Origin of the sequence: Klenkia brasiliensis, from assembly GCF_900100695.1 — a bacterium.
GTDB classification, from domain to species: Bacteria; Actinomycetota; Actinomycetes; order Mycobacteriales; family Geodermatophilaceae; genus Klenkia; species Klenkia brasiliensis.
The window spans coordinates 1-461,373 of the sequence record NZ_FNCF01000003.1 but is presented as its reverse complement, the minus strand read 5'-3'; the positions used below and the strand labels follow the sequence as shown (position 1 = coordinate 461,373).

Genomic DNA, 461,373 nt, shown 5'->3' with positions numbered 1-461,373 from the left:
CATCTGGGCCGCCCTCGGCGCCGCCGTCCTGGTGTTCGGGCTGCGGATGCTGCGCAAGGAGAGCGTGCAGCAGGCCATCAGCGGCCTGATCGGCGTCGCGATCGCCGTGGCCATCGCCCGGGCGTCGGGGGAGGCCCGGGACTTCTTCGTGGTGGGCCTCATCCGCAACGCCGGGCTCGGCGTCGTCCTGCTCGGCTCGGTGCTGGTGCGCTGGCCGCTGGTCGGGGTGGCCGCGGAGTTCCTCGCCCCCAGCCACCTGGGGTCGATGGCCGACCACAGCGTCGGGGGCAAGCTCGCCGGCCGGCTGCGGGCCCGCGGCGCGGCCGTGGTCGAGGCCGCCGAGGAGGCCGCCGAGGCCGACACCCAGGACGAGGCCCAGGACCGGTCGGACGACGAGCGGCAGCCCGACGCCGCGCCCGAGCGGCACTGGCGCGACGACCGGCGGATGCTGCGGGCCTACACCTGGCTGACCGTGCTGTGGGCCGGCACGTTCCTGGTCCGGTTCGCCGTGCAGGCGGTGCTGTACTGGCAGGACCAGGTCGCGCTGCTGGGCACCGCGTCGCTGGTGCTGGGGCTGCCGGTCACCGGCGCCGCGCTGGTGGTGACGCTGTGGGTGGTGGCCCGCCTGCACCGTCACCGCACCGCCGACAACTAGCCGACGGGTCGGCCCGAGAGCACCTCCTGCAGCTCCTCCTCGACGTCGCCGTGCATGACGAACAGCAGCTCGTCGCCGGCCTCCAGGGGCTCGTCGGGGGAGGGCGTGATGACCCGCTCGCCGCGCAGGATGGCGGTCAGCACCGTCTCGCGGGGCAGCGGCACCTCGCGCAGCGCCCGGCCCACCCAGGGGGTGTCCTCGGCCAGGGTGATCTCGGTGAGGTTGGCCGCGCCCTTGCGGAAGCTCATCAGCCGGACGACGTCGCCCACGGTCACCGCCTCCTCGACCAGCGCGGCCAGCACCCGCGGGGTGGAGACGGCGACGTCGACGCCCCAGGCCTCGGTGTAGAGCCACTCGTTGCGCGGGTCCTTGACCCGGGCGACGACGCGGTTGACCGCGAACTCGGTCTTGGCCAGCAGCGAGACCACCAGGTTGGCCTTGTCGTCGCCGGTGGCGGCGATGACCACGTCGCAGGTGGCCAGCTGGGCCTCCTCCAGCGCGGTCACCTCGCAGGCGTCGGCCTGCACCCACTCGGCCCCGGGCACGGCCTTGGCCCGCACCTTGGACCCGTTCTTCTCGATGAGCATGACCGCGTGGCCGTTGCCCAGCAGCTCCCCGGCGATCGACCGCCCGACGGCGCCGGCCCCCACGATGGCGACCCGCATCAGTGGTGCCCTCCCTCGGGTGCGTTCTCGACCACGTCGTGCACGGCGGTGGCGATCTCGTCGGTGGCGGCGACGACCAGGTGGTCGCCGGACTGCAGCACGGTGCTCGACGTCGGCAGCTGCGCCTCGCCGAAGCGGACCAGCCACGCCGCCCGGGCGCCGGAGGCGCGCTCGAGCTCCTTCAGCGGGCGGCCCACCCAGCCGTCGGTGACGGTGACCCGCATGAGCAGCACCGTGCCGGTGGGCTCGCGCCAGATCTCGGTGACCTTGACGCTGAGCAGCTCGCGCATCAGCCGGTTCACCGTCCAGGGCACGGTCGCCACGCTGGGGATGCCCATGCGCTCGTAGACCTCGGCCCGCTTGGAGTCGTAGATGCGCGCCACGACGTGCTCGACGCCGAAGGTCTCCCGGGCCACCCGGGCGCTGATGATGTTGGAGTTGTCGCCGCTGCTCACCGCGGCGAAGGCCCCGGCGGAGTCGATGCCGGCGTCCAGCAGGGTCTGCCGGTCGAAGCCCAGCCCGGTGACCTGCCGGCCGTTGAACTCCGGGCCCAGCCGGCGGAAGGCCTCGGCGTTCTGGTCGATGACCGCGACGCTGTGCCCGATCTTCTCCAGCTTCCGCGCGATCGCCGACCCGACCCGGCCGCAGCCCATCACGACCACGTGCACGTGCGCTCCTGCGGGGTTCCGCCGCCCGGCGCCGGCCGCCGTGGCGTACAGGGCGCGAAGCTACACGTGTGCCGGGCCCCACCGGCGCGGACGCGGTGCAGGCCTCCCTCGTCCGTACCATCGCCGCGTGCCTTCGCTGTCCGACCTCGGGCAACTCCCCAAGCGCCTCGTGCTCGGCCGCCCGGTCCGCAGCGACAAGGCGGGGGAGTCCCTGCTGCCCAAGCGGTTGGCGCTGCCGATCTTCGCCAGCGACCCGCTCTCCTCCGTGGCCTACGCCACCCAGGAGATCCTCATCGTGCTCACCCTGGCGGGGACGGCGTTCCTGTTCCTGGCGCCCTGGCTGGCGGTGGCCGTCGTCCTGCTGCTGGTCGTGGTCGTGCTGTCCTACCGGCAGGTCGTGCACGCCTACCCCTCGGGGGGTGGCGACTACGAGGTGGCCGCGAAGAACCACGGCCGGTTCGCCTCGCTGGTGGTGGCCAGCGCACTGCTCACCGACTACGTGATGACCGTCGCCGTCTCGGTCGCGTCGGGCACCGACAACATCATCTCGGCGTTCCCGCAGCTGGCCGAGCACCGGGTGCTCATCGCCGTCGGGCTGGTCGCCTTCCTCGCCGCGGCCAACCTGCGCGGGCTGCGGGAGTCGGGCAAGGGCTTCGCCGTCCCGACCTACCTGTTCGTCGCCGGCATCCTGGTCATGGTGGTCACCGGGTTCCTCCGGTACTTCGTCACCGACGCGTCGCTGGTCGCCGAGAGCGCCGGCTACACGATCACCCCCGAGCCGGGTTACGACCAGCTCGCCGGGGTGGCCCTGCTGTTCTTCGTGCTGCGGGCCTTCGCGTCGGGCTGCACCGCGCTGACCGGCGTCGAGGCGATCGCCAACGGGGTGCCGGCGTTCCGGCCGCCGAAGTCCAGGAACGCGGCCACCACGCTGGCCCTCATGGGCGGGATCGCGGCGGCCATGTTCGCCGGCGTCACCGCCCTGGCGCTGTTCGCCGGCGTGAAGTACGCGGAGTTCCCGTGCGACCTGGAGGGCTTCACGAACTGCGAGACCGAGCCGCAGCGGACGGTCATCGCGCAGGTGGCCAGCGCGGTGTTCGGCGGCAGCGACTCGATCGGCTTCTTCTACATCCAGGCCACCACCGCGCTGGTGCTCATCCTGGCGGCCAACACCGCGTTCAACGGCTTCCCGCTGCTGGGCTCGGTGCTCGCGCAGGACCGCTACATGCCCAAGCAGCTGCACACCCGCGGGGACAAGCTGGTCTACAGCAACGGCATCCTGCTGCTGGCCGGTTTCGCGGTGGTCATGCTGGTGGCCTTCGAGGCCGACTCCACCCGGCTGATCCAGCTCTACATCGTCGGGGTGTTCACCAGCTTCACCATCGGCCAGTGGGGCATGGTGCGGCACTGGAACCGGGAGATGAAGCTCGTCGAGGGTGCCGAGCGGGCCCGGATGCGCCGGTCGCAGGTCATCAACGCCCTCGGCGGCTCGATCACCACGATCGTGCTGGTGATCATCATCCTGACCAAGTTCACCCGCGGCGCGTGGATCGTGCTGGTCGCGATGCCGTTCATCTACCTGCTGATGCGGCAGATCAACCGGCACTACACCCACGTCGCCGACCAGCTGGTGCCCAGCGGGGACTCCCGCACCCTGCCCTCCAAGGTGCACGCGGTCGTGCTGGTCAACAAGGTGCACAAGCCGACGCTGCGGGCGCTGGCCTTCGCCCGGGCGACCCGGCCCGACCAGCTGACCGCGCTGAACGTCAACGTCGACGAGGCCGACACCCGCGCGCTGCAGGCCGACTGGGAGCGCTACGACATACCGGTGCCGCTCACCGTGCTGGAGTCGCCCTACCGCGAGATCACCCGGCCGGTGGTCGACTTCGTCAAGGACATCCGTCGGGACAGCCCGCGCGAGCTGGTGGTGGTGTTCGTGCCGCAGTACGTGGTGGGGCACTGGTGGGAGAACGTGCTGCACAACCAGAGCGCGCTGCGGCTGCGCACCCGGCTGCAGTTCCAGCCCGGCGTCATGATCACCACCGTGCCGTGGCAGCTGGAGGGCTCCCGCGACCGCGAGGAGGTGCTGCTGCGCCAGCCCGAGGGCCCCGCGCCGGGCGACCTGCGGCGCGGCTTCGCCCAGGACCCGGCCGACACGTGAGCACCGACCGGGACTCCTGGGTCGGGCAGCGCTTCGAGGTGACCGTCGGCCCGGTCGCGCACGGCGGGCACTGCGTGGCCCGGCACGAGGGCCGGGTGGTCTTCGTCCGGCACGCGCTGCCCGGCGAGCGGGTGGTGGTCGCCGTCACCGAGGACCGGCACCCCGGCTACTGCCGGGCCGACGCCGTGGAGGTGCTCGACGCCAGCCCCGACCGGGTCGAGCGGCCGTGCAAGGCGTCGGGGCCGGGCCGTTGCGGGGGTTGCGACTGGCAGCACGTCGACCCCGCCGCCCAGCGCCGGCTCAAGGCCGACGTGGTCACCGAGCAGTTCGGCCGGCTGGCGGGGATGGACGTCGCCCTCGACGTCGAGGAGCTGCCCGGCGGTCCGCTGCGCTGGCGCTCCCGGGCCCGGTTCGCCGTCGACCGCGCGGGCCGCCCGGGGCTGCGCCCGCACCGGTCGAGGGACGTCGTCGTCCTCGAGGACTGCCCGATCACCGTGGAGCCCGCGGTGGCCGCCGTGCTGGGCCGCCGGTGGGACGGCGCCGGGGCGGTCGACGTCGCGGTGGACTCCGTCGGCGGGGTGACCACCACCGTGCTGGACCGCCGCGGCCACGCCCGGTCGACCAAGGTCGCGCGGCCCACCGGCGCCGAGGTCACCGGGGCGCGCGCCGAGCGCCGCGCCTGGCACCGGGACTGGCAGGTCGAGGGCACCGGCTTCTGGCAGGTGCACCCGGCCGCGGCCGACGCGCTGGTCGGGGCGGTCGCCGGCTTCGTCGGCGTCCGGCCCGGCGAGCGGGTGCTGGACCTCTACGCCGGCGCCGGCCTGTTCGGCGGCTCGCTGGCCGCCGGGGTGGGCGCCGGGGGACAGGTGGTCTGCGTGGAGTCCGACGCCGGGGCCTGCGCCGCCGCCGCGGACAACCTGGCCGACCTGCCCCAGGCCGAGGTGTGGCAGGGCGACGTGGACGCCGAGGGCCTGGCCGGGCTGCTCGCCGAGCTGGACGGCCCGCCGGACGTCGTCGTCCTGGACCCGCCCCGGTCGGGTGCCGGCCGCGAGGTCAGCGAGGTGCTGGCCGGCTCGGGGGCGCGGGCGGTGGCCTACGTGGCCTGCGACCCGGCGTCCCTGGCCCGCGACGTCGCGGTCTTCGCCGGCGCCGGCTGGCGGCTGGCCGGGCTGCGCGCCTTCGACGCCTTCCCGATGACCGCGCACGTGGAGTGCGTCGCGCTGCTGCTGCCCGGCGCTCAGCCCGTGGCCAGCGCCGAGAGGTCGTAGAGCTTCGTCGTCCCGGCCGGGACCTGCCGGCCGTGCCCCTCCACCCAGGCCAGGATGCGCGCGGCGTCGGGCCCGCCGCCGGTGCCGCCGACGTAGTAGTGGATCTCGTGGGCGGCGACGTCGGCCTCGAACTGGTCCAGGGTCAGGTCGGGGTCCTGCCCGGAGAACCCGCCGATGTCCATCACCGGTGCGCCGACGGCCAGCTGGATGGACGCACCGTGGTGGCCGGTGGTGGCGGCCACCCAGGTCCAACCCGCGGCGCCGGTCTGCAGCAGCTGCAGCGCGCGGGGGTCGATGCCGGCCCCGTCGTGCGGCCCACCGCGCCAACCGGCCGCGGTCAGCGGGGGCGGGGTGGCGTAGACGTTGCTGCTCTGGTTCACCGCCGCGGCGGTGCTCACCGACCAGCCCAGCGGCGCGGACACCAGCGCCAGCACCGCAGCGGCGAGGAAGACCCGCGGGCGGCCGAGCAGCAGGGCGACGAGCCCGGCCAGCACGACGACGCCGACGACGCCGGCCAGCACGCCCGCCGCCTCCGGGTGGTGCCAGTGGTAGCCCGCGTCCAGCACGACCCAGCCGGCGCCGACGAACACCCCGACCGCCAGCACCGCCCGCCCGGCCCGGCCGGCGCGCCACAGCAGCGTGCCGCCGAGGGCGACCAGCGCGGCCACCGCGGGGGCCAGCTGCACGGCGTAGTAGCTGTGCTCGATGCCCTTCATGGTGCTCAGCACGCCGGCGGTGACCACCAGCCAGCCGCCCCAGAGCACCAGGGCGGCCCGGGCCCGGTCGGTGCGGGCCGCCCGGGCGGTGAGCACCAGGCCGGCCACGAGCGCGAGCACGGCCAGCGGCAGCAGCCAGCCGGCCTCGTCGCCGCCGGAGCCCAGCAGCCGCCAGACCGAGGAGGAGGTGCGGTGCAGGCCACCGCCGCCGGCCATCTCGTCGCCGTTGAGCCGCCCCAGCCCGTTGTAGCCGAACGCCAGGCTCAGCGGGTCGTCGTCCTTGGTGCCGCCGATCCACGGCCGGTCGGCGCGGGGCACCAGCCGCACGGCCAGCACCCACCAGCCCGAGGCCACCACCAGCGCCACGCCGGCGGCGAGCAGCTGGAGCAGCCGGCGCCCGAGCCGGGGCGGGCCGGCCACCAGGTAGGCCGCGGCCAGGCCGGGCAGCACCAGGAAGGCCTGCAGCGACTTGGTGAGGAACGCCGTGCCGACGAACGCCCCGGCCAGCAGCAACCATCGGGTGCGGCCGTCCTCGACCGCCCGGCCGACCGCCCAGGCGGCCAGCACGCACAGCAGGGTGAGCAGCGCGTCGGGGTTGTCGTAGCGGAACATCAGCGTGACCACCGGGGTGACCGCCAGCAGCAGGCCGGCCAGCACCCCTGCCCACGGGCCGAGCACCCGCCGCACGGTCGCGGCGAGGACGGCGACGGCGAGCACGCCCATGAGCGCCTGCGGCACCAGCAGCGACCAGCTGGACAACCCGAACAGCCGCACCGACAGGCCCATCACCCACAGCGCGGCCGGCGGCTTGTCCACCGTGATCGACCCCGGGGCGTCCGAGGCGCCGAAGAACCAGGCCGACCAGCTCTGCGACCCGGCCTGCGCGGCGCCGGCGTAGAAGGCGTTGCCCCAGCCCGAGCGGGACAGCCCGACGGTGTCGAGGGCCGCGGTGCCGGCGAGGAGCACGCCCAGCGCCACCCGGGAGGCCGGGGGCCGGCGGCGCCGCGGGCGCGCGGGGGCCGGACCGTCGGCGGGCGCGGGGGCGTCGAGCACGGTGGTCACGGCTGAGGACTGTGTGCCCGGTTGCTGACAGCTCCCTCCCGGCCGGCTGTGGACCAGCCGCAGATCCTCTGTCCGCCGGATGTGCAGCGGGCTCACAGCTCGGCGGTGGTGACCTCCCAGCCCACGCCACGACGGTGCTGGGTGTCGAACGAGGAGGACACCGTGCTCAGCCACCTGTGGCGTTGGTTCATCGGCCTGCACCTGGTCACCGGTCCGCTCTACCAGATCCTGGTGGGCGCGCTGTTCGTCGGCCTCGCCGTGCTCCTCGTGACGCACCGGCACCGCCGCTGGTTCACCCGCCGCGTCCCGGTCGCCCTCGTCGCGGCCGCCGTGCTGCTCGGCGTCGCGCAGCTCGTCCTGGCCATCACCAAGCCCTTCCCGGACGGCCTGCCCTGGCTGGTGCCGCTGTGGATCGGGTTGGGTCTGCTCGGCATCACCCTGGCGGTGGCCGGCTGGGCCGGGCAGCGGTGGTGGCGCCGGGCGGTCACGGTGCTGGCCCTGGCCGGCGTCCTGCTGGGTGCGGCCAACGCGGTCAACGCCGTCTACCAGCCCTTCCCGACCGTCGCCGCGGCCCTGCAGCTGCCGCCCTACGACCAGGCGGACGCGCAGGACGTGCTCACCACGGCCGCCGTCTCGCAGACCAGCCTGGCCGACTGGACCCCGCCGGCCGGGATGCCCTCCACCGGGGCGCTGGCGCAGGTCACCATCCCGGCGACCGCCTCGGGCTTCCCGGCCCGCCCGGCCTGGGTCTACCTGCCCCCCGCCTACCTGAGCTCGGACCGCCCCGACCTGCCGGTGTGGATCCTGCTGGGCGGTCAGCCGGGCAGCCCGCGTGACTGGATCGACGGCGGGCAGCTGGCGCAGCGGCTGGACGACTGGGCCGACGCCCACCACGGCCTCGCGCCGGTGGTCGTGATGCCCGACGACCTGGGCGGCGAGGGCAGCAACCCGCTGTGCATGGACTCCGCACTGGGCAAGGCCGACACCTACCTCTCGGTCGACGTCCCGGACTGGATCGGCAAGAACCTGCAGGTCGACACCGACCACAGCCACTGGGCGGTCGGCGGGTTCTCCTACGGCGGCACGTGCGCCCTGCAGCTGGCCACCAACCACCCCGACCTGTTCCCGACCTTCTTCGACGCCTCCGGCCAGCGGGCGCCCACCCTGGGCAGCGCGAGCAGCACGCTGGCGGCCACGTTCAACGGGCAGGAGGCCCCCTTCGACGCCGTCGACCCCCTGCACCTGCTCGCCGCGCACCGCTACCCGCAGCTGTCGGGCTACCTCGTGGTCGGCAAGGACGACGACCACTACCGCCCGCAGCAGGAGGAGGTGGTGGCGGCGCTGAAGGGGGCCGGGGTGTCGGTGACCTCGACCGAGCTGCCGGGCGCCCACTCCTGGGACGTGTGGGGCCCCGGCCTCGAGGGCGCGCTGCCCTGGCTGGCCCAGCACACCGGGCTGCCGGCATGAGCGCCGTCGACGTCGCGACCACCGCCCGCCGCGGACGGGACCTGCTGCGGCGCGTCCCGGTCACCGCCGGGCTGGTGGTGGCCCTCGTGGTGGGTGCGCCGCTGGGCACGGAGGCGGCCCTGGGCACCGGGCCCGGGCCGCTGGGCCAGGGGCGGTGGTGGACCCTGCTGACCGCCGGCCTCACCGTGGCCACCCCGGCCGGCACGGTCGTCACGCTGCTGCTGGTGGCCGGCCTGCTGGGCGTGGTCGAGCACCGGGTCGGCAGCCGCCGGACCCTGGCCGCCCTGGTCGGCGGGCAGGTCGCCGCCGGGCTGGTGGGCACCGCGGCGTCGGCGCTGCTGGCCGCCACCGGCGACCGCTGGGGCCAGCTGCTGGCCGGCGCGCTGGTCGTCGGCCCGCTGCCGGGCGTGCTGGCCGCGGTCGCCGCCGCCTCGGCGACCGCGACCCCGCTGGCCCGCCGCCGGGTGCGGGTGGTGCTGGGCACCGGGCTGGGGATGCTGGTGCTCTACGGCGGCACCGGCGGCGACGTGCACCGGCTGGCCGGCTGGCTGGTCGGCCTCGTCGCCGGCGAGGTGGCCCTGCGGCGGCGCGGCCGGCGCCGCGAGCACGCCCCGGTCAGCCGCCGGGAGTCCCGGGCGCTGGTCGCGCTGGTGGTCGCGGCCGCCGCGGTGGGCCCCCTCCTGGCCGCGCTGGCGCGCACCTCCGCCGGCCCGTGGTCGGTGCTGTCCCACCTGTTCGTCGCGGGCTCGCCCGACAGCGGGCTGGTCCGGCAGGTCTGCAGCACGACCGGCGAGGCCGCCGACTGCCGGGTGCTGACCGGCCGCGAGCACCTGGTCGGGCTGGGCCCCACCCTGCTGTCGGCGCTGCCGGTGCTGCTGCAGCTGGTGCTGGCCGAGGGCCTGCGCCGTGGCCGCCGGGCCGCCTGGGCCGGTGCGGTGCTGTTCACCGCGGCGCTGTCGGCGGTCGGCGGCGCCGTCGTCGTCGCCGTCCTGACCCGGCCCGCGGACGCGCTCACGGTGCTGGGCACGCCGCGCGCCGGGCTGCCGGTCGTCGCGGTGTGGGCACCGCTGGTGGCGCCGTTGGCCCTGCTGGTGCTGCTGCTGGTCACCCGTGGCCGCTTCGCCGTGCCGGCCGCCCCGGGCACCGCGCGCCGCTGGGCGGCCCTGGCCGGCGGCGGGCTCGCCGCGGTGGTCGTGGTCTACCTCGGGCTCGGCCTGCTGCTGCGCGGGGAGTGGGCCACCCCGGCCACGCTGACCCGGCTGCTGCTGGACCTGCCCGCCCGCATGCTGCCCCCGGGCTGGCTGGGCGAGGTGTTGCCGCAGCTGGCGCCGCTGCGCGGTGCGGCGCGGGTGCTGGCCAACTGGACCGGCGTCGCCTGCTGGGCGGTGCTCGTCGGCTCGGCCTGGGTGGTCGTGCGGCCGGCGGTGCCCAGCGGGGACGCCGCCCGGGCCCGCGCCCTGGTGGACCGGCACGGCGACACCGCGCTGTCGTTCATGACCACCTGGGTGGGCAACCGCTGGTGGTTCACCGCCGACGGCCGGGCCGTCGTCGCCTTCCGGGTCGTCGGCGGTGTCGCGCTGACCACCGGCGACCCGGTCGGCCCGCCCGGCGCGCGGGCGCGGGCGGTGCCGGAGTTCACCGCCTGGTGCCAGGCCCGCGGCTGGACGCCGTGCTGGTACTCCGTCACCGACGAGGTCGCCGAGGCGCTGCCGGGTGCGCGGCGGCTGCAGGTGGCCAGCGAGACGTGGTTGCCTCTGGGGTCGCTGGCCTACACCGGGAAGAAGTGGCAGGACGTCCGGACGGCGATCAACCGCGCCGCCCGGGACGGCGTGCAGGCGGTGTGGGTGACCTGGGCCGATGCGCCGCTGGCCCTGCGGGAGCAGGTCGTGCTGTCCTCGGAGGAGTGGCTGGCCGGCAAGGGCCTGCCGGAGATGGGCTTCACCCTGGGCGGGCTGGACGAGCTGGAGGACCCCGCCGTCCGGTGCCTGCTGTCGGTGGGCCCCGACGGCCACGTGCACGGCATCACCAGCTGGCTGCCGGCCACCCGGGACGGCGTCCGGGTGGGCTGGACGCTGGACCTCATGCGGCGCAGCCCCGGCTGCCCTCCGGGGACGATGGAGTTCCTGGTCGGCACCGCGGCGCTGGCCTTCCAGGAGGAGGGCGCGGAGTTCGTCAGCCTGTCCGGTGCCCCGCTGGCCTTCCCGGCCGACAGCGCCGACGACGCCCTGGCCCGGCTGCTCGAGGCCACCGGGCGGCTGATGGAGCCGGTGTACGGCTTCCGCTCGCTGCTGTCGTTCAAGGCCAAGTTCCAACCGCAGCACCGCCCGCTGTGGCTGGTGCACCTGGACAACGCCGACCTGCCCCGGATCGCCCGTGCGGTCTCGCAGGCCTACCTGCCGCACCTGTCCCCCCGGCAGGCGCTGCGGCTGGGCCGCGCGCTGCTGCACGGCCGACGACGCCGTCGTCCCGTCCCGCCGCCGCCGGCAGCCGAGCCGGCACGCGAGCTGGTCGGGTCGGGGCAGCGGTGATGCGGCGGGTGGTCGTGCTGGGGGTGGCGCTGGCGACGGTGGCGGGCTGCGCGGGCGAGGTGGCGCCGCCGACCGCGGCGCGGGTGTCCGACGCCGCCGCCGACCCGGCGGTGGCGGTGGTCGCGGTCGGGGACTCCATCACCGAGATGGACAGCCCGGACTTCGACGCCGGCCAGATCGGCCAGGGGTCCTGGGCGTGGTGGGCGATCGGGCACGGGGTGGGGGTGCTCGGCGGCTGGGCGCACGCCGGGGCCACCACCGACGACATGCTGGAGGGCGTGCAGAACGTGGGGACCGGCGCGGTCCGGCCCGACGTGCTGGTGCTGATGGGCGGCAACAACGACATCGACTGGGGCATCCCCACCGAGGACACCCTCGACGACCTGGTGCAGATCGCCGCCCTGGTGCACGCCCCCCGGGTGGTGCTGTCGGCGGTGGCGCCCGAGGACGGGCTGGGGGAGGAGACCCTGGCGCTGGACGCCCGGCTGGAGGCGCTGGCCCAGCAGCAGGGCTGGCAGTACGTCGACCCGATGACGCAGTGCCGGGACGACGACGGGGACTACCGGCCGGGCACCAGCCTCGACGGCGTGCACCCGACCGAGCAGGCGGCGGCGCACATCGGGGTGGCGCTGCACGAGGCCCTGCTGCACCCGGCCGGCGCCACCGCACCCGGCGCGGCCGCGGGGCAGACTGGGTGACGTGCCCGCCGTCGACCGCCCCCCGACCGGGCGGGACGGCACGGCACCTCCCGGCTGGCCCGAGGAGGTGCGCCCGCCGGGCGTCCCCGACTGGGAGCGCACCGCCGTCGCCTGGCTCTACGACCTGGTGCCCCCGGAGTACCGCAGCCACGAGGTGCTGCGCCGCTACCCGGTGCTGCTGGCCCGCTTCGCCGGCGACCACGTCACCGCGGGGCTGGAGGCCGCCCGCGCGGGCTGGCGCACCGTGCGGGTGGAGCTCGCGGGCGAGCTGCCGCCCGAGGCGATGGAGGCGGCGATGACCGCCTACGAGCGCGAGGGCACCCGGCTGGCGGCCGCGGCGAAGGGCGTCGCGCTGGTGGGCGCGGCGCTGCGCGGGGAGCGCTGGAACCCCAAGCTCTGACCCGGCCGGGCGGCCGCGACTACGCTCGGGTGGTGTCACTGCTCCGCGAACTGACCGGTCCGGCCGACCTGCGGGCACTCGCCCCCGACCGGCTCCCCGCCCTGGCCGCGGAGGTCCGTGACGCGCTGGTCACCAGCGTCGCCCGCACCGGCGGGCACCTGGGCCCCAACCTCGGCGCGGTCGAGCTGACCATCGCGATCCACCGGGTGTTCGACTCCCCGCACGAGCCGGTGGTGTTCGACACCGGTCACCAGTCCTACGTGCACAAGCTGCTCACCGGCCGGCTGGACGGGTTCACCGGCCTGCGCCAGCGCGGCGGGCTGTCCGGCTACCCGTCGCGGGCCGAGAGCGAGCACGACTGGGTGGAGAACAGCCACGCGTCGACCTCGCTGTCCTACGCCGACGGGCTGGCCAAGGCCTTCGCCGTCCGGGGCGACGTCCGGCCCGTGGTGGCCGTCATCGGCGACGGGGCGCTGACCGGTGGCATGGCCTGGGAGGCGCTGAACAACATCGCCGCCGCCCAGGACCGGCCGGTGGTGATCGTGGTCAACGACAACGGCCGCTCGTACTCGCCGACCATCGGCGGGGTCGCCGACGCGCTGGCCAGCCTGCGGCTGCGACCGGGCTACGAGCAGGCACTGGACGCCGTCCGCGCCTCGGTCACCCGCACCCCCGTGGTCGGCAGCGCCCTCTACGACGCGCTGCACGGCATCAAGAAGGGCCTCAAGGACGTGCTGGCCCCGCAGGGCATGTTCGAGGACCTCGGGATGAAGTACGTCGGCCCGGTCGACGGCCACGACATCGCCTCGCTGGAGTCCGCGCTGCGCCGGGCCCGGGCCTTCGGCGGGCCGGTCATCGTGCACGCCCTGACCGTGAAGGGCTTCGGCTACGCCCCGGCCGAGCGCGACGAGGTCGACGCCTGGCACGCCACCGGCGCCTTCGACCCCGACAGCGGGGTCAGCGCGGCCACCGCGGGCCGGGACTGGACGACGGCGTTCTCCGACGCGCTGGTCGAGGTCGGCGACGAGCGGCCCGACGTCGTGGCCATCACCGCCGCGATGCTGCACCCCACCGGCCTGGCCGCCTTCGCCGCCCGGTTCCCCGACCGGACCTTCGACGTCGGCATCGCCGAGCAGCACGCGCTGACCTCAGCCGCGGGCCTGGCGATGGCCGGCCTGCACCCGGTGGTCGCGGTGTACTCCACCTTCCTCAACCGGGCCTTCGACCAGCTGCTCTTGGACGTCGCGTTGCACCGCCAGCCGGTCACCGTCGTGCTGGACCGGGCCGGGGTGACCGGCACCGACGGCGCCTCGCACAACGGCATGTGGGACACCTCGATCTGCTCGGTGGTGCCCGGTCTGCGGATGGCGATGCCCCGCGACGAGGCCACCCTGGTCGAGGAGCTCGACGAGGCGCTGGCGGTCTCCGACGGCCCCACCGTGCTGCGCTTCCCCAAGGGCTCGGTGCTGCCCTCGCTGCCGGCGCTGGAGCGGGTCGGGCCCGTCGACGTGCTGCGCCGGGGTGCGGCGCCGGAGGTGCTGCTGGTGGCGTGCGGGTCCATGGTCCCGGCCGGGCTGGCCGCCGCCGAGCGGGCCGGCCAGCAGGGCATCGAGGTCACCGTCGTCGACCCGCGGTGGGTGCTCCCGGCGTCCCCCGAGCTGGTGGAGCTGTGCCGGGGGCACCGGCTGGTCGTCACGCTGGAGGACGGCGGCCGGTCGGGCGGGGTGGGGGAGACCCTGGCCGCCGCGCTGCGCGACGCCGAGGTCGACGTCCCGGTGCGCTGCATCGCGCTGCCCCAGGTGTTCCTGGACCACGGCAGCCGGGCCGAGGTGCTCGCCGAGCACGGCCTGACCGAGCAGGACGTCGCCCGCCGGGTGGTCGAGTGGGCCGCCCGGATCAGTGACCGCTCGTCGTCGGAGGAGAAGCATGCTGATCGCTGAGATCCAGGTCGCCCCGTCGCCGCCGGGCACGGCCGAGGAGCCGTACGCGCACGTCAAGGCCGCGATCGCGGTGATCCAGGCGTCCGGGTTGACCTACGAGGTGGGCGCGCTGGGCACCACGCTCGAGGGCGAGGCCGACCAGGTGTGGGCCACCCTGCGCGGGGTGCACGAGGCGATGCTGGCCGCCGGCGCGACCGCCGGGATCAGCCACATCAAGGTCGCCGAGGTGAACCGCACCATGGACTCCCTGACCGACGGCTTCCGGTAGGTCGTTCCCTGCGCTCCGCCGCCGTTGATCGTGCAGAACCACAACGGCTGCGCGCCGTTCCCCGGCGCGTCGGCGTTGCCGAACTGCAAGGTCAACCCGCGGCGGCGGGCCAGAGCACGATGCGCCCCGGTCGGGGGCGCACCGTGCTCTACAGGGCGCCGACGCGCTTCAGGTAGGGGCTGATGCCGCCCAGCCAGAACGGCCAGCCGGCGCCGAGCAGCATGGCCAGGTCGATGTCCTCGACGGCCTGCACCACGCCCTCGTCCAGCATCAGCGTGATCTCCTCCGCCAGCGCCCGCTCGGCGTCCGCCCGCAGCTCCTCCGCGGAGGGACCGGTGCCCGACGAGGTGAACACCTCGGCGAGCTCGGGGTCGACGACGCCGGGCTCGCTGAACACCGACGGCTTGCCCAGCTCGACCATCCGGCGCAGGCCGTCGCCGACGCCGAACCGGTCGGGGAAGGCCTCGTGCATCCGCTCGGCGACGTGCAGCGCGACCGGCGGGCCGACCAGCGACAGCAGCTCGAACGGCGTCATGGGCAGGCCCAGCGGGTCCAGCGCCCGCTCGGCGACCTCGACCGGCGTGCCGGCGTCGACCGCCGCGGTCACCTCGCCGAGGAAGCGGGTGAGCAGCCGGTTGACCACGAACGCCGGGGCGTCGGCGACCAGCACGCACGACTTCCCGAGCTGCTTGCCGACGGCGAAGGCGGTGGCCAGCGTGGCGTCGTCGGTCGCCCCGGCGCGCACGACCTCCAGCAGCGGCAGCACCGCGACGGGGTTGAAGAAGTGCATGCCGACGACCCGCTCGGGGTGGCGCAGCTCCGCCGCCATGTCGGTGATCGACAGGGCCGAGGTGTTGGTGGCCAGCACGCACGTGTCGGACACGACCGCCTCGACCTCGGCGAACACCTGCTGCTTGACCGACAGCTCCTCGAAGACGGCCTCGATCACCAGGTCGGCGTCGGCGAACGCGGACTTCTCCAGCGACCCGGTGACCAGGCCCTGGAGCCGGTTGAGCGCGTCGGGGGACAGCCTGCCCCGGCCGGCCAGCTTCTCCAGCTCGCCGTGCACCCAGCCCACGCCCTTGTCCACCCGCGCCTGGTCGACGTCGGTGAGCACCACCGGTACCTGCAGCTTGCGCAGGAACAGCAGCGCCAGCTGGGAGGCCATCAGACCGGCGCCCACCACGCCGACCTTGGTGACCTTCCGCGCCAGGGCCTTGTCGGGCGCACCCGCCGGCCGCTTGGCCCGCTTCTGGGTCAGGTCGAAGGCGTAGAGGGAGCTGCGCAGCTCCGGCGTCATGATCAGGTCGGCCAGCGCGTCGTCCTCGGCGGCGGTGCCGTCGGCGAACGTGGCGTCGCGGGCGAGCTCGAGCAGGTCGACGGCCCGGACGGCGGCCGGCGACGCGCCGCGGGTGCGCGCGGCCACGACCTGGCGGGCGCGCGCGATCGCGTCGTCCCAGGCGCTTGTGTCGACGTCGGCGCGGTCGACCGTGACCGCGCCGGTGAGCACGCCGGCGGCCCACTCCAGCGAGCGCTCCAGGAAGTCGGCGGGCTCGAGGAGGGCGTCGGCAATCCCGAGCTTCGCCGCCCGCGGGCCCGGCGTCATCCGGTTCTGGGCCAGGGCGTTCTCGACGATCACCGTCACGGCGGCGTCGATGCCGATCAGCCGGGGGAGCAGCTGGGTGCCGCCCCAGCCGGGCACCAGGCCGAGGAACACCTCGGGGAAGGCCACGAACGCACCGGCCGAGATGGTGCGGTGGTCGGCGTGCAGGGCGAGCTCCAGCCCACCGCCGAGCGCCGCACCGTTCACGAACGCGAACGTCGGCACCGGTGCGGCGCGGAGCTTGGCGAAGACCCGGTGGCCCTGTCGGGCGATCTCGAGCGCCTCGTCGCGGCTGCCGATGCGCGGGACGCCGGAGAGGTCCGCGCCGACGGCGAAGACGAAGGGCTTGCCGGTGACCGCGATGCCCGCGACGTCGGCGGCCAGCGCCTGGTCCAGTGCCGCGTCCAGCGAGGCCAACCCACCGGGGCCGAAGGTGGAGGGCCGGGTGTGGTCGTGCCCGTTGTCCAGGGTGATCAGCGCCAGCGGCTTGGCCACCCCGGGGAGCCGGACCTGCCGCAGCAGCGCCTGCGTGACGACCTCGTCGGGGAACTGCTCGCTCACTTCTCGCCCTCCCACGCCGGGTTCTCCCAGATGACCGATCCGCCCATGCCGATGCCGATGCACATCGCCGTCAGCCCGTAGCGGACGTCCGGTCGCTCGGCGAACTGCCGCGACAGCTGGGTCATCAGCCGGACGCCGGAGGAGGCGAGCGGGTGGCCCACCGCGATGGCCCCGCCCCATGGGTTGACCCGCGGGTCGTCGTCGGCGATGCCGAAGTGGTCCAGGAAGGCCAGCACCTGGACGGCGAAGGCCTCGTTGAGCTCGAACAGCCCGATGTCGTCGATGGTGAGGCCGGTGCGGGCCAGCGCCTTCTCGGTCGCGGGCACCGGGCCGATGCCCATCACCTCGGGCTCGACGCCGGTGAAGCCGAACCCGACCAGCCGCATGCCGATCGGCAGGCCGAGCTCGACGGCGACGTCCTCGGCGGCCAGCAGCGAGGCGGTGGCGCCGTCGTTCAGCCCGGCGGCGTTGCCGGCGGTGACGTGGCCGTGCGGCCGGAACGGGGTCTTGAGGTCGGCCAGACCCTCGACGGTGGTGCCCGGGCGGGGCGGCTCGTCGGCGGTGGCCAGGCCCCAGCCCTGCTCGGCCGAGCGGGTGGCGACCGGCACGAGCTCGGGGCCGATCTTGCCGGCGGCCAGCGCCGCGGCGTACTTGTCCTGGCTGCCGACGGCGAAGGCGTCGGCGCGCTCCTTGGTGAGGTGCGGGTAGCGGTCGTGCAGGTTCTCCGCCGTCGAGCCCATCACCAGGGCCGAGGAGTCGACGATCTTCTCGGACACGAAGCGCGGGTTGGGGTCGACGCCCTCGCCCATCGGGTGGTGGCCCATGTGCTCGACGCCGCCGGCGATCGCGACGTCGTAGGCGCCGAACGCGATGCCCGACGCCGTGGTGGTCACCGCGGTCATCGCGCCGGCGCACATCCGGTCGATCGCGAACCCGGGGACGCTCTTCGGCAGGCCGGCCAGCAGCGCGGCCGTGCGGCCGATGGTCAGGCCCTGGTCGCCGATCTGGGTCGTGGCGGCGATGGCCACCTCGTCGACCCGGTCGGCGGGCAGCTGCGGGTTGCGCCGCATCAGCTCGCGGATGCAGCGCACCACCAGGTCGTCGGCGCGGGTCTGCGCGTACATGCCCTTCGGGCCGGCCTTGCCGAACGGGGTGCGCACGCCGTCGACGAAGACGACCTCGCGCAGGGAGCGGGTCACGGGACCTCCGGTGGGAGCGGGCCGCGGCGGGGGACCGCGACGCCCCTCAAGTTACCCGCCGGTAACCATCCCGTGCCCACGACCCCGCTCCAGCCGCCGACGAGCCCGGTATCGGAAGCTCCACCTGGCCGATCCGGGCCGATGGCCGGGGTGGAGCTTCCGATACCCCGAACGGGAGGGCGGGCGCGGGAGGCGGGCGCGGCCGGGCGCGGGGGGCGGGTGTCAGGCGGGGGAGGCGGCGTCGGTCAGCAGGTCGCGGGTGAGGTCGACCTGCCACGCCCGGGCACCGCCGTCCCGCAGGAAGCCGGCGACCGACTCCGGGGTGACCTCCTCCGGCGGGGACCACATGAGCCGGCGCACCAGGTCGGGGGAAAGCACGTTCTCCACCGGCACCGACCACTGCTCGGCCAGCGCCGCGAGCCCGGCGCGGGCGGCCTTGAGGCGCTTGTCGGCGTCGGGGTCGCGGTCGGCCCAGCGGTTCACCGGCGGCGGGCCGTCGCCGGGCAGGCTGTGCGGGGGCAGCTGGTCCTCGGGGACGGCGCGGCCCTTCTGCAGCGCGCCGAACCAGGTGCTGGCGATCTTCCGGTTGGACCGGCCCCGGAACACCGGCAGGTCGGCCAGCGCCTCGACGGTGGCCGGGTCGGCGGCGACCGCGGCGACCATCGCGGAGTCCGGCAGCACCCGGCCGGGGGCGACGTCGCGGCGGCGGGCCAGCAGGTCGCGCGCCTCCCACAGCGACCGCAGCAGGGCCAGCTGGCGCCGGCTGCGCAGCGAGTGCATGCCCGACGTGCGCCGCCACGGGTCGACGCGGGGGGCGGGCGGCCCGGCGGCGATGATGGCGTCGAACTCCTGCCGCGCCCACTCGGTCTTGCCCTGCTCCTCGAGGATCGCGGCCAGTGCGTCGCGCAGCTCCACCAGCACCTCGACGTCCAGCGCGGCGTAGACCAGCCAGTCGGTGGGCAGCGGCCGGGTCGACCAGTCCGCCGCCGAGTGGCCCTTCTGCAGCGTGTAGCCCAGCAGCGACTCGACCACCGCGCCCAGCCCGACCCGCGGCAGCCCGGCCAGCCGGGCGGCGAGCTCGGTGTCGAACAGCTTGGCGGGCGCCAGGCCGATCTCGGCCAGGCACGGCAGGTCCTGGTTGGCCGCGTGCAGCACCCACTCGACGTCGCCGATGACCGCCTGCACGGGGGAGAGGTCCGGCAGCGGCACGGGGTCGACGAGCCCGGTGCCCGAACCGCCCCGGCGGAGCTGCACCAGGTAGGCCTTCTGGCCGTAGCGGTAGCCCGAGGCGCGCTCGGCGTCCACCGCGACCGGCCCGCTGCCGGCGGCCAGCGCCGCGGCGTAGTCGACCAGCGCGGTGGAGGTCTCGATGACCGGCGGCAGCCCGTCGCGGGGGGCCAGCAGGGGGACGGCGGTCGACTCCGGCTCGGCGGTGGGCTCGACCGGGGTGCTCTCCGGCGTGGTCACGAGATCACCCCGCTCCGGATGCCCAGGGCGACCATGTGGGCGCGGTCGCCGGTGCCGAGCTTGCGCGCGATGCGGGCCAGGTGGCTCTTCACCGTGAGGGCGGACAGGTCCACCAAGTCACCGATCTCCTTGTTCGTGTGCCCCTCGGCGACGAGCCGGAGGATGTCCACCTCGCGGGCCGAGAGGTGGCCGGCGCCGTCGTCGGCCGGGGTGCGGGTGAGCCCGACGGCCAGGCTGCTGGCGATGCCCGGGTCGGCCCAGACCTCCCCGGACAGCGCGGCCTGCAGGCCCTCGGTCAGCACGGCCAGCGGGGAGGTCTTGAGCAGGTAGCCCTGCACCCCGGCGAGGAAGGCGGCCCGGACGACGCCCGGGTCGGTCACCGCGGTGAGCGCGACGACCACCGGCCACCCGTCGGCGCGCAGCACCGGGAGCAGCTCGAGGCCCCGGCCGGCCGGGCCGGGCACCGGTCCGGTGCTGTCGGGCAGGTCGACGTCGAGCACGCACAGCGCGCGGGGGCCGGACACGTGGGCGCGCACGCGCGCCTCGTCCAGCCCGGCGGCCTCCTCGACGTCGCGGGCGCCCATCGCGCGCAGCCGCGCGGCCAGCGCCTCGCGGACCAGCGGTGCCGGGTCGACGACCAGGGCGGTGGCGTCCGGGGGCAGCAGCGCGCCGTCGGCACGCGTGTGTCCCAGGGTCACCGGTGGTCGCTCCAGCGTCACGGCCGTCCCGTGCGTCGCCGCAGCCGGCCCATCCGTCGTTGCTCCGGATGGAGCAACCAGCCCACTCTAGGAGGTCGCGCCGCCGGGTGCCCGCCCCTGCCCGAGCAGGTGCACCCCCGGAGGGGGGAGACCCGCGGCGTTGCCCAGCACCTCGAGCCAGGCGCCGAGGTGGCGGTCGAGGTCGGTGTCGGCCGCGGTCCAGGACGCGCGGATCTCGACGTCGACCGAGTGCTCGGGGCCGGCGATGTCGCCGAACCGGGTGGAGGCGGTGCGGGTGACCGTGCCGCCGAGGGAGTGGTGGTCGGCGTCGTGGTCGACGAGGGCCTCGACGAGCCAGCTCCAGGCCACCTCGGAGAACATCTGGTCGTCGACCATGGTCTCGTCGGTCACCGCGGAGACGTAGCCGACGCAGCGGGTGGTGCCGTCCCAGGCCTCGTGGCCGGCCGGGTCGTACAGGACGATGAACCGGCCGCTGGCGATCTCCAGGTCGTCCTCGCCGGAGCCGTCACCGGCGGGCTCGGCGACCCGGGCGCCGATGGCGTGCGACCAGGGGGCCAGCCGCTGCGGGGCCGGGATGTGCTCCAGCTCGATCTCGCGGCGGGCGCGCACGGTGGCCAGGGCGTCGAGGCCGGCCTGGAACTCGGCCGGGGGCGGGGGGCGCTCGGCGTCCCCTCCCGGCGCGCGCCCTGCCCTGCGCTGTGGATCCACGCCCGAAGGGTAGGTCGCTGTACCGATAATGCGCCCGCGCGACTCGCCAACCAGTCGTGCACGGAGAGTGAGGACACCCGGCGTGTCGCTCCCGGCGGGTCGTCCGCGAGCGCCGGTGGCTCCCGGCGGGCGTCCCGGCCGGGGTCTGGGAGGATGGCTGGTCGTGGGTACCCCAGCAGGGCCGGACACCGCCAGCACGCCGTCCCCGGCCGACTCCGACCTCGTCCGCGCCGCCCTCGGCCGCCCGGTCGACCGCACCCCGGTGTGGTTCATGCGCCAGGCCGGCCGGTCGCTGCCGGAGTACCGCGCGCTGCGGGCCGGCACCGCGATGCTGCAGGCCTGCCAGGACCCCGACCTGGTCACCGAGATCACCCTGCAGCCGGTCCGCCGGCACGGGGTGGACGCCGCGATCCTGTTCTCCGACATCGTGCTGCCGCTGGTGGTGGCGGGTGTGGACATCGAGATCAAGCCCGGTGTCGGGCCGGTCGTCGCGCAGCCGGTGCGCAGCGTGGCCGACGTCGACGCGCTGCCCGACCTCGAGCCCGACGCGCTGGGCTTCCTCACCACCGCGGTCGGCCGGCTGGTCGCCGAGCTCGGCGCCACCCCGCTGATCGGGTTCGCCGGTGCGCCCTTCACCCTCGCCACCTACCTCATCGAGGGCGGGCCCTCCAAGGAGCACGCCCGCACCAAGGCCTTCATGTACGCCGAGCCCGAGGCGTGGCAGCGGCTGCTGGCCAAGCTCGCGGTCTCCGCGTCGGTGTTCCTGCGCGCCCAGGTCGACGCCGGCGCCTCCGCGGTGCAGCTGTTCGACTCCTGGGCCGGGGTGCTGTCGGCCTCCGACTACGCCGCCCGCGTGCTGCCGCACTCCCGGGCGGCGTTCGACGGCCTGGGCGACCGGGCCGCCGGTGTGCGGGACGTGCCGCGGATCCACTTCGGCGTCGGCACCGGGGAGCTGCTCCCGCTGATCGGCGACGCCGGCGCCGACGTCGTCGGGGTCGACTGGCGCATCCCGCTGGACGAGGCCGCGCGCCGGGTGGGCCCGGGCTACTCGCTGCAGGGCAACCTCGACCCCGCCGTCCTGCTGGCCGACCGGGCCACCCTGGACGCCGAGGTCCGCCGCGTCGTCGAGCAGGGCCGCGCGGCGCGGGGGCACGTGTTCAACCTCGGCCACGGCGTGCTGCCCGACACCGACCCCGGCGCGATCACCCACGTGGTCGAGCTGGTCCACGAGCTCACGGCCCGCGCATGAGCCGGCTGGTCGTCGTCGGGGCCGGCATCACCGGTCTGACGGCGGCCTGGGCCTGGCACCGGGAGCGCCCGGACGACGAGGTCGTCGTGCTCGAGGCCGGTGACCGGGTCGGCGGCAAGCTGGGCCGGGTCCGGCTGGCCGGCACCTGGTACGACACCGGCGCCGAGGCCGTGCTGGCCCGGGTGCCCGACGCCGTCGCGCTGATGGCCGAGCTCGGGCTGCCGACCGTCGTCCCGGCGACCACCTCGGCGGCCGTCGAGCTGCCCACCGGCCGGCACCGGTTGCCGGCCGGCACCCTGCTGGGGGTGCCGACCTCGTCCGACGGGCTGGACGGCGTGCTGTCGCCCGACGGGGTGGCCCGGGTGCGCGCCGAGGCGTCGTTGCAGCCGCTGCAGTTCCCGGCCGACCCCGCCGAGGACCGCACCGTCGGCGGGCTGCTGCGCGAGCGGCTCGGCGACGAGGTGGTCGACCGGCTGGTCGAGCCGCTGCTCGGCGGGGTCTACGCCGGGCAGGCCGACCGGCTGTCGGTGCGCGCCACCATGCCGGCGCTGGCCGCGCAGCTGCCCCGGCACGGCACGGTCCTCGCCGCCGCGGCGGCGGCCCGCGACGCCGGTGCGCGCAGCCGGGAGGCCGCCGCCGGCACCCCCGACGGCCCGGTGTTCGTCACGCTGCCCGACGGCGTCGCCGGCCTGCCGCACGCACTGGCCGCCGCGCTGCCCGAGGGTGCGGTGCGGCTGCGCACGCCCGCCTCCTCGCTGCGCCGGGTGGCCGCCGGGTTCGAGCTCGAGGTGGGGGCCGGCCGCGAGGTGCTGACCGCCGACGCCGTCCTGGTCGCCGTCCCCGCCGGGAAGGCGGCCCGGTTGCTCGCCGGGGTCGCCCCGGGCGCGGTGGAGCCGCTGGAGGGCATCCCGTACGCCTCGATGGCCGTGGTCGCGATGGCGTTCCCCGGCCAGGAGCTGGCCGCCGGGTCGGGGCTGCTGGTGCCCCCGGTGACCGGCCGGCTGGTCAAGGGGGTCACGGTGTCCTCGCAGAAGTGGCCGCACCTGTCCGGCGACGGGCTGCTGCGGGTGCGCTCCTCGGTGGGCCGCTACCTGGAGGAGGAGCAGCTGCAGCGCACCGACGCCGACCTGACCGCCGCGGTGGTCGCCGAGGTCGCCGACCTGCTGGGGCTGTCCCGGCCCGAGCCGGTGGAGACCCACCTGGTGCGGTGGGGTGGCGGCCTGCCGCAGTACCTGGCCGGCCACCTCGGCCGGGTCGCCGCCGTCCGGGCCGCGGTGGCCGACGTCCCCGGGCTGGCCGTGGCCGGGGCCGCCTACGACGGCGTCGGGGTGCCCGCCTGCATCGGCAGCGCCCGCCGGGCGGCCGCCCGGCTCACAGCGACCCTCACCTGACCGGCCGGCGCGCGCGGGGGAGAATGGCGGGCATGACCGACCAGCCCGAGCAGAAGAGCATCGGCAAGCGGGCCAACGAGCTCAACGCCACCATCCGCTACACGATGTGGTCGGTGTTCCGGCTCGCCCGCCCGTTCGGCGACGACGACCGGCAGGGCGCGGCCGACGAGCTGCAGTCGCTGGTCGAGGAGCTCGCCGGCAAGGACGTCGTCGTCCGCGGGCTCTACGACGTCGCCGGCCTGCGGGCCGACGCCGACGTGATGGTGTGGTGGCACGCCGCCGACGCCGAGGCGCTGCAGGAGGCCTACACCCGGCTGCGCCGCTCGGCGCTGGGCCGGCGGCTGGACCCGGTGTGGTCGCAGATGGCGCTGCACCGGCCGGCGGAGTTCAACCGCTCGCACATCCCGGCGTTCCTGGCCGACGAGCAGCCGCGGCGCTTCGTCTGCGTCTACCCGTTCGTGCGGTCCTACGAGTGGTACCTGCTGCCCGACGAGGAGCGGCGGGACATGCTCAAGGAGCACGGCATGCAGGCCCGGCCCTACCCCGACGTGCGGGCCAACACGGTGGCCTCGTTCGGGCTCGGCGACTACGAGTGGATCCTGGCCTTCGAGGCCGACGAGCTGCACCGCATCGTGGACCTCATGCGCGACCTGCGGGCCAGCCGGGCCCGGCGGCACGTGCGCGAGGAGATCCCGTTCTACACCGGCACCCGCCGGTCGGCCGGCGAGCTGGTGGCCGGCCTGGCCTGACCACCGGGTGACCCGTCGCGGGGCTGGCTCCGGCCGACCCCGCGACGGGTCGCACCCGGGCGGGTCAGGCCTCGGCGGGCGCCAGGGTGATCGACACCGAGTTGATGCAGTAGCGGTCGCCGGTGGGGGTCTGGGGTGCGTCGTCGAAGACGTGCCCCAGGTGGCTGTGGCAGGTGCCGCACAGCACCTCGGTGCGCACCATGCCCAGCGACCGGTCGCTCTTGAGCACCACGTTGTCCCGGGACGACGGCTCGTAGAACGAGGGCCAGCCGCAGTGCGAGTCGAACTTGGTCTCCGAGCGGAACAGCTCGGCGCCGCAGGCCCGGCAGTGGTAGACGCCGACGGTCTTCGTGTCGGTGTACTCACCGACCCAGGGCCGCTCGGTGCCCGCCTGGCGGAGCACGGCGTACTCCTCGGGCGAGAGCTGCGCCCGCCACTCCTCGTCGGTCTTCACGACCGTGGGCTGCTTGTCCACGTGCTGGGTCATGCACCCCACGGTACGACCGGGGTGCCACCCCCGCCCCGGGTCGGGACGGGGGTGGCCGGTGCTCAGCCGAACAGGCCCCGCAGCCGGTCGACGAGCTCCTGCAGCAGGGTGCGCAGGGTGATCGACGTGCCGGCCGTCTCGCCGGAGGTCCCGGTCAGCACCACCGGCTGCTCGCCGGCCGCCAGCAGCACCGGCACCCGCGGGTGCAGCACCACGGTGCCCTGCGCGTCGGCGGTGCCCGACCCGCCCGAGCGGCCGCCGATCGTCACGGTGACCCGCTCGCCCGGGGCGAAGCCGGTGCCGGTGACCGTGACCCGGTCACCGCGGAAGGGCCGGTCCTGGTCCACCGCGGCCGTGGCCGGGGCGTCGAGGGTGAAGCCGATGACGGTCGGGTTGTGGTCGCTGGCCCGGTACGGGTCCGGCGCGTAGAGCGGGTCCACGCCGGAGTCGTACTGGTAGGCGTAGGACTCGACCGCGTTGGTCTCCCACACGGTCAGCCCGGTGGCCTGCGCCGCCAGCGACGGGGTGGCGAAGGCGTGGTCGAGCGAGCCCGAGCCGCCGTCGAAGACGTAGCTGTACTCGTCGGGGGCGAAGGTCTCGCCGAGCTCGGTGTAGCCGGCACCCCGGACGACGTCCAGCGGGTCCTCGTACCGGTAGGAGTTGAAGTCACCGGTGAGCAGGACGTCGGGGTCGCCGCTGGTCTCGGCGACCTGCTGGGCGAAGGCGACCAGCTCGGTGGCCTGCGCCGTCCGGTCGGCGTTGCAGTTGCCCGGGCCGCCGACGGAGGTGTCGTTGCCGGTGGCGCAGGCGCTGCCCTTGGACTTCAGGTGGTTGGCGACCACGCTGAACACCTCGCCGCCGTCGGTCGTCGCGAAGGTCTGCGCGATGGGGCTGCGGGCGTTGTCGAAGGCCGGGCTGGTGTAGGCCAGGGGCGCTCCGACGGGGGTGACGACGTCGGTGCGCCAGACGATCGCGTTGGTGATGACATCGCTGTCCTCGTGTGCCGGCGCGTAGGCCCAGGTGTGCCCGTCGGCCGCCGACAGGGCGGCCAGCAGGGTCTCCACCGCCCGGTACGGGGTGTCCGGCGTGGTGATCGCGGAGTTCTCGATCTCGTGCAGGGTGATCACGTCGGCGTCCAGTGCCTGCAGCCCGGCCACGATCTTGGCCTGCTGCTCGGCCAGCTCGGCCGCGTTCGCCGCCCCGCGGGAGGCCCCGCCGAAGGTGACGAAGTAGTTGAGCACGTTGTAGTCGGCGACCCGCAGGTCACCGCCGACCGGGGCCGGGGCCGCGGTGCGGGGGTTGGTCGGGGTGAAGGTGGTCCCGGACGTGTCCCCGCTGGCCGGCTGCAGCCGCCAGGTGCCGAAACCGGCCGAGAGCACGACCGGGCCCAGGTCGGCGGTGTCGCCGATGCGCACCGGGTCGCCGGGGGCGAGGTAGGGCGGGACCGAGCCGCCGGCCAGCCGGGTGGACCGGCCGTCGTCCAGGGTGATCGAGCGGAGCACGTTGTCCGCGGCGACCGCGGCGGCCGGGGCGCCGGGGTCGGCGGCCTGGGTCGGGGACAGCAGGCGGCCGCCCGAGGACAGCAGCACCTCGCCGAAGCTGGTGAGGTCGAACAGCTCGGAGACGGTCAGCTCGGTGCCGGGGGTGACGAGCATGCCCTCGAAGGCCTCACGGGTGGCGTCGTCGCTGGGGATCGGCAGGGTGGCCGGCTCCGGCAGCGGCGCGGTGCCGCAGTCGGTGTAGGTCGCCCGGGTCAGCTGGGTGACCGACAGCGGGTCGTCCGCGGGGAACTCCGCGGCGGTGCCGGTCACGGTGACGACGTCGCCGAGGTCCACCGGCGCACCGCCGGGGGCGTAGACGAAGACGGCGTCGGAGGTGGCCGGGTCGCCGTCGCCGGTGTCCTGCACGTGGAAGCCGTCGAAGCCGCCGGCCTGCAGGTCGGCGACGACGGTGCCGCGCACGGTGACCTGCTGGCCGGCGACCGGCGTCGATGCGCCGGACCCCTGCACGGTGCCGATCGGGACGGCGGTGGCGTCGCAGGCCGGGCCGGTGGGCTCGGGCTCGGGCTCCGGGTCGGGGTCCGGGGCGGTGCCGCCGGTCCCGGCCGGGGTGGGCGCGCCGACGGCGAAGTCGGCCGCGTTGACGTCGGTGTCCGGGCCCGCGGTGCGGGCCACCGAGGTCGAGTTGCTGGTGCCGGGCGCCGGTGCGCCCTCGCCGCCGGTGGCGGCGCCCCACCCGAGCAGGTCGCGCACGCCGGGGGCGCCGGCGCAGGCCGTGCCGCAGGTCAGCCGCGCGGTGCCGGTGGACAGGGCCACCTTGCCCGCGGTGCCGCTGATCGCCAGGGTCCCGGTGTCGTCGGGGGAGGGCAGCGCCGGGAGGGCGGTGTTGCCGCCCGCGGCCTGCTGCACCAGGTAGGTGCCGCCGGCGGGGATGGTGCCGGTGAGCGGGGTGGCGTTCCAGGACGTGCCCGTGGCGGAGGCGTACTGCACGCTCCAGCCGGACAGGTCGACGGCGGTCGGGCCGTCGTTGCGCAGCTCGATGAAGTCGTTGGCGTAGACGGCGCCGCTGTTGCCGCCACCGCCGTAGACCTCGTTGATGACCACGTCGGGGGAGGCTGCGGCGGCCGGGGCGGCGGTGGTGACCAGGCCGCCGGCGACCAGGGCGCCCACCGCGACGCCGAGGACGGCGGGGCGGGCAGTGCGGATGGGGGACACGGTTCTCCTCGCGGCCGCGCGGGGCGGCCGTTCGCCGGTCAGGGGGTCCTCCGATCCTGTCAGCGAGCTGTGCGGAGGTCCATGAACAACAGGTGACAACTTTCGCACCGCTCATGACCCCCGCTCATGATCACCGGGCGCGTAGCGTGGCCCGGTGCCCGAGCTGCTGCCCGACTCCTGGTTCACCCGTGACCTGCCCGTGCTGCGCGCCGTCGCCCGGCTCGTGGACAGCGCCGAGCACGGGGGAGCGCCCTACCTGGGCCAGGTCGTCCCGGCCAGCGGGCTGCCCCGGGCGCAGGTCGTCGCCGCCGTCCGCGGCCTGGTGGACACCGGGTACGTCGCGGCGCTGACCAACGTGGCCGGCGACGTCGTCCGGATCACCGGCATCTCCGGTGAGGCCCGCCGGCTGACCGGCCTGTGGCCCACCCCGCAGTCGGAGTGGGAGCGCCTGGGCGAGCAGCTCGAGGCCCGCGCGGCGAACGCGCCGACCGAGGTGGAGCGGGCCCGGTGGCGGGCGCTGGCCGACGCCGCCGCAGCCGTCGGCGAGCACGACGGCGCGCTGCTGATGAGCGCCCTCGTCGGTGGCTACGTGCCCCGGGCGCACTGACCCGGCCGGTGCCGGCGCCCGGGGCACGCCGGCTCAGCCGAGCACCCGGGCGTACACCTCGTCGATCTGCGCGGTGTCGGACTCCCGCAGGTTGAACATCGTGAAGTGGCCCCACACGGAGCCGATCTCCTCGTAGCGGGCCCCGGGGATCCGCTCGGCGTCGGCCCGGACGTCCTCCGGCGGGAAGAACAGGTCGCCGGTGAACGCGACGTCGGTGACCTCGGCGGTCACCCGGGCCAGCGCGGCGTCCAGGTCCCCGCCGGTCACCGCGGCGACGTCGGAGGCCTTCCACTTCGCGGCCTGGGTGAGCAGGTCGTTGGGGTCCATGGGCAGGAAGTAGGCCTGCAGGAAGCCCTGCACGAACCCGTCGCGGGAGGTGAAGCCGAGCTCCCGCCAGGCCTCCTCCCGGTACATGTGCGAGGTGGCGCCCATGAGGGCGAAGGCCTGGGCGTGCCGGCGCAGGCCGAGCGCCACGTCGGCGGAGCGGGCGTAGGACCCGCCGGCGAAGGCGGGGTCGCTGCGCAGTGCGTCCATGTGCAGGTCGCAGAACACCGAGCAGTGGTCGGGGTTGCGCAACGTGGCGGCGAACGGCACGGCCCTGGCGACGGCGTCGGGGAAGCGCACCGCCCACTCCAGCGTCTGCTGCCCGCCCATCGACCAGCCGCTGACCATGGCCAGCCGCTCGATGCCCAGGTGCTCGGTGACCAGCCGGTGCTGGGCCCGCACGTCGTCGGAGACGGCGACGGCCGGGAACGAGCCCCGGTCGTAGGGCGGGGGCTGGGTGCTGGCGGAGGAGGAGACGCCGTCGCCGAACTGGTCGGGCAGCACGAAGAAGTACCGGGTGGGGTCCAGCGGGCGGCCCTCGCCGATGAAGGCGGTCATGAACTCCGACGTCCCGCTGTACATGTGCGGCAGCAGGACGGCGTTGTCGCGGGCATCGTTCAGCTCGCCCACGGTGCGGTAGGCCAGCCGGGCACCGGGCAGCACGTGCCCGCCGGCCAGCTCGAAGGCGCCCAGGTCGAGGTGCTGGACGGGGGGAGGGGTGGGGTCGGACACCGGTGTCCTCTCGGTCGCGCCCGGGGCCCTGGGCCCGGGGTCGAACCCGAGCCTGGACCGGGCAGGACCGGACCGGAACACCGCGGGTGTCCCAGAATGCGACAGCGCCCCCCGACCCGGAGGTCGGGGGGCGCTGCCGGTGGATCAGGTGGCTGGGGTCAGCCGCCGCTCAGTGGTTCAGAGCGGGTTGACGTTCGCAGCCTGCGGGCCCTTCTGGCCCTGCTCGACGTCGAACGAGATGCGCTGGCCCTCGTCGAGCGAGCGGTACCCGCTGGTCTGGATCGCCGAGTAGTGGACGAAGACGTCCGGGCCGCCGCCGTCAGGGGTGGCGAAGCCGAACCCCTTCTCCGCGTTGAACCACTTCACAGTTCCTTCGGGCATTGCTCGCTCCTAGCTGAGGTCGTACGTCGGGGTCCTGCCACTTACAGAGCCTTCCCGACATCTGAACCCTAACCACACCTGTCCAGCCCCCCGTGCACGGGCACCCCCCACGAGGGTGTGTCGGGGGTCATCGGGTGATGCCGGTGTGCCCCAGGGAGTACCGGCCGGGCTGCGGCCAGACGCACAACCCGTGCGGTCCCTTCCCCACGGGGATGCGGGCGACCAGGTGCCCGTCGACGGTGGACATCACGTACACCTCGTCGTCGTAGCGTCCCGACAGCCACAGTTCGCTGCCGTCGGCGGTCACCCCGCCCATGTCGGGGCTGGAGGGCGCGGCGATCGGCCAGGTGGTGATCGGCGCCCCGGTGTCGGCGTCGAGCACGGAGACGCTGTTCCCGTGCCGGTTGGTCACGTACAGCTCCGTGGCGTCCCGGCTCAGGTACAGACCGTGCGCGCCCGGGCCCGTCGGGATCTGGCCGATGACCGTCGTCGCGGCGCCGTCGAGCACCCACAGCCCGCCCTGGTCGGAGTCCGCGACGTAGAAGCGGCTGCCGTCGGGTGCGAGCTTGACGTCCTGCGGCCCCATGCGGGTGTTGCGGGTGGGCATGTCGATCATCCGCAGCAGCGTGTGCGAGGGGACGTCGACGACCGCGACCCGGCCGGCGAACTCGCAGCTGAACACCGCTGTCCGGCCGTCGGGGGTGAAGTCGGCGTGGTCGATCCCGGCGCAGTCGGGGACCGACAGCGTGGTCTGCACCGCCCACGTGTGCGGGTCGTAGAAGACCAGCTCGCGGCGGGCCTCGGCCACCGAGATCGCCGAGCTGCCGTCCGGCGTCGAGTACATGTTGTAGGGGTCCACCACCGGGATGCGCGCCCCCGGGTCACCGGTCAGCGGGTCGATCGGGGTGATCGTGTTCCCGACGTCGTCGGTGGCGTACAGCGTGGTCATGTCCCACGAGGGGACGACGTGCTGCACCTCCTGGCCGGCGGGGAACCGTCGCACCACCTGGAAGGTGGTCGGGTCGATCTCCCACACCTCGCCGCTGTTGTGCGGCACGTAGACCATCGGGACGGCCGCGGCGGCCGCCGGGCTGAGCATGCCTGCGCCGGCCGACCCGTAGACGTCGCGCGCGTCGACCACCGGCGGCATGCCGGGCAGCTGGTCGGGCACGGTCGGCGTGGGTGACGTGCTCGGCGTGGTCGGCGGGGCGCTGGTCGTCGGCGGGGCGGTGCTGGTCGCCGGGGCGGCGCTGGTGGTCGCGCCGGACGAGCACCCCGCAAGCAGCAGCAGCGCAGCGCCCGCGGCGGTCAGCCCGGTCCGTCCGATCCGCATGGGTCCTCCGCTGCGTCGTCCCCGTGTGCCAGCGGCTGGTTCGTACCGGACGTACCTGGGAACCGGCTCACAGCCGGTGGTCCTACGGTGCCGCCCGTGGCCGCGGGCATGGACCGACGTCAGCTGCTGGGAGCAGGGGGCCTGCTGACCCTGGCCGGGGTGCTGGCGGCGTGCCGGCGCGCCGAGCCGGACCCCGCCGGCCCGGTCGCGACGAGCGACCCCGTCCCGGGCACGACCGCCCCGGCGACCACCGCACCGCCCGTGCCGCAGGCCGTCGACCTGCTCGACGGCAGCGGCACCTGCCAGCTGGTGCACGAGACGATCGCGGGGCCGACCTGGTTCGACGCGCACGCCGTGCGCAGCGACGTGCGGGAGGACCGCCCCGGCGTCCCGCTGGACCTGGCCCTGCGGGTGGTGCAGCTGCCCGCGTGCACGCCGGTGCCGCAGGCCGTCGTGGACCTGTGGCAGTGCGACGCGCTGGGCGTGTACTCCGGGTTCGCCGGGAGCGCGCCGGGGCAGGGCGGCTCGCCCGGCGGCCGCGACGAGTACGGCGACGCGCAGTCAGCGGCCACCGACGGTGCGACCTTCCTGCGCGGTACCCAGGTGACCGGTGCCGACGGCGTCGTCCGGTTCAGCACGGTGTACCCCGGCTGGTACCCGACCCGGACGCCGCACCTGCACCTGAAGGTGCACCTCGGGACGGCGACCGTGCTCACCACCCAGCTCTTCCTCGACGACACCGTCTCCGACCAGGTGTACGCGAACGACCCCTACCGGCAGCACGCCGGGCGGGACACCCGCAACGACCGCGACGCCTTCTACGACCCCAGCGGGCTGCTGCGCACCGCCCCGTCGCCCACCGGCTGGCTGGCCGCGACGACCCTGGGCATCCCCGCCGGGTGAGCGCGGTTCAGACCGGCTCGACCCGGTTGCCGTCGGCGTCCCAGTGCGCGGCCACCTTCTTGCTGGGCTGCACCCGCGGCGGCTCGCCGGGCATCTTGGGGTAGTCCGGCGGGAAGTTGAGCTCACCGCCGGGCAGGGTCTCCCACAGCTGCAGCAGCGGGGCCAGGTCGTGGGCGACGTCGTCCATCCCGGCCCACGGGTCGCCGTCGGCCAGCCGCTCGGGGACGGTGGCCAGGTTCAGCTCGGCCGGGTCGTCGAGCTCGGCCAGCTGCGCCCAGGTCAGCGGCGTGCTGACCGGGGCGCCGGGCCGCGCGCGGGGGCTCCAGGCGCCGGCGATGGTCCGGTCGCGGTTGTTCTGGTTGTAGTCCACGAACACCCGCTCGCCGCGCTCCTCCTTCCACCACGCGGTGGTCACCCCGCCGTCGCGGCGCTCCAGCTCCCGGCCGAAGCCGATCGCGGCGTGCCGCACGTCCTCGAAGGTGTGGCCGGTGGCGATCCGCACGTAGACGTGCACGCCCCGGTTGCCGCTGGTCTTGGCGTAGCCGGTCATCCCCAGCTCCTCGAGCAGCTCCCGCGCCACCCCGGCGACCCGGCGGGCGTCGGCGAACCCGGTGCCCGGCTGCGGGTCCAGGTCCAGCCGCAGCTCGTCGGGGGAGTCGACCTCGGGCACCCGCACCGGCCACGGGTGGAAGGTCAGCGTGCCCATCTGCGCGGCCCACACCAGGTCCGCGGGCTGGTGCGGGCAGAGCAGGTCGGCGGTGCGTCCGCTGGGGAAGGCCACCCGGGCGGTGCGCACGAAGTCGGGCGCGCCGCGGGGGAGCCGCTTCTGGTAGAAGCCGTCGGCGTCCTTGTCGCCCGGGCCGGTGGCCAGCCGCATGCCCTCGTGCCACCCGTCGGGCCAGCGCTCCATCGCCGTCGGCCGGCCCCCGATGCTGGCCAGCCACACCGCACCGACCTCCGCCACGTACCGGCAGACGTCGAGCTTGGTGAACGCCGGCGTGCGGTCGGTGGCGTCGTAGACGACGCGGTCCGGGCTGGAGACGCGGACCTCGTGGTCACCGACCTGCAGGACGGCGGGGGCGGTGCGGGCCATGCCGCGACCCTAGGGGCGGACGGGCGGGTGGGTACGAGCCGGTCAGGCGGGGCAGGTCAGGTCGGCGGTCGGCGCGGCCAGATCGACCAGGTAGGAGTTCACCGCGTCGGTCACGCACTGCGTCTTGGGGTAGGCGGTGTGCCCGCTGCCCTGCCAGGTCAGCAGCACGCCCGAGGCCAGGTCCTGCGCCATGTCGACGGCGCCGGGCAGCGGGGTGACCGGGTCGCCCTGCGTGCCGATCACCAGGATCGGCGCCGCACCCTCGGCGTCCCGGTCGGGCAGCGGCGTGCGCGGGGCGTCCCACGGCGTGCAGGTGTAGAGCGACAGCGCGGCGGCGGCGCCGAAGAGCGGGTAGCGGGTGCCCCAGTCGGCGACCAGCGTGCGCACGTCGGGTTGGGAGTAGCTCTCCTCGGTGTCCGCGCAGCTCACCGTGATGTTGGCGTCGATGGTGTTGCTGTAGGTGCCGTCCTCGGCCCGGCCGGTGAACGTGTCGGCGAGGGTCAGCACGCCCGCCGAGTCGCCCTGCTGGGCGGCGGCCAGCGACTGGGCCAGCTGCGGCCAGGCGGCCGGGTTGTACAGCGCGGACCGGACGGCGGCCAGCACCAGCCCGGGGGTGGCCTGCCGGGTCTCGCCCTCCCGGCTGCTGGGGATCGGCGTGGTCCCCGCCTGGGTGAGCAGGTCACCCACCGCGGTCCGCGGGTCGGCGCCGACCGGGCAGCCGCTGACCAGGGAGGTGCAGTTGGCCGCGAAGGCGTCGAACGCGGCCTCGAACCCCTGCGCCTGCGCCTCGGCGGCGTCCTGCCGGGTGGCGTCGGGGTCGACCGCGCCGTCGAGCACCAGCGCGCGGACCTCCTCGGGGAACAGCTCCGCGTAGGTCGAGCCCAGCGTGGTGCCGTAGCTGTAGCCGAGGTAGGTCAGCTGCTGGTCCCCGACCGCCTGCCGGACGACGTCGAGGTCGCGGGCGGAATCGACGGTGGAGAAGGCGCCCAGGCCCTCGCCGTACTGGTCGACGCAGCCGGCGGCGACGTCGTCGGCGAGGGAGAACGCGGCGTCCAGCTGGTCGGCCGTGCTCGGCCGCGGCTCGGCGGCGGTCAGCTGGTCCTTGGTGCTGTCGGAGATGCACTGCACGGGCTGCGAGAGGCCCACGCCGCGGGGGTCGACGCCGACGACGTCGAACCGGGCCAGCACGGTGTCGGGCAGGGTGAGCGCGCTCTGCACGGCGGCGTCGGTGGCCGACAGGCCCGGACCCCCGGGGTTGACCACCAGGGAGCCGATGCGGTCGGCCTGGGTGCCCGAGACGGCCCGCACGGCGAACAGCGACAGCGTCGGCCCGGTCGGGTCGTCGTAGGACAGCGGTACCTCGATCTGCCCGCAGCCGAAGGTCAGCGGCCGGTCGGCGCCGGGGCGCCCGGCGATGATCGGCGCGATGTCGGCGGTGCAGTCGGTCCACTCCACCGGCGCGACCGTCGGCTCGGCCGGCGTGGTGGGGGCGGCCGAGGAGCTGCTGGCGGCCTCGTCCCCGGTGTCGGAGGACGAGCAGGCCGACAGCACCACAAGGACGACGGACAGCAGCGCCACCAGGACGGCGGGGCGGCGGGACGGGGCACTCACGGGGGTCCACCCTAGGAGGACCGGGCCCGTCACGCCCGTCACCTCGGTCCCTCGTGCCCCATCTCTCAGCCCCCGAGGACCTCGGCGAGGTCGTAGCGGACCGGCACGTCGAGCTGGTCGTAGGTGCAGTCGGCGGGGTCCTTGTCCGGCCGCCACCGCTGGAACTGGCCGGTGTGCCGCAGCCGCTCGCCCTCCAGCTGGTCGTACCGGATCTCCACCACCAGCTCGGGCCGCAGCGGCACCCAGGACAGGTCCTTGCCGGCGTTCCAGCGGCTCTGCGCACCCGGCATCCGCTGCCCGGGGTGGCCCTCGGTCCACTCGGCCTGGGCGTTCGCCCAACCACCCCACGGGTGCGTGGACAGGTCGGTGACCCGGTAGGGCTCCAGCTCGGCGACCAGCTCGGCCCGCCGCTTCAGGGTGAAGGAGGCGGCGACCCCGATGTGCTGCAGCTCCCCGTCGCGGTGCAGGCCCAGCAGCAGCGACCCGACCAGCGGCTGCTCCGGCGTGGAGGTCTTGTGCCAGCGGAAGCCGGCGACCACCACGTCCGCCGTCCGCACGTGCTTGACCTTGGTCATCGTGCGCTGGTCGGGGGCGTAGGGGGAGTCGGCGGGCTTGGCGACCACGCCGTCCAGCCCGGCGCCCTCGAACTCCTGGAACCAGCGCCGGGCGACCTCGGCGTCGGTGGTGACGGTGGTGACGTGCACGGGGGCCTGCGCCCCGGCCAGCGCCTCGCGCAGCCGGGCCTGCCGCTCCCGGAAGGGGACCTCCAGCAGCGACTCGTCGCCCAGCGCCAGGACGTCGAAGGCCAGGAAGGACGCCGGGGTCTCCGCGGCCAGCTTGTCCACCCGCGACTTGGCCGGGTGGATGCGCTGCAGCAGCGACTCGAAGTGCAGCCGGTCGCCGCGGGGGACGACGATCTCGCCGTCGACGACGCACCGCTGCGGCAGCTGCGCCTTGACCGCCTCCACCACCTCGGGGAAGTAGCGGGTGAGCGGGCGCTCGTTGCGGCTGCCCAGCTCCACCTCGTCGCCGTCCCGGAAGACGATGCAGCGGAAGCCGTCCCACTTGGGCTCGTAGAAGAAGTCGCCCTCGGGGACGGTGGTGGCCGCCTTCGCGAGCATCGGCTTCACCGGGGGCATGACGGGCAGGTCCACCCGTGCAGTCAAGCAGCCCGCGACAGGGCGTAGCGGGCCAGCAGGACGCCGTCCTCCTCGAGCAGCTGCACCAGGCGGGCCCGCACCGGGCCGGGCAGCGCCTCCCCGCCCAGCACCCCGTGCGCACCGCCGGTCAGCAGCGGCGCGGTGGTCAGGCACAGCTCGTCGACCACCCCGGCCGCGACCGCGTCCCGGAACAGCGAGGGCCCGCCCTCGCAGAGCACGTGCTCGATCCCCTCGCCGGCCAGCGCGTCCAGCGCGGCGGGCAGGTCGACGTCCTCGTCGCCGGCCACCAGCACGCGCACCCCGGCCCCGGTCAGCGCGGTCCGCCGCTCGGCGTCGGAGGCGGCGCAGGTGACCAGCCAGGTGCCGGGCACCGCGAGCCGGTCGCCCGGGGACAGGGACGCCCGCCGGGACACCACCACGACCGGGGCGGTCGCCGGGCGGCCGAGCTCCGTGCGCAGCCGCCCGACGTCGGAGTCGGCCTCCAGCGGGCCGTAGTCCTCCGCGGCCGCCGTGCCGTGGCCGACCAGGACGGCGTCGCACCACGCGCGCAGCACGGTGAACACGCGCTGGTCGGCGTCCGACCCCAGGCCGGCCGACGCGCCGTCGACGCTGGTCGCGCCGTCCAGGGCGTGCACGAAGTTGGCCCGCACGAACCGGCCGGACGGCGGCCGGTAGGCCTCGGCCAGGGACGTGTCGTCGAGCCCACCCGGCGGGACCAGGGCCCTCACCGGGCGGCCAGCACGGCCGCCGAGTGCGGGGGCAGGGTGACCGCGGTGCCGTCGAGGGCGGGCAGCTCACCGGTGGCGAACAGCACCTCGGTGGGCGCGGCGTCCAGCTCGACCGTGCGCGGCTCGTCGGCCAGGTTGGCCACCACCCGCAGCGTGCCGCGGCGCACGACCAGCCAGCGCTCGGCCTCGTCGTGGTCCACCGCGACGCGGGTCAGGTCGGCGTCGACCAGCTCGGGCCGGGCCCGGCGCAGCGCCAGCAGGTCGGTGTGCACCCGCAGCAGCCCGGCGTGCGGGTCCCGGTCGAGCTCGGACCAGTCCAGCTTCGAGCGGGTGAAGGTCTCCGGGTCCTGCGGGTCGGGCACCTCGTCGGCGTCCCAGCCGTGCTCGGCGAACTCCCCGATCCGGCCCTCGGCGGTGGCCTTGCCCAGCTCCGGCTCGGGGTGGCTGGTGAAGAACTGCCACGGGGTCCCGGCGCCCCACTCCTCGCCCATGAAGAGCATCGGGGTGAACGGGCTGGTCAGCGTGATGGTGGCGCCGACGGCGAGCTGGGCGGGGGAGAGGGTGGCCGAGATGCGGTCGCCGGTGGCCCGGTTGCCGATCTGGTCGTGGTCCTGCAGGTAGGCCAGGAACTTCCAGCCGGGCAGCCGGGCGGTGTCCACCGGCCGGCCGTGGTGCCGCTTGCGGAAGGAGGACCACGCGCCGTCGTGCAGGAAGGCCCCGGTGAGCACCTTGGCCAGCCCGGCCAGGCCCGCGTCGGCGAAGTCCCGGTAGTAGCCCTGGCCCTCGCCGGTGAGCACGGCGTGCAGGCTGTGGTGGTAGTCGTCGCTCCACTGCGCGGTCATCCCCAGCCCGCCCGAGGCGCGCGGGGTGACCATCCGGGGGTCGTTGAGGTCGCTCTCGGCGATGAGGGTCAACGGCCGGCCCACGGCGACCGACAGCGCGTCGACCTCGGCGGCCAGCTCCTCCAGCACGTGGGTGGCCCGCTCGTCGACCAGCGCGTGCACGGCGTCGAGCCGCAGGCCGTCGACGTGCATGTCGCCCAGCCACATCAGGGCGTTGTCGATGATGTAGCGGCGCACCTCGTCGGAGTGCGGGCCGGAGAGGTTCACCGAGTCGCCCCAGGTGTTCGCCCCGCCCTCGCTGAAGACGGGGAAGAACTCGGGCAGGTAGTTCCCCGACGGGCCCAGGTGGTTGTAGACGACGTCCTGGATGACACCCAGCCCGCGCTGGTGGCAGGCGTCGACGAACCGCTGGTAGGCCGCCGGCCCGCCGTAGGTCTCCTGCACCGCGTACCAGGCGACGCCGTCGTAGCCCCAGTTGTGGGTGCCGTTGAACCCGTTCACCGGCAGCAGCTCGACGAAGCCGACGCCGAGGTCGACCAGGTGGTCGAGCTTGGCCGCCGCGGCGTCGAGGGTGCCCTCGGGGGTGAAGGTCCCCAGGTGCAGTTCGTAGACGCTGCTGCCGGCCAGCGGCCGCCCGGTCCAGGCCCGGTCGCCCCAGGTGTGCGCGGTGGGGTCGAACCGGCGGGAGAGCCCGTGCACGCCGTCGGGCTGGCGGCGGCCGCGCGGGTCGGGGCGGGCCGGGGTGGTGTCGTCGAGCAGGAAGCCGTAGTCGGCCTCCTCCGCGGCCTCGACCTCGGCGCGCCACCAGCCGTCGTCGTCCCGGGTCATCGGGTGGACCTCGCCGTCGACCTGCAGTCGGACCCGCTCGGGGAGCGGCGCCCAGACGGCGAACTCGGTGCTCATGGTCATGCCCTTCAGTCCTGGACGAGCAGTGCGACGGGGAGGTGCTGCAGGACCTCCGCCAGGGGGGCACCGGAGGCGTCGCTGACGGTGCGGGTGCCGGTGAGCAGGTCGCGCCAGCCGCCGGCGGGCAGCGCCAGCGCGGTGTCCCGCCAGCCGCCGTCGGCCTCGAGGCCGACCGGCAACCGGGTGGCGACGGCGACGACCCCGCCCCGGTCGAAGGCGACCACGTGGTCGGCGGCCGGGCCGGTGGCCTCGACCGCGCTGTAGCCGGCGAACGCCTCGGGGTGGTCCCGGCGGTGCCGCAGCACCCGGGAGACGACCAGCAGCTTCGCCGCGCCGGTGTCGTCGACGGCCGGCACCTCGCCGACGTCCAGGTCGGCCAGCAGCCGCCGGCGCTGCGCGTAGTCGACCGGACGGCGGTTGTCCGGGTCGACCAGCGACAGGTCCCACAGCTCGGTGCCCTGGTACACGTCGGGGACGCCGGCGATCGTCAACTGGAGCAGCTTCTGCGCCAGCGAGTTCGACCGGCCCGGCGCGGTGACCCGCTCGACGAACGCGTCGACCTCGGCCCGCGTGGTGGGGTCGTCGAACGCGGCGTCGACCAGTGCGTGCAGCGTGGCCTCGAACTCCTCGTCCACCGCGGTGTAGGTGGTCGAGGTCCCGGCCTCGCGGGCGGCCTTCTCGGCGTAGGCGTGCGCCCGCTCCCGGCTCAGCGGCCACGCGCCGACGAGGTTCTGCCACACCTGGTGGGCCAGCGGCCGGTCGGCCAGCGGGTGCCGCTGCAGCAAGCCGCGCACCAGCCCGGCCCACTCCTCGGGTAGCTCGGCCAGCACGGCCAGCCGTGCCCGCACGTCCTCGCTGCGCTTGGTGTCGTGGGTGGACAGCGTGGTCATGGAGACCGCGCGCTCGGCGGCCCGCTGCTGCTGCGCGGTGTGGAAGTCCGCGACCGGCAGCCCGAACCGGGTCGGGTCGCCGCCCACCTCGTTGAGCGCGACGAACCGCGACCACCGGTAGTAGGCGCTGTCCTCCACGCCCTTGGCCATCACCGGCCCCGACGTCTGCTCGAACCGGGTGGCCAGCTCGGTGCCCGGCGTGCCGAGCAGCGGGTGCAGGCCGTCCAGGGCGGCGGTGAGGTCCGGCCGGCGCTCCCGGACGGCGGTGACGGTCGCGTCCAGGTGCGACCGGCCGTCGGGCAGGTAGGTCCGGTACACGTCGAAGGAGGCCAGCAGCTCGGCCAGCGCCTCGGTCACCTGCTCGGCCGGCACCCCGGGGAGCTCGCCGACCAGGCGGGCCAGCCGGGCGACCTCCGAGCCCAGGATGCCGTCGGTGACCTCCCGCTTGCTGTCGTGCACCAGCTGCGCGTAGTCGACGGGGTGCCCGGCGACCTCGGTGTCCAGCGCGGTGAACGCGGCCTCGCCGGCCGGGTCGACCAGGACGCCGTCCACCTCGGCGAGCGCGTCGTACCCCGTCGTCCCGGCGGTGGCCCAGCTGTCGGGCAGGTCCTCGCCGGGCTCCAGGATCTTCTCCACGACCGTCCAGCGGTGCCCGGACAGCTCGGCGAGCCGGTCCAGGTAGCCGCGGGGGTCGGCGAGGCCGTCGGGGTGGTCGATCCGCAGGCCGTCGACCCAGCCGGCGGCCAGCAGCTCGCGGACCAGGGCGTGGGTGGCCTCGAAGACCCGCTCGTCCTCGACCCGCAGCCCGGCGAGGGTGTTGATGGCGAAGAACCGGCGGTAGTTCAGCTCGTGGTCCGCCCGGCGCCAGCCGACCAGCTCGTAGTGCTGGCGGGCGTGCACCTCCTGCGGGGTGCCCTCGCCGGTGCCGGGGGCGATCGGGAAGCGGTGGTCGTAGTACCGCAGCTCGCCGTCCTCGACCCGCAGCTCGGCCACGTCGTCGTCGGACCCCAGGACCGGCACCCGCACCTTGCCGCCGCCGGCCTCCCAGTCCACGTCGAAGGCGTGCGCGTGCGGGCTGTCGGGGCCGAGCTCCAGCAGCGACCACCACCAGCCCGAGGCGTGCGCGTCCTCGACGCCCATGTGGTTGGGCACCAGGTCCAGCACCAGGCCCAGCCCGTGCTCGTGCAGCGCCGAGACCAGCCGCTCCAGGCCCTCCCGACCGCCGCGCGCCTCGTCCACGTGGGCGTGGTCGGTGGTGTCGTAGCCGTGGTTGGAGCCCTCCGCCGACCGCAGCAGCGGGGAGGCGTAGGCGTGGCTGACGCCCAGGTCGGCCAGGTAGCCGGCGAGCTCGGCGCCCTGGCCGAGGGTGAAGTCGGCGTGGAACTGCAGCCGGTAGGTGCCCGAGGGCACCCCCCGGCGGGCGGCCTCGGTCACGAGATGCTGCGCAGGACGACCATGGCGCGGCCCTTGACCGTCAGGGTGTCGCCCGCGGCGCTCTCGTTCGGCTCCACGGGGCCGAACTCGGCGGTGTCCACGACGACGGTCCAGCTCTGCGCGTACTCCGACGTGGGCAGGGTGAACTCGATGTCCTCGTGCCAGGCGTTGAAGGCCAGGATGAAGCAGTCGTCGACGACGGCCTCGCCGCGCTCGTCGGTGGACCGGATGCCGTGGCCGTTGAGGTAGACGGCCACGGACTTCGCGAAGTGGGCGTCCCAGTCCTCCTCGCTCATCAGCTCACCGGCCGGCGTCAGCCACGCGATGTCGGGCACCGGGTCGCCCTCGACCCGCCGGACCGGCCGGCCGTTGAAGAACCGGCGACGGCGGAACGTCGGGTGGTCGTGGCGCAGGTGGGTGACGAGCTTGGTGAACTCGACCAGGCCCTCGTCGACGTCGGACCAGTCGATCCAGGTCAGCTCGGAGTCCTGGCAGTAGCCGTTGTTGTTGCCGCCCTGGCTGCGGCCGAGCTCGTCGCCGTGCAGCAGCATCGGCACGCCCTGGCTCAGCATCAGCGTGGCGATGAAGTTGCGCCGCTGCTGGGCGCGCAGCGCGAGCACCTCGGGGTCGTCGGTCGGGCCCTCGACGCCGCAGTTCCAGCTGCGGTTGTGGCTCTCGCCGTCGTTGTTGTCCTCGCCGTTGGCCTCGTTGTGCTTCTCGTTGTAGGAGACGAGGTCGTTGATGGTGAAGCCGTCGTGGGCGGTGACGAAGTTGATGCTGGCCACCGGACGCCGTCCGGAGTGCTGGTACAGGTCGGCCGACCCGGTGATCCGGCTGGCGAACTCACCGACCGTGGCGTCCTCGCCCCGCCAGAAGTCGCGCACCGTGTCGCGGTACTTGCCGTTCCACTCGGTCCACAGCGACGGGAAGTTGCCGACCTGGTAGCCGCCGTCGCCGACGTCCCAGGGCTCGGCGATGAGCTTGACCTGGCTGACCACCGGGTCCTGCTGCACCAGGTCGAAGAACGCCGACAGCTTGTCCACGTCGTGCAGCTCGCGGGCCAGCGTGGAGGCGAGGTCGAAGCGGAAGCCGTCGACGTGCATCTCGGTGACCCAGTAGCGCAGCGAGTCCATGATCAGCTGCAGCGAGTGCGGCTGCCGGACGTTGAGGGAGTTCCCGGTGCCGGTGTAGTCCATGTAGAACTGCGGGTCGTCGTCGACCAGCCGGTAGTAGGCCTGGTTGTCGATGCCCTTGAACGACAGCGTGGGGCCCAGGTGGTTGCCCTCGGCGGTGTGGTTGTAGACCACGTCGAGGATGACCTCGATGCCCGCGTCGTGGAGCGTGCGCACCATGCCCTTGAACTCCTGCACGGCCATGCCGGGGCTCTGGTTGCTGGCGTACTCGTGGTGCGGGGCGAAGAAGCCGATCGTGTTGTAGCCCCAGTAGTTGCGCAGGCCCTTCTGCTGCAGGGTGTCGTCCTGCACGAACTCGTGCACCGGCATGAGCTCGATCGCGGTGATGCCCAGCTCCTGCAGGTGCTCCACGATCGCCGGGTGCGCGATGCCGGCGTAGGTGCCGCGCAGCTCCTCGGGGACCCGCGGGTGGGTCATGGTCAGGCCCTTGACGTGGGCCTCGTAGATGACCGACTTGTGGTACGGGATCCGCGGGAGCCGGTCGCTGCCCCAGTCGAAGTAGGGGTTGATGACGACGGACTTCGGCATGTGCTCGGCCGAGTCCTCGTCGTTGCGCTCCTTGGTCTCGAAGTCGTACCCGAAGACCGAGGGGTGCCAGTCGATGCCGCCGTCGACGGCCTTGGCGTAGGGGTCCAGCAGCAGCTTGGTGGGGTTGCAGCGCTGACCCTGCTCCGGGTCGTAGGGGCCGTGCACGCGGTAGCCGTAGCGCTGGCCGGGCTGGACGCCGGGGACGAAGCCGTGCCAGACGAAGGCGTCCATCTCCGGGAGCTGGATGCGCTCCTCGTTGCCGTCCTCGTCGAACAGGCACAGCTCGACCTTCTCCGCCACCTCGCTGAAGAGCGCGAAGTTGGTGCCGGTGCCGTCGTAGGTGGCGCCGAGGGGGTAGGCCGTGCCGGGCCAGACCTGGGTGGTCATGAGGTCGTGGATCCTCCTGCGCTGGTCGGCCGCGGTCGATCCGGGCCGGGGGGCGGTGGTGCTCGGGCGTCGGTGCCCCGCGGTGCGGGGGCGCACACGTGCTGCTGCCGGCGGCCCCCCGCAGGAGTCTGCCGCCCACCGTCCGCGCCCGCCGGGTGGCCGAGGGTGCTGCTGCCCACGATCGACTGGAATTGTCGGTGGGCCGTCCTACATTCGGTGCGTGACGACCCAGACCGACCTCCGGCCGACCCGCGGCACCTTCCAGGTGATCAGTGAGTTCGAGCCCTCCGGCGACCAGCCGACGGCGATCCGGGAGCTGGCGGCCGCGGTCAACTCCGGGCAGAAGGACACGGTCCTGCTGGGTGCCACCGGTACCGGCAAGTCGGCGACCACGGCCTGGCTGATCGAGCAGGTGCAGCGGCCCACGCTGGTGATGGCGCCGAACAAGACGCTGGCCGCGCAGCTGGCGAACGAGTTCCGCGAGCTGCTGCCGAACAACGCCGTCGAGTACTTCGTCAGCTACTACGACTACTACCAGCCCGAGGCCTACGTCCCGCAGACCGACACCTACATCGAGAAGGACTCCTCGATCAACGAGGAGGTCGAGCGGCTGCGGCACTCGGCCACCCAGAGCCTGCTCACCCGCCGCGACGTCGTGGTGGTCTCCACCGTCTCCTGCATCTACGGCCTGGGCACCCCGCAGGAGTACGTCGACCGGGCGCTGAAGGTCTCGGTGGGGGAGGAGCGCGACCGCGACGAGCTGCTGCGCACCCTGGTCACCGAGCAGTACACCCGCAACGACCTCGCGTTCAGCCGCGGCACCTTCCGGGTGCGGGGCGACACCATCGAGGTGTTCCCGGTGTACGAGGAGCTCGCCGTCCGGATCGAGATGTTCGGCGACGAGGTCGAACGGCTGTACTACCTGCACCCGCTGACCGGCGAGGTCGTGCGCGAGGTCCAGGAGCTCTTCGTCTTCCCCGCCACCCACTACGTCGCCGGCCCCGAGCGCATGGAGCGGGCGATCCGCGGCATCGAGCTGGAGCTGGAGCAGCGGCTGGCCGAGCTCGACAAGCAGGGCAAGCTGCTGGAGTCCCAGCGGCTGCGCATGCGCACCACCTACGACATCGAGATGATGCGCCAGGTCGGGTTCTGCTCGGGCATCGAGAACTACTCGCGGCACATCGACGGCCGCGGCCCGGGCACCGCCGGTGCCTGCCTCATCGACTACTTCCCGAAGGACTTCCTGCTCGTCGTCGACGAGTCGCACGTGACGGTGCCGCAGATCGGCGGCATGTACGAGGGCGACATGAGCCGCAAGCGCACCCTGGTCGACCACGGCTTCCGGCTGCCCTCGGCGATGGACAACCGCCCGCTCAAGTGGGAAGAGTTCACCGACCGCATCGGCCAGGCGGTGTACCTGTCGGCCACCCCCGGCAACTACGAGCTGGGCCGCACCGGCGGTGAGTTCGTCGAGCAGGTCATCCGGCCCACCGGCCTGGTCGACCCCGAGATCGTGGTCAAGCCGACCAAGGGCCAGATCGACGACCTGGTGCACGAGATCCGCACCCGCACCGAGAAGGACGAGCGGATCCTGGTCACCACGCTCACCAAGAAGATGAGCGAGGACCTCACCGACTACCTGCTCGAGCTGGGCATCAAGGTGCGGTACCTGCACTCCGAGGTCGACACCCTGCGCCGCGTCGAGCTGCTGCGCGAGCTGCGGCAGGGCGAGTACGACGTGCTGGTCGGCATCAACCTGCTGCGCGAGGGCCTGGACCTGCCCGAGGTGTCGCTGGTGGCCATCCTCGACGCCGACAAGGAGGGCTTCCTCCGGTCGGGGACGTCGCTGATCCAGACCATCGGCCGCGCCGCCCGCAACGTGTCCGGTCAGGTGCACATGTACGCCGACAAGATCACCCCGTCGATGGCGCTGGCCATCGACGAGACCGCGCGGCGCCGCGAGAAGCAGATCGCCTACAACAAGGAGAAGGGTGTCGACCCGCAGCCGCTGCGGAAGAAGATCGTCGACATCCTGGACGGCATCTACCAGGCCAGCGAGGACGCCGAGAAGGCCACCGAGCAGTTCGGCGGGTCGGGTCGGCAGCAGTCCCGCGGCAAGGCGCCGGTGCCGGGCCTGTCGTCCAAGAGCAAGGGCAAGGCGAAGGCTGGGTCCATCGACGTCGAGGGCCTGCCCCGGGCCGCGCTGGCGGACATGATCCAGGAGATGAACGACCAGATGCTGGCTGCGGCGCGCGAGCTGCAGTTCGAGGTGGCCGCCCGCCTGCGCGACGAGCTCAACGAGCTCAAGCGCGAGCTGCGCCAGTTCGACCAGGCCCACGCCTGACCCGCTCCGCTTGCCCGTCGGACCGCACCTGGTCGCTGCCTGCGCCGCAGTGACCGGGTCCGGACCCCGGGCGGATCCACCGCGCTCCGCTGTGGGTCGCCGACGCCGGTGAGCCGGGGCGGCCACGTGGGCCGGGGGGCTGACCGCCTCGGCCGGGCGGGCTGGCCGCCTCGGCCGGGCACACCGTGCACCGGCCGCCCTGGCCTTCTGCCTCGGGTGGCCGGACATCCCTGACGGTCGCCGGCGGGTGCACCGTGCGACCACCGTGCACGATGTCCGGCCACCCCGGCCGTCGGGCCGGGTGGGAGGTGATCGCCGATGGTGGGAGGTGGTTGCCGAGGCCTCCCACCGCGGGGGAAGACCTCCCACCACCGTGAGCCCCGGGCATGCGCGGGTCCCGCCGGGCCCGAGGACGCCCACGGCCCGTTCCGGTGTCCAGAACGGGCCGTGGGCGTTCGAGCCGGGGTCAGCCGCCGGGGCCGCGCCCCGCTCCGCCGCCTCCGCCGGGACCGCCGCCGCCCGGGCCACCGCCGCCACCGGGACCGCCGTTCCCGCCACCGCCAGGACCGCCGCCGGGGCCGTCGCCCCCGCCGCCGTTCCCGCCGCCGTTGCCGCCCCCGCCGCCGGGGCCGGGTCGCTCCTCGGGCGTCGGCTCGCTCGTGGACGGGTCGGCCGGGCTCGTCGTCGCCGTGGTCTCGTCGTCGGCGCTTGACGGTGCCGCCGAGCTGGGAGCGGGCGCGGTCGTGCCGGCCGGGTCACCCGCGGAGGACCCGCCGCCGAGCACGACCCCGAGCACCACGCCCGCCACCAGCACGACGGCCAGCGCAGCGAGGCCCGCGACCAGCGCACCGGCCCGCCGGCGCGGACGCCGGCCCGGCGGCGGGGGCGCGGCCGGCTGCTCCGGGACGGTGGGGAAGGCGGCGGTCTCGTCGCGGGTGCCCAGTGCCCACGGCCCGACCACGTGGGTCGGCCGGCGACTGCCGGGCAGGTCCGACCCGACAGCCGGGAACTGCGACGTCTCCCCGTCCCGCGCGTTCACCCAGGTCCTCCCGTCGGCAGGTGCAGACCGGGAGTCTGCCCCGCGACCACCTGCAGCGCCCGGTCGGCGGCGTCCACCGCCCACCCGCCCAGCTGCGAGTCGCGCGCCACGGCCAGCCACGGACCGGGACCGGTGGGACCCCCGACCGGGGCGGCGCCCAGCAGCGCCAACCCCAGCCCGACCACCACGAGCGCCAGCAGCGCCCCACCGGCCGCACCGGCCAGCCGGTCCAGCACCCCCAGGTGCAGCCGCGCGACCAGCGTCGCCAGCACGCCACCGGCCGCGCGGCCCAGGCCGGAGCCCAGGGCCGCGACGACCAGCACGCCGAGCACGGTGGCGGCCACCCGCGTGCCGCCCTGCAGCGACCCGGTGAGCACCGGCACCAGCGCGGTGCCGATCGCGAGGCCGACGACGAGGCCGACCACCGAGCCGGCCAGCCGCAGCCCGCCGCGCCGCCAGCCCCCGACCGCGCCGAGCACCAGGAGCAGCACCAGGACCAGGTCGACCCAGCCGGTGCCCACCGTCGGGGTCACCGGTCCGCGTCGGCGACGACCGTCCGGCCGTCGTCGGTCACCGAGCCGTGCAGGTGCACCTCGTCGCCCACCGCGGGCACCTGCGACAGGGCCGCGGCGTCGACGTCCACCCGCAGCCCGGGCACGGTGACCACGGTCAGGTCGGTGCCGTCCACCGACACCACGGTGCCGTCGACGTGCGCGTCGACCTCGTGCACCTCCAACGCGGCGCCGTCGGACACCCGGACCTCGACCCGGTCGCCGACCGCGATGTCGGACGCCGAACCGGCCTCGGGTGCGTCACCGCTCGGCGGGGTCGGGGCCTCGCCGTCGCTGGGCGGCGCCGGGGCGTCCGAGGGGGCGCTGCCGTCCGAGGGCGCGGCGGGCGCGTCGGACGGGGTGCTGCCGTCGGAGGGAGCAGCGGACGGCGCGGACGGCGTGCTGCCGTCGGACGGCGGTGCGGGGGCGTCGGAGGGGGCGCTGCCGTCGGTCGGCGCGCCGGGTGCACCACCGCCGGGCCCACCCGGTCCCGGACGCCCCTCGCCCCGGCCGCCGTCCGGCCCGCGACCCCCGTCCGGGCCGCCCCCCGGCCCGCCGGGGCCGCCGTAGCGGGTCTCGTCGGACAGCGTCAGCTCGTGGGTGGCGCCCGTGTCGTCGGTGACGGTCAGGGACGAGTCCGACACCGCGGTGACGGTGCCGACGACGCGCTCACCACCGGGGCCGTGGTCACCGGGGGCCTGGTCGGTGGACGGCGCGTCGGTGGAGCCGGAGCCGGAGCCGTCGGCCAGCGCGATGCCGCCGCCGAGCAGCACGGCGCCGGTGGCGGCGCCGCCGACGACGGCCGCGGTCCAGCGGCGGGAGCGGGGGGTGCGGGCGGATCGGGACACGGGGTCCTCCTCGGTTCGGGTGCCGCCCCGGGCCGGGGCGGCGCTGTCCCCACCGTGTGCGGCCACCCTGAACCCACCCTGAAGCGCCCGCCGGCCGCCCCGTTCTTCAGCGCGGCTTCAGCCTGGGGGAGGCACCATCGCTGCCGTGCGCAGCGACGGAACGCCCCGGCCCCGGGTCCTGGTGGTCGAGGACGAGGCAGCCATCCGCGACGGCGTGGTGACCGCGCTCGCCGACGAGGGCTGCGCGGTCGAGGGCCGGCCCGACGGCAGCACGCTGGCCGCCGACCTCGCCGGGTTCCGCCCCGACCTCGTCGTCCTCGACGTGATGCTGCCCGGCCGCGACGGCCTGGCGCTCGCCGCCGACGTCCGCCGGGCCGGGGACGCCGGCGTCGTCGTCCTGACCGCCCGCGACGCCGTCCCCGACCGGTTGGCCGGGTTCGCCGCCGGTGCCGACGACTACCTGGTCAAGCCGTTCGCGATGGCGGAGCTGGTCGCCCGGGTGCGCGCGGTGCTCAACCGGCGCGGCCGCTGGCCCGGCGCCGTCGAGGTCGGCGACCTGGTCGTCGACGAGCCGGCCGGCACCGCCACCCGCGCCGGCGCGGACCTCGAGCTCACCGCCACCGAGCTGCGGTTGCTGGGCTACCTGGTCGGCAACCGCGGCCGCACCGTGTCCAAGACCCAGATCCTGACCCAGGTCTGGGGCTACGGGGACTACGACCCCAACCTGGTGGAGGTCCACGTCAGCGCGCTGCGCCGCAAGCTCGAGGCGCACGGCCCACGGCTGGTGCACACCGTCCGCGGGCTGGGCTACACGGTCCGGCCGTGACCGCCCCCGTCCTGCGCACCGCGTCCCTGCGCCGCCGGCTGAGCCTGTGGGTGCTGGGCCTGCTCGCCGTCCTGCTGGTCGTCCTCGGCGTCGTCGTCGACCTGGTGCTCGGTGCCAACCTGCGCAGCGACCTGCGCCAGCGGCTGGTCGACCGGGCCGAGATCGCCGCCGAGCTCGTCGCCCAGGGTCGCTCGGACGAGGAGGTGCTCGACGCCGTCACCGGTGACACCGTGCAGGCGCAGATCGAGACCGCGGACGGGCAGCAGGTCGGCGAGCTGGAGCCGCCCGGGCCGGGAACCGGTCCGCCGGGACGGCCCGGTCCGCCGCCGCGGCAGGACGCCGTGGTCGACACCGGTGACGCGTACGTCCTGCAGACCGACCTGGACGACGGTGCCCGGCTGACCCTGCTGGCCGACCAGGGCCCGATCACCGACGCGGTCACCCAGCTGCGGTGGGTGCTGGTGGTGGGCGCCGCGCTCACCCTCCTGCTGGCCGCCGTCCTGGTCAGCGCCACCGTCGGGCTGGGCCTGCGGCCACTGGGCCGGATGACCGCCCTGGCTCGCTCGATCACCTCCGGGGACCGCGGCCGCCGGCTGCGCCCAGACCGGCCGCACACCGAGCTGGGCAGCACCGCGGCCGCCTTCGACGACATGCTCGACGAGCTCGAGGGCGCCGAGCGCACGGCCCGCCGCGCCGAGGCCGGCATGCGCGACCTGCTCGGCGACGCCGCCCACGAGCTGCGCACCCCGCTGGCCGCCGTCCAGGCCTCGGTGGAGACCGTGCTGCGAACCGACCCCGACCGCGACCGCCGCGAGGAGCTGCTGGCCGGTGCTGTCCGGGAGCTGCAGCGTTCCGGCCGGCTGGTGGCCGACCTGCTCGACGTCACCCGGTTCGACAGCGGCGACCCGCCCGCCCTGCACCGCCGGCCCACCGACCTGCTGGAGCTGGCCCGGGGGAGCGCCCGCCGCGTGGGCGGTCCGGTCGAGGTCGCCGGCGCCCCGGTCACCGCCGAGGTCGACCCCGACCGGGTCGGCCAGGTGCTGGACAACCTGCTGCGCAACGCCGTCCGCGCCGCCGGGCCGGCCGGGCACGTGCGGGTCGCCGTCCGGTCGGAGGGCGAAGACGTGCGGCTCGACGTCGTCGACGACGGCCCCGGCGTCCCGGCCGACCAGCGCGAGCGGGTCTTCGACCGGCTGGTGCGGCTGGACGCCGCCCGCACCCGCGACGGCGGCGCCGGGCTCGGCCTGCCGATCGCCCGGGCGCTGGCCCGGGCACACGGCGGTGACGTGCTGTGCCTGCCCGCCGACCGGGGCGCCTGCTTCCGGGTCCAGCTGCCGGTGGCCGCCGTCACCGCCTGAGACGGGAACCCGGCCGGATCGGTGTTCGTTCACCCTGCGAGCCGGGTAGGCACTGGTTGGCGTTTGCACACGTCCAGCAGAGCGCACAACCCGGATCGCGTGGAGGGGAGTATCCCCCGCGGCAGCTGTCGTCAGCACGAGGTCGCCATCGACCTCCGGCACTGCCGGCCGGCCCCTCGGGGTCGGTGGGAGAGACCTCCGGCGTTCTGCAACAGACACCGGAGGCACACGTTGGACGTCCCTTTCTGGGTGTGGGCAGTCACGGTGGCCGCGATCGTCGGGATGATCGTCTTCGACTTCATCGGCCACGTGCGCACCCCGCACGCCCCCTCGCTCAAGGAGTCGGCCACCTGGTCGGCCATCTACGTCGGCATCGCGATCCTGTTCGGGATCGGCGTGTTCATCTTCGCCGGCGGGCAGTTCGGCGGTGAGTACTTCGCCGGCTACGTCACCGAGAAGGCGCTGTCGGTCGACAACCTCTTCGTCTTCGTGATCATCATGGCCAGCTTCGGCGTGCCGCGGGAGCTGCAGCAGAAGGTGCTGCTGTTCGGCATCGCGTTCGCCCTGGCGCTGCGCACCGTGTTCATCTTCGTGGGTGCCGCCGCCATCGAGAACTTCAGCTGGGTCTTCTACCTCTTCGGCGCGATCCTGATCTACACCGCCGTCATCCAGGCCCGCAGCGGTGGCCACGACGACGACGAGGAGTACAAGGAGAACGCCGTCCTCCGCTTCGTCAAGAAGGTCGTGCCGACCACGGAGGAGTACCACTCCGACAAGCTGACGACGAAGATCGACGGCAAGCGGTTCATCACCCCGCTGATGATCGCGCTGATCGCCATCGGCACCGCCGACATCATCTTCGCCGTCGACTCGATCCCGGCGATCTTCGGCCTGACCCAGGAGACCTTCCTGGTCTTCACCGCCAACGCCTTCTCGCTGCTGGGCCTGCGGCAGCTGTTCTTCCTCATCGACGGCCTGCTCGACCGCCTGGTCTACCTCTCCTACGGCCTGGCCGTGATCCTGGGCTTCATCGGGATCAAGCTGGTCATCCACGCGCTGCACACCAACGAGCTGCCCTTCATCAACGGCGGTGAGCACATCACGCTCATCCCGGAGATCCCGACCTGGCTCTCGTTGCTGGTGATCCTCGCGACCCTGGTGGTCACCACCGTGCTCAGCCTCCGCAAGAACAAGAAGGACGCCGAGCGCGGCATCACCAGCCCGACCGGGGCCGGGGACAAGGGCGCGGGCCGCGACGGGCTGCACGCCCAGGGCCCCGGCGACCGCGACGGCAGCCCGGCCGGCGCCCGGGCCGACGCCCCGCCGTCGGGCCGCACCGCCGCGGTGACCGACAGCAGCCGCGAGGGCTGATCCCGCTCCACCACCGAGGGGTCCACCGGACGACGTCGTCCGGTGGGCCCCTCGTCGTCGGTGGGTCCGACACCACTGCCGACCGCACAGCGCAGGCTCAGGCCCGCCCGTACTGTTCGGCGACGTGGAGCTCCCCGTCTGGTTCGAGATCGGCACCTTCGTGGGACTCACCGTCCTGCTGCTGGCCGACCTCGCCCTCGTCGCCCGCCGCCCGCACGAGCCGTCGGTGCGGGAGGCCAGCATCTGGGTGACGTTCTACGTCGCGCTGGCCCTGGTCTTCGGCCTGGTGCTGCTGCTGGTCACCAACGGCGACTTCGCCACGCAGTTCTACGCGGGCTGGCTCACCGAGTACTCGCTGTCGGTGGACAACCTCTTCGTCTTCGTGATCATCATGGCCCGCTTCCAGGTGCCCCGGAAGCTGCAGCAAGAGGTCCTGATGGTCGGGATCATCATCGCGCTGGTGCTGCGCGGGATCTTCATCCTGCTCGGCGCCGCGGTGATCGAGCGCTTCACCTGGGTCTTCTACATCTTCGGCGCGTTCCTGGTCTACACCGCGATCAACCTGGTCCGGAACCGCGGCGAGGACGAGGACTACGAGGAGAACGCCCTCATCCGGCGGCTGCGCAAGGTCCTGCCGCTCACCAAGGACTTCGAGGGCAACAAGATCCGCGTCCAGCGGGACGGCAAGAAGTACTGGACGCCGATGATCGTGGTCTTCCTCGCCCTGGGGACGACGGACCTGCTGTTCGCGCTGGACTCGATCCCGGCCATCTTCGGCCTCACCCGCGAGGCGTTCATCGTCTTCACGGCCAACGTCTTCGCCCTCATGGGGTTGCGGCAGTTGTACTTCCTGCTCGGCGGGCTGCTCAAGCGGCTGGTCTACCTGTCGCTGGGCCTGGCGGTCATCCTGGCCTTCATCGGCGTCAAGCTGGTGCTGGAGGCCATCCACGAGAACACGCTGCCGTTCATCAACGGCGGCGAGCCGGTCGAGGCGGTTCCCGAGATCCCGATCTGGCTGTCGCTGGCGGTCATCCTCGGCGTCCTGGTCATCGCGACCGTCGCCTCGCTGGTCAAGACCCGCGGCCAGCTGTCGCCGGCCGAGGGCACCGGCGTCGGCCCGGAGCAGCCCGCCGACCGCAGCGCCGAGTAGCGGCTCAGGCGGCCGGGTCGGCGACCCGGCCGCCGGCCGCCACCCGCTCGCCGTCCAGCCAGACCTCGCGGACCCGGCCGGCCAGCCCGGACAGGTCGGCGGCGTCGCCGTCCAGCACCACGACGTCGGCCCGCTTGCCCGGCTCCAGCGAGCCCAGCTCGTCCTCCACCCGGAGCAGCCGGGCCGCGGACAGCGTGGTGGCGTGCCAGACGTCGGCCACCGACATGCCGCGGTCGCGCATCAGCTGCAGCTCGCCCAGGTTCTCCCCGTGCGGTCCGACGCCCGAGTCGGTGCCCATCGCGATGCGCACCCCGGCCGCGTGCGCCCGGGACACCGACTCGTCGTGCTGGGCCTGCACCGCCACCGCCTTGTCCACCACGGCCTGCGGCAGCGCCGCGCCCGCGGCGACCGCGGCCAGCACCGCCCGCGGCGCGGACAGGGTCGGCACCAGCCAGGTGCCGTGCTCGACCATCAACTCGATCGCCTCGTCGTCGAGGAAGATGCCGTGCTCGATCGACCGGATCCCGGCCCGGACGGCGTTCTTGATCCCGTCGGCCCCCTGCGCGTGGGCCATCACGGCCAGCCCGGCGGCGGTGGCCTCCTCCACCAGCACCTCGAGCTCGGCGGGGCGGAAGTGGGCGTGCCGGGGGTCGTCGCGGGGGGACAGGACGCCGCCGCTGGTGGCCACCTTGAGCACGTCCGCACCGGCCCGGACCAGCGTGCGGACGGTGCGGCGGACCTCGTCGGGCCCGTCGCAGATGCCGCTGGGCCGGCCCGGGGTGGGCGGCAGCAGCGGGGTCTCCGCGCCGCACACGTGCCAGTCGTCGGCGTGGCCGCCGGTCTGGCTGATCATCGTCAGCGAGATCTGCATCCGCGGCCCGCGGACCAGCCCCGAGCGCACCGCCTCGGCCACGCCCAGGTCGGCCCCGGCCGCGTCCCGCACCGAGGTGATGCCCAGCGCGAGCGTGCGGCGCAGGTTGCGGGCGGCCTCGAAGTAGACCTGGCTGTAGGGGGTCTGCAGCTGGCGCAGGGTGTCCACCCCGCTCATCAGCACGTGCACGTGGCAGTCGAAGAGACCGGGCAGCACGGTGGCGCCGGTGCAGTCGACCACCTCGTCGCCGTCCAGGCCGGTGCCCACCGCCACGACCCGGCCGTCCTCGACGGCCACGTCGCCCGGCGCGGCGGGCGCCCCGGTGCCGTCGAGGACCGTCCCGCCGGTGAACACGCGCCGCGTCGTCATGGGCGCAGCCTAGGTACTGAGCCCGGCTCAGGGAATCACCGCGCGCTGTCGGCTGATCACGGGTGCTGCCGCTGGGCTAGCGTCTGCGCCATGCGGCCCGACGACCTCGCTTGCCTGCGCACACCCGGTGCGGCCACGGTGACCCCGGACGGGTCGACCGCGGTGGTCGCGGTGACCCGGCTGGACCTCGACGGCGACGAGTACCGCAGCCAGCTGTGGGCGGTGCCCACCGACGCCTCCGCCCCGGCCCGCCCGCTCACCCACGGCCACCGCGACTCCGCGCCGGTGTTCTCCCCGGACGGCCGCTGGCTGGCCTTCCTCGGCGCCGAGAGCGGCGGCAAGCCGCAGCTGCACCTGCTGCCCACCGGCGGCGGGGAGGCGCGCCGGCTCACCGACCACCCGCTGGGCGCCGGGGCGCCGGTCTGGGCGCCGGACTCCCGCCGGATCGCCTACACGGCGCGGGTGCCGGAGCAGGGCCGCTACGGCACCGAGGAGGGGGTCGACCCGGCCGCCGAGCCGCCGCGGCTGATCACCACGCTGAAGTACCGGTCCGACGGCGTCGGGTTCACCGTCGACCGGCGCCAGCACGTGTTCGTGCTCGACCTGCCCGACGACGAGGCCGACGACGAGGTGCCCGTCGCCGAGCCGGTGCAGGTGACCTCGGGCGACCACGACGACACCGACGTCGCCTGGCACCCGGCCGGCACCGAGCTGGTCTTCGTCTCCGCCCGCCACCCGCGGGCCGACCGCGACCTGGTCAGCGACGTGTGGGCCTGCCGGCCCGACGGCTCGCACCTGCGCCGGGTGACCGAGAGCCGGTCCTCCTGCTCGGCGCCCACCTACGACCCCGACGACCTCGAGGGCCGCACCGTCTACCTGGCGGCCCAGCCCGACCTGGGCCCCGACGGCCTGGACTTCGTCGGCCGGGGCACCGTCCCGTGCCGGGTGGACGCCGCCGGCGGTCACCCCCAGCCGCTGCTGGACCCGGCCAAGCACGACCTCGGCCACGACTTCGGCCGGGTCGTGGTGGCCGGCGGGGACCTCTTCGTCGCGGTGCAGAAGCAGGGCGCGGTGGAGCTGCTGCGGGTGCCGCTGGCCGGCGGGGAGCCGGAGGCGCTGGTCGACGGCCCGTACACCACCCGCGGCATCGGGGTCGGCGGCGGCGTCGTCGTCGCCACGGTCGCGCACGACCGGTCGGCGGGGGAGCTGCTGGCCATCACCCCCGGCCGCCGGCGGCTGCTCACCGGCTTCGGCGCCCTGCTGCAGGGCACCGGCCGGCTGCACGCCATGCGGGAGAAGACGGCCACCGCGCCCGACGGCTACCCGGTGCACGGCTGGGTCACGGTGCCCGACGGGCCCGGTCCGCACCCCGTGCTGCTCACCGTGCACGGGGGCCCGCACAGCCAGTACGGCTGGTCGCTGTTCGACGAGACGCAGGTGTACGTCTCGGCCGGCTACGCCGTGCTGCAGTGCAACCCTCGCGGGTCCTCCGGCTACGGCGAGGAGCACGGCCGCGCGGTCCGGGAGCGGTTCGGCGAGGTGGACGCCGACGACGTCCTCGCGTTCCTGGACGAGGCGCTGCAGGAGCCCGAGCTCGACGACACCCGGGTCGGCGTCATGGGCGGCTCGTACGGCGGCTACATGACCACCCTGCTCGTCGGGCGCACCCAGCGGTTCGCCGCCGCGATCAGCGAGCGGGCCTTCAACGACCCGGTCAGCTTCGTCGGCTCCTCCGACATCGGGTTCTTCTTCCCCGACCAGTACCTCGGCACCGACCCCGCGCGGGTCGCCGCGCAGTCGGCGATGGCCGGCGCGCACCGGATCACCACCCCGACCCTGGTGATCCACTCCGAGGAGGACTGGCGCTGCCCGCTGGAGCAGGGCACCCGGCTGTTCGTCGAGCTCAAGCGGCGCGGGGTGCCCTCGGAGCTGCTGCTGTTCCCCGGCGAGGGCCACGAGCTGTCCCGCAGCGGCCGCCCGCGGCACCGGCTGGCCCGGCTGGAGCACGTGCTGCGCTGGTGGGGCCGCTGGCTGCCCACCACGCAGAACAGCTCCGCGGCCGCGCTCCCGGCCGGGGCCTCGGCGGCGGGGGACGAGCCGGGCTGACCGGTGGGCGGCCGGGGCCCGGGTCCGCTAGCTTCCGGTCGTCCGACTGGGAGGTCGTCCGTGCTCGCTCGTGTCTCCGCGACGTTGGTCAGCTGCGCCAACCGCACCCCGCTGGCCGTCGCCACCTACCTCGCCGTGGTCCTCGCCGCCGCGACCGCGCTGTGGCGGCTGGAGGGCTGGGGCTTCGGGGACTCGGTGTGGTGGGCCTTCGTGACCACCACGACGACCGGCTACGGCGACCTCTACCCGGTGACCGTCGCCGGCCGGGTGGTCGGCGTCCTGACCATGTTCGCCGGGATCATCGGCATCGGCGTCATCGTCGGCCGGATCGCGGCGGTGGTGATCCGCACGCACGACGACTTCACGCACGAGGAGCAGGTCGACCTGTCCCAGGACTCCGACGAGCAGCTGCGGCTGCTGCGCGAGATCCAGGCCGAGCTGCGCACCCGCCGTCCCGACCACGCCGGCTGAGAGCCGGCTGCGGGTTCCCCGGGACGGCGGGCCGACGGGCGCCGGTGGTCGCATGATCGCCCCGTGACCGCGATCGAGGACCTGGCCGTGATCGGCGACCTGCAGACCGCCGCCCTGGTCGACGCCGAGGGGTCCCTGCGCTGGCTGTGCCTGCCCCGCTTCGACTCCCCGGCCTGCTTCGCGTCGCTGCTGGACTCCGACGCCGCCGGCCACTGGCGGATCGCCCCGGCCGGGGGCGGCCGGTGCACCCGGCGGCGCTACCGCGGCGACACCCTGGTGCTGGAGACCGAGTGGGAGACCGACGGCGGCACGGTGCGGGTCGTCGACCTCATGCCGCTGCGCGGGCGCTACCCCGACGTGGTGCGGGTCGTCGAGGGCGTCACCGGGGAGGTGGCGGTGCGGGGGGAGCTCGCCGTCCGGTTCGACTACGGCCGGGTGGTGCCCTGGGTGCGCCGGCGCGGCGACCGCTGGCAGGCCCTCGCCGGCCCCGACGCGCTGTGGCTGTCAACCCCCGCCCCGCTGGAGGGCCGCGACCGCACCACGGTCTCGGAGTTCACCGTGCGCGCGGGGGACCGGGTGCCCTTCGTGCTCACCTGGACGCCGGGCCATCACGACGCCCCGCCGGAGGTCGACCCGGAGCGGGCGCTGGGCGAGACGGTGGCCGGCTGGGAGCGCTGGGTCGCCGACGGGCAGCGGGCCGGCGGGCGCTGGGCCGACTCCGTGACCCGGTCGCTGATCACCCTGCGGGCGCTGACCCACGCGCCGACCGGCGGCATCGTCGCCGCCGTCACCACCTCCTTGCCCGAGCAGCCCGGCGGGCCGCGCAACTGGGACTACCGGTACAGCTGGCTGCGCGACTCGACCTACACCCTGCAGGCGCTGCTGGCCGCCGGGCACACCGACGAGGCGGGGGCCTGGCGCCGCTGGCTGCTGCGCGCGGTCGCGGGCGACCCCGCCGACCTGCAGATCATGTACGCCGTCGACGGCACCCGGCGTCTCCCCGAGGCCGAGCTGGACTGGCTGGCCGGGTGGGAGGGGTCCCGCCCGGTGCGCACCGGCAACGCCGCGGCCGCCCAGCTGCAGCTCGACGTGGTCGGGGAGGTCCTCGACGGCCTGCACCTGGCCCGCGCCGCCGGCCTCGGCGCCCCGGAGGAGGCCTGGGACCTGCAGTGCGCCCTGCTGGACCACCTCGAGGGCCAGTGGCGGCAGCCCGACTCGGGGCTGTGGGAGCAACGCGGCGAGCCCCGGCACTTCGTGCACTCCAAGGTGATGGCCTGGGTGGCGTTCGACCGGATGGTCCGCGGCGCCCGCGAGCACGACCTGCCGGGCCCGGTGGAGCACTGGGCGCAGGTGCGCGACGCCATCCGGGACGACGTGCTCGAGCACGGCGTGCACGACGGCCACCTGGTGCAGTCCTACGGCTCCACCGAGCTGGACGCCGCGCTGCTGCTGGTGCCCCGGGTCGGCTTCCTGCCTGCCGACGACCCGCGCGTGGTGGCCACCGTCGAGGCCGTGCAGCGCGAGCTCACCCGGGACGGCCTGGTGCTGCGCTACCGCCCCGACACCAGCGGCGACGGCCTGCCCGGCACCGAGGGGGTCTTCCTGGCCTGCTCGTTCTGGCTGGTCGACGCCCTGCACGGGATCGGCCGGCGGGACGAGGCCGAGGCGCTGTTCGAGCGGCTGCTGGGCTGCGCCTCCGACCTCGGGCTGCTCAGCGAGGAGTGGGACCCCGACGCCGGCCGGCAGCTGGGCAACACCCCGCAGGCGTTCAGCCACTTCGCGCTGGTGGTCAGCGCCGTCCAGCTCGAGGAGGGCCGGCACGCCCGCAGCGACCACCCCGTCGGCGCTGCCCGCGCGGGTGCCCCCCGGCTGCCCTAGCGTCGTCCGCGTCCCCGACCGACCCCAGGAGAGCTCCGTGGCCGCCCCTTCGCACGACCCCACCTCCACCGCCGCCTGGTCGGCCCTGCTGGCCCACCGCGACGCCACCACCCCCGACCTGCGCGGCTGGTTCGACGCCGACCCGGGCCGCGCCGAGCGCCTCACGATGGACGTCGCCGACCTGCACGTCGACCTGTCCAAGAACCTGGTCACCGACGAGACGCTGCAGCTGCTGCGCGACCTCGCCGAGCAGACCGGCGTCCTGGACCGGCTGCAGGCCATGTTCGCCGGCGAGCACATCAACGTCACCGAGGACCGCGCCGTGCTGCACACCGCGCTGCGCCGCCCGGCGGGCCTGGCCCCGCTCACGGTCGACGGGCAGGACGTCGACGCCGACGTGCAGGCCGAGCTGGCCAAGGTCTACGAGTTCGCCCGCGCGGTGCGGTCGGGGGAGTGGACCGGCGCCACCGGCCAGCGGATCACCACCGTGGTCAACATCGGCATCGGCGGGTCCGACCTCGGCCCGGTGATGGCCTACGAGGCGCTGCAGGCCTACCGGCAGGCCGGCCTGACCTGCCGCTTCGTCTCCAACATCGACCCCACCGACCTGGCCGAGACCACCGCCGACCTCGACCCGGCCACCACGCTGTTCATCGTGGCGTCCAAGACCTTCGGCACGCTGGAGACGCTGACCAACGCCCGGCTGGCCCGGCAGTGGCTGTGGGACGGCCTGGCCGGGGAGATCGACGACGACGACGCGTCCCGCCGCGACGCCGTCGCCCGGCACTTCGTGGCCGTCTCGACCGCGCTGGACAAGGTGGCCGACTTCGGCATCGACCCGGACAACGCCTTCGGGTTCTGGGACTGGGTCGGCGGCCGCTACTCGGTGGACTCCGCGATCGGCACCTCGCTGGCCGTCGCGATCGGCCCGGAGCGGTTCGCCGAGTTCCTCGCCGGCTTCCACGCCGTCGACGAGCACGTGCGCACCACCCCGCTGGAGCGCAACGTCCCGTTGCTCATGGGCCTGCTCAACGTCTGGTACGTCAACTTCCTCGGCGCGCACACCCACGCGGTGCTGCCCTACAGCCAGTACCTGCACCGGTTCCCGGCCTACCTGCAGCAGCTGACCATGGAGAGCAACGGCAAGTCCGTGCGCTGGGACGGCCAGCCGGTCACCTGCGACACCGGGGAGGTGTTCTGGGGCGAGCCGGGCACCAACGGACAGCACGCCTTCTACCAGCTCATCCACCAGGGCACCCGGCTCATCCCGGCCGACTTCCTCGCCTTCGCCACCCCGCAGCACGCGCTCACCGACGGCGACACCGACGTGCACGCGCTGTTCATGGCGAACTTCTTCGCCCAGACCAAGGCGCTGGCGTTCGGCAAGACCGCCGAGGAGGTCCGGGCCGAGGGGACGGCGGAGGACGTCGTCCCGGCGCGGGTGTTCCCGGGCAACCGGCCGACCACGTCGATCATCGCGGCGTCCCTCACGCCGTCGGTGCTCGGCCAGCTGATCGCGCTCTACGAGCACATCACCTTCGCCGAGGGCGCGGTCTGGGGCATCGACAGCTTCGACCAGTGGGGCGTGGAGCTGGGCAAGCAGCTGGCGCTGCAGATCGCCCCGGCCCTGACGGGGGACGACGACGCCCTGCAGTCCCAGGACCCCTCCACGAAGGGCCTCATCGGCTGGTACCTCGCCCACCGCGCCTGAGCGGACGCGCCCGCGGCGGGGTCACCAGCCGCGGGCGCGCCACTCCGCGAGGTGGGGGCGCTCGGCGCCGAGGGTGGTGTCCTTGCCGTGGCCCGGGTAGACCCACGTCCCGTCGGGCAGCGCGCCGAACAGCCGCTCCTCGACGTCGTCGAGCAGCTGGGTGAACCGCTCGGGGTCCTGCTGCGTGTTGCCGACCCCGCCGGGGAACAGGCTGTCGCCGGTGAACACGTGCGTGCCGGCGTCGCCGCCCCGCCAGACCAGCGCGATCGAGCCGGGCGTGTGGCCGCGCAGGTGCACCACCTCGAGCACCTGGTCGCCCACGGCCACGGTGTCGCCGTGCTCGACGGGGTGGGTCACCGGGACCGGCAGGTCGGCGGCGTCGGCGGGGTGGGCCACGGTGGCCGCGCCGCTGGAGGCGACCACCTCGGGCAGCGCGCGGTGGTGGTCCCAGTGCCCGTGCGTGGTGACGACGGTGGTCAGCCGGGTGTCGCCGACCAGGGCGCGCAGCGCCCCGGGCTCGGCCGCGGCGTCGACCAGGACGCCGTCGCCGGTGGCGGTGCAGGTGAGCAGGTAGGCGTTGTTGGCCATCTCGCTGACCGCGAGCTTGGTCACGGTCAGCGCGCCCAGGTCGCGGGTGTCCGCGGGGCCGCCGACCTCGACGTCGCCGGTGTACTCGCTCACCCTGCACGCTCCGATCTGAGGTTGTCGGTGGGTCCGTCTAGGTTCGACGGCGTGGACGCCAACCTAGCCACGGAGGGCGCCGGGGGCGCGCGGGAGACCACCCGGCGGCTGGTCGGCCTGCCCGCCGCCGAGCTCGCCGCACGCGTGCGCCGCGGCGACGTCACGGCCGTCGAGGTGGTGCGCGCCCACCTGGCGCACATCGCCGCCGTCGAACCCCGGGTGGGCGCCTACCGCGTGCTGCGGGCCGAGGCCGCGCTGGCCGAGGCGGCCGCGGTCGACGCCCGGCCCGACCGCGCCCGGCTGCCCCTGGCCGGGGTCCCGGTCGCGGTCAAGGACAACGTCGCCGTCGCCGGCGAGGTGGTCACCGACGGCACGGCCGCCGTCCCCGCCCCCGCGGAGGCCGACCACCCGGTGGTGGCCCGGCTGCGGGCCGCGGGCGCGGTGGTCGTCGGCATCACCCGGGTGCCGGAGCTGTGCGTGTTCGCCACCACGGACGGCCCCGGTGCGGTCAGCCGCAACCCCTGGGACACCGCGCTGTCCCCGGCGGGCTCGTCGGGCGGCAGCGCCGCCGCGGTCGCCTCGGGCGGTGTGCCGCTGGCGCAGGGCAACGACGGGCTGGGGTCGCTGCGGCTGCCCGCCGCCGCCTGCGGGCTGGTCACGCTCAAGCCCGGCCGCGGCACCGTGCCGTCGCTGCTGGGGGCCGACTCGTGGTCGGGCATGGCCGAGAACGGTGCGCTGGCCACCACGGTCGCCGACCTCGCCCTCGCGCACGCCGTGCTGGCCGACGGCGCGGTCGCCGAGCCGACCGACGACGACGACAGCGCGCTCACCGTCGCGCTGTCCACCGCCACCCCGGTGCCCGGGGCCCGGCTGGACGCCGAGGGCCGGGCGGCGCTGGAGGCCGTGGCCGCCCGGCTGACCGCGCTGGGCCACACCGTGGTGCGGCGCGACCCGCCGGTGCCGCTGTCGGCCGGGCTGGCCGTGGTCGCCCGGTGGTTCGCCGGTGCCGCCGACGACGCCGCGCACCTGGGCCTGGACCCCCGCGTCCTCCAGCCCCGCACCCGAACGCACGCCCGGCTCGGCCGCTGGGCCCGCCGGGCCGGGCTGGTCCGCCCCGCCGCCGCCGAGCGGTTCCGGGCGCAGGTCGCCGGCTGGTTCGCCGGGTCCGCCGCCACCGCCGACCCCGGGGTCGACGTCCTGCTCACCCCGGTCGTCACCGGCCCGCCGCTGGCCGCCCGGCCGTGGCACGAGCGCGGCTGGCTGGCCAACGTGACCGCCAACGCACGGTGGGCGCCGTGGGTCTCCGCGTGGAACCTGGCGGGACTCCCGGCGCTGGTGCTGCCCGCCGGTCTGCGCACCACGGGCACCCCGCTGGCGGTCCAGCTGGTCGGCCCCCCGGGTGCCGAGACGCGACTACTCTGGCTGGCTGCGGAGCTGGAACGCCACGGACCCTGGCGTCGGCACGCCCCCGTCTTCGACCCCGCCGCCGGCGGCTGAGCTCACCCCTGGGCAGAGCTCCGCCCCGCGGCACCCCGCACGCCTTCCCACGACCACCCTCGTGACCACACAGACAGGGACCCACATGGACCGGCTCGTCGTCCGCGGCGCCCGCGAGCACAACCTCAAGGACGTCCACCTCGACCTGCCCCGCGACGCGATGATCGTGTTCACCGGGCTCTCCGGGTCGGGCAAGTCCAGCCTCGCCTTCGACACGATCTTCGCCGAGGGCCAGCGCCGGTACGTCGAGTCGCTGTCGGCCTACGCCCGCCAGTTCCTGGGCCAGATGGACAAGCCTGACGTCGACTTCATCGAGGGCCTGTCCCCGGCGGTCTCCATCGACCAGAAGTCGACCAACCGCAACCCCCGCTCCACGGTCGGCACCATCACCGAGGTCTACGACTACCTCCGGCTGCTCTACGCCCGCGCCGGCCAGCCGCACTGCCCCAACTGCGGCAAGCCGATCTCCCGGCAGACCCCGCAGCAGATCGTGGACCAGGTCCTCGAGATGCCCGAGGGCACCCGGTTCCAGGTGCTCGCGCCGGTCGTGCGCGCGCGCAAGGGCGAGTACGTCGACCTGTTCTCCTCGCTGCAGACCCAGGGCTTCTCCCGCGTCCGGGTCGACGGCGTCGTGCACCCGCTGACCGAGCCGCCCAAGCTCAAGAAGCAGGAGAAGCACACCATCGAGGTCATCGTCGACCGGCTCACCGTCAAGGAGAGCGCCAAGCGGCGGCTCACCGACTCGGTCGAGACCGCGCTCGGCCTGGCCGGCGGCCTGGTGCTGCTGGACTTCGTCGACCGCGAGGAGGGCGACCCCGAGCGCGAGCGCACCTTCTCCGAGCACCTGGCCTGCATCGACGACGGCCTGAGCTTCGAGGCGCTGGAGCCCCGCTCGTTCTCCTTCAACTCCCCGTTCGGTGCCTGCCCCGAGTGCACCGGCATCGGCACCCGCAAGGAGGTCGACCCCGAGCTGGTCGTCCCCGACCCGGAGAAGAGCCTGGCCCAGGGCGCGATCGCCCCGTGGGCGGGGTCGATGAGCAACGAGTACTTCATCCGGCTGCTAGGCGGGCTCGCCGACCAGATGGGGTTCTCCATGAAGGACCCCTGGGAGCGGCTGCCCGCCAAGGTGCAGAAGGCGGTGCTGCACGGCTCGCCCGACCAGGTGCACGTGCGCTACAAGAACCGCTACGGCCGCGAGCGCAGCTACTACGCCGCCTTCGAGGGCGTGCTGCCGTTCCTGGAGCGCAGGCACGAGGACACCGACTCGGACTTCATGCGCGACAAGTACGAGGGCTACATGCGCGACGTGCCGTGCCCGGTCTGCCACGGCACCCGGCTCAAGCCCGAGATCCTCGCCGTCAAGCTCGACGGCCGGTCCATCGCCGAGGTCACCGGGCTCTCCATCGGCGACGCCTCCGCCTGGCTGGGTGCGCTGACGCTGGGCGAGCGGGAGCGGGCCATCGCCGACCGCGTGCTCAAGGAGATCCAGGCCCGGCTGTCCTTCCTGGTCGACGTCGGCCTGGACTACCTCTCCCTCGACCGGCCGGCCGCCACCCTGGCCGGCGGCGAGGCCCAGCGGATCCGGCTGGCCACCCAGATCGGGTCCGGCCTGGTCGGGGTGCTCTACGTGCTCGACGAGCCCTCCATCGGGCTGCACCAGCGCGACAACATCCGGCTGATCGAGACCCTCGTGCGGCTGCGCGACATGGGCAACACGCTCATCGTCGTCGAGCACGACGAGGACACCATCAAGCAGGCCGACTGGATCGTCGACATCGGCCCGGGGGCCGGCGAGCACGGGGGCGAGGTCGTGGTCAGCGGCACGCTGCCCGAGCTGCTGGCCAGCGAGCGCTCGCTCACCGGCGCCTACCTGTCCGGCCGGGCCGAGATCACCATCCCCGAGCAGCGCCGGGTGCCCACCCCGGGCCGCGAGCTGGTGGTCAAGGGCGCCCGCGAGCACAACCTGCGCGGCGTCGACGTGACCTTCCCGCTGGGCATGCTGGTCGCCGTCACCGGCGTCTCCGGCTCGGGCAAGTCCAGCCTGGTCAACGACATCCTCTACACGGTGCTGGCCAACCAGCTCAACCGTGCCCGGATGGTCCCCGGCCGGCACCGCACGGTCACTGGCCTGGAGCACCTGGACAAGGTGGTCGGGGTCGACCAGTCGCCGATCGGGCGCACCCCCCGGTCCAACCCGGCCACCTACACCGGGGTCTGGGACCACGTGCGCAAGCTCTTCGCCTCCACCGAGGAGGCCAAGATCCGGGGCTACCAGCCGGGCCGGTTCAGCTTCAACGTCAAGGGCGGCCGCTGCGAGGCGTGCTCCGGCGACGGCACGCTGAAGATCGAGATGAACTTCCTGCCCGACGTGTACGTGCCCTGCGAGGTCTGCAAGGGGGCCCGGTTCAACCGGGAGACCCTCGAGGTGCACTACAAGGGCAAGACGGTCGCCGAGGTCCTGGACATGCCGATCGAGGAGGCCGCCGACTTCTTCGCCGCCATCCCGGCCATCTCCCGGTACCTGCGCACGCTCACCGAGGTCGGGCTGGGCTACGTCCGGCTCGGCCAGCCGGCCACCACGCTGTCCGGCGGCGAGGCCCAGCGCGTCAAGCTGGCCAGCGAGCTGCAGAAGCGGTCCAACGGCCGCACCGTGTACGTCCTCGACGAGCCCACCACCGGGCTGCACTTCGAGGACATCCGCAAGCTGCTGCTGGTCATCCAGGGCCTGGTGGACAAGGGCAACTCGGTCATCGTCATCGAGCACAACCTCGACGTCATCAAGAGCGCCGACTGGTTGATCGACATGGGCCCCGAGGGCGGCTTCCGCGGCGGCATCGTCGTCGGCCAGGGGGCGCCCGAGGTCATCGCGGGCATCCCGGAGAGCCACACCGGCCGGTTCCTCGCCGACATCCTCGACCCGGAGCGCATCGCCGCGGCCGCCGCGCCCCAGAAGAGGGCGTCCCGGCGCAAGGCGGGCTGAGCCGTGCCCGACCCGTCCACCTACCGGCCGGCGGTCGGCAGCATCCCGGAGTCGCCGGGGGTCTACAAGTTCCGTGACCCCGGCGGCCGGGTGATCTACGTCGGCAAGGCCAAGAGCCTGCGCCAGCGGCTGAACAGCTACTTCGCCGACATCGCCGGGCTGCACCCCCGCACCCGGCAGATGGTCACCACGGCCGGGTCGGTGGAGTGGACCGTCGTCGGCACCGAGGTCGAGGCCCTCCAGCTCGAGTACAACTGGATCAAGGAGTTCGACCCGCGGTTCAACGTCCGCTACCGGGACGACAAGAGCTACCCGTCGCTGGCGGTCACCCTCAACGAGGAGTACCCCCGGCTGCAGGTCATGCGCGGTCCCAAGCGCAAGGGCGTGCGGTACTTCGGCCCCTACGCCCACGCCTGGGCGATCCGCGAGACGCTGGACACCCTGACCCGGGTGTTCCCGGCCCGCACCTGCTCCACCGGGGTCTTCAAGCGGCACGGGCAGATCGGCCGCCCGTGCCTGCTGGGCTACATCGGCAAGTGCTCGGCCCCCTGCGTCGGGAAGGTCTCCGCCGAGGAGCACCGCGACATCGTCGACGACTTCTGCGACTTCATGGGCGGCCGCACCGAGCAGATCATCCGCCGGCTGGAGCGCGAGATGGCCCGCGCCGCCGAGGACATGGAGTACGAGCGCGCCGCCCGGCTGCGCGACGACCTCGGCGCGCTGCGGCGGGCGCTGGAGAAGCAGGCCGTCGTGCTCGGCGACGGCACCGACGCCGACGTCGTCGCCTTCGCGCAGGACGAGCTGGAGGCCGCGGTCCAGGTCTTCCACGTCCGCGGCGGCCGGGTGCGCGGCCAGCGGGGCTGGATCATCGACAAGGTCGAGGAGGTCACCACCGGCCAGCTGGTGGAGCAGTTCCTGCTGCAGGTCTACGGCGGCGGCGACACCGGCGACGTCGCCGCCGACGCGGTGCCGCGCGAGGTGCTGGTGCCCGAGCTGCCCTCGGAGTCCGAGGTCTACGCCGAGCTGCTCTCGGAGCTGCGCGGGTCGCGGGTCTCGCTGCGGGTGCCGCAGCGCGGGGACAAGCGGTCGCTGATGGAGACCGTGGAGCGCAACGCCCAGGAGGCCTTCGCCCGGCACCGGGTGAAGCGCGCCGGTGACCTCACCGCCCGGTCGCTGGCGCTGTCGGAGCTGCAGGAGGCCCTCGACCTGCCCGACGCGCCGCTGCGCATCGAGTGCATGGACGTCAGCCACGTGCAGGGCACCAACGTGGTGGCCAGCATGGTCGTGTTCGAGGACGGGTTGGCCAAGAAGAGCGACTACCGCCGGTTCCAGGTCGCCCAGGGCACCGACGACACCGCCGCCATGGCCGAGGTCGTCCGCCGCCGCTTCGCCCGCCACCTCAAGGAGGAGGAGGACCGCAGGGACGAGCAGGGCGTCGCCGCCGAGGAGGGCCGGCCGCGCCGCTTCGCCTACCCGCCGAACCTGCTGGTGGTCGACGGCGGGCAGCCGCAGGTCGCCGCCGCGGCCCGGTCGCTGTCCGAGCTGGGCGTGCACGACGTGGCGGTGTGCGGGCTGGCCAAGCGGATGGAGGAGGTGTGGCTGCCTGACGACCCCGACCCGGTCATCCTGCCGCGCACCTCCGAGGCGCTGTACCTGCTGCAGCGGGTCCGCGACGAGGCGCACCGCTTCGCGATCACCTACCACCGGCAGAAGCGGTCGGCCGGGATGCTGGTGTCGCTGCTGGACGACGTCCCCGGGCTGGGCGACACCCGCCGCAAGGCGTTGATGAAGGAGTTCGGGTCGCTCAAGCGGCTGCGGGCGGCCACCGTCGACGAGCTCACCCGGGTGCCCGGCATCGGCCGGCGGACCGCGGAGGCGGTGCTCGCGGCGGTGGCCGAGCCGGCCACGGACCCGGTCGCCGACCCACCCGCGACCGGGGCCGACCCGGCGGCGGGCGATGATGGCAGCTCGACCCCGCTGACCACCGGAGCCGCCTCGTGACCGACCTGCCCGAGACCGCCCCGGAGGCCGACCCCGCCGAGCCGCCGGACGCCGGCCCGCTCGAGGTGGTCGTGGTGACCGGCTTGTCGGGCGCGGGCAAGAACAGCGCCGGCCGGGTGCTGGAGGACCTCGGCTTCTTCGTCGTGGACAACCTGCCCCCGGCCCTGCTGGCGCCGATGGTCGAGCTGGGGTCCCGCGGCGACGTCCGCCGGTTCGCCGCGGTGGTCGACGTGCGCAGCCGGGCCTTCTCCAGCGACCTGGCGGAGTCGATCCGCTCGCTCACCGACGCCGGGCACCGCCCGCGGGTGGTCTACGTGCACGCCCGCGACGAGGTGCTGGTGCGCCGGTACGAGTCCAACCGCCGTGAGCACCCGCTGCAGGGCTCCGGCCGGCTCTCCGACGGCATCGCGGCCGAGCGGGCGCTGCTGACCGGCATCGCCGGCGACGCGGACCTGTGGGTGGACACCTCCGACCTCAACGTGCACCAGCTGCGCGCGACGCTGGAGGCGGCGTTCCTGCGCGAGGGCGCGGTCCCCGAGCTGACCGCGACCGTGCTCAGCTTCGGCTTCAAGTACGGCCTCCCGCTGGACGCCGACCTCGTCGTCGACGCCCGCTTCCTGCCCAACCCGCACTGGGTGCCCGAGCTGCGCCCGCTGACCGGCAGGGACGCCCCGGTGCGCGACCACGTGCTGGGCGCCGCCGACGCCGCGGAGTTCCTGGACCGTTACCAGGACGTGCTCCGGCTGCTGGTCCCCGGCTACCGGCGCGAGGGCAAGAAGTACCTGACCCTGGCGGTGGGCTGCACCGGCGGCAAGCACCGGTCGGTGGCCATCGCCGAGGAGTTCGCCCGCCGGCTGTCCGCCGACGGCGTGACCGCCAACGCCCGCCACCGCGACCTGGGCCGGGAGTGAGCGGCCCCGGTCCCTCGGTCGTCGCGCTGGGGGGCGGGCACGGCCTGGCCGCCGCCCTGGACGCCTGGCAGCCGCTGGCCGGCGAGCTCACCGCGGTGGTGACGGTCGCCGACGACGGCGGCTCCTCCGGCCGGATCCGGCGCGAGATGCCGGTGCTCCCGCCCGGGGACCTGCGGATGGCGCTGGCCGCGCTGGCCGGCGACGGCGCGCGCACCCAGGAGATGGCCACGCTGCTGCAGCACCGGCTGGGCGGCACCGGGGTGCTGGCCGGCCACCCGGTGGGCAACCTGGTGCTCACCGGCCTGACCGAGGTGCACGGCGGGGACACCGTCCGCGCCCTGGACACCCTGTGCGAGCTGCTCGGCGCCCGGGGCCGGGTGCTGCCGATGGCCGACGTCCCGCTGGACCTGGTGGCGATCGTCGACACCGTCGACCCCGACGACCCGCAGCGCTCGCGGCACATCCGCGGCCAGGTGGCCATCGCCACCAGCCCCGACCGGGTCCGCTCCATCCGGGTCACCCCGGCCGACCCGCCGGTGCACCCCGACGTGCTGGCCGCCATCGCCCGGGCCGACGTGGTCTCCCTCGGCCCGGGGTCCTGGTACACCTCCGTGCTGCCGCACCTGCTGGTGCCGCGGCTGCGCGCCGCGCTGGCCGCCACCCCGGCGCACGTGGTGGTCGTGCTGAACCTGGAGCCGCAGGCCGGCGAGACCGACGGGTTCTCCCCGCAGGAGCACCTGCGGGTCCTGGTGGAGCATCTGCAGGGCGTGCCGTTGCACACCGTGGTCGCCGATGCGGGTGCGGTTGTTGACCGCCGTGGTCTGCTGTCAGCTGTGCGGGCGTGCGGGGCGGAACTGGTCCTTGCGCCGGTGGCTGCCCGCGACGGCGCGGCGCGGCACGAGCCGGAGCTGCTGCGGGCGGCGCTCGCGCAGGTCGCGGCCCGCGTGTCCGGGGCGGGGCGGCCGTGAGGTCGAGCTCGCCGCACGGTTCCGGCGTGCGGCAGTATCGGGGGACGACGGTCGCGGGAGCGGCTCCGGCGCGCCGGGGGCGCCCGGTCGCCGGGGGGCCGGCCGAGGGGGAGAGGGACAGCGCATGGCGATGACGGCGATGGTGAAGGACGAGCTCTCGAGGGTGGAGTGCACCCGGACCTCCGAGCGCAAGGCCGAGGTCACGGCGCTGCTGCGCTTCTCCGGCGGCCTGCACATCGTCGGCGGCCGGGTGGTCATCGAGGCCGAGCTGGACACCGGGTCGGTGGCCCGCCGGCTGCGCCGCGACATCAGCGAGGTCTACGGCTACACCAGCGGCGTCAGCGTGCTGGCCGGCGGCAACATCCGCCGCGGCGTGCGCTACCTGGTCCGCATCGCCAAGCACGGCGAGGGCCTGGCCCGCCAGACGGGCCTGGTCGACCAGCGCGGCCGCCCGGTGCGCGGCCTGCCGCCGGCCGTGGTGTCCGGCGGGCTCAACGACGCCGAGGCCGCCTGGCGCGGTGCGTTCCTGGCGCACGGCTCGCTGACCGAGCCCGGTCGGTCCTCCTCCCTGGAGGTCACCTGCCCCGGCCCGGAGGCCGCGATGGCCCTGGTCGGTGCCGCCCGCCGGCTGGGCATCGCGGCCAAGGCCCGCGAGGTGCGCGGCGCCGACCGCGTGGTCGTGCGGGACGGCGACGCGATCAGCGCGCTGCTGACCCGGATGGGCGCCCACGAGGCGGTGCTCACCTGGGAGGAGCGGCGGATGCGCCGCGAGGTCCGGGCCACCGCCAACCGGCTGGCCAACTTCGACGACGCCAACCTGCGCCGCTCGGCCCGCGCCGCGGTCGCCGCCAGCGCCCGGGTCGAGCGCGCGCTGGAGATCCTGGGCGAGGACGCCCCCGAGCACCTGCTCGTCGCCGGTCGGCTGCGGCTCGAGCACGGCCAGGCCTCCCTCGAGGAGCTCGGCCAGCGGGCCGACCCGCCGATGACCAAGGACGCCGTCGCCGGGCGCATCCGCCGGCTGCTGGCGATGGCCGACAAGCGGGCCAAGGACCTGGGCATCCCCGACACCGAGTCGGTCGTCACCGACGACATGATCGGCCCCTAGCGGCCTCCCGCACGCGGCGCCCACCTCACCCGGGCGGGTCGGACCCGACCCCCTCGGCTGGGGGTGGGTGCCGCGCGTGCCGAGGTGGAGGGGAGGACCGCGCCGGCAGCGGTCACGGACGCGGGGGAGGACACGGTGGGGATGCTCTGGGTGCTGGCCTTCGGGCTGGCGCCGCTGCTGACCGCCGGGGTCGGCGCGGCCGCCTGGCAGCACCGCCGCGACAACCCGGGCGCCCGCGCCCTGACGCTCACCCTCGCCGGCATCAGCGGCTGGTCGCTGGCCTGCGCCTGGCTGCTCGCCCCGCTGTCGGCCGGGCTCCGGTCGGTGGCCTACCCCGCCGTGTTCGTCTGCGTCGGCGCCACCGTCGTCGGCTTCTGGGCACTGAGCCGGCTGCTGGCCGACCCGCGGTGGCGGACCAGCCGCCGGACCGCCCTGCTGCTCACCGTCGAGCCCGTGGCGCTGGCCGTGCTGTCGGTGCTGCCGGCCACCGCCGACCTCGTCTTCGGCCGCACCGACCTGACCGCGCCCACGGGGACGGTCCACCTCGTCGGCGGCCCGCTCTTCCTCCTGCACAGCCTGTACAGCTACGCCTTCATCGGCGGGTCGCTGCTCCGGCTGCTCCGCGTCGCCCGGGGCGGTGCCCCGCTGGCCCGCCGCCAGGCCGTGGTGCTGCTGGTCTCCGCGGTGCCGCCGACGGTCGGCAACCTCACGATGACGCTGTCCATGCGGGGCGAGGGCGTCGTCGACCTGACCCCGCTGTTCTTCATCGTCACCGGGCTCATCGCCGGCTGGGCGGTGCTGCGGGCCGGCCTCCTGGAGGTCGTGCCGGTGGCCCGCGACCAGGTGGTGGAGACGATGACCGACGGCGTGCTGGTCAGCGACAGCGAGGGCCGGCTGGTCGACCTCAACCCGGCCGCCCGCAGGATCCTGCGCCGGGTGCGCCCGGACGCCCCGGCCGACCCCATCGGCGAGCGCTTCGCCGACCTGGTCGGCCCCGAGCTGCTCGCCGCGGTGCTGCCCGACGGCCCCGCCGTCGACGGCACCTGGGCGTCCGGCCACGCCGTCGTCCAGGTCACCGACGGGGTGTGGCTGGACGTGCAGACCGTCCCGGTCGGCGGTCGGGGGCGGGGCCGGCGCGGTGGCCGGCTGACCGTGGTCCGCGACGTGAGCGCCGAGCAGCGCCGCGAGGCCGACCTGCGCCGGCTCAACGCCGAGCTGGCCGAGCACGTGACGACCGTGGAACGGCTGCGGGCCGCGCTCGCCGAGGAGGCCGTCCGCGACCCGCTGACCGGGCTGCACAACCGCCGGCACCTGGACCGGGAGCTGGACCGCGCGGTGGCCGCCGCGGGCCCCGGCACGGGCGCGGTGGCCGTCGTCGCCGTGGACGTCGACCACTTCAAGTCGGTCAACGACCGCTGGGGCCACGCGGCCGGGGACGACGTGCTGCGGTCGGTCGCCGACGAGCTGCGCGCCTCGGCCCGCGCCGAGGACGTCGTCGCCCGGGTGGGCGGCGAGGAGTTCGTGCTGGTGCTGGCCGGCACCGACAGCCGCACCGCCGCCGGCCGGGCCGAGGAGCTGCGCGCCCGCTGCGCGGCCCGGGTGCACGCGGTGCCCACGGGCTCGCTCGGGCTCACGGTGAGCATCGGGGTGGCGGTGGCCGACGCTGCCGGCGACCGGGGCGGCACCGTGCTGGCCCGGGCCGACCGGGCGCTGTACGCGGCGAAGGCCGCCGGGCGCGACCGGGTCGTCGTGGCGGCACCCGGTGCCGGTGACGCCGACGGGCCGATGGGCCCCGTCGCAGACGTCAGGGACGTCTTCTCCGCGTCCTGACCTGCGAGGACGGGCCCGTACTGCAGGCCCCGGCCCGACGGCTAGGGTTCTCGGCGAGGCGGTGTCGCGCACCCCCGCGCGACCCCCCACGCCAGCAGCTCGGCACCCAGCAGAGCACCCACAAGGCACCCACGGAGGTCCCAGTGACGGTACGCGTCGGCATCAACGGCTTCGGCCGCATCGGCCGCAACTTCTACCGGGCGGTCGCCGCCAGCGGCCAGGACATCGAGATCGTCGCCGTCAACGACCTGACGAGCAACGACGTCCTCGCCCACCTGCTCAAGTACGACTCGGTCCTCGGCAAGTTCCCCGAGGAGGTCAGCTCCTCCGGCGACGGCATCACCGTCGGCGGGAAGACCATCACCGCCCTCGCCGAGCGCGACCCGGCGAACCTGCCCTGGGGCGACCTGGGCGTCGACGTGGTCATCGAGTCCACCGGCTTCTTCACCAAGGCCGCCGACGCCCGCAAGCACGTCGAGGCCGGCGCCAAGAAGGTCATCATCTCCGCGCCCGCCACCGACGACGACATCACCATCGTCATGGGCGCCAACCACGAGCTCTACGACGGCTCGCAGACCATCATCAGCAACGCCTCGTGCACCACGAACTGCCTGGCCCCGCTGGCCAAGGTGCTCAACGACTCGTTCGGCATCGAGCGCGGCCTGATGACCACGATCCACGCCTACACCGCCGACCAGAACCTGCAGGACGGCCCGCACAAGGACCTGCGCCGCGCCCGCGCCGCCGCGCTGAACATCGTCCCGACCTCCACCGGTGCGGCCAAGGCCATCGGCCTGGTCCTCCCGGAGCTGAAGGGCAAGCTCGACGGCTACGCCCTGCGCGTCCCGGTCCCGACCGGCTCGGCCACCGACCTGACCGTCACGCTGTCCCGCGAGGTCACCGTCGAGGAGGTCAACGCCGCGTACAAGGCCGCCGCCGAGGGCCCGCTGGCGCCCTACCTGGTCTACACCGACGCGCCGATCGTCTCCTCCGACATCGTCACCGACCCGGCCTCCTGCATCTACGACTCGGGTCTGACCAAGGTCTTCGGTGACCAGGTCAAGGTCGTGGGCTGGTACGACAACGAGTGGGGCTACTCCAACCGCCTCGTCGACCTGACCTCGCTCGTCGGTTCGAAGCTCTGAGCATGCGCACCGTCGACGAGCTGATCGCCGAGGGGGTGTCGGGCAGGCGCGTGCTGCTGCGCGCCGACCTGAACGTCCCCCTCGACGACTCCACCGGCGACCCGGTCATCACCGACGACGGCCGCATCCGGGCCAGCCTGCCCACGCTGCAGGCGCTGCGCGAGGCGGGCGCCCGCGTCGTCGTCGCGGCGCACCTGGGCCGGCCCAAGGGCGAGCCGGACCCCCGGTTCAGCCTGGCCCCGGTCGCCGCGCGGCTCTCCGAGCTGCTGGGTGCCCCGGTGCCGCTGGCCACCGACACGGCCGGGTCCGGTGCCCGGGCCGCCGTGGAGGCGCTGGGCGACCGCGACGTCTGCCTGCTGGAGAACGTCCGCTTCGAGGCGGCCGAGACCAGCAAGGACGACGACGCCCGCGGGGCCCTGGCCGACCGGTTCGCCGCCCTGGCCGACGTGTACGTCGACGACGCCTTCGGGGCCGTGCACCGCAAGCACGCCTCGGTCTACGACGTCGCGACCCGGCTGCCGCACGCGGCCGGCCGGCTGGTCGCCACCGAGCTCGACGTGCTGACCCGGCTGACGGAGGACCCGCAGCGGCCCTACGTCGTGGTGCTGGGCGGCTCGAAGGTCAGCGACAAGCTGGCCGTCATCGAGGCCATGCTGCCGAAGGTCGACAAGCTCCTGGTCGGCGGCGGGATGTGCTTCACCTTCCTGGCCGCGCAGGGCCACGGGGTGGGCGGCTCGCTGCTCGAGTCCGACCAGGTGGAGACCTGCCGGCGGCTGCTGGCCGAGGCCGGGGACAAGATCGTGCTGCCGGTCGACGTGGTCTGCGCCGAGGCGCTGGTCGCCGATGCCCAGGTCACGGTCACCCCGGTCGACGCCATCCCCGACGGCCTCAAGGGCCTCGACGTCGGCCCGCGCACCGTGGAGCTGTTCGGCGAGCACCTGGCCGACGCCCGCACGGTGTTCTGGAACGGGCCGATGGGCGTGTTCGAGCTGGCGCCGTTCACCGCCGGCACCCGGGGGGTGGCCACCGCGGTGGCCGCCGTCGACGGGCTGTCGGTGGTCGGCGGCGGCGACTCGGCCGCCGCGGTGCGCCAGCTGGGCCTGCCGGAGGACGGCTACGGCCACATCTCCACCGGGGGCGGTGCGTCCCTGGAGTTCCTCGAGGGCCGCGAGCTGCCCGGCCTGGCCGTGCTGTCGGGCGGGGCCGGCTGATGGCCCGCACGAAGTCCGGGAAGGTCTACGAGGGCCGGCGCCCGCTCATCGCGGGCAACTGGAAGATGAACCTGACCCACCTGGAGGCCATCGGCCTGGTCCAGAAGGTCGCGTTCGGCCTCAAGGAGCCCGAGCTGGAGGCGGCCGAGGTCGTCGTCGTCCCGCCGTTCACCGCGATCCGCAGCGTGCAGACGCTGGTGCAGGGCGACAAGATAGAGATCGGTTTCGGCGGCCAGGACCTGTCCACCGCCGACTCCGGGGCCTACACCGGCGAGGTCAGCGGCGCGCAGCTCAAGGCGCTGGCCTGCACCTACGTCGTCGTCGGGCACTCGGAGCGGCGGGCGATGCATGCCGAGACCGACGAGGTCGTGGCGGCCAAGGTCCGCAAGGCGCTCGAGCACGAGCTGGTGCCGATCCTGTGCGTGGGGGAGGGGCTCGAGGTCCGCAAGGCCGGCGAGCACGTCCCGTACACCACCGCGCAGGTCGACGCCGCGCTCGAGGGCCTCGACGCCGCGACCGTGGCCGGGGTCGTCATCGCCTACGAGCCGGTCTGGGCGATCGGCACCGGCGAGGTGGCCACCCCCGAGGACGCGCAGGAGGTGTGCGGTGCGATCCGGGCCCGGCTCGCCGAGCGTTTCGGCCCGGAGACCGCCGACGTCGTCCGTATCCTCTACGGCGGTTCGGTGAAGGCCGGCAACACCGCGGGCATCCTCGCCGGACCGGACGTGGACGGGGCACTGGTGGGCGGCGCGAGCCTGGACGCCGACGAGTTCGTCTCGATCTGCCGCACCGCAGCCGAGAGCCGCTGACCCGCAGGGGCGGCGGCCCACCACCCGGAGGACCGCCGCCCCCGTGAGGCCCCACCCGCGCCGAGCGCTCCCCGCCCTGCTCCTGCTGGTCGCCCTGCTGGCCGGCTGCACCGGGGGCGACCCCGGGGACCGCGCGGTGCCCACCGCCTCCGGTGCGCCCGACGCCGGCGTGGACGGCCTCCGGGCGCCGTCCGACGCGACCGGGGGCACCCTGCGGCTGGTCACCGCCCAGGTGGACAGCCTGGACCCGCAGCGGTCCTACCTGCCGGCGGTGTGGAACCTCATGCGGCTCTACGCCCGCACCCTGGTCACCTACTCCTCCGAGCCGGGGAGCACCGAGCAGCTGGTCCCCGACCTCGCCACCGACCTGGGGACGACGCCCGACGGCGGCCGCACCTGGACCTTCACGCTCCGGCCGGGCGCCACCTTCGAGACCGGCCGGCCGATCACCAGCCGGGACGTCAAGTACGGCATCGAGCGGTCCTTCGCCGTCGACGTGCTGACCGGCGGGCCCAAGCTCGCCCTCGACCTGCTCGACCCGGAGAGCCTGTACGCCGGGCCCTACCAGGACGAGTCGCCCGACCGGCTGGGGCTGGGCAGCATCGCCACCCCGGACGACGCGACGATCACCTTCACCCTGTCCCGGGCCGACCCCGACTTCCCGTTCCTGCTCGCCCTGCCGCTGGCCTCCCCGGTGCCGGCGGAGAACGACACGGCGGCGGCCTACCAGGACGACCCGGTGTCCTCCGGCCCGTACGCGATCACCTCGGTCGACCCGGTCGCCGGCATCGTGCTGGAGCGCAACCCGGCCTGGACCCAGGACAGCGACCCGGTGCGCACCGCCCTGCCCGACTCCGTCGTCGTCCGCACCGGGCTCACCGGGCTGGACCGCGACCAGGCGCTGCTGGCCGGCTCGGCCGACGCCGACCTGTCCGGCACCGGCGTGCAGGAGGCCACGACCGCCCGCACCGACGGCGCGCAGGGCCTGGCCGACCGGGTCGACGACGTCACCACCGGGTCGGTGCGGCTGCTGGCCCTGCCCACCACCGTCGAGCCGATGACGTCGCCGGACTGCCGGGCCGCCGTGGCCGCGGCGGTGGACCGCAGCGACGTGCAGGACGCCCTCGGCGGTGCCGGTGACGCCGTCCGCACCTCCGTGCTGTGGCCCCGCTCCCTGCCCGGCGGACCCGAGGACCCCGACCCGGCCGCCGACCTCGACGCCGCCCGGCAGGCCCTGACCGCCTGCGGCAGGCCCGACGGGTTCGCCACCACCATGGCGGTCCCCGACGTGCCGATGAGCCTGGACGTCGCCGACCGGCTGGTGGCCCAGTTCGCCCAGGTCGGCATCCAGGTCACCGTGGTGCCGCTGGACCCCACGACGTTCTACACCGCCGGCATCGGCTCGCCGCAGGCCATCACCGGCGGCCAGTACGGCATGGTGCTGGCCACCTGGACCGCGGACCTGCCCACCCCGGCGTCCTTCCTGGTCCCGCTGGTCGACAGCCGGTCGATCACCCAGCAGGCCGGCAACTCCAACTACGGCCTGCTCGCCGACCCCTCGGTCGACGCGCTGGTCGACACCGCGGTCGGCGCCGGCGACGTCGCGGCGTGGGCCGCGGTCGCCGACGCCGCACTGGCCACGCACGCGGTGGTGCCGCTGGCGGAGAACCGGGTGCAGCTGCTGGCCGGCCAGCGGCTGCGCAACGGCGTGGTGATGCTGCCCTGGACCGGCTACGACGTGGCCACCGCCGGTGTCGGCGGTGGCTGACCGCCGTCCCGTAGGCTGGACCGCTGGCTGCCCGCTCGAACTGGAGAACCCGTGATCGAGATCGTCCTGAACGTCCTGCTGGTGCTCACCAGCCTGCTGCTGATCGTGCTGATCCTGCTGCACCGCGGCAAGGGCGGCGGCCTGTCCTCGATGTTCGGCGGGGCCGCGTCGTCCTCGCTGTCCGGCTCGTCGGTGGTGGAGAAGAACCTCAACCGGATCACCGTCTTCACCGCGATCATCTGGTCGGTGTGCATCGTCGCGCTGGGCATCCTGCTCAAGGTCTGACCGACCACCACCGGGTCGTGCACACCCGGTCTGACCTGGGCGTTCGGACGCGCGGTCGACACCTGGACGGAACCTGGGTGTGCCTACACTCACCCCCGCGGGGGCGATGATCCACAGACCTGAGTGGGGGCACACGTGGCTGGTGGCAGCGCGATCCGGGGCAGCCGGGTCGGGGCAGGACCGATGGGCGAGTCCGAGCGCGGAGAGGCCGCACCGCGGGTGCGGGTGGGCTTCTGGTGCGCGAACGGGCACGACACCCGCATCGCCTTCGCGCACGACGTCGAGGTGCCCGAGACGTGGGACTGCCCGCGCTGCGGGCTCCCCGCCGGGCAGGACCAGGACAACCCGCCGCCGCCCCCGCGGATCGAGCCGTACAAGACGCACCTGGCCTACGTGCGTGAGCGGCGCAGCGACGAGGACGGCGCGGCCCTCCTCGAGGAGGCCCTGCAGCGGCTGCGTGCCCGCCGCGGCGCCTGAGGGGTGCGGGGGCCCGCCCGGGCGGGCCCCCGCCTCCTACAGCTGCGAGGCGGCGGCCTCGTCGAGCATCCAGCGGGTGGCCCGGCGACCCACCGCGCCGGCCGCGGGCAGCGACGCCGGGGTCTCCCGGCCCGACAGCCCCCGGGCGACGGCCTCGGCCTTGCCCTCGCCGGACACCAGCAGCCAGACCTCCTCGGCCGCGGTGATCACCGGGAAGCCCAGGCTGACCCGGGTGGGCGGCGGCTTGGGGCAGTCGCGCACCGCGACGACGGTGCGGTCGTCGGCCACGGCGGGGGAGTCGGGGAAGATGGACGCCACGTGGCCCTCCGGGCCCACCCCGAGCAGCAGGACGTCGATCCGCGCCACCGCGCCGTCGCCGGCCGCGGCCAGCTCCTGCGCGTAGGCCGCCGCGGCGTCCTCGGGCTCGGCGTACCCGGCGTCGGCCGCCGGGATGGCGTGCACCCGCTCCGCCGGCACCCCGACGACGTCCAGCAGCGCCTCGCGGGCGCCCTTCTCGTTGCGGTCGTCGTCGGTGGCGGGGACCCAGCGCTCGTCGCCCCACCAGATGTCCACCCGCGTCCAGTCCACCTCCCCGGGCGCCGCGGCGACCGCGCGCAGCACCGCGGTGCCGATGCCGCCGCCGGTGAGCACCACCGACGCCGTCCCGTGCTCGGCCTGCGCAGCCGACAGCCGGGCCACCAGGTCACCGGCGACCGTGGCGGCCAGCTCGTCGGCGCCGGGCCGGACGACGACCTCGGGAGCGCTCACTCCGCCGCCCCGGGCTCGTCGTCGCCGCCGTCGTCGTCCCCGGTGCCGGTCTGCGCGACCTCGTCGTCGTCGCGGGAGTCGGCGGGCACGGTCGGGGCCGGCGGCGCGGTCGGGCGCATGGGGTCGAACCAGTGGTGCTCGCGCACCGGGGACCGCTGCGCCAGGCCGGTCACGCCGGTGGCCGCCTCCAGCGCCTCGCGGTAGGGCTCGTCGCTGTCCAGCCGCTTCATCTCCTCGCCGATGAGCTCGCCGAGGGACCGCTTGGGCAGCGCGACGGTGGCGTCGGGCCGGTAGGGCTGGCTGATCACCGCGCCGCCCTTGCGGTCGTCGGTCAGCCGGACCTCCTCGTCCTGGTCCAGGGTGAGGACGACGGTCTCGATGCCCTTGGTCCCGGTGCTGCGCTGGCCGGGCTCCACGGTGATCGAGCAGCCGCAGCGGGCGCTGAGCCAGCCGGCCACCAGCTGGGCGGTCGGGTTCTCCGGGTCGCCGAGCAGCTGCCCGCCCAGCACCCGCACCGGCCCGCCGCGCCGGCCGACGACGGCGTCCAGGGTGGAGGCCAGCGCCGAGCGCCAGAACGTGCTGCGGGTCCAGGCCAGGTCGGTGTCACCGGGCGCGAAGTCCTCGGCCCGGCGGTGCAGTGCGGCGACGTGGTCGGGGGCCATCAGGCTGTCGGTGACCCGCCGGTTGGCGATGACGCCGAGCGCGTCGCGGTCCAGGTGGTCCGGCGGCGCGCCGTGGAACCAGGTGACCACCGGGGCGTCGGCGGCCAGCAGCGGCAGCACGACGGACTCGGCGTGCAGACCCAGCCGGCCGTACATGCGCATGACCACGGCCTCGCCAGGCCCCAGCCGGCCGCCTACCAGCACCTCGGCGTCCAGCCGCGGCGCGGGTGCCTCGACCTGGCGGCGCACGACGACCAGCAGGCGGCAGGGGTGCACCTCCGCGGCGGCCGCCGCGGCGGCCTCGGCCTCGGCGACCTGGTCCTCGTCGGCGACGACGACCAGGGTCAGCGCGACGCCGCTCATCACGGCCCCGCCGGTGCGGCGCTGGGCGGCGAGCTCCTTGACGATCGCCGACCCGTTGGCGTCCCAGAGGGTGCTCACTGCGGGTCCTCCCCGTGGCAGGTGGTGGTCACGGTCGGCGCCATGCCCGGCCCTCGGAGGCCAGCATCTCGTCGGCGGCGCGCGGGCCCCACTCGCCGGCGCGGTAGGGGTAGGGGGTGGTGGCGGCCCAGTACTCCTCGAGCGGGTCGATGACCGCCCAGGAGGCCTCGACCTCGGCGTTGCGGGGGAACAGCGTGGCGTCGCCCAGCAGCACGTCCAGCAGCAGGCGCTCGTAGGCCTCGGGGGAGGCCTCGGTGAACTGCTCGCCGTAGAGGAAGTCCATGGCGACGTCGCGGACCTCCATCACGCTGCCCGGCACCTTCGACCCGAACTTGAGGGTGACCCCCTCGTCGGGCTGCACCCGCACGACGAGCTGGTTGTGGCCCAGTTCCTCGGTGTCGGTGGGCGCGAAGGGCAGGTGCGGCGCGCGGCGGAAGGACAGCGCGATCTCGGTGACCCGGCGGGGCAGCCGCTTGCCGGTGCGCAGGTAGAACGGCACCCCGGCCCAGCGGCGGGTCTCCACGCCCAGCCGGACGGCGGCGTAGGTCTCCGTGCGGGAGTCCTCGGCGACGCCGTCCTCCTGCCGGTAGCCCTTCGCCCGCTGGCCGGCCAGCCAGCCCTGCTCGTACTGCCCGCGGACGGCGAAGCGCTCCATGTCGGTCGGCACCGACACCGCGCGCAGCACCTTGAGCTTCTCGGTGCGGATCTCCTCGGCGGAGAACTCGACCGGCTCCTCCATGGCGGTGAGCGCCAGCAGCTGCAGCAGGTGGTTCTGCAGCACGTCGCGGGCCGCGCCGGTGCGCTCGTAGAACTCCGCACGGCCGCCGATGCCGACGTCCTCGGCCATGGTGATCTGCACGGAGTCCACGTGCGCGCCGTTCCAGACCGGCTCGAACAGGGTGTTGGCGAACCGCAGCGCCAGCAGGTTCTGGACGGTCTCCTTGCCCAGGTAGTGGTCGATGCGGAAGACGTCGTCGGCGCTGAACACCGAGTCGACCAGGCCGTTGAGCTCCCGGCTGGAGGGCAGGTCCGAGCCGAAGGGCTTCTCCACGACCACCCGCCGCCACCGCTCGGCGGTGCTCTCGGCCATGCCGGTGCGCTGCATCTGCTTGAGCACGACCGGGAACATGCTCGGCGGGATGGACAGGTAGAACGCGGCGTTGCCGCCGATGCCGTGGCTGCCCTCGAGCTCGCCGAGGGTGCGGGCCAGCTCGTCGAAGGCCGCGTCGTCGTCGAAGGAGCCCTGGATGAAGCGGACCGAGCCGCTCAACCGCTCCCAGACCTCCTCCCGCCACGGGGTGCGGGCGTGCTGGCGGGCGGCCTCGCGGGACAGCTCGGCGAAGTCGACGTCGTCCCAGTCGCGGCGGGCGAAGCCCAGCAGCGCGAAGTTGGTCGGCAGCAGGCCGCGGTTGGCGAGGTCGTAGACGGCCGGGAGGAGCTTCTTGCGGGCCAGGTCGCCGGTGATGCCGAAGACGACGAGGGCGCAGGGTTCGGGGACCCGGGGCAACCGCCGGTCCCTCGGGTCGCGCAAGGGGTTGGTCATCGATCCCTCTGGTGGTGTGCGCTGGTGGTGTACGGGTGGCGGACACCAGCGGGGCCGGGTGCGGCGGTGCACCCGGCCCCGGTGGGTTACTTCTTGTCCTGCAGCTGCTCCTTCACCGAGCCGGACAGCTCGTCCCAGGCGTCGATGAACTTCTGCACGCCCTCGGTCTCCAGGACGGCGAACACGTCGTCGAGGTCGACCCCGGCGTCGCGCACCGACTGCAGCACCTGCTCGGCGTCGGCGTAGGTCTCCTGCACCGGGCGGCCGACCTGGCCGTGGTCGGCGAAGGCCTGCATGGTCTTCTCCGGCATGGTGTTCACCGTGTCGGGGGCAACCAGCTCGGACAGGTAGAGCACGTCGCTGTAGTCGGGGTTCTTGACCCCGGTCGAGGCCCACAGCGGCCGCTGCTTGCTCGCGCCGCGGGCCTCCAGTGCCGCCCAGCGGTCGGAGGAGAAGACCTCCTCGTAGGCCTGGTAGGCCAGCTGGGCGTTGGCCACGCCGGCCTTGCCCTTGAGCGCGGGGTCGGCGCCGGCGTCGTCGAGCCGCTTGTCGATCTCGGTGTCCACGCGGGACACGAAGAACGACGCGACGCTCTCGATGCCCTCGAAGCCGGCCTCGGGGTCCTCGGCGCGCTTCTCCAGGCCGGCCAGGTAGGCCTCCATGACGGCCTTGTACCGCTCGAGGCTGAAGATCAACGTGACGTTGACGCTGATGCCGTTGGCGATCGTCTCGGTGATCGCGGGCAGGCCCTCGACGGTGGCCGGGATCTTGATGAACAGGTTCGGCCGGTCGACCAGCCACCACAGGTGGGCGGCCTCCGCGGCGGTCGCGTCGGTCTCGTGGGCCAGCCCGGGGGCGACCTCGAGGGAGACGCGGCCGTCGCGGCCGGTGCGGGCCGCGACCGGGGCGAGCAGGTCGCAGGCGTCGCGGACGTCGGCGGCGGTGATGGTGCGCAGCGCCTCCTCCACCGAGACCCCGCGGACGGCCATGGCGTGCAGCTGGTCGTCGTAGGAGTCCGAGCCGCTGATCGCGGCGGCGAAGATGGAGGGGTTGGTGGTCACGCCGACGACGGAGTGCTCGTCGACGAGCTGCTGCAGGTTGCCGCTGCGGATGCGGTCGCGGGACAGGTCGTCCAGCCAGACCGCGACGCCTGCCTTCGACAGGGCGGCGAGGTTCTCGTTCTGGGTCATCTGGTGTGCCTCCGGGCTCAGTGGTCGGCCGTGTGGGCGTTCTCGTGGGTGGGGACGTCGGCGCCCGAGGCGGGGCCGGCGCCGTCGGCGGCGGCCTGGATGCTCTCGCGGGCGGCGGCCACGACGGCCTCGGCGGTGAGGCCGAACTCGTCGTACAGCTTCTGGAACGAGGCGCTGGCGCCGTAGTGGTCCAGGCCCACGATGCGCCCGGCGTCGCCGACGAACTCGCGCCAGCCCATGGCCACGGCGGCCTCGATGCTGACCCGGGCCTTGACGGTCGGGGGCAGCACCTCGTCGCGGTAGGCCGGGCCCTGCTCGGCGAACCACTCCTGGCAGGGGATCGACACGACCCGGGTGGGCGTGCCGGCCGCCTCGAGCTGCTCGCGGGCGGCGACGGCGATCTGCACCTCGGACCCGGTGCTCATCAGGATCACCTCGGGGGTGCCGCCGCTGGCCTCGGCCAGCACGTAGGCGCCCTTCGCGGTGCCCTCGGCCGAGCCGAACTCCGACCGGTCGAGCACGGGCAGGTTCTGCCGGGACAGGATGATGCCGGCCGGGCGGTCGTCGTGCTCCAGGATCGTCCGCCAGGCCACCGCGGTCTCGTTGGCGTCGGCGGGCCGGACGACGTCCAGGCCGATGATCGCCCGCAGCGCGGCCAGGTGCTCGATCGGCTGGTGCGTCGGGCCGTCCTCGCCCAGGCCGATGGAGTCGTGCGTCCACACGTAGGTGACCGGCAGCTGCATGAGCGCGGCGAGCCGGACGGCGGGGCGCATGTAGTCCGAGAAGGTCAGGAACGTGCCGCCGTAGACGCGGGTGCCGCCGTGCAGCGCGATGCCGTTCATGATCGAGCCCATGGCGTGCTCGCGGATGCCGAAGTGCAGCGTGCGGCCGTAGGGGCCACCGGTCCACGTCTTGGTCTGCCGGCTCGGCGGCAGGAACGAGGGCTCGCCCTCGACCGCGGTGTTGTTGGACTCCGCGAGGTCGGCCGAGCCGCCCCACAGCTCCGGCAGCGCCGGGTAGATCGCGGCGAGCACCGCACCGGAGGCCTTGCGGGTGGCCATGCCCTTGGGGTCGGCGTCGAAGGTCGGCAGCGCGTCGGCCCAGCCCTCGGGCAGGGTGCGGGTGCGCATCCGGTCGAACAGCGCGGCCTGGTCGGGGTTGGCCGCCTGCCACGCGTCGAAGCCGGGCTGCCACTCGGCACGGGCCGCCTGGCCGCGCTCGAGCACCTTGCGGGTGTGCGCGATGACCTCGTCGGCGACCTGGAAGGTCTGCTCCGGGTCGAAGCCCAGCACCTTCTTGGTCGCGGCGACCTCGTCCTCGCCCAGCGCCGAGCCGTGGATGCCGCCGGTGTTCTGCTTGCCCGGCGACGGCCAGCCGATGATCGAGCGGCTGACGACGAGCGAGGGCCGGGTGGTCTCGGCCTTGGCCGCGGCCAGGGCGGCGTCGAGGGAGGCGAGGTCCTCGCTGTCGGCCACGTGCTGCACGTGCCAGCCGTAGGCCTCGTACCGGGCGGCGACGTCCTCGGTGAAGGCGATCGTCGTGTCGTCCTCGATGGAGATCTTGTTGTCGTCGTAGACGACGACCAGGTTGCCCAGCTGCTGGGTGCCGGCCAGGGACGACGCCTCGCCGGAGATGCCCTCCTGCAGGTCGCCGTCGGAGGCGATCGCCCAGATGGTGTGGTCGAAGACGCTCTCGCCCGAGGGGTCGGACGTCGGGTCCCAGATGCCGCGCTCGCGGCGGGCGGCCATCGCCATGCCGACCGCGTTGCCCACGCCCTGGCCCAGCGGGCCGGTGGTGGTCTCGACGCCCTTGGTGTGGCCGACCTCGGGGTGGCCCGGGGTCTGCGAGCCCCAGGTGCGCAGCGCCTTGAGGTCGTCGAGCTCCAGGCCGTAGCCGGAGTAGTAGAGCTGGGTGTAGAGGGTCAGCGCGGTGTGGCCGGGGGACAGCACGAAGCGGTCGCGGGCGACCCAGTTCGGGTCGGACGGGTCGTGCTTGATCCACTTCTGGAAGAGCAGGTAGGCCAGCGGGGCCAGGCTCATCGCGGTGCCGGGGTGGCCGTTGCCGACCTTCTGCACGGCGTCCATGGCCAGCACGCGGGCGGTGTCGATGGCCTTGCGGTCCAGGTCACCGAAGCCCTCGGGCAGGGTCGGGTTCGGCTGCGCGGGCGAGCCGGTGGGGGAGTCGGAGGCGGCTTCCGCCGGGGCCTCGGACTCGGTGCTGATGTCTGCCATCGTGGCGGGTGCTCCCTTGAGGGTCGGGTCTGCGTCGGGGCGACGCCGGAGTGTCTGCCGGTCGTCGTCCTTGCCGACCTGGGCCCTACCCGCCGGGCGCGCACCATCAACGTGACCGAACCCTAGTGGTAGGCCGGTGTCCCGGCCCTGCGTCGGGGCTAGAGTGGGCCCGACCTCCGCCCGTCCCGGTTCGAATGGTGTGGATCGACTCGTGACCTCGATCGCCGAACGGCGTGCCGTCGTCCGGCGGACCCCTCCGCTGGCGCTCGTCGGGGCCTACGTCTCGCTGACCAAGCCCAAGCTCGTCGAGCTGCTGCTGGTCACCACGCTCCCGGCGATGATGCTGGCCGCCGGCGGCTGGCCGGGCACCGGGCTGGTCGTGGCCACCCTGGTCGGCGGGATGCTGGCCGCGGGCGCGGCCAACACGATCAACTGCTGGTACGACCGCGACATCGACCGGATCATGTCGCGCACCCGGGACCGGCCGACCGTCACCGGGGTCATCGCCCCGCGGGCCGCGCTGACCTTCGGCGTCATCCTGGCCTGGATCTCGCTGGTCGTCCTCGGCGTCTTCACCGCGCCGCTGGCCACCGCGCTCGCCGCCGGGGCGATGCTGGCCTACTCGGTCTTCTACACGATGGTGCTCAAGCGCCGCACCCACCACAACACCGTCTTCGGCGGCCTCCCCGGCGCGGCCCCGGTGCTCATCGGCTGGGCGGCGGTCACCGGTTCGCTGGCCTGGCCCGCCGTGGTCTTCTTCGGCATCGTCTTCTGCTGGCAGATGCCGCACTTCTGGGCGCTGGCCAGCCGGTACCGCTACGACTACTTCCGCGCGGGCGTCCCCATGCTCTCCGTCGTCGCCGGCCCGGTCACGGTGGCCAGGCAGTCCGCCGCGTGGGCCTGGGCCACCCTCGCGGTCTCCGTGCTCATGGTCCCGGTGACCCCGCAGCTGGGCTGGATCGCCGGCGGCCCGGTGCTGGCCCTGGGTGCCTGGTACGTCTACGAGTCCCACGCCTGGCTGGCCCGGATCAAGGCCGGCGTCCCCGACCGGCCCATGAGGCTGTTCTCGGTGTCGATCACCTACATGACCCTGCTGTCCATCGCCCTGGTCCTCGACGTCCTCCTCTGAGGCCCCCGATCCCTGACGCCGGGTTGCCGGGTTCTCGCCCTCCCGCGCGGCCCCGAGTGGGCGTGGACCCCGCACACCGCGTCGTCCCGCGATGGGCGACGTCGAGAACGGGCTTCCCGGGGTTGTGGCGAGCCCGATGACCCCGCGAACCCCGCACTCGGTGGTCCTCGATGTCCGATCGCCCGGTTCCTGCCCTCTCGCCAGGCCCGGAGGGGGCAGGAACCCCGCACGCCGCGTCGTCCCGGGTGTTCCGGCGGGTCAGGCCACGCCGAGAACGGGGTTGCCGGGGTCCTGGTGCGTCCGAGAGCCCCGCGACCCCGCGCTCGAGGGTCGCCGCGTGTGGCGGTGCTACCGGGTGGTGGCGAAGGCGTCGGCGGGGGGCTGGACCTCGGCCTCGGTGCGGGGGCCGCGGAGGGCCCAGCACAGCCGTGCCGTGTAGGCGGTGATCAGCACCGCGCCCAGCATGTGCAGCAGCACCAGCACGACCGGCAGGCCGGTGAAGTACTGCACGTAGCCGATGACGCCCTGGGCCAGCTCCACGACCAGCAGGTCACGGGCGGCCCGGCGGACGCGGCCGGGGGAGTCGGTGGCGTACAGGGCCACCAGCAGCGCCACGGTCAGCCCGATGAGCAGGAAGACGACGTCGGCGTGCAGCTGGCTGACCAGCTCGGGGTCGAAGCCCGTGCGCCCGGCACCCGGGTCGCCGCTGTGCGGGCCCGAGCCGGTGACGACGGTGCCGAACACCTGGACGGCGGCGACGGTGACCGCGATGCCGGTGACCAGCGCGGCGATCGGCCGGCGCACCAGCAGCCCGCCCACCCCGGGCTCCCGGGAGCGCAGCCACAGCGTGGTGGCGACGGCCACCAGGACCATCGAGACGAGGAAGTGCGCGGCGACCGTCCACGGGTTCAGCCCGGTCAGCACGGTGACGCCGCCCAGCAGCGCCTGCGCCGGGATGCCCAGGAAGCTGCCGACCGCCCACCTCCGCAGCTCCCGGCGGCTGGAGCGCCACACGACCACCACGGTGGCGATGGCGATCACCGCGAGCGCGAAGGTCAGCAGCCGGTTGCCGAACTCGATCAACCCGTGGCCGGCGAGCTCGGCGGTCGGGGTGATCGACCCGTCGGTGCACTCGGGCCAGGTGGGGCAGCCCAGCCCGCTGCCGGTCAGCCGGACCGCACCGCCGGTGACGACGATGAGGCCGTTGGCGACGGCGTTGGCGAGGGCGACGCGGCGGACGACGACGGGGGAGACCGGCACGCACCCAGGGTAGGTGGCTGCGTGTTCGCCCTGGGCGCACACGGGAAGGACAGGGACGGCGGGCGCGCTGCACACCACAGCGCAGGGCCCCGGACAGCGACGGCTGACGGCTCCCACCCCGCGGCGCACGACCCCGGTCGAGACCCGGCCCCCGGATCGGCGCAGGTACGCATCCCTGGAGCGCACTCCGTGACCTCTCCCTTCGACGACTTCTCCGCCGCCTTCTTCAGCAACCGCCGGGGCATGCAGCGGGTCGACCTGACCCAGCTGCTGTCCGAGCACGCCCGCGAGACCCTGGTCGCCGCCGCGCAGCAGGCCGCCGGGTGGGGCGGCCGCGACCTCGACGCGCCCCACCTGCTGTGGGCGCTGGCCGGCCAGGAGCCGACCCGCACCCTGCTGACCCGGGCCGGCGCCGACCCCGACCGGCTGCGCACCGGTCTCGAGGAGGCGCTGCGCGTCGGCGAGCCCTCCGACGGCCCGGTCACCCTCACCCCGGCCGCGAAGCGGGCCCTGCTGGACGCCCACCAGGTGTCCCGGGCCAGCGGCTCCACCTACATCGGCCCCGAGCACCTGCTGTTCGCCCTCGCGCTCAACGCCGACTCCGCCGCCGGCCGCCAGCTGTCCGGCGCGCGGGTGACCCCCGAGTCCCTGCAGCGCGCGGCCAGCGGTGCCCCGGCCGAGCAGCCGCCCTCGGACACCCCGACGCTGGACCAGTACGGCCGGGACCTGACCGCGCTGGCCCGCGACGGCAGGATCGACCCGGTCATCGGCCGGGCCGACGAGATCGAGCAGACCATCGAGGTGCTGTCCCGCCGCACCAAGAACAACCCGGTGCTCATCGGCGAGGCCGGCGTCGGCAAGACCGCCGTCGTGGAGGGCATCGCCGCCCAGATCGTGGCCGGCGACGTCCCCGACGTGCTCCGCGGCCGCCGGCTGGTCGAGCTCGACCTCACCGGCCTGGTCGCCGGCACCCGCTACCGCGGCGACTTCGAGGAGCGGCTCGGCAAGGTCATGGACGAGATCCGGGCGCACGCCGACTCGGTCCTGGTCTTCGTCGACGAGCTGCACACCGTGGTGAACGCGGGCGGCTCCGAGGGCTCGGCCGGTGCCGGCAACATCCTCAAGCCGGCGCTGGCCCGCGGCGAGCTGCACGTCATCGGCGCCACCACGCTGGACGAGTACCGCACCAGCATCGAGAAGGACCCAGCGCTGGAGCGCCGGTTCCAGCCGATCCTGGTCGGCGAGCCCAGCGTGGCCGACACCGTGGAGATCCTGCGCGGCCTGCGAGACCGGTACGAGGCCCACCACCAGGTGCGCTTCACCGACGAGGCGCTGGTCGCCGCCGCCGAGCTGTCCGACCGCTACGTCGCCGACCGGCACCTGCCCGACAAGGCCATCGACCTGGTCGACCAGGCCGGCGCGCGGGTGCGGCTGCGGGTCCGCCGCCCGACCACCGACCTGCGGTCGCTGGAGCAGGAGGTCGAGCGGCTGCAGCGGGAGAAGGACCAGGCCGTGGCCGCCGAGCAGTACGAGCGCGCCTCCGGCCTGCGCGACGAGCTGGCCGCGGCGCAGCAGCGGCTCGCCGGGGCCCGCTCGGGCGACGAGACCGGCGTCCCCGAGGTCGGCGTCGCCGAGATCGCCGAGGTGGTCTCCCGGGCCACCGGCATCCCGGTGGCGCAGCTGACCGAGGAGGAGCGCGACCGGTTGCTGCGGCTGGAGGACGTGCTGCACGCCCGCGTCGTCGGCCAGGACGAGGCGGTCGAGGTCGTGGCCGAGGCCGTCCGCCGGTCCCGCGCCGGCCTGGGCGACCCGGACCGGCCGATCGGCAGCTTCCTGTTCCTCGGCCCCACCGGCGTCGGCAAGACCGAGCTGGCCCGCGCGCTGGCCGAGGCCCTGTTCGGCGACCAGGACAAGATGGTGCGGCTCGACATGGGCGAGTTCCAGGAGCGGCACACCGTCAGCCGGCTGGTCGGCTCGCCCCCCGGGTACGTGGGCTACGAGGACGCCGGTCAGCTGACCGAGGCCGTGCGGCGCAACTCCTACTCGGTGGTGCTGCTCGACGAGGTCGAGAAGGCGCACCCGGACGTGTTCAACACGCTGCTGCAGCTGCTGGACGACGGCCGGCTCACCGACTCCCAGGGCCGCACGGTCTCCTTCGCCAACACCGTCGTGGTGATGACGTCGAACCTGGGCTCGGAGGCCATCGTCAACGCCGCGCACGGCCCGCTGGGCTTCACCTCGGGCGCCGACGACGGCGGCCGCGACGTCCGCGACGCCGTCCTGCGGCGGCTGCGGGAGGCCTTCCGGCCGGAGTTCCTCAACCGGATCGACGAGATCGTGGTCTTCCGGCAGCTGGAGGCGGCGCAGCTGGCCCGCATCACCGACCTGCTGCTGGAGGAGACCCGGCGTCGGCTGGCCGCGCAGGACATCGCGGTCGAGTTCGACGAGGAGGCGGTGGCCTGGCTCGCCGACCGGGGCCACGAGCCGGCCTACGGGGCACGTCCGCTGCGCCGGGCGATCCAGCGCGAGGTCGACAACCCGGTGTCCCGGATGGTGCTGGCCGGTGATCTGCAGCGCGGTCAGCGGCTGCGGGTCGGGGTGGTCGACGGCGGCCTGCACTTCGCCGTCGAGAGCCCGGTGGCGCTCTGACCTGGCACGCGGTGCCACGGGGGGTGCGGGCAGCTGCCCGCACCCCCCGTGGGCTGCACGTTCGGGTTAGGGCGACCTTGCTTGCGACGTCCGGGAAATAGCGCACACTCGTGTTGTGGAATCCAGCGCGGTGCCGTCCGCCCGGCCGTCGGTGAACCCCGACGACCGGCGCACGCGCGACCGCGTGACGGGCCTGCTGCTCGAGCACGGCGCGCAGACCGCCACCGAGCTCGCCGGCCGGCTGGGCGTCTCCCCGGCCGCCGTCCGCCGGCACCTGGACTCCCTCGTCGCCGAGGGCCGCGTCGCCGAGCGGGCGCTGCCCGGCTCGGTCCGCGGCCGGGGTCGCCCGGCCCGGCACTTCGTGCTCACCGACGCCGGGCGGTCGGGCTTCCCGCACGCCTACGACGACCTGGCGCTCACCGCGCTGCGGTTCGTCGCCGCGCACGGCGGGCCCGACGCCGTCCGGGACGTCGCCGAGCAGCAACTGGCCGGCCTGGAGGAGCGCTGCTCCACCGCCGTCGAGCGCGCCGCCACCACCTCCACCGCCCCCGTCGACCGGGCGCAGGTGCTCGCCGAGGCGCTGACCGCCGAGGGCTACGCTGCCTCGGCCTCGGCGATCTCCAGCGGTGGGCAGCTGTGCCAGCACCACTGCCCGGTGGCGCACGTCGCGGCGGAGTTCCCGCAGCTGTGCGAGGCCGAGACCGCGGTCATCGGGCGGCTGGTCGGCACGCACGTGCAGCGGCTGGCCACCATCGCCCACGGCGACGGGGTCTGCACCACCCACATCCCGGGTCGCGTCCCCGGGAACACCAGCCGGGCCCCGCGCCCTTCACCAGACGAGCAGGCGGCCACCGGCCGCCCTGCACCGAGCCACACCCGACGAAGCACCCGGGAGAGGACGCCCGCATGACCAGCACGCAGCAGCCCGCCAAGGCCCTGACCCAGGACGAGCAGATCGACCAGCTCGGCCGCTACCAGTACGGCTGGGCGGACGCCGACACCGCCGGCGCGTCGGCCAAGCGCGGCCTGAACGAGGACGTCGTCCGCGACATCTCGGCCCGCAAGAACGAGCCCGAGTGGATGCTCGAGCGCCGCCTGAAGGCCCTCAAGCTCTTCGACCGCAAGCCGATGCCCGACTGGGGCTCGGACCTGTCCGGGATCGACTTCCAGAACATCAAGTACTTCGTGCGCTCCACCGAGGCCCAGGCGGCCAGCTGGGACGAGCTGCCCGAGGACATCAAGAACACCTACGACAAGCTGGGCATCCCGGAGGCCGAGAAGCAGCGGCTGATCGCCGGTGTCGCGGCCCAGTACGAGTCCGAGGTCGTCTACCACAAGATCCGCGAGGACCTCGAGGAGCAGGGCGTCCTGTTCCTGGACACCGACACCGCGCTGCGCGAGCACGAGGACCTGTTCCGCGAGTACTTCGGCTCGGTGATCCCGTCCGGCGACAACAAGTTCGCCGCGCTGAACACCGCCGTGTGGTCGGGTGGCTCCTTCATCTACGTGCCGCCGGGCGTGCACGTGGAGATCCCGCTGCAGGCCTACTTCCGGATCAACACCGAGAACATGGGCCAGTTCGAGCGGACCCTGATGGTCATCGACGAGGGCGCCTACGTGCACTACGTCGAGGGCTGCACCGCCCCCATCTACAAGTCCGACTCCCTGCACTCCGCGGTCGTCGAGATCATCGTCAAGAAGAACGCGCGCTGCCGGTACACGACCATCCAGAACTGGTCGAACAACGTCTACAACCTGGTCACCAAGCGGGCCGTGGCCCACGAGGGCGCGACCATGGAGTGGGTCGACGGCAACATCGGCTCCAAGGTGACGATGAAGTACCCGGCCGTGTGGATGACCGGTGAGCACGCCAAGGGCGAGGTCATGAGCATCGCCTTCGCCGGCGAGGGCCAGCACCAGGACGCCGGCGCCAAGATGGTGCACGCCGCGCCGCACACCTCCTCGACCATCGTGAGCAAGTCCGTCGCCCGGGGCGGTGGCCGCACGTCCTACCGCGGCCTGGTCCAGGTCGACGAGGGCGCCCACGGCTCGGCCTCGACGGTGAAGTGCGACGCGCTGCTGGTCGACACCATCAGCCGCTCGGACACCTACCCCTACGTCGACGTCCGCGAGGACGACGTGTCCATGGGCCACGAGGCCACGGTCTCCCGGGTCAGCGAGGACCAGCTCTTCTACCTGATGAGCCGCGGTCTGTCCGAGGACGAGGCGATGGCGATGGTCGTGCGCGGCTTCGTCGAGCCGATCGCCCGGGAGCTGCCCATGGAGTACGCCCTCGAGCTGAACCGCCTGATCGAGCTGCAGATGGAAGGTGCCGTCGGCTGATGACCGACCCCACTGTGACGAACGAGAACACCCCCGCCACGATCGCCGGCCCCGCGGAGTCCGCCGCGCTGGCCAGCGAGCTGTTCGCCGACGGCGTCGGCGCGCAGGCCGGCCCGCCGACCACCCCCGCGGCGGGGACCGGCGGCCCGGCCGGGGCGCACAGCCACGGCGGTCCGGTGCCCACCGGCTCCCCGGCCGAGCGCTTCACCTCCTCCGACCCCGACGACTTCGCCGTCGTCACCGGCCGCGAGGAGGACTGGCGCTTCACCCCGATGAAGCGGGTCCGCCCGCTGCTGGAGGGGGCCGACTCCGGTCTGCGCCCCGACTGGGACGCCGACCTGCCCGAGGGCGTCGAGCTGACCACCGTCGGCGCCGACGACCCGCTGCTCAAGGGACTGCCCGAGCCGGTCGACCGGCTCGCCGCGCTCACCCGGGTGCGGGCCGGCGGCGCCACCGTCGTCCGCGTCCCGGCCGAGGCCCAGCTCGACACCCCGGTCACCCTGACCCTGCGCGGCCAGGGCGGCGAGGACGTCGTCTGGGGCCAGACCGTCGTCGAGGTCGGCCGGTTCGCCAAGGCCACGATCGTGCTGGACCACCAGGGCGAGGCCCGCTACTCCGGTGCGGTCGCCGTCGTCCTCGGGGACGGCGCACAGGTCGAGCTGGTCAGCGTCCAGGACTGGGCGCCCGGTGCCGCGTACGGCGGGCAGTACGACGCCGTCGTGGGCCGCGACGCCTCCTTCACCCAGGTCGTGGTGACCCTCGGCGGTGACCTGGTCCGGCTGGTCAGCAACGTGACCTACGTCGGCCCCGGCGGCTCGGTCGACCTGTTCGGCGTCTACTTCGCCGACGAGACCCAGCACCAGGAGCACCGTCTGTGGGTCGACCACTCGGTGCCCAACTGCCGCAGCAACGTCGTCTACAAGGGCGCGCTGCAGGGCGAGCAGGCGCACACCGTGTGGGTCGGCGACGTCCGGATCCGCCCGGCGGCCACCGGCACCGAGACCTACGAGCTCAACCGGAACCTGGTGCTCACCGACGGCGCCCGCGCCGACTCGGTGCCCAACCTGGAGATCGAGACGGGCGAGATCGTCGGCGCCGGCCACGCCAGCGCCACCGGCCGGTTCGACGACGAGCAGCTGTTCTACCTGTGCTCGCGCGGCATCGACGCCGAGACCGCCCGCCGCCTGGTGGTCCGCGGCTTCTTCGCCGACGTCGTCCAGCGGATCGGCGTGCCGGCCCTGCAGGACCGGCTGATGGGGGCGATCGAGCAGCGGCTCGGCGCCCTGCCGGGCCTGGAGGAGCAGGAGACCCCGGAGTCGGAGCTGCAGCCGGCATGAGCTTCCAGCGGGCCTGCGCGTTGAGCGAGATCGGCGAGGGCGAAGCCGTGCCCGTCGTCGTCGGGGACGTCGAGCTCGTGCTCGCCCGGCACGACGGCACGGTCTACGCCCTCACCGACCTGTGCTCGCACCAGGACTACCCGCTGAGCGACGGGGGCGAGGTCGAGATGGTCGACGGCGTCCCCACCATCGAGTGCACCTGGCACGGGTCGTGCTTCGACCTGCGCACCGGTGCGCCCACCAACCTGCCGGCGAACAAGCCGGTCACCACCCACCCGGTCCGCGTCGAGGGCGACGACGTCCTCGTCGACACCTCCGCGGCCGAGAACTGAGAGAGGCACCACCCAGATGACCGAGAGCACCGGCAGCGTGCTGGAGATCCGCGACCTGCACGTCAGCGTCGGCGAGGGCGACGAGGCCAAGCCGATCCTGCGCGGGGTCGACCTGACCATCCGCAGCGGCGAGACCCACGCGATCATGGGCCCCAACGGGTCGGGCAAGTCCACCCTGGCCTACTCGATCGCCGGCCACCCGAAGTACACGATCACCGGCGGCACGGTGACCCTGGACGGCGAGGACGTCCTGGCGATGAGCGTCGACGAGCGCGCCCGGGCCGGCCTGTTCCTGGCCATGCAGTACCCGGTCGAGGTGCCCGGCGTCTCGGTGTCGAACTTCCTGCGGACGGCGAAGACCGCCGTCTCCGGCGAGGCGCCGAAGCTGCGCAGCTGGGTCAAGGACGTGCGCACCGAGATGGAGGCGCTCGAGATGGACTCGGCCTTCGCCGAGCGCAACGTCAACGAGGGCTTCTCCGGCGGTGAGAAGAAGCGCCACGAGATCCTGCAGATGGGCCTGCTCAAGCCCAAGATGGCGATCCTCGACGAGACCGACTCGGGTCTGGACGTCGACGCCCTGCGCGTGGTGTCCGAGGGCGTGAACCGGGCCAAGGCGACCAGCTCGGTCGGCGTCCTGCTCATCACGCACTACACCCGGATCCTGCGCTACATCCAGCCCGACTTCGTGCACGTCTTCGTGGCCGGTCGGGTCGTCGAGGAGGGCGGCCCGGAGCTGGCCGAGAAGCTGGAGAACGAGGGCTACGCGGCCTACCTCAAGGCCGACGCGGACGCGGCGGCGGCGACGGCATGACCGCCACCGCCCCGCGCTCCACGACGGAGCGCGCACCGCTCCCGCTGGACGTGGCGGCGGTGCGCGCGGACTTCCCGATCCTGGGCCGGTCGGTCCGGGACGGGAAGCCGCTGGTCTACCTCGACTCCGGCGCCACCTCGCAGAAGCCCCGCCAGGTGCTCGACGCCGAGCGGTGGTTCTACGAGAACGTCAACGCCGCCCCGCACCGCGGTGCGCACGCCCTCGCCGAGGAGGCCACCGAGGCCTACGAGGCGGCCCGGGCGACCATCGCGTCCTTCATCGGCGGGCAGCCCGACGAGGTCGTGTTCACCCGCAACTCGACCGAGGCGATCAACCTGGTCGCCTACGCGATGAGCAACGCCGTCACCGCCAAGGAGCCCGAGTTCCGGCGGTACGCCGTCGGCCAGGGCGACGAGGTCGTGGTGACCGAGATGGAGCACCACGCCAACCTGGTGCCCTGGCAGCAGCTGTGCGAGCGCACCGGCGCCACCCTGCGCTGGCTGGGGCTGACCGACGACGGCCGGCTGGACCTCTCCGACCTGGACACCGTGGTCAACGAGCGGACCAAGCTGGTCACGGTCACCCAGCAGTCGAACATCCTGGGCACGATGCCCCCGCTGCAGCCGATCATCGAGCGGGCGCACGCGGTCGGTGCGCTGGTCATGGTCGACGGCGCGCAGTCGGTGCCCCACCAGCCGGTGGACGTGGCGGCGCTGGGCGCGGACTTCCTGGTGTTCTCCGGGCACAAGATGCTCGGGCCCACCGGCGTCGGCGTGCTGTGGGGCCGCGCCGAGGTGCTGGCCGCGCTGCCGCCGTTCCTCACCGGCGGCTCGATGATCGAGGTCGTGCGGATGGAGGGCAGCACCTTCGCCCCGCCGCCGCAGCGCTTCGAGGCCGGCGTCCCGATGACCGCGCAGGTGATCGGCCTGGCCGCGGCCTGCGACTACCTCACCGCGCTGGGCATGGAGAACGTGCTGGCCCACGAGGAGGCGCTGACCGAGTACGCGCTGGCCGAGCTGCAGGCGATCCCGGGCGTCACCGTGATCGGGCCGGTCGACACCGTGGCCCGGGGCGGGGCGATCAGCTTCACCGTCGAGGGCATCCACCCGCACGACGTCGGCCAGGTGCTCGACGACCAGGGCATCGCCGTCCGGGTCGGGCACCACTGCGCCTGGCCGGTGGTCCGCCGGTACGGCGTGCCGGCCACCACCCGGGCGACGTTCTACGTGCACACCGGGTACGACGACGTCGACGCGCTGGTCGAGGGCGTGCGGCATGCGCAGCGCTTCTTCGGCGTTGACACGCAGGTGGAGGAGGCCCGATGAAGCTGCAGGACATGTACCAGGAGATCATCCTGGACCACTACCGGAACCCGCACGGCCGCGGGCTGCGGGAGCCGTTCGACGCCGAGGTGCACCACGTCAACCCCACCTGCGGCGACGAGGTCACCCTGCGGGTGAAGGTGGACGGCGACACCCTCACCGACGTGTCCTACGAGGGCATGGGCTGCTCGATCAGCCAGGCGTCGGTGTCGGCGATGTACGACCTGGTGGTCGGCCGGAGCGTGCAGGACGCGCTGGCCACCGGTGACGACTTCATGAAGCTGATGCAGGCCAAGGGCGACCAGGCGGTCGCCGACGAGCTCGAGGACAGCCTGGAGGACGCCGTGGCGTTCGCCGGGGTGTCGAAGTACCCCGCGCGCATCAAGTGCGCGCTGATGAGCTGGATGGCCCTCAAGGACGCCAGCGCCCGAGCCTGGGGAGGACCCGCAGCATGACCGAGAGCACCGAGACCCCCGTGCAGACCCCCGTGCAGACCCCCGTGCAGACGACTGCCCCCGCCGCGCCGGTCATCAAGGCCGACATGGAGGAGCTCGAGGAGGCCATGCGCGACGTCGTCGACCCCGAGCTGGGCGTGAACGTCGTCGACCTCGGCCTGGTGTACGGCATGGAGGTCGACGACAACAACGTCGCCGTCATCGACATGACCCTGACCTCCGCGGCCTGCCCGCTGACCGACGTCATCGAGGACCAGGCCCGCCAGGCCCTCACCGGTGGCCCCGGTCCCGGTCTGGTCGACGACATCCGGATCAACTGGGTCTGGATGCCGCCGTGGGGCCCGGACAAGATCACCGACGACGGCCGGGAGCAGCTGCGCGCGCTCGGCTTCCGGGTCTGAACGAGCTCCTCGACCGGCTCGTGCGGGGCGACGACCCCGCCGCCGACGGCAGCGTCACCACGCGGCCCGCGCCCCCTGGGGCGCGGGCCGTCGTCGTGGGCGGCACCGCGTGGGCGTGGGTCGGTGCCGATGTCGACCCGGCTTGGGTGGACGCCTGGGTGGCCGCGTCGCCCGACCCGGTCGCCGCGCCGCTGTCCGCCCGGTTCCTCGCCGCGCTGGCCGACGAGACCGGCGTGGAGCCGGGCGTGGTGGACGCCGTCCTGCTCGCGCCGCCCGCCCCGGCCGCCCCGGCGCTGTCGTTGCAGCCACTGGAGGCAGCCGACCACCCGCGGGTGCAGCGGGCGCACCGTCACCGCACCGAGGTGCGCGTGCTGGGGACGGCGGACGCCGCTGCGCTGCTCACCCTCGGGCGTGGGCTGGCCGGCCGGTGGGAGGTCAGCATCGAGGTCGACCCCGCCGCCCGCGGCCGGGGGCTGGGCACCGCGCTGGCCGCGGCCGCCCCGGCGTTCGTCGACGGCCAGCTGTGGGCGCAGGTCGCCCCGGCCAACACCGCGTCGCTGCGCAGCTTCCTCGCCGCCGGCTACCGCGTGGTCTGCGCCGAGAGCCTGTTCGGCAGCTAGCGGAAGGTCCGCACCCGGGCGGGGACCGGGTCGCCGCGGCGGCGCTGGTGCTCGCGGACCGCACCGACCAGCAGCAGCACCGCGCCTACGCCGAACAGGGCGACCACCCACGGCGTGGGCGCGCCGTCGGCCAGCCACCCGACCGTCGTGCCGAGCACGCCGACCAGTCCCAGCACGAACGGCGCCCGGACCGCCCAGCCCAGCCCGCCGAGCACCAGCACCAGCGAGGCGACCAGCGTGGCCACCTGGCGCGCCGGGGTGGGGTCGAGCACGGCCAGCGCCACCGACGGCAGCAGGGCGACCGCCAGGCCCGGCCCCCACGACGCCCAGCTGCGCCCGTGCGGCAGCGCCCGCCACGACCCGGCCAGCAGCACCAGCCCGGCGACGACCGGCACGACCTGCGGCACGTCCCAGCCGGCGAGCGCGGCGGCGGTCCAGGCGGCCGCGACCAGGCAGACGCCACCGAGCACCCGGGTGGCCCGGCCGCGGGTGTCCTGCTCGTCGGCCGGGACGTCGGGCGGCTTCGTGCCGCGGGTGACGTCGCCGTGGCCCATCAGCGCGAGCCCGAGCACGGCCAGCAGGACGGCGGTCACCCCGGGCCGGCCCGCGGACAGCGCCAGGCCGACGCCGAGCAGGCCCACCACCGACCCGGTGACCGCCGCGGAGCCGGCCGCGCGGACGTCGGGGGAGTCCGGGTCGGGCTCGGCGACGCCGACGGGTGGGTCGGCGCGGCCGGTGTCGGCGGCGGCGAAGGCGTCCCGCACGTCGTCCACCGGGCCGGTGGCCGCCCGGGGGGCCCGCCGCACGCGCTGGCGCACCCACGTCCGCACCCGCTGGTCCGCCCACCAGGGCAGCACCACCGCCAGCACCACCGCCTCGGCCAGCGCGGCGACCGCGACCGCGACGAGCGCGGCCCCCACGGCGGCACCGGACACCTGGCCCTCGCTGGTCAGCAGCACCACCGCCAGCGCCACCGTGCCGACCGCGATCGGCACCGTCGAGGGCCGGGTGTCCCGGTTGCGCACCGACAGCAGCACCGCCGCGGCGGCCGTGGTCACCATCAGCAGGCCGAGGTCGGCCCACCGGCCGGCCCGCCCGGTGCCGACGGCCGACAGCAGCACGAGCACGGCCGCCGCGGCCAGCCCCGCGTCGCGGGGCACCCAGTCCGGCCCGCGCGAGGCGGCGACCGCCACCAGCGCGGCCAGCGCCAGCCCGAGGAACCCCGCGCCCAGCACCCACCGCGGCCCGGCCGACGTGGCCGCGCCGGCCACGGTCGAGCCGGCCACGACGCCGGCCAGCACCGGCACCAGCGGCCCGGCCACCGGCAGCCGCGGCACCCGGGGATGGGTGGTGACCAGCAACCCGACGGCGGCCGCGACGGCGAACCCGGCGGCCACGGCGGGCCGGTCGCCACCCCACGCCGCGCGCTCGGCCACCCACACCCCGGTCAGCCACCACGGCACCGACCCCAGCAGCCCGGCCAGCGCGACGACGCCCCGCCCGGCCCACGCGATGGCCAGCCCGGTCAGCGCGACGCCGAGCAGCACCCCGGTGAGCAGGTCGCTGCGCAGCTCGGTGGACCGGACCGCCACCAGCACGGCGGCCTGGCCGGCTGCCCACGCCGCGACCGGCCAGGTGCGCAGCTGCGGCGCGACCAGCCGCAGCGCACCGGTGCCCCCGGCCACCAGCAGGGCCAGGGTGCCCGCGGCCAGCTCCGGACGGGGCGCGGTCCGGGCGCCGACCACGACCAGCGCCGTCGCCGCGGCCACCGCCGCCACCGCCAGCGCCTCGCCCGACGTCGGGGTGCCGGCGTACCCGGCGAGGACGGCCAGCCCGGCCGCGACCACCAGCAGCACGCTGACCGCGACCACCCCGGCCGGCGTGCCGACGGTGAAGACCGAGAGCACCGCCCCCAGGACGGCGACCACCCCGGCGCCCAGCAGCAGCACCTGCGGGGTGACCCGGTCGGCCAGCGGGGCCGCGGGCACCGGCGGCGGGTAGACCGGCCGGGCGTCGTCGGGGTAGGGCAGGGGCGGCAGCGGGGGAGCGCCGGCTGCGCGGCTCCCGTCCACCGCCCCACCGTAGGGGCCTCACCGCAGATCGGACACCCAGGCGACGGCCTCCCGGGCCTGCTGCCGGCGCCGCTCGTAGGAGGCCCCGAGCACCAGCAGGAGCAGGCCCGCGGTCCCCAGCGGCACCCACGACTCCAGCCGGGCGACCCACGGGGCGGTCTCCACCGCGGCGACCAGCCCGGCGGACACCGCACCGACCACGAACGGTGCCTGCCGGTGGGTCAGCGTGCCTGCCACGACGGCGACCACCCCGGCCACGACCACCAGGCCGGTGCGCGCCGGGTCGCCGGTGCCCAGCGCGGCGACGACGGACGGGGCGAACCCGACGACCAGCGCCGGGCCCCAGCCCCGCCAGGACGGTTCCCGCCGCAGCTGGGGCCCGGCGGCCAGCAGCAGCGCGGCGGCCAGCGGCAGGCTGTACGCCTCGACGGTGACCACTGCGGCACCGGCCAGGGCGATCCACGTGGCCACGACCAGGTCGGCGAGCGCCACCCAGCCGGTGACGACCCGCCGTCCGGCGACCGCGTAGGCCAGGCCGGCCGCGCCGACCAGCGCCAGCTGCGCCCCGACCTGGCCCCACGCGCCGACCGACGCACCGGTCACCGCAGCGGCCGCAGCCAGCACCGGCGCGGTCAGCGCGGCCGCGCGCTCCTCGGGGCGGCCCAGCCGCACCGCGGCCAGGCCCAGCGCGGCCGCGCCCAGCAGGGCGAGCAGCAGGCCGGCCACGGGTGCGGCGAGCACTGCCCCCTCCCGGGCGGCCAGCACGGCACCACCGGGCAGCAGCAGTGCGGCGACGACGGCCGGGACCCGGGCCGGCTGCCGGACCAGCGCGGTGAGCGCCGCGGGCACCGTCGCCGCGAGCGCCACGAGGGCGAGGGCGGCGGGCCGGTCCGCGACGTCCAGCTGCACGGTGCCCACCACCACGAGGGCGGCCGCGGGCCCACCGGCGAGCTCCCGGGCCAGCGGCTCCGGCCAGACGAGCACGCAGACCGTCGCCAGGGCGAGCCCCACCAGTGCCAGCAGCGGCGCGGCGACCGCCCCGGCGGCCTGCGCCAGCCCGGCCAGCGCCAGCGCGGGAACGGCCGCCAGGCAGGCCACCGGGGCCGGCACGGGCACCGGACCGCCCCGGCGGGCGCGCCGGAGCACCAACAGGACGACGGCGGCCGCCGCGGCGGTCAGCACCGCGGTGGCCGCGGCCCCCTCCGCCAGCGGCGCCGACCAGGCCAGCCCGACGGCCAGCAACGACCCGCACCCGGCCGCGACGGCCGACAGCAGCCGGGCCACGTCGGCGGACCAGCGCGGCAACCGGCCGGCCACCGCCGCGTCCGCCGCGGCCAGGGCCAGCAGGGCGACGACGCCGGCGACGCCGTCCGCGTGCCCACCGAGCGCCAGCGGCAGCACCGGCTGCGCGGCGAGCAGGGCGACCGCCGGCCAGACCAGCGTGGACCGGGTGGCGGCGCGCAGCCCGGCGGCCAGCAGGGTGACCACGGCGAGGGCGCCGGCGGTGTAGGTGTGCAGCGGGACCTCGTCCAGCCCGGCGAGGCCCAGCGCCCTCGCGGCGGTGACGTCGACCAGCAGCAGGGCCGCGGCGGTGGCGGCCAGGCCCTCCTCGGTGGCCCGCAGGCCCCGCCGGGCGGCCCACGCCGAGGTGACCGCGGCGGTCGCGGTGGCGGTGGCCATGACGGTGGCCTGGAAGCCCAGACCCAGCCGGGTCCAGCCGACCGCCACGAGGGCCATGGCCGCGGCCACCACGAGCAGCGAGCCGAGACCGACGAGCACCTGCTGCGGGCTGACCCGCCGACGTGGCGCGGGGGCAGCGGGGGTGACCGTCGGGCCGGCGGGGGGCGCCCCACCGGGCCCGCCCGCCGGGGGCCGGGGCGGAGGCGGCCGGCGGACCGCGGGCCGCGGGGCGGGGGCCTGAGTCGGGACGGGGGCCGGAGACGGGGCGGGGGCGGCAGCCGGGCTGGTGGCGTGCGCCCGGAGGGTCGCCAGCAGGGCGTCGCGGTCGCGGTGCAGCTCGGCGAGGGTGGCGCCGATCCGGCCCACCACCACGCCGGCGTGCCCGGCGGCCGGCAGCCCGCAGCCGGCGCACGCCGTCCCGGGGTGGGCCCGGTCGGGGACCGGGGTGGAGCACACCGGGCAGCGCAGCAACCACGGGGCGTCGGTCGGAGCAGTCATGACCCCAGGTTCGGGGCGCGCGGGCCCACCGCCCTCCGCCGCACCACCTGACCTGGACCGGGTAGTGCTACCCAGGTCACCGGCCGGGCGCTCGGAACCGGGCCGTCCCGGCGGTACCCTGGGTCCGGTGATCACGACCACCGGGCTCGAGCTGCGCGCGGGTGCCCGCATCCTGATCAGCGAGGCCGACCTGCGCGTGCAGCCCGGTGACCGGATCGGCCTGGTCGGGCGCAACGGCGCCGGCAAGACCACCACGCTGACCACCCTCGCCGGCGAGCGCGTGCCGCACGCCGGCAAGGTCGAGCAGACCGGCGAGCTCGGCTACCTGCCCCAGGACCCCCGCAGCGGCGACCTGTCGATCACCGCCAGCGACCGGGTGCTGTCCGGCCGCGGGCTCGACGAGCTCAAGGCCAAGTTGACCAAGGCCCAGATCGCGATGGCCGAGCCCGCCGACGACGCCGAGCGCGACCGCGCCGTCCGCCGCTACGGCCGGCTCGAGGACCAGTTCGCCGCCATGGGCGGGTACGCCGCGGAGTCCGACGCCGCCCGCATCTGCACCAACCTCGGCCTGCCCGACCGGGTGCTGGCCCAGCCGCTGTCCACGCTGTCCGGCGGCCAGCGGCGCCGTGTCGAGCTGGCCCGGATCCTGTTCTCCGACGCCGACACCCTGCTGCTCGACGAGCCGACCAACCACCTCGACGCCGACTCCATCGCCTGGCTCAAGACGTTCCTGGCCAGCCACCGCAGCGGCCTGGTCGTGATCAGCCACGACGTCGAGCTGCTGGCCGCCGTCGTCAACAAGGTGTGGCACCTGGACGCCAACCGGGCCACCGTCGACGTCTACAACCTCGGCTGGAAGCGGTACCTCGAGGCCCGCGAGACCGACGAGCGCCGCCGCCGGTCCGAGCGCGCCAACGCGGAGAAGAAGATCGGCGCGCTGACCGCGCAGGCGGACAAGATGCGCGCCAAGGCCACCAAGGCCAAGGCCGCGCAGTCGATGGACAAGCGCGCCGCCCGGCTGGCCGCGGGCCTGGAGCAGGTGCGGGTGCAGGACCGGGTGGCCAAGCTGCGCTTCCCGACCCCGGCGCCGTGCGGGAAGACCCCGCTCACCGCCGAGCGGCTGTCCAAGAGCTACGGGTCGCTGGAGATCTTCACCGGCGTCGACCTCGCCGTCGACCGCGGCACCCGGGTCGTCGTCCTCGGCCTGAACGGCGCCGGCAAGACCACGCTGCTGCGGATGCTGGCCGGCACCGAGACCCCCGACACCGGCGAGGTCAAGGCCGGGCACGGGCTGCGGCTGGGCTACTACGCCCAGGAGCACGAGACGATCGACATGGACCGCTCGCTGCTGGAGGTCATGCGCTCGGCGGCCCCCGAGCAGACCGACACCGAGCTGCGGCGCATCCTCGGCGCGTTCCTGTTCTCCGGCGAGGCGGTCGACCAGCGGGCCGGCACGCTGTCCGGCGGTGAGAAGACGCGGCTGGCGATGGCCGCGCTGGTCTGCTCGGCGGCGAACGTCCTGCTGCTCGACGAGCCGACCAACAACCTCGACCCGGCCAGCCGCGAGCAGGTGCTCGAGGCGCTGCGCACCTACCAGGGCGCCATCGTGCTGGTCACGCACGACGAGGGCGCGGTCACCGCGCTCGACCCGGACAAGGTGATCCTGCTGCCCGACGGCACCGAGGACAGCTGGTCGCCCGACTTCGCGGAGCTCGTCGAGCTCGCCTGAGCCCGGCTCGCCGGTCACCGCGCGCGGTCCCGCCGCAGGGGTGATCATTCGAGCGGGACCGGCGTCACAGGGACGGCGGCCAGGCGACCAGTGGGGGACCCGGCACGACCGGGAGCGCTGGCGGGGAGGGAGTCATGGCCGACTCGAACGGAGCGGACACCTCGGGCACGGGGGAGGCCGCCGGGCTGACCAAGGGCAAGCGCATCACCGGCGACGACCGCAACACGCTGGCCGACGACCTGCGCAAGCGCTACGACAACGGCGAGAGCATCCGGGTGCTGGCCGCCGACACCGGCCGCTCCTACGGGTTCGTGCACCGGCTGCTCAGCGAGTCGGGGGCGACCCTGCGCAGCCGGGGCGGGGCCAACCGGCCGGCCGGCGACAAGAAGTGAGCGGTGACCCGGCGCGCGGCTGGGTCACCACCTCGCAGGACGGGCCGGTCCTGACCGTCCTCCTGGACCGGGCCGACCAGCTCAACGCCCAGGTCCCGGCCACCTGGACCACCCTGGCCGAGGTCGGGGCAGCGCTGCCCGCCGACGTCCGGGTCGTGGTCGTGCGCGGCGCCGGCCGGGCCTTCTCCGCCGGCCTGGACCGGTCGCTGTTCGCCGCCGACCCGGGCACCCCGGGCGGTCTCGGCGAGCTGGCCGGGCTCGGGCCCGAGGGCGCCCAGGAGCGGATCCGCGGCTACCAGGCCGGGTTCCGCTGGCTGCGGCAGCCGGGCATCGTGTCCGTCGCCGTCGTGCAGGGCCACGCCATCGGCGCCGGCGCGCAGCTCGCGCTGGCCTGCGACCTGCGGGTGTGCGCCGAGGAGGCCACGTTCGCGCTGCCCGAGGCCACGCTCGGCCTGGTCCCCGACCTGACCGGCACGTCGACGCTGGTGCAGGCGGTCGGCTACAGCCGCGCGCTGGAGATGTGCCTGACCGGACGGCGGGTGGGTGCCGCCGAGGCGTACGCCGCCGGGCTGGCGAACGTCGTCGTCCCCGCCGGTGAGCTGGACGCCGCGGTGGACCAGCTGGTCGCCGCCGTCCTCGGGCCGGACGTCGACGCCAGCCGCGAGACCGCCGCCCTGGTGCGCCGCGCCGCGGCCGCCGACGACGACGGCCAGGACGCCGCGGAGCGCGCCGCGCAGTACCGGCGGCTGCACGCCCTGGCCGGGCGTGCGGCGGAACAGGCGCCCGCGCCCCGGGGTTGACCGCGTCGTGGACGGACCGATGACCTCGATGGCCGCCATGCGGTCCTTCCGCCGCGAGGCGACCCCCGCGCGGGAGATCCCGAGGGGCACCGTCCGGCGCATCCTCGGCGTCGCCGGCCCCTACCGCCGCGACCTCACCTTCTTCCTCGCCCTGGTGGTCCTGTCGGCGGTGATCGGCGTCGCGACCCCGCTGCTGGCCGGTGACATCGTCAACCGGATCGCCGGGCTCACCGGCACCGCCGGCGACATCGTGCGGATCGCGCTGCTCATCGCCGGTCTCGCGCTCGTCGACGCCGGCAGCTCGCTGGCCCAGCGCTGGTACTCCGCCCGGATCGGCGAGGGCGTCATCTACGACCTGCGGGCCAGGGTGTTCGCGCACGTGCAGCGCATGCCGGTGGCCTTCTTCACCCGCACCCAGACCGGCGCGCTGGTCAGCCGGCTCAACAACGACGTCATCGGCGCGCAGCAGGCGTTCACCTCGACGCTGTCCGGGGTGGTCTCCAACGCCATCGGGCTGGTGCTCACCGGCGCGGTGATGCTCACGCTGTCCTGGCAGATCACCCTGTTGTCGGTGGTGCTGGTGCCGCTGTTCGTGCTGCCGGCCAAGCGGATCGGCAAGCGGCTGCAGGAGATCACCCGGGAGTCCTACGGGCTCAACGCCTCGATGAACGCCACGATGACCGAGCGGTTCAACGTGGCCGGCGCGCTGCTGGTCAAGCTGTTCGGCCGGCCCGAGGCCGAGGTGGAGTCCTTCCGCTCCCGCGCGGCACGGGTGCGCGACATCGGCGTGCTGTCCGCGATGTACGGCCGCACGTTCTTCACCGCGCTCACCCTGGTCGCCGCGCTCGCCACCGCGCTGGTCTACGGCCTGGGCGGCGCGCTGGCCTTCGACGGCTCGCTCACCCCCGGCGCGGTGGTGTCGCTGGCGCTGCTGCTCTCGCGGCTGTACGGCCCGCTGACCGCGCTGTCCAACGTCCGGGTCGACGTGATGAGCGCGATGGTCAGCTTCGACCGGGTCTTCGAGGTGCTCGACCTGCAGCCGATGATCGCCGACGCCCCCGACGCGCGTCCGGTGCCGGCGACCGACCGCTCGGTGGAGTTCGACCGGGTGACCTTCCGCTACCCGACCGCCGAGCAGGTGTCGCTGGCCTCGCTGGAGGACCTGTCGCTGCCCGAGCACGGCGAGCCCGCCACCGTGCTGCACGAGGTCAGCTTCCGCGCCGAGCCCGGCCAGCTGGTCGCGCTGGTCGGCCACTCCGGCGCGGGCAAGTCGACCATCGCCAACCTGGTGCCCCGGCTCTACGACGTCACCGGCGGCGCGGTGCGGGTCGGCGGGGTCGACGTCCGGCAGGCCACCGCGGACTCGCTGCGCGCCGCGATCGGCGTGGTCAGCCAGGACGCGCACCTGTTCCACGACACCATCCGCGCCAACCTGCGCTACGCCCGGCCCGAGGCCACCGACGACGACCTGTGGACGGCGATGACCGGAGCCCGCATCGCCGCGCTCGTCGCCTCGCTGCCCGACGGGCTCGACACCGTCGTCGGCGACCGCGGCTACCGGATGTCGGGCGGGGAGAAGCAGCGGCTGGCGATCGCCCGGGTGCTGCTCAAGGCGCCGGGCATCGTGATCCTCGACGAGGCCACCGCCCACCTGGACAGCGAGAGCGAGGTGGCCGTGCAGAAGGCGCTGGACACCGCGCTCACCGGCCGCACGTCGCTGGTCATCGCGCACCGGCTCTCCACGATCCGCAGCGCCGACCTGATCCTGGTGCTCGACGAGGGCCGGGTGGTCGAGCGGGGCACCCACGAGGAGCTGCTGGCGCGCGGGGGCCGGTACGCCGACCTGTACCGCACCCAGTTCGCCCAGCGGCCCGTGTCGTCGGCACCCGGGCAGGCCTGAGCACTAACGTCACAGGGGTCCCACCCGCACCACCCCGGGAGTCCCGTTGTCCGTCGCCCACCCCGAGGACGCGGAGATCCGCGCCGTCTACGCCGAGTACCTGGACGGCTGGAACGCGCACAGCGCCGCCCGCCAGGCGGCCACCCTCACCGACGACGCGGACGTGGTCGGCTTCGACGGCACCCAGCACCACGGCCGGCTGCAGTTCGCCGCCGACCTGCGCCGGATCTTCGCCGACCACGCCCCGCCGCCCTACGTCGCCGCCGTCCGGTCGGTGCGGGCGATGGGGGAGGACACCGCCGTGCTGGTGGCCACCGCCGGCATGCCGGGCTCGGACGGCGCGCTGCACCCCGACCTGCTGGCCGTGCACACGCTCGTGCTGGTCAAGGACGGCCGGCGCTGGAAGATCGCCGTCTTCGCGGCCACCCCGGCGTCCCGGACGACCACCCTCGACGTGGTCGAGTCCCTCGTCGCGCAGCTGCCGTGACCGGGGTGCTCGCCGGGCCGGACGACGTCCCGGGTGCGGTGCTGCTCGACGTCCGCTGGGCGCTGGGGCGCACCGACGGCCACGAGCGCTACCTCGCCGGCCACCTGCCCGGCGCGGTGTACGTCGACCTGGACACCGAGCTGGCGGCCCCGCCGTCCGCGGCCGGCCGGCACCCGCTGCCGGGCCTCGCCGACCTGCAGGCCGCCGCCCGCCGCTGGGGGATCTGGTCCGGGTCGCGGGTGGTCGTGTACGACGACGGACCCGGGACCGCGGCGGCCCGGGCCTGGTGGCTGCTGCGCTGGGGTCGACATGTCGACGTGTCGATCCTGGACGGCGGCCTGGCCGGCTGGGCCGGGCCGCTGGAGACCGGGGAGGTCGTCCCGCAGCACGGGGACGTCGTCCTGTCACCGGGTGGCATGCCGGTGCTGACCGCCGACCAGGCGGCCGCGCTGCCCGGGGACGGCGCGGTGCTGCTGGACGCCCGGGCGCCCGAGCGGTTCCGCGGCGAGGTGGAGCCGGTGGACCCGGTGGCCGGGCACGTGCCGGGCGCGGTCAACCTGCCCGCCACCGACCTGCTCGCCGACGGCCGGTTCCGCACCGACCTGGCCGACCACCTGGCCTCCCTCGGCATCGGGGGCTCGCCGGTGGGCGTCCACTGCGGGTCCGGCGTCACGGCGGCGCACGAGGTCGCCGCGCTGGCCTCCGTCGGGGTCGAGGCGGCGCTCTGGCCGGGGTCGTGGTCGGAGTGGGTCGCCGACCCGTCGCGCCCGGTGGCCACCGGCCCCTGACCCCGTTCGCGCGCCCCCCGGTCACCTGGAGGGGATCCGGTCACTGCATGCGCTGACCGGATGACGCCGGGGTGACCGGTTGCTGCTCGTGCCGGGGGCGCCCGGCGTGGCAGGGTCACCGCCATGACGTCCCCCGCGCGGTTCAAGGACATCTGCCTGGACGCCCGCGACCACCAGGCGCTGGCCGACTGGTGGTGCGCGGCGATGGGCTACGTGCGGCGCGACGTCGCGGACCCGCCGGAGGACGGCTGGGTGCGGCCCGAGGACTGGCCGGTGCCGATCGTCGACCCGGCCGGCCACGGTCCGCTCATCTGGGTGATCCGGGTCCCCGAGGAGAAGACGGCGAAGAACCGGATGCACCACGACGTCGTCGGCGACACCGCGGCGCTGCTCGCCCTGGGGGCGACGCTGGTCCGCGGCCGGGACGGCGACGGCACCGGCGAGCCGTCCGACTACACCTCCGGCGACATCGAGTGGGACGTGCTCGCCGACCCCGAGGGCAACGAGTTCTGCGTCTTCACCCCCGGCCGGCACGCCTTGCCCCAGCCCGGCTGACACCGCGGGACGTCGCACCCGGCGGGGTCGGGGCCCGTCGTCCCCGCCGGGTGTCGCATCGAGGTGGGTCAGCGGGGCAGGGCGGCGTCGTAGCGGTCGAGGAGGACCTGCGCGATGCGGTCGTCGGGCAGCAGGGGAGCGGTCACCAGGTCGGCGCCGGCGGCGTCCAGCTTGTCGCGGAAGTGCCCGGGCGCCAGCAGGTAGGCCGCCACCACCACCCGGTCGGCCCCGGCGGCGCGGGCCGCGGCGACCGCGTCGGGCACCGGCGGCTGCGCCGCGGAGCCGTAGCCGGTGGTCACCGGGCCGGTCCACGACGCCTGCAGCATGGCGGCGGTGGCCTCGACGTCGGCGGTGGCGCGGGGGTCGCTGGACCCCGCGGCCGCGACCACGACCGCGGTGCCGGGGTCGGCCGGGTCGGCGCCGGCCTGCACCAGCCGGGCGTGCAGCACCTCGGCCAGCCGGGGGTCCGGGCCCAGCGGGCGGGCCGCCACCGCGCCGGGGCGCTGGTCGACGGCACCGGCGATGTCGACGTGCACGTGGTAGCCGCCGGACAGGAGCACCGGCACCACCACGGCGGGCCGGTCCAGGCCGGCGACGACGTCGACCACCGTGGGCGGCTGCACGTCGACGAACGCCGCGGTCGTCATCAGCCCGGGGCGGAGCCGGCGGGCGGCGAGGGCCAGCTCGGCGACCAGGCGCCGTCCGGTGGGGTTGCGGGTGCCGTGCGCGCAGGCGACCAGTACCGGGGCGGGGGCGTTCACAGGCCGCGGGTGACGCCGCCGTCGACGGTGATCATCGTCCCGGTGACGTAGCTGGCCGCGGGGGAGAGGGCGAAGGCGGCGACGCGGCCGAACTCCTCGGGCCGGCCGACCCGGCGCAGCGGGATGCCGGACTCGGTGCGGGCCCGCATGGCCTGGGGGTCGCCGGAGGCGGCCTCGATGTCGGTGATCCGGTCGGTCGCGATGGTGCCCGGCAGCAGGCCGAACACCCGGACGCCGCGGGGACCCAGCTCGTCGGCCAGGGCCTTGGCGGTCATCGCCAGGCCCGGGCGCAGCCCGTTGGAGACCGCCAGGTGGCCGATCGGCTGGCGCACCGAGGTGGACAGCACCAGGCCGATCGCCGCGCCCTCGCCGAGCTCGGGGACCACGGCCTTCACCAGCCGGATGGTGCCCAGCAGCACCGAGTCGACCGCGTCCCGCCAGGCCGACTCGTCGGTGTCCAGCACGGTGCCCGGCGCGGGCCCGCCCACGGACACCAGGACGCCGTCCAGCCCGCCCAGGTCGGCGCGGCAGGCCGCGACCAGCCGCTCGGCCGCGCCGAGGTCGGCGAGGTCGGCGGCCAGGCCGTGCGCCGCCGGTGCCCCGCCGAGCGCGGCGACGGCGGCGTCCACGGACCCCGGGGAGCGAGAACTGATCAGCACCCGCGCCCCGTCGTCGACCAGCGCCCGGGCGGTCGCCGCCCCCAGTCCCCGGCTCGCGCCGGTGAGCAGGTAGCGACGGCCGCCCAGGCCCAGGTCCACGTCAGTGCTCCGGGATCAGCTGCTGCGCAGCGAGCGGAGCACGTACTGCATGATCCCGCCGTTGCGGTAGTAGTTCGCCTCGCCGGGGGTGTCGATCCGGACCCGGGCGTCGAACTCGACCTCGCCGGCCTTCACCTTCACCGTGCGCGGCGTGGAGCCGTCGTTCAGCGCGGTGATCCCGGTGATGGTGAACTCCTCGTCGCCGGTGAGGCCGAGCGACTCCCGGTTCTGGCCCTCGGGGTACTGCAGCGGCAGCACGCCCATGCCGATCAGGTTCGACCGGTGGATGCGCTCGTAGGACTCGGCGATGACCGCCTTGACCCCGAGCAGCGCCGTCCCCTTGGCCGCCCAGTCGCGGGAGGACCCCGAGCCGTACTCCTTGCCGGCCAGCACCACCAGCGGGATGCCCGCGTCGATGTAGGCGCGCGAGGCGTCGTAGATCGTCGTGGTCTCGCCGGTCAGGTGGTTCTTGGTGACGCCGCCCTCGGTGCCGGGCACCAGCTGGTTGCGCAGCCGGATGTTGGCGAAGGTGCCGCGGATCATGACCTCGTGGTTCCCGCGACGCGAGCCGTAGGAGTTGAAGTCGCGGCGCTCGATGCCGTGCTCGGACAGGTACTTCCCGGCGGGGGAGTCGGCCTTGATCGAACCGGCGGGGGAGATGTGGTCGGTGGTCACCGAGTCACCGAGCACCGCCAGGGTGCGGGCGCCGGTGATGTCCTCGACCGGCGCGGGCTCGTCGGCCATGCCCTCGAAGTACGGGGGCTTGCGGACGTAGGTGCTCTCGGCGTCCCAGTCGAAGGTGTTGCCCTCGGGGGTGGGCAGCGAGCGCCACTGCTCGTCACCGGCGAACACGTCGGCGTAGTCCTCGGTGAACATCTCCGAGGTGATCGACTCGTCGATGACCCGCTGCACCTCGTTCGGCGAGGGCCAGATGTCGTGCAGGAAGACGTCGTTGCCCTCGGTGTCCTGGCCCAGCGGCTCGGTGGCCAGGTCGACGTCCATGGAGCCGGCCAGGGCGTAGGCGATGACCAGCGGCGGGGACGCCAGGTAGTTCATCTTGATGTCGGGGTTGATCCGGCCCTCGAAGTTGCGGTTGCCCGAGAGCACCGACACGACGGCCAGGTCGGCCTCGTTGACCGCCTCGCTGATCGGGCCGGGGAGCGGGCCCGAGTTGCCGATGCAGGTCACGCAGCCGTAGCCGACCAGGTAGAAGCCGAGCTTCTCCAGGTACGGGGTGAGCTGGGCCTTCTCGTAGTAGTCCATGACGACCTTGGACCCCGGCGCCAGGGTGGTCTTCACCCACGGCTTGCTGGTCAGCCCGCGCTCGACCGCGTTCTTGGCCAGCAGCGCCGCGCCGATCATCACCGACGGGTTCGAGGTGTTGGTGCACGAGGTGATCGAGGCGATCGTGACGTGCCCGTGGTCGACGAAGGTCCGCGTGCCGTCCTCGAGCACGACCTCGGTCGGCTGGGAGGCCCGGCCGGGCACCTTCGAGGGGACGACGACGTGCGGCTCGGCACCGGCGTTGCCGTTGCTGGCCGACACCGGGTCCGACGCCGGGAAGGTCTCCTCGACGCCCTCGTCGGAGACCGACGCCGCGGTGGGGGCGTCGTCGGGGTCGCTGTCGCCGTCGGCGGCGTAGTCGGGCAGCGCGGCGCGGAAGGCGGCCTTGGCGTCGGTGAGCTGCACGCGGTCCTGCGGGCGCTTCGGGCCGGCGATCGAGGGCACGATCGAGGCCAGGTCCAGCTCCAGGTACTCGGAGAAGGCCGGCTCGCGCGAGGTGTCGTGCCAGAGACCCTGCTCCTTGGCGTAGGCCTCGACCAGGGCGACCTGCTCGGCCGAGCGGCCGGTCAGCTGCAGGTAGCGGATGGTCTCGCCGTCGATCGGGAAGATCGCGGCGGTGGAGCCGAACTCCGGGCTCATGTTGCCGATGGTGGCGCGGTTGGCCAGCGGCACCTCGGACACGCCGGCGCCGTAGAACTCGACGAACTTCCCGACGACGCCGTGCTTGCGCAGCATCTCGGTGATGGTGAGCACCAGGTCGGTGGCGGTGGCGCCGTCGGGCAGCTGCCCGGTGAGCTTGAAGCCGACCACGCGGGGGATGAGCATGGAGACCGGCTGGCCGAGCATGGCCGCCTCGGCCTCGATGCCGCCGACGCCCCAGCCCAGCACGCCCAGGCCGTTGACCATCGTGGTGTGCGAGTCGGTGCCGACGCAGGTGTCGGGGTAGGCCAGCACGCGGTCGCCCTCGGGGCGCGGGAAGACCACGCGGGCCAGGTGCTCGATGTTGACCTGGTGCACGATGCCGGTGCCCGGGGGGACGACCTTGAAGTCGTCGAACGCGCCCTGGCCCCAGCGCAGGAACTGGTAGCGCTCGCCGTTGCGCTGGTACTCGATCTCGACGTTGCGCTCGAAGGACTCCGGGGTGCCGAACACGTCGGAGATGACGGAGTGGTCGATGACCAGCTCGGCCGGGGCGAGCGGGTTGATCCGGGCGGGGTCGCCGCCGAGGTCGGCCATGGCCTCGCGCATCGTGGCCAGGTCGACGATGCACGGCACGCCGGTGAAGTCCTGCATGACCACGCGGGCCGGGGTGAACTGGATCTCCTGGTCGGGCTCGGCCGACGGGTCCCAGTTCGCGATCGCCCGGATGTGGTCGGCGGTGATGTCCGCGCCGTCCTCGGTGCGCAGCAGGTTCTCGAGGAGGACCTTCAGGCTGTAGGGGAGCTTCTCCGAGCCCTCCACCGCGTCGAGCCGGAAGATGTCGTACTCGGTGCCGTCGACGTCGAGCGTCGCCCGCGCCCCGAAGCTGTCCTTGCTGGCTGCCACTGTGCCCCACCCTCTTGGTCCGCTCTCGTTGCCACCGGCCATCATCCCAGCCCCCGCACCGACGTGCGGTGTGAGGCCACCCTTCCCTCAGTGCCGGGGGGTGTCGGTGCGGCGAACACCACACGGAGCGGTCCAGAACCCCTACGGTCTGCGCCGTGACGACGACGGCGGTGCCCCCCACGACGACCACGGCGCCGGCCGCGGTGCCGGTGGCGGCCGGGCCCGTCCGGGGGCGCCTGCTGCGCGCGGTCCTGTCCGCGCTGCACCTGGTGGCCTTCCTCGCCGTCTGCGTCGAGCAGGGGCTGCCGACCGACCGGCTCAGCCTGCTGCTGTGGGTGCTCTCGGGGCTGGCCTGCCGCTGCGTCGGCCACGGGTGGCGGCGGGCGGTGCGGCTGCTGGCCGACTGGGTGCCCCTGGGCGCGGTGCTGCTTCTCTACGACGCCAGCCGCGGCATCGCGAACACCCTCGGCGCCCCGGTGCACGTCGCCGAGCCGGCGGACGCCGACGCGGCCGTCTTCGGCGCGGTGCCGACCGTCTGGCTGCAGGCGCACCTGACCGCGTCGCCGTGGCTGCAGGTCGTGGTGACCCTCATCTACAGCTCGCACTTCCTGGTCACCCCGCTGGTGCTGGCGGTGCTGTGGGTGCGCGACCGCGCCCGGTGGGGCCGCTACGCCCGGCTGGTGGTCGCGCTGTCGCTGGCGGGGCTGGCCACCTACGTGCTCTACCCCGCAGCGCCCCCGTGGCTGGCCGCCCGGCACGACGTCATCGGGGAGGTGCACCGGACCAGCGGCGACGGCTGGGCGGTGCTCGGCCTGCCCCGGGCCCAGGCGCTGCTGCACGCCGGGCAGGGGCAGGTGAACCCGGTGGCGGCGGTGCCCTCCCTGCACACCGCCTTCGCGGTGCTGCTGTGCCTGTTCGCGCTGCGGCTGGTCCGGCGCCGCTGGCAGCGGGTGGTGCTCGTGGCCTACGCGGTGGCGATGCCGCTGGTGCTGGTCTGGTCGGGGGAGCACTACGTCGTGGACACCGTGCTCGGCGCGCTCTACGCGGCCGGGGTCTGCTGGGCGGTGCCGCGCCTGGAGCAGGGTGCGCGCCGGGTGCGACGGCGGGTGTCGGGGGTCGGCGCTAGCGTGACGCCGACCACTCTCCGCGGCTGACCCAGCGGTCGGCCCCGACCCCCCGGAGCCGGCATGCGCGTGCCCCTGACCACCCGCGACTTCATCGACCGCGCCGAGCTGGTCTACGGCGACCGCGTCGGGGTCGTCGACGAGCCGGACCAGCCGGCGCCGTCGCTCGGCGAGGTCACCTACCGGGAGCTGGCCCGCCGCGGCCGGGCGCTGGCCGCGGGCCTGGACGGCCTCGGGGTGGGCGAGGGCGAGCGGGTGGCCGTGGTCAGCCACAACTCCGCCCGGCTGCTGGAGATGCTGCTGTCGGTCCCCTCCTACGGGCGCATCTGCGTGCCGGTGAACTTCCGGCTGTCGGCGGAGGAGGTCCGCTACATCGTCGAGCACTCCGGCGCCTCGGTGCTGATGGTCGACCCCGAGGTCGACCAGGCGCTGTCCGGCGTCTCCGCGCCGCACCGGCTCGTGCTGGGCGAGGAGTACGAGCAACTGCTGGACTTCGGCACCGCCCCCCGGGAGTGGGCCGACCCCGACGAGGACGCCACCGCCACGATCAACTACACCTCGGGGACGACGGCGCGCCCCAAGGGCGTGCAGATCACCCACCGCAACATCTGGATCAACGCCGTCACCTTCGGCATGCACATGCAGCTGTCCGACCGCGACGCCTACCTGCACACGCTGCCGATGTTCCACTGCAACGGGTGGGGCCTGCTCTACGCCGCGGCCGGGCTGGGCGTGAAGCAGGTCGCGCTGCGCAAGGTCGACGGCCCGGAGATCCTGCGCCGGGTCGAGCAGCACGGGCTCACCTTCGCCGCCGGTGCGCCCGCGGTGTGGAACGCCGTCCTCGACGCCGCCGCCGACCTCGAGGGGCCCGTGCCCGGCCGGGACCGGATGCGCATCGTGGTGGCCGGTGCCCCGCCGCCCTCGCGCACCATCGCCCGGGTCGAGGCCGACCTGGGCTGGGAGTTCAACCAGATCTACGGCCTCACCGAGACCTCGCCGCTGCTGACGGTCAACCGGCCGCGGGCCGAGGACGACGGCCTGGACCCGCTCGACCGGGCGAAGAACCTGTCCCGGGCGGGCGTCCCGGCGCTGGGCACCCGGATCCGGGTCAGCGAGACCGGCGAGGTGCTGGCGCAGGGGAACACCGTGCTGGCCGGCTACTGGGACAACCCGGAGGCCAGCGCCGAGGCCCTCGACGGCGGCTGGTTCCACACCGGTGACGGCGGCTCGGTCGACGAGGGCGGCTACGTCACCATCTCCGACCGCAAGAAGGACGTGATCATCACCGGCGGCGAGAACGTGTCCTCGATCGAGGTCGAGGACGCCGTGTTCAGCCACCCCGCGGTCGCCGAGGTCGCCGTCATCGGCGTGCCCGACGAGAAGTGGGGCGAGATGGTCACCGCCCTGGTCGTGCTGGCCGAGGGCCAGACGGTCACCGAGGCCGAGCTCATCGCGCACTGCCGCACCAAGCTGGCCGGCTACAAGCTGCCCAAGCGGGTCGAGTTCCGCGAGGCGATCCCGCGCACCGCCACCGGCAAGATCCAGAAGTTCAAGCTGCGGCAGGACTTCTGGGGCAGCCAGGAGCGGCAGGTGAACTGACGCCCGGACCGGCGCCGCGCCGGGCCGGCGGCCCCCGGGCTGCCGGTCCGGCGCGGGAGGTCTAGCGTCGGCCCCACTCGGAGCCCGCGAGTCCCACGCCCGGCTCGCGCCGGGCCGGCCTCCGGGAGTCCCCGTGAGCCTGCTGACGCCGTCCTCGATCGTCGTCCGGCCGCCGCACGTCCCCGCCCCGCGGCGGGGCAACCGCTTCCTGGCGCTGCTGCGGACCACCGACCACAAGACGATCGGCCTGATGTACCTGGCCACCTCGCTGGGATTCTTCCTGGCGGCCGGTCTGATGGCCATGCTGATCCGCGGGGAGCTGGCCCGCCCGGGGCTGCAGTTCCTGTCCAACGAGCAGTACAACCAGCTGTTCACCATGCACGGCACGATCATGCTGCTGCTGTTCGCGACGCCCACGTTCGTCGGCTTCGCCAACCTGGTGATGCCGCTGCACATCGGCGCGCCGGACGTCGCGTTCCCGCGGCTGAACGCCTTCTCCTACTGGCTGTTCCTCTTCGGCGGGCTGACGGTGGTGGCCGGGTTCCTCACCCCCGGCGGGGCGGCCGACTTCGGCTGGACGGCCTACAGCCCGCTGTCGGACGTGACCAACTCCCCGGGCGCGGGCGCCGACCTGTGGATCGCCGGGCTGGCGGTGAGCGGCCTGGGCACCATCCTCGGGTCGGTCAACTTCGTGGCCACGATCGTCTGCCTGCGGGCCCCGGGGATGACCATGTTCCGGATGTCGATCTTCACCTGGTCGACGCTGGTCACCGGCATCCTGGTGCTGCTGGCGTTCCCGATCCTGACCGCGGCGCTGATGGCGTTGCTGGCCGACCGGCACCTCGGGGCGCTGGTGTTCTCGGCCGCGAACGGGGGGCCGATGCTGTGGCAGCACCTGTTCTGGTTCTTCGGGCACCCCGAGGTCTACATCGTGGCGCTGCCGTTCTTCAGCATCGTCAGCGAGGTCATCCCGGTCTTCGCCCGCAAGCCGCTGTTCGGCTACAAGGGCATGGTCTTCGCCCTCATCGCGATCACGGCCCTCTCGCTGACGGTCTGGGCGCACCACATGTTCGCCACCGGGGCCGTGCTGCTGCCCTTCTTCGCGTTCCTCACCTACCTGATCGCGGTGCCCACGGGGATCAAGTTCTTCAACTGGATCGGCACGATGTGGCGGGGCCAGCTGACGTTCGAGACGCCCATGCTGTTCGCGATCGGCTTCCTGGTCACCTTCCTGCTGGGTGGGCTGACCGGGGTGCTGCTGGCCTCCCCGCCGGTGGACTGGCACGTGCACGACAGCTACTTCGTGGTCGCGCACTTCCACTACGTGCTGTTCGGGACGATCGTGTTCGCGGCGTTCTCCGGGCTCTACTTCTGGTTCCCGAAGATGTGCGGCCGGATGCTGGACGAGCGGCTGGGCAAGGTGCACTTCTGGCTGACCTTCGTCGGCTTCCACACCACGTTCCTGGTCATGCACTGGCTCGGGGCCGAGGGCATGCCGCGCCGGTACGCCGACTACCTGCCCACCGACGGGTTCACCACGCTGCACACGATCAGCACCGTCGGGTCCTTCGTGCTGGGCGCCTCGATGATCCCGCTGCTCTACAACATCGCGGCCTCCTGGCGGCACGGGCAGCTGGCGCTCGCCGACGACCCGTGGGGCCACGGCAACTCCCTGGAGTGGGCCACCAGCTCACCCCCGCCGCGGCACAACTTCACCGAGCTGCCGCGCATCCGCTCGAACCGGCCGGCCTTCGACCTGCACTACCCGCACCTGCGGGAACGGCTGGACGCCGAGGCGCACGCCGGCCGCGGCAAGCCCTACGCCAGCGAGCTGATGGTGGGCACCGGCACCCGGCAGGGGAGCAGCGACCCCGACCCCACCTGACCTCCCCCCATCGGGTGGAACCGGTCAAGGACGGCTCCACCTGCGACGACGTCCTCTGCGGCGCCGCTCGACGGCGGCGTCCCGTGGTCGATGAGCGCCCGCGGACCCGCGGGACGTGCCGCGGGCCGCCGCGGGCGCAGGGGAGTTGTCAACCGGTGCGCAGCACGAACGCCAGCAGGGTCCGGAACCGGGTCGCCGTCCGCACGGGAGGGGTGCTGCTCGCCGCGGCCCTCGCCGTCGGGATCGCCCCCGGGGCCGCCCAGGCCGCCCCGCAGAACCCGACCGACAGCCAGCTGGCCGGTGCGGCCTCCGCCCGCGACCAGGCCGCCGCCGCCGTCGGCGCCATCTCCGCGCAGCTGGCCGCCGCCCAGGCCTCCGCCGACGCCGCCCACCAGCAGGCGCTCATCGCGCTGCAGGACTACGAGGAGAAGCAGGCCGCCGCCGCGCAGGCGCAGACCGACGCCGACGCCGCGACCGCCGCGGCCGACGCCGCCGACGTCGCCCGCGCGCAGGGCCAGGACGCCGTCGACGACTACGCCCGCACCAGCTACATGGGCGGCAGCACCAGCCCCGGCTTCGCCTCGCTGCTCACCTCGGGCAGCCCCAGCGAGTTCATCGAGCGCTCCGCGCTGCTGGAGGCCGCCGGAACCGGTCGCACGGACGTGCTGGCGCAGCTGACCACGCTGCAGCAGCAGGCCGACGCCGCCGAGACCCAGGCCGCCACCGCGCTCACCGCGGCTAACGACCTGCAGGCCCAGGCCGAGCAGCTGCTGACCACCGCGCAGGCGCAGGAGACCTCCGCCCGCGCGCAGGCCGACACCCTGGCCACCCAGAGCGCGGACCTGCAGGCCCAGTTGACCGCCGCGCAGCAGACCCTCTACGGGATGCAGGGCGCCCGCCAGGTCGCCGAGCAGCAGGCCGCCGCGGCCCGCGCCGCCACCGCGGCGGTCCCGGCCCGCAGCGGCAGCCAGTCCAGCTCGTCCAGCTCGTCCGGCGGCACGGCCACCGCGCCCCGCCCGTCGTCCTCCGGGGGCGGGTCCGCGTCCTCGGGCGGTGGGTCGTCGTCCTCGGGCGGTGGCTCGTCCTCGGGCGGTGGCTCCTCGGCCCCGGTCGGCGGTACCGCCGGCGCCCCGTCGGCCTCGGCCGCGCAGACCGCGATCTCGGCCGCCCGCTCGCAGATCGGCGTCCTGTACTCCTGGGGAGGCGGCAACGCCGGCGGCCCGACCTACGGCATCTCGCCCGACGAGTCGGTGTACGGCTTCGACTGCTCCGGGCTGATGGAGTACGCCTACGCCCAGGCCGGCATCCGGGTCGGCGGCACCAGCCGCGACCAGTGGTGGCTCAACCGCAACAAGCAGGTCGACGCCGACAGCCTGCAGCCCGGCGACATGCTCTTCTGGGGCTCGGGCAGCTCCTACACCTCGATCTACCACGTCGCGCTCTACATCGGCGGCGGGCAGATGATCGAGGCCCCCGACCGCGGCCTGCGCGTCAAGGTCAGCTCGGTCCGCTTCGGCAGCGACTACTACGGGGCGGTGCGCCCCAGCGCCTGAGCGGGCAGCACCCCCGCACGCACGAGGGCCGGTCACCTGTGGTGACCGGCCCTCGACGCGTGGGCGCCGGGCAGCCACGGGGGGAGCTGCCCGACGCGGTACGAACCGTACCGCACACCGGGGCCCGTGGGACAGGTGTGGCCCTCTGCTGTGGATGCCCGGGCGTGGCGACGGTGTAGGACACTGGGCCCCGGGGTCGCGCCGGCCCCGTGGACCAGACACCCCAGCCAGGGAGCCCCGTGACCAGCGCTGCCAGCCCGTCCGACCCGTCCGCCCAGCACACCCCGCCGGCCACCGACGCCGCCCTGCTGGAGCGGGTGCTGTTCGAGGTCAAGCGCGTCATCGTCGGCCAGGACCGGCTGGTCGAGCGGATGCTGGTCGGCCTGCTGGCCCGCGGGCACGTGCTGCTCGAGGGCGTGCCCGGCGTGGCCAAGACCCTCGCGGTCGAGACGCTGGCGACCGCGGTCGGCGGGTCCTTCGCCCGCCTGCAGTTCACCCCCGACCTGGTGCCCGCCGACATCATCGGCACCCGCATCTACAAGGCCGGCCAGGACGCCTTCGACGTCGAGCTCGGTCCGGTGTTCGCCAACTTCGTGCTCACCGACGAGGTCAACCGCGCCCCGGCCAAGGTGCAGTCGGCGCTGCTGGAGGTCATGGCCGAGCGGCAGGTCTCGATCGGCGGCGTCACCCACCCGCTGCCCGACCCGTTCCTGGTGCTCGCCACGCAGAACCCGATCGAGAGCGAGGGCGTCTACCAGCTCCCCGAGGCCCAGCGCGACCGGTTCCTGATGAAGGTGCTGGTCGACTACCCCAGCCCCGAGGAGGAGCGGGAGATCGTCTACCGGATGGGCGCCAACCCGCCGCAGGCCGAGACCGTGCTGGGCGTCGACGACCTGCGCCGGCTGCAGCGCACCGCGTCGGGTGTGTTCGTGCACCACGCGCTGGTCGACTACGTCGTCCGGCTGGTGGTGGCCACCCGCGCGCCGCGCGAGCACGGCATGGCCGACGTCGCGGGCTGGGTGACCTACGGCGCCAGCCCCCGCGCCACCCTCGGCCTGGTCTCGGCCAGCCGGGCGCTGGCCCTGGTCCGGGGCCGGGACTACGTGCTGCCCCAGGACGTCCTGGACATCACCGCCGACGTGCTGCGGCACCGCCTGGTGCTCTCCTACGACGCGCTGGCCGACGGCGTACCCGCCGACCACGTGGTGAAGCGGATCGTGCAGAGCGTGCCGCTGCCGCAGGTCAGCCCGCGCCAGCGGGCCGGCGGCTTCGGGCCGGCGTCGCCCGGCGGCCCGCAGGTGCCCCCGGGTCCGCAGCAGCCGGGCCCGTGGGGCGGGACGCAGTTCTCCGGCCCGCAGCAGCAGGGCCCGCAGCAGCAGGGTCCGCAGTCGGCGTGACGGCCCCCGACCCCGTCCGCTTCGGCGAGGGCGGTGACGCCGCCGTCCTGCTGCACCGGCTCGAGCTCACCGTCCGCCGCCGGCTGGACGGGCTGCTGCAGGGCGACCACCTCGGCCTGGTCCCCGGGTCGGGCACCGAGGCCGGGGACTCCCGGCCCTACTACCCGGGGGACGACGTCCGCCGGATGGACTGGTTCGCCACCGCCCGCACCCAGCTGCCCTACGTCCGCGAGACCATCGCCGACCGCGAGCTGGAGACCTGGGTCGTGCTGGACCTCTCGGCGTCGCTGGACTTCGGGACGGCGGACTGCGAGAAGCGTGACCTGGCCATCGCCGGGCTCGCCGCGGTCAGCCACCTCACCGTCCGCGACGGCAACCGGCTGGGCGCGGTGGTGACCACCGGCGAGCAGGTCGACCGCTACCCGGCGCTGCCCGGGCGGCTGGCCGCCGACCGCATGCTGCGCCAGGTCGTGCAGACCCCGCGCGCCTCGGGCGGGCGCCGCGGCGACCTGGCGCAGGCGCTGGAGTCGCTGCGCCGCCCGCCCCGGCGCCGGGGTCTGGTCTGCGTGGTCTCGGACTTCCTCGGCGACCCGGACTGGGAGCGCCCGCTGCGTGCCCTGGGGCAGCGGCACGAGCTGCTGGCGATCGAGGTGGTCGACCCCCGCGAGCTGGAGCTGGCCGACGTCGGGCTGCTGACCGTGGTCGACCCCGAGACGGGGCAGACCCTGGAGGTGCCCACCGGCAACGACGAGGTCCGCCGCCGGTTCGCCGAGGGCGCGGCCGCCCAGCGCGACCAGATCGCCCGGACGCTGCGCCGGGTGGGTGCGGGCCACCTGCGGCTGCGCACCGACCGCGACTGGGTGGCCGACGTCGTCCGGTTCGTCGCCGACCGCCGCCGCGCCGGCGCCGGAGGTGCCTCCCGATGACGTTCCAGGCCCCCTGGTGGCTGCTGGCCCTGCTCGCCGTCGTGGCGCTGGCCGCGTTCTACGTCGTGCTGCAGCGGCGGCGGCAGAAGTACGCCGCCCGGTTCACCAACGTCGCGCTGCTGGGGTCGCTGGTGCCCCGGCGGCCCGGCTGGCGGCGGCACCTGGCCTTCGCCCTGGTGGTGCTCGGGCTCGGTGCGTTCGTGCTGTCGCTGGCCCAGCCCTCGACCGAGGTGCGGGTGCCGCGGGAGCGGGCGACGGTGATGCTGGCGCTGGACGTGTCGCTGTCGATGCAGGCCACCGATGTCGAGCCCAGCCGGTTCCAGGCCATGCAGACCGCGGCCAAGGAGTTCGTCGACATCCTGCCGGCCCGGATCAACCTGGGCCTGGTGTCGTTCTCGGGGACGGCGACCACGCTGGTGCCGCCGACCACCGACCGCGAGCAGGTCAGCGTCGCCATCGACAACCTGCAGCTGAACGAGGCGACGGCCATCGGCGACGCGATCCTGACCTCGTTGACGGCGATCCAGAACTTCACCTCCACCCTGCAGGACGCCGGCGAGGCGGCCCCGCCGGCGCGGGTCGTGCTGCTGTCCGACGGGTTCTCCACGGTGGGCGCCGAGCCGGCGCAGGCCATCGAGTCGGCCAACGCCGCCGAGGTGCCGGTGTCCACCATCGCGTTCGGCACCGACTTCGGGACCGTCGAGATCGAGGGCCAGTCGCAGCCGGTGCCGGTCGACCGCGCCACCCTGGAGCAGATCGCCGACGAGACCGGCGGCAGCTACTCCGAGGCGGCCAGCGCGTCGGAGCTGGAGCAGGTCTACGCCGACCTGGGCAGCCAGATCGGCTACACCACCGAGCCCCAGGACATCAGCCCCTGGTTCGTGCGCGGTGGGGTGCTGTTCGCGTTCCTGGGCGTCGTGCTGTCCCTGCTCTGGACCAACCGCCTGCTCTGAGCCGCCGTGTTGTGCAACCGGTCACCCGGCGGAATGCTGCGGGTCCGACCGGGTTGACGCAGCGAGCACCGCCTGCCCCCCGACACCGTCCCGCCCTCCACGAACCGGAGCCCCCGTGCGTACCCGTCTGTCCCTGTCCCTGTCCGTCGCTGCTGCCCTGCTGCTGACCTCCTGCAGCGGGGGCTCCGGTGACTCCTCCGGCGGGGACGGCGACGTGCTGCGCGTCGCGACCGAGGGCACCTACGCGCCGTTCTCCTTCCACGACCCCGACACCGACGAGCTCACCGGCTACGACGTCGAGGTGGCCCGGGCGGTGGCCGAGGAGCTCGGCATGCAGGTGGAGTTCACCGAGACCACCTTCGACTCGATCTTCGCCGGCCTCGAGTCCGACCGGTACGACGTCATCGCCAACCAGGTGACGATCAACCCCGAGCGCGAGGAGGCCTACCTGTTCTCCACCCCGTACACGGTGTCCTCCGCCGTGATCATCACGCGGGCGGACGACGACAGCGTGACCTCGCTCGCCGACGTCGCGGGCCTGACCAGCGCCCAGTCGCTGACCAGCTCGTTCAACGACGTGGCCACCCAGGCCGGCGCCCAGGTCGAGGTCGTGGAGGGCTTCACCCAGGCCATCACCCTGCTCAAGCAGGACCGCGTGGACGTCACGATCAACGACAGCCTCGCCTTCCTGGAGTACCAGAAGACCACCGGCGACCAGGACGTGAAGATCGCCGCCGAGATCGACCAGCCCAGCGAGCAGGCGCTGGTGTTCCGGCAGGACAGCGCCGACCTGCAGGAGCGGGTCGACGGGGCGCTGGCGTCCCTGCGCGAGGACGGCACGCTGGCCGAGATCTCCGAGCGGTACTTCGGCGAGGACGTCAGCGGGCAGTGACCCGGCGGGCAGCGGCAGGGCAGGTGGGGACACCGTGAACGGCATCGACTGGGACCTGGTCCGGCGAAGCCTGCTGCCGCTGCTCGAAGGACTGGTGCGCGGGACCATCCCGCTCACCGTGATCACCTTCGTGCTCGGCCTGGCACTGGCGGTCCTGCTCGCGCTGATGCGGCTGTCGGGCAACCCGGTGGTGTCGGGCATCGCCCGTGCCTACGTGTCGATCATCCGCGGGACCCCGCTGCTGCTGCAGCTGTTCATCATCTTCTTCGCGCTGCCCTCCCTGGGGGTCACGCTCGACCCGTGGCCCAGCGCGATCATCGGGCTGAGCCTCAACGTCGGCGCCTACGCCTCCGAGGCCGTCCGGGGGGCCATCCTCGCCGTCCCGCGCGGCCAGTGGGAGGCGGCGATGACCGTCGGGATGGACCGGCGGACGACGCTGCGCCGCGTGGTGCTGCCCCAGGCCTCCCGCATCGCGGTGCCGCCGCTGAGCAACACGCTGATCTCGCTGGTCAAGGACACCTCGCTGGTCTCGGCGATCACGGTCACCGAGCTGCTGCGCACGGCCCAGCAGATCGCTGCGCCCACCTTCGACTTCTTCACGCTCTACGGCCTGGCGGCCGTCTACTACTGGGTGGTGTGCCTCGTGCTGTCCTTCGGCCAGACCCGCCTGGAGACCCGCCTGTCCCGGTACGTGGCGGCATGAGCGCGCCCCTGCTGGAGGCCCGCGGGCTGACCAAGTCCTTCGGCGCCGTCCCGGTGCTGCGGGGCGTGGACGTCGTCGTCCCCGCGGGCTCGGTCACCTGCCTGATCGGCCCGTCCGGCTCGGGCAAGACCACGGTGCTGCGCAGCCTGAACGGCCTGGAGACCCCGGAGGCCGGCACCGTCCGGATCGGGGACGTGGCCGTGGACTGGGCCACCCGCCCCGGCCGCCGGGCCGTGTCGGCGCTGCGCGACCAGAGCGGCATGGTCTTCCAGGCGCACAACCTGTTCCCGCACCTCACCGTGCTGGACAACGTGACGTCGGGCCCGGTGCTGGCCCAGCACCGCGACCGGGCCGAGGCACGCGCCGAGGCCCGGGACCTGCTGGAGCGGGTGGGCCTGGCCGACAAGGCCGACGCCTACCCGGTGCAGCTGTCCGGCGGCCAGCAGCAGCGCGTGGGCATCGCCCGGGCGCTGGCCACCCGCCCCCGGGTGGTGCTCTTCGACGAGCCCACCAGCGCGCTGGACCCCGAGCTGGTCGGTGAGGTGCTGCGGGTGATGCAGTCGCTGGCGGCCGAGGGCTGGACCATGGTCGTGGTCACCCACGAGATGCGCTTCGCCCGGCAGGTCGCCGACCAGGTGCTCTTCCTGGACGGCGGGGTCGTCGTCGAGCAGGGCCCGCCGTCGGAGGTGCTGGTCGAGCCGCGCGAGGCCCGCACCCGGCAGTTCCTGCAGCGGCTGCTCGACCCGCTCTAGCGGGCGGGGTCCAGGACCAGCTTGCCGGTGCTGCGCCGGGAGAGCAGGTCCTGGTGGGCCTCCCGGACGGCGGTCATCGGGTACCGCCCGCCGACGACGGGCCGCAGGTCGCCGGCCGCGGTGAGCGCGAGCAGGTCGGTCATGGCCTCGTCGAGCATCGCGGGCCGGGCGGTGCAGTGCGCCAGCCAGAACCCGACGACGGTGCGGCTGGTGCCCATCAGCGACGCCGGGGCGACCGCCGATGCCGCCTGCCGTGAGGCCATGCCGTAGGCGGCGATCCGCCCGAACGGGGCCAGCGCGGAGAACGCGCCGTCGAACACGGTGCCGCCGGTCATCTCCAGGACGACGTCCACCCGGGCGCCGCCGTTGGCCTCGCGCAGCGCCGCGGTGAACGCCTTCGGGTCGTCCTCGGCCAGCGCCGGGTCCACGGTGGCGTCGGCGCCCAGCTCCTCGGCCAGCGCCCGCTTCTCCGGCGAGGACGCGGTGGCGATGACCCGCCCGGCGCCCCACCGCTTGGCCAGCTGCACCGCGAGCGTGCCGACCCCGCCGGCCCCGGCCATCACCACGACGGACTCGCCGGCCGCCAGGTGCGTGGAGGTGCGCAGCAGGTGCCAGGCGGTGGTGCCCTGCAGCACCAGGGACAGCGCCTGCTCGTCGGTCACGCCGTCGGGCAGCGCCCACGTCGTCCGGGGGTCGGTGACGACGGTGTCGGCGTAGCCGCCGCCCCCGAGCAGCAGGCCCACCACCCGCTCGTCGGTGCCCTCCGCCGTCCCCACGAACTCCGCGCCCGGGATCAGCGGGAGCTGCTGCGGGGCGAGGTAGGAGTCCTCGGTCTGGTGCGTGTCGGCGTAGTTCACCCCCGCCGCGCGGACCCGGTACCGCCGCTGGCCGTCGGCCGGGACGGGGTCGGGGAGGTCGACGACGTCGAGGACCTCGGGGCCGCCGAAGCGGGTGATCTGCACGGCACGCATGTGCTGAGGCTAGGACCGGGCGTGGTCCAGGCGCCCGGGGGCGGGCCGTCGTGCCGAGCGCGGCGGCAGCAGCCGGGCGAGGACGGCGGTCCCCAGGCACACCGCCGCCCCCAGGGCGGCGATGGTGGTGTAGCCGCTGCTCCCGGGCTCCGCGGCGCCACCGGGCGTGGCCGCGGCGAGGACGGCGGCGGCCACCGCGCTCCCCAGGGCGAAGCCCACGTAGCGGAGCACCTGGTTCAGGCTCGTCGCGCTCCCGGTCTCCGCGGGCGGCACCGTCGAGATGACCAGCGCCGGGAAGGCGGCGAACGCGGCCCCGACCCCGAGCCCGGCCACGGCCATGACCACGAACACCTGCCACAGCTGCGCGTGCAGGAGGCCGAACAGGACGAACGCGGCCGCCTGGACCAGGGCCGCCACCGGCAGCACCGCGAGGCGCCCGGCGCGGTCGGCCAGCACCCGGGCGAGCCGCCCGCCCAGCACGCTGGCCGCGGAGAACGGCAGCAGGGCCAGCCCGGCCACCAGCACGGACTGCCCGAGACCCGGGCCGCCCACCGAGGGGGCCTGCACGAGCACGGGCACCGACACGAGCAGCAGGTAGTTCGTGAGCCCGACGAGCAGCGCCGCGGAGTGCGCCGTGACCGCGACGCGCCCGCGGGCGAGCCGCAGGTCGACCAGCGGCGCGGGCGCCCGGAGCTCCCACCGGGCCCAGCCCGCCAGCACCAGGACCGCCGCGGCGACCAGGCCCCAGGTCAACGGCGACGCCCAGCCCCACGTCCCGGCCTCGCCGAGGGCCAGGAGCACACCGGCCAGCCCCGCGCCGAGCAGCACGGCGCCGACGACGTCGAGGGGACGGGGCGTCCCCCGGCGCGCGGGCGGCAGCACCACGGCCGCGGCGACCAGGGCGGCGCAGCTGACGGCGGCGCCGGCCCAGAAGGCGGCGTGCACGCCGCCGAGCTCGGCGACCAGCCCGGCGAGCGGGTAGCCGAGCCCCAGCCCGGCCACCACGGTGATCGACAGGGCGGCCACCGTGCCCCGCGACCGCTCACCCTCCAGCGCCTCGCGGGCCGTGGCGATGGCCAGGGGGGTCAGGCCGAGCCCCACGCCCTGCAACCCGCGGCCGGCGACCACCCACCCCAGGCCCAGCGGGAGCGCGGCCAGCACGCCGCCGAGGGTGACCACGGCGAGCACGACGAGGACGACCTCGCGCCGTCGCGGGCCGTCCCCGAGCCGGCCGATCACCGGCGTGGCGACCGCGCCGACCAGCAGGGTGACCGTGAGCGCCCACTGGGCGTCGCCCAGGGAGGCACCCGTCGAGGCGGCGATCGACGGGATCAGCGGCGCCCCGAGGCTGCTGATGACGGCGACGACCGTGCCCACGAAGAGCAGCACCGGGACCAGGGCGCGGGAGGGGGGCGTGGTCGGCACGGGTCCAGGCTCCCAGGTCGTTGCCCCGGTCAAGCGGTCCGGCCCCGCACCCCGGAGCCGGTAACCTCGCGGCCCGTGCCCGCCCCCGCCGATCTGCTGCCCACCGCCACGCGCATCGCGGAGGCGCTGCTGGAGGTGCAGCAGCGGGTCAACGACCGGGTCGACGCCACCCACGCCGAGCTGCTGCCCGCCGTCCAGGCGGCTCTCGGCACCCGCCCGGCCGACGCCGTCGACCCCGGGGACCTGGTCGACCAGCGGATCACCGGTGCCAGCGCCGTCGTCACCCCGGCCGCGGTCGCCGCGCTGGTCCCGCTGACGGCCGCGTCGGCGGCCACCACCCGGGCCGGACGGCGGGCGGTCGGCGCGGTGGTGCGGGGGGACGACGACCGGCTCGCCGTCGTCGCGGGCCCGTGCTCCATCCACGACCCGGTGGCCGCGCTGGAGTACGCCGCGTTCCTGGCCCGGATGCGGGAGCGGCACGGCGCCGACCTCGAGATCGTGATGCGCACCTACACCGAGAAGCCGCGCACCGAGGTCGACTGGAAGGGCTTCGCCTACGACCCGTTCCTCGACGGGTCGAGCCGGATCAGCGTCGGGCTGGTCGCCACCCGGATGCTCATGGCCGGGATCACCGCGCTCGGCGTCCCGGTCGCCGCCGAGCCGCTGAACGCGCTGACCCCGCAGTACGTGGACGGCCTGGTCACCTACAACGGTGTCGGCGCGCGCAACGTCACCGACCAGACCGCCCGCGAGCGGGTGTCGGGCTTCTCCTCGGTGGTCGGGTTCAAGAACTCGCCCGAGGGCTCCGTGGACGTCGCGGTGTCCGCGGTCATCTCCGCGCGGTCCGGGCACGACTTCCTCGGCGTGGACCGGCACGGGGTGTCGGCCCAGCTGGGCACCACCGGCAACGACACCGGGCACGTGATCCTGCGTGGGGACGCCGACGGCCCCAACTACTCACCGGCGCACATCGCGGACACCAAGCGCCGGCTGGCCGCCCGCGGGCTGCCGGAGGTGGTCGTGGTGGACGCCTCGCACGGCAACAGCGGCAAGGACCACGTGCGCCAGGTGCAGGTCGTGCGCGACCTCGCCGGCCAGGTCGCCGGCGGGGAGCACGGCATCCGCGGCGTCATGGTGGAGAGCAACCTCGTCGCCGGGCGGCAGGACCTCGACCGCGCCGACCCGGGCTCGCTGACCTACGGCCAGAGCGTGACCGACTCCTGCGTCGACCTGGCCACCACCGAGGACCTGCTCGCCGAGCTGGCCGCCGCCGCCTGCGCCCGCCGCAGCGGCTGACCGGTTTGCCCCGGCGGGGGCGGTGGGCACCAGCCAGCGATGACACGGTGCCTGGTGACGGGGTCCTCGGGCTACATCGGCTCGCGGCTGGTCGTCGCGCTGCACCGTGCCGGGCACGACGTCGTCGCCACCGCCCGGGACGCCGGCAAGCTGGCCGGCTTCGACTGGTCCGACGAGGTCACCGAGCTGACGCTGGACGTCGCCGACCGCGACTCCTGCGCCGCGGCCTTCGCCGCGGCCGGTCCGGTGGACGTCGCCTACTTCCTGGTGCACTCCATCGGCGAGGGCGACTTCGCCGCGCAGGACCTGGACAGCGCCCGGCAGTTCGCCGCGGCGGCCGCCGACGCCGGGGTGGCCCGCATCGTCTACCTGGGCGGGTTCGTCCCCGACGAGCAGCTGTCCGAGCACCTGGAGAGCCGGGCCGACGTGGGTGACGCCCTGGGCGAGGCAGGTCCCGAGCTGGTGTGGCTGCGGGCGGCGGTGGTGCTCGGCGGCGGGTCGACGTCCTACGAGCTGGTGCGGCACGTCGCCGACCGGGTGCCGGTCATCCCGCTGCCCACCTGGATGCGGCACCCGGTCTCGCCGATCGCCGTCCGCGACGTCCTGCACTACCTGGTCGCCGCGGCCGACCGCGCGCTGCTGCCGGCCGGTGCCTACGAGGTGTCCAACGGCGAGCGACCCACCTACAGCGCGCTGCTGCGGGCCTACGCCGACGAGGCCGGGCTGCGCCGGGTGTGGCTGCCGTTCCCGGCCGTGCCGCCGCGGCTGGTGGCCACCGTCGCCTCGTGGCTGACGCCGCTGCCGCACGAGCTGGCCGCCGACCTCATCATGAGCCTGCCCAACAGCATGGGGTCACGCGACGACCGGATCCGCCGGCTGGTCCCCGACCCCGACGGCGGACTGCTCACCTCCCGCGAGGCGCTGCGCCGGGCCCGCGCCGGGAGCGGACGGGCGGGGGTGGGCAGCACCGAGGACCCCGCGCACCGGGTGCGCACCGACCCCGCCTGGTCCGCCTGAGCCGGACGGTCCAGGATCGGCGGGGTGGCCAACCCGTTCCAGGTGACGTTCGACGCCCACGACCCGCAGCGGCTGGGCCGGTTCTGGGCCGAGGTGCTCGGCTACGTCGACCAGCCGCCGCCGGACGGCCACGAGAGCTGGCCCGCCTACCTCGCGTCGGTCGGCGTGCCCGAGGACGAGTGGGACGACGCCTGGTCGGTGGTCGACCCGGACGGCGTCGGTGCCCGGCTGCTGCTGCAGCGGGTGCCCGAGGGCAAGACCGCCAAGAACCGGGTGCACCTGGACGTCACCGTGGGCGGGGGCCGCGGCGTGCCCCTGGAGGAGCGCCGCCGCCGGGTGGACGCCCGGGCCGCCGAGCTCGTGCAGCTCGGCGCGGAGCTGGTCGGGCCGGGGGAGGAGCCCGGCGGCTACTGGGTGGTGCTCCGCGACCCCGAGGGCAACGAGTTCTGCATCCAGTGACCCGGACGGGGACGCGCAGGACTGCTCAGGCGTGCGGCGCGGACCCCGCCACCGGGCGCGGTGTGCGCAGCACCGGCACCTCGCGCCCGCGCAGCTCACCGGCCCGCACGTGGTCGAGGACCAGGTCCAGCGCGGCGTCGGACAGCCGGGTCACCGAGCCGGTGTCCACCGCGTCCACCGGCACCGGCTCCCGGCCGTAGCGGGCGTGGAAGTCGGCCACCGCGGCCGGGTCGACGTCACCGGCCAGGCACAGCACGCCCCGACCCGACGTGTTCACCAACCGCACCAGCCCCCGGGTCGCCATCCCCCGAGTGTGCCCCAGCCGGCGCCGTCTCCCGGAACCACGCGACCGCGCGCGCCAACCCCTCGGCCAGCCCGACCTGCGGCTCCCACCCCAGCCGGGTGCGGATCGCGGTGATGTCGGGGCAGCGCACCGACGGGTCGTCCACCGGGCGGCCGACGAACTCCACGTCCGGCGGGACGCCGACGACCGCCGCCACCGCCCGGGCGATGTCCAGCACCGACCGCTCCTCGGGCAGCCCCACGTTGAACGGCCCCGGCAGGTCCGACCCCGCCACGGCCAGGATGCCGCGCACGGTGTCGTCGACGAAGCAGACCGAGCGGGTCTGGCTGCCGTCCCCGGCGACGGTCATCGGCTGCCCGGTCAGCGCCTGCGCGATGAAGGTGGGGATCGCCCGGCCGTCGTCCCGGCGCATCCGCGGCCCGTAGGTGTTGAAGATGCGCACGATGGCGGTGTCCACCCCGTACGCGCTGCGGTAGGCCGTGGTGAGCGCCTCGCCGAACCGCTTGGCCTCGTCGTAGACCCCGCGCGGCCCCACCGGGTTGACGTGGCCCCAGTAGCTCTCCGGCTGCGGGTGCACCTGCGGGTCGCCGTAGGTCTCCGACGTCGAGGCCAGCACCATCCGCGCCCCGGTCCGGCGGGCGGCCTCCAGCGCGTGCCCGGTGCCCGCGCTGCCCACCCGCAGCGTCTCCACCGGCAGCCGCAGGTAGTCCGCCGGCGAGGCCGGCGAGGCCAGGTGCAGCACCAGGTCGACGTCGTCGCTGGTGGTGAACGGGGTGCTCACGTCGTGCCGGACGAAGGCGAACGCGGGGTCGCCCCGCAGGTGGGCGATGTTGCTGCCGTCGCTGGTGGACAGGTCGTCCATGCAGGTCACCCGGGTGCCGGCGGCCAGCAGGCGCTCGCACAGGTGCGAGCCCAGGAACCCGGCGCCGCCGGTGACGACGGCGTGCCGGAAGGGGACGGCGGGCTGGGGGCTGGGCACGGCGGCTCCCGTCGAGAGGGCGGCCGCGTCTTCGAGCCGGGCCGACCGTAGCCCCCTCCGGGCGGCGACCGCGACCGGTCGACGTGCGGGACCCCCCGGGCCCGTGCTGTCATGACCCGGCCAGTCGAACCGCGCGCTGAGCAGACCCCCGGCCTCCCGGGTGAGCTGCGAGGTGACCCGTGCGCGTCCTCGGCATCAACGCCCTCCTCCACGACCCGGCCGCGGCGGTCGTCGTCGACGGCCGGGTGGTCGCCGCGGCCGAGGAGGAGCGGTTCAGCCGCCGCAAGCACGGCAAGCGGCCGGTCCCGTTCTCCGCCTGGGAGACCCCCGACCAGGCCGCCGCCTGGTGCCTGGCGCACGCCGGGGTGCGCCCCGAGGACCTCGACGCCGTCGCCTACTCCTACGACCCCGACCTGCACCTGGCGCCGGAGCGGGCCGGGGTGCACGACCCGTGGGACCACCTCCGGCTCACCTACGCCCGGCAGGCACCGTGGTTCCTCGCCGAGGGCATCCCGGGGCTGGACCCCGACCGGGTCCGCTTCGTCCCGCACCACGTCGCGCACGCCGCCTCGGCCGCGCTGGCCGCACCCTGGGGCGGCAGCTGCGCCGTCCTCGTGCTGGACGGCCGCGGGGAGCGGCACAGCTCGCTGGCCGGGGTCTACCGCGACGGCGTGCTGGAGGTGCTGGCGACCCAGCAGCTGCCGCACTCCCTCGGGCTGCTCTACGAGGACGTCACCGCGCACCTGGGCTTCCTGCGCAGCTCCGACGAGTTCAAGGTGATGGCGCTGGCCTCCTACGGCCGGCCCCGGCACGCCGAGGCGCTGCGCACCCTCGTGCGGGCCACCGGGGACGGCGGGTTCACCACCGCCGGTGTCGACCTCGCCGCGCTGGCCAAGGCGCGCCGGTCCGACGAGCCGTGGACCGACGAGCACGCCGACCTCGCCGCCAGCGTGCAGCTGGTGGTCGAGGAGGTGCTGCTCGACCTCGCGCGCTGGCTGCGCGACGCCACGGGGGAGACCCGGCTGGCCCTGGCCGGCGGCGTGGCGCTGAACTGCGTGGCCAACACCCGCCTCGCGGCGGAGTCCGGGTTCGCCGACCTGTGGGTGCAGCCCGCGGCCGGGGACGCCGGGACGGCGCTGGGCGGTGCGCTGGAGCTGTCCTGGCGGGGCGGTGAGCCCACCGCCCCGTTCCCCGGCGCCGACCTGGGCCGGGGCTGGACCGACGACGAGGTCGAGGCCGTGCTGCGCACCGCGCAGGTGGCCTACCGGCGCAGCGACGACGTCGCCGACGAGGTCGCCCGGGTGCTCGCCGCCGACGGCGTGGTCGCCTGGTTCCAGGGCCGTAGCGAGTTCGGGCCGCGGGCGCTGGGCCACCGCTCGCTGCTGGCGCACCCCGGCCGGGCGGCCAACCTGGAGCGGCTCAACGACGTCAAGGGCCGCGAGCAGTTCCGCCCGGTCGCGCCGATGGTCCGGCTGGACCGGGCCGAGGAGATCTTCTCCCGCGGTCCGGTGCCCAGCCCGCACATGCTCTTCGTGCACGACGTCGCCCCCGCCTGGCGGGACCGCATCCCCGCCGTGGTGCACGTCGACGGCACCGCGCGGATCCAGTCCGTCGACCCGGCGACCGAACCGCTGGTGGCCCGCATGCTCACCGGGTTCGAGGCCCGCACCGGCCTGCCGGTGGTGGTGAACACCAGCCTGAACACCGCCGGCCGGCCGATGGTCGACACCCCCCGGGACGCGCTGGAGTGCTTCGGCTCCGGCCCGGTCGACCTGCTGGCCATCGGGCCGTTCGTGGTGCACCGCTCGTGGGCGCACGACGGGCTGGCGGGCGAGGGGCCGGCCGCCGATGGGTGACCCGGACTACGCCGTCGTCGTCCCCACGCTGGGGCGGACCTCGCTGCGCGTCCTCCTCGACGCGCTCGCCGCGGCCGACGGCCCGCGGCCGACGTGGCTGGTCGTCGTGGACGACCGGCGGGAGCCGGGGGAGACCCCGGTGGTCGACGTCCGCGACCTGCCCCCGGACGTCGCCCGGCACGTCTTGGTGCTGCACGGCGGTGGGCGCGGACCGGCCGCCGCCCGCAACACCGGGTGGCGTGCCGTCCCGCCGGGCACGGCCTGGGTCGCCTTCCTCGACGACGACGTCGTGGTCGGGCCGCACTGGTGCGCCGACCTCGCCGCCGACCTCGCCGAGGCCGACCGGCACGGGCTCGCGGGCACCCAGGCGGAGATCGACGTCCCGCTGCCGGCCGGGCGCCGGCCGACCGACTGGGAGCGCGGCACCGCCGGGTTGGCGACGGCGTGGTGGATCACCGCCGACATGGCCTACCGCCGCGACGTCCTCGCCGCCGTCGACGGGTTCGACGAGCGCTTCCCCCGCGCCTTCCGGGAGGACGCCGACCTCGCGCTGCGGGTGCAGGCCACCGGCCGGCGGCTGGTCGTCGGCCGGCGCCGCACCACCCACCCGGTGCGCCCCACCGGCCGGTGGACCAGCCTGCGCCAGCAGCGCGGCAACGCCGACGACGTCCTCATGGCCCGGTTCCACGGCCGGCTCTGGGGCGACCGCGCGCACGCCCCGGCCGGGCGCCGTCCGCGCCACCTCGTCCTCACCGCCGCCGGGCTGGCCGCCCTGACCCTGCGCAGCCCGGCGGCGGCTGCCCTGTGGGCGGCGGGCACCGCCGAGTTCGCGTGGGCCCGCATCGGCCCCGGGCCGCGGGACCGCGCCGAGGTGACCACGATGCTGCTCACCAGCGCCGCGATCCCGCCGGCCGCGACCTGGTGGTGGCTGCGCGCGCTGACCCGGCCCACCCCGCCGCGCCCGGTGCACGAGGCCCCGCGCACGAGGGCCCTGCTGCTCGACCGGGACGGCACCCTGGTCGTCGACGTCCCCTACAACGGCGACCCGGCGCGGGTGCGGCCCGTCGACGGCGCGGTCGAGGCGGTCCGGGCCGCGCGCGCCGCCGGGCTGCCGGTCGGGGTGGTGACCAACCAGTCGGGCCTGGCCCGCGGCGCGTTCACCGCCCGCGACCTGGCCGCCGTGCACGACCGGGTCGAGGAGCTGCTCGGCCCCTTCGACGCCTGGGCGGTGTGCCTGCACGGGCCGGACGACGGCTGCGCCTGCCGCAAGCCCGCGCCCGGGTCGGTGCTCGCCGCGGCGGCGACCCTCGGCGTCGAGCCGGCCGACTGCGTGCTGGTCGGGGACATCGGGTCCGACGTCGCCGCCGCGCACGCCGCCGGCGCCCGCGCGGTCCTGGTGCCCACCGCGGGGACCCGCACCGCCGAGCTGGCCGCCGCCCCCGCCGTCGCGCGCGACCTGGGCACCGCCGTCGCGCTGGTGGTGGGGCAGCGGTGAGCCGGGCCCTGGTGGTGCGGCTGGACTCCCTCGGCGACGTCGTGGTGTGCGGCCCGGCGGTCCGGGCCGTGGCCGCCGGCTCGTCGTCGACGACGGTGCTGGCCGGGCCGCGCAGTGCTGAGGTGGCCCGGCTGCTGCCCGGGGTGGACGACGTCGAGGTCTTCGACGCGCCCTGGATCTCCGCCGGGGCCGGCCCGGTCGACCCCGCCGCGGTGGCCGGGCTGGTCGACCGGCTGCGCGGCCGGTTCGACACCGCGCTGGTGCTCACCTCCTTCCACCAGAGCGCGCTGCCCACCGCGCTGCTGCTCCGGCTGGCCGGGGTGCCGCGGGTGGCCGCGGTGAGCACCGACTTCCCCGGGTCGCTGCTGGACGTCCGGCTGTCCGAGCCCGCCGACGCGCCCGAGCCGGTGCGCATGCTGCAGGTCGCGGCCGGGGCCGGGTTCGCCCTCCCGCCCGGGGACGACGGCCGGCTCGCGCTGGTGGACGTGCTGCCGGCGGTGGCCGGCCTGCCCGACCGCTACGTGGTGGTGCACCCCGGGGCCGACGCCCCCGCCCGCAGCTACCCGCCCGACCGCTGGCGCGCGGTGGTGGCGGCGCTGACGCGCGCCGGGCACGCGGTGGTGGTCACCGGCGGACCGGACGAGCGGGCGCTCACCTCGGTCGTGGCCGCCGGGCACGGCCTGGACCTGGGCGCCCGGTTGACCGTCGCCGAGCTCGCCGCCGTGCTGCGGGGCGCCGACGCCGTCGCCGTCGGCAACACCGGCCCGGCGCACCTGGCCGCCGCCGTGGGCACCCCCGTGGTGAGCCTGTTCTCCCCGGTCGTGCCGGCCCTCCGGTGGGCCCCGCTCACCGACCGCCGGGTGGTCCTCGGCGACCAGCGCGCGGCGTGCGCGGGCAGCCGGGCCCGGGTGTGCCCGCTGCCCGGCCACCCCTGCCTGGCCGGGGTCGACCCGGCCGCCGTGGTCGAGGGCGTGCAGCGGCTGGTGGGGGTGCGGGCGTGAACGTCCTGGTCTGGCACGTGCACGGGTCCTGGCTGACCGCCGTCGTGCAGGGGGAGCACCGCTACCTGGTGCCGGTGGTCCCCGGCCGCACCGGCGACGGGCTGGGGCGGGCGCGCACGTGGGACTGGCCGGCCTCGGTGGTCGAGGTGACGCCCGAGCAGGTCCGCGACGCCGGGGTCGACGTCGTGGTGCTGCAGCGGCCGCGGGACCTGGAGCTGCTGCGGGCGTGGGCCGGCTGGGAGGCCGGCGTCGACGTCCCGGCGCTCTACGTCGAGCACGACACCCCGCCCACCCCCGCCGGCAGCCGGCACCTGCTCGCCGACCGCGCCGACGTCCCGCTGGTGCACGTCACGCACTTCAACCGCGTCGCCTGGGACAACGGGGTGGCCCCCACCCGGGTGCTCGAGCACGGCGTGGTCGACCCCGGCCCCCGCTGGACCGGCGAGCTGCCCCGGGTGTCGGTGGTCAGCAACGAGCCGCTGCGCCGCGGCCGCACCGTCGGCACCGACCTGCTGCCGCACTTCGCCCCCTTCGGCCTGGACCTGTTCGGCATGCAGGTCACCGGCGCGTCCGCCGCCCTGGGGACGACGGTCGGGGAGTTCGAGGACCTGCCGCAGCACGCCCTGCACGACGAGGTCGCCCGGCGCCGGGTCCACCTGCACCTCACGCGGTGGACCTCGCTGGGCCTGTCCCTGGTGGAGGCGATGACGATGGGCTGCCCGGTGGTGGTGCTCGCGACGACGGAGGCCCCGACCGCCGTCCCCGACGGGGCCGGGGTGGTCGCCGCGGACGTCGAGGCGCTGGTCGACGCCGTCCGGTGGTTCCTGGCCGACCCCGACTCCGCGCGCGCGGCCGGGCAGGTCGCCCGGGCGGCCGCGCTGGCGCGGTTCGGCCTCGACCGGTTCCTCGGCGACCTCGACGGCCTGCTCGCCGAGGTGGCCCGGTGAGGGTCGACCTGGTCAGCGAGCACGCCAGCCCGCTGGCCACCCTGGGCGGGGAGGACGCCGGCGGGCAGAACGTGCACGTGGCGATGCTGGCCCGCGCGCTGGCCGCCCGCGGCCACGCCGTCGTCGTGCACACCCGCCGGGACGACGTCGACCTCCCGCCGACCGTGGACTTCGCGCCCGGCGTGGTGGTGCGCCACCTGGACGCCGGCCCGCCCAAGGAGGTGCCCAAGGACCAGCTCTGGCCGCACGTCCCGGAGCTGGCCGCGGCGCTGCGCACCGAGCTGCGGGCCGACCCGCCCGACGTGGTGCACGCGCACTTCTGGATGAGCGGCCGGGCCGCCGTCGACGCCGCGCACGGCCTCGGGGTGCCGGTCGCGCAGACCTTCCACGCACTGGGCTCGGTCAAGCGCCGCTGGCAGGGCGCCGCCGACACCAGCCCGTCGGTGCGCATCCGGGTCGAGACCGCGGTCGCCCGCCGCGCGGCCGGGGTGGTCGCCACCTGCGCCGACGAGGTGGCCGAGCTCGTCGCCCTCGGCGTGGACCGGCGGAAGGTCACCGTCGTGCCCAGCGGGGTGGACACCACGGCCTTCACCCCCGACGGGCCGCGGGCGCCCCGCAGCGGGGCGCCGCGGCTGCTGGTGGTGGGCCGGCTGGTGGCGCGCAAGGGCCTGGGCGACGTGCTCACCGCGCTGGCCGACGTCCCGGGCGCCGAGCTGGTGGTGCTGGGCGGCCCGGCGGCCGAGGTGCTCGACGCCGACCCGGCCGCCGCCCAGGTGCACTCCGCCGCGGCCGCCCGCGGGGTCGCCGACCGGGTCCGGCTGGTCGGCCGCGGTGCCCGCGACGAGGTGGCGGCCTGGATCCGCTCCGCCGACGTCGTGGTGTGCGCGCCCTGGTACGAGCCGTTCGGCATCGTGCCGCTGGAGGCCATGGCCTGCGGCGTCCCGGTGGTCGGCACCGCCGTCGGCGGGCTCACCGACACCGTCGTGGACGGCGGCACCGGCCTGCTCGTCCCGCCCCGCGACCCGGCCGCGCTGGCCGCCGCGCTGCGCGCGCTGCTCGCCGACCCCGACCGCCGCCGGCGGCTGGGTGCGGCCGGCCGGGAGCGCGTCGTCACCACCTACGACTGGCAGGAGGTCGCCCGCATGACCGAGGACGCCTACCGACGGCTGCCCCGCCCGGCGGTGGCCCGGTGACCCGCCCGGCGACGCCGGTCGGGGCCGAGCACGTGCAGCACCTGACCGCGGCGCTGGACGCGTCCGCGGCCGCGGTGGCCACCGCGACCCGGTGGGGGCGGGAGCTGGCCGGGCTGCTGACCGGCGGCGCCCGACTGGTCGCGGCCGGCAACGGCGGCAGCGCCGCGCAGGCCGCGCACCTGACCGCCGAGCTGGTCGGCCGCTACCGCGACGACCGACGGCCGTTCTCCGCCGTGGCGCTGCACGCCGAGGTGTCCGCGCTGACCGCGATCACCAACGACTACGGCCACGAGGAGGGCTTCGCCCGGCAGCTGGAGGCGCACACCCGCCCCGGCGACGTCGCCGTCCTGCTCTCGACCTCGGGCGGCAGCCCGAACGTGGTGCAGGCCGCGCGCCGGGCCCGGGCCGGCGGGGTCACCTGCTGGGCGATGACCGGCCGCGGGCCGAACGCGCTCACCGAGGTGGCCGACGACGCCCTCGTCGTCGCCTCCCCGTTCACCGCCACCGTGCAGGAGGTGCACCTGGTGCTGCTGCACGTGCTGTGCGCGGGCCTGGACGCCGAGCTCGACGCCCGGCTGCTGGCGGGTGCGCCGTGAGGACGCTGGTCGTGGTCGGGGACACCCTGCTCGACGTCGACACCGACGGCCGGGCCGAGAAGCTCTCGCCCGACGGGCCGGTGCCGGTCGTGCGCGCCGCCGCCGAGCGGACCCGAGCCGGCGGCGCCGGGCTGGTCGCCGCGCTCGCCGCCGCCGACGGCGCCGGCCGGGTCGTGCTGGTCACCCCGCTGGCCGAGGACGCCGACGGCGCCACCCTGCGGTCGGTGCTGCCGGCCGGGGTGGAGCTCGTCGCGGTGCCCTGGGCCGGGAGCACCGCGGTCAAGCACCGGATCCGCGCCGGTGGGCAGACCGTGGCCCGGGTCGACCGGGGCGGCGACCCCGGCCCGGTCGGCCCGCTGCCCGACGCGGTGGCCACGGTGCTCGCCGGGGCCGACGCCGTGGTGGTGGCCGACTACGGCCTGGGCGCCACCGCCGACCCGGAGCTGCGCGGTCTGCTCACCGCCCTGGCCCGCCGCCGGCCGGTCGTGTGGGACCCGCACCCCCGCGGGGCCCCGCCGGTGCCCGGCTGCCGGCTGGTCACGCCCAACGCCGTCGAGGCGACCGGCGCCGACCCGGGCCCGCGGCCCGACGTCGGCGCGGTCGCCGACCGGGCGCTGGCGCTGCGCGCGCAGTGGGCCGCCGGCACGGTCGCGGTCACCCTCGGCGCGGCCGGCGCGCTGGCCACGGTGGGGGAGGACGGCGTGCTGGCCGTGCCCGCGCCCACCGTGGACGTCGGGGACACCTGCGGCGCCGGGGACGCGTTCGCCGCCGCGGCCGGGTGGGCGCTGGCCGGCGGTGCGCTGCCGCCGGAGGCGGTCGCCGCCGCGGTGCGCGCCGCGTCGGCGCACGTCGCCGCCCCGGCCCCGACCCCGACCGGGGCCGGGGTGCTGGTCGCCACCGGGGGCTGCTTCGACCTGCTGCACGCCGGCCACGTCGCCACCCTGGAGGCCGCCCGCGCCCTGGGCGACCGGCTGGTGGTGTGCGTGAACTCCGACGCCTCGGTCGCCCGGCTCAAGGGCCCGGGTCGGCCGCTGCAGCCCCAGGCCGACCGGGTGCGCATCCTGCGGGCGCTGGCCTGCGTCGACGACGTCGTCGTCTTCGACGAGGACACCCCGGAGCAGGTGCTGCGCGGCCTGCGCCCGCAGCTGTGGGTCAAGGGCGGCGACTACTCCGGGGTCGCGGTGCCGGAGGCCGCCGTCCTCGCCGGGTGGGGCGGGCGGGTGGTCACCGTGCCGTTCCTGGCCGGGCGGTCCACCACCGCGCTCGCCGAGCTGGCCCGGGCATGAGCACCTGCGTCGTGCTGCGCGCCATCGGCCTGGGCGACATGGTCACCGGCCTGCCGGCGCTCGCGCTGCTGCGCCGCCGGCTGCCCGGCTGGCGGGTGGTGCTGGGCGCGCCGGAACGGTTCGCCGAGGTGCTGTGCGGGTCCGGCCTGGTCGACGACGTCGTCCCCGTCGAGCACCTCGACCACGTGGCCGGCCTGCCCGCCCGACCCGACCTCGCGGTCGACCTGCACGGCAACGGCCCGGCGTCCAAGCACCCGTTGCTCGCCCTCGGGCCGGCCCGGACGATCGGCTTCGCCCGGCCCGGGGACGGCCCGGCCGCGGACCGGTCGGTGTGGGACGACGACGAGCACGAGGTCGACCGCTGGTGCCGGCTGGTCGCCGAGCAGCTGGGCGGCCCGGCCACCCCGCCGCCGCTGGAGGGCCTGCTGCCGGTGCCCCCGCCGGTGCGGCCCGGGTCGACGGTGGTGCACCCCGGGGCGGCGTCCCGGTCCCGCCGCTGGCCGGCCGAGCGGTGGTCCGCCGTGGCGGACGCGCTGCGGGGCGCCGGCCACCGCGTCGTGGTCACGGGGACGGCGGAGGAGCGCTCGCTGGTCGACACGGTCGCCGACGGCGCACCGGCGCTGGTCGACCTCTCCGTGCAGGAGCTGTGCGGGCTGGTCGCCGCCGCCCGGCTGGTGCTGTCCGGCGACACCGGCACCGCGCACGTGGCCGCGGTGTTCGGCACGCCCTCGGTGGTGCTCAGCGGCCCGGTGTCGCCGCGCCGCTGGGGCCCGCCGGTGCACCCGCGGCACCGGGTGCTGTGGCCGGCCGACGACCCCGGGTACCGCGGGGACCCGCACGGCACCGAGGTGGACCCGGTGCTGCTGCGCACCACCGTGCGGGACGTGCTCGCCGCGGCCGCGGAGGTCGCCGCGTGACCGGCCTGGCCGACCGGCTCACCGTGGTGCTGCTGACCCACGACTGCGCGGCCTGGCTGCCGCACACCCTCGACCGCCTCGCCGAGCTGGAGCTGCCGGTGGTCGCGGTGGACAACGCCTCCACCGACGGCACCCGTGCGCTGCTGGCGGCCCGGCCCCGGGTCCGGGTGCGCGCCCTGCCCACCAACACCGGCGCGGCCGGGCGCACCGAGGGCGTTCGGGCCGCCACCACGCCCTACGTCGTCTTCTGCGACGACGACGGCTGGTGGGAGCGGGCCGGGCTCGAACGGGCCGTCGCCCTGCTCGACGCCCACCCCCGGCTGGCCCTGGTCAACGCCCGCATCGTGGTCGGCGACGAGGAGGCCCCGGACCCGATCTCGGCCGAGATGGCCGCCAGCCCGCTGCCGGAGACCGAGGGCGTGCCCGGCACCGTGCTGCTCAGCTTCATGGGCGGCGCGTCGGTGGTCCGGGTGGCCGCCTACGAGCAGGTCGGCGGGTACGCGCCGGAGTTCCTCATCGGCGGCGAGGAGGAGACGCTGGCCCATCCGCTGCTGCGCGAGGGCTGGCTGATGCGCTACGTCGACGACGTGGTCATGCACCACCACCCGAGCCTGGCCAACCACACCCGGATCCGGCACTGGGGCCTGCGCAACACGCTGTGGAACGCCTGGCTGCACCGGCCGTGGCGCAGCGCGCTGCGCTGGACGGTGTTCGTGCTGCGCTCGGCCCCGCGCGACGCCGACCTGGTCCGCGGGGTGCTGCTGGCGCTGCGCGGGGTGCCGTGGGTGCTGGCCCGCCGCCGGCCCCTGCCCGACGACGTCGACGCCGGGCTGCGGGTGCTCGAGGAGCGCCGGTTCGCCGCCTGGGACGCCGCCCGGCTGGCCGGGCTCCCCGCCGGCTCGGCACCGAAGTACCCGGTGACCTGATGAGGGTGCTCGTGGTGGGCTGGTTCAGCTTCACCGAGGTCATCGCGACCGTCGGCGACGAGCGCGCCGCCGAGGTGGTCGGCGGCTGGCTGACCGGCGCGGGCATCCCGCACGACGTGGCCTGGGCCCGCTACCTCGACCGGGGGGTGGACCACGCCCGCGTCGACCCGGCCGGCTACACCCACCTGGTCTGGGTGTGCGGACCGCTGCTGGAGGACCCGCTGCTCACCGGCCTGCTCGACCGGTTCCCCCGCGCCCGCCGGCTGGCCGTCGGGGTGTCGGTGGTGGACCGCGCGGCGGCCGCCCGGTTCGACGCGGTCTGGCCGCGGGACGCCCCCGGGTCGCCGCCCCGGCCGGACCTGGCCATCGACCCGCCCCGCGACGGCCCGGCCGTCGTCGCCACCGTCTTCGCCCCGGTCCAGCCCGAGTACGGCGCGCGCGGCCGGCACGCCCACGTGCAGGACGTCGTCGAGCGGTGGGTCGCCGACCGCGGGCTGGGGTCCTTCGACGTCGCCACCGACCTGCTCACCCCCTCCGGCCAGCGGCAGCACGTGGCGCAGGTGCAGGCGGTGCTGGGCCGGGCCGACGTCGTGGTCAGCTCCCGGCTGCACGGGCTGGTCCTCGGCCTGGGCCGCGGTCGGCCGGTGATCGCCGTCGACCCGGTCGTGGGCGGGGCGAAGGTGAGCGCCCAGGCGGCGGCGCTGGGCTGGCCGGTGCTGCTGGGCGCCGACGAGGTGGACCCGACCGCGCTGGACGCCGCCCTGGACCGCTGTCTGCTGCCGGCCGAGCCCGTGCTGCCCGCCTGGGCGGACGTCGCCCGCGCCGCCGCCGACCAGCGGGCGCGCCTGGTGGCCGCGCTGGCCGGTTGACCCCCGCCGGGCCCGGGGTAGGGCGACGGGGCTCCAGCCAACGGGCACCCCTGACCGCGTGACCCCCGGAGGACCCCCGTGCCTGCTCTGACCGTGCTCACCGGCGCCGCCACCGCCGCCTACTCGGCCGCCCTCGTCGCCCGCCCCCAGCTGCTGCAGCGGCCCGCCGGGCTGGCCCGCAACCGCGACGCCCGCACCCTCACCCGGCTGGTCGGGGTGCGCGACACCGCCATCGGGCTGGCCATGGTGCTCGCCCCCGCCGGCCCGGCCCGCCGGGCCGCCGTCGGCGCCCGGGTGGCCAGCGACTGGGGCGACGCCGCCGTGCTCGGGGTGGCCCTGCGCGGCCGGGGCACCTGGGGCAAGACCGTCGGCTTCGCGGCGCTCTGGGGTGCGGTCTGCCTGGCCGCGCTGCGGTACGACGAGCGGTAGACCGCACCCGCCGATCCGCGCCAGGATGGCCGGGTGGACGTCGCGCCCGGCACCGACCTGCGCGGCCTGCGGCTGGTCGAGTGCGACCTGCGCGGTGCCCGGCTGGTCGGCTGCGAGGTCGACGACGTCCGCATCGACGCCTTCGCGGGCGACCTCGGCTCCCTCGTGGTGGAGGGCGTGGAGGTCTCGGGCTTCGTGCACGCCGAGCTCGACCGGCGCTTCCCCGAGCGGGTCGCGGTCCGCGAGGCCCGGACGGCGGCCGACCTGCGCGCGGCCTGGGACGTCGTGGACGGCCTCTGGCGGGGCACGGTGGCGCAGGCCCCGGCCGACCTCGTGGACCGGCGGGTGGACGGCGAGTGGTCGCTCGCGGAGACCCTGCGGCACCTGGTGTTCGCCGCCGACGTGTGGGCCGGCCGCGTGCTCGGCGCCGGCGACGAGCCGTTCTGCCCGCTCGGGCTGCCGACCACCGACACCGGCCCGGGCACCTACCGCGAGCTGGGCCTGGACACCGCGGCCCGGCCCGGCTGGGCCGAGGTCGTCGAGCTGTTCTCGACCAGCCTGGACCGGGTGGGCGCGGTCTTCGCGGCGGCGCGGGACGAGGAGCTCGACCGCCCGCGCGTGCTGGTGCCCTACGCCGAGCGCGGCGAGCTGCGGACCACCGTGCGCCGGGCGCACGAGGTGCTGCTGCGCGAGCACGTCGACCACCGCCGCTACGCCCTGCGCGACCCCGCCGTCGCTACTGATCGGTAGCCCGCCCGGCCCGGCGGGCCCCCCGCCGCCACCGATAGGTTGCTCCCGACGGACGCCGGGACGAGTGCGGGAGTGGCAGTGGGCAGATCGGTGCTGGTGACCGGGGGCAACCGGGGGATCGGGTTGGCCATCGCCCGCTCGTTCGCCGAGGCGGGCGACTCCGTGGCGGTCACCCACCGCGGCAGCGGTGCACCCGACGGCCTGTTCGGGGTGCGCTGCGACGTGACTTCCACCGAGGACGTCGACGCCGCCTTCACCGCCGTCGAGGAGCACCAGGGCCCGGTCGAGGTGCTGGTCAGCAACGCCGGCATCACCCGCGACGGCCTGCTCATGCGGATGGGCGAGGACGCCTTCACCGAGGTCGTCGACGCCAACCTCACCGCCGCCTACCGGGTGGCCAAGCGGGCCAGCGCGAAGATGGTGCGCGCCCGCAGCGGCCGGATGGTCTTCGTGTCCTCGGTCGTCGGGCTGCTCGGCTCGGCCGGGCAGGTCAACTACGCGGCGTCGAAGTCCGGGCTGGTCGGGCTGGCCCGCTCCATCGCTCGCGAGCTGGGCGGGCGCGGGATCACCGCCAACGTGGTGGCACCGGGTTTCGTGCGCACCGACATGACCGCGGAGCTGCCCGAGAAGCGGCAGCAGGAGATCCTCGGGCAGGTCCCGCTGGGTCGGCTCGCCGAGGCCGAGGAGGTCGCCGGCGTCGTCCGGTTCCTGGCCAGCGAGCACGCGGGGTACATCACCGGGGCGGTCGTCCCGGTCGACGGCGGACTGGGAATGGGGCACTGAGCATGGGCATCCTCGAGGGCAAGACGGTCCTGATCGCCGGCGTGCTGACCGAGGCGTCGATCGCCTTCTCGGCGGCGCGCATCGCGCAGGAGCAGGGCGCCACCGTCGTCCTGTCCAACTTCGGCCGGGCGTTCAGCCTGTGCCAGCGAATCGCCAAGCGGCTGCCGCAGGAGGCCGCCGTCGTCGAGCTCGACGTCACGAACACCGAGCACCTGGCCACGCTGGCCGACCGGCTGCGCGAGGTGCTGCCCGAGGGCGCCCAGCTCGACGGCGTCGTGCACTCCATCGGCTTCGCGCCGCAGGAGGCCATGGGCGAGGGCTTCCCGGAGGTGGCGTGGGAGCACGCCGCCACCGCCTTCCAGGTCTCCACCTGGTCGCTGGCCTCCCTCACCCAGGCCTGCCGGCCGCTGTTCGGCGAGCAGGCCTCGGTGGTCGGGCTGACCTTCGACGCGACCGTCGCCTGGCCGGTCTACGGCTGGATGGGCGCGGCCAAGGCGGCGCTGGAGTCGACGTCGCGGTATCTGGCCCGCGAGCTGGGCCCCGACGGCGTCCGGGTCAACCTGGTCGCCGCCGGCCCGCTGCGCACCATGGCCATGAAGTCGATCCCGGGCAGCAAGCAGTTCGAGGAGGCCTGGGAGACCAAGGCCCCGCTGGGCTGGTCGGTCACCGACACCGAGCCCTCGGGCAAGGCGATCGTGGCGCTGCTGAGCGACTGGTTCCCCGCGACGACGGGTGAGATCGTGCACGTGGACGGCGGGTTCCACGCCGTCGGGGTATGACTGGGCGGTGACCGAACAGCTCCTCCCTGCCCGGCCCGCCCACCCGCTCCCCGACGGGGTGTCCATCACCCCCGACGGGCAGCGGCCGGACGAGGAACCCTCGCTGGCCGCCCGCAACAACGGGGGCGTCGTCCCGGGGTCCGCGCCGGCCCCGGCGGGCCGGCGGGAGGCGCTGCTGGTGCTCGGCTTCGGCGGGCCCGAGGGCCACGACCAGGTGATGCCGTTCCTGGAGAACGTCACCCGCGGCCGCGGCATCCCGCGCGAGCGGCTGGAGAGCGTCGCCGAGCACTACCACCACTTCGACGGCGTCAGCCCGATCAACGACCAGAACAAGGCGCTGGTCGCCGCGCTGCGCGACGCCGGCGTCGACCTGCCGGTGTACTGGGGCAACCGCAACTGGGCGCCCTACGTCGAGGACGTGTGGCGCGCGATGGCCACCGACGGCATCGAGCACGCCTACGTGCTCGCCACGTCGGCCTACGCCTCGTTCTCCGGCTGCCGGCAGTACCACGAGGACGTCGCCCGGGCCCGGGTGGCGCTGGAGTCCGACCCGGCCGCGCCGGCGGGCCCGACGGCGGAGAAGCTGCCGCACTACTACGACGCCGACGGCTTCGTGCAGGCCAACGCCGACGCCCTGGCCGCCGCCCTGGCGCAGCTGCCCGAGGACCTGCGCGACGGCGCCCGGCTGGTCGCCACCGCGCACTCCATCCCCGACGCGATGGCCGCCGTCGCCGGCCCGGAGGGGCACACCTACGAGCGCGAGCTGGAGACCGCCGCGCGGCTGGTGGTCGACCGCGTCGCGCCGGGCCGGTCGTTCGACCTGGTCTGGCAGTCGCGGTCGGGCCCGCCGTCGGTGCCGTGGCTGGAGCCCGACGTCAACGACCACCTGCGGGCGATCGCCGACGCCGGTGCGCAGGCGGTCGTCGTCTTCCCGGTGGGCTTCATCTCCGACCACCTCGAGGTCATCTGGGACCTGGACAACGAGGCGGAGGAGACCGCGCAGGAACTCGGCCTGGCCTTCGCCCGCGCGGCGACGGCGGGCACGCACCCGGCGTTCGTCCGCTCGCTGGTCGACCTGCTGGCCGAGCGCCGTGCCGGTGGCGAACCGCGGCTGGGCACCAACTGCCCGGCGTCCTGCTGCTTCGTCCAGCGCCCCGCCGGCCGCCCGGGCGCCCGCCCGAGCTAGCGCGGGAGCCAGTTCCAGACGGCGGTGGTGGCCTCCCGGACGGCGTCGCCCAGCGGCCGGAGGGCCTGCTCCCGCGCGGCCATCTGGCCCGCGGTGACGGCGCCGCCGGGGGAGTCGGCCAGCGCGAGGTCCAGCACGGTGGCCAGCCGGCGCGCCCGGGTGAGCACCGAGACCGCGACCGGGTCGGTGTCCGGGGGCAGACCCGGGTCCTCGGCCCGCGCGGACAGCCCGGCCAGCAGGGCCGGCACCTCGGGGTGCCAGCGGGCCAGGTCCAGCCCGGCGAGGGTGCGGGCGGCGTCGCCGACGGCGAGGTCCAGCCGGCCCGACAGCGAGCGCAGCGTGCCCTCGACCGGCGGCGGGGCCAGGCAGCCGGCCGGCAGGTCGACCTGGGTCCACAGCACGGCCTCGCTGGTGGCCGAGGCCGGCAGCAGCACCAGGGTGTCGCCGACGACGGCCTGGCCGGCCTCCACCGCGGCGGCGGCCAGCGCGGGCACCGGCGGCAGGCCGTGCACGTCGCCGGGGACGGGGAGCACCAGCCGCAGCCGGCGCTCCCCGCGACCGCGCAGCGACGTCAGCACCTCACCCAGCGGCCGGGTGCCGTCGGCGTCGGAGACCACGTGGGCCCGGTCGCCGGTCACCGCCTCCAGGGCGTCGTCGTAGGGCACCCGGCCGGCCAGCCACGCGGTCGCCCAGGCGGCCAGCCGTCCAGCGGGGTCACCGGCGGCGCGGCGGGTCCTGAGGTCGGGCACCCGGTCGAGGGTAGGCGGCCCACGGGGACGGTGCGCTCTGCCAGACTCGGGCGATGGCCGCCTGGGTGCTCTGGTTGATCGCGGCGGGGCTGTTCACGGCCGGTGAGGTCGCCAGCCTCGACCTGGTGCTGCTCATGCTGGCCGGGGGTGCGCTGGGCGGGATGCTGGTCGCGCTGCTCGGCGGTGCCGTCGTCCTGCAGCTGGTCGCCTTCGTCGTCGTCTCCCTCGGCCTGCTGCTCGTCGTCCGGCCGGTGGCCAAGCGGCACCTGACCGAGCGCACCCCCGATCAGGTCGACGGCGTCGAGGTCTACGTCGGCCGCACCGCCGAGGTCAGCGAGCGGGTCACCGGCACCTCCGGGCAGGTGCGGATGGGCCACGACGAGTGGTCGGCCCGCACCCAGCTCGACGGCGAGGCCTACGACGTCGGCCAGGTCGTGCGGATCGTGCAGATCGAGGGCCCGATCGCCTACGTCTCCCGGGCCTGAACGCCCGGGTTTCGCATAGCGCCCGCCCGGAGGGCACCATCAGTGGTGATCACCCCACCGACGTCAGGAGCGCCCCGCCCGTGGAAGCCCTCATCGCACTCCTCGTGATCGCCGTCGTGGTGATCATCGTGCTCGCCAAGAGCGTCACGATCGTCCCGCAGGCGCAGGCCAAGGTCGTCGAGCGCTTCGGCCGGTACAGCCGGACGCTGAGCCCCGGCCTGGCGATCCTGGTGCCCTTCGCCGACCGCGTTCGGGCCACCATCGACCTGCGCGAGCAGGTCATCAGCTTCCCGCCGCAGCCGGTCATCACCGCCGACAACCTGCAGGTCGGCATCGACACCGTCGTCTACTTCCAGGTCACCGACCCGCGGCTGGCCGTCTACGGCATCGCCAACTACATCACCGGCATGGAGCAGCTGACCACCACGACGCTGCGCAACGTCGTCGGCGGGCTGAACCTCGAGGGCGCCCTCACCGGCCGCGACGGCATCAACTCCCAGCTGCGCGCCGTGCTCGACGGCACCACCGGGCCGTGGGGCCTGCGGGTCGCCCGGGTCGAGATCAAGGCCATCGACCCGCCGCTGTCCATCCAGGACTCGATGGAGAAGCAGATGCGCGCCGACCGCGACAAGCGGGCCACCATCCTCACCGCCGAGGGCCAGCGGCAGTCGGCGATCATGACCGCCGAGGGCCAGAAGGCCAGCCAGATCCTCGCCGCCGAGGGCCACAAGCAGGCCGCGATCCTGGAGGCCGAGGCCGAGCGGCAGTCCCGCATCCTGCGCGCCGAGGGTGAGCGCGCCGCGCTGTTCCTGCAGGCGCAGGGCCAGGCCAAGTCGATCGAGACCGTCTTCCAGGCCATCCACGACGGCAAGCCCGACCAGGGCCTGCTGGCCTACCAGTACCTGCAGACGCTGCCCAAGATCGCGCAGGGCGACGCCAACAAGATGTGGATCGTGCCCAGCGAGTTCTCCCAGGCCCTCGAGGGCCTGGCCAACCTCGGCGGCGCCGGCCGGGGCGGCTCGGGCGAGGGGGAGGGCAAGCGGTCCTGGCTGGACGTCGACGGCACCCGGGCCGAGCCCTCCGCGCCGGCCCAGAAGCTGGACACCTCGGACTGGTTCGAGTCCGCGCTGCCCAAGGCGGCCGACCAGCCCGAGGCCCGGATCGAGATGAGCTCGCTGGCCGACGTGGCCCCGGAGACGCCGCACCCGCAGATGCCCAGCACGCCGTCCCTGGCCGAGCTGACCGCCGACGTCCGGGAGTCCGGCGCCGCGGCCGACCCGCGCGACACCCGCGACGAGGACGACGACCGCCCCGCCCCGCCGCCGCCCTACGGCCAGCAGGGCCCGCAGCAGCAGGGCCCGCCGCCGCAGCAGTGGGGCCCGCCCCCCGGCTACCAGGGCCGCTGAGGGCCCACCCCGGATGCGTCGATCGACGCCCGCCGACCAGTCGTCGCGAGACGTGGTCGGTGGGCGTCGGTCGACGACCCGGTCGGTGGCGTGGGTGCCGGCCGGTCAGTCGTCCTTGAGCAGGCCCTCGCGCAGCTTGGCCAGCGTCTGGGCCAGCAGCCGCGACACGTGCATCTGGGAGATGCCGATGTCGGCGGCGATCTGCGACTGCGTCATGTTGCCGAAGAACCGCAGGATGAGGATGCGGCGCTCGCGGGCCGGGATGGTGGCCAGCAGCGGCTGCAGGGACTCGCGGTACTCCACCCCCTCGAGCGCGGCGTCCTCCTGGCCCAGGGTGGCGGCCAGGGTGGGGGAGTCCTCCTCGCCGGAGAGCCGCTCGTCCAGGGACGACGACCGGTAGGCGTTGGCGACCTGCAGACCCTCCAGCACCTCCGACCGCGGGATGCCCAGGTACTCGGCGAGCTCGGACGGGTTGGGAGCGCGGCCGTTCTTCTGCGCGAGCTCCCCGACCGCGGCGTTCAGCGACAGGTGCAGCTCCTGCAGCCGGCGCGGCACCCGCACCGACCAGCCCTGGTCGCGGAAGTGCCGCTTGATCTCACCGGTGATGGTGGGCACGGCGAAGGACAGGAACTCCACACCCCGGGTGGGGTCGAACCTGTCGATGGCCGCGATCAGGCCCAGGGTGCCGACCTGCAGCAGGTCGTCGAAGGGCTCGCCGCGGTTGCTGAACCGGCGCGCGAAGTGCCGGACCAGCGGCAGGTGCTCCTCGACCAGGATCTCCCGCAGCCGCTCCCGGCGCGGGTCGTCGGGGGCGAGGGCGGCCAGCTCCACGAACAGCGGCGCGGTGCGCTCGGCGCGCCGGCGGTTGTCCGACACCGGGGGCGCCGGCTCGGCGGGGGCAGCAGCGGGCGCCTCGGCGGCCTCGGAGGTGTCCGTGGCCTCGGTGGTGGCGCTGTCGGTGTCGTCGAGGGCGTCGGTCTCGACGGCCAGCTCGGGGGCGGGGGCCCCGGGCTCGGGCACCACGGCGTGGGGTCCGGTGTCGGGGGTCCGCTCGACCACCCGGGTCACCGGGCCACCGAGAGGTCGGCGTCGCTGTCGCCCGCGGCGGCCGTGGCGCGCAGCGGGGGTGGCAGCTCCTTGACCAGGGTGATGGTGGCCACCGGGCCCTCGCCGCCCTCGCCGCCGGGGACGTCGGCCCGGTCGGCCGGCCCGGCGTCGACCGAGTCGACCAGCGCGGCGATGACCGCCCAGCCGAACCCGTCGCGGGGGACGTCGGTGCCCGCGGTGGTGGACACCCAGGCGGTGATGGTCAGGCCCGTGGGGCCGGTCTCGAAGACCGCGACCAGCGGGGTGCCGGGCTGGGCGACCGAGGCGAGCGTGGCGCTGGCCTCGTCGACGGCCAGGCGGAGGTCCTCGACGGCGTCGAGGTCGAAGTCCATGCGCATGGCCAGGTCCCCGGTCATGGCCCGGACGGCGGGCAGCTGGGTGCGCGAGGTGGGCACCCGGAGCTCCAGGCGTTCGGTGCGGCGCCCTGCGGCGCCACCGGTCGTGTCGACCATCGGCTGGTTCGCTCCTCACGTGTGCACACCGTCCGGATGGACGGCGTGCCCATCCTCCCGCACGGGTGTTCGCACCGCGCGCCCGTCGCGGTTGCCGGAGCGGCGCAGGTGCGGTGGTATGGCCGTGATGAGCGCAGTTCCGGGGAACCCCCGTCCTCGCGCCGACCCCCTGGTCCTCGATCTCCCCGCCGAGGCGGCCTCCCTGGTCACCGTGCGGCGGTCGCTGGGCCGGTGGCTGTCGGCTGCCCAGGTGACCCCCGACGTCGTCGGGGCCCTGCAGGTCGCCGTCGGTGAGGCGTGCGCCAACGCGGTCGACCACGCCTACCCGCCGGGCGCCCGCGGCACGATGGAGGTGCGGGTCGAGGTGGACCCGGCCGGCCGGGTCACCGCCGTGGTGGCCGACCACGGCGGCTGGCGCACCCCGGACGCCGACCCCGGTGACCGCGGCCGCGGGTTGCTGATCATGCACCAGCTGCTCGAGGACGTGGAGATCTCCCGGCGCCCCGACGGCACCACCGTCACCCTCCGGGTGCCCGCCCGGGCGCTCCCCGAGCGGGCCACCGCGTCGGTCGACGAGCTGGCCGTGCTGCGCATCGACCGCTCGGCGGCGGTGCCGTGCGTGCGCGCGACCGGCCCGCTGGCCGACGACGCGGCCGCCGGGGTCCGGCTGCGGCTGCTGGAGGCCTCGCGGGGCGGGGTGGTGCGCGCCGAGCTCGACCTGGACGGCGTCGACCACCTGGGGCCGGCGGTGGTCGCCGCGGTGGCCGAGGTCGCGGCGATCGGCCGGGCCAACGGCTGGCCGCTGCGGGTGGTCTCGGCGGCCACCCAGCCGCGCGCCGCGCTGGCCCGGGCCGGGGTCCGGCTCGCCGACGACTGACCCCCGAACGGGCGATCCGGTTCCGCCTGCAGGTTTGCCGCCCGCGCCCGCTGCCCACCAGGACGGGGGTGAGGCTCCGGCGCAGTGACGTGCACGCCCCGGGCTGGACCCGCCGGGCGCGCGGTCGCGGCTGGGCGTTCCACGACCAGGACGGTGCCCTCATCCGGGACGGGCGGCGTGCCCGCCTCGAGGCCCTGGCCATCCCGCCCGCCTGGCGCGACGTGTGGATCTGCCCCTGGCCGCACGGCCACATCCAGGCCACCGGCACCGACGCCGCGGGTCGGCGGCAGTACCGCTACCACGACCAGTGGCGGGTGCAGCGCGACGCCGCCAAGCACGAGCGGGTGCTGGAGATCAGCCACACGCTGCCCGACGTCCGCGACGCGGTGGCCGCGGCGCTGCGCCGGCGGGGGATGCCGCGCGAACGCGCCCTGGCCCTCGCCGTCCGGCTGCTGGACCTCGGCGCCTTCCGGGTGGGCAGCGACCAGTACGCCGAGGACAACGGCACCTACGGCCTGGCGACGCTGCGCCGGGAGCACGTCGAGGTGCGCGGCCGCACGGTGGCCTTCTGCTACCTGGCCAAGGGCAGCAAGCAGCGCGAGGTCGAGATCACCGACCCCGCCACCGCCACCGCCGTCCGGCAGCTGCTCGAGCGCCCGGACGACGCGGGGGAGGAGCTGCTGGCTTGGCAGAACCCCGACGGCAGCTGGCGCGACGTGCACAGCGACGACGTCAACGCCTACCTGCGGGAGGTCTCGGGCGCCGAGGTCACCGCGAAGGACTTCCGCACCTGGACAGCGACCGTGCTCATGGCCGTGTTGTTGGCGGAGGACCCGCCGCCCACGTCCCGCACGGGCCGCACGAAGGCCGCGCGGGCGGCCTACCGCGCGGTGTCGGACCAGCTGGGCAACACGCCGGCGGTCTGCCGGGCCAGCTACGTCGACCCGCGGGTGGTCGACAGGTTCGAGCACGGCGAGACCATCGCCGACGCGCTCGCCGAGGCCGCGGGTGCCGCCGACGACCGCGAGCGCCAGCGGGTGCTGGAGGCCGGGGTGTGCCGGCTGCTGTCGGCCTGACCCCGGACGCACGAGGACCCCGTCACCGGGCGGTGACGGGGTCCTCGTGCGGAACGGGCCAGCTGGTCAGCTGTTGCCGTCGACGATGGTGAACAGGTCGATCAGACCGGTGACCTCCAGCGGCCGGGTGACCGCGCGGGTGGAGGCGACCAGGGTCAGGCCCACCTCGCGGGCCCGGGCCGACTTCTGGGTCTCGACGAGCACGGCGAGACCGGCGGAGCCCAGGAACTGGACCCCGCAGAGGTCGATGACCAGCTCCTCGGGCTGCTGCTCCAGCTGGGTGTCCAGCGAGGCGCGCAGCACGGGGGCGGTGAAGGTGTCCACCTCGCCGACGACCGTCACCGTGACCGCGCCGTCGGCGTCCGTGGACGTCGACAGGGTGATCACGTCGTCGAAGGGAGCATCGGCGGTGTCGGTGGGAGCCGACGCGTCGCGCTGACCCTCGGCGGGCAGGTCAGATGAGGTCACGGACTGGAGCTCCTCTCAGCGGTGGTGCCCGACGGGCACGCACTGGCGTGCACAACGTACCTGCCGCGGACGCGCGCCGTCGGGGTTCCCCGGTCGGAGCACCCCGGGGGAGGGACGGCACCCGGGTGACCCCGGTGCAGACGTCGCGGGCAGCTGATGGCTGAACTGCCCGTCCGGACCCTAGACACGGCGCAGGCCGCCCACAAGCCGAGTGGGCGGCCAGCGCCGGGGGCCGTGCCGCTCAGTCGCCGGTGGGGTGCACCGCCCGCTCCTCAGGCCCCTCGCCGCCCGCCGGCGCCTCGCCGGTCGCCAGCACGTCGTCGCCGACGGAGTCGGTGCCGGAGCTGTCGAGCGGGTCGGTGTCGACGTCCTGGTCGAGCTGGGTGACCGGGCCGTCGGGGTCCTCGGCGGGCCGGGTGCCGGGGTCGACGTCGACGTCGGGCTCCTCGCGGGCGAGCCTGCCGTCCAGCGGCTCGCCCTCGGCCTGCTCCTCGGCGGTGGTGCCGAAGTCGACGCTGGCGCCGGCGGTCTCGCGCCCCATGTCGGGGGCGAACTGCGGGTCCTCGGCCATGGCGGCCTCGGGGGTGTCGTCGGCGATCTCGGGGATCCCGGCGTCCTCGGGGAACTGGTCGCGGGCGGTCTGGCCCTCGGGCTGCGTCATGGTCGGCCCCTACCCCCGCGGGACCGTCGTCCACACGCGGTGTGAGCCCCCACCGGGCGGGTAGCCCGCCCTGCATGTCGGTCACCGAGAAGGTCGGGTCCTGGGCCCGCAGCCAGCAGGAGCAGTACGCGCACGGCGAGCAGCGGCCCCTGGGCGGGCTGCTGGGGGCGATGGGCGTCTACGGCGCGCTCACCGCGGCCGGCGCGGCGGCGCTGCGGGCGTCGGGCAGGCCGCTGCCCGACCGGATCCCGCTCGGCGACGCGCTGCTGCTGACCGTCGGCACCTTCCGGCTGGCCCGCACGGTGGCCAAGGACCCGGTCACCAGCCCGCTGCGGGCCCCGTTCACCCGCTACGAGGGCACCTCGGGCGAGGCGGAGGTCGCCGAGGAGATCCGCGAGCACGGCGGGTGGAAGCACGCGGTCGGGGAGCTGGTCACCTGCCCGTTCTGCCTGGCGCAGTGGATCGGCACCGGCTTCGTGCTGTCCTACGTGGCCGCCCCGCGGGCCACCCGGCTGGCCGGCCTGGTCATGACCATCGTCGCCGGCGCGGACGTCGGGCAGTTCGCCTACGACAAGCTGCAGTCGGACGCGACCGACTCGTAGGGGGGAGCGCGCGGGTGCGCTGCGGCCATCCGCGCCCCTAGGCTGATCTTGGGCATTCGTGTCCTGGGCATTCGTGGAGAGGGACGGGCATGCGGTCGATCTGGAAGGGCGCGGTCTCCTTCGGGCTGGTCTCGATCGCCGTGAAGCTGTACTCGGCCACCGAGGACCACGACGTCAAGTTCCACCAGGTGCACCGGACCGACGGCGGCCGGGTCAAGTACCGCCGGGTCTGCTCGGTCGACGGCGAGGAGATCGAGTACCGCGACATCGCCAAGGGCTTCGAGCTGCCCAACGGCGAGCTGGTGGTGCTCACCGACGCCGACATGGACGAGCTCCCGCTGGGCAGCACGCACGAGATCGAGGTGCTGCAGTTCGTCGAGCAGTCCGAGATCGACCCGATCCACTTCGAGAAGACCTACTACCTGGAGCCCGAGGGCACCGCGACGCGGCCCTACGTGCTGCTGCGCACCGCGCTGGAGAACGCCGGCCAGGTCGCGATCACCAAGATCGCCATCCGGCAGCGGGAGTCGCTGGCCGCGCTGCGCGTGCGCGACGGCGTCCTGGTGCTGCACACCATGCGCTGGCCCGACGAGATCCGGGCGCCGGAGTTCGGGTTCCTGGACGAGGACGTCGCCGCCAAGCCCGCCGAGCTGAAGATGGCCGAGTCCCTCATCGCCACGATGAGCGGCTCCTTCGACCCGTCGGCGTTCACCGACGACTACAAGGAGGCGATGGCGGCGCTGCTGGAGGCCAAGCAGGCCGGCGGCGACGTCGTGCGGCCCGAGGAGGCCGGGGACGACGAGGACGACGGCTCGGTGGTCGACCTGATGAGCGCGCTGCGCCGCAGCGTGGAGAAGGCCGGCGGGACGTCCTCGTCCTCGTCCTCGTCCGACGACGACGACGCGGGGGAGAAGGCGCCCGCGAAGAAGGCCGCCCCCGCGAAGAAGGCCGCGGCGAAGAAGGCGACGCCGGCGAAGAAGGCCCCGGCCAAGAAGGCCGCGAGCAAGTCCGCCTGAGGTGGTCGACGAGTCGACCCGGCCGATGCTCGCCGTCGCCGGGGAGCTGCCCCGCGACGAGGCCGGCTGGGCGTTCGAGTTCAAGTGGGACGGCGTCCGGGTGCTGGCCCACGTCCGCGACGGCGCGGTGCGGTTGCGCGCCCGCAGCGGTACCGACGTCACCGACCGCTACCCCGAGCTCGCCGCGCTGCCGCCGTCCCTGGCCGGTCGCGGGGCGGTGCTCGACGGCGAGGTCGTGGCCCTGGACGGCCGGGGCCGGCCGGACTTCGGCCTGCTCCAGCAGCGCATGCACCTGACCGGCCCCGAGGTGGCCCGCACCGCCCGGCGGGTCCCGGTGAGCTACTTCGTGTTCGACGTGCTCGAGCTCGACGGCCGGTCGTTGCTGGGGTGCGGCTACCGCGAGCGCCGCGAGCTGCTCGACGACCTGGCACCGGCCGCCCGCCGGTGGTCCACCACGCCGTGGTTCCCCGCCGGCGGTGCCGACGTGCAGGCAGCCAGCCGTGAGCACGGCCTGGAGGGCGTCGTCGCCAAGCGGCTGGCCTCGCCCTACCGGCCCGGCGGCCGGGGCTCGGAGTGGCTGAAGGTCAAGAACGTGCAGCACCAGACCGTCGTGGTCGGCGGGTGGCGACCGGGCAACGGGCGGCGCGCCGGCGGCATCGGGTCGCTGCTGGTCGGCGTGCAGGAGGACGGCGGGCTGCGGTACGCCGGCCGGGTGGGCACCGGGTTCACCGACCGCGCGCTGGCCGAGCTGGCCCGCGGGGTGACCGGCCGCACGACGTCGCCCTTCGCCGGCGAGGTGCCCGCCGACGTCGTCCGGGAGGCGCACTGGGTGGAGCCGGAGCTGGTCGGCGAGGTCGTGTTCGCCGGCTGGACCGGCGACGGCCACCTGCGCCACCCCGCCTGGCGCGGCCTGCGCGACGACGTCCCCGCCGCGGAGGTGGTGCCGGAGTGAGCCGGCAGCGGGTGGCGATCGGGGGGCGGCAGCTCGAGGTGTCGAACCTGGACAAGGTGCTCTTCCCCGAGGTGGGGTTCACCAAGGCCCAGGTGATCCAGTACTACGTGCACGTGGCGCCGGTGCTGCTGCCGCACCTGGCCGGCCGGCCGGTCACCTTCACCCGGTGGCCGCACGGGGTCGAGGGCGCGTCGTTCTTCGAGAAGAACAACGCCCGCCACGCCCCGTCCTGGGTGCAGCACGTGGTGGTGCCCGCACCGGGGTCCACCAAGGACCGCGAGACCCTGGACATGGTGCTGCTCACCGACGTCCCCGACCTGGCCTGGTCGGCCAACCTCGCGGCGCTGGAGCTGCACGTGCCGCAGTGGCGGGTCGACGCCGACGGGGTGCCCCAGCTGCCTGACCTGCTGGTCCTGGACCTGGACCCCGGCCCCGGTGCCGGCGTGGCCGAGTGCGCGGCGGTCGCCGTCCGGCTGCGGGAACGGCTGGTCGAGGACGGGCTGGACCCGGTGGTGAAGACCTCGGGCTCCAAGGGCCTGCAGGTCTACGCACCGATCCGCTGCGCCGACCCCGACCACCCCTCCCGGTACGCCAAGGCGCTGGCGCAGGCGCTGACCGAGGAGACCCCGGACGACGTGGTCTGGCGGATGGAGAAGGTGCTGCGGCCGGGCAAGGTGCTCATCGACTGGAGCCAGAACAACACGGCCAAGACCACGGTGTCGCCCTACTCGCTGCGGGCGCGGGCCGGGGCCACGGTGTCCACCCCGGTGACCTGGGAGGAGCTGGGCGGCCCGCTGGTCTTCGACACCGACGACGTGCTGGCCCGTGTCGCCGAGCACGGCGACCTGTTCGCCCTCGGGGAGCCCGCGGACCTGCCCTGACGCGTCTGGGATCATCCCCTCCCGTGTCCCAGAGCAACGCCGGCCGGCTGGTCGTCCGCTGTCCCGACCGCCCCGGCATCGTCGCCGTCCTCTCGCGGCTGATGGCCGACGCGGGTGCCAACATCACCGACTCGCAGCAGCACAGCTCCGACCCCTCGGGCGGCACGTTCACGCTGCGCCTGGAGTTCGTCCTCGACGGCCTGGCCGACCGCCGCGCCGCGCTGGAGGAGCAGCTCACCGCGCTGGCCGGTGAGTGGGGGATGACCTACCGGCTCGTGCTCGCCGACCACCGGCCCCGGCTGGCGGTGTTCGTGTCGCGGACCGACCACGTGCTGCAGGAGCTGCTCTACCGGGTCTCGGCCGGCGACCTGCGCGCCGAGATCGCCGTCGTGGTGTCCAACCACCCCGACCTGGAGCCGGTCGCGGCGGCGCACGGCATCCCGTTCCACCACGTGCCGGTCACCCCCGGCACGAAGGCCGAGGCCGAGGCGCGGGCGCTGGAGCTGGTCGGTGACTGCGACCTGGTCGTGCTGGCCCGGTACATGCAGATCGTCTCGCCGGAGTTCTGCGCGCGGTTCCCCGAGCGGCTGATCAACATCCACCACTCGTTCCTGCCGGCGTTCGTGGGCGCCAACCCCTACCAGGCCGCCGCCGACCGCGGCGTGAAGCTCATCGGGGCGACCGCGCACTACGTGACCGCCGAGCTGGACGCCGGCCCGATCATCGAGCAGGAGGTCGCCCGCATCGACCACCGCGCCACGGTCGAGGACATGCGCCGGGTCGGCCGCTACGTCGAGCGGCAGGTGCTGGCGCAGGCGGTGACCTGGCACGTCGAGGACCGGGTCATCGTCGACGGCGCCAAGACCATCGTCTTCGCCTGACCCCGGCGCCCGCGGACACCGCGGCAGCTGCGGATCCTGTATCCCGTGTGCCAGGATGACGCCGTGACCACCACGGACGACCCGGCCACCGACTGGTACGCCTGGCACGCCCCGTACGACGAGCTCGTCAGCCCGCTGTCCCGCCGGCTGGCCGTCGTGCAGGACGCGGTGCGCGGGGTGCTCGACGACGCCCGACCCGGCCCGCTGCGGGTCGTCAGCCTGGCCTCGGGCCAGGCCCGGGACCTGCTCCCGCTGCTGATCGAGCACCCGCGCGGCGTCGACGTGCAGGCACTGCTGGTGGAGCAGGACGCGCGCAACGCCGACTTCGCCGAGGGTGCCGTCCTGGGCGCCGCGCTGCACGGCGTCCGGGTCGTCGTGGGCGACGCCGGGGACGGGGACGTGCTCGCCGACGCGGTGCCGGCCGACCTCGTCCTGGCCTGCGGCCTGTTCGGTCTCCTGGACGACGACGAGGCCGAGGCGGTCGTGCGGGCGCTGCCGCACCTGCTGGCCGCCGGCGGGAGGGTCGTGTGGACCCGGAACCGGCGGCACGGGGACCCGACGCGGCGGCTGCGGGACGCCTTCGCGGCGGCCGGGATGTCCGAGGTGTCCTACACGGCGGGGGCGCCGGAGGAGGGCAGCTTCTCGGTGGGCGTCGCGCGCTGGGACGGGCCGGACGGCCGGCTGGCGGCCGGCACGAGGGTCTTCGGGCTCAGCTGAGCCGGTCGGCGTCCTGGTCGGCGTCCTGGTCGGCGTCCTGGTCGACGGCGCGGTCCTCGACCGGGGGCTGGTCCGCGCCCGCCGTCCTCGCCTCGTGGTGGCGCGCGTGCAGGTGGCGCCGCATCAGGATCGCGGCCAGTTCGCCGTCCCCGTCGAGGACCGCCTCGACGATCCGGGCGTGCTCGTCCCACGAGACGTCGGGCGTCGAGTGCCGGCCGCCGATGAGGTGGTGGACCTGGTTGCGCACCGACCGCAGGGTCTCCGACAGCACCCGGCTGCCCGCCCCGCGGGCGAGGACCTCGTGGAAGCCCTCGTTGAGCCGGGGCAGGGTCGAGCCGTCGTCGTCGCCCCCGGCGGCGCTCGCGCCCGCCCGCAGCGCGGCCCGGAGCTCCCCGAGCACCTCGGGGTCCTGGCGCTCGGTGGTCCGCCGCACCGCGATCAGCTCGAGGGCCACCCGCATCTCGTGCACGGTCTGCAGCTCCTCGGCGTCGGGCAGCACGACCCGCACACCGCGACGGGGGAGCGCCTCCAGCAGGCCCTCGGCCTCCAGCCGGCGGAAGGCCTCGCGCACCGGCAGGCGGGACACCGCCAGGCGCTCGGACGCCGACTGCTCGGTGAGGTGGGCACCCGGCTCGAGCGTGCCGTCGAGGATGAGCCGGCGCAGCTCGTCCAGGACCTCGTCCCGCAGCGGACGGTGCCGGTCGCCGATCGTCACGGGACCTGCCGGATACAAGCAACCACGCGGGCATGATCGCACGCCGGGCGCCCCGGACCCCTCCTGGTCGCTCGTCCGAGGGAGCCGCGCCGACGACGTCGCCCCCTGGGGTCGTCGGCCCCGTCCGAGGTGCGGTGCAACACGGATGTCATGCGCCGGACCCGTCCCGGCGACCTACTCGGGATACAACATCCACATGACATCCACGCAGAGCCACAGCCGGGTCGAGGCAACCGGTACGCCGGTCGTCCGCGTCGAGAAGCTGGACCACATCGTGCTGCGGGTCGCCGACCCCGAGGTCTCCGTCCGCTGGTACCAGGAGCACTTCGGGCTCCCGGTGCTGCGCCTGGAGGAGTACCGCCGCGGTGAGGTGCCCTTCCCGTCGGTGGAGATCTCGCCCGGGACCATCATCGACCTCGACGGCCGCCGCGAGGCCACCGGCACCAACCTGTCGCACTTCTGCCTGGTCGTCGAGGAGACCGACCTGCAGGCGCTGGTGACGTCGGGTGCCTTCGACGTCGTGGACGGTCCGTACCGGCGGTGGGGTGCGCTGGGCCCGGCCGACCTGGTGTACGTGGCCGACCCCGACGGCAACGGCATCGAGCTGCGGCACTACGGCCCGAGCCAGCTGGGCTGAGCGGCGTGGAGTCGACGCTGCTCGCCCGGCGGGCGGTGGCCAGCGGCACGCTGGGTGCGGTCGCGGCCGGGTCGCGCACCGCCGCGGCCATCGGGTCCGCGGCCCTGCTGGACGGCGGGTCGGCGGTGGACGCGGCGGTGGCGGCGGCCCTGGCGGAGACGGTGCTGCTGCCGCCCAAGTGCGGCCTCGGCGGCGACCTGGTCGCCCTGGTCCTCCCCGCGGGCGCCGCGGCCCCCGAGTCGCTGGTCGCCATCGGGCCCGCGGCCGCCGGGCTGGCCGGGCTCGCGGAGCGGCAGGGGTGGGAGGTGGCGCCGACGGGGGGTGCAGCCGTGGGTGTCCCCGGCGCCCCGGCCGGCTACGCCGCGCTGGCCGACCTGGGCAGGCTCGGTCGCGGCCGGCTCGCCGCCCCGGCGATCGCCCTGGCCGAGCGGGGCGTGCCCTGGTCGGCCGTCTGCGCCCGGCTGGCGGCCGAGGCCGACGACCTGCTGGTCCGGCACGCGCCCGGTGGATCGGTCTTCCGTCCTGCCGCGGCGCGCCTGCCCGTCGGCACCCGGGTCCGCCTGCCCGGCCTGGCCCGGCTGCTGCGCGGCTTCGTCGAGGAGGGCGCCGGCGTGTTCGCCGGCGAGCTCGGCGCCGAGGTGCTGGCCACCGTCGCCGAGCACGGAGGCGTGCTGACCGCCGCCGACCTCGCGTCGGCACGGGCCTCCTGGTCGCCCCCGACGTCGGCCCGCGTGGCCGGGCGCACGGTCTGGGCCACGCCCGACCCCACGCACGGGCCGGCCCTGCTCGGTGCCCTGGCCGCCGTCGCCGGGCCCCCGGGGCCCGCCGAGGTGCTCGCGGCCCTCGAGCGGATGAACGGCGGCCGGCGGCCGGCCCTCACCGGCGGCACCTCCGCGGTGGCCGCCGTCGACGCCGAGGGCGGCGCGGTCGTCGTCGTGCACTCGAACTCCTGGCCGCAGTTCGGCAGCGGTCTGGTGGTCCCCGGCCTGGACCTGGTCCTGGGCAACCGCGCCGGGCGGGGGTTCACCTTCGAGCCGGGCCACCCGAACGCGCCCGTGGCGGGGCGTCGGCCCCGGACCACCCTGCACGCCTGGGCGGCGGCCGACCGGTCCGGCCGGCCGGCGGTGCTGGGCGCCACCCCCGGCGGCGAGCAGCAGGTGCCCTGGAACGCCCAGCTGCTGGGCCGGCTGCTCGCCTCGGGGGCCCCGGACGGCGACCCCGTCGCCGCCGACCTGGCCGTGGGCGCCGCCCTGGCCGCGCCCCGCTGGGCGCTGGACGCCGACGGGCGGGTCACCGGTGAGACCGCCGGCGCGCCGCCCTGGTCGGCCCGCAGCTCGCACGTCGTCGTCCGGGTCGGCGGCGACGTCGTCTCGGCCGCCGCCGACCCGCGGCTCGACGGCGCCGCGGTGGCGGTGTGAGCGCCGCGCCGACCCCCCGGGGTGGGGGGCTCGTCGTGGGTCTGCTGGGCGCCGGGGTCATCGGCCGGGCCCTCGCGGCCCAGCTGGCGGCCGGTGCGGTCGCCGGGTGCACCGCCGGCCCGGTCGTCACCCGGTCGACGGGGGACCCGGCGGACCTGCTCGCCTGCGACGTCGTCGTCGAGTGCGCCGGCGTGGGGTCGGTGGGTGCCGTCCCCGCCCTCCTCGCCGCCGGGACGGACGTCGTCCTCTGCTCGTGCGCCGCGCTGGCCGACCACCGGGTCCGCGCGGCGCTGGACGCGGTCCCCGCCGGCGCGGCGCGCCTCGTCGTCCCCGCGGGGGCCGTCGGCGGGCTGGACCTCTTCCGCGCCGCGGTGCGCGGCAGCGACGACGCGGTCGTGGAGCTGCACACCACCAAGCGCGCGGCCGCGGTGGGCGGCGGGGGAGGCGGACCGGCGACGGTGTTCACCGGCTCCGCGCGCGAGGCGGCACTGGCCTTCCCCCGCACGGCCAACGTGGCCGTCGCCCTGGCGCTGGCCACCACCGGGCTGGAGGCCACCCGGGTGCGGGTGACCGGGGACCCCGCGGCGACCTCGACCCGCCACGTGCTGCGGTGCCGCAGCTCCCTCGGGGAGGCCGTGCTGGACGTGACCAACACCGTCGCCGAGGGGTCGGGCGGCCGCACCAGTGCGGTCACGGCGTGGTCGGTGGTGACCGTGCTGGAGGACCTGGCGTCCGGCCTGGCGTCCGGCATCCGGGTGCCGTGGGGGCGGGGCACCGCCGGTGCGGTCGGACCACCGGGTGCCGGACCGGGAGTCGTCACGAGGTCGTAACCGCGGACGCCCGGCACCGCAACATCCTCTGGATACAACATCCGTAGCAGGCCGCAGAGCCGGTCCGCACCGCACCAGGGTCGCCCCGCTGGGGACGACCACCGCCCAGCCCCTCGGGGCCGAACGGGAGGAGGGCCTCGTGCCCCGCACCCAGATCGCACCCGCAGCGCCACCCGGGGACGCCGCCACGGCCGACCTGGTCCGCCTGCGCGACGTGTGCATCGTCCACGGCCGCGGCGACCGCGCCACCGTGGCCGTGGAGGGGGTCGACCTGGCCATCGGCCGCCGCGAGTTCCTCTGCGTCATCGGCCCGTCGGGCTGCGGCAAGTCCACGATGCTCAAGGCCATCGCCGGTCTGCTGCCCGCGGGCACCGTGCAGGGCAGCATCACCATCGAGGGCCGCTCGCCCGAGGACGCCCGGCGGGCCAACTCCTTCGCCTACGTCTTCCAGGAGCCGGTCCTGGCCCCGTGGCGCACGGCGCTGGAGAACGTCCGGCTGCCCCTCGAGGTCGCCCGCGGACGCTCCCCCGAGCAGCGCCGCAGCCCCGAGGAGCTGCTGGAGCTGGTCGGGTTGGCCGGCGCCGCGGACAAGCTCCCCGGCCAGCTCAGCGGGGGCATGCGCCAGCGGGTGTCGATCGCCCGGGCGCTCACCCTGCACCCGTCGGTCCTGCTCATGGACGAGCCCTTCGGTGCCCTCGACGAGATCACCCGGGACCACATGCACACCGAGCTGCTCTCGATCTGGGCGGCGACCGACGCGTCGGTCGTCATGGTGACCCACTCCCTGACCGAGGCGGTCTTCATGGCCGACCGCGTGCTGGTCATGTCCCCCCGGCCCGGCCGGATCACCGCGGAGCTCGCGGTCGAGTTCGAACGGCCCCGGACCCACCAGCTCAAGAGCGACCTCGCCTTCCACCAGAAGGTCGACGAGCTGCGCGCCGCCCTGGAGGACGCGTGACCACCGTGCTGCCCCGCCGCTCGACGGTCCGGGCCGTCATCCCGCCCGACGTCCTCCCGCCCTGGCCGCTGCGCGCGCTGCGGGCCACCCGGGTCTGGTTGGTGCTGGTCGCCTCCGTCGGGGTGTGGGAGCTGGCTGTCGCGGTGCTCGACGTGCCGAACTACCTGGTCCCGGCGCCCAGCGCCGTCGTGCGCGAACTGTTGGTCAAACCCGAGCTCTACCTCGGTGCACTCGGGTCGACCGCCCTCGCGGCGGTGCTCGGCTTCGCCGCGGCCGTCGTCGTGGGCGTGGTCCTCGGTGTGCTGTTCGCGCGGTCGCCACTGGTGGAGGAGCTGGTCTACCCGTTCCTGAACATCGTCCGGGTGACCCCGACGGTGGCCATCGCGCCGCTGCTGACCATCTGGTTCGGACGAGGGCTGGTCCCGGTCGTGGTCGCCGCCTTCCTGATCGCGTTCTTCCCCGTCCTGGTGCAGGTCGTGCTGGGGGTCGCCTCCGCCGACCGCCAGCTCGTCGACGTCCTGCGGATCGCCAACGCCAGCGAGCTGTCCGTGCTGCGCAAGGTGCAGATCCCCAACGCCATGCCCTACCTGTTCTCCTCGTTCCGCGTCGCGGCGCCCGGGGCCGTGGTCGGGGCGCTGCTGGGGGAGTTCCTCGGCGCCTCCACCGGTCTCGGCTACCTGATCACGGTGGCCAGCGGCCAGCTGAACACCTCGGCGGTCTTCCTGCTCGCCGGCCTGTCCTGCGTGCTCGGCATCGCCCTGTTCCAGGTCTGCGTCCTGCTCGAGCGCCGGCTGGTCCGCTGGCACCCCTCGGTGCGTCTCTGACCGACCTGCACCGCACCCGGCCCCGTGGCCCGGTGGCGGTGCCCCCTGCCCCGGCGCCGTCGCCGGCCGTCCACCCGCCCCGTCGCGACGCCGTCGCCGACGCCCCGCCGACCTGTCGGCACCCCTGGAGGAACTGATGCAGCACACCACCGGCGCCGCCCGGTCCCGGACCGCGCGCGGGGCCTGGCTCGCCCCGACCGCGGTCGCCACCCTCGTGCTCGCCGGCTGCGGCGGCTCGGCCGACGCCACCGGCGCCGACGGCGCCACCGCGGTGTCGCTGTCCTTCGAGTGGACCTGCGAGGGCAACTGGGCCATCGCCTACCTCGGGCAGGACCAGGGGTACTTCGCCGACCAGGGGATCGACCTGTCCTTCGAGCGCGGTCAGGGCGGCAGCACCACCACCCCGCTGGTCGCCCAGGGCGAGTACGACCTCGCCGTCCTGTCGGCACCACCGGTCGTCCTGGGTGCCGGCCAGGGCCTGCCCATCACCGTCGTGGGCGTCGCCGCCAGCCAGAGCCCGGTGGCGATCCTGGCCGACGCCTCGATCACCGGGCCCGAGGACCTGGAGGGCCGCAGCGTGGCGGTGCAGACCGACCAGTTCGAGGGCGCGGTCTGGGAGGCGTTCGTGGCCGCGACCGGCATCGACGCCTCCGCCGTGGAGGTCGTGCCCTCCGACGACGCCGCCCAGGCGCAGTTCATCGCCGGCGACATCGACGCGATCGTGACCTTCTACCCGACCCCGTCGACCCTCGGGCTGCTCGAGGGCCGCGAGGGCGAGGAGACCGTGCTGCAGATGCAGGACTTCGTGCCCACCTACGGGCACACGATCGTGGCCAACGACGACTTCCTGGACGACCACGGCGACGCCGTCCGCGGGTTCACGACCGCCTGGGCCGAAGCCACGAAGTACGCCGAGGAGCACCCCGACGAGGCGTTGGCGGCCCTCACCGACAACTGCCAGGAGCTGGACGCCGACGCCGCCCAGTTCACCCTCGACGCCTACCTGGCGGCCTACTCCAGCAGCTACGCCGAGGAGAACGGCTACCTGTCCTTCGACCCGGCGGGGCTGGACGAGACCCAGTCCGTGCTCGTGGACGGCGGGCTGATGCAGGAGACCGACCTGTCCGGCTTCTCCAGCCAGGACTACCTGCCCGACCCGGCCGTCACCCCCTGACGCGGCGCGGCCGGCCGGACCCCCGGCCGGCCGCGACCGGCACCCCCGACGGACCCCCCTGGAGGACCTCGTGACCACCCCTGCCCCCGACGGCACCGGCCGCCTCGCCGTGCTGGCCGGGACCCTCGTCCCCGGTGACGGGCGGCCCCCGCTCACCGACGCGGTCCTGCTGGCCGCCGACGGCCGCATCACCTGGGTCGGCCGGCGAACCGGGGCGACCATCCCCGACGACGCCCTCGTGCTGGACGCCCGCGACGGCTGGGTCGTGCCCGGCCTGGTCGAGGGGCACGCGCACATCACCTCCTTCGCCGCGCCGGCCTACCACCCCGATGCGCCGCCGCCCTTCCACGACGCCCCGCTGCTGCTGGACGCCTTCGCCCGGTGGGGGATCACCACCATCCGCGACACCGGTGGCCCCGAGCTGCGGGCCCTGCGCACCCTGCAGACCCACACCGGCCCGTGGCCGCGGCTGTTCGGGTCCGGACCGAACCTCGACGGTCGTCCCGGGGGCCCCTGGAAGGGCATGTGGAAGACCGACGACCCCGCCGAGGCCGTCGAGTTCGTCGCCCGCGAGGCCGACGCCGGGGTCGACTTCATCAAGGTCTACGCCTGGATGACCGCCGACGTGCTCGCCGCCGTCACCGAGGCCAGCCACCGCCGCGGGCTCAAGGTCGCCGGGCACGTGGGCCACCTGGTCAGCGGTCTGGAGGCCGTCCGGCTCGGCGTGGACGCCCTGGAGCACGTCCGCATCGGCCGGGAGCTGCTCGACGACGCGGGGCGGGCCGCCGTGGCCGCCCTGCCCGTCCGTCCCCGCGACGCCATGGCCGACACCCGGGCATGGCGCTACCTGGACCCCGACGGCGACGCGGTCGGCGCGGCGATCGACGTCCTGCTGGAGCACGGCACCTGGCTGACGCCGACGCTGGCGGTGCACGAGGCGATCCTGGGCGGGACCGGGCACGACCACGACCACGGCCACGGCGCCCCCGACGGCGTCGCCGCGGCGATCGGGCTGCACCACGACGCGACCAGCGCCCGCGGCGAGGCGTCCGCGGAGGACCGCGAGCTGGGGCCGGTCGAGCTGGACCGGATCTGCCGGTTCGTGGCCCGGGCCCACGCGGCCGGCGTGCGGATCTGCGCCGGGTCGGACACGCCCAGCGGCTCGGTGCCCCCGGGCAGCGGGGTGCACCGCGAGCTCGAGCTGCTCGTGGCGGCCGGCATCAGCCCCGCCGAGGCCCTGCGCAGCGCCACCAGCCGGACGGCGGAGCTGCTGGGACGCACCGGCAGCTTCGGCTCCCTCGTCCCCGGCAGCGAGGCCGACCTGGTGGTGCTCGACCACGACCCCCTCGCCGACGTCTCGGCCACCCGCACGATCCGCACCGTCCTGCGGTCCGGCCGGCAGCTGCACACCGCCGTCCCGGCCGCCGCGTGACCCCCCACCCCTCCGGCTCGACAGGAGCACAGATGCCACCCACCCCGGCCCCCGGGCTGCTCGACCACGCCCGCGAGGTGCTCGCCGACGTCGAGCACTGCACCGACCCGGTCGCCACCGCGCGGCTGCTGCCCCTGGAGGTGTACACCAGCGAGCAGTTCTGGGAGTTCGAGAAGCAGGCCGTGTTCATGCGCGAGTGGCTGTGCATCGGCCACGTCCGCGAGGTCCCCGAGCCGGGTGACCAGCTGCCGCTGACCGTCCTCGGCGAGCCGGTCGTGCTGGTCCGCGACATGAGCGGGGAGGTCCGGGTCAACTCGGCCGTCTGCCAGCACCGGGGCCACCCGATCTACGGCGGCGTCGCCGCGGTGCAGGCCGACACCGGCTGCCTGGTCAAGGGCCACCGCATGGTGTGCCCGTACCACAACTGGCAGTTCGAGCTCGACGGCCGACTGGTGGCCGCCCCGTCGATGACCGAGACGGTGCCGGTCAAGCGGCTGCGGGAGACGATCCGGCTGGGGCAGGTCCGCACCGAGGTCTTCCACGGCCTGGTCTTCGTCAACTTCGACGACGACGCCGCGCCGCTGGCACCCACCCTGGCCAAGCTGGACGAGGAGCTGGCCACCTGGGGGATGGAGGAGCTGGTGCCCATGCCCTTCGACCTCCGCCGGGACCTGCCGTGGAACTGGAAGCTGCACCACGACAACGCCCTCGAGCCCTACCACACGGCCTACGTCCACCGAGGGGTCCACGAGGCGGCGCCCGCCAAGAACGCCCGCTTCGGGACGTTCGAGCCCGGTGACGGCCAGGTCATGCACCCGACGTACCTGACCAGCGAGGACGCCAGCCTGACCAGCGCGGACGGTGCCCGGGTCTCGATGATCATCCCCGGCCTGGGCGAGGAGCAGCGCAAGCGGGTGATGTTCGCGTCGGTGCCGCCGCTGCTGTTCGGGATCTGGCAGCCGACGATGGTCTCGTTGTCCATCCTGCTGCCGACCGGTGCCGGGACGATGGACCTGCGCCGGGTCAACCTCTACCCCAAGAACGCGGTCGAGAGCGCCGACTTCGAGCAGGTCTACGCGACCTACCAGGAACGCAAGAAGGTGGCCATCGACCAGGACGCCGCGACCACCACGGCGCTGCAGCAGGGGATGGGCTCGCGCTACGCCCCGCGCGGGCCGCTCTCCTGGATGGAGGGGAACATCCCGCACCTCAACGCGTGGCTGCTCGAGCGGTACCAGCGGGCCCTGGGCGGGACGGCATGAGCCTCGCCGTGCAGGACGTCGACCTCGCCGCCCTGCGGCGACGGGTGGACGAGCTGGAGAGCCGCGCGGCGGTGGAGCAGGTGATGGTCGCCTACATGGCCGCCGCCGACCGCCCGGCGGACAAGGGGGAGCACATCGCCGCCCTGTTCACCGAGGACGGCGCCTGGGAGAGCGTGGGCCCGCACGGCAACCCGGGCTGGCGGGCGGTGGGCCGCCCGGCCCTGGTCACCAAGTTCGACCGCAACGTGGACCGGATGCCCTTCGCCGCGCACTTCCTCACCAACGGGTCGGTGCAGCTGGACCCCGCCGACCCCGACCGGGCGACCGGGACCTGGATGTACTTCCAGGCGTGCACCTACCGGGGTGCGCAGGCCCTCTGGATCGCCGGGTCCTACGCCAACGACTTCCGCCGGGTCGAGGGCACCTGGCTGATCGCGCACCTGCGGGTGCACAACTTCTTCACCACCCCCTTCGACCGTGGCTGGGTCGAGGTCGAGCACATGGAGACCCCGTGACGACAGTCCCCGCACCGCACGCCTACCGGCACCAGGTGCTGCGCACCCTGGCCTTCGGCGCGTTGCCGCGCTTCACCGCCCTGCAGCGGGAGAAGAACACGCTGCTCAGCGCGGCGGGGCTGACCCCGTACGCGATCTGGGCGCCGGCCTTCGGGGGCCTGCACCACCTGGTGCTGGAGGCGTCCTTCCCGTCGATGGCCGCCTTCGAGGTCGAGCACGTGGCGAGCAAGGCCGTGGAGGGGCTGGCCGCGCTCAACGCCGCCCAGCTGGAGTGCGTGGTCCCCGGCACCGCGGAGGACCGGTTGCAGCGACTGGGCCTCCCGGCGTAGCGCAGCCGGCCTGCCCCGGGCAGGTTTCGCTGGGCGGAAGGACGACGTGGTGCGGCGCACAGCGGGTCCCTAGGTTCGACGGGTCACCGTCGACACCCTGGAGGGCCCGTGTCCAGCTCCACCCGCGACCAGCGACCGGTGGCGGCCCGCGCCGCGGGGTGGGTCGCCCCGCTGTGCTGGGCCGCCGTCGTCCTGGACGGCTTCGACCTGGTCGTCGTCGGCACCGTCGTCCCCACCCTGCTGACCCCGGCGGGGTTCGGGCTCTCGGGCAGCGGCGCCACCGCGGTGGTCACCGCCGGCCTGGTCGGCATGACGATCGGCGCGCTGTCGCTCGGCGCGCTGACCGACGTGCTGGGCCGCCGCCGGGTCCTGATCGGCGCGGTGACGGCGTTCTCCCTGCTCACGCTCGCCTGCGCCGCGGCCCCGAACGCCTGGGTGTTCGGCGGCCTGCGCTTCCTCGCCGGGGTCGGGCTGGGCGGGGCGCTGCCGACCGCGATCGCGCTGGTCAACGAGTTCAGCAACCGCGCCGGACGGGCCACGACCACGGTGATGACCGGCTACCACGTGGGCGCCGTGGCCACCGCCGCCCTGGCCATCGCGGTGGTCGAGCCCCTGGGGTGGCGCTGGATGTTCGTGATCGGCGCGCTCCCCGCCGTCGTCCTGGTGCCGCTGATGGTCCGGCACCTGCCGGAGTCGCCGGGGTACCTGGTGGCCCACGGACGCCGCGTCGAGGCCGAGCAGGTCGCCACCGCCCACGGGTTGCGCCTCGAGCCGGCCGGCGCCGCCCCCGAGCCCACCACGGCCGGGGCCACGCTGCGCACCCTGTTCTCGGCGCCGTACCTGCGCACCACGCTGGCCATCGCGGTCACCTCGTTCATGGGCCTGCTGCTGGTGTACGGCCTCAACAGCTGGCTGCCCACCATCATGCGGGAGGCCGGGTACGACCTGGGCGCGGCGCTGGCCTTCCTGCTCGTGCTGAACCTGGGCGCGATCGTCGGCCTGCTGGTCGCCGGGCAGGTGGCCGACCGGGTGGGTTCGCGCCGGGCCGGCACGGCCTGGTTCGCCGCCGGGGCGGTCCTCCTGGCCCTGCTGTCGATCCGGCTGCCGCTGGCCGGCATCTACGCGATGGTCTTCCTGACCGGCTGCTTCGTGTTCAGCGCGCAGGTGCTGGTCTACGCCTTCACCAGCGCGGTCCACCCGCCGCACGTGCGGGCGACCGCGCTGGGCTGGTCGGCCGGCGTGGGGCGGGTCGGCGCCATCAGCGGACCGCTGCTGACCGGCGGCCTGGTGAGCGCCGGGGTGGCCTTCCCCTGGGGCTTCTACCTGTTCGCCGCGGTGGGCGCGGTCGGGGCGCTGGCCTTCGCCCTCACCCGCGGCCGCGGCTAGTCCGCGCGGCGGTCCTGCTCGGCGAGGAAGGCCTCGATCTGGTCGGCCATCTCGTCCCCGGAGGGCAGCTGGCCGGAGTCGCCGAGCAGGCCGGTGCCCTCCCGGGCGGCGGCGAAGTCGTCGAACTGCCGCTCCAGCTGGGCGACCACCGCGGTGTTCTCCTCCGACCGGCCGATCTGCTCGTCGATGTCGGTCCGGTTGGCCCGGGCCGCCTCCTCGAGGGTCTCGGTCGGCAGGTGCAGCCCGGTGAGGCCGGACAGGTGCTCCAGCAGGGTCAGCGACGCCGCGGGGAAGGTGGCCGAGGCCAGGTAGTGCGGCACGTGCGCGGCCACGCCGAGCGCGTCGACGCCCGCCTCGCCCGCGCGCAGCTCGAGCAGCGCGCCCGCGCTGCCCGGGATGCGCATCTCGCCCCAGTAGACCGGGTAGCTGGCGATCAGCTCGCGGCGGGTGGCGTGCGCGGTGACCGTCACCGGCCGGGTGTGCGGCACCGGCATCGGGATGGCCTGCAGCATCACCACGCGGGTGACCCCGAGGGTCTCCACCAGCCCCAGGACGGCGGCGGTGAACCGCTCCCACGCGAAGTCGGGCTCGGCGCCGTGCAGCAGCAGGAACGGGGTTCCGCCGTCGTCGTCGACCGCGTAGAGGGTGATCTCGGGCGCGGCGAAGGACTCGTAGTGGTCGCCGGAGAAGGTGATCCGGGGCCGGTGGCCGCGGTAGTCGACCAGGGCGTCGGCGTCGAAGCGGGCGACCACCTCGTGCGGCAGGCTGGCCAGCAGGTGCGACCCGGCCAGCGCGCCGGCGTGCGCGGCGTCGAACTCGCCGGCCAGGTCGTGCACCAGCACGAGCTCGTCGGCGGCGGTGCGCTCGACGAGGCGTTCGTGGGCGGGCAGCAGCTCGACGAGGTCCTCGGGGCGGTGGGGCACGGTCGGGTCCTCCTGGTGGTCCATCGGTCGACGGGTGCAGCTCCGCCGGCCGGCCGGGCATTCCCATCGTCCCCCCGTGGCGGGGTCGGTGCGCGCGACGCACCCTGGGCGGGTGGGTACCCGGGAGGAGCTGGCCAGGCGCATCGAGGAGCTCCTGGACGCCCGCGCGCCGACGTCGTCGATCTGCCCCTCCGACGCCGCGCGCGCCGCCGACCCGGACGGCTGGCGGGACCTGATGGACGACGCCCGGGCCGCGGCCGGTCGGCTGGCCGCCGAGGGCCGGGTCGAGGTGACCCAGCGCGGGCAGGTGGTCGACGTGGCCACCGCCCGCGGCCCGGTCAGGATCCGGCGGCCCCGCTGACCTGACCGGCGCTGCGGGTCAGCCGGGCGCCGTCGTCGTCGCCGACGAGGACGGGCACCCTGCCCTGGTCGTCGGCCTCGGGACGGCGGCCGTCGAGCAGGTCGCGGGCGTAGCGGTAGAACACGGCCAGCAGCGCGGCCACCGGCACCGACAGGAAGGCGCCGATGATGCCGGCCAGGCTGGACCCGGCGGTGACGGCGAGGATCACCACGCCGGCGTGCAGCTTGAGGCCGCGGCCCTGCAGGATCGGCTGCAGCACGTTGCCCTCGACCTGCTGCACGACCACCACGACCGCCAGCACCCACAGGGCCGTGCCGAAGCCGTTGCTGACCAGCGCGATGAGCACGGCGAAGCCGCCGGCGACGAAGGCACCGATGATCGGCACGAACGCGGCGAAGAAGGTGATCACCGCCAGCGGCAGCACCAGCGGGACGCCGAGGACCAGCAGCCCCAGCCCGATGCCGACCGCGTCGATGAGGCCGACCAGGGCCTGCTGGCGGATGAACTCCGACAGCGTCCGCCAGCTGCGGTGCGACAGCTCGGCGACGTGCGGGGCGGCGCGGGGGCCGGTCTGCGCGGCCAGCCACGGCAGGAAGCGCGGGCCGTCCTTGAGGAAGAAGAAGGTCAGCACCAGGGCCAGGACCAGGTTCACGATGCCGGTCCCGATGGCCCCGGCGCCGGTGAGCGCGAGGCCGGCGATGTCCCCGGCGCTGGACTGCAGCTGGTTGATGGCCTGGTCGACGTAGGTGCCGATCTCCTCGCTGCCCAGGTTGAACGGCGGGCCCGACAGCCAGTCCTGCACGCTCTCCAGGCCGGAGCTGACGCCGGTGGACAGGTCGTCGACCTGCTGGACCACCGACGGCGCGATGGCGGCGAAGATGCCGACGACGGCGGCGAGGAACAGCACCACCGTGGTGATCGCGGCCAGCGCCGGCGGGAACCGGAACCGGCGCAGCAGCCGGGCCAGCGGCCACATGACCGTGGCGAACAGCAGGCCGAGCACCACCGGCAGCAGCACCGAGGACCACAGCAGGCCCAGCACGTAGCCGATGACCACGAGCGCGCCGGTGACCAGCAGCAGGCGCCAGGAGAAGGTGGCCAGCACCCGGGAGGCGGCGGCGAGCTTCGGGCCGCGGTCGGCCGAGGGCGCCGGCGCCGAGGTCACCGCGGCGGGCCGGCCGGAGTCGTCGTGGAAGTCCGCGGGCGGGTGCGGGTCGGGGGTGCGGTCGTCGTCCGCCCGCTCGGGGTCGGTCCGCTCGGCGGCGGGGCGGCCGGCGGCGTCCTCGGGGGTGTCGGCCATGCCGTGATCAGAGCACAGACCGGGTTCCGGCACCGGGCGGGACCACCCCGGCGGGGGAGCCGCGCCCGGGCGGCGGACGTCGGACCCCCGTCGTAGCGTCGCGCCATGCCGAAGACCGCCACCGCCGACCGGGTCGACCGCGACGGGCTGCTGGAGTTCCTGCGCCCGCGCCACAAGGCCCTGCTCATGACCCGCCGCAGCGACGGCGAGCCGCAGATCTCCCCGGTCAGCTGCGGCGTCGACGCCGAGGGCCGGGTGGTGATCAGCACCTACCCGCAGCGGGCCAAGACCAGGAACGCCCGCCGCGACGAGCGGGTCACCGTCGTGGTGCTCTCCGACGACTTCGACGGCCCCTGGGTCCAGGTCGACGGCACCGCCGAGGTGCTCGACCTGCCCGACTCCGTCGAGCCGCTGGTGGAGTACTTCCGGTCGATCAGCGGTGAGCACCCCGACTGGGAGGAGTACCGCGAGGCGATGCGCCGGCAGGGCAAGTCGCTGATCCGGGTCACCCCGCAGCGCTGGGGTCCCGTGGCGACCGGTGGCTTCCCGCCCGAGCTCTCCGACAAGGGCTGAGACTTGCGCATTCCATAGGCAAGGCTTCATGCTTGCGAGGTGCCGTTCGTGCTGACCGTCGACCAGCAGGGCAGCCGCCGCGGCCCCGACCGGGTCGCCGGCGCGCTGGACCTGCTGTCCGGCGTGCCCGTCGTGCTGCGCTTCGAGCGCACCGCCGGCGACGAGTTCCAGGGCGTGCTGGACCGGCCGGCGGCCGTGGTCGACGCGGTGGTCCGCCTGGTGCGGGCGGGGGGCTGGAGCGTGGGCATCGGGGCCGGCCCGGTGCAGCAGCCGCTGCCCGACTCCACCCGGGCCGCCGCCGGGCCCGCCTTCGTGGCCGCCCGCCGCGCCGTCGACGCCGCCAAGAACCGGCCGCTGCGGCTGGCGGTGCAGGGCGCCGACGACGAGGCCGCGGCCGACGCGCAGGCCACCGCGACCGTGCTGGCCCTGCTGCTGCAGCGGCGCAGTCCGCAGGCGTGGGAGGCCATCGACCTGGTCGCCGCGGGCGCCACGCAGGCCGAGGCCGCGGCGCGGCTGGGCATCAGCCGGCAGGCGGTGGGCCAACGGCTCACCGCCGCGGCGTGGGAGGCCGAGCAGGACCTGCACCCGGTGCTGGCCCGGCTGCTCGCCCGGGCCGAGGGCGGGCCGCGGCCGTGAGCGTCGCGACGCTCGTGCTGCTCGCGCTGGTCGCGGCCGGCGGTGCGCTCCTGGTGCGCGGCGCCGAGACGCGCCGGGTGCCCCGGGGACGGCAGCTGGTCGGCCCCGGGGCGGTGCCCCGCGGTCGCGGCCCGCTCGGGGCGGTGGTGCTGGTCGCGCTCGTGGCGGGCGCCGCGGCGACCGCGTGGGCGGGCGACCCGGCCACGCCGTGGCTGCGCTCGGCGGTGACCGTCGTCGCGGTCGCCGCGGCCGCGCTGGGCGGTGGTCCGGTGGTCACCGCCGTCCTCGCCGCCGCCGACCCCACCCGCGCGGTGTCCGCGCTCGGTGCGTCCACACCCGGCATCGCCGACCCCGACGTGCTGCGCGGGGGCGCCTGGATCGGGGTGCTCGAGCGGGTGGCGCTGGCCGCCACCCTGCTGGCCGGCTGGCCCGAGGGCGTGCCGGTGGTGCTGGCGGTGAAGGGACTGGGCCGGTTCCAGGCGCTCAAGGAGACCCCGGCGGCCGAGCGGTTCATCGTGGGCACCCTGGCCAGCGTGCTGTGGGCCGCCGCCTGTGCCGGCGCCGCCGTCCTGGTCCGGACCTGACCCCCGGGCCGGGTGCGGCCGGGGTCAGTCGGTGAAGACCTCGATGCGGGCACCCATCTCGACCAGCCGCTCGTAGAGCTGCTCGTAGCCCCGGGCGATGATGTCGACGTTGCGCAGCACCGAGGTGCCCTTGCAGGCCAGCATCGCCAGCAGGATGCAGACCGCGGGCCGCAGCGCCGGCGGGCAGACGATCTCGGCGGCCGACCAGTGCGTCGGCCCGCTGACCAGCACCCGGTGCGGGTCCAGCAGCCGGACGTCGGCCCCGAGCCGGGTCAGGTCGGACAGGTGGATGGCCCGGTTGTCGTACACCCAGTCGTGGATCAGCGTGCCGCCCGAGGCGCTGGCCGCGATGACCGCGAAGAACGGCAGGTTGTCGATGTTGAGCCCCGGGAAGGGCATCGGGTGCACCTTGTCGATCGGCGCCTTGAGCTCCGACGGGTGGATGGTGATGTCGACCAGCCGGGTGCGGCCGTTGTCGGCGGCGTACTCCGCGGACAGGTCGTAGCGCAACCCCATCTCGCCCAGGATCGCCAGCTCGATCTCCAGGAACTCGATCGGCGCCCGGCGCACGGTGAGCTCGGAGCCGGTGACGATGCCGGCGGTGAGCAGGCTCATCGCCTCCACCGGGTCCTCGCTGGGGGTGTAGTCGACGTTCGCGTCGAGCTCGGCGACGCCGTGCACCACCAGGGTCGTGGTGCCGAAGCCCTCGATCCGCACGCCGAGCAGCTCCAGGTACAGGCAGAGGTCCTGCACCATGTAGTTCGGGCTGGCGTTGCGGATGGTGGTGCGCCCGGGGTGCCGGGCGGCGGCCAGCAGCGCGTTCTCGGTGACGGTGTCCCCGCGCTCGGTCAGCACGATCGTGCGGTCGGCGGCGCCGGGCGCCTCGACGCGGGCGTGGTACTCCCCGGCGTGCGCCTCGATCTCCAGCCCGAAGGGCCGCAGCGCGATCATGTGCGGCTCGATCGTGCGGGTGCCCAGGTCGCACCCGCCGGCGTAGGGCAGCTCGAAGGTCTGCTCGCGGTGCAGCAGCGGGCCCAGGAACATGATGATGCTGCGGGTGCGCCGGGCGGCGTCGGCGTCGATGCCGGCCAGGTCGAGCGCCTCGGGGACGACGATGGTCAGGTCCTTGCCCGCGGTGTCCCAGGTGGCCTGCACGCCGATCGAGCGCAGCACGTCGAGGATGCGCTCGACCTCCACGATCCGGGCCACGTTGCGCAGCGTGGTGGTGCCCCGGTTCAGCAGCGAGGCGCACAGCAGGGCGACCGCGGCGTTCTTGCTGCTCTTCACCGTGACCGACCCCGACAGCGCGGTGCCGCCGGTCACCCGCAGGTGGGTGGGCCCGGAGCGGCCGACGGTGATCAGCTCGCTGTCCAGCGCCGCGGACAGCCGGCCCAGCAGCTCGAGGGTGAGGTTCTGCGCGCCCTGCTCGATGCGGGCGATCGCGCTCTGGCTGGTGCCCAGCCGCTCCGCGAGCTGCGTCTGCGTCAGCCCGTGGTGGCGGCGGGCGTCGCGGACCAGGGTGCCGATCTGGCGGAGGGACTGACCGGTGGCTTCTTCGGTGAGGGACATCGGCGGCAACGGTATCTCAGATGTGAGATGACTGCGGTCCGCAGCGGTGGGCCCCAGGATGGGCGCCGTGGACCCCGACCAGCTGCGCATCTACTGCAACGACCACCTCGCGGCGTCGGCCGGCGGCATCGGGCTGGTCCGCCGGATGCTGGCTCACCACCGCGACGACGAGTGGACCGCCCCCCTGCGCGGGCTGCACGCCGAGCTGCAGGAGGAGCGGGCCGCCCTGCGGACGACCATGGCCGCGCTCGGGCTGCCGGCCAGCCGGGTCAAGCAGCTGGTGGTCGCGGTGGCCGAGAAGGTGTCGCGGCTCAAGCCCGACGGGCGGCTGGGCCGGGGACCGCTGAGCACGGTGGTCGAGTTCGAGTTCCTCAGCGGTGCGGTGCTGCTCAAGCGGGCCGGCTTCGAGACCCTGCTGGGCCTGTCCGAGGTGGACCGGCGCATCGACGCCGGCGAGATGGAGCGGCTGGTCGACCAGGCCGACCGGCAGCACCGCTGGCTGGCCGACGCCCGCCGCGAGCACGCCGCGGCCACCTTCGGCGGCCGGCCGGAGCGGCAGGACGACGCCTCGGACACCTGACCCGAGCGGCGGCTGCGGCACGGGGGTAGGAACGGCGCATGTGCCACGACCACGACAGCCGCCCGCCCGCCGCCCCGCGTCCCGCCGGTGACGTCGCCGAGCGCGGCACGCTGACCGTCACCGGCGCCGACGGCACCGTCGTCGGCGCCGCCTACGCCGCCCCCGCCGGCCCGGCCCGCGCCGGCGTCGTCGTGCTGCCCGACGTGCGCGGGCTGCACCCCTACTACGTCGCCCTCGCCGAGCGGTTCGCCGAGGCCGGGGTGCCGGCGCTGGCCGTGGACTGGTTCGGCCGCACCGCGGGCGTGCCCGCCACCGGCACCCGCGAGGAGGACTTCGACTGGCAGGCCCACGTGCCGCAGCTGACCGAGCAGGGCGTGGACACCGACGTCCGGGCGGCCGTGGACTACCTGCGCGCGCGGACCTCCCCGGACCTGCCCGTGGTCACCGTCGGGTTCTGCCTGGGGGGCAGCCACTCCTGGCGGCTGGCCGGCGGCGACGTGGACCTGGCCGGCTGCGCCGGCTTCTACGGCCGGCCCGCGCTGGTCGGCGACGCGGCCGACCGCGCCTCCCGCCCGGTGACCATGCTGGTCGCCGGCGCCGACCGGGCCACCCCGGTCGCCGACCAGCAGGCGCTGGCCGACCGCATGCGCGCAGCCGGCGCCGACGTGGACCTCGCCGTCTACGACGGCGCCCCGCACTCCTTCTTCGACCGCGCGCACGACGAGTGGGAGCAGGCGTGCACCGACGCGTGGGAGCACGTGCTCGCGCTGCTGGACCGCGTCGCGCGGTGACCGCGGCCGACCCCCTGCAGGCCGACTGCGGCCGGTGCGCCGCGCTGTGCTGCGTGCTGCCCTCGTTCTCCCGCGGCGCGGACTTCGCGCTGGACAAGCCGGCCGGCACGGCGTGCCCGAACCTGCGGGAGGACGACCGGTGCGGCATCCACCCGGTGCTCCGCGAGCGGGGCTTCCCGGGCTGCACGGTCTACGACTGCTTCGGCGCCGGCCAGCAGGTCACCCAGCACGTCTGGCCGGGTCTGGACCGCGGCGACCGGGCGGTGCTGCACCAGGTGGGCACCGTCTTCCCGGTGGTGCGGGCCCTGCAGGAGCTGCGCTGGCTGGTCCGCGCGGCCCGCGCGCTGGACCTGCCCGCCGACCTGGCCGGGGAGCTCGCCGCTGCCGACGACGCGCTGGCCCGCCGGGTGGCCGCGGGGTTCGAGGAGCTGCGCGAGGTGCCGGTCGGCGCGGTGCGGGCGGAGGTCAACGCCCTGCTGACCGCGGCCGGTGAGCACGCCCGCCGCGGTGTCCGGCGGCCGCGGCTGCTGCGCGGCGCCGACCTGGCCGGCGCCGACCTGGCCGGGGCGGACCTGCGCGGCGCGGTGCTGCGGGGTGCCTCGCTGCTGGGCGCCGACCTGCGCGGCGCGGACCTCGGCCTGGCCGACCTGACCGGCGCGGACACCCGCGGGGCCCGGCTGCACGGGGCCGACCTGCGCGGCGCCCTGTTCCTGACCCCGGCGCAGCTGGTCGCCGCGGCCGGCGACGGGTCCACGCGGCTGGACGCGGACGTCGTCCGCCCGGCGCACTGGGCGGCGGCATGAGGCTGGAGTCCGCCGACGGCGCCCTGGTCGACCTGCGGGTGCTCCGCCGGCAGGTGCTCGAGGCACGGGCGGTGGAGCTGGACCGCCCCGACTGGTCGCAGACGCTGCTCGTGGTCCGCGGCGAGGTGCGCACCGCCGACGGGCGGCACTGGGTGTTCCGGGAGCCCTGCCTGAGCCCGTGGGACGGGATGCGGCTGGCCTCCTGGCTGCAGGCCGTCGCCGAGCGGCCGGGCGGGCTGCTGGGCGAGGGCCTGGTGTTCACCGAACCGGCCCTGTCCTGGGTGCTCGACGACGCCCGGGACGACCGCCGCCTGCTGCGGGTGCACCTGTCGGGCCCGGCGGCCTGGACGGACCCGGCGACGGGGGAGCCCCGCGGCGGCGGGGTGCCGCTGGACGTGGGCACCGCCGCCCTCACCGGCGCGGCCGGCGAGTGGGCCGCGGCGGTGGGGGACAGCGGGTAGGGCTCAGCGCCGACGGCGGCCGAGCACGACGGCGGCCAGCAGGGCCGCCAGACCCAGGCCCACGGCGCGGCGCCCGCCCGGCGAGGCGGTGACCCCCGCCGAGACGGTGGTGGCCACCGTGCGCGGGGACCCGGGCCGGACGGCGGCCGACCCGGTCAGCAGCCGGCCCAGCGGGGAGGCGACCCCTGCGCCGAGCTCGGCCACCCGCCCGCCGGGCCCGGTGACGTCGACGTGCAGCCCGCGGGCGGCCAGCGCGCTGCCGATCTCGCCGAGCACGGACGGGCCGCGCGAGACGGTGGGGCCGACCGGCCAGGGCAGCGCGGCCGCCGACCGCCAGAGGGCCCACGGATCCGACGCGTCCAGGGTGAGCCGGTCGCCGTCCCCGGTCAGCCGGGCGGTGACCCCGTCGGCCTGCAGGGTCAGGTCGGCCCGGACGGCGAACGGACCGGTGCTCACCCCTGCGAGACGCCCTCGGCGGTGGTGATGCGCAGCGTGCCGTTGAGCTTCCAGGTCGCGCGGGGGGCGTCGGCGCCGATCTCGCGCGGCACCTCGACGGTCATGTCGACGAACTCGTAGTTGATGGCGGCGCCCTTGCCGGTGAGGTAGGACCACATCTCCTTGCCCAGGTCGGCGAAGGTGCGGGTCTCGGTGGTTGCGGTGTCCGGGTTGGTCATGCACCCCACCTGTCCGCCCGGGCGGCGTGTGAAACGTCGTTTACGCGGTGGATCGGCGGGCCAGCAGCACCGCGTACTCGAACACCCGGCCCTCGCGCTCCACGGGCAGCACCAGCTGCTCGGCGTCGGCCACCCCCGGGAGGTCGGCCAACCGGGCCAGCAGGGTGGGCGAGGGGTCGGCCGACCAGATCGCCAGCACCCCGCCCGGGCGCAGCGCCCCCAGCGCCCGGGCCAGCCCGGGCGCGCCGTAGAGCCCGGCGTTGGACCCGTGCACCAGGAAGTCCGGGCCGTTGTCCACGTCGAGCAGCACCACGTCGTAGCGGCCGGGCAGGAACGCCGCGGCCACGTCGCCGGCCTGCAGGTCCAGCCGGGGGTCCGACGTGCTGGGCAGCCCCGGCAGCAGGCCCTCGGCCGCCCAGCCCAGCAGCGCGTCCTCCAGCTCGACGACGACCACCTCGGCCACGCCGGGGGAGCGCAGCACCGCCGCGGTGGTCCAGCCCAGACCCAGTCCGCCCACCAGCACCGACAGCTCCGCGCCCGCCACCCGGGCCAGCGCCTCGGTGGCCAGCGCCCGCTCGGTGGAGGTGTCCACGTCGTCCATCGCGAACACGCCGTCCACGACCAGCTCGGTGACCAGCGCGCCGTCGTCGGCCGTCCGCCGCCACAGCGCCACCTCGCCGTTCGGCCCGCTCACCCGGCCCAGCTCCGTGCGCATGCCCCGATCCTGCCCGCCGGGCGTGTGCAGCGGACCCCCCGGTCGGTCCCAGCCGGGTCACAGCGCCGCCGGGGAGGGTGCGGACGTGCGTGGGGAGGCCGTGAGCGGGACCGGCCCGCGGGACCTGCCGGCGCGGCTGGACCCGCGGGCCGGCCGCCCCCCTGCGCCGCGGGAGGTCCGGCGACGGGGTGCCCGGGGCGCCCGGGGTGGTGGCCCCCGGCGCGGCGCCCGACGGCGCCGGACCTCCCGCCTCCTGGTCGCCCTGCGCGCGGTGGCGGTGCTCTGCAGCGTCGCGGTGCTGGCCGGCAGCGGCTGGGGCTGGCACCTGCTCGGTGTCGCCGAGGCCAGCGTCCACCGCGGCGACGGCCTGCCCACCGACGGCAACACCGACGTCAACGGCGCCGCGCACGCCGGTCGGGCGATGAACCTGCTGCTGGTGGGGATGGACTCCCGTGCGGGCCTGAGCGACGCCCAGGAGGACGCCAACTCCACCGGCGGCTCGGACGGCGAGCTCAACACCGACACGATGATCCTGGTGCACGTCCCCGCCGACGGGTCGGGCGCCTCCTTCGTCTCGCTGCCCCGCGACACCTACGTGGGCATCCCCGGCTACGGCGAGGGCAAGCTCAACAGCGCCTACGCGCACGCCTACGACGCCGCCGACGGGGACGCGCAGGCCAAGGACGCCGCCGGGATGGGCCTGCTGGTGCAGACCGCCAGCCAGTTCACCGGCCTGCAGATCGACCACTACGCCGAGGTCGACCTGGCCGGGTTCCTGCAGCTGAGCAGCATCGTCGGCGGCGTCCAGGTCGACCTGTGCCAGGCGACCACCGACAGCTACTCCGGGGCCGCCTTCCCGGCCGGCGTGCAGACCATCGGGCCCGACCAGGCGCTGTCCTTCGTCCGGCAGCGCCACGGCCTGCCGCAGGGCGACATCGACCGCACCATCCGCCAGCAGGTCTACATCGCCGGCATGCTGCGCAACCTGCTCTCCGCCGACGTCCTCCTGGACCCCGCCCAGCAGCAGCGCATCGTCGCGCGGGTCGGCGACAGCGTGACCCTCGACCGCGGGCTGGACGTCGGCGACCTGGTCGGCCAGCTGCAGGGGGTCCGCCCCGCCGACCTGACGTTCCAGACGGTGCCCGGTCTGGTCAACGCCCGGGTGCACGGTGCCGACGTGCTGCAGCCCCCGGCCGCCGACGCGGTGCACGCCTTCTTCGCCGACCTCGGCGAGCCCGCGGCGCCGGCGGCGGCGCCGTCCGGGAGCGCGCCGCCGGCGGCCCCGTCGTCCGCCACGTCGTCCGCCACGTCGTCCGCCGCGCCGGCCACCTCGGCCGCCCCCGCTGCGACGTCCGGGGACTACGACACGCCGCAGCGCACCGCCGGCGACACCAGCTGCATCGACTGAGCCGGGAACAACCGCACCGACCGGGGTGTCATCGTGGGGCGTGAACTCCCGCCGTGCCTACGTCGTCTGGGTGGTCGGCCTGCTCGCCTACGGCGTGGCCGTCTTCCACCGCGGCTCGCTGGGTGTGGCCGCCACCGACGCCCAGGAGCGCTTCTCCGCCGGGGCCTCGGCCGTCAGCCTCTTCCTGGTGCTCCAGCTGGCCGTCTACGCGGGGATGCAGGTACCGGTGGGGGTCGCGCTCGACCGGTTCGGCTCGCGGGCGATGGTGGCCACCGGCGCGCTCACCATGGCCGCCGGGCAGCTGCTGCTCGCCGTGGCCACCGACGTGCCCACCGCCATCGTGGCCCGGGTGCTGGTCGGCGCCGGCGACGCGATGACGTTCATCAGCGTGCTGCGCGTGGTCACCCTGTGGTTCAGCGGGCCGACCGTGCCGGTCATCACCCAGCTCACCGGCATCCTCGGCCAGCTCGGCCAGATCGCGGCCGCCTACCCGCTGGTGCTCGCCCTGCACCACACCTCCTGGACGGCGACGTTCACCGGCGCGGCCGCCCTCGGCGTGCTGGTCGCCGTCCTGGTGGTCGTCGCGCTGCGGGACGCACCGCCGGGGACCCCGGTCGCACCGGTGGCCGGGTGGGCCGAGATCAAGCAGAACGTGGCCGGTGCCTGGCACGAGTCCGGCACCCGGATCGGGCTCTACACGCACCTGGTCACCCAGTTCTCCGGCACCGTGTTCGCGCTGCTCTGGGGCTACCCGTTCCTCGTGCTCGGCCAGGGGCTGTCCGCGGCGACCGCGGCCGGCCTGCTGACCCTGCTGGTGGTCGTCGGCATGGGGGTGGGACCGGTGCTGGGCAAGCTCTGCGGCCGGTGGCCGCTGCGCCGGTCGGTCCTGGTGTTCGGCATCGCCGGCGCCACCATCACCGCCTGGACGGCGGTGCTGCTGTGGCCGGGCCGGGCGCCCCTGTGGCTGCTGGTGGTCCTCGTGCTGGTGCTGGCCACCAACGGCCCGGGCTCGATGATCGGCTTCGACTACGCCCGGACCTGGAACCCGGTGCACCGGCTCGGCAGCGCCACCGGGGTGGTCAACATCGGCGGGTTCGTCGCCTCCCTGCTCACCGTGCTGGCCGTCGGCGCGGTGCTCGACGCGCTGACCCCGGGCACGTCCACCGCCTACGACCTCGGGGCGTTCAAGGCCGCGTTCGCCGTGCAGTACCTGTTCTGGGCGATCGGCCTGCTGGGGGTCTGGAAGCACCGGCAGCGGCTGCGCGACCGGCTGGCCGGCGACGGCGTGGTGCTGACCCCGCTATACACCGCGGTGGTCAGCCGGGTCCGGCGGAGCCGCGTCCGGTGACCGTCCCCGAGGGCTTCTTCGCCCGGCACACCCGGCTCGTGCGGCCCCCGCTGGTGCCCGAGGTCGCCCTGCACCTGGCCGACGACGTCACCGCGCTCTGGCTGGCCATGGAGTCCGACGGCGGGGGAGCGGGCGACGCCTCCCCGTTCTGGGCGGCCGCGTGGGTCGGCGGGCAGGGCCTGGCCCGCCACGTGCTCGACCACCCCGACCTGGTCGCCGGGCGCACCGTGCTGGACCTGGGCTGCGGCAGCGGCCTGGTCGGCATCGCCGCGGCGCTGGCCGGGGCCCGCCGGGTGCTGGCCAGCGACGTCGACCCCTACGCGCTGGCCGTCGTCCCGCTCAACGCCGCCGCGTCCGGCGCCAGCGGCGTCGAGCCCGTCGGCGACGTGCTGGACGCCGACCTGCCGGGGGTCGACGTGGTGCTCGCCGGTGACGTCTTCTACGACCTGCGGATGGCCGACCGGGTGCGGCCGTGGCTGTTCACCGCGTGGGTCCGCGGCGCGGTCGTGCTGGTCGGGGACCCGGGCCGCTCGCAGCTGCCGGAGGGTCTGCGCGAGGTGGCCGGCTACGACGTCCCCGACAGCGGGGTGGACGTCGCCCGGCGCACCACGGTGTGGCGACTGCCCTGAGGCGTACAACACCTGTGGAATTCGGGTGGGGCTGTTGTCATCTCGTGTGACCTGCTCGTAACGTGGCCGCGTCCGCTCGGCCGCAGCCCCCGCAACGGGGGACCGTCCGGACGCCGTCGAGTCACACAGTGAACCGGGGACCCACCGCACCACCGGGGTGAATCCCGTCGAGACCGCACCGCGCGGCGACGACGGGTAGGGCTCCTTCCCGCCCGAACCCGTCAGCTAACCCGGTAGACGGCTGCACCGACCACGCGCCCGCGTGCGGTGCACCCGGAAGACAGGACCCGCACGCCCGCATGACCGCTCGTCATTCCGCACGCCCCGGCGACGCCGGCACCCCCCAGCAGCCCGAGACCGCCGAGCAGGTCGTCGCCGCCGCCGCGCGCGGCCGCCACCGCGTCCCGGCCCGCCGACCGGCGGTCTACCTGGCCGCCGCGGCCGTGGGCGCCGTCCTGGTCAACGTGCTGCTGAGCACCGGCCCGGCCGCGCAGGCCGACCCCGTCCCCACGGCCGCCTCCGAGGCGGTCAGCGTCGCCGACCAGCTGGGCATCTCCGCCCCGGCCGCCGACGGCACCGAGGTCGCCACCGAGCTCTCCGGCCACCTGCAGCAGCTGGCCGCCAGCCGCGCCGAGCGCGAGGACTCCGAGGCCGCCGCCGCGCAGACCCAGGCCGCCGCCGACGACGCCGCCCGCCAGGCGCAGGAGGCCGCCGCCGCGCAGGCCGCCGCCGAGGCCGAGGCCGCCGCCCAGGCGCAGGCCGCCGCCGAGGCCGAGGCCGCCGCGGCCAACGCCACCACCCAGGACTTCCACGACTACGCCCTGGCCCAGCTCGGCGGCGACGAGAGCCAGTTCTCCTGCCTGGAGAACCTGTGGGGCCGGGAGTCCGGCTGGAACCCCGACGCGCAGAACCCGACCTCGACCGCCTACGGCATCCCGCAGTTCCTGAACTCCACGTGGGCGGGCACCGGGATCGCCAAGACCGACAACGGGTTCCGGCAGATCGACGCCGGCCTGATCTACCTGGACAGCCGCTACGGCTCCCCGTGCGGCGGCTGGGCGCACTCGCAGGCCACCGGCTGGTACTGAGCCCGGGGCCCCGGCGTTTCGGGCCACGGGGGATGAGGGAACCGCGCCCCCATGGCTGAACTGACCGGCAAGACCATCGCGATCCTCGCCGCCAAGGGCGTGGAGCAGATCGAGCTCGACGAGCCCCGCAAGGCCGTGGAGGCCGCGGGTGCCACGGTGCACCTGATCTCGGTGCCCGACGGCGTCGAGGACGGCACCGTGCAGGGCGTGAACGGCGACATCCACCCCGGCGACACCTACCCGGTCGACCACCTGGTCGCCGACGTGTCGGCCGCCGACTACGACGGGCTGCTGCTGCCCGGCGGGGCGGTCAACCCCGACACCCTGCGCCAGGACGGCGACGCACTGGCGTTCGTCACCGCGTTCTTCTCCGCCGACAAGCCGGTGGCCGCCATCTGCCACGCGCCCTGGACGCTGCTGGAGGCCGGGGTGCTCGAGGGCCGCACGGTGACCTCCTACCCGAGCATCCGCGGCGACCTGCGGCGGGGCGGCGCGACCGTCGTGGACGAGGAGGTCTGCCGCGACGGCAAGCTCATCACCAGCCGCAACCCCGACGACGTCCCGGCCTTCTCGAAGGCCGCCGTGGAGCTGTTCGCCGCCGGCTGAGCACGTCCCGGCCGGGGCCCCGCGGACGCGCAGCGGGGCCCCGGCTGTGCACGACCACGCCGGACACGTCAGAATCGAGCGGTTTGCACACCTCTGGGAGGACGGTCCACCGTGGCCAAGCACCGCGCCAGCCAGTCCGGCGAGACCGACTTCGACGACGCCACGACGGCGCTCGCCGACGTCACCGGCGACTACGTGGTCGACGCCGCGCACACCCGGATCGGCTTCCGGGCGCGGCACGCGATGGTCACCACCGTCCGCGGCACGTTCGGCGAGTTCGAGGGCACCGCGCACCTGGACGTCGCCGAGCCCGCCCGCAGCCGGGTGGAGCTGCGCATCGACGCCGGCAGCCTCGACACCGGCCAGCCCGACCGCGACGCGCACCTGCGCTCGGCCGACTTCCTCGACGTCGAGCAGTACCCCGAGATCACCTTCGTCTCCACCGGGGTCGAGCAGGTCGACGACGACGAGTACACCGTCACCGGCGACGTCACCATCAAGGGCCAGACGCAGCAGGTGTCGATCGACTTCACCCTCACCGGCAGCGCGCTGGACCCCTTCGGCAACACCCGGGTCGGCTTCGAGGGCGCGCTGGCGCTCAAGCGCAGCCAGTGGGGCCTGGTCTGGAACGCCGCGCTGGAGACCGGCGGCGTGCTGGTCAGCGACAAGGTGCAGCTGGAGTTCGACGTCTCGGTCATCAAGCAGGCCTGAGCGCGCCTCCTCCCCGACGAGGCAAGGGAGCCCCTGCCCCACCGATCCGTCGAGATCGTGGGGCAGGGGCTCCCTCGCCGCCGCGGGTGGGTCAGGCCGGGAGGGCCTCCACGTACGGGTGCGCGTCGACCGTCCGCGCCAGCCGGTCCGCCGCCCACGCGCCGTCGCCCAGCAGGTGGTCGATGGCGGTCAGCCGCGAGGTGTAGTGGCCGACGGAGTACTCGGCCGTGACGCCGATGCCGCCGTGCAGCTGGATGGCCTCCTTGCCGATGTGCCGGCCGGCCTTGGAGGTCTGCAGCCGCGCCCGGTCGGCGGCGGCCAGCACCTGCTCCGGGGTGGAGTCGGGGGCGTCGACGACCATCGTGGCCCACAGCGCGATGCTGCGGACCAGCTCCAGCGAGACGTACATGTCGGCCGCGCGGAAGGTCAGCGCCTGGAACCGCGAGAGCGGGACGCCGAACTGCTTGCGGGTCTTCAGGTACTCGCTGGTGGTGGTCAGCGCGGTCTCCATGGCGCCCACCGCCTCGTGCGCGTAGGCCACGGTCGCCCGGGCCAGCGCCAGCTCGACGGCCGCCGTCCGGTCGGTCGCGTCCTCGCCCAGCAGCTCGGCGGGCGTGCCGTCGAGGGTCACCCGGGCGGCCCGGGTGCCGTCGTGGCTGCGGTAGCCGTCGCGGGTCAGCCCGGCCGCGTCGCCGCGGACGACGAACAGGCCCGTCCCGCCGTCGACGGCGGCGCTGACGACCAGCACGTCGGCGCGGGCACCCGAGGGCACCGGCTCCTTGACCCCGGACAGCGTCCAGCCGTCGCCGGAACGGGTCGCGGTCACGCCCGTCGCGGTCGGGGTCCAGCGGTTGCCGGGCTCGGCGTGGGCGAACACCAGCAGCGAGCTGCCCTCGCTCAGCGGGCCCAGGAGCTCCGCGCGCTGCTCGGCGGTGCCGACGTCGGCGACCAGGCCGCCGGCGAGCACCACGGCCTCGACGAACGGCTCGGGCGCGAGCACCCGGCCGACCTCGGTGGCCACCAGGGCGACCTCGGCGTGGCCGGCGCCCATGCCGCCGTCCTCCTCGGCGAAGGGCAGGCCCAGCACGCCCATCTCGGCCAGCTGGGACCAGACCTTCTCGTCGAAGCCCGGGTCGTCCTTGGTCACGGCCCGGCGCTTCTCGGGGTCGTAGGCGCGCTGCAGCAGGCCGGCCACGGCTTCGCGGAGGGCGTGCTGCTCGGTGTCGAAGGTGAAGTCCATCAGGTCACAACCCCAGGATCGTTCCGGCGATGATGGTGCGCTGCACTTCGTTGGAGCCCCCGTAGATGGAGACCTTGCGGTAGTTCAGGTACTCGGGGGTCGTCGACCGCGCCCACTCGGGCACGTCGGTGGCGTCGTCGTCGGCGAAGGAGGCCAGCGACAGCGGCCCCGCGATGTCGACCAGGAGCTCGGTGGCGGCCTGCTGCAGCTCCGAGCCGCGCAGCTTGAGCACCGAGGACGCCGGGTTGGGCTTGCCGTCGCTGGAGTTGGACACCACCCGCAGGGCGGTGAGCTCCAGGGCCAGCAGCTCGTTCTCCAGCTCGGTGATGCGGGTGCGCATCGAGGGGTCCTCGATGAGCGGGCGGCCGCCGGAGCTGATCTGGGCGGCGTGCTCCTTGGCGTCGGCGATCATCCGCTTGGTGGCGCCCACCCGGGCGATGCCCACGCGCTCGTTGCCGAGCAGGAACTTGGCGTAGTCCCAGCCCCGGTTCTCCTCGCCGATCAGGTTCTCGGCGGGCACCCGGACGTCCTCGAAGAAGACCTCGTTGACCTCGAAGCCGCCGTCGAGCAGCTCGATGGGCCGCAGGGTGACCCCGGGGGTGTCCATCGGGAAGACCAGCAGGGAGATGCCGCGCTGCTTCTTCTCCGCGGTGGGGTCGGTGCGCACCAGGCAGAAGATCCAGTCGGCGTACTGGCCCAGCGTGGTCCAGGTCTTCTGGCCGTTGACCACCCAGTCCTCGCCGTCGCGGACCGCCGCGGTGCGCAGGCTGGCCAGGTCGGAGCCGGCGTCGGGCTCGGAGAAGCCCTGGCACCACCAGATGTCGAGGTTGGCCGTGGCCGGCAGGAACCGCTCCTTCTGCTCCTGGTTGCCGAACGCCGCGATGACCGGGCCGATCATCGAGGCGTTGAACGCCAGCGGCTCGGGGACGGCGGCCAGCTGCATCTCCTCGCGCCAGATGTGGCGCTGCAGCGGCGTCCAGTCCCGGCCGCCCCACTCGGCGGGCCAGTGCGGGACGGCGAGGCCGGCGGCGTTGAGGATCCGCTGGGCCTCGACGTAGGACTCCTTGGTGACCTCGCGGTGGGCGGCGACGTCGTCGCGGATCGACTGCGAGATCTGCGTGGTGAAGAACGTGCGCATCTCGTCCCGGAACGCCTGGTCCTCGGGCGACAGGTGCAACTGCATGGACGACCCTTCCTCCTCCGGTGGCGGCGGCGCGCACCGTGGCCCCGACGATCCCACACGTACCTACTCGTCGGTAACCGGTCCCCGTCCCACCCGTGCGGGGGAGGCGGGCGGTCCGCGGCTCCAGCCCCGGCGTGCACCTGCCGACCCTGCCAGCGTGCCCAGCCCGACGACGGACCAGAACCCGGCGGTCGCCCGCCGTCCCCGGGTGACCTCGCGGGAGGTGCTCGACGCCGCCCGCGTCTCGCGGGCCGTGCTGCACGCCGCCTCCGTCCGCGTCGACGCCGCGGTGCTCGTGGTGGTCGCCGAGGCCGGCGGCCCCCGGGTGCGCTGGGCGGGCGCCGGCGTCGAGCGGCTGCTCGGGCACGCCACCACCGACGTGCTGGGCATGGCGCTGGACCGGCTGCTGCCCGGGACCCCGCCCGGGGTGCTGCTGCGCCGCGAGCGGACGGTGACCACCGAGTTGCGCGGCCGGTCCCGCACCGGCGCGCTGCTGGACCTCGTCGTCACCACCACGCCGTCCTCGGACGCCGGGGTCTGGACGGTGACCGCGCAGCACGCGCGCACCGCCACCGAGCGGGCGCTGGCCGACTCCGCCGCCGCCCACGAGCGGCGCTTCACCACCCTCACCGAGCGCTCCCCGGTGCCGACCCTGCTCTCGGAGCAGGGGCTGCGGCTGGCGCACGTCAACGACGCCTTCTGCCGGCTGGTCGACCGCCAGGCCGAGCAGCTGCTGGGCACCGGCTGGCTGGCCGGCATCCACCCCGAGGACGTCGGGGACGTGGTGGACACCGCCGCGGCCGCGCTCACCGGGGAGGTCGGCGACGTCCGGGCGCGGCTGCTGCGCGCCGACGGCGAGGAGCGCACCACCGTGCTGCGCTTCGCCCACCTGCACACCCCGGGCCTGGGCAGCGGGTTCGTCGCCACCATCGAGGACGTCACCGAGCGGCTGGCGTTCCAGGACCAGCTGGAGCACCAGGCCACCCACGACCCGCTGACCGGGCTGCCCAACCGCACCCGGCTGGCCTCCTTCGTCGCCCAGCGGTTCCAGCCCGGCGCCCACGGCGGGCTGGCCTGCCTCTTCCTCGACGTCGACGACTTCAAGGTGGTCAACGACTCCCTCGGCCACGCCGCGGGCGACCAGCTGCTGGTGCAGGTGGCCCACCGGCTGCGCGCCGTCGTGCGCCCGTCGGACCTGGTCGTCCGCTTCGGCGGCGACGAGTTCGTGGTGGTCTGCGAGGACGTCGACGAGGACGCCGCGGTCGCCCTGGGTGGGCGCATCTCCGCCGAGCTGGCCCGGCCGGTGCAGCTGGGCGGGGTCGGCGTGGGGGTGCGGGTCAGCGTCGGGGTCACCGTGCAGACCGCCGAGCACGCCAGCGCCGACGAGCTCGTCCGCGACTGCGACATCGCCATGTACCAGGCCAAGGCCGGCGGCAAGGGCCGGGTCTCGGTGCTCGACCAGGGCGCCCGGTCCCAGGCGCGGGACAAGCTGCGGCTGGTGGCCGACCTGCGGGCGGCGATCGACGGCGGCGGCCTCACCGTGCACTACCAGCCCGTCGTGGAGACCGAGACCATGCGGCCGGTCGGCGTCGAGGCGCTCGCCCGCTGGCAGCACCCGCAGCGCGGCTGGATCGGCCCGGACGTCTTCGTGCCGCTGGCCGAGGAGACCGGGCTGGTGGGCGCCCTGGGCGCGGCGGTGCTCGAGCAGGCCTGCGCCCAGGTCGCGGCGTGGGACGCCGAGCTCGGCCTCGGCGCGCCGCGGGTCGTGCACGTCAACGTGTCCGCGCTGCAGCTGGACGAGCACCTGCCCGCCCTGCTCACCGACACGGTGACCAGGCTCGGCGTGGGCTACGAGCGGATCTGCGTGGAGCTGACCGAGTCCGCCCTGGTGCGGGACCCGGACCTGGCGCTGCTGGTGCTGCACCGGCTGCGCGACCTGGGCACGTCCGTGGCCGTCGACGACTTCGGCACCGGCTACTCGTCGCTGGCACACCTGCGCCGGCTGCCGGTGGACTGCCTCAAGATCGACCGGTCCTTCGTGGCCGAGCTCTCCGAGGGCCACCCCGAGATCACCGGCGCGGTCGTCGCGCTGGCGACCGGGCTGGGCCTGTCGACGGTGGCCGAAGGGGTGGAGACGGTGGAGCAGGTACGCGCACTGGCCGGGATGGGTGCCACGCACCTGCAGGGGTACGGGATCGCCCGGCCGATGGACGCCGCGGCCACGACCGCCTGGTTCGCGGAGCGGGCCCGGTGACCGGGCAGCCCTGGGACGTGCTGGAGCCCCTGCTGCCCGCCGACCCCGACGACGACCTCCCGGTCGAGGACGCCGAGCCCACCGAGGCCGAGCTCGCCGCGGCGCTGCTGCCGGGGGTGGCCTTCGACGTGCACGAGGTGCTCTCGCACATCGACGAGCTGGCCGCCCAGCGGCCCGTCGCCGCGCAGATCGTCGCGCTCAGCCACGCCGAGGACGCCGGCGCCCGCGAGCTGTCGCGCCTGCTGGCCGCCGACGCCGCGCTCACCGGCCGGGTGCTCAAGCTCGCCAACTCGGCGTTCTACGGCCTGTCCGGCCGGGTGTCCTCGCTGCAGTTCGCGGTCACCGTGGTCGGGTTCGCCACCGTGCGGTCGATGGCCAGCGTCGCCCTCACCGGCCCCGACGACGGCACGCTGCCGCCCGACCACTGGGTGACCACCACGCACCTGGCGCTGGCCTGCGAGGCCCTCGCGCCGCGGATGGGCATGCGCGCGCAGGACGCGATGTGCACCGGCCTGCTCGCGCAGCTCGGCGCGGCGCTGCTGACCCACCACGACCCGGCCGGGTACGCGGAGGTGGCCGCGCTGCCCGCGGCGGCCGCCCGGCGGGCGGCGGAGGTCGACCGCTACGGCGTGCACGCGGTGCAGCTGACCTCGGCGGCCATGCGGCACTGGGGCTTCCCGGCCGCGATGGTCGCGCCGGTGACCGAGCTGGACGACCTGGGCTCGGTCGCCGGGGGCGTGCTGCGCGCGGCGTTCGAGATCACCGACCGCGCCACGGTGCCCGGCTACGCGCCGCAGCCGATCGGTCGGCTGTCCTGCGACCGGCTGCGCGACGCCGACGTCCCGCCGGTGCTGCTCAAGGTGCGCACCGAGGCCGCCGAGCTGCGCCGGGCCCTGCTGGTCTAATAGACGGCCACCCCGCGGGTGCCGCCGCCGGCGGGGACCGCGTCGCCGGTGACGGCCACGCTGCGGGGGGAGCACAGGAACACCACCACGTCGGCCACCTCCTCGGCGGTGACCATCCGGCCGATCCGGTTGCCGGCCGGGGCGGCGGCGACGTCGGCCGGCGTGCGCTCCGTGACCGTGGCACCGGGGTGCACGCAGGTGACGTTGACCCCGTGCGGCCCGAGCTCCTCGGCCAGGTTGGCCGTCAGCGCGGCCACCGCGACGTTGCGCACCGTGCCGACCAGGTTGCCGGTCGCGCGGGCGTTGAGGCCGCTGACGTTGACGATGCGGCCCCACCCCTGCGCGGTCATGTGCGGGGCGGCGGCGCGGGCGCAGCGCAGGTAGCCCAGCACCTTCGTCTCGACCTCGACGCGCAGGGCGTCGTCCTCCAGGTCGGCCAGCGCGGGCACCGGGGCCGAGGACGCCGGCCGGGCCGCGGCGTTGACCAGCACGTCGACCCCGCCCCAGGCGTCCACCACGGCCGCGACGGCGGCGCGCACCGCGGCGTCGTCGGTGGTGTCGGCGGGGACGACGAGCGAGGGGCCGGCCAGCTGCGCCGCGGTCGCCTCCAGCTGCTCGCGGGAGCGGGCCAGCAGGGCCACCTGCGCACCCTCCTCCGCCAGCCGCAGCGCGACCGCCTTGCCGATGCCGCGCCCGGCGCCGGTGACCAGCGCCCGCTTCCCGGTCAGCTGCAGGTCCATCAGGCACCCACCGTCGCGAGGAAGCCCGGGGCGCGGCGGGCCTGCGCCTGGTCCTCGAAGTCGGCGGCGACGTCGAGCAGGTCGGCGTCGGACCACCCGGTGCCGATTAAGCTGACGCCCACCGGCAGTGCGCCGCGCGGCCCGGCGAACCCGGCCGGCACGCTCACCGCCGGGTAGCCGGCGACCGCCGCCGGGGTCGAGGAGCTGTACACGAACTCGTCGGCGACGCCGTCGACGCCGGCGTACCGGGTCACCCAGGCCGGGGTGCCGGTGAGCGCCACGATCGCGGTCAGGTCGTCGTCGTCGCCGGGGCCCTGGGCCAGGGTCTCGTCGACCGACCGCTGCGCCAGGTCGCGGATGCGGTCGCGGGTCTGCTCCGCGTCGGGCGCCGCGATGGCCTCGGTGAAGAGCTCCTGGCCGAAGTAGGCGAGCTCGACCGGGTCGTCGTCGTTCTCCGCGACGAGCCCGGCCAGGTCGTCGGGCACGTCGCCGTCGGTGGCCTCGAGGTAGGCGGTCAGGTCGCGGTCGAACTCGGCCAGCAGCGCCGGTGTCTCGCCCTCGCCGATCTCGTCCTGGTAGGGCAGCTCCACCGGCACCGTGGTCGCCCCCGCGGCCTCCAGCGCGGCCACCGCGGAGGTCAGGACGGCGAGGGTGCCGGCGTCGACCCCGGAGTCGGGGGCGGGGGACCAGACCCCGATCCGGGTGCCCTGCAGGGCGTCGAGGTCCAGGTCGGCGAAGCCGGTGTCCGTGCCGTCGGGCACCTGGGCGGTCGCCTCGTCGGCGTCGTCCGGGCCGGCGACGACGGCCAGCAGCAGGGCGGCGTCCACGGCGTGCCGGGCGATCGGGCCGGCGGTGTCCTGCTCGGCCGAGATGGGCACGACGCCGTCCCGCGAGACCTGCCCGAGGGTGGGCTTGACCCCGACGACGCCGTTCGCGCCGGACGGGCAGACGATCGAGCCGTCGGTCTCGGTGCCGATGGCGACCTGGGCGAAGGACGCCGCCACCCCGGCCGCGGAGCCCGAGGAGGAGCCGCACGGGTTGCGGTCGAGCACGTAGGGGTTGGCCGTCTGCCCGCCCGCGCCGGACCAGCCGCTGGTGGAGTCCGCGCCGCGGAAGTTGGCCCACTCGGACAGGTTCGCCTTGCCGATGACGACCGCCCCGGCGTCGAGCAGGCGGGCGGTGATGGTCGCGTCGTCGGGCTCGGAGTCCAGCAGCAGCCGGCTGCCGGCGGTGGTCGGCAGGTCGGCGGTGTCCACGTTGTCCTTGAGCAGCACCGGGATGCCCTCCAGCGGGCTGCGCGCCCCGCCGTCGGCCCGGGCGTCGTCGCTGGCCCGGGCGTCGGCCAGCGCGTCCGGGTTGAGCGTGAGGACGGCGCCCACCTCGTCGTCGTGCTCGGCGATCCGGTCCAGGTAGGCCTGGGTCAGCTGGACGGCGGTCAGGTCGCCGGCGTCCATCATCGACTGCAGGTCGGGGATGGTGAGCGCGTCCAGGTCGCGCACGTCCGCGCCGTTCCCCGTCGCGGCGCCCGAGGCGGCCGCGGGGTCGGGGTCGCTGCCCGAGCTGCAGCCGGCCAGCAGGAGGGCGGCGACGGCGAGCAGCACGGTCGGCCGGGGTGATCGCATGCCCCACGCTAGGAGCCGATCGCGGACCCGGCCAACCGGGCGGGCCACCGGGTGGACCATGGACGCCGTGTTCGAGATCGACGAGATGGCCCTGCTGACCCGGGAGGTGCTGCGCGAGCGCAGTGCCGCCCTGGTCGCCGAGACCTGCGCGTGGGCCGTGGGCACCGGCGACCGGCCGCACCACACCCGCCGCCGCGGCCGCCTGGTGGCCACCGGCACCACGGTCGGGGTGCGGGCGGAGAACGGCCAGCCGCTGGGCGACGAGGAGACCGGCCGGCTGGACCTCGGCGACGCCCGGCCGGGCAGCTTCCGCGACGTGCTCAACATGGTCGACGCCGAGGGCGGGCTGTGCGCCGACCGGTTCGACGTCGAGGTGCTCGAGCCGTTCGTGCTGGAGACGTGCGTGCTGGCCGGGCAGCGGCTGCGCGCGGCGCGGCCGCAGGCGTGGGCCGAGCTGGCCGACGACGTGGGGGAGGACCCGGGCGACGTCGCCGCGGTGGTGCGGGCCGGGGAGTGGGAGGCGCCGCTGCGGATCGTCGCCGAGCACCTGGTGCTGGCCGCGATCGGCGACACCCCCCTGGCCCTGGTCGAGGCCGAGGGAGTGCCGCTGTCGCTGGTGCGCGCCGCCGAGGGGATCACCCGGCAGGCCGCCCCGGCGCCGCCTGTTCCCCCCGCCGAGCTGTCGGGCGTGCTGTTCCTGGCCCGCGCCGCGGTGGTGGGGGAGGAGACGCCCATCCCGGCGTCGGCGGCCGACCGGGTGCTGGCCGCGCTGCTCGCGGAGGGCCTGGAGCGCGACGAGGTGCTCGCCGTGCTGGCCGACCTGCCGCTGGAGCCCGCGGCCGAGCGCGACCTGCGCCGGCTGGCCGAGCAGCTCCCGGACTAGGGCCGCACCAGCCCCCGCTGCACCGCGGCGACGAGCCGGCGGGGCACGAGGTGGCGGGCGCCGTCGACGACCACCGGCACCAGGTCGGGCGGGGTGGCCCTCCACCGCGCCCGGCGGTGCCGCGTCCGTGACCGGGAGGTCCTCCGCTTCGGGACGGCCATCAGCGACGCCGCCCGTACCGGGCGTGGAACTTCTCCACGCGGCCCGCGGTGTCCAGCACCCGCGCGCTGCCGGTCCAGAAGGGGTGCGACGCCGCGCTGGTGTCCACCGGGACCAGCGGCAGCACCTCGCCGTCCAGCTCCACGGTCTGGTCGGTCGCCACGGTCGAGCGGGTGCGGATGAGGGTGCCGGTGGCGGCGTCCCGGAAGACGACGGTGCGGTAGGTGGGGTGGATGCCGGGCTTCATCGGTTCTCCTCGCTGAGGTGGGTGGTGGGGTCCGCGGGGCTGGAGGCCTCGCAGGGGTCGGTGTGCGCCGCGCCGAACGGGTCCTCCAGCGCCGCCCAGCCGGCCGGGCCGAGGGCGAGCTCGGCGTCGGTGAGCAGGGCGGCGGCCAGCGCGGCGGTGATGGCCCCGGCGGGCTGGCGGTGGGTGAGCACGACGAGCTGGGTGTCGCGGTCGCCGTGCACCGGGTCCCAGCGCAGCGCCGCGGCCACCCGGCGCTCGTCGTCGACCTGGGCCCACAGCTGCGGGTCGTCGCCCAGGGTGGCCAGCCACTGCCCGGCGTCCCCGAGCTGCAGGCCGCCACCGGCGGACTCCAGCCAGACCGCGGACCCGTGCTGGGTGGCCAGCCACAGCCGGCCGCGGGTGCCCACGACCCCGTCGAGCAGGACGTCGAAGGCCTCGTGCAGCCGCCCGGGGTGGAACGGCCGGCGGGCGGAGAACCGCACCAGCTCCAGGCCCGCGTCGGCGTCCAGCGGGGGCTGCCCGGCCAGGAGCGCGTCGTGCGGGTGCCGCACCCGGCCCCGCCGGGCGGTGCGGGGGAGACCGGCCAGCACCCGGGCCGGGCGCCAGTGGTCGACGGCGCCGACCCGGGCGGTCGGCGCCCAGCGCTCCAGGGCCGCGTGCAGCCGGGCCGCCGGCCAGTCCTCGACCGGCGGGCCGGCCAGCAGCAGCACGTCCGCGAAGCCGGTCGCGCCCAGCAGCACCTGGGCGACGGTGCGCTCGTCGTCGGCGGTGGCGGCCAGGCCGCGCTCGGCCAGGGTGTCCTCGCCGGTCACGTCCGCCAGCCAGCTCGCGGCCTCCAGGACGGCGACCACGGCCTCCACCTGCACCGCCTCGCCGGCCGTGCCGCCGTCCGGCAGCTCGACGGCGTCCAGCGCGACGCACAGCTGCTCGGGCTCCAGTGCCGGGTCGAGCTGCAGCACGATGCGCGCGGTGCCCGGCCGGGCGGCCAGCTCGCGCAGCAGCGGCAGGACGTCGAGCCGCAGCGTGCACGACAGGCAGCCGTGGGCGAGCTCGAGCGCGGTCTGCTCGGTGCCCGTGTCGTCGCGGACCGACCGGACGACGACGCCCTCGGCCAGCCCGCGCACGTCGTGGTGCACGACGACGGTGCCGGGTGCGGCGAGCTGCAGGTCGGCGGCGGCGCGGGCGGTGTGCGCGGGGGAGAGGCCGGCCACCAGGACCAGCGGGGTTCGGCTCATGCCGGCAGACCCTACACGCGAATGAGAATCATTCTCAGTTAAGGTGCTCAGCCATGACCACCTTCTGCGAGGTGACCGGCCGGAAGCCGACCTTCGGCAAGGCCGTGAGCCACTCCCACCGGCGGACCAGTCGCCGCTTCGACCCCAACCTGCAGCGCAAGCGGTTCTGGCTGCCCAGCGAGGGCCGCTACGTGCGGCTGACCGTCTCCACCCGCGGCATCAAGACCATCGACGTGCAGGGCATCGAGGCGGTCTGGGCCCGCATCCAGCGGGACCGGGCGGTCCGCTGACATGGCCAAGGCCTCGAAGATCGCCAAGAACGAGCAGCGCAAGGTCGTGGTCGCCCGGTGGGCGGCCCGCCGGGCCGAGCTGAAGGAGCAGCTGCGCACCGGGGACGACGCCCAGCGGGCCGCCGCGGTCGCGGCCCTGCAGCGGATGCCGCGGGACGCCTCGGCCACCCGGGTGCGCAACCGCGACGTCGCCGACGGCCGGCCGCGGGGGTACCTGCGCACGTTCGGTCTCTCCCGGGTGCGCATGCGGGAGATGGCCCACCGGGGCGAGCTGCCCGGCATCACGAAGGCCAGCTGGTGAGGCCCGCGCCGCCGCCCCGGCGCAGGCGCCGCCTGGACGGGCCGGCGGTCGTTGACAGACCCGTCGTCGTGGTCCAATGTACCGATGCATTGGTTCAATGCATCGGAGGTCGTCATGGGCGGGCTGTTCTCCTCCGCGCCGGTCGCGCTGGTCCTGCTGGTCGGGCTCACCGTCGGCGCCGGGCTCGCCGCGACGGCCGTCCGCCGTCGGCAGCTCGACCCGGCCGTCGCCGACGCCCGGCGGCACGGCACCGGGGCCGGCGGACTCGCCGTGCTGGCCGGGCTGGCCGCGGCGGTCGCGGTCGGTCTCACCGACCCGGCCGCCCGGCTCGGCTCCGGGGTGTCGGCGGCCCTGACCCCGCTCGCGTTCGCCGCGGTGCACACCGGCGTGCTCTGGGTGGGGGAGTCGGCGTGGCCGCGCCCGCGCGGCGCGGTCCGCACCGCGTCGCTGCTGCCGCGCCGCTTCCCCGCCGAGGCCCGCCGGGTGCGCCGGCTCCTGGTGGGTGCCGCGGTCGGGCTCGTCGCGGTCGCCGCAGCCGGCTGGGCCACCAGCGCACCCGGCGGCCGTGCGGTGGCCGGACCGGTCACCGCGCTCCCCGACGGCCTCGGCGCGGTCGGGCCGTCGGTCGCCGGCCCCTACCCGGGCCCGGTGTTCGCCGTCCCGGCGCTGGCGGGGACAGCGGTCGTGCTGGTGCTCGTCGTGCTGGCGCTGCGCACCGCGCTCGCCCGCCCCGCGGTGCCCGGCCCGGCCGAGGCGGTGCTGCGGGCCGCCTCGGTGCACCGCGTGCTGCGCGGCGCCGCGGCGGGGCTGCTGGTCGAGCTCGGCGGGCTGCTCGTCGTCGGCTGCCTGGCGCTGCGCTCGATCGCGCGCGGTGCCGAGGTGGCGGTCGACACCCGGGTGCTCGACGTCGGCGGGGACCCCGTGCTCCAGGTGCTCGCCACGGCCGGCGCCGCCCTCGGCGGGTCGACGGTGCTGGCCGGGCTGGCGCTGCTCCTGCTGCCTGCACCCCGGCTGCGGCCGGCGCCGCCCACCCCGTCGGGTCCGCCGCCGTCCCCCGTGCCGGCGGTGCCCGCGTGACCGCCACCGACGCGCGCGGGCTGGTCCTGCGGGTCGACGTCACCTCCCCGGTGCCGGTCTACGAGCAGCTGCGGGAGCAGGTGACCGCGCTGGTGGCGGCCAAGCAGCTGGTCCGCGGTGACCGGCTGCCCGCGGCACGTGCCCTGGCCGCCGACCTCGGGCTGGCCGTCGGCACCGTGGCCCGGGCCTACAAGGAGCTGGAGGCCACCGGCGTGGTCGCCTCCCGCCGCCGGACCGGGACCGTGGTCGCCGGCCCGGTCGCGCCGTCCCCCGCCGCCGGCCTGGTCGCCGACGCCGCCGCCGACCTGGTCCGGGTCGGCCGCGCCGCCGGCTGGACCGACGAGCAGCTGGTCACCGCCCTCCGCGCCGCCCTGCTGCGCTAGCGGCGGTGGCGGACCAGGCGGGCGGAGTTGACCGCGACCGCCACCGAGCTGGCGTTGTGCAGCACCGCGGCCAGCACCGGCGACAGCGCGCCCCCGCCGGCCACCAGCAGCCCGACGCCGTTGACCGCGATCGACATGCCGTAGTTCTGCCGCACGATGTGCAGCGTCCGCCCGCCCAGGTCGCGCAGGTCCAGCAGGTGCCGCAGGTCGTCGCCGACCAGCGCCACGTCGGCGGTCTCCACCGCGACGTCGGTGCCCGACACCCCCATCGCGATCCCGATGTCCGCGGCGGCCAGGGCGGGGGCGTCGTTCGTGCCGTCCCCGATCACCGCCACGGTGCAGCCCTCCGCCTGCAGCGCCCGGACGACGTCCTGCTTGTCCTCGGGCAGCACCTCGGCCCGCCACTCCTCGATGCCCAGCTGCTCCGCGACCGCGGCCGCCGCGGTGGCGTGGTCGCCGGTGAGCATGACCACGCGGCGCACCCCGCCGGCCCGCAGCGCCGCCAGCACCTCGGGTGCCTCGGCCCGGACCTCGTCGCGCAGGCTGACCAGCCCCACGAGCGCGCCGTCCACGGCCAGCAGCAGCGGGGTCTCGGTCTGCGCACGCAGGTCGGCGAGCCAGCGCACCGCGTCGTCCGGCACCGGGACGCCCTCGGCGGCCATCAGCGCCTCGCTGCCCAGCAGCAGCACCCGGCCGTCGGCCTGCGTGCGCATGCCCAGACCCAGCAGCACCTCGCACTCCTCGTGCGGCGGGATGAACACGTGCCGCTCCTCGGTGGAGCGGATGACCGCCTGGGCCAGCGGGTGCCGGGAGTGGATCTCCGACGAGGCGGCGTAGCCCAGCACCTGCTCGGGCGTCCAGCCCGCGTCGAAGGAGACGACGTTGGTGACCACCGGCCGCCCGACGGTGAGCGTGCCGGTCTTGTCGAACACGACGGCGTCGACCCGCCCGGCGGCCTCCAGGTGGGCACCGCCCTTGATGAGCACGCCGCGGGAGGCGCCGTTGCCGATGGCCGCGCTGACCGCGGTCGGGGTCGAGAGCCCGACCGCGCAGGGGCAGGCGACCAGCAGCATCGTCATCGCCCGGCGCACGTCGCGGGTGACCAGCCAGGTCAGCGCGGCCAGCGCGAAGGAGGCGGGCACGAACCGGCGGGAGAACTCGTCGCCGACGGTCTGGATGGGTGCGCGGTCGTCCTGGGCCTGCTCGACGCGGGCGATGATCCGGCCGATCGCGGTGTCCGAGCCGGTGGCCGAGGCGCGCACCACGATGCGCCCCCTCAAGTTCACCGAGCCGGCGTGCACGGTGGCGCCGGCGGCGACGGTGACCGGCAACGGCTCGCCGGTGATGGCGGCCTGGTCGACCACGCCCTCGCCCTCGACGACCTCGCCGTCGACGGCGATGGTGGCCTGCTCGTGCACGACCACCAGGTCCCCGACCCGCAGCCGGGCCAGGTCGACCTGCTGCTCCACGCCGTCGGCGGCGACCACCCAGGCGGTGGACTCGGTGCCGGCCAGCAGCGCGGAGATGGCGTTGCGGGTGCGGCGCAGGGTGAGGTCCTGCAGCCACTCGCCGATGTTGAGCAGCCAGAGCACGGTCAGCGCGACGACGTTCTCGCGCAGCAGCAGGCTGGCCACGGTGGCGGCGGTGACCAGGGCGTCGGTGCCGGCGGTGCGCTGCCCGGTCAGCGCGCCGACCGCCCCCTTCATGAACGGGTAGCCGGTGAAGACCGTCACGGCGGTGGCGGCCAGCCGGCTCTGCCCCGACAGCACGGGCGGACGGCCGAGCACGTACCGGCGGACGCCGAGCAGCACCAGGGCCGCGCCGCCGACCGCGATCCGCAGCAGCTCGCCGTTGCCGACGTCGGCCGAGCGCGGCGCCCGGGCGACGGCCACGTCCGCGGGCCGCTGCCCCGCGGCGACGACCGCGGCGAGGACGGCGTCGCGGTCGGTGTCCGGGGCGGTCCAGACGACCACGTGCCCGGTGCCCGGGAAGGCCTGCACGGCCAGCACGCCGGGCACGTCGTCGAGCAGGTCCTCCACGACCACGGACCGCGACGGCGACCCGACCAGTGCGGGCACGTGCAGCCGCACCCGCCCCCCGGCGTCGGCGACGACGACGGGTGCCTCGGGGGCCATCAGTGGCTGTGGTCGTGCCCGGCGGAGCGGTCGGCCGGGGGCGGGGCCTGCTCGCCGAGGTCGGCGTAGGCCTGCGCCCGGACGTCGCCGGCGGCCAGCCGGCCGCGCTCGACGGCCCTCTCGGCCCGGCGGGCGCCGAGGATGCCGGCCTTGGTGGCGGCGACGGCGACCTTGCGGGGCAGGCTGCCGGGCTCACCGCGCTCGGCGGCGCGGACGACCACCACGCCGACCACCCCGGTGGCCACGGTGCCGATGGCCTTGCGGAGCAGGGACCCTGCGCCGGCGGTGCGGGACTTCTTCTGCTCTGCCACGGGAGCTCCTCGGTCTCGGGGGCGGCGTGCGACGCTGTGCGGCGACACGCTAACGGGAACCATGTTCAGGAGGGCGCGCGGGGTGCGCAGCGAGGTGCAGGTCACGCGGTCGCGGGTCCGCCCGACCGACGTGCTGGTGGTGCTGCTGCTGGCCGTGGTGGCCGCCCGGTTCCTGCTGCCCGGGGCCTTCGACGGCCCGGCGCTGCGGGCCTGGTCGACCGTGTTCGTCGCCGTCTGCCTGCAGGCGCTGCCCTTCCTGGTGCTGGGGGTCCTGCTGTCCGCGGCGATCGGCACGCTGGTGCCGCCGTCGTTCTTCGCCCGCGCGCTGCCCGGCCGTCCCGCGCTCGCGGTGCCGGTCGCCGGGGCTGCCGGCCTGGTGCTGCCCGGCTGCGAGTGCGCCTCGGTGCCGGTGGCCGGGAGCCTGGTCCGCCGCGGTGTCGCCCCGGCCGCCGCGCTGGCCTTCCTGCTGTCGGCCCCGGCGATCAACCCGGTGGTGCTGGTGGCCACCGCCGTCGCCTTCCCCGACGACCCGGAGATGGTGGCCGCCCGGTTCGTCGCGTCCCTGGCGGTCGCGGTGGTCATGGGCTGGCTGTGGACGGCGTTCGGCCGCGGCGAGTGGCTGCGCCCCCCGGTGCGGCACGAGCACGCCGCCGGCACCGGGCGCGCCGCGGCGTTCCTGGGCGCGGTGCAGCACGACCTGGTGCACGCCGGCGGCTTCCTCGTGGTCGGCGGGCTGACCGCGGCCACCCTGCAGGTGGTGGTGCCCCGGGCCTGGCTGGACGCCGTCGCCGACGAGCCGGTGCTCGCCCTGCTCGTGCTGGCGGCCCTGGCCGTCGTGCTGGCGATCTGCTCGGAGGCCGACGCGTTCGTGGCGGCCGGGCTGACCTCGTTCTCGCTCAGCGCCCGGCTGGCCTTCCTGGTCGTCGGCCCGGCGGTGGACGTCAAGCTCGTCGCGCTGCAGGCCGGCACCTTCGGGACCCGGTTCGCCGTCCGGTTCGCCCCCGCCACCTTCGTGGTCGCGGTGGCCGCGGCCGCGCTCGTGGGCTGGTGGCTGCTGTGAACCGGCTGACCCAGCACCTGCTCCTGGTGCTGCTGGGCGGGGTCGTGCTGCGGGTGTCGCTGGGCCAGGGGTACCTGGCGTACGTGCAGGCCGGGTTCCGGCCGCTGCTGGTCGCGGCGGGCGCCGTGGTGCTGGCCGTCGGCCTGGTCGGGGTGCTGCGGACCCGGCCCGGCGCGGACGACGCCCACCCCGGCCCGCGGGTGGCGTGGCTGCTGCTGGCCCCGGTCGCCGTCCTCCTGGTCGTGGCGCCCGGGCCGCTGGGTGCCTGGACCGCCGAGCGGCAGGCCGCCCCGGTGGCTGCTCCGCGGTCGGGCACCCCGCTGGGCATCGGCGCCGACGACCCCGGGGAGTCCCACCGCACGCTGACGCTGTCGGGCTACGCGGTCCGCACCCAGCAGAGCGACACCTCGCCGCTGGCGGGCCGGGACATCCGGCTGGTCGGCTTCCTCTCCCCGCGGGAGGGCGGTGGCTGGTACCTCACCCGGATCCGGATCGCCTGCTGCGCCGCCGACGCCTCGGCCGTCCGGGTGGTGCTCGACGGCGAGGTCGCCGGCCGCGCGGACCAGTGGGTCGAGGTCGTGGGCCGCTACGCCCCGTCCCTGCCGCACCCCACCGAGGGGTACCCGGAACCGGCGATCACCCCGGACGCCGTCCGCCCGGTGCCGGCCCCGGCCGACGGCTACGAGGACTGACCCCGGCGGGGCAGCAGCCAGGCGGCCGCGGCCGCCGGCAGGCCGAGCGCGGCCAGCAGCAGGAGCGTCGGGCGCGGCTGCCCGCCGGCCACCTCGACGGCGAGCACCAGCACCACGCCGCCCGCGTTGCCGGCCAGCAGCAGCAGGCTGGTGGCCCGGGCCGCCCGGTCGGCGCCGACGTGCAGCTCGGCCCACTCCAGGACCACCGGCAGGCCGGCCAGCAGCACGAACCCCACCAGGGGCAGCACCACCAGCAGCGCGGCGCCCGCGGGACCCGGGGGCAGCACGGCGGCCAGCGCGAACCCGCCCACCGTGACCGCGGCCGCGGCCAGCAGCACGGCCCGGCGGCGGTCGCGGGCCGCGGCCCAGGCCGGCAGCACCGCGGCGCCGGCGATGCCCGCCACGGTCATGCCCGCGATCAGCGGGCCGGCGGTGCCCGGCCGGCCGAGGGCGCCCAGCACCGGGTCCAGCCAGGTGGCCACGGCGTTGAACACCCCGACGCCGACGAAGAGCACCACGGCGAACAGCACCAGCAGGCGGTCCCGCCCCAGCCGGGCGGGCGCCGCCGCCGCGGCCGCGGGCACCGAGCGCGGGGGGACCCGGCGCAGCAGGACGACGGTGACCGCGGCGACCACCGCGACCGCGACCGCCTCCGCGCGCAGCAGGCCGCGCAGCCCGACCGCGTCCACCACCGGTGCGGCGACCAGCGCCGCGACCAGGATGCCGACGAACTGCGCCGCGCTGGCCGCGGCGATGGCCGCGGTGCGGCCCGCGGGGGCGGCGTAGCGCACGGCGACCACGGTGGTCGCCCCGAGCACCAGCGGCTGGCCGGCCGACAGCACCACCTGCCCGGCCAGCACGACCGGGTACGAGCCGGTGCCCAGCGCCCGGACGACGGCCCCGGCGGCGGTCAGCGCGGCGCCGGTGGCCAGGGCGGGCACGAGCGCCCGCTCCAGCCACCGGCCGGCCGCGGTCGCCAGCAGCACGAACAGCAGCGGGTTGACCGCGGCCAGGTTCGCGATGGCGCCGGTGCCCACCCCGAGGGCGCCGGCGGCCTGGTCGGTGACCGGGGAGAACGTCAGCCACAGCACCTGGGTGGCCGCGACCAGGACGCAGAAGGCGGCGAGCAGCGCGCGTGCCCCCGTGCTGGTCGCCGGCCCCGCCTGCTGCGTCACCGGCTCAGACCTCGACGACCTCGAAGGTCCGGGTGGGGGAGACGAACTCCTCCTGCGCGGCCACCGTCAGGATCTCCCGGCTGCCGGCCTCGGCGGTCATCCGCAGCAGCCCGAACACCGACGCCGCCGCGGCCCCCAGCGCGTCGGCCGCCGAGCCGGTGGACATCCAGTGCGCCAGGAACAGCGCCGCGATCGCGTCCCCCGCGCCGTTGACCGACAGGCCCAGCTCAGGGGTGCGCACCCGCCACGCCCGGCCGCCCGCGGCGGCGAGCAGGTCGACGGCGTCGTCGGGGGTGTCCTCGACGTCCAGGCTGGTCACCAGCACCACCTGCGGGCCGGTGGCCTGCAGGGCCGCGACCGCGTCGCGCACCTGCGGCAGCGTGGTCGTCGTCCCCCCGGTGAGCAGGTCCAGCTCGAAGTGGTTGGGGGTCACGACGTCGGCGGCGGGGACGGCGACGTCGCGCATGAACTCCGCGATGCCCGGCCGGACGAACACGCCGCGGCCGACGTCGCCGATGACCGGGTCGCAGCAGTACACGGCGGCCGGGTTGGCCTCCCGGACCCGGGCGACGGTGCCGACGACGGCGTGGCCGATGTCGGCCGAGCCCAGGTAGCCCGACAGCACCGCGTCGCAGCTGCCCAGCACGCCGCGCGCGGCGATGCCGTCGACGACCTCCTCCACGGCCTGGCCGTCGAAGACCCGCCCGGTCCAGGAGCCGTAGCCGGTGTGGTTGGAGAACTGCACCGTGTGCACCGGCCAGACCTCGTGGCCCAGCCGCTGCAGCGGGAAGACCGCGGAGGCGTTGCCGACGTGCCCGTAGGCCACGTGGGACTGGATGGAGAGCACGACCGCCACGGCGGGGGACCCTACTCAGCCGCTGCGGACCGCCGACACGACCAGGTTGTCGGTGTAGCTGCGCGCCCCGGCGTCGAAGGCCCCGGTGCAGGTGATCAGCCGCAGCACGTCCTCGGTGGTGGCGCCGAAGACCGCGGCGGTGGGGAAGGTGTCCTTGGCGACCTGCTCGGTGCCGGTGACCGTGTAGGTCGCGGTCGACCCGTCGGCGACGGTCAGCTGCACCGTGTCGCCGGGGGTCAGCTCGCGCAGGTCGTAGAACACCGCCGGCCCGGCCGTGGAATCGACGTGCCCCATGAGCACCGTCGGGCCGCGGGCGCCGGGCCGGCCGCCGGGGGTGAACCAGCCGACGTCGGCGAAGTCGGTGGGCACCTCGGCCGTGCCGTCCTCGGCGACGCCCAGCCCGATCAAGTCCTGCGCCACGCCGAGGGCCGGGATGGACACCGCGGTCGGCGCCGGGACGGCGGCCGGGTCCAGCGAGGACGGAGCGGGGGCCGCCGGCGCGGACGTCGGGGACGCGGCCGGTGCCGTGGACGACGGCGCCGCGGGAGGGGAGGCCGCGGGCCCCGCCGTCCCCGCGCAGCCCGTCAGCGCCAGCGCGGCGCCGGCGGCCAGCGCGAGACGACGGAGCCCGCGGGACCTCACTGCTGCGGCGCCCGGCGACGCAGCGCGACCGCGCCCGCCCCGGCCAGCAGCGCCGCGCCGCCGACCACGCCCAGGACGGTCCCCGTGGACCCGTCCTGGGCAGCCGACGCGCCACCCGCGCCGGTCTCCACGCCGCCGACCGGGATCTCCACCAGCTGACCGCGCACGGCCCCGGCCGCGTAGGCCGACGTGTGGGTGTCGGTGAAGAAGGCCGACGGGTCGGCCTCGATCTGGTCGAGGGTGAAGCCCTGCCCGGTGTCGGAGCCCTGCGGGGCGAGCCCGGTGGTGAAGGGGCCCTGCAGGCAGCCGGAGCTGACCAGGGCGCCGCTGCCGTCGTCCTCGGGGTTGGGGAAGGCGATGCGCGGCGGGCCGGCCTGGCCGGCGTCGCCCTGGTGGATGTGCGTCGCGGTCTTGGCCGGCGACTGGTATGGCGGGGTCACGCCGGTGAGGCGGATGTCGTAGCAGATCACCTCGGTGTCGGAGTTGATCCGGTAGGTGAAGGTGCCGCTGGTGCCGGGTTCGCCGGGGGTCGCCACCCCGTCGTTGTTGATCACCATGTCGGGCGTGGCCATCGCGGTGAAGGCGCTGGTGAAGGTGGCCGGCTCGGGCACCTCGGTCTCGGCGGCGGCCGGGCCGGCGGCGGTCAGCGCGAGCGCGCCGGCCGCGCCGGTGACGACGGCGGTGCGCAGGAGGGCGGTGCGGGTGCGGGACATCGTCGGGGCTCCAGTGCTCGGGGTCGCTGTCCCCGGGGTGTACGGCGCCCGACCCGTCCGCGTTCACCTCACAGCGAGGAGGTCAGCACCACCGCGCCGGAGCTGTCGAGCACCGCGAAGGACGCCGCGTCCTGCCGCAGCACCGAGCTGTTGAGGTTGCACACCATCTCGGTGTCGCCGGTGCCGAGGAACTCCCCGGCGGGTACCACGCGGCCGTCGTCCTCGGTGACCTGGGCCCGGTAGACCTCACCGGGGGTGAACCCGGCCCCGTGCAGCTGCACCTCCATGCCCCAGGTGTGCGGGACGACGTCGGCGGTGGCCTGCACCGCCGGGACGGCGACCTGCACGGCCACCGGCTCCAGCGGCGGCGGCTCGGGCACCGGGCGGACCAGCCAGCCGACCCCGAACGCGGCCGCGGCGATACCGGCGGCCGCGGCGGCCGGCACCCACCGGCGCCGCCGCAGGGGGACCGCGTCGGTCCGCGCGGCGGCCTGCTCCGCGGCGACCCCGGCCAGCACCCGGTCACCGAGCCCGGCCGGCGGTGCGGGCACGTCGTCGAGCCGGTCGGGGTCGACGAGGGCCAGCCGGTCGCGCAGCGGGGCGATGCCGGCGAGCTCGGCCCGGCACCCGGCGCACCCGTCCAGGTGGGCGCGGACCGCGGCGCGCTCGGCGGGCGTCCCGTGGCCCAGGGCGTAGCCGCCCAGCTGCTCGCGGAGCTCGCGGTGGGTGCTCACGGCTCGACCCCCATCTCGTCCAGTGCCAGGCGCAGCGCCTTGAGCCCGTAGAAGACCCGGCTGCGCAGTGTGCCCACCGGGATGCCCAGCTCGGCGGCCACCTCGCCGTACGGCCTGCCCCGCAGGTGGGTCGCGACGATCGCGGTGCGGTGGTCGGCACCGAGCCGGCCCAGCGCCTCCTCGACGACCCAGGCGTCGACCACCCGCTCGTCCAGGCCTGCGTCGACCGGCACGTCGGTGCCGGCGTCGTCGGTCAGCGCGCGCTGCCAGGGCCGCACGGCGAAGCGCCGGGCCTCGTCGACGACCACGTTGCGGGCGATCGAGAACAGCCAGGTGCGCAGGCCCGCCAGCTGGGGGTCGAAGGAGTCCGCGGCCCGCCAGGCCCGCAGGAAGACCTCCTGCACGACGTCCTGCGCCGCGCCGTCGTCGCCGAGCTGCCGCAGCGCGAACCGGTACAGCTCGGCGCCGTGGGCGGCGTAGGCGGCCCGGGCGTCGAAGGCCTCGGCGGGGTCGGTGGCGCGCCGCCCACGGGCGGCCAGCCGCCCGCGCCCTCCGGTCATCGCCGCCCCCCTCCGTCGCCGTGTCGGGGAGGGGTACGGCGCCCGCGCCGCGGACGTTCACCGCAGCGGGCAGGTCGCGCGCTGCCCGGTCGTGCACCGCTGTACCCGACCGCGGTCACGGCTGGGTCACGATCCGGACGTGCACTGCCGATACCCGGGGCATGAGCGCTCCAGCAGCCTCCGTCGGGCAGTCGGGCCGGTGCCCGCTGTGGTCCGACCCCGCGCACCAGGCCGCGATCACGGCGGCGTACGACTCCCTGTGCCAGGCCCTGACCGGGCCGATCGCCCCGCTCCGCCTCGTCGGCGGCCGCGGCTCGACGGCACCCCCGGCCCACCGCGTCCGCGAGCTCGGCCGCCTGGCCCGCGCCAGCCAGCAACCCGAGCGGGCCGCCGTGCTCCGCTGGGGCGCGCTGCCGGTCGCCGTCCGGCACGACCTGCTCGCCGGCTGGTTCGGCCGCGCCGCCTGAGGCAGGACCCCCTCGCCCCCCACGACGCGCTCGGCACGCCGTGGGCCCCGGCGAGGGGGCCCTCCCGGGACGTCGTCAGGCGTCGATGACCACCGGGATGATCATCGGGCTGCGCCGGCCGTTGCGGTGCGCCCACTGGGCCACCGCCCGGGTGATCAGCTGCTCGAGCTGCAGCGCCCCGCCGACGCCCTCCTCGGCGGCCTTGGCCAGCGCCTTCTCGATGAGCGGCACCACGCCGTCGAAGGTGCCCTCGTCGTGCACGAACCCGCGGGCCAGGAAGTCCGGCGGCTCGGCCAGCAGGCCGGTGTCGGCGTCGACGATGGCCACCACCGTGATGACGCCCTCCTCGGCGAGGTTGCGCCGGTCCTTCAGCGAGGCCTCGGTCGCCCCGCCCACGGTCGCGCCGTCGACGTAGACGTTGCCGGCGCTGACCTTGCCGGTGACCCGCACCTTGCCGCCGACCAGGTCGACGACCTGGCCGTCCTCGGCCAGCACCACCCCGCGCGGGTGCACGCCGGTCCGGATCGCCAGCTCGCCGTTGGCCTTGAGGTGGCGCCACTCGCCGTGCACCGGCATCACGTTGCGGGGCTTGACGACGTTGTAGCAGTACACGAGCTCGCCGGCGCTGGCGTGGCCGGACACGTGCACCTTGGCGTTGCCCTTGTGCACCACGTTCGCGCCCCACCGGGTGAGCTCGTTGATGATCCGGTAGATCGCGTTCTCGTTGCCGGGGATGAGCGAGCTGGCCATCAGCACGGTGTCGCCCTCGGAGATGCGGATGACGTGGTCGCGGTTGGCCATGCGGGACAGCGCCGCCATCGGCTCGCCCTGGGACCCGGTGCAGATGACGCAGACCTGGTCGGGGGGCAGCTTGTCCATCTGCTTGAGGTCGACGACCAGGCCCTGGGGCACGTCGAGGTAGCCCAGCTCCCGGGCGATGCCCATGTTGCGGACCATCGACCGGCCCACGAAGGCGACCTTGCGGCCGTGGGCGTGCGCGGCGTTGAGCACCTGCTGGATGCGGTGCACGTGGCTGGCGAAGCTGGACACGATGACCCGCTTCGGGGCGGTGCGGAACACCGTCTCGATGGCCGGCACCAGGTCGCCCTCGCTGAGGGTGAAGCCGGGCACCTCGGCGTTGGTGGAGTCGGTGAGGAAGAGGTCGACGCCCTCCTCGCCGAGCCGGGCGAAGCCGCGCAGGTCGGTGATCCGCCGGTCGAGGGGGAACTGGTCCATCTTGAAGTCGCCGGTGTGCAGCACCAGGCCGGCCTTCGTGCGGATGGCCACGGCCAGCGCGTCGGGGATGGAGTGGTTGACCGCGAGGAACTCGGTCTCGAAGGGGCCGAAGGGCACCGTCTCGCCCTCGGTGACCTCGCGGAGCACCGGCTTGATCCGGTGCTCCTCCAGCTTGGCCGAGATGAAGGCCAGGGTGAGCCTCGAGCCGACCAGCGGGATGTCGCGGCGCTCGCGCAGCAGGTAGGGCACCCCGCCGATGTGGTCCTCGTGGCCGTGGGTGAGCACGATGGCCACGACGTCGTCGAGGCGGTCCCGGATGGAGGTGAAGTCGGGGAGGATGACGTCGACGCCGGGCTGGTGCTCCTCGGGGAAGAGCACCCCGCAGTCGACCACCAGCAGCTTGCCCTCGTGCTCGAACACCGTCATGTTGCGGCCGATCTCGCCGAGCCCGCCGAGCGCCACGATCCGCAGGCCCCCCTCCGGGAGGGGCGGTGGGGTCTTCAGCTCGGGGTGCGTGCGGCTCATGGGTGCCACGCTACGGCCACCCACCGACAGGACCGGTCAGCGGCGGGTGGGCGGCACCGTGCGGCGCCGCCACTGCGCGCGGCCGGCGGCCACGGCCTCGTCCACGGCGCCGACCAGCGCGATCGCCACGTCGGGGTGCCGGCCGGCCACCGGGCCGAGCACGGTGGCCAGCACCGCCCACCGGACGTCGGCCCAGGGCACCCGCCGCGCCGGCGGGGGGACCGCGGGACGGGGCGGGACGGGGACGACCCGGGGCGGGGCGGGGGTCCCGACGGGTGCCAGCAGCACGGTCACGGGTGATCATCTGCCCACCGGGGTGTGCGGCAGGGCGGAGACGGGTGTGCGCAGGGTGAAGACCTGGGGTCGGACCGGTGCCGCCTCACCCGGACGGGGCACCCCGGGGGCCGCGGGTCGGTCGGCAGGGGGGCGCGGGTCGCTACCGTGCACGCGATGAGCAGCGGCCGGGACCCGGAGCACCCGGGCGGCCACGACACCGCGGACGCCCGCGGTCCGGTCGCGCGGTGGTGGCGTCCGGCCCTGGGCGGGGTCCTCGCGGTGGGCACCGCGGTGCTGCTGGCGGTGTTCTGGCAGTCCGTGGTGGGCTGGTTCCGCACCCTGTCGGGCACCGACGTGCGGTGGGCGGTGGCCGCGGTCGCCGTCCAGCTGCTGTCGATGCAGTGCCTGGTGTGGCAGCAGCAGATCCTGCTGCGGGCCGGCGGCGGCACGGCCCCGACCGGCAGCCTCACCGCGACCGTCTACGGCGGCAACGCCATCTCCGTGGGCCTGCCGCTGGCGGGGTCGGCGGCCAGCGTGGCCTACGCCTTCCGGCGCATGCGCGACCTGGGCAACAGCGCCGCGCTGGTCAGCTGGGTGCTGGCGGTGTCGGGGGTGTGCTCGACGGTGGCGCTGGCCGCGGTGGTCGCGGTGAGCGCGTCGGCCACCGGCAGCCCGTTCGGCGCGGCGGTGGCCTCGGTCGCGTCGGTGGCCGCCGTCGTCCCGGTGCTGACCCTGCTCGCGGTCACCCGCAGCCCCGAGGCCAAGGACCTCGTCGTCAAGCTGCTGGCCGCGGTCCTCGCACCCCTGTCCCGCTGGTTCACGGTGCTCCGGCCGGCCGTCGTCGGCCCGGCGGTCGACGACGCGCTGACCTCGCTGGGTGCCATCCGCCCCGGCGTCCGCAACGCGGCCCTGGCCGGTCTGCTGGCGGTGGCCAACTGGCTGCTGGACGCCCTGTGCCTGTGGTTCGCCGTGCACGCCGTCGGCGCCGACCTCTCGCTGCGCGGCACGGTGCTGGCCTTCGCCGCCGGCGCGCTGGTCTCCTCCACCCGGCTCACCCCCGGCGGGATCGGCGTCGTCGAGGCCGCGGTGGCCTCCGCGCTGGTCGCGGCCGGCCTGCCGGCCGCGCAGGCGGTGCCCGCGGTCGTGGTCTACCGGCTGGCCAGCCTCTACCTCCTCGCCGCCGTCGGGGCGCTGTGCCTGGTGCTCGCGCCCCGACCGGTGCACCCTCCGGAGGACTGAGCACGGCAAGTGGGACGCTGGACACGGCACACCGGTGCCACCGAGCAGCAGGAAGCAGGAGCAGGGCATGCCGCAGGGGTTCGTGAAGTGGTTCAACGCCGAGAAGGGGTTCGGGTTCATCGGGCCCGACGACGGCGGTGAGGACGTCTTCGTGCACTTCTCGGCCATCGAGGACCGCGGCGGGTTCCGCAGCCTCGACGAGGGCGCGCGGGTCGAGTACGAGGCCAGCCCCGGCCAGCGCGGTCTGCAGGCCGACCGGGTGACCCCGCTGGGCGGCCCGCCCGTGCAGGTCGACCGGTCCGCCTCCCGCGAGCCGCGCCGCGACGCGCCGCGGCGCGAGCCGGCCCGTGCCCCGCGCAGCTCCGGGGGCGGCGCCGAGGGCACCGTGCGCTTCTTCAACGCCGAGAAGGGCTTCGGGTTCATCTCGCCCGACGACGGCGGCGACGACGTGTTCGTGCACTTCTCCGCGATCGTCGACGACGGCGGCTACCGCTCCCTCGAGGAGGGCCAGCGCGTGCTGTTCGAGGCGGCCCGGGGCGACCGCGGGATGCAGGCCACCCACGTGCAGCCGCTCGGCTCCGCGGGCGGGGGGCACGGCGGGCACGGCGGCTACGACGACGGGGGCTGGTCCGACGCCGGGTCGGGGCTGCCGCAGGGCACCGTGCGCTTCTTCAACGGCGAGAAGGGCTTCGGGTTCATCTCGCCCGACGACGGCGGCGACGACGTGTTCGTGCACTTCTCCGCGATCGTCGACGACGGCGGCTACCGCTCCCTCGAGGAGGGCCAGCGGGTGGAGTTCGAGGCCGCCCAGGGCGACCGCGGCATGCAGGCCACCCACGTGCAGCCGCTGTCCGGCGGGGGCGGGTACGGCGGCGGGTACGGCGGCGGGCAGTCCGGGTCGGGCCTGCAGCAGGGGACCGTGCGGTTCTTCAACGCCGACAAGGGCTTCGGCTTCGTCGAGCCCGACGACGGCTCGCGCGACGTCTTCGTGCACTACTCGGTGATCGAGGACGACGGCGGCTACGGCGACCTCGCCGAGGGCCAGCGGGTGGAGTTCGCCGCCAGCCAGGGCGAGCGCGGGCCGCAGGCCGACGTCGTCCGGCCGCTGGGCCAGGCCGGCCCGCCGCCGCGGCGCGACCCCGCCCGCCGCGAGGCCCGGCGCGACCCCGCCCGCGGCTCCGACCGCGGTGCCGACCGGCCGCGCCGCCAGGCCGGCCCGCGCGACGTGCCGCCGCCGCTCCAGGGCGGCCAGGAGGGCACCGTCAAGTGGTTCAACGCGGGCAAGGGCTTCGGCTTCATCGCCCCCGACGACGGCAGCGCCGACGTCTTCGTGCACTTCTCGGCCATCCCCGACCGCGGCGGCTACCGGGAGCTCGACGAGGGACAGCGGGTGCAGTTCACCACCAGCCAGGGCGACCGCGGCCCGCAGGCCGACCAGGTCGAGCCGATCTGACCCCCCGGCCGGCCGGGGCCGGTCAGTAGCGCAGGGCGTCGTTCGTCGGGCCGGCCACCGGTGCGACGGCGCCGTCCGGCGTGGTCGCCGTGCGGAAGTCCTGGCTGCGGAGCTCGGCCGTCCAGCCGAAGCCGTCGACGAGCTCGGCGGTGACCGGCGGGTCGCCCGCCCCCGTGTCGAGGACGACGTCCTCGTCGCGCGGGGCGAAGACCACGGTGGTGCGCTCGGCGCCGGAGGCCAGGTCGCTGCGCACCGAGCAGGTCGCGGCGACGACGAGCTCCTCGAGGTCGGTCCCGGCCGGGTAGGCGCTGCCCCCGCACGAGCTCCAGGTCGTCGTCGTCCCGTCGGCCACGGTGACCGAGCGGTGCACCCCGGTGGCCGTCACGACGGCGCCGGAGGGCAGGACGGCGCCGACGGAGACCACCTCGTAGGTGGACCCGTCCGGGGCCGGGAGCAGACCGGACCCGAGGACCCGGACGTCGAGGTCGTCCTCGGCCCAGCCGGTCGCCGCGGTGATGACCGACAGCGTGGCCCCGGCCGCCCCGGCGGTCGCCACCGGCAGGCCCGACCGGCTGGGCAGGTCCGGTCCGGGGCCGACCGGGAAGAACAGGAGGCCCGGCGTGGCGGGCACGACGTCCCGGGTGGCCGCGCCGAGCGGGGTGACGACGACGCGCACCGCGTACCCGTCGGGCCGGTCCAGGGTGACGGCGGCGACGCCGTCGGGCGCCGGGACGTCGAGGACGGCGGGTCGCACCGCGCCGGTGGCCGGGTCGACCACGACCCCCGCGGAGATCGTCACCCCGGCCCCGGCCTCGGCGAGGACGACGACGCGGGCCGGCCGCGCGCCCTCGCCGGGGACCACCACGGCGACGGCCGGGGCGCTCGGCCGGTCCCCGTTGCCGACGACGTCGAGGTCGGCGGGGTCGGCCCCGGCCGGGCCGGTCAGCCAGGCGAGCAGGCCGCTGGGCGACGTGGGCGCCATGAGCGCGACGCGGACGCCCTCGACGTCGTCGACGAACAGCGGCAGGTAGTCCGCACCCGGGAGGTCGGCGGCCCCCAGACGCCGCTGCAGGCCCGCGACGAGCTCGGCGTCGGTGACCAGCGCACCGCGGGGTGCCACGGCGGCCACGCCGCCGGCCGGGGGAGCGGCGCGGGTCGGGGACGCCGTCGGCCCGGTGCCCCGGGGTGCGGGCCCGGGCGCCAGGACGGCCCCGGCGACGAGGGCCGCCGCCGCGGCGACCGCCAGCCCCGCCCGGCGGGTCCGGCGGCCGGCCACGGACCGCACCGCGTCGGCGACCTGGTCGTCGTCCCAGGAGCCGGCCCCGCAGAGACCCGCCAGCACGTCGAGCCGGCGGGGCAGGTCCCCGGGCAGCTGCGCGGCGAGCGCGTCCGGGTCGGTGCCGGGGAGCAGCTCGGCGACGCGGGCGGGAGAGCGGTCCTCGTACCAGCGCAGGACCACCGCGGCGCGGGCGTCGGGGTCCAGGGCGTCCAGCCGGTCGGCCAGGTCGGCGGCGTCGGCGAGGTCGGCGCCGGACGCCCACCAGGGCCCGGCCGTCTCGCCGCGCAGGCTCGCCCGCCCGGACCACCGGCGCCGCCGGTGGCGGAGCACCAGCAGGTCGACCAGGGCGTCGTGCTCGGCCCGCGCGCGCCGGTCGGCCAGGGTGCGGGTCGTCAGCTCCCGCGCCGAGGCCTGGTCACCGGCCAGCAGGAAGGCGGTCGGCAGCAGGTCCCGCCACCGCTGCCGTGCGACGTCCTCCCGGGTGCCCACGCCGCGCAGTCAACGGCACGGGCGGCCCGCCGTCGAGTGGCTCAGCCGCGGCTGCGGTGCAGCCGGACGTGCAGCTCCCGCACCCGGGCGGACAGCTCCTCGTCCGGGCCGTCGACCGGGATGCCCGGTGCCACCGTCCGCACCGGCAGGGTGGCCACCGGGCCCGGGGCGACGCCGAGCTCCTGGAGCCACTGCGCGAGCTGCGCGGAGGAGCTGGCGTAGACGATCCGGCCGAGGCCGACCCAGGCGTGCGCGGCCGAGCACATCGGGCAGTGCTCGCCGGAGGTGTAGACCGTGGCAGCGGGGCGCTGGTCGGCGGGCACGTGCTCGGCGGCCCACCGGGCCAGCTCGAACTCCGGGTGCCGGGTGGCGTCGCCGCCGGCGACCCGGTTGCGGTCCTCGGCGAGCACGGTGCCGTCGGCGGCCACCAGGACCGAGCCGAACGGCTCGTCCCCGGCGTCCAGTGCCTGCTCGGCCAGCTCGACGCAGCGGGCCAGGTGGGTGCGGTCGGTGCCGGAGAGGGTCACGGGGCCACCGTCCCGCCGCCGGTGGCGCTGCGCCGGGCGGCGTCGAGCACCCGGGCGGTCGCCACGGCGTCGCGCGGGTCGACCGGCACCGGGCCCCGGCCACGGACGGCGTCGGCGAAGGCCGGGTAGAAGGTGTTCCAGGCGCCCCGCTCGCTGGGCACCTCGACCGAGTCGGCCCCGGTGTGCAGCCGGCCCCAGGCCTCGCGCGGCTCGGTGCCCCAGTCGGCCGGTGCCACCCCGGCCAGGGACGCCGCCTCCTGGCCGTCCATGGCACCCAGCCCGCGGTCGTCGGTGCCGGTCCCGACCACGTAGCTCCCCGCCGAGCCGGTGACCCGCAGCCGCGGGCCGGGCGCCCCCTGCCGCCAGCTGCCCTGCAGCACCGACCGGGCGCCGCCGGCGTGGTCGAGCAGCACCAGGACGTCGTCGTCGAGCCCGGAGTCGCGCACCGACCAGCGGGCGGTCACCTGCGCCACGGGACCGAGCAGGACCAGCGCCTGGTCGACCAGGTGGCTGCCGAAGTCCAGCAGCGTGCCACCGCCCGCGGCGCCGGGACCGGGGCCCGGTGCCCACCGCTCGAACCGCGACTCCAGCGACCGCACCTCGCCCAGCGACCCGTCGGCGACCAGCCGCTGCACGGTGCGGAAGTCCGAGTCCCACCGCCGGTTCTGGTAGGGGGACAGCGCGAGACCGGCCGCGGCCGCCCGGTCGACCGACGCCTGGGCGGCGGCGGCGTCCAGCGCGAACGGCTTGTCGCAGACGACGGCCAGGCCGAGGTCCAGCGCCCGGTCGGTCAGCTCGCTGTGCGTGCCGGCCGGGGTCGAGATCGCCACCGCCTCCGCGCCCGCGTCCGCCAGCGCCTCCAGGGAGTCGAAGCAGGCGGTCCCGGGGTGGTCGGAGGCCACCAGGGCCCGCCGCTCCGCCGACGTCGTCACCACCCCGGTGAACTCGACGCCCTGCGCCGCGGCCAGCAGCGGGGCGTGGAAGAACCGCCCGCCGAAGCCGTAGCCGACCAACCCGAACCGCACCGCACCGGAGTCCACGGACGGGAGTCTGCCGGGCGAGGGCCCGGCAGGGTCTCAGCAGGGCAGGTCGTGGTCCAGCAGCCGGCCGTCCAGCTCGGTGACGAACTGGGCCAGGACGACGTCGCCGCCGGCCGTGAGCGACGCCGACGAGCACAGCTGGGCCGCCCCGACCGGGTCGGAGGCGCCGGCCAGCCAGCTGTCCAGCTCGTGCAGCGAGGACCCCGGCGGCACCCAGCCGACGATCTGCGCCCACTGCTGGCCGCTGGAGTACAGCCCGACCGGGGCGCCGGTGGCGGCCAGGTAGTCGGCCATGCCCTCCAGGGTGGCGCGGTTGGCCGCCTGCGCCGCGGCCGAGCCGGTCTGCCAGGTGTTCTCGGTCTCCACGTCCAGCCACCAGGTGAGCTCGGCGGGCACCAGCGGGACGCCGGCGCGGGCGGCCGCGGGCAGCAGGAAGGCGTGGATGTCGACCGCGGCGCGGGTGCGGCCGTAGACGTAGGAGCAGGCCGGGCCCGGGCCGCCGTCGCACACCCCGTAGGGGCTGTCGCCGCTGCTGGGCCAGGTGCTCACCGCGTCGCGCTGCTGGCCGGGGTTGGCGGTGTTGACGTAGACCTGCACCGGGCCTAGCGCCGCCGACCAGGCCAGCTGCTCCCCCAGGCACGGGTTGACCGTGGTGGCCAGGCCGCCGTTGACGCCCACGACGCCGAAGGACGCCACCGCCGGCAGCGGCTGGTCGCACTGCGGGTAGGACACGTCGTAGCCGATGCCGTCGTCCGCGGGGGCCGCGGCGGCGGTCCCGGGCGCGCCGAGCGCACCGACCACCAGCCCCGCCAGCACGGCGAGGGCACCCCGACGAGCCCCCATGCGGGCGACGGTACAACCTCAGGCGGGTCGGGCGTCGGCCTCCAGCACGTCGTGCGCGCTGACCACCACGAGCGGGTCGGGGGAGCCGACGAGGGCCTCGTCGCGGTCGGTGTAGGGCAGCACCGACAGCACGTGCCGCATGGCCTCCAGGCGGGCGCGCTTCTTGTCGTTGCTGCGCACCACCGTCCACGGCGCGTGGTCGGTGTCGGTGGCGGCGAACACCGCCTCCTTGGCCGCGGTGTAGTCGTCCCACCGGTCCAGCGAGGCGAGGTCGGTGGGGGAGAGCTTCCACTGCCGCACCGGGTCGATCTGGCGGACCACGAAGCGGGTCCGCTGCTCGCCGCGGGTCACCGAGAACCACAGCTTGACCAGCGTCGTGCCGCTGTCGACGAGCATCCGCTCGAACTCCGGGGCCTGCCGGCAGAACAGCCGGTACTCCTCGTCGGTGCAGTAGCCCATCACCCGCTCCACGCCGCCGCGGTTGTACCAGGACCGGTCGAACAGGGTGATCTCGCCGGCGGCGGGGAGGTGGGCGGTGTAGCGCTGGAAGTACCACTGGCCGCGCTCGCGCTCGGTGGGCTTGTCCAGCGCGACCACCCGGGCGCCGCGGGGGTTGAGGTGCTCGGTGAACCGCTCGATGGTGCCGCCCTTGCCGGCGGCGTCCCGGCCTTCGAAGACCACGACCAGCCGCTGGCCGGTGTCCTTGACCCAGCCCTGCATCTTCAGCAGCTCGATCTGCAGCCGGCGCTTCTCGATCTCGTACTCCCGGCGGTGCAGCCGGGAGTCGTAGGGGTAGTCCTCGCGCCAGGTCTCGACGAGGCGGCCCGCGGGGTCGAGCAGCTCGCGGTCGTCGTCCCAGTCCTCGTCGGAGTTCCCGTCCGGGAGCGGCGCCAGGCGCCAGCCGGCGAGGTCCTGCCACCTTCCCCGGAGCTCGGGGTCGGCGACGTAGTGCGGGGCTGCGGGGACGTCGAGGGGGGCCACCGGCGCAGGGTGCCCCGGCGGGGCGGCCACCGGGTTCCGCGGACGTGGACACCAGGTGAAGGTCGCCGCCGCGCCCCCGCCGCGCCCCCGCCGGCCACGCGCTGTTCGCCGACCCGCAAGCGCGCCCACGCCGGCCGTCGACCCGGGGCGTGCAGCGTCGGCCCCGTGGACAGCCCGCCGACCCGCCCCGGCCCCGTGGTGCTCGTCGTGTCGGCAGCCGTCGGGGCCGGGCACGACGCAGCCGCCGCCGAGCTCGCCGCCCGCCTGCGGTCCTCCGGTGCTGCGGTGCGGGTGCAGGACCTGCTGACCGCGCTGCCCGGGCCGGTGCGCCGGGTGGTCGGGGACGCCTACGGTCCCTGCGTCAACCGCGCCCCGGCGGCGTTCGAGCTGCTCGTGCGGGGGCTGGAGCGCGACGGCGTGCTGTGGCGGGCGGCCCGGCGGGCGGCCACCTCCGCAGCGCCGGCCGTGGACCGCTGGGTGCGCGAGTGCGCTCCCGACGTCGTCGTCTCCACCCACCCGCTGGCCTCCCAGACGCTCGGCGACCTGCGCGCCGCGGGCCGGCTGGGGGCACCGGTGCTCACGTACCTGACCGACCCGGCGGTGCACCGCACCTGGGTGCACCCCGCCGTGGACGCCCACCTGACCGTCACCGAGGCCACCGCCCGGCACGGCCGCTCGCGCTACGGCGTGCCGATGACGGCAGCCGGGCCGCTGGTGCCGGCCCGGTTCGCCGTGCCGGTGCCCTCCCGGTGCACCGCGCGGCTGCGCGCCGGGCTCGGCCTGGACGGCGCCCGGCCGGTGGCCCTCGTGGTGGCCGGTTCGCTGGGGCTCGGCGACGTCGGCACCACGGTCGCGGACCTGCTCGCCGTGGGGGCCGCGCCGGTGGTGCTGTGCGGGCGCAACGAGCGGCGCCGGGCGCGGCTGGCCGCGCTCCCCGGTGTGGTCGCGCTGGGCTGGCGGGACGACGTCCCCGAGCTGATGGCCGTCGCCGATGTGCTGGTGCACAACGCCGGCGGCATGGCCTGCACCGAGGCGCTGGTGGCCGGTCTGCCCCTGGTGACCCACCGGCCCATCCCCGGGCACGGTCGGGCGAACGCCGCCGTGCTGGCCGGGGCGGGTCTCGCGCCGTGGACCACGACGCGGGCGCAGCTGAGCGCCGCGGTGCTGGGGGCGGCGGGTCGTCCCCGCCGCCGGCCGGTGCACCCCGACCCGGCCGAGCTGGTGCTGGCGGGGCTGCGCGGGCGGGTGCCCGCGGCCGCGTGACCCCGAGGTGAACATCCGGGGACGCCTCCGTGCGGGCCGTACCCGGGGCAGCGGGAGCACGTTGGATCCGGGCATGACCGACCTCTCCCGCCGCCGCTTCCTGCAGGTCACCGCTGCCGGGGGCGCGGGCGTGCTGCTCTCGACCGCGGCCGGGGCCCGACCCGCCCGGGCGACCGGCACCGACCTGCGGGTCTACGTGCTGGTCACCGACGGCATGCGGCCCGACGAGGTGACGGCGCTGACCACCCCGACGCTGTGGTCGCTGCAGCAGGCGGGGACGACGTTCCCGAACGCGCGGTCGCTGCCGGTGATGGAGACCATCCCCAACCACGTGATGATGATGAGCGGGGTGCGCCCGGACCGGTCCGGCGTCCCGGCCAACGCGGTCTTCGACCGGGCCGAGGGCGCCGTCCGCACCCTGGACCGGCAAACCGACCTGAAGGCGCCGACCCTGCTGGAACGGCTCGCGGCGACCGGTCGCACGACCGGGTCGGTGCTGAGCAAGGAGTACCTGTACGGCATCTTCGGCACCCGCGCGACGCACCGCTGGGAGCCCTTCCCGCTCGTCCCGGTCACCGAGCACGCCCCGGACGCGGCCACCATGGACGCCGCGATCGCGATGGTCGACGAGTTCGACCCGCACCTGGTGTTCGTCAACCTGGGCGACGTCGACCGGGTGGGGCACTCCGACGTCACCGGCCCGCTGGGCCTGGCCGCGGCCCGGCGGGCCTCGCTGACCACCCAGGACCTGCAGGTCGCCCGGTTCACCACGCACCTGCAGACCACCGGCCGGTGGGCCTCGTCGGTGCTGGTGGTGCTGGCCGACCACTCGATGGACTTCTCGGTGCCGACGAACGTGATCTCGGTGGACCTGGTCCTGCAGGCCCGGCCGGACCTGCGCAGCCAGGTGCAGATCGGCCAGAACGGCGGCGCGGACCTCCTCTACTGGACCGGCGCGGCCCGCGACCGCAGCCGGGGGCTGCAGGAGGTCGCGTCGCTGGTGCGCGCCCACCCGGGGGTGCTGTCGGTGCAGCCGCCCGCCCAGCTGCGGCTGGGTCCGGAGGCCGGTGACCTCGTCGCCTACTGCCGCCCGGGGTGGCGGTTCAGCGACCCGACGGTGGTCAGCAACCCGATCCCCGGCAACCACGGCCACCCCGCCACCGAGCCCATCCCGTTCTTCGTGGCCGGCGGCCACCCGCGGGTGCGGCAGGGTGTGTCCACCGCGCAGGCCCGCACGGTCGACGTCGCCCCGACCGTCGGCTCGCTGTTCGGGCTGTCGGCCCCGCGCGGCGGCTACGACGGGACGGCGCGCCGGGAGGCCTTCCGCCGCTGAGGGGGTGGCGAAACGGTTGAACGTTTGACTATCATCGGGTCATGCACATCGGCATCGACAGCTTCGTCGCCGCAGTCACCGACCCGACCACCGGCGAGGCCGTCGGGCCTCAGCAGCGGATGGCCCACCTGCTCGAGGAGATCGCCCTGGCCGACCAGGTGGGGCTGTACTCCTTCGGCATCGGTGAGCACCACCGGCCCGAGTACTACGACTCCGCGCCGGCGATCATCCTGGCCGCCGCGGCCGCCCGCACCGAGCGGATCCGGCTGGGCAGCGCGGTCACCGTGCTGTCGGCGGCCGACCCGGTCCGGGTCTTCCAGCAGTTCGCCACCCTGGACCTGATCTCCGGCGGGCGCACCGACCTGGTCGTGGGCCGCGGCTCCTTCACCGAGGCCTTCCCGCTGTTCGGCCTGCCCCTGTCGGACTACGACTCGCTGTTCACCGAGAAGCTCGAGCTGCTGCTGCAGATCCGGGAGTCCGAGCGGGTCACCTGGTCCGGCCGGCACCGGCCCGCGCTGACCGGCCAGGGCGTCTACCCCCGCCCGGCGCAGGAGCGGCTGCCCATCTGGGTCGGCGTCGGCGGCAGCCCCGAGTCCTTCGCCCGCGCCGGCCTGCTCGGCCTGCCGCTGATGATCGCGATCATCGGCGGGGAGCCCCGCCAGTTCGCGCCGCTGGTCGACCTGTACCGGCGGGCCGGCGCCCAGGCCGGGCACGCCCCCGAGCAGCTCCAGGTGGGCCTGCACGTGTTCGGCTACGTCGGCGAGAGCACCGAGGCCGCCTCCGACACCATCTACCCCGGCTGGCACGAGATGTTCACCAAGATCAGCCGCGAGCGCGGGTTCCGCCAGCCCACCCGCGCCCAGTTCGACGCCACCTCCGGCCCCGACGGCGCGTTCTTCATGGGCTCGCCGCAGACGGTGGCCGAGAAGATCCGGCGCGTGTCCGACCAGCTCGGCGGGGTGGACCGCCTGTCGATCCAGATGACCAACCCGCGGCTGGCCCACGCCGACCTGCTGCGCGGGATCGAGCTGCTGGGCACCGAGGTCGCGCCGCTCGTCGCCGACGCCTGACCCCGGGGGGTGAGGCCGGGCGGGGCCGCTCAAGCGGTCCCGCCGGCCCGCCGACATCCGGGTCGTGTGGACTCGGAACCGACCGTCCGCCGGCGCCCGCCGGGGGACACCGCTGTGGGCGCTGCTGATGGTGCTCGTGCTGCTCCCGCTGAGCAGCCTGACCGCCTTCGCCGTGGTGCTCGCCGTCCGGGCCTCCGACGCCGCCGACGACTCCGCGGCCGCCGCCGAGCAGGTGCGCGCCTACGGCCAGCTGGCCCGGGCCTCGGCCGCGGTCGACCAGGAGCTGCTGGTCCTGGTGGTCGCCGCCGCGATGGACGACCCCGGCGCGCGCACCACGCTGGGGATCACCGCCCAGTTCGCCGACGCCGTGGCCGGCCAGCTCACGGCGGCGGTGGACCGCGTGCGGGCCGAGACGGACACCCAGCTCGCCCGGGCGGCCGCGTTCCCCGCCGCCGCCGGGGCCGCGCGCACCGCGCAGGACGACGTCACCGAGCTCCGCGCGGTCGTCGACGACGGGACCGCCGGTGACCTCACGGCGCTGCGGGCCAGCTGGACCGCGGTGTCGGACCAGCTGCACGAGCGGCAGAACGCCGTGGTCGTCTCCGCGGCCAGCGCCGCCACCAGCACCGCCACGGTGGCCGCCATCCGCGACGTCCGGCTGGTCGCCGAGCTGACCGCCGCCCTCAACCCCGACGTCGTGGACTACCTGGGCTGGCTGCTGCTGTCGGGCACCGACGAGGGCCCGGCCCGGCAGTGGGAGTGGCTGCAGTCGCACAGCGCCGTCGAGCTGGCCCGCACCGCGCTGACCACCACGACCGACCCCCGCCTGCGCGCCGAGGCCACGGCGCTGGCCACCACCCCGGACGCCGTCACCGTGGACACCGTGCTCTCCGCCGCCGTCCGCGGGGACGTCGCCGCGCCCGGGCTGCTGCAGCTGCAGGCCACGGTGCTGGCCGCGAACGCGCTCACCGAGCAGACCAACGACGTCCTGGCCGACGCGGTCGACGTGGCCGCCGATTCTGCCGCCGCCGACGGGGCGCGGGCCGGGGCCGAGCGCGACGGCACCGTGCTGGCCGCCGTCCTCGCCGTGCTGGGGACGGTGCTGATCCTCGCGCTGGTCGGCCGCCGCGTGACCCGGACCCTGCGCCGGCTCTCCGAGCAGGCCGACGAGGTCAGCCAGGGCCGCCTGGTGGACGTCGACGTGGCCGGCCCCCGCGAGGTCCGCTCGGTCGGCCGGGCCCTGGGTGCTGCGGTCGGGAGCCTGCGCCGGGTGCAGTCCCAGGCCCGCGCCGTCGCGCGCGGCGACCTCGCCGACCCGGTGCTCGACGAGCCGCTGCCCGGCCCGCTGGGCGAGGTGCTGCACGCCTCGGTGGAGCAGCTGGTCACCTCGCTGCGCCAGCGCGACCGGCTGCAGACCGCGCTGAGCCACCAGGCCGCGCACGACCCGCTCACCGACCTGCCCAACCGCGCGCGGGCGCTGGAGCTCACCACCGCCGCGCTGCACCGCGCCCGCCGGGCCGGCGCCGCCACCGGCCTGCTGTTCGTCGACCTCGACGGGTTCAAGGGCGTCAACGACCGGGCCGGCCACGCCGCCGGCGACGCCGTCCTGCAGGCGGTCGGCGCCCGGATGCGGGAGCAGGCCCGGGCCGGGGACACGGTGTGCCGGCTGGGTGGCGACGAGTTCGTCGTCCTGGTCGAGGCCGTCGCCGACGTCGCCGAGCTGGTCGCGCTGGGCGAGCGGCTCGTCGCCGCGGTCTCGCAGCCGCTGGTCGTGGCGACCGCGAGCGGACCCCGGCCGGTGGCCGTCGGTGCCAGCGTCGGCGTCGCGGTGGCGCAGGACGGCGAGGTCGACGGCGACGAGCTGCTGGCCCAGGCCGACGCGGCGGTGTACCGCGCCAAGCACACCGGCCGCGGCCGCGTGGAGGTCTTCGACGAGCGGCTGCGCGCGCACATCGACGAGCGCCGCGACGTCGAGGAGGCCCTGCGCCACGGCCTGGCCTCGGGCGAGGTGCACGTGCTCTACCAGCCGGTGCTCGACGTCGCCTCCGGCACCCTGGTCGGCTTCGAGGCACTGGCCCGCTGGGACCGGCCCGGCGCGGGCCTGCTCTCCCCGGATGCGTTCGTGCCGGTGGCCGAGCAGTCGGACCTGATCTGCGAGCTGGACCGCTGGGTGCTGCGCTCGGCGGTCGACCAGCTCGGTGCCTGGCGCATCGGTGCCGGGCAGGGTGCCGCGGACGGCGACGTCCGGGTCGCGGTGAACCTGTCGGCCCGCACCCTCAGCGACCCGCGGATCACCGACACCGTGGTGAGCACGCTGGCCTTCGCCGGCGTCCCGGCCCGCTGCCTGGTGCTCGAGGTGGCCGAGTCCGCCGTCGTGGAGTCCCCGGTGCTGCTGACCCAGCTCGCCGCCCTGCGCGCCGTGGGGGTGTCGGTGGCGCTGGACGACTTCGGCACCGGCACCACCTCGATCGGGGCGCTGCGGCACCTGCCGGTGGACACCCTCAAGGTCGACGGCAGCTTCCTGTCCGCCGACCCGGCCGACCAGCGGCTGGTCGCCCTCATGGTGGCCACCGCCCACGCCAGCGGGTTGACCGTGGTGGCCGAGGGCGTGGAGCGCGCCGACGTGCTGGACCGGCTGGCCGCCGACGCCTGCGACGCCGCGCAGGGGTTCCACCTCTCCGCGCCGCTGCCCCCGGTCGAGGCGGGCCGGGTGTTCGCCGCCGGCGTCCCGGTCGGCTGAGCCCGGCAGGGCCCGGTCCTCCGCGCGGAGGACCGGGCCCTGCTGCACCGCGCTAGGCGGCGGCCCTCTCCCCGGCGGCCGGGGCCGCCGTCGAGGTGCCGCCCATGGCCCGCTCGACGACGTCGCCGAGGATCTCCGAGAGGAAGGCCAGCAGCGCCCCACCCACCAGCGAGATCAGCGTGGGCAGGAACAGCCCGCCGGTGCCGAAGAAGCACGCCGCCCCGATGAAGGCCCCGGGGATGAACGCCAGCGGCTTCACCCCGGCCTGCACGCACATGGCGAACGCGCCGATCGCCACCATCAGCCCCAGCACCGCGGGCGAACCCGCCGCGCTGATCCCCAGGGTGGCCTTCAGGATCAGCCACCCCCACACCAGGCCGCTGAGCGTGGAGCCCAGCGTCGAGACCAGCCCGGCGGTCCGGCCGCCGGCGGCGTAGAACACCGCCCAGGCCGCGAACCCGACCCACACCACGAGGGGCGCGGTCAGCGACCCGATCGCGGTGATGGAGCCGGCTACCCAGGTGAACAGCCCGGCGAGCACCCCGATGGAGATGCCCAGGGCGACGAGACGCCTCATTGCGTCCCTCCCTTTCAGGGGATGAGGATGGCGCGGCCGCGGACGCGGCCGTTGTCCAGGTCCTCGACAGCGCTCTGGAAGTCGTCCAGGGCGTACTTCTGGGTGTGCAACGTGACCCGGCCCGCGGCGGCCAGCGCCATGAGCTCGACCAGGTCGTTGTAGGAGCCGACCAGGTTGCCGATCACGTTGACCTCGGTGGAGACCAGGTCGATGGTCGGGACGTCGACGTTCTCGCCGTAGCCGACCACCGAGTAGTCACCGGCCCGGCGGGTCATCGCCAGGCCCTCCTTGGTGGAGCCGTTCTCGCCGACGAAGTCCACGACGACCTCGGCGCCGTGGCCGCCGGTGAGCTCGAGGACCTGCTCGACGTGGCTGCCGTCGGCCAGCACGCCCCGGTCCGCGCCGATGGACTCGGCGAGCTTGAGGGCGTCGGGGTTGCGGTCGATGACGATGAGCTCGGCTGGGGTGAGGGCCTTGGCCACCTGGATGCCGATGTGCCCCAGCCCGCCGGAGCCGATCATCACCAGCCGGTCACCCGGGTGCAGGCGGCGGGCCGCCTTGGCCACCGCGTGGTAGGCGGTGAGGCCCGCGTCGGCCAGCGCCGCGACGTCCGCGGGCTCCAGCGCGTCGTCGATCTTCACGCAGCTGCGGGCCGAGGTCTTGAGGTACTCGGCGTAGCCCCCGTTGGTGTCGATGCCGGGGAAAGCCGAGTTCTCGCAGTGCACGTCGTCGCCGAAGCGGCAGGCGCGGCACAGCCCGCAGGTGATCAGCGGGTGCAGGATCACCTTGTCCCCGACCGCCACGTTGGTGACCGCGGAGCCGACCGCGTCCACCCAGCCGGCGTTCTCGTGGCCGATCGTGTACGGCAGCTGGACCTGGCTCTTCTCGGCCCACTGGCCCTCGAGGATGTGCAGGTCGGTCCGGCAGACCCCGGCGCCGCCGATCTTGACGACGACGTCGTGCGGGCCGGTCACCTCGGGCTTGTCCAGCTCGGTCAGCTCGAGCTTCTGGTGGTAGCCGGTCACGCGGACGGCCTTCATCGGAGGACCTCCAGGGGGAGTGCGGAGTCGATGGACAGGCGGAAGACCTGGTCGGCCTCCGAGCCGGGGTAGCGGGTGGTGAGCAGGCCGCGGCAGAAGTGCGCGTTGCCGTCGACGGAGACGCGCACCGACCGGGCCTTGCGGAAGGTCAGCGCGACCTGCTCGGGCGCCGGCGGGGTGCCGTCGGGGCCCAGCAGCACGGGTGACGCCGGGTCCGTGGGCAGCCCCAGCGCGGTGCGGCGGGACAGCAGGGAGTCGGTCTCCTTCCCGGCCGGCAGGTCACCCAGCCGGACGGCGGCGACGTCGTCCTCGGTCCGGCGCGGGTCGGCGCGCACCCAGGTGGTGAGCGCCCGCTCCATCGCCGCGGTGTGCGCCTTGCGGTGGAAGGTGGCCCGCAGCTCGTCGAGGGACTCCTCCGCCTCGTGGCCGAAGGTGCCGCGGTAGTCGGCGTCGGCGGCCAGGCCTGCGTTGATGAGGTCGGAGTCGTGGTGGTCGTCGAGCTCGATGACGACCCGGCCCGTGCCCGGGACGGCGCGGACGGCGTCCCGGGCGTCGCTGACCATGAGCCAGGCGAAGTTGGGCGCGCAGAACGAGGTGGGCAGCCGCAGGTGCACCTCCACGTCGGCACCGCGCACGGCCACCGAGCGGACGAAGCCGAGGTCGGTCACGGCTTCGTCCAGCTCGGGGTCGACCACGGTGCCCAGCGCGTCCCGGACCGCTGCCTCGGTGACCCCGCTGAGCACGGCGGTCATGCCATCGCCAGGTTCTTGTCGGCGGCCTCGGGGTCGCGCGGGCCGGTGGCGGTGGCGTCGGCCTCGGCGACCTGCAGCTCCGCCGGCACCGGGATGTCGTAGAGCTTGGCGGCGTTGAGGCCCAGGATCTTGCGCTTCTGGTCGGTGCTGACCGGCGCGTACTCGCTCATGTCCTCGGGGATCTGGAAGTCCACGAAGCGCTCGACGAGCCACTTCGGCGTCCAGATCGCGTAGTCGCTGGAGAACAGGATGCGGTCCTCGCCGATCCAGTACAGGAGCTCACCGAGGATCTGCGCGAAGTACCGCGGCCGGGTGTGGATGAACGGCATGGCCACGGCCAGGCCGCCGTAGACGTTGGGCTCCTGGGTGGCGATCCAGCAGAAGTCCTCCAGGCGCGGCAGGCCGACGTGCTCGACGATGAAGTTCAGGTCGGTGAAGTCGGTGGCCACGTGGTCCACGTCGGCGACGTCGAAGGCGTCGCGGTCCAGCGGGCGGATGGTGGGGCCCTTGTGGATGTGGATGTTCGTGATGCCGAGCTCGCGGCAGGCCTCGAAGTACTTGTAGGCCATCGGGTCGGTGAGCTTCCAGCCGCGGCTGTCGCCGTGCCAGTCGGCGGTGTAGAGCTTGACGCCCTTGAGGTCCATCCGCTCGGCGTCCTCGCGGAGCTTGTCCAGCCCGTTCTCGCCGTCGCGCGGGTCCCAGTAGTGGTTGTAGGTGAGCTTGTCCGGGTGGGCCTGCGCGAGGGCGAAGGCCTCCTCGGTCTGCCCGAAGCCGTTCTTGTAGAACTCGCCGAGCCGGGCCGGCTGGAAGACGGCGTGGTCGACGATGCCGTCGGCGAACACGTCGCGCATCAGCCGCTCGCCGCCCTGGTAGAGGTACTCGCCGTAGGACCAGACCTCGCTCTCGGGCGAGAGGTTGCGGTGGTAGTCGTAGAAGCAGTCGATGAACTGCTTGCCGTGGACGTTCAGCTGGTTCTCGGGGCGGGCGTCCCAGAGCGCGATGTGCGCGTCCACGACGAAGTAGTCGTTGCCGTCCTTGCTGTACACGGTTCCTCCTGCGGTGGGAGCTGCGGTGCGCCGTGGCCGACGTTAGGGCGGCGTGCAGGGGTGCTGATCCGTCGATGTGTCTCACTTTGAGACGCCGGTCACGGTCGGGTAGGTTGCCCACGACGCAACGGGGCGTCGAGGGGGTGGCCGTGGACGACGGTCTCGAGGTGGTGCGCCCGCGGGTGCGCGCCTCGTGGGTGCGCAGCGAGCGCTACGGCGTCTCGCCCGAGGAGGTCGAGCCGGTCTTCACCGGCGACGTCGACACCGGGTCGCTGTTCTACCGCTGCGGCGCCGAGGTGCTCGGCGCGCTGCACGACACCCTGGGCACCGAGCCGGTCGGGCTGATGATGACCGACCACGAGGGGCTGGTGCTGGCCCGCTGGTCGGTCGACGGCGACATGGTCCGGTCGCTGGACCGGGTGCACCTGGCGCCGGGCTTCTACTTCGGCGAGCGGACGGCGGGGACCAACGGGCTGGCCCTGGCGCTGGCCGACCGCACGCCGTCGCTGGTGCGCTCCGGCGAGCACTTCGTGGCCCCGCTGCGGCGCTACACCTGCGCGGCCGTGCCGGTGCTGGACCCGGGGTCGGGGAACCTGCTGGGCAGCATCAACATGACCACCTGGTCGACCGGGTCCTCGGACCTGCTGCTCGCGCTGGCCCAGTCCGCCGCGGGCAACACCGCGGCCCTCATGCAGTCCCGGGGCGGAGGCGCGATGACCCGCCCGCAGCCGCGGGGCGAGGTCTTCCACGTCGTCACCGATCGGCTGGCCGCCGGGGACGCGGCGTCCTCCCGGGCCTGGACGCAGGCGGTCGGCGCGGCGCGGGAGGCGGTGCGCGCGGGCCGGTTGCTGGCCGTGGTGGGGGAGCCCGGCACCGGCAAGACCGCGGTCGGCGCGCTGGCCCGCCAGGCGGTGGCCCGCCGGGAGCGGGTGCTGGTGGCCCGCCCGCCGGGGGCCGAGGACGTCGACGCGTGGCTGGCGCTGTGGGTGCCGGCACTGGCCGCACCGGACACCTGCGTCGTGGTGGCCGGGGCCGACACGCTGCCGGCGTGGGCGGCCGACCAGCTCGCCGCCGCCGTGACGCCGTCCGCCGTGCCGCCGCTGGTGCTGACCGCGGCAGCGTTCGACGCGCTGCCCGAGCGACTGGCCGCGCTCGTCGACGCGGTGGTGGAGGTGCCCCCGCTGCGGCACCGCCCGGAGGACATCGCGCCGCTGGCCCGGTCCTTCGCCCGCGAGCACCGGCACCGCGACGTGCAGTTCACCCCGCGGGCGGTGCGGGCGCTGGAGGGGCACCGCTGGCCGGAGAACGTGCGGGAGCTGCGGGCCGTCGTCCGGGAGGCGTCGGGGCGCACTGACGTGGTGGACCTGGCGCACCTGCCGCCGTCCGTGCTGACCTCGGGCGGGCGGGCGCTGAGCCGGCTGGAGCAGCTGGAGCGGGACGAGATCCTGCGCTGCCTGACCGCGCCGGGGGCGACCGCGGTGCACGCGGCCGAGGAGCTGGGCATCTCGCGGGCGACCCTCTACCGCAAGATCCGCCAGTACGACCTGCAGATCCCGGGCCGCTAACGCTTCGGGAGCAGCAGCGCCGCCACCAGACCGGCGGCGAGGACGGCGGCGGTGACGCCGAAGGCGAGCTGGTAGTCCACCGCGTCGGTGAGGGCCCCGGCGGCGAGCGGGCCGACGATGCCGCCGAGGTCCGACGCCATCTGGAAGACCGCGACCACCCGGCCGCCGCGGGCGGGGCTGACGTCGGCGACCAGTGCGGCGGGGGCGCTGGCCAGCAGGGAGGCGCCGAGGCCGAACACCGCCATGGAGACCAGGAAGACCGCGGTCGAGGGCGGGCCCGCCAGCAGCGCGACCGAGCCCGTGGCCAGCGCGGTGCCGAGGACGAGCGACGGGCGCCGTCCCCACCCGTCGACCAGGCGGCCCGAGCGCAGCAGGCCGACGGCCTGCGCGACCGAGCCCACCAGCAGGCCGGCGCCGGCCCAGGCGACGGTGCGGCCGAGGTCCTCGGTGACGTAGAGGGGGACCAGGGAGTTGCGGACGCCGGACAGCATCCAGCCCACGCCGAGGTTGACCACCAGCGCGGCGACGTAGGCCCGGTTGCGCAGCGCGGCGGCCAGCGGCAGCGGGGGAGCGGACTGCGGGGTGTCCGGGCTCGCGGTCTGCACGGCGGGGGCACGCAGGAGGACCAGGGCCACCGTGCCGGCGAGCAGCAGGAAGGCGGCGTAGAGCAGGAACGGCAGGCGGGGGGAGAGGGCCGCGAGGAGTCCGCCGGCGGCGGGGCCCGCGATGCCGCCGAGGATGAACCCGCCCTGGAACGTGGCCGCCGACCGGCCGCGGTGCTCGGGCGGCGCGACCCGCAGCAGGAGCGACAGCGCGGCGACGGTGAACATCGCGCTGCCGACGCCGCCGGCCGACCGCAGGGCGAGGAACGCGGGGAAGTGGTCGACCAGCCCGGCCGCGCCGGTGGTCAGCGCGACGACGACGAGGCCGGCGCTGAGCACCAGCCGCTCACCGAAGCGCTCGACCAGGGCACCGCCGCCGAAGGCGGAGACGAACCGGAAGAACGCGAACGAGCTGACCGCCAGGCCCACGGCCGTGCCGCCGACCCCGAAGGACCGCACGTAGATCGGGATGGCGGGCGCGACGATGCCGAAGCCGAGGGCGACGACGAAGGCGACGACGGCCAGGACCCGGACCTCGCGGGGCAACGGTCCACGTGCCCCGTCCCCCACCGCGGGATCGTCGCACGCGCTCAGGTGGCGCTCAGCGACCATCCCTCGGCGGCAGGTCCAGCACGACCGGCTCGCCGTCGCCGACACGGATGCGCAGGGCGCGGGCGGCCGCCGGTGGGGCAGGTCGCAGCTCGAGGACGTACCGCCAGGCGTCGTCCTCGTGACCGGCGACGCCCCTCACCCAGCCGTAGGTGGTCCCCACGTCGTCGGTGAGCTCGACGCCCAGGTCTGACAGGTCGTCGGCCGGACGGCGCGGCGGGGGCTCCATCGTGTCGCGCCGTCCGGCGTCCAGGGCCGCACGGACCCGGCGTGCCCAGGCGTCGTGCTCCTCAAGGGACCGCGCGCGGGCGTCGTCGGCCGCCGGGCCGGTGGCCGAGAGGGTGAGGACGACGTCGTCGGCCACCTCGACGGCCACCAGCACGACGAAGGCCCCGCCCGGCAGGCCCAGCACCGGGCGGGGTTCATCGACCAGGGTCGTGCGGCGCGGTTCCGGCACGGGCCGACCGTAGCGGTGTGCGGTGTCAGCGCCCGTCCCACGGGGGGAGGTCGAGGCTCACCTCGTCGCCGTCCCCGAAGCGGAGGCCGAGGCGCGTGGCGTCCGGTGGCGGGGTCGGCCGGAACCGGACGACGACGCGCCACGGGTCGTCCGGGTGCCCGGTCTCGGCACTCGTCGGGGCGTACCGCGTGCCGGCGTGGTCGCGCAGCTGGACCGCACCCACGCCCAGGGCCTCACCCGGGTGGAGCGGCGGGTCCTGCTCGGGGTGCCGACCCCACTGCTCGACGGCAGCGCGGTAGCTCGCCGCGGCGTCGTCCGCCGCCGGACCGGCCGCGGACAGGGTGACGGTGACGTGGTTGGCGAGCTCCACGGCGAGCAGCCGCACGGTGGTGCCGTCCGGGAGCTCCGCGACGGCGCGCGGTGCGTCCAGCAGCTGGAGGCGGCGGACCTGGTGGACGGTGACCAGGAAGACGTGGTCGGGGTCGCTGAAGTCGGCGTGCACGAGCCCGGGGCCGAGTCGTTCCCGGTACTGGTCGGCGTCCTGGTGGTGCTCCCCGTCGAAGCCGAACAGGTCCGTGGCGCGGTCCAGGTCCACCATGCGGCGCACCGTAGCCGCGTGGGGTCAGCCGCCGGCGGTCTCGGCGTGCGCCAGTGTGGTGAGCAGCCGCAGGTGGTGCTCCAGCAGGTCGGGTCGGTGGCCGTCCGGGCGCAGCGCGGCCAGCGCCGTGGGGGTCGCCCAGACCTCGTCGCCGTCGTCGGTGGCGAGCAGCACGGCCTGGGCCTCGGGGACGGCCAGCAGGGCGGCGAGGGACGGTTCGCCGGCGCCGGCCCAGCGCGCCGCCAGGGCTGGGGGGACCTCGACCGCGGGCATCCTGGCCCCGACGGCGAAGCGCGGCAGCCGCCGGGGGTGCAGCTGCCAGTCGGGTCCGGTCCCGGGCCGGCCGACGGCGGTGACGGCCCAGGCGGGGACGACCCCGTGGGCAGTCCGCGTCCGGACGTCGAAGGCGAGCGCGTCCCAGCCCCCCGCTCGCCCGGCATGGATGCCGGTGGGCACGTGCTCGCCGCCGAGGGGCACCGGGGCGCTGCCGAGGAGCTCGCCGATGACCGGGGGTGCGGTCACGGCGGCCGACCAACCGTGGCGAGCGCACCAGGCCCGGACGCCGGCCGAGTCGGTTCGTGAGGCGAACCCGTCGTCGACCACTCCGCGGCTGTGCCCGCGGCCGAGACCGAACCCCGAGCAGTCAGCGGCACCGGCCTGCCGGGCCCGCTCGCCGTGGAACGGGTCGTCGCTCGGCCGCTGCACTCAGCCAGGTTGGCACGCCGCGGCCCCGCCCGTTGGAGCCTCGGCCACGTGGTGCTCCGGTCCCCGGCCCTCTGCCCGGCTGGGGGTGCCCTGGTCGTGGACGGCGGAGGTCACTCCTTTCACCAGCTGTCCACCGGGCTCAGAACGGCGGTGGGTCGGCGACCGGGTCGTGCGGTGGTGGCGCGGGCGTGACGAGGTCGAGGACCTGGTCGACGGCGGGTGGCCGGGTGGTGAGTGCGGTGCCGCCGGGGGTGGTGACGTGCAGGGTGCCGTCGGGGTCGAGGTGGAACCGCCATCCGGGGGCGTGGGTCTTGAGCCGGTGGTGGTGTCGGCAGAGCAGGGCGAGGTTGCGGACGCAGGTCGGTCCGCCCGCATCTGGGTCACGGTGGTCGTAGGGGACGACGTGGTCGGCGTCGCAGGCACTGGCGGTGCGGCGGCAGCCGGGGAAGCGGCAATGCCGGTCGCGGGCCCGCAGGTAGCGGTACTGGGCCGCGGTCGGGGTGTAGCCGTCGGTCGGTGGCGGTGCGCCGAGGCCGGTGCCTGTCCGGGCGGATGCGACGAGGTCGGCAGGGCCGGCGACGGCGAGGAGCCGACCGCGATCGGTGACGGTGATGGCGAGGTCCCCGGCGGCCGGGTCGACGAGGCCGAGGGCGTCGGTGCTGCGCAGCAGCTGCCGCACCGCCGCCGGGGTGACCGGCTGGTCGGCGACGGATCCCACCCCGCCGGCGATGTCATCCCCTACAGCCGTGGAGCGAAGACGAGCAGCACCGTCCTGGGCAGACCGGTCCTGAGCAGATCGGTCCTGAGCAGATCGGTCCTGGGCAGACCGGTCCTGGGCAGACCTGTCCCGGGGCGGCTGGTCCTGGGGAGCTGGTTCCTGGGGACGCCGGGCTCGGGCGGCGTGCTCGGACGCCGTGGCCTCGGGGTGGGTGCCGTCGGCCGCGACGTCCACCTCGGTGGCCTGGTCGTCATGGGCGGCCGGGTCCACAGCGGACGTGTCGTCGGGGACCACGTGACCAGCGGCCGGTTCGACGCCCTCGGTGGTGAGGTCGCGCAGGGCGAGCAGTTGGTCGGGGTCGAAGAGGTCGCGCAGTTCGGCAGTGATGGTCACGTGCGCGACGGCCGGGTCGGGGTGCTCCCACGGCCGGGTGATCAGTGCCTGCAGGACCGCCACCCGGAGCGCCCCGATAGGGCGGGGGTCGCCGTCGGCCTTCAGCTTGCGGGCGTAGGCGTCGAGCTGGGCCCTGAGCAGTGACGCGTCGGCGGACTCGAGGCCGGTGGCCCGGAGCTCAGAGGTGCCGTCCCCAGTCGGGGAGGTGCGCACATCCCCGGCGCGCACCCGCTGCTCGCGCCGGCGGTCGGCGGCCTCGGGGTCCAGGGTCAGCAGACCGGCCTGCAGGCGTTGCCGCAGCGTGGTGGGCGGGCAGCCCCGCTCGGCCCAGCCGATGCCCCGCTCGGCCAGGGCGGTGATGTCGGCGTCGGGGAACGGGCCGCCGACCGCGGTGGCCTGCCAGCGCAGCACCTCGACCATGACCCTGGCGCGGGCCTCGTCGATGCGGCCATCGGCCAGGGCGTGCCACACCCCCGGCAGCTGCCGCACCAGCACCAGTGCGTGCTCCACCAGGTGCCGGGCGGAGGTGACGCTGCACCGCAGCAGCACCGCCAGCTCGTCGGGCAGGAAGTCATCGGCGGCCTGGACCGCCGCCGGGTCCTCGCCGCCGCCGACGTCGGTGCGGGCGCCGGGCAGCAGCGGCAGCGGGTGCGCAGCGCCCTGGGTGGCCTTGCGCTCGATCAGCCCGGCCTCGTAGGCGGCCAGCTCCGACCGCTTGGCCCGCACCGAGGCGATCTCGTCGTCCAGCGCAGCGCCGGTGACCCCGAAGGCCGCCGCGGTCTCGGTGAGCCGGGGGGTGGCCGGGATCGGTGGCAGGTCGGGTGCGACCCAGCCGGCAGGGGTGAACCGGGTGCTCACCTCGACCCGGAACCGCCCCTGGAGTGCCATACGTGCACTTCACCACAGGGGTACGACAGTTCCGGACCTCGTGGAGCGACCGCCCGGCCGGCGAGGCACCAGACGCAGATCGGGTCGGCGCCCCGGTTCGCCGAACCAACCGCCGACCCGGCGGAGTGGCGATCCGACAACGCCCCCGTGTACCGGACCTGGTCCAGCCGCCGGTTCGCGAGGGGTCGTCGGCAGCCCGACCCCGGCGGTCACCCGACCCGGGGGCGATCTGGCGTCCGCGGCGGCGCCGACGGTGCAGGATGCGGTACCGGACCGCATCGGAGGTGGGCTCGTGACCGAGCAGCTGCAGGGCCTACCCGGGCTCGCCCTGCTCTGCGCGCGGGCAGCCCTCGGGGGTCTGCTGTCCGGCGGGTTCGCGGCCTGGGCCTACTACGACGACCTCTTCCGGGAGCTGTCGCACACCTTCGGGCTGTGGATCCTGCTCGTCGTCCTGGTCTCCGCCCGCCGACCGTGGCGCCCGGCCGTGCTCGCGTCCACCACCGGGCTCGCCGTCGCCGTCGCCGCCTTCTACATCGGCAAGGACCTGATGTACGCCCTCGAGTACCCGGGCATGCCCTACGCGGTGAACCTGACGGTGCTCGCCCAGTGGCTGGTCCTGGCCGGCATCGCCGGCCCGCTGCTCGGGTGGGTGTTCTCGCACGTCGGACGCGTCGACCTGCCGGGCACCGGGGCGACCGCCGCTGCGGTCGGGTTGCTGGTGGCCGACGCCGCGCGGCGGACCACCACCCACTCGGCCGACCCGGCCGTCCTGCTGCTCGGTGCCGTGGCGGTCGCCGTCGTCCTGGTCCTCGGCATCCGGACCCGGACCCAGCTGCTGGCGGGGCTGGTCTGCGCCGTCCCCTGCGCCGGCGTCGGGACGGCGCTGGTGTCCGCGCCCGACCTCCTGGAGCAGCTGCTGCTGCAGCGGTCAGCGCCAGAACAGGTGGTGCACGGCGCGGCCGGTGGGGCTGGCGACCTCCTCGTGCCGGTACCGGTCCTCCAGCTCCGCCGGCGAGCTCCACAGCCGTGACCCGGCGCCGATGGTCACCGGCGCGACCGCGACGTGCAGCGTGTCGACCAGCCCGGCGTCCAGGAACGCCCGCACCGACGCAGCACCCCCGCCGAGTCGGACGTCGAGCCCGCCGGCCGCCTCCTCGGCCCAAGCCAGCACCTCGGCCGGCGACCCCGAGACGAAGTGGAACGTGGTCCCGCCGAGGGAGAACGAGGGCCGCAGGTGGTGGGTCCACACGAACACCGGTGTGCCGAACGGCGGCTCGTCGCCCCACCAGCCCTGCCAGGACGTGTCCGTCCAGGGCCCGCGGTGCGGGGAGAACTTGTTGGCCCCCATGATCTCGGCGCCGATCCCGTGGGACCAGTCGCGGGCGAGCACGTCGTCGATGCCCCGGGTGCCCCCGCCGTCGGTCCGGCCGGGGAAGGAGGCGGTCGGGAAGAACCACGCCATCAACGAGGCAGGGTCCGCCGTCCCGAACGGTCGCTCGAGCGACTGCCCCTCGCCGGACCCGAAGCCGTCGGCGGACACGGTGAAGTTCTGCACCCTGAGCACGGCGCCATCCAACCCGCGTCCTCAGGCGAGCGCGAGGGTCAGCTCCAGGACCGTGCGCGGGTCCTCGAGCCGGTCGCCGTACAGCTCGCGCAGCTGACCCATCCGGTAGCGGACGGTCTGCGGGTGCACGAACAGCTCGGCGGCCACCGCGTCGCGGCGGCCGTGGTGCAGCAGCCAGGCGCGCAGGGTCTCGGTGAGCTTCTCCCGGGCGCTCTCGGACAGGTCCTCCAGCGGGGCCAGCGCCGCCGCGCGCAGGTCGGCGAGGGCGTCCTCGTCGGCGTGCAGCACCAGCTCGCACAGCCGCTGCTGGGTGTCCACCGGCACCGCCCCGGGCGCGGTCGGGTCCAGCTCCAGCACCCGGGCAGCCCGCCGGTGCGAGGCCGCGGCGTCCCACCAGGGCCGCGGCGGTCCGACGACTGCCTCCCTGCCCTCCAGTGCGCGCAGCAGCGCACCGCGCGCCGGGCCCTCGGCGTCGGGCACCAGCAGCACCGACACGTCGTCGTCGCCCGGTTGCAGCGTGCGGGAGTCGAGCAGGGGGAGGGCACCGCGCACCCGGGCGGCCGGCAGCAGCACGGCGGTCAGCGTGCGGGGCGGGACCCAGTCGGCCCGCTCGGCGGCGGCCACCAGCTCGTCCTGCGGCGCGGCCGCGAGCAGCCGCAGGCCCAGCTTCTCCAGCAACCTGCTGCGCACCCGGCCGCTGGCCTGCCGCTCGTCGCTGTGGCCGGCGACGCTGGCCGCGGTGAGCGCGTCGATGTAGGCGAAGACCAGCTCGGCGAACCGGGCCAGCTGCGCAGCCGACAGCCCGGCCGCCACGGCACGGTCGGCCAGCCCCCGGAAGGCGACCCGCGCGCCCACCCGGAAGGCGGCCAGCAGCGCGTCCATCGAGCGGCCGCCCCGGGCCTCGCCCCGGCCCAGCCGGTAGGAGGCGTCCAGCGCCGGCTGGATGGGGGTGTCGGCGGCGGCCGCGCCGCGGGTGGTGGCCAGCTCCAGGAACCCGCCCAGCGCCAGCTGCACCGCGTTCTCGATGGTCGCGCTCATGCCGTCGGCGTAGGCGTCGGCGTACGCGGGCACCTCGGCGACGATGGTGGCGACCGTGGCCTCGGCGACCTGCGGCAGCTCGCGGCGGATCGCGCGGGCCACGGTGACCGACAGCGTGCGGGTCTCGGGCACCGGCACCTCCTCGCTGACCGGGGAGTTCCCGGAATCGTTGTTCGTCGGGGGTGAAAAGTACTCCGTGATTCACGTCGAGGGCACAGGTATTCACCCCCCACGACGGGACATCATCGATCCATGACGTCGACCGGACTCGGGCTGCGCGACCGCGTGACGCGCCTCGTGGAGGCCGCCACCACCCCGCTGCTGCCCCGCGACTACCTGGACCTGTTCGCGCCGCTGCGCAGCGGCGCCGACCTGCGCGGCAAGGTCGTGGCCAAGCGGCACGAGACCGCCGACGCCGTCACCGTCGTCATCAGGCCCGGCCGCGGGTGGCGCGAGCACGTGCCCGGCCAGTACATCCGCATCGGGGTCGACGTCGACGGCGTCCGGCAGTGGCGGGCCTACTCGGTCACCTCCGACCGGGCGGCCACCGACGGCACCATCAGCATCTGCGTCAAGGCCATCCCCGACGGCAAGGTCAGCAACCACGTCGTCCGCGAGCTCCGGCCGGGCACCGTCATCCAGCTCGACCAGGCCACCGGCGAGTTCACCCTCCCCGCGCAGCGGCCGGCCAAGGCGCTGTTCGTCACCGCCGGCTCCGGCATCACCCCGGTGATGGGCATGCTGCGCAACCACCTCGACGAGCTGCCCGACGCCGTCCTGGTGCACTCCGCGCCGACGGCGCAGGACGTCGTGTTCGGCGACGAGCTGCGCGCCCTGGCCGCCTCCGGCCGGCTGCGGCTGGTCGAGCGGCACACCGAGCGCGACGGCTTCCTCAAGCCCGCCGAGCTGGCCGAGCTCGTGCCCGACCTGCACGAGCGCACCACCTGGGCCTGCGGCCCGGCCGGGCTGCTGGAGTCGCTCGAGGAGCACTGGGCCGCCGAGGGCATCGCCGACCAGCTGCTCATCGAGCAGTTCCGCCCGCGGGTGCTCGTCACCGGCGAGGGCGGCGCGGTGACCTACAACAAGACCGGCACCACCGTGGAGTCCGACGGCGCGACGCCGATCCTGGACGCCGCCGAGGAGGCCGGGCTGATCATGCCCAGCGGCTGCCGGATGGGGATCTGCTACGGCTGCGTCCTGCCGCTGCGCGAGGGCGCCGTCCGCGACATCCGCAACGGCGAGCTGACCGTGGCCGCCCCCGGTGACGGCGTGCTCGTGCAGACCTGCATCAGCGCCGCCGCCGGCGCCTGCGACATCGACCACTGACCCCCGACGACGAGGAGAAGCACGTGACCGCCCTGCAGAAGAAGTCCGACAACCCCGTCGCCCACCTGTCGGCCGCCGACGTCGAGGAGATCGGCCGCCGGCTGGACGCCATCCGCCAGGAGGTCGTCGACAGCCGCGGCGCCGACGACGCCGCCTACATCCGCAAGGTCATCGACGTCCAGCGCAAGCTCGAGCTCGCCAGCCGCGCGGTGCTGCTGCTGTCGAAGTTCCCCCCGGCCTGGATCATCGGGACGGCGGGCCTGAGCGTGGCCAAGATCCTCGAGAACATGGAGATCGGCCACAACATCCTGCACGGCCAGTGGGACTGGATGCGCGACCCGAAGATCCACTCCACGACGTGGGAGTGGGACATGGCCAGCCCCGCCGAGCAGTGGAAGCACTCGCACAACGAGCTGCACCACACCTACACCAACGTGATCGGCAAGGACAACGACCTCGGCTACGGGATCATGCGGGTCGACGAGGACCAGAAGTGGATCCCGCTGTACCTGGCCCAGCCGCTGTGGAACTTCGTCAACGCCTGCTTCTTCGAGTACGGCATCGCCGCCTACGACCTGGAGCTGGGCAAGAACCTGGCCACCGAGGAGCGGCGCAACGACCCGAAGTTCAAGGCCGCCGCCAAGCAGGTGCTCAAGAAGATCCGCAAGCAGGCCACCAAGGACTACCTGGTGCACCCCGCGCTGTCCGGCCCCAGCTTCGTGCCCACCCTGGCCGCCAACTTCGTCGCCAACCTGGTGCGCAACCTGTGGTCGCACTCGGTGATCATGTGCGGGCACTTCCCCGAGGGCGTCGAGACCTACGAGAAGACCTCCATCGACGGCGAGACCCGCGGTGAGTGGTACCTGCGGCAGATGCTCGGCTCGGCCAACATCTCCGGCTCGAAGGCCATGCACGTGATGACCGGCAACCTGTCCCACCAGGTCGAGCACCACCTGTTCCCGGACCTGCCGAGCAACCGGTACGCCGAGATCGCGCCGAAGGTGAAGGCGATCTTCGACGAGTACGGCCTGCGCTACCACACCGCGTCGCTGCCCAAGCAGGTCGCGAGCGCCTGGCACAAGGTCTTCCGGCTGTCGCTGCCCAACGGCTGGATGGCCGCGACCACCCCGGCGAACGCCCCGAAGCAGGTGGCCCAGCTCTACAAGCTGACCACCGGCGGCCCCAAGGTCCGCCGCGCCTACGACCGCGCGCAGCGCGCCCAGGCCGAGCAGGCCCTCGCCGCCTGACCGACCCGGCACCGGAGCCCCCCACCCGTCCGCGGGTGGGGGGCTCCGTCGTGTCAGTACCCGGACGGCTTGGCCGGGGTGTCGATCCAGTCGGTGAAGAACTGGCCCAGGTCCTGACCGGTGACCTGCTCGGCCAGCGCCACGAAGTCGGCGGTCGAGACCGACCCGTCGGCGTTCTCCGTGGTCCAGCGGCGGAGCACCTGGAAGAAGGCGTCGTCGCCGACCCGGGTGCGCAGCGCCTGCAGGGCGGCGGCCCCGCGGTCGTAGGTGGCGGCGTCGAACAGGTCCGCCGCACCCGGGTCGCCCGGGGCCACCGACCAGAAGTCGTCGCCGGCGTCGATCCCGTAGACCGCGTCGTACTGCTCCTGCGGGGTCGGGCCGCCGCGCGAGGCCGACCACAGCCACTGCGCGTACGTCGCGAAGCCCTCGTTGAGCCAGATGTCGCGCCAGGTGTCGGGCGTGACGGAGTCGCCGACCCACTGGTGGGCCAGCTCGTGCGCGACGGTGTCCTCCGAGGCGTAGCCGGAGTAGACCGGCCGGGTCTGCGTCTCCAGGGCGTAGCCCACCGAGTCGTCGTCCACGATGGAGCCGGTCGAGGTGAACGGGTAGGGCCCGAAGACGCCCTCGAAGAACGCGACCATGTCCGGCTGCAGGGCCAGCGACGCCCGGGTCACCTCCAGCGCCCGCCCGGTGACGTCGGCGTCCACGAAGTCCAGGACCGGCAGCCCGCCCGGACCCGTCGACGTGGTCTGCACGAAGTCCCCGATGGACGCCGTCGACAGGTAGCTGGCCATCGGGTCCGACGCCCGCCACGTCCACGTCGTCCGGCCGTCCGCGGTGACCGGCAGTCCGACCGGCTCGCCGTTGGCGACGGCGGTCAGGCCCTCGGGCACGGTGATGGCGAAGGTGTAGGTCGCCTTGTCGGTGATGGCGTCGTTCACCGGGTACCAGGTCGAGGCCCCCTCGGGCTCGTTGGCCACCAGGGCGCCGTCGGCGGTCGACGTCCAGCCGTAGTTCGCGCCCTCGATGTCGAGGGGCTGACCGGGCACGCCGCCGTAGACCACGGTCACGGTGTGCTGGGTGCCGGCCCGCAGCTTCGGTGCGGCCTGCACCACGAGCTCGCCGCCGCGGCCGTCCTCGGGCGGCGGGGTCTGGGCGAACCGGGCCGGCTTCCCGTCCACCGACACCGCGGTGGCGGTGAGCCCGCGCAGGTCCAGGCTGAGGCTGCGGAGGTCCTGGGTCGCGGTGAGCGTCACGGTGGCGGTGCCGTCGAGCCGGCCGCTCGCCGGGTCGTAGGCCAGCTCCAGGTCGTAGTCGGCGACGTCGTAGCCGCCGTTGCCCGCGTTCGGGAAGTACAGGTCGGTGGAGGTGGTGGCGCCGTCGACCCAGCGCGGGCCGGGGCCGCCGGGGGCGGCGTGGGCGGCTCCGGCGCCGCCGAGGACGAGGGCGGCGGCGAGGACCACGGCGGGCGCCGCGGCGCGGGGTGCGTGCATCGGGAGGTCCCTCCTGGGGGTCGGCTGTGGGCCGGTCCTGAGGGACGCTAACCAAGAACGGGCCCGGGCGGCAGTCCCCGGACGCACGCGAGCCCCCCGCCCGGGACCGGGTGGGGGGCTCGCGCGGGACGGCTCAGAGGTGCAGCAGCGAGCCCTGCTCGTCGTGCGCGTGCGCGGTCGGGTCGTCCAGCCACACGCCGCCGTCGGCGAGGTAGCGGAAGCGGACGGGCTCGCCGGCGGGCAGCTTCACCACGACGCTGCGGGTGCCGTTGCTGCGCTTCTTCAGCGTGTGGGTGCCGGGCGTCCAGCCGTTGAAGTCACCGACGACGGAGACCGGGCCGGGCACGGCCTGCTCCTCGAGGGCGAAGGTGACGGCGACGTCGGAGGGGGACTTCTTGAGACGGATCACGGTGTTCTCCGGGGATGCGGTGGGCGCGGGGGGAAGGTCGGTCCGGGCTTCGGCGGCCGGTCCTGCGGCGGTGTCCACGAACCTAGGGACGGCGGGGGGACCGGTCCGCTCGCCACACCGGCGGCCACGCCGATTCGGGACCTGTGTGACGGGTGGGGAAGGCGGGCTACCGTCGCGCTCCGTGACCTTCGTCGTGGAGCCCGCCCAGGAGACCGACTTCCCGGCCATCGCCGACCTGACGGTCACGACCTACACGTCGCAGGGCTGGGCCGGCCCGGAGTACCAGGTGCAGCTCGCCGACGTCGCCGGCCGCGCGGCGAAGTCGCAGCTGCTGGTGGCCCGGTCCGACGGCGCCCTGGTGGGCAGCGTCGCGCTGGTGCTGGACGGCGAGTTCGGCGAGGTCACCGAGGGCCCGGACGAGGCCGCGTTCCGGATGCTGGTCGTCGACCCCGCCGCGCGCGGGCAGGGGATCGGCGAGGCGCTGGTCCGGGCCTGCCTGCAGCGGGCCGCCGCGGCGGGGAAGACCGCCGTGGTGCTGTCCACCGACCCGCGGATGCACGCCGCGCACCGGCTCTACGAGCGGCTGGGCTTCATCCGGCTGCCCGAGCGGGACTGGTCGCCGCTGCCGGGCATCGACCTGATGGTCTACCGGCTGCCGCTGCCTCAGAACGCGTAGCGCACCGTCAGCCAGGGCGCGTGCTGGTCGATCAGCGCGCGCAGCCGGGCCACCGCGGCCCGCTTCACGTCGACCCGGTACCGCACGTTGACCTGGCCGTTCTGGGAGACCTTGGGCTCCTGCAGGTCCGGCCGCCACAGCGCCGCCTCGGCCTGCGGGTGCCAGCCCAGGTTCACCTCGTGCAGGGCCTCGTTGTGGGTCAGCATGATGACCTCGGCGGCGGCCTGGTCGCGGGTGGCCGGGGCCAGCACGTCCGACAGCTGCTGCAGCAGCGCCGTCCAGTCGGCTTCCCACCCCTCGCGCAGGACGACGGGGGACAGGTTGAGGTGCACCTCGTAGCCGGCGGCGACGAAGTCGTCGGCCGCGGCGATGCGGTCGGCCACCCGGCTGGTCCGGATGTCCAGCAGCCGGGCGTCGGTGTCGGGCATGACCGAGAACCGGATGCGGGTGCGCCCGCGGGGGTCGAGCTCCAGCAGCTGCCGGTTGACCCACTTGGTCGCGAAGGAGGCCTTGGCCGTCGGCAGCTCGGCGAAGGTGGCGACCAGGTCGGCCACGTTGTCGCTGACCACGGCGTCCACCGAGCAGTCGCCGTTCTCGCCGATGTCGTAGACCCACGCGGCCGGGTCGCACTGGTCGGGCTCGGGCTTGGGGCCCAGCTTCGCGACGTGCCGGCGCAGGTGGGCGGTGATCTGGTCGATGTTCGTGAAGACGGTGATCGGGTTGGCGTAGCCCTTGCGACGCGGCACGTAGCAGTAGGCGCAGGCCATCGCGCAGCCGTTGGCCGTCGACGGCGCGATCCAGTTCGCCGACCGGCCGTTCTCCCGGGTGGCGATCGACTTCTTCACGCCCAGCACCAGGTTCTCGGTCTTCACCCGCACCCAGCGGTCGACGTTGCCGGCGTTGCCGTGCAGCTCGGGCACCGCCCAGTGGCTGGCCACCTCGACCACCTCGGCGGCGGGGAACCGGGCCAGCACCTGCCGGCCCCGCGGGGAGGCCGCCGCCGCCGGCTCGGCCCAGATCCGCCGGACGTCGAGCAGCGGGTGCTGCACCGGGGTCTCCGCGGCGGCCTCGAGGTCGTCGAACAGGCTGGGCTGGGTCACCGGACCCATCGTGCCCCGGATCAGGTCAGCACGTCGGCGACGAGCCAGGCGTTGAGCGCGGTGACCGCGACCGCCACGGCGACCGCGGCCGCCGTCGTCGTCCACCGGTTGACCCAGGCGCCCATCACCGAGCGGCGGGCGGTCAGCCACACCAGGGGCACCAGCGCGAACGGGATGCCGAAGCTGAGCACCACCTGGGACCAGACCAGCGCGGTGGTGGGGTCGGCGCCCCAGACCAGCAGCCCGACGGCCGGGGCGACGGTGATCGTGCGGCGCAGCAGCACCGGGATGCTGCGCTGCAGGAACCCGGCCATCACCACCTGCCCGGCGTGCGTGCCGACCGAGGACGCCGCGAACCCCGAGGCCAGCAGGGCCAGCGCGAAGGCGATGGACGCGCCCTGGCCCGACCGCTCCGCGAGCCCGGCGTGCACGCTCTCCAGGCTCTGCTCGCCCTGCCCGGCGAACAGACCTGCCGCGACCACCAGCAGGATGGCGTTGACCAGCCCGGCCAGCAGCATGGCCAGCAGCACGTCGGTCCGCTGCGCCCGCAGCAGCCGGCCGCGGCCGGACCGGGTGCGGGCGGCCTCGCGGACGTCGCCGTAGCGGCCCGGGGTCAGCGCGGAGTGCACGTAGACCACGTGCGGCATGACCGTGGCGCCCAGGATGCCGACGGCCAGGACGGCGGCGTCCCCGGTCAGCGGCGTGGGCGCGAGCCCGGCGACGACGCCCGCGGGGTCCACCCCGGCGTCGACCATCGTGTAGCCGAACCCGGCGGCGATGACCAGCAGGCAGCCGGTGACGGCCCGCTCGAAGGGCCGGTGCCCGAACCGCTGCAGGCCCAGCAGCGCGAACGCGACCACGGCGGTGATCACCCCGCCGACCGGCAGCGGGACGCCGAAGAGCAGGTTCAGCGCCACCGCGCCGCCGACGATCTCGGCCAGGTCGGTGGCGATGGCGACCACCTCGGCCTGCGCCCACAGCGCCCTGGTCACCGGGCGCGGCAGGGTGAGCCGGCACAGCGTGGCCAGGTCCCGGCCGGTGGCCAGGCCGAGCTTGGCGGTCAGCGTCTGCACCAGGACCGCGAGGACGTTCGCCGCGACCACCACCCACAGCAGCGTGTAGCCGAACGACGCCCCGGCGGTGGCGTTGGTGGCCACGTTGCCCGGGTCGACGTAGGCGATCGCGGCGACGAACGCCGGTCCGAGCATCGGCCAGAGCCGGCCGCGCCGCCGGGGCGGGGCGGGGGGCGGCAGGACGGCGGCCTCGGCGCGGCTCAGGAACACCGTCCTGCTCTGCCCGGGGCGGGGGCCCGCCGGGGCCGACCGTGGCCCCCGCGGGCCAAACCTCCGCCGCCGGGACTGGCCCCCACGGGCCAAGGTCGCGCGTCCGGTGGCGGGCCGGCCCGGCGTGCCCTGGACTCGGGGGCGACCAGGGAGGGTCCAGCCAGCGGCCGCCGCACCTCGCCGCCCCGGGAGCCCCGATGCCTGCAGCCCCGCCGTCAGCCGTCCGTCGTCAGGCCCACCCGCCCGGCCAGGGCCGCCGCCTCGGTGCGGCTGGACACCCGCAGCTGCCGCAGCAGCCCGGCCACCAGCCGCTTCGCCGTCCGTTCCGAGACGTGCAGGGAGACGGCGATGTCCATGGTCGACGTGCCGGCGGCGACCAGCCGCCACAGCCGCCGGTCGTCGGCGGACAACCGCCCCAGCACCCCGCGGTCCTCCCGGGGGGCGGCGTCGGCGAGCAGCCGGCGCAGCAGGGTCGACGGCATCACCGACCAGCCCTGCAGCAGGGCCAGCAGCGGGGGCACCAGGGTCTCGGGCTCGCCGGTCTTGGGCAGGAACGCCTCGGCCCCGGCGCGCAGCGACTCCAGCTGCTCCTCCTCGTCGGCCGTGCCCGACAGCGCCACCACCCGCACCCCGGGGGCCGCGCGGCGGATGGCCGCGATGGCGCGCAGCCCGCCGGGCGGGGGCATGGCGAGGTCCACCAGGGCCAGGTCGGCCTGCTCGCGGCGGACCAGCGCCGCGGCGGCGGAGGCGTCGTCGGTGCAGCCGACGACCCGCACCCGGCCCCGGCTCACCGGCGGCAGGAGGGCGGCCAGGCCGCGGCTGAACAAGGGGTGGTCGTCGACCAGGACGACGTCGACGGGTCGGTCGTGCGGGCCGGTGTGCTGCTCGGTCATGCCTCACCTGCAGGTACGGGCGGCCCCCGGCTGTGCTCGCCGGTGCCGCCGGGGGAGGTGTATCCGTGACCATCGGCCTCGACACACCAGCTCCCCGGTGGTTCCGGCGCCGCCGGCCCAGCGTCACCGACGAGCAGGCCGTGCTGCGCGCGCTGTGCCACGACCTGGGCACCCCGCTGGCCTCCCTGCAGGCGCTGCTGGGCCACCTCGACGTGGAGCGCGAGGACGCCGACGCCCTCGCCGGGCTGGCCCTCGAGCAGGCCGACAGCCTGGTCTCGATGCTGCGGACGGCGGTGGCCACCGGCGGGGCGCTCCCGTCGGGCGGGTGGCCGCGGCCGCTGGTGGACGTCGTCCGGGCCAGCCTGCAGGCCTCCGGGCTGCCGCCGCGGCAGGTCCGGCTGTCCGTGGCGCCCGCGGCGGGCGACGTCCGGGTGGGCGACGCCCGCGTGCAGCGGATCCTGACCAACCTGCTGGAGAACGCGCACCGGCACGGCGCCGGCCGGCCGGTCACCCTCGCCGTGGGCGCGCGGCCCCGGTGGGCGCGGCTGGTGGTCACCCAGGCCGGCGTCCCCGAGCGGGTGGTGGCCCACCTGCACGCCGACCAGCCCCCGGCGGACCTCACCGGGCTGGGCCTGTGGTCGGTGCAGCGGCAGGCCCACGAGCTGGGCGGACGGGTCACCTGCCACCGGGACGACGCCGGGCTCAGCGTGGTGGTCGACCTGCCCGACCGCTGAACCGGGCCCGCCGGGGCCACCGACCGGCCCCGGCGGGCCACCGGGGGTGGGGAGTGAGGGGTCGAGGCCGCGACGCGGTGCTCGTCACCCGAGCCCCACCCCAGCGCACCGAGGAGAGCCCGTGTTCACCCACACCCACGCCCTGCAGTTCGAGGCCAAGCCCGACGGTCCCGACCCGGACTTCGCCCGCAAGATGCAGGAGGTCCTGGGCGGTCAGTGGGGCGAGATGACCGTCGCCACCCAGTACCTGCTCCAGGGCTGGAACTGCCGGCTGCCCGGCAAGTACAAGGACATGCTCCTGGCGATCGGCACCGAGGAGCTCGCCCACGTCGAGATGATCGTGACGATGATCGACCGGCTGCTGGACCACGCGCCGCTCAAGCCCGACGCCGCCGACCGCACCAAGGAGGCGGCGGCCGGCTACGGCCAGCACAACCCGCAGCACCTGATCGCCAACGGCTCCGGCGCCTCCTACATGGACAGCATGGGCAACCCGTGGAGCGGGGCCTACGTCACCGCCAGCGGCAACCTGTTCGCCGACTTCTCCTACAACGCCACCGCCGAGATGCAGGGCCGGCTGCAGGTCGCCCGGCTGTGGAACATGACCGACGACCACGGCGTCAAGGACCTGCTCCGCTTCCTGCTCACCCGCGACCACATGCACCAGCAGCAGTGGCTGGCCGCGATGGAGGAGCTCAAGGCCGACGGCCTGGACGGCATCCCCGTCCCGGAGGCCTTCCCGCTGGAGGAGGAGCTCCCCGAGTTCGCCTACACCTTCATCGACGCCTCCGACGGCCCCGACGCCGCCAGCGGCCGCTGGGCGAACGGCCCCGCCCTGGACGGCACCGACAACCAGCTCACCGCCGCCCCGATCGCCGCGCACGCCGACGCGCCGATCCTGCCGCCGGGTGACCCGCGGCTGTTCGGCACCCCGCCGGTCCCGGGGGAGTCGCTGCTGCAGAAGGCCAAGGACGCGCTCAAGTAGCCACCCGCGCCGGGCCCCGCGGGGCCCGGCGCCCTCCCGAAGGAAGAGGTGCCCCCATGCCCGCTCCCCGGACCCTGCCCCTGGCGGTGACGTTGCTCTTGGCCGTGCTGGCCGCCGTCCTCGCGCCCGGGGTGGCCACCGTCGCCGCCGCCCTCGTGGCCGCCGGCGTGCTCTACCGGCTGGTCGCGATCCACCGCCTCCGCGCCGTCCACGAAGCCCCCGTGCCCGTCCCCGCCGTCACCGGCTGACCGAAGGAGATCCCGTGTCGCACTCCCTGGACCCCACGAACGGGTCCGACCCGTCCACCACCGACGTCGCCAAGGGCGAGGCGGCCGAGGTCGGCCACACCGCCGCCGGTGCCGCCCAGCAGGTCGCCGGCACCGCCGCCGACCAGGCGAAGGAGGTCGCCGGCGAGGCCCGGCGGCAGGCCACCGACCTGCTCCAGCAGGGCCGCGGCCAGGCCACCGAGCAGGCCCGCGCCGGCCAGCAGAAGGCCGCCGAGAGCCTGGGCGCGCTGGCCGACGAGCTGCGGTCGCTGACCAACGGCGAGGGCGGATCGGGCCCGGCCACCGACCTGCTGCGGCAGGCCACCGACCGGGTCGAGGGCTTCGCGGCGCACCTGCGCGACCGCGAGCCCGGTGACCTGCTGGAGGACGTCCGCGGCTTCGCCCGTCGCCGGCCGGGCGCCTTCCTGCTCGGCGCGGCCGTGGCCGGCGTGCTCGCCGGCCGGCTCACCACCGGCGTCGTCGCCGCGCACAAGGAGGGAACCGCCCCCGGTTCGACCTCCGGGGGGACCCCGCCGCACGACGTGCGCACCGGCACCGGGCCGCTGCCGGGTGCGGGCACCGCCGTGCCGGCCGTGGCGCCCGCCTACGAGCCGGTGGTGGAGCCCGCCGTGCCCCCGGCCACCGGACCCGGCTACGACCCGGTCACCGGCTACAGCCCGGTCCCGCCGTCGCCCTACGCGTCCGACCAGCCGCTGGGGGGTGGCCAGGCGTGAGCACCCCCTACCCGGGCGGCGCCCACGGTGCGGTCCCCGGCGGCGCCCCCGGCGTCAGCCCGACCGACGTCAGCGCGGCCGCCGCGCCGCACGGAGGGATGGGCCGGCAGACCGAGGACGGCCACCCCGACGTCGAGGGCGTCTCGGTCGGCGAGCTGATCGGCGAGGTCAGCCGCGACCTGTCCACCCTGATGCGCCAGGAGCTCGCGCTGGCCAAGGCCGAGCTGACCGTGGAGGCCAAGAAGGCCGGCGCCGGCGCCGGGATGCTCGGCGGCGCCGGCTACGCCGGTCACCTGACCGTGCTGTTCCTCAGCCTCGCGCTGTGGGCCGGGTTGGCCAGCGCGATGCCCGCGGGCTGGGCGGCGCTGATCGTCGCCGCGGTGTGGGCCGTCGTCGCCGCCGTCCTGTTCGTCGTCGGCCGCGGCCGGCTCAAGCAGGTCAACCCCAAGCCCGAGCGGACGGTGGAGACCCTGCAGCGGGTCCCCGACGCCGTCACCCCCCGTTCCTGACACCCGAGAGGACCCCACGATGACCAGCAGCAGCGAACCGGTGACCAGCAACGACCCCGACGTCATCCGGCAGCAGATCGAGGCCACCCGCGCCGACCTCGGCTACGACGTCGACGCGCTCAACGAGAAGGTCAACCCCGCCCGGGTGGTCGACCGCCGGGTCACCCGCACCAAGCAGGCCGTGGACGACCTGCGCGGCCGGGTGTTCGGCTCGGACTCCTCGTCGTCGGCCGGCGGGGTCACCGCCCGGGCGCACGACGCCGCCCAGGGCATCGCCCAGGCACCCGACGCCGCCGTGCAGGGCGCCCGCGGCAACCCGGTGGCAGCCGGGCTGATCGCCTTCGGCGTCGGCTGGCTGGTCTCCTCCCTGCTGCCCACCAGCCAGAAGGAGAAGGAGCTCGCCGCGCAGGCCGAGCAGGCCGCCCAGCCCCTGCTGGAGAACGCCAAGCAGGTCGCGCAGGACGCCGCCCAGCAGCTGCAGCCCGCTGCGCAGGACGCGCTGCAGTCGGTGCAGTCGACCGCGCAGGACGCGGTGCAGACCGTCAAGGAGGAGGGCCAGTCCGCCGCGGGCGACGTGCAGGGCCAGGCGCAGCAGGCCAAGGAGAACGTGCAGGACTCGCGGTGATGGACCGCCTCCTGCGGCAGGCGGCCGGGCTCGGGGGTGCCGCGCTGGGGAAGCTGCAGCACACCCGCATCCCCGGCGTCGGGCAGGCCTCGACCACCGAGCCGGCCGACGTGGCCGCCCGGCGCTGGCGGGCGGTCACCGTGTTCCGGGACGACCTGGCCGGCCCGTTCCCCGAGCTCGAGGCCCTCGGCCCCGACCTCGAGGTGCGGATGCAGCCGGCGGCCGGCGGCCGCGGCACCGAGCTGTACGGCCGGTTCCACGGCACGCCGGACGCCGACCGCATCGGCGAGCTGCGGGCGGCGCTCCGGCGCACCAAGCAGCTCGCCGAGGTGGGCGAGGTGCTGCGGGTCGACCCGGCGACGCACGGCACCCGCAGGCCGACGCCGCAGGGGGCCGCGCTGGAGGGCGCGGCCGCCCGCGCACCCCGGGAGGGAGTGCTGTGAAGGCCGCGATCTGGGCCGGGGTCGACGAGGTCACCGTGGAGGACGTGCCCGAGCCGCAGCTGCTCAACGACCACGACGTGCTGCTGCGCATCCACAAGACGGTCACCTGCGGCTCGGACCTGCACCTGATCGGCGGCTACATCCCGGCGATGCGGTCCGGCGACGTGCTGGGCCACGAGTTCCTCGGGACCGTCGTGGAGAAGGGCCGGGCGGTCCAGCGGGTGCAGGTCGGCGACCGGGTCGTCGTCCCGTCCTTCGTGGCCTGCGGGTCGTGCTGGTACTGCTCGCAGGAGCTGTACTCCCTGTGCGACAACGGCAACCCCGACCCGGGCATCACCGAGGGCCTGTGGGGCCAGAGCCCGGGCGGTTGCTTCGGCTACTCGCACGCCATGGGCGGCTACGCCGGCAGCCACGCCGAGTACATGCGGGTGCCCTACGCCGACGTCGGCTGCTTCGTCGTCCCCGACGGGGTCTCCGACACCCGGGCGCTGTTCGCCTCGGACTCGGTGACCACCGGCTGGACCGGCGCGCACCTGGGCGGCACCCAGCCCGGGGACGTCGTCGCGGTGTGGGGCGCCGGCGCGGTGGGCCAGATGGCCGCGCGGGCGGCGATGCTGCTGGGCGCCGAGCAGGTGGTGGTCATCGACCGGCTGCCCGAGCGGCTGGCGCAGGTGCGCACGCACATCGGCGCCGAGGCGGTCGACTTCTCCACCACCGACGTCGTCGCCGAGCTGCGGGAGCGGACCGGCGGCCGCGGGCCCGACGTGTGCATCGAGGCGGTCGGCATGGAGGCGCACAGCACCGGTGTGCAGGGCGCCTTCGACCAGGTCAAGCAGCAGCTGCGGCTGCAGACCGACCGGCCCTCGGCGGTGCGGGAGGCCATCCGGGCCTGCCGCAAGGGCGGCAGCGTGTTCGTGCTCGGCGTCTACGCGGGCATGGTCGACAAGTTCCCGCTGGGCGCCCTGATGAACAAGGGGTTGACCGTGCGCGGGGCGCAGCAGCACGGCCAGCGCTACGTCCCGGAGATCCTGGCCCACATGGAGAGCGGGGCGCTCACCACCGAGCACCTGGCCACCCACACCATGCCGCTGTCGCAGGCGGCGGAGGGCTACCGGATCTTCAAGGCCAAGGAGGACGGCTGCGTCCGGACCGTCTTCGAGCCGGGCTCGTGAGCGAGGACCCGCGGCGGGGGGAGCAGGGCCGGTTCTCCCGCCGCACCGGCCGCGCCTACGTGCTCGGGGTGGTGGTGCTGGCCGTCGTGGTCGTCCTCGGGGTGCTGCTGGGCGTCGGCCGCTGCGCGCCCGGCACCCCGGACGAGGACACCTCGAGCGCCGTCGTGGTGGAGCAGGTCCGACCCGGACCGGTGTGAGACCGCTAACATCCCGCCCCGGGTGCACCGTGCAACCAGTGGGGGTGGGATGGCGGCGCTCGTGGTCTGCGAGTCGCTGGTCCGCATCCACCGGTCCGGGTCGGTCGAGGTCCAGGCCCTGCAGGGCCTGGACCTGGTGGTCGACGACGGCGAGGTGCTCGCCGTCGTCGGCGCCTCCGGGTCGGGCAAGTCCACCCTGCTGGCGGTCCTCGCCGGGTCCGACGCCCCCACGGCCGGCCGGGTCACCGTCGGTGGGTGGGACCTGACCGCGCTGTCCCGCGCCGACCGGGTGGCCTACCGCCGCTCGGTGGTCGGTGTGGTCCGGCAGCAGACCGCGCAGAACCTGGTGCCGTGGCTGACCGCCGCGGAGAACGTGGCGCTCCCGCTGGCGCTGGCCGGTGCACCCCGCCGCGGCCGGGCCGCCCGGGTCGCCGAGCTGCTGGACCTCGTCGGCGTGCCGCACGTCGCCGACCGCCGCCCCGCCGCCTGCTCGGGCGGTGAGCAGCAGCGGGTGGCCATCGCCGTCGCGCTGGCCAACACCCCCGCCGTCCTGCTGGCCGACGAGCCCACCGGCGAGCTGGACACCACCAGCTCCCAGCAGGTCTACGAGGCCTTCCGGGCGGTCAACCGCGACCTGGGGACGACGGTCGTGGTGGTCACCCACGACGCCACCGTGTCCGACCAGGTCGAGCGCACGGTGGCCATCCGCGACGGCCGCACCGCCAGCGAGGTGCTGCGCCGGCCCACCGACGACGGCGCACCCGTCGTGGCCGAGGAGTTCGCGGTGCTCGACCGGGCCGGCCGGCTGCAGCTGCCCGCCGAGTACCGGACCGCGCTGGACCTCACCCGCCGGGTGCGGCTGACCCTCGAGGCCGACCACGTCGCCGTGCACCGGGACGCGGGCGCCCGGTGAGCCCCCTCGTCGAGGTGGCCGGCGTGCACCGCACGTTCGGCCGCGGGCCCGCCGCCGTGCACGCGCTGCGCGGGGTGTCCCTCACCGTGGCCCCCGGCGAGCTGGTCGCGCTGGTCGGGCGGTCCGGGTCGGGCAAGACCACCCTGCTCAACCTGGTCGGCGGCCTGGACCGGCCCGACACCGGCACCGTCCACGTGGCCGGCACCGACGTCGGCGCGCTGGACGACGACGGCCTGGTCGCGCTGCGCCGGGACGTCGTCTCCTCGGTCTTCCAGACGTTCGGGCTGGTGCCAGTGCTCACCGCGGCCGAGAACGTGGGCGTGCCCCTGCGGCTGCGCCGGGTGCCCGCGGCCGAGCGGGAGCAGCGCGTCGCCCGGCTGCTGGACCTGGTCGGGCTGACCCCGCACGCCACCCAGCGCCCCGACGAGCTCTCCGGCGGCCAGCAGCAGCGGGTCGCGCTGGCCCGGGCGCTGGCCGGCTCGCCCCGGCTGCTCGTCGCCGACGAGCCCACCGGTCAGCTGGACCGGGAGACCGGGCTGGCGGTCATGGCGCTGGTCCGCGGGGTGGTGGAGGCCGAGGGCGTCGCCGCTCTGGTGTCCACGCACGACCCGGTGATGGTCGCGCTGGCCGACCGGGTCGTCCACGTCGTCGACGGGCAGCTGGTCGAGGCGTGACGCTGCTCGCCCGGAGCCGGGCCCAGGCCGGGCTGCTCGGCGTCGTCCTCGTCGTGCTCGTCGCCGGGCTGACCGTGCTGGCCTCCTGCGCGCTGCTGCTCACCACCGGCGCCGACCGGGCGCGGCAGTCCGCGCTGGCGGCCACCCCGGCCGCGGACCTGCGGGTCGACGTCGAGCTCACCGACCTGCCGGCCGACCCGGCCGGCGAGGCCGCGGGGGCCGGTGCCGAGCTGACCGCGGCGCTGGCGCCGCTGGACCCCAGGCTCTCGACCTGGACCACCTCGACGCTGCGCGACCTGCCCGCCGGGCCGGACGGACGGCGGCTGGGCTGGCTGACCGGCGTCGACGACCTCACGGCCCGGGCCGACCTGGTCGCCGGCAGCTGGCCCGGTGCACCCGCCGGTGCGGCGTGGCCCGCGGCGCTGCCCGTCGCCGCGGCCGAGGCGCTGGGGCTGCAGGTGGGCGACGTGGTGGAGCTGGCCCCCGGCACCGGTCTGGAGGGCGCCGCCGAGACCGCCCCGGTCACCGTGCAGGTGGTCGGTCTCGTCCAGCCGCGCGCCGGTGCGTGGGACCGCGACCGGCTCGCGGGCGCCGGCGCGGTGCCCGACCTGGAGTTCGGCGTCTTCGGCTCGCTGCGGCTGCCGGCCGCCGGGCCCTTCCTGGTCGACCCGGCCACCCTGCTCGCCGCCGGGCCCGGGGTGGAGCGGGTCGCGCTGCGGGCCGCACCGGACGTCGTCGTCGTCCCGGCCGACCTCGCCGACCGGCTGGCCGGGCTGCCCGGCGCGGTGCGGGCGGCGACCGAGGGCACCAGCCGGGTGGTGGACCCGCTCGCCGGGACGCTGGCCGGGGTCGCCGCCCAGCAGGCGGGCACGCGGGGTGCGGTGCTCGCGGTCGCCGTGCTGGCCGGCGCGGTCACCCTGGTCGCGCTGGGCACCGCCGCGCGGGTGCTCGGGGACCGGCGGCGGGGGGAGACCGCGCTGCTGCGCACCCGCGGGGGCACCCGCCGCCAGCTCGCCGCCCGGGCACTGCCGGAGGCCACCGTCCTCGCCCTCGCCGCCGCCACGGTCGCGCTCCCGCTGGCCGCGCTCGCTGCGCGGGTCGTGCTGGCCGACCGGCTGCCCGGCTCGGTGCCCGGTGCGCTGCTGCCCGCGGCGGCGGTGCTGCCTGTGCTCGCCGCCGCGCTGGTGCTGGCCGTGGGCCTGGCGGTGCTCGCCACCCGGCAGCCCGCACCCGGCCGGGCCGCCCCGCGGGGCGCGCTGGCCCGCTCCGGCGCCGACCTGCTGCTGGCCGGCCTCGCCGCGCTCGCCGTGGCGAGCCTGACCGACCGGACGGGTGCCGACCCGGCGCTGGTGGGCGCGCCGGTGCTGGTGCTCGCCGCCGGCACCGCGCTGTCGCTCCGCCTGCCGCCGCTGCTGGCCCGGCTCGCCGACCGGCGGGCGGTCCGCGGCGACCGGCTGGTGCCTGTGCTGGTGGCCGGCGACCTGGCCCGGCGGCCGCTCGCGTCGGGCGCGGCTGCGCTGCTGGTGCTGGCCACCGCGGCGGTGGTGGCCGCGGCCGGGGTGCACGCCACCTGGGCGGTGTCCCGCACCGACCAGGCCGACCTGCGGGTGGGCACCGACCTCGCCGTCCCCGCCGACGGCCTCGACGGCGCCGCGGTGCGCGAGGGGACCGGCGGCACGGTCAGCCCGGTGCTGGAGCGGGCGGTGTCCTCGGGTTCCGTGCTGCGCACCGACGGTGCTGCGCCCCGGCTGGTCGCGGTGGACACCGCGGTCGCCGGCGAGGTGCTGCGCGGCCGGCTGCCCGCGGGCCAGGACTGGGGCAGCGCCACCGCCGGCCTGGTCCCCGGCCCGGCGCCGGCCGGGGTGCCCGGGCCCGGCGCCGTGACGGTCACCGGCAGCGCGGGCCGGCAGCCGGTGTCGGTCACGACGACCGTCCTGCTGGCCGGGGACCTGCCGGTCGTCGTCACCGGCGCGATCACCCCGCTGGACGGCGCGCCGCACGACGCCGGGGTGGCCGTGCCGGCCGGCGGCGCCGTCGTCGGGGTGGTCCTCGACGTCGCCGTGGACGAGGTGGTCGTCGACCCGGAGGCGACCGTGCCCGTCACCGTGGAGGTCGACCTCCCGGCCGCGGCGGCCGGCTGGTCCGTCGCGGTCCCCGGCACGGACGGCGGCGTCACCGACGCGCGCCTGGCCGAGGACCGGCTGCAGCTGACCGGTCGGCTCTTCCCGACCGGGCTGGCCGTCACCCCCGAGCGCGTCGTGCTCACCCCGCAGCCGGCGCCGTCCGCGCTCCCGGTCGTGCTGTCCGGCGGGCTGGCCGGCGACCTCGGGCTGGGCGACGGCGACACGGTCTCCCTGACCGTCGGCGACGCCGCGGTCCGCGCGCAGCTGGTCGGCACGGTGCCCGACGTGCCCTCGGTCCCCGGCGCACCCGGTGTGCTGGCCGACGCCGGCACGCTGACCCGCGTGCTGCTCGCCGCCGGGGAGCTGCCCGGTCCGCCGCAGGCCTGGTGGGTCGGCGGGCCGCGCCCCGGCGCCGCGCTGCCCGGCGCGGTGACCCGCACCGGGCTGGCCGACGAGCTGCGCACCGGCCCGCTGCAGGTCGGCCTGCCCACCGCGCTGGCCCTGGTCGCGGTCGGTGGCGCGCTGCTGGCCTCCACCGGCGCGGTGCTGCAGGCCGCGGCGGTGCGCAGCGGCGGGCGGGCCGAGGCGGCCCGGCTGCTCGGGCTCGGCGTGCCCCGCCGCACCGTGCGGGGTGTCGTGGTCGCCCGGCACGTCGCCGGCACGGTGGTCGCCGTGCTCCTCGGCGCCGTGGTCGGCGCGGTCGGGACCGTGCTGGTGGCGCCGGCGGCCAGCGGTGCGGCGGTGCCGGCCGCCACGGTGCAGACCCCGTGGGTGACCTGGGCCGTCGTGGCGGCCGGGCTGGCCCTGGTGGGGTCGGCCGTGGTGCTGCCGGTGGCGCGTGCGCTGGTGCGGGTCGACGTCCCCGCGGTGCTCCGGGAGGGCAGCTCGTGAGGTGGGGGGTGCCGCTGCGCGGCGGCCGCGCCCAGGTGCTCGCCGCCCCCGCCGCCTGGGTCGTGGCGCTGCTGGTGCTCGCGGTGGCCACCGCGCTGGCCGTGGTGGTGCCGGCGGCCGTCGCGGCCACCGCCGACGACGCCGTCCGGGCGGCGGTCGCCGACGCAGGCACCGGCGCGGACACGGTGGTCACCGCGCCCTTCCCCGAGGACCTCGGCGACACGGTCCGCCGGGAGGCCGGGGCCGCCACCGACACCCGGGCCCTTGCCGCCGCCGTGGCCGGCCGGCTGCCGGACCCGCTGGTCGGCGCGGTCGGCACCCCGGTGGCCCTGGCCACCACCCGGGACCTCGCGCTCACCCTGCCCCCGGCGGTCGCGGTGCAGCTGGGCCCGACCGGGGCACGGCTGACCTGGGTGGCCCGCGACGGCGGCGCCGCGGTCACCTGGACCGCCGGCGCCGCACCGGTCGCCGCCACCGCGGACGGCGAGGTGCAGGCCGGGATCGGCGCCCCGGCCGCCGCCGCGCTCGGCGTCGGCCCCGGCGACCGGCTGGCCGCCCGCACCCCCGACGGCCGGACGGTCGACGTGCTGGTCAGCGGGGTGTTCACCCCGGACGACCCCGCCGACCCGGCCTGGGGGCGCACGCCCCGGCTGCTGGAGCCCGCCACCCGCGGGGCCGGCGCGGCCCGGCGCACCGCGCTGTCCCTCCTGCTCGGCGACGCGTCCCTGCCCGACGCCGGGGTCGCGGCGGGCCCGCTGGTGCGCACGGTGACCTTCCCGGCCCGGCCGGCCGGGCTCACCGCGCCCGGCGCCGACGCCGTGGCCCGCGCGGTCACCGAGGTGCGCGCCGCGCCGGTCCTGCTGGGGGTGTCCCCGCTGCCGCGGGTGGACAGCAGGCTGGCCGACCTGCTCGACGACGCCACCGCCACCCTGGACGCCGCCCGCGCCCAGGCCGCCGTCCTCGTCGCCGCGGTCGGCCTGGCCACCGCGCTGGTGCTGCTGCTGGCCGCGGCGGCGCTCGTCGGCCGGCGCGACCGGGTGCTGGGTCTGTCCCGGGCCCGCGGCGGGTCGCTGCCCGGGCTGGGCACGGCGCTGCTGGCCGACGGCGCGGTGCTCACCGTCGTCGGGGTGGGCACCGGTCTCCTGGCCGGGATCCTGCTGGCCCCGGCAGCGGTGCCGTGGGCGGCCGCGCTGGCCGGGGTGGTGCCGGTGGCGGTGGCGGGGGCGGTCGCGTTGCCGGTGCTGGGCATGCGGGCGGCCGACGCCGCGACCGGAGGCCGGCCGGTGCCGCTGGACACCCGGGCACGGGCCCGGGCCCGCCGGGAGGCGCAGCTGCGACGCGGGGCGGTCGACCTGGCGCTGCTGCTGCTCGCGGTGGGCGCGGTGCTGGCGCTGCGGTCCCGCGGCGTGCCCGGCGGGACGCTGGCCGTGGCGGCACCCGCGCTCGCCGTCCTGGCCGGGGCCGTGCTGGTGGCCCGGGTGCAGCCGGCGGTGACCGCAGCCCTGCTGCGCCCGGCGCGGCGGGCCCGCGGGGCGGTGGCGCTGCTGGCCGCCGCCGGCGCCCGGTCGCCCGCGGTGCTGGCCCCGGTGGCGTTGACCGCCGTGGTCGCGCTCGCGGTGACCGTGGTGTGCCTGGGGACGACGACGCGGGCGGGGCAGGTGGAGGCCTCGTGGACCGCGGTCGGCGCCGACGCCACGGTCACCGCCGACCCGCTGCCCGACCTCGACCTGTCCTCGGCCCCCGGTGTCGACCTCGCCGTCCCCGCCCGGGTCGCCGAGGGCGTGCAGCTGTCCACCGCCGCCGGCGGCGCCCGCACCCGGGTCGTGGTGGTCGACCCCGACGCCTACGCGCAGCTGGTGGGCAGCACGCCGCTCCCCGACGTCGACGGCCTGGCCGGCCTCGGGGACCGCGCGCTGGTCACCCCCGACGTCGGCGGTGACGGGACGGTGCTGCTGGACGGGCAGGCCGTGCCGTTCACCGTCGCCGGCACCCTGCCGCCCGGGCCGACCACGGTGCTGCTGCCGCCCTCGGCGGTCCCGGCGGACCTGGCCGTGCCCGACGTGCTCTGGCTGACCGGCCCGGGTGCCGCGGCCGCCGCCTCCGCCGTCCCCGGGGGCGCCGTCGAGCTGCGTGCCGACCGGCTGGCCGCGGTGGCCGACGCGCCGCTGCCCCGCGGGCTCGCCGTCCTCGGGGTGGTGACCGCCGGCGTCCTGCTCGGGCTGGCGGTGCTGGCCGTCGTGCTCGGCGGGGTCGCCGGTGCCCGCCGGCGGCGGGGGACGTCCGGGGTGCTGCGGACGCTGGGGCTGGGGGAGCGGCAGGCCCGCGCGGTCACCCTGCTGGAGCTGCTGCCCGGGGTGCTGTCCACCGCCGTGCCCGGGGTGCTGCTCGGGGTGGCCGTCGCCGCGCTGGTGTCCGGGCCGCTGGGCCTGCGGCTGCTCACCGGTCAGGCGGTCGACCCGGCGCTCGTCGTCCCGGGGTGGCTGCCGGTCGTCGTGGTGCCGCCGCTGCTCGCGGTCGGCGTCACCGTGCTCGCCGAGGCCCGGGCCCGCCGGCGGGTGCCCTTGGGCACCGTGCTGCGCGAGCCCTGACCTGTCGCAGGCCCGGACCTACATCGCCCGCGCCGAGAGGCCGCCGTCCACCGGCAGGAGCACGCCGGTGACGTAGCGGGACTCGTCGGAGGCGAGGAACAGGGCGGCGTCGGCCACGTCCTGCGCGGTGCCCATCCGGCCGGTCGGGCTCAGCGCGTCCCGCTCGGCGCGCACCTGCTCGACCGAGGCGTCCCCGGCCAGCTGGGCGTAGACCAGCGGGGTGTCCACCAGCCCCACCAGCAGTGCGTTGACCCGGACGCCGCGGTCGGCGTACTGCAGCGCGAGGCTCCGGGTCAGCTGGTTCACCCCCGCCTTCGCGGCGGCGTAGCCGGGGTAGGGGTAGCCGGTCCAGCGGATCGAAGCCGTCGAGGACACGTTCACCATCGACCCGCCCCGCACCAGCAGGTGCGGCAGGGTCGCCTGCGCGGTGAGGAAGACGCTGTCCAGGTTGACCGCCAGCGCGCGGTGCCAGTCGGTCAGCGTCAGGTCCTCGACGGCACCGAGCACGGTCGCGCCGACGGTGTTCTGCACGACGTCCAGCCGGCCGGTGCGGTCCACGACGGCGGCGACGGCGGCCTGCACCTGCGCGGGGTCGGTGACGTCGGCGACCAGCGCCTCCGCGTCGCCGCCGTCGGCCCGCACCGCGGCGACGGTGCGGTCGGCGGCCGCGGCGTCCCGGTCGACGACGGCGACCCGTGCTCCCTGCCGGGCGAACGTGCGTGCCGAGGCGGCGCCGATGGAGCTGATCCCGTCGGGACCGCCGGTGGTCGTCCCGCCGCCGAACACGACGGCGGTGCGACCGGCCAGCCGGAGGTCAGGCACGGGGCCCCGGGGTGCCGTCGAGGAACTCCAGCAGCGCCGTCGCGAAGGTCTCCGGGCCCTCGAAGAACGGGAAGTGCGACCCGCCCTCGGACCGGGTGAACACCCGCAGCTGCGCGCCCGGGATGTGCTCGGCGGTCCAGCGCTGCGAGTCGGGGGAGACGTGGCTGACCTCACCGCCGACCACCAGCACCGGGACGTCGATGAGCGGCAGCACGTCGCGCCAGTCCTGCATGGCGTGGTCGAGCAGCAGCCGGGCGCCCCAGGGGCCGGGCATCCGCAGGTTCTCCTCGAACAGGTGCGCCAGGTCGTCGGCGGGGATGTCCGTGCTCAGCATCGAGGTGAGGAAGGCGTGCCGCGGCTCGTGGGCCTCCGGGCCCCCGACCGCGCCGACGAACCCCTCGGTGCTGGGGAAGTCCAGGATCGCGCCCGCCGCCGCCCCCTCCTCGGGGGTCATCCACGGCTGCACCACGCAGGCGCTGGGCTGGTCGAGCACGGTGAAGGAGTCCAGCGAGCCGGTGCCGAAGCTGTCGATCAGGCTCCAGCCGACCGATGCGCCCATCGAGTGCCCGACCAGGTCGTAGGAGCGCAGACCCAGGTGCGCGGTGACCTCGCGGAGGTCGGCGGCCAGCCGGGCCACCCGGGCGCCGTGGTCGGGCTTGCCCGACAGCCCGTGGCCGCGCTGGTCGTAGCTGACCACCCGGTGCCGTGCGGCCAGCAGCGGGAGGACCCGGTCCCACGTCGCGCGGGACTGGGACCAGCCGTGCACCAGCACCAGGGTGCGGCCGCTGTCGGTGGCGCCGGTGTCGCGGACGTCCAGGTCGACGCCGTCGGTCGTGGTGTACGTGGCCATGAGCTGATCATCGGTGGGCTGTGACCTGGAGCACCACCTCCCCGGCGAGCAGGGTCAGGGCCCCCCGTGCTCGCCAGGGAGGAACCATCCCAGGTACCGGGCCACCTGCAGGCCGAGGTGCAGGCGCAGCCGGGTGGCACCGTCGTCGAGGTCGGCGCCGGTGAGCTCGCGGACCCGGTCCAGCCGGTAGTGCAGCGTGGTGCGGTGCACGTGCACGGCATCCGCAGCGGCCGGGGCGTTGCCGCCGGCGTCCAACCAGGCGGCCAGGGTCGCGGTCAGCCGGCCCCGCGGGTCGGCGGCGCGCAGCGCGTGCAGCTCCGGGGGCAGCGCGGTCTCGTCCCAGGCCTCGGCGGGCACCCGCAGCAGCACCTCGTGCACCCCGAGGGCGGTGCCGTCCACGACCGGGCCGGGCTGCAGCCGCGGCACCGCCCGGGTGGCCAGCGCCGCGGTGCGGGCCGATGTCCACGCCCGGTCCAGGCCCTCGACGCCCGGGCCGGTGCCGGCGACCGCGCCGAACCTGCCCGCCGCGACGGCCCGGGCTTCCGCGACCATGCGCCGGGCGGCCTCCGCCGCGGCGACGCCGTCCAACGGGCCGGCGGTGACCAGCAGCGCGGTGCCGGCGTCGGGGCCGGCGGTGGCGAGCGTGCCCGGCCGCGCGGCCAGCGCCCGGCGGACGGCGGCGCGGGCCTGCTCGGCGTCCTCCGGGGCGACGTCGGTGAGCCGCAGCGCCACGGCCCGGATGTGCCGTCCGGCGGGCAGCGTGCCGGCCAGCTCGGCGAGGGCCCGCGCCCGGTCGGCGGGCAGCGGGGACAGCAGCGCGGCGACCGCGGCGTCCCGCTCGGCGGTGGCGGCGTCGGCGGCGTGCCGGTCGGCCACCAGGACGGCGGCCAGCTGCTCCCCGGCCGCGGCGATCAGCCCGGTCTCGGCGGCCGACAGCCCGGCGTGCGCGTCGATGACCATGAGCAGGCCGAGCAGCTCGCCCTGCCACCGAACCGGAAGGCACCACCGCGGGTGCATGCCGATGCCCGGCTCGGCGGGGATCCAGCCGGCCCGCTGCCAGCCGGCCACCCCGGCGCCGAGCACGTGGGCCACCGCGGCGCTGCCGGCGTCGCGCTGCAGCACCGCGCGGACCCGGACGTCGTCCTCGTCGCCGAAGTGCCGGCTGGTGGCGAGCAGCCGCACCTGCGGGTCGTCCACGACGACGGAGCGCTGCAGCTGCTCGGCGAGGGAGTCCACCAGCTGCTGGACCCGGTCGGAGGGCACCCGCGGATGGTAGGTGCGCTCAGGCGTCGGCCCAGGACGCGACCACCGCGACGTCCAGGGGGAAGTCGACGGGGAAGGTGCCGAACAGCAGCCGGCCGGCCTCGGCGGCCGCGGCCCGCACCGCCTCGGTGACCTCGCCGGCCAGCGCCTCGGGGGTGTGCACGACCACCTCGTCGTGCAGGAAGAACACCAGGTGCGGCCGGTCGGTCAGCCTGCCCCCGCCGAGGCGCCACAACCGGTTCCGGAGGTCGGCCAGCCAGCACGACGCCCACTCCGCGCCGGTGCCCTGCACGACGAAGTTGCGGGTGAACCGGCCCCACGAGCGGCGCCGCGCGTCGGCGGCCCGCCCGGCCACCGCATCGTGGCTGTCGTCGTCGTCCGCGCCGCCGAACGGACCCGGCCGCGGGGAGCCCCGGCCCAGCAGGGTGGTGACCACCTCGCCGCGCTCGCCGGCCCGGGCCGCCTGCTCCACCAGGCCCAGGGCGGCCGGGTAGCGGCGGGCCAGCCGGGGCAGCACCAGCCCGCTCTCGCCGCGGGTGCCGCCGTAGAGCGCGCCGATGAGCCCGACCTTGGCCTGCGCGCGGGTGGCGACCACGCCGGCGTCCACCACGCCCTGGTAGAGGTCGCGGGCCCGCGCGGCCTGCGCCATCGCGGCGTCGCGGCTCATGCCGGCCAGCACCCGGGGCTCGAGCTGGGCGACGTCGGCGACGACGAACCGCCAGCCCTCGTCGGCCACCGCGGCCCCGCGCAGCTGCACCGGGGCGCTGAGCGCACCGCCGCCCTGCGCGGCCCACCGGCCGGTGACCACGCCGCCGGGCAGCAGGACCGGGCGGAACCGGCCGTCGCGCACCCAGGTGTCCAGCCACGCCCAGCCGTTGGCCTGCACCAGCCGCAGCAGCTTCTTGTACCGCAGCAGCGGCTCGATGCCGGGGTGGTCGAGCTCGCGCAGCGTCCAGGAGCGGGTGTCGGCGACGTCCAGCCCGGCGGCCCGCAGCCCGGCCAGCAGCTCGACGGGGGAGTCGGGGTTGAGCGCCGGCTGGCCGAACGCGGCGCGGATGCCCGGCAGCATCGCCTCCAGCCCGGCCGGGCGCTGCCCGGCGGGCGGGCGCGGACCGACCAGCGCGGAGAGCAGCCGGTCGTGCACGTCGGCCCGCCACGGCATGCCGGCGTGCTGCATCTCGGCGGCCACCAGCGCGGCGGCGGACTCCGCGGCCAGCAGCAGCCCCAGCCGCCCGCGCTCGGTGGAGGCGGCCAGCGCCCGCTGCTGGCGGGCGTGCTCGGCGACCGGGTCCAGGGCGTCGGCGGGGTCGTCGAGGGCGAAGAGCGTGGCCTCCTCGGGCACCACCGGGGCCAGGGCGTCCCAGCCGTCGTCGGCCAGCAGCTGCTGGTCGACGTGGGGGGAGCGGCGCAGGACCGCGTGGGTCAGCCGCAGGTCGGTGCAGCGCTCCACCCGGACGCCGGCGGCCAGCAGCCGCGGGTACCACCGGGTGGTGTCGTCCCAGACCCAGCGGGGGCGGTCGGCCTCGCGGGAGGTCACCCACGCGGGCAGGTCGGCGCGGGCCAGGTCGTGCACGGCACCGTCGTCGGCGTGCGCGCGGACGCCGTCGCCCACCCGCCGCAGCACGACCGTCGACACCACGGGTGCAGTCTCCCGCGCCCCTCCGACACCCCGGCGCCCCGTCCGGGGCCGCAGCGGGTGCACACGGGGCGCACAGGTGTCGCTGACCGGGTGCTCGGGGACGGCCCGCACGGTGGGTGCATGACGACGAGCTACGAAGGCCGCCCGCTGCCCCGCCCCGACGAGGAGGTGGTCGACCAGGGGCTCCGGTTCGACCTGGACACCCTGCTCAGCCGCCGCCGCGTGCTGGGGTTCCTCGGCATCGGCGCCGCAGGCCTCGGGCTGGCCGCCTGCGGCGGCAGCAGCAGCACGACGACCAGCGCGGCGGCGGCGACCACCTCGACCACCTCGACCGGGGAGATCCCGGAGGAGACGGCCGGCCCCTACCCGGGCGACGGCTCCAACGGCCCGGACGTGCTGTCGCAGAGCGGGATCGTGCGCTCGGACATCACCACCAGCTTCGGCGAGTTCTCGGGCACCGCCGAGGGCGTGCCCATGACCTTGACCCTGACGGTGCAGGACCTGGCCGCCGGGGTGCCCTACGAGGGCGCCGCGGTCTACGTCTGGCACGCCACCCGGGAGGGCGGCTACTCGCTGTACTCCGACGGCGTCACCGACCAGAACTTCCTGCGCGGCGTGCAGGTCGCCGACGCCGACGGGGTCGTGACCTTCACCAGCACCTGGCCGGCCTGCTACGACGGCCGGTGGCCGCACATCCACGTCGAGGTCTACCCCGACGTCGACTCGATCACCGACTCGACCAGCGCCGTCGCCACCTCCCAGGTCGCGCTGCCGCAGGACGCCTGCGAGGCCGTGTACGCCACCGACGGGTACGAGGCGTCGGTGGCCAACCTGTCCCGCGTCAGCCTCGCCACCGACGGCGTCTTCTCCGACGGCTGGGAGCTGGAGACCCCGACCGTCACCGGGTCGGTCGACGCCGGCTACGCGGTCGCGATGGGTGTCGGCGTCGACACGACCACCCAGGCCGGTGGCGGCTCGGTGGGCGGGGGGACCGGCGGCGGCCCCGGCGGCGGTGGTCAGCCGCCGGGGCGCTGAGGCGTCAGGCCGGCTGCAGCACGAAGTCGTAGGTGGCCTCGAACCACGGCCCCTCGACCGGGGTGCCGTCGGGGAACGTCCCGCCCTCGTGCGGCTCGTAGTGCACGACCAGCTGCTCCTTGACGCCGAACACGACGTCGCTGTCCAGGTAGTCGGCGCCCTCCTGGAACAGGTGCGTGATCAGCGGCCGGTAGCCAGGCACGTTGAGCAGCACGTGGAAGTGGGCCGGGCGGTACTCGGAGATGTCGGTGCGGGAGATGAGCTCGCCGACCGGGCCGTCCATCGGGATGGTGTAGCCCAGCGGCGCCACCGTGCGGATGGCGAACGAGCCGTCCTCCCGGGCGGTGTACTTGGCGCGCAGCCGGGCCTCGTCGACCTCGGGGTGCTGGGTCTCGTACAGCCCGTCGTCGTCGGCCTGCCACACGTCGAGGACCGCGCCGCCGACCGGGTTGCCGTCGAGGTCCACGACCCGGCCGTGCAGGAACAGCGGGGTGCCCGACACGTCCTCGGACATGTCCTCGCCGTAGCCGAGCTCGGGGGACCCGTCGATGTGGAAGGGCCCGAGCACGGTGGCCGGGGTGGCGCGGGGGTCCAGCCGCTGGTTCATCTGCACGACCAGCATCGACAGGCCCAGCACGTCGGAGGTGAGGATGAACTCCTCGCGCTTCTCGTTGCTGATTTGCCCCGTGCGGTTGAGCCACTGGATGGCGGCCATCCACTCCGCCTCGGTCAGCTTCACCTCGCGGGCGAAGGCGTGCAGGTGCCGCACCAGCGCGCTCATCAGCTCCGCGGTGCGGGGGTCGTGCGCGGTGGCCCACCGGGCGGCCGCGAGGTCGGTGATGTTGTCCTCGGTGACGAGCTGCACTGCTGCCTCCATCGGTCGGTCAGGATCAGGGGTCAGCTCGGGTCGGGGGCGACCGAGCGGTTGTTCAGGTCCACGGACAGGAAGATGTCTCCTGCGACCGGGTGCCGCAGCTCCTCGGCCAGCTGACCGATCAGTCCGGCGGTGCGGGCCAGCAGGGCGAACCCGCGCAGCAGCGGCAGCGGCAGGCCGAGGTCGGCCAGCGCCGCCCCGCAGACCCCGGCACCGTTGAGCGGCAGGGTCTTGCCCAGCACCTGCGGGTGCACCCGGCCGATGGCGGCGAACAGCGCCAGGTGCGGGCCGGTCTGCTCCTCCTCGGCGGCGATCTGCATCAGCCGCGGGGTGCGGGGGTCGCCGTCCTTGTGCACGTGGTGGCCCAGGCCCGGCACGAACCGCCTGGCGTCCCGCTCGCGCCGCACGACGGACAGGGCCAGGGCGTCCCAGCCGGCGTCGTCGGTGGGCAGGGTGTCCTGGGCCTGCAGCACGTCGTCGAGGAACCGGCCGCAGTCCTCGGTGACGCCGAGGAAGCGGGAACCGCCGCCGAGCAGCCCGGCGGCCAGCGCCCCCTGCACGGAGTCCGGGGCGGACAGGTAGGTGAGCCGGGTGACGATCGCGGTGGGGGTGAACCCGTGGTCGGCCAGCGCGGCGAGCACGGCCTCGAACACCCGCACCTGCCCGGGGGTGGGCCGGCGCTGGGTGGCCAGCCAGAACGCCAGCTCGCCGAAGCCGACGGTGCCCATGACGTCGCGGGCCAGGTCGGTGCCCAGCAGCGTGATGGTCTCGCGGGACGACGCCCCGAGCGCGGTCTCGTAGGTGCGCGGTTCAGTCACCGGGGGCCTCCAGCCAGGCGCGGATCTCGGCGCCGTGCTCGTCCAGGGCCGGCGGGGGCAGCCGGTAGGACGGCGGCGTCGCCGAGAAGGTGATCGGGTTGCGGATCGAGGGGATGCCACCCGGGCGGACGACGGGGTCCAGGCCGACCTGCTCGGCGAAGGCGACACCGGCGTCGACGGTGTTGATCGGCCCGCACGGCACCCCGGCGGCGAAGATCGCCTCGAACCACTCCTGCTTGCCGCGGGTGCGCAGCCGCTCCACCAGCAGCGGGCGCAGCTCGTCGCGGTTGGCCGTGCGGTCCTCGTTGCGGGCGAAGCGGGGGTCGTCGGCCAGCTCGGGCACGCCGAGCACCTCGACCAGCTTGCGGAACTGGCCGTTGTTGCCGGCGGTGATGATCAGCTCGCCGTCGGCGCACTCCATCGGCTCGTAGGGGAACAGCGAGGGGTGGCTGTTGCCCATCCGGAACGGCACGACCTCCCCGGCGACGGCGGCGGAGCTCTGGTTGACCATGCCCGACAGCGCCGAGGCCATCAGGCTGACCTGCACGTGCTGGCCCTTGCCGGTCTCGTGGCGGGCGTTGAGCGCGGACAGCACGCCGATGGTGGCGTGCAGGCCGGCGACCACGTCGAACACCGAGATGCCGGCGCGGAAGGGCTCGCCGTCGGGGGAGCCGGTGAGGCTCATCAGCCCGGAGATGGCCTGCACGATGAGGTCGTAGCCGGGCAGGTGCGAGCCGCCCTCCTGGCTGCCGAACCCGCTGATGGAGGCGTAGACGACCGCAGGGTTGGTCGCGGACACCGTCGCGTAGTCCAGGCCGAAGCGCGCCAGGCCGCCGGGCTTGAAGTTCTCCACCAGCACGTCGGCGCGGCGGGCCAGCTCCTGCGCGGCGGCCCGGTCGCCGTCGTCCTTGAGGTCCAGCGCGACCGACCGCTTGTTGCGGTTGACGCCCAGGTAGTAGGTGCTGACCCCGTCGCGCACCGGCGGGGACCAGTGCCGGGTGTCGTCCCCGGCCGGGCCCTCGACCTTGACCACCTCGGCACCCAGGTCGGCGAGCAGCATCGTCGAGTACGGGCCGGCCAGCACGCGGGAGAAGTCCGCGACGAGCAGGCCGGCCAGCGGGCCGGTGGGGGAGGTCATCGGGACGGTGCGCTCCTCGGCTCTCGGACAGCTGTCCGGTGGGGTCGGTGCCGCAGTCTCACCACGGGTCGGCGGGGCTGTCAACCGTGGGCGCGGGCTGCTTGACACGGTGTCGTGCATCACGACAGGGTGAGCGCGACCGCTCAGCGGACAGGTGTCCGCCAGCCCCGCGAGGAGACGACGATGTCCAGCCCCGACACCCGCCCGCTGGTCCTGCGCGGGGGCACCGTGCTGACCATGGACGACGCGCACACCGTGCTGCCGGCCGGCGACGTCCTGGTCGTCGACGGCAAGGTCGCCGCCGTCGGCACCGGCCTGGACGTCCCCGAGGGCACCGAGGAGGTCGACGCCGCGGGCGGCGTCGTCATGCCCGGGATGATCGACACGCACCGGCACATGTGGCAGACCGCGATGCGCGGCTACGGCGCCGACTGGACGTTGACCCAGTACTTCGTCTGGTACTACCTCGAGCACGGGAAGACCTTCCGCCCCGAGGACGTGCACGCCGGCAACCTGCTGAGCGCGTGGGAGGGCCTCGAGGCCGGGGTCACCACCACCGTCGACTGGAGCCACGGGCTGCAGAGCGTCGACCACGCCGAGGCCGCCGCCGACGCGCTGCTCGCCGTCCCCGGCCGCTTCGTGCTCGCCTACGGCAACATCCAGGCGGGGCCCTGGGAGTGGACCGCCGACCCGGCCGTGCAGGCGTTCCTCAAGCGCCGCGCGGACGAGGGCAGGCTCGGGCTGCAGCTGGCCTTCGACGTCACCGGCGACCCGTCCTTCCCGGAGAAGGCGGCCTTCGAGGTGGCCCGCGAGCTCGGGCTGCCGGTCACCACGCACGCCGGTGTCTGGGGGGCGACGTCGGACGCCTCCATCCAGCTCATGCACGACGCGGGCTTCATGACCCCGAAGACCGTCTACGTGCACGCCGCGTCGCTGGACACCGACAGCTACCACCGCATCGCCGCGACCGGCGGGTCGGTCTCGGTCTCCACCGAGAGCGAGCAGAGCGCCGGGCAGGGCTACCCGCCCACCTGGCAGGTGCGCAAGCACGGCATCCCGGTCTCGCTGTCGATGGACACCAGCGTCTGGTGGTCGGCCGACCTGTTCTCGGCCATGCGCACCACGCTGGGCGCCGACCGCTCCCGCGAGCACCTCGAGGCCCACGTCGAGGGCAACACGGTCACCCAGGTGCACCTGCGGGCCGAGCACGTCGTCGACTGGGCCACCCGGGGCGGGGCCAAGGCGCTCGGCCGCGACGACCTGGGCTCGCTGGAGCCGGGCAAGACCGCCGACGTCGTGCTGATCAAGAACGATGCCTCGCCGGTGTCCTTCCCGCTGCTCAACCCCTACGGCCACGTCGCGTTCCAGGCCCAGCGCGGCGACGTGCACACCGTGCTGGTCGGCGGCCGGGTGGTGAAGCGCGACGGCAAGCTGGTGGGCTACGACGGCGGCGCCGTCCGGTCGGCGGTCGAGTCGACGGTGGAGCACCTGCGCGGGGCGATGGGGGAGGAGACCTGGCAGGCCGGCATGAACCCGGCCCTGCCCGAGGACGGCGACGTGCTCGACAACCCCTACACCTACACCGAGTACAAGAGCGACGAGACCCGCGAGGCCCGGGGCTCGCTGTTCGGGTCCTGATGGCCGGCCGCGGGCACGGCCCGGACTTCGTCGAGGCGCTGGCCCGGGGGCTCGACGTGCTGTCGTGCTTCTCGGACCGGCGCCCGGTGATGACGCTGTCGGAGGTGGCGGCCGCGGCGGACCTCGCCCGGCCGACCGCCCGCCGCCTGCTGCTCACCCTCGAGGAGCTGGGCTACGCCGCGGCGTGCGAGGGCGGGTACCGGCTGACCCCGAAGGTGCTGGGCCTGGGCATGGCCTACGTCGGGTCGCTGGGCCTGTGGGACATCGCCCGCCCGCACCTGGAGTCCCTCGTCGCCCGCACCGGGGAGTCCTCGTCGATGGCCCAGCTCGACGGCTCGGACATCGTCTACGTGGCCCGGGTCGCCGTCCCGAAGCTGATCACGCTGCGGGTGGAGATCGGCACCCGCTTCCCGGCCGTGCAGACCAGCCAGGGCAAGGTCCTGCTCGCCGCGCTCGGGCCCGACGAGCTGGCCGAGGCGCTGAGCCACGCATCCCGTTCCGGGCTGCCCCGCTACATCGGCCGGACGGCGGCCCAGCTGCACGAGGAGCTGGCCGAGGTCCGGGCGCGCGGGTGGGCGCTGGCCGACGAGGAGCTGGCGCCGGGCGTCCGCTCGGTCGCCGTCCCCGTGCGGGACGGCGCCGGGGTGGTGCAGGCGGCGGCCAACGTCACCGTGCACGCCGCGGAGACCACCCGGGAGACGCTGCTGGAGGACCACCTGCCGCTGCTGCTGCGCACCGCGGGCGAGATCAGCGGCGAGTGGGCGGCCTGGCAGCGCCGCCCGCACAGCACGGTTCAGCCCGGGACGTCGGTGGCCGCGGCGACCTGATCGAGGAAGCGGCGCACGGCCGCCGGGTCCTGGCCGCGCTCCCAGCCCAGCGTCGAGGGCCGCTGGGCCCGATCGTGCCAGAAGTGCGGCGACCGGGACGCCGGCCGGGTGGCCAGCAACCAGACCGTGGTGTCCGCGCCGTCCGCGGGCGTGCGCAGCAGCGGGGCCATCACCTTGCCGAACCCGGGGATGGACGCCGTCACGCCGTCGGTGGCCACCCAGCCCGGGTGCGTGGAGTAGACGTGCGTGCCGGGCAGCCGGTGCGCCCACTCCGCGGCCAGCACCACCTGCATCCTCTTGGTGCGGGCGTAGGCGCGCACCCCGCTGTACTCGCCGACGGTGAACTCGAGGTCGTCGTCGCGCAGCCCGGCGCCGTACATGCCGCCCGAGGACATCCACACCACCGCGGCGTCCGGGGCCAGGGTGTCGGCCAGCAGCGCGGTCATCAGGTGCGGCCCGAGCACGTGCACCGCCAGGGTCAGCTCGTGGCCCTGCGCGGTCTCCGACCGCTGCGCCGGCAGCGCGCCGGCGTTGTGCACCAGCCCGTGCAGCTCGTCCACCCGGCCGGTGAAGTCCTCGGCCCACGCCCGGACGACGTCCAGGTCGCCGACGTCGCACACCTCCGCCACCAGCCTCGCCCCCGGTCGCTCCCGCTCCAGGCGGGCGACCAGGTCCTCGGTCTTGGCCCGGTTGCGGCCCAGCACGTGCACCGTGGCGCCGAGGTCGAGCAGGCCCTCGGCGATCGCGGTCCCGATGCCCGAGGTGGCCCCGGTGACCAGCACCCGCTTGCCGATCAGCGCACCCGGCACCGGGCCCGACGGCCACCAGCGGCGCCGCAGCGCCGGGCCGAGCTTGCTGTAGCCGGGGACGACGGCGCGGTCGAGGAGGGCGTCGGCGAGACGGGTCAGCGCAGGCACCGGCACATCCTGGCTCAGCCCCGCAGGCCCCGCTCCTGGAGCGCCAGCCACTGCAGCAGCATGATCGTCTTGCCGTCGCGGATGCGGCCGTCGTCCACCATCCGCAGGGCGTCGGCCAGCGGCAGCTCGACGACCTCGATGTCCTCGCCCTCCTCGGCGACCCCGCCGCCGTCGTGCACCCGGTCGGCGGGGGCGTAGCGGCCGACGTAGCAGTGCAGCCGCTCGGTGACCGACCCCGGGCTCATGAACGCGTCGAAGGCCTGCACCAGGGGGCCGCGGATGGTGACCCCCAGCTCCTCCTCGGTCTCCCGGCGGGCCGCGGTCTCGGGGTCGTCGGCGTCCAGCAGGCCGGCGGCGGCCTCCAGCAGCAGGCCGTCGGGGTGGCCGTTGACGTAGGCCGGGAAGCGGAACTGGCGGGTGAGCAGCACGGTGCCGCGGTCGGGGTCGTGCAGCAGCACGGTGGCGCCGTTGCCCCGGTCGTAGGTCTCCCGCGACTCCGTCGTCCACGTGCCGTCGGAGCGGCGCCGGTCGTAGGTGGTGCGCCGCAGCACGTGCCAGCCGTCGCTGGTCACCTCCACGTCGCGGACCACGACGTCGGGGTTGCCGGTCAGGTCCCGGCCCACCCGGTCCAGACCGGTGCGGCCCCGGCCGTCGGGGGCGTCGACTCCTCTGCGCATGCGGCGGACCGTAGCCCTCAGGGCAGGGGGCGCAGGGTGCACAGCTGGGCGACCCGGCCGACCGGGCCCGCCTCGTCGTGCAGCACCGTCGCGGTCAGCCCGTGCCCGCCCGGGCCCCAGCTGACCGTGGTGTCCATGCCGACCCACGCGCCGGCCGGTGCCCGGGACAGGTGCGCGGTGAGCTCGACGTTCGGGTAGAACCAGCCCCGCCGCTCCGGGCCCTGCACCAGGCCGTTGGCGGTGTCGGCGAGCAGCAGGGACCGGGTCAGGTCGGCGACGTCCTCGCCGTCCAGCAGGTCCTGCCGCGCCCGCAGCCAGGCCTGCGCCCGGCCGGGGGCGACGTCGCGGTGCCGGACCTCCAGCGAGGCGATGTAGCCCCCGGGCCAGCCCGCGCTCATGTCCCACGCCGCCAGCTGCTCGCGCGGCGGCAGCGGGGGCTCGGCGGCGAGCGCGACCGCCGAGGTGTCCGACCCGGCCAGCCGCCAGGCCCGGGCCCGCACCACCGCGCGCCCGGCCCAGGTCACGGTGGCCTCGACCAGCTCGATGGTGCGGCCGGGCCGCACCGTCGCGACCGACACCTCGACCTCGTCGATGCCGATCACGCCGAGGATCTCCACCGCCAGCCGCTGCACCGGGCCGCCACCGGCCAGGCAGTGCGCCACCAGCCCGACGGTGGGGGCGATGTGCTGCTGCGCCGGGTCCCAGCCTCCGCCGGTGTGCTCGGTCGCCCGGAACCGGCCACCGCCGTCCGGGGTGCTGGAGAGCCGCTCGAAGTACGCCACGGCAGCCGATCCTGCCCGGCGCACACTGGACGGCGTGACCACCGTCCCCGCCCTGGGCATCGCCGAGGCCGCCGAGCGCACCGGCCTGACCGCGCACACGCTGCGCTACTACGAGCGCGACGGCCTGCTCCTCGACGGGGTCGACAGGGACGCCGGGGGCCGGCGCCGCTACACCGACCGCGACCTCGAGTGGATCGAGACGGTGACCCGGCTGCGGGCCACCGGGATGCCCATCCGCGACGTCAAGCGCTACGCCGCGCTGGTCCGGGCGGGCGCGGGCACGGAGACCGAGCGGCTGGCCCTGCTGCGGGCGCACCGGGCCCGGGTGCAGCGGGAGCTGGACGAGACCGCGGGGCACCTGGCCGCCATCGACCACAAGATCGGGTTCTACGAGCGCTCGGTTTGACTTCGAGCGCGCTCGAAGGAGTTCGCTGCTCGGCATGACAGCACCGCTGACCACCCGCACCCTCGGCTCCGGCGCCGCCGCCCTCACCGTCTCCACGATGGGGCTGGGCTGCATGGGCATGAGCGAGTTCTACGGCGCCCCCGACGAGCAGGCCGGCCTCGCCACGATCGCCCGCGCGCTCGACCTCGGCGTCACCTTCCTGGACACCGCCGACATGTACGGCCCCTTCACCAACGAGAAGCTGGTCGGCCGGGCGATCGCCGGCCGCCGCGACGAGGTGCAGCTGGCCACCAAGTTCGGGAACGTGCGCGGCGAGGGCGGCGAGCGGCTGGGCATCGACGGCTCGCCGGAGTACGTCCGGGCCGCCTGCGACGCCTCCCTGCAGCGCCTGGGCGTGGACACCATCGACCTCTACTACCAGCACCGCGTCGACCCGACCGTGCCCATCGAGGACACCGTCGGGGCGATGGCCGAGCTGGTCACCGCCGGCAAGGTCCGCTTCCTGGGCCTGTCCGAGGCCGGCCCGGAGACCATCCGCCGGGCCGCCGCCGTGCACCCGATCACCGCGGTGCAGACCGAGTACTCCCTGTTCACCCGTGACCTCGAGGACGCCGTCCTGCCCGTCCTGCGGGAGCTCGGCGCCGGCCTGGTGCCCTACTCGCCGCTGGGCCGCGGCCTGCTCACCGGCGCCGTGACGCAGACCCCACAGGACGGCGACAGCCGCGGCAGCGGGTACTTCCCGCGGTTCCAGGGCGAGGCCCTGGAGGCCAACCTCGTGCTGGTGCGCCGGGTCGAGGAGATCGCCGCCGAGCACGGCTGCACGCCCGGCCAGCTGGCCCTGGCGTGGGTGCTGGCACAGGGCGAGGACGTCGTCCCGATCCCGGGCACCAAGCGGGTGCGCTACCTCGAGGAGAACGTCGGCGCAGCGGGCGTGCAGCTGTCCGCCGAGGACGTCGCGCGGCTGTCGGCGGCCGTCCCGCGCGAGGCCGTGCAGGGCGACCGCTACGGCGACATGTCCTCCATCGACGACTGATCGCGCACGATCGACCTGCGTCGGGAGGTGTAGTCCTGACCCGCAGGGGTACCCGCCGTCACCCCCTCCTGCGGGAAACGGATTAAAATGACACAGGCCGCGCTCCGGCGCAGGTCGCAGACCCCCCGTCCCTCACCGTGGGCGGCCTGTGCCGCCCGTCCGTGGGCGGCCTCTCCGCCAGGACCTCAGCCGTCCTCGCGACGCCGCACGACACCCCCAGGAGAGGCTGGATGAGCACGACAGTCGCCGACAGCACCACGAAGACCCCGCGCAAGAAGGCCGCCGCCGGTGCCCGCAAGGCCCGCTCGGCCGACGCGGAGTCCGTGCAGATCGCGCCCGCGCCGGACGCCGACGCGGAGGAGGTCGAGCTCGAGGAGGAGGAGGCCGACCTCGCCGACGAGCCCGCCGTCCCGGCCGCCGCCTCCGGGTCCTTCGAGTGGGACGAGGAGGAGTCGCTCGCCCTGCAGAAGGCCCGCAAGGACGCCGAGCTGGCCACCTCGACCGACGCCGTCCGCGCCTACCTCAAGCTGATCGGCCGCGTCGCGCTGCTGACCGCCGAGCAGGAGGTCGACCTCGCCCGCCGCGTCGAGGCCGGTCTCTACGCCGCGCACAAGCTCGCCGACACCGACGCCAAGTTCACCCCGACCATGCGCCGCGACCTCAACTGGGTCGTCCGCGACGGGGAGCGCGCCAAGACCCACCTGCTGGAGGCCAACCTCCGCCTGGTCGTGTCGCTGGCCAAGCGCTACACCGGCCGCGGCATGGCGTTCCTGGACCTGATCCAGGAGGGCAACCTGGGCCTGATCCGCGCGGTGGAGAAGTTCGACTACACCAAGGGCTTCAAGTTCTCGACCTACGCCACGTGGTGGATCCGCCAGGCGATCACCCGGGCCATGGCCGACCAGGCCCGCACCATCCGCATCCCGGTGCACATGGTCGAGGTCATCAACAAGCTCGGTCGCATCCAGCGCGAGCTGCTCCAGGAGCTGGGCCGCGAGGCCACCCCGGAGGAGCTGGCCAAGGAGATGGACATCACCCCGGACAAGGTGCTGGAGATCCAGCAGTACGCCCGGGAGCCGATCTCGCTCGACCAGACCATCGGCGACGAGGGCGACAGCCAGCTCGGCGACTTCATCGAGGACTCCGAGGCGGTCGTGGCCGTCGAGGCCGTGTCCTACGGCTTCATGCAGGAGCAGCTGACCTCGGTGCTGCAGACGCTGTCCGAGCGCGAGGCCGGCGTCGTCCGGCTGCGGTTCGGCCTGTCCGACGGCACCCCGCGCACGCTGGACGAGATCGGCCAGGTCTACGGCGTGACCCGTGAGCGGATCCGCCAGATCGAGTCCAAGACGATGTCGAAGCTGCGCCACCCCTCGCGGTCGCAGGTGCTGCGCGACTACCTCGACTGATCGGTCGAACCCAGGAGGCCCGGAACCGGTTCGGTTCCGGGCCTCCTGCGTCCCGCGGTGACCAGCAGGACGACGGCGGCCACCGCCGCGGTGGCCGAGCAGACCGCCCACACGGTGAGGTACCCCGACAACGGCGCGGCGCCGGCGGTGGGGTCCTCGATGCCGCCGGTGGAGGCCAGCGCGACGGCGAACACCGCCGACGCGATCGCCCCGCCGACGGTCTTGGAGCAGTTGGTCATGCCCGCGGCGAACCCGGTCCGGGCCGGCGGCGCGGCGGCGACCGCGGCGGCGGGCAGCGCGGCCACCAGCAGGCCCGAGCCCACGCCCGCGACGGCCATGTTGGTCAGCGCCTGCCCGGCGGTGTCGTGGAAGGGCAGCCAGAGCGCGTACCCGACCGCGACCGCCGCACTGCCCGCGGCCATCGCGCGCCGGGTGCCCAGCCGGCGCGCCAGCGGGGTCAGCAGCAGGGCGCCGGTGAGCAGGGTGAGCACGTACAGCCCGATGAGCACCGACACGAACGACGCCTCCGCGCCCAAGCCGTAGCCGGTGACGGCGGGGTCGGCGCGGGCGTAGGTGGACAGCGGGATCTGCGCGCCCAGCACCGACATGCCCGACAGGAACGCGGTCACCTGCACCGGCCACTGCGCCCGGGCGGCGAGCACGCCGACGTCGACCAGCGGCTCGGCGGTGCGCCGCTCCACCCGGACCAGCTGCGCACCGGTGGCCAGCCCGGCGAGCACCAGCACCCACGGCAGGACCGCGCCGGGCCCGAGCAGCCGGACGGCGACCAGCCCGGCCATCACCAGCAGCAGCGCCGCGGTCAACAGCCCCAGGCCCGGCAGGTCCAGCCGACCGGGGGCGCGCGGCGGGTCGGGCTCCACGCCGACGGCGACGACGACCAGGCAGGCGGTGACCACCAGCGCCGGGATGGCCAGCAGCACCGGCACGGGCACGGAGTCCACCAGCGCACCGCTGGTCAACGCGCCCGCGAGCACACCGAGCTGCAGGAACGCCACCAGGACGCCGGCGGCCCGGCGGGTGCGGTGGTCGTCGGCGGCGGCGCGGCGGTGCACGATCGCCACCTCCAGCGGCAGCCAGACCACGTAGGCGCCCTGCAGCGCCGACCCGACGACGAAGACGCCGAACCCGGCCGCGCCGGTCGCCGGCGCCACGGCCATGACCCAGCTGCCCAGCGCGGTGACCGCGGTGGAGACCAGCAGCACCCGGCGGTGGCCGTGCAGGTCGGCCAGCCGCGCCAGCACCGGCACCAGCAGGGCGGACGCGACGAGCTGGGCGGCCTCGAACCAGTTCACGTCGCCGTCGGAGATGCCCAGCGCGCGGGCCACGTCGGTGAACACCGGGGTGTAGAAGCCCTGCAGCACGCCGCTGGCGACCTCGACCACCGACAGCGCGCCGACGACGGCGAACAGCGTCTGCGCCCTGCGGTTCACGCCGGCAGCTCCTGCAGCAGCCGGCGGTACCAGCGGACGCCGTCCAGCAGGTCCTGCACGCCGATCCGCTCGTCGGCGGCGTGGATGGCCGCGCGCTGCTCCTTGCTCATCCGGAACGGGGTGAAGCGGTACACCCGGTCGCTGATGGCGGTGAAGAACCGGGCGTCGGTGGCGGCCATCATCACGTAGGGCGTCGGGACCGCCTCGGGGAAGACCTCGCCGGTGACCCGTTCCAGCAGCCGGAACGCGTCGTCGTCCCAGGGGGAGACCGGGCTGGGCTCGTTGCGCTCGACCACCTCCACCCGGACTCCGTCGCCCACCGTCGCCCGCACGTGCTCCAGCACCCCGTCCACGGTGTCGCCGACCATCACCCGCAGGTTGACCCCGGCGCGGGCGGAGGAGGCGATGACGTTGAGCGCGGGCGAACCGGACAGCGTGGTGACGGCGGCCGTCGTCCGCACCATCGCCGCGGCCTCGGCGCCGGCGGCCCGCAGCACCCGGGTGAGCACCGGGGCCAGCCGGTCGGCCCGGGCGAGCACCGGCCGCAGCGGCGCGGGCAGCTGCGGGCCCAGCCGGCGCAGCAGCTCGAGGGTGGGCGCGGGCGCCCGGGCCGGCAGCGGGCTGCGCTCCAGCGCCGTGATCGCCCGGGCCAGCCGCGCGGTCGGGCCGTTCGCCGCGGGGGTGGAGGCGTGCCCGCCGGCGCCCTCGGCGACCAGCTCGACCGAGGTCACGCCCTTCTCGGTCACCCCGACGACCGCCAGGGGCGCGGTCACCATCGGGAAGGCGCCCGAGGCGACCGCGCCGCCCTCGTCGAGCACGAACCACGGCGCGACCCCGCGGGCCCGCAGCTGCGCCACCGCGTCGACCGCCGTCGTCCCCGAGACCTCCTCGGTGGCGCCGAAGGACAGCCACACGTCCCGGCTGGGCACGAAGCCCTCGGCCAGGAGCTCCTCGACGGCGGCGCAGATGCCGACGACGGAGCCCTTGTCGTCCAGCGTGCCGCGGCCCCACACCGCGCCGTCGTGGATCTCGGCGGCGAAGGGCGGGTGGGTCCAGCCGTCCTCGACCGGGACGACGTCCAGGTGCGCCATGAGCACGACCGGGTCGCCCGGTGTCCGGCCCGGCCAGCGGACCAGCAGCGCGTGCGGCTCGACCTCGAGGCGCTCCAGGCCGTGCAGCCGCGGGAAGTGCTCGGCCAGCGTGGCCCGCAGCGCGGTGAAGGGTGCGGGGTCGGTGCGGGCGGGGTCGCGGTCGGCCACCGTGGGGTGCCGGACGAGCGCCTGCAGGGCCAGCACCGCGGGGTGGTCCTCGGTCACCCGGCGGATGCTGTCACAGCGTGTGGGACACGCGACATCACGTGACGCAATGTCGCCGATTGCTTGGCGCGCGCTGTGCGGAGTGGCTACCGTGGCCGGGTCCGCCCATCCCGGGGGGACGCCGTCGAGTCGCCACTGGTCTGGAGAGGCACAGGGCGAGCCGGGGACCCAACCGCAGCACTGGGGTGCAGCCCCCGACCGGTCGCGCACGACCGCGAGGGGGTAGGGCGACTTCCCGTCCGAACCCGTCAGCTAACCCGGTAGGCGGCATCGGAAGACCTCTTGGAGTGCCGCCGCATGGCGACCCCCTCATCTCCCGCGCGCGCCCGTCACCGGCGCGTGCCCGGCGGCCGCCAGCGCGCGGCCGCCGCCCTCGGCGTCACCGCCGCCGGCGCCGTGCTGGCCCACGTGCTCGTCGGCTCCGGCCCCGTGGCCCCGGCCGCCACGGCCGAGCCGCTCAGCGTCGCCGCCGAGCTGGGCCTGAGCGCGCAGAGCGCCCCCGACCTCGGCGAGCTCGCCGACCTCGCGGCCAGCCGCAGCAGCCGCGAGGACCAGCAGGCCGCGGCCGCCGCGTCGCAGGCCGCCGCCGACCAGGCGGTGCTGGACCAGCAGGCCGCCGCGGCAGCCGCCGCGGAGGCGGCCGCCGCCGAGGCCGCCGCCGCCGAGGCCGCCGCCGCGGAGGCCGCTGCCGCCGCCGCCGCGTCGTCCTCCTCGTCGGCCGGGTCGGCCTCGACGTCCACCGCGGCCGTCGCCGGCACCGCGACGATCCGCAACAGCGCCGGCCCGGTGTCCTCGCGGGTGCAGGCCGCCGCGGACGCCGTGGTGAGCAACGTGCCCGGCGCGGACTCGATCACCCTCGGCGGCACCCGGCCCAGCGCGGCCGACCCCGACGGGCACCCCTCGGGCAACGCCCTGGACTACATGGTCCTGACCGACGAGGCCCTCGGCGACGCGATCGTGGCCTACCACCGGGCCCACTGGGACGAGCTCGGCGTGGAGTACCTCATCTGGAACCAGCGGATGCTGTCCTCGCCGGGCGGGTCGTGGGTGATGATGGAGGACCGCGGTGGCACGACCGCGAACCACTACGACCACGTGCACGTGAACTACCGCTGAGGTCTCACGTCCCGCAGTAGGTCACGTAGGCACCGGCCGGGCCGGGGGTGCGGTAGCGCTCCAGGCCCGGCCGGTCGTCGTAGGGCGCGCGCAGCACCTCGACCAGCTCGCGCACCGGCTCCAGGTCACCCGCGGTCGCCGCGGTGAGCGCGGCCTCCACGACGTGGTTACGCGGCACGAAGACCGGGTTGACCCGGTCCATCGCGTCGGCGTCCGGGCCGGCCGCCAGCCAGCGCGCAGCCCAGGCGTCGAACCCGGCCAGGTCGAGCACCAGCCGCCGGGCCGGCTCGGCGTCCCCGCGGGCGGCGTCCCCGAGCGCCCGGAAGAAGCCGGTGTGGTCGGGGTGGTTCGCGTCCAGCAGCGCCTGCAGGTCGGTGACCAGGGCCGTGACGAGGGCGTCGTCGGCGTCCTCGCCCAGGCCGAGCTTGGCCCGCATCCCGGCGGTCCAGGCCGCCTCGTACCGGGGCAGGAACGTCTCCAGGACGGCGACGGCCTGGGGGATGGCGGTGTCCACGTCGGGGTGCACCAGCGGCAGCAGCGCCTCGGCCAGGCGGGCCAGGTTCCACTGCGCGGCCAGCGGCTGGTTGCCGTAGCGGTAGCGGCCACCGGAGTCGATCGAGCTGAAGACGGTGTCGGCGTCGTGCGCGTCGAGGAAGGCGCACGGGCCGTAGTCGATCGTCTCGCCGGAGATGGTCATGTTGTCGGTGTTCATCACCCCGTGCACGAACCCGACGAGCATCCACTGCGCGACCAGCTGGGCCTGCGCGGCGACCACGTTCTCGTACAGCGCCAGCGCCGGGACCTCGGCGTCGGCGGCGGCGGGTGCGTGCCGGGCGATCGCGTGGTCGAGCAGCCGGCGCAGCAGGTCGGTGTCGTCGGTGGCGCGGACCAGCTGGAAGGACCCCACGCGCAGGTGGCTGGACGCCGTCCGGGCCAGGACGGCGCCGGGCTGGCCGGTCTCGCGCTGCACGGTGCGGCCGGTCCCGACGACGGCCAGCGAGCGGGTCGTCGGGATGCCCAGGGCGTGCATCGCGGTGCTGACCACGAACTCGCGCAGCATCGGGCCCACCACGGCCAGCCCGTCGCCGCCGCGGGACCACGGCGTGCGGCCGGACCCCTTCAGGTGCAGGTCGACGTCGCCGAGCTCGCCCAGCAGCAGGGCCCGGCCGTCGCCCAGGCGCGGCGAGTAGTTGCCGAACTGGTGGCCGGCGTACCCCTGCGCCACCGGTCGGGCGCCGTCCGGCACCTGGGTCCCGGTGAGGAACCCCAGGCCGGACGGCGTCCGCAGCCAGGCCGGGTCGAGCCCGAGGTCGGTGGCCAGGGCGTCGTCGAGGGCGAGCAGGCGCGGCGCGGGGGCCTCGTCGGCCTGCCACGGCACCGAGAGCTCGGGCAGGGCGTCGGCGAAGCGGTGCTCGAGCCGTACGGCGGTGGAGGTGCTCACCCCGGCGACGGTACGACGCTCAGACGCCGGCCGGCTTGAGCAGGACCTTCTGCCAGCCCTCCTCCTTGGCGCGGAAGTTCTTGTACGCCTCGGGGGCCTGGTCGATGGGCAGCCGGTGCGAGGCGAAGGTGTCCACGCCCAGCGGGTCGTCGTCGGTGAGCAGCGGCATGATCTCCGGCACCCACTTCTTCACGTTGCACTGGCCCATCGTCAGCTGGATCTGCTTGTCGAAGAGCGTGAGCATCGGGATGGGGTCGGCGGCGCCGCCGTAGACGCCCGACAGCGAGATGGTGCCGCCGCGGCGCACGATGTCGATCGCCGAGTACAGCGCGGCCAGCCGGTCGACCCCGGCGGTCTTCTGCAGCGGGGCGGCCAGCACGTCGGGGAGCAGGCCCGCGGCCTTCTGCACGAAGGTGGTGGCGGGGGAGCCGTGCGCCTCGAGGCCGACGGCGTCGACGACGGAGTCCGGGCCGCGGCCGTCGGTCAGGTCGCGGATCGCGTCGCCGAGGTCGTGCTCGTGCTCGCGCAGGTCGACCACCTCGACGCCGCGCGACCGGGCCCGCTCGAGCCGGTCGGGGACCAGGTCGACGCCGATCACGCGGTAGCCCTTGTGCAGGCCGATGCGGGCGGCGAAGTCGCCCACCGGACCCAGGCCCAGGACGACCAGGGTGCCGCCCTCGGGGACGTGCGCGTAGGCCACGGCCTGCCAGGCGGTGGGCAGGATGTCCGACAGGTAGGCGAACCGGTCGTCGGCCGGGCCCTCGGGCAGCTTCACGTGCGTGAACTGCGCCTGCGGCACCCGGAGGAACTCCGCCTGTCCGCCGGGCACCGAGCCGTACATCTTCGAGTAGCCGAACAGCGCCGCACCCGAGCCCTGGTCGCGCACCTGGGTGGTCTCGCACTGGGTGTAGAGGCCGCGGTCGCACATCCAGCAGTGCCCGCAGGAGATCTGGAACGGGATGGACACCCGGTCACCCACCCGCAGGTCACCGGTCTCGCCGCCGACCTCGACCACCTCGCCCATCGTCTCGTGGCCCAGCACGTCGCCCACGCTCATGAAGGGGGCGAGCGGCTCGACCAGGTGCAGGTCCGACCCGCAGATGTTGGTGGTGGTGACGCGGATGATCGCGTCGGTCGGCTGCTGGATGACGGGGTCGGGGACCTCGTCCACCCGGACGTCGCCCTTGCCGTGCCAGGTCACTGCCTTCATGGGGATCCCCCTCGGTCGCGCGGAACGGTCGCGCCCGTGGTCTCCAGGCCCGGTCGACCCTCCCCACGCCCGAGGGGGTCCGAAACCGGGCGTGCGGACAACTCCCAGGTCGCGCACAGCCCGCGCTGGGGTGGGGTCGTGACCATGGGAAGCAGGAACCACCCGAGGAGATGCCGTGATCGTGTTGCTGGCCACCGTGCTGCTGCTGTTCCAGCTGGTCCTGGTCGCCCGCGTGGTGGTCGACTGGGTCGGCGTGCTGTCCCCGGCCGGCGGCGCCCGCATCGGCGGGGTCCGCCGCGTCGTCCACGGCCTCACCGAACCGGTGATCGCCCCCGTGCGCCGGGTGCTGCCGCCGCTGCGGCTGGGCGGCCTGGGCATCGACCTGGCGTTCACGGTCGTCTTCCTGGCCGTCGTCGTCCTCCGGTCGGTGCTGCTGTCCTACTGATCGAACAGGACGACGTCGACGGGCTCGGCGGTGAAGGGGTTGGCCCACTCGGACGGCGCGCCGGTGATCGGGGCGGCGTCGGTGACGACCGTGCAGGGCCGGCCCGGGTAGACCGCCAGCACCCGGGTCGCCGACGTCAGCTCGACGGTGTGCTCCAGCAGCTCCCCGCGCCGCATCTGCCGGGTGGTCCGGGTGCCGCGCAGCTCCTCGCCGACCGCCGCGGTCCAGGTGGCGCCCTCGGCGTCGAAGGTGAGCGAGGCGATCCGCTCGCCGGGCGGGGCGGGCGCGCAGCCGGCGAACTCGGCCAGGGCCTCGTAGAGCCGCTCGGCCTGGTCGGGGTCCTCGGCGCGGGGCAGGAAGAAGGCGGGCACGGGCCGCAGTGTGCTGGTCCCCTCCGACAGCCCGGGTCTAGGTTCGGGTGCTGTGCACCGGCTGACCGTCGAGGAGGCCCGGCAGGTCGCCGTCCGGGCGCAGCTGCTGGACGCCGACCGCCCGGCCGACCTGCTGCACGTCGTCGAGCGGCTCGCCTTCCTGCAGCTGGACCCCACGGCCGCCGTCGCGCCCAGCGCCGACCTGGTCGCCTGGACCCGGCTCGGGTCCGGGTACCGGCCCGAGGAGCTGCGCCGGGCCCTCGACGTCGAGCGCACCCTGTTCGAGCTGCATGCCTGCGTGCGGCCGATGGCCGACCTGCGGCTGTTCCGGGCCCGCATGCAGCGCGCGCCCCTGTACCTGCGTCCCCGCGAGTGGCTGGCCGCCAACCAGGGCTTCGCCGCCGACGTGCTCGCCCGGCTGCGCGCCGACGGGCCGCTGCTGTCCAAGGACATCCCGGACACCGCGGCGGTGCCGTGGGCGTCGACCGGCTGGACCGGCAACCGGAACGTCACCCAGATGCTGGAGGTGCTGGCCGGGCGGGGCGAGGTCGCCATCAGCGGACGGCGGGGCAAGCAGCGGCTGTGGGACCTGGCCGAGCGGGTCTACCCGGCCGACGTCGAGGTGGTGCCCTTCGAGGACGCCGAGCGCGAGCGCGACCGGCGCCGGCTGCGGGCCCTGGGCATCGCCCGGGCCCGGACCGACCAGTCGTCGGTGGAGGCCAACGACGTGGGCGAGGCCGGGGAGCCCGCCGTGGTGGACGGCGTCCCGGGGGAGTGGCGGGTCGACCCCGACCAGCTGGGCCGCCCGTTCACCGGCCGGACGGCACTGCTGTCGCCCTTCGACCGGCTGGTGCACGACCGCCGCCGGGCCCTGGAGCTGTTCGGCTTCGACTACACGCTGGAGATGTACAAGCCCGCCGCCGCCCGCCGGTGGGGCTACTTCGCGCTGCCGGTGCTGCACGCCGACCGGCTGGTCGGCAAGGTCGACGCCGCGGCCGACCGGAAGGCCGGCACGTTCACCGTCGCCGCCGTCCACCAGGACGTGCCCTTCACCCCGGCCATGACCGAGGACGTCGACGTCGAGCTCGCCGCCCTCGCCGACTGGCTCGGCCTCACCCTCCGCCGCTGAGGACCCACGCGTCCCGCGCGCCCCGGAGAAGGTTGTGCACAACCGGAAAGGTCGCCTACGGTCCCGGGGCCGCGTCGGACATCGACGTACCCCGACCCGGAGGTCCTCCTGTGCGCGCCCGATCCCGTCTGCTCCTCGCCCTCGGCCCGGCGGCCCTCGCCGTCGCCGCCGGGACCGCGTCCCCGGCCCAGGCGGCCCCGTCGAGCGGGCCCGTCGGCTACGTCGTCGGCCACCACGCCGAAGCGCAGGTCCTGCTCGCGGATGGCCGCCAGGCCTCGGTCGTCGTCGACGAGTACGCGAGCGGCGGCCCGTCCGGTGGACGGTGGAGCGAGGTCGCGGTCGTCGTGGCGTGCGAGTCCTCCCGCGACTGCGCCACCGGCGGCGAGGCCTACCTCGACCTCGACGGTGACGTCCTCACCGTCACCCCGGGTCTTGGGCGCACGACGCTGCCGCCCGTGCAGATGACGCTGTCCGGGTGGACCGACCGCGGCGCGACGCAGGTGCAGACGACCGTCACGGTCAGCGCCGTGCTCACCGCCACCGGCCCGCTCGCGGCCACCACCACCCGCGGCTCCGACTGCGCGAGCCCGTCGTCCACCCCGTGCCGCTCGCTCACCGTGGTGACCAGTCGCCCGGTCTCCGCGGCGGTCACCCTCGGCGGCGCGACGTCGAACGGCACGGGCACCGTCTCGTCCACCCGCACGGTCAGCGTGGCGGCGCGCTGACCCCCGGGTTCCCCGACACCGGGGTCGCCCCGACTCAGCCCGCCAGGTCGGCCAGGAGGTCGAGCTGGGTCCGCCACACCGGGGACGACGGGTCGATGAGCACGAAGTGGTCGCCGTCGACCTCGGTCAGCGTGGCGTCGGCACCGGCCGCGGTGGCCGCCTGCACGTAGGTCTGCGACTGCGACAGCGGCACGTTGGTGTCGGCCCGGCCGTGCACGCACCGCACGGGGACGCTGAGGGGCACCTGCTGCAGCGGGTCGACCGCGGCGTCCACCGGGCCGCCGACGAAGGCCTGCACCGCACCGGCGCCCAGGTCCTCGGCCTCCGCGCCGCGCAGGTCCAGCACCCCGGCCTGCGACACCGCGCCGGTCAGCGGCACCCGCGCACCCGACCGCCCGGCTGCCCACACCGCCAGGTGCCCGCCCGCGGAGTGGCCGAGCGCCAGCACCGTGGAGAGGTCGAGGTCGGTGGTGGCCAGCGCGTCGATGCCGGCGGCGACGTCGTCCAGCGTGGCCGGCACCCCGCCGCCGTCGCCCACCCGCCGGTACTCCAGGTTCCAGGCCGCCCAGCCCTCGTCGGCCAGCGCCTGCGCCAGCGGCGCGCCCAGCGACGCGTCGTACTGCGCCCGCCAGAACCCGCCGTGGATGACCACCACGACCCCGCGGGGGGTGCCCTCGGGCCGGTAGAGCTCGGCCCACTGGCTGGGGTCGTCGCCGTAGGCGGTGCGGGAGCCAGGAGCGGGAGGACGCGAGCAGCCGGCGGTCACCGCGCCGAGTGTGCCCCAGGCGGTCAGCTGCAGCAGGGTTCGTCGGCGGAGGAGGGGCACACCGGGTGTTCGTGGTGGACCCGTCCGGCGGACGGCGGTGCCGATCCACGACGCCGTCGGTGCGGGTGGGTAGGCTGGGTGCCCTGCGGCCGGACCAGACCGGCGGCACCCGCTGCACCGGCGTCGACGCACCGCACGCCGCCGGGGCCCGCAGTGATCGGGCTCGCCCGACCGGATCGCCGGTCGCGCCGCTCCGCCCGCAGGGCGCGCCGCCGTGTGCGCGGCGGCGCAGCACGTCTCCAGGAGGTAGTGAGTGGCTCGAGCAGGCCAGCGTCGTGACGGCGCTCGCCGCACCGCCGGTCGGGGTGGCCACCGGCCGCGCAACGGTGACCTGGTCGCCGAGCTCGCCCGGGCCGTCCGCGACGTCGAGGCCGCGGCCAAGCGCAACCGGGTGACCCCCACGGTGCGGGCGACCTTCCAGGCCGTCGCGCTGCTGCTGCGCGAGGAGCGCGCGCGGGTGCGCACGGCGGCGGTCAGCGACAGCCACCGCACCGAGCAGCTCAAGCGGCTGGAGGGCCTGGCCACGATCATGGCCACCACCGCGGTCCGCGACGCCGGCCTGCTGGCCCTGCTCGCCGACGAGGCGGTGCCCTCCGAGGCCGCCCGCCGCATCGCCAAGGACATGAAACGCGACCTCGGCGTCGAGGTGGAGGAGGAGCCCGAGCCCGAGCCGGTCGCCGTCGCGCCCGTCGAGGCCCCCCGCCGCGTCGTCCCGCAGTCGGTCGCCGCCCGCCAGCTCGCCAACCCCTTCCTAGCCCCGGACTACGACGCCGGCGCGGCCCAGCGCGGTCCCCGGCCCGGCCGGCTGGCCGGCTGGGAGCTGATGGGCCCGCTGCTGGCCTCCTTCGAGCGGGCCGGCGGCGGGGCACCGGCCTGCATGTCGCTGCCGTTCCCGACCCAGCGGTTCACCCCGGCGGGCCTGGAGCTCATGCCGCACCAGGGCCAGCTGGTCGCCGCCGTCGCCGAGGGCCACCGCAGCTTCCTGCTCGCCGACGAGCCCGGCCTGGGCAAGACCGCGCAGGCGCTGCTGGCCGCCGAGGCCGCGATGGCCTACCCGCTGCTGGTCGTCGTCCCCAACGTCGTGAAGACGAACTGGGCGCGGGAGGCCGCGCTGTGGACCCCGCACCGGCCGGCCACCGTCGTGCAGGGCGACGGGGACAACGTCGACGGGTTCGCCGACATCGTCGTCGTCAACTACGAGGTGCTCGACCGGCACCGCGGGTGGCTGGAGGAGTTCGGCTTCCGCGGCATGGTCGTCGACGAGGCGCACTTCATCAAGAACGTCACCTCCCAGCGCTCCCAGCACGTGCTGGCGCTGTCGGCCGGCCTGCGGGTGCGCACCGCCAAGCCGCTGCTGATGGCGCTGACCGGTACCCCGCTGATCAACGACGTCGACGACTTCCGGGCCATCTGGCGCTTCCTGGGCTGGGTCGACGAGACCAAGCCGCTGGCCCAGCTCACCGAGTGCCTCGAGGCCACCGGCTACGTCCCGGCCGACCGGGAGTTCTACGAGGCCGCCCGCCGGTGCGTCGTCGACATGGGCATCGTGCGCCGCCGCAAGGTCGACGTCGCCGCCGACATCCCCGCCCGCCGGATCGCCGACCTGCCGGTCGAGCTGGACGGCGCCGTGGGCCGCTCCATCCGGGCCGCCGAGCGCGAGCTGGCGCAGCGGATGGTGGCGCAGTACCGGTCGGCGCTGTCCTACCGCGACGTCGTGGACGACGAGCTGGACATGGACCTGGTGCGCCGGGTGGCCAAGAGCGAGCTCAAGGACGCGATGACCCGCCAGACCGGCGAGAACGTGTTCTCGATGATGCGCCGGATCGGCCTGGCCAAGGCGGAGCTGGCCGCCGACTACGCCGCGCAGCTGGCCCGCAGCGCCGGCAAGGTCGTCTTCTTCGCCAAGCACATCGCGGTCATGGACGCCGCCGAGGCCTCCTTCGAGAAGGCCGGGGTGAGCTTCTCCTCCATCCGCGGCGACCAGACGCCCTCGGTCCGGCAGAAGGAGGTCGACGCCTTCGTCAACGACCCGTCGGTGCAGGTCGCCGTCTGCTCGCTGACCGCGGCCGGTGTCGGGCTGAACCTGCAGGTGGCCTCGAACGTCGTCCTCGCCGAGCTGTCCTGGACCGACGCCGAGCAGACCCAGGCCATCGACCGCAGCCACCGGATCGGGCAGACCGAGCCGGTCACCGCGTGGCGGATCATCGCCGCGCAGACCATCGACTCCCGGATCGCCGAGCTGATCGGCTCCAAGGCCGGGCTCGCCGCCCGCGCGCTGGACGGGTCGGACGAGGAGGTCGCGGCCACCGGCGACGTGCAGCTGGAGGCGCTGGTCGCGCTGCTGGTGGACGCGCTGCGGGCGCAGCCCGCCTGACCGGTCCCGGGGACGGCGGTCGCCGCCGTCCCCGGGTCGGGTGTCAGCCGCGGATCTTCGCGGTGATCTCCGCGAGCCGCTTGCCCTGGTAGCGGGCCGCGGTGAGCGCCTCGTCGCTGGCCGCGGCGGAGTTGCCGGCCGAGGGCACCGACGTGCCGTAGGGGTTGCCGCCGGCGGCGAACAGCAGCGGGTCGGTGTAGCCGGGCGGCACGATGACCGCGCCGAAGTGCGAGAACACGTTGAACAGCGTGAGGATCGTCGACTCGTTGCCGCCGTGGGTGTTCTGCGCGCTGGTGAAGGCGGTGGCGCCCTTGTTGGCCAGGGTGCCGTTGAACCACAGCCCGCCGAGGGTGTCGATGTAGGCCTTCAGCTGGGCGGACGGCGTCCCGAAGCGGGTCGGGGTGCCGAAGGCGTAGCCGTCGGCCCAGGCCAGGTCGTCGGGGGTGGCGATCTCGACGCCGGAGACGTCGTCGAGGTGGGCCCGCCACGCCGGGTTGCTGTCGATGGCGGCGTCGGGGGCGGTCTCGGGCACGCGGCGCAGCCGGACGTCGGCGCCGGCCTCCTGCGCGCCCTCGGCGACGGCCTGCGCGAGCTGGTGGGTGTTGCCGGTCGAGGAGTAGTAGACGACGACGATGTTGGTCACGGGGACCTCCCGGGTCGAGGAAGTGGTTGCACGTTCAACCCTCGGGGAGGTGTCGGACCCCCGCAACCCGGTCAGCCGACCGTGATGGTCATCCGCATCCCGCGGGCGGTGTGGTCACCGACCGGGCACAGCAGTTCGTAGTCGCCGGGCTGCAGGGTGACGGTCAGCTCGGCGCTGTCGCCGGGCCGGACGTCGTCGGAGGTCTCGTCCACGCCCGGCCCGGTGATGGTGAGGGCGTGCGGGGCCGACCCGTCGTCGGAGAGCACGAACGTGTACTCCCCGGGCGCGAACTCCTGCTGGGAGAGGGTGAAGGCGAACTCGGTGGCCGAGACGTCGACCTCGGTGGGCCCGGCGGCGTCGGCGGCGGAGGACCCGGTGGCACCGGACGGCGCGCTGCTCGACGACACGCTGCCCGCCGACGCGGACGACGGGTCGGCGGTCGCCGCGCCGTCCTGCGCCGAGCAGCCGGTCACGACCGGTGCGAGCAGTGCGGCAGCGAGCAGGACGACCCGGGGACGGGGTGCGGTCACGGGGACCTCCGGCGCCTGGGGGACGGACCCGACGCACCCGAAGTGCACTGCGGAACGGGCCGGGGGAACACCCCCCACAACCGGGGGCCGGTGCCCGGGACGGTGTCGACCGGGCTCAGCGGGCCCGGCGGGTGCGGAGGAACCCGGGGACGTCGACCTGCGGCACCGTGCCGGTGCGGGCGAACCCGGCCCACAGGGCACGCAGCTGCCTGCCGCGTGCCTCGACCTCGGCCCAGGGCACACCCGCCAGCAGCGGGGCACCGCGCCAGGCCTCCGGCGAACCGAACAGCAGCGGCAGGTCGGTGCAGTGCGCCGCCCGCAGCGGCGACCCGGGGGCACCCCAGTCCAGCCGGTAGGTGGCCGCCCGGCCGCCGGCCCGGGCGTGCCGCCGGGCCAATGACCGCACGGCCCGGCCGTAGACCACCCAGCTGGCCAGCGCGACCGCGGCCCGGGTGAGCAGCGGGACCCGCCGGACGACGGCGAACCGCTCGGGCAGGCCCGGCAGGAAGAGCGCCACCTCGCGGGCGGTGCTGCCGACGAGCAGGTCGACGTGCGGCGCGGCGGCCGACCAGGCGTCGCCGACGGCGTCCTCGGCCGGCAGCGGCGGGTGGCCGTAGCGGGTGCCGAACGGCATCGCCGCCACCAGGCCGAAGGGGGCGGCGGCGGCCTCGACGCGGGCCTCGGCGGCCAGCACCTCCTCGAGCGGCGTCCCGGCGTCCAGGTCCCCGGCGGCGGCGTCCATGGCCGCCGACATCCGGGCCCGGCCGCGGCTGATGCCCAGCGGTGCGCTCTGCACGACCGCCCGCCGGAAGAGACCGCGGGCGCCGTCGGCCGCCATCAGGTGGGCCACGGCGTCCCCGCCGGCGGAGTGCCCGAAGACGGTGACGGCGGCCGGGTCGCCGCCGAAGCCCTCGATCGCCCGCTGGACCCAGCGCAGCGCCGACAGCTGGTCGAGCAGGCCGAGGTTGGCCTGACGCGGGCCGCCACCGAGGTAGCCGAGCAGGCCGAGCCGGTAGGTGACCGCGACCAGCACCACGCCCTGCTCGCGGACCAGCGGGCGGGGGTCGAACACGGGGGAGTCCCCGGCGCCGGCGCGGTAGGACCCGCCGTGCAGGAACACCATCACCGGGGCGCCCTGCGCGCCGGCCGGGGCGGTGACCGACAGCCGCAGGCAGTCCTCGTCCACCACCAGGTCGCCCATCGGGTCCACGAGCAGGTCGTCCAGCAGCGGGGTCGGGTTCTGCGGGCAGGCGGGCGCGAGCCGGGTGGCGTCGACCGGGCCGTCGGCCACGGGCTCGTCCACCGGGGCGCGGAACCGCTCCGCGCGGGCGTACCGGATCCCGGTCGCCCGGACCAGGTCGCCCTCCCGACGGGCCCGGAACACCCCCGCCGGCGTCTGCACGGTCACCGGCGTCCCCACCCCCACGACGCTACGGCCCGGCCCGGTGCCCCCGCCGGGCTACCGTCCCCACCGTGGAGCTGGAGGACGACGGGACCCTTGCGGTGCGGGGTCCCGGTGGCGAACCCCTGGAACGGGTTGCCCAGCTGACCTGCCGAGAGGCCCGTCCGTGGGTCAGACGGTCGAGCACGCTCCTCGGGGTCCAGCTCTGCGGCTCGCCGGTCGACTGGGTCGTGGGCGATGGTCGTGCCGAGGTCGCCGAGCGGATCCGCCGCGCGGAGGGCACGGACTGCGACACTGCCGGGGACATCCGTCACCTGCGGTTGCCTGACGGACGCCGAGCCGTCGTCCTCGTCGTGGAGTAACAGGTGCTGGTCGACGAGGGGGCTGCCCGGACCCTTGGGTCGTGGCACGGCAGACGGCCCGGTTCGCCGATGTCAGCCACCGCCGCGTGCAAGGTGTGCTGATCAGGAAGGACCTCGCGGACGTCGTGCGGCGCATGCAGGCCGACCTCCGAACCAGGGTCACCCCGAGTGGGGGAAACGCGACCCCCGACCGGTTCCTCGACGCCCTGGCTGCCATCGCCGGAGACGGGCCGGACGACCGGACGCCCACATGGTCGGCTCTGCCGCGGGCTGCGCACCGACCGAAGGCGAGCCGAGGGGTCGACGCGCCCGCCTCCACCCGGAGCTCTCTTGGACACGGGGAACTCCACCCCACTGCCCGAGCGCGGTCGCTTGGGGGACCACTGAATACGAGCTGACCCATCCGCCGTCGGGTGGGAGGTCATCCTGGACGGTGGGAGGCGGTTGCAACCACCTCCCACCGTCGGCGAATGCCTCCCACCCGACGGGTGGCCCGACAGCCCCCACGGTCTGCGCACTCCGCTCTGCGCGCCCACCGTCAGGGATGTGCGGCCACCTGCTCAGGCGGCGGCGCCGGTACCCGGGCGGGCGGGGGTCAGGCGACCGGTTCGGGCTGGGGGAACAGCCGGCGGAGCACGTCGGCGAGGGTGACCACGCCGGCCACCCGGTCGCCGTCGGTGACCACGGCCAGGTGGTTGCGGGTCTCCCGCATCCGCTGCAGCGCGGTGGCCACCGGGGTGGTGGCCTCCAGCGCGAACACCGGTCGCCCGACCGGTGCGGCCGGGGCGTCGTCGGGCAGCACCAGGGTGTCCCGCACGTGGACGACGGTGCCCAGCCGGTCACCGTCGCCGAGCAGGATCCGCAGGTGCCCGCTGGCCCGGGTGGCGGCGCGGACGTCGCCCGCGGTGGCCGACGCCGGCACCGACGCCACCGGGCGGGAGTCGACCAGGTCGGCGACGGTGAGCTCCTGCAGCTGCAGGGCGCCGGCGATCTGGCTGGAGAAGCCCTGCTCCAGTGCGCCGACCTCCACCGAGTGCTCGACCAGCACCCGCAGGGTGTCCGGGCTGTGCCCGGCGGCGACCTCGTCGACCGGCTCAACACCGACCCGGCGCAGCATCCAGTTGGCGCTGCCGTTCATCGCCTTGAGCGCCGGCCGGAAGACCCACATGAACACCCGCATGGCCGGGGCCAGCAGCACCGAGGACCGCTCCGGGTGCGCGATTGCCCACGACTTCGGGGCCATCTCGCCCACCACCAGGTGGATGAAGGTGACCACGAACAGCGAGACCACGAAGCCGGTGACGTCCGCGGCCACCGCCGGCAGGCCCACCGACTCGAACGCCGGGGTCAGCCAGGCGTCGACGGCGGGCTTGCTCAGCGCGCCGAGCGCCAGCACGCAGGCGGTGATGCCCAGCTGCGCGCCGGCCAGCACCAGGGTCAGCTCGGCGGAGTTGCGCAGCGCGGCGCGGGCCGGGCGGCTGCTGACCGCCTGCTCCTCCAGGCGGTGCCGCTTGGCCGCCAGCGCGGCGAACTCCACGGCGACGAAGAACGCGCTCAGCGCGACGATCACGACGGTGGCCGGGACGACCACCCAGGGGTTGGCGCTCATCGGGTCTCCTCCACGGCAGCGGCGGCCGGCTCGGTCGCGGGCAGGTGGACGCGCACCCGCGAGGGCACGTGCCGTTCCACCTCCAGCACCTCGACCTCGGCGTGCCGGACCGCCGGCTCGTCCTCGTGCACCAGCTCGGCGGGGTCCGGGGGCAGCTCGACCCGCACCCGGTCGCCCTCGGCGGGCAGCCCGCCGCGGGCGGCGATGACCAGCCCGGCGACGGTCTCGTAGTCACCGCGCGGCAGGTCCACGCCGACCGCGCGCTCGACCTCGTCCACCGGGACGTCGCCGGCCATCTCCCAGCCCCCGCCGGCGTCGACGGGCTCGCCGACCAGTTCGGGGTCGTGCTCGTCGGTGATCTCCCCGACCAGCTCCTCGGCGAGGTCCTCGACGGTGATGACGCCGGCCAGGCCGCCGTACTCGTCGACGACGCAGGCCAGCTGGTTGCGGGTGGCCGCGAGCTCGGCGAGGACACCGGGCAGCGGCGTCAGGTGGGAGACCACCAGCGCCGGCCGGGCGATCGCGCGCACCGGGGCGTCGTCGTCCTCGGTGGTGGTGAGGAGGTCGGCCAGGTGCACCACGCCGGTGACGTCGCCGTCGGCGGCCGACAGCACCGGGTAGCGGGAGTGGCCGGTGGCCATCAGCTCGCGCAGCCGGCCCAGGGTGTCGGCCTCGGTCACGGTGTCCACCCGGTGGCGGGGGATCATCGCGTGCTCGGCGTCCTGCTCGGGGAAGTCGATGATCCGGTCCAGCAGCACCGACAGCTCCGGCGGCAGGTCACCGCTGGCCCGGGAGTCGGCCACGATGCTGTCCAGGTCGCGCGCGGTCGCGGAGTGCTCGACGTCGTGCACCGGCTCGATGCGCAGCGCGCGCAGCAGCAGGTTGGAGGACTGGTCGAAGAACCAGATCAGCCAGCCGAACACCTTGAGGTAGACCACCGTCGAGGTGGCCAGCCAGCGCGACACCGGCTCGGGCCGGGCGATGGCCAGGTTCTTGGGGAACAGCTCGCCCAGCAGCATCTGCACCAGGGTGGACAGCACCAGGGCACCGACCGCCCCGATGGCCACGCCCACCGCGGTCGGGACGCCGACCCCGCCGAGCAGGGTGCCCACGCTCTGGCCGATCAGCGGCTCGGCGGTGTAGCCGACCAGCAGCCCGGTGACGGTGATGCCCAGCTGGGCGCCCGAGAGCATGAAGGACGTGCGGCGGGTGACCTGCAGGGCGCGTTGGGCTGCGCCGTCGCCGGCCTGGGCCAGCGCGCCCAGCCGGGACCGGTCCACCGACATGTAGGCGAACTCCTGGGCCACGAAGTACGCCGTGGCCGCGGTGATGGCGATCACCACCAGCACGCCGAGGAGCAGGGTCAGGACGGCGGCGGTCACCGGGTCGTCCTGCGGTGGGGGTCGGCGGTCACGGGTCTGTGGCTGTCGGCCATGGCTCTTCCTGCTCGGGGACGGGACGACGGCGGACCCGGGCCCGCCGTCGCGCCGCCCAACGAACGGTGACGCGCAACCGTTCCTGGGTCCGCGCTGTGCGCCGGCGCACCCCGGACGGGTGAGGGGGACCGCGGCGGGGTGCACGGAGGAACTGCAGCGTCCGTTATTCGGGGCATGGCAGGACCGCGTCGCAGCCCCCGGCGCCCCGTCGCCGGTGGCCTGGCGCTGACGGCGGCGGCGGCCACGGTGCTGTACTGGACCCACCCGGCGCCGGCGTCGGCCGCCCCGTCCTGCCAGCAGGCGCACCTGCTGGTCAACACCGGGACCCTGTCCGGCGACGAGCGGCTGCTGCGGTACGACCCGACCGGCCGGCTGCGCGCCTCGGTCCAGGCCCAGCGCCCCTACGGCGACGTCGCCGTCCTGCCCGACGGCACCCTCTACGGCGTCGACCTCGACAACGGCTCGGACACCCTGTACCGGATCGACCTGGCCACCGGCGCCGAGACGGCCACGGTGCCCATCAGCGGTCCGCCCGGCCGCATGTACAACGCGCTGACCGCCGCCCCCGACGGCAGCCTGCTGCTGGGGGCCTACGCCGACGACGAGGTCCTGCGGCTGGACCCGGCCACCGGCGCGACGACCCCGGCGGCGACGCTCCCGGCCGGCTGGACGTCCGCCGGTGACTTCCTCACCCTCGCCGACGACCCCGACGACGACGTGCTGGCCGTGGTGGAGGGCAGCACCGGCGACGCGCTGGCCCGCATCCACCCCGACGGGACGACGACGGTGATCGGCACCGTGCCCGAGTCCTGGGGCGCGATGCAGTCCGGCGGGCAGGTCTACCTGGCCGGCAGCGACGGCACCGTCCGCCGGGTCGACGCCCTGCCGACGGCGGCGTCGACCGCCCCGCTGCCGACCACCGATGTGGTGGCGACCGGGACGACGCTCTACGGCGCCACGTCCGTCGGCGACGCCGGCCTCTGCGCCGACCTGGTCACCGACCTGTCGGTGTCCCCGGTCGACGGCGCGGTCGTCGACGCCGGCGGCACAGCGACCTACACGCTCACCCTGGACAACACCGACGGCGCGGCCGCCGCGCAGGTGGACACCGTGCTCGTGCTGGACGGCGTCCTCGACGACGCCGCCGTCGACGTGCCGGCCACCGCGTCCGCGGGCTCCGGGCTCCAGGTCTCCCCGCTCACCGGCGGGCGCATCGAGGTCGGCGGGCTGCTCCGGCCCGGCACCACCGCCACGGTCACCCTGCGGGTCCGGGTGACCCCGTCGGGGACCGGCGACCACCTGCTGCGTGCGCTGGCGGTGCCCTTCGGCACCCCGGTGCCGACCACCTGCGCGCCTAGCTCCCCGACGTGCACCGACAACCCGGTCGCCGACCTCGCCCTGACCCAGACCGGCACCCCCGTGGGCCGCGCCGGCGAGCAGGTGGCCTGGACCCACCAGGTCACCAACACCGGCCGCGCCGCGCTCACCGGGCTCGTCGTCACCCGGCCCGACGGCGGTGCGGTGAGCTGCCCGACCACCTCGCTGGCGCCCGGTGCCACCACCTCGTGCACCTCCACGAGCACCGCGGCGCAGGCCGACGTCGACGCCGGCACCCTGACCGGGGCGTCCGCGGCCCGTGCCACCCGCGGCGGCGCCACCCTGCAGGCCGTACCGGCGTCGGCGGCCGTGGCCGTGCCCGCGGCACCGGCGCTGACCCTGACCGCGACCGGCAGCCGGGTCGGTGACCGCGTGCGCTGGACCTACCTGGTCACCAACACCGGCACGGTCACCCTGCACGAGGTGGGCGTCACCGGGCCGGGGGCCACCGCGGCGAGCTGCCCGGTGACCGTGCTCGGGCCGGGTGCGGCCACCACCTGCACCCTCGACGTCGTCCTCACCGACGCCGACCGCGCGGCCGGTGCCGCCGCCGGCTCGGGCACCGCGTCGGGCCTGCCGCCGGGCGCCGCCGCACCGGTCCTCGCGACCGCGCAGGGCAGCGTGCCGCTGGTCGTGGCCCGCACCCCGCAGGTCGCGGACCTGCCGACCACCGGCGTCGACGGCACCCGCTGGACCGGGGCCGCGCTGGTGCTGCTCGGCGCGGGCACCGCCGCCCTCACCCTGGCCCGGCGCCGCCGGGCCTGACCCTGCTCAGCCGGCCAGCCAGCGGCGGGTCCAGCCCGCCTGGCCGCGGCGGTACTGCAGCCGGCGGCTGGCGGTGTCCGCCCCGCCGGCCCAGAACGTCAGCTCCACGGGGGCCACCCGGAACCCGACCCAGGACGGCGCCGGCGGCGACCCGCCGTCGGTGCGCACGTCGGCGGCCCAGCCCGCCACCCGGCCGGCGCGGTCGCGCGCGGCCAGGTCGTCGTCGTTGAGCCAGGCCAGCCGCCGCAGGTGGTCCGACCGGGCCGCCCACACCCGCGCCGCGGACGCCTCGGTGTCGGGGACGGCGTCGCCCCGCACGACCAGCTGGCGGGTGAACCCGGGCCAGGTGAGCACCAGCGCCGCCCGGGGGAGGACGGCGATCTCGGTGACCTTGCGGCTGGACCGGTGGGTGTGGAACGCGAACCCGGTGCGGTCGGCCGCGCTGACCAGCACGGTGCGCGCGTCGGGGTAGCCGTCGGTGCCCGCGGTGGCCAGCACCGCCTGGGGCCGCTCGGGGTCGTCGTCGGCGGGCAGCCAGTCGGCGACCAGCACCCACGGGTCGTCGCCGGGGTCGGCGTCGGCCTGCAGGTCGATCACCGCACGGCGCCCTTGGTGGGCCCGCCGTAGTCGGGGTTCAGCTTGCCCGGGTTGAGCAGGCCGCGGGGGTCGGTGCGCCGGGCGGTCTCGACCGTGCGGGCCAGCTGGAAGTCCACGTTCCACTGGTGCGGGTCGTGCACGCCCACGCCGAGGGCCTCCAGCGCGGCGATGCCCTCGCGCACCTGCTCCGGGCTGCGGTAGACCCCGGCCAGCATGCCGATCGGACCGGAGTGGCCGACCTCGTTGTGCAGCAGCGCGCCCTCGAACACCTGGTGCACCTCGTCGACCCGGTCGACCAGCGCCTGGCCGCCGACCTCGAGGTGGAAGTACACGCCCGGGGCGCTCTTCTGCAGCCACTCGATGGGGTGGTTGTAGCTGAGCACGCTCAGGCTCAGCGGCACCTGCGGGCCCTCGCGCACGTCCTCGACCCGCCCGCCCGCGGCCGCCACGACCGCGCGGGCGGCCTCGACGGTGGAGGCCTCCAGGATGCCGCGCACGCTGGCCCGCCCGGCCGGGAAGGCGGGGTCCTCGGGCAGCGCCGCGGTGATCTCGGGGGTGTCGGCGGAGACCAGCCGGGGCGTGGGCTCCAGCTCCCCCAGGGCGACCATCACGGCCTGCGCGGTGCGGAAGTCGTCGCAGCTGGCGTAGAAGCCCACCCACTCCTGCAGCGGCTCCAACCGCACGGTGGCGCGGGCGATGACCCCCGCCGTCCCGTAGTTGTGCACGTAGGCCTGCGCCTCCTCGCCCTCGACGTGCACCAGGTCGCCGGAGCCGTCGGCGTGCACGACGTCCAGCGCGGCGACGAAGCCGGCGTCGTTGGTGCCGTGCACGATGCTGCCGGTGCCACCCGACCCGCCGGCCAGGAACCCGCCGAGCGAGCTCTGCACGGTGGACGGGTACATCCACAGCTGCTGCCCGGTGGCCTGCGCGGCCCGCTCGCAGGTCACCATCGGCGTCCCCGCCTCGGCGGTGAGCAGGCCGTCGGTGACCTCCACGACCGCGCGGGCGCGGGAGAGGTCCAGCACCAGGCCGCCGGCCATCGGGATGCCCTGGCCGTAGTTGCCGGTGCCCTTGCCGCGCGGGGTGACCGGCACGCCCAGCCGGACGGCGGCGGCCACCGCCTGGGCGGCGAGCTCGGCGGTGGTGGGGAAGGCGACCAGGTCGGCGACCCCCAGGGGCAGCAGCTCGCTGATGATCGGGCTCATCCGCGCCCCGTCGACCGACACCCGCTCGCGCACCCGCAGCTCGCTGCTGACGTTGCGCTCGCCGAGCAGCGCGGCGAGCTCGGTCTCCAGCTGGGACAGGGCGGTGGGGGCGGCCGTCGTCGTCACGCCGTGGACGGAACCGCACCGCGGTTACATCCGTGTGACCCTTCTGCGTCATCTGCACCCGGCGGGCCCGACGTGTGCAGGATCGGCCGGTGAGCTTCTTCTCCGACGTCGAACGCGACCTGGTGGTGGCCGGTCGCACCCCGCTCGCCGACGGCGTGCTGGGCCTGGACCTGGTCTCCCACAACGGTCGCGACCTGCCCGCGTGGACGCCCGGCTCGCACCTGGACCTCCTCGTGCGCCCGGGTCTGGAGCGGCAGTACTCGCTGTGCGGGGACGTCGGCGACCGGGCCACCTGGCGGGTCGCGGTGCTGCGCGAGGCCGACGGCGGGGGAGGGTCGCGGGCGCTGCACGACGAGGTCGAGGTGGGCCAGCGGCTGCGGGTGCGCGGGCCGCGCAACCACTTCCCGTTCGAGGTCACCCCCGGCACCCGGTACGTCTTCGTGGCCGGTGGCATCGGCATCACCCCGCTGCGCGCGATGCTCGCCGCCGCCGACGCGGCCGGGGCGGAGTGGACCCTGGAGTACGCCGGCCGCTCGCGGGCGCGGATGGCCTTCGCCGCCGAGCTGGCCGCCGCCCACCCCGGCCGGGTGCGGCTGCACGTCGGCGACGAGGGCGACCGGCTCGACGTGGCGGCGCTGGACGTCGACGCGGCCACCGCCGTCTACGCCTGCGGGCCGGCGAAGCTGCTCGACGCGCTCGAGGCCGCCGCCGCGGGTTGGGCGGGCACCCTGCACGTGGAGCGGTTCGAGGCCAAGGAGTTCGGTGCCCCCGTGTGGCCGGACCCCTTCGAGGTGGAGCTGGCGCTCACCGGCACGACCGTCGTCGTCGAGCCCGGCACCTCGGTGCTCGACGCCCTGGCCGCCGAGGGGGTCGATGTGCTGTCCTCCTGCCGGGTGGGCACCTGCGGCACCTGCGAGACGCCGGTGCTGGAGGGCGAGGTCGAGCACCGCGACTCCGTGCTCAGCCCCGGCGAGCAGGCCGACGGCACCGCGATGATGGTCTGCGTGTCCCGCGCCGCCGGCCCCCGGCTGGTGCTCGACCTGTGACCGCGTCCCGGTGAGCGCCCCCGCCTGCCCGAAGGCGATGACCTACGGGCCGTGCGGCGGGGTGGCCGAGGACGGCAGCTGCGAGGTCGCCCCCGACCCGTGCGCCTTCCTGCCGCTGCCCACGGTGCGTTGGCCCCGTGAGCGGGAGAGCCGTCCCGGACCCGAGCCGCGCCTGCTCGCCCTCATGCGGCAGCGGCCCGTGGTGGTCGCCGACCTGCCCGCCGTCGCGCTGTCCCGCGGGTCGCTGGAGCGCTGCACCGACCTGGTCGCCGGCCGGGTGGACGCCGTCCTGCTGGGCGACCACGCGGCCGCCCGGGTGCAGTTCCCGCCGGCCTACCGGGCCGCGCTGGTGCAGTCCCGCGGCGTCCCCGTCTGGCAGGGGCTGAACTGCCGGGACCGCAACCGGGTCGCGCTGGAGGGCGAGCTGGCCGCGCTGGCCGACCTCGGCGTCGGCGCGGTGCACTGCGTGACCGGCGACCACACCGCCACCGGCGACCGGCCCGACGCCCAGCCGGTCTTCGACCTGGACTCCACGCAGCTGGCCGCCGCTTCCCGCGCCGCCGGCCTGCTGGTCTCGGTGGGGGAGACCCCGCACGGCCCGCCCGCCGACCGCCGCCCGCAACGGCTGGTGGAGAAGGTGCGGGCCGGCGCCGAGGTCTGCTTCGTCGACCACGCCGGCGGCCCGGCCGAGCTGGCCGACTTCGTCGCCGCGGCCACCGACGCGGGCGCCGACGTGCCCTTCGTCGCCTGCGTCGCGGTGGCCACCGATCCCGGCTCGGTCGCCGAGCTGCGCCGCTTCACCGGGCTGCGGCTGCCCGCCGGCTACCTGGCCGCCATCGAGTCCGCCCGCGACCCCCGCCGCGCCGGGGTCGCCGCGGCCGTCGAGCTGGCGGAGGCCTACCTCGCCGTCCCCGGGGTGCGCGGGGTCGACCTGTCCGGGGTCGCCGCACCCGGCACCGAACCCACCACCGCCGCGGCCCTCGCGGAGATCGGGAGAGCCCTCGGATGAGCCTGCTGCTGCGCTCGGTCACCACCGTCGACGGCGACGTCGTCGACGTCCGCTGCGCCGACGGCACCGTCGCCGACGTCGCCCCGGTGCTGGCCCCCGCGCCGGACGACGAGGTGCGCGAGCTCGCCGGGTTCCACCTGCTGCCCGCCCCGGCCGAGCCGCACGCCCACCTGGACAAGGCGCTCACCAGCCACCGGGCACCCAACCGCACCGGCGACCTGGCCGGCGCGATCGAGGCGATCCGGGCCATCTCGGCCGGTTTCACCCACGCCGACCTGGTCGACCGGGCCACCCGCGCCGCGCACGAGTACCTGGCCAACGGCACCACCGCGATCCGCACCCACGCCGACCTGGGCGCGCACACCGGCCTCCGGCACGTCCGCGCGCTGCTGGAGGTCCGCGACGCCCTCGCCGGCCTGGTCGACGTCCAGGTGGTGGCCCTGTGCAGCGCGCCGTGGACCCCGGAGGACGCCCGGGACAACGGCCGGCTGCTGGAGGAGGCGGTCGACCTGGGCGTCGACCTCGTGGGCGGCGCGCCGCACATGTGGCCCGACCGCACCGCCGGTCTGGACCTCTCCTTCGACGTCGCGCAGCGCCGCGGCCTGCCGCTGGACCTGCACACCGACGAGACGCTGGACCCGACCGCGCAGGGCCTGCTGCACCTGGCCCAGCGGGTGCGGGCCACCGGCTTCGGCCACGGCGCCACCGCCAGCCACTGCGTCTCCCTCGGCGTGCACCCGCTCGAGGTCGCCCGGGCCACCTCCGCCGAGGTGGCCGCCGCCGGCGTCGGCGTCGTCGCGCTGCCGCAGACCAACCTGTACCTGCAGGGCCGGGAGTCCACCGTGGCCACCCCGCGGGGGCTGACCGCCGTCCGGGCGCTGCTGGACGCCGGCGCCGTGCTCGGCGCCGGCGGGGACAACCTGCGCGACCCGTTCAACCCGATGGGCCGGGCCGACGCGTGCGAGGCGGCGTCGCTGCTGGTCACCTCCGGGCACCTGTCCACCCGGGAGGCCTGGGACGCCGTGAGCGCCGGTGCCCGCCGCTGCATGGGCCTGCCCGTGCCCACCGCCGTCCCCGGGTCGGTCGCGGAGTTCCTGGCTGTGCGCGCCGAGAGCCTGGACGCCGCGGTCGCCGGGGCCGGCACCGACCGCGTCGTGGTCTCCCGCGGACGGGTGGTCGCGAGCACGCAGGTGCAGCGGGTGTTCCCGGGGAGGGTCGTGGCCCAGTCGTGACCAAGCAGTCGGTCGCGTTCACCGACGGGAGACGCAGGCGAAACAGACCGCGCCCATCGTGACTGCGTCGCCCGGGAGAGCCACCGGGCGACGGGACCGGTCCCACCGCGCGGACCGGTGCCCCCGCAGAACGCACCGGAGGTGACCGTGAGCGCACCTGCGCCCGCCGCCCCGTCCACCGCGACGACGGCCCCCGCCACCCGGGTCCTGGAGTTCACGGACGTGGCCCGCCAGTTCCCCGACGGCACCGTCGCGCTCGAGGGCGTGCACCTGACCATCGACCGCGGTGAGTTCGTCACCGTCGTCGGCCCGTCCGGCTGCGGCAAGTCCACCCTGCTGCGGATCGCCTCGGGCCTGGACGCCGCCAGCGCCGGCACCGCCCGGGTCGACGCGCAGCGCATCGGCTACGTCTTCCAGGACGCCACCCTGCTGCCCTGGCGCAGCGTCAAGAAGAACGTCGAGCTGCTCGCCGAGCTGCACGGCATGAGCAAGACTGCCACCAACCAGGCCGCCCTGGACGCCATCGAGCTGGTCGGGCTGCGGGGCCACGAGAAGAAGCTGCCCCGGGCGCTGTCCGGCGGCATGAAGATGCGCGCCTCGCTGGCCCGCTCGCTCACCCTCGACCCGGACCTGTTCCTCTTCGACGAGCCCTTCGGCGCGCTGGACGAGATCACCCGCGAGCGCCTCAACGACGAGCTGATCCGGCTGTTCGTGACCAAGGGCTTCGGGGCGCTGTTCATCACGCACTCGGTGTCCGAGGCGGTCTACATGTCGACCCGCGTGCTGGTCATGAGCGGGCGGCCGGGGCACATCGTGGAGTCCTTCCAGGTGCCCTTCGGCCCGGACCGCACACCGGAGCTCCGGTTCACCCCCGAGTTCGCCAAGCTCGCCGGCGAGGTCTCCCACGCGCTGCGCGAGGGCCACTCGTGACCGCCACCCTGCCCGGTCAGACCACCCCCTCCGAGGAGACCGCCGTGACCTCCACCCTGGAGAGCCCGACCGCCGAGGCGGTCGCCACCGGCACGACCCCGGCGCCCGTCGTCCGGCGCCGCCGCGGCCGCAGGGCGATGAACCTGGCCCTGCCGGTCGTCGTGTTCGCCGCCCTCATCGGGGTCTGGTACGCCATCACCTACCTCGTGCTGGACCCGGGCCGGCGGTTCCTCATGCCGGCCCCGCACACGCTGATCACCGACGCGCTGCTGGACCCCACCATCACCGAGAAGGTGTGGCCGGCCCTGGGGCGCTCCATCGTGGTCACCTTCACCGGCCTGGCGATCGCGATCGTGATCGGCATGCTGTGGGCGATCGCGATGAGCCAGAGCAAGGCCGTCGAGAGCTCGCTGTACCCCTACGCCGTCGCGCTGCAGTGCATCCCGATCCTGGCCCTGGTGCCGCTGATCGGGTTCTGGTTCGGCTTCGGCTTCCCGTCGCGGGTCATCGTCTGCGTGATGATCGCGCTGTTCCCGATCGTGTCGAACACCCTGTTCGGCATCCAGTCGGTGGACCGCGGGCACCACGAGCTGTTCACCCTGCACAAGGCCAGCCGCCTCACCCGGCTGCTGAAGCTGCAGCTGCCCGCGGCCCTGCCGGCCATCTTCGCCGGGTTCCGCATCTCCGCCGGCCTCTCGGTGGTCGGTGCGATCGTCGGCGACCTGTTCTTCAAGCAGGGCGAGCCCGGCCTGGGCATCCTGCTGTCGAACTTCAGCTCCCGCCTGCAGGGCGCCCCGCTGTTCTTCACCATCGTGGTCACCGCCGCGCTGGGCTTCGCGGTGTTCTTCCTCTTCGGCTGGCTGTCCAAGCTCGTCGTCGGCAGCTGGTACGACCAGTCCCGCGACCGCTGAGCCCGTCCCTCAGCGCAGCCCCCTCTCCCAGACCGCACCACCCGGGGCGTCCGTCGCCGTCCGCCCCGGTCACCGTCACCCCGAACCCGAGGTGCCGGCCCGACCCATCCCCAGGAGCACGTGTGCGCATCACCCGTTCCACGACGGCCCTCGCGGCCACCGCCGTGCTGGCGCTGACGCTGTCCGCCTGCGGCAGCGACGACGGTGGCTCGGCCGCCGCCGGTCCCTCCGGCGAGGTCGGCAGCAACGACCTGGCCGCCGCCGGCTGCCCCAGCAACATCGTGGTGCAGACCGACTGGAACCCCGAGGCCGAGCACGGTGGCCTCTACGAGTCCCTGGGTGACGACTACGTGGTCGACGCCGGCAGCAAGTCGGTGAAGGGCACGCTCATCGACAGCAACGGCGACTCCACCGGCGTCACCCTGGAGATCCGTGCCGGCGGCCCGGCCATCGGCTTCCAGACGGTCACCTCGCAGATGTACGCCGACACCGACATCAACCTGGGCTACATCGCCACCGACGAGGCCATCCAGCTCTCGGACACCCAGCCCACCACCGCGGTGCTGGCCCCGCTGGAGAAGTCGCCCACCATGATCATGTGGGACCCCTCGACCTACCCCGACGTGGAGTCCATCGCCGACCTGGGCACCGAGGGCGTCACCGTGCGGTACTTCGAGGGCTCGGCCTACATGGCCTACCTGACCGGCGCGGGGATCCTCAACACCGACCAGATCGACGGGTCCTACGACGGCACCCCGTCGGGGTTCGTGGCCGCCGCCGGCGAGGTCGCCCAGCAGGGCTTCGCCTCCGCCGAGCCCTACATCTACAAGAACGAGGTCGAGGCCTGGGGCAAGGACGTGAAGTACCAGCTCGTCTACGACGCCGGCTTCCAGCCCTACCAGTCCTCGATCTCGGTGCGCTCCGGTGACCTGGAGTCGATGTCGGGCTGCCTCACCGCGCTCGTCCCGCTCATGCAGCAGGCCGACGTGGACTACCTCGCCGACCCCTCGCGGGTGAACGACATCATCCTGGACCTGGTGCAGCAGTACGACACCGGCTGGGTCTACTCCCAGGGCGTCGCCGACTACTCGGTCGAGACCCAGAAGGAGCTCGGCCTGGTGGGCAACGGCCCCGACGACACCCACGGCAACTTCGACACCGACCGGGTCGACACCCTGATCGAGCAGACCACGCCGATCTTCACCGAGCAGGGCACCCCGCCGAAGTCCGGCCTGACCGCCGACGACCTCGTCACCAACGAGTTCATCGACGACTCCATCGCGGTCCCGTCCAGCTGATCCACCGCACACCCGGCGCCCGTCACCCCACCCGGGGTGGCGGGCGCCGGTGCGTTGCGCGACCGGAACGTCGGGGAAACGTCCGGGTCCGAGGATCGGCGGCATGCGGATCGACACCAACCTGCTCGGCGCGGTCGAGATGCTCGACGCCGGGATCGACGGCCCGCCGGCGACGCAGCGGCGCTGTGGCCGGGCGGACGTCGCCGCGGCCTACGAGGACTTCGTCGCCCTCGCCGAGGCCGGGGACCGGCTCGGCTACGACACCATGTGGTGGACCGAGCACCACTTCCAGCACGAGGGCTACGAGGTCGTCGGCAACCAGATCCTGCTGGGCCTGTGGTGCGCGGCCCGCACCCAGCGGATGAACTACGGCCAGATGTTCAACATCGTCCCGCAGTGGAACCCGCTGCGGCTGGCCGAGGACTTCGCCACCGCCGACCTGCTCACCGGCGGCCGGATGCGCTTCGGCGTCGGCCGGGGCACCGTGCCGCGCGAGATGGAGACCCTCGGCGCCAGCATCGAGAGCAACGACAACGGCATGGACACCGGCGCCGAGCAGCGCAACCGCGAGGTCTTCGCCGAGGCCATGGAGGTCATCCGCACGGCCTGGGCCAACGACCGGTTCGCCTACTCCGGCAAGCACTTCACCCTGCCGCCGGCCGGCATCCCCGACCGCGGCGGCGTGGTCACCGACCTCACCCTCGTGCCGAACGTGCTGCGGCCGGTGGAGGTCTACCAGGCCTGCACCTCACCGGCGACGGTCCGGTACGTCGCCGAGCACGGCCACACCGGCGTCTACGCCTGGCAGTCGCCGGACACGATGGCCCGTCGCTGGGCCGAGCACGCAGCCCACGCCGAGGCCGCCGGGCGCACCCTGGCGCCGGGGGAGGAGCGGATGCTGGTGCTGCACGTGTGCATCGGCCGCACCCGCGAGGAGGCCATGGCCGCCGCCCGGCCCAACCACGAGGAGGTCGTCAAGCTGCTGGCGCCCTACGGCCGCTACAACAGCTACGACCTGCCCGAGGGCTGGACCTCCAAGCCGCACGACTTCGCGCCCACCCTGGAGGAGTCGGTGCGGCAGCGGATCTGGGCGGTGGGCACCGCCGACGACGTCGCCGAGGTCATCGACGAGTACCGCACCAAGCTCGGGATGACGACGATCTCGGTCGCCGTGGACGGCCCCGGCACCACCCGGGAGAGCATCGAGGAGCAGCTGACGTGGATGGCCGAGGACGTCGCCCCGCGTCTGGGCGTGACGATGACCGGCCCGTCGTGACCTCGACCGCGCTGGACACGATGGTCGACGGCACCACCATGCTGGCGGCCCTCGCCGCCGGCGACGTGTCGGCCGAGGAGCTCACCCGGGCCCACCTGGACCGGATCGCCGGCCCGGGCGCGGCGGTCAACGCGCTCGTCGCGGTCGACGCCGACGGCGCGCTGGCCACCGCCCGCGCCCTGGACGCCGACCGCGCGGCGGGCCGGCCGCTGGGCCCGCTGGCCGGTCTGCCGATCACGGTCAAGGACTCCGTCGACGCGCTCGGCCTGCCCAGCTCGCACGGCCGCCCGGACGACCGGCGGGTGGCCACCGCGGACGCGCCGGCCGTGCGCCGGCTGCGGGAGGCCGGCTGCGTGGTGCTGGGCAAGACCAACGTGCCGGTGTGGCTGGCCAGCATGCACAGCGAGAACGCGCTCTTCGGCGCGACGGTCAACCCGTGGGACCCGACCCGCTCCAGCGGCGGCTCCAGCGGCGGGTCCTCGGCCGCGGTCGCCGCCGGCCTTGGCGTCGCCGACCTGGGCAGCGACCTGGCCGGCTCGCTGCGCGTGCCGGCCGCCTGGTGCGGCCTGTTCGGCCACCGGCCCAGCAACGGTGCGGTGTCCAAGCTGGGCAACCTGCCGTGGCCGGACGGCGGCCTGCTGGAGCCGATGGTGAGCGCGATCGGCCCGTTCGCCCGCTCCGCCGCCGACGCCGCGGCCTTCAGCGAGGTGCTCCTCGGCGCGGAGGGGATCGAGGCCGTGGGCTGGCAGCTGCGGCTGCCCCCGCCCCGGGTCACCTCGCTGACCGGCCTGCGGGTCGGCGTGTGGCTCACCGACCCCGTCGCCCCGGTCGACCCCGAGGTGACGACGGCCATCCGCGGCTTCGCCGACGCCCTGGCCGGGGCCGGCGCCCACGTCGCCGAGCTGGCCGACCCGCCGGTGGGCGGGGCCGACGACCTGGCGCTGTACCTGCGGCTGCAGTCGGCGGAGATCGTGCACGGGTTCGACGCCGACGACCTTGCCGCCGCCGACGAGCGGTACCACCAGTCGGTGTGGGCGGCGCTGCGCGACCTGGAGGCCCAGCGCGCCGCCACCGCCCGGTGGGCGCGGACGTTCACCGGCGTGGACGTCGTGCTGTGCCCCGCGGTCTCCCGGGTGGCCACCAGCTACACCGCCGACATGACCGCGCCGGGGACGGTGCTGGTCGACGGGCGCGCGGTGCCCATCGACAGCGTCTGCGACTGGGCACGGCTGTCCAGCCTGGGCCGGCTGCCCGCCACCGTCGTCCCGCTGGGGCCGGGCGAGGTCAGCGGGCTGCCCGTCGGTGCGCAGCTGCTGGGGCCCTACCTGGAGGACCGCACTCCGCTGGCGGTCGCGTGCCTCGCCGAGCAGGCCGGGCTCGTCGCCTTCAGCCGCCCGCCCGGCTGGTGAAGTCGGCCTTGCGGATGGTGGCGTGCACGCCCTTGACCACGTCGACCACCTGGCTGATCCGGAAGTCGGTCGCCGCCGACAGGTAGGCGTAGGCCAGCGAGGCGTCCATGCCGAACCGGGCCTGCAGCAGGGCGACGGCGGCGCGCACGCAGTCGGCGACGGCCAGGTCGAGGTCCTCGTCCATCCCGGTGGGCACCAGGAACTCCGCCGTCTCCGCCAGCGGCCCGGCCAGCTCGCCGAACCGGGCCAGGGCGTCCTCCCGGGCCACCACGTCCAGCCGCACCGTGGCCCGCAGGCTCGCCTCCATCGCGGTCAGCGACACCTCGCCGTCCCCCTGCGCGAAGTGCGGGTCGCCGACGTAGGCCAGCCCACCGTCGGCCTGCACCGGCAGGTACAGCGTGGACCCCGCGGTCAGCAGTGCGATGTCGACGTTCCCGCCGTGCCGGCCCGGCGGCACGGAGTGCGGCCGCTGCGACCCGGCCACCGCCACGCCCATCACGCCGAGGAAGGGCCGCAGCGGGAAGGCCACGGTCGGCTGCGCACCCGGGGTCAGCGGGAGCAGGCCGTGCCCGCCGTCCTCGCTGACGGTGGCGAACGCGCTGAAGACCGGCGCCCCGCCCAGGGGGTGCTCGCCGACCAGCACCCCCTTGCCGTGGCGGTTGGAGATGACCCCGTAGGGCACCCGCGGGGTCGCGTCCAGCAGCGTCATCGCCAGCAGGTCCCCGACCTGGGCGCCGGCGACCGCGACCGGCCGGCTCACCACGTGCGGGCCGTCCACCCCGAACCGGTGCGGGTGCTCGCTGGCGGCCAGCGCTACGGCGTCGGCGAGCACCTCGGTCACCCCGTGCGCGCTGAAGAACGCCGCCGGGTCGCGGCCCTGGTCCTCCAGGATCCCCTCGTGGCTGATCGTGTCGAAGGTGACCGCGGTGCCCGGTTCCACCTCCAGCACCGGCTCGTCGGCCGCGCACGGCAGCCGGCCCCACAGCACGTGCTCGGGCGACGCGGGCAGGTGGACGTCGCCCACCACCGGGCCGGTGCCCGGCTGCAGGACCCTCACGCGGCGAGGTCGGCGGCGATCCGGGCCAGCCGCTCGTGCACCTGGGACTCCACCTCGCCGGCCTGCGGGTCGACCAGGTCGGCGCCGTGCGCCACGGCCTCGCCGCCGACCCACACCGAGCGCAGGTTGCGCAGCGAGCAGGCCAGCACGTAGGTGCCGACGGCGTCCCAGACCGGCCCGGTGTCGGGACGGCGGGGGTCCACCACGCAGAAGTCGGCGTACCGGCCGACCCGCAGCGAGCCGACGTCGCCGTCCACGCCCAGGGCCTCCGCGCCGCCGCGGGTGTGCATCATCAGCACGTCCCCGACGGGCGCGGCGGTGGGGTCCTTGTACTGCGCGCGCAGCAGCGCGATGCCCGTGCGCATGTTGTTCCACGGGTCGGCGACGTCGGTGCAGGACTGGTCGTCCAGGCCCATGCCGACCCGCATGCCGGCCGCCCGGATCTCCGGGATCGACGCCACCCCGCTGGCGAGGCGGCCGTTGCTCATCGGCTGCCAGCTCATCGCGCAGCCGGCCGCCGCCGCGGTCGCGATGATCTCCGGCGTCGTCTGGATGAAGTGGCCGAACACCAGCTGCGGCGACAACGCCCCGGACTCGGCGTACCAGGCGAACTTCGAGCGCTGCAGGTCCAGCATCTCGGCGGTCTCCAGGAAGTGCGCCTGGTTGACCAGCCCGTACCGGCGCATCACCTCGGTCTCCAGCGCGGCGGTGTCCGGGGTCGGCGCCCACTGCACCGCCCCGCTGACCGCCACGCCCAGCAGCAGCGAGGGGTCGGCGTCCGTGGCGGCCTTGACGGTGTCCTCGACGTGGGCCAGCGCCTCGGCCCGGGGCACGTGCCCCTGGGCCAGCATCACCGAGTGCAGGCTGCGCAGCCCGGCATCGGTCTTGGCCCGCAGCTGGGCGTGCTGGCGGTCCAGGGACGGGATGCGGTCGCCGAAGCTGGCGATCGCCGGGTCGAACTGCAGGCCGCCGTCGGTGAAGTCGTAGGCGGTGGTGATCCCGTTGCGCAGGAAGTCCTGGGCGCCGTGCCGGGTGCACCAGTACATGTCCTCCGGGCAGGCCGGCAGCACGTAGCGCAGCATCGCCTCGATCCAGCCGTACAGCGTGGAGTCCATGCCCAGGCCGCGGCTGCCCGAGGTGAACAGGTGGCTGTGCGCGGAGACGAAGCCGGGCCCGATGATCGTGCCGGTCGCGTCCAGGACCTCGGCCGCCTCCGCGACCTGCTCCGGCGTGGGGTCGCCGGGCTCGACGGCGGTGATCCGGCCGTCGTCCCCGACGGCGAACCAGCCCGTGAACGGGTCGGGCCGCTCCGGGTCGACGGTGAGCAGGGTGGCGCCGTGCACGAGCAGCTGGGTGGTCATCACGCTTCCACGGCGGTGGTCGGGTGCGGCGCCGGGATCCAGGCGCCGGTGACGAGCTCGGTGTACATCCGGCGCAGCAGCAGGCTGTTCTTGTCCGCCTTGGCGTGGGCGTTGAGGTGCTGGGCCAGCGGGAACTCGTCGGGCAGCCGGTCCAGCAGCGCCTTGTCCTCGAGCTCGACCTGGTGGTCGAAGGCCCGGATGTCGGCGGCCGGGCGGTCGGCCTCGGTGTCGGTGCGCAGCACGACCTGGTGGATGGTGCAGCGGCGGTCGTCGACCGGGGTGATGGCCTTGAGCATCACGTGGCCCAGGCCGTCGGGGTAGCGGATGAGCAGGTGCATGAAGAAGGGCAGGTGCACCTGGCTCCAGGTGTGCCGCACCGTCGCGCCGTCCTCGCCCGGGCGGCCCTCGACCGGGACGTCGGTCCAGGTGATGAGCCCGTAGGGGGTGCGCTGCACGTTCTGGTCGGTGAGCTCGGGGTTGTCGGGGTTGCCGAAGCTGTTCATGTGCACGAAGGCCACGTGGCCGGGGTCGATGTTGTTCTCGACCAGGTGCATCGCGGTGCAGTCGAAGTCCCACGAGCCCTCGGGCACCTGCCGCCAGGCGGGGTCGTCCCACTCCACGACCTCGGGGATGTCGGCGAGCGGACCGCCCTCGGCGTCGGTGGCCAGGCAGACCCAGACCAGGCCGTACCGCTCGGTGCTGCGGACCATCGTCAGGCCCGACTTGGTGGGGTGCGGGGAGTCCGGGAACTGCGGGATCCGCTGGGTCAGGCCGTCGCGGTCCCACTCCCAGCCGTGGTACGGGCAGACCAGGTGGCAGTCGGCGACCCAGCCCATCGACAGCGGGGCGTCGCGGTGGGCGCACCGGTCGTGGGCGACGCTGACCGGGCCGGTGGGGTCGGGGCGCCAGACGACGAGGTCGGTGCCGAGCACCGTGCGGTGCAGCGGGGCGGCGCCGCGCCGGCCGGGCTCGACGTCGGTGCGCACGTCGTCGACGGCGCACACGGCGTACCAGAAGCGGCGGAAGACGGGGTGCTCGGACAGCACGAGGTGCTCGGGTCCGGCATGGCGGGTGGTGCGGGGCTCCTGCAGGGCGGTCATGGTGGTTCCCGGTGGTGACGCGGGCCGCTCGCGCCGTTCGCGCGGCCCCGCGGTGCACGCTGCCGGGCGGTCGTTGCGGCCCGGTTTCAGCCCCGTTCCAGGTCGGCTCGGACGACGGCGGCGGCGTTGCGGCCCGCCGCGCCCCACACGCCGGCGCCGGGGAAGGTGCCCGCGCCGGTGAGGTACAGGCCGCGCACCGGGGTCGCGTAGCGGGTGAGCTCGCGGTCGCGGCCCACGAGCGCGGCCAGCGGTCCGCCGGAGAAGGACGGCGCCCACCCGCGGGGCATGCCGAGGTCGCGCTCGTAGTCCTCCGGGGTCACCACCCGCCACCGCCGCACCCCGGCGGCGAACCCGGCACCGACCTGCGCGGACAGCAGGTCCAGCCAGCGCCGCGGCTCGGCCGACGCCGCCCAGCCGCCGGGCAGGGCGTACGGCGTCCAGAGCACCTCCAGCGAGAGCACGTGGTCCGCACCCACCCGCATCGTGGGGTCCAGCGCCGAGGGCGTGTTGACCAGCGCCATCGGCCGGGCGGCGACCTCGCCGCGGCGCAGCGCGGCGTGCGCGCGCTCGATCGCCGCGGTGCCCGGGGCGATGGTCACCGTGGAGGCGTGCTGGTCGAACGGGCCGACCAGCTCCTGCAGCCGCTGCACCTGCGGGAACACCGGCAGGGCGCCCACCACGGCGTCCAGCTTGGACTCGTAGCCGTCGGGGGTGGTGCGCGCCCGCCACCGGGCCACCATCGACCCGGCGCCGGCCGGGGGGTGCGGGCCCAGCCAGTCCACGACCGTCGTCCGCGGGTCGACCGAGCTGACCACGACGTCGGCGCGGACCTCCTCGCCGGTGTCCAGCAGCACCCCCCTCGTCGCGGCACCCTCCGCCAGCACGCGGCTCACCCGGGCCCCGGTGCGGACCCGGCCGCCGGCTGACTCCAGCGCCGACCGCAGCGCCGTGGGCAGCGCGCCCGACCCGCCCACCGGCCGGCCGATGCCCACCAGGTGCCGCATCGCGATGCCGACCGCGCCGAGGCCGGTGCCGGGCGTGGACGGCGCGACGCCCCAGACGGCCGGGCCGGTGGTGAAGGCCCCGGCCACCAGGAAGGGGTCGGTCAGGTACCTGCCGAGGACGTCGCCGACGCTGCGGCGCGACCAGTCCAGCAGCCGGGGGAGGGCGGTCACCCGACGGTCGGCGAGCTTCCGGACCACCCGCCCCGGGGTCGGCGGGGTGGCGGTGAGCTCGGTGAGCAGCCGGGCGACGGGGGTGGCGTCGGCCAGGTAGCGGCGGTAGCCCTCGACCTGGGAGGGGTGGGTGCGGGCCAGCGCGTCGAGCGTGCGGTCGACATCCTTGAACTGCACGAACGCGGGGCCGGCGGCGTCGTCCCAACCCACGTGCAGGGCCTGCGGGTCGACGTCGAGGTAGCGCAGGCCGTGCGCGGCGAGGTCGAGCTCGTCGGCGATCGCGGTGGTGCGGACCATCGTGTGGTCGCAGTTGCAGATGTTCACCCGGGCGCCGAGCGCGTCGACCGTCGCGGCGCAGCCGCCGGTGTCCGGACCCGCCTCGAGCACCGTCACGTCGTGGCCGGCGCGGGCGAGGTAGGCCGCGCAGACCAGGCCGTTGTGCCCGCCCCCGACCACCGCGACCGTCGCCATGCGGGCACGGTGCCGGGGCGGCGTGACGTCTGGGTTACGTCTGCGTGCAGCTCTGGACGGCGGCCACCGGGTGCGGTGAGGATCGCCGCACTCCCCGATGCGGCCACCCTGTCGCCGGGTACGAGGAAGGCACGCCACCCGTGTCCAGCACCCCCAGCATCCCCGTCGTCGACGTGTCCCCGGCCTTCGGCGACGACCCCGCGGCCCTGGCCGCCTGCGTCGCGCAGCTGCGCCACGCCCTGACCGAGGTCGGTTTCCTGCAGGTGGTGGGCCACCGCGTCGACCCCGCGGTCGTCGACGCCGCCTACGCCGCGATGGACCGGATCGCCGAGATGCCCGAGGCGGAGCGGCGGGCCCTGGTCCGGCCGCGGGCCAGTTCGCGGGGGCTGTTCGAGGAGATCGACGAGCGCGGCCGCGTGCTGAACCGGGCCCTGCAGTTCATGAAGTACGACGACCTGGCCGCCGCCGAGGCCGACGACGCGGTGGGTGGGCACCCGGACTACTTCGTGCCCAACGTCTGGCCCGAGCAGCTGCCCGGCTTCCGCACCACCTGGAAGGCCTACGACGCCGCGACCCGGTCGCTCGCGAGCACGCTCATGGGGCTGTTCGCCCTGGCCATGGGCCTGCCGCGGCACTTCTTCGCCGAGCCGTTCAGCAAGGACGTCACGCTCTTCAGCGTCAACCTCTACCCGCCGCAGCCGGTGGACGACGACTACCACGAGGAGGTGATCCTGAACCCGCACGCGGACTCCGGCGGGTTGACCGTGCTGCACCAGCGCGGCAGCTACGAGGGCCTGCAGGTGCGCGACGCCGCGGCCGGGTGGGTCACCGTGCCCCTGCGGGAGGACGCCTTCGTGATCAACATCGGGCACCTGATGTCGCGGTGGACCAACGGACGCTTCCCGGCCACCGTGCACCGGGTGGTGGCCGGCCCGGACACGTCGGCGCAGCGGCAGTCGATCGCGATGTTCTTCCTGCCCAACATCGACCAGGTCGTCGCCCCCGTGGAGACGATGGTCGGCGCCGAGGGCGCCCGCTACCTGCCGATCACCGCCTACGACTGGCAGGAGCAGTTCATGAAGGAGTACGTGCTGGTCAACAGCTACGCCGAGCCGGTCGGCTGACCCCGGACACGCGGGAGGACCTGGCGGGCGCGGCCGCGCCGCGGCCGGGCCGCTGAGGGGTCTCCCGGCCGACGTCGTGGCCTGCCCCCGCTGCGTGGGCAGGTCACGACGCGCTGCCCACGTGGGGTGGGCAGGTGCCCCTTGCCCCCGTGGGGTGGGCAGGGCACGAGCTCGGGGGAGAAGGAGTGGCCGGGCCGTCAGCGCGCCGACCGGGAGGCGAGCAGGCGGCGCAGGTCGGTGGCGACGTCGGTCTCCTCGCGGGTGACCAGCCGGCCGTCCCGCACGACCACCCGACCGCCGACCACGACGTGCTTCGGGCGCCGGCCGGGGGAGCCCCACAGCAGCCCCGCCACCGGGTCGGCCACCCCGGCGTCGGCCACCCCGGTGACGTCCCAGCAGACCAGGTCGGCCCGGGCGCCCACCTCCAGCCGGCCCAGGTCCGGCCGGCCCAGCCCGTCGGCCGACCCGCGGGTGGCGAACCCGAGCACCTCCTCGGCGGGCACGACCCGCCCGACCAGCGGCGCCACCTGCATGGCCAGCCGGGCGTCGGCCAGCAGGTGGCCCGCGTCGTTGGACCCGCCGCCGCTGGTGCCCAGCCCCACCGGCACCCCGGCATCGGCCAGCGCGGCCACCGGTGCGATGCCCCACCCCATCGGCAGGTCGCACCCCGGCGCGTGCGTCGCGGTCACCCCTGCACCGGCCAGCCGCGCGATCTCCGCGTCCGTGACCCCGCACAGGTGGGCCAGCGTGACGTCGGGGGCCAGCCAGCCCCACTCCTCCAGCAGCTCCAGCGGACGGCGTCCGTACCGCTGCGCCGCGACGTCGACGTCCACCTGCTCGTTGGCCTGGGTCCGGCGGCGCAGACCGCGCGCGGCGGCCACCTCGGCCATGAGCCGGAAGGTGTCCGGGCCGTCGCTGTGCACCCCGGCCGGGCCGACGGCGACCTGCAGCACGCCGTCCTCGGTCACCCCACCAGGGGGCACCAGCGCCGCGGCGATCGCGTCCGCCGATGCGGCGGCGGTGGCCGCGTCGTCCCGGGCCGAACCGCGCACGAAGACCAGCCGCGCGCCCAGCTCGCGGGCCGCCGTGGCCGCGGCCGTGGCGATGCCCACCCCGTCGCCGGTCGACGCCGGCCAGGTCAGGTGGTGGTCGGCGACCGTGGTCACCCCGCACAGCAGCGCCTCGGCCAACCCGGCGGACGCCGCGGCGTGCGCCAGCTCGGGGTCGACGCCGACCGCCCCGTACGCCGCGGCCATGGTCGGCAGCCACTGCGCCATCGGGACGCCGCGGGTGCCGGGCAGCGTGCGGAACGCGGTCTGGAGCAGGTGGTGGTGGGCGTTGACCAGGCCCGGTGTCACCACGCAGCCGGTGGCGTCCAGCACCTCGCCCCCCGCGGCGGTGAACCCGCCGATCCGCCCGTCGTCCCCGCAGGCGACCACCCGGGCGGTCGATCCCAGCACGGCCACGGCCCCGGTCACGTCCAGCACGGGACCGACCCTGGCAGCTGTGTGTTCCGGGCAGGTGTCGGCTGGAACGCGACCGTCACCGCCCTGCAACGACCCGGTCCTAGCGTCCGCGGGCGTGACCGCCCGACTGCTCACCGAGCTCTCCGCCCCCGCCATCGCCGACGCGCTCGGCCCGGACTCGGTGCTGGTCCTGCCGACCGGCGCGATCGAGCAGCACGGCCCGCACCTGCCGGTCGCCACCGACCTGATCACCGCGCAGAGCATGGCCGAGCGGGCGGTCGCGGAGTTCGGCGAGGAGCTGGACCTCTGGCTGCTGCCGCCGCTGGCCTACACCAAGAGCAACGAGCACCACTGGAGCTGCGGCACCTTCTGGCTCTCGGCGCAGACGCTGATGAGCGTGCTGCACGACCTGGGGTCCTCGATCACCAAGACCCCGGCCCGACGGCTGGCCTTCCTCAACGGGCACGGCGGCAACTCCGCGCTGCTGCAGGTGGCCGCCCGCGACCTGCGGATCGCCTACGGCCTGCGCACCTTCACGATGCACCCCTCGCTGCCGGCCGACCACGGCGGGAAGAGCCCGGAGAGCGAGCTCGGCCTGGGCATCCACGGCGGGCACGAGGAGACCTCCCTGATGCTGCACCTGCGCCCCGAGCTGGTGGACATGGAGCAGGCGCAGCGCTGGGTGCCCGAGCAGCTGACCGAGTACCGGCACGTGCGCTTCGGCGGGTCGGTCAGCTTCGGCTGGACCTCGGACGACTTCGGCCCCGACGGCGTGATCGGCGACGCCAGCACCGCCACCGCCGAGCACGGCAAGGAGAAGGCCGAGGCGATGCTGACCTACCTGGGGGAGGCCTTCGCCGAGGTCGCCCGGTTCGACCCCGGGCCGCGCGCGTGAGGCTGGCCGGCAAGCGCGTCGTCGTCACCGGCGGCGCGCGCGGCATCGGCGCGGCGATGGTGCGCACCTTCGCCGCCGAGGGCGCCGCGGTCGCGGTGCTGGACGTGCTGGCCGAGGAGGCGGGCAAGCTCGCCGCCGAGGTGGGCGGGCACGCCGTGGAGGTCGACCTGGCCGACGTCGCCGCCACCCGCGCGGCCACCCAGACCGCCGTCGACGCGCTCGGCGGGGTCGACGTGCTGGTCAACAACGCCGGCATCCTGCGCTTCGCCCCGCTGCTGGACATCGAGCCCTTCGAGTGGGACGAGGTCTTCGCGGTCAACGTCCGCGCGATGCTGGTGACCACCCAGGTCGCGGTCACCGCGATGGTGGCGCAGCGGGCCCCGGCCTTCCCGGGCGACGTGGTGGGCAAGGTGGTCAACACCGCCTCGATGGGCGGCAAGGCCGGGGGCGCGGGCCAGGCGCACTACGCCGCGTCCAAGGCCGCGGTCATCGGGCTGACCCGGGCCGCCGCGGAGGAGCTGGGCCCGCTGGGCATCACGGCCACCTGCCTGTGCCCCGGGTACGTGCTGACCGAGATGGGCGCCGGCACCCGCACCGACGCCGACGTCGCCCGCTGGTCGGCGAGGTCGCCGCTGGGCCGGCTCGGCCAGCCCGAGGACGTCGCCCGCGCCGCGCTCTTCCTGGCCAGCGCGGACTCGGACTACCTGACCGGCGAGGCGATCAACGTGGCCGGCGGGATGGTCACGCATTGACCCGCAACACCGGGACCCGCAACACCTGGGCCCGCAACACCTGGACCCTCAGCGCTGACCACGTCGACCTGCGTCGCCCGGTCCGCAAGCCGCGGCCCGTGGAGATCGGCGCGCTGCCCCAGCGGCTGACCCTCGACCTGGCCCGCACCGCGCTGGTCGCCGTGGACCTGCAGAACGACTTCTGCCACCCCGACGGCTGGCTGGCCTCCATCGGCGTGGACGTCTCCGGCGCCGCGGCGCCGATCGCGGCCCTGGCGTCGGCGCTGCCGGGGCTGCGCGCCGCCGGCGTCCCCGTCGTCTGGCTCAACTGGGGCAACCGGCCCGACCGCGCCGACCTGCCGCCCGGCGTCCGGCACGTGTACGACCCCGACGGCGCCTCGACCGGCATCGGCGACCCGCTGCCCGGCGGTTCCCGGGTGCTCGAGCTGGGGTCGTGGTCGGCCGGCCTGGTCGACGAACTGGTGCCCGAGCCCGGTGACCTGCACGTCGCCAAGCACCGGATGAGCGGGTTCCCCGGCACCGTGCTGGACGCCGTGCTGCGCAACCTGCGGGTGGACACCCTGCTGTTCGCCGGGGTGAACACCGACCAGTGCGTCTACGCCACCCTCGTCGACGCGGCGAACCTGGGCTACGACGTCGTCCTGGTCGAGGACCTGTGCGGCACCACGTCCCCGGGCTTCTGCACCGACGCGACGCTCTACAACGTGCGCCAGTGCTTCGGCTTCACCACCACCTCGGCCGACCTGCGGGCCGGCCTCGACACCCAGGAGCCCTGATGGCCACCGCCCCCGTCGTCAAGTCGCTGTCCGACATCACCCCGCACTACATCGGTGACAACCGCACGGTGCGGCTGGCCGTGCTGTCCGGCCCGGCCGACGGGTCCTCCACGACGGTGGTGCTGGAGATCTGGGAGCCCGGCGGCTCGCAGCCGGACAACTCGCACGAGGCCTCCACCGAGACCTTCGTGGTGCTGCGCGGCACCGCCCGGGCGCACAGCGACGAGCACGTCACCGAGCTCGGCCCGGGCGACGTCATCGTGCTGCCGGCGACGTCGGTGCACCACATCGTCAACACCTCGGCGACCGAACGGCTGTACACGATCACCGTGATGGAGAACGACGGCGGCTTCGCCGACCTCATCCTCACCGGCCCGGAGGCCTTCCTGGACGACGCCGACGCCGCGGTGCTGGGCGCCGTCCTCACCGCCGCGTGACCGGCGCAGCCACCACCGCAGCCACCACCGCGTCGACCGTCGTCGAGGAGGTCCGGGCGGCCGTCGCCCGGTACGAGGCGGCGTTGGCCGCCGACGACCTGGCCGAGCTCGACGCGCTGTTCGCCCCGGGGGAGGACACCCTGCGGGCCGACGCCGCCGGCGTGCTGGTCTCGCACACCGCGATCAGCGACTACCGCCGCGGGCGCGGGGGCGCCCCGGCCCGCACCGTCGTCGCGCTGCACGTCGTGGCGCACACGGCCGACCTGGCGACCGCGGTCGCGGAGACCCGGCGCCCCGACGGCACCCGCGGCCTGCAGACCCAGGTCTGGGAGCGCGGGCCGGCCGGGTGGCAGGTCCGGGTCGCGCACGTCAGCTCGGGCCCGCAGCCGCTGGACCCGGTCGAGGACCCGACGACCTGGCGGGTGCTCGGGTCCCCGCTGGTGGCACCCACCGGCAGCGGGCCGCTCGACGGGGTGTCGGTCGCGGTCAAGGACCTGGTCGCCGTCGCCGGGCAGCGGGTGGGGGCGGGCAACCCGGCGAAGCTCGCGCTGGCCCGCACCGAACCCGCGCACGCGCCGGTGCTGGCCGCGCTGCTCGCGGCCGGCGCGCACGTGCGGGGCATCGCCACCACCGACGAGCTGGCCTACAGCATCTCCGGCACCAACGTGCACACCGGCAGCCCGGCCAACCCGTGGGGTGCCGGCCTGGCCGTCGGCGGCTCCACCAGCGGGCCGGCCAGCGCGGTCGCCCGCGGCCTGGCCGACCTGGGGCTGGGCACCGACACCGCCGGGTCGATCCGGGTGCCGGCGTCCTGGTGCGGGCTGCACGGCCTGCGGCCCACCCACGGCGCGCTGCCGCTGGACGGCGTCGCGCCGCTGGCCCCCGGCTTCGACGTCGTGGGCTGGCTGACCCGCGACGCCGGCCTGCTGCACCGGACGGCGCAGCTGCTGCTGCCGCCGTCCGCCCCGGTCACCGAGCTGGTGCTCGCCGAGGACCTGCTGGAGCTGGCGGCCCCGCCGGTGGCCGACCTGGTCCGGGCGGTGGCCGCGGCGTCCGGGTTGCCCGTGCGCAGCGAGCGGTTGATGGCGGGCGAGGAGCACGAGACGTGGTTCGCCGCGTTCCGCACCGCGCAGGGCGCGCAGGCGTGGGCCGCGCACGGGGAGTGGGTGACCGCCCACGGCGGCACCCTGGGCCCGGGCATCGCGCAGCGCTTCGCCGACGCCGCCACGGTCACCGCCGGGGAGGCCGCCCACGCCGCCGACGTGGTGGGGGAGGCCCGGACGGCGCTGCGGGAGCGGATCGGCGAGGGCGTCGCCGTCCTGGCCCCGGCCACCAGCACCACGGCGCCGCCGGTGGTCGCCCCGGCCGCGGAGAAGGCCGCGCTGCGCGGGGCAACCCTGCGGCTGACCTGCCTGGCCGGGCTCGGCGGGCTGCCCTCGGCGGTGGCCCCCGCCGGCCTGGTGGAGGGCCACCCGGTGGGCGTGGCGGTCATCGGCGCGCCCGGCGCCGACACCGCGCTGACCGGCCTGCTCGCCGGGTGGGACCGGTCGCTGTAGCTCAGACCTCGATCCGCGCGCCCATCACCACGGTGCGGTCCTTGGGCAGCTCGAAGGAGCGCGCCGCGTCGGTGGTCAGGTGCGAGGTCGCGGTGAAGACCGCCCGGCGCCAGCGCGGCAGCTCACCGGGCCGGTGGTGGCCGGGGGAGCGGCTGACGTCGATGGTGGACAGGAACCAGGACGCCTCGTCCAGGTCGACGTCGAGGTCGGCCGCGGCCAGCGCGCGGGCCAGGGCCGCCGGGACGTCGGTGCGCTGCCGGTAGCCGAAGTGCAGGGTCACCAGCACCACCGAGCCGTCGCTGCCCTCGGGGACGGTCACGGTGCCGATCTCCTCGTCGACCACCCACGGGCTCAGCGCGGTGGTCAGCGAGACCACCAGCACCCGCTCGTGCAGGGCGTGCAGGTGCTCGACCGTGGAGCGCAGCGCCAGCGGCGCGGTGGGCTCGCCCTTGGTGGCCCGGTTGAGGTAGACCGCCGTGCCCGGCACCCGGACCAGCGGCGAGCCGGGGTCGCAGGCGTCGTGCAGCACGTCGTCCAGCGGACCCTCCTGCTCGTGCCGGCGCTTGGTCACCAGCAGCCGGCCGCGGAACCAGGTCGTCATCACGGTGAACAGCAGCAGGCCGATGACCAGCGGCACCCACGCGCCGTGGGCGAGCTTGGTCAGGTTCGCGGCCAGGAAGCCGAGCATCACCAGCCCGACGAACCCGCCCCCGGCCAGCACCAGCGGCCGGGGCCGGCCCCAGCGGTGCACCGCGACGACGGAGGTCAGCACGATGGTCACCAGCACGGTGCAGGTCACCGCCATGCCGTAGGCGAACGCCAGCGCGGCCGAGCTGCGGAAGGACAGCACCAGCAGGACGACGGCGACCATCAGCCCGTAGTTGACGTAGGGCACGTAGACCTGGCCGATGGTGTGCGCGGAGGTGTGCACGATCCGCAGCCGCGGCAGGTAGCCCAGCTGCACGGCCTGCCGGACGACGGAGAACGCACCGGTGATGACCGCCTGGGAGGCGATGACCGTGGCGAGGGTGGCCAGCACGACCAGCGGCACCAGCGCCCAGCCCGGGACGACCCGGAAGAACGGTGCGGTGATGGGGCCGTCGGGGGACAGGTCGCCGATGACCAGCGCGCCCTGCCCGTAGTAGGACAGCATGCAGGCCGGGTAGACCAGGAACAGCCAGGCCCGGGTGATCGGGGCCCGGCCGAAGTGGCCGAGGTCGGCGTAGAGCGCCTCGGCGCCGGTGATGACCAGCACCACCGCGGCCAGGGCGAAGAAGGCGGTGCCGGGCTGCTCGACGAAGAAGCCGATCGCGTAGGTGGGCGACAACGCGCGCAGCACGCCGGGCTCGGCCACCACCCGGGACAGCCCGCCCAGGCCGATGACGAGGAACCACAGCACCATCACCGGCCCGAACGCCGCACCCACCTTGGCGGTGCCGAACCGCTGCACGACGAACAGCGCCACCACGATGACCAGCACGGCGGGGACGACGAAGTCCCCGAGGGCCGGGTCGACCACGGTGACGCCCTCGACCGCCGACAGCACCGAGATGGCCGGGGTGATCATGCTGTCGGCGAGGAAGAGCGCGGCCCCGGCGATGCCGGCCAGCGCGAGCCGGCGGACCACCGTCGGGGGCAGCCGGCGCCCGTCGCGGCCGCGGCGCCCGACCAGGGTGATCAGCGACATGATGCCGCCCTCGCCGTGGTTGTCCGCGTGCAGCACGACCCCGACGTAGAGCCCGGTGACCACGATCGTGGCCGACCAGAAGATCAACGAGAGCAGGCCGAGCAGGTTGGCCTCGGTCAGCGGGACCGGGTGCGGGTCGTCGGGGCTGAACAGCGTCTGCAGCGTGTAGATCGGGCTGGTGCCGATGTCGCCGAAGACGACGCCGAGCGCGCCGAGGGTGAGGGCTGCCCGGGTGGGGGAGGCACCCTCGGGGCGCACCCGGCCGCGGCCGGCGGGCCCGTCGTGCGCCGGTGCGGTGGCGATCTGCTCGGTCACGACCGGCAGTGAACCCCGTGGCCCTGTGCGGCACACCTCGACGCGCTCAGTTGGGGAACCGCCGGCGGCTGGGGGACGGCCGGCGGGGTTCGGGCTCCAACCGCCGCAGGTAGCCCGCCTGCACCCAGGTGTCGATCACCGCCGGGCCCAGCCCCTGGGGCACGGTGTAGGCCACCCGGCCCCACCAGCGGCCGTCGCCGTCGCGGCCCCAGCCGAGCAGGATGGCCGGCCAGGCGTCGTCGAGCTGGCCGGGCATGCCGGTCACCCAGCAGTGCTGCGCCGGCCGGACGGGCGTCGAGACGCCCTCCGGCGGCTCACCCGTCCGACCCGCCACCCGGACAGCATGCCACGGTGGTCGAACACGTGTTCGATCAGCGACGGACGTCCACCGGCACCCCGGCCTGGGCGACGGACAGCTCCCACACCCGGCGGGCGGCGTCGGTGTCGGTGAGGGTGCGGTAGAGCTCCTGCCGGGCGGGCGGACCGCCCACGTGCCCCGGCCCGGCGGGCCCGAAGAACGCGCCGCCGGCGTCGGGGGCGGTGGCCGCGAGCAGGGCCGGCTCGGCGGCGCTCTCGACCGTGCCCACCAGCAGGCCGCGGGCGGACAGGAACCGGATCACCCGGCGGCCGAGGGTGTCGGAGGCCCGGCCGACCTCGGGCCGGGCGGCGAGCAGGTTGGTCGGCGCCACCCCGGGGTGGGACAGCGCGCTGGTGATGCCCCAGCCGCCCGCGGTGCTGCGCCGCTGCAGCTCCAGGCCGAACAGGCCCAGCGCGATCTTCGACGACCGGTAGGCGCGCATGCCGTCGTAGGAGCGCCGGGAGTCCGGGTCGTCCTCCTGCACGGTGCCGCGGGCGGCGGCCACGCTGAGCTGGGACACGACCCGGGCGCGGCCGGCGAGCAGCAGCGGCAGGAGGTGGCCGACCAGGGCGACGTGGCCCAGGTGGTTGGTGCCCCACTGCAGCTCGTGGCCGTCGGCGGTGGTCTGCCGCTGCGGCGGGGTCATCACCCCGGCGTTGGCCACCAGCAGGTGCACCGGCCGGTCCTCCGACCGCAGGGCGTCGCCGAGGGCCGCGACCGAGGCCAGCGAGGACAGGTCCAGCTCCCGCAGGGACACGTCGGCCCCGGGGACGGCGGCGCGGACGGCGGCCAGGGCGGCCTCCCCCTTGGCGGGGTTGCGGACCGGCAACACCACCTCGGCGCCCGCGGCGGCCAGCCGGGTCGCGATGACCCGGCCCATGCCGTCGCTGGCGCCGGTGACGACGGCGCGGCGGCCGGTCAGGTCGGGGAGGGGCGCGGGGGTGGTGGTGCGGGCCATCGGGGTCTCCTCGGGTCGGTGTGGTCCCCACGCTGCGCCGCCCGCCCGCCGCGCACCACGACCCGCTCGTCCTGGGATCGCCAGGCCCAGGCTGGGCCCTGGATCGGCCCGGCGGCCCCGGGCAGGATCACGGCGTGGACATCGACCGGGCCGGCCTGGCCGACTTCCTGCGCCGCTGCCGGGAGTCCCTGCAGCCCGAGGACGTCGGCCTGCCCCGCGGGCAGCGGCGCCGCACCGCGGGCCTGCGCCGCGAGGAGGTCGCCGCGCTGGCGCACATGTCGCCGGACTACTACTCCCGGCTCGAGCGCGAGCGCGGGCCGCAGCCCTCGGAGTCGATGGTGGCCGCCATCGCGCAGGGGCTGCACCTGTCGCTGGACCAGCGCGACCACCTGTTCCGGCTGGCCGGGCACCGCCCCCCGCCCCGCGGCGCGGACGGCACGCACGTCGAGCCCGGCATGCTGCGCATCCTCGACCGGCTGCAGGACACCCCCGCCGAGGTGGTCACCGAGCTGGGGGAGACGCTGCGGCAGACCCCGATGGGCGTCGCGCTGCTGGGCGACGCGTCGCTGCGCACCGGGCCCGCGCGCAGCCTGGGGTACCGGTGGTTCACCGACCCCGAGGTGCGCCGCCGCTACCACCCCGACGACCACGAGCACATGGGCCGGGTGTGGGCCTCGGCGCTGCGGTCGGTGGTCGCCGTCCGGGGGCCGCGGTCCCGGGCGGCCGTGATGGCCGAGGACCTGCTGGGCCGCAGCGAGGAGTTCCGGCGGGTGTGGGAGCGGCACGAGGTCGGCCTGCGGCCGGCCGAGGGCAAGCGGCTGGTGCACCCCGAGGTCGGGCTGATGGAGCTGCAGTGCCAGACCCTGCAGGACCCGCTGCAGGGCCACACGCTGCTGGTCTACACCGCCGTCCCCGGCAGCGAGGCGCACGAGAAGCTGCAGCTGCTGTCGGTCGTGGCCGGGCGCGCTCTGTAGGGGCCCGGGTGGTTGGCCGGGGGGCGCAGCGGGCAGGGTGCGGGCGGTCCAGCCGGCGGCCGACGCGCCGTCCGAGGAGCCACCGTGACCCATCCGTCCACCATCGCCGACCGCCCCGCGACCGAGCTGGGCGGCCGCCGCAGCGTGCTGGTCCGGCAGATCGCCGACCACACCCGGCTGGACCAGCTGCTGCACGAGCTCGACGGCACGACCGGGGACGCGCAGCGCGCGGTGCTGCGGCGGGTCGACCGGCTGGTCTTCAGCCACGCCTTCGCCGAGGAGGTCGTGCTGTGGCCGGTGCTGCGCCGGGTGCTGCCCGACGGCGCGGAGCTGACCACCCAGGTGGAGCGCGAGCACCAGGAGGTCAACGACCTGATCGCCGAGCTCGAGCGCACCCCGGACGACGACCCCCGCCGGACGGCGCTGCTGGACCGGCTGGTGACGGTGCTGCGCGAGGACGTCCGCGACGAGGAGGACGAGCTCTTCCCCCGGTTGCGGGAGCGCCTGGACGACCGGGCGCTGCGCCGGCTGGGGTGGGCGTGGGCGGTCGTCGCCCGGGTGTCCCCGACCCGGCCGCACCCGACGGTGGCCCGCCGTCCCCCCGGCAACGCGCTGTCCGGGCTGCCGCTGTCGGTGCTGGATCGCGGGCGCGACCACCTCGACGCCCGTGCCGGCCTGCCCGGGGCGCGCGCCGCGTCGGCGCTGCTGGCCCGGCTCGCCGGGCTGGTCGAGCGCACGCCGGCCGCCCGGCACGGCGACACCCCGGCGACCCACCGGTGAGGTGGTTACGGTGGGGCCCTCATGCCCGAAGGTGACACGATCTACCGGCTCGCGCGCCGCATGCAGTCCCTCGTCGGCACCGAGGTCGAGAGCAGCGACTTCCGCGTGCCCCGCTTCGCCACCGCCGACCTGTCCGGGGCCCGGGTGCTGTCGCTGGTCCCGCGGGGCAAGCACATGCTCACCCGCTTCGACCACGCCGGGCGGGCGGTCACGCTGCACACCCACCTGGAGATGGACGGCGAGTGGAGCATCGTCGGGCACGGCAAGCTGCTGCCGCGCCGGATGATGGGCGACGCCCGGCTGGTGCTGGCCACCAGCGGGCCCACCGCGATCGGGCTGCGGCTGCCGGTGGTCGAGCTGCTGCCCACCGAGGCCGAGCACACCGTCGTCGGGCACCTGGGCCCGGACCTGCTCGACGACACCCGGCCGGCGCTGGAGGTCATCACCGAGGCGACCGCGAACCTGGAGGCCCAGCCCGACCGGCCGCTGGTGTCGGCGCTGCTGGACCAGCGGCTGGTGCTCGGGCTGGGCAACGTGTGGGTCAACGAGCTGGCGTTCCTGCGCGGCCACCTGCCCTTCACCCCGGTCGGCCGGGTCGAGGTCGAGCCGCTGGTCCGGCTGGCGGTGCGCGCGATGCGCTTCGCGGTGAAGCCCGGCGGGCCCGGGCGGGTCACCACCGGCAACACCCGGCCCGGCGAGCGGTACTACGTCTACGGCCGCACCGGCGAGCCGTGCCGTCGCTGCGGCACGAAGCTGCAGTTCAGCCCGGAGATCCCGAACGAGCCGGGGGTGCGGCACACCTGGTGGTGCCCGCGCTGCCAGACCTGAGCCGGCGCGCTCACTGCGCCGGGTGGGCCGGTGCGGGCACACCCGGCGGGACGACGCGGGGTCCGGCCTCGGCCGGGCGGGGCCGGTCCTGCCGGTGCAGGCGGACGGCGACCAGCGCGATGTCGTCCTCCGGCCGGCCGTCGACGAGCTCGCGCAGCAGGCCGTCGCACAGCCGCGACAGCGGGAGGTGCCCGAGCCGGGCGACGGCCGCGGTCAGCCGGACCGTCCCCTCGTCGAGGTCGGCGCCGCGCCGCTCGACGAGCCCGTCGGTGTGCAGCAGCACCGTCGACCCCCGCTCCAGCACCGCGACGTGCTCGGTGCGCCGCGCGGTGGGGTCCACCCCGAGCATGAGCTCCGGCCGGCGCTCGAGGAGCTCCACCCGGCCGTCGGGGTGCAGCACCAGCGGCGGCGGGTGGCCGGCGTTGGACCAGACCACCCGGGTCACCCCGAGCTCCACCTCGTCGGCGGTCTGCTCGAACCGGGCGACCGCCGCGGTGGCCAGCGCCCCGACCTGCAGCACCTCCACGGCGGCGTCCAGGCCGCGCAGCACCTCGGCCGGGCCGCCGTCGGAGTAGGTCGCGATCCCGCGCAGCAGTCCGCGCAGCTGCCCCATCGCCGCGGCCGCGGCGGTGTCGTGCCCGACGACGTCCCCGATCACCACCATCGTGGTGCCGTCGGGCTGCAGGAAGGCGTCGTACCAGTCACCGCCCACCCGGGCGGCCTCGGCGGCCGGCTGGTAGCGGACGACGACCTCGGCGTGGTCGGGCTCGGGCGGGGCGGTGAGCAGGCTGCGCTGCAGGTCCTCGGTCAGCTGCGCCCGCGCCCGGCGCAGCCGGTCGGCGTCGAGGGCCGTCGCGACGCGGTCGGCGATGTCCACCACCACCCGCTCGGTGTCGGGGTCGCGGGGGCGGTCGGCGGCGCTGAGCAGGGTGAGGGCCCCCAGCACGCGGCCGTGGGTGCGCAGCGGGACGATCGACGCCCGGACCGGGCCGAGGCTGTCCAGGAGCGCCCGGGCCGTCGGGTGCAGGGGGAGGGCGGCGATCTGCTCCGCGGTGACGTGCCGCAGCACCCCGGTGTGCACCACCTGCGCGAACGGGGTGGTGCCGGGCAGGTCGACCAGCCGGGTGGTGGCGTACCCGGCCAGGTCGGCGCGCTTGTCGGGGTCGGCGTGCCAGGAGCTCACGTCCCGCGCCCGGCCGTCGGGGCCCAGGACGGTGACGATGCAGGCGTCGGCGGTGAGGGGGACGAGCAGCCGGGGCAGGGCGTCGAGCACGTCGGCGACGTCAGGGGTGGTGACCAGCGCGTCGGCGACCTCGGCCAGCAGGGCGAGCCGCCCGGCGGTGGCCGCGGCTCGCCGGTCGGCGAGGGCGCGCTCGGTCGCGTCGGCGAAGAACAGGGTGAGCCCCTCGGGCGACGGCCAGCAGGAGACGTCGAACCAGATGTCCACCGGTGCCGGGTGGTGCGCGGTCAGGGTCTGCGCCTGCTGGGTCGAGACCGCGGTGCGGAACGCGGTCTCCAGCTCCCCGCCGAGCACGGCGGGGAACGCCTCCCAGACGGTCCGGCCCACCAGCTGGTCGGCCGGCTGCCGCAGCAGCGCCTCCGCGGCGGGGTTGACCACGGTGAACCGCCAGTCGTGGTCCAGCACGACGAAGCCCCACGGCATCGTGGCCAGCAGGCGGCCGGTGCGGACGTCGTCGGTGTGCACCTCGGTGGTGTCGTAGGCGGTGCCGACGAACCGGACGGGCGCGCCGGTGCCGTCGGCGAGCACCCGGCCGCGGCCCTGCACCCACCGGGTCCGCCCGTCGGGGAGCACGACCCGGTACTCGGCGACGAACCGTCCGCGCGCGCGGACGGCGGCGTCCACCGCCCGGGTCACCCGGTCGCGGTCCTCGGGGTGCAGCCGGCGGAAGAAGGACTCGGTGGTGGGCCGGAAGTCCGCCGCCGTGTACCCGAACATCTCCTGCAGGGCCGGGTTCCACGACATCGCGTCACTGGTGAGGTCCCAGTCGAAGACGCCCACGCCCCCGGCCGCCACGGCCAGGGCGAGCTCGGCGGCCGCCGTCGGCGGACGGCGGTCGTCGACGGGGTCGCGGACCCCGGGCTCGTCGGCGGGCACAGTGGTCTCCCTGGTCGGCCGGGTCCGTCGCTCGAGGGCTACGAGCTGCGCGCCCGCGCCGAGCGCGGTCGCCGATCCCGGGCGGGCGCCACCCTAACGGCACCCCCGGGGACAGCCGCCTCAGCTGTGCAGGGTGCGGCTGGGCGGTTGGCCGTAGACCTCCTGGTAGGCCCGGGCGAAGCGGCCGGCGTCGGTGAAGCCCCAGCGACCGGCGACCCGGGCGACGGTGTCGAGGGAGGGGTCGGCGGCGAGCAGGTCGCGGTGGGCCCGGCCGAGGCGGACCCGGCGCAGGTGCCCCAGCGGGGTGGTGCGCAGGTGCCTGCGGAAGGCCAACTGCAGCGCCCGGGCGCTGACCCCGGCCGCTGCGGCGATGTCGTCCAGGGTGGTCTCCAGGTCGGCGGAGGCGTCGATGTGGGCCACCGCGCGCTGCAGCGGCGTCGGCCAGGGACCCGCCCCGCCGGGTCCGGCGGCCGGGGCGCGACCGGGGGCGAGGAGCTCCAGCGCGGTCGCGGCGAGGAGCCGGCGGCAGGCGTCGAGCACCAGCGGCCCGGGGCCGCCGTCGCCGGTGGGGTCCAGCAGCGACCGGGCGTGCTCGACGGTCCGCACCCAGCGGTGGGCGCCGGGTGCCGGCAGCGCGGTGAGCCGCAGGTCCGCGGTGCCGGCCGGTGCGTCGAGCTGGTGCAGCACCGCCGGGTCGAGGGGGACGAGGGAGAGCGCGACGTCCCCGCTCAGCTCGGTGACCGCCCCGGCGTCCGGGTGGGCGAGCAGCCAGACGTCGCCGGCGGCGAGCCGGCGCGCTGCGCCCTGCGTCGTCGAGAGCACCTGCCCGGCCTCGACCCGGACCACCAGCAGGGACCCGGTCGGCGCAGCGGTCCACCGGGCCGGCGCCCCGAGGCGCAGCCGGTCGAGCCGGACCCCGCAGGCCTCGGTGCGTTCGTACGCGAAGCCCGCCGGCCCGCCGGCGCTGCCCGGGCGGAGCCGGTGGCCGGGGTGGGCCAGCGCCAGGTGCTCGGCGGCGCGCGCCGGGTCGTCGGTGGTCAGGCGGCTCCGGACGGGCTGGTGCACGTCAGTCCAGCAGGGTCGCAGCGGGTGAGCGGCCGTAGGCGGCCCGGTAGGCGGTGGCGAACCGGCCGGGGTCGCGGAAACCCCACCGCGCGGCGATGCCGGCGACGCCGTCCGGGCCGGCGGGGTCGGCCTGCTGCAGGTCGCGGTGGGCCCGTTCCAGGCGGACCCGGCGCAGGTACCCGAGCGGGGTGGTGCCGAGGTGGCGGCGGAACCCCTGCTGCAGGGCCCGTGCGCCGGTGCCGGCGGCCTCGGCGATCCCGGTCAGCGTCAGGGGCCGGTCGGCGTGGGCCTCGATGTGCGCCACCGCCCGGCGGACCGCGGCGGGGGCCACCTGGCCGGCGCCGGGCACGTGCTGGCGCGTCAGGGCGGTGTTCGGGAAGGTGTGCAGGGCGGCCACCGCAGCGGTGCGGGCCATCTCCTCGGCCAGCAGCGGTGAGGTGGGCGGGCCGTGCCGGTCGGCCAGCGCACCGCTGACCAGCTCGACCAGGGACCGCCACCGCCGCTTCGCCGCTGCGGACACCGGCACGACGTCGTGGAAGCGCAGCCCGCCGAGCGGGACGCCGGCCGCCTCCTCCGCGACCTGGTCCAGGCGGTGGGCGGGCAGCCGCAGGGTCGTCACGTCGTAGTGCTGCATGTCGAAGTCGACCGCGACGTGCAGGGGGTAGAAGGCGGTGTCGCCGCTGACGGCTGTGGTGACCGCGCCGGCGTTGCCCATCTGCACGCTGCCGGCGTGGACGACGAAGAAGACGTAGTCGGTGAACCCGGCCTCGCTGGTGCCGGTGTAGTCGATGCTGGTGCGCAGGCGGTCCGCGCCCACGGCCGGCGCGTCGTCCACCAGGGCGTCGTGCGTCAGCGCGGAGAACGTGGCCCCACGGGTCACGGGGGCGAAGCGGGAGCGGTGCTCGGCGTAGACCCGGCCGATGAAGCCGGTCACCTCGTCCTCGTCGCGCGAGACGAACGACGTCCGGTGCACGACCGCGCGCACGACCACCCCTCCTGCCGACGACGGCGCGGGAGTGGCTCACCCGAACTCGAGACTACGCCGCCCGGGCGGCGTGCCGGGAAGGTGCCGGGGAGATCGGGGGTCGAAGGTTTACGGCGTTACGTGGGTGGTCACATGGTGGCCCGCAACCAATGTCCGCCCCGAGAAGAGGAGCCATGGCCACCGCCGCCCGCACGCCCCGAACCACCCCCGCCGCTCCGGCGCCGGCACCGGCGCAGCCGCCGCTGCCCATCCGGGCGCTCGCGGAGTTCCTGGGCACCGCCCTGCTGGTGATCGGCGGTGTCGGCACCGCGGTCGCCGCTCCCGAGACCGGCACCGTCGGCATCGCCCTCGCCTTCGGCCTGAGCCTGCTGGTCCTGGCCTACACCATCGGTCCGGTCTCCGGCGCCCACGTCAACCCGGCCGTCACCCTCGGCGCACTGATCGCCAAGCGCATCGAGCCCGCCGCGGCCGGTGCCTACGTCGTCGCCCAGCTGCTGGGTGGCCTGGCCGGCGCCGGCGTGGTCTACGCCTTCCGCTCGGCGAACCCGACCTTCGACCTGGCCACCGATGGCCTCGGCGCCAACGGCTGGGGCGAGGCGTCCACCGGCGGCTACGGCATCGGCGCGGCGATCACCGTCGAGCTGGTCTTCACCGCCCTGCTGGTGATGGTCGTGCTGGCCGCCACCGCGCGCAGCTCCAACGCCGCCGTCGCCGGCATCCCGATCGGCCTGGTCCTGGTCGTGGCGCACCTGGTCGCCATCCCGGTCGACGGCACCTCCGTCAACCCGGCCCGCTCGCTGGGCCCGGCGCTGATCTCCAGCGGGACCGCGCTGTCGCAGGTCTGGCTGTTCATCGTCGTCCCGCTGGTCGGTGCGGTGATCGGTGCGCTGCTGCACCGGGTGCTGTGGAGTGCCGACGCCGGCCACTCCGTCACCGCAGCCGTCGCCACGCCCGACCCCACCACGAAGGCAGGTGCCCGCTGATGGCCGCCAAGAAGAACGCCCTCGCCGCCGTCGGCTGGGTCGTGGTCAAGGCCCTGTCCAAGGTCGGCGTCCCCTACGCCAAGCGCAGGGTGCGCGACCACGGGCACTGATCCGCGACCGCAGGACGAGGCGGGTCCGACCCCGGGTGGATGCCCGGGGCGGGCCCGCTCCGTCATGCTCGGGCCGTGATCACCAACTGGCTGCTCGACCACCCGTGGGCGACCACGGCCGGGCTGGTGACCCTGCTCGTCGCCGGCCCGCTCGTCGCGGCCGGGCTGGCCGGCCGGCCGCGCGCGGCCTGGTGGCTGGCGGCTCTCGCCCTGGTCCCCGTCGCCGTGCTCACCCTGTCGCCCGGGCCGGGCACGGTCGAGGACGTGCGCTGCACCGTGCAGTGGGCGCTGCCCACCCTCACCCGGGTGGAGCTGCTGGCCAACGTGCTGCTCTTCGTGCCGCCGACGCTGCTGGCCACCGTCGCGAGCCGCTGTCCGTGGCCGGTGCTGCTGGCCGGGTCCGGCCTGTCCGCGGCCGTCGAGGCACTGCAGGCGGTGGTCCCGGGCATCGGCCGCGCCTGCGACACCACCGACTGGTCGTCGAACACCCTCGGCGCCGCGGCCGGGGTGGGCCTCGCCGTCCTCGGCCTGACGCTGCGCCGGGCCGTCCGGGCTCCCTCGCGACACTGATCATGCAGGACGACAACGGAGACACGCCGCGTGCCGGCGTGTCCCCGTTGTCGTCCTGCATGATCGGTCCGGCTCAGGTGGTCAGCACCATCCGGAACCGGGCCTGGCCGTCCATCATCCGGCGGAACGCGGTGGCGGCCTCCTCCAGCGGGGCGGTCTCGACCATCGGCCGGACACCGAGCCGGGCGGCCACCCGCAGGGTGTCCTCGGAGTCCTTCGCGGTGCCCGACGCGTGCCCGGCGACCACCCGGCTGGCCGAGATGAGGTCGGGTGCGGGCAGCGACAGCGGCTCGCCGGGGGCGCCGAGCACGACGAGCCGGCCGCGGGGCGCCAGACCCGGGATGGTCGCGGCCATCGCGGCCGCGTCGGTGACCGTGGCCAGCACCGCGCTGGCCCCGCCGAGCTTGGTCAGCTCCTCGCCGACGTCGACGGCGGTGCTGTCGAGGTAGTGGTGCGCGCCGAGCTGGTGCGCGAACTCGCCCTTCTCGGCGCCGCGCGCGATGGCCACGGTCTCGAAGCCCAGCTTGGACGCGAACTGCACACCCAGGTGCCCCAGGCCGCCCAGGCCGAGGACGGCGACCAGGTCACCGATCCGGGCGCCGCTCTCGCGGAGGCCGTGGAAGGTGGTGACGCCGGCGCACATCAGCGGGGCGGCGTCGGTGTCGGACAGGCCCTGCGGGATCGCGGCCAGCGCGTCGGCGGGGGCGACCAGGTAGTCGGCGTACCCGCCGTCGGCGCTCAGGCCGGTGACGCCCATCCGCTGGCAGGAGATGAAGTCGCCGCGCCGGCACGGGTCGCAGACGTGGCAGGCGCCGCCGAACCAGCCGACGCCGACCCGGGTGCCCGGCTGCCACTGCTCCACGCCCTCGCCGACCGCCTCCACCACCCCGGCCGCCTCGTGGCCGGGCACCCGCGGGTACTCGCTGGCCATGCCGCCCTGGGCCCAGGCGTCGCTGTGGCACACGCCGTTGGCGGTCACCCGCACCAGCACCTGCCCGCGCCCGGGCTCCGGCCGGTCCCGCTCCACGACCTCGAAGTCGGCCTCGGCCGCCGGCACCTGCACTGCTCGCATCGCACGCTCCTCGTGGGTGGGGCACCGCATGCACCCCGTTGCACACGACCTACCCGGCCGCACCCACCGCATGCCCGGACCGGCGGGTCCGGTGCCGGGTCAGCCGCGCAGCAGGTCGACCAGGTGCCGCCGCGCCGCGGCGCCCTCCGGGATCGGCAGCAGCGGCCAGACGTGCACCATCCCTGGGCCGTCCTGGTCGTCGACGTCCACGCCGGCGGCCCGCGCCCGCTCGACCAGCAGCCGGACGTCGGGGTGGGTGATGTCCAGCGAGCCGCCGAACACCGTCAGCGGGCCCAGGCCCGCCAGGTCCCCGGCCAGCGGGCTGACCAGCGGGTCGTCCAGGGCCAGGCCGTCCCGCCAGAGGTCGATGGCCACCCGGGTGCCGGGGCGCGCCAGCCAGGGGTCGGTGGGCTCGACCCGGTCGATCTCGGGGTTGGCCAGGGACAGGTCGAGCGCGGGGGAGATGAGCACGGTGCGGCGCAGCGGCGGCGTGCCCCGGTCGCGCAGCAGCAGGGCCGCCGACAGTGCGATCTGCCCACCCGCCGAGTCGCCCATCGCGGTCACCCGCTCCGCGCCGTGCTGCTCCACCAGCCCGGCGAGCAGGTCGGCCACGGCGGGGACGACGACGCCCGCGGTGCCGACCGGGGTCAGCGGGTAGATCGGCACGGTCACCGTCACCCCGCTGTGGCGGACCAGGTGGGCGACCAGCCGCCAGTGGAACGGGCTGATCTCGAACGCCCAGGCGCCGCCGTGCGCGTACAGGGCGTGCTGGCCGGACGCCGGGCCCTCGGGTGCGACCACGTACACCGGCCACCCCGAGGCGTGGTCGACGGTGACCCGCACCCCGCGCAGCCGGGCGGGCGGCCCGTAGGCCTCGGGCCGCAGCGCGACCTCGGCCAGCCGCTCCCGCATGCCCTCGGGGGTGGCGAAGGTGCGCTTGAAGCGCAGCAGGCGGAGCAGCGGGGGCAGGACTCGGCTCACGGCACTGGGCACCGGGCGAGTGTGCCCCGTGCTCCACCCGGGGGCGGACCCAGGATCGGTCCCCGGGCCGATGTGCTCGGGCCGGCCGGCACCCACCATCGACGCCGTGACCGCCTCCGTGCTGCCCCGTCCCCGCCCCGTGACCGTGCCGGCCCGTCTGCTGCTGGCCGCCGTCGCGGCCGGCCTGGCCGTCGGCGCCCTGACCTCGCCGGGGCAGACGCTGCTCGGCGGCACCGCGCTGGGCGGGTTGGTGAACGCGGTCGGGCCGTGGCTGCTGGCGCCCTTCGTCCTCGGCGCCCGCGCCCGGTCACCGCAGGTCGCCGTCCTGGCCGGTGTCCTGGCCTGCACGGCGCAGGTACCCGGCTACTACCTGGTCTCCGCGGCACGCGGGTTCGCCGCGAGCACGCCGTGGGTCCTCTCGTGGACGGTCGCGGGGCTGGTCGGCGGCGCTGTGCTCGGGCTGGCAGGGTGGGCGTGGTGGTCGGGGGCGGGGTGGTCGGGGGCGGGGCGGTGGCGCGGGGCCGGTGCGGCGCTGCTGGTCGCCGTCTGGCTGACCGAGGCGCTGGTCCTGCTCGGCGCGGTGCTGCGGCACTGGGACTCGGCCGCGGTGTCCGGTGCGGTCGGGCTGGCGCTGCTGGCCGGGCTGGGCGCGCACGACCGGCAGTGGGGTGCGGTGCTGCGCTGGCTGGCGCCCGCGCTGGTGCTCGGGATCGGTGGCTTCCTGGCGCTCGTGGCGGTGCTGTGAGGGCGCTGCGGTGAGGGCGGCACCGCTGGTCTGCGCGGTGGTCCTCGCGCTGGCCGGGTGCGGCGCACCGGCGGCGACGTCGCCGGGCCCGCCGTCGTCCGGACGCTCGTCGTCGACCCCCTCGTCGTCGTCCGCGGCGCCGGCGGCCGCGGAGCTGGCCGGGGTGGACGCGCTGGAGGCGGCCTACGCAGCCCGGGTGGGGGTGTGGGCGCTGGACACCGGCACCGGGCAGGTCCTGGAGCACCGGGCCGACGAGCGGTTCGCGCACGCCTCGACGCTGAAGCTCCTGCTGGTCGGGCTGCTGCTGGACCGGGTGCCCGACGCCGAGCTGGACGCCGTCGTGCCGATCGGGGCGGACGACGTGCTCGAGTACGCGCCGGTCACCTCGCAGCACGTCGGCACGGGCCTGCCGCTGCGCGAGCTGATGGCCGCGGCCATCACGGTCAGCGACAACACCGCGGCCAACCTGCTCGTGGCACGGCTGGGCGGCCCCGCGCAGGTGCAGGCGGCGCTGCGGGAGCTGGGCAACCCGACCACCCGCGTCGACCGGGTCGAGCCGGACCTCAACGAGGCCCTCCCCGGCGACCCCCGCGACACCAGCACCCCGGCCGACCTCGGCGCGACGGTGCAGCAGCTGGTCCTCGGCGACGTCCTCGCCCCCGACCGGCGGGCGCTGCTGCAGCAGTGGCTGCGCGAGAACACCACGGGGGACGCCGCGATCCGGGCCGGCGTGCCCGAGGGCTGGGAGGTGGGGGACAAGACCGGCAGCGGCGGCTACGGCACCCGCAACGACGTCGCCGTGGTGCAGCCCGACGACGGCGGCGCACCGCTGGTCGTCGTCCTGCTCACCGACCGCGGGGTGCCCGACGCCGATGCCGACGACGGCCTGCTGGCCGACGCCACCCGCCTCGTGGTGGACCAGCTCGCCCGCTGAGGCGGCGGGCGTAGCTTGCGGCCATGACTCCGGAACTGCAGCGTCTGCTGGACACCGTCCCCGCCGCCGACGTCGAGACCGGCACCGTCCGGCTGACCTCGGGCGGCACCGACCTCGAGGGCTACCTGGCCGCGCCCGCCGGGGCGGAGGGACGGCGGCCGGGCGTGCTGGTGCTGCACGACTGGGCCGGGATGACCGACCACGTGCGGGTGCGCGCCCAGATGCTGGCCCGGCTGGGCCACGTCGCGCTGGCCGGCGACGTGTTCGGCCGGGACCACCAGCCGGCCGACCAGGGCGAGTCGCAGCAGCTCGCCGGCCGCTTCTACGGCGACGTGCCGCTGTTCCGCGAGCGGGTGCTGGCCAACCTGGAGGCGCTCAGGGCCGACCCGCGGGTGGACCCGTCGCGGGTGGTCGTCATGGGCTACTGCTTCGGCGGCAGCGGTGCGCTGGAGGCCGCGCGGGCCGGCGCCGACGTCGCCGGGGTCGTGTCCTTCCACGGTGGCCTGGGCACCGGGGCGCCCGCCGAGCCGGGCAGCATCACCGGGTCGGTGCTGGTGCTCACCGGCGCCGACGACCCGATGGTCCCGATCTCGGCCGTGCAGGAGTTCGAGGACGAGCTGCGGGCGGCGGGTGCTCCCGACTGGCAGGTGGTCACCTACAGCGGCGCGCTGCACGCCTTCGCCGTCCCCGGGGTGGATGCCCCCGAGCACGGTGCGGCCTACCAGGAGACCGCCGACCGGCGGTCCTGGCGGGCCCTGCAGGACTTCCTGGGCGAGGTCGTCGGCTAGCCGCCCAGCCGGGCGACCCAGTCGGCCGGGACCCGGCCGGCCGGTCCGGGGACCGGCTGGTCGGCCGGGTGGCTGCCGGGCGCGGCGAGCTCGGGGCCGTCGAAGCCGTCCTGAGAGCGGTAGTCGTAGAACCAGTCCTCGCCGGGCTCGAAGCTCTGGATGACCGGGTGACCGGACTCCTCGGCGTGCGCGGTGGCGTGCTTGCCCAGCGAGTCGTCGCAGCAGCCGACGTGGCCGCACTGCGCGCAGCGGCGCAGGTGGAACCACCACGAGGAGCTGGCCTCGCACTCGACGCAGCCGGGGCCGCTGGGCGGGACGGAGGGGTCGATGCCGGTGTCGGTCACCGGGCCAGCCTGCCGCGCTCAGGCGGGCTCGGGAACCCCACCGGGGTCGCCGCCCGGGTCCTCGGGGGTGGGCTCCACCGGCGCCGGGGGCAGGGTGTCCGGCGTGTCGGGCAGCAGCTCGCCCGGGTCGTCGGGGATCGGCTGGCTGGGGTCCAGGGGACCGGGCATCGGGGCGACCATGCCGGGAGTGAACCAGCCCGTCGGCTCCTGCGCCGGGCTGCGCGCGCACGGTCCCCGCCGCAGGGTGGGGGCATGAGCTCCTCTCCCGTCGTCGTGGTCACCGGTGCGAACGGTCTGGTCGGTGCCGCGGTCTGCCGCGCGCTCGCCGACCGGGGTGCGCAGGTGCGCGCCGTCGTCCGCCGGGCGGGCACCGCCCCGTCGCCCGCGGGCGTCACCGAGCACGTCGGGGACGTCGCGGACGTGCTGTCCGGTGCCGACGCCCTGGTCACCACCGTGCACCCGATGGGTTCCTCGCGGGAGGTGCAGCACGAGGTGGGCGTCGAGGGCACCGCACGGCAGGCCCGGGCGGCCCGGGACGCCGGGGTGCCGCGGCTGGTGCACGTCTCGACCGCCGGGGTCCACGACCGCTCCGCCGGGCTGGGCGACCTCGCCGAGGACGCGGCCCTGCTGCCGGAGGGGAGCGGTGACTACCCGGACACCAAGAACGCCGCCGACGCGGCGCTCGCGCAGGTCGAGGGGCTGACGACGGTGCTGGTGCGCCCGCCGGCGATCGCCGGGGCCGGCTCGACCTCGGTGTGGAACACGCTGCGGCCGCAGGCCTTCGTCGACGGCGACCGCAGCGTCAACCCGGCGAAGAGCTGGCCCTGGGTGCACGTGTCGGACCTGGCCGCGCTCATCGCCGACGTCGCGGTGGGCGCCGTCCCCACGTCCGAGGACCCCGAGCAGGGCCCGGTCGCCGGCGGGACGACGCCGGTGCTGGTGGCGGGGGAGCCGGCGACGTGGGGCGACTACCTCGGCGCCGTCGGCGAGGCCGTGGGCGCCGAGCCGGAGTGGACCGACGAGCCGGCGTGGACCGGGCAGCTGCGCACCGACCGCGCCCGCCGCTGGGGCTGGCACCCGCAGGTGGGCCTCGACCAGGCGCTGACCGAGCTGCGGGAGGGCCTCGCCGACCGGTCCTAGCCGAACCGGTCGACCAGCCCGACGAGGGTGGGCAGGCCCCGGGAGGACGCCGGGGCCCCGGTGAGCCGCTCGACCACGGGCGTGGCGTGGGACTCCCGGTCGCGCTCGTTCACCGTGACCGCCCACCCGTGCCCGGTCTGGAGGATGCGGCAGCGGCGACGGGCCGCCTGCTGGCGGGTGCGCTCGTCGAGGTCGATCGTCACCGGCGCGTGCAGGGTGAACTCGCGCCGGGCGGCGTCCGGGGCGTCGCCGTGCTCGGCCACGACGGCGGCGACCTGGTCCAGCGGCAGCACGAAGACCTCGCGCGCCACGCCCGTGCGCGCGGCGAGGAGGTCCATCGCGTCGAGGGCCGACCGGGGGTCGCCCTCGAGCACCACGGTGCCGTTGCTGCGGAAGGCGTGCGGGTGCCGGCAGCCGGCGTCGGCGAAGGCGGCGAGCAGGTCGGCCGTGGTCGCGTGCCCGCGCTGCCCCTGGTTGAGGTTGCGGACGAAGGCCACGTGGCGCACGCCCCCATCCTGGCCCGGGTCGCGCGGACGACGAAGCCCCGCGCTCCTGACCAGCAGGAACACGGGGCTTCGAGAGTGTCCGAGGGGGGACTTGAACTCAGCAGGTCCGATAGGCATCTGGAGGCTCTACGTGGCGTTGAGCTGCACGTTCGGCATCGTGGTACAGGGTGACTCCGACATTCTGGTACGTTCAGGTGCACCGAGATTCCCGGCCTGCAGTATCAAGATCAGTATCACGAACGGCGGCCGTTAGGGGCCGGGGTCCAGTCCTGGGCTGCTCTGTTCGTTGTCCTTCATGGCGTGAATCTGTACCGCTCGGCAGGTCCCATCTGCCACGCTGCTCAAGTGATGTGGTCGGACGACGGCGTGACAGAGTTCGCGGGTTGCTGGCGGCGCTGAGATGGCTGTTCCCTACCCGCCCGATGGTCCTCATGCCTACAGCCAGGACAAGGAACACCGCGTGTCGGTGGCAACCAAGGTCATCGAGGCCTCCATCGACGAGCTCCCGAGCTGGGACACCATCTCTCAGCGGCTAGCGGACCATTTGGGGCTCAGCCTGGTGCTCGACCGCGAGCGCGCGGCAGTCCAGGACGCGTTCCTTACCGCTGAGCTCGATCTTGAGTGGACTGGTGTAGTCGTCTATGAAGGGGATCACTTCCGTCGCGCAGGCCAGCCGAGCGACCCGATTCCGGTTCCGCCGGACGCCCTTCGCCGAGTGGCAGAGGCGGTGTGGTCCTTGGGCTGGCCAAGTCCCGGGCACAAACCCAGCCGCTCGATCCATGAGTGCTTCCTGGCGCTCAACGGCCAGTACCGCCACTGCGACGTCTACTGGGCAATGCACAAGTACCTCAAGGGCAACCGGCTACGCGTGGTCCGCCGCAACTGGATGTTGCTCAAAAATGTTGAAGCCGTGCTCGCCGACCCAACTCTCACCATCGAGGAGCGTGCAGAGCTCGAGCGCGAGCTGGAACACGACCTGGTCAATGACTACGTCGCCTGGCTAGACCGCCGAGACGTTCGCAAGCATTTGTTCACGAACGGGCGTGAGGCGGACCTGTACGACCGCGAGCGGCAAGTCATCATCGAGGCCAAGGCGAACCACCGCGACGACGTCATGGTGGCGCATGGCATGGGCCAGGCCATGTACTACCGCTCGCTCGATCAGCTTGGCCCAGACGACCGCATCGCCGTCCTGCTTCCCGGCAGACCTGGTGATGAGGTCGTGCGGCTTCTTTGGGTGTACGACGTCGGCCTCATCTATCGCGACGACGAGGCGTTCAAAGAGGAGTGGCCCTAGCGCGTGGCGTCCCAGTGGACGCGGGCAACGGGAACCCTCGACGGGATTGATGGAGGTCAGGTAGGGGCGTCCTGCGTCGACCGTCCTGTATGCCCCGTCCGGTGGTGCTGCCTACGGAGGCGCCAACCGGAACGCCTCCGGGTACGCCATACGGTCTGGTCGTGCTCCATCTGCTCGTTGATACCTCCACCTGGCTGGACCTGTGCAAGCGCCGCGACGGGCAGCGCTGGATCGTCGCGCTCCGGGTACTCGCTAACCAGGGGCAGGTCGAGGTACTCGTTCCTCGACTCGTCATCGACGAGTTCGAGCGGAACCGAGATCGGGTTGAGACGTCGATGACGGCGAGCATCGCCCAGCGGTTCAAGCTCATCAAGCAAGATCTCGATGACTATGGCGGCTCGAACCAAGAAGAGGCCCTCAAGGTCATCACGGACCTTGCGCGTCATGTCCCGCTCATTGGAGCGATGACGACCCGCAACTTCGACGAGGTGCTGGACCAGCTCCGAGCCGGCCATGCCCTGGAGCCAGGGGACGAAGAGAAGCGCGGGGTGGTCGAGCGCGGGCTTTCGAAGCAGGCGCCGTTCCACCGCTCTCGCAACAGTGTCGCCGACGCCTTGCTCATCGAGCTCTACAAGACGACTGTCCGCGGGGTCGACCTGCACCAGGAGCCGCACGCGTTCATCACGAGCAACAGCGACGACTTCTCCCTGCCCGTTGGAGACGCGCGGCGGCCGCATCCCGACCTCGCCAGTTTGTTCGCGGCGGAGGGGTCGACCTACGGGCTGGGAGTCGATGGCCTCAATCAGGTCCTCCTGGATTATTTCGGCGACGAGATCGAGGAGCTGTTCGCGGAGACCTACTTCGAGGAGGAGCCCCGACGGCTGGACGAGATCGTGGAGGCCGAAGGGGAGTTGTTCAACCGCATCTGGTACCACCGCTCCCTCCAGCACGAGTACCGGCTTGAGGACGCTGGGGACGACGCCGAACTAGAGCGCCTAATCACGATCGCAGGGCCAGGGCGCCGACGTGTTGAGGGTCTCTACAAAGAGCCTGGTCAGCTCGGCCCGTACACGGATTTCGAGCTCGGGATGCTCAACGGCAAGCTTTCGGCCCTGCGCTGGGTCCTCGGGAGCGAGTGGGACTTCCTCGACACATGACCGCGTTCCCCGGAGCCCTGGCGCCAAGCCGACGGCGTTGCGTACCGCGCCGCCCAGCAGACCAGCCGCACGCCCCGCGCAGTCAGACCTCGGGTAGCGGAGAGTTGTGGATCAATCCGCGCCGACTCGATGGCTGGTCGCCTCGGGCTGCTGGCGGAGCACTGCCTGTAGCCAGTGGTAGTCAGGGTTGCGCGCCACGCCGGCTAGTCGCTGCTCGCAGCCTGCCCGCACGCGCTCGGTGATGACGGAGAGCTCGGCGGGTGTGAGCGGTCCGGTGGTTGTCAACGGCTCGGGCGTCTCGTGAGGTGACGTCGCGCCCCCAGTCGATGCCGGCCACGATGGTCAGTCCTCGACGCGATCGCTCGATCCGCAGCACGCGCTGGCCGCAGCACTGCCACGCCCGGGTGCCCGCTGGTGGGCCGGGTCGAGGTTCTCCTGCGTGCCAGCCGAGCGCATGAGGTCCTCGACCCAACCGGTGCGGTCGGCGAGGTGCAGGGCGGGGTCCTCAACGCTGGTGACGAACGGCAGCCTGGCCTCCCGGGTGGGGCGGGTGTGCGGCGTCGTCGTGCCATTGGCGTGCGTCCAGACCTCCGGCGGCAAGTCGTCTCGCAACCACGGCCACCGGCGCAGCGTGGGTTCATGCCAGCCGTGGGGGAGGACCAGTCGGAGCCCGCGATCCCCTTTCTCCTGAGGCCCACCGCCAGGGCGGTATCGCCGTCGTCACCCTCCTGGTCTTAAACGACCAGCGTGAGGAGGTCGGGTTAGCTGGATAAGACGTAGCGCGGGCTGCGGCCCTGTCCCGAGGGCAGCCGCGTCCTGGTTGCGGCTCCCACCTGCTTCGCCAATGCGTCGGGTGCTGAGCGAACTTCTTGCGCCGATGTGCTGCGCTCGTTGGAGCCGACCTGCCGCCGTCCGGGATTCTGAGCGTTACCGGAATCTAGGTGCAAGGTGCTGGCGGACCCAGAAGGCGAGAAGGATCGGGGCTCAACCCAATCCCATGCTGTGAGGCCGCCCGCTCATCCTTGCTCCCTGCGCGGGACACCTCATCGATCATTGATCAGCGAAAGACGGACGGGACTGTGGTGCTCGTGTCAGATGAGAAACCTGCGCCCCCGTGGTCGGTCCGGTGGAGGCGCCAAGCTTCGGGGCGCACCTACCGTGGTGGTCAGGGCAACGGGTTTGCGGTTGCCGGTGCAGACGGCGAGCCTGGATTCCTGAAGATCCTGAATCGACAGAATGATCGAAAAGCCCGCGCTCGGTTCCATCGCGAGGTTTCTAGCTATGAGACTCTCAACGACCCTCGTCTTCCGAAGATTCTTGACCACAACTCCAAGGCGTGGCAGGTCAAGAGGACTGAGCTGTTCCTGGTGCTAGAACTCATCCAGGGTTCCACTCTCCGTGATCGCGTCTCAGAGCTCGGCACGTTGGCTCTCGACGAAGCACTCTCCTTCGCGATCGAGTTGGGATGGGCTCTCCATCACTGTCACTCGAACGGCATCGTCCATCGAGATCTAAAACCGAGCAACGTGCTTCTTCGGAATGATGACGTGGGTACCCCCGTAATTGTGGACTTCGGGCTGGCGTTCAATAGCGAGCGAACCGATGATGACGACTTGACGAGGGTGGGCGAGGAGGTCGGGAACCGATTTCTTAGACTCCCCGAGCACGCGACAGGCGGGCGCAGTCCAGTCAGTGATCTCACGCAAGTGGCGGGGCTGATGTTGTATTCCATGACCGGAATAGAACCGCGCACCCTGATAGACGAACGCGGCCTGCGTCCGCATGAACGGCACCAGACTCGCCAGATTCTTAACCAGAAGGCTGCTGGTGCGCGATGGCGACAGCTGTCCATGCTGTTTCACCGCTTGTTTGTATTGCCGATCGAAAATAGGCCGCAGACCGCGTCCGAGATGATTGGCCTGATGAAGGAAGTGCAGATGTCCACTGGGGACGAGGAGGCGGACGACGCGCTTCTGGCTGCTTTTGACGCTGCTCTCAGCCGCGACAACAGTGAACTCAGAAATCGTCGTGTCCGGGGTCTTGATGCGATGTTTCATCAGACCATTCAGGCGGCGCGGGTTTTCTCGAAGAGTCGCGATCTTGACGTTTCACAGGGTGGTGGGCCCGACAGGCTAATGGAAGACCCGCCCGTCAAGGTCCTCCGGCTTGCATTGTGCCCTGTTGGTGTGATCCCGAGCAATTTCGTTGAGTTCAATCTCCTCGGCTTTGATGCGGACGATGTCGAAGTTCAAGTTGGTGAGGAGGTTCTGTGGCGCGGATCCCCTGGACCTAATTCAATCTTCTTCCCGTCGGTGCGGGATCGTTTAATCGCGTTGTACCTGGCCGATTACCTTCCGCATTAGCCCGGAGCGGTTCTCACGCCGATTCGTCGCCGACGTCAAGCGGGCGCAGAAGGCGATGGGGGAGGACAGCCCGCCGACCATCCGACTGCACGACCTACGGCACACCCACGCGACTCTGCTCTTGGCCGCCGGCGAGCCGGTCAAGGTCGTGTCGGAGCGTCTCGGCCAACACAACCCGACGATCACTTTGACGGTCTACCAACACGTGCATCCCGGCATGGGCAAGGAGGCCGCCGACCGGTTCGCGGCGTTGATCGCCGCTTGCCGACGGGCTGGAGCTGACGACAATTGGGATCACGGAGCACCGGCAGCTTGATCAGTAAAGCGCCCCGGGCTCCTGACCTGCAGGAACGCCGGGCCGATGTGGTGTCCGAGGGGGGACTTGAGCTCGCGATGCTGCAAGGGCATCTGTGGGCCTACCTGGGCTTTGAACTGCACGTTCGGCGTGCTGGGGGTTGTCGGGTCAGCATCTACATGCGCTGAACGGCACCCACATACCTTGCTTGCAGTATCAAGATCAGTATCACGAGCCCTCCCCTTGGTGCCTCGGCATGGGGTAGCTGATGCTGGCCTTCTGGGCAGGGGACGGCATCATCGACGAACTGTTGCCTACTCCAGCGGCAGTCCCATCCTCGTCAGCCGAGCCGTCCGCTCCGCTGTCGACTGCCTCTACTGCGCCATGCGTGCATTCACGAGGTCCAGGTCTTCACTTCGAAGCGTGGGCGTACATGCTTTCGATCCACCCTTCGGCGATCTGCTTCAGCAACCCGCGCGCCACCAGCTGGTCCTCGTCACCGAAGTGCAGGGGAGTAGTGGTCCCTAGTGGAGACGGGTGCGCGGCGCGCTTGCTGCGCAGCGCTGCCACCGAGGAGAACCATGGGAACAGCTGGGTGCGCTGCTGCTGGGTCACGAGCACGCCGGCGTCTGGACGAGGCTTGTTATTGACCCGGATGCCTTCGACCTGGTCCGGCCGCAGTGCGACGTTCTGCCCTGCATCGGAGGCTGCGACGACTGCCAGGTCGGCCATCTGGTCGGCGATGTTGATTGTCGCATCGATGAAGGCGCTCGGGTCGCCCGTGTTGCTGGACCTCGCGCGGGCTCGGTCCACCCATAGGGTGAATCGCTCTCGGTGCGCTTGATTGGGGATAAGTACGTCGACGTTCAGGCCCCGTGTCGGAAGCCCAAGCAGATCCATGAGGTTTCGCAGGGCCTCCCCGGCATCGCCGGAGACCAGTCGGTGCAGCGCTGTCTGAAGCAGATGGGCCACCTCGGCGTCGTCCTCGTTTGCGATCAGGATGTTGAGGGTGGCGTGCTCCTCGGGTGAGCCGGGTGTCTCTGCCAGCACGTGCGCTGCCGCGCGCCGGATGGCCGTCGTCCGGGACTCCACCAAGACCACAGCAGCGTCGCGGGCTTCATTATCGGCCAGGGTCGCGGCAGTCTCGAGGTGCGCGACGCGCTGGCCGGCTTCGAGGGTGAGGTCTTGCGCGAGCTCAGCATGCCGGTGGGCCAAGTCTGCGCGCAGCTGGCTGATGTCTGCATTGCGGCCGTTCCGGCGCGTGTCCGCGGCGAGCACCAGCTGCGCACGGCCGATGTCTGCGCCATCGGCGTCGATGTCCAGCCGACGCACCCAATCGCATGCCGCGCGTAGCACTTCGGGGTTGCGCTGTTCGAGCAGCCGCCGGATGTGGTCGGTCGTGGCCTCACCCAGGTGGTCGGCCAGGCCACGGGACTCACCATGGGAGAGCGCCCTGAGGAGCACCTCGGTGGATGGCTGACGGGCCTCGGGCTCGTCGAGGGCGCGAAGCGCCTGCCCCAGCACGCCGAACGTAGCTTCATCCCAGGTATCGGCTGCGTCCAGGAGCCGCAGGTAGATGCTGGGATTGGTCGTAGTCCAGTTGACGCCGGGCGCCGTGTTAGGGGAGTTCCCCGGCCGATCCAGGGCGGGGGCGACCCCCAGCAGAGTGCACGCCTGCGCGGCATTGAGGTGTGCGGATGCCGAGAGGAGAACGGCTGCGGCCTGATCCGGGGTGCGGGCCGCGTGGAGGGTCAAAACATCCGACCCACCTTCGGCGGCGAAGGCGGCGATGGCATCCGGGTGCCCGATGACGGCGTCCACAAGCGGCCCGCTCAGGCGGCCCTCGGCGGGCGTGCCGGTGGCGGTGCGTACGAGACCTGCGGCGAAATCCTTTAGGAGGTCGACTGTCATCGCTCGCAGCGACCGGGCGGCAGCCTCGATGAGCTGGCGGCCACCTGGGGTGTCGTTAGGGTGCTGGGCTGCGAGCAGCTTTGCAGCTGCGGCACCCAGCTGGCTGGCAGCCCGGCTGGTGGTGACGTCGGCTGCCCGGGTGGCTAGGTCATCAGGATCGGTCACAGCGATGAGCTCGTCAGCGATGGCGTCAGCTTCGGTGCCAGCCAGCCCGCTGGCCCAAAGCCCCTCCACCGCCTGCGCCCTGCGTTCTTCTCCTCGGGTGAAGTAATGGGAGTCCGACAGGTCACCGATCAGCCGTTGCCGGAGCGCAAAGCACAAGGACGCCGGGTAACGGTGGTGCGCCCACACCGAGAAGTCGACCAGCTGATCCTGTGGCAGGTCGCGGGCGGCGCGTTCGACGAGCTCAGTGACGACCTCCACCGAGGTCAGCTGTTCGAGCACCTCTTGCAGTCGGGCTGCTCCGAGCGTGCCGATGAGGCCGGCCTCGAGCAATGGCGCCCTCCCACGTCCCTGGGTGAACGGACTATCGATGAAGGCGGCTAATACATCCAATGGAAGCCGCCGAAGCAGCAGGGTCACCGGCTTCCAGTGCTCGGGCTCGGCCCCACTCGACCGCGTTTCAGCCAGGACATCCACGATCTTGCGCGCTTCATCTGCGCCAATGTCACCGCTCAGCCGAACCAGGTAGTGACCCCGCATATGTGGCTGTCGTGTTCTGGCGAAGTCGAGGACGGTGGTGCGGTCCGCGGGGTCGACAGCAGCACCGAGGATGGTGAGTGCGGCGTCGAGGACCTCAGCGGAACGCACGGCGGGGTCAGCCATGACGTGGTGGGCCAGCTGCACCACCCAGGGCGCCGTGCTGTCCAGGCGGGCGAGGATGGGCCCGCGGCTCGTCCCGGGTGCGGTGGGGTACTGGCGCTCTCGCGGGTCTCTCCCCACAAGTACGTGCTCAGCGACTGCCTCTCTGAGCTCGACCGGCACGTCCACCCTGGGCGGCAGTTGCGCCGCAGTGCTGAAGCGCTCAGGGCTCTGGCTGACCAGTGCCCACCACCAAGTGAAGGCGTTCGCGTCCCCGCATGAGCCCGCTAGCGCCCGAAGTGGAGCATCGCCGACCCGGAGCACGAGGGCAGCGAGAGCGGTGAAGTCGCCAGCTTCAAGCAACCCTTGGTCGGAGAGCCGGTCGACCTCACCTGGCGCGATGGGCGAGCTCATCTGGTGTGAATCTCCCTTGGTCATCAGTCGCGCGGCCGGTGGCCCCCGCTCACGACTGGGACGGTACCCAGGCGGACGGGCTGGTCTCGCTGTTCGAAAGCGGCCGATCAAGGTGACGCAGAGGTGACGCACCGGTGTGATCGATAAGCCGCCGGCGTCTTGTTTCCCTTGACCCTGATGCTCGTTGTCACGCATGGCATCGGACTCGCAAGACATCGCCCAGCTGAACGACCGCGCACGCAAGGTGGGGCAGCAGATTGGCTGGAACCTCGCCTTCGTCGTGGCACCGAACCCGGAATTCGTGGGCGTCACCGCCGGCCCGAACCACATCTTCGTGATGGGGCCGAGCCGACTGTCCGACATGGCCGCCTAAGACATCGAGCTCGAGTTGGATGCACTGGAGCGGGGTGACCGGGTCATCCACACCGACGAGGACGGTGACCCCCGCCTGTTCTGATGTGCGTTCAACCTCGCCATGTCTTCGCTAACCCAAGCGCGCCGGCGGCTTGTTGACACCGGTGCGCCTCTGCTCCCACATCCTCTGGTCGCGGAGACCGTGGTATTCGAGCCATCTCGCAGCGTCGTTAGGACCCATCGCCCGCTCGTTGGTCGTGCCTCGCGTCGCCAGGATTGTTCCGGCGGCTTCCGCTGGTCTCCGCACCCGCTTCACCGGTCACGGCGGCCAGCGTTGGGTAATCAGCTCGTCGATCGAGCAGGTGCATGGTCATGTCTCCGACGGTGAGCCGTTCGGTCCAGTAGGTGCCGCTCATCTGTTGGGGCTGACGGCCCGTGATAACGAGCTCGGTGGCGCCTGCGTGGGGCTGACTGCGTGGCCGGTGTCGTTGTTCTGGTTCGTTCGCGTATGTGTAGGCGAGCACTGCTTGCTGAGCGGAGCGGTTGTAGATCGATGCCGAGGTGCTGATGGATCGGCTTTCGGCGGTGAGCAGGCGGACGGTCACTGACCAGTAGGTCTGCTCGATGATGACCGCCGTGTCGATCGGTCCCCGGTTACCGCCCTCGGGGATGTGGCTGTCGGGGTGCGGCGTGAGGGTGGTGAGCCAGGTGCCGTCGATCCGTGGTCGTCCCACGAGGCGGTGGACGCCGGGCCACTTCCAGGTCCAGCGGTCGAAGGCGACCACTGCGATGGCTGCGGCAGCAGGGAGGTAGGCGAGGATCTGCCTGATGCCGTCGTCGAACCGAAAGCCGGCGACGTAGAGCGCGACGGCGTATGCGGCGCCGACTGCTGTAGCCGCGTACCGAACTGGCCGACCAGGTGTACTCATTCAGTAGTCCAACAAGTCCCAGGTCTTGAGCACGATCTCCTGGGCATCCTTTCGGGTCCACTTCTGCTCGTGGCAGAACAGGTACTTGAGGCCGTTGGGCTCGTCCCACTCTTCGTACTTGTACTGGTCGTTGAGGTGCTCCCACAGCCAGACGAGGGTTGACCGGAACCCTCCGTCGAGGTCGCCGGTGCTTAGTGTGGAGTTGGGGACATTCCAGGCGAGGCATTCCATGAGGTAGGAGGGCTTGGCGTCCATCGCTCCGGCCTTGACGAGGTAGTTCTCGGCGTTCTTGAGCGCCCGCGCGTAATTCTTGTAGCGGCGACTGGTGGCGGTATTTTTGGCGCGGCCGTTGTTCAGTTGCTGTTGGGGCCAGTTGTCGATGTACCGGCTGCTTGAGCCCTTCTTGAACACCCTGGTGCCTTCGTGGCAGACGCTCCGGTCGGTCGTGTCGTACCGATGGAATTGAAAACTGGGCACCACGTCGGCGCTGGGGCGGCTGCCGGGCCTCTCGGACACTGCGAGAGCGACCGAGCCAGACGTGTCGACGTCGTTGCGGCCGAAGTAGTTGACGATCGCGGCGGTGACTTCCCGGCGCCACAGGTCGGGCGTCCACTGGCCGCTGTAGCCAGGGATCGTCCCGGCGGGCGGTGCATCGCACCCAAAGAACTCGTAGTAAAAGCAATCCCGGTTCTCTACCACGATGTCGACGTCGCTGTCGCGCCGGACGTTGGTGTTGTTGGCGTAGGAGCCCTTGGCGAAGACTCGGATGTCGATGTCAGAGAACGCGGGGTGCGCCTTGATGGCATCGGCGATCATCCGTTCTGCGCAATCTTGCTGGGTCTTCTCGTTGTCGCTGGACGGCTTGATCCAGGACGACAACAAGGTTGCTCGGTCGGCTGCGGACAGCGAGCTCATCGTTCTCCTCTGGTGTCAGGTCAACCGACGGTATGGGAGAGCACCGACAATCTCGGGTCGGGGGCGGCGGACCTGCCCGGGGGGCGTCGCGCAGCCGGTCAGGGGGCGGGCTTAGGCCGAGAGCCACGACACAATGCAAGGGTCACCAGCTTTCCGCTCGCAGCAACTCGGCCGCTAGCCCGGCGATCACCACGACGGCAGTGCAGCAACGAATAGTCCGATCGCTAGCCCCGGGGCCAAAGCGATCTCGGTCTTCAGCGACCCGCCACGAGCCACCGCGCGGATCGACTGCAGGAGGGTGACGACGGCCCAGGCAAGGAGACCAGCGATGAGGCCTACCGCGCTCGCGAACCCCAGCCCGAGGCCCCCCAGTGCCGCCAGGCGGACATCGCCGCGGCCGGCCCCGGCATAGCGCCAGGCGGCCATGAGGGCCCCTGCCATGAGCAGGGCTCCGCCGAGCCCCGCACCCCAGGTTCCCCATGAGTTGGCGACGACGGCGCCCGCCGTCAGCAAGACGAAAACAGCCACCGTGGCGTGGCGCACCAGCGGGGTGGGGATGCGGCGCGCGATCGAGTCGCACCAGGCAATCGCGGTGAGGGCCAGGGACCACACGATCAGCGCCGGGAGAAGCGCGAGGTTCTCCCGGGAGGCCGTGAGACCGACCGCGGCGGAACCCAAGCCGAAGCCAGTGGCAGCGCAGAGCAATGAGTGCCACCGCGGAAGGGGCCGGCTCCAGGTCAGCTGACCGAGGCCTCGGCGAACAAGGAAGGGCGTGACCAGCGCGCCGAGCAGTCCGCTGATCAGAACAGCCGTCATGGGGGCGTCTGTCACCTACATGTCCTGTCGGAAGCGATGAGTGCGCTGGTCACGCCGTCGTCACGCGAGTTGTACAGCGGAATCACCGTTCGTGACCTAGAGGTGCTTGAAACCACCCCTGGATGTCACTGGACCGGGTGACGTGGCACCTGAACCCATTGCTCCGCGCAACACGCGGCGCATGCTCCCGAGCCAATGGGGATTGGAGGAAGGTGCCGCAGCATGACGCCTTCGCACGTCGTGGCTGCCCGCTGCGCGCTGATGACCTTGCCTCTTGTCCTCGTTGGGTGTTCCGGGAACGCAGACTCCGCCCGACCGACCGCGTCGTCGACTCCGGTGTCGTCAGCCTCGACGTCCTCCGCCGCTCCCGAGCAGCAAGCGGCCGCCGAGGCGGTCGCGCTCGTCCAGGTCTACTGGCAGACGGTCGACCAGCTCTACACCGACCCGAGCCTGTCCATCGACGGCTTGTACGACGTCGCGGTGGATCCGGAGGCGACGTCCGAGGCAGCAACCCTCCAGGCCTTCCGCACGAGCGGCTACACCCAGACAGGGCAGTCGCGCGTCGTCAGCACGACGACCGGTGCCGTCGATCTCGACAGCACAGGTGAGGCCGGCGACCTCCCGACCGTCCGGGTCACCGCATGCATAGACGTCACGCAGGTCGGGGCGACCGACACGAACGGTGCGTCGGTCGTTGCGCCGGACCAGGCGCCCTACCTCGTCGCCGACATGACGATCGTCAACATCGCCTACCCCGACCCTGCGGCGTGGAGGGTCAGCTCAGCCCCGAACACCCAGGCGCAAGCATGTCCTGGCTGAGGGCTGCCCTCGTCGGCCTGCTGCTCCTCGCCGCCGTCATGCCGGCTTCAGCAGCTTGGGCTGCTCCTGCCGAGTGCCAGCAGTACACGTCCCACGGGTTCTGCGTTGTCACGGCCGGCACCGACGGGCAAAGCGGACAGCCCTCGAGCCCACCACCCGCGGACGGCACCGGCACGACGGCAGCCGTGGCCTGCACGGACACCAGCCTGGGCGTGACCGTCGACTGCTCGTCCGCGGCTGGCTGGTGGTCGCAGGCCAAGCAGTGCTACGTCAGCTCCCTGCAGGACCCTCCGGACTTCAGCTCCCCGATGTGGGGCGGGCACACCGACGGGGCTCTCTACTACTGCACCCCGTTCACCAACGGGGTCTCCTTCCCCGGCACCAACGGGTACACCTTCTGGTCGGCGGCGCCTCCCGCAGGCCCCGCTGCTGTCGACCCGGCAGTCCTGGCCCAAGATGCGCTGCGTTCCGTCGTCCTCCCGTCGCCGACGGCTGGGCGCTACCCAGCCGGGACGCTGGCCGACGGGCGCCCGTACACCGTCGTGAACGCCCACACTTGGTACTGGACGAACCCGGGGGGGTACCGAGCGACGTCCGCCCGGGCTGATGCCGGGGGTGTCTGGGCCGAGGTCACCGCGACCCCGACCGCGCTCACCTTCAGCCCGGGAGACGGCGCCGCAGCAGTGTCGTGCGCCGGCCCGGGAACGCCATGGCAGCCAAGCGCCGGGGTCTGGAGCCCCTCTCCGACCGGCTGCGACTACCGCTATCCCGGCTCGTCGCTGGGCGAGCCCGACGGGAAGGTCACCGCCGTGTACGGCATCCAGTGGTCGATCACCTGGACCTCCTCGACAGGAGCCACCGGCACCCTCCCGCAGATCACGACGTCGTCGACTGCGGAGTTCGCCGTCGTCGAGGCGCAGACGGTGGTGACCCGGTGACCGCTCAGATGGACGCACGACCGGCCACCGGGCCGACCACCAAGGATGACGAGTTCCCGTCCATCGCTCCGGTCCAGCTGACCGCAGCCGCCAGGCGACGGGTCAGCCGCAAGACGTTGTCGCTCGCCGTCCTCGTCGTCCTGCTCGGCGGTGTCCTGGCCTACTCGGCCGCGCAGATGCTCACCACCCGCACCGATGTCCTCGCGGTAGCCCGCGACGTCCCGGTGGGTGCCACCCTCACGGCGGCGGACCTGGTCGTCGCCAGCATCCCGGCCGATCCTGCACTCACCCCCGTGCCGGCAACCGACCTGTCCGACGTGGTCGGCATGGTCGCAGAGGTCCCGCTCACCCAGGGCACCCTGCTCACGACCGGACAGATCGGCACCGGCAGCGACCTGACGGCCGGCCAAGTACTTGTCGCCTTGCCGCTCCAAGAGGGCCAGTTCCCTGCCCGCGGGCTCAGCCCGGGCCAGCAGGTCCTAGTGGTCCCCACCCCGGGGACCAACGGGGTCACGGCCGGTGCCACCACCGACCAGCTCCCGGCCCCCATTGAGGCAACGGTGGCTGAGGTCGGTCCGGCCAACGCCACCACGCAGGTGACCGTCGTCGACGTCCGCGTTACCCAGGACGACGGTGTCGCCGTCGCCGAGCTCGCCTCGACGGGCAACCTGGCGATCGTCGTGCTCCCGGACGGCGCCTGATGCTGATCGCGGTGACGTCCGGCAAGGCATCGCCGGGGGTGACGACGTCGGTCTGCGCCCTCGCGGCTCACTGGCCGCGCGCGCTCCTGCTCGCCGACTGCGATGTCGCCGGGGGCGACATCGCCCCTGGCCTCATGGCCGGGCGGGTGGGCGCGGACACCGGTCTGCTGTCGTGGTCGACCGTCGTGCGGAACGGAGTCGGAGCCTCGATGGCCGCCTCTGCTCTGTTGAGCCACGCGGTGCAGGTTCCCGAGCACCCGATGCTCGGTCTTCTCCCGGGCTTCGGGACGGCGGCGCAGGGAGGGTCCTTCACCGCCGATACCTGGGAGCGCCTGGCCGCTGCCCTGGGAGCCGCGGAGGCATCGCTCGGTCGAGATGTCCTGGTCGACTCTGGCCGCCTCGTCAGTGACCGGGGGTGCTGGCCGGTCTTCCGGCAAGCGAACCATGTGCTGCTCGCCGCCCGCCCGAGCGTGAGGTCGGTCCATGCGGCCCAGGACGCGGTGCGCCGCATCCGGGCCGAGCTGGGCGACCTCGCGACCGTCTCGGTGCTCGTCATCGGTTCCGGGCCCTATTCCTCGGCCGAAGTGGCCGGCGCACTCGACCTGCCCCTCGGTGGAGAACTGCCCAATGACCCGGGCACAGCGGCGACGCTGAGCGATGGGTTGATCGGGTCGCGGCGTGCCCTTCGGCGTTCTCCCCTCATGCGGGCTGCGTCGGGCCTGGCCCAGCAGTTGGCCGCGCGCCACCGAGCGTCGGTCCCCGCATGACTGCACAGATCGACGTCCCAGCGCCTGACCTCACCGAGGGCGACTACCGGGTGGTCACCGAACTCCGCCAGCGGGTGTCCACCCGGCTGAGTGCGGAAGACCGCAACTACGCGCCGGGCCCCCGCCGCGAGCTCACCCGGAAGCTGATCGGCGACGAGTACGCGCAGTGGCTTCTGCACGAGGCGACCAACGGGCGTCCGGCGCCGGCCGTGCAGCTCGAGGACAAGATCGTGGCCGCCGTCCTCGCCGAACTCGACGGACTCGGGCGGTTGGCCCCGTTGCTCTCCCGACCCGATGTTGAGGACATCCACTTCGAGGGCTCCGAGCCGACCATGCTGCGGACCGTCGACGGCTCCCTGGTGTCGGGCCCAGCGATTGCGTCGTCCGACGAGGAACTCGAGCAACTGCTGCGGGCCATCGGCTCGCGGTCGGACGGGGGACAGACCAGCCGCGAGTTCTCCTCCGCCAGCCCGATCCTGAACGTGCGTCTACAAGGCGTCACCCAGCTCGGCGCGCGGTTGCAGGCCGCCATGGACGTGCTGCCTCGGCCGGCCGGCGTCATCCGGATCCACCGGTTCGCTGACCCGAGCCTTGCTGACCTGCACCGGATGGGGATGCTGGACGGTCCTGTCCGTGCCTTCCTCGCGGCGGCGATCCAGGCCGGGGTGTCCCCACTCGTGTCGGGAGCGCCCGGGGTCGGCAAGACGACCCTGATGCGAGCCCTCGGCAACGCCATTCCCTGGAACAACGTCGTCGTCACGGTCGAGGACGAGCGCGAGCTCGGACTGCACCTGCCGCGTTGGGACGACGCCCAGCACCAGTACGTCTCCCGGCACGCCGTCTGCCGACCCTTCGAGTCGCGACTGGCCAACGCCGAGGGCCGGGGTGCCTTCGACATGGGCGACGCGCTGCACCTGGCGCTGCGCGCTTCGCCCACCTGGGTCCTGGTGGGGGAGGTCCGCGGCGCCTACGTGACCTCACTGCTGGAGGCGGCCACCAGCGGCATCGCGTCGGTCATGTGCACCATCCACTCACCGTCCGCCGACGGGATCTTCGACAAGGTGCTCATCAACGCGCTCAAGGCGCACCCGGCACCGTCCACCGAGTTGGTCCTGCGCTCGTTGGCCGCGCTTGGACTGGTCGTCCACGTCGAACGCGACCGCTCGTACAACAGGTTCGTGTCGGGCATCTACGAGCTCGGCGCAATCGGGGACTCCGGAAGGCCGGACCTGAACCCGGTCTTCGCTCCCCGCGCCGGGGATCGACGTGCCGAGGGCACCGGGGCGGGCATGCTCAGCGAAGCGCTCCGCGAACGGCTCGGCTCGGTCGGCTTCGACCTCGGCTGGCTCCACCCGGCTGCCTCCGACTGGCGCACGTCCGAGCGCGTCGAGGTGGTCCGATGAGCGGCGGGACCTGGCTAATGGTCGTCGCGGGGCTCCTCGTCACGGGCGGCGTCGTGCTGACCATCGCGGCCGTCCGCGGTGTGACGCTGGGGCCCTCCAGAACCAGACGCAGGAGCGAAGCACCACTCAGGTTCAAGCGGTTGCACGGCGCAGCTGTGGTAGCCGGGGTGCTGGTGCTGGCGATCACCGGCTGGCCGGTCGCCGCACTCGCGACCGCAGCCGCGGTGGTGTTCGTCCCCTCGGTCATCGGTGGGGGCAAGGAGTCCCGGCAGTTGATCGCCGTGTCCGATGCCCTGGCGGACTGGACCCGGCGGCTCGCAGACCTGATCAGCTCGGGTGCAGCCGGCTCCACGCGGGAGGCGCTACGCCGATCCCTCGACTCGGCGCCGCTCGCCGTCCGCCCCGCCGTCGCCGACCTGGTCAGCCGCATGGGTCCGCAGGGGGTCGAACCGGCGCTGAGGAGGTTCGCCGACGACGTCGGGGACCCGGCCGCGGACAAGATCGCGATGGTGCTCATCCTCCGCGAGCGCAACGGCGGGCCCGGGTTGGCGGAGGTACTCACCGCACTGGCAGCAGACCTCGACGAACGGTCTCGAATGGTCCGGGAGGTCGAGGCCGAGCGGGCTAAACCGCGGTCCAACATGCGCACGATCGTCATCACCACCGGGCTCGTCGTCGTCGGCATGCTGCTGTTCGCGCGGACCTTCCTGTCCGGCTACTCAAGCCCGGGCGGTCAGCTCGCGCTCCTGGTGGTCGCCGCTCTGTTCGGCGCAGCCTTGCGCTGGATGCGGTCACTGTCCGCGCCTCCGACCTGGCCACGGGTGCTGGCCGACCGATCCGCGGGGACGACCCCGTGAGCGCCCTCCAGCTGGCGACGCTGGCCGGGATGCTGCTGGCCGGGGGCGTCGTGCTCGTGGTCCGTGCCCTCCGCCCGGCACCGCCGGCTCTCAGTGCGGCGCTGGAGCAGCTCGCAGTGCGACCGGGCAGCCGTGTTCCTGCCGTTGATGATGCCCCCTCCCGGGCGGGCCTGATGCCAGGCCGATGGATCCGCGCTGTGGAGGAGCGGCTGGGTGTCAGCGACGCCGATCTCGCCATCCTGGGGAGCAGCCGGACCGAGCTCGCTGTCCGCAAGCTCAGCCTGGCCCTGGTCGGGCTGCTGGCTCCCGCTGCCCTCGGCGTGCTCATCGCTCTCGTCGGTGGGCCAGCGGGGGCGGTCATCCCCGTCGCCGCAGGTCTCGGGCTGGCATCGGTCGGCTGGTTCCTGCCCACCGCCGAGGTGCGCGAGAGAGCTCAGCTCGCTCGTGCCGAGTTCCGAACCAACCTCGAGTGCTACCTGACGCTCGTCGCGGGTGAACGGCGTGCGCGCGGTTCGGTAGAGCAGGCGCTGGAGGAGGCCGCCCGGGTGTCGGGCAGCGAGCCGTTCCGGCGCATGCATCAGGCCGTCCGACGCGCCGCCCTCGCCGGCCGCAAGCCATGGACCGACCTACGCGATCTCGGAGATGAGCTAGGGGTGGAGGAGCTCCGCAGCCTGGCGGACATCGCCGCCGTCGCCTCGGACGGTGCCTCGGTCTACAACACCCTGCTCGCGACGGCTCGGACGCTGCGGCACGCCGAGCTGTCCGACGCGCGAACCCGCGCCAACGAAATCAGCGAGCGGATGGCACGTCCGCTGGCACTCCTGGTGACCGGCCTGACCCTCTTCGTCCTCGTCCCTTTCCTCATCCGCATGTTCACCACCGCGACCTGAGCACCGACGCCACCCAGGAGAGATCGATGTCCCGCACCAGCACCCTCGTCGACCGGGCGACCCACGCCGTCCACGTCGGCATCTTCGCCGTCGTCGCCTGGCTGCGTGCCGACGACGTCACCGACGACCGCGGCTCCGACTCGTCGGAGAAGGCGTTCATGGTGATCCTCGCGATCGCCCTCGGTGGCGCGGTGACCGCCGGGGCCGTCGCCTTCGTCACCGGCAAGATCGCGCTCTTCCAGTAAATGCACGGCATGACGACGAACGGGTCGAGGGCAGGGACGGGCACCCTTGACGGGCGTGACCGCGGCTCGTCGAGCGTCGAGTTCGCCCTGCTCTTCCCCGTCCTCGTCATGGTGCTGCTCGCAGGCCCCCAGCTCGGGCTCTGGTACTTCGCCCACGACGCGGCCGAGGCCGCCGCGGCTGCTGGCGCACGTGCCGGCAGCCTGGACAACGCACCGGGCGGGGCCGGCCAAAGCGCAGCCGAGGAGTACCTGGCGAGCCTCGGCACCGGCACGATCACGAGCTACCAGATCGACGAGGTGCGCACTGCGACGTCGGTGACCGTCCACGTGGTGGCCGAGGTCCCGAACGTGATCCCGTTGCCCGGCTTCGTCCCCGTCGTCGACGTGTCGGTCGCCCGAGGGCTCGAGCGATTCACGACATCGGAGACTCCGTGACGGGGCTTCGGGACGGTGAACGCGGATCGGAGTCGGTCGAGCTCGCGATTCTCCTTCCCGTCGCGATCCTCGTGCTCGCCCTGGTCGTGGTGGGAGGCCGCGTCGCCCTGGCAGGGAACCGCGTCTCCGGGGTCGCCGGCATCGCTGCCCGGGAAGCCTCTCTTGCTCGATCTCCCGCTGCTGCCCAGTCGGCGGCGACGGCGGCGGCCACCCAGGCTCTGGACGACCGCGACCTGCACTGCACATCCATCGCGGTCGACGTCGACACCTCCAGATTCTCGGCCGCACCGGGCGCAGGTGCTGCGGTGTCGGTGCAGGTCGCCTGCACCGTCGACCTCTCCGACATCGGCTTCGCCGGCCTCCCCGGCTCACGGACCCTCGACGACGCGGCGACCAGCCCGGTGGACCCGACGCGGAGCACCTCGTGACCCGGCCGAGCAGGGAGCAGGGGTCGGTGTCGGTGCTGTTCTGCTCCGTGGTCCTCGTCGCCGGCATCGTGGTGACCGCACTCGTTGATGCCGGCGCCAACATCCAGGCGGCCAACAGGGCCGACAACGCCTCCGCAGAGGCGGCCAGAGCAGCCGCCATCGCGGTAGGACCCGTACCGACCGGCGGCAGCCGCGACGTCCAGCTCGCTGTGGCAGCGGCCGACGCTTACCTCAGGCAGGCGGGGGCCAGCGGGTCTGTCGACGTCCAGGGACCGGGCCTGGTCCAGGTGACCGTCACCGTCACGGACTCGACGCCGTTGCTCGGGCTCCCGGTCCGCCAGACCCGCACGCACAGCGCCCAGCTGAAAGTCGGGCTCGTCGACGGCGAGCCAGTGCGATGACCGCCGTCATCCGACTCATCCGTGGTCTCGGCGCCCTCGCGGTGCTCATCGGGGTGGTCGTCGGCGTCCCCGCCCTGCTGGTGGCTCTCCACCTCGTGCCGAGCACGGTTCCGTCAATCCACGAGATCGGCGCAGTGCTCAGCGCGCGGGACGACGGCCAGTTGCTGCGGGTGGTCCTCGCGGCGGGCGTGTGGGTCTGCTGGCTGATCTTCACCCTCGCGACGGGTGCGGAGGTCTGGGCACTGATCCGCTCCCGCCCGGCCCCCCGGGTGCCTGGACTGGGCGGCGTGCAGGGCCCCGTTGCTGCTCTGCTCGCGATGGTCGTCGTCGGGCTCAGCCTGTCCAGCGTGGCGGCCCCCCTCGCCGCCAGCGGATCGGCGGCCCGACCGCCGTTGCCTGTCGCAGCGATGAGCGTCGCGCTCGCTGATCTAGGTCACCGGCAGGCCGCTCCCGTGGTCGCCAGCGCAGAACCGAGTGCTGGACCGGAGTACGTGGTCCAACGCCGCGACACGCTGTGGGCGCTCGCCGAGCGGCACCTGGGTGACCCGCTCCGGTACACGGAGATCGTTGCGCTGAACCAGGGGCGCATCGGACCGGACAACCAGATCGCGTCGGGCACTGCGCTGACCCTCCCGGCCGACGCGGCAGGTCTGACGGCGTCGCCGTCGGTGCAGCGGCCCGGGGAGGGTTCCTCCGCTGTCGACGTCGTCGTCGAACCCGGCGACACCCTGTGGTCCATCGCCGAGGACGCGCACGGGGACGGCGAGACCTGGCCGAGCGTCTGGGCCGCCAACGCCGGGCGCACCGAGGCCGGGGGAGAGGTCTTCGACGACCCCGACCTGATTCGTCCTGGCTGGACGCTCACCGTCCCCGCCATCGCGGGCGTTGGCCCAGCTGGGCCCGGCGGGACCGGGAGTACGCCGACGCCAGCTCCTCCGCCGGCGAGCCCCACCGCGACGCCGACGGCCAGCCCGACCACACCCCCTAGCGCGACCCCGTCGCCGACGTTCAGCCCGTCCGTGACCCCCACCGCGGCCCCGACGACGACTTCGACGATCGGAGCCCAGCCGACCGCATCGGCCGGCCCGGATGCCCATGCGACTGCGCCTCGGCCCGACGACGGGACAGAGACCCCGTCGGAGGGCAGCGTGGCGCTTGCTGCGGCGGCTGCGGCTTCGTCCGTGCTCGGAGCGGTATCCCTCCTGGCCTTCCGCCGTTACAGGCGCCGGCAGTTCCGGCATCGCCAGCCAGGGCGCGCCGTACCCATACCGCCCCCGGAACTCGCGTCCGCGGAACGCATGCTCGTGGGCGCCGAGGGGGTCGACGTCGCGTTCCTCGACAGAGCCCTGCGGAGTCTGGCCCGACCCGGATCCACGCCGGCAGCGACACCCGACGTCCTCGCCGTCTGCATGTCGGCAGACACCGTGAGGGTGCGCCTTGCGCACCCCGCCCATGACGCACCGGCACCGTGGGCAGTGGACGCGGAGGGTGTGCGGTGGTCCCTCGGCCGGGACACCGCAGTCGTTGGGTCGCACGGCCCCGCCCCGTTCCCGGGTCTCGTGTCCATCGGCCGCTCACGCCTCGGCGAGCACTGGCTTCTCGATCTTGAGCGGGTGGGCGTTCTCCGCGTCGCGGGGCATCCTGGCCGCGCTGCCGATCTGCTTCGGTACATCGCAGCCGAGCTCGCCCACAACAGCTGGTCGGAGATGCTCGAAGCCGACGCCGTGGACCTCGGCGCCGAGCTGGCCACCCTCAACCCGGACCGCCTTCGCATGCACGGCACAAGCAGGGACGCGATCGACCGCTTCGAGAGGAGCGCGCAGGAGCGCTCGGCGGCCATCGCCGCGGGGTCGGCCGGCGCGCTCCAGGCCCGCGTCGACGACCTCCTACCCGACGCCTGGGCGCCCCGGGTCCTGCTGCTCGGTCACGGGTCAGACGCGACAGGCCACCTGGAAGAGGCCCTGCTCGGGGTCGGGCAGCGGATGGGCTTGGCGGTCGTGATGGCGACGGACGCGGATGGCCCGGGCATGCAGATGACGATCGACCGCGACGGCGTGATCTCGGTGCCCGAGCTCGACCTGCAGCTAGAGGCACACCAGCTCCCCGTTGGGGAGGCGGCCGCGCTGGCTCAGCTGCTGGCGCATGCAGCCGCTCTGCCGGGCGACGTCGGGACTCCCTCAGCGTCGACGCAGGATGCCTCCGGTGGAGGTCACTTGCAGGCGCACGAGGAGGCCGAGGCGACGGGGAACGACCGACCCCAGGTCGTCGACGGCCTCGTCGAATCAGTACTGCCACTGCCCGACGACACCTACTCGGTTGCGGCCGCGACGACCGCGCGGGACGTGCTGGTGCTCGCCCCGGCCACGACCCCAGCTCGGCGGGAGGACGCTGCTGCGGCGGACCCTCACCTCGATGAGGACCTTGCCGATTGGGACGACCCGGACTGCCGCCGGCCAAAGCTGACCCTCCTCGGCCCGGTCCGGGTCGACGCGCAGGGGAAGCTGCCGGAGCGCAATCCGCGGCGGCAGTTCTACACCGAGGTGGTCGCCTACCTCGCCACCCGGCCGGACGGCGCCACCAGCGAGCAGTACGCCACGGCACTCTGGCCAGACGAGCCCGACGTCATCGGCAAGACGAAGGTGCGCCAGTCCATCTCCGTCGTCCGCAGCTGGCTCGGGGCGGGCGAGAACGGCGAGGACTACCTGCCCTCCGGACTGACCACGGCCGCCGGCGGCCGCTACCGCATCACAGGTGCGCTCGTGGACTCCGACCTCTTCAGGCGCTTGCGGACCCGAGCACTGGCACGCGGGGCGGACGGAATTGCCGACTTGCACGCGGCGCTGGGCTTGGTGCGAGGTCGGCCGCTTGAGCTGCCGGACCTGCGCGTACGCGGCGTCGGCGGATACGGCTGGCTCCTCGACGACGGCGGGGACCGGATGGACCTCGAGTTCGCCGCGATGGTCGTGGACGTCGCCCACCTCGTCGCCACCTACCACCTCGGGAACGGCGAACCCGACAGGGCCGTGAGCGCAGCGAAGGTCGCCCTGCAGTCAGAGACCTTCGAGGATGTGCCGCTGCTTGACCTGGTCGCGGCCTGCGACGCCCTCGGCAACCGCGCCGAAGCGGACGCCTACGTCCAGCGAATCCTCGCCAACCACGACGCCGAGGTGGAGGAGGACCTGCCCCCGCGGACTGCCGCGATCCTGCATCGGCGGGCCAGAGCGTGACCGCTGATTGATTGATGCTGTTCGTCGGGCCGGTGGTGGCGTCGGCGTACCACAGACCCCGGTATTCGGTCCTGCAAAGGCCGGCCCACAACCTGGTCCGAAACCGGTCGCCCGTTACAGGTGCACCCCGGTGAGCACGAGAGCCCGGTCGTAGGGCAAGTCCTCCATCGCGAATCGGACCCCTTCACGTCCGATGCCTGACCCCCTGGTACCGCCGTAGGGCATCTGATCGGCCCGGTAGCTGGGGACGTCACCCACGATGACGCCACCGACCTCGAGGTCACTGTGGGCGCGAAACGCGGCGGCGATGTCGTGGGTGAAGACGCCGACTTGGAGTCCGAAGTCAGAGTCGTTAACCGCGGCCAAGGCCTCATCGAGTCCGTCGACGGCGCGCAGGGACAGCACCGGGGCGAACACCTCCTCACGGTCGACGCGGGCGCCGGGGGGCACGTCGACCAGCACGGTGGGTTCGAGGCGGGCCTGGGTGCGCCCGCCGCCGGTGAGTGCGCGGGCCCAGCCGTCTAGGTGTACCCAGCCATCACGTTGGTGCCAGCCGGCTGATCGGGGCTTGCCGCCGAGTGCTGAGTGGCGGCGTTGAGTGTTGTAGTGCTCGAGCCAGCCGGCAAGGGTGGCGGTGCGGGCGTCGTTGCTGGTGAAGGGCTGTCGGTAGGCCCACTCGGTGGCCAGGGTGCGGTTGAGGCGTTCGACCTTGCCGTTCTGCCAGGGGCAGTGCGGGCGGATGAACTTCTGCCGGATGCCCAGCTGAGCGCACGCGCCCTTGAGTGAGCGCCGGTAGGCCCAGGCGTTGTCGGTGATCAGGCGTTCGATGCGGGGGATGCCGTGGTCGGCGAAGTAGCCGGCCGCGCGGAGCAGGAATGCTGCGCAGGTGGCGCCGCGTTCGTCGGCGGGGCTTCGGAGTAGGCCAGCCGGGAGTACTCATCGACCAGGGAGTGCACGTAGTCGAAGCCCACCTTCGTTGCTCGGTCGCGGCTGGTGGAGCCTGCGGCGCGGCCGTGCAGGCGCCAGCCGCCACCGTCGGGGATGCGCCCGAGCTTCTTGACGTCCATGTGCACCAGCTCGCCGGGCCGGTCACGTTCGTAACGGACCGCGGTCTGCTTGGAAGAGCGGATCAGTTCCCCGCTGATCCGGTCCAGCTGGGCCAACCGGGGGCATGCCCTCCCGCGCCAGCACCCGCGACACCGTGCGGGCGGGCACCCCGGTGGCCTCAGCGATCCCATCGGGCCGGCAGCGCAGGTCCCGGCGGGCGGCGAGCACCGCAGCGACCGCCTCAGCCGGCGTGGCCGTGGGGTGGGTGTGCGGGCGGGAGGACCGGTCGATCAGGCCAGTCGCGCCCTCCTCGGTGAAGCGGGTCACCCAGGTGCGCACGCACTTGCGCGAGATGCCCTTTGCCGCCGCGATGTGCGCCAACGGCCATCCCGCCGCAGCGCGCTCGACGATCAGCAACCGGCCCATCGGGGTGGTGCGGGCATTAGCGTGCGACACGAGGACCTCCGGGCGGATGTGGGCCTTAGACAAGCCACACCCCACCCGGAGGTCCTCCCACGATCAAGCGGCCCGGCCGTTACCAACGTCCTGGCCGGGTACATCTAGGGCCTCGGTGATCCAGGCGTGGGCACGCTGGGCGGCCCGTTCGTCGATCATCGGGCCCAGGGTGGTGTCTTCGGCCTCGGGGTCACCGAGCACCTGGGCTTGGACTTCGGTGACGACGAAGTCGCGCAGCTGGTCGAAGACGCTGCGGTCAGCGATCGCCCGTTGCACGGAGATGCAGGATTGGCCGGCTTGGCCGACGCCGAACGTCGCGATGCGTGCCGCGGCGTGCTGCAGGTCGGCGGGGGTGTTCCAGTCGGCAGCGACGACGACCGCGGCGTTGCCGCCAAGCTCAAGGGTGACGTGCTTGCGGGGCACACGGTCGCGGATGCCCCAGCCGACGGGACCGGACCCGGTGAAGGACACGACCGGCAGCCGCGGGTCGGCGACGAGGGGGTCCATGCGGTTGTTGGGCACGGTGAGGATCGACCAGGAGCCGGCCGGCAGGTCGGTCTCGGCGAGCAGGTCACCGAGGAACAGCGCTGACAGCGGGGTGGCCGGGGCGGGCTTGAGCACGATGGGTGCGCCCACGGCTAGAGCTGGGGCGACCTTGTGGGCAACCAGGTTGAGCGGGAAGTTGAACGGGGTGATGCCCAGGACCGGTCCTCGGCTGACCCGCCGGTTGAGGGCGATGCGGCCTTCCCCGGAGGGATCGGTGTCCAGGCGCTGCAGGTCACCGACCCAGCGGCGCGCCTCCTCGCTGGCCAGGCGGAACGTTGCGGCGGCGCGGTCAACTTCGACTCGGGCCCAGCGGATGGGTTTGCCGCCTGCGGCGACGATGACCGCGGAGATCTCCTCGCGGGACTCGGTGAGCCGGCGGGAGACGTGGGCGAGGGCGTCGGCGCGGCGGTGTGCGGGCAGGCCGGCGAACTCAGCGGAGACGTGGTGTGCGGCGGCGATGGCGGTTTCGACGTGCTCGGGGTCGGCGACAGTCACGTGCCCAGCGGGGTCACCGCCGTCTGGGCGGTTGACCGGTTGGGTCTGCGATCCCCAGGCCTGGGCGCCGGCGACGCGGATGGGGGTCGTGGTGGGCTGCACTGGGGTCCCTTCGGTCAACTGCCGGGCATGACGACACCGCAGGTGGCCGACCCTCGGCGGGTCGGCCACCGGCGGTGGTAGGTCAGGCCGAGACGGCCTTCTTCTCGCGCTTGTCCTGCAGCAGCTGCAGTGCCTGGATGAGGTAGGTGCGGAACACCTCGTGGTTCTCACTCATCGGGAAGTGCCCGATCGCGGGCATGTAGATGAAGGACCCGTTGGTGATGGCGTTGGCGGTGCGCTCGCTGTCCTCGGGGGTGGTGAGGTAGTCGTACTCGCCGGTCATCATCACCACCGGGCACTGCTCGCCGTCGATGTCCCCGAGCTTGCCGCGCAGGTCGTGATCGACGGAGTAGAAGTGCAGGTCGCCCTTGAACGCCTCCGAGCCCTGGGTGTAGTAGAACCAGGTCTTCCACCGGTCGGCCTCGGGGGACTGGGGGGCCATCAGGTCCCAGGTGCCGCTGGCGCAGACCTGGGCGGCGTTGGCGTGCGGGTGCTGCCACCAGTCCAGGTAGAAGCCGGGGGAGTAGTCGGCGCCCTCGACGCTCAGGACGCCGGCGAACCGGTCGGGCCGGCGCAACGCCAGCTGCAGGGCCACGTTCCCGCCGAAGGAGGAGCCCATGAAGATGGGGTTCTCCAGCTCGAGGGCGTCGGCCAGGGCGACGATGAAGTTGGAGTAGTGGTCAGCGGAGAGCTGGTACTCCTCCTTCCACCACTCGGTGTTCTCCGGCGGGTCGGACTTGCCGTGGCGGGGCAGGTCATAGGCGATCACGCGGTAGTTGGCGGTGATCTCCTCGTCCTCCAGCAGGCCGCGCCACTGGTGGTTGTGGCAGCCGGCGGTGTGCTGGCACAGGATCGGCTGGCCGGTCCCGTTCTCCAGTTAGAAGACCTTGTACTCCAGGCCGTTGACGTCCACGGTCATGTAATGGCCGGTGACCGGCGGGATCTTGCTGTTGCTCATGGTGGTTGTTCCTTCCTCAGACCGGGGAGCCGACGGCGCGCAGGAGCTCGACCTCGTGGCCACCGCGCTCGGCGCCTATCTAGGCGACTAGCTATTCAACTAGATCAACTACGGCACCCGACCGTGGCGGCCGGAGACTGCACATCGGAGGGCCAGCGCTCCGCGTAGACCGACCAACGAAAGGCAGGGTGGGCCAGAGGCCCACCCTGCCTTTCTCCCCGTAGTGGAGGCGAGAGCCAACTCGCCGCCGTACTACAGCCCAGCGGCTGCCCCGGTGGTGGCAGCCGCGCAGCCCATTCCTCGACCCAGGTCTGACTCAGCGACCAGAGATCTTGTCGGCGATGCGCGCGATCGGGGACGTTCCGGGAGTGCCGCCGAACTCCTGACGATCGGCCGCCCGGTAGGCCACATAGAGGCTGCGAACGCCGATCCACCGTGCCGGCTCAGGCTCCCAGCCTCGCACCCGACGATCCACCCACGGCAAGTGCGCCAGGTCGGTGTCATGGCGCAGAACGAGGTCCCGCAACGTGCGGCCGGCAAGGTTCGTGCCCGTGACTCCATGACCGACATAACCGCCGGCCCAACCAAGACCGGTCGTGTGATCGACCGACACACTTGCGCACCAATCGCGCGGGACGCCCAGGACGCCAGACCACGCATGGTCAAGAGCAGCGTCGGCGGCGGCTGGGAAGTACTGCTGCAAGACAGCGCGCAGCTGCTCCTGGGTAACACGATGGGTGTTGCCCCCATCATCGGTACGAGAGCCGAAACGGTAGGGGATTCCGCGGCCGCCCAGGACAATCCGACCGTCCGCCGTGCGCTGCATGTAGCAGAACGAGTGCGCCCCATCCCCGACGAGCTCGGCTGAGTCCCAGCCAATCTGCCCCCAGACGTCAGCTGGGAGGGGCTCAGTGACGACCATGCTGCTGTTCATCGGCAACCAGACGCGCTTGGCGCCCTTGAGCTGGGCGGTGAACCCTTCAGTGGCGCGGATGACGTAGTCAGCCGTGACCGTCCCCTGCGCGGTGACCGCTTCCCGTGGACGGATTTCCGTCACCCGGGTCTGCTCGAAGATGTCCACGCCGAGCCTCTCCACGACGTCGGCCAATCCGCTAGCCAGCTTGGCCGGCTGAATGCGCGCGCAGTGCGGGCTGAAGTGCGATGACAGACCGCCACCCAAACGGATCCGCTGAGCTGTCTCGGCCGCCGTCAGCTCGATGAGGTCATCGGGCCCCCAGCCGGCCTTGCGCAGCGCCGGCAGGTGCTCGCGCAGGCGCTTCTCCTGAGCTCGATTTGTAGCGACGTGCAGCAGTCCGTCCTTCTGGATGTCTGCGTCGATACCCTCGGCTGCACAGACGTCGATCACCTCGTCGACGGCAGTGAACATCCGCTGCTGGAAGTCGATCGCGGCGGCCCAGCCATGCTGCGCGGCATACCGACGCAGCTGTCCCGGCGGCTCAGCGCTCAGCCACCCGCCGTTACGCCCCGACGCGCCGAAGCCTGCGAACTCGCTCTCGAGGATGACAACCCGCAGGTCCGGTTGAGCCTTCTTCAGGTAGTAGGCCGTCCACAAGCCGGTGTAGCCAGCCCCCACGATGACTACGTCGTACCGGCGGTCTCCCGGCAGGGAGGGCCGCGGCGTGGGCATCCCGATCTGTCGGTGCCAGAAAGAGACGTTCCCGTTGACGAAGTCGGGAGTGCGGGGCGCGGTTGTCATAGCTTCCTACTCAGTTCGGAGGGACGTCGCTGGTTCTGCTCGGCAGTCATCAGGCGTCGAGGGGGTTGCGCCGCGGGCCGGGGCGACTGCAAGCACGGCAGACCGGCGGCCAAGTCCGTCGGCCAAGGTGAGGCCCGTGCCCTACTGGAGCGGACTGGACCCAAGGGTTGGGAGGATGGAGGTCTGGTCCGCCGACCCGAGCCACACGGTCGTCGAGTTCGGGGCTCGAACCCCTTGCTACAGCGCCCAAGGTAGGCCGCAGAGCCTGGGAGCCCTATGAGCCTCCACCACGAATAGTCGCTACTTGTTGTCCACCAGTACGAGCAACGGACGACCATCACCGTACGAGCCAGCGCTCGTTCTGCGGCTTACCCGTGGGCTGGGATCACGGGTAGATCGCCGGCCAGCTCGCAGCCCACGAGCACGGGTCAGACGAGAATCCGACTCCGCCGTGCATGTCCGGGCCAGGAGCTGGCCTTCGGGACACCGCTTAGGAGCCGCCCGTGAGACGCCATGCTTGAAACGCAACCCAAGCTGCGGACAAGTCAGAGGAACGGCGCAGATCCAAACCGGTCAGCTCCTGTACGCGCTTGAGGCGATACGAGAGCGTCTGCCGATGAATCTGCAGTTCATCAGCCGTGTCTTGCCATCTTCTATCGTTGCGCAGGTAAGCGAACAGGGTGGCCCGCAACGAGCTGGACCGCTCATCATCACCGGCCAACGGTCCAAGCACTCTGCTGACGATGTCATCAGCCTCCTTTTTCGACCGCGTCAACACCGATACCGAGGATCCTTCGTAGGCCGCCCAGCCCTTGGCCTCTTCTGTGGAGGTCAGCACCTTGCCTGCTTCGACCGCCGCGGCTCGTGCGTCCGCGATATCGGTGAAGACCGAGCTGATCCCAGCGGTCGTCACCAGGTCGTCCATAGCCCCTCGAAACGAACCCAGCTCATCCGCTGGCACTAGAGCTAGGTCATGAACCCTCCCGGGTCCGACCAGTACCGATAGCTGCAGGCAGGCGCTAGCCCTAGCCATGTGCGGCCCGACAGCCTTGCTGACGGCAACGAGATGAAACCCCTCAGAGAGCTCGTGGGGCGACAAGAAGGTTCGTAGAGCGCGCGCATCTGCAGTCCCGTTGAGGACTGCGTGCATGAGACGGGCCATCACCTCAGATCGCCTGTCCGCAGCGTCGAGGAGTCGGTCCACCGCACTGCGCAAGACCTGGAGCAAGTGGACCAGCAGGAAGCTGTCGAGAGGCTCCCCAGGGAACTCGCTCAGAACTACCTGCGCGCGGTGACGACCCTCCAAGGGGTAGGAACGGACCACGTCACGGATGCCATCCAGTGACCCCTCCGGCTTGGCCGATGAAAGCAAGGACAGTCCGGTGATCTGGTCAAGGACGTCAATCCCGATGTTGAGCTGAGCCGCCAGGTCAGCCACAAGCGAGGTGGCATTGCCGTCCGCGGAGGCGGCCAGGTGGTACAGCTTGCTGAGCGCGAGGACCTGAAGGGTCTGATCGGTGGTATTGGCTGCTGCCACGTGCCGCGCGACCACCGCATACGACGTTCGTCGGCCCGCCAGGAGGATCGGGAATTGCCTGCGGTCGGCCTCTGCCAACATCCGGCCAGTCAGTTTGGGCGCGACGTCATGATCGCCGATGACCATCCCGGCTAGCCCGGCCTCATCTAGTCGCGCCACAAATTCGACTTGTTCACCGGCCAGCTTGGGGACGCACAACCCGACGGTCATCAGCAGCTCGTGCGGACCAAGCCACTCCACCGGATCGGCCATCTCGCAGCTGTGGGCCCACAAGATCTCACGCATCTGCCCAAGCCCACCAGCGAGGACACTGATGTCGAGGCTGTGCGCCCCCACGATGTCGGCCACTGTCAGGACACGTCCGCGCATGCGACAAAGTTAGCCTCACGTATAGCTCGACGGTCAGATTCATAGCGTCTGCTAGTTCCTCGGGTTCACTCCGCCCCCTAGCGTCTGGCCCGGCGAACCGCCGAGCCCCAGGGTCGCCGCGGACTGCCGCTCAGTGAGGCGATGCCCGACCCTGGCTGATGCGCCAGCCACCCATGTCTGACCACGACAACGAGGTGCACAGATGACGCATTCAGCCCAAGGCTCCGTGATCGGATCCCGGAGGACCCACTCCGCATGCCAGGCGCGACGAGCATGACCAGCTTCGACGACGGCGACCTCGCATGGCCCCCGGCTCAGCCGGTCCCCGCAGAGCGGGTGCTGTCGGGAAACCCCCACACGAGCACGGTCCGCCATCACCAAACCGAACACGCCGAGTTCGGGCGATGGACGGTGACCCCCGGGTCGTTCACCACGGTGAGGGACGGCCAGGACGAGTACATCTACGTCATCGACGGAGACGGCGACCTGGTCTCCGCCGACGGTGTCGTAACTCGTCTTGGGCCTGGGGTGTCAGCAGTGCTGGCTGATGGTTGGGCTGGCCGATGGGACATTCGCACCCCGCTCACCAAGGTCTACACCCTGATCAACACTGGCAAACGCTGAAGGCAGCGCCACGCTGGCTCAACCGGGCCGACGTAATGCCCAGCCAGTGCACCCTCATCCTCAGCCCCGCGGCCGATGGCGAGCGGCCCTTCGGCTATCGGGTACCGAGCGGTCAGCACGAGGCCTCAGGCGAGCTGCGCCGACTGGATCGGTGGGCCGGCCTCGCCATGTCGCCCCGCCCACCATCGCACTCGAGAACCAGCCAGCAGCGCCTCATCTTCAATACCAGGAGGACACGTGATGGCTACGCCGTACTGGATCGCTGGCGAAGCAAAACTAGGTGATGACCCCCTAGAGGTCTTCTCCCCATATGACGGCCGGGCCGTCGGTCGCACCACGCTGGCGGTGCCGCAGGATGTCGAGGCAGCCATCGCCACCGCTCATCAAGCCCAGGCCGCTTGCGCCTCTGCTCCAGCGCACGTTCGTGCCGCTGCTTTGGACCACGTGTCGCGGGAGCTGTCGACGCGCGTCGAGGAGATCGCCGCAGTCCTGACCGCCGAATCAGGCAAACCGCTGAAGTGGGCCCGCATCGAGGTCGCCCGGGCATCCTCAACCTTCCGCTGGGGAGCCGAGGAAGCTCGCCGGTGGTCAGGCAGCGTCCAACGACTGGACACCGACCCGTCGGCAACCGGTCGCATGGCCCTCGTTCGCCGTGCGCCTCGCGGCCCTGTGCTGGGCATCGCACCATTCAACTTCCCGCTGAACCTAGTCGCCCACAAGGTCGCGCCAGCAATCGCTGTGGGCACCCCGATCGTGCTCAAGCCCGCCCCGGCAACCCCACTTACGGCACTGCTGCTCGGCGAGATCCTGGCCGAGACCGACCTTCCGAAGGGGGCGTGGTCAATTCTTCCCGTCACCAATGACGTGGCCAGCGTGATGGTGACCGATCCGCGACTACCCGTCGTGTCCTTCACCGGGTCGGTCCCCGTGGGCTGGGCGATACGCGACGCCGTTCCCCGCAAGCACGTCACCCTGGAGTTGGGGGGAAACGCTGCCGTCGTCGTAGCCCCCGACCAGGATGAGGACGACCTCGCCCATGCAGCGGCGCGTATTGCAACCTTCGCCATGTACCAAGCCGGCCAATCCTGCATCTCGGTGCAGCGCGTATTCGCCCACCGCGAGATCGCGGAGCAGCTCACCACCAAGCTCGTCGAGGCGGTGCAGCAGCTAGGTACCGGCGACCCCGCAGATGACACCACCGACGTAGGGCCCCTGATCGACGAGGTGGCCGCACGCCGAGTCGAGGTATGGGTTGAGGAGGCAGTTGCAGCTGGCGCCACCCTCCTCACCGGTGGGACCAGGTCCGGTGCCGCCTACACCCCGACCGTGCTTACCGATGTGCCCCGGGACGCCAAGGTGTCCCGAGAGGAGGTCTTCGGTCCTGTCGTCGTCGTGGAGGCAGTCGACTCCATCGACGAGGCTTTCGACCGAGTCAACGACAGCCGCTTTGGACTGCAGGCCGGCGTTTTCACCCACAACCTCCAGTTGGCGTTCCGCGCCGCTCACGAGCTCGAGGTCGGAGGCGTGGTCATCGGTGACGTACCGAGTTTTCGGGCCGACCAGATGCCGTACGGCGGTCTCAAGGACTCCGGTTCGGGCCGAGAAGGTGTACGTGCAGCCATGGAGGACCTCACCGAGGAACGGGTGCTCGTCCTAACCGGGGTCGCTATCTGAATTGTTGCTGCCTCCGCGGACCTGTGGGCGGCCCGCTGTCAGCTCCTCATCCGTCGCGGCATTGGAACGAACACCCACTGTCGTCATTCCTCCTCTGGCACGTGCATGCAAGTCGGTAACGGGGTGTGATGCCCGGACAGCGTCAGACAGATCGCTGCAGGAACCGTAGGGTTGAGGGCTCAGCGACGAGACGGAGAGGGTCGACCATGAGCCTGGGTCCAGAGTGGCACCGAGTCACCGGTACGTCTGTCACCCAGCTCAGGGAACCAGCCGCCTACTCACAGGCTGCGGTCGATCTAATGCAGTGGACCCTGGGCCAGATCGAACAAGCGCACCACGCCTCAGATGCCGGTGCTGCCGAGCTCCGCCGAGTTCTTGCTGAAGCGAGGTCGTCCCGGGGTGGTGGCGAACCGTTCAGTTCCTAGATTGGCCGGCAACACGCCTGCGCTGCCGAGAATCCCGGACGAACTGGTCCATCCACCGATCCAACCGAGGCTGATCACGGCCGATGAGTTCGGATGAGCAAGATCCAGTAGCGCGGGGAACCTAGGACCTGAGCTCATTGAAGCCGGATCCGCGGCCCCCGTGACCGCGGATCCGGCTCGTAGAGAGGTTCAGTCAGCGAGCACCCAGAACTCGCGGAACCGGGTGTGGAACGTCCACGTCGACATGTGCCCCTTGGGCAAGAAGGCGGCGTCGCCGGCCTTCACCTCGATGGCACTGCCGTCCTCGAGCTCAATCCGTGCCTCGCCTTCAAGGACGTAGATCATCTCGTTCGCGGTCAGCTCATAAGTCGTCTTCGCCGGGTCGCACTCGAAGAATCCGCATCCTCGCGAGCCGTTGGTGTAGTCCTCGTGCAGGGTGAAGCCGCGCCCGGCGGGCTCTCCGCTGTGCACGATTACCCCCTCAGGTTGCCAGGTCTCGAACAAGGCTGAACCTGCGCTCGCCGACTTCAACTCGGCCATGTGGATCCTCCAGTGCATCGGGCGGAAGCCTCAATCCTGACCAACTCTGGACGTGCTGAGATTGCGAAATCCAGCAACCTTGAGCGCGCATTTGCACCCTCGGTGCATGGTCCGGACTGTCGGGCGGCAGATGTAAGCCCGTCACCCCATCGCTAGGCGCATGGTCTGAGGCCGGCACCGGACCTCAACCTAGGGCGGGGGAGAGGGCTGGCGGTCGGGCCCCATCGCGCGATGACCGAGCTCGCCCCCCATCGCTTGCGCGTGCCACCCCACGTGACTCAGCTGCGTCCCACGACGCTTGACCACGTGAGTGGGTGCCTTACGTGCGGCAACGTGAGCTGCGACTACACCGAGCCAGCTACACCGAGCCGGGCCACGGGGTGCGATCAGCTCACCGCCGGCGATTGCTGAGATGAGCAATCAAGAGCGCACATTTTGCAGGGAAGAGGACATGTAGGGACATGTGATCACTCTCATACTTCCCGCGCTGGCCACCGCTAACGAGGAGAAGAAATGACGTCAGACGTCACCGATGGTGCACGGGACGGCCACGAAGAAACCGGTCATGGGGAGCTGAGCGGCCTGCAGCAGGGCACGCTGAGTCTGCCCAAGGCCCTGGGTCTTGCGGTCGTCACCTTCAGTCCCGTACTCATGGCCGCCACCGCACCAGCTCTGGCTGGTCCGGTAGCGGGTTCCAGCGCCTGGTTGTCAGTCCTTGCCGGAACAGTTCTCGTCGCGTTCATCGGCCTGGCGATCGTGCCCTTCGCCCGGCGCTACGTGGTGTCTGGCGCGCTGTACTCCTACATCGACAACGTGCTCGGGGTAAAGGCCAGCACCCTGGCGGGGGCTTCGCTGGCCGTCGGTTACGCAGTCGGGGTGATTGTTTGCCTCCAGGTGTTCGGGGTGTACACCGGAAGCTTCATCGCCACCGTCTTCGACCTGCCCGCGGCCAACGGCCTGGGCGGTCAGACAGTCATCTACATCCTCACCATGCTCAGCATCACCTGGTTCGCCATCCGTGGGCTGGATACCTCCACCCGACTGAGCATTGGCCTCCTGTTCGTCTCCGCGCCCATTGTGGCCTTGGTCCTCATCGCGAACGTCTTCACCGACGGGTTCACCTTCGCTGACCAGTTCACGTTCACCGACTTCACGTGGGGTGGGTTCTTCGCCGGCATCGTCCTGTCGGCCACCTTCTTCGTCGGCTTCGAATCCAGCGCAGCGACCGCTCTGGAGACCAAGAACCCGATGCGCACCATCCCCCGACTCATGACCTTGGTGCCGGTGATCGTCGGTGGCGTCGGGCTAGTCGCCACGCTCCTGACCGTGCCGGTCCTGCCGGCCATCGCCGACGCCACTGCGGCTGGTGAATCGCCCCTGTCGGCGATGGCAGACAACGCAGGGCTCGGCGTCCTGGCGCCGGTAGCTGACCTGTTCTTGGCCATCACCTGCTACGCCGTCGTCCTCGGGTTCATGAACTACGCGCCCCGTGTGTGGGCCACGATGGCCGTCGACGGACTTCTCCCGACCGCCCTAGGACACGTCGATGAGAAGCGTCGGACCCCGGTCCGCGCGATCGTTCTCGTGTCCGTGATCTCCACGATCGTCCCGATCGTCCTGGCAGCAGTCAGCGGCGGCACTCCACTCGACGTCTACGCCCACGTTGCCACGCTGTACCCGTACTACTGGGTCATCCCGTACATGCTGATCTGCGTCGGGGCGATCGTCATGCTCGGCCGCCGGCACGAGCTCAAGGCCGGAACGGCGATCGTCGCCGTCATCGGCGGAGCTGGCTTCGGCTACGTGTGGCTCAGTGCGGTTCTCAACCCCACCGGGACGTCGTTCGACGCCATGACATGGGCGGCTCCGATCACCATCGCCCTCGCATTGCTCATCGTCGTGCCCATGCGCATGAAGGCACATCGCGACACCAGCCGCACCCCCAAGAAGTACGCCGGACTCCACCAGGACGACTGAACACGACCGCACCCAGAACGCGCCAGGCCGGGAGACCCTCGGGAGCGCCCCAGCTCATCGGCTGGCAAGCGGCAACTGCACGAACTTGCTGACGACAGCAAGTCTGGGGCCCTACCAGTAGCCACCTTCCTCAATCGGAGGTGCAGTGGAAGGGTTGACCGTCACTGACCTCGGCTCGGCCACCACCTTGTGGTGGCCGAGCCGAGGTCCGTTCAGCCTGGTGCCCCAGCAGAACATCCGTTGCCTCGGCCACCCCGATTGATTACGCGCCGCAGCAGCCCGGCGCCACCGACATGCCTGCGCGAGCCCGAGCGATGCAAAGACCCCCGGCGCAGGTGGTGTAAATGGGGCATCCCGGTCGACTGCCGCTGCCATTGTGGCTCTCTACATATGGGGCAGCGGCCCATCGTTGCGCCGACCACCTATCGGCGGCGCCCGAAGCGTCGAGCCGGTCAGCCTCCTCGGAATCCGCAACCAAGACGACGTCTTTGTCTGCCCAGGGCAAGCCTGCAGAGCAGGTGGTCAATCAATACTTACGTCCACACGCCTCGGATTCGGTGACGCCACGCCACCAGGCAGCGTCGCCGGGACAGTGCAGCGTGCCACGACCAGCGGTGAATTGTTCTGGAGAGGGCCTTGTGACGAACAACAGCGGTAGTGCGGTGCTGCAGCCGGAGCAGGAGATGCTCAATTGGGGGCGTCTCATCCTGGATGGAGTCCCCTACGCCGACCTGGTGAGCGCCCGGGATCGTGACCCGTCCGTGACGTGGTTCGAGCACTGGATGCAGACGGCTGCCAACTACGAGCGACTCGGCGAGACAGCCGAGTCCCGTGGGCACACCATCAGCGCCGGCGAGTACTTCGTCCTGGGCTCGCTCGCTGCGCAGTACGCCCAGTTCCTGTGGTTCGACGACCGACGTCGAGCCGGCCAGGAGCGCAAGGTAGAGCTCTACCGCCGCGCAGCCCCGCTGCTGAACCCGCCGGCGGATCGGTTCGAGGTCACCGTGGACGGTGCCACCGTCCCTGGCTACGTCCGAACCCCCACGACGGGCGAGGGCCCGTTCCCCACCGCAGTGCTGCTGGGCGGTCTCGAGTCCACGAAGGAGGAGAGCTACCAGTTTGAGCAGCAGCTCCTGGCCCGCGGCATTGCCACGGTCACCTTCGACGGCCCCGGACAGGGCGAGATGTTCCCGGAGGTCCCGCTGCGCGGTGACTACGAGCGTTACACCTCCGCAGTGGTCGACTACGCAGAGAAGCTCCCAGAGGTCGATTCCTCGCGCATCGGCGTGGTCGGTCGCAGCCTCGGCGGGCACTACGCCCTGCGCAGCGCCGCCCTGGATGACAGGTTCATCGCCTGCATCTCCTGGGGCGGGTTCGCCGACATGGATTCATACGACGACGAGACCCCGATGACGAAGGAGAGCTGGAAGTACGTCACCGCGTCATCAACCGATGAGGAGTCTCGCGAGCGGGTCATGACCCTCATGGACGTCCGCTCCGAGCTGCACAAGCTACGCGTCCCGACCTACATCCAGCACGGTATGCACGACGAGGTTCCGGTGAGCGAGGTCGAGGTGGTCAAGCAGCTGGCGGTCGACGCCCCCCTGACCATCGTGATCGAGCCGGACGGGGACCACTGCTGCCACAACCTTGGGCCGCGTCCGCGCATCGAGATGGTCGACTGGCTCGAAGAGCAGCTCAAGCCGCGGTCCTGAAGGACTGCTGAAGACCGCGCTGCCCTCCACCGCCGCCCGGTGGAGGGCAGCGCCCTTTTCATGTACGCCCCCCTTGGCCAGCCCATCGCTTCATGCCGCACGCTCTGTCCTGCCGCTAGGCGGTCAGCGGCCGCGCGGATCGCTATGAACGGCTGCAGAGCATTTCCTGTGGTCGGCGACCCCTGGGGGCTCGTGTGTCCGAGCCCCCTGATGGTCCGGCCTCACCTGGTCAGCTCTCCCGTGCGGCAAGGTGGCACCCCGCGATTGCCACGGACTGGGTGCTCAGTCGGCCACAGCAGCCCGCGGTGATGGTTCAGACGACGCCGTGACCAGGGGGTACCGCCTCACCGGCCGGGGCCGGCCCAGGGGCAGTGCCATCTCCGAACGGTCGTCCTCCAAGGGCTTCCCGACCGTGCGGAGTGAGCCAGTTGCTCAGATCGGGCCCGTTGGGCACGACCCCCGACGGGTTGATATGAGCATGCACGAGGTAGAAGTGCTGCTTCGCTTCGAGGAAGTCCACCGTGTCACCGAACCCCGGAGTCTGGAAGAGGTCGCGGCAGTACGCCCATAGGACCGGCAGCTCGGTCAGCTTGTGACGGTTGCACTTGAAGTGACCGTGGTAGACAGCGTCGAAGCGGACCAACGTGACAAATAGCCGAACATCACTTTCCGTGATGGATCCGCCCATGAGGTAACGATTGGTGGCCAAGCGTTCGGACAACCAATCCAAAGCGCCGAAAAGACGCGCATAGGCGCGTTCGTAGGCCTGCTGCGATTGCGCAAAACCGCATCGGTAGACGCCGTTGTTCACATCGTTGAATATGCGCTGCATGACAGCATCCATCTCGTCCCGAAGCGGCTCGGGATAGAGGTCGGGAGCCCCAGCGCGGTGCAGCCCGGTCCACTGTGTAGAGAAATCCAACGTCAGCTGCGCGAAGTCGTTTGTCACCACGGCAGCAGACGGGACATCGACCAGCGCCGGCACAGTGATGCCCTGATCGTAGTCGGGAAACCTAGCCAAATAGGCCTGCTGCAGTCGCTCATAGCCCAGCACAGGATCCACATCCCCGGCGTGCGAACCGAACGTCCAGCTGCGTGAATCATGGGTGGGCGCGCATGCCGCCAGGGAAATAGCACTCTCCAGGCCAAGCAGTCGACGGACAATGATCGCCCGGTTCGCCCACGGGCATGCTCGGGCGACGACCAGCCGGTATCGGCCCGCCTCTACCGGCCAGTCCCCAAAACCATCTGCAGTGATCCGGTCGGTGATGTAGGTGGACTTACGGCGGAACTCGAGCTCGTCGCGAACGGGTTCGCCCTGCGGTTTAGTGGTCATGTATCCCTACCTCAATCCGCTCATTTGATCATCGTCGAACAGCACCTGCAGCAGGGGGGGTGCGTAGCCGGCCACAGCGGCGCCGATGCGGTGTGAATACAGCCGCCGGCTAGCTCGCAATCGCGCGAAACCGCCGCGCGCACGGTCGAGTCGCCCAGCTGCGCGCAGCAAGCAGCGGCACGGTGCCAGGCAAGCTCAACGACACACGAGCAAGCACAAGGTTGGCCTACAACCGCTGTGCAACCCCGCGGACCGCGGACCGCGGACCGCGGCCCCTCAGCGATCAGCCGTCAGTTGCGGAAGTCCCCAGGTGGATCTGCAACGCGGGCGTATCCGATTCCGCGACGTCGTCCACGGTGGTCCCGTCCTGACCCGCCACGGCCTGGCGAGCCATCGTGAACAGAGCCTGCGGATGGACAGGGACACGATGAACGCGGAACTCACCGCCCAGAGCGTCATCGATAGCCCCAGCGACCGCCGCGCCCACCGCGATCAGCCCCACTTCCCCCAAGCCCTTGGCGCCGAACGGGTTGTTCGGCGTGGGGGCGTCCTCGGTGATGAAGTAGTCCACACGTGGGATGACCTCAGCGGTAGGAATCAGGTAGTCCATGAACGAGGTCGACAGTGGCTGCCCGGCCTCGTCGTACAAGAACTCCTCGAACAGCGCCCCGCCGATGCCCTGGGCCGCGGCCCCGATGATCTGCCCCTCGGTGGTGAGGTGGTTGATGACCTTCCCGGCTTCGGTGCTGACGAAGAAGCGGCGGATGGTGTGGCCCCCCGTAGTGGGGTCGACCTCGATCTGAACCAGGGTGATGCCGTAGGGGTAGTTCATGTGGTCATCGAGATAGACGGCGTCGGCCCCCAGCCCGGGCTCTTTGCCAGCCAGCCGGGCAGTGAAGTTGTCAAAACGCCGCGCAATCTCCCCCAGGCTCAACGATGTGCCCGGTGACCCCACCACCTGAACTCGACCCTCGGTGAGCTCCAGATCAGCGACGTCAGCCTCGAGCATCTCACTGGCCAACTCCAGCGCCTTCTCGCGAGTCTTGATCGCCGCGATGCGTGCTGCACCGCCGGCGAGCACCGTGGACCTACTCGACCACGAACCAACCCCATCGGGGACCAGGTCAGTGTCTCCGTGCAACACATCGATCACATCGGGACTGATGCTGAGTTGGTCGGCAACAATCTGAGCCAACACCGTCTCGATGCCCTGACCCACCGAAGATGCGCCGGTCAGGACCCGGATACGACCGGCCTCATCGACTTCGACGGACCCGGTCTCGTAGAGACCCAGGCCGGCCTTGTCCATCAGCAGACCGACACCGTTGCCCACCAGACGCCCCTCAGCACGCGCTGCTGCGGCCTCTGCCCGCCACGCGTCGTAGTCCGCGGCTACCAAAGCTTTCTGCACGTGGTCCAGTACGTCACCGGAGTTGAAAGAATACGGCTCGAACGCAATCTCCAGTCCTGGCTCCCAGGGCAAGTCAGCAGCAGTCAGAAGGTTACGGAGCCTGATGGTGACCGGGTCGATCCCCATTTCCTTCGCTGCGAGGTCGAACAGCCTCTCCCGAGCGAACGTCCCCTCAAAGCGACCCGGTCCCCGGTAAGCCGCCAACGGAGTCTTGTTCGTCAGAACCGCGTGCAATTCCGCGGACAACGCAGGAATTCGGTACGGGCCCACGATCATGCCTGCGGTGATGTCGCTGACCAGCGGCTCAGCTTGCCGCATGAAGGCACCGTGGTTGTGCCAGATCTCATCGCGGAGCGCGAGGATCCTGCCCTCAGCGTCAAAGGCACCCGAGATGCGATGGACCTGCTCGCGGGCATGGGAGATGCCCACCATGTGCTCGACTCGGTCCTCGATCCATTTCACGGGCTCGCCAAGAATCCGCGCGGCGTGAGCCACCAGGATGTACTCAGGAAATGCGCCGCCACGGACGCCGAAGTTGCCGCCAACGTCGGTGTGACGCATCCGCATGCTGCTTTGCGGCATACCCAGCACCTTGGCCATCACACGACGGGAGTCGTGCACATGGACCGGACCCCACATCCACAGCTCATCACGAGCTGGGTTCGGCTCTACGACACAACCCCGCGTCTCCATCGGGATCCCCGTATGACGGCCGATCTCAAACTCCCCCGAGACCACGTGCGCAGCCGCGGCGAAAGCTGCCTCGACATCGCCGTACTCCTTGACGAACCGTGCCGGCTCGTTGCCGCCCGCATGCAGTGGGGTGCTAAAGCCGGCGGCCTCAACGGGGTTCAACAGCACAGGAAGGTCGTCGTAGTCGACGCTCACGAGCTCAGCAGCGTCCTCAGCCAGGTACGGATCCTCGGCGACCACCACGGCGACTGGCTGGCCCACGTAGAGAACCTTGTCCACGGCGAGCACGGGGTGACCAAAAGTGTCCAACTCGGGGAAGCCTTCGTGGTACCCGATCTCCTCGATGGGGATCACCCCCAGGTGCCGGGTGTCCTCGCCGGTCAGCACCAGCCGAACGCCAGGCAGCGAGCGGGCCGCCTCCGTATCGATGGCAGAGATGGTCGCGTGAGCGCTGGTCGCCCGGACGACCCGCATCGCCAGCGCACCAGCCAGGTGCACGTCATCGACGTAGTAGCCCTTGCCCCGCAGGAGTCGACGGTCCTCGATCCGTGGCGTCCGGCCTCCGACGTGCGGGACCTGCGGGGCAGAGCTGGAGCTGGTGGCAGTCATGCAGGCGCCGACCTTCCGCTAAGTGGGCTGAGCCTCAATATTGACTGTCGAGAAGGTTCAGCTGCTTGCTGCAAACCGAAAGCCCATGCCCAGGATTGCCCGGCCTCGACAACCGTGTTCTCTAGCAAGACAGCCGACCACGCGAGCCGGGGCCGCCGGCGGCACTGACACCGCTGATCCGGGGGCGGCGCTCACGGTGCGGCTCCGCGGCTCCGAAGGAGGACGGTCCACGGGGCCGGTGACAGCTCACCGTGCCGTGCGGGAAGACACAAGCGAGACCGCTGCATTTGCCGGAACGCGAACAGTCGTCTCACCGCGCCTGTCCGGATACTCCACCCATCCCAAGCCCCGGAGCCGGGGAGTGGACCCCGTCCACCTCAGCTGCAGCCGTTCGAAGGAGAACCCAGTGGCATACGACGTAATCGTTGTCGGCGGAGGATTCGCCGGACTACGCGCCGCCCGGGATCTTGCAGCTGCGGGCTCCTCGGTGGTCCTCTTCGAGGGCGGGCACCGCTTGGGTGGTCGGGCCTACACCAGGGCGTCCGAACTGTTTCCTGAGGTCCAGGTCGAGATCGGTGGCACCTACCTGGAACGGCACCACCACCCGCGGTTGGCCGGGGAACTGGACCGCTACAGCGTTCCCACAGCACCCGCCCCCGAGGCCACCCACTTCCGCAACCGCCTGGGGCCCGGTGACTACGACCGGGCCTTCCCGGTCCCGGGTGAGGAAGCGACGTCGGTCGAGACCGGCTCCTACCGGATGCTTCGCGATGCACATCGCATCGACATCACGGCTGGCCTGGAGAACCAGAACCTCGAGGATCTAGACATCCCGCTGACCGACTACATCGAGACGCTCGGTCTGGGCCCGGTCGCCAAGCAGCTGGTGCTCTCGTGGAGTTGGAACATGCTGGGGCAGCACCCCTCCAAGTCCTCCGCACTGTGGGCCCTGCAGCAGGTGGCCGCTCACGGGTACAGCGTGCTCGGTGTCGTCTTGTCCCTCGACGAAATAGTCCCCGCCGGCATGAACGAACTGGTTGCGGCCATGGCCGCTGATGTGCCTCAGATCGTTCAAGGGGCACTGGTCACGGCGGTCACCCGGCAAGAGGACGGCACCTACGACGTGCTTGTTCAGCGCGCGGGGGAGGAGGAGCGCCACCGCGCTACCCACGTGGTGATCGCGACCCCGTTCAACACTTGGCGCAACATCACGATGGAGCCCCCGCTGCCATCCAAGAGGGCAGACGCTGTGGTCCGAGGCCATGCCTGCCGCGGACTCAAGCTCATCATCCACGTCACGGGTGTGCCAGCGGGGTTGTCGTGCACCGGTGATGGCGTCTTCCCCACCGTCTACGACTACATGGAAACCCCAGACGGCGGACGGTTTCTTGTCGCGTTCACCGACTCAGACTCCTTCGACCCCACCGACGAGGCCGCCGTGGCCGCCGCAGTCCACCACTACGTTCCCGAGGCTGTGGTGCACGGCGTGGAGTACCACGACTGGGCGGCTGACCCGCTCTTCGGTGGCCCCTGGGTGTCGCCCTACATCGGGCAGTTCAGTGAGATCCACAAGGGCCTGGGGGAGCCGCACGGCAGGATCTACTTCATCGGTTCCGACGTGTCGCTGCAGTTCCCCGGTTACATCGAAGGGGCCCTGGAGACAGCGGACAAGGCGGTGACCAGCATCCTGGGCGTCACCCCTGAGCGGCCCAGTCCGGCCCACCACGTATGACTGGCCGAAGTGGCCGCGAAGACCGCTGCAAGCCAGGTACAGCGCAGCGCGTCGCACCCACTCAAGTTCACCGTGCCGCCGGCCCCCGGTGCTCGGCGCTGCCGGCAGGAGGGCAGCGCTCGGGTCGACCCGAGCACCGGGTGATCGACCTGGTTGCTCGTACGCTCGGCGAGTGACACTCGAAGACGACCTGCAGGCCGTGGCCGACGGGGTACGGGAACGGTTGCCAGAACTCACCACGAGAATCGCACGTCGCCTACGCGATGAGATCCCAGAGTTCTACCTGCGTGACAACCCAGCGCTGAGGGCCGGGGAGACCGAATCCATCAGTAGCTCAATCCGAGACATCCTCGATGGAGTAACTGAGGAACGGCCCCCGCCCGAGCGTGCCTCGGATGCGCGCCTGCGCGAGGCGCGGCTAGCGGCCCAAGCTGACGTCGACCTGCACGCACTCCTGCGCACTTCGCGAGTAGGCCAGGCCCTGACGTGGGACTGCATCCTGGAGGTGGCAGATGAGCTGATGCCCCAATCGTCGCAGCGCCTGCCGGTACTGCGTCACATCAGCCAGTACCAGTTCATCTGGAACGACCGGGTCAATGCCTCGATCATCGAGGCATACCAGCAGGAGTACCGCGCCTTCTACCTGCAGGGACGAGACCGCAAACGGCGGGCGCTGGTCCGCGATCTGCTCGCCGGCATCCCCGTGGATGAGTCCGCACTTGGATACTCGTTGCGCGGACGGCACCTCTGCGTCATCGCGTGGGGCGCTGCGCCCGAGGCTGCCATCAAGAAGGCGGCAGCATCCTTGGGTTGGCAATCACTTACTGTCTCCGGTGCGGCCGGCACCGTCGTGGGATGGCTCGGCAGGCCGAACACCAAGATCGCCTCCGATGACGACCTGTCCGCCCTGGACGCAGCTCCCGAGACGTTCCTGGCTGTCGGTCAGTACGGCGACAACCTGGACGGGATGCAACGCTCCTACCGGCAAGCGTGGCAGGCATACCGGGTCGCCCAAATCCACCCGCAGCCTATGACCCGGTACACCTCGGTGGCGCTGGAGGCATTGGTGCTGCGAGACCTCCCGGCTGTTCGCGACTTCATCGTGGAGCAACTGGGGCCCCTCTACCGCTCCGACGAGCGAGCCAAAGTCCTACGAGAGACGCTCAGTGCCTACTTCGCCAGTGGGCAGAACGCCGCATCCACGGCATCGGTCATCGGCGTGCACGAACGAACGGTGGCCTACCGACTCAGGTCCGCCGAGAAGATCCTGGACAGGTCGATCGCCACCTCGCGAGACGAGCTGTCCATCGCCTTGCGCATGTACGCACTGTTGCAAGAGCAGGAGCGCGCAGATCTCGTCGCGTTGCAAGACCAGGTGGTCGGGCCCGCTCCATTGTGAGCTCCCTGCGGAATCCTGGTGACGGTGCGTGCTGCTTGTCCGAGAGGGGAGACATCACACCGGAGCCTGCCAGGGAAGGTAGGACCTGCCCCACACATGACGCCCGCTCGTTGCGTCTGCTGCGGGCCAGTGAGAAGGAGCTACCACGTGCAGGACACGGTGCATGACGTAGAAGATCCAGAGAGGCGGTCATGAAGCCTCCAGCGTTCGAGTACGAGGCACCCTCCACGGTGGAGGACGCCGCCCGGTTGCTCGCCGACGGTGGCGACGACGCAAAGCTGCTCGCAGGCGGGCAGAGCCTCATCCCCTTGCTCAACCTTCGGTTCGCAGCGCCGTCATTGCTCATCGACCTCAACGGCGTCTTGGAGCTGGCCCACATCAACGAGGCCGCGGGGGAGCTGCGAATCGGAGCCCTTGTCCGGCACAGCGCCGTCGCCGGCCATGCCCTGGTCGCCGAGCGCCACCCATTGCTGGCCGAGGCTTTGGGATACGTCGCGCATCCACAAATTCGCAACCGAGGGACCATCGGCGGTACCACGGCTCACTCCGACCCTGCCGCCGAAGTGCCCGTCGTGCTGCTCATGAGCGACGCCCGAGTCATCGCCCACTCGACCCGCGGACAACGCGAGATCGCGGTGGACGACCTGTTCGTATCGATCTTCACGACCAGCCTCGAGCCGGACGAGATCATCACCGAAGTGATCATCCCGGACCGTCACGTCGAACCAGGAACGATCACCGGGTCCTCCTTCCAGGAGTTCGCCCGCCGGCACGGTGACTACGCCATCGGTGGCGGTGCAGCCATCGTCGAGCTGGACGCCGAAGGTATCTGCCGGAACGCCCGGGTCGGGCTGCTGGGAGCGGGAATGCGCCCCGAGGAGTCCAAGGCCGCGGCCGCTGTGCTCGAGAACAGCACCCTGGCCGAGGACACAGTTCGCGAAGCCGCCCGGGTTGCGACAGCCGAGATCAATCCTTTGGGAAATGTGCACGGCGACGTGCAGTACCGACGTGAGGTCATCCGCGAGATGACCTTCCGTGCGGTGATGACAGCAGCGAACAAGGCAAAGGCGGGTACGGCGTGAAGCGCGACATCGAAGTCGAGGTCAACGGCAATCGATACCGGCGGACGGTCGAACCGCGGATGCTCCTGACGGATTTCATCCGCCATGAACTGCGGCTGACCGGAACCCATGTCGGCTGCGAACACGGCGTCTGTGGCGCCTGCACCATCCACTTCGACGGCGAGCCGGTGCGTGCCTGCGTCATGCTCGCCGTTCAGGCTGATGGACACAGCTTGCGAACTGTCGAGAGTCTCGCGGAGGAAGGCCAGCTCAACCGACTGCAGCGTGCCTTCAACGAATGCCACGGACTGCAATGCGGGTTCTGCACCCCTGGCTTCCTGATGACCTTGCAGCCGGTCGTCGACGCCGGTGAGCAGCTCAGCGACGACGAGATCAGAGATGCGATCTCCGGAAATCTTTGCCGCTGCACCGGCTACCAACAGATCGTGGACGCCGTCAACTCGGCACTCGCCCCTTCGCAGCCCGACGGCCACGCCAGCACCAGCTGACCTCAGGGCTGCAGGACCCATCGGCGGGGTCGGACTCTGATTACCCGGAGCCCGGCCCCGCCGGTTTGCTGCCAGGCGACAGCTGGGTTGCGCGATTGCGACAAGCCCGAGCGCAGTTGTGCGAAGGATGCAATAGGACGTAGCAACAGCTCCTCGCAGACTTCATCTTGCCGCCAGCAACTGGCGGAGTCGCGAACCTCGAGGAGTGCAGCATGATCCGGCACGTTTTCATGTGGCAGGTCGCCGAAGGCAACGACCCCGATGAGGTCATCAGCCTGCTCAACACGCTGAAGGGCATGTCCAGCATCCGCAGCTGGGAGCTGGGCAAGCACACCGGCGACCCGGGCGAGAACGGCACGCCCTGGGACGGCGTACTGATCAACGACTTCGACGATTGGGCCGGTCTCGAGGAGTACTCGGTCGACCCCTTCCACGCCGAGGTCGTCGGGAAGCTTCTGCCCAAGCTCGCCTCCCGGGCGGTCGTCGACTTCGAGCGAGAGACCCGATGACTGACGCGCCAGCTCGCGCGAACATCAAGGTCACGACAAGCCCGTGGGGACCGGAAGACCAGCTCGGTGCCCTGAACTACCTGGACCCCGTCCGCGCCGCCCACGTGCTCGCCCGAGCAGATGGTCGACGCGTCTATGACCTCAGCATCGACTACTTCGTCGGCATGCCCAGCTTTCAGGCTGCCGGCGACCCGGCCTACCAGCTGTTCATGAGCCACACCCCGCAGGGAACGGTCGTGGACAACCTCAACGGTGTGGGATCTGAGGTGAACCGGCACGTCTGCTACTCGGGGGATGTCGTGTTCATGTACACCCACACCGGGACTCACATCGACGCGCTCAACCATTTCGGCGTCGACGGCGAGATCTACAACAACTTCAAGGTCGACGAGCACCTGGGCAGCCGAAACTGGACCCGCGGTGGCGCCGAGCAGATCCCCCCGATCGTTACCCGCGGGGTGCTGTTCGACGTGGCTGGGCTCAAGGGCGTGGAATGCCTCGACCCGTCCTATGCAATCTCCATCGAGGACTTGCAGGGATGTCTTGAGCGAATCGGAACCGAGCTGCAAGCCGGCGATGTGGCCTTGATCCGCACCGGACGCATGGCCTTCTGGCCTGACGGCAGCAAGGTGCTGGGCAACCCCCCTGGGGTGGGGCTGGCAGCGGCCAGGTGGTTGACCGAGCAGAAGATCGCCGCCGTCGCCGCCGACCAGGAGTGCGTCGAGGTCGGACCTTCGGAGCAGGAAGACAACTGGCTGCCCGGGCACTGCCACTTCCTCGCCGAAGCAGGCGTCCCGATGATCGAACTGATCGATCTGGAGGAGCTTGCCCGCGACGGCGTCACTGAGTGTGCCTTCATCGCCGCCCCCATCCGACTCCGCGGGGCTAGCGGTGCCCCCCTGCGGCCGCTGGCGATCCCCTTCCACCCGACGACATGACCACCCCCAGCGGACGCGCCACCAGCACCCGGGTCGCCGTCGTCGGAGGGTCGATCGGAGGAATGACAGCCGCAGGGCTGCTCCGGGACGCCGGCTACCAGGTCGACGTCTATGAGCGTTCCCCCGGTCCTCTGTCGGGTCTAGGCACGGGCATCGTCGTACAGCCAGAGCTCGTTCGATTCCTCCTGGAGAGGACCACGACAACTCTGGAGGACATCAGCGTTCCTTCGTCGTCCATGAAGTATGTCGATGCCTCTAGTGGTGCGCTGATCGGTGCGACCGATGACAGCTGGCGATTCACCTCCTACAACGCCCTCTACCACCGGCTGCTGGAGAACTTCGGCCTGGAGCGCTACCACTTCTCCTGCAACCTGGAGCAAGTGGTCGACCACGGGGACCAGGTCGACCTCACCTTCAGCAGCGGAGAAACAGCCCAGGCAGATCTCGTTGTGCTTGCCGACGGCGGTGCGTCTGCCGGCCGTCGTCAACTGCTGGGTGTCACGCCCGAGTACGCGGGCTACGTGACCTGGCGTGGTCTAGCAGAGCTGGACGCGCTGTCGGCTTCCACCCGTGACTACTTCGACGACACGTTCACCTACGGCCTCCTCGACGACGGGCACCTCATCGCCTACCCCATCCCGGTGGTCGATGCAGAGGGGCAGACGAGGAGGGCGCTGAACTACCAGTGGTACTGGAACGTCCCCGCTGGGCCCGCGCTCGATGAGCTGATGACCGACCGCAATGGGGTGCGCCGACCAACTTCGGTCCACCATCACGACCTGCGCCCAGAACTGCTCGCCGAGTTCCACTCACGAGCAAGCGAGCGGCTGACTGACACCTTCGTGGAGCTGCTGCACGCCGCCAGAGAACCCTTCGTCACGGTCATCGCCGATGCCGACGTGCCACAGATGCGCGTAGGCCGGTGCGTGCTGATCGGCGACGCGGCTGTCACCCCGCGGCCACACGCAGCAGCTGGAGGTGCCAAGGCCGCCGCCGACGCCTGGGCCCTGGTTGCTGCGCTAACTGATGGCGGGGACGACCTTGATGGGGCACTCACCAAGTGGGAAGCCCAGCAGCTACCCGTTGGACGCGCCTACCTGCAGAAGGTCCGGCGCATGGCCGACGTCCTGCAGCACGGAGGCAGATTCACACCTGGTGACCCAGCCAACCGATTCGGCCTACCCACCGTCGTCGCGGGCTGAGCCTGCTCTGTCCCGACCCAGACCAGAGATGAGCGTTGACAATGCAGTTGACCAATGAGTTCGACGTGTCCGTGCCGATAGATGAGGCCTGGCGGCTGCTCTCAGACCTCGAGAAGGTCGGACCCTGCCTGCCCGGTGCCTCCATCACCGGACGCGATGGCGAGGACTACCTCGGCCAGGCCAAGATCAAGGTCGGTCCGATCACCGCCAACTACAAGGGCACGGCCCGGTTCCTTGAGCTGGACGAGGGCGAGTACCGCGCGGTGCTGAGCGCGAAGGGCCGTGAAGCCCGCGGAGGTGGTGACGCGCAGGCCCTGGTCACTGCGACCCTGCTGGACAAGGGGGACGTCACTCACGTCACGGTGATCACCGACCTCAACCTGTCGGGCAAGATCGCGCAGTTCGGACGTGGCGTCATCACCGACGTCAGCGCCGCTCTGCTCAAGACGTTCGCGACCCGCCTGGAAGCAATGGTGCAGCAGGACCAGACCGGCGATCAGGACGCGACGGCGACCACGCCGCCAGTGACCGCGACCGGCGGGCAGCCCTCGGGCGAGAGTGAGCCGCAACTGGGGACGTCGACTGTGCCCACGGAGGTGCCCCGTTCAGCACCTGTGAACGACGAGGACGATGCACTGGCCATCCTCCCGCTTGCGCGCAGCATCGCGGTGGGCAAGCTGCAGCAGCCGGTCCCGCTGTTCGCTGTCCTGCTCGGCGCGGCGATCGGATTCTTTTTGGGGAGGCGAAGGGCTTGAGTAGCCCGCCGCCGGCCTCGACCGATATTCGATTGCTGCAGGTCGCCTATGGCGATGAGGAACCTCTGGCTCGACGTGTTGAGCGGGTGGCGGATCTGGTTCGGCAGCAGCAAGGCGCCGACCTAGTGGTGTTGCCCGAGCTGTGGGCCCACGGCGGGTTCTCTTACCAGTCATGGCGGGAGGAGGCTGAGCTGCTGACGGGGCCGACAATCTCCGCGCTGCGCGAGGCTGCCCGTGACGCACACGTGGTTCTTCACGGCGGATCCGTGATCGAACGCTCAGCTGACTCCAGTGCCCTCTACAACACTGCTGCTGTGATCGACCGTCACGGCGAGATCGCAGCGACATACCGCAAGATGCACCGTTTCGGCTTCAGCGAAGGGGAACCTCAGCTGCTCACCGCCGGGGATCAGGTGGCCACCGTGGAGCTTGACCTGGCGGGCCGATCGGTGCCGGCCGGCTTGGCGACCTGCTATGACCTCCGGTTCCCCGAGCTGTTTCGCATGCTGACCTTCAACGGAATGCAGGTGTTGTTTCTCGTTGCAGCGTGGCCCAAGGCGCGCGTCGACCACTGGCGGGTGCTCGCGCAGGCACGGGCAGTGGAGAACCAAGTGGTCGTCCTGGCGTGCAACACCGCCGGCACGCACGCCGGGGTCACGATGGGCGGGCACAGCATGATCGTCGATGCCCAGGGTCGTGTACTGGCCGAAGCCGGCGACGCCGAGGAGGTCCTCAGCATGACCGTGGACCTCGGTGGAGTCGACACGGCACGGGCAAGCTTCCCGGTGCTGCTCGACCGCCGGTTTTGACCACGGCAGTTACGCGCCCCGGCGCCGGCGGTGCACGGACGACCTCGGCGCCGGGTATCCCCATCACCCACTGACACCGCAGAAGTCGAGCGCCGCCAGCAAGCACGCCTGCAGCTCCGGGCAGGTGGGGGGCCACTGCAGGCCGACGGCTACCGCAACCCTCAGCCGTTTACGGATTCCGGGTGATGGGGGTCACCAACGTCTGTCATCTGAACGTTGATACGAGTGTTGCGGGATTTACTGTCGGATTTCCGGGCCCGACGGACACGCGTTGCCGCCCACTGGAGGTGTAAGAGTGAAGTCCCCCGTATTCGCCTATGCCGCGCCGAACACCGTGGCTGAGGCATGCAGCCTGCTCGCCAATGACGAGGACGCGAAGCTGCTCGCAGGTGGGCAGAGCCTCGTACCCCTGCTCGCATTACGTCTTGCTGCACCGACCACCCTGGTCGACCTGCGGCTAGTGCCCGCCCTGACAGGTATCACCTACGACCAGGGTGTTCTCCGGCTCGGGGCCATGACAACCCACAGAGCCATCGAGCGCTCCCCGCTGGTTCAAGACGTAGCTCCCGCGATCGCCGAAGCGGCCGCGTTGATCGCCCATCCCCAGGTCCGCACCCGCGGCACGATCGGCGGCGCAGTGGCCCATGCCGACGCAGCGGCCGAGTGGCCCGCAGTGCTGCTCGCCTTGGGCGGCCATGTTGAGGTCACCGGCACAACAGGTAGCCGGTCCATCTCCGCCAGCGACCTCTTCATGGGCCCGTTCATGACCTCACTGGAACCGGACGAGGTCATCACATCGGTGTCACTCCCCATCGACGGGCGCGAGATCTGGGTGGATGAGCACCAGCGCCGCCACGGTGACTACGGGCTGTCCATCCTGGCGATGACCTACCAGCTGTCAGATGGATTCCTTACCGACGTCCGACTCGCCGTCGCAGGAGCTACCGGCAGCGTCACCCGTGCCCCGGAAGCCGAGGCGGCATTGGAAGGACGTGCCCCCGCCGACAGCAGCGACGCCATCACCGCTCTGGCAGCGGAGCTGTCCTACACCTCGGACATCCACGGATCAGCCGACTACCGGCGAGACATCACCACCACACTGTTCCAGCGCGCCCTGCGGGCCGCGGGGGAGAGGTCCGGTCAGGCATGACGCAACCTTCCGAACACGTCTCAGTCCAGGTCGAGGTCAACGGGCGTCGGTATCAGCGCAGCGTCATGGCACGCCTGACGCTGTCGGACTTCCTGCGTGACGAGCTCGGGCTCACCGGCACCAAGGTCGGGTGCGAGCACGGCGTGTGCGGAGCCTGCACGGTGCTCATCGACAACGAACCGGCTCGCTCCTGCCTCATGCTCACCGTCCAGGCCAACGGTAAGCAGATCCGCACGGTGGAAAGCCTAGCGAGCGGGCGGGAAATGAGTCCCCTGCAAGCGTGCTTCCAGAAGCACCATGCCTTGCAGTGCGGTTTCTGCACGGCGGGCTTCCTGATGAGCGCGACCGCGCTGCTGGAGGAAGGCCAGCCGACGAGGGAGGACATCGTCGAGACGCTGTCCGGTCACTACTGCCGGTGCACCGGCTACTCCCCGATCATCGATGCGGTCGAAGAGGCCGCGGCCAAGGAGTCGTCATGAGCTTCCCGCACTCCCAGTCGCCTTCTATCGCCGCCCGGAGCATCGGCGCCCGCGTCCCTCGAGGGGACGATCCTCGACTGCTGACTGGTCGCGGGCAGTACTTGGCCGACATCGTTCTGCCCGGTGAACTGCACGCCTGCTTCGTTCGTAGCTCTGCGGCTCATGCCCGCATCACGCGGGTCTCCATCGACGAGGCCCGGGCGCTGGACGGGGTCGTCGCGGTATGGACCGGAGAAGACGCCGCGAAGTTCTGCGAAGGCATCGTCGGGGAGCTGGAAGTCGAAGGATGCTTCGCCACCACGATGCCGTTGCTCGCTCGCGACATCGTCCGCTACGTGGGGGAACCCGTCGCCGTGGTCGTTGCGGAAAGCAGGTACGTGGCCGAGGACGGGTGCGACCTCGTCGATGTGGACTACGAGCCGCTTGAGCCGGTTCTGCACCCGCGCTCGGCATTGGAAGGCGGCCCGTCCGCCAACGAGGAGCTGCCCGACAACGTCGCCCTCCGGGGAGGCAAGGTCCTTGGTGATGTCGAAGGCGCATTCAACAACGCCGCACGCGTCATCGAAGCGACCTTCCACAGCGGTCGCCTGTCCGCTGGACCCATGGAAACCCGTGGGGTTATCGCCAGCTACGACTGGACCAGTCGCCGGCTGCGCCTGTGGACCGGCTCGCAGATGCCCCACTACATCAAGTACTGCCTCACCGCGTACCTCGGTTTCCCGGAGAACGAGTGCGAGGTGCTGACACCTGACACCGGCGGCGGGTTCGGACAGAAGGCCCACATCTTCCCGGAGGAGATGCTGCTGCCGCTGCTGGCCCGTGAGCTCGACCGGCCTGTGAAGTGGGTCGAGGACCGTCGCGAAAACCTGATGACTGCCACCCACGCCCACGAGCAGTTCATCGACATCGCGTACGCCTTCGACTCCGACGCACGGGCCACAGGTGTCCGAATTCGCGCAACCGGCGACGGGGGGGCCTACCACCAGCCACCGTGGTCGATGGGCGTGGAGCCATGGTGCACGGCGATGGTCACCCCCACAGGGGTGTACGACATCCCCGCAGCCGATCTCATCTACGAGGCAGCCGCCACGAACAAGACCCCGATTGGGGCCTACCGCGGTGTGGGATACATGGCCGGCACTCTCGTCCGTGAGTGCCTCATGGACGACGCGGCCAGGGCGTTCGAGCTTTCCCCCTTCGACATCCGCCGGCGCAGTGTGGTGCGTGAGTTCCCGTGGACGAACCCACAGGGAATCGTGTACGACGAAGGCAGCTGGCTGCAGACCATCGACGAACTCGAGCGCATGGTCGACTACACAGCCTTCCGCGAGCGTCAGGCTGCGCTCCGCGCCGAGGGCCGCTTCATCGGGCTCGGATTGAGCGTCTTCGTCGAAAGCAGCGGCGAGAGCACGGCGATGGGCAAGGCCCACGATCTTGGCGGCATCTACCACGACACGGCCACAGTGAAGATGGAGCCCAACGGCAGCGTAACCGTCACCATCGGGCTCACCACCCAAGGTCAGGGTCACCGCACGACGATGGCCCAGGTCGTTGCCGACTCGCTGGGGGTGCCACTGGAAGCCATCACCGTTCGAGCCGCTGAATCCACTACCTATGGCTGGGGGAGCGGCACGGTAGGAAGTCGCGGTGCGGTCATCGCCGGTGGAGCAGTCCTACGAGCATCCAATGTCATCCGCACCAAGCTCGTTGCGCTAGCGGCGAGCATGCTCGAGGCGGACCCCGCCGACATCGACTTGGTCGACGGTGCGGCCGTGGTGCTGGGCGTGCCCGGGTCCTCGGTGTCCATCATCGACCTGGCCACCGCGGTCTACTTCGACCAAAGCGCCTGGCCCGCGGACTTCGACCCCACCCTGGAAGCCACCCTCGCCTACGACCCTGCGCGGCCGATCTTCTCCAACGGCGGCCACGCCATGATCGTCGAGGTGGCGCCAGACACCGGTTTCGTGACCGTGGAGAAGGTCTTCTCGGTCGAGGACTGCGGCACGGTCATCAACCCGGACATCGTCGAGGGCCAGATTCGCGGCGGCGTCGTCCAGGGCATCGGGGCGGCTTTGCTCGAGCGCCTTGTCTACGACGATTCCGGTCAGCTGGTCACCACCACCCTGCTGGACTACCACATGCCGAGCATGGATTTCTCGCCCCCCTTCGAGATCCACCACCTGGAGACGCCCTCCTCCCACACGCCTGGCGGTATCAAGGGCATGGGGGAGTCCGGCCTGATCGCGGCACCCGCTGCCGTACTCAACGCCGTCAATGACGCCCTGTCCCACACCGGCACCGTGCTGCACAACATCCCCATCACCCCAGAGCAGGTGCTTCGCGCCTTGCGCGGATGACCGTCGACCCGCGCAGGGGAGCCCACCCACCGGTGGTCGCACGAGCAGCTCACAGCCCTGCACGCCGTGCGCACCTGATGATCGGTGAAGGCGGCCGCCGATGACATCGCACACCGCGGTGCTCGGCTCGGTCGCCCGGCTGGACATCGCCACAACCAAAGGGTTCGCGCTCACTCAGGTACCTGCAGTCCACGTGGCATCCACCGGCATCGTTGGCAACCGGGAGTTCTTCCTCGTCGACATCGACGAGCGGCTCTACTCGGTCCCCAAAGATCCTGTCTTTCTTGGCTACTGGACTTCCTATGACCACCCCAGTGGCGTCTTCTCACTGGGCAGCGGTGAGACAACGGAGTGCTCGGCCACGGTCCACCACGTGGGGGACGTCCGACCGTTCGAGTTCGACGAACGCATGGTCGAGGGCCGGTGGGCGCCGGGACCGTGGGATGAGGTGCTCTCAGACGTAGCCGGACGACATGTGCGCCTGGTGCACTGCGCCGTTGCAGGTGGTGGACATGACGTCCACCCGGTGACGCTGCAGTCCACAGCTTCCCTGGCTGCACTTGGCACCGAACTGAATGGACATCCACTGGACCTTCGCCGGTTCCGGCTCAACCTCACTCTCGACCTGGGCTCTGTCCCATTCATCGAGGACACCTGGTCGGACGGCATCTTGGCTGTGGGGTCCTGTCGGCTTCGACTGCGTGGCGGGGTGCCCCGCTGCATAGCTGTGGAACATCGGCCAGAGGACGGTCATCGCGGCCTGCTCGTGCAGCAACGCATCAGCAGACTGCGCGGGCCGATGATCAGCGACTGGGGCCCGGGGGTGCTATACGGGACCTACGCCGATGTCCTGGATCCCGGCCCCATAGCCGTCGGCGACCCGGTCGCCGTGCAGACCTAGGAGCAGGCGGCGCCGCCAGCATCATCACCTAGGCGGGAACGGTAGTCAGCGGCCACGCTCGCCATTCGCCACCGCACGTAGCCCACCGCACCGCATCACCAAGACCCACAACAGGTAACGGTGCCACCAAGGGGGACACGCATGACCTTCGTCATCACCCAGGCTTGCTGTGACGACGCCTCCTGTGTCCCGGTGTGCCCCGTGCAATGCATCCACCCACGCCCGGGGGACCCAGAATTCACCACCACCGAGCAGCTCTACATCGACCCGAGCACATGTATCGACTGCGGGAATTGCGCCTTTGCCTGCCCCGTGGAGGCCATCGTCCACGAAGCTGACCTTTCACCGTCGGAGGCGGAGTTCCGGGCCATCAACGCCGACTACTTCACCGCCCACCCGCTCAAGGACGTGCAACCGCTTCCGATTGAGCGGCGCCGGCTGCCGCAGCCACACCAGAACATCAAAGTTGCGATCGTGGGAGCGGGACCATCAGCGCTCTACGCCGCAGGCCAGCTCAGTGAGATCCCCGGCGTCTCCGTCACCATTGTTGAAAAGACACCCATGGCGCACGGGCTGGTTCGCACAGGCGTCGCGCCCGACCACGACCAGACCAAGCTCATCGGCGACACCTTCGATCGAGTCCTCCGCCGGCCGAATGTCACCAGCTTTCTCAACGTTGAAGTCGGTCGAGACATCTCCCTCGAAGAACTGCAGCAACACCACCACGCCGTCATCTGGGCCGCAGGAGCATCAGAGGATCGCCGACTTGGCATACCGGGAGAGGGTCTTGCTGGGTCGGTGACCGCACGGGAATTCACCTCCTGGTACAACGGCCACCCCGACTACGCCGAACACGAGTTCAACCTGTCGGGGCCCACAGCCGTGGTCATCGGAAACGGCAACGTCGCGCTCGACGCAGCACGCCTTCTCACCCAGCCGACCTCTCTGTTGTCAAAAACATCAATATCGGACCGGGCGCTCGCGTCGATGCGGACCAGTGGCATCGAAGAAGTCATAGTCATCGGACGAAGAGGGCCCGCCGACGCTGCCTACAGCACCGCAGAGCTGCTCGCCTTGTCCCATCTGCCTCAGGTCGATCTAGTCACCAACCCTGCAGATTTTCTTGACCCAGAACACAAGCCCACCACGTCGCGAATCGTGCAGGCGGCCGACTTCGCGCGCCGGCGCGCGATCCTGCTGCAGGCAGCTCAGCGCACCGGCGCCGCCCCCCGGCGGATCGTGATGCGGTACCGGCTCACCCCCGCCCGGCTGATCGGCGAGCGGGCAGTCTCAGAGATCGTGCTGTCCCACCCCGACGGCACCTCAGAGTCCATCAAGACGTCCCTTGTCATCAGCGCCATAGGTTTCCGCGGGCGAGCAGTGACCGGCATGCCCTTCGACCACGCCGCCAGTATCATCCCCAACGACCGTGGACGAGTCGTCGATGCCAAAACGGGTCTCCCCTTGCCGGGGCTCTATTGCACAGGCTGGATCAAACGAGGCCCAACCGGTGTCATCGGCACCAACCGCTCCGACGCTGCCGAGACCATCGCCTCCCTGCTCAGCGATATCGACGGGCCCGGCCTTCCGACCCCTGTCCAAGACCCAGCACAACTGGCGCAGCTGCTCGAGCAACGTCAGCCCGACCGGGTCACCGCCGAAGGATGGTGGCGCATCAATGAGGCAGAACGAAGTGCTGGGCGAGCTGCCGGGCGCCCCCGGGTAAAGCTGCTCACCACAGCTGACCTCCTTCGGGTAGCAGCCCAGAACAACGAGACCTCAGCTGCTGTGCTCCCCGATGAGCGACGGTGACGGGGCACCTGCCCCAAGCCGCACCTAGGCATCCCCCCGAGAAGGCAACTGTGACCTGGTGCCGGCCATGGTCGGGTTGCCCAAGCGCTGCTGGTCCCCGCCGTTCCCGATAGCGGACCCGCCGTCGTGGCCAACGAGGTCAAGGAACTGGCCCAGGAGACCGCCCGCGCCACCGAGGACATCGCCCGCCGGGTGGAGACGATCCAGGCCGACACCGGTGGTGCAGTGGCCGCGATCGGGCGCATCAGCGAGGTGATCGGTCAGATCAATGACTACCAGCTCACGATCGCCTCGGCGGTGGAGGAGCAGACCGCCACCACCAACGAGATGTCGCGCAGCGTCGCCGAGGCCGCGGGCGGCACGACGGAGATCGCCGCCAACATCACCGGGGTTTCCACTGCTGCCGGCACCACCACGCAGACCCTCAGTCAAAGCCGAGTCGCCGTCGATGAACTTGCCCGCATGGCCGCCGACCTGCGCACAACTGTCAGCACCTTCACCTACTGACCAGGCAGGAGGCCAAGATGCGTCCTGCCTGGTCAGCTGGACGGCTTGACGACCCGAGGCCTTTGATCAAGCCGCCGACGATCTGCCAGTCCACCACTACACACCGCGCCTCGGTGTGCGCAGCTGAGCAATCGGTGCAGACGGGGGTCCTGCGGCGCTGGTAACTGGCTGTCGGGAAGATGCGGCGGTGTCCCCAGCGGCGTGAGGAGCACGATGCGCACGTCACCGGCGGCCGATGCACCTGGTGTCGAGCCGGAAAACCTGCCCGTCAGCTCGAGCTGTCAGGACGGTCACGGGGCGAGTCGTCCTCGCCGGCCTCGCCGGCCTCGCCGGCACCATCGCTCAGGACCTCCGCGGTATTCGCCCCATCATCAGCGGGTCCGCCGCTGCCATGAGAGCGACCATCATCGGCGTCGTCGATCGGAACCAGGCTGTGCGTCATGTCGTTCATCTCCGTGTCTGCTGTCGTGCGCGTCCCGAGCGCTGATTCGCGCCCCGGTTACTGCTATCTCAGTTCGGCGCTCCTAGCACTCCATGCCGACCTGTCCGGGTAACCGTCACTGATTCTGTCCGAGGGAGGCGAGCGACGGCCGATCGCTCCGGCGAGGGGCCAGCAACGCAGCTAGCGTCGCAGAATTGCTGCCCTGCTTGAATCAATGCGGGCTCACGTCAAGCCCCCTGCAGGAGAAGACCGGATTTCCTCGGTAGCCCGCGCAATGGTGTGGCGCAGCTCGAGGCGCCGCTCAGCGGCCCGGTTTCCACGCACCTCCTCCGCCGTCCCCCGCCATGGACGTCGCCGGCGGAATTCGACATGTGCGGGGTCATGAGAATGGTCATGGACAGTTGATGACGGTCGTCGTCCATCGCACGCTCCTCGCGTCCACCCGGCGGGTTCGGGAACCGACAGCCTGCGTCGGCTGCGGAGCTGGTGACGGTGTGCCGCGCAGGGCCGCCTACCTGGCTCGTTAGGCCCTGCGTGGGCAGCGCAACCACAGTAAGGACGAGGCGGTCGGTGGCCTCTGCAGTGGAACGCTAGCGACAGAACGCCGGCCAGGCCTATGCCACATCCGACCAAATCAGGCATGCATTGCCCGGAATCGGGCACGCCGTCGTGCACGGGGGGGCAGACAGGCGGGGTGCGGAGCAGTGCATCGACGGCAGGACCAACACCTGGGCTGATCGTGACGCCTGAGCTTGCGCCGATGAGACAATCCGTTGCCGTTTTAGGCGGACAACGTCAAAGTCTGGCTTTGCATCACGTCCTACGTTCGACCTGGCCAAAGTGTTGGCTGTGAGGCAACGGAGAGGGACTGAGGGCGTTGATGGTGACCTACGGTCTTCTCGCGCTGGCCATCACGGTCGAGATCGTGGCCACCTTGTTCCTAAGAGTCACCGAGGGCTTCACGCGCCTGCTGCCCAGCCTATTGGTGATCGTGGGCTATGCGTTGTCCTTCTTTCTACTGTCTCACGTGCTGAAACGGGGGCTGAATGTTGCCGTCGTCTACGCCCTGTGGTCGGCAGTGGCGATTGTTGTCATCTCCGTCATCGGAGCCGTCTTCCTGAACGAACGCCTGACGGCCATCCAGATTCTGGGTATGGCGCTCATCGTCATCGGAGTGCTCGCGCTGGAGATGGGCGCCAGTACCGAGACCTGACCCGACCCAGCCGGTTTGTTGGCCCACCGGCAGGCTGTCTCCTGCGCCGGGTGAGGGCAGTTGCGGGGTCCGCTTCCTGCTGGTGAGGCCCATCGCAGAGTTCGCCCCAATGAGGCAGTCAGCGGGAGCCCGTGTCGACGGTGCACTGCACACTGCTACCAAACAGCGGCTACAGGGCTCGGGTGGACCACCCCGCCATGCGACGGCTGCTGAGGATCTTGACGGGCGCACCTGCGTAGACGAGGGGTCGAAGGCGGACACATTGAACCCGGTGACCAGGTGACGGGTCTGCTGCACCGACTGAACCCCGGGCATGGTTGACCTGGGCGGTCTGGTCGAGGCGGGCAGGTAGAGCCGGCCGGGCGCTCGTCGCCGCTGACGTCGGGTCAGGACCGATCAGCGACGATGCTGTCCCGGGTGTCCCGGGCGCTTTCTGGGCGGTCGCGTTGCTGCAGCCATGAACCCGTGCCCAAGAACCGCCTGCTCCCGGGTGGGCAGGAAGGCCTCGTTCTCCACGCCCAGTCGGTTCAGTTCATCAGCCAGGTCCCTGGCCTGATCGGGGAACGTCCCGGTGTTGCCGTCGGCGATGAAGGTCGGCGGGAAGTCAGCGGTGACGTGGTCGAGGATGTTCGCTTCCTCTCGGAACGGTCTGCGGTGCCGGCATGGTGTTCGTGGGCACCTTCCACGGAAGCCAGGAAGCCGTAGAGAACGGAACGGCAATCCTCCACATCCTGGGCGCTGTCGCCGCAATCTTCGCTGGCAACGGCCTGTCCACCGTTGTCGCGAGGCGCGCCTCAGCGCTGGGCCTGCCACGGCTGTTCACCGTCATCAGCGCGGGCCTCGGCATCGCCGGTCTGCTCTCGACCGCTCTACTGGCAGCCAACATCGCCACCGGCACCGCGGTCATCTTCGATGACGGCGTGTGGGAACGCGGCGCCGTCTACGCGCTGGTCGCATGGCAGCTGTTCGCCGCGACTGCGGTCATCATCGCTGCTAAACGAGGCGCACTTGCCGTCGATCGCAACCGGCCCGCCTGACTGACCGCACCCCCTGCTGGCCACCCATCTGGTAGATGGGCACGTCGTCGTACGAGCGGTTCACAAACCCCCGTTTGTGAGCCTTCGTCCGAACGTTCGACCGGTTCGAGGAATGCGCAGGTTGTGATGGACGTCTGCGGACCAAAACCCGTGCCGAAATCAACGGCCCAGAAACCACCCGTCGTCAGCTTGTGAACCTACGACTTGCCCTGCCACGCCGGCATGCCCGTGCACTTCTTGGGCCGCAGATTCGAACGTATGTGCGACAGTTGAGCGATGGGGACCAACCGTCGCTACCCCGACGCCGGTGCTCGGCGCGGGCAGGAGCGTCAGCTGCTGGAGGCACGTAGCCGGGGTCCGCTGCACAGCTTGACTGACGAGCAGCTGGAGCTGGGGTCTCGGGCCGTCTCGATCGCACCGGAGCGGGGATCGATGTGGGGCCTGGCGTGGCTGCGGTTCGGTGACGCCGACATCAGGTGCCGGGTCCGCGTCAGGCGGTGGACCGAGGACGCCGTCGGGGTGGAGGTCGAGGTCGGCGGCGACACGCTGCGCTGCTGGGTGTGGCAGGGCGCAGTGCAACGGACCGGCGATCGCGCTTCCGGCGGCTGATCCTCCAAGTCGGAGACATCACCGGTGCACGTCACCCCCGGGCGGAGCATGTGTCACCCCTGGACCGCCCGGGGGTGACGGCGGCCGGACGCTGACGTCGGCGCCTTCGGGGTGACGTTTGCTCGAACGTCTCCCCGGAGCGTCCTCGGCATCCCACTGATGCCGGAGGCACCTGCATGTTCCACGACCCCACGATCGTCGGCAGTTGGCCGGCGCTCGTCGTCCGCATTGACGACAGCCGCACCCTCGTGCGCTGGGCGGAGTCCGAGCCCGCGCTGCTGGGCACCCCCACCGTGGCCGACGTCGTCCAGGCCTGTGCGGTCACCAGCGACCACGAGCGGGGCGACGCGGTCCTCGCGGCGCTGGTGAGGCTGGCCGCGGCGGACAACGGCGCCGACGACGACGCGCTCGCCTTGTTGCTCCACCTGCTGAGCGGTTTGGTCTGGGTCACGGTCCGCCAGCTGCGGGACCTGAGCCCGGACATCCTCGCCGTCGTCACGGGAGAGCTGGCCTGCCAGATCCGGCGGTACCCGTGGCAGCGCCGGCCCCGGTCGATCGCCGCGAACCTGCGGCACGACACCAGGCACGCCGTCCTTGCCGAGCTGCGCCCGAGGAACCGCCGTCACCCAGAGCGCGCGGAGGTGCTCACCGTGGACGGGGACATCACCAGGCTGCAGCCTGCGGTGCCGGAGCCTGAGTCGGACGACGTCGACGTCGTCGAGCTGCTGCAGTGCGCGGTGCGGTCCGGCATCGACCCCCGTGAGCTCGAGCTGCTGATCGCGACCGAGCGTGCCCGGCACCTGCACCCGTCCGGTGGCGACGCCATCGTGGCGGCGCAGCACGGCATCTCCACCCGAACGCTATACCGGCGTCGGCGCCGCACGTTGGAGACCCTGCGGCTCGTCGCCCGTGACTACCTGGCATCGGTCGCGTGAACGCGGGTGCAGCAGCCGGGGGACCGGTGACGGTCGGTCGCGTCCTCGGTGTCGAGGAGCAGCCTGTCGGGCCACTGTCGGTGGCCGACGTGCAGCACGTCATGCGCCACCTGCTTGGGCGGCAGGCGCGCACCGCCGGGGGTGACACGGGCGAGGCACAGCCCGGTGAGGACGTCACCCCGGCGCCGGACAGGTCCGATGCGGCTCGTCAGGTGTCGGTCATCGCCGGTCACCCCGGTGCCGGCTCGTCGACGGTTGCTCTCGCACTGGCCGATGCGGCGGCGGCGTCCGGCCAGTCCGTCCATCTCCTTGATCCGGCTTCTCCTGGCCGGTCCGGTCTGGTCGCGGCTGCAGCTGTCGAGCTCGGTACGGACCCGACCGGTACCTGGCGCAGGGGACGACGCACGTCGATCGTCATCGAGCGCCGCGCGTTCTTCCACGGGGAGTCGACCGTCGTGCCGAGCGGGGTCGTCGACGACGAGCTGACGGTGCTGGACCTCGGCTGTACGGAGAGGACCACCGCGAGGGCGATCCCGACCATCGTCGTGTGCCGGGCCAATGTGCCCGGCGTCCGGTTGGTCGAGCAACGGCTCGAGGAGCTCGCCGGCCGCCCCCTGCTGGTCGCCGCTGTCGGACCGCACGGGTGGGCACGCGAGGTGCGGGCCTCGGTCGGACCGCGACTCACCGCTCTCCAGGACACTGCGCTCGTCGTGAACGTGCCGTGGGATTCACGGCTCGACGTCATCGGGCTGACGGACCGACCACTACCGCGTCCGGTCGTCGCAGCCGGAGCCCAGCTCCTGTCGTCGATCGACACCGCCCGACGCCTTCTCGCCGTGGACGGCCGCGCCGCGGGGCGGGGTGACCGGTGAGGCCCCGACTCGCCGACCTTGTGCTGGAGGCGGCCGTCTGCCCGGCGGCTCCTCCCGGCGTCCAGGTCTACGCCGACCAGATCACGAGCTGGGTCAAGTGGGCAGTCCTGGCGGTGCTGGCCATCTGCTTCTTCGCCAGCGTCGGCATGCTCATCTGGGGCCGGGCCACCCACCATCCGCGCGGGGCGCGCCTCGGCATGGACGGGATCCTCATCTGCGTCGTCGGCGCGATCCTCTACGTCGTCGGCTACGTCATCGTGCAGTCGATCGTCGGGACGGGCTGCTGATGGCCCGCCAAGCGGCTCGTTCGACCCGCACCGGCTGGAGTCGCCGACGATTGCTGGCGCTCCTCGCTGCCGCCGGCGTGTCAATCGTCCTCGTCGCAGGGATCGCTGCCGTGGGCCTGTTCCGAGCCGTCGTCACTGACTCCTCGTCGCCGACCGGGACCAGCACCGAGGTGCGGGCCACCCCCGAGCCAGCAACCGCTCTGGACCCGGAGACCGCCCGGGACGAGCTGAGCAATCGGCCGATGCTTTCGGTGGATGCCTCGGCGGCTCGTCCGGGCCCGGTGTCCACACTCGACCCCGGACCGGCCATCGTGCTGCCCGCCCCGACCACCTTGGGCCCGGCAAGCGTGCCGAGCGGGTTCCCCGCCACCCCTGAAGGAGCCCTGGCACAGCTCGCCGCGATCAACCAGGTCGCGTTCGAGTCCGGTTCGCTGAGCGGGGCCAGGGAGGTCATCCGGGCCTGGGCCCTACCGGGCGGGCCGTCGACGACGAGCTGGTCGGTGGTCCACGCCATGGCCACCCTGTTCGACAGCGCCGGGGTGTCCGGCGGCGGGTCCGCCCGTCTCGCGATCGTCCTGACCCCGCTGATGGGATTGATCAAGGGGACGGTCGGCACCGACTTCGTCGTCCCGTGCGTCGACTTCGAGCTCGACGTCACCCTTGACCAGACCGCTCGGGGAGCCGTTGCGGACTGCCAGCGGATGGTCTGGTCCACCGACCGGTGGCTCATCGGGCCCGGCGCGGAACCCGCGCAACCACCGTCCGTCTGGCCGGACACCGATCTCGCCATCTCCGTCGGCTACCGGGACCTCGACCGTGGGTGAGGACGTCGTCGCGATCGACCTCAACCCCATGACGTGGCTGGGAGACCTGGCGGCAGAGGCCATCGCCGACGTCTGGACGGCGGCCATGGTCAGCATCTGGTCGGCAGGTCTCTGGCTCCTGGGACTCGCCTTCCGGGTCATCGACGCACTGACGACGCCGGACGTCTCGGAGACCGGCCCGATGGGTGCTGTGCTGCCGACGACGCTGTGGCTGGGCGCGAGCGTCGCCGTCGTCATGATGTTCGTCCAGCTGACCCTGGCCCTTGTCCGACGGGACGGTCGCTCGCTGGGCCGGATCGTCCTCGGCGTCCTGCAGTTCGGCCTCGTCTGGGTCGGCTACCTGGGCGCAGCTGGCGGATTCATCCTCGCCGCAGCAGAGCTGGCCCGCGGCATCCTCACCGCGATGCTCGACGTCGACAGCCTCGCCGCTGTCGACCCCGCCAACTCCTGGCCGCGCGACGTCGTCGACGCGACTGCGGCCACGGTCCTGGGGCTGTCGTCATTGCTGCTCGTCATCCCGGCGGCGTTCTTCTACGTGATCATCGCCCTCGTCCGGGAGGCGGCGCTGATCATCCTGATCGCGACCGCGCCCATCTCGGCGGGTGGGCTGCTCAGCGACAGCACCCGGGCATGGTTCTGGAAGAGCCTGCGATGGTTCTTCGCGAGCCTGCTCATCACTCCGACGGCGGCGCTGATGCTGGGCATAGGTGTCCAGCTGTCGGCCGGCGTGGTGGCCGGCAGCGGGGACGACACCGCCCAGGCCGCGGGCACCGCCGTCGTCGGCGCGGTCATGGTGGCCATCGGTGCCGTCTGCCCTCTGGTGCTCTTCAGGCTGTTGGCCTTCGTCGACCCCGGGACGGCGTCGGGATCGGCACTTCGCCAATCCTGGAGCGACGCCGGCGGGCTTCCCGGACTTGCTCGCGGCGGCGGCCAGAGCAGCGGTAGCGGTGCCGCGGCAGCCACGTCCGGCGATGGTCGGTCCCACGGTGAGGCCGCGGCCGAGGCGCAGTCGGTCGGACGGCTGGGGGCCGCAGCCACCGCCGTCGGTGGTGCCGCCGCCGCTGGCGTCGGGGTCGCTGCCGCGGTGGCGCACCGGACGGTCGACCTGGCCGCCGACGTGCTGAGTGCGAGCGGGGTCGGCCATCCGAGTTACCCGGCGGGTTCCGGTCAGCGGCGTTCTCAGCGCTCCTCCGCGGCGTCCGGCGCGGGGGGCGGCCAAGCACCCGGAACCTCGCTGGATCGAGGCCAGGTGCGGTCGACCTCCACCCAGGGGCCCGACGTGTGGTCGGCGACCGCCCCGGCCTCGCCGGGACAGCCAGCAGCAAGTTCCGCAGACGAGGCAGGGGAGAAGCCATGAGCACTCCGGTCCGCTACGGCTCCTGGTCGGTCGACCGGGGAGCAACGTTCGGTGGCCTGGGCGTGGGCACCTGGGTGGGCGCTGCCGCGAGCGGCATTCCCGTCTTCGCGGCGCTGGGTGCGCAGCGCTGGGCTCTTGCCGCAGCCTGGACGCCGCTGTGGGCGGCCGCCGTCGTCCTCCTCGCAGTCCCCGTACGCGGTCGAACCCCGCTCCGCTGGACCTGGGACGCCGGCCACCGTCTCATCGGCTCCGTTCTCGGATGGACCTCCTGGCAGGCGCGAGCCGCGACCGGGAGCGTCGAGGACCTCGAGGAGGCGGACCTGCCTGGCGTGCTGTCGGGCATCCGCACGCACGACGGACCACCGTTCGGTCCGCTCCTCGCTCGGCCGGTGGTGGTGTCCGACGACCGCGAGCGAACCTGGGCCGTGGTGGCCCGCATCGCGCACCCGGGCATCGGCCTGTCCGAGGCAGGCACCCGTGCCCGGCTCGGACACGGTTTGGCCGAACTGCTGGAGAGCGCGGCCACCGGCGAACTCGTCTCGTCGGTCGTCCTACAGGTCCGCACCGTGCCCGACGACGGCGCAGAGCGGACGGCGTGGCAGGTGGCGAACCGTCGCCCGGATGCGCCGGCCCTGGCGCAGGCGGTCACCGACGAGCTCGCGGAGATCATGACCGCGGCCGGGGTGCGTCACGAAGCCTTCGTGACGGTGGTCGTCCCGGAACGTCGCGTCGCCCGGCTCGCCAAGGAAGCGGGCGGCGGGACGGACGGGCGGGCGCGCGTCCTGTACGGCGTCATGTCCGAGTTCGAGGCCCGGCTGCTCGGCGGTGTCGGCTGCACAGCGGTCACCTGGCTGGACTCACCCGGCCTGGCCGCAGCCGTGCGCACGGGCTTCGCGCCCGGCGACCGTGCCCGGCTGACCACTGAGGAGCCCGGACTGCCGATGGCCGTCGCCGGGCCGTCATCTGCGCCGCCCCCCGAACGACGGCACTACGAGCACGACGCCTGGCAGTCCGTCACCTGCACCGTCCTGCTCCCGGACAAGGGCGCGGTGATGGGGGCTCTCGCCCCCGTCCTGGTGCCGACGACGGCCGGTGAACGTCGCTCCGTCTCAGTCTCCTTCGAGCCGATCAGCCACACCCGGGCGGATCGGATGATCGGTGGGGAGTCGATGAACTCCGAGTTGACCAACGAGATCCGCCGCCGTGGGGGTTTCCGGGTGCGCGCCGTCCACCGGCAGGAAGCTGCCCGGGTCGAGGGCCGGGATGTCCGCTTCGCCGAGGGCAACGCCCTGGTGCGGGTCGGGGTCGCAGCCGCGGTCACCGTCCCCGGGACCTGGTCGATCAGCGACTACGGCCGGCGCCTGGAATCCAGCATCACCAGCAGCGGGTTCAAGCCGCTCCGGCTCGACCTGGCGCAGGACACAGGGTTCGCAGCCGCGTGCGTCCCTCTCGGTGTCGGGCTGCCTCGTCGCCGGGGCGTCCGGTGAGGCAGTCCAGGGGAACGGCAGCCGGCCGCGGACTGGCCCACCTCATGGCCGACTTCGACCACCGCCTCCCACCCACCCCTCGACCGCCGGCTCGACGGGCGGACCGAGACCCGTTCGGCTCGACCGTCGGCCGGCATGGCCGGGCGGGGACAGCCGCGGGCTGGGCAGCTGTTCCAGCTCCGCTCGCGGTCTACCGCATGACGACGGAGCAGGTCGGCGGCGTCTGGCCGTTCATCGCCGGGAACGGCCTCTCGTCCTCCGGGGCTCTGCTGGGCATCGACTACCTGTCCGGCGGAGCGTTCGCGGCCGACCCCATCGGCTGGACCCTCGACGGGGTCGCGGGCGTGACGAACCCGAACATGATTTTCTTCGGAGCACCGGGTCGCGGGAAATCCGGAACGGTCAAGATGTTCGCCCTCCGCCAGATGGCCTACGGCTACCGGACCCTGGTCCTCGGTGACGTGAAGGACGAGTACGCGCCCCTGTGCGGCGCCCTCGGGGTCGAGCCGCACGCGGTGGGTCACGGTCTGCCGGCGCGGATCAACCCGCTGGACTTCGGTCCGCTGGGCAATGACTGGACCTCGCTGTCGCGGGCAGAGGCCCAGCGACGGGCCGCAATGGTGTTCGCCCGTTGGCTGCTGCTGGTGAAGGGACTCGTCGGGTCGCAGAGCGTCTCGTTCGGGCCAACCGCGGAGACCGCCGTCGGCCAGGTCCTGCGCGACGTCACCGGCTACAGCGACGGTGCCGACCGCCTGCGCGAGGTCACCATCCCGCAGTTGTGGCATGCCTTGCGCGAGCCGGGGGACATGCTGGTGGACGCGTGCCGCTACGCCGACCGGCAGCACTTCCTCGACGACACCCGTGCAGTGCGCGACGCACTGGGGGCCCTGGTCACCGGGCACCTCGCCGGCCTCTTCGACGCACCGACGACGGTGCAGGTCGACTGGCGTGCGCCCATCCAGTCGCTGTCGCTGTCCCGTCTCGAACCACTGGGGGACCAGGCCGTCGGCGTCGCCCTCACCTGCCTGAACTCCTGGGGCCGGGCGATGACCCAGCTCGCCGAGCCGGGCGATCTCCGCATCGTCATCAGGGACGAGTGCTGGAAGCAGATGCGGTTGGGCACCGACGCGGTGAAGTCACTCGACGCCGACCTACGCCTGTCCCGCAACGACGGCTGCATCCAGGTCGTGGTCGCCCACAAACCCTCGGACATGCTCACCGTGGGGGACGCCGACAGCCAGGCGGTCGCCATCGCCCGGGACCTCTTGCACCTCTGCGCGACGAAGGTCCTCCTCGGCCAGGACGAGCAGATCGGGGACGAGCTCTCCGGACTGCTCGGGCTGAGCCCCATGGCCGAGCGCATCGTCACCGACTGGGCAGCGGCAGGTCGCGGTCGGGCACTCTGGATGGTCGGCAGCCACGTCGCGAAGGTCCAGACCGTCCGGACATCGGTGGACCTGGCGCTCACCGACACCAACGACGCTATCACCCACCAGGCGGACCGACCGTGACCAGCGGGCAGGGCATGGCCAAGGGTGCGGCAGCCGCCGCAGTCCCGGTGATCACCGTCGTGACGGCGATGCTGCTGGTCCTGACCGGTGGTGGGGCGACGCCTGCGGGAGCCTCGACCGGACTGTGCGCGGGCGCTGGATCGGGGCAGACCGTCGGCGGGGTCGACCTCGACGCAGACCAGATGGGCCACGCCTGGACCATCGTGTCGACGGTGGCCGGACGGCAGCTGCCCGTCCGTGCGGCGGTCATCGCCGTGGCCACCGCCTACACGGAGTCCAGGCTCGTCAACTCCGCCGTCCAGACCGACCACGACTCCGAAGGTCTGTTCCAGCAGCGGGTGTCGATCTACACCGAAGCCGTCGCCATCGACCCCGTGCGGTCCACCAACGCGTTCCTCGACCGGATGGTCGGCGTCCCCGGTTGGGAGACCAGACCGATAGGGGACGTCGCGCAGGCGGTCCAGATCTCGGCCTACCCGGATCGGTACGCCCTCCACATCGGGCTGGCCGAGGGCGTCGTGGGGCAGATCTGGCCGACAGCGAGCAGCGGGGTCGGCGCCGGGGACGGCACCGGCACCTCGACCGCCGCGATCTGCCCAGGTGCCGGCGGCGCCCAGCCGGTGGGGGAGTTCGTCGGCCCGATGGGCGGCAACACCACCGGGACGCCGACGGTGCCGGCCGGTCTGGTGATCAACGGTTCACCGCAGGGGGTCGCGGCCGTGCAGTACGCGTTGGCCCAACTCGGGAAGCCCTACATCTGGGCTGCCGCCGGACCCAACGCCTTCGACTGCTCAGGTCTGACCATGGCGGCCTGGGCGGCCGCAGGTGTGGCGCTCCCGCACAACGCAGCCGCGCAAACAGGCCACGGCACGCCCGGCGCCATCAACCTCACCGACGCCGTCGCCGGTGACCTCGTCATGATCCCGGGCTCCGGAGGGACCGCCCTGCGGCCCGGTCACGTCGGGATGGTTGCCGGCTACGTCGACGCGGCGGACGGCAGGCACCTGTACCTCGTGCACGCCCCGATGAGCGGGGTGCCGGTCATCGTGACGGAGGCCAGTCGGTGGGCCGGTCAGGTCGTGGCCGTCCGGCACATCGGATGAGCGCGCCGCTGCGACGGGTGCGCGACCCCCAACCGGTCGGCCGCGGCTGGGAGATCGCCCTCATCGCCATCACGGTCGTCCTCAGCGTCGTGGCCGGCGGCGCGCTCGTGGGTGTCGGGTTGGCTGCCGCGATCTGGGGCGATGGCTGGGTCTGGCCAGCCACCGCTGGCGACATCCCCCCTGCTGTCGCCGGCCTGGTGGAAGGGCATCCCGGTGCGGCCTACCCAGAGACCCAGGTAGCGCGGATGGCAGGTCCGACGCCGACCTACGTCGTGGTCATCACCTGCGAGGCGGTGCTCATCGTTGCGGGCGCCCTGCTGGTCAGTGCAGTGGTCGGGCGATCCAGGGCGGCCAGGAACGGCATGGCCACCCGGCGGCAGGCCGAGCAGGCCCTCGGTGTGTCGGGCCTCCGCGCAGCACGGCAGGTCATCCGGCCCGACCTGCACCACCGCTGATCGACCAGGGCTCCATCCACAGGGAGACCCGGACCTGTCAGCTGTCCACAGGTTCGGTGACCTGCACCCCATGACGGCGCCCGAGCCCCCACGGTCGTGCTCCGTCACCGATCGAGGAGAACCATGCAGACCACCCATCGCCCGACCGCCCCGCTGGACCAGGTGAGGCTCGCCGCAGCGCTGTTCGCCACCGCGGGCAGGCATCGGCTCACCGGTCGTTCGGCAGCCCTGCACAGCCTCGCCGCCTGCGCTGCCTTGGGTATCGACACCGGGCCGGTCCCTCCGGTACCCGATCATCCGGGCCCGGATGTCCTCATCACCCGCGCTCTCCGCGCATTGGGTGAACTGGACGCGGCAGACTTCGACCAGCCGTCGGTGGTCCAGGCCGCGCGGCACGGCCGCCGAGCCCTGATCGCGGTGCGCTGATGGCGACCTCGCTCGGCCAGCTCCTCGACGAGCTCGCCGACACCGCCGAGCGGGTGGAGCGGTCGGCGGCGGACCAGGCCGACGCCGCGACCGCGTTGGGGCATCTCGGCCGTGCGCTGGCCCACCTCCGCGACGACGGCCTGTCGACCGAGAGCCGGCGGGGTCTGGAGCGCGACGTGGCGGGTCTCGCCACGGCCTGCTCCGAGCTGGGGCGCCACGCCCCCGTCGCGGAGGGTCGGATGGCCCTGCTGGCCGGTGCGGCCGCCGACAGCATGGCTGTGCTGCACAGTCACAGCACCGTTTCCTCACGCTGGGCTGTGGCCACCCTGATGGCCGACACGGTCACCCCGCTGGCGGCCATCCTGCAGCCGGCCCCCGAACCCGCGGCGCAGCGGGTGGAGCAGGTCCGGCGCTGGGCGGTGCGCGTGCAGCAGACCGCAGCGCTCCACCCGCCGTCCCGGAGCGATGCCTCTCTTCTCGATCGTCCGCTTGCAGGCTTCGAGCGCATCACCAGCCGGGACCCGGTTCGCGTCGTCCCGGACGCCGTCGCTGCGCTACTCCGGGCCACGGGCGCAACAGCCCACCTGCCGACCGTCGCGCAGGTCCTGACCTACACCTCGGCCGCCGAGACGATCACGGCCCTGGCGCAGCGACTCGGCAGCACTGCACCCATGGGCTCCGGGCACCTGGCCTCGCCGGCCTGGCGCGCGGTCCGGGAGGCACTACGGCCCTACGACGACGGCAGCAGGCGTCCGCACCCCCAGGCCCCACCGGCGGTCGCCGCAGCCATCCGTCTCAACGACAGCCTGACCAGCGCCCCGGCACAGACCATGCTCGGCGACCCTGCCGTGCGGGGCGCAGTGGCCGCAGCGGCGCAGCACATGCCCACCCTGGCTGTCCAGCTGCTCTACCGAACCGTCCGGTCATGGGCGGACGACGGCAGCCTCGTCGCCTTCGCGAGGGACCTGCCGCCGCGCGAGGAGCGGATGGCGCCGTACCTCCGCGGCTACCAGCCCGGAGGACTGGTGCGGGCGAACGCGGCCGACCTCCAACCGGTGGTCGGCGCGCTGCACAACGCCAGGCTGTTGTCGCTTGCGGTGGCGGTCCGCATCGACGAGGCGCACCCCCCGGGCTTCCCCCATCGCGTCCAGGCGGCCAACCAGGAAATGCTCCGCCGTCCCGAGGCAGCCGGTGCACTCGAGGCCGCCAGCCGCGAGGCCGCGCGACAGGTCCTGCTCGGGCGGCAGCGTCATCACGGCCAGACGAGGCCGCGTTGATCGGACTGCGGACGTTCGACCCGCACGACGTGGGCTGGCGGCTCGGTCAGTCAGTGGTGCCAGCGGGCGTCGACCTGTGGTGCCGCTACGACCGCACCACCGGGGTGTTCGGAGAACAGGGCTCCGGCAAGACGCTCGACCTGCTCGCGCCAGCGTTGCTCGCACACCGTGGGGGTGCGCTGGCGACGCTGACGAAGGTCGACGACCTCCTGCTGACGATGGGTCGCCGCCAACGGCCGGCCATCCCTGGCGGCCGTGCGCGGCCAGTCGCCGTCCTCGACCCCTTCGCCGCGGCGCCGGGCACGCCGGAGCTGGTCTGGGACCCCGTCGCCGGGTGCGTGGACCCGCGGACCGCCGAACGCCGGGCCAAGGCGTTCTCGGCCGGCACAGTGAGCGGGGCCGTCTCTGGCGGCCGCCAGGACGGTGCCGCCCGCTTCTACGCGGCCGAGACCGCCAAGGTGCTGCAGGGGTTCCTGCACGCGGCTGCGCTCACCGGTCGCACCATCGACCACGTCCTGGAGTGGGTGGCCAACCCCGTGGCCGCCGAGCAGCCTGCGGAGATTCTGCAGCAGCACCCGCACGCCGCCCGCTTCTGGGACGGTCTGCTGCTCGGGGCACTGCGGGGCAGCCCCGACACCGTCGGAAACACCATCACCACGGTGCAGCAGGCGATGGCCCTGTTCTTCCAGCCGGACGTGCGCCGGCGATGCGTGCCCGGCCCCGGCCGCCCGGCGACCGACCTCCCCGACCTGATCCGGAGCAACGGAACGGTCTACCTGCTGGGCCGGGAAGACCCTTATGCCTCGGCCGCGCCGCTGATGACGGCCGTCGCCGAGCACGTCCTGGACACCGCTCTCCACTTAGCGACGACCTCCCCGCACGGGCGCATGACGCCATCCTTCCTGGCGTGCCTGGACGAGCTGCCGTCCACCGCGCCCCTGCCGACGCTGCGGGTGCGGATGGCCAACGAGCGCGCGCTCGGCTTGTCTTTCATCTACGCCACGCAGACGTGGAAGCAGATGGTCGTGGCTTACGGGGAGGACGAGGCCCGTTCGCTGTTCGGGCTCACCAACAACCTGGTGGTCTTCGGGGGTGGGAAGGACGTCCAGTTCTACCGAGAGCTCTCCGAGCTGCTCGACGACGTCCGGATCAGCCGGAGCACCATCACGGACGGCCCGGGTGGTGCTGGATCGTCGCGATCGGGGGAGGACGTCCGCGTCCTGCGGCCGGGCGACTTCCGCACGGTCGCCGAGCGACACGCCGTCGTCATCGCCGGCACTGCGCCGCCGATCATCGCTCGGTTGCACCGCTGCCTGGACGGTAGGGACGGGCGGCGTCTGGCAGCGGAGCTGGCCGCAGCTCGCGAGGCCGTTGATCGAGCCCGTGGACAGGATGACGACGTCGCCGTGCGGACCGCAGCGGCAATCGGATACGCGCAGGCGAACTGGATGGTCCCGGCGGACCCGGTTGGCCCATCGCGGTGATGGTGCTCCCGTTCCCGGCCCCACCAATCTCGGTGCTCGCCGCGCTTGATCTGCTGCACGGGGTGCACGGTCGAGAAGGGGGACAGGCGTTCCCGCCCTCGTCAGTCGCTGAGCTCGAGCGGCCGTGGGAGCCGGCGTCCTGCACCGCCGACCTGGCAGAGGCGATCTGGTCATGGTGCGACGACGTCGTGCTTTGGCTCAACCACGAATACGTCTGGCGACCTGCTCAGCTCATCCCAGCGTGCTGGCGGGAGCACCCGCACATCGCACGCGAGCTCCCGGTGCTGGCCGTCCTCCGGTGGGAAGCGGAGGCGTCAGCCGCGCCGGAACAGGCCGAGGAGTGGAATCGGTACGCGTTCCCCGCGTTCAGCGATCGGATGACCGATCGGCTCGGCGAGAGCACGTGCCGAACGGGGAGGCATCAGGACTGGCCCGCCCGCGCCCGATACTCCAGCTCTTATGCCACCTAGTGAGAGTGACGCGGCGCGGAAGCGGCCTGTTTCGTGTGCGCTAAGCGGGCGGATCGCGGAACGGTCAGGCTAACTTCAGTACCCCAAAGCGACCGCGCTGGTCGGGGATTCATGAAGATCGACCTGGGGCTCGCCTCGGGTATTCTCGAGGACAAATTGCAGCGCAACTGACCTTGGGTGGCTTTGATTGAATCTCGAATGGCTCTCGTCGGCAGCTCCAGGTCTTGTTGTCGCTTTCGCGGCTGGATTATTCCAGTACGCCCGGGTCCCCACACTGAATAGGCGGATTGAGCGGCATGTGAAGCTGCGAACAGACCTGCCGGATAGCCACCGCAAGCCTCTGGACGACCTGCTCGCGGACGAAGTCGCTGCACTCGTGAGACGAGACAGGGCATGGCTGTCACCGAGAAACGTGGCGGCCGCGATGATCAGACGCATCTCGACGGTCCTCGCCATCGTCATCGCATCACTGGGTACGGCGCATGCCCTCCTCATACAATCGCGTGAAGATCGCTTAGCCAGTGGGAACTATGGTGAATTGGCCTCCGCGGGCGCGCTCGGCGTTCTGTTCATCGGATATGTGATCGCCTCCGCTCTCGATGGGATCAGCCCCAAAGACGCCATGTTCGGCCCAGCGGGGGGAGGCATTCATCGAAGCCCTGACGGGATGCAGGGCGAGGACTCGTCGAGAAAACCGGGTGAACGGGAGCCCTAGGTTCACAGGCGCGACCTGTGGTTCGCGAACACACCATTTTGTCTACATCTACCGACTTCGATGCCGGGCAGGCTCAAGCAAGCCCGGTCCGCAAGTCCTTGACCACCGCTTCTGTGCTTGTGCCTGTGCGATCTCGTACCGGTCCTCGCTCACATTGACGGCCAAGTCGGAACGACTGACTGCATGGGTTCGGCGGTCGGCGGCCGCGAGGGTCTCCGCAAGTGCGATGTCTGGGGCGATACCGGTTCGCGCGACAACGTGGGTCAGCAGGGCGGGCCACTGAGGAACCGGAACCGAGGCAATCACTTCGGCGGACCGACGGGTTGCTGCTACCTGTCCTTCGACGGTGTCGAGGCGGTCGGCCACCTCGTTGATACGGGCATCGACGACGACATCGGCGAGACCGACGTGCGACTCGAGCGCGCTAGCCAGTGCGGCAGTACCGCGGTCCCGGATGGTGTCCGCGGGATCGCTTCCTTCGGTCAGCGCCAGCGACCGGACCTCGGCCCGGTCGATCAGTTTCCAGAAGATGCCTTCCGACGATCGTCGCCCAGCGGGGTCGGAGTCCATGCCCACGATGACGCTTGGCGCGCCGTCTTGGACCGACACCATCAGCCGGTCTGCTTGCTCGTCGGTGAAGGCCGTGCCGAGCGGGGCAATCCCGATGAAGTTGCCCGCGCCGGCGATGGTCACGGCCAGCGCGTCGACCGGACCTTCGACCAGGACGGGCGTGGCCCCGTGTCGCACGGTGGGACGGTTCTCTGCCAGTCCGAACAGGTGCCGGCCCTTGACGAAGGCGAGGGTTTCAGCGGTGTTGAGGTACTTCGGCGAGCCCGGGTGTGGGGCCATGTCTGCGTCCGGGTGCCTCCGTCCGATCCAGCCGACGATGCCGACGTCGTCGCGGATGGCGAACACAACACGGTCGCGGAAGCGGTCGATCAGTCGCCCGTTCGATGTGCGGCTTGCCAGCCCCGAGGCGAGCAGGTCGTCCTCGCTGACCCCTGCGCCGCGTAGGTGGTCGACCAGCTGCGTCCATCCCCCTGGTGCGTACCCCACCGTGTAGTTGGTGGACTCCCTGGGGTCGGTCCCCAATCGGTCGACGAGGTAGGTCTGCGCCCACGAGCCCCCGTACGCGTCGTCGAAGAACGCTGCCGCGAGTTCGTTCAGTTCGAGCGCTCTTCTGCGGGCAGCTTCATCGGCATCGTGGAGCGAGCCGCCCGGGGCTGGCGCCGGCGGTGGCGTCAGATTGACTCGTGCCCCCATCCCCGTGTCTTGGCCATCGTGCGCGGGGAGGTGCTCCAGCAGACGCCACCACAGAGCAGCAGCGGGAAGCTCATCAGGCAGGGGGGTCGTGGTGGCTGCCTCCAGCAGCCCGGTGCCGTCTGGGTCGGCGAGCCGGCTGCTGACCAGTCGGTCGAGGAGTACTGGCCAATAGGGATCGGTGTCGATGCCCGGGGCAGCGTCGCGCAGTTGCGCCGCCCACTGGACGGCCTCGGTCGTCGTCGCGCTGAGGATCTGGCGGACGCGGGTGTCGAGGCGCCGTTGATGAGCTAAGTCCGCTGCAGTAAAGCTCGGGGCGCCGGTGGGCCGTGGGTCCGAAGGCTCCGTGCCGCCGGCCGCCCGCCAGACTGCTAGCTCGCGTATCAGCTCCGGAGCGCCGATCAGGGGCTGTGACCAGGCCGGTGCCGAGTCGGGCGTCCAGTCGGCTGCGGCGTCCGAGATGGTCGTCGTGCGCTCCCGGATGCAGTCTGCGCGTCGGGCCAGGTAGCTGCCCCACACCGGGTGGTCGGCCAGGGCCTGTGGGGTCGCGTGGAGCCAGGGGAGAGGGGGCGGAGGACCATCGGGCTCCGGCGCCTTGATGCGCCAGTCGAGGACGGCTGCGACGTCCCGTGCGTTGTGCAGGCCGCGCGGGTCGTTCACCGCACTCCGTAGGACTTCGATCGCGTCGTAGCCAGCAGCTGCCTGGAGGGCGAGGTCGGCGCGGAGCGCTGGGTAGGCCGGCTCATCCGGCAGGCCGGAGAACGCGGCCTCCGCGGCCTCGTCGATGGTGGCCATGACGTCGGCCCCGACCAGATCTTCGGCTGCAGTGGCGAGGGAGTGGACGTACCGGTCGACCTCAGCGGCCAGCAGCTGGGCCGGGTTGTTTGCCTGGGCCAAGGCGCTGTTGGCCGACTGCGGGGCAGAGTCGCGGGCCAGGATCCGCTGCAGGATCTCCACCGCAGTGGGAGGAAGGACTCCGTCCCGAGTGATGGCGCTGTGGGTGTCCCCGTCCCCGGCGACGGTGATGAAGGCATGGTTGGCGTGCCGGCCGCGGGTGAGGGCGACGTAGAGCTGCTGACGCGATTCAGTACCGGTGACGACGGTGTGGCTGGCATCGGCGGTGACGCCCTGGGCGCCGTGGACAGTGCTGGCGTAGCCGAGGGTGACGTCGGCGCGGACGTAGTCCGGGGGGAGCGTGACCAAAGCGGCGGTCTGGTTGTGGACGACGTCGATGGCGCCGGAGAGTCGGACGGCTGCGATCGTCCACCGATCGCCGTTGGTGACCCATCCCGCGCGGCCGCTGGCCAGGGTGCGGTCGTTGCGCCGCGTGATGACGACGTCCCCTACCGAGCCTGCAGTCCCGTCGGCGAACGCGACCTCGGGGCCGCCGCGTCCTTCCCGGTCGAGGCGTTCGGCTCGAGCGCGGTCATTGAGCTCGCGGACGACGTCGCGGGTGGGGGCGAGCATGAGCGCGTCCAACCCAGCGGCCCGGTCGGCTTGCCAGGCGCCGAATGCTTGATCAAGGCAGGTGGCCAGGTCTCCGACGTGGAATCGGCCGCGGTCGGCATAGTAGGCCAGCGCGGCGGGGTCGCCGTCGCGCAGTGCCAGGGAGACAGCGCCCTCGACGGCGTTGGGTGCGCCGGTGTCGCGGTGGGTGAAACGGACGACCTCGGTGAGGTGGACGGCGCCGTAGGTGAGGGCCAGGTCGGTGAGAAGCCCGCCGGCGCCGATAGCGCCCAGCTGCTGGTCGTCCCCGACGAGTCGAACGGATCCGCCGGCGGTGACGACGGCGTCGACGACGGCGGCGAGATCGCCCGTGGCGGCGGCCCCTGCTTCGTCGACGATGACGAGCGAACCCGGACCCAGGGAGGCCATCCAGTCGGGGGTGTCGGCGCCGGTGCGCATGGAGTGCACGAACTTCGCGACGGTGTCGGTGGTGTCGGCGAGCTTGTGGCGCAGGACTGCACTGGCAGCTGCGGAGGGGGCGAGCCCGATGACGGTGCCGCCGCCGGCTCGCCAGGCTTCGGCCAGGACGCCGAGGGCGGTCGTCTTGCCGGTGCCCGCGGGGGCCAGGGCTGCCTGTACCCGGGAGCCGGAGGTCGCTAGTTGCCGGACGAAGTCCGTCTGGCCAGGGTTCAGCGGCGGGCCGATGGCCGAGGCCTTCTCAAGTGCTTCGTGTACGGAGTGGGTGGGGGTGACATGTCCGTCGAACCGTCCGGCGGCGTCGATGATCAGGCGTTCGGCATCCAGCACCTGGTCGGAGGTGTGCACGGTGGCGCCGTCGACGTCGAACACCGAGGTGCCGTCGAGCCGGCGTAGCGGGTCTGGTTCGCCGTCGTCACGGTCGGGGGTGATGCGCAGGGAGAATGGGGGTGACAGGGCGCGGGTGACAACCCGGTCGACGGCGGTGTCGAGCTCGACGTAGGGGACGCCGGCGTGGCGGGCGCGTCGTTCGGCTTCGGCGCGCAGGTGCGGCTCCTCCCAGGTGGCCCTCGCGAGAGCCACGCGGTCGACCGTGGCACGTGCGACGTCGTGCAGCCACTGGTCGGTGATGGCTGGTGGTGCTGGCCGGTGTACGGGGTTCAGGGCGCCGTCCACGTACCGGGTGAGCCCGTCGGCGTCGCCGAGGACGGTCAGGGCTTCGGCGCGCCAGGTCGCGCGCTGCTCGGCGTGGGAGCGGGGTTCGTGCTTGACGTCCCGGGTCTCCAGGTTGGCCTGCTGGGCCAGCTGAATGGCCTCACGAACGGTCGGCGGCCGGCCGTGGTCGAACTGGAACGTGGCGGTGAGGACGGCGCGGCGGGTGTCGATCGCGGCTCGGCGGGAGGACCACATGCGGGGGAGGGAACCGTCGATCCCGACGATCTCGCGGATGGGGCGCTTGTTCGTGTTGCCGTCGCGGCGTTCGGCGAAGCGCACCCCGAGCCGTTCGGTGAGCAGGGCCTCGATGCGGGTGTTGTAGCGCTCGGAGGCCGCGACGGTGTTCTTGTAGATCGGCCGTCCATCCAGGGCCAGCCAGCGTCCGGTCAGGGTCTGGACCTTGTTGCTGATTGCGACGTGGGTGTGCAGGTCGGGGTCCCCGGCGCGGGAGTCGCGATGGGTGAATGCGGCCCCGAGCAGTCCGTGGACGTCGACCTGGGCGACGCCGTGGCGACCGGTGCGGGTGTAGGTGGCGTGGTCTTCCAGCCAGTTGATGACGTCGAGGACAGCGTCGTCGTGGGCCTGCTCGATGGCCGCGGCGATCTCGGGCGGGGCGATGGCCCACAACGTCGAGACGCTCTTGACCGGGCTGAAGGTCAGGTCGTAGCCGGCAACGGCGGTGGTCGCCTGGCGGGAGATGCGCGCCATGTGCCCCGACAGCTCCCGGACATCCAGTGGCGCGCGGCCGAAGGCTTCGCTGAACATCTGCACGGTGATCGCCGTCCGGATACGTGCCCGGTCCTCCTGCGGAACCGGCGTGCCGCGGGCCTCCTCGTGGGCGGCGTTGTGCTCGCGGTAGGCGACCGCGCACCGCTGGCGGAACTCCCCGGCCGCGGCGAACACCCGGTACGGAGCGCCGAGCCGGGTTGCCCGCCCGACCTCTGCCGCAGTGGCCCCGGCGGAGGTCAGTTCGGTCGCGATGCGGTCTCGGTCGGGGTGACATCCCTCCCCGAACAACGCCCGCATCTGGGCCTCGGTCACCCGCGGCCCGAGCCCCTCGCCGGTGAGGGCCTCGAGGCCGCGGCCCAGCCAGCGGCCCGGGCTCTCGCCCTTGGCCGTGTAGTACGCCGACAGACCGCCGACGCCTGGGCCGTCGGCATCCTGCGCTGCCACCTGCCGGCTCAGGTAGGTGTACCCGTCGCCGGCGGTCAGCTTGTGCACCGTCATCACGAACACCGCAGGGAACGTCGAGGGCTCCCGGCTGTCACCCGGCGTGCAGGAGGTGTGTCGGCCTGCATCTTGGTCCTTCCGAGGTGCTGCTCCAGGCGATGTGGCCGACGGCGTGGCTGGGTCTGCCGGTCTGGGACGGAAGCCGGGCCGGCTCCGGTGCCGCTGGGTCGATCTGTGGTCGCCACGTCGACCCCGCAACGCCTGAGGTCGAGCACCTAGCCGTCCGTCGCTGTCCACAAGGGCGCCATTGTCGCTTACCAATCCACAGATGAATTCGTGAGCGCTCAGCCGCTTCTGCCGGCGCGAAGAATGGTCAGCACAGGGCGCGGACGCGTTCTGAGACCAAATTCCCGCCGATGGTGCGGGTACCGGAAGGAATGGCGCCATGACACTTCTCGCCCCCGCTGTGAGCGACCTGCTGCACGTCGACCCGGCGCTGCTGCTGGTGGACCTGAACGTCCGCCACGACGCCCGCCTCGACGCGGACTTCAAGGCCTCTGTCGCCGAGCACGGCGTCCTGGTGCCTGTGGTGGTCGTGCGCACCCACGAGGACCGGCTGCGGGTCCGTTTCGGTCACCGCCGCACCCTGGCCGCCGTCGAGGTGGGCCGCCCGACCGTGCCCGTGGTCGTCGTCGCTGACGAGACCACCGATGACGCCGCGACGGTGGAGCGGCTGGTCACCCAGTGGGCCGAGAACGAGCACCGCACCGGCTTGACCACCGCCGAGCGCGCCGACGTCATCGGCCAGTTGTCCGCGTTCGGCGTCAGCCCCACCCAGATCGCCCGCCGCACCCGCGCCACCAAGACCGAGGTCACGGCCGCCCTGGCCGTGCACCGCTCTGAGCTGGCCCGCGCCGCCACCGCCCGCTATAAGTTCCTGGACCTGACCCAGGCCGCCGTGGTCGCTGAGTTCGACGCCGACACCGAGGCCGTCAAGGCCCTGGTTCTCGCAGCGCGCGAGGGCCGGTTCGACCACGTTGCCCAGCGGCTGCGCGATGACCGCCGCGAGGCCGCCGCCCGCTCCGGCCTCGCCGACCAACTCCGCGAGCAGGGCGTGCGAGTCATCGACCGGCCCGCCTCTGGCGACACCGCCGCAGAGCTGCACCGCCTGGCCGACGACGAGGGCACCCGGCTCACCGCCGCCACCCACGAGTGCTGCCCCGGGCACGCCGCCTACATCGGGCAGGAGCACGGCTGGGTGATCGTCGACGCCGATGGCCAGCCCCTGGGCGAGGCCAGCGACGGCGACGGGGAAGACGAGGTCGACCTCGACGACGAGGACGACCCCGAGGACGGGGGAGAGGCCCCGCGCCGGGAGTGGAGCAGCTGGGCCGCCCCGCGCTGGGTGTGCACCGACCCCGCCGCCCACGGCCACACCGACACCTGGGCCGCCACCAGCAGCGGCAACAGCGGCCGGGTCCCCGCCGACCAGCTCACCGACGATGAGCGCGAAGCCGCCCGGGTCGCCCGCCGCGACGTGATCGAGTCCAACAAGGCGTGGGGGAGCGCGCAGACGGTCCGGCGGGAGTGGCTGCGGGACCTGGCCTGCCGCAAGACGGCCCCCAAGGGCACCGCCGGCTTCCTTGCCGCCTCGCTGGCCGTGGATGCGGACTTGCTGGCCGACGTCGGCGGAAACCACCTGGCCGCGGACCTGCTCGGCATCGAGACCGGCAGCTACGGCCGATCGGCCGAGCTGGCCCGGCTCGTCGCCGCCGCCGTTGATGCCCGCGCGCTCCTGCTGGCGCTGGTGCAGGTGTTGGCCGCCTACGAGGCCCGCGCCGACCGCAACGACTGGAGGCACCTGCGCCCGGCCACCGGCCGCTACCTGACCCACCTGCAGGCCCTGGGCTACACCCTGGCCGACGTCGAGCACCGCGCCTGCGGCCACGACCCCGCACCCACCACCGACAGCGACCAGGACGACTGACCGGGCCACCCCCGGTTGGCCACGGCAACGCCGCCGTGGCCACCCGCACCCACCTGGCAAGCCATCTCGGCCGTCGGTCCGTGCGCACCCGGCGCTGACGCGCCGGCCCGTCCGCTGCCGCGTCCGGCGGAACTGACGTCCCGACGCACTCAAGCAACCTACCCCCCCGGAACACCCACACCGCCGGATGCGCTGCGCGCACCGAGAGCTGACCCAGACGGGTCAACCAGCCCTCACGCCCGTACCGGCGGCGGGCACACTCGACCACCCATTGACGTAACCAGCGGAAAGGACCGGTGAGCCCTCGTGCTGTTCCCGCCCCGCGCAGCTGACCTGGACCCGCTGGACCTGCAGACCGCGCTACTGCGCGCCGCTGTCGGTGACTACGCCGCCGAGGCCGCCGTCCTCCTGCTGGTCAACGCCGGCCATTGGCTGCCCGAGCTCGCCGCCGCCGACCTCATCACCGTCGACTACGACGACGACCCGCACGGACCCCCGACCGGACGGGCCGCCGGCATCGGCTGGGCGCAGGTCACCTGGACCGAGCTGGACCGCGCCATCGCCGAGGGCCGCATCGTCGGATCCGCCGGGCAGCTGCGGCTGCTGCGCGCCGCCGCCTCCCTCGCCGACGGGCGCCCCGTCGCCCTGGGCGACCTGGCCGCCGGCCTGGACCGGGACAACCTGCGGCTGCTGCTCGCAGCGGTCGCCCACGCCGGCGGCAGCCACGAACACCGCGCCACCACCCCGGACGGCTCACCGGGCGACCCCCTGGCCCCGTTGGCGCCCTGGCCAGTCCGCGACTGATACGTCCCATGCCCTACCCGCCGCGGCCGCAGCTGCAGCCCCTGCCGGAGTTCGCCGGCACTGCTCAGGCTGGCCGGTTCCTGAACCGCGAGCTCCGGGAGCGGCTGGAGACCTACGTGGTCACCGCCTATACGGAGGGCCGGTCGCTGCGGGAGATCGCCGAGCTCGTCGACCGCACCTCAACCGCCGTCCGGCGGGTCCTCGACGCCCACCGGGTGCCCCGTCGTGCCGTCGGCGCTGCCCGCACCGGCGCCCGGCGCCGCCCTGAACGCCGCTGACCGGAAAGGTCTGAGCGCAGCTCAGAGGGTGGGGACGTCGCTGGGGGAGAGGTCCGGGCGCAGCCGCACGAACCGCAGCGGGTGCCGGAACACCCCCGCCGTTAACGCGGCATCGGCGGACACCTCGGCCACCGCGGTCGGGGCCACACGCACCATCGGCACCGACAGCCGGCCGCCGCCGAACGCGCCGGACCCGATCCGCTCCGGCCACGGGTGCTCCTCGCCCGCTGGCACCAGCACGGCGGCCAGCTCGGCCGCCTGAGCCCGGTTCAGCGGTGTCGAGCGCCCCACCACCCGCAGCTCCCCGTCGCGGTAGCGGCCGGCCACCAGCTGACTGGGCCGGGCCAGTGACCCGATGACGCCGCCGACGACGACCTCGGTGGTCTCCCGCGACTTGACTTTCAGCCAGTCCCGTCGACCCGGCAGGTAGGCACCGCCGGCGGCCTTGACCACCAGCCCTTCCACCCCGGCCGGGCGGAAGTCGGCCATCCAGGACACCGCCTCGTCCCGGTCGGTGGTCTGCGGGCACAGCTGCATCGGCGGCGACCACCCCGCTGCCAGTCCCTCGAGCCGGCGTCGGCGCTGGGTCAGCGGCAGCCGCCGAACATTGCGGTGTGCGTCGACCAGGACGTCGAAGGCCACGAAGGACGCCGGGTTGGCCCGCACCAGCGCTGGCAGGCCGCGCAGGCCGGTGAGCAGGCGGCGCTGCAGCAGCCCGAAGTCCAACCGGTCACCGGCCCAGATCACGACCTCGCCGTCCACGACCGCCCCGACCGGCAGTTGGCCGGTGGCGGCGCGGGCGATGTCAGGGAAGCGGGCGGTGAGATCCTTGCCCTGCCGGGACCACAGGGCCGTACCGGAGGCCTCGCGCACGATGACCATGCGGAAGCCATCCCACTTCGGCTCGTACACACACCCACCCGGCAAGGCATCGGCCGCAGGCACTTCGGCCACGGCCTTGGACAGGGCCACCGGCACAGCTCCGGCCAGGCCGGAAGGCACGCCGGGGTGCGCTCGCGGGAATCCGGCCGGCCTCGTCACCGGCACAGCCTCGAGCCGGGTCGGGCAACCCGCCGAGCTGAATGCCGGTCCGTACACCCCAGCGGGTGACCGGCATGCGTGTCGATCACCCCATGCGGCCAGCCGGCTGCTCTGCTGCGCTCCGTCTCGCACAGCGATGCACCCGGCGACCGGCTCGGGCATTCATCGGTGCGTTTCGGCGTGCACAACCGGCCCAGGAGCAGGCGCGGCCCCCGGGGCGCGGCACTGGCCCCGCTCCGCCAGCGCCGGTAGCGCTTCACGTGGTCACCAGCGCAGCGCAGGCCGAGTACGGCCGGCGCTGCGCAGGGAGGATTGACTGCGACGGGGGGCTGTGGGTCAGCGACCTCGGATGGGAGCTCCTGACGGGCCTGGTCACCGGATGGTCAGGCACTTGTTCGTGCCTTGCTCCGACGTGCCGAGAACTGACCCCACCCGCGCGGAACGGGCGGGGTCGACCGAGCCCGGCGTCGGTCAATTCTCCTGGCTCGTCAGCAGGCCGCGCAGGAGGGCCACCTGTCGCTCCCACCTCGACACGACGCTCACGGGATCGTGCAGGCGATAGGTGACGCCGCTGGTGATCTCCGCGTAGGGAACCTTGTGCTCGCGAGCGACGCGCAGGTGCCCGGTGAAGGCCGCCAGCGGCAGGTCGGTCTCCACGGGCTGCTCGGCCACCTGGAACCTCATCTCGTGGTTGGCGCCCCCGGCCGCCAGGACGAGGGTGATGCGCCCGTCGCGGCGGAGGTTCCCGGTCGTTGCCGATCCGTCGTGTAGCAGCAGCGCGACGGCGCCGTCGTGGGCCAGCAGGACTTCGCCTGCGCTGAGCTGGGCGTGGTGCGGCCAGCTGTCCTCGTCCGCGGTGAGCACGCCGACGGCGGTGCCCACCTTGTTCTCCAGGTCGGCGCCGTCGAGGAAGGCGACCACCGCCGGCGGTGGTGTGGTGCTGGTGGGAGGTACCTGGTGAAGGGTCTCGGTGCTCACTGTGAACTCCTGGTGGGGTGTGGTCGGGTCAGGCGGTGTGATTGGGGTGGAGCGCTCCGCCGAGCCCCATGTCGGGGGCCCAGGGGCGGGGGTCGACGTCGCGGAAGTGGGCGCGTTCGAAGACGTCCTGCAGGTGGAAGGGCTTGGTGGCGTCGAAGATGGTCTTCGCGGTGGTGCCCTTGGCCGGTAGTGCCGGGTTGTAGTCCGGGGTCTGCGAGAGGTCCAGGACGTGCCCGGCGATGCCCGGGACAGTGATGATGTCGACGTCGCCCTGCATGCGTGTGGTCATCGCCCACAGCACGTCGTCGGTGTCGTGGATGGCGACGTCGTCGTCGATGAGGATGACGTTCTTCAGTTCGCTGTAGACCCCGAGGGCGAGGATCGCGGCCTGGCGGGCGCGGCCATCGTCGAAGGCGGTGGTCTTGTGGCACTGGATGACGGCCAGGAACTTCCCGCCGCCGGCCGGGTGGGCGTACACGGCTGTGCAGAAGCCGGGCATGGCGTCCTCGAGCGCCCGATAAATGCTGCCCTCGGTCGGCAGGCCGGCGAGGCTCACGTGTTCCTCACCCGGCCCCACCAACGTCTGCAGGATGGGGTTGCGCCGGGTGGTGACGGCCGTGACCTCGATGACCGGCAGCTGGGGGTTGGCCGGGCCGTCGTACCCGGGGAACTCTGGCATCGCGTGCCCGGTCCCAGTGTTCTGGTCCTCGGCCTCCAGCCGTCCGGGGACGATGCGTCCCTCGATGACCACTTCTGCTCGGGGGATCGCGTTCTCCTGGACCGTGACGCCGCGGACGAGCTCCACGGGTGTGCCGCGCAGGCCGCCGGCGACCTGGAGTTCGTCGTACCCGAGGGGCGTCGTCGGGGCCTCCCACTCGGCGCCGATGTGGATCGCCGGGTCCAGGCCCATGTTGATGGTGATCTCCAGGGCTTCCCCCTTGGCCTCGGCGCGCTTGCGGAACTCGTCGATGTGGCGCCCGGGGGCGAAGAAGATCGTCATGGTGGTGGCGCTCTGCACGCACAGCCGGTGGATCGTGACGTCGGTGCCCAGGTCGGGGTCGCTGGCCAGCGCCAGGCCCATGCAGAAGTAGGGGCCAGCGTCCTGGTCGGTGTTGGTGGGGGCCGGCACGAGCGCGCGCAGGTCGAAGCCGTCCTCGTCTGCTCGGTGGACGACCTCCTGGCACGGGGCGTTGCTGCCTTCGGGCAGCACCACCGGCTCGATGCCGTTCTCCCGGGCCTGCCAGAACCGTTGAGTCAGCTGGTCCGGCGGGGTCTCAAGCAGCAGGCCGACGCGCTCACGGCTGGCCGTCAGACCAACGAGCACATCCCATCCGGGGTAGCCGGTGACATCGTGGAAGAGCATGGCGGGCCCGATCTGGGTCGGCCGCTCCACGGTGCCGCCTGCGCCGACGCGCCGGTACACCCCGGCCAGCTCGCCGATGGGGTCCACCGGGTGGTCGGTCTCCAGGAGCTGCCCCGGGTGGGCGCGCAACCGGTCGAGTGCGGAGCGTAGGTCGGTGATGGGGGTGGTATCGGACGGGGTGCTCATGGCTGCATCTCCAGGTGGGCGAGCGGGTTGATGTCGAGGTCACGCTCGCGGGCATCGGTGAGGCCAGTCCAGCGTGGCGAGGTGGTGGGGGCGCTGATGTCGAACTGGTCGAGCACACGCATAGCGATGTGGTCGACGACGTCGGCGATGCTGGCCGGACGGTTGTAGAAGGCCGGCATGGGCGGGACCATCACCGCGCCCATCCGGGTCAGGGCCAGCATGTTGTCCAGGTGAATCTCCGACAACGGGGTCTCCCGCGGGACCAGGACGAGGCGGCGGCGTTCCTACAGCACGACGTCGGCGGCGCGGGCAAGCAGGTTGTCGGCGTAACCGGTGCGGATGCCCGCCAGGGTCTTCATGCTGCAAGGCGCGATGATCATCCCGGCGGTCTTGAACGACCCTGACGAGATGGCTGCTGCCTGGTCACCGGTGCCGTGGCAGATGTCTGCCAGGTCAGCGACCTGCCGTGCGGTGTAAGGCGTCTCGAGCTCAATGGTGGTGCGCGCCCAGCGGGACATGACCAGATGGGTCTCGACGTCCGGGACGTCCTGCAGCAGTTCGAGCAGCCGCACACCCAGTGGGGCTCCGGTCGCCCCGGTAATGCCAACGATCAATCTCACGACGCCTCCTAGTTCGTATACGAACAATGTGGCATGGCGGTGTTCTCGCGTCCACCCGGATCCCGGGATCATCGTCGTGAGCTGAGTCGCACGACCATCAGGCCAAGCGAGCGAGGAGGCCGCGCAGCTGGTCGCGCTGGGCCGGCTCGAGGGCCTGCAGGGCGGAATCGTCGACCTCGCGGACGAGAGGAGTCGCGTGCTGCTCGGTGCTGCGCCCCTCGTTGGTGGCCACAAGCAGGCGACGGCGCCTGTCATCGGGATCTGCCAGGTAGAGAAGCCATCCGCGGTCCACCATCCGGGCAACCAAGGGTGTGAGCGTGGCCTTGTCGATGGCCACCCGGGCGCCCACCGTGCCGAGATCCTGTCCGGGGTGGGCGACCACCTCTCGCAGGACGGTCCATTGCGTCTTGGTCAGCCCTGGAAGCTGGGCGGACCACAGGGCAGTATGACCCTGAAGCACGCGGCGCATGAGATGGAAGATCGCCCCGTCGTCGCCGTGGACATGTGCTGCTGCTGTCACGGGACCATCATAGTTTGTGCACGTAAATACGACCGCGGACGACCGTTGCAGAGGCATTCAGTGATAAACCGGGCCGCTGCGGCGAAGCTGCTGGACCAGCTGAGCCCGGTTGTCGGAACCGGCCTGGATCATTGCTCGGTTGACGTTCGCTCTGGACCGGGTAACGCGGGCCAGCCGGCGTCACCCCGTCGTAGAGTCGGGTCTGCCCAGCGATCCCGGGTGATGATCACGACCGCGATGCCGACCAGCACTCCCGCGACCGTCTCCAGCCCTCGGTCCAGCAGCAGCTGACTGATCGGAACCGGGTGGGCCAGCTGCCCCAGCAGCAACGCCAGCGGGGTGACGGTCAACATCGCCGCCCCGTAGTTGCGCGTCACCACCAGCTCGGTCACCACCTGCAGGCACACCACTGCGACGACTACGCCGACGATGTTCAGTGGAAGCGTCAAAGCCAGGGCCGCAACACCCAGACCGGCCAGCGTGCCCAGTCCTCGATGAGCGCCCCGAACCAGCTGAGCGTGCAGGCTGACCACCCCCATCGGTGCCACCGCAGCCACCATCGCCCAATACGGGTGGTCACCGATGAGCTTCCCCACCGCCCCGGCCACGATCACCGCGGCAGCGCACCGGAGGGCCTGAACACGCCGGCGGTGTCGTACCCGCTCCGCAGAGGCCTGGGCTGCCGCGGTCTGGCCCGTGGCGGTGGCCGGACCGGCCGGTGCCGCTGCAGGGGTCCTGCCGTACGGAAGCAGGTGGCCGACCCCGCTCAGCGCCAGCGCCACGACCGCGGTCACCGCGGCCACCAGGACAGCAGTGGCCCACCCGGCCAGTGACGTGAGCGCAACTGAGGAGCACGCGCCGACCGCGAAGACGCAGAACAGCGGCCCCGGCGGCCGCCAGCTCTGCCGGTCTGACGCCCACGCGGCGAACGCCGCCCACAATCCAGTGACCGGTACCGCCCACCAGACCCGATCCGGGCTCAGGGCCACCAGCGCGCCGCAAGCGACCGCAGCGACCAGGTAGCCGGCATGGCGGGCCTGCACTGCGACATCGGCTGGGCCGTGTGGGCGCCGACCGTAGATGGCGGTGAAGGCGCCGAAGGTCGCATAGATGGCCAGATCGGTGCGCCCCACGGCGGCCAGCACGGCCACGGGGATGCCGACGGACAGTCCCGCGCGGACCGCAGTGGGCGCGAGCCCGGACTGCGGAGTGACCACTAGGAGGTCCCCCAGGGCGCTACGGGCGGAGGATGGCCGCTGCATCCGACCAGCAGATCATGCGAACGGTGGCCTCAACAGCGCCGTGGGGAACTCAGGCGTAGCCGTCGACTAGGGAACCCTTGTTCTGGCTGGTGGACAGCTGAGCGGCGATCTGGGGGTTGGCGTCGAGGAGGTCCTGGATGCCGGTGCCGTCGGTGAGGCGGGCAAGCAGGTCCTCGGTGGTGATGCCGAAGGCGTCGGAGAGGGCCTGGATGCCGCTCTGGGCATCCACCGGCGGCTTGGGCGGGGGGCCGCCGGCGTGCCCACCGCGCCCGATCGTTCCGGAGGCGATGTCGGTGGCCATGCCACTGGGGGCGTCGGTGGGCAGGGTGGCCTGGATGGTGGCCAGCAGGTCGTCGTTGCTGATGCCGGCTGCTTCGGCCAGTTCGGTCATGGTCTTGCCGCTGTCGAGCTGGGACGTGAGGGTGTCTGCGTCGATGCCGAGCAGGTCGGCGACAGCGGCGTTGGTCTTCTCCGGCCCGCCGTCGGGCGGGGGACCTGCGGGGCGCTGGGTCTGCGAGGTAGCCCACGCGGCCGAGGTGGAGGACAGGGCACTGATGCTGCTCATGGGGTTCTCCCGGGGGTCAGGGGTGGGGCGGACTCCGAGGCTCATCGGTCGGCCGCACCGCTTCCACGACCCAGATCGACGTGCTCACAGCGTGCTGACAGCGACGCACAGCTCCGGCGCATCTTGCGTACTGCGATCGCAGTACGCGGCTCGGTGAAGCCTGCGTGCGGATGACGCCGGCCCGGGCGCGGGACTCACATGCTGGGTGGCGTGAACAACCGTCTCCCCACCACCGCCATCGCCGCCAGCGCGGCCGTGCTGATGTCGCTGGGCCTGGTCGGCTGCAGCTCCGACACCACCAGCGACTCCACCTCCACGTCCACGTCGTCGGCGGCGACGTCCGCCTCGAGCGGTTCGACTGCTGCCTCCGGTGACGTCGTCGCCCTGGCCGAGGCGTTCGCGGCCACCCTGGACGATGACCAGCGCGAGGCGCTGAACCAGGACTACACCTTCGACAACGCCACCAACTGGTCCAACTTCCCCAACGCGCTGCTGGCCGGTACCGGTGGGTTCCCCGGCGGGGGCCGCCCCGGCGGCGGTGCCCTGCCCAGCGGTCAGATGCCCAGCGGCGGCCCCGGCGGGGCCCCGGGTGGTGGGTCCGGCGGCGGGTCCGGTGCCGGCGGCATCGGCAGCGGCGGACGCGTGGGCCTGCAGACCGACAGCCTCAGCGACGAGCAGTGGACGGCGCTGGAGAACCTGCTGCGCGCGGTCACCGGCAGCTCGGCCAACGAGGGCTTCGACGAGATCATGCAGCACCTGGCGGCCGACGACTACCTCGCCGACAACGGTGGCGGGGACGACTACGGCCGCGGCAATTACTTCATCGCCTTCCTCGGCGAGCCCACCGACTCCGGTACCTGGGAGCTGCAGTTCGGCGGTCACCACCTCGCGGTGGCAAACACCTACGTCAACGGCGCTCTGGGCGGCGCCACCCCGTCCTTCCGCGGAATCGAGCCGCTGACCACGGTGGAGGAAGACGGTGTCACCGTCCAGCCCGAGCAGCAGGAGCAGGCCGCGTTCGCCGCACTGCTGGGCTCGCTGGATGACACCCAGCTGGCCTCGGCCCAGCTGTCGGAAAGCTTCAACGACATCCTGCTGGGCCCGGGCAACGACTGGGCGTTCCCCACGACCTCCGAGGGCGTGAAGGGCTCGGACCTGACCGCTGACCAGAAGGCGCTCGTGCTGGCAGCGATCAACACCTACGTCGACGACATCGACGACGCCGACGCCGCCACGATCCTGGCCAAGTACGAGGGCGAGCTGGACGACACCTACGTCTCCTTCTCCGGGAACAGCACCGTCAGCGAGGTCGGGGACTACGTCCGCATCGACGGCCCCTCGGTGTGGATCGAGTTCTCCCTGCAGAACGGCATCGTCCTGGACGGCCCGCACCCGCACGCCGTGTGGCGTGACAAGCAGTCCGACTACGCCGGTCTGACCTCCTGAGATGGCCAGCACCCCGGTCCGGACCCCGCGCCGGCCCCGCCGCGGGGCCCGGACCGGGATGCGCGGGCGGCTCGCCGCCCTCACCGTCTTGCTCTCCTCCCTCCTGCTGTTCCTGTCCACCGGCCCGGCCTCGGCGCACGTGGTCCCCTCCACCGTCGTGCAGCTAGATCTGCACGGGAATCAGATCGACGGGGAGGTGCTGCTGCCCGCCGGCGATCTGGCCACCGCCAGCGGCCTGACCCTGACCGGCGCCGACGGCGCGGGGGTCACGCTGGACACCGTCACAGCCGAGGCCGTCGCGGCCTACCTCACCCAGCACGTCCAAGTCAGCTCCGACGCCGGCGCGTGGGCCGTCGCGTTCACCGACGTCGCCGCCACGAACACCGAGCAGTACGGCACCGGCACCTTCGCAGCCATCACTGCCGACCTGGTCCTCACCCCGCCGGCCGGCACCGACGTGCACCGCTTCGATCTGGCGTGGGACGCGATCGTGCACCAGGTGGTCACCGCCGACATCTACGTGCTGTTGCGCAGCGACGGCACCGGCGCCACCGCAGGGACCACGCTGCCCACCTCCCTAGGCGTGGTGACCACCGACACCATCACCGGCACCGTCCCCGCCTTGCACGTGGACCTCACCAGCGACGCCGGCGCTGCGGCCACCGCTACTGGCTTCGGGGGCATGCTCACCCTCGGCATCTCCCACATCGCCGAGGGCACCGACCACCAGCTGTTCTTGCTGACCCTGCTGCTCCCCGCGCCGCTGCTGGCCGCAGCCGGCCGCTGGCCTGGCACGGTCACCACCGGCAAGGCGGTCCGCAGGATCACCGCCACCACCCTGGCTTTTACCATTGGGCACTCGGTCACCCTCGCCGCTGGCGCACTGGGCCTGCCGGTCCCTGGTCAGGCCGTGGAGGCCGCCATCGCACTGAGCATCCTGGTCGCCGCCGCGCACGCTGTCCGCCCGCTGTTCCCCGGCCGCGAACCGCTGGTGGCCGGGGCCTTCGGGTTGGTGCACGGGCTGGCCTTCGCCGGCACGCTCACCGAGTTGAACCTGTCGGGTTGGGAGCTGGTGCGTTCCCTGCTCGGATTTAACCTCGGCATCGAACTCATGCAGCTGGCCGTGGTCGTCCTGGTCTTGCCCCCGCTGGTGATCCTGGCCCGGACCTCGCTCTACCCGCGGCTGCGGATCACCGCTGCGGTACTGACCGGCATCGCGGCCACCGGTTGGCTGCTCGACCGGGTCGGGGTGCCCACCCCGCTAGCCGCTGGAGCCGATGCCCTGGGCCCGGCCTCACCATTGCTGGCGGCCGCACTGTGGCTGCTGGCCGCCGCGACGTTCCTGCGCCGCCGCCCCGTCAGGTCAGCCGCGCAGGCGGAGTCACAGGCAAACCTGATCGGCGCGACGCGGTGATCAATTCAGCCGGCTCTACGACGGCCGTACCGTGCTACAGGTGGCCTCGGCACCGGACACCATCCCCGGCCGTAGGCGGGACCTGCGGTACGGGTTGATCGTGACTGCCCTGACCGCCCTGGCCCTCGCAGCCCCGGACGGCGGGCCGGCAGGTCCAGGCCGCGACGGGTCCCTGCTGCTGTGGGCAGGGGCTGCCATCGGATTGGTCGCCCTGCTGACGCTCCGCCGGCACCCGGACTGGGCCCTCGCTGTGTGCCTGGCGGTCGCCCTGGTCGCGCACCTGATCACCGGCGCCCCGACCGGGTTGATCCTGCTTGTCCTCACCGCCCAGTTCATCGCAGCCGTCCGCCTACCCCTGCGCGCCGCACTCGTCCTGCTGGCGGTGTCGGTGGCGGCCTACCTGGCTGTCGATGCGGCCACCGGCGGGTGGGACAGCCGAGTGCTGGCCCCCGTGGCGTTGATGGCTGCGCTCACCGGCGCCGGCGCGGTGGTGTCCACCCAGCGGGCGTTGCTGCGCGCGGCAACCGAACGCGCCGCCGCGGCCGAGCAGACCAAACGCGACGAGGCGGCACTGCAAGTCGCCGACGAGCGCCTTCGCATCGCCCGCGAGCTCCACGACGTCGTCGCCCACCATGTCGCCGTCATGGGCATCCAGGCCGGAGCAGCCGAACAGCTCCTGGACTCCGACCGTGACCAGGTCCGAGCCGCCCTCGCCCAGGTCCGTGCCTCCGGGCGCACCGCCCTGACCGAACTCGGCGCGGTCGTCGGGCTGCTGCGCTCCACGACCGCCGATGTCGATGCAGAGGAGGGCGGTGAGCTTCAGCCAGTTGCCGGGCTGGCCCGGCTGCCTGAGCTAATGAACACGGTGCGAGCGGCCGGCCTGGAGCTCACCGTCACCGGGAAGCCCGACGGCCTCGCGGAGCTCGGGCTACCCGAGATGTCGAATGCCGCCGCGTACCGGATCGTGCAGGAGGCCTTTACCAACGCCATCAAGTACGGAACCGGTACCGCTGCGCTCCTCATCGACGCCAGACCGGGCGCGGTGACCATCGCCATCACCAACCCCGTCGCCCCCAGCGACCGGACCGCGGCCAGGGAAGGCGCAGGACATGGCCTGGTGGGTATGCGGGAACGGGCTGCCCTGGTCGGCGCGGAGCTTAGCGCAGGACCCGACGAGGGCGGTCTGTTCACGGTGCAGGTGCGCCTGCCCACCCACCGGGAAGTCCGGTCGTGACCACCCCTATCCGCGTCCTGCTCGTCGACGATCAATCGCTCATCCGCTCCGGTGTCGCGGCGATGCTGTCCAGCGCTCCGGATATCGCCGTCGTTGCCCAAGCGGACGATGGTGAGGACGCCATCCGGCTGGCCGCGCTGCACCGGCCCGACATCGTCTTGATGGACCTGCGTATGCCTGTGCTCGACGGCATCGCCGCCACCCGGGCCATCACCGCGACCCCCGACCTCGCCGGGGTCCGGGTTGTCGTGCTGACCACGTTCGAGGACGACCGCAACGTGCTGCTCGCGCTGCGGGCGGGGGCCAGCGGCTTCGTCGGGAAAGGCGCCGAGCCCGTCGAGCTGCTCGAAGCCGTGCGCGTCGTGGCCGCCGGGGAGGCGCTGTTGTCCCCGCGTGCCACCCGGGCACTGGTGGAGGGCTACGTCCTCGGTGCCGGTCAGGCCGGCGAAGCCCCCGATGAGGACCACCGCGCCGCCGCGGCGGCGTTCAGCCAGCTCACCCAACGCGAACTCGAGTTAGCCACCTGGGTGGCTCTGGGCGCTAGCAACGACGAGATCGCCGCTGAGCTCGTCTTGTCCCCACTGACGGTCAAGACCCACGTCAACCGCGCGATGGCGAAGGTCGGCGCCCGTGACCGTGCGCAATTGGTCGTCTTGGCCTACCGCAGTGGGCTGGTCCATCCCCGGATGCGTCGACCGAGCACACCCAATTGATTGAGTGGGCGGAATGCAGATCGGCGGTCTCGTCAGCTCGGAAGGTCACCGGCGCGGACGAGACTGCTCTGCCAGGCCAGCACCACCAGCTGGGCGCGATCGCGAACACCGAGCTTGGCCATGGCGCGGTTCAGATGGGTCTTGACGATGAGTGGGGACAGGAACAGTCGATCGGCGATGTCCTCGTTGGCCAGGCCGCGGGCGGCGAAGACGACCATCTCGCGTTCGCGTTCGATCAGGGTGGCCCATTCCGCAGGGCGACGGCGCCCTCGAGGCTCTGCACACCTCTGACCACGAGCTTGCCGGGCCACTGGTCGCGCAGCCAGGTGAGGTCCTCGGCGGTGGCGAGGGGTCGAACATCGCGGCGATGAGCTGTTCGACGGTGCCGGAGAAGCGCCGCAGGGAGGCGAAATCAAGCGGTTGGGTGCGGAGCACGTCGAACCACCAGGCGGAGTGGGTGGCCATGTCGGCCAGGGTGCGTGGGGTCGCGTCCAGGGTCACCTGCTGCCACGGGCCAGCTGGGGTTCCTCCGGAGGGCGCTGCGCTGGCCCTCGGTCCCGGATAACCAAGCCGGTGGCCGGGTCCGCAGCGTGGGCTGACGGTCAGCAGCGAGGTCATCTCCACGCACCCGTGTAGCGCAATGGGACAGAGCGCATGTGTCCTGCGTCTCTACGGTGCTCGTGCTGAGACCGCGCGCACCCCGGAGGACACCCATGACGTACCCCACTGTCGAGTTCGGGGCGTTCCTCGCCCCGTGGCACCGCGTGGACACAGATGCTCACTACGCCATCGAGCAGGACCTCGAGCTGTGCGTCGCGATGGACAAGCTCGGCTTCTCCGAGTTCTGGATGGGCGAGCACCACTCCGGCGGTGTCGAGATTGTCTCGGACCCGCTGATGTTCCTCGCCGCCGCAGCACAGCGGACCACGCGCATCAAGCTGGGGCTCGGTGTCGTGTCCCTGCCCTACCACAACCCGTTCATCCTGGCGGACCGGCTGGTGCTGCTCGACCACCTGACGAAGGGGCGCATGGTCTTCGGCGCGGGCCCCGGCCAGCTGGTCGACGACTCGCGATCGATCGGCATCGACCCGATCGACAACCGGCGCAAGATGGAGCAGGCCTTCGACGTCATCACCCGCCTGCTCGCCGGGGAGACGGTGACGGAGAAGACCGACTGGTACGACCTCGACCGCGCCTACATCCAGATCGCCCCCTACTCCGACATCCAGACTGCCGTGACGGCGACGGTCTCCCCGACCGGGCCGAAGCTGGCCGGCAAGTACGGCGCCGGGATCCTCTCCCTGGCCGCGACCGACCCGGCCGGGGCCGAGAAGCTGCAGGAGCACTGGGGCATCGCCGAGCAGATCGCGGCGGAGAACGGCCAGACGGTGGACCGTCGCAACTGGCGGTTGACGTGCCCGATGCACATCGCCGAGACCGAGGAGAAGGCCCGGGAGAACGCCCGGCACGGCCTGCTGTACCTGATGAACTACCTCTCCCACGTCAGCCCGGGTATGCAGGAGGTCGACGACGTCGACCTGCTGATCGACGGCATCAACTCCACCGGGTTCGGCGTCATCGGCACGCCCGAGATGGCCGTCGCCCAGGTCAAGCGGATGCAGGAGAAGTCCGGCGGGTTCGGGAAGCTGCTGGTCCTGCACGGTGAGTGGGCGAACGTGCCCAACAGCCTGCGCAGCATGGAACTGATCGCCGAGCAGGTCATGCCCGAGTTCAACGGCTCCAAGGCCCGCCGGCAGCGCGGCTTCGACGAGACCGTGAACAGCGACGGTGCAGGGGCCAAGGCGACCTCGGCCGGGCAGGCCGAGGCGCAGGCGCGGTTCGAGGCCGAGCGGGCAGCGCGCGCCAGCGCCTGACGAACCCCAGCGCGATGAGGGTGGACCGGCTGCGGCCGGTCCACCCTCATCGGGTTCAGGCCAGGCCGCGCCAGACGGTGACGATGTCGGCCACGCAGGCCGGTCGGTCCCCACCCTCGATCTCCGCCGTGAGCCGGGCCGTGATGCGGCAGCCGTCGTCAACGGGGACGACGGCCGCCAGCTCGGCGATCACCCGGATCCTTGAGTCGACAGGGACCGGGGACAGGAAGCGGATCTTGTCCGATCCGTAGTTCACCGCCATCGATGCCCCGTCGACGCGGTACACCTCGGCGGCCAATCCGGAGAGCAGCGACGCGGTCAGCCAGCCGTGGGCGATGGTCCTGCCGAACGGGCCCGCGGCGGCACGCTCGGGATCGACGTGGATCCATTGGTCGTCCCCGGTCGCGGCGGCGAAGGCGTTGATGCGCGCCTGGTCGATCTGCAGCCACGAGCTGTGGCCCAAGGGCGAGCCGACCGCGTCCCTCAGGCCGGCGACGGTGGTGAAGGATCTGGGAGCGGCTGGGACGTTCATGTCCCGCACGCTAGGGACGGCTGCTGCCACCCGGATGTCGCGCTACGGGACAGGGAACCTGCTCATGCTCGCCACAGGTGAGGCCCGGGACGGGTGAGGACGAGCTGCGGGACGACGGTCCTGCTCGTGATCGTGGTCAGCGCCATGAGCGCTGTCGCGACGTCGGCGACCGGCAGCATCGTGTCCAGCGGGACGGTCTCGGCCAGGCCTTGGGTCATCGCCGTGGCCACGTAGCCGGGGCACACGGCCGTCGCGGTGACCCCCTCCAGGGCGTGCTCGGTGTTCAGGGTCTCGCACAGGCTGATCAAGGCGGCCTTGGTCGCCCCGTAGGCGGAGTTGAGAGGTTCACCTGCGATCCCGGTCATCGAGGCCACCGCGAGCACCTTCCCGCCGAGCGGGCTCGACGCCCCGGAAGCCGTCAGGAGCGGCAGCAGCTCCTGGATGAGGACGAAGGCCGAGCGGACGTTGATGTCGAACATCTTGTCCAGCCGTCGCACGGGGTAGTCGGCCACCGGCCCGATCGCACCCATCCCGGCGTTGAGGACCAGGACGTCGAGGCTGCCATGTGCATCCCGGTGGGCTGCGGCGATGGACCGGACGTCGTCCTCCACCGCCATGTCGGCGGACACGGTGCCGACCCGCACCTGGTGGCTGTCGGTCAGCTCCTCCGAAAGTGCCGCGAGGGCGTCTGTGCTCCGCGCGGTGATGGTCAGGTCGTAGCCGGCCGAGGCCAGGCGCCGCGCGACCTCCTCGCCGATCCCTCGCGAGGCCCCGGTGACCACTGCGGACCGACGGTGGAGCTGCGGCGTGCTCACTGCGGGGCCATCCGGATGGCCCCGTCGAGACGGATGACCTCACCGTTGAGCATGGGGTTCTCCACGATCGATGTGACGAGGTGGGCGTACTCCTCCGGCAGGCCCAACCGTGCCGGGTGCGGGACCTGCGCGGCCAGCGAAGCCCGGACCTCGTCCGTGAGTCCGCGCAGGATCGGCGTCTCGAACATCCCCGGCGCGATCGTCATCACCCGGATCTGGTGGCGCGCCAGGTCACGAGCCAGCGGGAGGGTCAGTCCGACGATGCCTCCCTTGGAGGCGGAGTAGGAGGTCTGCCCGATCTGACCGTCGAATGCGGCCACGGACGCCGTGTTGACGATGACCCCGCGCTCGTCGCCGAGCAGCGGAGCCTCGACCATGGCCGCTGCGGCCAGCCGGGCGACGTTGAAGGTGCCGATGAGGTTGATCTCCACCACCCGCCGGAAACGGGCGAGGTCGACCGGGCCGGACCGTGTCACGGTCCTGGCGGGGTCCCCGACCCCCGCGCAGTTGACGACCACTCTGAGGTCGCCCAGCTCGCGCGAGGCCTCGACCGCTGCAGCGACCTGGTCCTCATCGCGGACGTCCGCAGCGACGAAGGTGGCGCGGTTGCCGAGAGAGGCTGCGGCCTGCCCCCCGGCCGACGACGGGAGGTCCAGCAGCACGACAGCTGCTCCGTGCTCGTGCAGGCGTTGCGCCGTGGCTAGTCCCAGACCCGACGCTGCCCCGGTCACCAGTGCGACGCCACCAGCTACCTGCACCCTGTACCCCTCCCACCGGTCGTGCGGACTGCCCGCGCGGACCTCGTGAGTGTCTCGGCGCTGTCGGAAAGGCACTGTCGCGTTACGCGACAGTGCCCGGGCGGCCAGCGGTGGTCGGCTGTGCACAGCCGGGCGCGACCGACTGGCGTGCCACCCCACGGCGTAGACGACGAGGAAGAGGTCATCATGGCTGGACGTGTCGAGGGCAAGGTCGCCTTCATCACCGGAGCAGCGCGGGGGCAGGGCCGCAGCCACGCCATCCGGCTCGCACAGGAGGGTGCCGACATCATCGCGGTCGACCTCAACGAGGCGATCCCCGGGACCGGCACCCCCGGAGCCAGCGACGCCGACCTCGCCGAGACGGTGGCTGCTGTCGAGGCCCTGGATCGCCGAATCGTGGCGACGAAGGCCGACGTCCGTGATTACGCCGGCATCAAGGCAGCCGTGGACGCCGGCGTCGCGGAGCTCGGCCGCCTCGACATCGTCAGCGCCAACGCGGGGATCGCCTCATTGCCGCACCTCACCCACGAACTGGACGAGGAGGTGTGGCAGACGATGATCGACATCAACCTCACCGGGGTGTGGCACACCGCCAAGGCGACGATCCCGCACCTCATCGAGGGCGGACGCGGGGGTGCACTGGTGCTCACGTCGTCGGCGGCCGGTCTCAAGGCCTACGCCAACATCGCGCACTACGTCTCCGCCAAGCACGGCGTCGTGGGCCTGATGAAGACCCTTGCCGTCGAACTGGCCCCCCACCGGATCCGGGTCAACAGCCTGCACCCGACCCAAGTCGACACCCCCATGATCCAGAACCAGGCGACGTACGAGCTGTTCACGGGAAACGCCGAGGCCACCAAGGAGGACTTCGAGCCGATCTCGCAGTCCCTGAACGCGCTGCCCATCCCGTGGGTGGACCCGGTCGACGTCAGCAACGCGCTGCTGTGGCTGGCCTCCGACGAGGCCCGCTACGTCACCGGTGTGCCGCTGCCCATCGACGCCGGGACCGTCCTGAAGTAGTGCTCCGGGCCGGCGCCCCGGTCGTCGCGAAGTGCGACACCGGGGGCCGGCCGCGGCTGCCCACCATGAGCGTCACCGCAGTCCACCACCGCTGGGAGCACCTGTGAACTCCGCTGTCGTCGTCGATGCCGTCCGCACCCCCTCCGGCAGGGGCAAGCCTGGGGGAGCGTTGTCCGAGGTCCACCCGGCCGACCTGCTCGCGCAGACACTGCAGGCCCTCCTGAAGCGGACTGGTATCGACCCGGCCACCGTCGACGACGTGATCGCCGGCTGTGTGTCGCAGGTCGGGGACCAGACCCTGAACATCGCCCGGACGGCGCTGCTCGCGGCCGGCATGCCGGAGTCCGTACCCGGCACGACCGTGGACAGGCAGTGCGGGTCCAGCCAGCAGGCCGCCCACTTCGCGGCCCAGGGCGTGATGGCCGGTGCCTACGACGTCGTGGTCGCCTGCGGGGTCGAGTCGATGAGTCGGGTGCCGATGGGTGCCAGCTCCCACGGCGGGCATCCCACCACCCCCCTGGAGCACAGGTGGCCCGAGGGTCTGGTCAACCAGGGGGTGTCGGCCGAGCTCATCGCCGACAAGTGGGGCCTCTCCCGTGAGGTCTTGGACGAGTACTCGGCGCGGTCGCACCGGCTCGCCGCCGAGGCTGCGGCGTCGGGGGCGTTGACCGACCAGATCGTCCCGGTGACCCTGTCCGACGGTTCGGTGCACTCAACCGACCAGACCGTCCGGCCCACGACGACCACCGAGACGCTCGGTGCTCTGCGCCCCTCCTTCAACACCGAGGAGATGGCCCGTCGGTTCCCGCAGATCGAATGGCGGATCACCCCGGGCAACTCCTCGCCCCTCACCGACGGCGCGTCCGCCGTCCTCATCATGAGCGAGGAACGGGCGTCGGCACTGGGTCTGCGTCCCCGGGCGCGCTTCACGAACTTCGCCGTTGCCGGAAGCGACCCGCTCTTCATGTTGACCGGGGTCATCCCGGCGACCCACAAGTTGCTCGAGCGGTCGGGGCTGTCCATCGATGACATCGACGCCTATGAGGTCAACGAAGCCTTCGCCCCCGTGCCGCTCGCCTGGGCAGCTGAGTTCGGCGCCGACCCCGATCGGCTCAACCCCGCCGGGGGTGCGATTGCCCTCGGGCACGCTCTGGGTGCCTCGGGTACCCGGTTGCTGACGAGCCTGGTCAACCACCTCGAGGCCACCGGCGGGCGGTACGGGCTGCAGACGATGTGCGAAGGCGGCGGCATGGCCAACGCGACCCTCATCGAGCGGCTGTGAGCGGCCAGCAGGCGGGGAACGTCCGCTTCGACTTCACCGGGCAGACGGTCCTGGTCACCGGTGGGGCTCAGGGCATCGGGCGGGGGATCGCTGCCCTGTTCCACGAGGCAGGCGCGCACGTCGCGGTGCTGGACCGGGACGCCGCCCAGTTGGCCTCGTCCTGGTCCGATGCCGGGGACCGAGTGTCGACCCACGCCGTCGACGTCTCGGACGCCGAGGCTGTCGCCGCTGTCGTCGACGAGGTCGTGCGCTGGTCGGGGTCGGTGGACGTCGCGGTGAACAACGCCGGGATCACCCGAGACACGGTCGTATGGAAGATGACGCCGGCCGACTGGCAGGCGGTGCTGGACGTGCACCTGGGTGGGACGTTCGCCGTCACCAGAGCCGTCGTCCCCCACATGCGGGGGGCGGGTCGTGGGCGGGTCGTGAACGTGACCAGCTACACGGGGATGCACGGCAACGTGGGGCAGGCCAACTACGCCGCAGCCAAGGGCGGGATCATCGCCTTCACGAAGACCGTGGCCAAGGAGGTTGCGCGTTTCGGCATCACGGTCAACGCCATCTCGCCCAACGCCGCGACCGCCATGGTCGCTGCGGTGCCTGCTGACAAGCTCGCGGCCATGACGGCGTCGGTCCCGTTGGGCCGGTTCGCCGAGCCCGAGGAGATGGCGGCTGCCGTCGCGTTCCTGGCCAGTGCGGAGGCCGGCTACATCACCGGTGTGGTGCTGCCCGTCGACGGTGGGATCGCGATGTGAGGCGTGCGGCCGGTCCGGCCGCGCGGGCAACGACCGGGCCGACGTCGAGCGGGCCTGGCTACCGTGCGGGCGTGAGCACACCGGAGGTCTCCCTACCGCGTCGCGAACGACTGGAGCACGACGACCGGCGCGACCGCATCATCGCCGCTGCTCAGCAGGCCTTCGCCCGCAGTCCTTACGAGTCGGTGTCCATCCGGGAACTTGCCGAGGCCGCCGGCACCACACGCACCAACCTGCACTACTACTTCCGCACCAAGCGCGATCTGTACGTCGAGGTGGTGACCCGGTTCGCCCACCTCCCGCTCCGGCTGGGACCGGTCGAGAACGGGAGCACGGGCGTCGCGGAGGTCCTGAGCCGGTGGCTCGACCTGGTGGAGGAGAACGCAGAGACCTTCCGGGCGCTCCTGGCGAGTCAGTTGCACCCGGGTGACCCGGAGGTCGGTGGCGTCCTGACCGACAGCCTGGTCGCGTGGGAGGACCGGCTGCTCGGGCTGGTCGAGCTCGATCCCGACGATCCTTCGGCCCGAGCCGCCATCCGCTCCTACCAGGCCATGGTGTCGGGGTCGTGCGACCAGTGGCTGAACCGGCGCGCGCTCACCAAGCCGCAGGTCCACGCGCTTCTGTGCAGCTGTCTGCTCGCGGTCGGCTCGGCCGTGCGGGCAACATCGCCCTGACCGGCTGCGGGCGTGGGCACCAAGGTGCCCACGCCCGCAGGCTCACGCCGGCGTCGGGGCGGGGTTGAAGGTGCTGAGCACGAGATGCCCGGCATCGACCGGCAGAGCCACACCCGTGACCCGTGAGGCGTCGTCGGAGGCCAACCACACCACCGCGCCGCTGATCTCCCCGGGCTGGATGAGCCCTCCGATGGCGTGCCAGTGCCGGGCGTTCTGTTCGTGCTCGGCCCGGGTCGACCCGGGCTTCCCGCCGGTCATGTCGTAGCAGCCCTGCCAGTTGGTCATGCCGGTGTCGACGAAGCCCGGGCAGATGGCGTTGACCCGAATGCCAAACGGAGCGAACTCCAGGGCCGCCGAGCGCATCAGCCCGAGAACTCCGTGCTTGGCTGCGGTGTAGTGCGCCGAGCCTGCCTGCCCTTCGATGCCGTTGACCGAGGACGTCAGCACGATCGAGCCGCGCTTGCGGTCCACCATGTGGGGACCCACGGCCTTGAGTGCCTGCCACACCGCCGTGAGGTTCGTGTCGATGGTGTCCTGCCACTCGTCCTCGGTCAGGTCCCACAACGCACCACGGGTCCAGATGCCATGGTTGACCACCAGGACATCGATCGACCCCAGCTCCGCGATGACCGTCTGGACGGCGGCCCGTACGGCGGTCCCGTCGCGCATGTCCACCTGGTGGGCCGACACCCGGCGGTCCAATGCCTCGACGTCGCGGACGGTGGCTGCGAGGTCGTCCGGCCTCGACATGTCGTAGGGAACGGTGCCGATCTGCTCGCAGATGTCCAGGATCGCGATGTCGGCACCTTCGGCAGCCAGGGCCAAGGCGTGCGCCCGCCCCTGTCCTCGTGCTCCTCCGGTGATCAGTGCGACCCGGCCGCTCAGCTTTCCCACGTCTGCCTCCAACACAGCACCGGGACGGTCCCGGCTCTGTCCGGCCGACGCTAGGAGTGATGTAGTTCACGGCTGTGTCGCATCGTGGGACGGGCCCGGTGCTGGTCAGCGATCCGTTGCGTCTCAGACAACACAGGCGGCCTGACGCCGCTGATGGTTCGGCAGACCGCCGGTGGGCGCATCGGACGCGCGGACTCGGCGACGGGCTCGGTGACCGAGTACTCGAACGACGCCTGCGTCGGTACCGATCGACATCGCCAGTCAGCGGCCATCCGATCCGCAGTTCGGGGCTTGCACCCCAGGTGCCTCCCTAGTACTTCTCCGAGCTCGGAGCCGACCAGATGGGGGTGCTGACCCCCTGATCGAGCAGGGGTGGCGGTGCGAGCCGCCATCCTCTTGACACCCTGTCAGTAGAACGCGATGCTGCTGCCAGGGCCTGCGAACAGGTCCGGACCGACGGCGTGGTCGGCGGATGGAGGACCTGGGATGCTCATGGACCAGACCGTTGCCGAGCGGGCCCGCGAGGACTTCCTGGGGGGACGGGTCGACGGGGGCGCGCTCTCCGCTGTCCGTCCGGTCATCCTCGCCAGCTGGCGCAGATCATTGATGCACGGACTGTCCCCAGAGCGGGCCCTCCCGCGGCTCGCGACCGGTGCGGATCCCGACGGGCAGCTCTCCCGTGCGGCCCGGCCCGTCCTCGAACGGAGGAGGGCCACCCTCGCCGAACTGCGGGCGGGCATCACCCTCACCGACCAGGAGGGACGATTGCTGGGCCGCTGGGTAGAGGATCGGCGCTTCGCTCGCCGTCTGGATGCCCGGCACGTCATCCCGGGCAGCTGCATCGCCGAGGTCGCCGTCGGCACCAACAGCAGTGGCGTGGCCGTTGAGACCGGGGCCCCCACGATCGTGATGGGGTACGAGCACTTCTCCACTGGCGCGTTGTCCATGACCAGCGTCGGCGCACCCATCCGGCATCCGGTCACCCGCCGCCTGCTCGGGAGCGTCAACCTGACCTGTGGCGTCGACGACACCCACGCCCTGCTCCTGCCATGGGTGCGTGAACTTGCGGCCGACATCGAGCAGGCCCTGCTGGGACAGGTCTCGAGGCGGGAGCGGCTGCTCCTCGAGGCCTACGTCAGCTCGGCCGCGGACGCGCGGCATCCGGTGATCTGCCTGGACGAGACCACGGTCATCACGAACGCGGCTGCATCCCGCCTGCTGGACGCCAGTGACCAGTCGGTCATCTGGGAGCTCGCTGCGCACTGCATCGCCGGTGACGGGCGGGTCGGCGGCAAGCACGCCCTGACCCTCGCCAACGGCCAGTCCGTCCAGGTGGAGGTCACCACCGTCGAGGACGGCCCCCGCACGCTGGGTGCCCTCGTCCGCCTGACCCCCACCGACACGGCGACCCGCACGCGGGTCACCCGGCCGACGAACGAGCCGGCAGAGAAGGACGGTTTGGCGCAACTGGCCGGACGTGGCCCAGCGTGGGCAGCGTGGTGCCGGAGGCTTCGCGCAGCGGTCAGCGCCGAGGTCGGTGCACCCGTTCTGCTGACCGGTGAGCCCGGGACCGGCAAGGCGACAGTTGCTCGGGCGCTCCTGCAACGGGAGGACGCCCCGTTCCGGGAGCTGGACGCCGCGGATCACCGGGACGACTGGGTGCGGGCACTGGCCGACGTCTTCGCGGCCGCGCCGTTGGGGCGTGTCCTCCTACGGAGGTTGGACCTGCTCGACGGCCAGGCAGCCGCGGCGACCACCCGGATGGTTGCAAGGCACCCGGGTGCGCATGTCATTGGCACGGCCACCGGCGGTGCGCACGACCTCGACGGGCTCCCGAGCACCCTGGTCGACTGGCCCGGCCCAGTGCTCGTCGCGCCCCCGTTACGGGACCGGCTCGAAGACCTGCCGGACCTGCTGCGCGCCCTCTCGACCCACCTGACCGGGCGGTCGCCGCGGTGGTCGTCGGAGGTCGTGCAGACCCTGCGCCGCCAGCCCTGGCCGGGGAACCTGCACTCCCTGGTCGCCGTCGTCCGGGCGACGTTGGAGGGGCACACCAGCCCCGATGTCGGTACTCATCATCTGCCCAGCGGGGTCAGCGCCCGAGGGTCCAGGCGCACCCTGACCGGTCTCGAGCAGATCGAGGCGCACGCTTTGACGTCGGCTCTGCACGCTGCCGGAGGGAACAAGCGCGAGGCCGCCGATGCACTCGGAATCGCACGGTCGACGCTGTACCGCAAGGTGCGGGCACTGGGTCTGGACCTCAGCGCTGCCACGTTCTGAGACCGCGCGGGCTGCAGCATTGTGGGACACCCGGTCTGGTGATCGACGTCCTAGCGTCGATTAGGGAGTCCGACTACCCCGGAGGAGGGTGACCATGCGGTCCCACGTCGTACCTACCTGCCGGTGACTGGCGACACCGGTCGGGTCACCTACGACGTCGACGGTTCGGTCGCCGTCATCACCCTGGACCGGCCCGCCGCGCACAACGCGCTGACCGTGTCCATGATCGGCGAGCTGTTCGACGCCGCCGATGCCGCTCGGGCCGACGACGGCGTCCTCGCTGTGGTGCTGTCCGGTGCCGGCGGGCGGGCCTTCTGCGCTGGCGGGGACCTGGCAGAGCTGATCCCGCGTCTGTCCGCCGGTGAGCTGGGGATCTTGGTGCCCGACCCGACCAAGCGCTTCTTCAGCGACCTGTTCACCCCGGTGATCGCCGCCGTCGACGGGATTTGCGTGGCCGGCGGCCTGGAGATCTTGCTGGGCACGGATCTCCGGGTCGCGTCCGAGAACGCGGTCTTCGGCCTCCCCGAGGTGCGGTGGGGGCTGGTCCCGGGAGGCGGTAGCCATGTCCGTCTACCTCAGCAGGTGCCGTGGGCGATGGCGATGCAGCTGTTGCTGACCGGTGACCACATCGACGCCCGGCGCGCCTACGAGGTCGGGCTGGTCAACGAGGTCGTCCCGTCGCCACAGGTGCTGCCCCGTGCGATGGAGCTCGCCCGCGGGATCGCCCGGAACGGGCCGCTGGCCGTCCGGTCGGCGAAGGAGATCGCCGTCCGCGCCCTGGCCAACGAGAACGCCTTTACTCTGGAGGACGCGGTCAACCGGCGCGTCATCGCCTCGCCCGACGCCACGGAGGGACCGCTCGCCTTCACCGAACGCCGCGCGCCCCGGTTCGGCCGATCCCAGGAGACTCCATGACCATCGGCATCAGCCCCACCGTCCACCCGGACAGCGCCGAGCTGGTGCGGTCGGTCTTCGACGCCGTCGACGGGGTCGCCGCCGCCTGCCCCCGCACCTTGTACGTCCAGCGCGCCAGGGACAAGCAGCACGCCCCCGAGCTCTGGGATGCCATCGTGGCCGCCGACCTCCTCGCCATCGGGGTGCCCGAGTCGATGGGGGGCGCCGGGGGCGGCCTCACCGGGTGCGTGGCGGTGATGGAGTCGCTGTCCCGCGCCGGCATCCCTCCGCTGCAGTACTCGTTGACGACCTTCTCCCGGGAAGCCGTCCTCCGGTACGGCACCGCCGACCAGATCCGGGACCACGTGCTGACCACGATGACCGGAGAGCGGCGGTTCTGCCTGGGCGTCACCGAGCCCGAGGCTGGTACGAACTCCTTCGCCGCCCGCACCACGGCGGTGCGCACGGCCTCGGGTGGATACCGCATCAACGGCCAGAAGGTCTACATCTCGGCCGCCGACGAGTCCGACCACATCCTGCTGCTGGCCCGCACGGCCGGGCCGGGCGAGGAGGTCGGACGTCGGCGGGGCTTCGGGCTGTTCGCGGTGGACCTGTCCACGCCAGGCATCGAGCTCCGTCGGCTGGACATCGAGTGGCACGCCCCCGAGTACCAGTTCGAGGTCTTCCTGGACGACGTCGACGTGCCTCCCAATGCATTGATCGGGGTGGAGGGGCAGGGGTTCGACCACCTGCTGAGCGTCTTGAACCAGGAGCGGGTGGTGATCGCGGCCTGGGCGCTCGGGCTGGGGGAGTACGCCTTGCAGAAGGCCGTCGAGTACGCCCGGACACGAGCTCCCTTTGGCCAGCCGATCGGTTCCCACCAGGCGGTGCAGCACCCGCTGGCGCTCGCCAAGGCCGAGATGGAGGCAGCTCGGCAGGTCATGTACTCGGCCGCGGCCGCCTACGACTCCGGCCAGGACGCGGGCGCCCAGGCCAACATGGCCAAGCTGCTCGCCGCGCGCGCGGCTCTCAGTGCCTGCGAGGCCGCCATCCAGGTTCACGGTGGCTCGGCTTTCGTCTTCGAGACCGACGTCGTCACGCTCTGGCCGATGATCCGAATCCTCCAGATCGCCCCCATCAACAACGAGAGCGTCCTGAACTACATCGGCGAGCGGGTGCTCGGGCTCCCACGTAGCTGAGCCGGCCTGCTGTCCCGATGTGGGACACCCGGACCGGAGGCGTGGGGCAGACCCTGTGAGGGGGACCGTCGGGTCCCTCGACCGAGAGGAGCTTCCCCGTGGCGCACGCTTCACCCGTGGTCGTCATCGCGATCCTCACGCCCGCTCCGGGGCGTGAGGACGAGGTGCAGGCGGCGCTCATCGCCGCCGTCGCAGCCACCCACGAGCAGGATGCGGGTTGCGAGCTCTACGCCGCCCATCGGGTGACCCGTGGGCGACCGGGCTTCGTCGTCGTCGAGAAGTGGGTCGACGCGCCAGCTCTGAGCGCACACGGCACGGGGCCGGCGTTCACCGCACTCGCAGCAGCGCTGGACGGCCTGCTGGCGGAACCGCTCGACGCCACACTGTTGGAGCCGCTGCCTGCGGGTTCTGCTGAGCAGGGTCAGCTGTGAGCAACCGCGCGGCAGCGGCCGGGCGGGCTCTGGGCGCCGGCGCAGCCGTGGTGCTGGAGGACCCGGACGGCGACGGGTACCTCGTGGCCCGGGCCGAGCACATCGACCCCCACCTCGTCTCCTTCGCGATCCGGTACAGCTCGGGGTTCGTCTGCGTGGCGCTGACCGGGGAGGACTGCGAGCGCCTCGACCTGCCGGCCGTGGCTCGCGACGAGGACCGGGGCGCGCCGGACTTCCGGGTGACGGTGGACCGGACGGCGGAGGGGACCGGCATTTCGGCCGCCGACCGGGCCCGGACGATCGCCGCGCTGGCCGACGCTGACGCGGTGGCCGGGGACTTCACCCGCCCCGGCCACGTGGTCCCGGTGCGCGCGGTCCCGGGTGGGGTGCTGGCCCGGGCGGGTGCTGCGGAGGCCGCGGTCGATCTCGTCGGGCTGGGCGGCGGCCGACCAGCGGCTCTCCTCTGCGCTGTGGTGTCACCGTCGGAGCCCACCCGGATGGCCACCGGGGCCGAGCTGGCGTCCTTCGCCGTCGAGCACGGTCTCGTGCACGTCACCATCCCGGACCTCATGGAGCACCTGCTGCGCGAGGGCCCGGTGGTGAGGCGGGTGCGGGACGAGCGGTTGCCCACCGACCACGGGGTGTTCCGGGTGGTGTCCTACCGGTCGCCCACCGGAGGGGACGAGCAGGTGGCCTTCGTGCTCGGCGAGCCGCACCTCTCGGCCCGGGGACCGGTCGAGGTGCACGTGCACACCCCGTGTGCCGTGCACGACGTGGGTGCCCGTCGGACGTGCCCGTGTGCACGCGTTCTCGACGATGCCCTGGCATCGGTCCGCAGGCGGGGTGGGGGAGTCGTCGTCTCCGGACGGCCGGGTGGTCTGCTCACCGCCTGGGGCATGGGGGAGTGGTCACGGCCGGCGCCGAGCACTGCGGACGTGGTCGTTGCCGTGCTGGCCGACCTCGGGATCGCCCGCGTCGAGCTGGCCAGCGCCGAGCCCGGAGTGCGCATCGCGCTGGATGCCGCAGGGTGCCTGCCTACTCCCCACCCGCAGCCCACCGGCCTGGTCGGCTGAGCTCCGGGGGAGGAGGCCAGCCCGTGAACACCGCGACGCTGCTGAACCAGGTCGCTCGGCGCGTTCCGCACCGGATAGCCGTCCGGCATGGTTCGACCGAGCTCACGCACGACGAGCTCGACGTCGCCGCCGCCCGGTTCGCCGGGGGACTGCAGGCGGAAGGCATCCAGGCCGGGGACCGCGTCGGCATCCTGATGCACAACCAGGTCGAGTGGCTCGTCGCGCTGCTGGGCATCTGGCGCGTCGGCGCAGTGGCCGTCCCGTACAACTATCTGTTCCACCCTGAGGCGTTGCGCCACACGACGCTCGACGCCGGCGTCCGGCTGGTGGTCTGCCCCGTCCTGGACGCGACCAGGCTCGAGGACGCCATGGGTCCCGACCTCCCCACCCCGACGGTGGTCGCAGTAGGGGTCACCGGGTCGACCGGGCACGGCGTGCGGTCCTGGCGGGAGGTCCTCGACCGGTCGTCACCGGTGCAGCGACCCGTTCCGCGCCTGGACCACGACGACGCGGTGCTCATGTACACCAGCGGATCGACAGGCAGACCCAAGGGGGTACGGCAGACCCACCGCAACACGGCTGCGGCAGCCGAGGCCGCCGTCGATGCGTGGTCCCTCACGGAGGACGACCACGCCCTGGTGTGCACGCCTCTGTTCCAGGTCGGCGGGCTCCAGCTGATCACGCTGCCCACGCTGCTCGCCGGCGGGGCCGTCACCCTGCGCCGGTGGGCGGTGGGTGACTACCTCGACGACGCCCGGGACCTGCGACCCACCTTCACCGCGCTGGTCCCCGCGATGCTGGCCGACATACTGGCCCACCTGCGGGGCCGCCCGTTCCCACTGCCGGCGCTGCGGGTGTGCGCCATCGGCGGCTCCGCCCTCCCGCAGCAGCGTCTTCGTCAACTCACCGAGCTGACCGGTGTCGTACCGGTCAACATCTACGGTCAGACCGAGCAGAGCGGGGTATCGGTCACCGAGCCGTTGGACGAACACCGTCGAGAAGGGTCCCTGGGCCGGCCGCTCCATCAGGTCGTCCAGACCCGGGTCGTGGTGCCTGATTCCGAGCCCGCGCTGACGGCCGCGCACGGCCAGGTCGGGGAGCTCTGGGTGCGTGGGGACACGGTCACCCCCGGCTACTGGCAGCTGGAGGCCGCCAACAGGGAGAAGTTCGTCGACGGCTGGTTCCGCACCAGCGACCTTGTCAGCACCGCAGAGGACGGCTTCCTCTACTACGTCGACCGCACCGACGACATGATCATCAGCGGTGGGGAGAACGTGTTCCCCCAGATGGTCGAGGGCTTTCTGGTGGTTTGTCCCCTGGTGGCTGAGGTCGCCGTGATCGGGACACCGCACGACCGGTTGTCCAGCCAGGTGACGGCCATCGTCGTGCCGGTGCACCCCGCGACGACGGCCGAGGACATCGCCGCCTGGTGTGCCGACGACCCGAACCTTCGCGGCCTCCAGCGTCCTCGCCGAATCGAGGTGGTCGACAGCATCCCGCGGACGGCCACCAACAAGGTCGACCGGCCCTGGCTGAAGCGGCTCTACAGCACGGCGGACTGACGGGGACGACCCGGTGCTCAGACACGGTCAGACCGCGGTGTAACCCCCGTCGGCCAGGTAGAACGCGCCGGTCACGAACGACGAAGCCGGCGATGCCAGGAAGCACACGACGGCAGCGATCTCCTCGGCGGTCGCCAGCCGCCCCACCGGGTGGGCCGCTGCCGTCCGCTCGCGCAGTGCAGCGTCCTGGTGCCCCAGCAAGGGGGTGTCGACGAAACCCGGACCGACGGCGTTCACCCGGATGCCGTCGGCTGCGTACTCCAACGCCGCGGTCCGTGTCAGGCCCACGACCGCGTGCTTGGCTGCCACGTAGGCGGCCCCGCCGATCGTCCCCACTGCACCCATCACCGAGGCGACGTTGACGATCGACCCACCCGAGGGCGCCCGCAGCATCAGCGGCAACTCGGCGCGGAGGCAGTGGAAGACCCCGTCGAGGTTCACCGCGGTCACGGTGTGCCAGTCATCATCGGACATGTCCGCGATGCGCTTCTTCGACGGGACACCGACACCCGCGTTGTTGACGGCGATGTCCAGCCGACCGAACCGGTCTCGGACATGGGCCACCATCGAGCCAACCGAGTCCGGTTGCGAGACGTCGACCTGGACCGCGACACCGTCGACCGTTGCGGCAGTGGCCCTGGCCGCATCGAGGCGCAGATCGGCCACCACGACCCGGACGCCGGCGCGGGCGAGCTGCCCCGCGCACGCGGCGCCGATCCCCGATGCGCCCCCGGTGACCAGCCCGACCCGACCCTCGCGCTCCGTGCCTGTCATGGGTGGACCTTCCCCCGCGACTGCCAACTGCGTCGTCCGAGTTCGCGACGGCCCGACGCTGTCCGCCTTTGGGACAACAACGGCGCGACGGCCGATGCCAGCGTGGGACGCACGTCACACCGGTCCCGCAACAGAGGGACCACGCCGTCCGCCCGCGGACACCGGGTCAACCGGTGCCGACGACAGAAGGGGGCCCCGTGAAGGTCCACATGACCAACCTGATCCAGAACTACGGCAACGCCGATTCCGACTACGACGTCTACCGGGACCAGATCGCCCTGTCCCTGCGAGCAGACTCCGACGGGTACGAGAGCATCGGGTGCGTCGAGCACCACTTCGACCCGGGGTACTCGATGTGTCCGGACAACACGCAGTTCCTGTCCTACCTCGCCGGCCGGACGACGCGGGCCAAGATGCACACGACCGCGGTGATCATCCCGTGGAACGACCCGATGCGCGTCGTGGAGAAGATCGCGCTGTTGGACAACCTGTCCGACGGACGGGCCATGTTCGGCATGGGGCGCGGCCTCGCCCGCCGGGAGTTCGAGGGCTTCGGGATCGAGATGGGTGAATCGCGCGAGCGCTTCGACGAGGCCGCGGAGATGATCATCCGTGGCCTGGAGGACGGATTCGTCGAGGGCGTCGGGAAGTACTACCCCCAGGCGAAGGTGCCGGTGCACCCCGCGCCACTGGGCACCTTCAAGGGACGGACGACCTGTGTGGCGATGAGCCCGGACTCCGCCGTCGCCGCCGGCAAGCTCGGGGTGCAGATGATGGCCTTCATCCAGGGCCCCATGGAGGCCATGCACATGCCGATGATCGAGCAGTACCGAACGGCCTACCGCGATACCCACGGCGCTGACGCCCCACCTCCGCTGATGATCGACCTGACCTACTGCCACGCGGACTCCGACGCCGCCCGGGCTGCCGCCTTCGAGCACGTCGCGAACTACTACATGACCTGCGTGGAGCACTACGAGTTCGGCGGTCGGCACTTCGAGAGCACCTCGGGCTACGCCTCCTACGCCGCAGCCAAGCAGGCCATCGACGAGTACGGCCTGGAGGCCGTCGTCGACATCTACGTCAACGCGCAGATCTGGGGGACACCGGCCGAGCAGATCGCCAAGCACGAGGAGCGTCGGGCCATCGTCGGTGAGTACGAGCCCATCTCCGTCTTCCAGTACGGCGGTCTCAAGGGCGAGAAGGCGGCTGCGAGCTACGAGCTGTTCACCGCCGAGGTCCTGCCCGCACTGCAGTCCATGTGACCGACGAACCAACACCCGACAGGAGCACTTCCATGGCAAGTCCCGAACTCGGTCGCGCGCGCGACCTGCTGAGCCACCTGGTGTCCGAGCCCGAGGCCACGATGGAGGACTACCGTCGTCTCTACGACGAGGTGCTGGCGAACTTCGAGCTCCCTGCCGACGCCGACGTGCAGCAGGTCGACGCCGACGGTGTGCCGGCGATCTGGGTGTCCGCGCCCGGCGCCGCCCCCGACAAGGTGGTGGTTCTGGTGCACGGCGGCGGCTGGTGCATGGGCAACGCCCACGGGTACCGAGAGTTCGGGTACCGGATCTCGCGGGCAGCCGACGCGCGCGTCCTGGTGGTCGACTACCGGCTGGCGCCGGAGCACCCGTTCCCCGCGCCGCTGGACGACGTCGTGGCCGCCTACCGGTGGGCCACCACCCAGGACGGCGTCCGTCAGGTCGCCCTCGTCGGCGACTCCGCCGGCGGCGGGTTGGTGACGGGTGCCCTGGTGCAGCTGCGTGACGGGGGTGGGCAGCCTCCCGTGGCCGCTGTCCTCTGCTCGCCGCTGGTCGACCTGGCCGGGGAGGGCGAGTCGCTGGTGACGCGCGCCGAGCGCGACCCGCTACCCGCTGCCGCCCTGGTCGGCGCGATGGGCGGTGCCTACCTGGGCGGCCTGGAGCCCAAGGCCACCCCACTGGCGTCTCCCTTGTATGCGGACCTGTCCGGGCTGCCGCCGATGCGGGTGCTGGTCGGCACTGACGAGGGTCTGCACGACGACGCCGTCCGGCTCGTGGACGCCGTACGCGCTGCGGGCGGTCAGGCCGAACTCGAGGTCGGGGAGGAGATGGTCCACATCTGGCCGATCTTCTCCTTCCTGCCCGAGGCGCAGGAGTCCACCGACAGGTTCGGTGAGTTCCTGCGCAAGCAGTTCGCCGGCGCATGACGGTCGGTGCCCGGTCGTCCCCGCAGGGGCGGCCGGGCACTGACCTGGCGCGACGGGCTTCTTGACGACGTGTCAGTAAGCGCACATGATGCGGGTCACAGTCGATCTGTGCGGTCGTGGGCCAGGGACGACGAGGAGTTGCGTGGACGGGGTGGGTCGCGGGGGCCAGGCGGCGCTCCAACGGTGGGATGACGGCGACGACTGGATCCGTGCGGTGCACGGTGCGCGTCAGGCGCTGCACGAACGGGTGGGCCAGCTGGTCGACCCGGCCGGTGCTGTCCGACCTGTCGTCTACGAATCCTGGCGCCGCAGCCTGCTCCAGGGTCTGGACCCGGACAAGGTGTCGCCCGGGTACTACCCCGACGTCGAGCTGGACTCCCCGCTCGCCCGGGTCGTGGCCCCCGTGGTCGAGAAGCGGGCCGCGGCGCTCGAGCAGGCGATGTGCTCCCTCGCACTGACCGACAACGACGGCCGCTTGCTGCAACGTTGGGTACCCGACCGCGTCTTCGCCGGCCGTCTGGACGCCCTGAACATCGTCCCCGCTTTCTCCGTCGCCGAGTCCCACGTCGGCACCACCAGTGCGATCGCGCTGCTGAGCGGCAAGCCCGTGCTGGTCCGCGGTCCCGAGCACTACAGCGAGGCCTACCACGCGCTCAGCTGTGCCGGGGCCCCGATCTTCCACCCGGTCACCCGGCGGATCGTGGGGAGCCTGGACCTGACCTGCCGCCTGGCCGACAGCAGTCCTGTCGTCCTGTCCTGGGTGATGGAGCTGGTCGCCGAGGTCCAGCGGTGCATGCGCACCGCGGCGACCCGGACGGAGCAGCTGCTGCTGGATGCCTACCTGGCCCACAACCGCGACGCCCGGCACCCCCTCGTCGTCCTCGACCAGCGGACCATCATCAGCAACACGGCAGCAGCCCGGTTGCTGGGCGATGTCGACCAGGCGCTCCTGTGGGAGCACGCGTCCCGAGCCGTCATGGACCGGCACCAGCCCGGGGTGGTCCAGCTAGGGAACGGTGCCCGGGTCACTCTCGACGTCCGGCCGGTCGTCGATGGTGGGCTCCCCATCGGCGCCGTGGTCGCACTGCGCCGTCAACTGGAGCCGGCTCCGCGGCGGCGCGCGCCGACCGCGGTGCCGTACCTGCCGGGACTGGTCGGCACCAGCTCTTCCTGGCGGACGGCCTGTGCCCAGGCGCAGCACGCGCGGAGCGCGGGGCGGGTGCTGGTGGTCGGGGAACCCGGCAGCGGCCGACTCGCCGTGGCCCGCGCCATTGCAGCGTCGAGCGCAGTGCAGGTCGTGCAGGTCCCCACGACGGTCGAGGTCGCAACTACCGCTGCGGTGGACCGGTGGCTGGCCACGGTGGAGACCACGGCAGCAGGATCGGGGAAGACCCTGGTGCTGCGGCATGCCGACCTCCTCCCGCCGGCAGTCGCGGAGGCCACGCGGGTGGCCCTCGGGCGCAGACGGGGCGGACAGGTGATCGCCACCTCCCGTGTGGGGCGGTTCACCGCCGACGGTGAGCACCCGCTGCTGGGCGGCTTCGACGAGGTCGTCGAGGTCCCCGCCCTGCGGAACCGGCTGGAGGACCTCCCGCTGCTGCTGACCGTGTTCACCGAGCGGTCAGGCCAGGTGGGACGCGAACTGCGGTGGATGCCCGACGCCGTGCAGGCGCTGAGCCGCCTGCCGTGGGGGGGCAACGCAGCAGCACTCGCTGCGGTGGTCGAGCGTGTGGTTACCCGGCGGCCGGATGGCGGCCCGGTGACGGCATCCGATCTACCGGCTGACCTGGTCGCCCGCACGTCGCGCAGGGCGTTGGCGAGGATGGAGCAGGCAGAGGCCGCTGCCATCACCCGGGCGTTGCAGGATGCCGGAGGCAACAAGTTTAGGGCAGCCGAGTCCCTCGGCATCGCCCGGTCGACCCTCTACCGCAAGGTGCGAGCGCTGGGGATCGACCTGTCCTCCGCCACCTGGTGACGGCCGGGACCGGTCGCTGTACCCGGTCCCGGCCCCGGTCAGCGCACCGGGTCGGCGAGCTCCCCGTCCCGGGACGGGACCCGGTAGGTCTCGGCAGTGGTCACGACGGCCCACAGGGTGAGCAGTCCGGCGAGGACGACGAACGTGGCGACCGAGTAGACAGATCCGGTCCAGGCCACCAGTGCGGTGGCGATCAGCGGGGTGAACCCACCGCCCACGACCGCCCCGAGCTGGTAGCCGAGCGAGGCGCCGGAGTAGCGGACCCCGGTGCTGAACATCTCGGTGAAGAACGCGGCCATCGGGCCGTACAGAGCCCCGAGCACCGCGCCGGCGACGATGGAAGCGGCGACGAAGGCGGCCACGTTGGTGGTGTCGACCAGCGCGAAGAACGGGAAGACCGACACGATGGTGGCGATCGCCGCCGGGACCAGCACCCGCTTGCGTCCGATGCGGTCGGACACCGCCGCCGCCAGCGGGATGACTGCCACCGTCACGGCGCTGGACACCAGGACCGCCGTCAGGACCGTCGACCGCGCCACGCCCAGCCCGGTCAGGTAGGACACGACGTAGACGATGAGGATGTAGTAGTAGACCTGGATCACCAGGATCATCCCGCCGGCCTGCAGCACCTGACGCGGGTGGGTCCGGAGCACCTCCAGGACGGGGGACCGTTCTCGGCTGATCTCGGCTTCCGGCGCCGAGGTGGTCGCAGAACGCTGCTCCAGCTCCTGGAAGTCAGGGGTGTCCTCGAGCTTGAGCTGGACGTAGAGGCCGAGCCCGATGACCAGGACGCTGAGCAGGAACGGCACCCGCCAACCCCAGCTCGCGAAGTCGTCGGCAGGCAGCACGGCGACGAGCCCCAGGAAGACCAGGTTGGACAGGATGACTGCCGCCGAGGGTCCGATCTGGGCGAAGCTGCCGTAGAACCCCCGACGGTGCGCCGGGGCGTTCTCGGTCACCAGGAGGACAGCGCCACCGTACTGACCCCCGATGGCTATGCCCTGGATGCAGCGCAGCACCACCAGCAGCACCGGCGCGGCTGCGCCGATGGTGGCGTAGGTGGGCAGCAGTCCGATCAGGGTCGTCGCGAGCCCCATCATCACCATGGCGATGACGAGCAGCTTCTTCCGCCCCATCCGGTCGCCGAAGTGGCCGAAGACCAGACCACCCACAGGCCGGAAGAGGAACCCGACGCCGAACGTGGCGAAGGAGGCCAGGGTCGCGATGACGGGGCTGACGTCAGGGAAGAAGACCTGGCCGAAGACGAGGGCCGCGGCGGTCCCGTAGATGTAGAAGTCGTACCACTCGAGGGTGCTCGCCGAGAGGGCGGCGAACGCGATCTTGCGGAGTGTGCGCTCCGATGCAGGTGGTCGTCCGGCGCTGGTGTCGGTCACGGAGGATCCCTTCGACCTCGGGGACGTGGCCCGTCCCGGCCCCCCGAGCTTGGTGCTCCCTGAGCACCAGCTGTGTCCCACGTCGCAACACCTCACGCTGCCGGCGGCCGCAGAGCCGCCGCAGCGGGGGTTACTCCTCGACGCGGAACCCCAGCTTCACCGTCACCTGGAAGTACTCGACGGCGCCGTCGACGACTTGCCCGCGGATCTCCTGGGTCTGGAACCAGTCGATGTGGTCGACGGTCCTGGCCGCGGCCGTGACGGCGGTGCGGATGGCGTCGTCGACGCTGGTGGTGCTGGTCCCGACGACCTCGGTGAGGCGGTAGACGTGGTCGCTCATGTGTCCTCCTGGGGTGGGGTGGTGCCTTCAGCCGGCGGGTTCGAAGTGGCTGATGTCGAGGATCTGACCGGTGCGGTCCTCGGCCCATACCGCACGGACCCGGCTGCCGTGCGGCAGCTGGTCGCGCACGGTGGACGGGTCACTGAAGTCCAGGCCGGTGACCACGTGCATCAGCAGCGTGTCCGCGCCGGCCAGCCGGATGCCGCCCACGGCGTAGGGCGGTTTCGGGCCGCCGGTGAACCCCTGCCAGACCACGGTGAAGACCTCCAGATCGCCCTCGGCGGGCAGCTCCGTCCACTGCTCGGTGCGCACGAAGCAGGACTCGCAGTACGCCTGGGGCGGGACGAAGGTCCGCGAGCACTCGGGGCAGGAGTTGGCGAGGATCTTCTGCTCGCGCAGGCCCTGCATGAACCGACCCCAGGTGGATCCGAGGTGGACGTCGTAGGTGAGGTCCCAGTGGACGGTCTGGGTGAGAGGACTGGACATCACTGCTCCTGGGGGGTGAGCTGGGAGAACACGGCGAGGTTCTCGAACTGGAAGAAGCTGCCGCCGGTGCCGTGGGCCAGCCCGGTGCGGGCACCGGGGACCTGGATCGCCTCCGGGGCATCGCCCATGACCTGCAGGGCGGTGTAGGCGTAGGGCGCGAGCTCGCCGGCGACGCCGGCGTTGGTGCACTTGGGCCCCCCGGAGAGGTTCGTCGGCAGGTCGCCGCCCGCGTCGGTCGCCCCGGAGCGGATGAGGTCGATGCCCTCACCGGCACCGCAGAACCCCAGCGCCTCCAGCTGCATGGGCTGCATGTGGACGTAGGGCGCGAACACCTCCACGACGTCGAACTCGGCCCGTGGGTCACGGACGTCTGCCAGGGCGTACACCCGCCGGGCCAACGCGGCCAGGTTCTCCATGACCGCGAAGTCGCCCTTGCCGCCACCCAGATAGGGGTCGGAGCTGGTGCCCATGGCCCGGATCAGCGCCGAGGGCGTGCGACGGGCTGCCGCGACGTCCTCCGAGGCCACGACCATCGCCGCGGCCGACGTGGAGACCGGGCACACCATGGGCTGCGTCAGCGGACTCGACAGCGGAGTCCCCTCGACGACGTCGGTCTCGGAGAGGGTGTAGCGGAGGTGGGCGTACGGGTTGCGCGAGGCCTTCTGGTGGTCGGCCACCACCACGGACGCCAGGTCCTCGACCGTGGTGCCGTGCCGGGCCTGGTAGGCACTGGCGGCGAAGGCACCCATGTGGAACCCGCCCATGCCCAGGGGCTGCTCGACGATCATCGGCGAGTTGGTGTTGATGGCCGACTGCAGGTCGCGGACGCCGAAGAACGTGGGCCCACCCAGGCAGAGGACCCGCTGGTGGGTGCCGGCCCGGACCATGCGGGCTGCGACCTGCATGAGGTTGCCGCCCGTCGTCCCCCCCGTGTTCAGCACGACCATGGGCAGGTGCGTGCCCAGGCCGAGCAGACGGGTGATGTGCTTGCCGCCCAGGACGGTCCCCTCGAAACCGTCGATGTTGCCGACGACCACACCGTCGAGCTCGGCCGGTGAGACCCCGGCGTGCTCGATGGCTGCCCACGCCGCCTCCTGGCAGAGCTCGAGGTGCGACCTCGTCTGCTTGCGGGGTGAGGTGGCGTCGGTGATCCCGACGCCGACGACCGCTGCGCGCTGCGCCATCAGATGCCCTCCACCACGACGACGGTCGATTCCTCGGAGACGGTCCCGGTGATCGTGTCCACCGAGTGGACGACTGCGCGGCCCCGCGGCTGGTGCTGCTCGAGCCACTCGACGGCCTCCAGCAGACGGATGATCCCGTTGGCGAGCCCGGCATGGGCGCTGGCGAGCCCTCCGCTGGGGGACACCCGCTCGGGGGCGAGCCCCTGCAGCTGCAACGCGGCCAGGTACGGCCCGTGCAGGGCCGGGGTCGGTGCGCTGAGCTCGACGACGGCCACCTCGGCACCCGGGTCGACCAGCTCGGCATTCTGGTAGGCGTCGGCGGCGGCCCGGGCGGTGGTCGCACCGGGGCGGGTCAGCCAGTCGCCGGTCCACGTGTGGTCACCCGTGGCCTGGCCGATGCCGGTGAGCACGGCGGAGCGGCCCAGCAGGCGGGCGGCGCGGGCCGGGGACGCGAGCACCACGGCCGCGGCGCCCGTGACCGGGGCCGGGAGCATGAGGTCCAGCAACGGCGAGACCACCGGCGCGGAGGCCAGCACGTCGGCCGCGGTGACTGGGCCGCTCCGGCCTGGACGGCGGCCGGTCGCGCCGCGTGTGATGGCTGCTGCGGACAGCTCGGCCCAGTCGTCCAGCGAGACCTCGCCGGAGTGCAGAGCGTGGGCGGCCTGCATGCCGTAGACGGTCTGGGCGGTCATGCCGACCGGCCGGTCGAACGCGGGCTCGAAGGCGAGGTTGGACAGCTGCTCGAGGAAGCGACGCCGACCGGCGTCATCCTCGGCGTGGTGCTCGGGGTTGTGCACACCGACGGCGATCGCGATCTCGACGTCGCCGGCGGCAACTGCTTGGGCCGCCGCGGCGACGGCTGAACCAGAATCGGCCTCCAGGCGGTAGGAGTCGCTGAGGTAGCCCGCGGCTGCTGCGGTGGTCAGGCCGCTGGAGATGCTGCGGCCGTCGGGTACGTCCATCGAGGCCAACACCGACAGCCCGACGTCGGACTTGCGCAGCGCGCACTCGGAGAGCGCTGCGGACACCGCGTCGAAGACCAGCTCGTCCAGCACTGCGTCCTGCTCGGCGAGCAGGGGCGTGCAGGAGAGACCGACCACGTGCACGGGTCCGGGGCGGACGCGGTTGGTCACGGGACTCCCTGGGTCGTGGGGACGGGACGCCACGGACGCTAGGGGGGCGTGACGGTGGCGAGGTGACGCAGAACGCGACACCCTGCGTCCGGACCCCCCAGTCACCATGGCCCGGTGACCGCGCCAGCACCTCCTCAGACCCCGGCCGAGGCCCGCCGCCTGGTCACCGCCTTCCTCGCCGACCACGACCCCCGCGGCGGCGACGACCTCGAGTTCCTGCGGGCCCGTTTCGACGCCGGCCTGGCCCGCGTCTCGTGGCCGCACGGACTGGGCGGCCTCGGCGCGTCCTCGGCCCTCGACGGACCCGTGGACGACGCGTTCGCCGCTGCCGGCGCGCCGGACAACCGACCGCACTCCAACATCATCGGCTTGGGGATGGCAGCACCGACCCTGCTGGCCTTCGGCACGCCGGACCAGCAGCATCGCTGGCTGCGCCCTCTGTGGACGCACGAGGACGTCTGGTGCCAGTTGTTCAGCGAACCCGGCGCCGGGTCCGACCTCGCCGCCGTCGCGACCTCCGCTGTGCGGGACGGCGACGACTGGGTGGTCAACGGCCAGAAGGTGTGGACGTCGCTGGCCCACGAATCCCGGTGGGCGCTGCTCGTAGCGCGCACCGACCCCAAGGCACCCAAGCACCGGGGGCTGACCTACTTCGTGTGCGACATGGATGCACCTGGGGTCGACGTGCGCCCCCTCCGCCAGATCACCGGCGAGACCGAGTTCAACGAGGTGTTCCTCGACGACGTGCGGGTGCCCGATGACCAGCGCATCGGCGAGGTCGGCGCGGGCTGGCGAGTCACCCAGGGCACCTTGATGAACGAGCGGGTGGCGATCGGCGGGGCCACGCCACCACGGGAGGGCGGCCCCATCGGGACCCTGGCCCAGCACTGGCGCGAGCACCCCGAGGACCGCACCGCCGGGCTGCACGACGAGGTGCTGCGGCTGTGGGTCGACGCCGAGGCCCTTCGGCTGACCTCGGCCCGGCTCACCCAGCAGCTGCTCGCTGGGCAACCGGGTCCGGAGGGCTCGGGCGCCAAGCTGGCCTACGCGTCGTTGGCCCAGCGGACGTCGGCCGCCGAGCTCGGCGTGCTCGGGGGAGAGGCATTGCGCTACGACGACTGGACCGCACGACGTCCGGTGGTCGGGGACCTCGCCGAGCGGACACCGGGGTTCCGGTTCCTCCGGGCCAAGGCCAACTCCATCGAGGGCGGTACGTCCGAGGTCCTCAGGAACATCATCGCCGAGCGGGTCCTGGGCCTGCCGGGCGAGCCACGCGCCGACCGCGACACCCCCTGGGAGGACCTGCCGCGATGAGCCTGACCGCCGAGACCCCGACCACGACCAGCCAGGACCACGTCGAGGGCACGTCGCTGCCCGACCTGCTCTACAGCGACGTCGAGGAAGACCTGCGCAGCAGCGTGCGAGCTCTCGTCACCGCACGCAGCCCGTGGTCCGACGTGCTCGCCCGCACCGAGGCCGAGGAACGCGTCGACGTCGATCTGTGGGCGCGACTGGGCCGCGACCTCGGGGTCCTCGGCCTGCCCGTCGCGGAGGACCGGGGCGGGGCCGGTGCATCCTGGCGCGAAGTCGCCGTCGTCGCCGAGGAACTGGGTCGGGCGGTCGCCGCGGTGCCGTTCCTCGGCAGCGCCGTGATGGCGACAGCGGTGCTCGACCGGATCGGCGCGACCGACCTGCTGGAGGGACTGGCCGAGGGCGCCGTCACGGCTGCCCTGCTGATCCCCTTCGGGCAGCTCGCCGGCAACACCTGGCGCTCGACCTGCACGCGGGACGGTGACACGGTCAGCGGCACCGTGCGATCGGTGGCCGATGCCCGGGTCGCCGACGTGCTGCTCGTCCCCACCCAGGACGGCGCCCTCGTGCAGGTGGCGGTCGACCAGGAGCAGGTGACCCGGACACCGGTCGTGTCCCTGGACGAGACCAGACCTCTGGTGGACATCGTCCTGGACCGGGCAGCGGCCGAGCTGGTCGCTGCGGATGCTTCCTCCGCCGTCGAGCACGCCACCGTGGTCGGCGCAGCGGTGCTGGCGTCGGAGCAACTCGGGGTCGCGGAGTGGTGCCTGCAGGCGACAGTGGGCTACCTGCAGGACCGCCGGCAGTTCGGTCGGACGTTGGCCAGCTACCAAGCCCTGCGCCACCGGTGCGCCGACCTGTGGGTGCAGGTGACCCAGGCGCGCGCCGTCGCCCGGTACGCCGCGGCCTGCGCGGCCGAGGACTCACCCGATCTGCCGGTGGCCGCGTCGCTGGCCCAGGCACTCTGCTCCGACGTGGCTGTGCATGCGGCCGAGGAGTGCCTCCAGCTGCACGGGGGGATCGGCTTCACCTGGGAGAACCCCGTGCACCTCTACCTGAAGCGGGCCACCAGCAGCGCCCTGGCGTTGGGCAGCCCGCACGCCCACCGCAGCAAGCTGGGCCGGCTCGTCAACCTGCCCGCGCCCCTTCCCGAGGAGCTCCCTTGACCACCACCGCCCCGGCCACCGCGTCCACCGAGCCCATGCCCGCCCCGGCCGGCGAGGCCCCGGGCATCCCGCTGCTGCCCTCGGACGAGGAGCAGATGATCCGGGAATCCGTTGCCGGGATCGTCTCCCGCTACGGGCACGAGTACTTTCAGCAGTGCTCGGAGTCCGGCGAGCCGATGACGAAGCTCTGGCAGGACCTCTCGCGCGCAGGTTTCCTCGGGCTCACCGTCCCGGAGGAGTACGGCGGCAGCGGAGCCGGGTTGACCCAGCTGGCCGTGGTCCTGGAGGAGCTCTCCGCCGGCGGCTGCCCGGAACTGGCCATGGTGCTCAGCCAGGGCATGGGGGCGCCCATCATCGCCCGCCACGCCACGGCGGAGCAGAAGCAGCGGTTCTTGCCCGGCATCGCCGACGGCACGGAGAAGTTCGTCTTCGCGCTCACCGAACCCGACGCCGGGTCGAACAGCCACAACGTGTCCACGACCGCCCGGCTCGACGGCGACGAGTGGGTCGTGCGGGGAACCAAGTACTACATCTCGGGCGTGGACCACTGCGACCACTTCCTGCTCGTCGCCAAGACCGGTACCGACGAGGTCTCCGGCCGCGGCAGGCTGACCCTCTTCGTGGTCGACCGGGACACCCCCGGGCTGACCCGGCAGCTGCTCAAGACGGCCCTGCGTGCCCCCGAACGTCAATTCACCCTGTTCTTCGACGACGTCCGGCTGCCTGCCGACAGCGTCATCGGCGAGGTGGGCGGCGGGCTGGCCGCGGTCTTCGACGGCCTCAACCCCGAGCGCGTGCTCAGCGCCGTCATCTGCACCGGCGTGGCGCGCTACGCCCTGGACAAGGCGGTCCGGTACACGAAGGAACGCAAGGTGTGGGGCGTGCCCATCGCACAGCACCAAGCGGTGCAGCACCCGTTGGCCGCCGCGCACATCGAGGTCGAGGCTGCCCGCACCATGACGTTCCGCGCCGCAGCTCTCTTCGACGCCGGCCTGCCGGCAGGTGAGACGTCCAACATGAGCAAGTACCTGTCGGCCAAAGCCGGCATGCACGCGCTGGACACCGCCATCCAGGTCCACGGCGGCAACGGGCTGGCCGACGAGTACGGACTGGCCGACCTGTGGTCGATCGTGCGACTTCAGCAGATCGCCCCCGTCAGCAACGAGATGGTGCTCAACCACGTCGCCCAGCACAGCCTGGGCCTGCCCAGGTCCTACTGATGCAGGACCTCCACGGCCTCACCGCCGTCATCACCGGCGGCAGCAGCGGCCTGGGTCTCGGGATGGCGCACGGCCTGGCCCGCGCCGGGGCCAAGGTAGCCATCTGGGCGCGGGACCCGGACCGCAACGCCGCGGCCGTCGCCGAGCTCAGGTCCGCAGGCGCGGAAGCTGTCTCCGTGGCCTGCGACTCCGGGGACGCCGCGGACGTCGTCCGGGCCACCCAGGAGACCGTTGACCGGTTCGGTGCTGTCGACTGCCTGGTGGCCAACGCCGGCATCGCGTCGGCGGCCCCCTTCCTGGAGATGGACCTCGCGACCTGGCACCGCGTACTGCGTACCAACCTCGACGGCACCTTCCTCACCTGCCAGGCCGTCGCCCGGCACATGGTGGAGCGGGGCGCTGGTGGGGCCATCGTCGTGGTGTCCTCCACGATCGCCCGGTACGGCGGAGCCGGTCAGGCTGCCTACGCAACGTCCAAGACCGGCCTCGTCGGACTGGGCCGCACCCTGGCCGTGGAGCTGGCGCGGCACCGCATCCGGTGCAACATCCTGATCCCGGGCTGGACCGAGACCGCCATGAACACCTCGTTGCGGGAGGACCAGCGCTTCGTGTCGGCCGTGACCGCCCGGACACCGGTGCGCCGCTGGGCCACCCCGGAGGAGTTCCACGACGTGGCAGCGTTCCTCGCCGATCCGCGGCTCACCTTCCACACCGGCAACGAGGTCGTGGTCGACGGCGGCTACACCGTCTTCTGAGAGGACCGACGTGACATCCACACTGGAACGCCTACGCGGCCGTCAGCTCCCTGGCGGAAGACTCCGGATCGAGCGATACCAGAGCGCCATCCTCGACCGGGCCCTGCACGCACCGGAACCTCCACCGGGGGAGGAGCACCTGGCCTCGCCGGTATGGCTGGTCGTCGCCTCCCTGCGCGGCATGGGCATCGCCGTCGACGAGCTGTGCGAGCTCGCCGAGCAGAAGGCCGGGGACACCCTGCTGTTCGGCGGGGTCAGCATCGCCCAGACCGGTGACCTGCCGGTGGACACGGACTACCGCACCACCGCCGCCATCACCGACGTCGGGACGCGGACCATGCGCGACGGCAGCACGCTGGACAGCGTCGTCGTCCTGGTCTCGATCCTGGGCCCCGACGACTCCGAGCGGGGTTCGGTCACGAGCACCTACCTCTTCAAGAGGGGCACGGCATGAGCGGGGCGCTGACCGGTGATGTCGCCGTCGGGACCGAGCTGCCCGGCCGAACGGTGCACGGGGTGGCCGTGGACCACATCGCTGTCATGGCCCTGGTCCTGCAGGACTCCAACCCCATCCACTGGGACCTCGACGCCGTCCGGTCGGCCGGTCTCGGTGACCGGGAGATCAACCAGGGCGGGTCGACGCTGGCCTACATCCAGGCTGACCTGGTGGACTGGGCCGGTTCGAGGTCCGCTGTCCGTTCACTCACCGCTCGCTTCAGCGCCAACGTCTTCGCCGGCGACGACGTGCTCGTCGGGGGGACGGTCACCGCCGTGACCGCAACGGACGGTGGTGTGCTGGCCTCCTGCGAGGTGTGGGCGGACCGGACCGACGGCGTGCGGGCCATCACCGGAACCGCGGAGGTGTTCCTCCGTGGCTGACGCCGGTCGGATCCGCGTCGAACGGGATGGTCCGGTGGCCATCCTGACCCTGGACCGTCCTGAACGGCTGAACACCCTGACGCAGAGCATGGTGGAGGAGTTCGCCGCTGCGTCGGCCGAAGCCCACCGGGATCCCGACGTGCGGGCCATCGTGCTCACCGGGGCAGGCGACCGGGCATTCAGCGCCGGCGGCGACCTCCGCGACCTGCTCCCGCCTGCCATCCAGGCTCGGGCCGACCTGCTGAACCCCGATCCGACACGGCGGTTCCTGTCCGGGGTCTTCACGCCCGTGGTGGCAGCCGTGCGTGGCTTCTGCATGGGTGCCGGCTTCGAGCTCCTGCTGGGCTGCGACTTGCGCATCGTCTCCGACGACGCCGTGTTCGGTCTGCCCGAGCCACGCTGGGGGCTGATCCCCGGCGACGGTACGCACCTGCGGCTGCCTCAGCAGGTCCCGTGGGCCGTGGCGATGGAGCTGCTGCTGACCGGGGCGAGCATCGACGCGACGCGCGCCCTGGCGGTCGGCCTGGTCAACCAGGTGGTCCCCGCAGACCAGGTCATGGACCGCGCGTTGGAGGTGGCCCGCCGCCTCGCCGCCAACGGCCCGCTGGCCGTCCAGACGTCGAAGGAGATCGTGCTGCGTGGCCAGAACCTCGAACCCGGGTTCGCCCTGGAGCACGCGTTGAACTCACGGGTGTTGGGGTCAGCCGATGCCCGGGAAGGGGTTCGCGCGTTCCTGGCCAAGGACACCCCGGAGTTCACCGGTACCTGACACAGCCGGCCCACCGGGGCGGAAGACCTGTCCTGCAACGCGACATCCGGACCGTCCAGAGGGCCCCTACGTTGACCGTGCCGAGGAGGTGGACGTGAACATCATCAACCAGTTGGTCCGCATTGGACGTCGTCGACCGGACGCGGTAGCGCTGCACTGCGCGGGTGCGCAGGTCACGTTCGGAGATCTCCTGGACAGGGCCGGTCGGTTCGCGGCTGCACTCCTCGCCCGAGGCCTGCGCCCCGGCGATCGGGTGGCCTTCTACCTGCCCAACTGCATCGAGTGGCTGCCGTCGTGGGCAGGAGTGCTGCAGGCCGGCGGTGTGGTCGTCCCCGTCAACTACCTGTTCAACCCCACCGCGGTCCGCCACGTCGCCGAGGACTCGGGCGCGACCTGGTTCCTGGTCGCACCGGCGGACGTCGCGCGGACACGCGACCTGCTCGATGGGCTGCCGGCTGCCGAACGGATCATCAGCCTGGAACCAGCGGCCGGCGCATGCTGGGCGCTCAGCGAGCTGACCGACGTCCCCGAGCGTGCGGTGACGCCCCGGCTCGACGATGCCGAGGCAATGATCATGTACACCAGTGGCTCCACCGGGGTCCCGAAAGGTGTGCGTCAGACCCATCGCAACACCTCGGCGCAGTGCGAGGCAGTCCAGCAGGTCTGGTCGCTCGACGGCGACGACCACGCCTTGGTGTGCACGCCGCTGTTCCACGTCGGAGGCCTGCAGCTGATCTCGTTGCCGACCCTGCTGGCCGGGGGAACGGTGAGCCTCATGACCCGCTGGGACAAGCGGCAGTGGGTCGAGCTCGCGCTTCAGCGACGACCCACCGTCGCAGCGCTGGTGCCGACGATGATGGTCGACGTCGCCAACGACCGCCGCGACGACCCGGTCGTCCTGCCGTCGTTCCGGGTCGTGGCGGTCGGGGGGTCAGCCCTGCCCGAGGGGCCGCTGCGCCGTTTCGCCGAGGCCACCGGCATCAGCTGTGTCCGGAACATCTACGGCCAGACGGAGCAGAACGGCCTGTCGGCGACCGAACCCCTGGACGAGCCGCAACGCGACCGGTCGCTGGGGCGGCCGCTGGAGCAGGTCGTCGCGTGGCAGGTCGTGCCCGTGGGAGAGCGTGAGGCAGCCCCCCTGGGCTCCGGGGTGGTGGGTGAGCTGTGGGTCCGTGGGGACGCGGTCACCCCCGGCTACTGGCAGAACGACGCGGCCACGACGGACAGGTTCACCGACGGGTGGTTCAGGACCGCCGACATGGTCACCGCCGACGCCGACGGGTTCCTGTACTACGTGGAACGGACCGACGACCTCATCATCAGCGGTGGCGAGAACGTGTTCCCGCAGATGGTGGAGAACCATCTGGCCTCCTCTCCGCTGATCGCCGAGGTCGCGGTGATCGGCACCCCCCACGAGCGGTACATGCAGCAGGTCACCGCGATCGTCGTCCCGGTCGACCCGACGACCACGGCTGAGGACCTCTCCGCCTGGTGCCGGTCCCACCCGGACCTCCAGGGCCTTCAACGGCCGCGTCGCATCGAGGTCGTCGACGAGCTCCCCCGGATGGCGAACTCCAAGATCGACCGCATGGCGCTCAAGCGGCGTTTCGCTCAGGCCTGATCCGACGACGTCCCGCCCCCGGGTCGGACCTGGTCCGGTCCGTCCTCCCGCATGCCCTGGAACGAGGAGTTCTTCGTGGATTTCGCACTCTCACCGGCCGCCGAGGACGTCACCGGCCGGATGTGGGACTTCATGCGGGAGCGGGTGTTCCCGGCCGAGGCGACCTACCACGCCTGGCGCCGCGAGCGCGGCCACGACGACCACGGCCTGCCGCCGGTCATCGAGGAGCTCAAGGCCGAGGCGCGCTCCCGCGGGCTGTGGAACCTGTTCCACCACGAGCTCGCCGGGCTGTCCAACCTGGAGTACGCCTCGGTCGCCGAGATCACCGGCTGGTCGCCGGTCATCGCCCCCGAGGTCATCAACTGCGGGGCCCCGGACACCGGGAACATGGAGACCCTGATGCTGTTCGGCACGCCCGAGCAGAAGCAGCAGTGGCTCGAGCCGCTGCTGGCCGGGGAGATCCGCTCCGGGTTCGCGATGACCGAGCCCGACGTCGCGTCCTCCGACGCCCGCAACATCTCCACCTCGATCGTGCGCGACGGCGACGACTACGTCATCAACGGCCGCAAGTGGTGGATCACCGGCTCGGCCGACGAGCGCTGCCAGGTCTTCATCGTCATGGGCAAGACCGACCCCGACGGCCCGCCGCACCGGCAGCAGTCGATGATCCTGGTCCCCCGCGACACCCCCGGCCTGGAGATCGTCCGGCACCTGCCGGTCTTCGGCTACCAGGACCAGCACGGGCACTCCGAGCTGCGGTTCACCGACGTCCGGGTGCCGGCGCGCAACATGCTGGCCGGCGAGGGCGACGGGTTCATGATCGCCCAGGC

428 protein-coding genes, 5 pseudogenes and 2 riboswitches (1 of these 435 only partly in view) are annotated in these 461,373 nt (G+C 73.7%); of the genes and pseudogenes, 270 read left to right on the top strand and 163 right to left on the bottom strand.

Features of this window, described 5'->3' with window-relative positions:
* A protein-coding gene (locus BLT39_RS10800) for a DUF3159 domain-containing protein (protein ID WP_242658310.1) crosses the window boundary here: on the top strand, positions 1-655 show its 3' portion. It extends 146 nt beyond the left edge of the window; only the last 655 of its 801 coding nucleotides appear in the window; its start codon lies off the left edge, out of view; it ends in the stop codon at positions 653-655.
* Here the strand turns inward: BLT39_RS10800 and BLT39_RS10795 are convergent.
* Both BLT39_RS10795 and BLT39_RS10790 read right to left on the bottom strand, forming a co-directional pair.
* A complete protein-coding gene (locus BLT39_RS10795) occupies positions 652-1,320 on the bottom strand; it encodes a potassium channel family protein (RefSeq protein ID WP_091062570.1) in 669 nt (222 codons plus the stop codon). The two genes, BLT39_RS10800 and BLT39_RS10795, sit on opposite strands and share 4 nt — an antisense overlap.
* A complete protein-coding gene (locus BLT39_RS10790) occupies positions 1,320-1,988 on the bottom strand; it encodes a potassium channel family protein (protein WP_091062567.1) in 669 nt (222 codons plus the stop codon). Before BLT39_RS10790 ends, BLT39_RS10795 begins: the two co-directional genes overlap by 1 nt.
* A 127-nt stretch (positions 1,989-2,115) precedes the next feature.
* Between BLT39_RS10790 and BLT39_RS10785 the strand changes: the two genes are divergently transcribed.
* Together BLT39_RS10785 and BLT39_RS10780 are read left to right on the top strand one after the other, a co-directional pair.
* The gene (locus BLT39_RS10785) at positions 2,116-4,146 is read left to right on the top strand and encodes an APC family permease (protein ID WP_091062566.1); all 2,031 of its coding nucleotides are present in this window, start codon (positions 2,116-2,118) and stop codon (positions 4,144-4,146) included.
* A complete protein-coding gene (locus tag BLT39_RS10780; RefSeq protein ID WP_242658309.1) occupies positions 4,143-5,414 on the top strand; it encodes a class I SAM-dependent RNA methyltransferase in 1,272 nt (423 codons plus the stop codon). The genes BLT39_RS10785 and BLT39_RS10780 overlap by 4 nt, the downstream gene beginning before the upstream one ends.
* On the opposite strand, the gene BLT39_RS10775 is transcribed toward BLT39_RS10780, so the two are convergent.
* Entirely contained in the window at positions 5,384-7,192 is a 1,809-nt protein-coding gene (locus BLT39_RS10775; protein WP_091062565.1) for a glycosyltransferase family 39 protein, read from the bottom strand. The two genes, BLT39_RS10780 and BLT39_RS10775, sit on opposite strands and share 31 nt — an antisense overlap.
* 141 nt (positions 7,193-7,333) lie before the next feature.
* Between BLT39_RS10775 and BLT39_RS10770 the strand changes: the two genes are divergently transcribed.
* From BLT39_RS10770 to BLT39_RS10745, 6 genes are read left to right on the top strand one after another with little or no spacing between them, the layout of a single operon-like run.
* Positions 7,334-8,659, top strand: coding sequence for an alpha/beta hydrolase (locus BLT39_RS10770; RefSeq protein WP_091062564.1), 1,326 nt, complete (start codon positions 7,334-7,336; stop codon positions 8,657-8,659).
* Positions 8,656-11,187, top strand: coding sequence for a bifunctional lysylphosphatidylglycerol flippase/synthetase MprF (locus BLT39_RS10765; protein WP_091062563.1), 2,532 nt, complete (start codon positions 8,656-8,658; stop codon positions 11,185-11,187). Before BLT39_RS10770 ends, BLT39_RS10765 begins: the two co-directional genes overlap by 4 nt.
* Complete coding sequence (locus tag BLT39_RS10760; protein WP_131801466.1) at positions 11,187-11,885, top strand: SGNH/GDSL hydrolase family protein; 699 nt, start codon at positions 11,187-11,189, stop codon at positions 11,883-11,885. Before BLT39_RS10765 ends, BLT39_RS10760 begins: the two co-directional genes overlap by 1 nt.
* Before the next feature lies 1 nt (position 11,886).
* The gene (locus tag BLT39_RS10755; RefSeq protein WP_091062561.1) at positions 11,887-12,285 is read left to right on the top strand and encodes a hypothetical protein; all 399 of its coding nucleotides are present in this window, start codon (positions 11,887-11,889) and stop codon (positions 12,283-12,285) included.
* Between the two features lie 32 nt (positions 12,286-12,317).
* The gene (gene dxs / locus BLT39_RS10750) at positions 12,318-14,225 is read left to right on the top strand and encodes a 1-deoxy-D-xylulose-5-phosphate synthase (protein WP_091063027.1); all 1,908 of its coding nucleotides are present in this window, start codon (positions 12,318-12,320) and stop codon (positions 14,223-14,225) included.
* Complete coding sequence (locus BLT39_RS10745; protein WP_091062560.1) at positions 14,212-14,493, top strand: thiamine-binding protein; 282 nt, start codon at positions 14,212-14,214, stop codon at positions 14,491-14,493. Before dxs ends, BLT39_RS10745 begins: the two co-directional genes overlap by 14 nt.
* Before the next feature lie 148 nt (positions 14,494-14,641).
* Here BLT39_RS10745 and BLT39_RS10740 read toward each other — a convergent pair whose 3' ends face one another.
* The 5 genes from BLT39_RS10740 to BLT39_RS10720 all read right to left on the bottom strand — a co-directional run bounded on the left by BLT39_RS10740 (position 14,642) and on the right by BLT39_RS10720 (position 20,750).
* Entirely contained in the window at positions 14,642-16,657 is a 2,016-nt protein-coding gene (locus BLT39_RS10740; RefSeq protein ID WP_091062558.1) for a 3-hydroxyacyl-CoA dehydrogenase NAD-binding domain-containing protein, read from the bottom strand.
* A complete protein-coding gene (locus BLT39_RS10735; protein ID WP_207507849.1) occupies positions 16,654-17,856 on the bottom strand; it encodes a thiolase family protein in 1,203 nt (400 codons plus the stop codon). Before BLT39_RS10735 ends, BLT39_RS10740 begins: the two co-directional genes overlap by 4 nt.
* A 222-nt stretch (positions 17,857-18,078) precedes the next feature.
* A complete protein-coding gene (locus BLT39_RS10730; protein ID WP_091062556.1) occupies positions 18,079-19,323 on the bottom strand; it encodes a ribonuclease D in 1,245 nt (414 codons plus the stop codon).
* Positions 19,320-20,021, bottom strand: coding sequence for a LuxR C-terminal-related transcriptional regulator (locus tag BLT39_RS10725; protein ID WP_091062554.1), 702 nt, complete (start codon positions 20,019-20,021; stop codon positions 19,320-19,322). The genes BLT39_RS10730 and BLT39_RS10725 overlap by 4 nt, the downstream gene beginning before the upstream one ends.
* Positions 20,022-20,108: 87 nt before the next feature.
* A complete protein-coding gene (locus BLT39_RS10720; RefSeq protein ID WP_165640238.1) occupies positions 20,109-20,750 on the bottom strand; it encodes a DUF3000 domain-containing protein in 642 nt (213 codons plus the stop codon).
* A 163-nt stretch (positions 20,751-20,913) separates the two neighbouring features.
* Between BLT39_RS10720 and hemE the strand changes: the two genes are divergently transcribed.
* The 3 genes from hemE to hemQ are packed head-to-tail and all read left to right on the top strand — an operon-like array spanning position 20,914 to position 24,139.
* Complete coding sequence (hemE, locus tag BLT39_RS10715; protein WP_091062552.1) at positions 20,914-21,999, top strand: uroporphyrinogen decarboxylase; 1,086 nt, start codon at positions 20,914-20,916, stop codon at positions 21,997-21,999.
* Positions 21,996-23,390, top strand: coding sequence for a protoporphyrinogen oxidase (hemG, locus tag BLT39_RS10710; RefSeq protein WP_091062550.1), 1,395 nt, complete (start codon positions 21,996-21,998; stop codon positions 23,388-23,390). The genes hemE and hemG overlap by 4 nt, the downstream gene beginning before the upstream one ends.
* 32 nt (positions 23,391-23,422) lie before the next feature.
* Complete coding sequence (gene hemQ / locus BLT39_RS10705) at positions 23,423-24,139, top strand: hydrogen peroxide-dependent heme synthase (protein WP_091062548.1); 717 nt, start codon at positions 23,423-23,425, stop codon at positions 24,137-24,139.
* A 64-nt stretch (positions 24,140-24,203) separates the two neighbouring features.
* Here the strand turns inward: hemQ and msrB are convergent, their stop codons facing one another.
* Together msrB and BLT39_RS10695 are read right to left on the bottom strand one after the other, a co-directional pair.
* Positions 24,204-24,626, bottom strand: a complete 423-nt coding sequence (gene msrB / locus BLT39_RS10700; RefSeq protein ID WP_091062547.1) for a peptide-methionine (R)-S-oxide reductase MsrB — start codon at positions 24,624-24,626, stop codon at positions 24,204-24,206.
* A 62-nt stretch (positions 24,627-24,688) separates the two neighbouring features.
* Positions 24,689-27,340 carry an ExeM/NucH family extracellular endonuclease gene (locus BLT39_RS10695; RefSeq protein ID WP_165640237.1) on the bottom strand — a complete coding sequence of 884 codons (2,652 nt, stop codon included), beginning with the start codon at positions 27,338-27,340 and terminating at the stop codon, positions 24,689-24,691.
* 154 nt (positions 27,341-27,494) lie between these two features.
* Between BLT39_RS10695 and BLT39_RS10690 the strand changes: the two genes are divergently transcribed.
* Positions 27,495-27,947 (top strand): hypothetical protein, encoded by a 453-nt coding sequence (locus BLT39_RS10690; RefSeq protein ID WP_091062542.1) that lies wholly within the window; start codon positions 27,495-27,497, stop codon positions 27,945-27,947.
* Positions 27,948-27,980: 33 nt separating this feature from the next.
* On the opposite strand, the gene BLT39_RS10685 is transcribed toward BLT39_RS10690, so the two are convergent.
* The 3 genes from BLT39_RS10685 to BLT39_RS10675 all read right to left on the bottom strand — a co-directional run bounded on the left by BLT39_RS10685 (position 27,981) and on the right by BLT39_RS10675 (position 30,717).
* Positions 27,981-29,003: an alpha/beta fold hydrolase gene (locus tag BLT39_RS10685; protein WP_165640236.1), complete on the bottom strand. Its 1,023-nt coding sequence runs from the start codon at positions 29,001-29,003 to the stop codon at positions 27,981-27,983.
* Positions 29,004-29,180: 177 nt separating this feature from the next.
* Positions 29,181-29,384, bottom strand: coding sequence for a cold-shock protein (locus tag BLT39_RS10680; RefSeq protein ID WP_091062538.1), 204 nt, complete (start codon positions 29,382-29,384; stop codon positions 29,181-29,183).
* Positions 29,385-29,511: 127 nt separating this feature from the next.
* Positions 29,512-30,717 carry a YncE family protein gene (locus BLT39_RS10675; RefSeq protein WP_091062536.1) on the bottom strand — a complete coding sequence of 402 codons (1,206 nt, stop codon included), beginning with the start codon at positions 30,715-30,717 and terminating at the stop codon, positions 29,512-29,514.
* A gap of 96 nt (positions 30,718-30,813) precedes the next feature.
* Here BLT39_RS10675 and BLT39_RS10670 point away from each other — a divergent pair, with 96 nt between their 5' ends.
* A complete protein-coding gene (locus tag BLT39_RS10670; protein WP_131801465.1) occupies positions 30,814-31,620 on the top strand; it encodes an intradiol ring-cleavage dioxygenase in 807 nt (268 codons plus the stop codon).
* A gap of 7 nt (positions 31,621-31,627) precedes the next feature.
* Here the strand turns inward: BLT39_RS10670 and BLT39_RS10665 are convergent, their stop codons facing one another.
* From BLT39_RS10665 to glgX, 7 genes are all read right to left on the bottom strand, one after another.
* Entirely contained in the window at positions 31,628-32,713 is a 1,086-nt protein-coding gene (locus BLT39_RS10665) for a DNA polymerase domain-containing protein (protein ID WP_091062532.1), read from the bottom strand.
* A gap of 42 nt (positions 32,714-32,755) precedes the next feature.
* Positions 32,756-34,324 (bottom strand): alpha/beta hydrolase, encoded by a 1,569-nt coding sequence (locus BLT39_RS10660; protein ID WP_242658308.1) that lies wholly within the window; start codon positions 34,322-34,324, stop codon positions 32,756-32,758.
* Positions 34,325-34,389: 65 nt separating this feature from the next.
* A complete protein-coding gene (locus BLT39_RS10655) occupies positions 34,390-35,478 on the bottom strand; it encodes an ATP-dependent DNA ligase (RefSeq protein ID WP_091062530.1) in 1,089 nt (362 codons plus the stop codon).
* A gap of 8 nt (positions 35,479-35,486) precedes the next feature.
* Positions 35,487-36,212, bottom strand: a complete 726-nt coding sequence (locus BLT39_RS10650; protein WP_091062528.1) for a dihydrofolate reductase family protein — start codon at positions 36,210-36,212, stop codon at positions 35,487-35,489.
* A complete protein-coding gene (treZ, locus tag BLT39_RS10645; protein ID WP_091062526.1) occupies positions 36,209-37,963 on the bottom strand; it encodes a malto-oligosyltrehalose trehalohydrolase in 1,755 nt (584 codons plus the stop codon). The genes BLT39_RS10650 and treZ overlap by 4 nt, the downstream gene beginning before the upstream one ends.
* Positions 37,964-37,968: 5 nt before the next feature.
* Positions 37,969-40,284 carry a malto-oligosyltrehalose synthase gene (gene treY, locus BLT39_RS10640; protein WP_091062524.1) on the bottom strand — a complete coding sequence of 772 codons (2,316 nt, stop codon included), beginning with the start codon at positions 40,282-40,284 and terminating at the stop codon, positions 37,969-37,971.
* The gene (glgX, locus tag BLT39_RS10635) at positions 40,281-42,392 is read right to left on the bottom strand and encodes a glycogen debranching protein GlgX (RefSeq protein ID WP_091062523.1); all 2,112 of its coding nucleotides are present in this window, start codon (positions 42,390-42,392) and stop codon (positions 40,281-40,283) included. The genes treY and glgX overlap by 4 nt, the downstream gene beginning before the upstream one ends.
* Positions 42,393-42,612: 220 nt before the next feature.
* Between glgX and uvrB the strand changes: the two genes are divergently transcribed.
* Positions 42,613-44,736 (top strand): excinuclease ABC subunit UvrB, encoded by a 2,124-nt coding sequence (gene uvrB, locus BLT39_RS10630; RefSeq protein ID WP_091062521.1) that lies wholly within the window; start codon positions 42,613-42,615, stop codon positions 44,734-44,736.
* A gap of 466 nt (positions 44,737-45,202) precedes the next feature.
* On the opposite strand, the gene BLT39_RS23305 is transcribed toward uvrB, so the two are convergent.
* Genes BLT39_RS23305 through BLT39_RS22405 form a run of 3 tightly spaced genes read right to left on the bottom strand, consistent with a single transcriptional unit; the run spans position 45,203 to position 47,174 of the window.
* Positions 45,203-45,775, bottom strand: a complete 573-nt coding sequence (locus BLT39_RS23305; protein ID WP_091062518.1) for a hypothetical protein — start codon at positions 45,773-45,775, stop codon at positions 45,203-45,205.
* On the bottom strand, positions 45,772-46,308 hold the full coding sequence (locus tag BLT39_RS10620; protein ID WP_091062516.1) for a CvpA family protein: 537 nt from the start codon (positions 46,306-46,308) through the stop codon (positions 45,772-45,774). The genes BLT39_RS23305 and BLT39_RS10620 overlap by 4 nt, the downstream gene beginning before the upstream one ends.
* Positions 46,305-47,174, bottom strand: a complete 870-nt coding sequence (locus BLT39_RS22405; RefSeq protein ID WP_091062513.1) for a hypothetical protein — start codon at positions 47,172-47,174, stop codon at positions 46,305-46,307. The genes BLT39_RS10620 and BLT39_RS22405 overlap by 4 nt, the downstream gene beginning before the upstream one ends.
* A gap of 145 nt (positions 47,175-47,319) precedes the next feature.
* On the opposite strand from BLT39_RS22405, the gene BLT39_RS10610 reads away from it, so the two are divergent.
* The 4 genes from BLT39_RS10610 to BLT39_RS10595 all read left to right on the top strand — a co-directional run bounded on the left by BLT39_RS10610 (position 47,320) and on the right by BLT39_RS10595 (position 51,879).
* Entirely contained in the window at positions 47,320-48,000 is a 681-nt protein-coding gene (locus tag BLT39_RS10610) for a response regulator transcription factor (RefSeq protein ID WP_207507848.1), read from the top strand.
* Positions 47,997-49,358: a sensor histidine kinase gene (locus BLT39_RS10605; protein WP_091062510.1), complete on the top strand. Its 1,362-nt coding sequence runs from the start codon at positions 47,997-47,999 to the stop codon at positions 49,356-49,358. Before BLT39_RS10610 ends, BLT39_RS10605 begins: the two co-directional genes overlap by 4 nt.
* A 264-nt stretch (positions 49,359-49,622) precedes the next feature.
* Complete coding sequence (locus BLT39_RS10600; protein WP_242658307.1) at positions 49,623-50,729, top strand: TerC family protein; 1,107 nt, start codon at positions 49,623-49,625, stop codon at positions 50,727-50,729.
* Between the two features lie 124 nt (positions 50,730-50,853).
* Positions 50,854-51,879, top strand: coding sequence for a TerC family protein (locus tag BLT39_RS10595; protein WP_091062505.1), 1,026 nt, complete (start codon positions 50,854-50,856; stop codon positions 51,877-51,879).
* Between the two features lie 4 nt (positions 51,880-51,883).
* On the opposite strand, the gene BLT39_RS10590 is transcribed toward BLT39_RS10595, so the two are convergent.
* Positions 51,884-53,119, bottom strand: coding sequence for a metal-dependent hydrolase family protein (locus BLT39_RS10590; RefSeq protein ID WP_091062503.1), 1,236 nt, complete (start codon positions 53,117-53,119; stop codon positions 51,884-51,886).
* 90 nt (positions 53,120-53,209) lie between these two features.
* On the opposite strand from BLT39_RS10590, the gene BLT39_RS10585 reads away from it, so the two are divergent.
* The 5 genes and pseudogenes from BLT39_RS10585 to pgi all read left to right on the top strand — a co-directional run bounded on the left by BLT39_RS10585 (position 53,210) and on the right by pgi (position 59,285).
* A complete protein-coding gene (locus BLT39_RS10585; RefSeq protein ID WP_091062502.1) occupies positions 53,210-55,225 on the top strand; it encodes a S9 family peptidase in 2,016 nt (671 codons plus the stop codon).
* A gap of 60 nt (positions 55,226-55,285) precedes the next feature.
* Complete coding sequence (locus BLT39_RS10580; protein WP_165640235.1) at positions 55,286-55,696, top strand: potassium channel family protein; 411 nt, start codon at positions 55,286-55,288, stop codon at positions 55,694-55,696.
* A 51-nt stretch (positions 55,697-55,747) separates the two neighbouring features.
* Positions 55,748-56,197, top strand: a pseudogene (locus BLT39_RS23300) (trehalase-like domain-containing protein); the annotation flags it as partial.
* Positions 56,198-56,254: 57 nt separating this feature from the next.
* Complete coding sequence (locus BLT39_RS10575) at positions 56,255-57,574, top strand: glycoside hydrolase family 15 protein (protein ID WP_278246979.1); 1,320 nt, start codon at positions 56,255-56,257, stop codon at positions 57,572-57,574.
* A gap of 37 nt (positions 57,575-57,611) precedes the next feature.
* Positions 57,612-59,285, top strand: a complete 1,674-nt coding sequence (pgi, locus tag BLT39_RS10570) for a glucose-6-phosphate isomerase (RefSeq protein ID WP_091062495.1) — start codon at positions 57,612-57,614, stop codon at positions 59,283-59,285.
* A 21-nt stretch (positions 59,286-59,306) separates the two neighbouring features.
* Here the strand turns inward: pgi and BLT39_RS10565 are convergent, their stop codons facing one another.
* Positions 59,307-59,966, bottom strand: a complete 660-nt coding sequence (locus tag BLT39_RS10565; RefSeq protein WP_242658306.1) for an MBL fold metallo-hydrolase — start codon at positions 59,964-59,966, stop codon at positions 59,307-59,309.
* 51 nt (positions 59,967-60,017) lie between these two features.
* Between BLT39_RS10565 and BLT39_RS10560 the strand changes: the two genes are divergently transcribed.
* The 13 genes from BLT39_RS10560 to BLT39_RS10500 all read left to right on the top strand — a co-directional run bounded on the left by BLT39_RS10560 (position 60,018) and on the right by BLT39_RS10500 (position 76,953).
* Positions 60,018-61,463: an amidase gene (locus tag BLT39_RS10560; protein ID WP_242658305.1), complete on the top strand. Its 1,446-nt coding sequence runs from the start codon at positions 60,018-60,020 to the stop codon at positions 61,461-61,463.
* A gap of 85 nt (positions 61,464-61,548) precedes the next feature.
* Entirely contained in the window at positions 61,549-64,443 is a 2,895-nt protein-coding gene (gene uvrA / locus BLT39_RS10555) for an excinuclease ABC subunit UvrA (RefSeq protein WP_091062493.1), read from the top strand.
* Positions 64,444-64,446: 3 nt separating this feature from the next.
* Entirely contained in the window at positions 64,447-66,444 is a 1,998-nt protein-coding gene (gene uvrC / locus BLT39_RS10550; RefSeq protein ID WP_091062491.1) for an excinuclease ABC subunit UvrC, read from the top strand.
* A complete protein-coding gene (gene rapZ, locus BLT39_RS10545; protein ID WP_091062489.1) occupies positions 66,441-67,355 on the top strand; it encodes an RNase adapter RapZ in 915 nt (304 codons plus the stop codon). The genes uvrC and rapZ overlap by 4 nt, the downstream gene beginning before the upstream one ends.
* Entirely contained in the window at positions 67,352-68,323 is a 972-nt protein-coding gene (locus BLT39_RS10540; RefSeq protein WP_091062487.1) for a gluconeogenesis factor YvcK family protein, read from the top strand. The genes rapZ and BLT39_RS10540 overlap by 4 nt, the downstream gene beginning before the upstream one ends.
* A 124-nt stretch (positions 68,324-68,447) precedes the next feature.
* On the top strand, positions 68,448-69,428 hold the full coding sequence (gene whiA / locus BLT39_RS10535; RefSeq protein WP_091062485.1) for a DNA-binding protein WhiA: 981 nt from the start codon (positions 68,448-68,450) through the stop codon (positions 69,426-69,428).
* A gap of 141 nt (positions 69,429-69,569) precedes the next feature.
* Positions 69,570-71,258 carry a histidine kinase N-terminal 7TM domain-containing diguanylate cyclase gene (locus BLT39_RS10530; protein ID WP_242658339.1) on the top strand — a complete coding sequence of 563 codons (1,689 nt, stop codon included), beginning with the start codon at positions 69,570-69,572 and terminating at the stop codon, positions 71,256-71,258.
* A gap of 143 nt (positions 71,259-71,401) precedes the next feature.
* Positions 71,402-72,403: a type I glyceraldehyde-3-phosphate dehydrogenase gene (gap, locus tag BLT39_RS10525; RefSeq protein WP_091062481.1), complete on the top strand. Its 1,002-nt coding sequence runs from the start codon at positions 71,402-71,404 to the stop codon at positions 72,401-72,403.
* 2 nt (positions 72,404-72,405) lie between these two features.
* Positions 72,406-73,614, top strand: a complete 1,209-nt coding sequence (locus BLT39_RS10520) for a phosphoglycerate kinase (protein WP_207507846.1) — start codon at positions 72,406-72,408, stop codon at positions 73,612-73,614.
* Positions 73,614-74,423 (top strand): triose-phosphate isomerase, encoded by an 810-nt coding sequence (gene tpiA, locus BLT39_RS10515; RefSeq protein ID WP_091062479.1) that lies wholly within the window; start codon positions 73,614-73,616, stop codon positions 74,421-74,423. Before BLT39_RS10520 ends, tpiA begins: the two co-directional genes overlap by 1 nt.
* 43 nt (positions 74,424-74,466) lie before the next feature.
* Positions 74,467-76,191 carry an ABC transporter substrate-binding protein gene (locus BLT39_RS10510; RefSeq protein ID WP_242658304.1) on the top strand — a complete coding sequence of 575 codons (1,725 nt, stop codon included), beginning with the start codon at positions 74,467-74,469 and terminating at the stop codon, positions 76,189-76,191.
* A gap of 51 nt (positions 76,192-76,242) precedes the next feature.
* Positions 76,243-76,476, top strand: a complete 234-nt coding sequence (secG, locus tag BLT39_RS10505; RefSeq protein ID WP_278246965.1) for a preprotein translocase subunit SecG — start codon at positions 76,243-76,245, stop codon at positions 76,474-76,476.
* Positions 76,477-76,599: 123 nt separating this feature from the next.
* Positions 76,600-76,953 carry an RNA polymerase-binding protein RbpA gene (locus tag BLT39_RS10500; RefSeq protein WP_479723793.1) on the top strand — a complete coding sequence of 118 codons (354 nt, stop codon included), beginning with the start codon at positions 76,600-76,602 and terminating at the stop codon, positions 76,951-76,953.
* 36 nt (positions 76,954-76,989) lie between these two features.
* Here BLT39_RS10500 and pgl read toward each other — a convergent pair whose 3' ends face one another.
* The 5 genes from pgl to tkt form a co-directional block, all read right to left on the bottom strand.
* Entirely contained in the window at positions 76,990-77,721 is a 732-nt protein-coding gene (gene pgl / locus BLT39_RS10495; protein WP_091062474.1) for a 6-phosphogluconolactonase, read from the bottom strand.
* Positions 77,718-78,824 carry a glucose-6-phosphate dehydrogenase assembly protein OpcA gene (locus tag BLT39_RS10490; RefSeq protein ID WP_091062472.1) on the bottom strand — a complete coding sequence of 369 codons (1,107 nt, stop codon included), beginning with the start codon at positions 78,822-78,824 and terminating at the stop codon, positions 77,718-77,720. The genes pgl and BLT39_RS10490 overlap by 4 nt, the downstream gene beginning before the upstream one ends.
* Before the next feature lie 28 nt (positions 78,825-78,852).
* On the bottom strand, positions 78,853-80,367 hold the full coding sequence (gene zwf / locus BLT39_RS10485; protein WP_091062469.1) for a glucose-6-phosphate dehydrogenase: 1,515 nt from the start codon (positions 80,365-80,367) through the stop codon (positions 78,853-78,855).
* A gap of 86 nt (positions 80,368-80,453) precedes the next feature.
* Positions 80,454-81,557 carry a transaldolase gene (gene tal / locus BLT39_RS10480; protein WP_091062467.1) on the bottom strand — a complete coding sequence of 368 codons (1,104 nt, stop codon included), beginning with the start codon at positions 81,555-81,557 and terminating at the stop codon, positions 80,454-80,456.
* Positions 81,558-81,574: 17 nt separating this feature from the next.
* Complete coding sequence (gene tkt / locus BLT39_RS10475) at positions 81,575-83,788, bottom strand: transketolase (RefSeq protein ID WP_091062465.1); 2,214 nt, start codon at positions 83,786-83,788, stop codon at positions 81,575-81,577.
* Between the two features lie 211 nt (positions 83,789-83,999).
* Between tkt and BLT39_RS10470 the strand changes: the two genes are divergently transcribed.
* Positions 84,000-84,917 carry a heme o synthase gene (locus BLT39_RS10470; RefSeq protein WP_091062462.1) on the top strand — a complete coding sequence of 306 codons (918 nt, stop codon included), beginning with the start codon at positions 84,000-84,002 and terminating at the stop codon, positions 84,915-84,917.
* Between the two features lie 348 nt (positions 84,918-85,265).
* Here the strand turns inward: BLT39_RS10470 and BLT39_RS10465 are convergent, their stop codons facing one another.
* Complete coding sequence (locus tag BLT39_RS10465) at positions 85,266-86,177, bottom strand: COX15/CtaA family protein (RefSeq protein ID WP_165640234.1); 912 nt, start codon at positions 86,175-86,177, stop codon at positions 85,266-85,268.
* 189 nt (positions 86,178-86,366) lie between these two features.
* Here BLT39_RS10465 and BLT39_RS10460 point away from each other — a divergent pair, with 189 nt between their 5' ends.
* The 10 genes from BLT39_RS10460 to BLT39_RS10415 all read left to right on the top strand — a co-directional run bounded on the left by BLT39_RS10460 (position 86,367) and on the right by BLT39_RS10415 (position 96,447).
* Complete coding sequence (locus BLT39_RS10460) at positions 86,367-88,826, top strand: ATP-dependent Clp protease ATP-binding subunit (RefSeq protein ID WP_242658302.1); 2,460 nt, start codon at positions 86,367-86,369, stop codon at positions 88,824-88,826.
* 115 nt (positions 88,827-88,941) lie between these two features.
* Positions 88,942-89,736, top strand: coding sequence for a helix-turn-helix transcriptional regulator (locus BLT39_RS10455; protein WP_091062455.1), 795 nt, complete (start codon positions 88,942-88,944; stop codon positions 89,734-89,736).
* Positions 89,733-91,169, top strand: a complete 1,437-nt coding sequence (gene sufB / locus BLT39_RS10450) for a Fe-S cluster assembly protein SufB (RefSeq protein WP_091062454.1) — start codon at positions 89,733-89,735, stop codon at positions 91,167-91,169. Before BLT39_RS10455 ends, sufB begins: the two co-directional genes overlap by 4 nt.
* The gene (gene sufD, locus BLT39_RS10445; protein WP_207507844.1) at positions 91,169-92,506 is read left to right on the top strand and encodes a Fe-S cluster assembly protein SufD; all 1,338 of its coding nucleotides are present in this window, start codon (positions 91,169-91,171) and stop codon (positions 92,504-92,506) included. Before sufB ends, sufD begins: the two co-directional genes overlap by 1 nt.
* A complete protein-coding gene (locus tag BLT39_RS10440; protein WP_091062452.1) occupies positions 92,503-92,838 on the top strand; it encodes a Rieske (2Fe-2S) protein in 336 nt (111 codons plus the stop codon). The genes sufD and BLT39_RS10440 overlap by 4 nt, the downstream gene beginning before the upstream one ends.
* A 16-nt stretch (positions 92,839-92,854) precedes the next feature.
* Entirely contained in the window at positions 92,855-93,649 is a 795-nt protein-coding gene (sufC, locus tag BLT39_RS10435; protein WP_091062451.1) for a Fe-S cluster assembly ATPase SufC, read from the top strand.
* On the top strand, positions 93,646-94,974 hold the full coding sequence (locus BLT39_RS10430) for a cysteine desulfurase (RefSeq protein ID WP_091062449.1): 1,329 nt from the start codon (positions 93,646-93,648) through the stop codon (positions 94,972-94,974). Before sufC ends, BLT39_RS10430 begins: the two co-directional genes overlap by 4 nt.
* Complete coding sequence (gene sufU, locus BLT39_RS10425) at positions 94,971-95,426, top strand: Fe-S cluster assembly sulfur transfer protein SufU (protein ID WP_091062447.1); 456 nt, start codon at positions 94,971-94,973, stop codon at positions 95,424-95,426. The genes BLT39_RS10430 and sufU overlap by 4 nt, the downstream gene beginning before the upstream one ends.
* Entirely contained in the window at positions 95,423-95,827 is a 405-nt protein-coding gene (locus BLT39_RS10420; RefSeq protein WP_091062445.1) for a metal-sulfur cluster assembly factor, read from the top strand. The genes sufU and BLT39_RS10420 overlap by 4 nt, the downstream gene beginning before the upstream one ends.
* 20 nt (positions 95,828-95,847) lie before the next feature.
* Entirely contained in the window at positions 95,848-96,447 is a 600-nt protein-coding gene (locus BLT39_RS10415) for a GNAT family N-acetyltransferase (protein WP_207507842.1), read from the top strand.
* Here the strand turns inward: BLT39_RS10415 and BLT39_RS10410 are convergent.
* Together BLT39_RS10410 and BLT39_RS10405 are read right to left on the bottom strand one after the other, a co-directional pair.
* On the bottom strand, positions 96,444-98,519 hold the full coding sequence (locus BLT39_RS10410; RefSeq protein WP_091062443.1) for an SCO7613 C-terminal domain-containing membrane protein: 2,076 nt from the start codon (positions 98,517-98,519) through the stop codon (positions 96,444-96,446). The two genes, BLT39_RS10415 and BLT39_RS10410, sit on opposite strands and share 4 nt — an antisense overlap.
* An 18-nt stretch (positions 98,520-98,537) precedes the next feature.
* On the bottom strand, positions 98,538-100,697 hold the full coding sequence (locus tag BLT39_RS10405) for an SCO7613 C-terminal domain-containing membrane protein (protein ID WP_131801463.1): 2,160 nt from the start codon (positions 100,695-100,697) through the stop codon (positions 98,538-98,540).
* Between the two features lie 127 nt (positions 100,698-100,824).
* On the opposite strand from BLT39_RS10405, the gene BLT39_RS10400 reads away from it, so the two are divergent.
* The 7 genes from BLT39_RS10400 to BLT39_RS10370 all read left to right on the top strand — a co-directional run bounded on the left by BLT39_RS10400 (position 100,825) and on the right by BLT39_RS10370 (position 107,348).
* Positions 100,825-102,426: an ABC-F family ATP-binding cassette domain-containing protein gene (locus BLT39_RS10400; protein WP_091062439.1), complete on the top strand. Its 1,602-nt coding sequence runs from the start codon at positions 100,825-100,827 to the stop codon at positions 102,424-102,426.
* 134 nt (positions 102,427-102,560) lie between these two features.
* The gene (locus tag BLT39_RS10395; RefSeq protein WP_091062437.1) at positions 102,561-102,818 is read left to right on the top strand and encodes a helix-turn-helix domain-containing protein; all 258 of its coding nucleotides are present in this window, start codon (positions 102,561-102,563) and stop codon (positions 102,816-102,818) included.
* A complete protein-coding gene (locus tag BLT39_RS10390; RefSeq protein WP_091062435.1) occupies positions 102,815-103,618 on the top strand; it encodes an enoyl-CoA hydratase/isomerase family protein in 804 nt (267 codons plus the stop codon). The genes BLT39_RS10395 and BLT39_RS10390 overlap by 4 nt, the downstream gene beginning before the upstream one ends.
* A 19-nt stretch (positions 103,619-103,637) precedes the next feature.
* A complete protein-coding gene (locus BLT39_RS10385; RefSeq protein WP_091062434.1) occupies positions 103,638-105,518 on the top strand; it encodes an ABC transporter ATP-binding protein in 1,881 nt (626 codons plus the stop codon).
* A 46-nt stretch (positions 105,519-105,564) separates the two neighbouring features.
* On the top strand, positions 105,565-106,005 hold the full coding sequence (locus tag BLT39_RS10380) for an SgcJ/EcaC family oxidoreductase (protein WP_091062432.1): 441 nt from the start codon (positions 105,565-105,567) through the stop codon (positions 106,003-106,005).
* Positions 106,002-106,793 (top strand): sulfurtransferase, encoded by a 792-nt coding sequence (locus tag BLT39_RS10375; protein ID WP_207507838.1) that lies wholly within the window; start codon positions 106,002-106,004, stop codon positions 106,791-106,793. The genes BLT39_RS10380 and BLT39_RS10375 overlap by 4 nt, the downstream gene beginning before the upstream one ends.
* A gap of 123 nt (positions 106,794-106,916) precedes the next feature.
* A complete protein-coding gene (locus BLT39_RS10370; RefSeq protein ID WP_091062428.1) occupies positions 106,917-107,348 on the top strand; it encodes a VOC family protein in 432 nt (143 codons plus the stop codon).
* A 68-nt stretch (positions 107,349-107,416) separates the two neighbouring features.
* On the opposite strand, the gene BLT39_RS10365 is transcribed toward BLT39_RS10370, so the two are convergent.
* The 3 genes from BLT39_RS10365 to BLT39_RS10355 are packed head-to-tail and all read right to left on the bottom strand — an operon-like array spanning position 107,417 to position 111,696.
* Positions 107,417-108,109 carry a sirohydrochlorin chelatase gene (locus BLT39_RS10365; RefSeq protein WP_091062426.1) on the bottom strand — a complete coding sequence of 231 codons (693 nt, stop codon included), beginning with the start codon at positions 108,107-108,109 and terminating at the stop codon, positions 107,417-107,419.
* The gene (locus BLT39_RS10360) at positions 108,106-108,867 is read right to left on the bottom strand and encodes an SDR family oxidoreductase (RefSeq protein ID WP_091062424.1); all 762 of its coding nucleotides are present in this window, start codon (positions 108,865-108,867) and stop codon (positions 108,106-108,108) included. Before BLT39_RS10360 ends, BLT39_RS10365 begins: the two co-directional genes overlap by 4 nt.
* Before the next feature lie 15 nt (positions 108,868-108,882).
* Positions 108,883-111,696, bottom strand: coding sequence for an aconitate hydratase (locus tag BLT39_RS10355; protein WP_242658301.1), 2,814 nt, complete (start codon positions 111,694-111,696; stop codon positions 108,883-108,885).
* Between the two features lie 155 nt (positions 111,697-111,851).
* Between BLT39_RS10355 and BLT39_RS10350 the strand changes: the two genes are divergently transcribed.
* From BLT39_RS10350 to BLT39_RS10305, 10 genes are all read left to right on the top strand, one after another.
* Positions 111,852-112,850: a phosphatase PAP2 family protein gene (locus BLT39_RS10350; RefSeq protein WP_242658300.1), complete on the top strand. Its 999-nt coding sequence runs from the start codon at positions 111,852-111,854 to the stop codon at positions 112,848-112,850.
* Between the two features lie 33 nt (positions 112,851-112,883).
* Positions 112,884-114,419 carry an AMP-binding protein gene (locus BLT39_RS10345; RefSeq protein WP_091062420.1) on the top strand — a complete coding sequence of 512 codons (1,536 nt, stop codon included), beginning with the start codon at positions 112,884-112,886 and terminating at the stop codon, positions 114,417-114,419.
* Between the two features lie 133 nt (positions 114,420-114,552).
* On the top strand, positions 114,553-116,304 hold the full coding sequence (ctaD, locus tag BLT39_RS10340; RefSeq protein WP_091062418.1) for an aa3-type cytochrome oxidase subunit I: 1,752 nt from the start codon (positions 114,553-114,555) through the stop codon (positions 116,302-116,304).
* Positions 116,305-116,459: 155 nt separating this feature from the next.
* Complete coding sequence (locus tag BLT39_RS10335) at positions 116,460-117,857, top strand: C40 family peptidase (RefSeq protein WP_242658299.1); 1,398 nt, start codon at positions 116,460-116,462, stop codon at positions 117,855-117,857.
* Between the two features lie 239 nt (positions 117,858-118,096).
* Entirely contained in the window at positions 118,097-119,254 is a 1,158-nt protein-coding gene (locus tag BLT39_RS10330; protein ID WP_091062416.1) for an AAA family ATPase, read from the top strand.
* The gene (locus tag BLT39_RS10325; RefSeq protein ID WP_091062414.1) at positions 119,251-120,180 is read left to right on the top strand and encodes a DUF58 domain-containing protein; all 930 of its coding nucleotides are present in this window, start codon (positions 119,251-119,253) and stop codon (positions 120,178-120,180) included. Before BLT39_RS10330 ends, BLT39_RS10325 begins: the two co-directional genes overlap by 4 nt.
* Entirely contained in the window at positions 120,177-121,133 is a 957-nt protein-coding gene (locus BLT39_RS10320; RefSeq protein ID WP_091062412.1) for a VWA domain-containing protein, read from the top strand. The genes BLT39_RS10325 and BLT39_RS10320 overlap by 4 nt, the downstream gene beginning before the upstream one ends.
* Positions 121,134-121,248: 115 nt before the next feature.
* A complete protein-coding gene (locus BLT39_RS10315) occupies positions 121,249-122,025 on the top strand; it encodes an amino acid ABC transporter substrate-binding protein (RefSeq protein ID WP_091062410.1) in 777 nt (258 codons plus the stop codon).
* Between the two features lie 34 nt (positions 122,026-122,059).
* Entirely contained in the window at positions 122,060-122,728 is a 669-nt protein-coding gene (locus BLT39_RS10310) for an amino acid ABC transporter permease (RefSeq protein ID WP_091062408.1), read from the top strand.
* Positions 122,725-123,480, top strand: coding sequence for an amino acid ABC transporter ATP-binding protein (locus BLT39_RS10305; protein WP_091062406.1), 756 nt, complete (start codon positions 122,725-122,727; stop codon positions 123,478-123,480). The genes BLT39_RS10310 and BLT39_RS10305 overlap by 4 nt, the downstream gene beginning before the upstream one ends.
* Here BLT39_RS10305 and BLT39_RS10300 read toward each other — a convergent pair.
* Together BLT39_RS10300 and BLT39_RS10295 are read right to left on the bottom strand one after the other, a co-directional pair.
* Complete coding sequence (locus tag BLT39_RS10300; RefSeq protein ID WP_091062404.1) at positions 123,477-124,451, bottom strand: quinone oxidoreductase family protein; 975 nt, start codon at positions 124,449-124,451, stop codon at positions 123,477-123,479. The genes BLT39_RS10305 and BLT39_RS10300 overlap by 4 nt on opposite strands.
* A gap of 9 nt (positions 124,452-124,460) precedes the next feature.
* Positions 124,461-125,876 carry an MFS transporter gene (locus BLT39_RS10295; protein ID WP_242658298.1) on the bottom strand — a complete coding sequence of 472 codons (1,416 nt, stop codon included), beginning with the start codon at positions 125,874-125,876 and terminating at the stop codon, positions 124,461-124,463.
* Positions 125,877-125,951: 75 nt separating this feature from the next.
* On the opposite strand from BLT39_RS10295, the gene BLT39_RS10290 reads away from it, so the two are divergent.
* The 3 genes from BLT39_RS10290 to BLT39_RS10280 are packed head-to-tail and all read left to right on the top strand — an operon-like array spanning position 125,952 to position 128,648.
* Positions 125,952-127,172, top strand: coding sequence for a 3-deoxy-7-phosphoheptulonate synthase (locus BLT39_RS10290; protein WP_207507836.1), 1,221 nt, complete (start codon positions 125,952-125,954; stop codon positions 127,170-127,172).
* Positions 127,173-127,226: 54 nt separating this feature from the next.
* Entirely contained in the window at positions 127,227-128,189 is a 963-nt protein-coding gene (locus tag BLT39_RS10285; RefSeq protein ID WP_165640233.1) for an NAD(P)H-binding protein, read from the top strand.
* Between the two features lie 24 nt (positions 128,190-128,213).
* The gene (locus BLT39_RS10280) at positions 128,214-128,648 is read left to right on the top strand and encodes a VOC family protein (protein ID WP_091062400.1); all 435 of its coding nucleotides are present in this window, start codon (positions 128,214-128,216) and stop codon (positions 128,646-128,648) included.
* 25 nt (positions 128,649-128,673) lie between these two features.
* Here the strand turns inward: BLT39_RS10280 and BLT39_RS10275 are convergent, their stop codons facing one another.
* On the bottom strand, positions 128,674-128,925 hold the full coding sequence (locus tag BLT39_RS10275) for a hypothetical protein (protein WP_131801462.1): 252 nt from the start codon (positions 128,923-128,925) through the stop codon (positions 128,674-128,676).
* Positions 128,885-129,931: an NAD-dependent epimerase/dehydratase family protein gene (locus BLT39_RS10270; RefSeq protein ID WP_091062396.1), complete on the bottom strand. Its 1,047-nt coding sequence runs from the start codon at positions 129,929-129,931 to the stop codon at positions 128,885-128,887. Before BLT39_RS10270 ends, BLT39_RS10275 begins: the two co-directional genes overlap by 41 nt.
* Positions 129,932-130,110: 179 nt before the next feature.
* Between BLT39_RS10270 and BLT39_RS10265 the strand changes: the two genes are divergently transcribed.
* From BLT39_RS10265 to BLT39_RS10200, 15 genes are all read left to right on the top strand, one after another.
* Positions 130,111-131,787 (top strand): carbamoyltransferase family protein, encoded by a 1,677-nt coding sequence (locus BLT39_RS10265; protein WP_091062394.1) that lies wholly within the window; start codon positions 130,111-130,113, stop codon positions 131,785-131,787.
* On the top strand, positions 131,780-133,282 hold the full coding sequence (locus tag BLT39_RS22400) for an HAD-IIIA family hydrolase (protein ID WP_165640232.1): 1,503 nt from the start codon (positions 131,780-131,782) through the stop codon (positions 133,280-133,282). Before BLT39_RS10265 ends, BLT39_RS22400 begins: the two co-directional genes overlap by 8 nt.
* Entirely contained in the window at positions 133,279-134,283 is a 1,005-nt protein-coding gene (locus BLT39_RS22395; RefSeq protein WP_165640231.1) for a glycosyltransferase family 9 protein, read from the top strand. Before BLT39_RS22400 ends, BLT39_RS22395 begins: the two co-directional genes overlap by 4 nt.
* Entirely contained in the window at positions 134,280-135,230 is a 951-nt protein-coding gene (locus BLT39_RS10255; protein ID WP_091062392.1) for a glycosyltransferase, read from the top strand. Before BLT39_RS22395 ends, BLT39_RS10255 begins: the two co-directional genes overlap by 4 nt.
* Complete coding sequence (locus BLT39_RS10250) at positions 135,227-136,423, top strand: glycosyltransferase (protein ID WP_091062390.1); 1,197 nt, start codon at positions 135,227-135,229, stop codon at positions 136,421-136,423. The genes BLT39_RS10255 and BLT39_RS10250 overlap by 4 nt, the downstream gene beginning before the upstream one ends.
* A complete protein-coding gene (locus BLT39_RS10245) occupies positions 136,420-137,019 on the top strand; it encodes a D-sedoheptulose-7-phosphate isomerase (RefSeq protein ID WP_091062387.1) in 600 nt (199 codons plus the stop codon). Before BLT39_RS10250 ends, BLT39_RS10245 begins: the two co-directional genes overlap by 4 nt.
* Entirely contained in the window at positions 137,016-138,305 is a 1,290-nt protein-coding gene (locus tag BLT39_RS23295) for a PfkB family carbohydrate kinase (protein WP_091062385.1), read from the top strand. The genes BLT39_RS10245 and BLT39_RS23295 overlap by 4 nt, the downstream gene beginning before the upstream one ends.
* Positions 138,302-139,222 carry a glycosyltransferase family 9 protein gene (locus BLT39_RS10235; protein WP_091062383.1) on the top strand — a complete coding sequence of 307 codons (921 nt, stop codon included), beginning with the start codon at positions 138,302-138,304 and terminating at the stop codon, positions 139,220-139,222. The genes BLT39_RS23295 and BLT39_RS10235 overlap by 4 nt, the downstream gene beginning before the upstream one ends.
* A complete protein-coding gene (locus BLT39_RS10230; RefSeq protein ID WP_165640230.1) occupies positions 139,219-140,148 on the top strand; it encodes a glycosyltransferase family 2 protein in 930 nt (309 codons plus the stop codon). Before BLT39_RS10235 ends, BLT39_RS10230 begins: the two co-directional genes overlap by 4 nt.
* The gene (locus BLT39_RS10225) at positions 140,148-141,017 is read left to right on the top strand and encodes a polysaccharide pyruvyl transferase family protein (protein ID WP_091062380.1); all 870 of its coding nucleotides are present in this window, start codon (positions 140,148-140,150) and stop codon (positions 141,015-141,017) included. Before BLT39_RS10230 ends, BLT39_RS10225 begins: the two co-directional genes overlap by 1 nt.
* A gap of 78 nt (positions 141,018-141,095) precedes the next feature.
* Positions 141,096-141,446: a hypothetical protein gene (locus tag BLT39_RS10220; RefSeq protein WP_091062378.1), complete on the top strand. Its 351-nt coding sequence runs from the start codon at positions 141,096-141,098 to the stop codon at positions 141,444-141,446.
* 33 nt (positions 141,447-141,479) lie between these two features.
* On the top strand, positions 141,480-142,196 hold the full coding sequence (locus tag BLT39_RS10215; protein WP_091062377.1) for a DinB family protein: 717 nt from the start codon (positions 141,480-141,482) through the stop codon (positions 142,194-142,196).
* A 96-nt stretch (positions 142,197-142,292) separates the two neighbouring features.
* Positions 142,293-142,979: a 3-oxoacyl-ACP reductase FabG gene (gene fabG / locus BLT39_RS10210; protein ID WP_278246963.1), complete on the top strand. Its 687-nt coding sequence runs from the start codon at positions 142,293-142,295 to the stop codon at positions 142,977-142,979.
* Between the two features lie 2 nt (positions 142,980-142,981).
* Positions 142,982-143,758, top strand: a complete 777-nt coding sequence (gene fabI, locus BLT39_RS10205; protein ID WP_165640229.1) for an enoyl-ACP reductase FabI — start codon at positions 142,982-142,984, stop codon at positions 143,756-143,758.
* A gap of 7 nt (positions 143,759-143,765) precedes the next feature.
* Positions 143,766-144,944, top strand: coding sequence for a ferrochelatase (locus BLT39_RS10200; RefSeq protein ID WP_207507834.1), 1,179 nt, complete (start codon positions 143,766-143,768; stop codon positions 144,942-144,944).
* On the opposite strand, the gene BLT39_RS10195 is transcribed toward BLT39_RS10200, so the two are convergent.
* The gene (locus tag BLT39_RS10195; protein WP_091062372.1) at positions 144,941-145,693 is read right to left on the bottom strand and encodes a hypothetical protein; all 753 of its coding nucleotides are present in this window, start codon (positions 145,691-145,693) and stop codon (positions 144,941-144,943) included. The two genes, BLT39_RS10200 and BLT39_RS10195, sit on opposite strands and share 4 nt — an antisense overlap.
* A gap of 53 nt (positions 145,694-145,746) precedes the next feature.
* On the opposite strand from BLT39_RS10195, the gene BLT39_RS10190 reads away from it, so the two are divergent.
* A complete protein-coding gene (locus BLT39_RS10190; RefSeq protein WP_091062371.1) occupies positions 145,747-146,178 on the top strand; it encodes an NfeD family protein in 432 nt (143 codons plus the stop codon).
* 80 nt (positions 146,179-146,258) lie between these two features.
* Positions 146,259-147,584: an SPFH domain-containing protein gene (locus BLT39_RS10185; protein WP_091062369.1), complete on the top strand. Its 1,326-nt coding sequence runs from the start codon at positions 146,259-146,261 to the stop codon at positions 147,582-147,584.
* A gap of 105 nt (positions 147,585-147,689) precedes the next feature.
* Here the strand turns inward: BLT39_RS10185 and BLT39_RS10180 are convergent, their stop codons facing one another.
* Positions 147,690-148,652: an RNA polymerase sigma factor SigF gene (locus BLT39_RS10180; protein WP_242658296.1), complete on the bottom strand. Its 963-nt coding sequence runs from the start codon at positions 148,650-148,652 to the stop codon at positions 147,690-147,692.
* Positions 148,649-149,143, bottom strand: a complete 495-nt coding sequence (locus BLT39_RS22745; RefSeq protein WP_207507832.1) for an ATP-binding protein — start codon at positions 149,141-149,143, stop codon at positions 148,649-148,651. Before BLT39_RS22745 ends, BLT39_RS10180 begins: the two co-directional genes overlap by 4 nt.
* Before the next feature lie 127 nt (positions 149,144-149,270).
* Here BLT39_RS22745 and BLT39_RS10175 point away from each other — a divergent pair, with 127 nt between their 5' ends.
* Positions 149,271-150,020, top strand: a complete 750-nt coding sequence (locus BLT39_RS10175) for an ATP-binding protein (RefSeq protein WP_165640228.1) — start codon at positions 149,271-149,273, stop codon at positions 150,018-150,020.
* A gap of 68 nt (positions 150,021-150,088) precedes the next feature.
* Positions 150,089-151,096 carry a DNA topoisomerase IB gene (locus tag BLT39_RS10170; protein ID WP_242658295.1) on the top strand — a complete coding sequence of 336 codons (1,008 nt, stop codon included), beginning with the start codon at positions 150,089-150,091 and terminating at the stop codon, positions 151,094-151,096.
* 66 nt (positions 151,097-151,162) lie between these two features.
* On the opposite strand, the gene BLT39_RS10165 is transcribed toward BLT39_RS10170, so the two are convergent.
* A complete protein-coding gene (locus BLT39_RS10165) occupies positions 151,163-151,564 on the bottom strand; it encodes an STAS domain-containing protein (protein WP_091062365.1) in 402 nt (133 codons plus the stop codon).
* 241 nt (positions 151,565-151,805) lie between these two features.
* Positions 151,806-152,225 carry a hypothetical protein gene (locus BLT39_RS10160; protein ID WP_091062363.1) on the bottom strand — a complete coding sequence of 140 codons (420 nt, stop codon included), beginning with the start codon at positions 152,223-152,225 and terminating at the stop codon, positions 151,806-151,808.
* A gap of 74 nt (positions 152,226-152,299) precedes the next feature.
* Between BLT39_RS10160 and BLT39_RS10155 the strand changes: the two genes are divergently transcribed.
* The 6 genes from BLT39_RS10155 to BLT39_RS10130 all read left to right on the top strand — a co-directional run bounded on the left by BLT39_RS10155 (position 152,300) and on the right by BLT39_RS10130 (position 157,274).
* The gene (locus BLT39_RS10155) at positions 152,300-152,827 is read left to right on the top strand and encodes a DUF1360 domain-containing protein (RefSeq protein ID WP_091062361.1); all 528 of its coding nucleotides are present in this window, start codon (positions 152,300-152,302) and stop codon (positions 152,825-152,827) included.
* A gap of 89 nt (positions 152,828-152,916) precedes the next feature.
* Complete coding sequence (gene ku / locus BLT39_RS10150) at positions 152,917-153,843, top strand: non-homologous end joining protein Ku (protein WP_091062359.1); 927 nt, start codon at positions 152,917-152,919, stop codon at positions 153,841-153,843.
* Position 153,844: 1 nt separating this feature from the next.
* On the top strand, positions 153,845-154,795 hold the full coding sequence (gene ligD / locus BLT39_RS10145) for a non-homologous end-joining DNA ligase (RefSeq protein ID WP_242658294.1): 951 nt from the start codon (positions 153,845-153,847) through the stop codon (positions 154,793-154,795).
* A complete protein-coding gene (ligD, locus tag BLT39_RS10140) occupies positions 154,792-155,676 on the top strand; it encodes a non-homologous end-joining DNA ligase (protein ID WP_091062358.1) in 885 nt (294 codons plus the stop codon). The genes ligD (BLT39_RS10145) and ligD (BLT39_RS10140) overlap by 4 nt, the downstream gene beginning before the upstream one ends.
* A gap of 23 nt (positions 155,677-155,699) precedes the next feature.
* Entirely contained in the window at positions 155,700-156,557 is an 858-nt protein-coding gene (gene purU, locus BLT39_RS10135) for a formyltetrahydrofolate deformylase (RefSeq protein ID WP_207507830.1), read from the top strand.
* 63 nt (positions 156,558-156,620) lie between these two features.
* Positions 156,621-157,274 carry a class I SAM-dependent methyltransferase gene (locus tag BLT39_RS10130; protein ID WP_091062356.1) on the top strand — a complete coding sequence of 218 codons (654 nt, stop codon included), beginning with the start codon at positions 156,621-156,623 and terminating at the stop codon, positions 157,272-157,274.
* Here BLT39_RS10130 and BLT39_RS10125 read toward each other — a convergent pair.
* On the bottom strand, positions 157,267-157,989 hold the full coding sequence (locus tag BLT39_RS10125; RefSeq protein ID WP_131801460.1) for a GntR family transcriptional regulator: 723 nt from the start codon (positions 157,987-157,989) through the stop codon (positions 157,267-157,269). The two genes, BLT39_RS10130 and BLT39_RS10125, sit on opposite strands and share 8 nt — an antisense overlap.
* A 196-nt stretch (positions 157,990-158,185) precedes the next feature.
* On the opposite strand from BLT39_RS10125, the gene BLT39_RS10120 reads away from it, so the two are divergent.
* From BLT39_RS10120 to BLT39_RS10070, 11 genes are all read left to right on the top strand, one after another.
* Positions 158,186-158,626: a VOC family protein gene (locus tag BLT39_RS10120; RefSeq protein ID WP_109502137.1), complete on the top strand. Its 441-nt coding sequence runs from the start codon at positions 158,186-158,188 to the stop codon at positions 158,624-158,626.
* Positions 158,627-158,631: 5 nt separating this feature from the next.
* Positions 158,632-160,044, top strand: coding sequence for a gamma-glutamyltransferase (locus BLT39_RS10115; protein WP_165640227.1), 1,413 nt, complete (start codon positions 158,632-158,634; stop codon positions 160,042-160,044).
* Positions 160,045-160,079: 35 nt separating this feature from the next.
* Positions 160,080-160,874 carry an aspartate dehydrogenase domain-containing protein gene (locus tag BLT39_RS10110; RefSeq protein ID WP_165640226.1) on the top strand — a complete coding sequence of 265 codons (795 nt, stop codon included), beginning with the start codon at positions 160,080-160,082 and terminating at the stop codon, positions 160,872-160,874.
* A 139-nt stretch (positions 160,875-161,013) separates the two neighbouring features.
* A complete protein-coding gene (locus tag BLT39_RS10105) occupies positions 161,014-161,832 on the top strand; it encodes an ABC transporter ATP-binding protein (protein ID WP_165640225.1) in 819 nt (272 codons plus the stop codon).
* Positions 161,829-162,656, top strand: coding sequence for an ABC transporter permease (locus tag BLT39_RS10100; protein WP_109502133.1), 828 nt, complete (start codon positions 161,829-161,831; stop codon positions 162,654-162,656). Before BLT39_RS10105 ends, BLT39_RS10100 begins: the two co-directional genes overlap by 4 nt.
* 136 nt (positions 162,657-162,792) lie before the next feature.
* Positions 162,793-163,830: an ABC transporter substrate-binding protein gene (locus BLT39_RS10095; protein WP_091062346.1), complete on the top strand. Its 1,038-nt coding sequence runs from the start codon at positions 162,793-162,795 to the stop codon at positions 163,828-163,830.
* 70 nt (positions 163,831-163,900) lie between these two features.
* Positions 163,901-165,262, top strand: coding sequence for an amidohydrolase family protein (locus BLT39_RS10090; protein ID WP_165640224.1), 1,362 nt, complete (start codon positions 163,901-163,903; stop codon positions 165,260-165,262).
* A 32-nt stretch (positions 165,263-165,294) separates the two neighbouring features.
* Positions 165,295-166,524, top strand: a complete 1,230-nt coding sequence (locus BLT39_RS10085; protein WP_091062343.1) for an aromatic ring-hydroxylating oxygenase subunit alpha — start codon at positions 165,295-165,297, stop codon at positions 166,522-166,524.
* Complete coding sequence (locus tag BLT39_RS10080; protein ID WP_091062341.1) at positions 166,521-167,039, top strand: nuclear transport factor 2 family protein; 519 nt, start codon at positions 166,521-166,523, stop codon at positions 167,037-167,039. Before BLT39_RS10085 ends, BLT39_RS10080 begins: the two co-directional genes overlap by 4 nt.
* Positions 167,036-167,368 (top strand): hypothetical protein, encoded by a 333-nt coding sequence (locus BLT39_RS10075; protein ID WP_091062339.1) that lies wholly within the window; start codon positions 167,036-167,038, stop codon positions 167,366-167,368. Before BLT39_RS10080 ends, BLT39_RS10075 begins: the two co-directional genes overlap by 4 nt.
* Positions 167,369-167,476: 108 nt before the next feature.
* Positions 167,477-168,754 carry an MFS transporter gene (locus tag BLT39_RS10070; RefSeq protein ID WP_207507828.1) on the top strand — a complete coding sequence of 426 codons (1,278 nt, stop codon included), beginning with the start codon at positions 167,477-167,479 and terminating at the stop codon, positions 168,752-168,754.
* Here BLT39_RS10070 and BLT39_RS10065 read toward each other — a convergent pair.
* Positions 168,751-169,677, bottom strand: a complete 927-nt coding sequence (locus tag BLT39_RS10065; protein ID WP_207507826.1) for a proteasome assembly chaperone family protein — start codon at positions 169,675-169,677, stop codon at positions 168,751-168,753. The two genes, BLT39_RS10070 and BLT39_RS10065, sit on opposite strands and share 4 nt — an antisense overlap.
* Before the next feature lie 112 nt (positions 169,678-169,789).
* Between BLT39_RS10065 and BLT39_RS10060 the strand changes: the two genes are divergently transcribed.
* Positions 169,790-170,038 carry a DUF3253 domain-containing protein gene (locus tag BLT39_RS10060; RefSeq protein ID WP_207507824.1) on the top strand — a complete coding sequence of 83 codons (249 nt, stop codon included), beginning with the start codon at positions 169,790-169,792 and terminating at the stop codon, positions 170,036-170,038.
* On the opposite strand, the gene BLT39_RS10055 is transcribed toward BLT39_RS10060, so the two are convergent.
* Entirely contained in the window at positions 170,016-171,338 is a 1,323-nt protein-coding gene (locus tag BLT39_RS10055; protein ID WP_091062335.1) for an AI-2E family transporter, read from the bottom strand. The two genes, BLT39_RS10060 and BLT39_RS10055, sit on opposite strands and share 23 nt — an antisense overlap.
* Before the next feature lie 105 nt (positions 171,339-171,443).
* Here BLT39_RS10055 and BLT39_RS10050 point away from each other — a divergent pair, with 105 nt between their 5' ends.
* Genes BLT39_RS10050 through BLT39_RS10040 form a run of 3 tightly spaced genes read left to right on the top strand, consistent with a single transcriptional unit; the run spans position 171,444 to position 173,131 of the window.
* Positions 171,444-171,911 carry a PPOX class F420-dependent oxidoreductase gene (locus tag BLT39_RS10050; RefSeq protein ID WP_091062333.1) on the top strand — a complete coding sequence of 156 codons (468 nt, stop codon included), beginning with the start codon at positions 171,444-171,446 and terminating at the stop codon, positions 171,909-171,911.
* A gap of 39 nt (positions 171,912-171,950) precedes the next feature.
* On the top strand, positions 171,951-172,547 hold the full coding sequence (locus BLT39_RS10045; protein WP_091062332.1) for a hypothetical protein: 597 nt from the start codon (positions 171,951-171,953) through the stop codon (positions 172,545-172,547).
* A complete protein-coding gene (locus tag BLT39_RS10040; protein WP_091062330.1) occupies positions 172,544-173,131 on the top strand; it encodes a hypothetical protein in 588 nt (195 codons plus the stop codon). The genes BLT39_RS10045 and BLT39_RS10040 overlap by 4 nt, the downstream gene beginning before the upstream one ends.
* Before the next feature lie 24 nt (positions 173,132-173,155).
* Here BLT39_RS10040 and BLT39_RS10035 read toward each other — a convergent pair whose 3' ends face one another.
* On the bottom strand, positions 173,156-174,700 hold the full coding sequence (locus BLT39_RS10035) for a helix-turn-helix domain-containing protein (protein ID WP_091062328.1): 1,545 nt from the start codon (positions 174,698-174,700) through the stop codon (positions 173,156-173,158).
* A gap of 58 nt (positions 174,701-174,758) precedes the next feature.
* On the opposite strand from BLT39_RS10035, the gene BLT39_RS10030 reads away from it, so the two are divergent.
* The 4 genes from BLT39_RS10030 to BLT39_RS10015 are packed head-to-tail and all read left to right on the top strand — an operon-like array spanning position 174,759 to position 177,335.
* Complete coding sequence (locus BLT39_RS10030) at positions 174,759-175,280, top strand: hypothetical protein (protein WP_091062326.1); 522 nt, start codon at positions 174,759-174,761, stop codon at positions 175,278-175,280.
* Positions 175,281-175,318: 38 nt separating this feature from the next.
* Positions 175,319-176,071, top strand: coding sequence for a dienelactone hydrolase family protein (locus BLT39_RS10025; RefSeq protein WP_091062324.1), 753 nt, complete (start codon positions 175,319-175,321; stop codon positions 176,069-176,071).
* Positions 176,068-176,874, top strand: a complete 807-nt coding sequence (locus BLT39_RS10020) for a pentapeptide repeat-containing protein (protein ID WP_091062321.1) — start codon at positions 176,068-176,070, stop codon at positions 176,872-176,874. The genes BLT39_RS10025 and BLT39_RS10020 overlap by 4 nt, the downstream gene beginning before the upstream one ends.
* The gene (locus BLT39_RS10015; RefSeq protein ID WP_091062320.1) at positions 176,871-177,335 is read left to right on the top strand and encodes a WapI family immunity protein; all 465 of its coding nucleotides are present in this window, start codon (positions 176,871-176,873) and stop codon (positions 177,333-177,335) included. The genes BLT39_RS10020 and BLT39_RS10015 overlap by 4 nt, the downstream gene beginning before the upstream one ends.
* 3 nt (positions 177,336-177,338) lie before the next feature.
* On the opposite strand, the gene BLT39_RS10010 is transcribed toward BLT39_RS10015, so the two are convergent.
* From BLT39_RS10010 to BLT39_RS10000, 3 genes are read right to left on the bottom strand one after another with little or no spacing between them, the layout of a single operon-like run.
* Positions 177,339-177,791: a hypothetical protein gene (locus BLT39_RS10010; protein WP_091062318.1), complete on the bottom strand. Its 453-nt coding sequence runs from the start codon at positions 177,789-177,791 to the stop codon at positions 177,339-177,341.
* Positions 177,788-178,009 carry a hypothetical protein gene (locus BLT39_RS10005; protein WP_091062316.1) on the bottom strand — a complete coding sequence of 74 codons (222 nt, stop codon included), beginning with the start codon at positions 178,007-178,009 and terminating at the stop codon, positions 177,788-177,790. Before BLT39_RS10005 ends, BLT39_RS10010 begins: the two co-directional genes overlap by 4 nt.
* Positions 178,010-178,049: 40 nt before the next feature.
* On the bottom strand, positions 178,050-178,724 hold the full coding sequence (locus BLT39_RS10000; RefSeq protein WP_109502131.1) for a polyamine aminopropyltransferase: 675 nt from the start codon (positions 178,722-178,724) through the stop codon (positions 178,050-178,052).
* 271 nt (positions 178,725-178,995) lie between these two features.
* Between BLT39_RS10000 and BLT39_RS09995 the strand changes: the two genes are divergently transcribed.
* The 6 genes from BLT39_RS09995 (at position 178,996) to BLT39_RS09970 (ending at position 184,514) form a co-directional block, all read left to right on the top strand.
* Entirely contained in the window at positions 178,996-180,132 is a 1,137-nt protein-coding gene (locus BLT39_RS09995; RefSeq protein ID WP_131801459.1) for an LCP family protein, read from the top strand.
* Positions 180,133-180,172: 40 nt separating this feature from the next.
* Entirely contained in the window at positions 180,173-181,480 is a 1,308-nt protein-coding gene (locus BLT39_RS09990; RefSeq protein ID WP_091062310.1) for an MFS transporter, read from the top strand.
* Entirely contained in the window at positions 181,477-182,109 is a 633-nt protein-coding gene (locus BLT39_RS09985) for a class I SAM-dependent methyltransferase (protein WP_242658293.1), read from the top strand. Before BLT39_RS09990 ends, BLT39_RS09985 begins: the two co-directional genes overlap by 4 nt.
* 114 nt (positions 182,110-182,223) lie before the next feature.
* Positions 182,224-182,349: riboswitch (cyclic di-AMP (ydaO/yuaA leader) on the top strand.
* Positions 182,350-182,408: 59 nt separating this feature from the next.
* Complete coding sequence (locus BLT39_RS09980; protein WP_242658292.1) at positions 182,409-183,197, top strand: aggregation-promoting factor C-terminal-like domain-containing protein; 789 nt, start codon at positions 182,409-182,411, stop codon at positions 183,195-183,197.
* 51 nt (positions 183,198-183,248) lie between these two features.
* A complete protein-coding gene (locus tag BLT39_RS09975; RefSeq protein ID WP_091062309.1) occupies positions 183,249-183,803 on the top strand; it encodes a type 1 glutamine amidotransferase domain-containing protein in 555 nt (184 codons plus the stop codon).
* Between the two features lie 111 nt (positions 183,804-183,914).
* On the top strand, positions 183,915-184,514 hold the full coding sequence (locus tag BLT39_RS09970) for a YceI family protein (RefSeq protein WP_091062306.1): 600 nt from the start codon (positions 183,915-183,917) through the stop codon (positions 184,512-184,514).
* A 91-nt stretch (positions 184,515-184,605) separates the two neighbouring features.
* Here the strand turns inward: BLT39_RS09970 and BLT39_RS09965 are convergent, their stop codons facing one another.
* On the bottom strand, positions 184,606-185,754 hold the full coding sequence (locus BLT39_RS09965) for an acyl-CoA dehydrogenase family protein (RefSeq protein WP_091062305.1): 1,149 nt from the start codon (positions 185,752-185,754) through the stop codon (positions 184,606-184,608).
* Between the two features lie 4 nt (positions 185,755-185,758).
* Positions 185,759-186,937, bottom strand: coding sequence for an acyl-CoA dehydrogenase family protein (locus tag BLT39_RS09960; protein WP_091062303.1), 1,179 nt, complete (start codon positions 186,935-186,937; stop codon positions 185,759-185,761).
* A 157-nt stretch (positions 186,938-187,094) separates the two neighbouring features.
* On the opposite strand from BLT39_RS09960, the gene BLT39_RS09955 reads away from it, so the two are divergent.
* Both BLT39_RS09955 and BLT39_RS09950 read left to right on the top strand, forming a co-directional pair.
* Positions 187,095-189,191 carry a putative bifunctional diguanylate cyclase/phosphodiesterase gene (locus tag BLT39_RS09955; protein ID WP_242658291.1) on the top strand — a complete coding sequence of 699 codons (2,097 nt, stop codon included), beginning with the start codon at positions 187,095-187,097 and terminating at the stop codon, positions 189,189-189,191.
* Positions 189,188-190,096 carry an HDOD domain-containing protein gene (locus BLT39_RS09950; RefSeq protein ID WP_242658290.1) on the top strand — a complete coding sequence of 303 codons (909 nt, stop codon included), beginning with the start codon at positions 189,188-189,190 and terminating at the stop codon, positions 190,094-190,096. The genes BLT39_RS09955 and BLT39_RS09950 overlap by 4 nt, the downstream gene beginning before the upstream one ends.
* Here BLT39_RS09950 and BLT39_RS09945 read toward each other — a convergent pair.
* A complete protein-coding gene (locus BLT39_RS09945) occupies positions 190,093-190,836 on the bottom strand; it encodes an SDR family NAD(P)-dependent oxidoreductase (protein WP_091062299.1) in 744 nt (247 codons plus the stop codon). The genes BLT39_RS09950 and BLT39_RS09945 overlap by 4 nt on opposite strands.
* On the bottom strand, positions 190,836-192,458 hold the full coding sequence (locus BLT39_RS09940; protein WP_091062297.1) for an amidase family protein: 1,623 nt from the start codon (positions 192,456-192,458) through the stop codon (positions 190,836-190,838). Before BLT39_RS09940 ends, BLT39_RS09945 begins: the two co-directional genes overlap by 1 nt.
* 58 nt (positions 192,459-192,516) lie before the next feature.
* Here BLT39_RS09940 and BLT39_RS09935 point away from each other — a divergent pair, with 58 nt between their 5' ends.
* Positions 192,517-193,341 (top strand): hypothetical protein, encoded by an 825-nt coding sequence (locus BLT39_RS09935; protein ID WP_091062296.1) that lies wholly within the window; start codon positions 192,517-192,519, stop codon positions 193,339-193,341.
* Here the strand turns inward: BLT39_RS09935 and rpmF are convergent.
* The 3 genes from rpmF to mrf are packed head-to-tail and all read right to left on the bottom strand — an operon-like array spanning position 193,338 to position 194,982.
* The gene (rpmF, locus tag BLT39_RS09930) at positions 193,338-193,502 is read right to left on the bottom strand and encodes a 50S ribosomal protein L32 (RefSeq protein WP_091062293.1); all 165 of its coding nucleotides are present in this window, start codon (positions 193,500-193,502) and stop codon (positions 193,338-193,340) included. The genes BLT39_RS09935 and rpmF overlap by 4 nt on opposite strands.
* The gene (locus tag BLT39_RS09925; protein ID WP_091062291.1) at positions 193,502-193,747 is read right to left on the bottom strand and encodes a type B 50S ribosomal protein L31; all 246 of its coding nucleotides are present in this window, start codon (positions 193,745-193,747) and stop codon (positions 193,502-193,504) included. Before BLT39_RS09925 ends, rpmF begins: the two co-directional genes overlap by 1 nt.
* Complete coding sequence (gene mrf, locus BLT39_RS09920) at positions 193,744-194,982, bottom strand: ribosome hibernation factor-recruiting GTPase MRF (RefSeq protein ID WP_091062289.1); 1,239 nt, start codon at positions 194,980-194,982, stop codon at positions 193,744-193,746. The genes BLT39_RS09925 and mrf overlap by 4 nt, the downstream gene beginning before the upstream one ends.
* A gap of 53 nt (positions 194,983-195,035) precedes the next feature.
* Here mrf and rpmB point away from each other — a divergent pair, with 53 nt between their 5' ends.
* The 4 genes from rpmB (at position 195,036) to BLT39_RS09900 (ending at position 197,033) form a co-directional block, all read left to right on the top strand.
* Positions 195,036-195,272: a 50S ribosomal protein L28 gene (gene rpmB / locus BLT39_RS09915; RefSeq protein WP_091062287.1), complete on the top strand. Its 237-nt coding sequence runs from the start codon at positions 195,036-195,038 to the stop codon at positions 195,270-195,272.
* Between the two features lies 1 nt (position 195,273).
* Entirely contained in the window at positions 195,274-195,573 is a 300-nt protein-coding gene (rpsN, locus tag BLT39_RS09910) for a 30S ribosomal protein S14 (RefSeq protein ID WP_091062286.1), read from the top strand.
* Between the two features lie 84 nt (positions 195,574-195,657).
* Positions 195,658-196,650: a hypothetical protein gene (locus tag BLT39_RS09905; RefSeq protein ID WP_131801458.1), complete on the top strand. Its 993-nt coding sequence runs from the start codon at positions 195,658-195,660 to the stop codon at positions 196,648-196,650.
* On the top strand, positions 196,647-197,033 hold the full coding sequence (locus BLT39_RS09900) for a GntR family transcriptional regulator (protein WP_207507822.1): 387 nt from the start codon (positions 196,647-196,649) through the stop codon (positions 197,031-197,033). Before BLT39_RS09905 ends, BLT39_RS09900 begins: the two co-directional genes overlap by 4 nt.
* On the opposite strand, the gene BLT39_RS09895 is transcribed toward BLT39_RS09900, so the two are convergent.
* Positions 197,030-199,168, bottom strand: coding sequence for a heavy metal translocating P-type ATPase (locus BLT39_RS09895; protein WP_091062282.1), 2,139 nt, complete (start codon positions 199,166-199,168; stop codon positions 197,030-197,032). The two genes, BLT39_RS09900 and BLT39_RS09895, sit on opposite strands and share 4 nt — an antisense overlap.
* Positions 199,168-199,479 carry a DUF1490 family protein gene (locus BLT39_RS09890; RefSeq protein WP_165640223.1) on the bottom strand — a complete coding sequence of 104 codons (312 nt, stop codon included), beginning with the start codon at positions 199,477-199,479 and terminating at the stop codon, positions 199,168-199,170. Before BLT39_RS09890 ends, BLT39_RS09895 begins: the two co-directional genes overlap by 1 nt.
* Positions 199,480-199,540: 61 nt before the next feature.
* Between BLT39_RS09890 and BLT39_RS09885 the strand changes: the two genes are divergently transcribed.
* Both BLT39_RS09885 and BLT39_RS22390 read left to right on the top strand, forming a co-directional pair.
* The gene (locus BLT39_RS09885; protein ID WP_091062278.1) at positions 199,541-200,539 is read left to right on the top strand and encodes a permease; all 999 of its coding nucleotides are present in this window, start codon (positions 199,541-199,543) and stop codon (positions 200,537-200,539) included.
* Entirely contained in the window at positions 200,536-201,231 is a 696-nt protein-coding gene (locus BLT39_RS22390; RefSeq protein ID WP_165640222.1) for a TIGR03943 family putative permease subunit, read from the top strand. The genes BLT39_RS09885 and BLT39_RS22390 overlap by 4 nt, the downstream gene beginning before the upstream one ends.
* On the opposite strand, the gene BLT39_RS09875 is transcribed toward BLT39_RS22390, so the two are convergent.
* The 6 genes from BLT39_RS09875 to BLT39_RS09850 form a co-directional block, all read right to left on the bottom strand.
* On the bottom strand, positions 201,219-202,406 hold the full coding sequence (locus tag BLT39_RS09875) for an MFS transporter (protein WP_091062276.1): 1,188 nt from the start codon (positions 202,404-202,406) through the stop codon (positions 201,219-201,221). The genes BLT39_RS22390 and BLT39_RS09875 overlap by 13 nt on opposite strands.
* Positions 202,407-202,410: 4 nt before the next feature.
* Positions 202,411-203,262 carry a pyridoxal kinase PdxY gene (gene pdxY, locus BLT39_RS09870; protein ID WP_091062273.1) on the bottom strand — a complete coding sequence of 284 codons (852 nt, stop codon included), beginning with the start codon at positions 203,260-203,262 and terminating at the stop codon, positions 202,411-202,413.
* 15 nt (positions 203,263-203,277) lie between these two features.
* A complete protein-coding gene (locus tag BLT39_RS09865; RefSeq protein ID WP_091062272.1) occupies positions 203,278-203,904 on the bottom strand; it encodes a class F sortase in 627 nt (208 codons plus the stop codon).
* Positions 203,901-204,617, bottom strand: a complete 717-nt coding sequence (locus BLT39_RS09860; RefSeq protein WP_091062270.1) for a CHRD domain-containing protein — start codon at positions 204,615-204,617, stop codon at positions 203,901-203,903. Before BLT39_RS09860 ends, BLT39_RS09865 begins: the two co-directional genes overlap by 4 nt.
* Before the next feature lie 68 nt (positions 204,618-204,685).
* Entirely contained in the window at positions 204,686-205,351 is a 666-nt protein-coding gene (locus tag BLT39_RS09855) for an anti-sigma factor family protein (RefSeq protein WP_091062267.1), read from the bottom strand.
* Entirely contained in the window at positions 205,348-205,911 is a 564-nt protein-coding gene (locus BLT39_RS09850; protein ID WP_091062266.1) for a sigma-70 family RNA polymerase sigma factor, read from the bottom strand. The genes BLT39_RS09855 and BLT39_RS09850 overlap by 4 nt, the downstream gene beginning before the upstream one ends.
* A 161-nt stretch (positions 205,912-206,072) precedes the next feature.
* Here BLT39_RS09850 and BLT39_RS09845 point away from each other — a divergent pair, with 161 nt between their 5' ends.
* Complete coding sequence (locus tag BLT39_RS09845) at positions 206,073-206,378, top strand: hypothetical protein (protein WP_091062264.1); 306 nt, start codon at positions 206,073-206,075, stop codon at positions 206,376-206,378.
* A 75-nt stretch (positions 206,379-206,453) separates the two neighbouring features.
* Here BLT39_RS09845 and BLT39_RS09840 read toward each other — a convergent pair whose 3' ends face one another.
* Both BLT39_RS09840 and BLT39_RS09835 read right to left on the bottom strand, forming a co-directional pair.
* Positions 206,454-208,139, bottom strand: coding sequence for a ribonuclease J (locus BLT39_RS09840; protein ID WP_091062262.1), 1,686 nt, complete (start codon positions 208,137-208,139; stop codon positions 206,454-206,456).
* A gap of 36 nt (positions 208,140-208,175) precedes the next feature.
* Positions 208,176-208,433: a hypothetical protein gene (locus BLT39_RS09835; RefSeq protein WP_091062260.1), complete on the bottom strand. Its 258-nt coding sequence runs from the start codon at positions 208,431-208,433 to the stop codon at positions 208,176-208,178.
* A 156-nt stretch (positions 208,434-208,589) separates the two neighbouring features.
* Here BLT39_RS09835 and BLT39_RS09830 point away from each other — a divergent pair, with 156 nt between their 5' ends.
* The gene (locus BLT39_RS09830) at positions 208,590-209,654 is read left to right on the top strand and encodes a lysylphosphatidylglycerol synthase transmembrane domain-containing protein (protein WP_131801456.1); all 1,065 of its coding nucleotides are present in this window, start codon (positions 208,590-208,592) and stop codon (positions 209,652-209,654) included.
* Positions 209,655-209,721: 67 nt separating this feature from the next.
* Complete coding sequence (locus tag BLT39_RS23590) at positions 209,722-211,107, top strand: cold-shock protein (protein ID WP_091062256.1); 1,386 nt, start codon at positions 209,722-209,724, stop codon at positions 211,105-211,107.
* A 22-nt stretch (positions 211,108-211,129) separates the two neighbouring features.
* On the opposite strand, the gene BLT39_RS09820 is transcribed toward BLT39_RS23590, so the two are convergent.
* The 5 genes from BLT39_RS09820 to ppk2 are packed head-to-tail and all read right to left on the bottom strand — an operon-like array spanning position 211,130 to position 216,266.
* Positions 211,130-212,875 carry a hypothetical protein gene (locus BLT39_RS09820; RefSeq protein WP_091062254.1) on the bottom strand — a complete coding sequence of 582 codons (1,746 nt, stop codon included), beginning with the start codon at positions 212,873-212,875 and terminating at the stop codon, positions 211,130-211,132.
* A gap of 41 nt (positions 212,876-212,916) precedes the next feature.
* Positions 212,917-213,402 (bottom strand): nucleoside deaminase, encoded by a 486-nt coding sequence (locus tag BLT39_RS23290; protein ID WP_091062252.1) that lies wholly within the window; start codon positions 213,400-213,402, stop codon positions 212,917-212,919.
* Positions 213,399-214,442: a Gfo/Idh/MocA family protein gene (locus tag BLT39_RS09810; protein WP_207507821.1), complete on the bottom strand. Its 1,044-nt coding sequence runs from the start codon at positions 214,440-214,442 to the stop codon at positions 213,399-213,401. Before BLT39_RS09810 ends, BLT39_RS23290 begins: the two co-directional genes overlap by 4 nt.
* A gap of 36 nt (positions 214,443-214,478) precedes the next feature.
* Positions 214,479-215,285, bottom strand: coding sequence for a glycoside hydrolase family 25 domain-containing protein (locus BLT39_RS09805; RefSeq protein WP_091062249.1), 807 nt, complete (start codon positions 215,283-215,285; stop codon positions 214,479-214,481).
* 18 nt (positions 215,286-215,303) lie between these two features.
* Positions 215,304-216,266: a polyphosphate kinase 2 gene (gene ppk2 / locus BLT39_RS09800; RefSeq protein WP_242658289.1), complete on the bottom strand. Its 963-nt coding sequence runs from the start codon at positions 216,264-216,266 to the stop codon at positions 215,304-215,306.
* Between the two features lie 165 nt (positions 216,267-216,431).
* Here ppk2 and BLT39_RS09795 point away from each other — a divergent pair, with 165 nt between their 5' ends.
* The 4 genes from BLT39_RS09795 to BLT39_RS09780 all read left to right on the top strand — a co-directional run bounded on the left by BLT39_RS09795 (position 216,432) and on the right by BLT39_RS09780 (position 222,672).
* Positions 216,432-217,529, top strand: coding sequence for an MGDG synthase family glycosyltransferase (locus BLT39_RS09795; protein ID WP_165640221.1), 1,098 nt, complete (start codon positions 216,432-216,434; stop codon positions 217,527-217,529).
* A 73-nt stretch (positions 217,530-217,602) separates the two neighbouring features.
* On the top strand, positions 217,603-218,862 hold the full coding sequence (locus BLT39_RS09790; protein WP_091062247.1) for an alkaline phosphatase family protein: 1,260 nt from the start codon (positions 217,603-217,605) through the stop codon (positions 218,860-218,862).
* A 41-nt stretch (positions 218,863-218,903) separates the two neighbouring features.
* Positions 218,904-219,932: an Atu2307/SP_0267 family LLM class monooxygenase gene (locus tag BLT39_RS09785; protein ID WP_091062244.1), complete on the top strand. Its 1,029-nt coding sequence runs from the start codon at positions 218,904-218,906 to the stop codon at positions 219,930-219,932.
* 136 nt (positions 219,933-220,068) lie between these two features.
* Complete coding sequence (locus tag BLT39_RS09780; RefSeq protein WP_207507820.1) at positions 220,069-222,672, top strand: putative bifunctional diguanylate cyclase/phosphodiesterase; 2,604 nt, start codon at positions 220,069-220,071, stop codon at positions 222,670-222,672.
* A 52-nt stretch (positions 222,673-222,724) separates the two neighbouring features.
* On the opposite strand, the gene BLT39_RS09775 is transcribed toward BLT39_RS09780, so the two are convergent.
* From BLT39_RS09775 to BLT39_RS09760, 4 genes are read right to left on the bottom strand one after another with little or no spacing between them, the layout of a single operon-like run.
* Positions 222,725-223,249, bottom strand: coding sequence for a DUF1097 domain-containing protein (locus BLT39_RS09775; RefSeq protein WP_091062239.1), 525 nt, complete (start codon positions 223,247-223,249; stop codon positions 222,725-222,727).
* Between the two features lie 14 nt (positions 223,250-223,263).
* Entirely contained in the window at positions 223,264-224,289 is a 1,026-nt protein-coding gene (locus tag BLT39_RS09770) for an NAD(P)-dependent alcohol dehydrogenase (RefSeq protein ID WP_091062237.1), read from the bottom strand.
* Entirely contained in the window at positions 224,286-225,041 is a 756-nt protein-coding gene (locus tag BLT39_RS09765) for an iron-sulfur cluster assembly protein (RefSeq protein ID WP_091062234.1), read from the bottom strand. Before BLT39_RS09765 ends, BLT39_RS09770 begins: the two co-directional genes overlap by 4 nt.
* Positions 225,038-226,087, bottom strand: coding sequence for an amidohydrolase family protein (locus BLT39_RS09760; protein WP_091062232.1), 1,050 nt, complete (start codon positions 226,085-226,087; stop codon positions 225,038-225,040). Before BLT39_RS09760 ends, BLT39_RS09765 begins: the two co-directional genes overlap by 4 nt.
* Before the next feature lie 149 nt (positions 226,088-226,236).
* On the opposite strand from BLT39_RS09760, the gene BLT39_RS09755 reads away from it, so the two are divergent.
* Positions 226,237-227,652: an AAA-type ATPase lid domain-containing protein gene (locus BLT39_RS09755; RefSeq protein ID WP_242658288.1), complete on the top strand. Its 1,416-nt coding sequence runs from the start codon at positions 226,237-226,239 to the stop codon at positions 227,650-227,652.
* On the opposite strand, the gene BLT39_RS09750 is transcribed toward BLT39_RS09755, so the two are convergent.
* The 5 genes from BLT39_RS09750 to BLT39_RS09730 form a co-directional block, all read right to left on the bottom strand.
* Entirely contained in the window at positions 227,649-228,800 is a 1,152-nt protein-coding gene (locus BLT39_RS09750; protein ID WP_242658287.1) for an MFS transporter, read from the bottom strand. The genes BLT39_RS09755 and BLT39_RS09750 overlap by 4 nt on opposite strands.
* 55 nt (positions 228,801-228,855) lie before the next feature.
* Positions 228,856-229,320 (bottom strand): hypothetical protein, encoded by a 465-nt coding sequence (locus tag BLT39_RS09745; protein ID WP_131801453.1) that lies wholly within the window; start codon positions 229,318-229,320, stop codon positions 228,856-228,858.
* A gap of 25 nt (positions 229,321-229,345) precedes the next feature.
* Positions 229,346-229,918 carry a hypothetical protein gene (locus BLT39_RS09740; RefSeq protein ID WP_091062224.1) on the bottom strand — a complete coding sequence of 191 codons (573 nt, stop codon included), beginning with the start codon at positions 229,916-229,918 and terminating at the stop codon, positions 229,346-229,348.
* 24 nt (positions 229,919-229,942) lie between these two features.
* Positions 229,943-230,440 (bottom strand): hypothetical protein, encoded by a 498-nt coding sequence (locus BLT39_RS09735; RefSeq protein WP_131801452.1) that lies wholly within the window; start codon positions 230,438-230,440, stop codon positions 229,943-229,945.
* A gap of 322 nt (positions 230,441-230,762) precedes the next feature.
* Positions 230,763-232,622, bottom strand: coding sequence for an HNH endonuclease signature motif containing protein (locus BLT39_RS09730; RefSeq protein ID WP_091062221.1), 1,860 nt, complete (start codon positions 232,620-232,622; stop codon positions 230,763-230,765).
* A gap of 292 nt (positions 232,623-232,914) precedes the next feature.
* Between BLT39_RS09730 and BLT39_RS22055 the strand changes: the two genes are divergently transcribed.
* Positions 232,915-233,652 carry a hypothetical protein gene (locus tag BLT39_RS22055; RefSeq protein ID WP_131801451.1) on the top strand — a complete coding sequence of 246 codons (738 nt, stop codon included), beginning with the start codon at positions 232,915-232,917 and terminating at the stop codon, positions 233,650-233,652.
* On the opposite strand, the gene BLT39_RS09720 is transcribed toward BLT39_RS22055, so the two are convergent.
* Both BLT39_RS09720 and BLT39_RS09715 read right to left on the bottom strand, forming a co-directional pair.
* The gene (locus tag BLT39_RS09720; RefSeq protein WP_242658286.1) at positions 233,551-234,186 is read right to left on the bottom strand and encodes a dihydrofolate reductase family protein; all 636 of its coding nucleotides are present in this window, start codon (positions 234,184-234,186) and stop codon (positions 233,551-233,553) included. The genes BLT39_RS22055 and BLT39_RS09720 overlap by 102 nt on opposite strands.
* Positions 234,187-234,207: 21 nt before the next feature.
* The gene (locus BLT39_RS09715) at positions 234,208-235,356 is read right to left on the bottom strand and encodes a helix-turn-helix domain-containing protein (protein WP_207507819.1); all 1,149 of its coding nucleotides are present in this window, start codon (positions 235,354-235,356) and stop codon (positions 234,208-234,210) included.
* A gap of 120 nt (positions 235,357-235,476) precedes the next feature.
* Here BLT39_RS09715 and BLT39_RS09710 point away from each other — a divergent pair, with 120 nt between their 5' ends.
* Positions 235,477-236,550 (top strand): ferredoxin reductase, encoded by a 1,074-nt coding sequence (locus tag BLT39_RS09710; protein ID WP_091062212.1) that lies wholly within the window; start codon positions 235,477-235,479, stop codon positions 236,548-236,550.
* A gap of 23 nt (positions 236,551-236,573) precedes the next feature.
* Entirely contained in the window at positions 236,574-237,797 is a 1,224-nt protein-coding gene (locus BLT39_RS09705) for a fatty acid desaturase family protein (protein WP_091062210.1), read from the top strand.
* A gap of 53 nt (positions 237,798-237,850) precedes the next feature.
* On the opposite strand, the gene BLT39_RS09700 is transcribed toward BLT39_RS09705, so the two are convergent.
* Complete coding sequence (locus tag BLT39_RS09700; RefSeq protein WP_091062208.1) at positions 237,851-239,290, bottom strand: M1 family metallopeptidase; 1,440 nt, start codon at positions 239,288-239,290, stop codon at positions 237,851-237,853.
* 133 nt (positions 239,291-239,423) lie between these two features.
* Positions 239,424-239,699: an isoamylase early set domain-containing protein gene (locus tag BLT39_RS09695; protein ID WP_091062206.1), complete on the bottom strand. Its 276-nt coding sequence runs from the start codon at positions 239,697-239,699 to the stop codon at positions 239,424-239,426.
* Between the two features lie 181 nt (positions 239,700-239,880).
* Here BLT39_RS09695 and BLT39_RS09690 point away from each other — a divergent pair, with 181 nt between their 5' ends.
* Positions 239,881-240,375, top strand: coding sequence for a GNAT family N-acetyltransferase (locus BLT39_RS09690; RefSeq protein ID WP_091062204.1), 495 nt, complete (start codon positions 239,881-239,883; stop codon positions 240,373-240,375).
* Here the strand turns inward: BLT39_RS09690 and BLT39_RS09685 are convergent.
* From BLT39_RS09685 to BLT39_RS09675, 3 genes are all read right to left on the bottom strand, one after another.
* Positions 240,363-241,475 carry a spore photoproduct lyase family protein gene (locus tag BLT39_RS09685; protein ID WP_242658285.1) on the bottom strand — a complete coding sequence of 371 codons (1,113 nt, stop codon included), beginning with the start codon at positions 241,473-241,475 and terminating at the stop codon, positions 240,363-240,365. The genes BLT39_RS09690 and BLT39_RS09685 overlap by 13 nt on opposite strands.
* 20 nt (positions 241,476-241,495) lie before the next feature.
* Positions 241,496-242,758, bottom strand: a complete 1,263-nt coding sequence (locus BLT39_RS09680) for an Nramp family divalent metal transporter (protein WP_207507818.1) — start codon at positions 242,756-242,758, stop codon at positions 241,496-241,498.
* A 215-nt stretch (positions 242,759-242,973) separates the two neighbouring features.
* Positions 242,974-243,651, bottom strand: coding sequence for a response regulator (locus tag BLT39_RS09675; protein ID WP_091062201.1), 678 nt, complete (start codon positions 243,649-243,651; stop codon positions 242,974-242,976).
* Positions 243,652-243,716: 65 nt separating this feature from the next.
* Between BLT39_RS09675 and BLT39_RS09670 the strand changes: the two genes are divergently transcribed.
* The 13 genes from BLT39_RS09670 (at position 243,717) to BLT39_RS22380 (ending at position 256,505) form a co-directional block, all read left to right on the top strand.
* Positions 243,717-244,385: a sensor histidine kinase gene (locus tag BLT39_RS09670; RefSeq protein ID WP_091062199.1), complete on the top strand. Its 669-nt coding sequence runs from the start codon at positions 243,717-243,719 to the stop codon at positions 244,383-244,385.
* A 121-nt stretch (positions 244,386-244,506) separates the two neighbouring features.
* Positions 244,507-245,370 carry a manganese catalase gene (locus BLT39_RS09665; RefSeq protein ID WP_091062197.1) on the top strand — a complete coding sequence of 288 codons (864 nt, stop codon included), beginning with the start codon at positions 244,507-244,509 and terminating at the stop codon, positions 245,368-245,370.
* 56 nt (positions 245,371-245,426) lie between these two features.
* On the top strand, positions 245,427-245,618 hold the full coding sequence (locus BLT39_RS09660; RefSeq protein WP_091062195.1) for a hypothetical protein: 192 nt from the start codon (positions 245,427-245,429) through the stop codon (positions 245,616-245,618).
* Between the two features lie 14 nt (positions 245,619-245,632).
* A complete protein-coding gene (locus tag BLT39_RS22385; RefSeq protein WP_165640220.1) occupies positions 245,633-246,370 on the top strand; it encodes a hypothetical protein in 738 nt (245 codons plus the stop codon).
* Positions 246,367-246,879 carry a phage holin family protein gene (locus tag BLT39_RS09650; protein ID WP_242658284.1) on the top strand — a complete coding sequence of 171 codons (513 nt, stop codon included), beginning with the start codon at positions 246,367-246,369 and terminating at the stop codon, positions 246,877-246,879. Before BLT39_RS22385 ends, BLT39_RS09650 begins: the two co-directional genes overlap by 4 nt.
* A gap of 19 nt (positions 246,880-246,898) precedes the next feature.
* Positions 246,899-247,504 carry a DUF3618 domain-containing protein gene (locus BLT39_RS09645; protein WP_242658283.1) on the top strand — a complete coding sequence of 202 codons (606 nt, stop codon included), beginning with the start codon at positions 246,899-246,901 and terminating at the stop codon, positions 247,502-247,504.
* Positions 247,504-247,947 (top strand): hypothetical protein, encoded by a 444-nt coding sequence (locus tag BLT39_RS09640; protein ID WP_091062962.1) that lies wholly within the window; start codon positions 247,504-247,506, stop codon positions 247,945-247,947. The genes BLT39_RS09645 and BLT39_RS09640 overlap by 1 nt, the downstream gene beginning before the upstream one ends.
* Positions 247,944-249,119 (top strand): zinc-dependent alcohol dehydrogenase, encoded by a 1,176-nt coding sequence (locus tag BLT39_RS09635; RefSeq protein ID WP_091062193.1) that lies wholly within the window; start codon positions 247,944-247,946, stop codon positions 249,117-249,119. The genes BLT39_RS09640 and BLT39_RS09635 overlap by 4 nt, the downstream gene beginning before the upstream one ends.
* Positions 249,116-249,316, top strand: coding sequence for a hypothetical protein (locus tag BLT39_RS09630; protein WP_091062190.1), 201 nt, complete (start codon positions 249,116-249,118; stop codon positions 249,314-249,316). Before BLT39_RS09635 ends, BLT39_RS09630 begins: the two co-directional genes overlap by 4 nt.
* Before the next feature lie 49 nt (positions 249,317-249,365).
* Positions 249,366-250,229, top strand: a complete 864-nt coding sequence (locus BLT39_RS09625) for an ABC transporter ATP-binding protein (protein ID WP_091062187.1) — start codon at positions 249,366-249,368, stop codon at positions 250,227-250,229.
* Entirely contained in the window at positions 250,226-250,903 is a 678-nt protein-coding gene (locus BLT39_RS09620) for an ABC transporter ATP-binding protein (RefSeq protein ID WP_091062185.1), read from the top strand. The genes BLT39_RS09625 and BLT39_RS09620 overlap by 4 nt, the downstream gene beginning before the upstream one ends.
* Positions 250,900-253,917: an FtsX-like permease family protein gene (locus BLT39_RS09615; protein ID WP_091062184.1), complete on the top strand. Its 3,018-nt coding sequence runs from the start codon at positions 250,900-250,902 to the stop codon at positions 253,915-253,917. Before BLT39_RS09620 ends, BLT39_RS09615 begins: the two co-directional genes overlap by 4 nt.
* Positions 253,918-253,925: 8 nt before the next feature.
* Complete coding sequence (locus BLT39_RS22380) at positions 253,926-256,505, top strand: FtsX-like permease family protein (protein ID WP_091062182.1); 2,580 nt, start codon at positions 253,926-253,928, stop codon at positions 256,503-256,505.
* 18 nt (positions 256,506-256,523) lie between these two features.
* Here BLT39_RS22380 and BLT39_RS09605 read toward each other — a convergent pair whose 3' ends face one another.
* The 4 genes from BLT39_RS09605 to BLT39_RS09590 are packed head-to-tail and all read right to left on the bottom strand — an operon-like array spanning position 256,524 to position 261,079.
* Positions 256,524-257,327, bottom strand: a complete 804-nt coding sequence (locus BLT39_RS09605; RefSeq protein WP_091062180.1) for an SDR family NAD(P)-dependent oxidoreductase — start codon at positions 257,325-257,327, stop codon at positions 256,524-256,526.
* The gene (locus BLT39_RS09600; RefSeq protein ID WP_091062178.1) at positions 257,320-258,177 is read right to left on the bottom strand and encodes an alpha/beta fold hydrolase; all 858 of its coding nucleotides are present in this window, start codon (positions 258,175-258,177) and stop codon (positions 257,320-257,322) included. Before BLT39_RS09600 ends, BLT39_RS09605 begins: the two co-directional genes overlap by 8 nt.
* Positions 258,178-258,231: 54 nt before the next feature.
* Positions 258,232-259,440, bottom strand: a complete 1,209-nt coding sequence (locus tag BLT39_RS09595) for a PucR family transcriptional regulator (RefSeq protein WP_091062176.1) — start codon at positions 259,438-259,440, stop codon at positions 258,232-258,234.
* Between the two features lie 19 nt (positions 259,441-259,459).
* On the bottom strand, positions 259,460-261,079 hold the full coding sequence (locus tag BLT39_RS09590) for a bifunctional 3'-5' exonuclease/DNA polymerase (protein WP_242658282.1): 1,620 nt from the start codon (positions 261,077-261,079) through the stop codon (positions 259,460-259,462).
* A 120-nt stretch (positions 261,080-261,199) separates the two neighbouring features.
* Between BLT39_RS09590 and BLT39_RS09585 the strand changes: the two genes are divergently transcribed.
* A complete protein-coding gene (locus BLT39_RS09585; RefSeq protein WP_091062959.1) occupies positions 261,200-262,114 on the top strand; it encodes an intradiol ring-cleavage dioxygenase in 915 nt (304 codons plus the stop codon).
* Positions 262,115-262,118: 4 nt separating this feature from the next.
* On the opposite strand, the gene BLT39_RS09580 is transcribed toward BLT39_RS09585, so the two are convergent.
* The 3 genes from BLT39_RS09580 to BLT39_RS09570 are packed head-to-tail and all read right to left on the bottom strand — an operon-like array spanning position 262,119 to position 264,944.
* Positions 262,119-262,979 carry a dioxygenase family protein gene (locus BLT39_RS09580; RefSeq protein WP_091062174.1) on the bottom strand — a complete coding sequence of 287 codons (861 nt, stop codon included), beginning with the start codon at positions 262,977-262,979 and terminating at the stop codon, positions 262,119-262,121.
* Positions 262,980-263,011: 32 nt separating this feature from the next.
* Complete coding sequence (locus BLT39_RS09575; protein WP_091062172.1) at positions 263,012-263,806, bottom strand: citryl-CoA lyase; 795 nt, start codon at positions 263,804-263,806, stop codon at positions 263,012-263,014.
* The gene (locus tag BLT39_RS09570; protein ID WP_091062170.1) at positions 263,799-264,944 is read right to left on the bottom strand and encodes a CaiB/BaiF CoA transferase family protein; all 1,146 of its coding nucleotides are present in this window, start codon (positions 264,942-264,944) and stop codon (positions 263,799-263,801) included. The genes BLT39_RS09575 and BLT39_RS09570 overlap by 8 nt, the downstream gene beginning before the upstream one ends.
* A 183-nt stretch (positions 264,945-265,127) precedes the next feature.
* Between BLT39_RS09570 and BLT39_RS09565 the strand changes: the two genes are divergently transcribed.
* Positions 265,128-266,582 carry an amidohydrolase family protein gene (locus BLT39_RS09565; RefSeq protein WP_091062168.1) on the top strand — a complete coding sequence of 485 codons (1,455 nt, stop codon included), beginning with the start codon at positions 265,128-265,130 and terminating at the stop codon, positions 266,580-266,582.
* A complete protein-coding gene (locus BLT39_RS09560; RefSeq protein ID WP_091062166.1) occupies positions 266,582-267,409 on the top strand; it encodes an IclR family transcriptional regulator domain-containing protein in 828 nt (275 codons plus the stop codon). The genes BLT39_RS09565 and BLT39_RS09560 overlap by 1 nt, the downstream gene beginning before the upstream one ends.
* On the opposite strand, the gene BLT39_RS09555 is transcribed toward BLT39_RS09560, so the two are convergent.
* From BLT39_RS09555 to BLT39_RS09545, 3 genes are read right to left on the bottom strand one after another with little or no spacing between them, the layout of a single operon-like run.
* Positions 267,376-268,326: an SDR family NAD(P)-dependent oxidoreductase gene (locus tag BLT39_RS09555; protein ID WP_091062956.1), complete on the bottom strand. Its 951-nt coding sequence runs from the start codon at positions 268,324-268,326 to the stop codon at positions 267,376-267,378. The genes BLT39_RS09560 and BLT39_RS09555 overlap by 34 nt on opposite strands.
* 14 nt (positions 268,327-268,340) lie before the next feature.
* Positions 268,341-269,003 carry an NUDIX domain-containing protein gene (locus BLT39_RS09550; protein WP_091062165.1) on the bottom strand — a complete coding sequence of 221 codons (663 nt, stop codon included), beginning with the start codon at positions 269,001-269,003 and terminating at the stop codon, positions 268,341-268,343.
* Positions 269,004-269,020: 17 nt separating this feature from the next.
* Positions 269,021-269,785, bottom strand: coding sequence for a thioesterase family protein (locus BLT39_RS09545; RefSeq protein ID WP_091062163.1), 765 nt, complete (start codon positions 269,783-269,785; stop codon positions 269,021-269,023).
* Between the two features lie 34 nt (positions 269,786-269,819).
* Here BLT39_RS09545 and BLT39_RS09540 point away from each other — a divergent pair, with 34 nt between their 5' ends.
* From BLT39_RS09540 to BLT39_RS09530, 3 genes are all read left to right on the top strand, one after another.
* Positions 269,820-270,191 carry a MerR family transcriptional regulator gene (locus BLT39_RS09540; RefSeq protein ID WP_207507814.1) on the top strand — a complete coding sequence of 124 codons (372 nt, stop codon included), beginning with the start codon at positions 269,820-269,822 and terminating at the stop codon, positions 270,189-270,191.
* 34 nt (positions 270,192-270,225) lie between these two features.
* Complete coding sequence (locus BLT39_RS09535; RefSeq protein ID WP_091062161.1) at positions 270,226-271,224, top strand: aldo/keto reductase; 999 nt, start codon at positions 270,226-270,228, stop codon at positions 271,222-271,224.
* 230 nt (positions 271,225-271,454) lie between these two features.
* Positions 271,455-272,630, top strand: a complete 1,176-nt coding sequence (locus BLT39_RS09530; RefSeq protein WP_091062159.1) for an RNA polymerase sigma factor — start codon at positions 271,455-271,457, stop codon at positions 272,628-272,630.
* Here BLT39_RS09530 and BLT39_RS09525 read toward each other — a convergent pair.
* Positions 272,618-274,081 carry an MFS transporter gene (locus BLT39_RS09525; protein WP_207507812.1) on the bottom strand — a complete coding sequence of 488 codons (1,464 nt, stop codon included), beginning with the start codon at positions 274,079-274,081 and terminating at the stop codon, positions 272,618-272,620. The genes BLT39_RS09530 and BLT39_RS09525 overlap by 13 nt on opposite strands.
* Positions 274,078-275,397 (bottom strand): M20/M25/M40 family metallo-hydrolase, encoded by a 1,320-nt coding sequence (locus BLT39_RS09520; protein WP_091062157.1) that lies wholly within the window; start codon positions 275,395-275,397, stop codon positions 274,078-274,080. The genes BLT39_RS09525 and BLT39_RS09520 overlap by 4 nt, the downstream gene beginning before the upstream one ends.
* A gap of 120 nt (positions 275,398-275,517) precedes the next feature.
* A riboswitch (cyclic di-AMP (ydaO/yuaA leader) is annotated at positions 275,518-275,679 on the top strand.
* 57 nt (positions 275,680-275,736) lie between these two features.
* Here BLT39_RS09520 and BLT39_RS09515 point away from each other — a divergent pair.
* The gene (locus tag BLT39_RS09515; RefSeq protein ID WP_091062155.1) at positions 275,737-276,513 is read left to right on the top strand and encodes a VldE C-terminal domain-containing protein; all 777 of its coding nucleotides are present in this window, start codon (positions 275,737-275,739) and stop codon (positions 276,511-276,513) included.
* Positions 276,514-276,517: 4 nt separating this feature from the next.
* On the opposite strand, the gene BLT39_RS09510 is transcribed toward BLT39_RS09515, so the two are convergent.
* Positions 276,518-277,954: a protein adenylyltransferase SelO gene (locus BLT39_RS09510; RefSeq protein WP_091062151.1), complete on the bottom strand. Its 1,437-nt coding sequence runs from the start codon at positions 277,952-277,954 to the stop codon at positions 276,518-276,520.
* A gap of 19 nt (positions 277,955-277,973) precedes the next feature.
* Positions 277,974-279,164 carry a zinc-dependent alcohol dehydrogenase gene (locus tag BLT39_RS09505; RefSeq protein WP_091062150.1) on the bottom strand — a complete coding sequence of 397 codons (1,191 nt, stop codon included), beginning with the start codon at positions 279,162-279,164 and terminating at the stop codon, positions 277,974-277,976.
* Positions 279,165-279,339: 175 nt separating this feature from the next.
* Here BLT39_RS09505 and BLT39_RS09500 point away from each other — a divergent pair, with 175 nt between their 5' ends.
* Entirely contained in the window at positions 279,340-279,609 is a 270-nt protein-coding gene (locus BLT39_RS09500; RefSeq protein WP_091062148.1) for a YggT family protein, read from the top strand.
* Here the strand turns inward: BLT39_RS09500 and BLT39_RS09495 are convergent.
* On the bottom strand, positions 279,603-279,980 hold the full coding sequence (locus tag BLT39_RS09495; RefSeq protein ID WP_091062145.1) for a hypothetical protein: 378 nt from the start codon (positions 279,978-279,980) through the stop codon (positions 279,603-279,605). The genes BLT39_RS09500 and BLT39_RS09495 overlap by 7 nt on opposite strands.
* Before the next feature lie 52 nt (positions 279,981-280,032).
* Here BLT39_RS09495 and BLT39_RS09490 point away from each other — a divergent pair, with 52 nt between their 5' ends.
* Both BLT39_RS09490 and BLT39_RS09485 read left to right on the top strand, forming a co-directional pair.
* Positions 280,033-281,109 (top strand): DNA glycosylase AlkZ-like family protein, encoded by a 1,077-nt coding sequence (locus BLT39_RS09490; RefSeq protein ID WP_091062144.1) that lies wholly within the window; start codon positions 280,033-280,035, stop codon positions 281,107-281,109.
* 110 nt (positions 281,110-281,219) lie between these two features.
* Entirely contained in the window at positions 281,220-281,834 is a 615-nt protein-coding gene (locus BLT39_RS09485) for a hypothetical protein (RefSeq protein ID WP_091062142.1), read from the top strand.
* A 34-nt stretch (positions 281,835-281,868) separates the two neighbouring features.
* On the opposite strand, the gene BLT39_RS09480 is transcribed toward BLT39_RS09485, so the two are convergent.
* Positions 281,869-282,600: an alpha/beta hydrolase family protein gene (locus tag BLT39_RS09480; RefSeq protein ID WP_207507810.1), complete on the bottom strand. Its 732-nt coding sequence runs from the start codon at positions 282,598-282,600 to the stop codon at positions 281,869-281,871.
* 313 nt (positions 282,601-282,913) lie between these two features.
* Here BLT39_RS09480 and BLT39_RS09475 point away from each other — a divergent pair, with 313 nt between their 5' ends.
* Positions 282,914-285,034 carry a DEAD/DEAH box helicase gene (locus tag BLT39_RS09475; protein ID WP_091062140.1) on the top strand — a complete coding sequence of 707 codons (2,121 nt, stop codon included), beginning with the start codon at positions 282,914-282,916 and terminating at the stop codon, positions 285,032-285,034.
* Between the two features lie 43 nt (positions 285,035-285,077).
* On the opposite strand, the gene wrbA is transcribed toward BLT39_RS09475, so the two are convergent.
* From wrbA to BLT39_RS09460, 3 genes are all read right to left on the bottom strand, one after another.
* Positions 285,078-285,677, bottom strand: coding sequence for an NAD(P)H:quinone oxidoreductase (gene wrbA / locus BLT39_RS09470; protein WP_207507808.1), 600 nt, complete (start codon positions 285,675-285,677; stop codon positions 285,078-285,080).
* A gap of 71 nt (positions 285,678-285,748) precedes the next feature.
* Entirely contained in the window at positions 285,749-286,207 is a 459-nt protein-coding gene (locus tag BLT39_RS09465) for a hypothetical protein (RefSeq protein ID WP_207507807.1), read from the bottom strand.
* 115 nt (positions 286,208-286,322) lie between these two features.
* Positions 286,323-287,627 (bottom strand): carboxylesterase family protein, encoded by a 1,305-nt coding sequence (locus BLT39_RS09460; RefSeq protein WP_207507806.1) that lies wholly within the window; start codon positions 287,625-287,627, stop codon positions 286,323-286,325.
* Between the two features lie 53 nt (positions 287,628-287,680).
* On the opposite strand from BLT39_RS09460, the gene BLT39_RS09455 reads away from it, so the two are divergent.
* On the top strand, positions 287,681-287,971 hold the full coding sequence (locus BLT39_RS09455; protein ID WP_091062137.1) for a hypothetical protein: 291 nt from the start codon (positions 287,681-287,683) through the stop codon (positions 287,969-287,971).
* A gap of 595 nt (positions 287,972-288,566) precedes the next feature.
* Here the strand turns inward: BLT39_RS09455 and BLT39_RS09450 are convergent.
* Together BLT39_RS09450 and BLT39_RS09445 are read right to left on the bottom strand one after the other, a co-directional pair.
* Positions 288,567-289,580, bottom strand: coding sequence for a hemolysin family protein (locus tag BLT39_RS09450; RefSeq protein ID WP_091062135.1), 1,014 nt, complete (start codon positions 289,578-289,580; stop codon positions 288,567-288,569).
* Positions 289,577-290,962, bottom strand: coding sequence for a hemolysin family protein (locus BLT39_RS09445; protein WP_242658281.1), 1,386 nt, complete (start codon positions 290,960-290,962; stop codon positions 289,577-289,579). Before BLT39_RS09445 ends, BLT39_RS09450 begins: the two co-directional genes overlap by 4 nt.
* A 228-nt stretch (positions 290,963-291,190) precedes the next feature.
* Between BLT39_RS09445 and BLT39_RS09440 the strand changes: the two genes are divergently transcribed.
* The gene (locus BLT39_RS09440; RefSeq protein WP_091062132.1) at positions 291,191-293,158 is read left to right on the top strand and encodes a DUF7507 domain-containing protein; all 1,968 of its coding nucleotides are present in this window, start codon (positions 291,191-291,193) and stop codon (positions 293,156-293,158) included.
* A 6-nt stretch (positions 293,159-293,164) separates the two neighbouring features.
* On the opposite strand, the gene BLT39_RS09435 is transcribed toward BLT39_RS09440, so the two are convergent.
* Positions 293,165-293,755: a pyridoxine/pyridoxamine 5'-phosphate oxidase gene (locus BLT39_RS09435; protein WP_091062130.1), complete on the bottom strand. Its 591-nt coding sequence runs from the start codon at positions 293,753-293,755 to the stop codon at positions 293,165-293,167.
* The gene (locus BLT39_RS09430) at positions 293,752-295,086 is read right to left on the bottom strand and encodes an FAD-binding oxidoreductase (RefSeq protein ID WP_091062127.1); all 1,335 of its coding nucleotides are present in this window, start codon (positions 295,084-295,086) and stop codon (positions 293,752-293,754) included. Before BLT39_RS09430 ends, BLT39_RS09435 begins: the two co-directional genes overlap by 4 nt.
* A gap of 89 nt (positions 295,087-295,175) precedes the next feature.
* On the opposite strand from BLT39_RS09430, the gene BLT39_RS09425 reads away from it, so the two are divergent.
* The 8 genes from BLT39_RS09425 (at position 295,176) to BLT39_RS09390 (ending at position 304,197) form a co-directional block, all read left to right on the top strand.
* Positions 295,176-296,132 (top strand): PDR/VanB family oxidoreductase, encoded by a 957-nt coding sequence (locus tag BLT39_RS09425; RefSeq protein ID WP_091062125.1) that lies wholly within the window; start codon positions 295,176-295,178, stop codon positions 296,130-296,132.
* A 10-nt stretch (positions 296,133-296,142) separates the two neighbouring features.
* Positions 296,143-297,141, top strand: a complete 999-nt coding sequence (locus BLT39_RS09420) for a methylenetetrahydrofolate reductase C-terminal domain-containing protein (RefSeq protein ID WP_091062122.1) — start codon at positions 296,143-296,145, stop codon at positions 297,139-297,141.
* Positions 297,138-298,373, top strand: a complete 1,236-nt coding sequence (locus BLT39_RS09415) for an amidohydrolase family protein (RefSeq protein WP_091062120.1) — start codon at positions 297,138-297,140, stop codon at positions 298,371-298,373. The genes BLT39_RS09420 and BLT39_RS09415 overlap by 4 nt, the downstream gene beginning before the upstream one ends.
* A gap of 147 nt (positions 298,374-298,520) precedes the next feature.
* Positions 298,521-299,303 carry an ABC transporter ATP-binding protein gene (locus BLT39_RS09410; protein ID WP_091062943.1) on the top strand — a complete coding sequence of 261 codons (783 nt, stop codon included), beginning with the start codon at positions 298,521-298,523 and terminating at the stop codon, positions 299,301-299,303.
* Positions 299,300-300,214, top strand: coding sequence for an ABC transporter permease (locus tag BLT39_RS09405; RefSeq protein ID WP_242658280.1), 915 nt, complete (start codon positions 299,300-299,302; stop codon positions 300,212-300,214). Before BLT39_RS09410 ends, BLT39_RS09405 begins: the two co-directional genes overlap by 4 nt.
* 122 nt (positions 300,215-300,336) lie before the next feature.
* Positions 300,337-301,512 carry a nitrate ABC transporter substrate-binding protein gene (locus BLT39_RS09400; RefSeq protein WP_091062118.1) on the top strand — a complete coding sequence of 392 codons (1,176 nt, stop codon included), beginning with the start codon at positions 300,337-300,339 and terminating at the stop codon, positions 301,510-301,512.
* A gap of 103 nt (positions 301,513-301,615) precedes the next feature.
* Positions 301,616-302,788: an LLM class flavin-dependent oxidoreductase gene (locus tag BLT39_RS09395; RefSeq protein WP_091062117.1), complete on the top strand. Its 1,173-nt coding sequence runs from the start codon at positions 301,616-301,618 to the stop codon at positions 302,786-302,788.
* The gene (locus tag BLT39_RS09390) at positions 302,785-304,197 is read left to right on the top strand and encodes an amidase family protein (protein WP_091062115.1); all 1,413 of its coding nucleotides are present in this window, start codon (positions 302,785-302,787) and stop codon (positions 304,195-304,197) included. The genes BLT39_RS09395 and BLT39_RS09390 overlap by 4 nt, the downstream gene beginning before the upstream one ends.
* Here the strand turns inward: BLT39_RS09390 and BLT39_RS09385 are convergent.
* From BLT39_RS09385 to BLT39_RS09370, 4 genes are all read right to left on the bottom strand, one after another.
* A complete protein-coding gene (locus tag BLT39_RS09385) occupies positions 304,175-305,254 on the bottom strand; it encodes an acetamidase/formamidase family protein (protein WP_091062113.1) in 1,080 nt (359 codons plus the stop codon). The two genes, BLT39_RS09390 and BLT39_RS09385, sit on opposite strands and share 23 nt — an antisense overlap.
* A complete protein-coding gene (locus BLT39_RS09380) occupies positions 305,251-306,615 on the bottom strand; it encodes an amidohydrolase family protein (protein ID WP_091062939.1) in 1,365 nt (454 codons plus the stop codon). Before BLT39_RS09380 ends, BLT39_RS09385 begins: the two co-directional genes overlap by 4 nt.
* A complete protein-coding gene (locus BLT39_RS09375; protein WP_091062111.1) occupies positions 306,615-307,715 on the bottom strand; it encodes a Rieske 2Fe-2S domain-containing protein in 1,101 nt (366 codons plus the stop codon). The genes BLT39_RS09380 and BLT39_RS09375 overlap by 1 nt, the downstream gene beginning before the upstream one ends.
* Before the next feature lie 86 nt (positions 307,716-307,801).
* On the bottom strand, positions 307,802-309,361 hold the full coding sequence (locus BLT39_RS09370; RefSeq protein WP_091062110.1) for a phytoene desaturase family protein: 1,560 nt from the start codon (positions 309,359-309,361) through the stop codon (positions 307,802-307,804).
* Between the two features lie 140 nt (positions 309,362-309,501).
* Between BLT39_RS09370 and BLT39_RS09365 the strand changes: the two genes are divergently transcribed.
* Positions 309,502-310,485, top strand: coding sequence for an isopenicillin N synthase family dioxygenase (locus BLT39_RS09365; RefSeq protein WP_131801449.1), 984 nt, complete (start codon positions 309,502-309,504; stop codon positions 310,483-310,485).
* Positions 310,486-310,682: 197 nt separating this feature from the next.
* Here BLT39_RS09365 and BLT39_RS09360 read toward each other — a convergent pair whose 3' ends face one another.
* The gene (locus tag BLT39_RS09360; protein ID WP_207507805.1) at positions 310,683-311,972 is read right to left on the bottom strand and encodes an amidohydrolase family protein; all 1,290 of its coding nucleotides are present in this window, start codon (positions 311,970-311,972) and stop codon (positions 310,683-310,685) included.
* A 94-nt stretch (positions 311,973-312,066) separates the two neighbouring features.
* Between BLT39_RS09360 and BLT39_RS09355 the strand changes: the two genes are divergently transcribed.
* From BLT39_RS09355 to BLT39_RS09335, 5 genes are read left to right on the top strand one after another with little or no spacing between them, the layout of a single operon-like run.
* Complete coding sequence (locus BLT39_RS09355) at positions 312,067-312,846, top strand: creatininase family protein (RefSeq protein ID WP_091062108.1); 780 nt, start codon at positions 312,067-312,069, stop codon at positions 312,844-312,846.
* Positions 312,843-313,598: an SDR family NAD(P)-dependent oxidoreductase gene (locus BLT39_RS09350; protein ID WP_242658279.1), complete on the top strand. Its 756-nt coding sequence runs from the start codon at positions 312,843-312,845 to the stop codon at positions 313,596-313,598. The genes BLT39_RS09355 and BLT39_RS09350 overlap by 4 nt, the downstream gene beginning before the upstream one ends.
* The gene (locus BLT39_RS09345) at positions 313,595-314,374 is read left to right on the top strand and encodes a cysteine hydrolase family protein (RefSeq protein ID WP_091062106.1); all 780 of its coding nucleotides are present in this window, start codon (positions 313,595-313,597) and stop codon (positions 314,372-314,374) included. The genes BLT39_RS09350 and BLT39_RS09345 overlap by 4 nt, the downstream gene beginning before the upstream one ends.
* Entirely contained in the window at positions 314,374-314,811 is a 438-nt protein-coding gene (locus BLT39_RS09340; protein WP_091062104.1) for a cupin domain-containing protein, read from the top strand. Before BLT39_RS09345 ends, BLT39_RS09340 begins: the two co-directional genes overlap by 1 nt.
* Positions 314,808-316,367 (top strand): AtzH-like domain-containing protein, encoded by a 1,560-nt coding sequence (locus BLT39_RS09335; RefSeq protein WP_091062102.1) that lies wholly within the window; start codon positions 314,808-314,810, stop codon positions 316,365-316,367. The genes BLT39_RS09340 and BLT39_RS09335 overlap by 4 nt, the downstream gene beginning before the upstream one ends.
* A gap of 1 nt (position 316,368) precedes the next feature.
* On the opposite strand, the gene BLT39_RS09330 is transcribed toward BLT39_RS09335, so the two are convergent.
* From BLT39_RS09330 to BLT39_RS09320, 3 genes are read right to left on the bottom strand one after another with little or no spacing between them, the layout of a single operon-like run.
* Positions 316,369-318,369: a potassium transporter Kup gene (locus tag BLT39_RS09330; protein ID WP_242658278.1), complete on the bottom strand. Its 2,001-nt coding sequence runs from the start codon at positions 318,367-318,369 to the stop codon at positions 316,369-316,371.
* Positions 318,370-318,415: 46 nt separating this feature from the next.
* The gene (locus BLT39_RS09325) at positions 318,416-318,703 is read right to left on the bottom strand and encodes a hypothetical protein (protein ID WP_091062101.1); all 288 of its coding nucleotides are present in this window, start codon (positions 318,701-318,703) and stop codon (positions 318,416-318,418) included.
* A gap of 37 nt (positions 318,704-318,740) precedes the next feature.
* Positions 318,741-319,685 (bottom strand): SDR family oxidoreductase, encoded by a 945-nt coding sequence (locus BLT39_RS09320; RefSeq protein WP_091062099.1) that lies wholly within the window; start codon positions 319,683-319,685, stop codon positions 318,741-318,743.
* Between the two features lie 134 nt (positions 319,686-319,819).
* Between BLT39_RS09320 and BLT39_RS09315 the strand changes: the two genes are divergently transcribed.
* From BLT39_RS09315 to BLT39_RS09305, 3 genes are all read left to right on the top strand, one after another.
* On the top strand, positions 319,820-320,659 hold the full coding sequence (locus BLT39_RS09315) for a helix-turn-helix transcriptional regulator (protein WP_091062098.1): 840 nt from the start codon (positions 319,820-319,822) through the stop codon (positions 320,657-320,659).
* Positions 320,660-320,743: 84 nt separating this feature from the next.
* Positions 320,744-321,439, top strand: coding sequence for a hemerythrin domain-containing protein (locus BLT39_RS09310; protein ID WP_091062096.1), 696 nt, complete (start codon positions 320,744-320,746; stop codon positions 321,437-321,439).
* 21 nt (positions 321,440-321,460) lie between these two features.
* Positions 321,461-322,267, top strand: coding sequence for a DNA-formamidopyrimidine glycosylase family protein (locus BLT39_RS09305; protein WP_091062094.1), 807 nt, complete (start codon positions 321,461-321,463; stop codon positions 322,265-322,267).
* Between the two features lie 10 nt (positions 322,268-322,277).
* Here the strand turns inward: BLT39_RS09305 and BLT39_RS09300 are convergent, their stop codons facing one another.
* From BLT39_RS09300 to BLT39_RS22725, 3 genes are all read right to left on the bottom strand, one after another.
* Positions 322,278-324,383 (bottom strand): SpoIIE family protein phosphatase, encoded by a 2,106-nt coding sequence (locus BLT39_RS09300; protein WP_091062092.1) that lies wholly within the window; start codon positions 324,381-324,383, stop codon positions 322,278-322,280.
* 120 nt (positions 324,384-324,503) lie between these two features.
* A complete protein-coding gene (locus BLT39_RS23285; protein ID WP_109502127.1) occupies positions 324,504-325,448 on the bottom strand; it encodes a helix-turn-helix transcriptional regulator in 945 nt (314 codons plus the stop codon).
* Position 325,449: 1 nt separating this feature from the next.
* Positions 325,450-326,433: a helix-turn-helix transcriptional regulator gene (locus BLT39_RS22725; RefSeq protein WP_207507798.1), complete on the bottom strand. Its 984-nt coding sequence runs from the start codon at positions 326,431-326,433 to the stop codon at positions 325,450-325,452.
* A 173-nt stretch (positions 326,434-326,606) separates the two neighbouring features.
* Between BLT39_RS22725 and BLT39_RS09285 the strand changes: the two genes are divergently transcribed.
* Positions 326,607-327,416: an aquaporin gene (locus tag BLT39_RS09285; protein WP_091062088.1), complete on the top strand. Its 810-nt coding sequence runs from the start codon at positions 326,607-326,609 to the stop codon at positions 327,414-327,416.
* Positions 327,417-327,601: 185 nt separating this feature from the next.
* A complete protein-coding gene (locus BLT39_RS09280) occupies positions 327,602-328,096 on the top strand; it encodes a VanZ family protein (protein WP_207507796.1) in 495 nt (164 codons plus the stop codon).
* Between the two features lie 73 nt (positions 328,097-328,169).
* Here BLT39_RS09280 and BLT39_RS09275 read toward each other — a convergent pair whose 3' ends face one another.
* Together BLT39_RS09275 and BLT39_RS09270 are read right to left on the bottom strand one after the other, a co-directional pair.
* A complete protein-coding gene (locus tag BLT39_RS09275) occupies positions 328,170-329,168 on the bottom strand; it encodes an alcohol dehydrogenase catalytic domain-containing protein (protein ID WP_091062084.1) in 999 nt (332 codons plus the stop codon).
* Between the two features lie 99 nt (positions 329,169-329,267).
* A complete protein-coding gene (locus BLT39_RS09270; protein ID WP_091062082.1) occupies positions 329,268-330,161 on the bottom strand; it encodes an alpha/beta hydrolase fold domain-containing protein in 894 nt (297 codons plus the stop codon).
* A gap of 94 nt (positions 330,162-330,255) precedes the next feature.
* Here BLT39_RS09270 and BLT39_RS09265 point away from each other — a divergent pair, with 94 nt between their 5' ends.
* The 3 genes from BLT39_RS09265 to BLT39_RS09255 are packed head-to-tail and all read left to right on the top strand — an operon-like array spanning position 330,256 to position 332,616.
* A complete protein-coding gene (locus tag BLT39_RS09265) occupies positions 330,256-330,894 on the top strand; it encodes a DUF6518 family protein (RefSeq protein WP_131801448.1) in 639 nt (212 codons plus the stop codon).
* Between the two features lie 10 nt (positions 330,895-330,904).
* Positions 330,905-331,828: a class A beta-lactamase gene (gene bla, locus BLT39_RS09260; protein WP_091062078.1), complete on the top strand. Its 924-nt coding sequence runs from the start codon at positions 330,905-330,907 to the stop codon at positions 331,826-331,828.
* Between the two features lie 23 nt (positions 331,829-331,851).
* Positions 331,852-332,616 (top strand): dienelactone hydrolase family protein, encoded by a 765-nt coding sequence (locus tag BLT39_RS09255; RefSeq protein ID WP_091062076.1) that lies wholly within the window; start codon positions 331,852-331,854, stop codon positions 332,614-332,616.
* Here BLT39_RS09255 and BLT39_RS09250 read toward each other — a convergent pair.
* Together BLT39_RS09250 and BLT39_RS22375 are read right to left on the bottom strand one after the other, a co-directional pair.
* Entirely contained in the window at positions 332,613-332,960 is a 348-nt protein-coding gene (locus tag BLT39_RS09250; RefSeq protein ID WP_091062075.1) for a UBP-type zinc finger domain-containing protein, read from the bottom strand. The two genes, BLT39_RS09255 and BLT39_RS09250, sit on opposite strands and share 4 nt — an antisense overlap.
* Before the next feature lie 18 nt (positions 332,961-332,978).
* Positions 332,979-333,128: a hypothetical protein gene (locus tag BLT39_RS22375; RefSeq protein WP_165640209.1), complete on the bottom strand. Its 150-nt coding sequence runs from the start codon at positions 333,126-333,128 to the stop codon at positions 332,979-332,981.
* A gap of 84 nt (positions 333,129-333,212) precedes the next feature.
* On the opposite strand from BLT39_RS22375, the gene BLT39_RS09245 reads away from it, so the two are divergent.
* The gene (locus tag BLT39_RS09245; protein WP_091062073.1) at positions 333,213-334,100 is read left to right on the top strand and encodes an NAD-dependent epimerase/dehydratase family protein; all 888 of its coding nucleotides are present in this window, start codon (positions 333,213-333,215) and stop codon (positions 334,098-334,100) included.
* On the opposite strand, the gene BLT39_RS09240 is transcribed toward BLT39_RS09245, so the two are convergent.
* Positions 334,097-334,606 carry a DUF1697 domain-containing protein gene (locus BLT39_RS09240; RefSeq protein ID WP_165640219.1) on the bottom strand — a complete coding sequence of 170 codons (510 nt, stop codon included), beginning with the start codon at positions 334,604-334,606 and terminating at the stop codon, positions 334,097-334,099. The two genes, BLT39_RS09245 and BLT39_RS09240, sit on opposite strands and share 4 nt — an antisense overlap.
* A gap of 400 nt (positions 334,607-335,006) precedes the next feature.
* Here BLT39_RS09240 and BLT39_RS09235 point away from each other — a divergent pair, with 400 nt between their 5' ends.
* Together BLT39_RS09235 and BLT39_RS09230 are read left to right on the top strand one after the other, a co-directional pair.
* Positions 335,007-335,903, top strand: coding sequence for a hypothetical protein (locus BLT39_RS09235; RefSeq protein ID WP_131801447.1), 897 nt, complete (start codon positions 335,007-335,009; stop codon positions 335,901-335,903).
* A gap of 161 nt (positions 335,904-336,064) precedes the next feature.
* Positions 336,065-337,060: a PIN domain-containing protein gene (locus tag BLT39_RS09230; RefSeq protein WP_091062067.1), complete on the top strand. Its 996-nt coding sequence runs from the start codon at positions 336,065-336,067 to the stop codon at positions 337,058-337,060.
* A gap of 342 nt (positions 337,061-337,402) precedes the next feature.
* Here the strand turns inward: BLT39_RS09230 and BLT39_RS09225 are convergent, their stop codons facing one another.
* The gene (locus BLT39_RS09225; protein ID WP_131801446.1) at positions 337,403-337,672 is read right to left on the bottom strand and encodes a hypothetical protein; all 270 of its coding nucleotides are present in this window, start codon (positions 337,670-337,672) and stop codon (positions 337,403-337,405) included.
* A 467-nt stretch (positions 337,673-338,139) separates the two neighbouring features.
* On the opposite strand from BLT39_RS09225, the gene BLT39_RS09220 reads away from it, so the two are divergent.
* Positions 338,140-339,423: a protein kinase domain-containing protein gene (locus BLT39_RS09220; protein ID WP_165640218.1), complete on the top strand. Its 1,284-nt coding sequence runs from the start codon at positions 338,140-338,142 to the stop codon at positions 339,421-339,423.
* The gene (locus tag BLT39_RS23510; RefSeq protein ID WP_423221486.1) at positions 339,407-339,739 is read left to right on the top strand and encodes a tyrosine-type recombinase/integrase; all 333 of its coding nucleotides are present in this window, start codon (positions 339,407-339,409) and stop codon (positions 339,737-339,739) included. Before BLT39_RS09220 ends, BLT39_RS23510 begins: the two co-directional genes overlap by 17 nt.
* A 390-nt stretch (positions 339,740-340,129) precedes the next feature.
* Here BLT39_RS23510 and BLT39_RS09210 read toward each other — a convergent pair whose 3' ends face one another.
* Complete coding sequence (locus BLT39_RS09210) at positions 340,130-342,478, bottom strand: hypothetical protein (RefSeq protein WP_131801445.1); 2,349 nt, start codon at positions 342,476-342,478, stop codon at positions 340,130-340,132.
* A 559-nt stretch (positions 342,479-343,037) separates the two neighbouring features.
* Here BLT39_RS09210 and BLT39_RS09205 point away from each other — a divergent pair.
* Positions 343,038-343,217, top strand: coding sequence for a hypothetical protein (locus BLT39_RS09205; protein ID WP_207507795.1), 180 nt, complete (start codon positions 343,038-343,040; stop codon positions 343,215-343,217).
* Positions 343,218-343,428: 211 nt separating this feature from the next.
* Here the strand turns inward: BLT39_RS09205 and BLT39_RS09200 are convergent, their stop codons facing one another.
* The 3 genes from BLT39_RS09200 to BLT39_RS09190 all read right to left on the bottom strand — a co-directional run bounded on the left by BLT39_RS09200 (position 343,429) and on the right by BLT39_RS09190 (position 345,873).
* On the bottom strand, positions 343,429-344,127 hold the full coding sequence (locus BLT39_RS09200; protein ID WP_091062057.1) for a Cap15 family cyclic dinucleotide receptor domain-containing protein: 699 nt from the start codon (positions 344,125-344,127) through the stop codon (positions 343,429-343,431).
* Positions 344,128-345,042, bottom strand: a complete 915-nt coding sequence (locus BLT39_RS09195; RefSeq protein WP_091062055.1) for a nucleotidyltransferase-like protein — start codon at positions 345,040-345,042, stop codon at positions 344,128-344,130.
* 186 nt (positions 345,043-345,228) lie between these two features.
* Positions 345,229-345,873: a hypothetical protein gene (locus tag BLT39_RS09190; protein ID WP_091062053.1), complete on the bottom strand. Its 645-nt coding sequence runs from the start codon at positions 345,871-345,873 to the stop codon at positions 345,229-345,231.
* 207 nt (positions 345,874-346,080) lie between these two features.
* On the opposite strand from BLT39_RS09190, the gene BLT39_RS09185 reads away from it, so the two are divergent.
* The 12 genes from BLT39_RS09185 (at position 346,081) to BLT39_RS09130 (ending at position 356,969) form a co-directional block, all read left to right on the top strand.
* The gene (locus tag BLT39_RS09185; RefSeq protein ID WP_131801444.1) at positions 346,081-346,677 is read left to right on the top strand and encodes a hypothetical protein; all 597 of its coding nucleotides are present in this window, start codon (positions 346,081-346,083) and stop codon (positions 346,675-346,677) included.
* A gap of 212 nt (positions 346,678-346,889) precedes the next feature.
* Positions 346,890-347,615, top strand: coding sequence for a hypothetical protein (locus tag BLT39_RS09180; RefSeq protein WP_242658276.1), 726 nt, complete (start codon positions 346,890-346,892; stop codon positions 347,613-347,615).
* The gene (locus tag BLT39_RS09175; RefSeq protein ID WP_242658275.1) at positions 347,612-348,316 is read left to right on the top strand and encodes an SAF domain-containing protein; all 705 of its coding nucleotides are present in this window, start codon (positions 347,612-347,614) and stop codon (positions 348,314-348,316) included. Before BLT39_RS09180 ends, BLT39_RS09175 begins: the two co-directional genes overlap by 4 nt.
* Positions 348,316-349,083 (top strand): CpaE/TadZ family protein, encoded by a 768-nt coding sequence (locus tag BLT39_RS09170; RefSeq protein WP_091062046.1) that lies wholly within the window; start codon positions 348,316-348,318, stop codon positions 349,081-349,083. Before BLT39_RS09175 ends, BLT39_RS09170 begins: the two co-directional genes overlap by 1 nt.
* Positions 349,080-350,486, top strand: coding sequence for a TadA family conjugal transfer-associated ATPase (locus BLT39_RS09165; protein WP_091062044.1), 1,407 nt, complete (start codon positions 349,080-349,082; stop codon positions 350,484-350,486). The genes BLT39_RS09170 and BLT39_RS09165 overlap by 4 nt, the downstream gene beginning before the upstream one ends.
* Positions 350,483-351,343 (top strand): type II secretion system F family protein, encoded by an 861-nt coding sequence (locus tag BLT39_RS09160; protein WP_091062042.1) that lies wholly within the window; start codon positions 350,483-350,485, stop codon positions 351,341-351,343. Before BLT39_RS09165 ends, BLT39_RS09160 begins: the two co-directional genes overlap by 4 nt.
* Positions 351,340-352,233, top strand: a complete 894-nt coding sequence (locus BLT39_RS09155) for a type II secretion system F family protein (RefSeq protein WP_091062040.1) — start codon at positions 351,340-351,342, stop codon at positions 352,231-352,233. Before BLT39_RS09160 ends, BLT39_RS09155 begins: the two co-directional genes overlap by 4 nt.
* Positions 352,234-352,259: 26 nt before the next feature.
* Complete coding sequence (locus BLT39_RS09150) at positions 352,260-352,478, top strand: hypothetical protein (protein WP_091062037.1); 219 nt, start codon at positions 352,260-352,262, stop codon at positions 352,476-352,478.
* A gap of 9 nt (positions 352,479-352,487) precedes the next feature.
* Positions 352,488-352,913, top strand: coding sequence for a TadE family protein (locus BLT39_RS09145; protein ID WP_091062926.1), 426 nt, complete (start codon positions 352,488-352,490; stop codon positions 352,911-352,913).
* Positions 352,910-353,341: a TadE/TadG family type IV pilus assembly protein gene (locus tag BLT39_RS09140; RefSeq protein WP_165640217.1), complete on the top strand. Its 432-nt coding sequence runs from the start codon at positions 352,910-352,912 to the stop codon at positions 353,339-353,341. The genes BLT39_RS09145 and BLT39_RS09140 overlap by 4 nt, the downstream gene beginning before the upstream one ends.
* A gap of 26 nt (positions 353,342-353,367) precedes the next feature.
* Positions 353,368-353,742 carry a hypothetical protein gene (locus BLT39_RS09135; protein WP_091062924.1) on the top strand — a complete coding sequence of 125 codons (375 nt, stop codon included), beginning with the start codon at positions 353,368-353,370 and terminating at the stop codon, positions 353,740-353,742.
* The gene (locus BLT39_RS09130) at positions 353,739-356,969 is read left to right on the top strand and encodes a LysM peptidoglycan-binding domain-containing protein (protein ID WP_091062033.1); all 3,231 of its coding nucleotides are present in this window, start codon (positions 353,739-353,741) and stop codon (positions 356,967-356,969) included. Before BLT39_RS09135 ends, BLT39_RS09130 begins: the two co-directional genes overlap by 4 nt.
* Before the next feature lie 114 nt (positions 356,970-357,083).
* Here BLT39_RS09130 and BLT39_RS09125 read toward each other — a convergent pair.
* The 6 genes and pseudogenes from BLT39_RS09125 to BLT39_RS09100 all read right to left on the bottom strand — a co-directional run.
* Positions 357,084-357,470, bottom strand: a pseudogene (locus BLT39_RS09125) (aldehyde dehydrogenase family protein); the annotation flags it as partial.
* Between the two features lie 37 nt (positions 357,471-357,507).
* Positions 357,508-358,472, bottom strand: a pseudogene (locus BLT39_RS09120) (IS481 family transposase).
* 63 nt (positions 358,473-358,535) lie between these two features.
* Positions 358,536-359,684 (bottom strand): aldehyde dehydrogenase family protein, encoded by a 1,149-nt coding sequence (locus BLT39_RS09115; protein WP_242658273.1) that lies wholly within the window; start codon positions 359,682-359,684, stop codon positions 358,536-358,538.
* A 13-nt stretch (positions 359,685-359,697) separates the two neighbouring features.
* Positions 359,698-360,465, bottom strand: coding sequence for an alpha/beta fold hydrolase (locus tag BLT39_RS09110; RefSeq protein ID WP_278246976.1), 768 nt, complete (start codon positions 360,463-360,465; stop codon positions 359,698-359,700).
* A gap of 424 nt (positions 360,466-360,889) precedes the next feature.
* Positions 360,890-362,290 carry an NAD(P)/FAD-dependent oxidoreductase gene (locus BLT39_RS09105; protein WP_091062031.1) on the bottom strand — a complete coding sequence of 467 codons (1,401 nt, stop codon included), beginning with the start codon at positions 362,288-362,290 and terminating at the stop codon, positions 360,890-360,892.
* A gap of 490 nt (positions 362,291-362,780) precedes the next feature.
* Positions 362,781-364,175 (bottom strand): helix-turn-helix domain-containing protein, encoded by a 1,395-nt coding sequence (locus tag BLT39_RS09100; RefSeq protein WP_165640216.1) that lies wholly within the window; start codon positions 364,173-364,175, stop codon positions 362,781-362,783.
* 294 nt (positions 364,176-364,469) lie between these two features.
* On the opposite strand from BLT39_RS09100, the gene BLT39_RS09095 reads away from it, so the two are divergent.
* Together BLT39_RS09095 and BLT39_RS09090 are read left to right on the top strand one after the other, a co-directional pair.
* Positions 364,470-364,820: a cupin domain-containing protein gene (locus tag BLT39_RS09095; RefSeq protein ID WP_165640215.1), complete on the top strand. Its 351-nt coding sequence runs from the start codon at positions 364,470-364,472 to the stop codon at positions 364,818-364,820.
* A 240-nt stretch (positions 364,821-365,060) separates the two neighbouring features.
* A complete protein-coding gene (locus BLT39_RS09090; protein WP_091062920.1) occupies positions 365,061-366,494 on the top strand; it encodes an aldehyde dehydrogenase family protein in 1,434 nt (477 codons plus the stop codon).
* Between the two features lie 614 nt (positions 366,495-367,108).
* Here the strand turns inward: BLT39_RS09090 and BLT39_RS09085 are convergent.
* Positions 367,109-367,459 (bottom strand): cupin domain-containing protein, encoded by a 351-nt coding sequence (locus tag BLT39_RS09085; protein WP_091062918.1) that lies wholly within the window; start codon positions 367,457-367,459, stop codon positions 367,109-367,111.
* A gap of 513 nt (positions 367,460-367,972) precedes the next feature.
* On the opposite strand from BLT39_RS09085, the gene BLT39_RS09080 reads away from it, so the two are divergent.
* Entirely contained in the window at positions 367,973-369,436 is a 1,464-nt protein-coding gene (locus BLT39_RS09080; RefSeq protein WP_091062026.1) for an APC family permease, read from the top strand.
* Positions 369,437-370,074: 638 nt separating this feature from the next.
* A complete protein-coding gene (locus BLT39_RS09075; protein ID WP_278246962.1) occupies positions 370,075-371,151 on the top strand; it encodes an alpha/beta hydrolase family protein in 1,077 nt (358 codons plus the stop codon).
* 313 nt (positions 371,152-371,464) lie between these two features.
* Here BLT39_RS09075 and BLT39_RS09070 read toward each other — a convergent pair whose 3' ends face one another.
* On the bottom strand, positions 371,465-372,487 hold the full coding sequence (locus BLT39_RS09070; RefSeq protein ID WP_091062024.1) for a glutathione S-transferase family protein: 1,023 nt from the start codon (positions 372,485-372,487) through the stop codon (positions 371,465-371,467).
* Between the two features lie 283 nt (positions 372,488-372,770).
* The gene (locus BLT39_RS09065; protein ID WP_091062022.1) at positions 372,771-375,200 is read right to left on the bottom strand and encodes a xanthine dehydrogenase family protein molybdopterin-binding subunit; all 2,430 of its coding nucleotides are present in this window, start codon (positions 375,198-375,200) and stop codon (positions 372,771-372,773) included.
* A gap of 406 nt (positions 375,201-375,606) precedes the next feature.
* Between BLT39_RS09065 and BLT39_RS09060 the strand changes: the two genes are divergently transcribed.
* From BLT39_RS09060 to BLT39_RS08990, 15 genes and pseudogenes are all read left to right on the top strand, one after another.
* Positions 375,607-376,932: a flavin monoamine oxidase family protein gene (locus BLT39_RS09060; RefSeq protein WP_242658272.1), complete on the top strand. Its 1,326-nt coding sequence runs from the start codon at positions 375,607-375,609 to the stop codon at positions 376,930-376,932.
* A gap of 172 nt (positions 376,933-377,104) precedes the next feature.
* Complete coding sequence (locus BLT39_RS09055) at positions 377,105-378,331, top strand: PucR family transcriptional regulator (RefSeq protein ID WP_091062018.1); 1,227 nt, start codon at positions 377,105-377,107, stop codon at positions 378,329-378,331.
* A 191-nt stretch (positions 378,332-378,522) separates the two neighbouring features.
* The gene (locus BLT39_RS09050) at positions 378,523-379,413 is read left to right on the top strand and encodes an FAD binding domain-containing protein (RefSeq protein WP_091062016.1); all 891 of its coding nucleotides are present in this window, start codon (positions 378,523-378,525) and stop codon (positions 379,411-379,413) included.
* Entirely contained in the window at positions 379,410-379,901 is a 492-nt protein-coding gene (locus BLT39_RS09045; RefSeq protein ID WP_242658271.1) for a (2Fe-2S)-binding protein, read from the top strand. Before BLT39_RS09050 ends, BLT39_RS09045 begins: the two co-directional genes overlap by 4 nt.
* Before the next feature lie 212 nt (positions 379,902-380,113).
* Complete coding sequence (locus BLT39_RS09040) at positions 380,114-380,410, top strand: Dabb family protein (RefSeq protein WP_091062015.1); 297 nt, start codon at positions 380,114-380,116, stop codon at positions 380,408-380,410.
* Positions 380,407-381,348 (top strand): cyclase family protein, encoded by a 942-nt coding sequence (locus tag BLT39_RS09035; RefSeq protein ID WP_091062013.1) that lies wholly within the window; start codon positions 380,407-380,409, stop codon positions 381,346-381,348. The genes BLT39_RS09040 and BLT39_RS09035 overlap by 4 nt, the downstream gene beginning before the upstream one ends.
* Positions 381,345-382,550 carry an FAD binding domain-containing protein gene (locus tag BLT39_RS09030; protein ID WP_091062012.1) on the top strand — a complete coding sequence of 402 codons (1,206 nt, stop codon included), beginning with the start codon at positions 381,345-381,347 and terminating at the stop codon, positions 382,548-382,550. Before BLT39_RS09035 ends, BLT39_RS09030 begins: the two co-directional genes overlap by 4 nt.
* Before the next feature lie 41 nt (positions 382,551-382,591).
* A complete protein-coding gene (locus tag BLT39_RS09025; protein ID WP_091062010.1) occupies positions 382,592-383,305 on the top strand; it encodes an SRPBCC family protein in 714 nt (237 codons plus the stop codon).
* Positions 383,302-384,114, top strand: coding sequence for a carbon-nitrogen family hydrolase (locus BLT39_RS09020; protein WP_207507792.1), 813 nt, complete (start codon positions 383,302-383,304; stop codon positions 384,112-384,114). The genes BLT39_RS09025 and BLT39_RS09020 overlap by 4 nt, the downstream gene beginning before the upstream one ends.
* A 295-nt stretch (positions 384,115-384,409) precedes the next feature.
* Positions 384,410-385,264 carry an FAD binding domain-containing protein gene (locus BLT39_RS09015; protein WP_131801443.1) on the top strand — a complete coding sequence of 285 codons (855 nt, stop codon included), beginning with the start codon at positions 384,410-384,412 and terminating at the stop codon, positions 385,262-385,264.
* On the top strand, positions 385,261-385,743 hold the full coding sequence (locus tag BLT39_RS09010) for a (2Fe-2S)-binding protein (RefSeq protein WP_091062004.1): 483 nt from the start codon (positions 385,261-385,263) through the stop codon (positions 385,741-385,743). Before BLT39_RS09015 ends, BLT39_RS09010 begins: the two co-directional genes overlap by 4 nt.
* The gene (locus BLT39_RS09005) at positions 385,740-388,100 is read left to right on the top strand and encodes a xanthine dehydrogenase family protein molybdopterin-binding subunit (RefSeq protein WP_091062002.1); all 2,361 of its coding nucleotides are present in this window, start codon (positions 385,740-385,742) and stop codon (positions 388,098-388,100) included. The genes BLT39_RS09010 and BLT39_RS09005 overlap by 4 nt, the downstream gene beginning before the upstream one ends.
* Positions 388,101-388,200: 100 nt before the next feature.
* On the top strand, positions 388,201-389,001 hold the full coding sequence (locus BLT39_RS09000; protein ID WP_091062001.1) for an MOSC domain-containing protein: 801 nt from the start codon (positions 388,201-388,203) through the stop codon (positions 388,999-389,001).
* 141 nt (positions 389,002-389,142) lie between these two features.
* Positions 389,143-390,813 (top strand): FAD-dependent oxidoreductase, encoded by a 1,671-nt coding sequence (locus BLT39_RS08995; protein WP_091061998.1) that lies wholly within the window; start codon positions 389,143-389,145, stop codon positions 390,811-390,813.
* A gap of 114 nt (positions 390,814-390,927) precedes the next feature.
* Positions 390,928-391,320, top strand: a pseudogene (locus BLT39_RS08990) (methyl-accepting chemotaxis protein); the annotation flags it as partial.
* Positions 391,321-391,588: 268 nt separating this feature from the next.
* On the opposite strand, the gene BLT39_RS22370 reads toward BLT39_RS08990, so the two are convergent.
* Positions 391,589-391,762, bottom strand: coding sequence for a hypothetical protein (locus tag BLT39_RS22370; RefSeq protein ID WP_165640214.1), 174 nt, complete (start codon positions 391,760-391,762; stop codon positions 391,589-391,591).
* A gap of 880 nt (positions 391,763-392,642) precedes the next feature.
* On the opposite strand from BLT39_RS22370, the gene BLT39_RS08980 reads away from it, so the two are divergent.
* From BLT39_RS08980 to BLT39_RS22720, 16 genes are all read left to right on the top strand, one after another.
* Entirely contained in the window at positions 392,643-392,975 is a 333-nt protein-coding gene (locus BLT39_RS08980) for a DMT family transporter (protein WP_207507791.1), read from the top strand.
* Between the two features lie 662 nt (positions 392,976-393,637).
* Entirely contained in the window at positions 393,638-394,012 is a 375-nt protein-coding gene (locus BLT39_RS08975) for a hypothetical protein (protein ID WP_091061994.1), read from the top strand.
* A gap of 276 nt (positions 394,013-394,288) precedes the next feature.
* Positions 394,289-394,621 (top strand): hypothetical protein, encoded by a 333-nt coding sequence (locus tag BLT39_RS08970; protein ID WP_091061992.1) that lies wholly within the window; start codon positions 394,289-394,291, stop codon positions 394,619-394,621.
* Positions 394,622-394,797: 176 nt separating this feature from the next.
* Positions 394,798-395,556 carry a hypothetical protein gene (locus BLT39_RS08965; RefSeq protein ID WP_091061990.1) on the top strand — a complete coding sequence of 253 codons (759 nt, stop codon included), beginning with the start codon at positions 394,798-394,800 and terminating at the stop codon, positions 395,554-395,556.
* Between the two features lie 80 nt (positions 395,557-395,636).
* Positions 395,637-396,428, top strand: a complete 792-nt coding sequence (locus tag BLT39_RS08960; protein WP_131801442.1) for a hypothetical protein — start codon at positions 395,637-395,639, stop codon at positions 396,426-396,428.
* A complete protein-coding gene (locus tag BLT39_RS08955; protein WP_091061986.1) occupies positions 396,425-396,715 on the top strand; it encodes a hypothetical protein in 291 nt (96 codons plus the stop codon). The genes BLT39_RS08960 and BLT39_RS08955 overlap by 4 nt, the downstream gene beginning before the upstream one ends.
* Positions 396,715-397,539 (top strand): hypothetical protein, encoded by an 825-nt coding sequence (locus BLT39_RS08950; RefSeq protein WP_091061984.1) that lies wholly within the window; start codon positions 396,715-396,717, stop codon positions 397,537-397,539. The genes BLT39_RS08955 and BLT39_RS08950 overlap by 1 nt, the downstream gene beginning before the upstream one ends.
* Positions 397,532-398,896 (top strand): type IV secretion system protein, encoded by a 1,365-nt coding sequence (locus tag BLT39_RS08945; RefSeq protein ID WP_091061982.1) that lies wholly within the window; start codon positions 397,532-397,534, stop codon positions 398,894-398,896. The genes BLT39_RS08950 and BLT39_RS08945 overlap by 8 nt, the downstream gene beginning before the upstream one ends.
* Positions 398,893-400,383: an SCO6880 family protein gene (locus BLT39_RS08940; RefSeq protein ID WP_091061980.1), complete on the top strand. Its 1,491-nt coding sequence runs from the start codon at positions 398,893-398,895 to the stop codon at positions 400,381-400,383. The genes BLT39_RS08945 and BLT39_RS08940 overlap by 4 nt, the downstream gene beginning before the upstream one ends.
* A 197-nt stretch (positions 400,384-400,580) precedes the next feature.
* Positions 400,581-401,894 carry an ATP-binding protein gene (locus tag BLT39_RS08935; RefSeq protein ID WP_341349862.1) on the top strand — a complete coding sequence of 438 codons (1,314 nt, stop codon included), beginning with the start codon at positions 400,581-400,583 and terminating at the stop codon, positions 401,892-401,894.
* Entirely contained in the window at positions 401,891-402,997 is a 1,107-nt protein-coding gene (locus tag BLT39_RS08930; protein WP_242658270.1) for a C40 family peptidase, read from the top strand. The genes BLT39_RS08935 and BLT39_RS08930 overlap by 4 nt, the downstream gene beginning before the upstream one ends.
* On the top strand, positions 402,994-403,452 hold the full coding sequence (locus BLT39_RS08925) for a hypothetical protein (protein WP_091061976.1): 459 nt from the start codon (positions 402,994-402,996) through the stop codon (positions 403,450-403,452). The genes BLT39_RS08930 and BLT39_RS08925 overlap by 4 nt, the downstream gene beginning before the upstream one ends.
* 123 nt (positions 403,453-403,575) lie before the next feature.
* Positions 403,576-403,878, top strand: coding sequence for a hypothetical protein (locus tag BLT39_RS08920; protein ID WP_091061973.1), 303 nt, complete (start codon positions 403,576-403,578; stop codon positions 403,876-403,878).
* The gene (locus BLT39_RS08915; RefSeq protein ID WP_091061971.1) at positions 403,878-405,155 is read left to right on the top strand and encodes a hypothetical protein; all 1,278 of its coding nucleotides are present in this window, start codon (positions 403,878-403,880) and stop codon (positions 405,153-405,155) included. Before BLT39_RS08920 ends, BLT39_RS08915 begins: the two co-directional genes overlap by 1 nt.
* Positions 405,152-406,639 carry a type IV secretory system conjugative DNA transfer family protein gene (locus BLT39_RS08910; RefSeq protein WP_242658269.1) on the top strand — a complete coding sequence of 496 codons (1,488 nt, stop codon included), beginning with the start codon at positions 405,152-405,154 and terminating at the stop codon, positions 406,637-406,639. Before BLT39_RS08915 ends, BLT39_RS08910 begins: the two co-directional genes overlap by 4 nt.
* 768 nt (positions 406,640-407,407) lie before the next feature.
* A complete protein-coding gene (locus BLT39_RS22720) occupies positions 407,408-407,824 on the top strand; it encodes a hypothetical protein (RefSeq protein ID WP_131801441.1) in 417 nt (138 codons plus the stop codon).
* 48 nt (positions 407,825-407,872) lie between these two features.
* Here the strand turns inward: BLT39_RS22720 and mobF are convergent, their stop codons facing one another.
* Positions 407,873-412,948 carry a MobF family relaxase gene (gene mobF / locus BLT39_RS08900; RefSeq protein WP_242658268.1) on the bottom strand — a complete coding sequence of 1,692 codons (5,076 nt, stop codon included), beginning with the start codon at positions 412,946-412,948 and terminating at the stop codon, positions 407,873-407,875.
* Between the two features lie 409 nt (positions 412,949-413,357).
* Here mobF and BLT39_RS08895 point away from each other — a divergent pair, with 409 nt between their 5' ends.
* The 3 genes from BLT39_RS08895 to BLT39_RS08885 all read left to right on the top strand — a co-directional run bounded on the left by BLT39_RS08895 (position 413,358) and on the right by BLT39_RS08885 (position 415,960).
* Entirely contained in the window at positions 413,358-414,878 is a 1,521-nt protein-coding gene (locus BLT39_RS08895) for a ParB/RepB/Spo0J family partition protein (RefSeq protein WP_165640213.1), read from the top strand.
* Between the two features lie 306 nt (positions 414,879-415,184).
* A complete protein-coding gene (locus BLT39_RS08890) occupies positions 415,185-415,682 on the top strand; it encodes a hypothetical protein (RefSeq protein WP_091061965.1) in 498 nt (165 codons plus the stop codon).
* A gap of 8 nt (positions 415,683-415,690) precedes the next feature.
* Entirely contained in the window at positions 415,691-415,960 is a 270-nt protein-coding gene (locus BLT39_RS08885; protein ID WP_091061963.1) for a helix-turn-helix domain-containing protein, read from the top strand.
* A gap of 21 nt (positions 415,961-415,981) precedes the next feature.
* Here the strand turns inward: BLT39_RS08885 and BLT39_RS08880 are convergent, their stop codons facing one another.
* From BLT39_RS08880 to BLT39_RS08850, 7 genes and pseudogenes are all read right to left on the bottom strand, one after another.
* On the bottom strand, positions 415,982-416,932 hold the full coding sequence (locus BLT39_RS08880) for an ATP-dependent DNA ligase (RefSeq protein ID WP_278246975.1): 951 nt from the start codon (positions 416,930-416,932) through the stop codon (positions 415,982-415,984).
* 540 nt (positions 416,933-417,472) lie between these two features.
* A complete protein-coding gene (locus BLT39_RS08875; RefSeq protein ID WP_131801440.1) occupies positions 417,473-417,979 on the bottom strand; it encodes a pyridoxamine 5'-phosphate oxidase family protein in 507 nt (168 codons plus the stop codon).
* Positions 417,980-418,007: 28 nt separating this feature from the next.
* Complete coding sequence (locus BLT39_RS08870) at positions 418,008-419,528, bottom strand: UbiD family decarboxylase (RefSeq protein ID WP_091061958.1); 1,521 nt, start codon at positions 419,526-419,528, stop codon at positions 418,008-418,010.
* A pseudogene (locus tag BLT39_RS23470) lies at positions 419,525-420,148 on the bottom strand (non-oxidative hydroxyarylic acid decarboxylases subunit B). The gene BLT39_RS08870 and the pseudogene BLT39_RS23470 overlap by 4 nt, the downstream one beginning before the upstream one ends.
* A gap of 97 nt (positions 420,149-420,245) precedes the next feature.
* Complete coding sequence (locus tag BLT39_RS08860; RefSeq protein WP_165640212.1) at positions 420,246-420,668, bottom strand: MarR family winged helix-turn-helix transcriptional regulator; 423 nt, start codon at positions 420,666-420,668, stop codon at positions 420,246-420,248.
* Between the two features lie 128 nt (positions 420,669-420,796).
* Positions 420,797-421,885, bottom strand: coding sequence for an FUSC family protein (locus tag BLT39_RS08855; protein ID WP_165640211.1), 1,089 nt, complete (start codon positions 421,883-421,885; stop codon positions 420,797-420,799).
* 94 nt (positions 421,886-421,979) lie between these two features.
* Entirely contained in the window at positions 421,980-422,495 is a 516-nt protein-coding gene (locus BLT39_RS08850) for a hypothetical protein (RefSeq protein ID WP_091061952.1), read from the bottom strand.
* A 210-nt stretch (positions 422,496-422,705) separates the two neighbouring features.
* On the opposite strand from BLT39_RS08850, the gene BLT39_RS08845 reads away from it, so the two are divergent.
* Genes BLT39_RS08845 through BLT39_RS08830 form a run of 4 tightly spaced genes read left to right on the top strand, consistent with a single transcriptional unit; the run spans position 422,706 to position 427,302 of the window.
* Complete coding sequence (locus tag BLT39_RS08845) at positions 422,706-423,941, top strand: DUF3500 domain-containing protein (protein WP_207507789.1); 1,236 nt, start codon at positions 422,706-422,708, stop codon at positions 423,939-423,941.
* A gap of 1 nt (position 423,942) precedes the next feature.
* Positions 423,943-425,355 (top strand): HupE/UreJ family protein, encoded by a 1,413-nt coding sequence (locus BLT39_RS08840; protein ID WP_091061950.1) that lies wholly within the window; start codon positions 423,943-423,945, stop codon positions 425,353-425,355.
* Positions 425,356-425,395: 40 nt separating this feature from the next.
* The gene (locus tag BLT39_RS08835; RefSeq protein WP_131801439.1) at positions 425,396-426,589 is read left to right on the top strand and encodes a sensor histidine kinase; all 1,194 of its coding nucleotides are present in this window, start codon (positions 425,396-425,398) and stop codon (positions 426,587-426,589) included.
* On the top strand, positions 426,586-427,302 hold the full coding sequence (locus tag BLT39_RS08830) for a response regulator (protein ID WP_091061947.1): 717 nt from the start codon (positions 426,586-426,588) through the stop codon (positions 427,300-427,302). Before BLT39_RS08835 ends, BLT39_RS08830 begins: the two co-directional genes overlap by 4 nt.
* Positions 427,303-427,334: 32 nt before the next feature.
* On the opposite strand, the gene BLT39_RS08825 is transcribed toward BLT39_RS08830, so the two are convergent.
* Positions 427,335-427,613 (bottom strand): helix-turn-helix domain-containing protein, encoded by a 279-nt coding sequence (locus tag BLT39_RS08825; RefSeq protein ID WP_278246959.1) that lies wholly within the window; start codon positions 427,611-427,613, stop codon positions 427,335-427,337.
* Positions 427,614-428,015: 402 nt separating this feature from the next.
* Between BLT39_RS08825 and BLT39_RS08820 the strand changes: the two genes are divergently transcribed.
* Positions 428,016-429,176, top strand: a complete 1,161-nt coding sequence (locus BLT39_RS08820) for an LLM class flavin-dependent oxidoreductase (protein WP_091061943.1) — start codon at positions 428,016-428,018, stop codon at positions 429,174-429,176.
* Between the two features lie 55 nt (positions 429,177-429,231).
* Here BLT39_RS08820 and BLT39_RS08815 read toward each other — a convergent pair whose 3' ends face one another.
* From BLT39_RS08815 to BLT39_RS08805, 3 genes are all read right to left on the bottom strand, one after another.
* Positions 429,232-429,708, bottom strand: coding sequence for a MaoC family dehydratase (locus BLT39_RS08815; protein ID WP_091062901.1), 477 nt, complete (start codon positions 429,706-429,708; stop codon positions 429,232-429,234).
* Between the two features lie 62 nt (positions 429,709-429,770).
* On the bottom strand, positions 429,771-430,490 hold the full coding sequence (locus BLT39_RS08810) for an SDR family NAD(P)-dependent oxidoreductase (RefSeq protein WP_207507787.1): 720 nt from the start codon (positions 430,488-430,490) through the stop codon (positions 429,771-429,773).
* Positions 430,491-430,519: 29 nt separating this feature from the next.
* The gene (locus BLT39_RS08805) at positions 430,520-431,254 is read right to left on the bottom strand and encodes an SDR family NAD(P)-dependent oxidoreductase (protein WP_242658266.1); all 735 of its coding nucleotides are present in this window, start codon (positions 431,252-431,254) and stop codon (positions 430,520-430,522) included.
* A 174-nt stretch (positions 431,255-431,428) separates the two neighbouring features.
* On the opposite strand from BLT39_RS08805, the gene BLT39_RS08800 reads away from it, so the two are divergent.
* The 4 genes from BLT39_RS08800 to BLT39_RS08785 all read left to right on the top strand — a co-directional run bounded on the left by BLT39_RS08800 (position 431,429) and on the right by BLT39_RS08785 (position 435,012).
* Positions 431,429-432,301, top strand: coding sequence for a mycofactocin-coupled SDR family oxidoreductase (locus BLT39_RS08800; RefSeq protein WP_278246958.1), 873 nt, complete (start codon positions 431,429-431,431; stop codon positions 432,299-432,301).
* Between the two features lie 103 nt (positions 432,302-432,404).
* Complete coding sequence (locus BLT39_RS08795) at positions 432,405-433,583, top strand: thiolase family protein (RefSeq protein WP_091061937.1); 1,179 nt, start codon at positions 432,405-432,407, stop codon at positions 433,581-433,583.
* Complete coding sequence (locus tag BLT39_RS08790) at positions 433,580-434,338, top strand: SDR family oxidoreductase (protein ID WP_091061935.1); 759 nt, start codon at positions 433,580-433,582, stop codon at positions 434,336-434,338. The genes BLT39_RS08795 and BLT39_RS08790 overlap by 4 nt, the downstream gene beginning before the upstream one ends.
* A 71-nt stretch (positions 434,339-434,409) precedes the next feature.
* On the top strand, positions 434,410-435,012 hold the full coding sequence (locus tag BLT39_RS08785) for a TetR/AcrR family transcriptional regulator (RefSeq protein ID WP_207507785.1): 603 nt from the start codon (positions 434,410-434,412) through the stop codon (positions 435,010-435,012).
* 42 nt (positions 435,013-435,054) lie between these two features.
* On the opposite strand, the gene BLT39_RS08780 is transcribed toward BLT39_RS08785, so the two are convergent.
* Complete coding sequence (locus BLT39_RS08780) at positions 435,055-435,906, bottom strand: mycofactocin-coupled SDR family oxidoreductase (protein WP_091062897.1); 852 nt, start codon at positions 435,904-435,906, stop codon at positions 435,055-435,057.
* Positions 435,907-436,392: 486 nt separating this feature from the next.
* Between BLT39_RS08780 and BLT39_RS08775 the strand changes: the two genes are divergently transcribed.
* From BLT39_RS08775 to BLT39_RS08750, 6 genes are all read left to right on the top strand, one after another.
* Positions 436,393-438,186 (top strand): sigma-54-dependent Fis family transcriptional regulator, encoded by a 1,794-nt coding sequence (locus tag BLT39_RS08775; RefSeq protein WP_165640210.1) that lies wholly within the window; start codon positions 436,393-436,395, stop codon positions 438,184-438,186.
* A 123-nt stretch (positions 438,187-438,309) separates the two neighbouring features.
* The gene (locus BLT39_RS08770; RefSeq protein ID WP_091061931.1) at positions 438,310-439,101 is read left to right on the top strand and encodes an enoyl-CoA hydratase/isomerase family protein; all 792 of its coding nucleotides are present in this window, start codon (positions 438,310-438,312) and stop codon (positions 439,099-439,101) included.
* Positions 439,098-440,279: an acyl-CoA dehydrogenase family protein gene (locus BLT39_RS08765; protein WP_091061929.1), complete on the top strand. Its 1,182-nt coding sequence runs from the start codon at positions 439,098-439,100 to the stop codon at positions 440,277-440,279. Before BLT39_RS08770 ends, BLT39_RS08765 begins: the two co-directional genes overlap by 4 nt.
* Before the next feature lie 116 nt (positions 440,280-440,395).
* Positions 440,396-440,710 (top strand): putative quinol monooxygenase, encoded by a 315-nt coding sequence (locus BLT39_RS08760; RefSeq protein ID WP_207507783.1) that lies wholly within the window; start codon positions 440,396-440,398, stop codon positions 440,708-440,710.
* Positions 440,707-441,783, top strand: a complete 1,077-nt coding sequence (locus BLT39_RS08755; RefSeq protein WP_091061926.1) for a 3,4-dihydroxy-2-butanone-4-phosphate synthase — start codon at positions 440,707-440,709, stop codon at positions 441,781-441,783. Before BLT39_RS08760 ends, BLT39_RS08755 begins: the two co-directional genes overlap by 4 nt.
* 23 nt (positions 441,784-441,806) lie before the next feature.
* Positions 441,807-443,345, top strand: coding sequence for a class I adenylate-forming enzyme family protein (locus BLT39_RS08750; RefSeq protein ID WP_091061924.1), 1,539 nt, complete (start codon positions 441,807-441,809; stop codon positions 443,343-443,345).
* Between the two features lie 27 nt (positions 443,346-443,372).
* Here BLT39_RS08750 and BLT39_RS08745 read toward each other — a convergent pair whose 3' ends face one another.
* On the bottom strand, positions 443,373-444,119 hold the full coding sequence (locus BLT39_RS08745) for an SDR family NAD(P)-dependent oxidoreductase (RefSeq protein WP_091061922.1): 747 nt from the start codon (positions 444,117-444,119) through the stop codon (positions 443,373-443,375).
* 209 nt (positions 444,120-444,328) lie between these two features.
* Here BLT39_RS08745 and BLT39_RS08740 point away from each other — a divergent pair, with 209 nt between their 5' ends.
* The 3 genes from BLT39_RS08740 to BLT39_RS08730 all read left to right on the top strand — a co-directional run bounded on the left by BLT39_RS08740 (position 444,329) and on the right by BLT39_RS08730 (position 448,285).
* Entirely contained in the window at positions 444,329-445,384 is a 1,056-nt protein-coding gene (locus BLT39_RS08740) for an LLM class flavin-dependent oxidoreductase (protein ID WP_131801438.1), read from the top strand.
* Between the two features lie 32 nt (positions 445,385-445,416).
* Complete coding sequence (locus BLT39_RS08735; RefSeq protein WP_091061919.1) at positions 445,417-446,310, top strand: alpha/beta hydrolase; 894 nt, start codon at positions 445,417-445,419, stop codon at positions 446,308-446,310.
* 142 nt (positions 446,311-446,452) lie between these two features.
* Complete coding sequence (locus BLT39_RS08730) at positions 446,453-448,285, top strand: sigma-54-dependent Fis family transcriptional regulator (RefSeq protein ID WP_109502125.1); 1,833 nt, start codon at positions 446,453-446,455, stop codon at positions 448,283-448,285.
* Between the two features lie 38 nt (positions 448,286-448,323).
* Here BLT39_RS08730 and BLT39_RS08725 read toward each other — a convergent pair whose 3' ends face one another.
* From BLT39_RS08725 to BLT39_RS08705, 5 genes are all read right to left on the bottom strand, one after another.
* Positions 448,324-449,679, bottom strand: a complete 1,356-nt coding sequence (locus BLT39_RS08725; protein ID WP_091061915.1) for an MFS transporter — start codon at positions 449,677-449,679, stop codon at positions 448,324-448,326.
* A gap of 130 nt (positions 449,680-449,809) precedes the next feature.
* Positions 449,810-450,019 (bottom strand): dodecin, encoded by a 210-nt coding sequence (locus tag BLT39_RS08720; protein ID WP_091061913.1) that lies wholly within the window; start codon positions 450,017-450,019, stop codon positions 449,810-449,812.
* 27 nt (positions 450,020-450,046) lie between these two features.
* Complete coding sequence (locus BLT39_RS08715) at positions 450,047-450,505, bottom strand: Zn-ribbon domain-containing OB-fold protein (RefSeq protein WP_091061911.1); 459 nt, start codon at positions 450,503-450,505, stop codon at positions 450,047-450,049.
* Positions 450,505-451,689, bottom strand: coding sequence for a thiolase family protein (locus BLT39_RS08710; protein ID WP_091061909.1), 1,185 nt, complete (start codon positions 451,687-451,689; stop codon positions 450,505-450,507). Before BLT39_RS08710 ends, BLT39_RS08715 begins: the two co-directional genes overlap by 1 nt.
* Positions 451,689-452,822, bottom strand: coding sequence for a beta-ketoacyl-[acyl-carrier-protein] synthase family protein (locus tag BLT39_RS08705; RefSeq protein WP_091061907.1), 1,134 nt, complete (start codon positions 452,820-452,822; stop codon positions 451,689-451,691). The genes BLT39_RS08710 and BLT39_RS08705 overlap by 1 nt, the downstream gene beginning before the upstream one ends.
* 114 nt (positions 452,823-452,936) lie before the next feature.
* Between BLT39_RS08705 and BLT39_RS08700 the strand changes: the two genes are divergently transcribed.
* From BLT39_RS08700 to BLT39_RS08660, 9 genes are all read left to right on the top strand, one after another.
* Positions 452,937-454,136 carry an acyl-CoA dehydrogenase family protein gene (locus BLT39_RS08700; RefSeq protein WP_091061905.1) on the top strand — a complete coding sequence of 400 codons (1,200 nt, stop codon included), beginning with the start codon at positions 452,937-452,939 and terminating at the stop codon, positions 454,134-454,136.
* Positions 454,133-455,299: an acyl-CoA dehydrogenase family protein gene (locus BLT39_RS08695; protein ID WP_207507781.1), complete on the top strand. Its 1,167-nt coding sequence runs from the start codon at positions 454,133-454,135 to the stop codon at positions 455,297-455,299. Before BLT39_RS08700 ends, BLT39_RS08695 begins: the two co-directional genes overlap by 4 nt.
* Positions 455,296-456,519, top strand: coding sequence for an acyl-CoA dehydrogenase family protein (locus BLT39_RS08690; RefSeq protein WP_242658265.1), 1,224 nt, complete (start codon positions 455,296-455,298; stop codon positions 456,517-456,519). The genes BLT39_RS08695 and BLT39_RS08690 overlap by 4 nt, the downstream gene beginning before the upstream one ends.
* Positions 456,519-457,274 (top strand): SDR family NAD(P)-dependent oxidoreductase, encoded by a 756-nt coding sequence (locus BLT39_RS08685; RefSeq protein ID WP_207507779.1) that lies wholly within the window; start codon positions 456,519-456,521, stop codon positions 457,272-457,274. Before BLT39_RS08690 ends, BLT39_RS08685 begins: the two co-directional genes overlap by 1 nt.
* A gap of 181 nt (positions 457,275-457,455) precedes the next feature.
* Positions 457,456-457,728 carry a hypothetical protein gene (locus tag BLT39_RS22715; protein WP_207507777.1) on the top strand — a complete coding sequence of 91 codons (273 nt, stop codon included), beginning with the start codon at positions 457,456-457,458 and terminating at the stop codon, positions 457,726-457,728.
* Positions 457,725-458,153 (top strand): MaoC family dehydratase, encoded by a 429-nt coding sequence (locus BLT39_RS08675; RefSeq protein ID WP_091061900.1) that lies wholly within the window; start codon positions 457,725-457,727, stop codon positions 458,151-458,153. Before BLT39_RS22715 ends, BLT39_RS08675 begins: the two co-directional genes overlap by 4 nt.
* 34 nt (positions 458,154-458,187) lie before the next feature.
* Positions 458,188-458,922 (top strand): enoyl-CoA hydratase/isomerase family protein, encoded by a 735-nt coding sequence (locus tag BLT39_RS08670; protein WP_207507775.1) that lies wholly within the window; start codon positions 458,188-458,190, stop codon positions 458,920-458,922.
* A 94-nt stretch (positions 458,923-459,016) separates the two neighbouring features.
* Positions 459,017-460,543: a class I adenylate-forming enzyme family protein gene (locus BLT39_RS08665; protein ID WP_091061896.1), complete on the top strand. Its 1,527-nt coding sequence runs from the start codon at positions 459,017-459,019 to the stop codon at positions 460,541-460,543.
* 75 nt (positions 460,544-460,618) lie between these two features.
* Positions 460,619-461,373, top strand: a 755-nt coding sequence (locus BLT39_RS08660) for an acyl-CoA dehydrogenase family protein (protein ID WP_207507773.1), incomplete at its 3' end; no start/stop codon positions are given.

Coding starts and splice junctions, on each gene's coding strand:
- BLT39_RS10300 (WP_091062404.1), bottom strand. CDS start 124,451: ATGCGTGCCGTGCAGATCACCCGCTTCGGCGGCCCCGAGGTCCTCGAC.
- BLT39_RS09275 (WP_091062084.1), bottom strand. CDS start 329,168: ATGCGAGCAGTGCAGGTGCCGGCGGCCGAGGCCGACTTCGAGGTCGTG.
- BLT39_RS09965 (WP_091062305.1), bottom strand. CDS start 185,754: ATGGACTTCACCTTCGACACCGAGCAGCACGCCCTCCGCGAAGCCGTG.
- BLT39_RS09830 (WP_131801456.1), top strand. CDS start 208,590: ATGAGCAGCGGCCGGGACCCGGAGCACCCGGGCGGCCACGACACCGCG.
- BLT39_RS09600 (WP_091062178.1), bottom strand. CDS start 258,177: ATGGCCACGTACACCACGACCGACGGCGTCGACCTGGACGTCCGCGAC.
- BLT39_RS09065 (WP_091062022.1), bottom strand. CDS start 375,200: ATGACTGCCACCAGCTCCAGCTCTGCCCCGCAGGTCCCGCACGTCGGA.
- BLT39_RS10585 (WP_091062502.1), top strand. CDS start 53,210: ATGCGGCCCGACGACCTCGCTTGCCTGCGCACACCCGGTGCGGCCACG.
- BLT39_RS08995 (WP_091061998.1), top strand. CDS start 389,143: ATGACCTTCGTCATCACCCAGGCTTGCTGTGACGACGCCTCCTGTGTC.
- BLT39_RS08815 (WP_091062901.1), bottom strand. CDS start 429,708: ATGAACGTCCCAGCCGCTCCCAGATCCTTCACCACCGTCGCCGGCCTG.
- BLT39_RS10305 (WP_091062406.1), top strand. CDS start 122,725: ATGAGCGCGCCCCTGCTGGAGGCCCGCGGGCTGACCAAGTCCTTCGGC.
- BLT39_RS10530 (WP_242658339.1), top strand. CDS start 69,570: ATGCTCTGGGTGCTGGCCTTCGGGCTGGCGCCGCTGCTGACCGCCGGG.
- BLT39_RS09570 (WP_091062170.1), bottom strand. CDS start 264,944: ATGACCTCCCCCACCGGCCCGCTGGCCGGCCTGCTCGTCGCGGACTTC.
- BLT39_RS09005 (WP_091062002.1), top strand. CDS start 385,740: ATGAGCTTCCCGCACTCCCAGTCGCCTTCTATCGCCGCCCGGAGCATC.
- BLT39_RS10320 (WP_091062412.1), top strand. CDS start 120,177: ATGACGTTCCAGGCCCCCTGGTGGCTGCTGGCCCTGCTCGCCGTCGTG.
- glgX (WP_091062523.1), bottom strand. CDS start 42,392: ATGACCACCCAGGTCTGGCCCGGCACGGCCTACCCCCTCGGCGCCACC.
- BLT39_RS09025 (WP_091062010.1), top strand. CDS start 382,592: ATGCAGTTGACCAATGAGTTCGACGTGTCCGTGCCGATAGATGAGGCC.
- BLT39_RS09105 (WP_091062031.1), bottom strand. CDS start 362,290: ATGACAACCGCGCCCCGCACTCCCGACTTCGTCAACGGGAACGTCTCT.
- BLT39_RS09660 (WP_091062195.1), top strand. CDS start 245,427: ATGCCCGCTCCCCGGACCCTGCCCCTGGCGGTGACGTTGCTCTTGGCC.
- BLT39_RS09305 (WP_091062094.1), top strand. CDS start 321,461: ATGCCCGAAGGTGACACGATCTACCGGCTCGCGCGCCGCATGCAGTCC.
- BLT39_RS08885 (WP_091061963.1), top strand. CDS start 415,691: ATGCCCTACCCGCCGCGGCCGCAGCTGCAGCCCCTGCCGGAGTTCGCC.
- BLT39_RS09150 (WP_091062037.1), top strand. CDS start 352,260: ATGTCCCGCACCAGCACCCTCGTCGACCGGGCGACCCACGCCGTCCAC.
- BLT39_RS09375 (WP_091062111.1), bottom strand. CDS start 307,715: ATGACCGCCCTGCAGGAGCCCCGCACCACCCGCCATGCCGGACCCGAG.
- BLT39_RS10760 (WP_131801466.1), top strand. CDS start 11,187: ATGCGGCGGGTGGTCGTGCTGGGGGTGGCGCTGGCGACGGTGGCGGGC.
- BLT39_RS09700 (WP_091062208.1), bottom strand. CDS start 239,290: ATGCACGCACCCCGCGCCGCGGCGCCCGCCGTGGTCCTCGCCGCCGCC.
- BLT39_RS10680 (WP_091062538.1), bottom strand. CDS start 29,384: ATGCCCGAAGGAACTGTGAAGTGGTTCAACGCGGAGAAGGGGTTCGGC.
- BLT39_RS22715 (WP_207507777.1), top strand. CDS start 457,456: ATGGGCATCGCCGTCGACGAGCTGTGCGAGCTCGCCGAGCAGAAGGCC.
- BLT39_RS08715 (WP_091061911.1), bottom strand. CDS start 450,505: ATGTCCAGTCCTCTCACCCAGACCGTCCACTGGGACCTCACCTACGAC.
- BLT39_RS10395 (WP_091062437.1), top strand. CDS start 102,561: ATGGCCGACTCGAACGGAGCGGACACCTCGGGCACGGGGGAGGCCGCC.
- BLT39_RS09585 (WP_091062959.1), top strand. CDS start 261,200: ATGACGACGAGCTACGAAGGCCGCCCGCTGCCCCGCCCCGACGAGGAG.
- BLT39_RS08765 (WP_091061929.1), top strand. CDS start 439,098: ATGACCATCGGCATCAGCCCCACCGTCCACCCGGACAGCGCCGAGCTG.
- BLT39_RS09895 (WP_091062282.1), bottom strand. CDS start 199,168: ATGGCCCCCGAGGCACCCGTCGTCGTCGCCGACGCCGGGGGGCGGGTG.
- sufC (WP_091062451.1), top strand. CDS start 92,855: ATGACCGAGAGCACCGGCAGCGTGCTGGAGATCCGCGACCTGCACGTC.
- BLT39_RS09770 (WP_091062237.1), bottom strand. CDS start 224,289: ATGAAGGCCGTCCGCGTGACCGGCTACCACCAGAAGCTCGAGCTGACC.
- BLT39_RS09625 (WP_091062187.1), top strand. CDS start 249,366: ATGGCGGCGCTCGTGGTCTGCGAGTCGCTGGTCCGCATCCACCGGTCC.
- BLT39_RS09530 (WP_091062159.1), top strand. CDS start 271,455: ATGAGCACGACAGTCGCCGACAGCACCACGAAGACCCCGCGCAAGAAG.
- BLT39_RS08695 (WP_207507781.1), top strand. CDS start 454,133: ATGAGCCTGACCGCCGAGACCCCGACCACGACCAGCCAGGACCACGTC.
- BLT39_RS09935 (WP_091062296.1), top strand. CDS start 192,517: ATGGACGCCGTGTTCGAGATCGACGAGATGGCCCTGCTGACCCGGGAG.
- BLT39_RS09840 (WP_091062262.1), bottom strand. CDS start 208,139: ATGAGCCGCACGCACCCCGAGCTGAAGACCCCACCGCCCCTCCCGGAG.
- BLT39_RS10000 (WP_109502131.1), bottom strand. CDS start 178,724: ATGCGCACGGAGCTGGGCCGGGTGAGCGGGCCGAACGGCGAGGTGGCG.
- BLT39_RS09010 (WP_091062004.1), top strand. CDS start 385,261: ATGACGCAACCTTCCGAACACGTCTCAGTCCAGGTCGAGGTCAACGGG.
- fabI (WP_165640229.1), top strand. CDS start 142,982: ATGGGCATCCTCGAGGGCAAGACGGTCCTGATCGCCGGCGTGCTGACC.
- BLT39_RS10085 (WP_091062343.1), top strand. CDS start 165,295: ATGCCACCCACCCCGGCCCCCGGGCTGCTCGACCACGCCCGCGAGGTG.
- msrB (WP_091062547.1), bottom strand. CDS start 24,626: ATGACCCAGCACGTGGACAAGCAGCCCACGGTCGTGAAGACCGACGAG.
- BLT39_RS10015 (WP_091062320.1), top strand. CDS start 176,871: ATGAGGCTGGAGTCCGCCGACGGCGCCCTGGTCGACCTGCGGGTGCTC.
- BLT39_RS09040 (WP_091062015.1), top strand. CDS start 380,114: ATGATCCGGCACGTTTTCATGTGGCAGGTCGCCGAAGGCAACGACCCC.
- BLT39_RS09775 (WP_091062239.1), bottom strand. CDS start 223,249: ATGAGGCGTCTCGTCGCCCTGGGCATCTCCATCGGGGTGCTCGCCGGG.
- BLT39_RS10190 (WP_091062371.1), top strand. CDS start 145,747: ATGGCCGCCTGGGTGCTCTGGTTGATCGCGGCGGGGCTGTTCACGGCC.
- BLT39_RS08940 (WP_091061980.1), top strand. CDS start 398,893: ATGAGCACTCCGGTCCGCTACGGCTCCTGGTCGGTCGACCGGGGAGCA.
- BLT39_RS09285 (WP_091062088.1), top strand. CDS start 326,607: ATGGCCACCGCCGCCCGCACGCCCCGAACCACCCCCGCCGCTCCGGCG.
- BLT39_RS08735 (WP_091061919.1), top strand. CDS start 445,417: ATGGCAAGTCCCGAACTCGGTCGCGCGCGCGACCTGCTGAGCCACCTG.
- BLT39_RS09035 (WP_091062013.1), top strand. CDS start 380,407: ATGACTGACGCGCCAGCTCGCGCGAACATCAAGGTCACGACAAGCCCG.
- BLT39_RS08920 (WP_091061973.1), top strand. CDS start 403,576: ATGCAGACCACCCATCGCCCGACCGCCCCGCTGGACCAGGTGAGGCTC.
- BLT39_RS09340 (WP_091062104.1), top strand. CDS start 314,374: ATGGCCACCGCCCCCGTCGTCAAGTCGCTGTCCGACATCACCCCGCAC.
- BLT39_RS09505 (WP_091062150.1), bottom strand. CDS start 279,164: ATGAAGGCAGTGACCTGGCACGGCAAGGGCGACGTCCGGGTGGACGAG.
- BLT39_RS10055 (WP_091062335.1), bottom strand. CDS start 171,338: ATGGCCGACACCCCCGAGGACGCCGCCGGCCGCCCCGCCGCCGAGCGG.
- BLT39_RS09805 (WP_091062249.1), bottom strand. CDS start 215,285: ATGGGGGCTCGTCGGGGTGCCCTCGCCGTGCTGGCGGGGCTGGTGGTC.
- BLT39_RS08720 (WP_091061913.1), bottom strand. CDS start 450,019: ATGAGCGACCACGTCTACCGCCTCACCGAGGTCGTCGGGACCAGCACC.
- BLT39_RS08840 (WP_091061950.1), top strand. CDS start 423,943: ATGGCCAGCACCCCGGTCCGGACCCCGCGCCGGCCCCGCCGCGGGGCC.
- BLT39_RS09550 (WP_091062165.1), bottom strand. CDS start 269,003: ATGCGCAGAGGAGTCGACGCCCCCGACGGCCGGGGCCGCACCGGTCTG.
- BLT39_RS09925 (WP_091062291.1), bottom strand. CDS start 193,747: ATGAAGCCCGGCATCCACCCCACCTACCGCACCGTCGTCTTCCGGGAC.
- BLT39_RS09165 (WP_091062044.1), top strand. CDS start 349,080: ATGACTGCACAGATCGACGTCCCAGCGCCTGACCTCACCGAGGGCGAC.
- BLT39_RS09905 (WP_131801458.1), top strand. CDS start 195,658: ATGCATTGGTTCAATGCATCGGAGGTCGTCATGGGCGGGCTGTTCTCC.
- BLT39_RS09440 (WP_091062132.1), top strand. CDS start 291,191: ATGGCAGGACCGCGTCGCAGCCCCCGGCGCCCCGTCGCCGGTGGCCTG.
- BLT39_RS10050 (WP_091062333.1), top strand. CDS start 171,444: ATGCCGAAGACCGCCACCGCCGACCGGGTCGACCGCGACGGGCTGCTG.
- BLT39_RS09710 (WP_091062212.1), top strand. CDS start 235,477: ATGACGTCGACCGGACTCGGGCTGCGCGACCGCGTGACGCGCCTCGTG.
- BLT39_RS10035 (WP_091062328.1), bottom strand. CDS start 174,700: ATGTCCCTCACCGAAGAAGCCACCGGTCAGTCCCTCCGCCAGATCGGC.
- BLT39_RS09785 (WP_091062244.1), top strand. CDS start 218,904: ATGCACATCGGCATCGACAGCTTCGTCGCCGCAGTCACCGACCCGACC.
- rpmF (WP_091062293.1), bottom strand. CDS start 193,502: ATGGCCGTCCCGAAGCGGAGGACCTCCCGGTCACGGACGCGGCACCGC.
- BLT39_RS10160 (WP_091062363.1), bottom strand. CDS start 152,225: ATGACGCAGCCCGAGGGCCAGACCGCCCGCGACCAGTTCCCCGAGGAC.
- BLT39_RS09980 (WP_242658292.1), top strand. CDS start 182,409: ATGACCGCTCGTCATTCCGCACGCCCCGGCGACGCCGGCACCCCCCAG.
- BLT39_RS09380 (WP_091062939.1), bottom strand. CDS start 306,615: ATGACCACCCAGCTGCTCGTGCACGGCGCCACCCTGCTCACCGTCGAC.
- BLT39_RS09395 (WP_091062117.1), top strand. CDS start 301,616: ATGCGGATCGACACCAACCTGCTCGGCGCGGTCGAGATGCTCGACGCC.
- BLT39_RS09145 (WP_091062926.1), top strand. CDS start 352,488: ATGACGACGAACGGGTCGAGGGCAGGGACGGGCACCCTTGACGGGCGT.
- BLT39_RS09765 (WP_091062234.1), bottom strand. CDS start 225,041: ATGACCGCCGTGCTCAGCGGGGTCACCGAGGCAGCGGTCCGGGACGCG.
- BLT39_RS23590 (WP_091062256.1), top strand. CDS start 209,722: ATGCCGCAGGGGTTCGTGAAGTGGTTCAACGCCGAGAAGGGGTTCGGG.
- BLT39_RS09370 (WP_091062110.1), bottom strand. CDS start 309,361: ATGGCGACGGTCGCGGTGGTCGGGGGCGGGCACAACGGCCTGGTCTGC.
- BLT39_RS10795 (WP_091062570.1), bottom strand. CDS start 1,320: ATGCGGGTCGCCATCGTGGGGGCCGGCGCCGTCGGGCGGTCGATCGCC.
- BLT39_RS10080 (WP_091062341.1), top strand. CDS start 166,521: ATGAGCCTCGCCGTGCAGGACGTCGACCTCGCCGCCCTGCGGCGACGG.
- BLT39_RS10765 (WP_091062563.1), top strand. CDS start 8,656: ATGAGCGCCGTCGACGTCGCGACCACCGCCCGCCGCGGACGGGACCTG.
- BLT39_RS10005 (WP_091062316.1), bottom strand. CDS start 178,009: ATGACCAACCCGGACACCGCAACCACCGAGACCCGCACCTTCGCCGAC.
- BLT39_RS22400 (WP_165640232.1), top strand. CDS start 131,780: ATGGGTGACCCGGACTACGCCGTCGTCGTCCCCACGCTGGGGCGGACC.
- BLT39_RS22745 (WP_207507832.1), bottom strand. CDS start 149,143: ATGGTCGACACGACCGGTGGCGCCGCAGGGCGCCGCACCGAACGCCTG.
- BLT39_RS08675 (WP_091061900.1), top strand. CDS start 457,725: ATGAGCGGGGCGCTGACCGGTGATGTCGCCGTCGGGACCGAGCTGCCC.
- treZ (WP_091062526.1), bottom strand. CDS start 37,963: ATGACCATGAGCACCGAGTTCGCCGTCTGGGCGCCGCTCCCCGAGCGG.
- BLT39_RS10025 (WP_091062324.1), top strand. CDS start 175,319: ATGTGCCACGACCACGACAGCCGCCCGCCCGCCGCCCCGCGTCCCGCC.
- BLT39_RS09885 (WP_091062278.1), top strand. CDS start 199,541: ATGTTCAGGAGGGCGCGCGGGGTGCGCAGCGAGGTGCAGGTCACGCGG.
- BLT39_RS10590 (WP_091062503.1), bottom strand. CDS start 53,119: ATGACGACGCGGCGCGTGTTCACCGGCGGGACGGTCCTCGACGGCACC.
- BLT39_RS10405 (WP_131801463.1), bottom strand. CDS start 100,697: ATGACTGCTCCGACCGACGCCCCGTGGTTGCTGCGCTGCCCGGTGTGC.
- hemQ (WP_091062548.1), top strand. CDS start 23,423: ATGACCGACCAGCCCGAGCAGAAGAGCATCGGCAAGCGGGCCAACGAG.
- BLT39_RS09415 (WP_091062120.1), top strand. CDS start 297,138: ATGAGCCTGCTGCTGCGCTCGGTCACCACCGTCGACGGCGACGTCGTC.
- BLT39_RS08935 (WP_341349862.1), top strand. CDS start 400,581: ATGACGACGGAGCAGGTCGGCGGCGTCTGGCCGTTCATCGCCGGGAAC.
- BLT39_RS22375 (WP_165640209.1), bottom strand. CDS start 333,128: ATGCCCGGTCCCCTGGACCCCAGCCAGCCGATCCCCGACGACCCGGGC.
- tkt (WP_091062465.1), bottom strand. CDS start 83,788: ATGGCAGACATCAGCACCGAGTCCGAGGCCCCGGCGGAAGCCGCCTCC.
- BLT39_RS08685 (WP_207507779.1), top strand. CDS start 456,519: ATGCAGGACCTCCACGGCCTCACCGCCGTCATCACCGGCGGCAGCAGC.
- BLT39_RS08975 (WP_091061994.1), top strand. CDS start 393,638: ATGGTGTTCGTGGGCACCTTCCACGGAAGCCAGGAAGCCGTAGAGAAC.
- BLT39_RS09195 (WP_091062055.1), bottom strand. CDS start 345,042: ATGAGCTCGCTGTCCGCAGCCGACCGAGCAACCTTGTTGTCGTCCTGG.
- uvrA (WP_091062493.1), top strand. CDS start 61,549: ATGGACCGGCTCGTCGTCCGCGGCGCCCGCGAGCACAACCTCAAGGAC.
- BLT39_RS10095 (WP_091062346.1), top strand. CDS start 162,793: ATGCAGCACACCACCGGCGCCGCCCGGTCCCGGACCGCGCGCGGGGCC.
- BLT39_RS08820 (WP_091061943.1), top strand. CDS start 428,016: ATGACGTACCCCACTGTCGAGTTCGGGGCGTTCCTCGCCCCGTGGCAC.
- sufU (WP_091062447.1), top strand. CDS start 94,971: ATGAAGCTGCAGGACATGTACCAGGAGATCATCCTGGACCACTACCGG.
- BLT39_RS09535 (WP_091062161.1), top strand. CDS start 270,226: ATGACAGCACCGCTGACCACCCGCACCCTCGGCTCCGGCGCCGCCGCC.
- BLT39_RS09185 (WP_131801444.1), top strand. CDS start 346,081: ATGACGCCTTCGCACGTCGTGGCTGCCCGCTGCGCGCTGATGACCTTG.
- BLT39_RS08745 (WP_091061922.1), bottom strand. CDS start 444,119: ATGACAGGCACGGAGCGCGAGGGTCGGGTCGGGCTGGTCACCGGGGGC.
- BLT39_RS08850 (WP_091061952.1), bottom strand. CDS start 422,495: ATGAGCAGCATCAGTGCCCTGTCCTCCACCTCGGCCGCGTGGGCTACC.
- BLT39_RS09245 (WP_091062073.1), top strand. CDS start 333,213: ATGAGCTCCTCTCCCGTCGTCGTGGTCACCGGTGCGAACGGTCTGGTC.
- whiA (WP_091062485.1), top strand. CDS start 68,448: ATGGCGATGACGGCGATGGTGAAGGACGAGCTCTCGAGGGTGGAGTGC.
- BLT39_RS09730 (WP_091062221.1), bottom strand. CDS start 232,622: ATGGCACTCCAGGGGCGGTTCCGGGTCGAGGTGAGCACCCGGTTCACC.
- BLT39_RS10030 (WP_091062326.1), top strand. CDS start 174,759: ATGGGCGCCGTGGACCCCGACCAGCTGCGCATCTACTGCAACGACCAC.
- BLT39_RS09050 (WP_091062016.1), top strand. CDS start 378,523: ATGAAGCCTCCAGCGTTCGAGTACGAGGCACCCTCCACGGTGGAGGAC.
- mrf (WP_091062289.1), bottom strand. CDS start 194,982: ATGAGCCGAACCCCGCTGGTCCTGGTGGCCGGCCTCTCCCCCGCGCAC.
- mobF (WP_242658268.1), bottom strand. CDS start 412,948: ATGACGGTGCACAAGCTGACCGCCGGCGACGGGTACACCTACCTGAGC.
- BLT39_RS10520 (WP_207507846.1), top strand. CDS start 72,406: ATGCGCACCGTCGACGAGCTGATCGCCGAGGGGGTGTCGGGCAGGCGC.
- BLT39_RS09640 (WP_091062962.1), top strand. CDS start 247,504: ATGGACCGCCTCCTGCGGCAGGCGGCCGGGCTCGGGGGTGCCGCGCTG.
- BLT39_RS09235 (WP_131801447.1), top strand. CDS start 335,007: ATGGCTGTTCCCTACCCGCCCGATGGTCCTCATGCCTACAGCCAGGAC.
- tpiA (WP_091062479.1), top strand. CDS start 73,614: ATGGCCCGCACGAAGTCCGGGAAGGTCTACGAGGGCCGGCGCCCGCTC.
- BLT39_RS10225 (WP_091062380.1), top strand. CDS start 140,148: ATGAGGGTGCTCGTGGTGGGCTGGTTCAGCTTCACCGAGGTCATCGCG.
- BLT39_RS10745 (WP_091062560.1), top strand. CDS start 14,212: ATGCTGATCGCTGAGATCCAGGTCGCCCCGTCGCCGCCGGGCACGGCC.
- ku (WP_091062359.1), top strand. CDS start 152,917: ATGCGGTCGATCTGGAAGGGCGCGGTCTCCTTCGGGCTGGTCTCGATC.
- BLT39_RS08870 (WP_091061958.1), bottom strand. CDS start 419,528: ATGAGCACCCCGTCCGATACCACCCCCATCACCGACCTACGCTCCGCA.
- BLT39_RS09740 (WP_091062224.1), bottom strand. CDS start 229,918: ATGGTGGACCTGGACCGCGCCACGGACCTGTTCGGCTTCGACGGGGAG.
- BLT39_RS09205 (WP_207507795.1), top strand. CDS start 343,038: ATGGCATCGGACTCGCAAGACATCGCCCAGCTGAACGACCGCGCACGC.
- BLT39_RS09320 (WP_091062099.1), bottom strand. CDS start 319,685: ATGGCCCGCACCACCACCCCCGCGCCCCTCCCCGACCTGACCGGCCGC.
- BLT39_RS10370 (WP_091062428.1), top strand. CDS start 106,917: ATGACGTCCCCCGCGCGGTTCAAGGACATCTGCCTGGACGCCCGCGAC.
- BLT39_RS09170 (WP_091062046.1), top strand. CDS start 348,316: ATGCTGATCGCGGTGACGTCCGGCAAGGCATCGCCGGGGGTGACGACG.
- BLT39_RS10665 (WP_091062532.1), bottom strand. CDS start 32,713: ATGGCCCGCACCGCCCCCGCCGTCCTGCAGGTCGGTGACCACGAGGTC.
- BLT39_RS09090 (WP_091062920.1), top strand. CDS start 365,061: ATGGCTACGCCGTACTGGATCGCTGGCGAAGCAAAACTAGGTGATGAC.
- rpsN (WP_091062286.1), top strand. CDS start 195,274: ATGGCCAAGGCCTCGAAGATCGCCAAGAACGAGCAGCGCAAGGTCGTG.
- tal (WP_091062467.1), bottom strand. CDS start 81,557: ATGACCCAGAACGAGAACCTCGCCGCCCTGTCGAAGGCAGGCGTCGCG.
- BLT39_RS10385 (WP_091062434.1), top strand. CDS start 103,638: ATGACCTCGATGGCCGCCATGCGGTCCTTCCGCCGCGAGGCGACCCCC.
- BLT39_RS09080 (WP_091062026.1), top strand. CDS start 367,973: ATGACGTCAGACGTCACCGATGGTGCACGGGACGGCCACGAAGAAACC.
- BLT39_RS09565 (WP_091062168.1), top strand. CDS start 265,128: ATGTCCAGCCCCGACACCCGCCCGCTGGTCCTGCGCGGGGGCACCGTG.
- BLT39_RS08965 (WP_091061990.1), top strand. CDS start 394,798: ATGTTCCACGACCCCACGATCGTCGGCAGTTGGCCGGCGCTCGTCGTC.
- BLT39_RS10440 (WP_091062452.1), top strand. CDS start 92,503: ATGAGCTTCCAGCGGGCCTGCGCGTTGAGCGAGATCGGCGAGGGCGAA.
- BLT39_RS08950 (WP_091061984.1), top strand. CDS start 396,715: ATGGCCCGCCAAGCGGCTCGTTCGACCCGCACCGGCTGGAGTCGCCGA.
- BLT39_RS09130 (WP_091062033.1), top strand. CDS start 353,739: ATGACCGCCGTCATCCGACTCATCCGTGGTCTCGGCGCCCTCGCGGTG.
- BLT39_RS09845 (WP_091062264.1), top strand. CDS start 206,073: ATGAGCGCTCCAGCAGCCTCCGTCGGGCAGTCGGGCCGGTGCCCGCTG.
- BLT39_RS08980 (WP_207507791.1), top strand. CDS start 392,643: ATGGTGACCTACGGTCTTCTCGCGCTGGCCATCACGGTCGAGATCGTG.
- BLT39_RS09030 (WP_091062012.1), top strand. CDS start 381,345: ATGACCACCCCCAGCGGACGCGCCACCAGCACCCGGGTCGCCGTCGTC.
- BLT39_RS09070 (WP_091062024.1), bottom strand. CDS start 372,487: ATGACCACTAAACCGCAGGGCGAACCCGTTCGCGACGAGCTCGAGTTC.
- BLT39_RS09450 (WP_091062135.1), bottom strand. CDS start 289,580: ATGAGCGCCAACCCCTGGGTGGTCGTCCCGGCCACCGTCGTGATCGTC.
- sufD (WP_207507844.1), top strand. CDS start 91,169: ATGACCGACCCCACTGTGACGAACGAGAACACCCCCGCCACGATCGCC.
- BLT39_RS09000 (WP_091062001.1), top strand. CDS start 388,201: ATGACATCGCACACCGCGGTGCTCGGCTCGGTCGCCCGGCTGGACATC.
- BLT39_RS09675 (WP_091062201.1), bottom strand. CDS start 243,651: ATGACCGAGCAGCACACCGGCCCGCACGACCGACCCGTCGACGTCGTC.
- BLT39_RS10175 (WP_165640228.1), top strand. CDS start 149,271: ATGAGCGCAGTTCCGGGGAACCCCCGTCCTCGCGCCGACCCCCTGGTC.
- BLT39_RS08775 (WP_165640210.1), top strand. CDS start 436,393: ATGCTCATGGACCAGACCGTTGCCGAGCGGGCCCGCGAGGACTTCCTG.
- BLT39_RS10155 (WP_091062361.1), top strand. CDS start 152,300: ATGTCGGTCACCGAGAAGGTCGGGTCCTGGGCCCGCAGCCAGCAGGAG.
- zwf (WP_091062469.1), bottom strand. CDS start 80,367: ATGACCAACCCCTTGCGCGACCCGAGGGACCGGCGGTTGCCCCGGGTC.
- BLT39_RS10235 (WP_091062383.1), top strand. CDS start 138,302: ATGAGCACCTGCGTCGTGCTGCGCGCCATCGGCCTGGGCGACATGGTC.
- BLT39_RS09790 (WP_091062247.1), top strand. CDS start 217,603: ATGACCGACCTCTCCCGCCGCCGCTTCCTGCAGGTCACCGCTGCCGGG.
- BLT39_RS22370 (WP_165640214.1), bottom strand. CDS start 391,762: ATGACGCACAGCCTGGTTCCGATCGACGACGCCGATGATGGTCGCTCT.
- BLT39_RS09200 (WP_091062057.1), bottom strand. CDS start 344,127: ATGAGTACACCTGGTCGGCCAGTTCGGTACGCGGCTACAGCAGTCGGC.
- BLT39_RS10430 (WP_091062449.1), top strand. CDS start 93,646: ATGACCGCCACCGCCCCGCGCTCCACGACGGAGCGCGCACCGCTCCCG.
- BLT39_RS09975 (WP_091062309.1), top strand. CDS start 183,249: ATGGCTGAACTGACCGGCAAGACCATCGCGATCCTCGCCGCCAAGGGC.
- BLT39_RS10345 (WP_091062420.1), top strand. CDS start 112,884: ATGCGCGTGCCCCTGACCACCCGCGACTTCATCGACCGCGCCGAGCTG.
- BLT39_RS09560 (WP_091062166.1), top strand. CDS start 266,582: ATGGCCGGCCGCGGGCACGGCCCGGACTTCGTCGAGGCGCTGGCCCGG.
- BLT39_RS09255 (WP_091062076.1), top strand. CDS start 331,852: ATGACTCCGGAACTGCAGCGTCTGCTGGACACCGTCCCCGCCGCCGAC.
- BLT39_RS08970 (WP_091061992.1), top strand. CDS start 394,289: ATGGGGACCAACCGTCGCTACCCCGACGCCGGTGCTCGGCGCGGGCAG.
- BLT39_RS09095 (WP_165640215.1), top strand. CDS start 364,470: ATGACCAGCTTCGACGACGGCGACCTCGCATGGCCCCCGGCTCAGCCG.
- BLT39_RS08915 (WP_091061971.1), top strand. CDS start 403,878: ATGGCGACCTCGCTCGGCCAGCTCCTCGACGAGCTCGCCGACACCGCC.
- BLT39_RS09940 (WP_091062297.1), bottom strand. CDS start 192,458: ATGCGATCACCCCGGCCGACCGTGCTGCTCGCCGTCGCCGCCCTCCTG.
- BLT39_RS09945 (WP_091062299.1), bottom strand. CDS start 190,836: ATGGACCTGCAGCTGACCGGGAAGCGGGCGCTGGTCACCGGCGCCGGG.
- BLT39_RS08740 (WP_131801438.1), top strand. CDS start 444,329: ATGACCAACCTGATCCAGAACTACGGCAACGCCGATTCCGACTACGAC.
- BLT39_RS09160 (WP_091062042.1), top strand. CDS start 350,483: ATGAGCGGCGGGACCTGGCTAATGGTCGTCGCGGGGCTCCTCGTCACG.
- hemG (WP_091062550.1), top strand. CDS start 21,996: ATGAGCCGGCTGGTCGTCGTCGGGGCCGGCATCACCGGTCTGACGGCG.
- BLT39_RS09860 (WP_091062270.1), bottom strand. CDS start 204,617: ATGTCCCGCACCCGCACCGCCCTCCTGCGCACCGCCGTCGTCACCGGC.
- BLT39_RS10675 (WP_091062536.1), bottom strand. CDS start 30,717: ATGCGGATCGGACGGACCGGGCTGACCGCCGCGGGCGCTGCGCTGCTG.
- rpmB (WP_091062287.1), top strand. CDS start 195,036: ATGACCACCTTCTGCGAGGTGACCGGCCGGAAGCCGACCTTCGGCAAG.
- BLT39_RS09850 (WP_091062266.1), bottom strand. CDS start 205,911: ATGACCGGAGGGCGCGGGCGGCTGGCCGCCCGTGGGCGGCGCGCCACC.
- sufB (WP_091062454.1), top strand. CDS start 89,733: ATGACCAGCACGCAGCAGCCCGCCAAGGCCCTGACCCAGGACGAGCAG.
- BLT39_RS10120 (WP_109502137.1), top strand. CDS start 158,186: ATGACATCCACGCAGAGCCACAGCCGGGTCGAGGCAACCGGTACGCCG.
- BLT39_RS09960 (WP_091062303.1), bottom strand. CDS start 186,937: ATGCAGTTGCACCTGTCGCCCGAGGACCAGGCGTTCCGGGACGAGATG.
- BLT39_RS08925 (WP_091061976.1), top strand. CDS start 402,994: ATGAGCGCGCCGCTGCGACGGGTGCGCGACCCCCAACCGGTCGGCCGC.
- BLT39_RS09645 (WP_242658283.1), top strand. CDS start 246,899: ATGACCAGCAGCAGCGAACCGGTGACCAGCAACGACCCCGACGTCATC.
- BLT39_RS10420 (WP_091062445.1), top strand. CDS start 95,423: ATGACCGAGAGCACCGAGACCCCCGTGCAGACCCCCGTGCAGACCCCC.
- BLT39_RS08710 (WP_091061909.1), bottom strand. CDS start 451,689: ATGGCGCAGCGCGCAGCGGTCGTCGGCGTCGGGATCACCGACGCCACC.
- BLT39_RS09085 (WP_091062918.1), bottom strand. CDS start 367,459: ATGGCCGAGTTGAAGTCGGCGAGCGCAGGTTCAGCCTTGTTCGAGACC.